The sequence below is a fragment of the Cupriavidus necator genome (assembly GCF_016127575.1).
GTDB lineage: Bacteria > Pseudomonadota > Gammaproteobacteria > Burkholderiales > Burkholderiaceae > Cupriavidus > Cupriavidus necator_D.
The window spans coordinates 1,455,348-1,913,863 of sequence record NZ_CP066018.1 but is presented as its reverse complement, the minus strand read 5'-3'; the positions used below and the strand labels follow the sequence as shown (position 1 = coordinate 1,913,863).

Here is a 458,516-nt window from a genome sequence, read left to right as displayed (position 1 = left end):
TGGCCCGCGCTGCGCCGGCGCCCGCGCGACACCAACGGCCCGATCCGCACCGGCTGGGGCCTGGGCTGCGAAATGCACGGCAGCAGCGCCTATCCCGGCATCAAGGAGCAGGGCAACGCCATCATCAAGATGAACGAGGATGGCACCGTGGTGCTGCTGACCGGCGCGGCCGGGCTGGGTACCGGTGCGCATACCGCCCTCGCCCAGATCGTTGCAGAAGAACTGACCCTGCCGTTCGAAGCGGTGGCGGTCGTGCACGGCGATACCGACGTGGTGCCCTGGGACATCGGCGCCTTTGCCAGCCACACCACCTATATGGTGGGCAAGGCCGCGCAGATGGCGGCGGGCGAGATCAAGCGCCAGCTGTTCGATCGCGCGGCCAAGCTGATGGAATGCGAGCCCGAGGCCCTGACACTGACCGCCGGCGTGATCGCCGTGCGCGACCGCGACGGCCCGACCCTGACCGTGCGCGAGGCCGTGATGCCGCGCAAGGGCATCCCCGCCGCGCAGCTGGTGGGCACCGCCACCTATCACCCGACCAAGTCGTATTCATTCGCCGCGCATTTTGTCGAGGTGGCGGTCGATACCGAAACCGGCTTCATCACCGTGCAGCAGGTGTTGCCTGTGCATGACGTCGGCAAGGTGATCCACCCGGTGGCTGCCGCAGGGCAGATCGAAGGCGGCATCCAGCAAGGCATCGGCCATACGCTGTATGAGGACTACCAGATCGATATGCGCACCGGGCGCTCGCTCAACGCCAACTTCGTCGACTACAAGATGCCGCTGGCGATGGACATGCCACCCATCCACACGGTGATCCTGGAAGCGGCCCCCGACCCCGGCGGCCCGTTCGGCGCCAAGGGGGTGGGCGAGGACCCGATCGTCGCGATCGGGCCGGCGATTGCCAATGCGGTGTTCGATGCCATCGGCGTGCGCTTCCGGCACTACCCGATCAAGCCGGAGCAAGTGCTGCAGGCACTGGCTGAGAAGGCAGCGAAGGAAGGCGCCACCCCATGACCCGCAAGCAACGCCTGGTGGTGGCCATTACCGGCGCCAGCGGCGCGGTGTACGGCGTGCGCGTGCTGCAGGCACTGTCGGCACTGGACGGCTGGGAGACCCACCTGGTCTGCTCGCCGTCCGGCCTGCTGACCGCGCACCATGAACTGGGATTGCAGCGCCCGCAGCTCGAAGCCATGGCCGACGTGGTGCACAACGTGCGCGACATCGGCGCCACCATCGCCAGCGGCTCGTTCCGCTGCGACGGCATGGTAGTGGCGCCGTGCTCCATGCGCACGCTGGCCGCCATCGCCACCGGGCTTGCCGACAACCTCGTCACCCGCGCCGCCGACGTGATGCTCAAGGAGCGCCGCCGGCTGGTGCTGCTGGCGCGCGAGACGCCCTTCCACCTGGTGCACCTGCGCAACATGACCACGGTGACCGAGATGGGCGCCATCGTGGTGCCGCCGGTGCCGGCCTTCTACACACATCCGCAGTCAGTGGACGACATCGTCAACCACACCGTGGGGCGCGTGCTGGACCTGTTCGACGTGCCGCACGACGGGCTGGTGGAACGCTGGCAAGGCTTGCGCCCCAACGTGGCTACCGCCTGAAGAGAACTAGAGAACTTTCGCCCCGCGATAGCGGGGAACGCAGTACCCAATCAGGAGACAACATGAACGCACCTGCCGTCGCACAACAACCGCCCGTCCCGGTCACCATCCTTACCGGCTTCCTCGGCTCGGGCAAGACGACGCTGCTCAACCACATCCTGACGCAGAAGCATGGCCACCGCATCGCCGTGATCGAGAACGAGTTCGGCGAGGTCGATGTCGATTCCGACCTGGTGATGACCTCCGACGAAGAGATCTACCAGATGACCAACGGCTGCATCTGCTGCGTGGTCGATGTGCGCACCGACCTCGTGCGCATCCTGCAGAAGCTGCTGGAGCAGCCCGAGCGCTTCGACCATATCCTGGTCGAGACCAGCGGCCTGGCCGATCCCACGCCGGTGGCGGCCACCTTCTTCATGGACAACGAAGTCGCCAAGCAGGTCACGCTCGACGGCATCCTGACGCTGGTGGACGCGGTGCATATCGAGAGCCACCTCGATGATCCCCAACTGACCGGCTTCGACAACCAGGCCGTCGACCAGATCGTGGCGGCCGACCGCGTGATCCTCAACAAGACCGACCTGGTGAACGCCGCGCAGCTAGACAGGCTGGAGGCACGCATCCACCGCCTGAATGAGGGTGCGCAGATCCTGCGCTCAAACTTTGCACAGGTGGACCTGGGCAAGATCCTCGGCATCGGCGGCTTTACCACGGGCACGATCCAGGCGGACGCGCACGCTGACCACCACGAACATGCGCACGACCACGACCATCACGACCACGTATGCGACGAGCATTGCGACCACGTGCACGATGACGACGCGCACGGCCACCGCCACGATCCGTCGGTGACGTCCGTATCGCTGGTGTTCGACCAGCCGTTCGACCGCCAGCGCCTGGAGCACGGCCTGAAGGCACTGCTCGCGGCGCAAGGGGACGATGTGTTCCGGATGAAGGGGATCGTGGCCGTGGAGGGCGATGACCGCCGCTACGTGCTGCAAGCCGTGCACCGGCTGATGGATTTTCATCCCGCCGATGCGTGGGGCGCGGAGGCCGCGCAAAGCAAGTTCGTATTTATCGGCCGGCACCTCGACAAGCTGCGCTTGCAGACGCTGCTGAGGGTCTGCCTGCCCGTGGCCCAGGCAGCCTGACGGTCCTGACCGGCAGCGGAGGCTGACCTCCCGTCAGTCCCCGCTGCTGCCCGGCACACGCTTGCGCAGCAAGTACCTTTGCGTACCCTCCATGACGCAGACGTCGTTCTGGTTTCGCACCTCCGACCGCATCGCCAGCACGCCGGTCGTACGACCGGGAACCAGCTCGGTGACGGTGAGGCGGCAGTACAACGTATCGCCGACATAGACAGGCGCGAGGAAGCGGCTGCTCTGCTCGATAAAGCCCTTCAGGGACTCCTCGACCATATGGGGAAACAGGCCCGCCCCCGCGGCAGTCTGGATCACGACCTGGAAGCCGTGCGCCAGCATGTGCGGCATGCCGAGAGCACGGCAGTACTCGACGTCGTAGTGAACCGGATGGTTGTCCCCGCTTGCCAGCTGGAACGCCGCGAACAGCGCGTCGGTCATGGTGCGGGACGGCAGGTTGAAGTGCTCTCCGAGTTCGAAATCCTCAAAGTAGCGTTGCGGACAAAGTTGATAGGCGTTCATGGCTTCTCCGTATTCCTGATGGTTGGTTCCGGCGCTGGCCTGCGCGGGTTTCGCTCAGTCGGCTTTCATATTCGTGGCGACGGCCACCCGCTTCCACTTCTCCAGTTCCGCGCGCAGGAACTGGTCGAGCCCCGCTGGTGTAGGCTGCGTCTCCAGCTGCAATCCGAGTTCGAAGGCTTTGCTTTGCAGGGCGGGATCGCTGAGTGCATCGCCAAGTGTCGAGACCAGCTTCTGGACAACTGCCGACGGTGTTCGGGCTGGCACGAATACCGCGTTCCAGGTGTACGCCTCATAGCCTGACACGGCTTCCGCAATCGCCGGCGTCTCCCTGGTCTGCGGCAGGCGTTTTCCCATCGACGTTCCCAGCAATCGCACCGTTCCCGCGCGCACCTGCGCCAGCCCTGTCGGTGCGCTGTCGATCATGAATTCGACATGGCCACCGATAAGATCGGCCATGGCAGGCGCGCTCCCCCGATATGGGACGTGGACCGCTTTCGTTCCTGCCGTGTAGTTCAGCAGTTCCCCGGCGAGATGCGGGGCACTGCCAACTCCGGCTGAGCCATAGTTGACCTGGCCGGGACGCGACTTCAGATAAGCGAAGAATTCCGGCAGTGTTTTCGCCGGGACGCCCTTGTTCACGACCAGCACCAGCGGCGCACGAGCCGCCAGCCCGACTGGCGCAAAGTCCTCGATCGTGCGATACGGCAGGCTGGCGTGAATGCTTGGGTTCACGGCATGCGCGACAGTGGTCAGCAGCAACGTATAGCCGTCCGGTGCCGCTTTCGCCGCGAGCTCGGTGCCGACTATCGTGCCGGCCCCCGACTTGTTCTCGACAACCACCGAGGTGTTCAGCTTGCGGCCCCAGCTTGCAGCCAGCGATCGGGCGAAGGTGTCCGTCGGCCCGCCAGCGGGGTACGGAACGATGAGTCGGACAGGCCGCACCGGGTAGTCTGTCTGCGCCACTGACGGGGACGCCCAGGCCAGGAGTGTCGCGGCGCTGCCCAGCGCGCTGGCGATCCTGCGGAAGAATATAGTCATGTTGGTCTCCGATTATTTCTCGCATAGCACAGCGGTAGCTGCCGTGACGAGCCGAAATATAGAATCGGACCCTGCAAGGACACCAGTCGAAAGCTCCTGGGGTGTCGTTAGAATTCCTCTAAACATCCCCAGGAACTGTCGGGCAACGGAGACAAGCGTGCGTTTCGAACTCACCGATCTGCGAGTATTCCTCGCCATTGCGCAGGCCAAGAGCGTGACGGCAGGAGCGTCAGATATGCATTTGACGGCGCCTTCGGCCAGCTACCGCCTCAAGAACCTCGAACAGGCGATGGGCGTCCCGTTGTTCAACAGGACGCAGAAGGGCATGGCCCTGACGCCGGCGGGCGAGACGGTACAGCACTATGCCGAGGCGATCATGGAGAACGTCGAACGCTTGCAGTCGGACATGCGGCGCCATACCGACGGCATTGAAGGGCATATCCGTGTCTACGCGAACAGCAGCACCATGGCCAGCCTGCCCGCGGCGCTTAGCCGGTTCCTGGCGGCGTACCCGAACGTCAATGTCGACCTGGAGGAGCACCTCAGCGAGGACAGCGTGCGGGCAGTGATCGAGGACCGGGCGGACGTCGGACTGGTGGCCGGCGCGATCGATATGCGGGGCCTGGAGTTCATTCGATATGGCGTCGATGAGTTGATGTTCGTGGTTCCGGCACGCCACCCGTCCGGGCTGCTCGACAAGATGTCCCTTGCACAGGCATTGGCTTACGACCTGGTATCCGTCGGCAGCAAGAGCAGCAATTTCCTCTTCCTCAATGACATGGCCGCGCGTGCCGGCATCAAGCCACGCGTTCGCGTGCATGCACCCGACTTTGCCGCGGCCATGCGTTGCGTACAGGAAGGCGCCGGCATCTCCCTCGTGCCACGTTCCGTAGCGGGTCCCCTGATTGAGCAAGGGGTGGTGGAAGGGGTCACCCTGGATGAGCCATGGGCCCGGCGCGAGCAGCGGATTGTCGTGCGGAGCCAGAAGGCGCTCCCGGCCTATACGCGGGACTTTATCCGGTATGTCGCCGAATGGGGCGCACCGGACGCTGCGCCCTAAGGGCAGGCATGCGGCCAGTTTCGAAGACTTCGAAGCCGCCTTAGGAATTCTCGACTGTTCGGGGGAAGAGGACCATTCCTATACTTTGTCGTCCGGCCCGTGTGCCGCCAGGTCCCTTCATTCTCCCTCCATGAAACCCAGCCTACGCCCCCTTGATGGCATCACCGTTCTGGCGCTTGAGCACGCTGTAGCGGCGCCCTTCGCCAGCCGCCAGCTCGCCGATCTCGGCGCCCGCGTCATCAAGGTGGAACGCCCGCTCGTTGGCGATTTCGCCCGCGACTATGACCATTCCGTGCACGGCCAGTCGTCGTTCTTTGTCTGGGCAAATCGCGGCAAGGAAAGCCTCACGCTGGATCTCAAGAAGCCCGAGGCCAAGGCGATCGTGCACAAGCTGCTCGCCGAAGCGGACGTGTTCATCCAGAACCTGGCGCCGGGAGCCGCCCAACGCATGGGACTGGACTTCGAGTCATTGCATGCTGACTATCCTGAGCTGATCGTCTGCGATATCTCAGGGTATGGTGACAGCGGGCCATACCGCGACAAGAAGGCCTATGACCTGTTGATCCAGGCCGCTGCGGGCCTGATCTCGGTAAGCGGTACGGAAGCTGCGCCGTCGCGCACCGGCATTTCCATCGCGGACATTGCCGCTGGCATGTACGCCTATACCGGCATCCTGTCCGCCTTGCTGCAACGCGCACGGACTGGCGCCGGCCTCCGGGTTGAAGTCACCATGCTCGAGGCGTTGAGCGAATGGATGTCATATCCCCTGAACTTTGCTCACTATGGCGGCACGCCGCCGGCACGCAACGGCGTTGCGCATCCGGGTATCGCCCCCTATGGCCAGTACCAGACCGGCGATGGGGCCAGCGTCATCTTCGGGCTGCAGAACGAACGGGAATGGCAGCGGTTCTGCTCCGAGGTGCTGGAGGACCCGGCCCTGGCGGCAGATGACCGCTTTAACTCCAATCTCCAACGCGTCGCCAATCGCGCGGCGCTGGACCAGGAGATCGCCAGTCATCTCCGCTCCATGACCGGGGAACAGCTGGTCAAACGTCTCGATCGCGGGGGCATTGCCAACTCGCCCCTGAACGACATGCATGATGTTTGGCAGCACGCGCAATTTGCCGCACGCAATCGCTGGCGGGAAGTCCAGACGCCGGGTGGCGCCATCCAGGCACTTCTGCCGCCGGCTACGCTGTCGGGCGTACCGGCTTCCATGGGGAATGTTCCGGCAGTCGGCGAGCACTCTGCTTCTGTCCTGAAGTCGCTCGGCATGAACGAGGCAGAGATCGAGGCACTGGTGGCGGCGGGCACGATCTGAGTGCTGAAGGTCCTGAGCAACAGGGGGCCGGCTCGCCGTCAGCCCCCCTGCTGCGCTGCCGCCCGCAAGGTCTGCGACGGCAGCTCGCCAAACTCGCGCCGGTACTCGCGCGAGAACAGGCTCAGGTGCGTAAAGCCGTGCCGCAGCGCAATCGCGCTGACCATCCCCTTCTGTTGCCGCGCCCGTTGCAGATCGGCGCGTGCGCCATGCAGGCGCAGCAGACGCAGGTACTCCATCGGCGTGGTGTTCTTGCTCTTGCGAAAACCCAGCTGCAAGGTGCGCGCCGATACGCCGCAATGTGCGGCGATCTGCTCCAGCGTCAGCGGCTGTTCAAGATTGGCGCGCAGGTAGGCGATGGCATTGCGCACATAGTCAGGCAGCACCGCCTCGAACCGGCGCGGCAGCATATTGCCGTCCGCGGCAAAGCGGTCGAGCAGCAGTGTCGACAGCACGATGCGCTCGATGCTGCCGTCCACCGCCGGCACGCCGCTGCCTTCGCGCCGCACCCGCGTTTCCGCGCGCAGGTAGCTCACCAGCGCCTGCCAGCGCGCGGCGCGGCCATCGTCCGCCACCGGCTGCATGTCGAATTCAATCGGCACCGGCGGCTCGAAGCTGAACTGCTGGCGGAACGCCTCGTCGATCAGCTGCCGGCGGATCACCACGCTGAAGCGCTCGCAGCCCGGATCCAGCGACAACGTGGCCGGCACGGTGGGCGAGAACACAAAGGTCGCCCCCGGCGGCATCAGCATCGCACCGCGCGGGGTCTCCACGCGGCACGTACCCGCCAGCACGGTCTGGATCACGAACTCATCCTTGTTCGGCTGCGGCTCGATCTGCACTGCCTGGTTGTAGGCAATGGTGACCAGCGTCAGCCGGCCGATGGTGCTGGTGTCGATACGGGCATCGAGCGCCGCATCGGCCTCCGTCGCGCGCAGCCGCGTGGGACCGAACACGCGGCCGGACAGAGACTGGATGCGGTCGAGGTCACCGCCGCGGCTGACTGGCGAGCGGGAGGCAGCAGCAGACCATCCTGCGGTGGGTGACATGGCGTTGGGAAAATGGTGGAAAGCGCCGGGAATACGTCTTCGCTTCCGGCGCATTCGGATAGCAATGAAGAAGCGCATCCATCCTATGACCACCCCCGCCCTCACGCAACCCAAGGGAAACCCCTGATGCCCCGGGCGCGCATTTTGCAAGCGCGATTGCGGCCCGGTGCCAGGGCCTTCGCAATAGCGCTATGACGGCATGCCGTGCATCACTACTGTGCAAGGCATGCGTCGGCCATGCGCCGCGCATGGCACCGTGACGGACCGAGCCCGGCAACCAACAGACCGGGCCAGCCGCCGCCGGCATGGCGCACTTTCCCCCAGCACGCGGCAGGAGACAACATCATGCAAGCAGCGGTTCACCCCGTCGACCAGGTCCTGCCGGCACGCGCCATGGCGACGCTCGGCTTCCAGCACATGCTGGTCAGTTATCTCGGTGCCATCGCCGTGCCGATGATCGTGGCCGGCGCACTCAAGATGACGCCGGCGCAGACCACCATGCTGATCAGCACCGCGCTGTTCACCTCCGGCATCGCCACCCTGCTGCAGACCGTCGGCTTCTGGAAGTTCGGCGTGCGCCTGCCGCTGATGCAGGGCGTTGCATTCAGTTCAGTGGGCCCCGTCATCGCCATTGGCGCCGATCCGTCGCTGGGCTTCAACGGCGTCTGCGGCGCCATCATCGCCGCGGGCGTAATCGCGATGTTCCTTGCGCCGATCATTGGCAAGCTCAAGCGCTTCTTCCCGCCGGTGGTTAGCGGTTGCACCATCACCGCGGTGGGCCTGTCGCTGTTCCCGGTTTCGTTTCACTGGTTTGGAGGCGGAAGGGGGGCGTCGGATTTCGGCGCCCCCATTTTTTTCATCGTTGCCTTCGGCGTGGTGGCGCTGATCCTGTTCATCAACCGGCACGGCGGCGAGCTGATCCGCAACCTGTCCGTCGTGATCGGCCTGCTGGTCGGCGGCGCGGTGGCGTGGATGCTGGGCATGGGCAGCTTCGACGAAGTCGCGCGCGCACCGTGGTTCACCATGGTGACGCCGTTTGCCTTCGGCATGCCCACCTTCAACGTGGGCGCCATCACCACCATGGTGATCGTGATGGTGGTGCAGATGGTGGAATCGATGGGCCTGTTCATCGCCGTCGGCGATATCGTCAAGCGCCCCCTGACCGAGCGCGATGCCACCCGCGGCCTGCGTGCCAACGGCCTGGCCAGCGCCATCGGCGGCATGTTCGCGGCGTTCCCGTATATCGCCTTCATGGAGAACGTGGGCCTGGTCATCGTCACCGGGGTGCGCAGCCGCTGGGTAGTGGCCACCTGCGGCGCGATGCTGTGCGCCGTAGCGCTGGTGCCCAAGATCGGCGCCCTGTTTGCCTCGATCCCGGCCGCGGCGCTGGGCGGTGCAACCATGGTCATGTTCGGCGTAGTCGTGGCCGCCGGCATCAAGACGCTGGGAGAGGTCGAATACGACCGCAATCCCAACAACCTCTCCATCGTCTCCATCACGCTCGGCTGCGCGATGATGCCCGTGATGCTGCCCGGCATGCTGGAGAAGCTGCCCGGCTTCCTGCAGCCCTTTGTCCACAGCAGCGTGATCATCGCCTGCGTGGTCTCTGTGCTGCTCAACCTGATTCTCAACGGCGTGCCCGCCCGTGAAGCCGACGAGCTGCCCGCCAGTGCCGACAACGTCCAAGGGGTCTGAAACATGGTGCAGAACACCAACGCCACCAGCGCCGCGCCCGCCGGCGGCCTTCTGATCCGCAACGCCGCCGCCGTGATGACCGGCCGCACCGGCAATGCCGCGCGAGCGGGCGCCGCCGACATCCGCATCCGCGACGGCCGCATCGCCGAGATCGGTGCAGGCCTGCTGCGCCAGGGCGACGAAACTGTGCTGGACGCCACCGGTTGCGTGGTCTACCCGGGCTGGGTCAACACCCACCACCACCTGTTCCAGAACCTGCTCAAGGCCGTGCCCAGCGGCATGAACGTGGGGCTGGAACAATGGCTGGCCTCCGTCGCCTACCCGCGCCTGGCGCGCTTCACGCCGGAGATCTTTCGTACCGCCGTGCGACTGGGCATGGCCGAACTGCTGCTGTCCGGCACCACCACCTGCGCCGATCACCACTACCTGTATCACCACGGCAATGGGGCGGAGACCGGGGACGTGCTGTTCGAGGTAGCGGAAGAGCTTGGCATGCGCCTGGTGCTGTGCCGCGGCGGCGCCATCCAGTCAGCCTCCGATCATCCGGGTATGCGCGCCACCGCGCTGGTGCCCGAGACGCTGGACGAGATGCTGGCCGATATCGAGCGACTGAAGGCGCGCTATCACGACGCTTCGGCCGATGGCCTGCGCCGCGTAGTGGTCGCACCAACGACGCCAACCTTTTCGCTGCCCCCCGCACTGCTGCGCGAGCTGGCCGCCTTCGGGCGCGGCATGGACCTGCGGCTGCATTCGCACCTGTCGGAGACCGACAACTACGTGAAGTTCTGCCGCGAGAAGTACCAGTGCACGCCGGTGCAGTTCGTGGCCGACCACGACTGGCTGGGGCCGGACGTCTGGTTCGCGCACCTGGTCACCGTGAATCCCGAAGAGATCCGAATGCTCGCCGTAACCAACACCGGCATGGCGCACTGCCCCGTCAGCAATGCGCGGCTCGGCAGCGGCATTGCGCCAGTGCGCGCGATGGCCGATGCGGGCGTGCCGATTTCACTGGGCGTGGATGGAGTGGCGTCCAATGAATCGGGCAGCATGGTGCATGAGGCCAATTTCGCGTGGCTGGTGCACCGGGCGCTGGGCGGGGCCGCGCAAACCCGCGTGGAGGAAGTCATCCACTGGGGTACCGCAGGCGGTGCGCAGGTGCTGGGGCTGCCGGGTATCGGCACGCTCGCGCCAGGGCAGTCTGCCGACCTGGCGATCTATGACGTCAGCGGGCTGCGGTTCCATGGCTTCCATGACATCGGCACTGCGCCTGTGGCGGCTGGCGAGCCTACGCCGGTGCGGGATGTGCTGGTGCGCGGGCGGCACGTGGTGCGTGATGGCGCGATCGTGGGGCTGGATCTGGAGAAGCTGCGCCGGGAGGCGCGGGAGGCATTGGCGACGCTGGTGGATTGAGGCGAGTGGTTTAGGCGTTTGGCTATTTGCTGGCGGGCGTGGCTCGGGCAGGATGCGGCGTCCGTGTAGGAATGCGAAGTGTCTTATCGAGTTGTTGGCTCTGACGCGTGAGACTGACACGGTCATCGCACACAACGGTGACCGGGTGTGGAAACCCGAATGTCAGCAGCCGGACGGTCGTCCCTGACGACCGTTCTTGCCTATACGGGCAAGCCATCTATGGCGGGCCGGATGAGGCAGCCGCAAGGCTGACCGGCAATGGCTGTGGCACCGGTTTCCACCCTCGTCGTCAGGCCCGCCGCCCTTCCCTAACGTCGTGCGGCGGACCTTCACTCAACGATAGGAGGTCCTAGTCGGAAATCGATCTATCCACGGCGCGGTACAGCCTTCAGTCAGTCTCGGCTGGTATGGATGGTGTGCTTACCCTGCTGGAACAGCAGAGTGTGCAATTCGAGGGCTGCTTTAGTGCATTTTGCTTGTTGGGGCTGGTGAAGGCGCAGCTGGAGAGTGTGTTGGCGGATGAGCTGCCTGCGTCTTAACGGGGATGGCTTCCCGGCTTGATGACTGTGATGTCGGGAAGCTCCTTGGGAAAAGACGGCGGCTCACGATCAGGCGTCCCAAGGGTTCAGGACGCTCACGCCAGTTGCCATGAAGTCGGCGACATTTTGTGTAACGACGGTCATTCCATGCACGATTGCTGTTGCGGCAATCAACGCATCCCGCTCCGATTGCCGGTCTGGTACGTGCAGCCGAGCGCAACGCAGGGCCACGGCGGTATCAATGGGCAAAACGCGGCCTGCGAATTCGGGCAATACATGGTGGTCCAGCCACGCCCGCAGCAGCGCACCTTGGCGGGCATCCCGCCGCTCGATTTGCAAGACACCGGTTTCCAGTTCCATGATGGTGACCGCCGACACAAAGAGCCAAGCTGCATCAACGCTGGCAGACCACGCTGCAACGTTTGCATCAGCCTTACCGGCTCGGACCTTGCGCAGTTCGGAAACGACATTGGTATCGAGCACGAACATCATGTGAGATCAGCGGGCCGGAATTTGATGTTGGCACGTGGCGGATTGAACTCGATGTCCTCAATGCCGGGCATCGCGAGTGCATCTGCAATATTGCGACGCTGCTGGGTGAGCCTCTGATATTCCTCGAAGCTCAACAGCACATGCGCCGGTTTGCCGCGGTCCGTGATGAAGACCGGACCGTCCTTCGTCGCCTTCTTGGCTTTTGTCACGTCCTGATTGAGTTCTCGGCTCGATAGGGTTGTGATCGTCATGATGACCCTCCTAGCAACTTCAATGTAGTTACGTTACTACAATAAAAAGGGTGGCGCAACCCTGCTTTGCCAACATCACGAGGAGGTGCCCCGCCTACGTTGATAGGCCCGCGCTGAGCCGCAAGCCATGCGGAATTCCGATGCGTCAATTGACGACGCACCGGCGTCGTCAACGCGACTCAGCCTGCAACGCGGCTGAATCAATCCGCTTACTTCGCCGCAGTCTTCACCTGGTCCCCCGTGTAGCTCAGCGACGCCAGCTCTTCCTTCGCCTTCTCCGGCGTTTCCAGCTCCAGCACCACGCGGCCCACCATCAGCCCCAGCGACGGCGAGCTGCGCACGTACTTGGTCTCGCCGGCATCCAGCACGAAGCTGAGTGTCTTCTCGGTTTCGGTCGAGGCCGCCGCGACATACTTGCCAGCCGTGCGGTCCACGAAGAAGAAACCGCCGGGCTTGGATTCGCCAACGACCTGGCTATTCAGGCGGATATCCGGCTGGATGGCCGCCCCGAACATCGACGCCGAACGCAGGAAATAAATCCGACCCTCGCCCGGCTTCAGCGTGGGCATCGATGCCGCCATCTCGGCGTGCTTCACGCCCGAAGCGCATCCCGCCAGCAGCGATGACACCGCCAGTCCGGCGATCAGCATGCGCGCAACCCGTTTCATTCCGATTCTCCCAAGTTCAAAGGTACTGCTGTCGTTAGCGGGGAGTAGTTCTGCTCCCCAGGCAGATAGAAGCCCACCAGCGTCTTGTTGCGGACGACCAGGTAGGCCTCGTGAACATGGCGGCCCTCGATTGTGAGAATGGTGCCGATGGGGCGGTAGACATCGCCTTGCGGGAGGCGCCCGACCTGCGACCAGGTCGACCTGGCAGCGAGGTCTCGGGAATAGCCGGTGTCGAGCTTGACCTGCGCCGGCGCCAGAAGCTGGACGCGCTTGGCCGTGGCGGCTGGCTGCATGAGCTCCACCGTTGCCGGGGTGGTCGCGATCATCGGGGCGCAGGCGGAGAGTGCCAGGCCAAAGCCTGTGGCGAGCCACAGGCGGCGGGCGCGGAAAGAGAAGGAGGTCATGGCTGGATACGCTCGGGTGTATGGCTCGCAGCCTGAGCGGCTGCGAGCCACAGCAATTGCGCCAGTCGGCACGATGCGGCGCCATTGGCACTTTCCCTTGGCGCCGCCCAGGTTGTCTTCTGAGGCCAATTACGACACTGGGACAGACATGCTTAATACAAAGCGGCACCCTACAGGAGGAGGGTGCCGCGGGAATTCTCCAGCAAGCTGACACAAATGGAAATCGTCTCCAGCCGAGTTTGGGGTGCGGCTACGAAATTCCTCTCAATCCCCCTTGAAACCCGACGCCTTGATCACCGGCGTCCACCGTGCCGAAAGCGCGCTCGCATACCTGGCAACCTCATCAGCAGTGCCGCCCGGCAAGATGTCATAGCCAGCGCGCGCGAGCTTTTCGCGCACATCCGGCATGGCCAGCACCTTGCGCACGGCCTGATACCACTGCGTGGTCACGTCGGGCGGCGTGTTGGCGCGGACATAAAGCAGGTAGCGCGACGAGGTCACCAGGTTGGGGAAACCAGACTCCGCAAACGTAGGCACATCCGGCAAGGCATCAGCGCGCTTTTCCCCTGCCACGGCCAGCACGCGGAGCTTGCCGCCGCGATGCAGTTCGGTGAAGCTCGTGATGGCGTCCATGCCCGCCGCGACCTGGTTACCCATTATTTCCGTCACCATCGCCGCGCCACCGCGATACGGTACCAGCGTACTGCCGGTGCGCGACTGGCTGACGAACTCCACGGCAAGGAAATGCAGCAGCGAGCCAACCGTGCTGATGCCGATCGAATAGTCAGCCGGCTTGGCCCTGGCGGCCTTGACGAAGTCGGCCAGTGTCTTGATGGGTGAGCTGGCGCTGACTGCAATACCGAACTGGACGCCCGTCACATCGGTGATCGCCGTGAAGTCGGTGGCGGGGTTGAAGCGCATATTGCTGTAGATCAGCGGCCCGATGAACATCGGATCGACAGGTGCCAGCAGCACGGTGGTGCCGTCGGCCGGGGCGTTCTTCAGCATTTCGGCCGCCACGCGCGTCCCGGCACCGGGGCGGTTGTCGACGATGACGGTACGGCCCATGGCATCTTTCAGCTTCTCGGACAGCAGGCGGCCCATGTAGTCGGCCGGCCCTCCCGGCGGAAACGGCACGATGATGCGCGATACGGACTGCCCCCATACGGCCCTGGAGAGCAGGCCACCGGTACACAGAGCGGCGGCGGTGCCGGCCAGCATGGCGCGGCGCGACAGCCGTGGGGCGTAAGCAGGTTTGCGTTCGTTCATGGGAAGCTCCTGGGTCTAGATGCCGGTTTGCAGGTCGCTATAAGGGGTAAAACGCGCCGCGTCCTCAATGGCCTGGCCGGCTCGCAGCAACAGGTCTTCGCGGAAGCGCCATGCCATCAGCTGCACGCCGACCGGCACGCCGCCGGCCATGCCAGTCGGCACGGACAGCCCCGGCATGCCGAGCATCGCTGTTGCCAGCATGGGGCTCTGTGCGTCCAGCAAGGCCCGGTTCTCTTCGGGCGTGCGGGTATCCGCGTCTTGCACGCTCGGGCGCTGCCACGACACCGGCATCAGCACCAGCGGATACGTTTGCATGAACAGCGACCAGTTGCGTGCGATCGCCTGGCGTCGCGCCAGGGCATCGAGAAAGCCATCGCGGTCGGTCTCCTGCATCCCGTCCAGCATGTTGCGCTGGCTTTGCCGCATGGCGTCGTCGCCATGCTGGTCAACGCCTGCGATGATGTTGCGGCGGCTGTCGTCGACCGTCAGCGTGCGCCACAGCGCTGCCGCTTCCATGAAGTCAGGCAGCCTGGCTTCTTCGACGGCGTAGCCCGCTTGCTGCAGCCATTGCCCGGCACTGTCCAGCGCCGCGCTGACCGCGGGATCGACGGGAACGCCCGGACACCGCCGGAACAGCGCCACGCGTATCGGTCCCGGCGGCAGCGGCAGTTCCAGCGGCACCGGCACCCATGCCGGGTCGCGCCCGTCATAGCGGGCCATGGCGTGGTAGCCGAGCCGCAGGTCGGCAATGCTGCGCGCAAGCGGCCCCTGCACGGACATGAGTTGTGGCGTGATGCTGCGCTCGGCAGTGGCCGACGGGTTGTACGCGGGCACCCGCCCGGTCGTCGGCCGCAAGCCGACGACACCGCAGGCATAGGCCGGATAGCGAATGGAGCCGCCGATGTCATTGCCATGCGCCAGCGCCCCCATGCCGGAAGCGACCGCGGACGCGGCACCGCCGCTGGAGCCGCCGGGGGTGATATCCGCATCCCACGGGTTCAGCGTGCGCCCGTGCAGGCCGTTGTCGGTAAACCAGCGCGAGGAATAGGTAGCCGTATTGCTGCGCCCGACGATGATGGCCCCGGCACTACGCAGGTTCGCAACCACGGGGGCATCCTCACGCGCAATGTTGTGCTTCAGCGGGATCACGCCGTTGGTGGTGGCATGGCCGGCCTGGTCGACATTGATCTTGATCGTGACCGGCACGCCATGGAGCGGCCCCAGCTCTGCGCCCTCAGCGACCTGGCGGTCCGCGGCATCCGCGCTGGCCAGCGCCTCTTCTGCCAGCACCTCCGGCAACGCATTCAGGCGAGGGTTAAGGGCATCGATGCGGGCCAGCACGCTGGCCGTGACCTCGCGGCAGGAAATCTCGCGCCGCCGCACGGCATCGGCAATATCGACAGCGCTCCAGCGCCAAAGCAATTCAGCAGGTTTCACGTCAAGGCTCCCAGGATTCAGGCAATAGGAATCCCACCCGCCGTGTCGGATGCGACGATGGCGGTTGGGTGTGCAGAAAAAAGGGGGACGCTAGCGCGTCAGGGGATCAGTCGACCGGGCTCATCAGCAAGCTCCCGCGGTCCACGCGGGATTCGGCTTCCAGGGCCAGGGATTCGGCATGCTCCATGTGCTCCTGCATCAGGGCACGCGCACGCTCCGGGTCACGCGACCGGAAGGCTTCAATCAGCGCGTTGTGGCTGTGGAAGATCTCTTCATCAAAGTCGTCGAAATCATCCTGAGCATTCCGGACCACGATGACGCGGCGGATGATGTCGTTGAGCAGGCGGCAGAACAACGCCAGCATCGGGCTGCTGCAGGCATCGGCCAGGCGGTCGTGGAACAGCAGGTCGGCCTCGCGCCGCTCGTTCCAGTCCGTGCTGCCGCCATGTTCCGGGTGGCTCAGCCCGATCAGCGCTTCGAGATCGGCGATGTCGGCATCGGTCAGGCGCAAGGCGGCGTTGGCGGCCAGCTCCGGCTCAACCGCGCGGCGCAGGGCGTACAGCGTGACGATGTCGACCGACTGGAAGTACAGGAAGTTGGACACTGCCTCCAGGCATCGCTCATAAGGCGGCTGCGTCAGCGTGGCACCGCCGTTTGGCCCCGTGCTGACCTTGACCAGCCCCTGCGCCTGCAGCGAGGCAAGCGCCTCACGCACCGTCCCGCGTGCGACGCCCATCTGTTCGATCAACGCTGCTTCCTGTGGCAGCTTGTCTCCGACCTTCTGGTGCGTCTGCACGATCCAGCGCTTGATATCGTTGACCACCTGGTCCGAACGCTTCACGCGTTTGCTGCCCTCTATCTGCGGGGTCGGCTTGGAATCCATCGCTTCGTATTTATGATCATAATTACTATGATTATGGTGAAGGACTGGGCTTTTCCTATGCGGGTATTCCCGGCGAGACGGGTCAAGAGCTGCAACAAGTCGGGGGGAGGGTCGGACCCGCCGACATTCGCGCGATCCGCGCGCCCACCGGCGAACGAAATCCGTCGATTCGGCCCTTGGGCCTGGAGCGGCGCTTTGCGATGGCCTATACCTGACGCAAGCCAACCATCTTGATCACGAGGTATCCCATGCACCACGCCTTCCCGCCCAACGACGACCCCAACGCCATGGCCTACTGGCGCGCGCGCCGCATGGTGCACGCCCTGCGCGGCTGGTACATCCACCTGCTGGTCTACGCTGTCGTCAACGGCTGGCTGTGGTTCCGCTTCTTCTACTTTCCGTCGCCGCGGTGGTCGCATTACGCCGCCACCGGCTGGCCATGGCCGCTGACCACCACCCTGGCCTGGGGCCTGGCGCTGACCGTGCATGGGTTGCTGGTATGGATGCGGCTGTCGCGCCGCGGGCGTGACTGGGAACAGCGCAAGATCCAGGAATTCATGGATCGCAAGTGAATCCCTCAGCCGGCGGCGCAGTGGCGACGCCGACCGCCTTACATCTGCCGGAAGCGGTGCATGTAGGCGCGCGATACCGGCAGTTCGGCTTCGCTGTCACGCATCCGGACAAAGAGCCGCCCTGCCTCATCGCGGCGCGTTCCGGCCACGTATTCCATGTTGACGATGGACGAGCGGTGGATCTGCCAGAACACCTCGGGATCGAGGCCGGCGATCAACTCCGCCAGCGGCGTGCGGATCAGGTGCTCGCCATCGCGGGTATGCACGACCACGTACTTGTCGTCGCTCTGGAAGTACATCACTTCCTGGATCGGCACGTGGCTGGTGGTATTGCCACGGCTGGCGCGTACCCAGCGCAACTGGCCGCCGCTTTCCGCGCGCGGCTGGGCGCGTGTGAGCTGGCTGAGTAGCTGTGCCAGTTCCGGCAAAGGCGCCGCTTCCTGCAACGCCTTGCGCAGCCGCTCGATGGTGCGGCCGAGCCGTTCCTCGCTGACCGGCTTGACCAGGTAATCGACGGCCGCGCGCTCGAACGCATCGAGCGCGAATTCATCATAGGCCGTAACGAACACCAGCCGCGTATCGGTTTCAATCCCTTGCGCCACCTCCAGGCCGGACAGGCCGGGCATCTTGATGTCGAGGAAGGCTACGCTCGGCGACAACCGTGCGATGGCGTCGGCGGCTTCGATGCCGTTGGTCGCCTCGGCAACGATCTGCAGTTCTGGCCAATGGCGTTGCAGCTTGCTGCGCAGATATGCGCGCAGGTGCTCTTCGTCGTCGGCAATCAGGGCAGTGGGCGTCATGGGCGTCTCCGTTTCAGGATGCACGCGGCAGCGGGATTTCGATCAGCACGGCAGTGCCGGGCGAGCGTTCTTCAATCCGAACGTGGGCGTCACCGTCATACAGCACGGCCAGCCGTTCACGCAGGTTAGAAAGCCCGACGCCAGCGCCGGCCGAGGGACGAAAGCCCATGCCATCGTCCTCGATGGTCGCCAGCATGCGCGGGCCGCGCCGCTCCAGCCGGACCAGCAGCCGCCCGCCTTCGATCTTGGGCTCCAGCCCATGCTTGATCGCATTCTCGACCACGGGCTGCAGCAGCATCGGCGCCAGCGGCATCGATTCGAGTTCGGGGTCGACATCGACCGAGTAATGCAGCCGGTCCCCCATGCGGATCCGGATCAGCGCCAGATAGTCACGCAGCAGCTTCGCCTCCTGCGCCACTGTGCCTTGCGTGGCGCGGCTGGCTGCAAGCGATGCGCGCAGGTACGCGATGAAATGCTCCAGCATCAGCGTGGCCTTCTGCGGCGCGGGCTCGATCAGGCTGACCACGTTGGCCAGGGTGTTGAACAGGAAGTGCGGTTCGATCTGGGCCTGCAGCAGGCGCATGCGGGCTTCGACCAGCTGCTTCTCCGTCGACAGCGTGCGCACCTGTTCCTGCGCCATGTATTGCGCGATCTTGCGCTCTTCCCACTGCCGCCCGAGCAGGCCGACGCGACTCCACGTCATCACGCCGTGTATCGCCAGCCCGATACCCCAGCCCACGAGCGGCCCACCAGACCACGGCCGATGCGGCGATCCCACCAGATGGAAGCCGATCAGCAATGCATTGACCGCCACGTAGACCATGGCGTGCATATAGAAGAAACGCAGCGCGCGCACGCGGCGGCGGGCGTCTTCAAAGGCGCGCTGCTCGGGGGCGGATCGCCAGATGCGGGAGTCTGGGGGGTGCACGTGCGGGTGGCTGGGGGCGGAGATAGCGGGAGGTTACCACTGCGATCCGGGCTCTGATATGGGGGTGGCGGGAATCGACGGATCGGCGGCGCGTATCGCCGGAAAGCAGGCGCAGACTGCTTGGCAGTCCCCCGGAGCCGCCGGCTCGCCAGTGTCGCCAACCGGCAAATCACCAAAACTACCGAAATAGCCACCGTTACCGTTTTGTGCCTACAATTGCCGCATAACAAACCTGCCTGACCGCCGTCGCACCGGGTCCGCGACACCTACCGTGGTCAGCGCAGCTCCTGAACGGGCAATAAGAAGAGCAACAACGCATGGCCACGCTGATTCCCGCGCTGGGTTCGGTCACTTCGCGCATGACCAGTGGAGAGAGACGCTTCGCCGAGCGTCTGGAGACAAAGCTGGAGGACGACTACCTGTGCTGGTATGACGTCGCCATCGGAGAGAAAACCAGGCATCCGGATTTCATCGTCTTCCATCCCAGCCGGGGTCTGCTGGTGTTGGAGGTGAAAGACTGGAGGCTGGATACCATCCGGGAAATCGACCAGCGCGATGTCACGCTGCTGACGGATCGCGGGCTGGTGCGGGAGATGAATCCCCTCGAGCAAGCCCGCCAGTACATGTTCTATGTCACCAACCTGCTGCAGCGCGATCCGCAGTTGGTCTGGCCTGGCGGCTCGCTGAAAGGCAAACCCTTCTTTCCCTACGGCTGCGGCGTCGTCCTGTCCAACATCACGCGTGCCCAGTTCGACAAGACCAACCTCGGCGACGTCCTGCCGCCGCACCTGGTGATCTGCCAGGACGAGATGTACGAGTCGGTCGACGCGGAACACTTCCAGCAGCGCCTGTGGGAGATGTTCCCGGTCAAGTTCACCTTCAAGCTTTCCTTGCCGCAGATCGAGCGGATTCGCTGGCACCTGTTCCCGCAGATCCGCATGCCGGAGCAACGCGCGCTCTTCCCGGAGGAAGCCGCGGAGCCGCTGGATATGCCTGACATCCTTCGCGTCATGGATCTCCAGCAGGAGCAGCTGGCACGCAGCCTTGGCGAAGGCCACCGGGTCATTCATGGCGTCGCCGGCTCTGGCAAGACGATGATCCTCGGCTACCGGGCTGAGCATCTGGCAAAGATCGTCACACGGCCAGTGCTCGTGCTTTGCTACAACAAGACCCTCGCCGCCAAGCTGGCGGCGACGATGATCGAGAAAGGCATCGAAGAAAAGGTCCACGTCTATAACTTCCACGCGTGGTGCTCGCGGCAGTTGGAGACTTACAACATTGACCGCCCCAAGGGCCGCCCCAGTGATGCGCTGTTTGAGGAAATGGTGAATCGGGTCATCCAGGGCGTGGACCGGAAAGCGATCCCGGCCGGCCAGTATGACGCCGTGCTGATCGATGAGGGGCATGACTTCCGGCCGGAGTGGTTCAAGCTGGTCGTGCAGATGGTGAATCCGGAGAGCAATTCCCTGTTGGTGCTCTACGACGATGCGCAGTCCATTTATGGCGGCGCCAGGAAACGCGGGATGACCTTTGCCAGCGTGGGCATCCAGGCCCGAGGCCGTACGACCATCCTCAAGCTGAACTACCGCAATACGCAGGAGATACTGGCTGTCGCGCGCAGCTTTGCGGATGAGTTGCTGCGGCCGACCGAGGCAACCGAAGACGAAGCGCCTACCGTGCAACCTGTCGGTGCCGGGCGCCGCGGCAACAAACCGCTGCTGATCGAATTGCCAAACGTAGAGGCGGAAGCTGAGCGCATTGCGCAGATCCTGACTGACGAGAACCGGGCTGGTACGCCCTGGTCAGAAATGGCGGTGCTCTATCGCCATTGGGACACGGTCGGACACGTCACCAGCGCGCTGACGCGCAAGGGCATTCCGTTCGAATGTCCCCAAATCACCAAGCGATTTACGCCCGGCGCGGACAGCGTCAAGGTAATCACGATGCATAGCAGCAAGGGGCTTGAGTTTCCGCTGGTGTGCATTCCGGCCACGGGGATGCCGCATAAGCACGATGAGGCGGATGAAGACGAAGCGCGGCTGATGTATGTGGCGATGACGCGGGCTACGCGGCAGTTGGTGATGACGTTTGGGGATGGGTCGCGGTTTGCTGGAAAGCTGAGTGCTGCGCTGGGTGCAGTAAGGGAATAAGGCACGCTTATCCAGCACGATCACCGCTCGGCCTCCCCCTCAACGTCCACTGGCTCCGTCGGCGCGTCGTAGCGCACCACGGTGCCGCGTAATACCTGAAGGGGGTCGCGCTCCAGCCCGCGATAGGGACGCACTTCAAGTGTGGGCTTGCCGTGGTCCGTGACAATGACCGGCTCGCCCGAGGCTTCGATCTGGCGGAAATACTCGAGGGCGCGCGCCTTGAACTCGGTCTTGGAAATCAGCTCGGCATTGAGCGGCTGTGCGCCCTTGCCACAAAAACAAAACGGGCTACGCAATCTTGCGTAGCCCGTTTTCAAATTCTGGTGCCGGCTGCAGGACTCGAACCCGCCACCTGATGATTACAAATCAACTGCTCTACCTGATGAGCTAAGCCGGCATGTCTGGTGCAGACCGCGATTCTACTGCATTGCGGTCCGCTTTGGGATGGCTTACTTCACCACTTTCAGTGCGGGCTTCTTGCTGCCGATGCGGGGCACCGGGGGTGGCGTGTCGTCGTCGCCGGGGCCGGAGTCGGTGGTAGTTGCCGAGGTCTCGGCTTCCACCGGGGCCAGCTTGGGCGGCGGGTTGTTTTCGCGCTCGGTGGCGGCCTGGGTTTCCGGCAGGCTGCGTTCGACCGGGAAGGCCATGCCCTGCCCGTTCTCACGGGCGTAGATGGCCAGCACGTTCTCGACAGGGACGTCGATCTTGCGCGAGACGCCGCCAAAGCGTGCGCTGAAGGTGATCCACTCGTTGCCCATGTCCAGGCCGCTGGTGGCGTCGAAGCTGACGTTGAGCACGATCTCGTTGTTCTTGACGAACTCGCGCGGCACGCTGGTGTTGGCGTCGACGAAGACGGCGATGTACGGCGTGAAGCCGTTGTCCGTGCACCATTCATAGATGGCGCGAATCAGGTAGGGCTTGGTGGAGGTTTCAGGCATTGTGCTTCCAATGGCGCCGTAGTGGCCCGAGGGCGGATGCCTTCGGGCCGGTGCCGGTTAGCGGCGCATCACCTTTTCGGACGGGGTGAGCGCTTCGATGTACGCGGGACGGCTGAAAATGCGTTCAGCATACTTCAGCAGCGGCGCGGCGTTCTTCGACAGCTCAATGCCGTAGTGGTCCAGGCGCCACAGCAGCGGCGCGATGGCGACGTCGAGCATCGAGAACTCTTCGCCCAGCATGTACTTGTTTTTGACGAAGATCGGCGCGAGCTGCGTCAGGCGGTCGCGGATCGCAGCGCGGGCGCGTTCGTGGTTCTTCTCCGCGGCCTTGCCCTTTTCGTTCTCCAGCGTGTAGACGTGGGTGAACAGTTCCTTTTCGAAGTTGAACAGGAACAGGCGGGCGCGGGCACGCTGCACCGGATCGGCCGGCATCAGCTGCGGGTGCGGGAAGCGCTCGTCGATGTATTCGTTGATGATGTTCGACTCATACAGGATGAGGTCGCGCTCGACCAGGATGGGCACCTGGCCGTACGGGTTCATCACCGAAATATCTTCGGGCTTGTTGAACAGGTCGACGTCGCGGATTTCAAAATCCATGCCCTTTTCAAACAGGACAAGGCGGCAACGTTGGGAAAACGGGCAAGTCGTACCCGAATACAACACCATCATGGTTGGATTCCTTGGGCTTAGCCGAAGCAGGGTCGGACAGTAAGGTCTGCCATTCTGCCAAAGTCGACCACCAGAAAGCAAATTAGTGGCAAATGACGCACTTTATTGGCCCGCTTCGGCAGGTTTTCCAAGAGAAAAGGCCAGGGGCGGTGCTGCTTTCGCAGCGGCCACCCCTGGCCTTTGCCTTGTCCGGGCCCGGATTCGGGCCCTGGCATGCCTTTACTTCACGTCCTTCCAGTACGCGGCGTTGAGGCGCCAGGCAAAGACAGTGAACACGCCCAGGAACAGCAGCACCCAGACGCCCAGGCGCTTGCGGTGGTTCTGCGCCGGCTCGGCCATCCAGTCCAGGAAGCTGACCAGGTCAGCGGCGGCCTGGTCGTACTCGACCTTGCTCAGCTTGCCCGGGCTCAGTTGCTCGAAGCCGGCAAACTTGTGCACCTTCTCGCCGTGCTCTTCCACTTCCGTGAACTTGGCGGCGCGCTGGCCCTGCAGTTCCCACAGCACGTGCGGCATGCCGACGCTCGGGAACACCAGGTTGTTCCAGCCGGTGGCGCGGCTGTCGTCACGGTAGAACGTGCGCAGGTAGGTGTAGAGCCAGTCGTCACCGCGGGCGCGGGCGATCACCGACAGGTCCGGCGGCTGCGCACCGAAGAAGGCCTTGGCCTCCTTCGGTTGCATGGCGATGGTCATGGTCTCGCCAACCTTGTCCGCGCTGAACAGCAGGTTCTCGCGGATCTGGTCGTCGGTCAGGCCGATGTCCTTGAGCCGGTTGTAACGCATCATCGATGCGCCGTGGCAGTTCAGGCAGTAGTTGACGAACAGCTTGGCGCCGCGCTGCAGCGACGACAGGTCAGCGGTGTTCACCGGTGCCGGCTCAAGGGGGAAGCCCCCTTCGGATGCCATGGCAGGCGCGCCGGCAAAGCAGGCGCCGGCCAGCGCGAGGATCGAAAGCAGCTTTTTCATCTTGTGTCCTTGTGCTCTTGTCGGGGTTCGCTTCGCTCAGTGCGGGTGGAACGTGACACGCTCCGGGACCGGCTTGAACTCGCCGACACGGCTCCACAGCGGCATGGTCAGGAAGAAGGCGAAGTACAGCAGCGTACCGAGCTGCGACACCTTCTCACCGACCGGCGACGGCGGTTGCACGCCAAGATAGCCGAGCACCAGGAACACCACCACGAAGACGGTCAGGATGGTCTTGTGGAAGGCAGGACGATAGCGGATGGACTTGACCGGCGAGTGGTCCAGCCACGGCAGGAAGAACAGGATCACCACCGAGCCGCCCATCACCAGCACGCCCCAGAACTTGGCGTCGATGAAGTAGAAGCCCACGGCCAGGATCACCGCGACGGCGATGGCGCCGATCTTCACGCGCGCATCCTTGCTGCGCAGGAACACCATGCCGAGCAGCAGCGCGAAGAACACCCACAGGATCGGCAGGAAGTTCGACGTGGTGGCACGCAGCATCGAGTAGAACGGCGTGAAGTACCACACCGGCGCGATATGCGGCGGGGTTTTCAGCGGGTCAGCCGGGAAGAAGTTGTTGTGTTCCAGGAAATAGCCGCCCACTTCCGGGAAGAAGAAGATCACGGCCGAGAACAGGAGCAGGAAGCCGGCAACGCCCAGCGTGTCGTGCACCGAGTAGTACGGGTGGAACGGGATGCCGTCCAGCGGGATGCCGTTCTCATCCTTCTTGGCCTTGATCTCGACGCCGTCCGGGTTGTTCGATCCCACTTCGTGCAGCGCGATGATGTGGGCAATGACCAGCGCCAGCAGCACCAGCGGCACGGCGATGACGTGGAACGAGAAGAAGCGGTTCAGCGTTGCATCGCTCACCACGTAGTCACCGCGGATGAACAGCGACAGGTCCTGGCCGATCACGGGAATCGCCGAGAACAGGTTCACGATCACCTGGGCGCCCCAGTACGACATCTGGCCCCATGGCAACAGGTAGCCCATGAAGGCTTCCGCCATCAGGCACAGGAAGATCAGGCAGCCGAAGATCCAGACCAGCTCGCGCGGCTTGCGGTACGAACCGTACAGCAGGCCCCGGAACATATGCAGGTAGACCACCACGAAGAAGGCCGAGGCGCCGGTCGAGTGCATGTAGCGCACCAGCCAGCCCCAGGGGACTTCGCGCATGATGTATTCCACGCTGGCGAAGGCCACGGGAATGCCGGCGGCGTTCAGAGTGCCGTCGGGCTTGTAGTTCATCACCAGGAAGATGCCGGTGACGATCTGGATCACCAGCACCAGCAGCGCCAGCGAACCGAAGAAGTACCAGAAGTTGAAGTTCTTCGGCGCGTAGTACTTGGAGAGGTGGTCTTCCCACAGCTGGGTTGCGGGGAAGCGGGCGTCGATCCAGCCCAGCAGGCCGGTCGTCTTGACTTGTTTTTCGGCCGCCATGATCAGGCTTCTCCTTTCTCGTCCTTGCCGATCACGATCTTGCTGTCGGTCAGGAACTGGTAGGGGGGAACATCGAGATTCTGCGGAGCCGGCTTGTTCTTGAAGACGCGCCCGGCGAGGTCAAAGGTCGACCCGTGGCAGGGGCAAAGGAAACCGGGATCGGAGCCGAGCTGGGAATTGGCACCGGCAGCGAAGGGGCCCGACGGCGAGCAGCCCAGGTGGGAACAGATACCCACCACGACCAGGACGTCCTTGTGTTCTGCGCGCGAACGGGTTTCGTTCTTGCAGTATTCAGGCGTCTGCATGGTGAATGCAATCTCGGAATTGGGATCGGCCACCTCGCCGTCCGTCTTCTTCAGCGACGCCAGTTGTTCGTCCGTGCGCCGCATGATCCAGACCGGCTTGCCGCGCCATTCGACAGTCATCATCTCGCCTGGCTTCAGCGCGCCAATATCCGCCTCGACTGGAGCACCCGCGGCTTTGGCCTTCTCCGATGGTGCAAAAGTACTGACGAAAGGAACCGCTACCGCTACGCCTCCGACGCCGCCAGCGACGGATGTCGCGATCAACCAATTGCGGCGACCCTTATCCACGCTCTTCACGTCTTGCTGGTCACTCATTCCAAACCCCAGGGGAAGTCAATTTAGATTTTGCGTCAACCATAAAGTGTACCTTAGACACCAGCGCACTAGATAGGCAGAAAATGCCACGGCCATGCGCGATTATCGGACGTGCAACCCGGAAAGCGGCTTCGGTGCTTGCTTTCCGGTGAGTGATGCGGCAGGCTTCGAGCTTGAAACCGTTCATCGCTAGCGACAAGAAGGAGAACCCCCCATGGGCATGATCTCGGAATTCAGAACCTTTGCCGTACGCGGCAACGTCATCGACCTCGCGGTCGGTGTGATCATCGGCGCGGCTTTCGGCAAGATCGTGGATTCAGTGGTCAACGACCTGATCATGCCGTTGGTAGGCCGCGTGATCGGCAAGCTGGACTTCTCCAGCATGTTCATCGTGCTGGCGGATCCCCCACCCGGAACTCCCACTACGCTCGATGCCTTGAAGAAGGCCGGCGTGCCCGTGTTCGCCTACGGCAATTTCCTGACCATCGTTGTCAACTTCCTGATCCTGGCCTTCATCATCTTCCTGATGGTGCGTGCCTTTAACAGGATGCGCGCCGCGGAACCGGAAGCAGCGCCCGCCGCACCGCCCGAGGAAGTCGTGCTGCTGCGTGAGATCCGCGACAGCCTGAAGACCCGCTGACTGGTGCGCCATATGCGCGCCGACCCCGGAAGATAAAACGGCCCCGATGGGGCCGTTTTGTTTTGCGTCAGATCAGACGGGATTAGGAATATCGATAAACGTATGGAGCAGGCCAAAGCGTTCGGCCACATGCTCGCCCAGCGAGCGGATGCCGTAGCGCTCGGTGGCGTGATGGCCGGCGGCAAGGTAAGCCACGCCGCTTTCGCGCGCCAGGTGCGTGGTCTGCTCCGAGACTTCGCCGCTCAGGTAGGCATCGACACCCGCGGCCACCGCGGCATCGAAATAGCCTTGCGCCCCGCCCGTGCACCAGCCGACGGTGCGGATCATCTGGTCCGGCTCACCGATGGCCAGCGGCTCGCGCCCCAGTACGCCACCAACGTGCGCGGCCAGCGCGGAGAGCGGCATCGGCGCGGGCAGCGTGCCGGTCCAGCCGAGCTGGTCGTCGCTGAAGCGGCCGGTCGGGGTAAAGCCGAGCTGCAGCCCGAGCTGGGCGTTGTTGCCGAACTCCGGGTGGTTGTCCAGGGGCAGGTGGAAGGCGAACAGGTTGACGTCCGCGCCAAGCAGGCGCTTCAGACGCGCGTGCTTCTGCCCGACCACGCGTGCATCTTCGTTTTTCCAGAAGTAGCCGTGATGGACGAGGATGGCGTCGGCCCCCGCTTCGATTGCGGCATCGACCAATGCCAGGCTTGCAGTCACTCCCGTCACGATGTGTGTGATCTCCGAGCGACCTTGCACTTGCAGCCCGTTGGGACAATAGTCCTTGTAGCGGGAAACTTCCAACAGGTCATTCAAGTACAATTCAAGCTCTTTTGTTTTCATTTTCTGCTCAAAACTCCAATATGTTGCGGCGCTTTTGGCTGTTCTTTGCCCAGGCTGTCACCGTCGTGCTGGCGGTCTGGTTCGTCGTGGCAACGCTCAAGCCTGATTGGCTGCAGAGGGGGCGCGTCGCGGTCCAGTCCGGTTCGCCCATCGTGGCGCTCAAGGAAGTCGTGCCCAACGTGTCCGGTCCTGCCGCCGAAGGGTCTTACAGCGAAGCCGCCCAGATGGCCATGCCGGCCGTGGTCAATATCTTTACCAGCAAGAACGGCAACAAGCGCTCGCCCAACCCGCAGGCCGAGGATCCGTGGTTCCGCTTCTTCTTTGGCGACCGCCTGCCTGAGCGGCAGGAGCCGGTCTCCAGCCTGGGGTCCGGCGTCATTGTCAGCGCCGAGGGTTACATTCTAACCAACCATCACGTGGTCGACGGCGCCGATGAAATCGAGATCGCGCTGACCGACGGCCGCAAGGCCAACGCCAAGGTGGTGGGCTCCGACCCGGAAACCGACCTGGCCGTGCTGAAAGTGACGCTCAAGGACCTGCCCGCGATCACGCTGGGCCGGCTCGAGAACGTAAAGGTCGGTGACGTGGTGCTGGCCATCGGCAACCCGTTCGGCGTCGGCCAGACGGTGACGATGGGCATTGTCTCGGCGCTGGGTCGCAGCCACCTTGGCATCAACACCTTCGAGAACTTCATCCAGACCGACGCGGCCATCAACCCGGGCAACTCGGGCGGCGCGCTGGTGGATGCGCAGGGCAACCTGCTGGGCATCAATACGGCGATCTACTCGCGTTCGGGCGGCTCGCTGGGGATCGGCTTTGCGATTCCGGTGTCAACGGCCAAGCAGGTGATGGAATCGATCATCTCCACCGGCAGCGTGACGCGCGGCTGGATCGGGGTCGAGCCGCAGGACATGACGCCCGAGATCGCCGAATCGTTCGGCCTCGATGCCAAGGAAGGCGCACTGATCGCCGCGGTGGTCCAGGGTGGGCCGGCCGACAAGGCGGGCGTGAAGCCCGGCGATGTGCTGACCAAGGTGGATGGCTTGTCGATCACGGACACGACCGCGCTGCTCAATGCGATTGCCCAGCTCAAGCCGGGAGTGGACATCAAGATGACCGTGATCCGCCGCGGCAAGGCAACGGACCTGACGGTGACGATCGGCAAACGGCCTCCGCCGCCGCGCCGCGCGCTGCCGTTTGAAGAGGAAGAGTGAGGCTGGGCACGACGACACGGCCCTGAAGACGGAACCCCGCCTTGGATGGCGGGGTTTTTTTATGCCTGGCGCAGCTGCTGCCCTTGGCATCGAGGCAACGGTCACGGAATGCCGCGCCGCGCTGCCGGATCGCGGCGGTGGAACCAGGGGCCGTCACTGGCAGGCGCAAACTCACGCCCGGGGGGCGTGATCGACGTGCATACCGGGTCACGATCGACATGAGCAACGCCGCGCCTGATCCACATCGCCGCGAAGCAGAACGCCGGCACACCGCGCTGCACCCACGCCACCCGCCCTCTGGCCGGCCATCCAGGCGCAGCATGGCTGGCACAGCACGATAACAGCGCAACAGCCTGTACCAGCATTTGGTGCCACAAAAGACAAGAGGCCGGCATCCTTGGGATGCCGGCCTCTTGGTTCAAGCCAATCCTAAGCGGGCTTACACCCGCGTCAGATTAGAACTTGTGGCGCAGACCAACCACAGCACCGAACTGATCCTTGTTCGCCTGAACGTTGGTGGTGGTGGCGGTGTTGAAACCGTTCACGCCCAGGGCCGAGCCCTTGTCGTTCAGGGTGTACGACAGCGAGGTGTACACGTCGGTACGCTTCGACAGCGCGTAGTCGGCCGTGATCACGAACTGCCACGGATCGGCTTCGCTCTTGCGGAAGTCTTGGTAGTACGCAGCGCCCGACAGCGAGAACGCCGGGGTCAGTTGGTAACCCAGACCCAGCCAGTACAGGTTCGAAGCCGTCGACGTGGTCAGGACACCATTGTCAACCGTCGTGCCGCCCGTCAGAGCAGCGCCGTCGAAGGCCTTGGCCCAGCGATAGCCGGCGTAGACCTTGGCCGGACCGAAGGCGTAGTTGGCGCCAACGGTAGCACGGCGAGTACGCTGGCCGCTTGCATCGACGGGAGGCGTACCGGTGGTCGAGCCGTGGATTTCGTCATAAGCAGCACCAACCGCGAACGGGCCAGCTGCGTAGCTCACCAGCGCGCCGTACTGTTGGCCGCGGCGGAATGCGCCGGCGACTTCCTGGCCGTTGTTGTTGAAGCTGTAGAAGGCCGAAGCGGTCAGGCCACCGAACTTGCCGATGTACTTGACGGTGTTGTCAGCGCGCGAAGCGAAGGCGCTGTCTTGCGACAGGATGCCGTAACGCGACGAAATGGCCATCGGGTCGAACTGCAGACCGAAGTCATAGAACGACGTTTGTTGACGGCCCAGCAGCAGCGAGCCGAACTGGCTTTGCAGACCGACGTAGGCTTGACGGCCGAACAGACGACCACCTTGGCTCGTGGCATTGCTGCCCGTGTCCAGGTCGAAACCGCTTTCCAGCACGAACACGCCCTTCAGGCCGCCGCCCAGATCTTCCACGCCACGCAGGCCCCAGCGCGAACCGGACTGGTTACCCGACGACATGCGGAACAGGTCGTCGCCAGCGGCGTTAGCGTTGTTGACGTACTCGAGGCCGACGTCAGCCACGCCGTACAGGGTTACGCTCGATTGGGCATAGGCGCCACCAGCGGCCAGAGCGGCGACGGCAGCAGCAAACAGTTTCATCTTCATATCGACACTTTCCTTGTCAACTGATTGGGAAATCTTGGTTGCCCAAGTACTTGGGCGACGCATTTACATTCACGTCTGCTGCGTATTATGTGCCAGCCCCCCCGGCCGTCAGAAGGCTTTTTCGGCGTAAACCATGCTTACTGGCGGTTTTTGTTGTGGGGGAGCAACAGGAATGGGAGGGAAAATCCCCGTTTTGGTGCAAAAACGGGGATTAGCAGATACGAAAGGCCTACCTCAGCCGAATTAGTCGGGCTGCGTTTCCCCTGAAGCAGTCGCTTCAGGTGACGGACGGCCGACAAAGCGCGCCAGTAGCAGTCCGAGTTCATAAAGCGCCACCAGCGGCACGGCCAGCAGCAGCTGCGACAGCACATCGGGAGGGGTCACGATGGCAGCGATGATGAAGGCCCCCACGATCACATAGGGGCGGATCTGCTTGAGCTTTTCCAGCTCCACCACGCCAAAGCGCACCAGCACGATCACCACCACCGGCACCTCGAAGGTGATGCCGAAGGCCAGGAAAGTGGTCATGGCAAAGCTGAGGTATTTGTCGATGTCAGTCGACATCTCCGCCCCCAGCGGGGCGTTGTAGTGCGCCATGAAATGGAACACCGTGGGGAACACCAGGAAATACGCGAACGCCACGCCGCACAGGAACAGGAAATAGCTGCTCGATACCAGCGGCAGGATCAGGCGTTTCTCATGCTGGTACAGGCCGGGCGCGACAAACTGCCAGACCTGGTACAGCACCCACGGCAGCGCGATCAGGAAGGCCACCAGCAAGGTGACTTTCATCGGCACGAAGAACGAGCCGGTGACATCGGTCACGATCATCTTGCCGCCCTTGGGCAGCGACTCCATCAGCGGCGCGGCAAACAGGTTGAAAATCACCGGGGCCCAGTAGACCAGGCTGACGAAGACCAGGATGATGCCGGCCACCGCCTTGACCAGGCGTTGGCGCAGTTCGACCAGGTGGGAAATAAAGGTTTCCTGCTGCGACTCGTCTTGCGGGTCTTGGGGATCTGGGGACCGGGTGTCGCTCATGGCGTGAACCGCTCAGCCGCGGGGGCTGGCAAGGTGGATCGATGGGGCCGCAACGCGGCGGCGCGCGAATGCAACCAGGACTGCAGCCACGACGGCAGCGGCCGGAACGACGGCCGGCAAGGTGATGCCGCGGCGCATGCTCACTCGAAGAAGGATCGGGATGGCCGGGTGACCGGCCGGTGGCGCTTGACGCGCGCCGCGCCCGACTGCACCCAGACGCGGACATTGTGCTGGCGCTTGAACCAGAGCGGGCGGGCGCCCTGCTTGACGCGCCAGCTCTTGCGCCCGTTGTGCGCCTTGTGGGCCGCATCCCAGCTTGGCACGAAGCCGCCGCCGGCGTCGGCGCTACCGCCGCCGCTGGTCCCCTCGGCACCGCCCAGGGCTTCGTTCAGCGCCTGGGTCTGCTCGTTGACTTCCTTATGGATGGTGCGCTCGACATCGCGCGCGGCGTCCTCGAATTCCGTGCGCATCTTGCGCAGTTCTTCCAGTTCAACCTCGCGGCTGACTTCGGCCTTGACGTCGTTGATGTAGCGCTGCGCCCGGCCGACCAGCGCGCCCACAGTGCGCGCAACCTTGGGCAGCCGTTCGGGACCGATCACGATCAGTGCCACGGCGCCGATCAGCGCCAGCTTGGAAATGCCGAGATCAATCATGCGGACACATCATGCGGACAACATGCGGAAAAGCGCAGGCGCGGGACGACACGCAGGCAGCGAGGTTTGCGTAGAAGGGATGGCACACCGCCGGATTACTGCTGGCGGGTCTTTTCCTTGGCTTCGACGTCGATGGTGGTGGAGTCGCGCAGTTCCTTGGACTGGGCGGGATCGGCGGCAGCCTTGCCCTCGCCGTCCTTCATGCCGTCCTTGAAGCCCTTGACCGCGCCGCCCAGGTCCTGGCCGATATTGCGCAGTTTCTTGGTGCCGAACACGAGCATGACGATCACCAGCACGATCAGCCAGTGCCAAATGCTAAACGAACCCATTTCTTGCTCCTGATGAAGCCGCGGGCGCAATCAGATATGCCCGGACCCGTTGTTCCGTCCCGTTATGGCCGCGCCGGGCGACGGTTGCCGACGCAGCTTCTGCCCGAGGCGTTGCCGCCGCGGACACTCCCATGCCAAAAGCTGCCGGTCAGGGCAGCGGTCCCTTCCACTCGTGGCGCGGCCCGCCCAACACATGGAGATGCAGGTGGTAGACCTCCTGGCCGCCGTCCGGGCCGGTGTTGATCACCGTCCGGAATCCGTTGGCACAGCCTGCCGCCCGCGCCAGTTCAGGCACCTTCAGCATCATTCTAGCAAGCAGCTCCCCTTCGCCGGCGCCGCAATCGGCCAGCGAGTCGACATGCGACCTGGGAACGACCAGCAAGTGTACCGGTGCCTTGGGATGGATATCGTGGAAGGCCACCATATCGTCGTCTTCGTAGACCTTGCGCGACGGTAGCTGTCCGGCCACGATCTTGCAGAAGATGCAATTATCCTGAGCGTTCATGAAGATTTCATTGCGACGGCCGCGGCACCCGGTGTCAGCTTCACGCGCCCGGCCTGCCCGGGATCAGAACTGCTGATCCGGGTACATCGGCTTGCTGTCATTCAGGTACAGCCAGCCCTTGACGATACGATACAGCATCCACAGCGACAGCACGCCCCAGACGGCAAAGGCCAGCGGCATCAGCACGACTGTCGCGAACAGCACCCCGCCCAGCACGCCCCACACCACCGACCACCAGAACGAGCGGATCTGCCAGGCGAAGTGCGAGGCATACAGCGAGCCGCGCGCGTCGTCGCGCTTGACGTAGTCGATCACGATGGCGATCAGCGCGGTGATGCCGCCGGTCAGCCAGAAGATCGCATACAGGGCATACAGGATGTGCAGCAGCTTGCGCAGGCTGCTCAACTGCTCGCCGCTGGGGGTGGTGACTTGCCCGGTGTAGTCGTTCGCCATCATTGCCCTTGGTTAGAAGCCTGCCTTGCGGGCAGGCGGAAGACCGGCCGGCGCCTGCGCCAGCTAGTCCTTGCGCCGGGCCTTTTCCTCGAGGCCGGACAGCCCCTCGCGCCGCGCGAGCTCGTTGACCACATCCGCCGGCGTCAGGCCGAAGTTGGCCAGCAATACCATGCTGTGGAACCACAGGTCGGCCACTTCATAAACCACCTTGCCGGCCTCGGCGCCAGTCTGCCCGGCGGCGCGCGCGTCCTTGGCGGCCATCACGGTCTCGGTGGCTTCCTCGCCGATCTTCTTCAGGATGGCGTCGTCGCCCTTGCTGAACAGGCGCGCCACATAGGATTTGTCAGGGTCGCCGCCGTTGGCGGGCTTGCGCGATTCCAGCACTTCGGCCAGGCGCGCCAGGACATCATTGCTGCTGAGTTGGTTGTCGCTCATGGCTTGGTGTAGATCTGGGCAGGGTCCTTCAGCACCGGCTCGACTGTCTGCCAGTCGCCGACTTCCACATCGCCCTCGAACTTCTGGAAGAAGCAGGAATGGCGCCCGGTATGGCAGGCGATATTGTCGATCTGGGTCACCTTGAGCAGCACCACGTCTTCATCGCAGTCCAGGCGGATCTCGTGCACCTTCTGCACATGGCCGGACTCTTCGCCCTTGTGCCACAGGCGCTTGCGCGAGCGCGACCAGAACACGGCCTCGCCCAGCTCCACGGTGCGCTGCAGCGCGTCGCGGTTCATGAACGCGAACATCAGCACGTCGTTCGAGCCGACTTCCTGCACGATCACCGGCACCAGGCCGTTATCGTCCCATTTGACCTTGTTGAGCCACTTCTTTGCCATGATCAGATCCGCACGGGAATGCCCTCGCGGGCCATGAATGCCTTGGCTTCGCCCACGGTGTGTTGCCCGTAGTGGAAGATGCTGGCGGCCAGCACCGCGTCGGCGCGGCCCCGGGTGATGCCATCGGCCAGGTCCTGCAGGCCGCCGACGCCACCCGAGGCGATTACCGGCACCGGCACCGCGTCGCTGACGGCGCGGGTCAGTTCCAGGTCGAAACCGCTCTTGGTGCCGTCGCGGTCCATGCTGGTCAGCAGGATCTCGCCGGCGCCGCGCGCGGCCATCTCGCGCGCCCATTCGACCGCATCCAGCCCGGTGGCCTTGCGCCCGCCGTGGGTGAAGACTTCCCAGCGCGGCGCTTCGCCCGGGGCGGAACTGCGCTTGGCGTCGATCGCCACCACGATGCATTGCGAGCCGTACTTGGCAGTCGCATCCGACACCAGCTGCGGATTGGCGATGGCCGACGAATTGACGCTGATCTTGTCCGCGCCGGCATTGAGCAGGCGCCGCACGTCTTCGACCGTGCGCACGCCGCCACCCACCGTCAGCGGAATAAAGACCTGCGAAGCCACATCCTCGATGATGTGCAGCATCAGGTCACGCCCGTCGCTGGTCGCGGTGATGTCCAGGAATGTGATTTCATCGGCGCCCTGCTCATCGTAGCGGCGCGCGATTTCCACGGGATCGCCCGCGTCGCGCAGCTCGACAAAGTTGACGCCCTTGACCACCCGCCCGTTGGTCACGTCCAGGCAGGGGATGATACGTTTGGCTAGCATGAGATTCCTTGTCCGCCGCCAGCTCCAGTCTGGCGGCGGCTGCGCCCGCGGCGCGTTGCCTTATTGCCCGTCGCGCAGCTTGTCCGCCAGTGCCTGCGCGGCGGCAAAGTTGAGATCCCCGGAGTAGATCGCGCGGCCGCAAATGACGCCTTCGACACCTTCGCCCTCGACCGCGCAGAGATTGTCGATGTCGGCCAGGTTGGACAGCCCGCCGCTGGCGATCACCGGGATCGACATCGATTGCGCCAGCTTGACGGTGGCATCGATATTGATCCCCTGCAGCATGCCGTCGCGGCCGATATCGGTGTAGATGATGGCCTCGACGCCGTAGTCTTCATACTTGCGTGCCAGGTCCGCCACCTCGTGGCCGGTCAGCTTGCTCCAGCCGTCGGTCGCTACCTTGCCGTCCCTGGCATCCAGGCCGACGATGATATGGCCGCCGAAGGCCGAGCAGGCATCCTTCAGGAAACCGGGGTTTTTCACCGCGGCGGTGCCGATGATGACGTACGACAGCCCGTCATCCAGCCAGCGTTCGATGGTGTTCAGGTCGCGGATGCCGCCCCCCAGCTGCACCGGGATCTCGTCGCCGACCTCGGCGATGATGGCCTTGATGGCCTCCTCGTTGCGGGGCTTGCCCACGAACGCGCCATTCAGGTCCACCAGGTGCAGGCGGCGGGCGCCCTGCTCCACCCAGTGGCGTGCCATGGCGGCGGGATCTTCGGAAAAGACGGTGGCCTGGTCCATGTCGCCTTGTTTGAGGCGTACACACTGACCGTCCTTCAGGTCGATGGCCGGAATGAGCAACATATGCGTGACGAGCGTGGTTGAGTGATAGAGATTGAGCGAGACCGGCGCTGCCGGTCAGGTCGGGTCGATAGTCGATCGGAAACAGGTCGGGTGACGGGTCGAGTTAGCGGTCGATGATCGGTAAAAAAACGAATCGGGTCAGGGCTTCCAGTGGACGAAGTTCCGGTACAGCTGCAGGCCCAGGGCCGCGCTCTTCTCGGGGTGGAACTGCGTCGCGAAAATATTATCGCGCGCTACCGCGCTGGTAAATACGACTCCGTATTCCGTTTCACCGGCAACATGGGCCGGGTCCTGCGCCTGCACATAGTAACTGTGGACGAAATAGAACCAGCTGTCGTCCGGGATACCGTCCCACAGCGGGTGAGGCCTGGCCTGGCGCACCCGGTTCCAACCCATCTGCGGCACCTTGTAGCGCGAGCCGTCGGGCTGCGTCATGCCGTCCAGCGCAAAGCGCACCACCTGGCCGGGCATCAGGCCCAGCGCCGGCGTACGGTCCGCGCCGGCCCGGCTTTCGGTGCTGAACTCGAACAGCATCTGCTCGCCCACGCACACACCCAGCATCGGCTTGCTGGCGGCGGCCTGCACCACCGCCTCCTGCAGCCCGGACGCGCCCAGCGCCGACATGCAGTCGGGCATCGCGCCCTGGCCGGGCAGCACCACGCGGTCCGCCGAGCGGATGCCTTCGGGGGCATCCACCACGCGCACGTCCGCTTCCGGCGCCGCGGCACGCAGCGCCTGCGCCACCGAGCGCAGGTTGCCCATGCCGTAATCCACAATTGCTATGGTAGTCATGATTTCAAAACAGGCAACAATGTCTTCAGCCCGTCCACAATGAATTCCACGGCCAGCGCCGACAGGATCAGCCCCATCAGGCGCGTGCCGATATTGATGCCGGTGCGGCCGATGACCCGGGCGATCGGGTCGGCCGCGCGGAACACCAGGTACACCACCGCACCGATCACCACGCCCAGGCCGACCAGGATCAGCAACTGGTACCAGTGCTGGGTCTTGCCGGCATAGACGATCACCGTGCTGATCGAGCCCGGCCCGGTCAGCAGCGGCAGCGCCAGCGGCACCACCGCGATGCTGGACTTTACCTCGGCCTCGTCCTCTTCTTCCGGCGTGGCCTTGGTGCGGCTGGTCTGCGCGTTCAGCATGTTCATGGCCATCATGATCATGATGAGCCCGCCACCCACCTGCAGCGACGCCACCGAGATATTGAAGAACTCGATGATCTGCTGCCCCAGCAAGGCCGACACCGCCACCACGATCGCCACCGAAACCGATGCGATCTTGATGGTACGCAGCTTTTCCGCTTCCGTCTGCAGGCTGGTCAGGCTGATGAAGAACGGGATCGCCCCGATCGGGTTGATCAGCGCCAGCAGCGAAATAAACGACTTGAGCGTATCCATCGGTTGCGGGTCGCCAGCATCGCTGGCCAGGTTCAGGCTTGGAAGGTCAGCGGGCGCCGCAACCAGCCGGCACGCCTACCGTGGTGGAAAGGTCAGAGCGTACCCTTGGTCGACGGGATCGTGTTCGCCGCGCGCGGGTCCAGCTCCACCGCCATGCGCAATGCCCGGCCAAAGGCCTTGAACACGGTTTCGCACTGATGGTGGGCATTGATGCCGCGCAGGTTGTCGATATGCAGGGTCACGCCCGCATGGTTGACGAAGCCGCGGAAGAACTCGATGGTCAGGTCCACGTCGAAGCTGCCCACGCGCGCACGCGTGAACGGCACGTGGAATTCCAGGCCGGGACGGCCGGAGAAATCGATCACCACGCGCGACAGGCATTCGTCCAGCGGCACATAGCTGTGGCCATAGCGGGTGATGCCTTTCTTGTCGCCGATGGCCCTGGCAACCGCCTGGCCGAGCGTGATGCCCACGTCTTCCACCGTGTGGTGGTCGTCGATATGCGTGTCGCCGGTGGCTTCGACCTCCAGGTCGAACATGCCGTGCCGGGCGATCTGGTCCAGCATGTGGTCAAGGAACGGCACGCCGGACGCCAGTTTCTGGCGGCCGCTGCCGTCGAGATTCAGGGAAACGCGAATTTGCGTTTCCGAAGTATTGCGGGTGACCTCTGCAACACGCATGGTGTTAATCCTGCAGCGACGCTGCGAATGCCTCAAGGAACTGCGCGTTTTCTTCGGGGGTGCTGACCGTGACGCGCAGACAATTGGCCAGCAACGGGTGCATTTTACTCACGTTCTTGATCAATACCTTGCGGGCCAGCAGCCGGTCGAACGTCTGTGCGGCATCCGGCACGCGCGCGAGCAGGAAATTGGCGGCGCTGGGGAACACCGTCACGCCCGCATTCGCGGCCATGCCTTCGGCCACACGGGCGCGTTCGTCGCGCAGTTGGGCGGCCTGTTCGTCCAGCACCGACACGTGCTCCAGCGCGAACAGCGCGGCGGCTTCGGTCAGCACGTTGACGTTGTACGGCGGGCGCACCTTGTCCAGCTGCGACAGCCATTCGGGCGCGCCGGCCAGGTAGCCCAGGCGGATGCCGGCCAGGCCCAGCTTGGATACGGTGCGCATCACCAAAAGGTTGCCGAATTCCGTCAGGCGCGGCATCCAGCTGTGCTGCGCGAACGGCTGGTAGGCCTCGTCCACCACCACCAGGCTGTTGCAGACCTCGCCCTGGGCGGCGCGGACGATGGCCTCCATGTCGGCGGCATCGAACAGGTTGCCGGTGGGGTTGTTCGGGTACGCCAGGTAGATGATGGCGGGCTGGTGCTCGGCCATCGCCGCCAGCATGGCGGCGCGGTCGAGCGTGAAGTCCGCGCGCAGCGGCACGCCGACGAATTGCAGGCCGGCGAACTGCGCCGACATTGCGTACATGACGAAGCCCGGCACCGGCGCCATTACCTTGGCGCCGGGCCTGGCCGCGGCCAGCGCCAGCATGCTGATGATCTCGTCCGAGCCATTGCCGAGCAGCACGTCCATGCCGGCCGGCACCTGCATCACGGTCTTCAGCTTGGCGCGCAGCGCTTCGCTGCTGGGCACCGGGTAGCGGTTCAGCGCAACCTCGCCCAGGCGCTCGGCCAGTTCGCGGCGCAGAGCGGGAGGCAGCCGGTACGGGTTCTCCATTGCGTCGAGCTTGACCAGACCGTGCGAATCCGGCACGTGGTAGGCGCCCATGGCGCGTACGTCGTCACGGATGATGCGTTCGATCAGGGAGGGCTCTACGGCTGGCATGGGAACTCCTAAGTTGGCTGCCTTATCAGGCAGCGTGGGTCAGTAGATCAACTGCGTTTGGTGAAACGATATTCCGCGCTGCGGGCGTGGGCCTGCAGGCCTTCGCCATAGGCCAGCTCGGCGGCGATCTGGCCGAGCATCTGCGCCCCGCCCTCGCTCACTTCGATCAGGCTCGAACGCTTCTGGAAGTCATAGACGCCCAGCGGCGAAGAGAAGCGCGCGGTGCGCGAGGTCGGCAGCACGTGGTTCGGGCCCGCGCAGTAATCGCCGAGCGACTCGCTGGTATAGGGGCCCAGGAAGATGGCGCCGGCGTGGCGGATCTTTTCGCTCCACTGGCGCGGGTTCTCGGCCGAGATCTCCAGGTGCTCGGGCGCGATCGCGTTGGCGATCTCGCAGGCCTCTTCCATGTCGCGCACCTTGATCAGCGCGCCACGGCCGGAGATCGAGGCGGCAATCACCTCGCGCCGCGGCATGGTGCCAAGCTGGCGCTGGATGCTGGCTTCGACGCGGGCGATATAGCCGGCGTCCGGGCACAGCAGGATCGACTGCGCCAGTTCGTCGTGCTCGGCCTGCGAGAACAGGTCCATCGCCACCCAGTCGGGGTCGGTGGTGCCGTCGCAGATCACCAGGATCTCGGACGGGCCGGCAATCATGTCGATGCCGACGGTGCCGAACACGCGCCGCTTGGCCGCGGCCACATAGGCATTGCCCGGGCCGACGATCTTGTCGACCTGCGGCAGCGTCGCCGTGCCGTAGGCCAGCGCGCCAATCGCCTGGGCGCCGCCGATGGTGAACACGCGGTCGACGCCGGCGATCTGCGCGGCGGCCAGCACCAGCTCATTGCGCACGCCGCCCGGCGTGGGCACGACCATGATGATTTCCTTCACGCCCGCCACGCGCGCCGGGATCGCGTTCATCAGCACCGACGACGGATACGCGGCCTTGCCGCCCGGCACGTAGATGCCGACGCGGTCCAGCGGCGTCACCTTCTGGCCCAGCATGGTGCCGTCGGCCTCGGTGTATTCCCAGCTGTGGCTGCCGCATTCGATCTTCTGCTTCTCGTGGTAGGCGCGCACGCGCGCGGCGGCGGCCTCCAGCGCGGCGCGGCGCTTGGGTTCGAGGTCTTCGAGCGCGGCTTCGAGCTGCTGCTGCGATACCTCCAGCGCGCCCATCGACGACGCTTCCACGCGGTCGAAGCGCCTGGTGTATTCCAGCACCGCGGCATCCCCGCGCGCCTTCACATCAGCCAGGATCTGCGCGGCGGCGCGATCGATGGCCTCGTCCTCGCCAGCCTCGAAGGCCAGCACCTGGCGCAGCGCCTCGGCAAAGCCAGGCTTGCTGGAATCGAGCCGGCGGATCGGCAGGTTTTCCATTTCGGTTGCGTTCATGACTACTTTCCTCTCAGTCGGCGCGGGCCTGGTGTGGCCTTACGCCAGCGCCGCCGAAGCCCGTTCGAATGCGTCGAGAATCGGCGCAAGCCGCTCGCGCTTGAGTTTGAGCGCGGCCTGGTTCACCACCAGCCGCGACGAGATCTGCACGATCTCTTCGACTTCAACCAGGTTGTTGGCGCGCAGCGTGCTGCCAGTGCTGACCAGGTCGACGATGGCGTCGGACAGGCCCACCAGCGGGCCCAGCTCCATCGAACCGTACAGCTTGATCAGGTCGACGTGAACGCCCTTTTTCGCAAAATGCTCGCGCGCGGTCTGCACATACTTGGTGGCCACGGCCAGGCGCGCGCCCTGGCGCACCGCGTTGGCGTAGTCAAACCCGGCCGGCACCGCCACCGACATGCGGCAGCGCGCGATGTTCAGGTCGATCGGCGCATACAGGCCGGCCATGCCGCTTTCCATCAGCACGTCCTTGCCGGCCACGCCGAAATCGGCGGCGCCATACTGGACGTAGGTCGGCACGTCCGAGGCGCGCACGATCACCACGCGCACGGCCGGATCGGAGGTCGGCAGGATCAGCTTGCGCGAGGTCTCGGGGTCCTCGGTGACGCGGATGCCGGCGGCTTCCAGGAGCGGCAGCGTCTCGGTGAAGATGCGGCCCTTGGACAGCGCCAGCGTCAGCTGGTTGGGCGATGCGTTGAAAGTGGGGCTCATCGGACTTCCTCAGGCAATGCGGCGGATCTTCGCGCCCACTGCCGACAGCTTGTCTTCCATGCGGTCGTAGCCGCGGTCCAGGTGGTAGATGCGGTCGATCACGGTCTCGCCATCGGCCACCAGGCCGGCGATCACCAGGCTGGCCGAGGCGCGCAGGTCGGTCGCCATCACGTTGGCGCCCGACAGGCGCGGCACGCCGTTGACCACCGCGGTATTGCCTTCGACCGCGATGTCCGCGCCCAGGCGGTTCAGTTCCTGCACGTGCATGAAGCGGTTTTCGAAGATGGTCTCGGTCACGCGCGCGGTGCCTTCGGCCACGGCATTGAGCGCCATGAACTGCGCCTGCATGTCGGTCGGGAAGGCCGGGTATTCCGAGGTGCGGAAACTCACGGCCTTGGCGCGTTGCGGCATGGCCAGACGGATCCAGTCGGCGCCGGTCTCGAGTTTTGCGCCGGCTTCGCGCAGCTTGTCGAGCACGGTGTCGAGGATGTCCGGCTGCACGCCGCGCAGCACCAGGTCGCCCAGCGTCGCGGCGGCGGCGCACAGGAAGGTACCGGCCTCGATGCGGTCGGCGATCACGCTGTGGCTGGCGCCATGCAGGCGCTCCACGCCCTGCACTACCAGGCGGTCGGTGCCGATGCCTTCGATCTTCGCGCCCATCTTGACCAGCAGTTGGGCCAGGTCGGTCACCTCGGGCTCGCGCGCGGCGTTTTCCAGCACGGTCTCGCCTTCGGCCAGCGTGGCGGCCATCAGCAGGTTCTCGGTGCCGGTCACGGTGATCATGTCGGTGACCACGCGCGCGCCCTTCAGGCGCTTGGCCCGCGCATGGATAAAGCCGTGTTCGATGGTGATCTCGGCGCCCATCGCCTGCAGGCCCTTGATGTGCTGGTCGACCGGGCGCGCGCCGATGCCGCAGCCGCCGGGCAGCGACACGCGGGCCTCGCCGAAGCGCGCCACCAGCGGGCCCAGCACCAGGATCGAGGCGCGCATGGTCTTGACCAGCTCGTACGGGGCCTCGAGCACGTTGACGTCGGCGCCGTTCAGGGTCACGCGGGCGCCATCCAGCTCGGCCTGCATGCCCATCTGGCGCAGCAGCTTGAGGGTGGTGCGCACGTCCTGCAGGTTAGGCACGTTGTCCAGCGAAACGGTATCCGCCGTCAGCAGGCCCGCGCACAGGATTGGCAGGGCTGCGTTCTTCGCGCCCGACACGCGGATTTCGCCCTTCAGCGGGCCATTGCCGTGGATCTGGAATTTGTCCATGTTCTGTCGTCTGGAGCCGGGCACGCGCCCGGCGTCATGGTTCTGGGGCCGCGCGGGTGGCGCGGCGCATATTGGCGGGGCTTACTTGCCTTCGCCCGCCTGCCACTCGGCAGGCGTCAGCGTCTTCATCGACAGCGCGTGGATCTCGGCACGCATGCGGTCGCCCAGCGCGGCATAGACGCGCTGGTGGCGCTGGATCAGCCGCTTGCCTTCAAATTCGGCGCTGACGATGGTGGCAAAGAAGTGCTGGCCATCGCCCTCGACTTGCAGATGTTCGCAGGGCAGTCCTTGGGCAATGTAATCCCTGACTTGTTCCGGTGTAGGCAGCATGGGGTTCTCTTCAGCGTGATTCAGTATGGCCGGCCACAGTTCAGTGGCGCAGCTTGTATCCGGACTTCAGCAAGCGCAGCGCCAGCGCGGCCAGCACCACGAACGCCGATCCGACCACCGCCAGGCTGAACAGCGGCGACACGTCCGAGACGCCGAAGAAGCCATAGCGGAAGCCGTCGATCATGTAGAAGAACGGATTGGCATGGGACACCGCCTGCCAGAAGGCGGGCAGCGAATGGATCGAATAGAACACGCCGGACAGGAAAGTTGCCGGCATGATCAGGAAGTTCTGGAACGCGGCCAGCTGGTCGAATTTCTCGGCCCAGATGCCGGCGATCAGGCCCAGCGTGCCTAGGATGCCCGCACCAAGCAGCGCAAAGACGAGGATCCAGCCCACATTGGCAAAATGCAGGTTGGCAAACCACGCCGTCACCAGCAGCACGCCCAGGCCCACGGTCAGCCCGCGGATCACCGAGGCCACCACATAGGCGCCGAACATTTCCCAGTGCGACAAGGGCGGCAGCAGCACGAACACCAGGTTGCCGGTGATCTTGGACTGGATCAGCGATGACGAGCTGTTGGCAAACGCGTTCTGCAGCACGCTCATCATCACCAGGCCGGGCACCAGGAAGGCGGTGTAGCTGATCTGGTCATAGACCTTGACCCGGTCTTCCAGCACATGGCCGAAGATCAGCAGGTACAGCACCGCGGTCAGCACCGGAGCGGCCACGGTCTGGAAGCTCACCTTCCAGAAACGCAGCACTTCCTTGTACAGCAGGGTGCGGAAACCCACCAGGCCGCCCACGGCCATCGGCCCGAGGCCGGAGTCGTCCAGGACCTCGATATCGCCAGGCTGCTTCATGCCACGGCCTCCATCGCCGGATCGGGCAGCGCACCGGGCATATGCCCCTCGCGGCGCATGATCTGCACAAATACGTCCTCGAGGTCGGCCTTGTTGATTTCCATGTTTTCGATGTCACAGCCCGCTTCGCGGCAGGCGGCCAGGATCGGTTCAACCGCCTGGTAGCCCGACAACCGCAGGCGTACCGCGCGCTCGCCGGGGTTGGCCGGCATGCGCAACGGCTCCAGCGCCGGCGGCAGGACGCCGCGCGCAAAGGTCAGCACCAGCTGCAGGCCGGCAAACTGCGTCAGCAGGTTGCTGGTGCGGTCCAGCGTCACCACCTCGCCGAACTTGAGCATGGCGATGCGGTCGCACAGGGCCTCGGCCTCTTCCAGGTAGTGGGTGGTCAGGATGATGGTGTGCCCTTCCCGGTTCAGGCGCGAGATGAATTTCCACAGCGTCTGGCGCAGTTCCACATCCACACCGGCGGTGGGCTCGTCCAGCACGATCACCGGCGGGCGGTGCACCAGCGCCTGCGCCACCAGCACGCGCCGCTTCATGCCGCCCGAGAGCTGGCGCATATTGGCGTCGGCTTTCCCGGTCAGGTCCAGGTTGGCCATGATCTCGTCGATCCAGTCGTCGTTGCGGGTCAGGCCAAAGTAGCCCGACTGCAGCCGCAGCGTCTCGCGCACCGTGAAGAACGGATCGAACACCAGTTCCTGCGGCACCACGCCCAGCATACGCCGGGCCATCCGGTAGTCGGCAACGACATCGTGGCCAAGCACACTGACGCGGCCGGAATCGGCGCGGTTCAGGCCGGCGAGGATCGAGATCAGCGTGGTCTTGCCGGCGCCGTTGGGCCCGAGCAGGCCGAAGAATTCGCCGCGTTCGACGGTGAAGCTGACGCCCTTGAGCGCCTGCAGGTTGCGGTAGCGCTTGCGAACGTCGTGGATTTCAATGGCTTTCATGGCCGATTGTTTGTGGCGGGTTCGGCATTTTCAGGGCCAGCCGCCGGGAATTGGGGAGCAACTGCGTGCCCGGACTTCCTGGCCCGGCATGGCATGAACCGGTAGCAGGCGGGGGGATGGGCGAACAACCCGGAATTATAGGGGATGCGGGGATGGTCCCGCTTGATCCGCCCCCAGGGGCTCGGCGACCGCGCAGGGCCGTCGCCGCGGCATCGCGGGCGGCCGCCGTGCTGGCGACCGGCGATGCCGGATCAATGTCGGTGGTGGTGCCCCTGCGCTGCGGCTGCTGGGGCCAGGCCCAGCAGACCGTCCACGCCGTACAGGCTGGCCAGTTGCGACAGCTGCGGCGGCACGCCGCGCAGCGACAGCGCCTGGTTGCGCGCGGCGGCGGCGCGGTTCCATGCCAGCAGCACGGCGACCGCGGAGGAATCCACCTGCGCCAGGCCGGTGCAGTCGACCTGCACCTCGCCCTGCGCCAGGCGCGCCAGCCCGTCACGCAGCACGGCGGCGGCGTTCTGGTTGGTCAGCGAGGTACCTAGCGAGAGCATGGATGCGTGGCCTGGGGATCGGTAGCTTGAATACAGTGGCAAAAACGACGACTCCCGCACGTCAGGCGGGAGTCTGTGCCGCGAGCGGCCATTGTAGAGCAGATCGGTGCGCCGTGCTGCGTTGCAGCGGCGCACCGTTGGGCAGGCGCCTCAGCTCTTGGCGCTGGCCAGCTGGCGGTTGCGGTCCTGCAGCGTCTTGATCACGCCCTCGACGCCCTGCTGGCCGACGATGGTGTTGAAGCTGCCCTTGTAGGCTTCGGTCAGCCAGGCGCCCAGCACGTTGATGTCATAGACCTTCCAGCCCTGGGCGGTCTTTTCCAGACGGTAGTCCATCTGGATCGGCTCGCCCTTGTTGACGACCTGGGTGCGGATGGTGGCATCGGTATCCTCAGCCGTGCCGCGGTACGGGCGGTACTGCACGGTCTGGTCGCGGATCTGGGCAATGGCGCCGGCATAGGTGCGGATCAGCAGGGTCTTGAACTCCTCGGTGATCTGCTTCTGCTGCTCGGGCGTGGCCTTGGACCAGTTGCGCCCCATGGCGATCTGCGTGGTCTTCTGGAAGTTGGCGTTGGGGATGATCTTCTGCTCGACCAGCGCGGTGATCTTGCCGATATTGCCGGCCTGCATGTCCTTGTCGGCCTTGACGGTGGTCATCACGTCGCTGACCACGGCCTTGACCAGCCCGTCCGGGGTGGCCGCGTCCTGGGCCGCCACCTGGGCATGCGCCGCGCCTGCGAAGGCAACTACCGTAAGGAAGGGGACCAACAGTCGCTTTATCATGGATTTTCCTTCTTTATCAAAGACGTTCTTCGCCGAGGGCGAACTGGCCAGGCGCCATGGCTGGCGCGCGGCCTTGCGGAGATTGGAACATAAGCGCGGGGCGGTGGTTGCACCCACAAGCGCCTTTTCCGCTACTTACAAACAAATTGTTTCAGCCCTCACAGGGCATTCACAGCCTGGCGTGGGCCTGGAGCCGCCCGCGCCTCGCAGGGTCAGCGGATACGGACCCCCGGCACGATCCGCTGCATCGGGTCCATGGGTGGTATCGGCAGGCTCTGGCTCTCAGGCTGCAGGTCGCCCGAGGGCGTCTGCGCAGGCTGGGCCTGGGTGGCGGCCGGGGCCGAGGCGTCGGCCGGCGGCGCGGGAGGAGCCGGTGCTGCGGGCTGCGCCGGCGTAGCGGGCGTAGCGGGCGTAGCGGGCGTAGCGGGCGTAGCGGGCGTAGCGGGCGTGGCGGGCGTGGCGGGCTTTTCACCTTCGGTCCCGGCAGGGGCTTCAGGGCGCGCCGTCGGGGTCTCCGGGGCGCTGTCCGCATCCTCGTCGCCGTCGGGCGGGTTGCCGTCGTAGATCAGGTACTGGCGCCGCTGCAGGTAGGAATCGCGCAGGAACGAGTACTTGTCCAGCGCCGCCTGCTCCAGCAGGTTGCTGGCGCCGAGCAGCTGCGCCCGGCCGGCGACGATGCGCACGCCGGTCAGTGAATTGCGCAGCGATACCGGATAGAGATAGGCCGACGGGTCGAAACTGCGGTCCACCAGCATGCCGCCGGTGTCGCGCACGGTGCTGGGCCCGAACAGCGGCAGCACCAGGTACGGCCCGGGCGGCACGCCCCACACGCCCAGCGTCTGGCCGAAGTCTTCCTTGTACTTGGGCAGGCCGGCCGGGGTGGCGATGTCGATCAGGCCGCCGATCCCCAGCACGGTGTTCATGGCCACGCGCATGGTGTCCTCGGCGGCGCGGGTGGGCTTGCCCTGCAGCAGGTTGTTCGCCGCCGAGTAGACATCGCTCACGTTGGAGAAGAAATTCTCCACCGCACGCTGCACCGGCGTGGGCATGTAGTCGGCATAGACCTGGGCCACCGGGCGCAGGATGCCCTTGTCGAAGTCCTCGTTGATCTTCGAGACTTCGCGATTGAACGGCTCCAGCGGGTCTTTCGGATTGGCGGTGGGGCCAGTGGCGCAACCGGCGAGCACGGCCGCGGCAGCGACTGCGGCCAGGCCCTTGCAGAACGATGGCGCAGCGCTCATTTGAGGTCCCCTGCCGGCGCCGGCGCGCTGGCACCGGCCGGCGCACCGCCGCCGGCATCCGCCGCCTTGTTGTACAGGAACTGGCCGATCAGGTTTTCCAGCACCACGGCCGACTGCGTCATGGTGATGCGCGCGCCTTCGGCCAGCATGGCGGTGTCGCCGCCGGCTTCGAGGCCGATGTACTGCTCGCCGAGCAATCCGGATGTCAGGATCTTGGCCGAGGTGTCCTTGGGGAACTGGTAGCGCTTCTCCAGGCTCATCTCGACGGTGGCCTGGTAGGTCTTGTCGTCGAAGCGGATCGCCGCCACGCGGCCGACCACCACGCCCGCGCTCTTGACCGGCGCGCGCGGCTTGAGCCCGCCGATGTTGTCAAAGCGCGCCTGCACGCTGTAGGTGTCCTGGAAGGAAAAGGCGCTCATGTTCCCCGCCTTGAGGGCCAGGAACAGCACGGCGACGAACCCCGCCGCCACGAACAGCCCCACCCAGAAATCGAGTGCGTTCTTTTTCATTGGAATCTCTTTCTTCAACCCCGTAGTGTTCTTGTCGCTGTCTTGTCGTTGGTATGGCCCGCGTCAGTTGCTGAACATCAGCGCGGTCAGCAGGAAATCCAGCCCCAGCACGGCCAGCGACGCAATCACCACGGTGCGGGTGGTCGCGCGCGAGACGCCTTCCGGCGTGGGCTTGGCCTCGAAGCCCTGGTACAGGGCAATAAACGTCACGGCGATGCCAAAGATAAAGCTCTTGATCACGCCATTGAGCACGTCGGCGCGCACGTCGACGCCGCCCTGCATCTGGGACCAGAAGGCGCCGGCGTCGACGCCGATCAACTGCACGCCCACCACGTAGCCGCCCAGGATGCCGACCGCGCTGAAGATCGCCGCCAGCACCGGCATGGCGATCACGCCTGCCCAGAAGCGCGGCGCGATCACGCGCTGCAGCGGGTTCACCGCCATCATTTCCATGGCCGTCAGCTGCTCGCCCGCCTTCATCAGGCCGATCTCGGCCGTCAGCGAGGTGCCGGCGCGGCCGGCGAACAGCAGCGCGGTCACCACCGGGCCCAGCTCGCGCACCAGCGACAAGGCCACCAGCAGCCCCAGCGCCTGCTCGGACCCGTAGCGGTTCAGCGTGTAGTAGCCCTGCAGGCCAAGCACGAAGCCCACGAACAGGCCCGACACCGCGATGATCACCAGCGACAGGTTGCCGACGAAGAAGACCTGGTCGGTCACCAGGCGGAAGCGGCGCAGCAGCGCCGGCGACAGGCCCAGCAGTGTCAGGAACATGCGCGTGGCGCGGCCCAGCCCCGACACGCTGCGGCGCACGGCCGCGCCGATGGTGATAAAGAAGTCCGTCACCGCACACCTCCGGCGAAATCCTCGGCCAGCGAAGGTCCGGCGTAGTGGAACGGCACCGGGCCGTCGGCCTCGGCATGGACGAACTGGTGCACGAACGGGTCGGTGGAGGCGCGCAGCGCCTCGGGCTCGCCCTGCGCGACGATGCGGCCGTCGGCAATGAAATAGACGTAGTCGGCGATCTGGAAGGTCTCGTGCACGTCGTGCGAGACGATGATCGTGGTGGCGCCCAGCGCGTCGTTCAGGCTGCGGATCAGGCGCGCGGTCAGCCCGAGCGAGATCGGGTCCAGCCCGGCAAAGGGCTCGTCATACATCAGCAGCGCCGGGTCCAGCGCAATCGCGCGCGCCAGCGCCACGCGCCGCGCCATGCCGCCCGAGATCTGCGCCGGCATCAGGTCGCGCGCGCCGCGCAGGCCGACCGCGTTGAGCTTCATCAGCACCAGGTCGCGGATCATCGAGTCGGGCAGGTCGGTGTGCTCGCGCAGCGGGAACGCCACATTGTCGAACACCGACAGGTCGGTAAACAGCGCACCGAACTGGAACAGCATGCCCATCTGGCGGCGCACCGCGTACAGGCCGCGGGTATCCAGCGTGTGGATATCGGTGCCGGCAAAGCTGACCGTGCCTGCCTGAGGACGGACCTGGCCGCCGATCAGCCGCAGCACCGTGGTCTTGCCGCAACCCGAGCCGCCCATCACCGCAATCACCTTGCCACGCGGGAATTGCATGGTCAGGCCGGACAGGATCGGCTTGCCGTGGTCCGCATAGGCGAAGTCCACCGCAGTCAGTTCGACGAGGTTTTGAGCAGAATCGGTCACGTTGGCACCGGTCAGGACAGTCGCGCATTATAAGGTGTACTACCTAGCCCTGCTGGCGCCCGTGTGCCCCGCGCCACATGCCCCCGTCGGGGGAGCCTCTCAGACTTGCCCTAGCCCCCCAAACCTGCCCATCCCTTTGCTGCTCAAGGCTCCTGTATCGGCGAGACGTCCTTCAGGATCACCTGCCATTGGATAGATTCCGAGCGGATCGCGGTGGCAAACGCCTCCGGCGAATCGCGCAGCGGCGTGACCCCCGCCGCCTGCAGACGCGAACGCACCTCGCGCTCGGACATGACCGCGTCGAGTTCGACCGCCAGCCTGGCGACGATCGCGCGCGGGGTCTTGGCCGGCGCCATCACGCCAAACCAGGCAGCCGCGGCATAGCCTTCCAGCCCCGACTCCTGCAGCGTCGGCACCAGCGGCGCCAGCGGCGAGCGGGCCACGCCCGTCACCCCGAGCAGGCGCAGCCCGCCGCTTCTGACCTGGCCCTGGACCGCGGCAAACGAACAGAAACAGGCACTGACGCGGCCGGCCAGCATCTCCTGGACCACGGCGGCCTCACCCTTGGCGGTGACCAGCGGCACGCCGCTGCGGATGCCGCGCACCGCGTACTCGGCGTACAGGTGGGAGGGGCTGCCCGGCTGGCCGTAGCCATAGCTGTAGGAGCCCGGGTTCGACCTGACCGCGGTCATCCATTGCTCCGGCGTGCGCATGGGCAGCCGGGCATCGATCACCAGGAACAGCGGCGTGGTGGCCACGCGCGCAACCGGCGTGAAATCGCGCACGACGTCGTACGGCACCGGCTCCAGTCCGGGCTGGATCAGCATATTGGCCTGGTGCAACAACAGGGTGTGGCCATCGGAGCTGGCCTTGGCGACCACGTCGCCGGCGATGGTGCCGGCGGCGCCGGGCCGGTTGTCGACCTCCACCGGCACGCCCAGCCGGACGGAGAGGCGCTCGGCCAGCATGCGCGCCACCGCATCGGCAACACCGCCGGCCGGGAATGGCACGATCAGGCGCATCGGGCGGTCGGGGAACGACATGCTGCGGGCGAGCTGCTGGGTCCCCGCATGCGCCGGCATGGCTGGCACCGCAAGCGCCAGCGTGGCACACCCCAGGGCGTACAGGCACAGGAAAGACCGGAGCCAGCGCCGGACTGCGCCCATTGGGGGGCGCGGCGCGAACTTCGCTTTACCTCGCCAAAGCCGCGACAAATTGCGCACTTCGGGCATCAATTTCCTCCGGCCGGTCCCCTGAGGAGGCGGCAAGCTGGTTCTGGGGAAAAAGGATTTGCGAGGCAGTTTCCGTTAGTTGTTTTTTGAAAATTGTAAGGACATTGCCCAGGGCACCACAGGCACGTAAACCATAGCCGGGAGAACCCTGAAGGCCCCGCCAGGCCTTGCCAAACGCGCCATGGCGGCCAGGATGCACGGACCTCGCCGGCTATAATCGGCCGATGACGATTTTCACCGTGCGGCCGATGGTCACAGCCGACCTGCCGGCCGTGCTGGCGGTACAAGCCAGCTGCTATACCGAAGTCCTGCTGGAGAGCCAGGCCGCGCTGGCAAGCCGGCTGGCGCTGTCCCCCGCCACCTGCTGGGTCGCGGACGATCCCGGACATCCCGGCGCGCTTGCCGCCTATCTCTTTACCCACGCCTGGCCCGAAGCCACGCTGCCGCCGCTGGACGGCGTGCTCGACCACGGCTGGCGCCATGGCGCCGCGCCGGACGCCCTCACCTGGTTCGTGCACGACATGGCGGTGGCGCCCGCCGGACGCGGCGCCGGCCTGGCGCCGCGCCTGTACGCCGCGGCACAGGCGGCCGCGCGCGCGGCGGGGCTGCGGCGTTCGCGGCTGATCGCGGTGCAGTCGGCGGCGCCGTGGTGGCACAGGCTCGGATACGTCCCGGTGGCGGCGCACACGGCCACCGCCCATGCGCCCAAGCTGGCCAGCTACGGCGCCAGTGCGGTGCTGATGGAGCGCACGCTGGCCGACTGAGCGCTGCGCCGGCGCGAGGACGACAAAAAGCCCGCCGGCTTGCGCCAGGCGGGCTTCTTGTTCCTGCCGGGGTGAATCAGCGCGGCAGTTCGGTGTGACCCATCAGGAAGGCATCGACCGAACGCGCGGCCTGGCGGCCTTCGCGGATCGCCCACACCACCAGCGACTGGCCACGGCGCACGTCGCCAGCGGCGAACACCTTGGGCACGTTGGTGTGGTAGGCACGCTCGCCCTCGGTCGAGGCCTTGGCGTTCTTGCGCGCATCGGTATCCACGCCAAACGCTTCCAGCATCGAACCCACCGGGTTGGTAAAGCCCATCGCCAGCAGCACCAGGTCGGCCGGCAGGATGAACTCGCTGCCTTCGACTTCCTGCATGCGGCCATCCTTCCATTCGACACGGCAGGCCTTCAGTGCGGTGACCTTGCCGTTCTCGCCGATGAATTCCTTGGTGGCGACCGACCAGTCTCGCTCGCAGCCTTCATCGTGCGACGACGAGGTGCGCAGCTTGATCGGCCAGTACGGCCACACCAGCGGCTTGTCCTCTTCTTCCGGCGGCTGCGGCAGCAGTTCAAACTGCGTCACCGAGGTGGCGCCATGGCGGTTGGACGTACCCACGCAGTCGGAGCCGGTATCGCCGCCACCGATCACAATCACGTTCTTGCCTTCGGCGCGGATCTCGTTTTCGCCGTCGCCTGCCACTTCCTTGTTCTGCGGGATCAGGAATTCCAGCGCGAAGTGGATGCCGGCCAGGTCGCGGCCCGGCACCGGCAGGTCGCGCGGCACTTCCGAGCCGCCCGCCAGCACCACGGCGTCGAACTGGTCCATCAGGGCCTGGGCCGAGATGGTTTCACGGGCGTAGTTCTTGATGCCGGCCGGCAGTTCGCCGTCGGTCACCATCACGCCCGGACGGAAGGTCACGCCTTCGGCCTGCATCTGCTCGATGCGGCGGTCGATCAGCGTCTTCTCCATCTTGAAGTCGGGGATGCCGTAGCGCAGCAGGCCGCCGATGCGGTCGTTCTTCTCGAACACGGTCACGTCATGGCCGGCGCGTGCCAGCTGCTGCGCGGCAGCCATGCCGGCGGGACCGGAGCCGACCACGGCCACGGTCTTGCCGGTCTTGTGGCGCGGCAGCTGCGGCCTGACCCAGCCCTCTTCCCAGGCCTTGTCGATGATGGCGTGCTCGATCGACTTGATGCCCACCGGCAGTTCATTGATGCCCAGCGTGCAGGCGGCCTCGCACGGTGCGGGGCAGATGCGGCCGGTGAACTCGGGGAAGTTGTTGGTCTGGTGCAGCACCTCGATCGCCGACTTCCAGTCCTGGCGGTACACCAGGTCGTTGAAGTCGGGGATGATGTTGTTGACCGGGCAGCCGTTGTTGCAGAACGGGATGCCGCAGTCCATGCAGCGCGCACCCTGGATCTTCGCTTCGCTGTCGGACAGCGCGAACACGAATTCCTTGTAGTGCTTCACGCGCTTGACTACCGGTTCGTAGCCTTCGTTCTGGCGCGGAAATTCGAGAAAGCCAGTCGCCTTACCCATGTTGCGTCCTTGGTCATGCTGCGCGGGACCGGCGGCGTCGCCAGCCCTGCGGTGGGGTCAGAATCTTGTCAGGGCCGCGGCGGCTGCCGCGGCCCCTCTGCGTGGTTGCGTTGCGCTCGCTCAGGCCGCGATGGCTTCGCGGTCGCTGTCGCGGGCGGCCTGTTCCTTGGCGTACATCTCGCCCAGCGCGCGCTTGTACTCGGTCGGGAAGACCTTGACGAACTTGCGGCGTGCCGTGGTCCAGTCGGCCAGCAGCGCCTTGGCGCGCTCGGAACCGGTGTAGCGGAAATGCTGCTCGATCAGGTTGCGCAGGATGACCTCATCCAGCTGGCGCTTGCCGTCGACCTTGTGCCACGAAGCCTCGGGCTGGCCCTTCTCCTGGTCGGCCGAAGCCAGCACTGCTTCCAGCGCCACCATCGAGGTGTTGCAGCGCTTGTCGAACAGGCCGTCCTCGTCGTAGACGTAGGCCACGCCGCCCGACATGCCGGCCGCGAAGTTGCGTCCGGTGCCGCCCAGCACCACCACCGTGCCGCCGGTCATGTACTCGCAACCGTGGTCGCCGGTGCCTTCCACCACTGCCACCGCACCCGAGTTGCGCACCGCGAAGCGCTCGCCGGCCACGCCGTTGAAGAACGCTTCCCCGGCGATAGCACCGTACAGCACGGTGTTGCCGACGATGATGTTGCGGGTCGGGTCGCCGCGGAACTCATGCGGAGCGCGCACGATCACGCGGCCGCCCGACAGGCCCTTGCCGACATAGTCGTTGCCGTCGCCCACCAGGTCCAGCGTGATGCCGTGCGCCAGGAACGCGCCGAACGACTGGCCGGCGGTGCCTTGCAGCTGGATGTGGATGGTATCGTCAGGCAGGCCTTCGTGGCCATGCTGGCGCGCCACCACGCCCGACAGCATCGCGCCGACGGTACGGTTGACGTTCTTCACCGGCTGGATGAACGAGACCCGCTCGCCCTTCTCGATCGCCGGTCGGGCCTTGGCGATCAGCACGTGGTCCAGCGCCTTGCCGGCCTCGGCCGACAGGCCGTGGTCCTGCACGTCGGTGTGGTACAGCGGCACGTCCGCGCCCAGCGAGACCTGGTGGAAGATGCGGCCGAAGTCCAGGCCGCGCGCCTTCCAGTGCTCGATGCCGGGCTTGGTGTCGAGCAGGTCGGCGCGGCCGATCAGCTCGTCGAACTTGCGGATGCCCAGCTGGGCCATGATTTCGCGGGCTTCTTCCGCAACGAAGAAGAAGAAGTTGACCACGTGCTCAGGCTTGCCCTGGAACTTCCTGCGCAGCTGCGGATCCTGCGTGGCCACGCCCACCGGGCAGGTGTTCAGGTGGCACTTGCGCATCATGATGCAGCCTTCCGCAACCAGCGGCGCGGTGGCGAAGCCGAATTCATCGGCGCCCAGCAGCGCGCCGATGACGACGTCGCGGCCGGTCTTCATCTGGCCGTCGGCCTGCACGCGGATGCGGTTGCGCAGGCCGTTGAGCAGCAGCGTCTGCTGCGTTTCGGCCAGGCCCAGCTCCCACGGCGTGCCGGCATGCTTGATCGACGACCACGGCGAAGCGCCGGTGCCGCCATCATGGCCGGCGATCACGACGTGGTCGGCCTTGGCCTTGGCCACGCCCGCGGCCACCGTGCCGACGCCGACTTCGGACACCAGCTTGACCGAGATGTCCGACACCGGGTTGACGTTCTTCAGGTCGTGGATCAGCTGTGCCAGATCCTCGATCGAATAGATGTCATGGTGCGGGGGCGGCGAGATCAGGCCCACGCCCGGCACCGAGTAACGCAGCTTGCCGATGTAGTCCGAGACCTTGTGGCCGGGCAGCTGGCCGCCTTCGCCGGGCTTGGCACCCTGCGCCATCTTGATCTGGATCTGGTCGGCCGAAGCCAGGTATTCGGCGGTCACGCCGAAACGGCCCGACGCCACCTGCTTGATCTTCGAGCGCAGCGAATCGCCTTCCTGCAGTTCCAGGTCGCGTTCGATCACGTTGTCGCCCAGCAGGCCCTTGAGGGTATCGCCCTGCTTGATGGGAATGCCGCGCAGCTCGTTGCGGTAGCGCTTCTCGTCCTCGCCGCCTTCGCCGGTGTTGGACTTGCCGCCGATGCGGTTCATCGCCAGCGCCAGCGTGGTGTGGGCTTCGGTCGAGATCGAGCCGAGCGACATCGCACCGGTGGCGAAGCGCTTGACGATCTCCTTGGCCGACTCCACCTCTTCCAGCGGAATCGCCTTGGCCGGATCGACCTTGAACTCGAACAGGCCACGCAGCGTCATGTGGCGCTTGCTCTGGTCGTTGATGATGTTGGCGTATTCCTTGTACGTCTGGTAGGCGCCCTTGCCGTCGTCGGCGCGCACCGAGTGCTGCAGCTTGGCGACCGAGTCCGGGGTCCACATATGCTCTTCGCCGCGGATGCGGAAGGCGTATTCGCCGCCGGCGTCCAGCATGCTTTCCAGCACCGGGTTGTCGCCAAAGGCGTCGCGGTGCAGGCGCAGGGCTTCCTCGGCCACTTCGAAGATGCCGATGCCCTCGACATTCGACGGGGTGCCATGGAAGTACTTCTGCACCAGTTCGCGCGACAGGCCGATGGCTTCGAAGATCTGCGCGCCGGTGTACGACATGTAGGTGGAGATGCCCATCTTGGACATCACTTTGAACAGGCCCTTGCCGATCGCCTTGACGAAGTTCTTGACCGCCTTCTCGGGCGACAGGTCGCCGGACAGGCCCTGGGCCATTTCGGCCAGCGTTTCCATCGCCAGGTACGGATGCACGGCTTCGGCGCCATAGCCGGCCAGCAGCGCGAAGTGGTGCACTTCACGGGCGGTGCCGGTCTCGACCACCAGGCCGGTGGACGTGCGCAGGCCCTTCTCCACCAGGTGGTGGTGGATGGCGGACGTGGCCAGCAGCGCGGGAATCGCAACATGCTCGGCATCCACGCGGCGGTCCGACACGATCAGGATGTTGAAGCCCGAACGCACCGCATCCACGGCTTCGGCGCACAGCGAGGCCAGGCGCGCTTCGATGCCCTCCTTGCCCCAGGCCTTCGGGTAGCAGATGTTCAGCTCGTACGAACGGAACTTGCCGCCGGTGTAGTGCTCGATATTGCGGATCTTGGCGATGTCCTTGAAGTCCAGCACCGGCTGGGACACTTCGAGGCGCATCGGCGGGTTGATGTTGTTCAGCTCGAGCAGGTTCGGCTTCGGGCCGATGAACGACACCAGCGACATCACCATGTTCTCGCGGATCGGGTCGATCGGCGGGTTGGTGACCTGGGCGAACAGCTGCTTGAAGTAGTGGTACAGCGTCTTGTTCTTGGACGACAGGATGGCCAGCGGCGAATCGTTGCCCATCGAGCCGGTGGCTTCCTCGCCGGCCAGCGCCATCGGCGCCATCAGGAACTTGACGTCTTCCTGGGTGTAGCCAAAGGCCTGCTGGCGGTCCAGCAGCTTGGCCACGGGCTTCTTCTCGGCGGCAACGTCTTCAGGCTTGGCGTCGAGCTCGTCGAGCTTGATGCGCACGGCGTCGATCCAGCTCTTGTACGGCTTGGCGTTGGCCAGGTTGTCCTTGAGTTCCTTGTCGTCGATGATGCGGCCCTGTTCCATGTCGATCAGGAACATCTTGCCCGGCTGCAGGCGCCACTTCTCAACGATGCGCGACTCGGGGAACGGCAGCACGCCGGCTTCCGAAGCCAGCACCACGATGTCGTCCTCGGTCACGTAGAAACGTGCCGGGCGCAGGCCGTTGCGGTCCAGCGTGGCGCCGATCTGGCGGCCATCGGTGAAGCAGATCGCGGCCGGGCCGTCCCACGGCTCCATCATGGCGGCGTGGTACTCGTAGAAGGCGCGGCGGTTGTCGTCCATCAGCGTGTGCTGTTCCCAGGCTTCCGGGATCATCATCATCATCGCGTGGACGAGCGGGTAGCCGGCCATCGTCAGCAGTTCGAGGCAGTTGTCGAACGATGCGGTGTCGGACTGGCCCGGGTAGATCAGCGGCCACAGCTTGGGCAGGTCGTCGCCGAGCACCGGCGACGAGATCGCGCCGGTGCGCGCGTTGATCCAGTTGACATTGCCCTTGACCGTGTTGATTTCGCCGTTGTGGGCGACCATGCGGTACGGGTGGGCCAGTTCCCAGGCCGGGAAGGTGTTGGTCGAGAAGCGCTGGTGCACCAGGGCCAGGGCCGAGACGGCGCGCTGGTCCAGCAGGTCCAGGTAGTACTCGCCAACCTGGTTGGCCAGCAGCAGGCCCTTGTACACCACGGTACGGGCCGACATTGACGGCACGAAGTATTCCTTGCCGTGCTTGAGCTTGAGCGCCTGGATGGCATGGCTGGCGGTCTTGCGGATGACGTAGAGCTTACGTTCCAGCGCGTCCGTGGTCATGATGTCGCGGCCGCGCCCGATGAAGATCTGGCGGATCACCGGCTCGGTGGTGCGCACCGTCGGCGACATCGGCATCTTGGCGTCGACCGGCACGTCGCGCCAGCCCAGCACGACCTGGCCTTCCAGGCGGACCGTGCGCTCCAGTTCCTGCTCGCAGGCCAGGCGCGAGGCGTGTTCCTTCGGCAGGAAGATCATGCCCACGCCGTATTCGCCGGCGGGCGGCAGGCTCACGCCCTGCGCGGCCATTTCCTCGCGGTAGAACTGGTCCGGGATCTGGATCAGGATGCCGGCACCGTCGCCCATCAGCGCATCGGCGCCGACCGCACCCCGGTGGTCCAGGTTCTCCAGGATCTTCAGGCCCTGCGAGATGATCTCGTGGGACTTCTTGCCCTTGATATGCGCGACCATGCCGACGCCGCAGGCGTCATGCTCGTTGCTGGGATCGTACATGCCCTGCGCTTGCGGGCGCAGGTCAATGGCGTGGGAAGACTCGCTGGTCTGCGCTTGTGCCTGAGCTTGGGCCGAAAGATTTTTCGTTTGGTCCACGGGCTGAATTCCGGTGAAGGCTGCGCGAACTGGCTGGGCGTACCGGAACGGGGACCGCGCGCTTTCTCGTTTTCTTTATTCCTCCACCCAAACCGGAAACCGGCGGGACGGAAAATGGGGACGAAGCTGTCAGCGGGCCGCAGCGGCGTACACGAGCGTGACGCGCCGCACAATGACTGTGGGTGGAGCAACTATATGGGAATCGCGTTCGCCTCGCAAAATTTTTAAATGGGGTCAGATCATATTAAGTTGCGCACCGTTTCGGTGATCCATTTAAATGGGGACACATTAATTATGCGACGGCTCTGACGCATTCAACGGTGCCGTTTGCACCTTTTTGGGGCGCCCTTTCGGCAGCGGTTGCACGCGCCGGGTTGCGTGCCGCTCCAATTGGGCCAGGAACGCTTCGTCGCCAAGCGGCCAGCCGCTGTGGGCATGGGCGCGCAGGGTTTCCAGGGTCTTGCCCGCCAGGCCCTCGGCGGTCAGCATCCGGTAGTTCGACTGGCGCTCGAACGGCGTATTGCCCAGCTCCCAGTACGCGGAGTGGTCGCTCACAAACGGGCTGGCCTCGATGCCGGCGTGATGGTGGTAGCTGCTCCAGCGGTCACCCTCGGGGGCGCTGACCTCGCCCGCGCGCAGCGCGTTGCCCTCGACATAGAGCATCGCCGGCAGCATCCACCGGGCCGGATCGAACACCGCGGAACGGAAGCGCCCTTCCCACAGCGTGCCGGTGCGGCTGGCCACCCGGTTGAAGTAGCGCGCATAGCGCCGCCCCACCGCCTGCATGGTCAGGCTCAGCGAGTCTGACTCCTTGGGTGTGGCCACCAGGTGCACGTGGTTAGGCCGCAGCGCGTAGGCGTGGACGGCAAGGTCATGCTCGCGCGCGGCCATGCGCAGGCAGTCGAGGTAGTGCAGGTAGTCGTCCGGCCCCAGGAATACGGGCTGGCGGTTGTTGCCGCGCTGCAACACCAGGGCGGGCAGACCGGCGGGGGAAAAGCGGGGAAGGCGTGCCATGACAGGTCATGCGAGCATTGATGCCCGCATCATAGCCTGATCCGTCCCCACTTATGCGGCAGGCTGGCGCGCCGATTGGAGGGCCAGCCGGAACGCGGCCGTCAGTTGCCTTCGCTGACCGCGAAGATGCGGCGGTGCTCGCGGATCGCGTAGCGGTCGGTCATGCCCGCGATGTAGTGGGCAATCAGACGCGACTGGTCGCCGCCATGGCTGGCCTGGTACTGCGGCGGCAGCAGGCGCGGATCGGACATAAAGGCCTGGAACAGGTCGCCGACAATGCGCTGCGCCTTGGCCGACATGCGCATCACCAGGTAGTGCCGGTACAGGTGCCGGAACAGGAAGCGCTTGAGTTCGGCCGCTTCTTCATGCATCTGCGGGCTGAAGCCGACCAGCGGGCCGGCGGCGCGCACCGCGTCGATATTGCGCGGATTGGCTGCGGCGATATTGCTGCTGGTGGTCTCGATCAGGTCGACGATCAGCGTATTGATCATGCGCCGGACCGTCTCGTTGATCGCGCGCCGGCCGTTGACGCCAGGGAAGACCTCGGCCACCTCGGCGCGGTGGCGGGCCCACATCGGCACCTCGTCGAGCTGCTCCAGCGTCAGCAGCCCCGAGCGCAGGCCGTCGTCGATATCGTGATTGTTGTAGGCGATCTCGTCGGCCAGGTTGGCCAGCTGCGCCTCCAGCGACGGCTGCGTGCCCTCCAGGAAGCGCCGGCCCAGCTCGCCCAGCGCCGAGGCATTGACCCGCGAGCAATGCTTGAGGATGCCCTCGCGCGTCTCGAAGGTCAGGTTCAGCCCGTTGAAGCCGCCGTAGCGCTCTTCCAGCTCGTCCACCACCAGCAGGCTCTGCAGGTTGTGCTCGAAGCCGCCGTGGTTCTTCATGCAGGTATTGAGCGCATCCTGCCCGGCGTGGCCAAAGGGGGTGTGCCCCAGGTCGTGCGCCAGCGAGATCGCCTCGACCAGGTCTTCATTGAGGCGCAGGTTGCGCGCGATCGAGCGGGCGATCTGCGCCACCTCCAGGCTGTGGGTCAGCCGGGTGCGGAACAGGTCCCCTTCATGGTTGACGAAGACCTGGGTCTTGTACTCGAGCCGCCGGAACGCCGTGCTGTGGATGACCCGGTCGCGGTCGCGCTGGAATTCGCTGCGCGACAGCGATGCGGGTTCTGCATGCACCCGCCCGCGCGTCTGCGCAGAGCGGGCGGCGTAAGGGGCGAGATGGCTTTCAAAGTCGGTCATGCGGCGCGTCCGGTGGCTGGGGCGGGGTGGCGAGGCATAACCGATCGGTCAGGCGACCGGGGCCTCGGTGGGTGGTTTGAGCACGGCGTGCGCGAGCGTGGCGCGCAGGTCAGCGTCCGGCACGGTGGTGATGAACGCTTCGCCGAGCTGCTTCAGCAGGATGAACTTGATGCTGCCCGCCTCGGCCTTCTTGTCGACCTTCATCAGTTCGATATAGCGGTCGGCACCGAGTTCCGGCGCCACCACGGGCAGGTTGGCGGCCTGCGTCAGCTCGCGGATGCGGGCGCGGGTCTCGGTGTCGATAAAGCCCAGCCGGTGCGACAGGTCCGCGGCCATCACCATGCCGCAGCCGACGGCCTCGCCGTGCAGCCAGGCGCCGTAGCCCATGCCGGCCTCGATCGCATGGCCGAAGGTGTGGCCGAAATTGAGAATGGCGCGCAGGCCGCCCTCGCGCTCGTCCTGGGCCACCACGCCGGCCTTGATCTCGCAGGAGCGCTGCACGGCGAGCGCCATCAGGTCGGGGTCGCAGGCATTCAGCGGCTTGATGTTGCGCTCGATCCAGCCGAAGTACTCGGCATCGGCGATGGCGCCGTGCTTGATGACCTCGGCCATGCCGGCGGCCAGCTCGCGCGCGGGCAGCGTGCGCAGCGTGTCGATGTCGGCAATCACCGCGTTGGGCTGGTGGAACGCGCCGATCATGTTCTTGCCGAGCGGGTGGTTGATGCCGGTCTTGCCGCCCACCGACGAATCCACCTGCGCCAGCAGCGTGGTCGGCATCTGGATAAAGGGCACGCCGCGCATGTAGCAGGCCGCGGCAAACCCGGTCATGTCGCCCACCACGCCGCCGCCCAGCGCGACCAGCGTGGTCTTGCGGTCGGCGCCGGCCTGCAGCAGCGCGTCGAAGATCCGGTTCAGCGTTTCCCAGTGCTTGAAGGCTTCGCCGTCGGGCAGCGTGACGGTGCGCACGGTCTTGCCGAGCGCGGCCAGGGCCGCCTCCACCCGCGCCGCGTAGAGCGGGCCGACGGTTTCGTTGGTGACGATGACGGCGTGCTGGCCGCGTACATGCGGGCGCAGCAGTTCGGCGTTGTCCAGCAGGCCGGTGCCGATATGGATGGGGTAGCTGCGCTCGCCCAGGTCGACTTCAAGCGTAATCATGGATTGGGGTCCTGCGCCGGCGGCTCCGACGCTTCCGGCGGCACGGAGGCCGGCTGCGGGGGATCGATCGGGAAACCGGCCATTTCAAGTTGCATCAACACCATATTAGCAAGCTGCGCCACCGAGGGCTTGCCGGTTTCGATGATGAAGTCGGCAACCTCGCGGTAGAGCGGGTCGCGCTCGGCATAGAGCGCCTCGAGCTTGCCCTTGGGGTCCTCGGTCTGCAGCAGCGGCCGGTTGCGGTCGTGGCGGGTGCGCAGCCACAGGTCGTGCGGGCTGGCGCGCAGGTACACGACCGTGCCGCGGGCCTTCAGCACCTCGCGGTTCTCGGCGCGCAGCACGGCGCCGCCGCCGGTGGCCAGCACAATGCCCTGGCGCGCGGCCAGCTCGCGGATCATCGCGGCCTCGCGGTCGCGGAAGCCGGCTTCGCCCTCGACCTCGAAGATCACCGGGATGCGCACGCCGCAGTGGGCCTCCAGCTCATGGTCGGAATCGAAAAACGGATAGTGCAGGCGCCGCGCCACCGTGCGGCCCACGGTGGTCTTGCCGGCGCCCATCAGGCCGACGAAAAAGAGGTTGGGTCGATCGGATTCCGGTCGCTCGGAGTCAGATCGATCGGCATCGCGCCGATCCTGGGCCTGGCGCTGTGCCGCCGGGCCTGTCGCTGAGGCTGTCACTGGACTGTCGTTCGGGAGCGCGGCATGCGGGCCGTCCTCCCCGGTTGGGAACTGCATCATCTTCTTATGTTGTGGCGCGGCCGGCAAGTGGCGAATGCGGCATGGCCCACATGGCTGGCCCGTCCCGGGCCGTCTCCGCCCCCCGCGGCGCGCAAAAAAAGGCCGCATCCCTCGATGCGGCCTGCCAGTCTACTGTATCCGGCGTCCTCCGGACGCCATGTCCCTACCGGAGCGACACGCTCTCGTTCAGGATGCGCGGGGTCAGGAACACCAGCAGCTCGGTGCGGTTGCGCACCTTGGCGTTGTTCTTGAACAGGTAGCCCAGCACCGGGATATCACCCAGCAGCGGCACCTTGTCGGTTTCGTTGGACTCGGTCTGGGTGTAGATGCCGCCGATCACCACCGTGCCGCCGTTCTCGACCAGCACCTGGGTCTGCACGTGCTTGGTGTCGATGGCAAAGCCGGAAGTGGTCTGGATGCCGACGCTGTCCTTGTTCACGTCCACATCGAGCAGCACATTACCTTCGGGCGTGATCTGCGGCGTCACTTCCAGCTTCAGGTTGGCCTTGCGGAACTGCACCGAGGTCGCACCGCTGGAGGTCGCCGCCTGGTATGGCAGCTCGGTACCCTGCTCGATCAGCGCCTTGATGTTGTTGGCCGTGACCACGCGCGGGCTGGAGATGATCTTGCCCTTGCCATCCGCTTCCAGCGCCGACAACTCCAGTGCCAGGAATTTGGTGGCGGCGCTGTTGAACAGGCTGACCGCGATATTGGCCGGGTTGGTGCCGTTGATGGCGCCGGCAGGCAGGCTCAGGAACGGGCCGTTGTCGGAAGTCGCCCCGGGCAGCACGTTGTTGTACGTGTTGCCGACGCGGGCGTTGTTGTACTGCCCGGCAAAGCCCAGCTTCACACCCAGGTTGCGGCTGAACGAGTCGGTGGCCTCGACGATGCGCGCCTCGATGATCACCTGGCGCACCGGGATGTCGATCTTGCCGATGAAGTTCTGCACCTCTTCCAGCTTGCTGGCGATATCCGAGACGAAGAGCTGGTTGGTGCGCGCATCGGCCGTCAGCGAACCGCGCCTGGACAGCATGCGCGCGCTGGCGCCCGCCGACCCGGCAGTACTGACGGCGGCCACGGCACCGCCGCCCGCCCCCATGCCGAGCAGCATCTTGCGCACGTCTTCGGCACGCTGGTAGTTGAGCTGGAACACCTGGCTGCGGATCGGCTCCAGGTCATTGATCTGCTGCTGCGACTCCAGCTCCAGCTTCTCCTTGGTCTGCAGCTCCGCCTTGGGCGCCACCCACAGCACATTGCCGTTGCGGCGCGAGGCCAGGCCCTTGGCATCCATCACGATCTGCAGCGCCTGGTCCCACGGCACATCCTTCAGGCGCAGCGTCAGGTTGCCCTGCACGCTTTCGCTGGTGATGATGTTCAGGTTGGTGAAATCGGCAAACACCTGCAGCAGCGAGCGGATGTCGATGTTCTGGAAGTTCAGCGACAGGCGCTCGCCGCGGTAGCCCGGGCCACTGATCAGCTTGGTCGGGTCTTCCTTGACCGGGCGCACCTCGACCACGAACTGGGTATCGGTCTGGTACGAGCTGTATTCCCAGTTGCCGCGCGGCTCGATCGTCAGGCGCGCGTTGCCGTTGGTGTCCGAGGCGTGCATGCCCTGCACCGGCGTGCCGAAATCGCTGACGTCGAAACGCCGCCGCAGGTTGTCAGGCAGCGTGGTGCCGAGGAAATCGACCACGATATTCTTGCCCTGCTGCGCGATGTTGATGCCCGAGTCGCGCGAGGACAGGTCCACCACCACGCGCCCGGCGCCATCGGCACCGCGGCGGAAGTCGACATTGCGCACCGACGGCCGCGCCGCCGCGGCCGCAGGCGTCGCAGCCGGCGCAAACGTGGGCGCAGCGTTCTTGAGCGCCGGCGCCACGTTATCCAGCGCCACCACGAAGTAGTTGCCGCGCTGGTCGGTGCGATAGGTGGCGTTGCGCGTGAGGTCGAGGATCACGCGGGTACGGTCGCCGATCTGCACCACGTTGGCTGACTTGACCAGCTTGCCGCCGTAGTCGTACTGCGCGCGCCGGTTGGCAAAGCCGGTATCGAAGAAATCGATCGCGAGCCGTGCCGGGTTCTGCGTGGTGAAGTCCGCCGGCTTCTGCGCCAGCGGCCGTTCGAGCTCGATCGTGAACACGGTCTGCTCCCCGACCATGCTGACGTCAACCGACTTGATGCGGTTGCTTTGTGCCAGCGCGGCCGGTGCGGCAATCACCAGCAACAGCGCCATCGCCATTCTTGCGGCGCCCGCGAGCGCACGGTACCAGCGCGCGAGGGTCATGCCGCCACCTCCAGCTTCAGGCTGGTCATTTTCTCTTTCCACTCTGATACCCCCTCCCGGACCAATTCGCGCAGCACGATCTCCTGATCGGTGATGCGGACCACCCGGCCATAGCTCTGGCCGAGATACTGACCCACCTTGATATGGTGGATCTTGTTATCAACCCGCACGATGCCGAAGGTCTCCCCGTGCTTCTTCATCATCCCGAGCATCTTGAAGTTCTCGAGCGGGTAGTCCTCCAGCGGCTCGCGGCGCCGCCCGGCTTCGGGCGAATCCGCGAGCGTCTTGTTCAGCTCGCCGATCTTGGCCTGCGCGAACGGCTCGGGCGCCTTGGCTGCGGCGTACTCGCGCGGCACATAGGGCCGGGCGTCGGGCAGCGGCTCGGGCGGCTTGGCGCGCGCGCTGCGGGTGGCATCCATCCACTGGCGCAAGGCGTCTTCATCGCTGGCGCCGCAGGCGCCCAGCAGGCCGACAGCCAGCGCCGCCGCCGCGAATGTGCGTGGCGCCGTGGTCCAGGCGAGGCTGCGGGTACGGGCGGTGCGGCTCACTTGGCACCTCCTGCCTTGGCTGCCGCAGCGGCTGCCGCGGCCTTGCGCTGCGCGGCCTGCTCGTCCGGGTCGAGCGCGCGGTAGGCCATCGCCACCGCCTCCATCGACATCCCGCCTTCCTTGGTATTGGCCAGCTGCAGGTTCTGCATCGACACGATCCGCGAGAGGGCCGCCACGTCGGCATTGAACTGCGCCACCTCGTGGTAGCGCCCGGTCACGCGCAGGTTCACCGGGATCTCGGCGAAGTAGGGCTTGATCACCGCCCCCTGCGGCTTGAACAGCTCGAACTGCAGCCCCCGTGCGACACCGGCGTGATTGACGTCGGCCAGCAGTGCATCCATCTCGGCCTTGTTGGGCAGCTGCCGCTCCAGCAGCGCCACGCGCTGCTCCACCTGCTTCTTCTGCTCGCGCAGTGCGTCCAGGTTGGCCACCTGCGCCACCTTGGACTGGTACGCCTGCTTCAGGCTTTCCTGCTCCTGGCGCTGGCGGTCGAGTTCGTCGAACCTGGCGCTCCAGTAGAACTGCCAGCCCAGCACCAGCACCACGGCCGCGGCCAGCACCGCGAACAGCACACGCGGCGCGGCCGGCCACGTCTCCGGTTCGCTCAGGTTGAGCCCGCGGAACTGGCCGGTCAGGTCGGCCAGGTTGATTTCAGTATTGAGCGCCATGGTCAGGCCTTTCCGGCTGCGGGTGCGGGAACTGGGGCGGCTGCGGGTGCGGAGGCGCCCGGCACGGTCTTCTTGCCGTCGGCCGCCGCTTCCGGCGCGCGGTACGCGAAGCGCATCGAGAAGTCGAACAAGCGGCGCTGCTCGCGCAGGTTGTTGGTCATGGTGACGGCCTTGGATTCGACCAGTTCGGCCTTGTCCAGCCAGGCCACCCCGCTCAGGTTGCGCAGCAGCTCGGAAATGCGCTCGTTGGACTGCGCCACGCCCGCGATGGTGAAGGCCTCGCCGGTCTGCTTCAGGCTGGTCAGGTAGACGCCCTCCGGCACCTGCCGCACCAGTTCCTCAAGCAGCTGCACCGGGCGGTTGCGCTCGGTCTGCAGGCTTTCAACCGCCTTCTGGCGCTGCAGCAGCGCGTCGATGTCCTTCTTCAGGCTGTTGACCTCGCGGATCTGCCCGTCCAGCCTGGCGTTCTCAGTGCTCAATACCTGGTTGAGCGCGACCACCGAAGCGATGCGCCCGTCGATATAGAAGCCGCCCAGCAGCACCACGGCAGCGCCAGCCACCGCGGCACCGGCCAGCATCGTATAGACCTTCTTGCGGCGTGCTGCCTTGCGGGCTTCGTGGTAAGGCAGCAGGTTGACCGAAGGCAGTGTGTTCGTAGACATCTGATGCCTCCGGTGCGTTATTGCAGGCCGCGCAAGGCCAGGCCGGCACTGACGATGTACGCCGGCAAGTCGCGCTGCAGGTAGCGCTCGTTGACCTTGGCGTTGGTCGCCATGTTGGCGAACGGGTTCGCCAGCGTGGTGGTGATCTTGGTCTGGTGCTGGATTGCCGATTGCACGCCGAGCAGCGACGCATGTCCGCCCGAGAGCAGGATCTCGTCGACCCGGCCCAGGCTGGAACTGGCGATGAAGTTGCCGACCGCGGACTGCACTTCCATCGCCAGTGCATCCAGCGACGGCTTGAGCAACTGCGCGCGCCAGGCTTCAGGCAGCGTGTTCTTGCGCTTCTTGATCTCGGCCTTGAGCGCGTCGAGGGTGAACATGCGCGCCGCACTCTGCGTGAGCTGGTCGCCGTAGCTGTTCAGCGGCTGCTCGTAGAGTTCCTTCCAGCCCTGGTAGAAGATCGCCTTGGAACGGCTGCCGCCCAGATGGATCACCGCCACCACCGGCAGCGCGCGCGCATCGGCCTCGGGCATCTCGTGCGGCACGCCCAGCATCTGCACGATCGAGCGCTGCACCGCGTATTCCTCGACATCCATGACCTGGGGCTTGAGCCCCGCCATCTCGGCCGCGGTCACGCGCTCCTGCACGCGGTCGCTGTTGGCCGCCGTGACGCGCACCCCGATACCGCCCTCGGTCTCGCTGGGGCCGATCACGGCGAAGTCGAAGTTGACCGCCTGCGACGGCGGATAGAGCCGGTGCGCCTCGGATTCGACCTGGGAATACAGCTCGTCGTCGGACAGGTTGTCCGGCAGGCTGACCGTCTGTGACTCCGTCAGCATGGACGGCACGCCCAGCACCACGTCCTTCGAACGGATGCCGGCCTTGCCCAGCGCGCGTCTGAGCGCGATCCCGACGGCCTCGATATTGATGACGTTGCCATCGGCAACGGCGTTGCGGTCCAGCAGTTCGCTGGCGCATTTTTCCAGCCGATAGTCTTGCCTGCTGCCCCCTACGGACAGCTCGACTACCTTGACACTGGACGACCCGATATCCACACCGACCGTAGTCCGGCGTAGAAGCCCCGACAAAATGCCCCGACGCAAGGTGACCCCCTGACTTTTGAACTCGCCCCTGGCTTGAACGCTCTAATCGGGCGAGCCTTGTTTCTTGAATGAAACGTTTGCTCTTTTATGTTGGTCGATTCTCACAAAATCCAGCATCGGTGGCAATGTGCCGAACTGGCGCCGAGTTCTTTTTGAGAAGCCCCTCACCAATCCGTTGCCAAAACCCCACGGTCGTCGGGTTCCCTTCCGTGGGCGCTTGTGCGCCTGCCCGCACCCCTTTAGCTGCACGCAACAGCGCCGTGCGTGCACGCATTCGCCACATTACATCTTGTAACAGCGCGATAGCGGCGCCCGCACCACTGTACGCCCGGGCGGGCCGATGCCGGAAGATATAATCCCGGGCACCCCTGACTAGGTATTTCCCTTATGGCCACCGCACAACACAAGCCGTCCCACCCTGCCCGCCGTCCGATCTGGACGCGGCTCATGTTCTGGGCGGTCGGACTGGTTGTCGCCGGTGCCGTCGTGATTGCGCTGCTGCTCGGCTACGCGCTGCTGGTGGCCGCGCCCAACCTGCCTTCGCTGGACACCATCACCGACTACCGGCCCAAGATCCCGCTTCGCATCTATACCGCGGACAATGTGCTGATCGGCGAATTCGGCGAAGAGCGACGCAACTTCGTGCCCATCGCCGAGATTCCGGACGTGATGAAAAAGGCGGTCCTGGCGATCGAGGACGACCGCTTCTACGAGCACGGCGGCGTCGACTTCGTCGGCGTGCTGCGCGCCGGGCTGGCCAACCTGCGCGGCGGGCTGTCGCAGGGCGCCTCCACCATCACCATGCAGGTGGCGCGCAACTTCTTCCTGTCCAGCGAAAAGACCTACACGCGCAAGATCTACGAGATGCTGCTGGCGTACAAGATCGAGGCCAACCTGAACAAGGACCAGATCCTCGAGCTGTACATGAACCAGATCTATCTGGGGCAGCGCGCCTACGGCTTCGACAGCGCCGCGCGCGTGTATTTCGGCAAGTCGGTGCGCGACGTGACGCCGGCCGAGGCCGCCATGCTGGCCGGCCTGCCCAAGGCGCCGTCGGCGTACAACCCGGTGGTCAACCCGCGCCGCGCCAAGGTGCGCCAGGAGTACATCCTGCAGCGCATGCGCGACCTGGGCTATATCACGCCCGACCAGTACGAGCAGGCCGTGCATGCCGAGCTGAAGGTGCGCACCGAGGGCAACGAGTTCTCGACCCACGCCGAGTACGTCGCCGAGATCGTGCGCCAGCTGATGTACGCGCAGTACCGCGAAGAAACCTACACGCGCGGCCTGACGGTCTACACCACGCTGACCAAGCCGGACCAGGACGCCGCCTATGAGTCGGTGCGCTCCGGCATCATGAACTACGAGCGCAAGCACGGCTACCGCGGCCCCGAGGCCTTTATCGACCTGCCTTCCGACCCGGCCGAGCGCGAGCAGGCCATCGACGATGCGCTGGTCGAGCACCCGGGCAGCGGCGACCTGCGCTCGGCCGTGGTCACCAGCGTGTCGGCCAGGCAGGTGAAGGCGACGCTGCTGTCGGGCGAAGTGGCAACCATCGAGGGCTCGGCGCTGCGCTTTATCGCGCCGTCGCTGTCGTCCAACGCGCAACCCAAGATGAAGATGCGCCCCGGCGCGGTCATCCGCGTGACCCAGGACGAGAAAGGCAACTGGTCGGTGACCCAGCTGCCGGAAGTGGCCGCGGCGTTCGTGTCGATCAACCCGCAGGACGGCGAGATCCGTTCGATGGTGGGCGGCTTCGACTTCAACCGCAACAAGTTCAACCACGTGACCCAGGCCTGGCGCCAGCCGGGTTCCAGCTTCAAGCCGTTCATCTACTCGGCCGCGCTGGAAAAGGGCTTCTCGCCGGCCACGGTGATCAACGACGCACCGCTGACGATCGGCCCCGATACCGGCGGCCAGGTGTGGGAACCGAAGAACTATGACGGCCGCTTCGAGGGCCCGATGACCATGCGCCGCGCGCTGGCCAAGTCCAAGAACCTGGTCTCGGTGCGGATCCTGCGCGCGATCGGCACGCAGTACGCGCAGGACTACATCACGCGCTTCGGCTTCGAGGCCGACAAGCACCCGGCCTACCTGCCGATGGCGCTGGGCTCGGGTGCCGTGACGCCGCTGCAGATGGCGGGCGCGTACTCGGTGTTCGCCAACGGCGGCTACCGCATCAACCCGTACCTGATCCAGAAGGTGGTGGACGCGCGCGGCAACGTGATCTCCGAAACCCAGCCGCAACGCGCCGGCACCGACGCCGTGCGCGTGCTTGATGCACGCACCGCCTTTCTCGCCGACACCATGCTCCGCGACGTGGTGCGCATAGGCACCGCCAACAGCGCCAAGCAGCGCCTGGGCCGCAACGACCTGGCGGGCAAGACCGGCACCACCAACGACGCGGTCGATGCCTGGTTCGCCGGCTACACGCCCAACCTGGTGGCGATCGCCTGGATGGGATACGACCAGCCCAAGAGCCTGGGCGTGCGCGAAACCGGTGGCGGCCTGGCGCTGCCGATCTGGGTCGGCTACATGAGCAAGGCGCTCAAGGGCGTGCCGGAGTCTCCCGAGCGCCCGGCGCCGGAAGGCGTGCTGATGGTGGGCGGCGACTGGACCTTCGAAGAGAACGCCGGCGGCGCCGGGGTGGCTTCGGTGGGCCTGGGCGATCCGTGGCCGGGCAAGCCGGAGGAGTCGACCAACGCGCCGGCCGACACCGAGACCGAGAAGAAGAAGATCCTGGAGATGTTCGGCGGCGCCTGATCACGGCCGCCAGACAGCAGAAAGCCGGCCCACGAGGCCGGCTTTTCTTTTGCCCGCCAGGCAGGCTTTGCGTCAGCCCAGCGTGAGGGCCGCGCCGGCCTGCTCACTGACGTAGCCCGACAGCGCCGCGTACAGCTCGCCGCCGTTGCGGGTGTCGATCCAGCGCTCGCCGTCGCGGCGGAAGTGGAAGCCGCCGGCGCGCGCGGCCACCCACAGTTCCTGCATCGGCGCCTGGCTGTTGATGATGATCTTGGTGCCGTTCTCGAACTCCAGCTCCATCACGTTGCCGGTGCGGCTGATCTCAATATCGGCGTCGGCCGCGTCGGCGGCCGCCTCGACCGTGGCTTCGATGCGGTCCAGCTCCTGCGTGGCCAGGGCCAGGAACTCGCTTTCGCTCAAGGGGGGCATGCTAAACTCCGAGACCGCCGTTGCCGCCGCTGCCCGGACCGGGCGTACGTGGCGCGAACGGCTTTTTTGTTAAGAATCCTTCGGATGCCCGGCCGTTGCGCGTCGGACCATCCAACGCCTTGCCAACAGCCTAAAGGACGACCCGATGCTGCGTCGTGTTGCGATTGTATCGGCGTTTGCCGCCGCCCTTGCGATGCCCCTACTGGGCGGATGCGGCATCCGCGGGCCGCTGACCATGCCCAAAGTGCCGCCCGAGCCGACCCCGCCGACCGTGACGGATCCGGGCCTGGGCCGCGCCGATGCCATGCCGGGCCCGCCCGCCACCCCTGCCCCCGCCGCGCAGCCAGCCTCGTCTCCTGCCGCCCCCACCACCCGATAACCATGACCGCATTTTTCCATCGCCAGGACGGCGCGCTTGCCGTCGAGCAGGTGCCGCTGGCGCGCATCGCCGCTGAATTCGGCACGCCCACCTATGTGTACTCGCGCGCGGCGCTGACCGCAGCCTACCAGGCCTACGCCGCCGCCTGCCAGGGCCGCAAGGCGCAGGTCCAGTACGCCATGAAGGCAAACTCCAACCTGGCGGTGCTGCAGGTGTTTGCCAAGCTCGGCGCCGGCTTCGACATCGTCTCGGGCGGCGAACTCAAGCGCGTGCTGGCCGCCGGCGGCGACCCGCGCAAGGTAGTGTTCTCGGGCGTGGGCAAGAGCGCGGCGGAAATGGAACTGGCGCTGGCACATGACGTGCGTTGCTTCAATGTCGAGTCGATCCCCGAGCTGGACCGCCTCAACGAAGTGGCCGGCCGCGTGGGCAAGCGTGCGCGCGTGTCGCTGCGCATCAACCCGGACGTGGATGCCAAGACGCACCCGTATATCTCCACCGGCCTGAAGGGCAACAAGTTCGGCATCGCCTTCGAGGACGTGCTGCCGACCTACCGCGCCGCGGCCGCGCTGCCGCACCTGGAAGTGACTGGCATCGACTGCCATATCGGATCGCAGATCACCGAGGTCGAGCCCTATCTGGAAGCACTGGACAAGGTGCTGGACGTGGTCGAGGCGCTCGAGCGCGACGGCATCCGCCTGGAGCATATCGACGTGGGCGGCGGCCTGGGCATCACCTACACCGACGAAACCCCGCCGGACATCACCGGCTTTGCCACCACGCTGCTGGAACGCGTGGCCGCGCGCGGCCACGGCCACCGCGAGGTGCTGTTCGAGCCGGGCCGCTCGCTGGTGGGCAACGCCGGCGTGCTGCTGACGCAGGTGGAGTTCCTCAAGCCCGGCGCGGCCAAGAACTTCTGCATCGTCGATGCCGCCATGAACGACCTGGCACGCCCGGCCATGTACGAGGCCTACCACCGCATCGAGCCGGTGGTGCTGCGCGACGCGCAAGCGGCGACCTACGACATCGTCGGCCCGGTGTGCGAATCCGGTGACTGGCTCGGCCGCGACCGCGCGCTCGCGGTGCAGCCGGGCGACCTGCTGGCAGTGATGTCGGCCGGCGCCTACGGCTTCACCATGAGCTCCAACTACAACACCCGTCCGCGCGCCGCCGAAGTGATGGTCGATGGCGCCAGCGTGCACCTGGTGCGCGAGCGCGAACTGGTCGAGGACCTGTTCCGCGACGAGCGCCTGCTGCAGGACTAAGACCCCAAGCCCGGCCCGCCTACGCGGCGGGCTGGCGCGCCCCCGCGGGCTTGCGCAGCCGCCACCACAGCCGCATCCCCAGCAACACGAACACCACCGCCGCATAGATCGACACTTCGCCAAAGTCGTTCTTGCCCGCCTTGTGCCACCAGTAGTGCAGGATGGCCAGCACCGCAATCGCATAGACCAGCTTGTGCAGCGCCTGCCAGCGCTTGCCGCCCAGCCAGCGCACCATGCCATTGGTGGAAGTCAGCGCCAGCGGAATCATCAGCATGAAGGCGGTGAAACCCACCGTGATGAAGGGCCGCTTGTACACGTCCTTGATCATGTAGGCGAGGTCAAAGCCGCGGTCCACCCCGATCCACAGCAGGAAGTGCTGCAGGCCGTAGAAGAACGCGAACAGGCCCAGCATGCGCCGCAGCTTGATCAGCCAGTTCCAGCCAGTGAGGCGGCGCATCGGGGTGATGGTCAGCGTCAGGCACAGCATCACCAGCGTCCAGGTGCCGGTGGAGCGCGTCACGAATTCAAGCGGATTGGCGCCGAACTGCTCCGTGGCACCCAGGTACAGCAGCCGTACGAACGGCAGCAGCGCCAGCAGCCAGACCGCAAGCTTGAGCGCGCGCACGCGCTGCGGCGACAGCGTGGCCAGGCCGGCCGGCTTGCGCGCCGCCACGGCGGCGGCGCTGGTGGAAGAGGTAGCCATGCGCTCGCCTTGCATCAGAAGAACTTCTTCAGGTCCATGCCCTGGTACAGCGACGCCACCTGCTGGCCGTAGCCATTGAACGGCAGGGTCTTGCGCTTGGGTGCGAACAACGCGCCAAAGCCGCTGCCGCGCTCCTCGCCGATCCGGCGCTCGGTGGCCTGGCTCCAGCGCGGATGGTCCACGTCCGGATTCACGTTCGAATAGAAGCCGTATTCCTGCGGCGCGGCCAGGTTCCAGCTGGTGGGCGGCTGCTTGTCGACAAAGCGGATCTTCACGATCGACTTGGCGCTCTTGAAGCCGTACTTCCACGGCACCACCATGCGCACCGGCGCGCCGTTCTGGTTGGGCAGGACCTCGCCGTACAGGCCGAAGGTCAGCAGCGCCAGCGGGTGCATGGCCTCGTCCATGCGCAGGCCCTCACTGTACGGCCAGTCGAGCACGCCGCTGCTGACGCCGGGCATCTGCTTCTTGTCGGCCAGCGTGATGAACTGGATGTACCTGGCACCAGGCTGCGGCTCGACGCGCCGGATCAGCTCGGCCAGCGGGTAGCCGACCCACGGGATCACCATCGACCAACCCTCCACGCAGCGCAGGCGGTAGACGCGCTCTTCCATTGCCGCCAGCTTCATCAGCTCGTCCAGGTCATAGACCTTGGGCTTCTTCACCAGCCCCTCCACCGACACCTGCCATGGGCGCGGGCGCAGCGTGCCGGCGTTGCGCGCCGGGTCGGACTTGTCGGTGCCGAATTCGTAGAAGTTGTTGTAGGTGGTGACGTCCTCGAAGGGCGTGCGCTTGTCGGTGATGACATAGGCGTTGTTGGGCGTGGCGGCCAGCTTCTGGCCGTGCTGCCCCTGCGCCAGGGCCTGGCGCGCAAACCACGGCGCCAGCGTGCTGCCGGCTGCGCCGGCCGCGGCCAGCGCCAGCATGCGGCGGCGCGCTTCGAAGACGTGACGGGGCGTGACCTCGCCGGCGGCGATATCGCCGCCGCGCAGCCATTTGGGGGAAGGGATCAGCATGGTTTTCCTCGTTGCCTGGCCGTGCCGGCGCCGGTCGCGCCCACACGCTTGCAGGATTGGACTCTGGCCTTGGTCGGAGAGTGCTGGCCAGTCCTGACAGTTTTTTGTGCCTGCGTCGGAATGCCGCGGGTCATGAGGCGCCAGGCGCACGCAATGTGCCGCCTGCACCTCGCGCGCGGCTATCCGCCCTGGTATTGCTGGTACACCATCTGAGCCACCGTGAGCAGCCGCGCCCGCTCCAGCGGGCCCGCCAGCGCAAAGCCCAGGTCGCGGTCGATCCAGTAGAAGGCCATCATCGGGTCGCGGCCGGCGGCTGGCCGCCTGGAGCCTGCGCCTGGCATGCGCTCGACGCGGAAGCCCGTATCGGGCGTGCCCTGTGCCATGCGCCGCAACTGCAGCGACAGGCGCGTACCGTCGTCCGCTTCATACATCAGGATGGCCGACGGGCCGCCTTCGGCCACGCCCAGGCGGCCGCCAATCAGGTGGAAGCCCTGCGCGCGCAGGTCCGGCACCTGCAGCGCCGTGCCCAGGCGCTTGGACAGCCATGCGATCAGATGGGCCTCTTCCGTCGCCGCGACTTCAACCGGGTGGCGCATTTCCGGAGCGTAGACCGCGTGCGTCGCCAGCGCCTCGCGCGCAAAGCGCTCGCCGGGCGCCAGCACCAGCGTGCTGCCGCCAAGGCGGTCATGCGCCCGCCAGCCGAGAGCGCCGCCCACCGCCAGCAGCGCCACCGACGCGCAGGTGGCCGCCAGCGCCATCGCCCAGCGCGGCCTGGTTCGCGCGGCATTGCGCTTGCGATCTCCGTGCAGCCCCGGCGGCAAGGCCGCGAGCGGTACGGGTTCGTTCAGTACGGGATCCAGCGCCCCGTGCAGGGCATCGGCCTGCCTGCGCCAGACTGCGACCTGTGCCGCCGCCTCCGGGTGCTGCGCCAGGTACGCCTCCACGGCGGCGCGCCGCGCGCCGGAAAGCTGGCCATCGGCGTAGGCATGTAGATCGGCTTCGTGGATGGCGGACATCATTTCACCCGCTGCAGGGGCTTGCCGGAAGCTGCCGGCACGGCAGCGGGCGCCTTGCCGTCGAGCAGCCGCCGCATCTGCTCGCGCGACCGCGCCAGGCGCGACATCACCGTGCCCTGCGGAATATCGAGCACGCGCGCGGCCTCGGCGTACGTCAGTTGTTCCAGGCTGACCAGCAGCAGCACCGCGCGCTGCGCCTCCGGCAGTTGCGCCAGCGCCTGCACCAGGTCACGGCGCAGGCCGGGGTCGTCAGCGGGGGCGCTGACCTCGGGCAGCGTCTCGGTGGTGACCACCAGTTCCTTCCTGCGCACGGTATTCAGGCGCAGGCGGTGCATCAGGGTCAGCAGCCACGGCAGCAGGCCATCGGCGCCGTCGCCCCACCAGGCGCCGGGGCGCAGGCGGAAGCGCCAGCGGTAGCGCAGCGCGCGCTCGAGCGTGTCCTGCACCAGGTCGTCGGCCAGCGCCGCGTCGCCGGTGAGGCCGCGCGCATGGCGCCGCAGCCGCGGCGCCAGCGCGACGAGCTGGCCGTCAAACCCTTCCATGCTGTGGCTGCGGTGGCTGCCGAAGCGTCAGGGCTTGGCCACGTGCCAGACGTTGTTGAGGTTGTCGCCGGTGCGGTCGCCCGGCTTGGCGTCCTTGGCAAAGCGGTACAGCGGCATGCCGCGGTACGCCCACTGCTTGCCGCCGTCATCGCGCGTGATGATGGTGTACTGGCCCGACGCATTGCTGCCAGGCGCGGCCATCAGCGGCGGCCAGTTGGTGGCGCACGGGCCATTGCAGGCGCTCTTGCCGCTGCCGGCGGTGTCGCGGTCGAAGGTGTACAGCGTCAGGCCCTGCGGATCGGTCAGCACGCCACTGGTCACCTTCACCGTGGGCGGCAAGTTGCCGGCGCCGCCGCCACCGCCCAGGCCCATGCCGGAACAACCGGCGAGCAGGACAGCCGCACAGCCGAGCGCGAGCGCGGCGGGACGAACGAGGGATGCTGCAGTGGTAAGACGCACACGTGCCATGATCTTGTTCTCCATGCAAACCGGTGCCGCCAGCCGGCACCGCTCCTCAAGTAAACACCGGATGTGACGCCTTTATTCCATGGGCATCCAGAAAAATTGAAAAAAGACGAAAAAAAACCTGCCCGGAGGCAGGTTCTTGCATTGCAGCATGGCGCCGCGTCACAGTTCGCCGTAGCTGTGCAGGCCCGACAGGAACATGTTGACGCCCAGGAACGCAAAGGTCGTCACCAGCAGGCCGACCAGCGCCCACCAGGCCGCCACCGTGCCGCGCAGGCCCTTCATCAGCCGCATGTGCAGCCACGCCGCGTAGTTCAGCCAGACGATCAGCGCCCAGGTTTCCTTCGGGTCCCAGCTCCAGTAGCCGCCCCAGGCCTCGGCCGCCCACAGCGCGCCCAGGATGGTGGCGATGGTGAAGAAGGCAAAGCCGACTGCAATGGCCTTGTACATCACATCATCGAGCAGTTCCAGCGATGGCAGGCGTTCGGCCAGGATGCCGCGCTGCTTGAGCAGGTAGGCCACCGAGACCATCGCCGCCAGCGCAAAGGTGCCGTAGCCGATAAAGTTGGCCGGCACGTGGATCTTCATCCACCAGCTTTGCAGCGCCGGCACCAGCGGCTGGATCTCCTGCGCATTGCGGCTGACCGTGTACCACAGCAGGAAGCCCACCGCGGCCGACACCACCAGCATCACGAACGGACCCAGCGCGCGCGTGGCGTAGCGGCCTTCGTAGTAGAGGTAGAACAGCGAAGTGATCAGCGTGAACAGCACGAACACTTCATAGAGGTTGGAAATGGGGATGTGGCCGATGTCCGTGCCGATCAGGTAGGACTCGTACCAGCGCACCAGCAGGCCGGTGAAGCCCAGCACCACCGCGCCCCAGCACAGCTTGCTGCCGATGCTGTAGCCCGTGTTCGAGCGCGCCGCCAGCCCGAGCCAGTAGAACAGCGTGGACAGGAACACCAGCGCGCTCATCCACAGGATGGCTGACTGGCTCGACAGGAAGTACTTCAGGAAGAAGGCCTGGTCCGCGCGCGCCAGCTGCCCCTGGTAGAGCTGGATCGCGAACAGCGACAGCGCGGTGAGCGCCAGCATCAGCGGGCGCACCGCCTTCCAGTGCCAGCCGAGCAGCGCGAAGGTAGGCACGGCGCCGATCAGCACGGCCTTGTCGTAGCCATCCATCCACTGCCCGTATTGCGACAGCGCCACGCCGGCGCCAACCGCCAGCGCCAGCGCAAAGAGCCAGTCCACCCAGGTCAGACGGCGCAGGAAGGAAGGTTCGAGATAGGCCTCGTCAGCGCCGGTGTCGGCGCGCGTGGTGCCGCGCATGGCGGGACCGGCCTGGTTCACATTTGAGGACATAGCGTACCTGCTCAATTCAGTGGGGGGTGCCGGCGGGCTCGGGCGCCTCGCTGCGGCCCCCTGCGGCGCGGCCGATATCGTCACGCAGCGCCGTGAATTCCTTTTCGAAATCCATCGTGCGGCGCTGGGTCGACATCGCCATCAGCACATGGCTGCCAGGCTCGGTGTCGCCCTCGGCGGGCTTGTCTTTCACCCAGATCCAGACCCGGCGCTCGCGTATATAGAACATCGCGAACACGCCCAGCACCAGCAGCAGACAGCCAAGATACACGATGTTCTTGCCCGGCGCACGGGTCAGCTGGAACACGCTGGCCTTGATCTCCTTGAAGTCGTCGAGCTGCAGGAACACCGGCGCGCCGTAGAAGAAACTGTCCGACAGCGCGTTGATGGCCTGCTGCAGGAAGGTGCCGCTCTGGGCGCTGTTGGCCACCACCGGCAGCTTGTCCTGGGCGCGCGCCAGCTGCCACAGCTCCCACATCGAACCGTTCAGGATCTTCAGGAGCACGTCGGCGGCCTTCTGCTGCTCGGCCGGGGGCACGGATTTCTCGAGGAAGGCGGCGATCGCGGTGAAACCGCCCGGGGGCGAATCCGGCGTGGGCCGCGTGGCGCCGGCGAACAGATCGAGCGCACGCAGCGAGCTTTCGGCCAGCTGGCGGCGCAGGTCAGCCTTGTCATCGCCCGGCATCGACGCCAGCGCAAAGCGGCGCGCGGCTTCGCCGCGCAGCGCGCGGTCCTGCAGCGCGGCGCGCAGGCGCATCCAGTCGGCCACGCTGCCCTGGTCGTCGGCGGGGATGCGCAGATAGCGGAATGGTTCGCTGGGCGATTCACGCATGCCGGCCAGGAACACCGACTGGCCGTCCATCTGCACCGGCACCATGTAGTTGTTGAACTCGCGCGCCTGGCCGGTGCGGTCGCGCAGCTTGTACTGCACCGACGGGCCGACATTGCGCAGCGTCTTGGCGCGGTCGGTGCTGGCGGCGGCGCCCAGGTGCTTTTCCAGGGTCTCGTTGAACGATTTGCGCGCCACGCCACGCGCGTCGGGCTTGCCCGAGGCATCGGTGACGTTCTCGATATTCATCAGCCGGAAGTCGCTGAACTCGACCGTCAGGCCATCGCTGTCGGCGCTGGTGCCGGTGCCCGCCAGCGGCTTGTTGCCGCCCACCGCGCCATCGATGGTGAAGGTGGCGTGGCCGCTGCCCTGCATCGGGTAGCCGACGAACTTCAGGCGCGAGCCGCCGTCCTCGAAGCTGGACTGGTAGATGGCGATGCCGTCGACGATCAGCGGCTCGTTCACCTTGATGGTGGCCTCGGTCTGCTTGCCGGTGGCGCGGTCGGTCACGATCACGTCCGAGGCAAACAGCTTGGGCATGCCGGTCTCGTAGAAATCGACCTTGAACTTCTTGAGCGTGATCGCGAAAGGCAGGTCCTGCACCAGCGCGCCGTCCGAGATGTTCAGGATAGCGGTGGAGACGGTCGAGCCCTCGGGCACGTAGGCGTTGCCGCGAAAGCCCGGGTTGCTCGCCGACAGCCGGTGCTGCGGCGGGATCTCGCTGATGACCGCGTTGCCGCTGATCGGGGTCTTGCCGCCCAGCCACATCTGCGCGCGGATCAGCAGGTCGCCGTCCAGCAGGCCGCCAATACAGATCACCACGATGGCGGTGTGCGCCAGGATATAGCCGGCCTTGTTGGCCGCGCCGGCCTTGGCCGCCAGCAGGGTGGCGCCGTCATGCTCGACCGCCTTGAGGCGGTAGCCGCGGTTGCGCAGCAGCGCCGACAGGCGGCTCACCGCCTCGGTGCGCGGGCGCGCGCCGTCGAATTCGCCGCGGTGATGGAAGGCGCGCAGGCTGCGCTCGCGCACATGGTCCTTCCACGAGCGCATGTCCGCCACCATCCTGGGCGCATTGCGGATCAGGCAAAGGCTGGTCGACACCACCAGGAAGGCCAGGATCAGCAGGAACCACCAGGAACCGTAGACCTTCTGCAGCGACAGCGTGTGGAACACATCGGCCCAGAACGGCCCGAACTGGTTGACGTAGTTGGGATACGGCTCGTTCTGCTTGAGCACGGTGCCGATCACGCTGGCGATGGAGATCACCGTCAGCAGCGCGATCGCGAAGCGCATCGAGGACAACAATTCGACCGCGTCGCGCAGCACGCGGTGAGAGGTCTTCAGGTGCAGCCCTGAAGTGGAAGCGGTCGACATGTGCAGGGAAACCTAAAACAACGTGCGGCTGGAAATGAAAAAAGGGCGGACATGCTTTGGCAAGCAGGCCACCCTTTTCGATTGTGACAGGCGCGTTCGGTTGCATGCCGCGGCCCCCCGCCGGAACGGGGGACCGCCAAACCAACGCGCCGGCGCCTGGCGGGCGCCAGCGGAGTCGCGGAATCGTTATCGAACGCCGGCGACGTAATCCGCCACCGCCTTGATCTCGGCATCCGACATCTTGGCGGCGATGGTCGTCATGACCGGGTTGTTCTTGCGGGTGCCCTGGCGGAATGCCACCAGTTGTGCCTCGGTATAGTCCGCCCACTGGCCGCCGATGCGCGGGTACTGGGCGGGGATGCCGGCCGCAGTAGGACCGTGGCAGGCGGCGCAGGCGGGCACGCCCTTGGCTGCAATGCCGCCGCGGTAGATCTTCTGGCCGGCTTCGATGGTGTCCTTGTTCTTGGCGGTGGCCGGCTTGAGCGACTGCTTGGCCAGGTAGGCGCCGACGTTGCGCATTTCCTCGTCGGTCAGCACCGACGCCATCGGCACCATGATCGCGTTGTTGCGTGCCTTGGACTTGAAGTCGGCCAGCTGCTTGTGGACGTACTCGGGATGCTGGGCGGCCAGCTTCGGGTTGGCGGCGGCGGCACTGTTGCCGGCGGCGCCGTGGCAGCTCAGGCAGGCGGGCACATTGCGGTCGGGGGCACCTTGCGTGTACAGCGTTTCACCCTTGGCCGGGTCAGCCTTTGCGGCGGCCTGCTCTGCGGCAGATGCCATTCCGGAAAGGGCGGCGGCAGGAACGGCCAAAGCCAGGACACCCAGAATCTTCGCAATGCGGTTCATTCGCACACCTTCTCTGAATTGTTTTGGATACCGTGATGCGTGCCGCCCCGGCGCTTTGCCGGCGGTGAGGACGCGCCGGTGCAAAGGCTGGTATCGTGGCGACCCGCGCGCGGCTGACCGATCCGCAAAGCGCTGGCCGTGGCGGCAGACCCCGCCAGCCCGCTCCCGCAGCCGCCGCACCCTCCGGTGCAACGCGCAATGCGGGGCAAAGGCCCTGCCCACGATGGAACGACACACTAGGCTTCCCGCCCGGACGACGGCAGCCGAGGCACGCGGCCATGGATGCCACGCGTCACCCGTTCAGGAGACCGTAAACCGGCGTATTGTACAATAAGTTATGTGCCGGATTGATGCCTTGCGCCTTGTCATGCCCCTTTCGGGCTGCGCCAGATCAACCCCGGCGGGCGGCCCAGGCCGCCAGCCATCCCACCCTGGCGAGACCCCGGCCCCGGCATGCGCAATGCGCACAGCCTCCGCGGCCCGCCCCACCGCTCTAGCGCATGTCCCTTCTTCACCAGGCCCGCTTCTTCATCACCGTGAACCACCTGCGCGACCTGCCCGCCACGGCCGTGCCGGAGGTGGCGTTCGCCGGCCGCTCCAACGCCGGCAAGTCCACGGCCATCAACATCCTGTGCAACCAGAAGCGGCTGGCGTTCTCGTCGCGCACCCCCGGGCGCACGCAGCATATCAACTATTTCTCGGTGGCGCCGGTCAAGGCGCCCGACCCGCTCGCCTTCCTGGTCGACCTGCCCGGCTACGGCTATGCCGAGGTCTCGGGCTCGGCCAAGTACCACTGGCAGGGGCTGCTGAGCGACTATGTGCAGACGCGCCAGCAACTGTCCGGCCTGATCCTGATGATGGACGCGCGCCGTCCGTTCACGGATCTCGATTGCCAGATGGTGGAGTGGTTCCTGCCGACGGGGCGCCCCATCCACGTGCTGCTGACCAAGGCCGACAAGCTGACCAACAGCGACAACGCCAAGGCGCTGCGCGAGACCCGCAAGATGCTGCAGGGCTACGCCGAGCAGATGGAAACACCGGTGCCGATGACGGCACAGCTCTTCTCCAGCCTGAAGCGCCGCGGCATCGAAGAGGCGCAGGGCGTGATCGCCGGCTGGCTCAACCTGCCGGAAGCGCAGAAGGCCGAAGCCCGGTCCGCAGCGGAGAAGAGCGAGCCGCCTGCTGCCGATCCCGCAGAGTAATCACCAGGTCAGCACGCAAAAAAAAGCCCCGCTGCAAGCAACGGGGACAAACTTTCCCGCCGCTGGGGCGGGTACCCGCTCAGGGAGGAGTAGCGGGGGACACCGCGCCACGCAGGGCGCAACGCAAAGTGTCCGCGAGTATGATAGCGGGCACGCTCAAAAGTTTAGTTTTTCTTCGGCCAGCGGCTTTGGACCGCGCTTTGCCGCGCGCGCCGTGCTTGCCGGCCCGCTTTCCTGTCCAGCCCTACAGTCAAGAAGCCCGCCATGTCCACCTTCCCCGAATACCGCCCGCGCCGCATGCGCCGCGATGATTTCTCCCGCCGCATGATGCGCGAGCATCGCCTGTCGCCGGACAACCTGATCTACCCCGTCTTCATCCTTGACGGCCAGAACCAGCGCCAGGCGGTGGCGTCGATGCCGGGCGTCGAGCGCGTGTCGGTCGACCTGCTGATGCCGGTGGCCGAAGACTGCGTCAAGCTGGGCATCCCGGTGATCGCGCTGTTCCCGGTGATCGACCCGTCGCTGAAGACGCCGGACGGCATCGAGGCCACCAACCCCGAGGGCCTGGTGCCACGTGCCGTGCGCGCGCTCAAGGACCGCTTCCCCGAGCTCGGCGTGCTCTGCGACGTGGCGCTCGACCCGTACACCAGCCACGGCCAGGACGGCGTGCTGGACGACAACGGCTACGTCATCAACGATGTGACCGTCGAGATCCTGGTGCGCCAGGCATTGGCACAGGCCGAAGCCGGTGTCGACATCGTGGCCCCGTCCGACATGATGGATGGCCGCATCGGCGCGGTGCGCACCGCGCTGGAAGACAACGGCCATATCCATACGCGCATCATGGCGTACTCGGCCAAGTATGCGTCGGCGTTCTACGGCCCCTTCCGCGACGCGGTGGGCTCGGCCGCCAACCTGGGCAAGGGCAACAAGATGACCTACCAGATGGATCCGGCCAATACCGACGAGGCCCTGCGCGAGGTGGCACAGGACATCCTGGAAGGCGCCGACATGGTGATGGTCAAGCCCGGCATGCCGTACCTGGACATCGTGCGCCGCGTGAAGGACGAGTTCCGCTTCCCCACCTACGTCTACCAGGTCAGCGGCGAATACGCGATGCTCAAGGCCGCCGCGCAGAACGGCTGGCTGGACCACGACAAGGTGATGATGGAATCGCTGCTGGCCTTCCGCCGCGCCGGCGCCGACGGCATCCTGACCTATTTCGCGCGCGACGCCGCGCGGCTGCTGACGGCCTGAGCGGCTAACCGACAGAGCGCCTATGGAACTGCTAGGCTTCTCGGCCAGCCAGGTACACCCGCTCGCCTCGCTCACCGAGGCGGGCAACTTCCTCGGCAGCAATGCCGCGTCGCTGTTCGTCTGGGCGGATTTCTCCACAGAAGAAGTCACCGCCGCGCCGGATGTCTGGCGCGAGAGCGTGCGCCAGCTTGCCGGCGCGCCGATCCTGGACCTGCACCTGGCCGACGCCACCAATGCCGCGCATCCGTCGTATTTCGACACGACCAATGCGTACGACATGGTGATCTTCCGCAAGCTCACCTTCGAGACCAGCCGCGCCATCGCCGAGGCCGAGCCGCAGGACCCTGTGGCCGGAACGGCGAAGCCGTCCGCTGCCGAGTCCGCCGCCCGCCAGAAGCGCTATCCGCCCGGCTTCCTCCCGGCACTGGCCAAGATCGACACCCAGCCGGTCACGTTTTTCGTGTTCGACACGGTGCTGGTCACGGTGCGCTCGGGGCAATCGCGCACCGTTGACCAGGTGCGCCAGCGTCTGATCGAGCTATGCCAGGCACCACGCCCGCAGGCCACGCCCGTGCGTGGCAATGGCCAGCCGCTGCTGCACGGCGTGCGCCCGCCCAGCCGGCCCGAGGACCTGATGCTGCGCCTGCTCAATGCGATGGTCGACCGTTACCTGGAACTGCGCGCGCCGCTGACGCGCCAGCTCGACCGCTGGCAGCGCGCGCTGCTCAATTCGCGCCGCAGCTTCTCAAGCTGGGAGGGACTGCTGGATGCCCGCATCCAGCTGCGCAAGCTGGAGCACCTGAGCGAAGAGCAACGCGACGCGCTGCAGGAATTCCGCGACAGCCTGCTCGACAACCGCTTCAGCAGCGACCAGCCCGGCGGCCCGGCCAATGCGCCGGGGCGTGACGAGGTGCTGCTGGTGCGCATCAACGACGTGATGGAGCATATCCAGCGCGTGCTGGCGCACGCGCGCCGGCTGGAGGATTCGATCGAGTCGGCGGTGCAGATCCACTTCTCCGCGGTGGCGCACCGGACCAACCGCACCATGCGCGCGCTGACGCTGATCACGGCGCTGTTCATGCCGCTGACGCTGATCACCGGTGTCTTCGGCATGAACTTCGACCGCATGCCCTGGCTGCGCGAGCCGCACGGGTTCTGGTGGTCGATCGGCCTGATGGGCGCCGTGGCGCTGGGGCTGGCCGCGCTGTGGGCGCTGGGGCGGCGGCTGGAACGGTAGCCACCGCGCAGCACTAGGTACGCGTCAGGTGCTGGTACGCGTGCCGAAGGCCCGCTCCAGGCTTTCCAGGAAGCGGTTGGCCGACTGGTAGCCGATCACGCGCACCGGGCGCTCGCGCCCGTCAGGCCCGAACAGGATGATGCCGGGCGGCCCGAACAGGCCGAAGCGCTTGAGCAGCGCCTTGTCGTCGGCATTGTTGGCGGTCACGTCCGCCTGCAGCAGCACGATCTCGGACAGCCGCGCGCGCACGCGCGGATCGACGAAGGTCATGCGCTCCATTTCCTTGCAGCTGACGCACCAGTCGGCGTAGAAATCCAGCAGCACCGGCTTGCCTGCGGCGGCGGCCTGCGCCACGCGGGCATCGAGCTCGGCCACGCTGCGCACGCGCTCGAAGCGCACCGCCTGTGCGCCGGCAGCGGCTTCCGCGCCACCGCGTGCCACGCTCAGGTGCGACAGCGGCTGCAGCGGATCGCGCCCGCCCGAGGCCACGCCAATCAGCACGATCGCCGCTGCGATCGCAAACAGCACGCCCACGCCCTTGCCCACCCGCGCCAGGTTGCGCGGATCCGGGCCCAGGCCGTCAAAGGCGCCCAGGAACACCGCCGCCACCAGCAGCAGCGCCGCCAGCGCCAGCATCGAGGCCCAGGCCGGCAGCACCGGCCCCAGCATCCACAGCGCCACGCCCAGCAGCAGGAAGCCGAAGAAGCGCTTGGTGACCTCCATCCAGCGCCCGGCCCGCGGCAGCAGGTTGCCCGCGCCCACGCCCACCAGCACCAGCGGCACGCCCATGCCGAGCGCCATGGCGAACAGCGCCGCGCCGCCGATCACGGCGTCGCGGGATTGCGCGATATAGGCCAGCGCCCCGGCCAGCGGCGCGGTGACGCAGGGCCCGACGATCAGCGCCGAGATCGCGCCCATTGCCGCCGCACCCGCCACCTGGCCGCCCTGGCGGCGGTGCGACGATTCGGTCAGGCGGGTCTGCCAGCGCTGCGGCAGTTGCAGCTCGTACAGCCCGAACATCGACAGCGCCAGGGCCACCATCAGCGCTGCGAACAGGCCCAGCACCCACGGTGTCTGCAGCGCGGCCGACAGGCCCTCGCCCAGCAGCCCGGCAGCCACGCCGACCGCGGTGTACACCACCGCCATGCCCAGCACGTAGGCCAGCGACACCACCAGCGCACGGCCGCGCGTGACGTGCTCGCCCACCACGATCGAGGACAGGATCGGCACCATCGGCAGCACGCATGGAGTGAACGTCAGCAGCAGGCCCAGGCCGAAGAACAGTGCGGCGATCAGGGCCAGGTTGCGGCTCGCCAGCGCGCCGGCGATGCGGTCGCTGTCGTCGGCGCGCAGCACCGCGGGGGCGGCTGGCGCAGGGGCAGGCACGGCCGCCGGCGCATCCGAGCGCCCGCGCTTGCCGAACAGGTCGGCCAGCCCGCTGCCGCCGACCTTGTACACGCTCTCCATCGGCGGATAGCACAGGCCCTTGTCGGCGCAGCCCTGCGAGGTGACCGTCAGCGACCACTTGCCGTCGGCCGGCGCCGCCTCCACCGGCACGCGGATGACCACGCTGTCGCGGTAGGTCTCCATCTCCTTGCCGAAGGTCTCGTCGAACTTGACCTTGCCCGGCGGATACGCCGGCATTCCCAGCTTCACGTCGGCGGGTTGCGCGGCAAAGGCGAAGCGCTCGCGGTACATGTAGTAGCCGGGGGCAACCTCGAAGCGCACCTCGACAGTCTTGTCGTCAAGCTGGCTCGCGGCGAAGCGGAAGGCCTGCTCCGGCGGCAGGAAGTCGTCTTCGGTGGCGGCATGCGCGCCGCCCGCCAGGCACACCCAGGCCAATGCCGCCAGCAGCGCTGCGGCAATATGCCGCGCCCAGACCTGCCCGCGCGCGCGCTCCGGAAGTGCCAAACCGATTGTCATCTCGCTGTTTCCTGTCTGTCTTGAACTGGGGGGGCGGCGTACCTGCTGCTGCGCTGCGGGCGCGGTTGCCCCTACTTTGCCGGCCCTGAGGCGGTCTCGCTGCTGACCCAGGCCAGGTACGGCGCGTAACCGGCCGTCACCGGCCACGCTATGAGTTCCGGCACGTCGTAGGGGTGATGTTGCCGGATCACGGCCTCCAGCGCAGCGTAACGTGCACGCGTGGTCTTGATCAGCAGCGGCCACTCCTGCGCGCGCTCCAGCTTGCCCTGCCACCAGTACTCGGACTCGACCGGCGCCAGGCGGTTCACGCAGGCGGCGGCGCGCGCCTCCAGCACTACCTGCGACAGGTGCGCCGCGGTCTCGGCATCTGGAGTATTGGTGATCACGACGATCACCTCGGCCGGATCGCCCGGGGCGCCGGCATCCGGCTGGCTGGCATGGCTTTGCATCGACATCTCCTTGCGGCAGGCACGGCGGCGGCCCAAAAACAAAAGAGCCAGGCAGATGCCTGGCTCGATTGTAAGCGGTGTGCCCGTACCCGTCGCCGCAGCGGCGGGCGGGAAACTACCTTATTCCGCGGCTTCTTCAGCCGGGGCTTCGGTGATTTCCGGACGATCCACCAGTTCGACCAGCGCCATCGGCGCATTGTCACCCTGACGGAAACCGAACTTCAGGATGCGGGTGTAGCCGCCCGGACGGGTGGCGTAGCGCGGGCCCAGTTCGGTGAACAGCTTGGTGACCATGTCGCGGTCGCGCAGACGGGCGAAAGCCAGGCGGCGGTTGGCAACGGTGTCCTTCTTGGCCAGCGTGATCAGCGGCTCGACAACCTTGCGCAGTTCCTTGGCCTTGGGCACGGTGGTCTTGATCAGCTCGTGCTGGAACAGCGAGTTGGACATGTTGCGCAGCATCGCGAGACGGTGCGACGAGGTGCGGTTCAGTTTCCGCAGACCATGACGGTGACGCATGATGATTCCTTTCAGTTAAGTGTTTGACCAGCTCTTCTATCGTCCGATGCGGCTGGACGCGGGCCGGTAGTCATACGAGTCCTGGCACGAAGCCAGGGCGGTTACCGCGGTGCGGGACCAATGCCCCGCGCCACAATTACTTCTCCAGACCTGCGGGCGGCCAGTTCTCGAGCTTCATGCCAAGGGTCAGGCCACGCGATGCGAGGACTTCCTTGATCTCGTTGAGCGACTTGCGACCCAGGTTCGGGGTCTTGAGCAGTTCGTTCTCGGTACGCTGGATCAGGTCGCCGATGTAGTAGATGTTCTCGGCCTTCAGGCAGTTGGCCGAACGCACCGTCAGCTCCAGGTCGTCGACCGGGCGCAGCAGGATCGGATCGATCTGCGGCGTGCGGCTCGATGCAGCCTCGGCTGCCGACTCGGTGCCTTCCAGCGCGGCGAACACGGACAGCTGGTCGACCAGGATGCGGGCCGACTGGCGGATCGCTTCCTCGGGCGAGATCACGCCGTCGGTTTCGATGTTCATCACCAGCTTGTCCAGGTCGGTACGCTGTTCCACGCGAGCGGATTCAACCGCGTACGAGACGCGGCGCACCGGCGAGAACGAAGCGTCCAGCACGATGCGGCCGATGACCTTGCCCGACTCGTCGCCGAACTTGCGCACGTTGCCCGGCACATAGCCGCGGCCTTGCTCGACCTTGATCTGCATGTCCAGCTTGCCGCCGGCGGACAGATGGGCGATCACGTGGTTCGGGTTGATGATCTCGACGTCGTGCGGCAGCTCGATATCGGCAGCCGTGACCACGCCTTCGCCATCCTTGCGCAGCGACACCGTGACTTCGTCGCGGTTGTGCAGCTTGAACACCACGCCCTTCAGATTGAGCAGCAGGTTGACGACGTCTTCCTGCACGCCGTCGATGGTGGAATACTCGTGGACCACCCCAGCGATCGTGACTTCGGTCGGTGCATAGCCGACCATCGACGACAGCAGCACGCGACGCAGGGCGTTACCGAGCGTATGGCCGTAGCCGCGCTCGAACGGCTCCATCACGACTTTGGCGTGATGGTCGCCCAGAGGCTCGACGGCGATGATTTTTGGCTTGAGGAGTGCTGTTTGCATTAGGTTGTCCTTTTCAATACCCTCGGCTCGTTACACCGATAAGGCTGACGTTTGGAACCTGAAAATCCCATCGCGAGATGGGCGAAGCCCGACCGCGCGTACAGCGCGTCGGGCTGGAAGGGAAGCTTTGCGGCGAACGCAAGCTCTGGGCCGTTCCGCTCGCGTGATTAACGCGAGTACAGTTCGACGATCAGGCTTTCGTTGATGTCGCCCGAGATATCGGCGCGATCCGGCACTTGCTTGAAGGTACCTTCGAACTTCTTCGAATCCACCGCCACCCAGGTCGGGAAGCCCGACTGCTCGGCCAGCGACAGCGCTTCAGCGATACGGACTTGCTTCTTCGACTGTTCGCGGATGGTGACGACGTCGCCAGACTTGATCTGGGCCGACGGCACGTTCAGGGTCTGACCGTTCACCAGGATCGCCTTGTGCGACACCAGCTGGCGCGCTTCAGCGCGGGTCGAGCCAAAGCCCATGCGGTACACAACGTTGTCCAGGCGCGATTCCAGCAGTTGCAGCAGGTTTTCGCCGGTGTTGCCCTTGCGGCGGTCGGCTTCGGCGAAGTAGCGGCGGAACTGGCGCTCGAGCACACCATAGATGCGCTTGACCTTCTGCTTTTCACGCAGCTGGTTGCCGTAGTCGGAGGTGCGTGCACCCGAGGTGCGGCCGTGCTGGCCCGGCTTGCTGTCCAGCTTGCACTTGTCGGCGAGCGAGCGACGGGCGCTCTTCAGGAACAGGTCGGTGCCTTCACGGCGGGAAAGTTTGGCCTTCGGGCCGGTATAACGTGCCACGTTGTCTTCCTTTGATCGATCGCGACGCCTTCAAGACGCGCCGCGAGTCCGTCAACGCAGTACTTCCGCAGTGCAATTCTGCACCCGGGGAGACCGTGACGGACGGTGGGCTTATTAAGCGCGCCCCGTTGCCGGGTACGACGCTGCAAGCATTTACAGTGCGCCGGCATGGGAATGTGCCGCAAGAGACACTCCCTCGACGCAAAACGAAAACCTGCCGCATTAAAATGCAGCAGGTCAACGCGCGATACTACCATATCCGAAACCGGCAGGTAAACCCACCGGGCCCGGACACACCAACGCTCAGATGCGGCGGCGCTTCGGCGGACGGCAGCCGTTGTGCGGAATCGGCGTGACGTCTTCGATGATCGCGATCTTGATGCCCAGCGCGTTCAGCGCGCGGACAGCCGATTCACGACCCGGGCCGGGGCCCTTGATGCGCACTTCCAGGTTCTTGATGCCCTGGTCTTGCGCCACGCGACCGGCGTTCTCGGCAGCAACCTGGGCAGCGAACGGGGTCGACTTGCGCGAACCCTTGAAGCCCTGGCCACCGGCGGTCGCCCACGACAGGGCGTTGCCCTGGCGGTCGGTGATCGTGATGATGGTGTTGTTGAACGAGGCGTGGACGTGCGCAATGCCGTCGGCAACGTTCTTCTTGACCTTTTTACGCGCGCGAGCGGCGTTATTCGGACCTTTTGCCATTAGTTTCTTCCTCTGCCTTCGGCTTTACTTCTTCAGAGCCACGCCGGCCTTGCGCGGACCCTTGCGGGTGCGGGCATTGGTCCGGGTACGCTGACCGCGCATGGGCAGGCCCTTGCGGTGACGCATGCCACGATAGCAACCAAGGTCCATCAGACGCTTGATGTTCATCGTGGTTTCACGACGCAGGTCACCCTCGACCGTGACCTTGCCCACTTCGTCACGAAGCTTTTCCAGGTCGGCGTCGGTCAGATCCTTGACCTTCTTGTCAAACGGTACACCGGTGGCCTCGCAAATCTTGCGAGCGCGCGAGCGGCCGACACCATAAATGGCCGTCAGGCCGATTTCGGTGTGCTTGTGGTTCGGGATGTTAACCCCTGCGATACGTGCCATTCGTCAATCCTCTTTCCGATTAGCCTTGGCGTTGCTTGTGGCGGGGATCCGACGAGCAGATCACGCGCACGACACCGTTGCGCTTGATGATTTTGCAGTTGCGGCAAATGCGCTTAACAGAAGCCAGCACTTTCATAATTTTCCTCTTCCTTCAATTCCTGTTCGCTCACTTCGTCCGGAAGACGATTCGTGCGCGCGACAGATCATATGGGGTCAGCTCGACCGTCACCTTGTCACCCGGAAGAATCCGGATGTAGTTCATTCGCATCTTGCCGGAGATATGGCCCAGTACTACATGGCCATTTTCCAACTTGACCCGGAACGTCGCATTGGGAAGGTTTTCCAGGACCTCCCCCTGCATCTGGATGACGTCGTCTTTTGCCATACCTAGCCTGTACCGATCCGAAGTCAGCGCAAGGTCAGATTGCCCTTGAAATTCGCCTTCTTCAGCAGCGACTCATATTGCTGCGACATCACGTAAGACTGAACCTGAGCCATGAAGTCCATCGTGACGACCACGATGATCAGCAGCGAGGTTCCGCCAAAGTAGAACGGAACGTTCCACCGCAGCACCAGGAATTCCGGCAACAGGCAGACCAGTGTGATATAGACCGCACCAGCCAGCGTCAGGCGCACCAGAATCTTGTCGATATAGCGCGTCGTCTGCTCGCCTGGACGAATGCCCGGAATGAAGGCACCGCTTTTCTTCAGGTTGTCTGCCACTTCACGGCTGTTGTACACCAGGGCCGTGTAGAAGAAGCAGAAAAATACAATCGCAGCAGCGTACAGCAGGATGTAGACCGGCTGGCCCGGCGACAGCGTGGCAGCCAGGTCCTTGATGAACCCGCCAACCGAGCCCGTCGCATCGGACGTGAACCAGCCCGCGATCGTCGCCGGGAACAGGATGATCGACGATGCGAAGATCGGCGGAATCACCCCTGCCATGTTCAGCTTCAGCGGCAGGTGCGACGACTGGCCGCCGTACACCTTGTTGCCGACCTGACGCTTGGCATAGTTCACCAGGATCTTGCGCTGGCCTCGCTCGACGAACACCACGGCGAAGGTCACACCGATCACGATCGCCACGATGAAGATCGCCGCGATGATGCTCATGGAACCCGTGCGGACCAGTTCGAACAGTCCGCCGATCGCGTTGGGCAGGCCCGCCGCGATACCGCCGAAGATGATGATCGAGATGCCGTTGCCCAGACCACGCTCGGTGATCTGCTCACCCAGCCACATCAGGAACATCGTGCCGGTCACCAGCGTAATCACTGCCGTGGCCCGGAACATCAGGCCCGGATCCAGCACCAGCCCAGGCTGCGACTCCAGCGCCACCGCAATCGACAGCGCCTGGAACGTGGCCAGGACCACGGTGCCGTAGCGCGTGTACTGCGTGATCTTGCGTTGCCCTGCCTGCCCTTCCTTCTTCAGCGCCTCCAGCTGCGGCAGCACGATCGTCAGCAACTGCATGATGATCGACGCCGAGATGTACGGCATGATGCCGAGCGCGAAGACGGTAAAGCGCGACAGCGCCCCGCCCGAGAACAGGTTGAACATCCCGAGGATGCCACCCGACTGACTCTGGAAAAGCTTCGCAAGCTGCTCCGGATCGATACCGGGCACCGGAATATGAGCGCCGATGCGGTACACGATCAGGGCCAGCACCAGGAACATCAGCCGGCGCTTGAGGTCGCCGTACTTCGCCGTGTTCCTGGCTTGCGCGCTTGCATTGGGTTTCGCCGTGGCCAAACGATGCTCCGACTATAACTGCCTATGCTGCGATAAATGCCTGTCAGGCTGCGATCTGGCCGCCGGCGGCTTCGATCGCGGCCTTGGCGCCAGCGGTGGCGCCCAGACCCTTGATCGTCACCTTGCGGGTCAGTTCGCCAGCCTTGATGACCTTGGCGCTCTTGACCAGCTCGCCCACCAGGCCAGCTTGCTTCAGGACCAGCAGGTCGACTTCGGCCGCTTCCAGGCGCTCGATGTCACGCAGCGTGACTTCGGCGTTGAACGCCTTGGTCAGCGAGGTGAAGCCGCGCTTGGGCAGGCGACGATACAGCGGCATTTGACCGCCTTCGAAGCCCACCTTGTGGAAGCCGCCCGAACGCGACTTCTGACCCTTGTGACCGCGACCGGCAGTCTTGCCAAGGCCGGAGCCGATACCGCGACCGACGCGACGCTTGGCGTGCTTCGAACCGGCGGCCGGTTTCAGGTTGTTCAGTTGCATCTTGCTCTCCGAGTTCCCGGTATCAGGCCAGAACCTTGACCAGGTACGAGACCTTGTTGATCATGCCGCGCACAGCGGGCGTGTCCTGCAGCTCCGACACCGAGTTGATGCGGCGCAGGCCCAGGCCACGAACAGTGGCGCGATGATCCTCGCGCGTGCCGATCAGGCTGCGCACGAGTTGCACTTTTACGGTTTTCTGCGACATTGCGTTCACCTTAACCCAGGATGTCTTCGACCGACTTGCCACGCTTTGCGGCGATTTCGCCCGGCGTGCTCATCTTCTGAAGGCCGTCCAGCGTGGCACGAACCATGTTGTACGGGTTGGTGGAGCCGTGCGACTTGGTCACCACGTTGGTGACGCCCATCACTTCGAAGATCGCGCGCATCGGGCCGCCGGCGATCACGCCGGTACCTTCCTTGGCGGGCATCATCAGCACCTTGGCGGCGCCGTGCTTGCCAACGACTTCATGTTGCAGCGTGCCGTTCTTCAGCGAGACCTTGACCATCTTGCGACGGGCTTCGTCCATTGCCTTCTGAACAGCAACCGGCACTTCCTTAGCCTTGCCCTTGCCCATGCCGATGCGGCCATCGCCGTCACCAACCACGGTCAGCGCAGCGAAACCGAGAATCCGGCCACCCTTCACCACCTTGGTGACGCGGTTGACCGAGATCATCTTCTCGCGGAGGCCGTCGTCGCGTTCGTCCTGTTGGACTTTTGCTTGCATCTTTGCCATGACGTATCTCTCTCTATGCGCTTAGAACTTCAGGCCGGCTTCGCGGGCGGCGTCTGCCAGGGCCTTGACGCGGCCATGGAAACGGAAGCCGGCGCGATCGAACGCGACAGTTTCCACGCCGGCAGCCTTCGCCTTCTCGGCGATGCGCTTGCCAACCACGGTGGCGGCAGCGGCGGTAGCGCCCTTGCCATCCAGTTCCTTGCGCACTTCCACCTCGGCGGTCGACGCGGAAGCCAGCACCTTGGTGCCGCACTCCGAGAAAACCTGGGCGTAAATATGCGAATTCGTACGGAACACGGTCAGACGATTGACTTTCATCTCCGCGATCTTGGCGCGGGTCTGACGTGCACGGCGCAAACGAGCGTCTTTCTTGTTCATCATTGCACCCCTTACTTCTTCTTGGTTTCCTTCAGGATGACGCGCTCGTCCGAGTAACGCACACCCTTGCCCTTGTAGGGCTCAGGCGGGCGGTACGCGCGGACTTCCGCGGCAACCTGACCGACTTTCTGCTTGTCCGCACCCTTGATGATGATCTCGGTCTGCGTCGGCGTTTCCGCCTTCACGCCTTCCGGCATCTCATGGATCACGTCGTGCGAGAAACCAAGCTGGAGCTTCAGCGCAGCGCCTTGCAGCTGGGCACGATAGCCCACGCCGACGAGGTTCAGCTTGCGCTCGAAACCGGTGGTTACGCCCTTGACCATGTTGGCCACCAGAGCACGCATGGTGCCCTGCAGAGCGTTTGCTTCACGCGATTCGTCAGCCGGGCTGAAGGTCAGCGTGTCGTTCTCGACATTGACCTTGACCAGGCTGTGAATCGGCTGCGACAGCGTACCGAGCGGGCCCTTTACGGAGAGCACGCCAGCCGCCACGTTCACTTCCGCGCCCTTGGGGAGCGCGATGGGAGCCTTACCTACACGGGACATGGTTCTCTCCTTAAGCGACGTAGCAGAGAACTTCGCCGCCCACGCCAGTGGCGCGAGCCTTGCGGTCGGTCATCAGACCCTGCGGGGTCGAAATGATCGCCACACCCAGGCCGTTCATCACTTGCGGGATGTCGCTGCGGCCCTTGTACACGCGCAGGCCGGGCTTCGAGACGCGCTCAATGCGCTCGATGACCGGACGGCCGGCGTAGTACTTGAGACCGATGCTCAGTTGTGCCTTGCCGCCATCTTCCTGGACGGCGTAGTCGTCGATGTAGCCTTCGTCCTTCAGGACCTTGGCGATTGCCACTTTCAGCTTCGACGACGGCATGACAACCGACGCTTTCTGCACGCCCTGGGCGTTGCGGATGCGCGTCAGCATATCGGCGATAGGATCGCTCATGCTCATACTGTTTCTCCTGTAGCCTGTGCGTAATTACCAGCTGGCTTTCGTCAGACCCGGGATTTCGCCCTTGAAGGCGATTTCGCGGATCTTGTTACGCGCCAGGCCAAACTTGCGGAAGGTACCGCGGGGACGACCGGTGATCGCGCAGCGGTTACGCTGGCGAGTCGGGTTCGCGTTGCGCGGGAGCTGTTGCAGCTCGAGACGCGCGCTGTAACGCTCTTCTTCCGACTTCTCTTGGTCATCGATAATGGCCTTGAGGTTGGCGCGCTTGGCGGCATACTTCGCCACCAGCTTGGCGCGCTTCTTCTCACGTTCAATCAGAGCCAGTTTAGCCACGGTTACCCCTTAATTGCGGAACGGGAACTTGAACGCACCGAGGAGTGCCTTGGCTTCCTCGTCGTTCTTTGCCGTCGTCGTGATGCTGATGTTCAGACCACGCAGTGCGTCGATCTTGTCGTACTCGATTTCGGGGAAAATGATCTGCTCTTTCACACCGATGTTGTAGTTGCCACGACCGTCGAACGACCGGCCCGACACACCACGGAAGTCACGCACGCGCGGCAGGGCCACGGTAACGAAACGATCGAGGAATTCGAACATGCGCTCGCCGCGCAGGGTCACCATCGCACCGATGGGGTAGCCCTGACGGATCTTGAAGCCGGCGATAGCCTTCTTGGCCTTCGTCACGACCGGCTTCTGACCGGCGATCTTGGTCAGGTCGCCGACGGCGTTCTCAATGATCTTCTTGTCATTGATGGCTTCGCCAAGACCCATGTTCAGGGTGATCTTGGTGATGCGCGGCACTTCCATGACCGACTTGTAGCCGAACTGTTCGATCAGCTTCGGCACAACCTGTTCTTTGTAAAACTCTTGCAGACGTGCTGCCATGCTCAACTCCTATACGTGCCCAGAATCAAGCTGCCACGACGGCGCCGGTGGTCTTCAGCACGCGCACGCGCTTGCCGTCTTCCACCTTGATGCCGACGCGCGACGGCTTGCCATTGGCATCCACGAGCGCAACGTTGGAAATATGCAGGGGCATGACCTTGTCGACCACACCACCGGTAGTGCCCAGCATCGGGTTCGGGCGGGCATGCTTCTTGGCGATGTTCACGCCTTGCACCGCAACCTTGTCACCCAGGACGGCTTGCACGGTACCGCGCTTGCCCTTGTCCTTGCCGGTCAGCACAATGACTTCGTCGCCTTTGCGAATCTTGTTCATGGCGGCTCCTTACAGCACTTCCGGAGCGAGCGACACGATCTTCATGAAGCGCTCGGTACGGAGTTCACGAGTCACCGGCCCGAAGATACGGGTGCCGATCGGCTCGAGCTTGTTGTTCAGCAGGACGGCGGCGTTGCCGTCGAACTTGATCAGCGAACCGTCAGCGCGGCGCACGCCCTTGGCGGTACGCACGACGACGGCGTTGTAGATGTCGCCCTTCTTCACGCGACCGCGCGGCGCTGCGTCCTTGACGGTCACCTTGATGATGTCGCCAACGCTTGCGTAGCGGCGCTTGGAGCCACCCAGCACCTTGATGCACAGCACTTCGCGCGCACCAGTGTTATCGGCTACTTCGAGCCGGCTTTCTGTCTGAATCATGGTGTTTGTCTTCCCAACTTAATCCGTCAGGTGCAAAAAGCGCCCATCGGTCAGTCTTGGTCCCGTCGGCTCCGGCATTGCGCCAGCTCCGTATGGGTTGATCAACTTTGAAGTCGGTAGGAACCACGCGATCTCAACTATTTGTTGAGGGCGCTCGGTCCTGGCTCGCTTCACAGGCCCGCCCGGGTGGTAATGCAAAGGCGAACGCAACAAAGCGGAAGTCCAGGATTATAGCTACATAATCCTGGACTTGCAAGTCAAGCTAAGAACGTGTTGTTCTTAGATGACGCGTGCAGCCTCTACCAGCCGGGAAACCACCCAGGACTTGGTCCGCGACAGCGGACGGCCTTCCTGGATCTCGACCTTGTCGCCTTCCTTGTACTGGTTGGCTTCGTCGTGTGCGTGGTACTTCTTCGAACGCAGCACGTACTTGCCGTACAGAGGATGCTTGACGCGGTTTTCCACCAAGACCGTAACGGTCTTGTCCATCTTGTCGCTCACGACACGGCCGACCAGGGTACGGCGAAGCGACTTTTCCGTTTGTGCAGCTTCAGTCATTTCGCGTTTGCCTTTTGAGTCAGCACGGTTTGCACACGCGCGATGTCCTTGCGAACCTTCTTCAGCTGGCTGGTGTTCTGCAGCTGTTGGGTCGCCTTTTGCATGCGCAGGCTAAATTGGGCCTTCAGCAGCTCGGAGAGCTCCTGGTTCAGCCCGGCGGCGTCCTTGCCGCGAAGTTCGGATGCTTTCATCCCTGCTCTCCTTACGTCCCGACCTGGCGCACCACGAAATTGGTGGCGATCGGCAGCTTGGCGGCCGCGAGGCGGAACGCCTCACGTGCCAGGTCTTCGCTCACGCCATCCATTTCGTACAGCATCTTACCCGGCTGGATTTCAGCCACGTAGTACTCCGGATTGCCCTTACCGTTACCCATACGGACTTCGGCAGGCTTCTTCGAGATCGGCTTGTCCGGGAAAATCCGGATCCAGATGCGGCCGCCACGCTTGATGTGGCGGGTCATCGCACGACGTGCCGACTCGATCTGACGAGCGGTCAGGCGGCCACGGCCCATGGCCTTCAGGCCGAATTCGCCGAAAGACACGGCGTTACCACGGGTAGCCTTACCCGTGTTGCGGCCTTTCTGCTCCTTGCGGTATTTTCTGCGCTTAGGTTGCAGCATCGTTATTCTCCACTCTTCGCATCTGCGCCAGGCGCAGCGCGGCGACCGGCACCGGCACCGCCGCGGCGGTTGCCACCCGGACGGCCTTCGCCTTCACGGCGGCGGCCTTCCGGACGACCCGGGCGACGACGACGGTCGTCCTGCGGCTCTTCCACCACCGGCGCGTCGTTGCGGCCGAGGTGATCACCCTTGTAGACCCACACCTTGACACCGATGATGCCGTAGGTGGTTTCTGCTTCGGAGAAGCCGTAGTCGATGTCGGCGCGCAGGGTGTGCAGGGGCACACGGCCTTCGCGGTACCACTCGGTACGTGCGATTTCGATACCGTTCAGACGGCCGGCGCTCATGATCTTGATACCCTGGGCGCCCAGGCGCATCGCGTTCTGCATGGCGCGCTTCATGGCGCGGCGGAACATGATGCGGCGCTCGAGCTGCTGGGTGATCGAATCGGCGATCAGCTGAGCATCGGTTTCCGGCTTGCGGATTTCCTCGATGTTCACGTGCACGGGCACGCCCATGCGACGCTGCAGTTCAGCCTTGAGCAGTTCGATATCCTCACCCTTTTTGCCGATCACCACGCCCGGACGCGAGCTGTAAATGGTGATGCGTGCATTGCGGGCGGGGCGCTCGATCACGACGCGGCCAACCGATGCGTTCTTCAGCTTCTTCTTCAGGAAGTCTCGAACTTCAATGTCTTCCTTCAGCATGCCGGCGAACTTCGTGTTGCTGGCGTACCAGCGCGAAGCCCAGTTACGGCTGACAGCCAGGCGGAAGCCAGTCGGATGAATCTTCTGTCCCATCGTGACTCCTTAGTTGCCGAGCGTCACAGTGATGTGACAGGTTTGTTTCTCGATGCGGTTGCCGCGGCCCTTCGCCCGTGCGGTGAAGCGCTTGAGCGAGGTTGCCTTGTCGACGAAGATCGATTTGACCTTCAGTTCGTCGATGTCGGCGCCTTCGTTGTGCTCAGCGTTGGCGATGGCCGATTCGACCACCTTCTTCACGATCCCGGCAGCCTTTTTCGGGCTGAACGTCAGGACATTGAGCGCGCGCTCGATCGGCAGACCACGGATCTGGTCAGCGACCAGGCGCGTCTTCTGGGCGGAGATGCGGGCACCGCGATGAATCGCTTTCACTTCCATGATGGCACCTTACCTCTTCGCTTTCTTGTCAGCCGCGTGGCCCTTGAACGTGCGGGTAATCGCAAATTCACCGAGCTTGTGGCCAACCATGTTTTCCGTAACGTACACCGGCACGTGTTGACGGCCGTTGTGAACGGCGATCGTCAGGCCAATGAACTCCGGCAGAATGGTCGAGCGACGCGACCAAGTCTTGATGGGCTTCTTGTCCTTGCCGCTCGATGCGACTTCCACCTTCTTCAGCAGGTGGGCGTCGCAGAACGGACCCTTTTTAGCGGAACGAGTCATATCTTTAGCTCCTACCTACCGATTAACGCTTGTGGCGCTTCTGGACGATCATGCTGTCCGTGCGCTTGTTGCTGCGGGTACGGTAACCCTTGGCCGGGGTACCCCACGGCGAAACCGGATCGCGACCAGCAGCGGTCTTGCCTTCACCACCACCGTGCGGGTGGTCGACCGGGTTCATCACGACACCACGGACCGTCGGGCGGATACCGCGCCAGCGGGTCGCACCGGCCTTGCCGATGACGCGCAGGCTGTGCTCTTCGTTGCCCACTTCACCGATGGTGGCGCGGCACTCGATGTGCACGCGGCGCACTTCACCGGAGCGCAGGCGAACCTGGGCGTACAGGCCTTCACGAGCCAGCAGCACGGCGGAACCGCCGGCGGCACGTGCGATCTGCGAACCCTTGCCAGGCAGCATTTCCACGTTGTTGATCGTGGTACCGACCGGAATGTTGCGGATCGGCAAGTTGTTACCGGCCTTGATCGGCGCTTCCGAGCCGTTCATCAGCGGTTGGCCGGCAACCATGCCCTTGGTGGCGATGATGTAGCGGCGCTCGCCGTCGGCGAACAGCACCAGCGCGATATTGGCGCTGCGGTTCGGATCGTATTCCAGGCGCTCGACGCGGGCGGGGATGCCGTCCTTGTCGTTGCGCTTGAAGTCGACCACGCGGTAGTGGTGCTTATGACCACCGCCCTTGTGGCGGGTGGTGATATGACCGTTGTTGTTACGGCCCGACTTCTGGAATTGCTTTTCCAGCAGCGGAGCGTGCGGGGCGCCCTTGTGAAGGTCCTTGTTGACCACCTTCACCATCGAGCGACGACCCGGGGAAGTCGGCTTGGTCTTGACGAGTGCCATGATTACTTGGCCTCCGCTTCAAAATTGATTTCCTGACCCGGCTTCAGCGAAACGTAGGCCTTCTTCACGTGGTTGCGACGCCCCATGAAACGGCCAAAACGCTTCTGCTTGCCCTTCTGGTTCAGGATCTGAACGGACTGCACCTCGACCTTGAACAGCAGTTCGACGGCGGCCTTCACTTCTGCCTTGTTGGCATCGCGGGCCACTTCGAACACGACCTGTTCATTCTTGTCGGCGACCAGGGTTGCCTTTTCGGAAACCACCGGCGCGAGCAGCACCTGCATCAAACGATGATCGTTCTTGGCTACTTGCGTCATTTCAGCAACTCCTCGATCTGCGCGACGGCTGCCTTGGTCACCAGCACCTTCTTGTAGTGCACGAGCGACAGCGGATCAGCCTGGCGCGGCTCGACAACTGCCACGTGCGGCAGGTTGCGCGAAGCCAGGTAGAGGTTTTCGTCGAGGCTGTCGGTGATGATCAGCACCGAGTCCAGGCCCATGGCCTTGAACTTGTCGGCCAAGAGCTTGGTCTTGGGCGCGTCGACAGTGAAACCGTCCACCACGTTGATACGACCTTCACGTGCGAGCTGCGAGTAAATCGAGCGCATGCCGGCACGGAACATCTTCTTGTTGACCTTCTGGGTGAAGTTCTCTTCCGGCGAATTCGGGAAGATACGGCCGCCCCCGCGCCACAGCGGCGAGGAAGACATACCGGCACGAGCACGGCCCGTACCCTTCTGGCGCCACGGCTTCTTGGTCGTGTGCTTGACCTCTTCACGATCCTTCTGCTTACGGTTACCGCTGCGAGCGTTGGCCTGGTAAGCGACGACGATCTGGTGAACGAGGGCTTCGTTGTAGTCACGGCCGAACACTTCGGGCGAAGCGTCAACGCCCGCGCCGATCTGGCCATTGTCCTGGAGGAGCTTGAGTTCCATTACATGCGCTCCTTAAGCTTTGGCTTTGGCCTTGACGGCCGGGGTAACGATGACCTTGCCGTTCTTGGAGCCGGGGATGGCGCCCTTGACCAGCAGCAGCTTGCGCTCTGCGTCGATCTTGGCGATTTCCAGGTTCTGCACGGTGCGGGTGACATCGCCCAGGTGACCGGTCATGCGCTTGCCCGGGAACACGCGGCCCGGATCCTGCGCCATACCGATCGAGCCCGGCACGTTGTGCGAGCGCGAGTTACCGTGGGTGGCACGGCCGGAGGCGAAGTGATAGCGCTTGATGGTACCGGCGTAGCCCTTACCGATGGTCACGCCCTGCACGTCGATCTTCTGACCGACTTCGAACAGGTCGACCGACAGCGAACCGCCAGCTTGCAGTTCGGCAGCCTTGGCTGCATCGATACGGAATTCGCGGATGATTTCGCCGGCTTCCACGCCGGCTTTGGCGAGATGACCCGCCAGCGGCTTGGTAACGCGGCTTGCGCGTCGTGCGCCGAAGGTGACTTGAACCGCGGTATAACCGTCGGTCTCGTCCGTCTTGATTTGCGTCACGCGGTTGTCGCCGACCTCGACCACGGTAACGGGAATTGCTTCACCGTCGTCCGTGAAAATACGGGTCATGCCAACCTTGCGACCTACAAGGCCAAGGCTCATGGTTTGCTCCATTCCCAGCTGCGATTGGCCGGGGCTGATTGATACACGAAAACTGTGTTTGCTGTGGGCTTGCGCTAAAGAAGACTGCGCGCGGCCAAAGTGGCCAGCCCACTACCCGAGGAAACGGGTAGCCTTACACTATATCGCAGCGGTTTGGAAAGGGCAATATGAATTGCGGATTCGCCTGCAGTGTTGTAGGCAGGCGTGCCGCAGTAGTGGCGCTTGCGTGACTTGGGGTGTGGTGTGGAGGCGACGGGCGGTAGTTGAAGTGCCGCGAAGCGCATCCGGGAGATGGTTGCTCAGGCGGCGAGGCGCACGAAATCGCCGCCATAGAATACCAGCGGTTCGCCCTCCCCTGCCTCGTATGCCTCGACGGCGCCGACGATCAGCAGATGATCGCCTACCGGGTCGGCCCGCTCCACGCGGCAGGCCAGGGTCGCCAGTGCTTCGTCCAGGTAGGGCACGCCGCGCTCGCAGCGCCCGTGGGCGACGCCCGCGAACTTGTCCGCCACCGGCGTGGCGAAGCGGCGCGCCAGTTCGCCATGGCCGGCGCGCAGGATGCTGACGCCGAAAGGCGCGCCGGGCACGAACAGGCCCGCATTCGGCGAGTGCAGCGCCAGGCTCCACAGGATCAGCGGCGGCGCCAGCGACAGCGAGGCAAACGAGTTCACCGTCAAGCCGACGGGCCGGCCCTGCGCCCCGCAGGCGCCGATGACGGCCACGCCGGTGGCATAGCGGCCGCAAACCCGGCGCAGTTCGCGGGGATCATGGACGGAAGTGGCGGGCGTGGCGGCGTGCATGTCAGGCGGCCTCGGCGACGTACTGGTTGATCAGCTGGTGGCAAGCCTGTGGATCCAGCCACCACGGGAAATAGTCCGGCGGATTGTCGAAACCGTTGGCGATGCGCGCGGCCAGTGCCGGCGCCTGCCCCGCGGCGCCCAGCAGCGCCAGGATATGCGGCGGCGGCGGGGTCAGCAGCGAGTTGGTCCACGCCACCACGTCGCCCGCGTACTGCCAGTACTGGTCGAAGGTGCGCTCCATCCAGTCCTGGTCGAAGGGCTGGTCGCCGCGTGCCAGGATCGCATCGAGATAGACCTTGCAGCATTTGGCTGCGTTGTTCGAACCCTGCCCCGTGATCGGGTCGTTGACCACCACGGCATCGGCCATGCCGAACACCAGCCGCCCGGACGGCAGCGTCAGCACCGGCTTGCGCACCGTTGGCGCGAAGCGTCCGGCAAGGATGCCGTTGTCGTCGGTCAGCGCGACCCGCTCACAGCGCTCGGCCTCCCATGGCAGGTAGGTCTGCAGGATGCGCTGGCTTTCCGCCAGGTGCTGCGCCGGCGTGCGCGCCTCGGCCCAACGGTCCATCGGGCCGCCCGGGATGCCTTCGAACACCATGATCTCGCACGGCCCCGACAGCGTCAGCGCGGGGAAGACGAAGTATTCACCCACGCCCGGGATCAGGTTGAAGCAAACCCGCGAGAACGGCGTGCGCGGCTGCATGCCGGTCACATATGTCAGCGCCAGCGCGCGCTGCGGCTTGTCGAACGGGCTGCGGGAGGCATCGCGCTCGAAGCGGCTGACGATCTCGCCCTTGCCGGCCGCCAGCAGCACCAGGTCATGCTCGCGGGTCAGGTCCTCCAGTTCATCCGGGCCGACATCGGCGATGCGCAGGTCGCCGCCGCGTGCAACGAAGGCCTCCATCCACGCGGGCATCTTCAGGCGCTGGTCCACCGCCTGTGCCGGGCGGTCCAGCGGCGCGGCCCAGTCGATCGCGCGGGCACTGGCCTGCTCGGGATGCGGCACGGCCAGGCCGATGCCCTCCACCGGCGGGCAGGCATCGTCCCACCAGTTCAGCCCGAGCTCGCGCTCGGCCTGCAGCGCGCGGTCGAACATGCACTGGCTGGACATGACTTTCCCGCCGCGGATCTGCTCGGGGGTCCGGTTGGACAGCAGCGTGACCCGGTAGCCGTTGGCTTGCAGCCCGAGGGCCATTTGCAGGCCCGACTGGCCAGCTCCGACGATGGCGATGCGTTGGCTCATGACGTTTTCTCCTGAAGGATCGTTCGGCGGCGTTCAGCCGGCCAGCTTGCCGATGGCGGGCACGTTCTGCTCCGGCCCCATGGCGGAATAGCCGCCGTCGACGGCATAGTCGGCACCGGTGACGAAGCTGGCATGGTCGGAACAGAGGAAGAGCACCACCTGGGCCACCTCGTCGGGCTCGCCGACGCGGCCCAGCAGGTGGAACGGCGCGGCCACCGCATCGGTGCGGGCACGGTTGCCGCCGCTGACCTCGTCCATCAGCCGGCACCAGGTCCAGCCTGGCGACACCGCGTTGACGCGGATGCGGTCCGGCGCCAGGTCCATCGCCATGCTGCGCGTCAGCTGCGCGATGGCGGCTTTCGACACCGGGTAGAGCCAGCGCCCGGTCTGCGCCACGTTGGCAGAGATGCTGGTGAAATTGACGATCGCACCGCCGCCGCGCGCCCGCATATGCGGGTGCACCGCCTGCGCCAGCATCACGCCCGACACCACGTTGACGTCGAGCGCCGCCAGCCAGTCGGCACGATTCGAGCGGAAGCCGTCATCGAGATAGGTGCAGGCCAGGTTGACCAGGCAGTCCACGCCGCCAAAGCGCTGCACCACCTGCGCCACGGCATCGCGAACCTGCTCGTCACGCGTGATGTCGGTGGCGATGAAGAGCGCGTTCGCCCCCAGCTGCGCGGCCACGCGCTCGCCGTTGGCGGCATCGATGTCGAAGATCGCCACGCGCGCGCCGGCCTCGACAAAGGCCCGCGCCACGCCGGCGCCGATCAGCGTGGCGCCGCCGGTGACAATGGCCACCTTGCCCTGCAGTCCTTTCATGCTTGTCTCCTGTGCCGGCAACAGCCGGCGATGGTTGCGGGCGGGCCTCTGCGGGCCCGTTCCGGATCGATGCGGCGGGCGCAGCCTATTTGCCTTCGCTCTGCTGCCAGCGCGCCATCAGTGTGTTCGACGGCAGGGTCTCGTCCAGCAGCTTGCGCGCGGTCTCCACGCCCGCGACCGGCAAACCCGCCGGATCCAGCTTGCCGATCTGCACCAGCACGCTGGCCTGGTCCCAGTAGATATGCTCGTGGTACAGCTTGTCGCCGCGGAACTTGACGATGGCGATCAGCGGGATCTCCACGCGCTTGCCGGTGGGCGGCACGCCGGGCAGCATCCAGTCGATCTCGCAGCTATGCGTGAAGCAGAACAGCATCTCGTCGACGATCTGCGTGGCCCCGACCGTGCGCGACAGCGGGATCAGCGTGGTGTCGGGCGGATTGCTGTGCACGAAATGGTGCTGGTAGAAACGCCGCAGCTGCGCGTAGCCGACCCCGCCGGTCATGGTCGGGATATGGTTCACATAGGGCTGCGGCACCATCGTCGCCATGGTGGCGTCGACATCGCGGGTGGCAAATTCGTATTCGCAGTGCTTGTCCCACAGCGCGGAGAAATCGTAGTGCGGACCCATTTCACCGCGCAGCGCCGCGATCGAGCGCTGGTGCGCCATCAGCGCCGAGGGCTTGTCGAAGTGCTCGCCACCGGTGCGGGCAAAGGCATGGTCGACGCCAGCGTAGACGTAGACCTCGATGTTCTCGCGCCCGGCCAGGGCTGCGCGGATCGCAGCCTGCGCCTGCGGCGGGCAGAATCCGTCTTTCTCGGCGATATGCAGCACCAGGCGGCCGCGCACGTTGGCGGCTTCGCCCAGCGCGTGCTCGATGCCCACGCCGTAGTACGCCACCGCACAGGCCACGTCGGGCAGCCGGCAGGCCGCCAGGTAGGCCAGCTTGCCGCCCAGGCAGAAGCCCAGCACGCCGGTCTGGCCGACGCATTCCGGCCGCGCACGCAGCGCTTCAAGCGCGGCGCCCACATCCTGCACGCCCGCGGCTTCGTCGAACTGCTGGTACAGGCCCAGCGCCCGCTGGAAGTCCTCGCCGCGGTCGGTCAGCTCGATCCCGGGCGCGATGCGCCAGAACAGGTCGGGCACCAGCACCGTATAGCCCTCCTCGGCGTAGTAGTCCGCCACCTGCCGCATGGTCGCGTTGACGCCGAAGATCTCCTGGCACAACACGATGCCCGGGCCCTTGCCTGCCGCCGGGGTGGCGAGATAACCGCTGAAACTGCCTTCGGGGGTCTGGATCTGGATGGTCTGGCCCATGGCCTGCGCTCCTTGTCGTTCTCTTTCCGGTGTCTGGTGGGACTGCCGTGCTGGCTTCCATAATGGTGGCTCCGCACCGCAGCAAACTAGCCGCTGGGCGCAGCGGCTATCCGATTAGTGCAGGAAACTTCGGGCTCGGTCAACGCCGCAGCGCAGACGGCGAGGCCATCCGCTATAGTGGATCGCGTGGGAAACCGTGCCCCGGCCGTCATGCCGGGCCGGCCCCGGAATCAGCGGCGCGCACGGTCACCGGCAGCGCCGCGGCCCCGCCAGAGGAGCGAGACAATGCAGCTGCCCCCCGCCGCCGGACCGCTGGCGAGCGCCCTGCTCGGCGATCCCGCCCGGTGCGTGTTCGCCTCGACCGACCTGGCCGAGACGCGCGCCGCCGTCGGGCGCGTGTTCAAGCCGCACCGGCTCGAGATACGCGGCACCCGCTTGCAGGCACGCATGCATCATGCGCCGCTTGGCGCGGTCTCGTTCAACCGCCTCGCCTACGGCGCCGACGTCACCATCGACCCCGGCCCGCTCGGCGACTTCCTGCTGGTGCAGATGCCGCTGCAAGGACAGGCCGAGATCCGCTGCGGCGACCAGCACATCGTTTCCACGCCCGACTGCGCTTCGGTGCTGACGCCCAGCGATGCGCTGGCCATGCGCTGGAGCGCCGACAACGACCAGTTGATCGTGCGCATCGAACGCAGTGCGCTGGAACGCATCTGCGCGGCCCATCTGGGCCGGCGGTCCGAGCGGCCGCTGCGCTTTGCGCTCGGCATGGCCTGGCGCAGCGGCGCGTGGTATGAGCTGATGCGCTATCTCGCCGCGATGCTGGCGACCGCGCCCGAGACCGCACGCCATCCGCTGACCGCCTGCCAGCTGGAACAGCTGGTGATCGGCACGCTGCTGACGTCGCAGCCGCACAGCCTGTCGGATGCAGTGCGCGAGCACGGCAAGCCGCTGGCACCGCGCCATGTGAAAGTGGTGGAGGAATATATTCACGCAAACGCGGCGGCGGAGCTGACCCCCGCCGTGCTGGCCGAGGTTGCCGGCGTCAGCGTACGCAGCCTGTTCGCCGGCTTCCGCGAGCATCGCGGCACCGGGCCGATGGCCTACCTGCGCACGGTGCGGCTGGAGCGCGTGCGGCACGACCTGCTGAACGTCGCGTCGGTGTCGTCAGTGAGCGCGGCCGCGCTGCGCTGGGGCTTTGCCCATCTGGGGCGGTTCAGCGCGGAATACCGGCGCGCGTTCGGGGAGTGCCCCGCGCAGACCTTGCGGCGGCGCGGAGCGGGCTAGGCTTGTGTGAATTCAGTGCTGCCGCTTCGGGCAGCCGCCGCGATCGCTCAGCTCATCGCGCAACTGTAGCTGGCGCGGCAGGGGAGCAATCCGGGGAGCAAGGCTGCTGTATGCAAGCCTTGAAAACAAAAACGGCGAACCATACGGTTCGCCGTTTTGCTGCAGCAGGCCGCAGGCGCGGCCCGAAGCATGATTACACCTTGATCTCGACGTCCACGCCTGCCGGCAGGTCGAGCTTCATCAGCGCGTCAACCGTCTTGTCGGTCGGGTCGACGATGTCCATCAGGCGCTGGTGCGTGCGGATCTCAAACTGATCGCGGCTGGTCTTGTTGACGTGCGGCGAACGCAGGATGTCGAAGCGCTGGATGCGGGTCGGCAGGGGCACCGGGCCCTTGACGATTGCGCCGGTACGCTTGGCGGTATCCACGATTTCGGCGGCCGACTGGTCGATCAGGCGGTAGTCGAAAGCCTTCAGGCGGATACGGATCTTCTGGTTCTGCATGATATTTCCTTAAAAGAGCGATTGGGCAACGTGCCCGTTGAATGGGGACATGCCCGACAGGCATGTCCCAGGAAGTGCTTAGTCGAGGATCTTTGCCACGACGCCGGCGCCGACGGTACGGCCACCTTCGCGGATAGCGAAGCGCAGGCCTTCTTCCATGGCGATCGGGGCGATCAGCTTGACGGTGATCGACACGTTGTCACCCGGCATGACCATTTCCTTGTCCTTCGGCAGCTCGATCGAGCCGGTCACGTCGGTGGTACGGAAGTAGAACTGCGGGCGGTAGTTGTTGAAGAACGGGGTGTGACGGCCGCCTTCGTCCTTCGACAGGATGTACACCTCGCCGGTGAAGTGGGTGTGCGGCTTGATCGAACCCGGCTTGCACAGCACCTGGCCGCGCTCGACGTCTTCACGCTTGGTGCCGCGCAGCAGCAGGCCAACGTTGTCGCCGGCTTGACCCTGGTCCAGCAGCTTGCGGAACATTTCCACGCCGGTGCAGGTGGTCTTCACCGTCGGCTTGATACCGACGATTTCGATTTCCTCACCGACCTTCACCACGCCGCGCTCGATACGGCCGGTCACCACGGTGCCGCGACCCGAGATCGAGAACACGTCTTCCACAGGCATCAGGAAGGTACCGTCAACGGCACGCTCCGGCGTCGGGATGTAGGTGTCCAGCGCGTCGGCCAGGTTCATGATGGCCACTTCGCCCAGCTCGCCCTTGTCGCCTTCCAGCGCCAGCTTGGCCGAACCCTTGATGATCGGGGTGTCGTCGCCGGGGAACTCGTACTTCGACAGCAGCTCGCGAACTTCCATCTCGACCAGCTCGAGCAGTTCAGCGTCGTCCACCATGTCGCACTTGTTCAGGAACACGATGATGTACGGCACGCCAACCTGGCGGGCCAGCAGGATGTGCTCACGCGTTTGCGGCATCGGGCCGTCAGCAGCCGAGCAAACCAGGATCGCGCCGTCCATCTGGGCGGCACCCGTGATCATGTTCTTCACATAGTCAGCGTGGCCCGGGCAGTCAACGTGCGCGTAGTGGCGGTTGGCCGTTTCGTACTCGACGTGCGCGGTATTGATGGTAATACCGCGTGCCTTTTCTTCCGGCGCTGCGTCGATTTCGTCGTACTTCTTGGCGGCACCGCCAAACTTGGCTGCCAGCACCGTGGCAATCGCTGCGGTCAGCGTGGTCTTGCCATGGTCAACGTGACCAATCGTACCAACGTTCACGTGCGGCTTGGTCCGCTCGAACTTTTCCTTTGCCATTTCTTAACTCCTGATAGGAATGCAGTCTTGTTGTTTCATCGCGCCGCCGCACCGGCAGGCGCGGCGGCAAACTTCCAATTACTTGCCCTTGGCCGACATCACGGCTTCGGCGATGTTCTTCGGTGCTTCAGCGTAGTGCTTGAATTCCATGGTGTACGTGGCGCGGCCTTGCGTGGCCGAGCGCAGCGACGTGGAATAACCGAACATTTCCGACAGCGGGACTTCGGCCTTGATGATCTTGCCGCCGCCCACCATGTCGTCCATGCCCTGCACGATGCCGCGGCGGGACGACAGGTCGCCCATCACGGTACCCGTGTAGTCTTCCGGCGTTTCCACTTCCACGGCCATCATCGGCTCGAGCAGAACCGGGCTGGCCTTGCGCATGGCTTCCTTGAAAGCCATCGAGCCGGCCATGCGGAACGCGTTTTCGTTCGAGTCCACGTCGTGGTACGAACCGAACGTCAGCGTGACCTTCACGTCCACCACCGGGAAGCCAGCCAGGATGCCGTTCGGCAGCGTGTCGACGATACCCTTTTCGACCGCCGGGATGTATTCGCGAGGAATCACACCGCCCTTGATGGCGTCGATGAACTCGAAGCCCTTGCCCGGCTCTTGCGGCTCCAGCGTGATCACAGCGTGACCGTACTGGCCGCGGCCGCCCGACTGCTTGACGAACTTGCCCTCGACGCCTTCAGCCGTCTTGCGAATGGTTTCGCGGTAAGCCACCTGCGGCGCGCCGATGTTGGCTTCCACGCCAAATTCGCGCTTCATGCGGTCGACCAGAATTTCGAGGTGGAGCTCGCCCATGCCCGAAATGATGGTCTGACCCGATTCTTCATCGGTACGCACGCGGAACGACGGATCTTCAGCGGCCAGGCGGTTCAGGGCGATGCCCATCTTTTCCTGGTCAGCCTTGGTCTTCGGCTCGACAGCCTGCGAGATCACCGGCTCCGGGAACACCATGCGCTCGAGCACGATCGGTGCAGCCGGATCGCACAGCGTGTCGCCCGTGGTCGCGTCCTTCAGACCCACCGCAGCGGCGATGTCGCCGGCCAGCACTTCCTTGATTTCTTCGCGCTGGTTGGCATGCATCTGCAGAATACGGCCGAGGCGTTCCTTCTTGCTCTTGACCGGGTTGTACACGGTGTCGCCCGAATTGATCTTGCCCGAGTACACGCGGAAGAAGATCAGCTGACCAACGAACGGGTCGGTCATGATCTTGAACGCCAGTGCCGAGAACTTTTCGTTATCGTCAGCCTTGCGCTCGAGCTTCTTCTCGCTGTCGTCCTCGTCCGTGCCCGTAACCGGCGGAATGTCGACCGGCGACGGCAGGAAGTCGATCACGGCGTCGAGCATGCGCTGCACGCCCTTGTTCTTGAACGCGGTGCCGCACAGCATCGGCTGGATTTCGCAGGCGATGGTACGGTCACGCAGCGCCTTGACGATCTCGGCGCGGGTCAGCTCTTCGCCGCCCAGGTACTTTTCCATCAGCTCTTCGCTGGCTTCGGCGGCAGACTCGACCATCTTCTCGCGCCATTCGTCAGCGGTGGCTTGCAGCTCGGCCGGGATGTCCTGGTATTCGAACTTCACGCCCTGGCTGGCTTCGTCCCAAATGATCGCCTTCATTTCCAGCAGATCGACGACGCCCTGGAAGCCGTCTTCAGCGCCGATCGGCACCACGACGGGCACCGGGTTGGCCTTCAGGCGGGTCTTCAGCTGGTCGTAGACCTTGAAGAAGTTCGCGCCGGTACGGTCCATCTTGTTGACGAACGCCAGACGCGGCACCTTGTACTTGTTGGCCTGACGCCAGACGGTTTCCGACTGCGGCTGCACGCCACCCACTGCGCAGTACACCATGCACGCGCCGTCCAGCACGCGCATGGAACGCTCCACCTCGATGGTGAAGTCCACGTGGCCCGGGGTGTCGATGATGTTGAAGCGATGCTCGGGGTAGTTGCCGGCCATGCCCTTCCAGAAGGCGGTGGTCGCAGCAGACGTGATGGTGATGCCGCGCTCCTGCTCCTGCTCCATCCAGTCCATGGTGGCCGCGCCATCATGGACTTCACCGATCTTGTGGTTCACACCGGTGTAGAACAGGATGCGCTCGGTCGTGGTGGTTTTACCCGCGTCAATGTGAGCCGAGATACCGATATTGCGGTAGCGCTCAATGGGAGTCTTACGAGCCACTTTAATCCTCTATTCGTCCGTGAGGCGCCGGCATCTCATGGCCCGCGCCCCTAACACAAACGGGCGAGATGTGTAAAAACACAGCCCGCCCGGCAACCAACAAACGCTATCGCGCGCTTAGAAGCGGAAATGCGAGAACGCCTTGTTGGCTTCGGCCATGCGGTGCACTTCGTCACGCTTCTTCATTGCGCCGCCACGGCCTTCCGATGCTTCCAGCAGCTCACCTGCCAGGCGCAGCGCCATCGACTTCTCGCTGCGTTTCTTCGCGGCCTCGCGCAGCCAACGCATCGCCAATGCCAGACGACGCGACGGACGGACTTCGACCGGAACCTGATAGTTGGCGCCGCCCACGCGACGGCTCTTCACTTCCACCACCGGCTTCACGTTGTTGATGGCAACGGAGAACACTTCGATGGGGGCCTTGCCTGCCTTCTTTTCGATCTGGTCGAACGCGCCATAGACGATACGTTCGGCAACCGACTTCTTGCCGTCCAGCATCAGCACGTTCATGAACTTGGCAACTTCAACGTTGCCGAACTTCGGATCAGGCAGAACATCCCGCTTGGGGACTTCACGACGACGTGGCATCTTCTTTCCTTTAGATTCAGTTGAGAGCGTGGTCAGTTTTTCCCGCTCTCCGGCCACCAACTAGCTTGCATGCGATAGACAGCAAATTCGCCGGGTGACCACTTACTCGACGGCACGGTTGCCAAAAAGGCGCTCCGTTGTACCGCCGCCTGGTGACAGCACCATGACTCGCGCCACAGGCTATCGTTTGTTGCTTCGGGTCTTTCCGACCCAGGCTGCTATAGCTTAGGCTGCCTTCGGACGCTTCGCGCCGTACTTCGAACGAGCCTGCTTGCGGTCCTTCACGCCTTGCAGGTCGAGCGAGCCACGGACGATGTGGTAACGCACACCCGGCAGATCCTTCACACGGCCGCCGCGGATCAGCACGACCGAGTGTTCCTGCAGGTTGTGGCCTTCACCGCCGATGTACGAAATCACTTCGAAACCGTTGGTCAGGCGCACCTTGGCAACCTTACGCAGTGCCGAGTTCGGCTTCTTCGGCGTCGTGGTGTACACGCGGGTGCACACGCCACGGCGCTGGGGGCAGTTCTCAAGCGCCGGGCTCTTGCTCTTGACGACTTCAGAGACGCGCGGCTTGCGAACCAGTTGGTTGATAGTTGGCATTGTTCAATCCAGCTTGGTTTGACGAAAAACGCCCCTCGCACCGGCATGCACCGAAATGGAGAGGCAACTACGGGTTTTGGGCGGGAGAGATGAGCGGACGCGCTCTGGAGACGGGACTGTGCGGTAACAGCATGCCAAAGAGCGCGAGCCGGCACCCGGATCCCGCGTCTGCCGCCACCGGTCCATGGGAACCCAGTCCGGAAGGCTTGCCGGCCGCGGCCTAAAGGCCACTTCTCCGACGGGCGAGCGAAATCCAAAGCCAAAAACTCGAATCTGGCATCCTAGCAGGGGAATCGTATACCGTCAAGCCGTATACCCGACCCGGGACGCGCTGACGCTGCCCTCGGTCAGACCCCGCGGAGCGCTTCCAGGATGGACTGTCCATAGCGCTCCAGTTTGGAGGCACCGATCCCGGGAATGCCCTGCATCGCCGACAGGGAGCCCGGCGCGGTCCGGGCCAGCTCCGCCAGCGTTGCATCGTGGAAGATGACATAGGCCGGCACGCCGTGCTCGCGCGCGGCCTCGGTGCGCCAGCGGCGCAGCGCCTCCCAGTTGGCCAGCATGTCTGCGTCCATGTCCGCGGTGTGGTCGGTGCGGGTGCCGCGTGCGGCACGCTCGCCGGACTTGCCCGGCTTGGTGGCCTGGCGGCGCAGGATGATCTGGCGCTCGCCCTTGAGCACCGCGCGCGCGTCCTCGCCCAGCAGCAGCGCGCCATGCCCGCCATGGTCGATGGTCAGCAGACCCTGGGCGATCAGCTGGCGGAACACCGTATGCCATTCATGCACCGAGCGGTCCTTGCCGATGCCGAAGGTGGACACCTTGTCGTGCCCCCACTGGCGGATCTTCTCCGAGCTGTTGCCGCGCAGCACGTCGATCAGGTGGGTCGCGCCGAAGTGAACCCGGCTCGCCTGCGCGGTGCGGTACACGCAGGACAGCGCCATCTGCGCCTCGCGCGTGCCGTCCCAGGTGGCCGGCGGCTCCAGACAGGTGTCGCAGTTGCCGCAGGGTTCGCTGGCCTCATTGAAATACGCCAGGATACGCACGCGCCGGCAGCCTGCGGTCTCGCACAGGCCCAGCAGCGCATCGAGCTTGGACGACGACACGCGCTTGAAGGCGTCGTCCGCCTCGGACTCGTCGATCATGCGCTTCTGCTGCACCACGTCGCCCAGGCCGTAGGCCATCCAGGCATTGGCCGGCAGGCCGTCGCGGCCGGCGCGCCCGGTTTCCTGGTAGTAGCCTTCCATGCTCTTGGGCAGGTCCAGGTGGGCGACAAAGCGCACGTCGGGCTTGTCGATACCCATGCCGAAGGCGATCGTCGCCACCATCACCAGCCCTTCTTCCTCGCGGAAGCGGGCCTGGTGGTGCTGGCGCACCTGGGCATCCATGCCGGCGTGGTAGCCCAGCGCATTGATGCCCTGTCCGCTCAGCCACTGCGCCGTGTCCTCCACCTTCTTGCGTGACAGGCAATAGACGATGCCGCTGTCATGGGTGCCGTCGGCCGCGGTGTGCTCGGCCTTGATGAAGGCCAGCAGCTGCTGGCGCGCATTGTCCTTCTCGACGATGCGGTAGCGGATATTGGGCCGGTCGAAGCTAGAGATGAAGACGCGGGCGTTGTCCAGCGCCAGCCGCTCGATGATCTCGTTGCGCGTGAGTGCGTCGGCCGTTGCCGTCAGCGCGATGCGCGGCACGTATGGGAAGCGCTCGTGCAGCACCGACAACTGGATGTACTCGGGGCGGAAGTCGTGGCCCCACTGCGACACGCAGTGCGCTTCGTCGATGGCAAAGAGCCCGACCCGAATGCGCTCGAGCAAGTCCTGGAAGCGTGGCGTCATCAGCCGCTCCGGCGCCACGTAGAGGATCTCGATGCGCCCGGCCAGCAGGTCGCGCTCGACCGCCGAGGCCTCGGCTCCGGTCAGCGTCGAATTGAGCACTGCGGCGCGCACGCCGGCTTCAGTCAGTGCCGCGACCTGGTCCTGCATCAGCGCGATCAGCGGCGACACCACGATGCCGACGCCATCGCCGGCACGCTGGCGCAGCAGCGCCGGGATCTGGTAGCACAGCGACTTGCCGCCGCCGGTCGGCATCAGCACCAGGCAGTCGCCGCCCGTCGCAACGTGGTCGATGATCTCGGCCTGGCGCCCACGGAAGGCGTGGTAGCCGAACACATCTTTGAGGATCGCCAGCGCGTGCGACATAGACAACGGAATTGCTGAAGCCGGAAAAGCCGTAACCATACCACTAAGGGGGCCGCTTCCGTGCCCGCCGGGCTAACAGTCCGAACATTCTCACGACAGGGCCGGCTGCGGGCGGAAAGAAAAAAAGCCCGGCTGGATCAGCCGGGCTTTCGGGCCACCTTGCGGCGGCAAACAGCTTACTGCGATCAGGCGTTGTCGCCTTCGCCTTCGGTCGTCGCCTGCACCACCGGCGCCGGCTCGATGAAGAGCGACTGCTCTTCTTCGGCGATCGCCTGGGCGCGTTCGCGCTCGGAGGCCTCGCGCGCCTTGCGGGCGCGGTGGTAGGCCAGGCCGGTACCGGCCGGGATCAGACGGCCGACGATCACGTTTTCCTTCAGACCACGCAGGTCGTCGGTCTTGCCCATGATCGCGGCTTCGGTCAGCACGCGCGTGGTTTCCTGGAACGATGCCGCCGAGATGAAGCTGTCGGTCGACAGCGACGCCTTGGTGATACCGAGCAGCAGGTTCTCGTACGTGGCCGGACGCTTGCCTTCGGCGATCACGCGGTCGTTCTCGTCGAGCAGTTCCGAACGCTCCACCTGTTCACCCGGGATGAACTTGGTGTCGCCCACGTCGGCGATCTGCACGCGGCGCAGCATCTGACGAACAATCACTTCGATATGCTTGTCGTTGATCTTCACGCCCTGCAGACGGTACACGTCCTGGACTTCGTCCACGATGTAGTGCGCCAGCTCTTCGATGCCCTTCAGGCGCAGGATGTCGTGCGGGTCCGCCGGACCTTCCACGATCATTTCGCCCTTGTTCACCACCTGGCCGTCGTGCACCAGCACCTGCTTTTCCTTCGCGATCAGGAACTCGTGGGCATTGCCGTCCAGGTCGGTGATGACCAGGCGCTGCTTGCCCTTGGTGTCCTTGCCGAACGAGGTCGTGCCGGTGACTTCCGCCAGCACGGCGGCGTCCTTCGGCGAACGCGCTTCGAACAGCTCGGCCACTCGCGGCAGACCACCGGTAATGTCGCGGGTCTTCTGCGATTCGGTCGGGATACGCGCGAGCACTTCACCCACGTGCACCTGCTGGCCATCCTTCACGGTAATCAGCGCGCCGACCTGGAAGCCGATGGTCACGGAGTGGTCCGTGCCCGGGATCTTCACTTCCTGGCCGTTGGCGTCGAGCAGCTTGACCTGCGGGCGGATGCCCTTGGTTGCAGCCGTGCGGCGCTTGGCGTCGATCACGACCAGGGTCGACAGGCCCGTCACTTCGTCCATCTGCTTGGCGACGGTCACGCCTTCTTCGACGTTCTCGAACTTGGTCGTACCGGTGTATTCCGAAACGATCGGGCGAGTCAGCGCATCCCACGTGGCCAGCTGCGTGCCAGCCTTGATGGCCTGGCCGTCCTGCACCAGCAGCGTGGCGCCGTACGGGATCTTGTGGCGTTCGCGCTCGCGGCCGTGGTCGTCGGTGATCAGCGCCTCGCCCGAACGCGAGATGACGATCAGTTCGCCCTTCGCATTGGTGACGTAACGCATGGTCGCCGTGAAACGCACGGTACCGGTTGCCTTGGCTTCCACGCTCGATGCCACTGCCGCACGCGATGCCGCACCACCGATGTGGAACGTACGCATGGTCAGCTGCGTGCCCGGCTCACCGATCGACTGAGCGGCAATCACGCCCACCGCTTCGCCGGAGTTCACCAGCACGCCGCGGCCCAGGTCGCGGCCATAGCACTTGCCGCACAGGCCGTAGCGCGTGTCGCACGACAGCGGGGTGCGGACCTTGACTTCGTCCACGCCGATGTTGTCGATCAGCTCGACCAGGTCTTCGTCCAGCAGCGTGCCGGCTTCGATCGCGGTCTCCTGGGTTTCAGGGTTGACCACGTCGGCCACGGTCACACGGCCGAGGATACGGTCGCGCAGGGCTTCGATCACTTCACCGCCTTCGACCAGGGCCTTCATGGCCACGCCGTTGGAGGTGCCGCAATCGTCTTCCACCACGACCAGATCCTGCGTCACGTCGACCAGACGACGGGTCAGGTAACCCGAGTTCGCGGTCTTCAGTGCCGTATCGGCCAGGCCCTTACGGGCGCCGTGGGTCGAGATGAAGTACTGCAGAACGTTCAGGCCTTCACGGAAGTTCGCCGTAATCGGCGTTTCAATGATCGAGCCGTCCGGCTTGGCCATCAGGCCACGCATACCGGCCAGCTGGCGGATCTGCGCTGCCGAGCCCCGTGCACCCGAGTCGGCCATCATGTAGATGGAGTTGAACGACTCTTGCTTCACGGTCTTGCCTTCGCGGTCGACCACGTCCTCGTGCTGGAGCTGCTCCATCATCGCCTTGCCCACCTGGTCGCCGGCGGCGCCCCAGATGTCAACGACGTTGTTGTAGCGTTCCTGGTCGGTCACCAGACCCGACATGTACTGCTTGTCGTATTCCTTCACCTTGGCCGAGGCCTCGGCGATGATCTTTTCCTTCTGCGGCGGCACCAGCATATCGTCGATGGCGATCGAGATACCGGCACGGGTAGCCAGGCGGAAGCCCGACTGCAGCAGCTTGTCGGCGAAGATCACAGTCTCGCGCAGGCCGCACTTGCGGAACGCGGTGTTGATCAGGCGCGAGATTTCCTTCTTCTTGAGCGGCTTGTTCAGCACCGAGAACGGCAGCCCCTTGGGCAGGATCTCGGACAGGATCGCGCGGCCGACCGTGGTGGCCTGCAGCGTGATCTTGGGTGCGAAACGGGCGTCGCCCTCGGCGTCCTTGTCGACCAGCTCATACTCGGTGATACGCACGTTCACGCGCGAAGCCAGTTCGACTTCCTTGTTCTCGTAGGCGCGAATCACTTCGCTGATGTCGGCAAAGGTCATGCCCTCGCCGCGGCCGTTGATCTTGTCGCGGGTCGTGTAGTACAGACCCAGCACCACGTCTTGCGACGGCACGATCGACGGATCGCCGTTGGCCGGGAACAGCACGTTGTTGGAGGCCAGCATCAGGGTGCGGGCTTCCATCTGCGCTTCCAGCGACAGCGGCACGTGGACAGCCATCTGGTCACCGTCGAAGTCGGCGTTGAACGCCGCGCAGACCAGCGGATGCAGCTGGATGGCCTTGCCTTCGATCAGCACCGGCTCGAACGCCTGGATACCCAGGCGGTGCAGCGTCGGCGCACGGTTCAGCATCACCGGGTGCTCGCGGATCACCTCTTCGAGGATGTCCCACACCACCGGGGTCTGGCTTTCGACTTCCTTCTTCGCCGCCTTGATGGTGGTGGCGATGCCCATCGTTTCCAGCTTGTGGAAGATGAACGGCTTGAACAGCTCGAGCGCCATCAGCTTGGGCAGGCCGCACTGGTGCAGCTTGAGCGTCGGGCCCACCACGATGACCGAACGGCCCGAGTAGTCGACGCGCTTGCCCAGCAGGTTCTGACGGAAACGGCCGCCCTTGCCCTTGATCATTTCGGCCAGGGACTTCAGCGGACGCTTGTTGGCACCGGTCATCGCCTTGCCGCGACGGCCGTTATCCAGCAGCGAGTCAACCGCTTCCTGCAGCATGCGCTTTTCGTTGCGCACGATGATTTCAGGCGCCTTCAGCTCCAGCAGGCGCTTCAGGCGGTTGTTACGGTTGATGACGCGGCGATACAGGTCGTTCAGGTCCGAGGTCGCGAAGCGGCCGCCGTCCAGCGGCACCAGCGGACGCAACTCGGGCGGCAGCACCGGCAGCACTTCGAGGATCATCCACTCGGGCTTGATGCCCGAACGCTGGAAGGCCTCGAGCACCTTCAGGCGCTTGGCGAACTTCTTGATCTTGGCTTCAGAGCCGGTGGCCTGCAGCTCGGCGCGGATCTGTTCGATCTGCTTCTCGATGTCGATGCCGCGCAGCAGTTCACGGATGCCCTCGGCACCCATCATGGCGACGAACTCGCCCTCGCCGTACTCGTCGCACTTCGCCAGGTAGTCGTCCTCGGACATGATCTGGCTCTTCTTGAGCGGGGTCATGCCGGGTTCGATCACCACGAATGCTTCAAAGTACAGCACGCGCTCGATGTCGCGCAGCGTCATGTCCAGGACCATGCCCAGGCGCGACGGCAGCGACTTCAGGAACCAGATGTGCGCGGTCGGCGCGGCCAGTTCGATGTGGCCCATGCGCTCGCGGCGCACCTTGGCCAGCGTCACTTCAACGCCGCACTTCTCGCAGATCACGCCACGGTGCTTCAGGCGCTTGTACTTGCCGCACAGGCACTCGTAGTCCTTGATCGGGCCAAAGATCTTGGCGCAGAACAGGCCGTCGCGTTCCGGCTTGAAGGTACGGTAGTTGATCGTTTCCGGCTTCTTCACTTCGCCGTACGACCACGAACGGATCTTCTCGGGCGAGGCCAGGCCGATCTTGATCGCGTCGAACTGCTCTTCCTGCTGTACCTGCTTAAAGAGATCGAGCAATGCTTTCATTGCAACTCCTTGTTTCGCCACCGCCCCGGAGTTGGTCCGGGTCGATGGCATTCATCCTGTGGGAAATCCTTCGCCTGTAGTGTCGACAGGGAGCCGGCCGCAACCGGCTCCCCTCACCTGCCCGATCAGTAGCGATCGAGGTCGATGTCGATACCCAGCGAGCGGATTTCCTTCACCAGCACGTTGAACGATTCCGGCATGCCGGCATCGATCGAGTGCTCGCCCTTGACGATGTTCTCGTACACCTTGGTACGGCCGTTCACGTCATCGGACTTGACCGTCAGCATTTCCTGCAGCACGTACGACGCGCCGTAGGCTTCCAGTGCCCAAACTTCCATCTCACCGAAACGCTGGCCACCGAACTGGGCTTTACCACCCAGCGGCTGCTGCGTCACCAGCGAGTACGGGCCGGTGGAACGCGCGTGCATCTTGTCGTCGACCAGGTGGTGCAGCTTCAGCATGTGCATCACACCCAGCGTGACCGGACGCTCGAACGCTTCGCCGGTGCGGCCGTCGAACAGCGTGACCTGCTGCTTGGAAGCGGTCAGGCCCTTCTCCTTCGCGATCTCTTCCGGATAGGCGAGGTCCAGCATGCGGCGGATTTCGTCCTCATGCGCACCATCGAACACCGGCGTCGCGAACGGCACGCCCTTCTTCAGGTTCTCGGCCAGCTCCAGGACTTCCGAATCCGACAGGCTGTCGAGGTCTTCGACCTTGCCGCTCTCGTTGTAGATCTGCGTGAGCAGCTTGCGCACTTCGGCTGCCTTGGCTTGCGCCTTCAGCATGTTGCCGATGCGCTCGCCCAGGCCGCGCGCGGCCCAGCCCAGGTGGGTCTCGAGAATCTGACCCACGTTCATCCGCGAAGGCACGCCCAGCGGATTCAGCACGATGTCGGCAGGCGTACCGTCGGCCATGTAGGGCATGTCTTCGATCGGGGTGATCTTGGACACGACACCCTTGTTGCCGTGACGGCCGGCCATCTTGTCGCCAGGCTGCAGGCGGCGCTTGACGGCCAGGTACACCTTGACCATCTTGATCACGCCCGGCGGCAGTTCGTCGCCCTGCGTGAGCTTCTTGCGCTTCTCTTCGAAGGCCAGGTCGAACTCGTGGCGCTTCTGCTCGATGGCTTCCTTGACGGCTTCCAGCTGGGCAGCCAGTTCTTCGTCGGCCGGACGGATGTCGAACCAGTGGTACCTGTCGATATCCGCCAGGTATTCCTTGGTGATCTTGGCACCCTTGGCCAGCTTCTTCGGACCGCCATTGACGGTCTTGTCGATGAGCAGGCGCTCCAGACGCTGGAACGCGTCGCCTTCCACGATACGCAGCTGGTCGTTCAGGTCCAGGCGGTAGCGCTTCAGTTCGTCGTCGATGATCGACTGGGCACGCTTGTCGCGCGTCACGCCTTCGCGGGTGAAGACCTGGACGTCGATCACGATGCCGCTCATGCCCGAGGGCACGCGCAGCGAGGTGTCCTTCACGTCCGAAGCCTTCTCGCCGAAGATCGCGCGCAGCAGCTTCTCTTCCGGGGTCAGCTGGGTCTCGCCCTTCGGCGTGACCTTGCCAACCAGCACGTCGCCGGCTTCGACTTCAGCGCCGATGTAGGTGATGCCCGACTCGTCCAGGCGAGCCAGCTGGGCTTCGGCCAGGTTCGAGATATCGCGCGTGATTTCTTCCGGTCCCAGCTTGGTGTCGCGGGCAACGACCGACAGCTCCTCGATGTGGATCGAGGTATAGCGGTCTTCGGCCACCACACGCTCCGAGATCAGGATCGAATCCTCGAAGTTGTAGCCGTTCCACGGCATGAACGCCACCAGCATGTTCTGGCCCAGTGCCAGCTCGCCCAGGTCGGTCGAGGCGCCGTCGGCAATCACGTCGCCGCGGGCAACGTGGTCGCCGACCTTCACCATCGGACGCTGGTTGATGTTGGTGTTCTGGTTCGAGCGCGTGTACTTGATCAGGTTGTAGATGTCCACGCCGACTTCACCGGCAACGGCTTCGTCGTCGTTCACGCGGATCACGATACGCATCGCGTCGACGTAGTCGACCACGCCGCCACGCATCGCCTGCACGGCCGTACCCGAGTCGACCGCAACGGTGCGCTCGATGCCGGTGCCGACCAGCGGCTTGTCCGGACGCAGGCAAGGCACGGCCTGGCGCTGCATGTTCGCGCCCATCAGTGCACGGTTCGCGTCATCGTGTTCCAGGAACGGAACCAGCGAGGCAGCGGCCGACACGATCTGCGACGGCGCCACGTCGATGTACTGCACGCGGTCCGGCGTGACCATGCGGGTTTCACGCTCGGAGCCTTCACGCGCCGACACCAGTTCGTCGGTCAGGTTGCCGTCGGCGTCAACGGTCGCGTTGGCCTGCGCCACCACGTACTTGCCTTCCTCGATCGCGGACAGGTAGTCGACCTGGTCGGTCAGCTTGCTGTCGACCACCTTGCGGTACGGCGTTTCCAGGAAGCCGTATTCGTTCAGGCGGGCATACAGTGCCAGCGAGTTGATCAGACCAATGTTCGGACCTTCCGGCGTTTCGATCGGGCACACGCGGCCATAGTGGGTCGGGTGCACGTCACGGACTTCAAAGCCGGCGCGCTCGCGCGTCAGGCCGCCCGGGCCCAGTGCGGAGACACGGCGCTTGTGCGTGATCTCGGACAGCGGGTTGGTCTGGTCCATGAACTGCGACAGCTGCGACGAACCGAAGAACTCGCGGATCGCCGACGAGATCGGCTTCGAGTTGATCAGGTCGTGCGGCATCAGGTTCTCGGTCTCGGCCTGGCCCAGACGTTCCTTGACGGCACGCTCCACGCGCGACAGGCCGGCGCGGAACTGGTTTTCGGCCAGTTCGCCGACGCAACGCACGCGACGGTTGCCCAGGTGATCGATGTCATCGACCTCGCCCTTGCCGTTGCGCAGGTTGACCAGGATCTTGATGGTCTCGAGGATGTCCTCGTCCTGCAGCACCATGGCGCCTTCGCCGCTGGGGCGGCCCAGGCGGCTGTTGACCTTCATGCGGCCAACGCGCGACAGGTCGTACGACTCTTCGCTGTAGAACAGGCGCTGGAACAGCGCTTCCACGGCTTCCTCGGTCGGCGGCTCGCCCGGGCGCATCATGCGGTAGATCGCGATACGCGCAGCGGTCTGGTCGGCGGTCTCGTCCACGCGCAGGGTCTGCGACATGTACGGGCCCTGGTCCAGGTCGTTGGTGTACAGGGTCTGGATCTGCTTGACGCCGGCTTCGCGCAGGTTCTCGAGCAGGGTTTCGGTCAGCTCGTCGTTGGCGTTGGCAATCACCTCGCCGGTATCCGGGTCGATGATGTTCTTGGCCAGCACGCGGCCCAGCAGGTAGTCTTCCGGCACGCTGATCAGCTTGGTGCCGGCCGAATCCAGGTCGCGGATGTGCTTGGCGTTGATCCGCTTGTCCTTCTCGACCACCACGCGGCCGTTCTTGTCGGCGATGTCGAAGCGCGCGACTTCACCGCGCAGGCGCTCGGGCACGAACTCCAGCTGCGCGCCTTCGGCCTGCAGCGTGAAGTTGTCGAACACGAAGAAGTGCGCGAGGATCTGTTCCGGGGTCAGGCCGATCGACTTCAGCAGGATCGTCACCGGCATCTTGCGGCGGCGGTCGACGCGGAAGTACAGGATGTCCTTCGGGTCGAACTCGAAGTCCAGCCACGAACCGCGGTAGGGGATGATACGTGCCGAGAACAGCAGCTTGCCCGAGCTGTGGGTCTTGCCCTTGTCGTGCTCGAAGAACACGCCCGGCGAGCGGTGCAACTGCGAGACGATGACACGCTCGGTGCCGTTGATGACGAACGAACCCGTGGAAGTCATCAGCGGGATTTCGCCCATGTAGACTTCCTGCTCCTTCACTTCCTTGACCTTGCCCGGGTTCTCGCGATCGTTGATGATCAGGCGAACCTTGGCACGCAGGGCCGAGTGGAACGTCAGGCCACGCTGCTGGCATTCCTTGACGTCGAACGGCGGATTGGACAGGTGATACGAGACGAACTCCATACGGGCAAGCCCGTTATGCGAGGAGATCGGGAAGATTGCGTTGAAAGCGGCCTGGAGGCCTTCGGTCTTGCGACGCGCGGTCGGCGTTTCCGCTTGCAAGAACTGAGTGTAGGATTCAATCTGGGTGGCAAGCAGGAATGGAACCTGATGTACCGTCGCGCGCTTCGCAAAGCTTTTGCGAATGCGCTTCTTTTCGGTGAAGCTGTACGCCATGGGATCTCCGAATCATCGCAGGGCTGGCTGGACCTGGCCGGACCTGAGGTGTTCAGCGACTGGGAGGGGATTTGGCGGTTGGCCGCTACCAACCTCTGGCTGACGGTGTCCGCACGCTGCGGGCGGTGTGGTCGTCGCATCAAGCGCAACGCCTGTACTCGCCCGGGGGACACCCGACCAAACTTGTCTTCTGCAGTCGGTTCAGAAGACAAACATCAGCAGCAACCACTTAGTGTGCCACTGATGTTTGGCCTCTGCTGAGACTCCGGCATGCCCGAGGGCATCGAGACTCGCAAACATCACTTTTTGTTGCGAAGAGTGCTTCTCAAAACACTTTCGCACAAGCGCAAAAAGGCTGGCGCCGGGAATTTCCCTTTGCCAGCCCCATCCGCGTGCCGAAAGGGCACGCGAGCAATGCCTTACTTGACGTCGACCTTCGCGCCAGCGTCTTCCAGCTTCTTCTTGGCTTCGGCAGCAGCAGCCTTGTCCACGCCTTCCTTGACGGGCTTCGGTGCGCCATCGACCAGGTCCTTGGCTTCCTTCAGGCCCAGGCCGGTGATTTCGCGAACAGCCTTAATCACGCCAACCTTGTTGGCGCCGACTTCGGCCAGGATCACGTTGAACTCGGTCTGCTCTTCAGCAGCGGCGGCACCGCCGGCGCCCGGGGCAGCAGCCACAGCCATGGCAGCAGCCGACACGCCAAACTTCTCTTCGAACGCCTTGACCAGGTCGTTCAGTTCCATCACGGACATCGCGCCAACGGCTTCCAGGATGTCGTCTTTGGTGATTGCCATTTGAAATACTCCTACTAGATTTGATTCGGTATCGGTAATGCGATCTTTCGATGCGAGGCCTGGATTGCCTTAGGCGCCAGCGGCTTCCGCTTCCGCGGGAGCACCTTCGGCGTTCTTGGCAGCCAGTGCAGCCAGCAGACGGGCGAAGCCCGACACCGGTGCCTGCATCACGCCCAGCAGCTGAGCAATCAGTTCGTCGCGGCTCGGGATCGAGGCCAGCGCCTTCACGGCGGCAGCGTCGAGAACCTTGCCGTCATACGACCCGGCGCGCAGGACCAGCTTGTCGTTGGTCTTGGCGAAGTCGTTCAGAACCTTGGCCGACGACACTGCATCTTCGGAAATACCGTAGATCAGCGGACCGGTCATCTGCTCTGCGAGGCTTGCAAACGGCGTACCTTCGACGGCGCGGCGGGCCAGCGTGTTCTTCAGAACACGCAGGTACACGCCTTGCTGACGTGCGGTGGAACGCAGCTTGGTCAGATCGCCAACCGTAATGCCGCGATATTCGGCCACGACGATGGTCTGGGCCTTGGCGACTTGCGCCGAAACCTCAGCAACGACGGCCTTCTTATCTTCAATATTGAGTGGCACGGTTAAGCTCCAAAATGACGCTAGCCCTCCGGCAATACCGGAGTCTTCACGTCAGCACAAACGAACGGCGTCCGATTGGCCCGAATCACCCGGGACAGGCCCGGATTCATCAATCCCTTCGGGTGCGCCATCTGCGCTGGCTGCCCGGGGTTGGTCATGCACGGCACCTGGCCCTGCTTGTACCTCCCGGCCGATTAAGCCCGCATGCCTGACTGCGGTCATGTGGACACCAGCGGTCTTTGATAACCAGCGGCGACTGCCTGAACACAACGTGTCCGACTGCCGCCACTGCCCAAAGCCTTGCTCCCTGTCCTTGTGCTGCCGCTTGGCAGAACCAGGTTCGGAGCCGATCCCCGCTTACGCCAGGATCTTCAATTCGCGGCCGACCGGTGTTATCGGGTCCGGTCAGCCCATGCCGTCAGCTCAGGCCGACAGCGAAGCTTGTTCCACGCGCACGCCAACGCCCATGGTGGACGAGACGGCGATCTTGCGCAGGTACACGCCCTTGCTCGTAGCCGGCTTGGACTTCACCAGGGCTTCCAGCAGTGCGGACAGGTTGCTCTTCAGCGCTGCGTCGTCGAACGAGCGGCGGCCGATGGTGGCGTGGATGATACCGGCCTTGTCGACACGGAACTGCACCTGGCCAGCCTTGGCGTTCTTCACAGCCTGGGCCACGTCGGGCGTCACGGTACCGACCTTCGGGTTCGGCATCAGGCCGCGCGGGCCCAGGATCTGGCCCAGCGTACCGACGATACGCATCGTGTCCGGCGAAGCGATCACGACGTCGAAGTTCAGGTTGCCGGCCTTGACTTGCTCGGCCAGGTCTTCCATGCCGACGATGTCAGCACCGGCGGCCTTGGCGGCTTCGGCCTTTTCGCCCTGGGCGAACACAGCCACGCGAACCGACTTGCCGGTACCTGCGGGCAGCACCACCGAACCACGAACCACCTGGTCCGACTTCTTGGCGTCAATGCCCAGCTGCACGGCCACGTCGATCGACTCGTCGAACTTCGCCGAAGCGCAGCCCTTCACCAGGCCCAGGGCCTCGTCGATCGGGTAAAACTTGGTACGCTCGATCTTCGCCTTGTTGGCGGCGACGCGCTTGGAAACCTTAGCCATTTACAGACCCTCCACGGTGATGCCCATCGAACGAGCCGAACCGGCGATGGTACGCACAGCGGCGTCCAGGTCGGCGGCGGTCAGGTCAGCGTTCTTGGCCTTGGCGATTTCTTCAGCCTGGGCGCGGGTGATCTTGCCAACCTTGTCGGTGTGGGGCTTCGGCGAACCCTTGGTGATGCCTGCTGCCTTCTTGATCAGCACGGTCGCCGGGGGCGACTTCATCACGAAGGTGAAGCTCTTGTCGGCGAAGGCGGTAATCACCACCGGCACCGGCAGACCGGGTTCCATACCCTGGGTCTGGGCGTTGAACGCCTTGCAGAACTCCATGATGTTCAGACCACGCTGACCCAGTGCGGGACCAACGGGCGGGGAGGGATTTGCCTTACCAGCCGGAATCTGCAGCTTGATAAAGCCAATGATCTTCTTGGCCATCTCTACTCCAATCCGGATCGCTCTTTCGGGATGCGATCCTGTTGAGTCGTAACGCGCTGTCGCCGCACCTTCGGCACGGCCTCACGCTCCTCTTGGCGCCGCCACCGGGGCGGCGCCGTTGCCCGTTGCCGCCCTTTCAGGCCGCAACCGGCAAATTCCTTAAACCTTCTCGACCTGGCCGAACTCGAGTTCGACCGGCGTGGCACGCCCGAAGATCGTGACCGAGACGCGCAGGCGCGACTTCTCGTAATTCACTTCTTCCACGTTGCCGTTGAAATCGGTGAATGGGCCGTCCTTGACGCGCACCATTTCGCCCACTTCGAACAGCGTCTTGGGACGCGGCTTCTCGACCCCTTCCTGCATCTGGGTCATGATCTTGTCGACTTCGCGCTGCGAAATCGGGCTCGGGCGGTTGCGGGCGCCGCCCACGAAACCGGTGACCTTGCTGGTGTTCTTCACCAGGTGCCAGGTCTCGTCGGTCATTTCCATTTCCACCAGCACGTAGCCGGGGAAGAAACGACGCTCGGTGACCGACTTGTGGCCGCCCTTGATTTCCACGACTTCTTCGGACGGCACCAGGATGCGGCCAAACTTGTCCTGCATCTCGGCGCGTTCGATGCGCTCCTGCAGCGCGCGCTGCACGCTCTTCTCCATGCCGGAATAGGCATGCACGACATACCAGCGCTTCTTCGACGAAGGCGATTCCGGCGCGGTGGTTTCCTGCTGAGCGTTATCCGTCATGTGCTACCTCTTATTTCCAGCCCAGCACGAGCGAGAAGACGACCCACTCGATGAGCTTGTCAGCCGACCACAGGAACAGCGCCATGATGACGACAAAGACGAAGACCAGCCCCGTCATTTGCCCGGCTTCCTTGCGCGTCGGCCAGACGACCTTGCGAACTTCCCGATACGATTCCTTGGCGAACCCGATAAAGTCCTTGCCTGGTGCCGACACCAGCGCAACTACGATACCCAGTGCAATACCACCGAACAGTGCGGCGCCACGTACATAAGACGGTTGCTGTGCCAGTGCATAGAAACCGATGACGCCCGCAACCACCAGCAGCACCGCCACGCCAAGCATCCACTTGCCGCTGCTGGCGTTCACGGTTTCAACATTGGGATTGGCCATGTTTCGCAAACGAGACTAAGCCGCGTCACGATTGCTCTTCGCGACGCGGCTGATTGATTTGGCAGGGGCAGAGGGAATCGAACCCCCAACCTTCGGTTTTGGAGACCGACGCTCTGCCAGTTGAGCTATACCCCTAAAAAAACTGTGGGGCCGGCGCTGGCGCCAACCCCTTCTGGCAACGAACGCGGCCGGTTGGTGCCGCGTTCGCTATCAAACAACTTAGTCGAGGATCTTTGCCACGACGCCGGCGCCGACGGTACGGCCACCTTCGCGGATAGCGAAGCGCAGGCCTTCTTCCATGGCGATCGGGGCGATCAGCTTGACGGTGATCGACACGTTGTCACCCGGCATGACCATTTCCTTGTCCTTCGGCAGCTCGATCGAGCCGGTCACATCGGTGGTACGGAAGTAGAACTGCGGGCGGTAGTTGTTGAAGAACGGGGTGTGACGGCCGCCTTCGTCCTTCGACAGGATGTACACCTCGCCGGTGAAGTGGGTGTGCGGCTTGATCGAACCCGGCTTGCACAGCACCTGGCCGCGCTCGACGTCTTCACGCTTGGTGCCGCGCAGCAGCAGGCCAACGTTGTCGCCGGCTTGACCCTGGTCCAGCAGCTTGCGGAACATTTCCACGCCGGTGCAGGTGGTCTTCACCGTCGGCTTGATACCGACGATTTCGATTTCCTCACCGACCTTCACTACGCCGCGCTCGATACGGCCGGTCACCACGGTGCCGCGACCCGAGATCGAGAACACGTCTTCCACAGGCATCAGGAAGGTACCGTCAACGGCACGCTCCGGCGTCGGGATGTAGGTGTCCAGCGCGTCGGCCAGGTTCATGATGGCCACTTCGCCCAGCTCGCCCTTGTCGCCTTCCAGCGCCAGCTTGGCCGAACCCTTGATGATCGGGGTGTCGTCGCCGGGGAACTCGTACTTCGACAGCAGCTCGCGAACTTCCATCTCGACCAGCTCGAGCAGTTCAGCGTCGTCCACCATGTCGCACTTGTTCAGGAACACGATGATGTACGGCACGCCAACCTGGCGGGCCAGCAGGATGTGCTCACGCGTTTGCGGCATCGGGCCGTCAGCAGCCGAGCAAACCAGGATCGCGCCGTCCATCTGGGCGGCACCCGTGATCATGTTCTTCACATAGTCAGCGTGGCCCGGGCAGTCAACGTGCGCGTAGTGGCGGTTGGCCGTTTCGTACTCGACGTGGGCGGTATTGATGGTAATACCGCGTGCCTTTTCTTCCGGCGCTGCGTCGATTTCGTCGTACTTCTTGGCGGCACCGCCGAACTTGGCTGCCAGCACCGTGGCAATCGCTGCGGTCAGCGTGGTCTTGCCATGGTCAACGTGACCAATCGTACCAACGTTCACGTGCGGCTTGGTCCGCTCGAACTTTTCCTTTGCCATTTCGCGACTCCTGTCTCGGTAGCGATATTGCCAGTGCGTGGTATTTGGTGCCCATGGGCAGGATCGAACTGCCGACCTCTCCCTTACCAAGGGAGTGCTCTACCACTGAGCCACATGGGCGAAACTTGACGTACTACTCTGACAGCAACCGCGCGACTGGAGCGGGTGAAGGGAATCGAACCCTCGTCGTAAGCTTGGAAGGCTTCTGCTCTACCATTGAGCTACACCCGCCCGGTTCTTTCCTGCTTCTTCACCGGCACTGCCGGCTGCTGTCTTGCATTCTGGTGGAGAGGGCTGGATTCGAACCAGCGTAGGCGTAAGCCAACAGATTTACAGTCTGCCCCCTTTAGCCACTCGGGCACCTCTCCGCAGAGAACTATCGATTATGGGGCTTCTCACCTTGCCTGTCAAGCACTTTCCGTTGCGGATGTTGTACTTGACCAGACCAGGGAAGGCGTTCCAGCATGGCGCTTGAACCGCCTGATCGCTCCCACAAGCGCAGTTTAGATTTCTGCGTTCTCACCCTATAGGGGCTTTCCAGCGTCGCTCCTGGAGGCTCTGAGGCCGCCTGGCAGGCCCCGCGAGGCCGCTCGCCACCACGAGCCGGAAAAGACAAAACCCCTCGCAGCACACGCTGTCGAGGGGTTTTGGGAATAAGAGCCTGGCGATGACCTACTTTCACACGGGAATCCGCACTATCATCGGCGCGGAGCTGTTTCACGGACCTGTTCGGGATGGGAAGGGGTGGTTCCAGCTCGCTATGGTCACCAGGCATGAGGGGTTGCAGCGCTGAGGTTGAGGTCAACGCTGCGAATAGGGATGTAGTTGGGGTTGTGCGTATCTGGCACAAGGCGATCGACTCACCAGGCAAAACACACTGGTTATAGGATCAAGCCTTACGGGCAATTAGTACTGGTTAGCTTAACGCATTACTGCGCTTCCACACCCAGCCTATCAACGTCCTGGTCTCGAACGACCCTTCAAGGCGGTCAAGCCGCCAGGGAATCCTCATCTTCAGGCGAGTTTCCCGCTTAGATGCTTTCAGCGGTTATCTCTTCCGTACATAGCTACCCTGCGATGCCTCTGGCGAGACAACAGGTACACCAGCGGTACGTCCACTCCGGTCCTCTCGTACTAGGAGCAGCCCCCGTCAAGATTCCAACGCCCACGGCAGATAGGGACCAAACTGTCTCACGACGTTTTAAACCCAGCTCACGTACCTCTTTAAATGGCGAACAGCCATACCCTTGGGACCGGCTACAGCCCCAGGATGAGATGAGCCGACATCGAGGTGCCAAACACCGCCGTCGATATGAACTCTTGGGCGGTATCAGCCTGTTATCCCCAGAGTACCTTTTATCCGTTGAGCGATGGCCCTTCCATTCAGAACCACCGGATCACTATGTCCTGCTTTCGCACCTGCTCGACTTGTCGGTCTCGCAGTTAAGCACGCTTTTGCCATTGCACTTTAGGTACGATGTCCGACCGTACCAAGCGTACCTTCGAACTCCTCCGTTACACTTTGGGAGGAGACCGCCCCAGTCAAACTGCCTACCATGCACTGTCCCCGACCCGGATTCACGGGTCAAGGTTAGAACCTCAAACAAACCAGGGTGGTATTTCAAGGACGGCTCCACGTGAACTAGCGTCCACGCTTCAAAGCCTCCCACCTATCCTACACAGATCGGTTCAAAGTCCAATGCAAAGCTACAGTAAAGGTTCATGGGGTCTTTCCGTCTAGCCGCGGGGAGATTGCATCATCACAAACACTTCAACTTCGCTGAGTCTCGGGAGGAGACAGTGTGGCCATCGTTACGCCATTCGTGCAGGTCGGAACTTACCCGACAAGGAATTTCGCTACCTTAGGACCGTTATAGTTACGGCCGCCGTTTACCGGGACTTCAATCAAGAGCTTGCACCCCATCATTTAATCTTCCGGCACCGGGCAGGCGTCACACCCTATACGTCCACTTTCGTGTTTGCAGAGTGCTGTGTTTTTATTAAACAGTCGCAGCCACCATTTTATTGCAACCCCTTCACCCTTCTGGCGCAGGCCAGTCAAGCTACCAGGGCGTACCTTATCCCGAAGTTACGGTACCAATTTGCCGAGTTCCTTCTCCCGAGTTCTCTCAAGCGCCTTAGAATACTCATCTCGCCCACCTGTGTCGGTTTGCGGTACGGTCTCGTATGACTGAAGCTTAGAGGCTTTTCTTGGAACCACTTCCAATTGCTTCGCAGCACTAGGCCGCTCGCCCCGCATCCTTGAATCCCGCGCCCGGATTTGCCTGAGCGCCTTCTCCAATGCAGGGACCGGGACTTCCAACACCCGGACAACCTTCCGCGATCCGTCCCCCCATCGCATCATACGACGGTGCAGGAATATTAACCTGCTTCCCATCAGCTACGCATCTCTGCCTCGCCTTAGGGGCCGACTCACCCTACGCCGATGAACGTTGCGTAGGAAACCTTGGGCTTACGGCGAGGGGGCCTTTCACCCCCTTTATCGCTACTCATGTCAGCATTCGCACTTCTGATACCTCCAGCATCCTTTACAAGACACCTTCACAGGCTTACAGAACGCTCTCCTACCACGCACATTGCTGTGCGTCCGCAGCTTCGGTATATAGCTTAGCCCCGTTACATCTTCCGCGCAGGACGACTCGATCAGTGAGCTATTACGCTTTCTTTAAAGGGTGGCTGCTTCTAAGCCAACCTCCTGACTGTTTTAGCCTTCCCACTTCGTTTCCCACTTAGCTATATTTGGGGACCTTAGCTGGCGGTCTGGGTTGTTTCCCTCTTGACACCGGACGTTAGCACCCGATGTCTGTCTCCCGTGATTGCACTCTTCGGTATTCGGAGTTTGCTATGGCGGGGTAATCAGCAATAGACCCCCCAACCATGACAGTGCTCTACCCCCGAAGGTGAGACACGAGGCACTACCTAAATAGTTTTCGGAGAGAACCAGCTATTTCCAGATTTGTTTAGCCTTTCACCCCTATCCACAGCTCATCCCCTAACTTTTCAACGTTAGTGGGTTCGGTCCTCCAGTACGTGTTACCGCACCTTCAACCTGGCCATGGATAGATCATCTGGTTTCGGGTCTACACCCAGCGACTCAACGCCCTGTTCGGACTCGCTTTCGCTACGCCTTCCCTAATCGGTTAAGCTTGCCACTGAATGTAAGTCGCTGACCCATTATACAAAAGGTACGCCGTCACCCCTTACGAGGCTCCGACTGTTTGTATGCATGCGGTTTCAGGATCTATTTCACTCCCCTCCCGGGGTTCTTTTCGCCTTTCCCTCACGGTACTGGTTCACTATCGGTCGATCACGAGTATTTAGCCTTGGAGGATGGTCCCCCCATCTTCAGACAGGATTTCACGTGTCCCGCCCTACTTGTCGTACACCTAGTTCCACAATCGTGTTTTCGCATACAGGGCTATCACCTGCTAGGGCCGGGCTTTCCATCCCGTTCTGCTAACACCACTGCTAAAGAGTACAAGGCTCTTCCCATTTCGTTCGCCACTACTTTGGGAATCTCGGTTGATTTCTGTTCCTGCAGCTACTTAGATGTTTCAGTTCGCCGCGTTCGCTTCCCACACCTATGGATTCAGTGTGGGATGACCCATTCGGGCCGGGTTTCCCCATTCGGACATCTCCGGATCAAAGCTTGTTTGCCAGCTCCCCGAAGCTTTTCGCAGGCTACCGCGTCCTTCATCGCCTGTGATCGCCAAGGCATCCACCACATGCACTTGTTCGCTTGACCCTATAACGAGTGTGTCTCGATTGCTCGAAACCTCGCTACAGGATGAGTTCTCGCATTTGTGCCGTATTCCAAGTCATCTTTCGATCACTTAAATACATTTTGGTTGATACAATCACAACCCGGTATCGCGTCTTGTACTGCAGCGTCTCATCAACGCTCGCGCGACACCTTTACTACATCCCATATTTTTAAAGAACAGCCGATCTTGCGATCGCTTGGCAATGCCAAATGGAAACACTCGCCACTCATCGTCGCGATGCGCTTTCATTTGACAACCAATCCAAGGTACCAGGCAGTGGTGGAGGATGACGGGATCGAACCGACGACCCCCTGCTTGCAAAGCAGGTGCTCTCCCAGCTGAGCTAATCCCCCTTCCGGATAACTTGGTGGGTCTGGTAGGACTTGAACCTACGACCCCCGCCTTATCAAGACGGTGCTCTAACCACCTGAGCTACAGACCCTTGGCTGTAACAGCAAACAAACCGATAAGTGTGAACGCTAGGCTTGAGACACAAGCCTCTAGAAAGGAGGTGATCCAGCCGCACCTTCCGATACGGCTACCTTGTTACGACTTCACCCCAGTCATGAACCCTGCCGTGGTAATCGCCCTCCTTGCGGTTAGGCTAACTACTTCTGGCAAAACCCACTCCCATGGTGTGACGGGCGGTGTGTACAAGACCCGGGAACGTATTCACCGCGGCATGCTGATCCGCGATTACTAGCGATTCCAGCTTCACGTAGTCGAGTTGCAGACTACGATCCGGACTACGATGCGTTTTCTGGGATTAGCTCCCCCTCGCGGGTTGGCAACCCTCTGTACGCACCATTGTATGACGTGTGAAGCCCTACCCATAAGGGCCATGAGGACTTGACGTCATCCCCACCTTCCTCCGGTTTGTCACCGGCAGTCTCTCTAGAGTGCCCTTTCGTAGCAACTAGAGACAAGGGTTGCGCTCGTTGCGGGACTTAACCCAACATCTCACGACACGAGCTGACGACAGCCATGCAGCACCTGTGTCCACTTTCCCTTTCGGGCACCTAATGCATCTCTGCTTCGTTAGTGGCATGTCAAGGGTAGGTAAGGTTTTTCGCGTTGCATCGAATTAATCCACATCATCCACCGCTTGTGCGGGTCCCCGTCAATTCCTTTGAGTTTTAATCTTGCGACCGTACTCCCCAGGCGGTCAACTTCACGCGTTAGCTACGTTACTGAAGAAATGAATCCCCAACAACTAGTTGACATCGTTTAGGGCGTGGACTACCAGGGTATCTAATCCTGTTTGCTCCCCACGCTTTCGTGCATGAGCGTCAGTGACGTCCCAGGGGGCTGCCTTCGCCATCGGTATTCCTCCACATCTCTACGCATTTCACTGCTACACGTGGAATTCTACCCCCCTCTGACATACTCTAGCCTTGCAGTCACAAGCGCCATTCCCAAGTTGAGCTCGGGGATTTCACGCCTGTCTTACAAAACCGCCTGCGCACGCTTTACGCCCAGTAATTCCGATTAACGCTCGCACCCTACGTATTACCGCGGCTGCTGGCACGTAGTTAGCCGGTGCTTATTCTTCCGGTACCGTCATCGACCCCGGGTATTAACCAGAGCCATTTCTTTCCGGACAAAAGTGCTTTACAACCCGAAGGCCTTCTTCACACACGCGGCATTGCTGGATCAGGGTTGCCCCCATTGTCCAAAATTCCCCACTGCTGCCTCCCGTAGGAGTCTGGGCCGTGTCTCAGTCCCAGTGTGGCTGATCGTCCTCTCAGACCAGCTACTGATCGTCGCCTTGGTAGGCTTTTACCCCACCAACTAGCTAATCAGACATCGGCCGCTCCTGTAGCGCGAGGCCTTGCGGTCCCCCGCTTTCACCCTCAGGTCGTATGCGGTATTAGCTAATCTTTCGACTAGTTATCCCCCACTACAGGGCACGTTCCGATGTATTACTCACCCGTTCGCCACTCGCCACCAGGCCGAAGCCCGTGCTGCCGTTCGACTTGCATGTGTAAGGCATGCCGCCAGCGTTCAATCTGAGCCAGGATCAAACTCTTCAGTTCAATCTCTGTGTGGACCCGAAGGTCCTCGCTCTTTCGAGCGGTCGCTCACTCTCAGAAAACTGACTGACCAGATCCGAAGATCCAGTCACGTTTTGCTGTGCGAGCACTGTATAACTTGTGAAGCAACACTGTCCGAAGACAGCGGCGTCCGCTACCCAGCGCCCACACTTATCGGTTGTTTGGTTGTTAAAGAACTTCGCCGCCGGCTTTGCCGTTCAGCGCCGCTGCGTTGTCTGCAGCAGAGAAACGAGATTATGCAGAGCTTTCTTCGTTTCGTCAACCGTTTCAGCATCTTTTTTCGCTGCGGTCAGCGCTGCAAACTTCGCTGCGCCAACCATCCCGGTCGACCCCGCAACCCTTGCTGCGTCTGCTTTGCAGCGCTGCGTTGTGTTGCGAGGGGGCGAATATTAAGGGACGCAGGACCGACTGGCAAGCGATTTCGCGAAATAATTCGAACCCCCCGTAAAAGCGGCGCACGAGGCTCAAATGTCGCGGTGGTGACAGCATCCAGCGGCGCCTCGGCTTAAGCTGAGACCGTGGGCGTCGGCCCAACCCGAGACGTCCTCTTTATATATAGACGTCGAATGCCAAGCAGAGCAGTTGAAGGAGACAAGATGACCCGACCCGTGACGCCCGGCCTCTCCGTGGTCGCCGGCAGCACCGACATCCCCCTGTCTGATGAGACGATTCCGGCATTGCTGGCGCGCACGGTCGCCGCAAACCCGGGCGCCCCGGCCGTGGTGTTCCGCGAGCATGGTGTGCGCTGGAGCTGGGCGGAGTTCAGCGACCAGGTCGATCGCCTGGCCAGCGGCCTGCTCCGGCGCGGGATCCAGCCGGGCGACCGGGTCGGCATCTGGGCGCCGAACCGGCCCGAGTGGCTGGTGACCCAGTTCGCCACCGCTCGTATCGGCGCCATCCTGGTCAATATCAATCCGGCCTACCGCCGGGCGGAGCTGGAATATGCGCTGAACAAGGCCGGCGTGCGCATGCTGATCACGGCCGCGCGTTTCAAGGCCAGCGACTACCTGGCCACCCTCCAGGCGCTGGCGCCGGAACTGGCCGAGGCCGAGCCGGGGGCGCTGCGCTCCGCCCGGCTGCCCCGGCTGCAGTGGGTGATCCGCATGGGAGGCGAGGCGACGCCCGGCATGCTCAATTACGATGCACTGCTGGCCGAACCCGATACTGTGCGCCTGGACGCGGTGACCGCGACGCTCTCCGCGCTCGACGCCATCAATATCCAGTTCACCAGCGGCACCACCGGCAACCCCAAGGGCGCCACCCTGACGCATCACAACGTGGTCAATAACGGCCGCTTTGTCGCCATAGCGATGCGACTTGGCGACAGTGACGTACTGTGCATCCCGGTGCCGCTCTATCACTGCTTCGGCATGGTGCTGTCGGTGCTGGCCTGCGTCTCGGTCGGCGCCTGCATGGTGTTCCCGGGCGAGGCCTTCGATCCGCTCGCGACCATGCAGGCGGCCAGCGAGGAACGCTGCACCGCCCTGCATGGCGTGCCGACCATGTTTATCGCCCAGCTGGACCATCCGGAGTTCAGCCGCTTCGACTTCTCGGCCCTGCGCACCGGCATCATGGCCGGCGCCCCCTGCCCGATCGAGGTCATGAAACGCGTGGTGGCGGACATGCATATGTCGGAGGTCACCATTGCCTATGGCATGACCGAGACCAGCCCGGTCTCGTTCCAGAGCGCCACCGACGATCCGCTGGACAAGCGCGTCGCCACTGTCGGCCGGGTGCAGCCGCACCTGGAATGCAAGGTGGTCGACGCCCTCGGCGAGGTCGTGCCGACCGGCGCCACCGGCGAGCTTTGCACCCGCGGCTATTCCGTGATGCAAGGCTACTGGGAAGACGACGAGCGCACCCGCGAGGCCATCCGCGACGGCTGGATGCACACCGGCGACCTTGCCACCATTGACGACGAGGGCTACTGCAACATCGTCGGCCGGGTCAAGGACATGCTGATCCGCGGCGGCGAGAACATCTACCCGCGCGAGATCGAGGAATTCCTGTTCCGCCATCCCAAGGTGCAGGCGGTGCAGGTCTTTGGCGTGCCTGACCAGAAGTACGGCGAGGAGGTCTGCGCCTGGATCGTGCTCAAACCCGGCCAGAGCGCCACCGAGGAAGAGATCCGGAAGTTCTGCCGCGATCAGATCGCCCACTACAAGATTCCGCGCTATATCCGCTTTGTCTCGGAAATGCCGATGACTGTGACGGGCAAGGTGCAGAAGTTTGTCATGCGCGACACCATGATTCATGATCTGGGACTTTAGCCGGACGCACATGCGTCGGCAGACATGAGCGGGATCCCCCATGACCATCCGAATCGTAAGACTGGGCACGCCGCGCGCGGACGATGAAGGCCTGCGCATCGGCACTGTGCGCCGGCCGCCGCGGGGCGTGCCCAAATCCGAGTTTGCCAGCCGCGATTTCTACGATGTCTGGTATCCCGTGCTGTCGCCATCGCCCGAGCTGGTGGCCCAGGCGCTGCAGGCCACCGATGACAAGCAATGGCGGGCGTTCGTGCGGCACTTCCGCAAGGAAATGGCCGAGCCGGACGCCAGCCGCACGCTCGACCTGCTGGCGGCGCTGTCGCACCAGACCAATTTCTCGGTAGGCTGCTACTGCGAGAACGAAGCGCACTGCCACCGCTCGATCCTGCGCGAGCTGCTGGCCGAACGCGGGGCCGTGATCGGCTGAGCTGCACGCCGTGCCGGGAATCTCCCCGGCTTTGATTTCCCCCCTTCCCGCATTCCGATGGCCCTGAACGTTGTCTGGCTCGGTTTCTTCCTGATTTCCTTTGTCGCCGCCTGCGTCCGCCTGGCCAGCGGCGATCTCACCGTGTTCCCGGCGATGCTGGCGAGCCTGTTCGACAGTGCGCGCACGGCCTTCGAGATCGCGCTCGGCCTGGCCGGGGTGATGAGCCTGTGGCTCGGCATCATGCGCATCGGCGAGCGCGCCGGCGTGGTCGATGCCTTTGCCCGGCTGGTGAACCCGCTGCTGCGCCATTTCTTCCCCGGCGTGCCGCAGGGGCATCCGGCACAGGGGGCGATGATGATGAACGTGTCGGCCAACCTGCTCGGGCTGGACAATGCCGCCACGCCGCTCGGCCTGAATGCCATGCGCGAGCTGCAGACACTGAACCGGCGCCCAGACGTGGCCACCGATGCGCAGATCATGTTCATCGTGCTGAATACGGCCGGGCTGACGCTGATCCCGACCTCGGTGATCGCGATCCGGCAGGCCATTGCGGTCAAGCAAGGGCTGGCGGGTTTCAATGCGGCCGATATCTTCCTGCCGACGCTGCTGGCCACCGGCGGCTCATGCCTGGCCGGCCTGCTGGCGGTGGCGTGGGTGCAGCGGCTGAACCTGCTGCGCCCGGCCGTGCTGGTGGCGTTCGGGCTGGTCGCTGCGCTGCTGGGCGGGATGTTCGCCTGGCTGCGGCACGCGCCGCCGGAGCAGGTCGGCAGCGTGACGGCACTGGCCGGCGCCGGCTTCATCCTGTCGCTGATCACGCTGTTCCTGCTCTGCGGCGCGCTGCGGCGGGTCAATGTCTATGAAGCCTTTATCGATGGTGCCAAGGAAGGCTTTGGCGTCGCCGTGCAGATTATTCCCTACCTGGTGGCAATCCTCGTAGCCATCGGCCTGTTCCGGGCCACCGGCTGCATGGACGTGCTGATGGGCTGGCTGACGCTGGGCTTTGCCCAGCTGGGCATGAATACGGACTTCGTGCCGGCGCTGCCGGTCGGGCTGATGAAGATCCTGTCCGGCGCCGGCGCGCGCGGGCTGATGGTGGATGTGATGACGACCTATGGCGTGGACTCGTTCCAGGGACGGCTGGCGGCGATCATCCAGGGCTCGACCGAGACCACTTTCTATGTACTGGCGGTCTACTTCGGCAGCATCAATGTGCGCAATACGCGCCACGCACTGGGTTGTGCACTGGTGGCCGATGCTGCCGGGATCATGTGTGCCGTAGGTGCCGCATATCTGTTCCGCTAGGACATGGATGCTGGAAACCGGATTTTGTCGCATCGATACAACGCCATTGTGCGCAATGTCGGACATTGACACATGACCACTTGGTGCGTCGCAACAAATCATGTATATTGGAGTCTGTCTCCTCCACCACCTCGGTGGATTCCAACCCACGCACAACCTGCGTGGGTTTTTTTTTCGCCTTCGCGCCGAAGCGGTCACAACCCCTGTGCACGTTTGCGCCTGCTGGCGCAGCAATCGTGCTTGGATCCTCGCCACGGGGCTTGCTCGCGCCACCTTGGTGCGGCAACCTGATGCCGTGGCCGACAGGCCAGTTTTGTTGCAACGCAGCAAACGGTATCGTAGAGTGGTCTCACGACGGGCGCCCGACCGGGCAGGCCCGAGTGGATCCCGGCCCGCATGTTCGCCTCCGCCCTCCTTGCCCGCTACTGGCCTGACCCCGTCCTGCTCCGGCGCGGGATCATCTATGCACTGTCGTTCCTGGCCCTTGCCGGTATTGGCTGGCTGACCGGGGATGCAGGCTACCTGTGGTCGGCAACGGCCTCGATCTGGACCTGCCTGGCAGACCGGCAAGGCACGGCGTCGGCACGGCTATCCAGCCTGGGAGCGGTCGGCATTGGCGGGGCGGTAGCCAGCGCGCTGGGCGCGGCCGTCGCGCCTTCGCCCTGGCTGGCCGTACTGGTCGTGATGGCAGGAGGGCTTGCCGCAGGTCTGGCAGAGACGCGCGGCCCGGCCAGTGCGCTGGCGGCCAAGCTGCTCTATGTCGTGCTGGTGGCCGCGTGCCTGCAGCCTGCGGCCGGGCCTGAGCTCGCCGTGCAGGCCCTGCAAAGCGGGCTCGACTTCCTGCGCGGCGGCGTGTTCGCGTGCCTGGCTTGCCTGGCATTGATCCCGTCGACCCGCGACGACCGGCCACGCACCGAGATCGTGGCCGCATACGACGCGCTGGTCCGGCTCGCCACGGCACTCGCCGACACCCGCCACGGCAATGACCTCGCCACCTGCAAGCAGGACATCCGCAACCGCATCGAGGCTGCGCGCGGGGCCATCGAGGCCCGACGCAGCCTGCGCGACCCCAGCACGCTCCTGCACTATGGCTATGCCGTGGGTGTCGCCGACGCCCTGTTTGCGCTGCTGATCGTCGCGGGCGAGCTGCGCGAGCGCGCCGGCACCGCCCATGGCTTGCCGATGCAGCCGCCGTTGCGTCATATCGCACGCTGCATCGCCGACGCCCGCGAGCAAGTTGGCCAGGCCCTGGCGCGGCACGCGCCCGACCTGCCGGCATTGAGCGCGGCGCTGCGCCACGAACTGCGGCGCCTGACCGCGCCCGTGGCCAATGCCAGCGCCCCGCCCCCCTACCAGTCGGCACTATCCGCCCTGGCGCGCCATCCGGATTTCGACCGATGGCGCGCAAGCTTCCGCTGGCCGCGGCGCGGCATCGGGCACGGGCTGGCCCAGATGCTGCGCGGGCTGGCCGACCACGCCGCAGGCGATGCGCTGGCCACGCGCCACGCCCTGCGCCTGGCGCTGGCCGGCAGCCTCAGCCTGCTGCCGGCGCAGTGGTGGCGGCTGGACCATGGCTATTGGGTGGCGGTGACCGTGATCATGGTGCTCAGCCCCCAGTTGCAGACTACCCGGCAGGTTTCCGTGAAACGCTTTGCGGGCTCGCTGGCTGGCGCATTGTGCGCCTGTGTGATCGGCCTGCTCCAACCGGCGCCGGTGGTGGCGCTGGGCATCAGCGCGGCCTTCCTGGCCGGGGCCTATGCCAGCCGCCTTGCCGGGCAGCCCGGGGCGTTCGCGTTCTGCCTGACGCCGGCCGTGATCCTGTTCTCATGGGTGGGCGCGCCGGCCCTCGACAGCAGCCACTTTGCCGCGCTGCGCGGCATCGATACCGCGCTGGGCTGCCTGATCGCGCTGGCCACGTACTATGTGCTGGCACCGCGCGTGGAGATGTCGCGCGTGTTCCGCCATGCCGTCGACGCGGTGGCGGTCAACGCGGTCTACCTGCGAGCCGCCTTCGCGGCCAGCCGCGTGGCTGAGGCCGCGACGCCGCCTGCCGTGCCGCGGCTGGAAGCCTTACGCATTGCCGCCGGACGGGCTTCCACCCGCGCCGAACTCACGCTGGCACAGACCGCCGGCGCGCTGGCGCCGGACTATACCGGGGCCTACCAGCGCGTGCATGCGAGCGCACGCCGCATGGCCGCGCTGGCCGGCGTGGTGCGAGCCGGGGTGGAGTCGGGCGTTTTCACGCTTCCCGCCGGGGCTGAAGTGCGCGCACTCCTGACGCAGCTGGAAGCCCAACTGGCCGAGCTGGCGATGCGGCCGGGCCTGGCAGACGCTGCCGGCGACACCGAGCGGCCCGCGCTGCCACCCGCTGGCGCGCTCGACGCCTTCCTGGCGGAACAGGCCGACTACGCCGCCGCGCATATCGCCGCCGCCCATGCCGCGGTGGCGGACCTGCGCACGCTGGGCGCGGCCGCGCGCAAGCCGCCGGTGCGCCGGCGGGCGCACAGCGGCTGAGAGGCATCAAGAAAGAAGCTTGCCGGCCCGGCCAGCGTAACGGCCGGGCTTTACGGAACGCGGCAATGGCCTATATTGATCTAATACGCTCGCCGCCAGCACGAGGCACGCCATGTCCGACATCACGTTCCCTCGCAGCCTCCCGACCTACTGCGCAGCCAGCCTCACGCTGTCCTGCCCCGCCACGGTCAACGGCAGTCCCACCCTGTATTCCGTCACCGCCGAGGCCCTCGAGGCCCATTTCGGCGCGCGTTCGCCGCGCGAGGAAGACCTGGTCGCAGCCTTCACCAGCAACCGCCAGCGCATCGAGCGCCTGGCCGAAAGCATGTTCGAGCTGACCGAGGCGCGCGAGATCGTGCTGCGCAGCGGCCATTTCCGCTTCGCCGGCTGAGTCCCGTCGGCTGCCCTGGCGTCCCCGATGGGGGGCACGATTTCATTCGGCCGTTCAGTCAGCCTTCGCCTCGCCGCGCACCAGCAGCACCGGCATGGTGGACTGGCGTATCACCGCCTCGGCCACGCTGCCCAGCACCAGACGGCGCACGCCGCGGCGTCCGTGCGTGCCGATCACCAGCAGGTCGGCGCCCCATTGGCGCGCGGCCTCGTTGATCGAGGCCCCCATGTCGCCTGGCACCGGCGCTTCGGTCACCAGCCGGGTTTCATGCGCCACGCCGGCCGCGGCCAGCCGCTGCGAGGCGGCCTGCAGCGCGCGCTGCCCGCTTTCCTCGAACGCCTTCTGCAGCTGGCTCGGATCGTAGTACCCGGCATCGAACATGGGCGTGCCGGTGTCCACGACATAGAGCGCCAGCACGGTGGCGCCGCCCGGAGCCGCCACGCGTATGGCTTCGCCCAGCGCCAGGTCGGACGTGCTGCTGCCGTCCACCGCCACCACGATCTTGCTGTATGCCGCGCTAGTCATAGGAATTGCCTCCGTTGGAAAGGGATGGGGGCGGTAACGCCGCCTGACTTCGATACTACACGTGCGGCAGCCGCCACGAGGCGAGCGGGATCAAGCCACGGCCACGGTAGCGGGCCTTCCCTTAAATTGACCGACCGGTCGGCATATATATAATAGGGCCAGCACTGCCCGCGATCCGGGCGGCATCCCGTCAGAGGAGACACCATGTACACGCAGAGTCTTGACCTGCCCGGCCAGCACGCCGATACGGCACCGGCCAGCGCGCCCCAGGACGAAGCCGCCCGCCAGGCCGCGTTCGACGCCTGCATGGCCGCCGACGGCAAGATCGAGCCGCAGGACTGGATGCCGCAGGCCTACCGCAAGACCCTGGTGCGCCAGATCTCGCAGCATGCGCACTCGGAGATCGTCGGCATGCTGCCGGAGGGCAACTGGATCAGCCGGGCCCCGTCGCTCAAGCGCAAGGCCATCCTGCTGGCCAAGGTGCAGGATGAAGGCGGCCATGGGCTCTACCTGTATTCCGCCGCCGAGACGCTCGACGCCTCGCGCGATGACCTGGTCGACGCGCTGCACAGCGGCAAGGCCAAGTATTCGTCGATCTTCAACTACCCGACGCTGACCTGGGCCGACGTGGGCGTGATCGGCTGGCTGGTCGACGGCGCGGCGATCATGAACCAGATCCCGCTGTGCCGCTGCTCGTACGGCCCGTATGCGCGCGCCATGATCCGCATCTGCAAGGAAGAGTCGTTCCACCAGCGCCAGGGCTTCGACGCGCTGCTGGCGATGATGCGCGGCACCGAGGCCCAGCGCGAGATGGTGCAGGACGCGGTCGACCGCTGGTGGTTCCCGGTGCTGATGATGTTCGGCCCGCCCGACGCGGCCTCGACCAACAGCGCCCAGACCATGGCCTGGGGCATCAAACGCATCTCCAACGACGACCTGCGCCAGAAGTTTGTCGATGCCACGGTCGAGCAGGCCCGCGTGCTGGGCGTGACCCTGCCCGACCCCGGCCTGCAATGGAATGCCGAGCGCGCCCACTATGACTACAGCCCGCTGGACTGGGATGAGTTCTGGCGTGTGATCAACGGCGACGGCCCCTGCAACAAGGAGCGCCTGGCCACCCGCGTGAAAGCGCACGAGGACGGCGCCTGGGTGCGCGAGGCCGCGCTGGCGCACGCCGCCAAGGTGGCCGAACGCGAAGCCCGCGCCAGCCGCGCCGCGGCCTGACAACACGCCCGAGGACGGAGACAAACGATGCAACGCAAGGAATGGCCGCTGTGGGAAGTGTTCGTACGCAGCAAGCAAGGCCTGGAACACAAGCATTGCGGCAGCCTGCATGCCGCCGACGCGCAGCAGGCGCTGCACATGGCGCGCGACGTCTATACGCGGCGCCAGGAAGGCGTGTCGATCTGGGTGGTGCCGTCAGCGTCCATCACCGCGAGCGTGCCCGAGGAAAAGCCGGAGCTGTTCGACCCGATGGCCGACAAGATCTACCGGCACCCGACGTTCTACCAGCTGCCCGACGAAGTCAACCACATGTAAGGCCCGCACCATGACTGCGTCCCCACAGCCGACCGCGCCCGCCTCGCTCGACCACCTGCCGCCGGCACGCACTGCGGGCTTGCGCTACGTGCTGCGCCTGGCCGACAACGCCCTGGTCCTGGGCCAGCGCAACGCCGAATGGTGTGGCCACGGCCCGGTGCTGGAAGAAGACATCGCGCTGGCCAACATCAGCCTGGACCTGATCGGCCAGGCACGGCTGCTGTACGGCCGCGCCGGCGAACTGGAAGGCGAGCTGACCGGCCTGCCCCGCCATGAGGACGACTACACCTACTGGCGTGCCGAGCGCGACTTCCGCAACTGGACGCTGCTGGAGCTGCCGCACCGCGGCCCGCTGGCCGGCAACGCCGCAGCCGAGCGCGACTACGCCGTCACCATCATGCGCAACTTCCTGTACAGCGCGCTGATGGTCGAGCTGTGGGAAGCATTACTGGCCAGCCACGACGACCAGCTGGCCGCGATCGCCGCCAAGTCGGTCAAGGAAGCGCGCTACCACCTGCACCACGCGGCTGGCTGGGTAGTGCGCCTGGGCGACGGCACCGAGGCATCGCACGCGCGCATGCAGCGCGCGCTGGAGCACCTTCTGCCCTATATGAACGAGTGCTTTGCCGAGGACGCGGTCGAAACCGAGGCCGCCACGCAGGGCATCGGCGTGGTCACGGCCACGCTGCGCCCGGCCTGGGACGCCACCGTCGCCGAGACGCTGCAGGCCGCCACGCTGGACTTGCCCCAGGCCACGAGCTTTGTCTCGACCGGCAAGCACGGCGTGCACTCCGAACACATGAGCTACCTGCTGGGCGAGATGCAGGGGCTGGCGCGGGCCCATCCGGGCGCGCAATGGTAAGCGCCCGCTTCGGCGCAAAGGGTTGACCAACATGAACATCGCCGCCCTCCCCCTGCGCAACGACCGCGCCACCGACGGCCGCATCGCGCGTGCATGGGCGGCGCTGGGGGCGGTGCCGGACCCGGAGATCCCGGTGGTATCGATCCGCGACCTGGGCATCCTGCGAGATGTCCTGACCGCCGCCGACGGCGCGCTTGAGATCGTCATCACGCCCACCTATTCCGGCTGCCCGGCGATGTCGCAGATCGCCGAGGACATCGGCCGGGCGCTGGACGGCGCCGGGCTGGCGCCGTGGCGCATCCGCACCGTGCTGGCGCCGGCCTGGACCACCGACTGGATCACCCCGGCCGCGCGCGAGCGCCTGCGCGCCTTCGGCATAGCACCGCCGGGCCAGTGCGGCACGCCGGCCGCGGCGCAGCCGCTGCGCTTTGTGCCTCGCGCCGCCCGCGCGGGCGCGCCCGATGCCGTGGCCTGCCCGCGCTGCGGCAGCATGCATACGCAGGAAATCTCGCGCTTTGCCTCGACCGCCTGCAAGGCGCTGTACCGGTGCCTGGACTGCCGCGAGCCGTTCGACTATTTCAAACCTTACTGAGCCCCGCCGGGCCGAAGCCAGGCTGCCATGACTCCACAGTTCCATCCGCTGCGCGTGGCGCAGGTGCGCCCCGAGACCGCCGACACGATTTCGATCGCCTTCGAGGTGCCGGACGCGCTGCGCGACGCCTACCGCTTCACCCAGGGCCAGTTCCTGACGCTGAAGGCGCCGGTCGAAGGCAAGGACCTGCGCCGCTCCTACTCGATCTGCTCGGCCGTGCAGGACTACGACGCGCACGGCGAGCTGCGCGTGGCGGTCAAGCTGGTCGAGGACGGACTCTTTTCCACGCACCTGCATGATTCCATCGCCCCGGGCCAGGTGATCGACGTGATGACCCCCGACGGTCGCTTTCACGTGCCGCTCGATGCCGGCGCCGCGCGCCACTACGTGGCATTTGCCGCCGGCAGCGGCATCACGCCGGTGCTGTCGCTGATCCGCACCACGCTGCAGGCCGAGCCGCACAGCCGCTTCACGCTGGTCTATGGCAACCGCAACGTCGACAGCATCATCTTCTCCGAGGCGCTGGAAGACCTGAAGAACCAGTACCTGGCGCGTTTCACGCTCTACCACGTGCTGTCGCGCCAGCCGCAGGAGGTGGACCTGCTGCATGGCCGGCTCGACCATGCCCGCGTGACCGCCTTCCTGCAGACCCTGATCCCCGTGGAAGACATCGACGCGGCCTTTGTCTGCGGGCCGGCCTCGATGATCGACGAGTCCGAGGCGGCGCTGCGCGACGCGGGCGTCGACCCGCACCGCATCCACGCCGAGCGCTTCGGTGTGCCGCTGGCCCAGGCCAGGCGCAAGCCGGCCCCGGCGCACGCCGACCATGCCGGCACCGCCGAGCTGGTGGTGGTGCTCGACGGCAAGCAGCACAGCATGCGCCTGCCGCTGGAAGACGCCGTGCTGGACACCGCGCTGGCCGCCGGCCTGGACCTGCCTTTTGCCTGCAAGAGCGGCGTCTGTTGCACCTGCCGCGCCAAGGTGCTGGAGGGCCAGGTGGACATGGAAAAGAACTACACGCTCGAGCCGTGGGAGATGGAAAAGGGCTTCGTGCTCACCTGCCAGGCGCGGGCGCTGACGCCGCGGGTGGTAGTCAGCTACGACGAACGCTGATCCGGGCACGCCGGGGCGTGTGTATTCAGACAATTGCCGACATTGGCCAGCACCGGCCGTGACTACAATGGCGGCAGGCGGCTTCGGGCTGGCGCGATGCTTGCAGGACAGTGACCGGGCGGGCGGCGATCGCGCCTGTCGCACCGCCGCCGCGGCGGTGCCAGCGAACCGTCCACCCATATACAATCACGGCCATGCAATATATCCACGTCGTCAACGGTGATGTAGCAGGCACGACCCTGCGCCAGGCCCTGGCCCAGGCTGCGCGGCCGGACCCTGTCGTGGTGCTGCGCGACGACCTGGCGGTAGGCCCGCTGGCCGACATCGACAGCACCGGCCTGATCCGCTCCGGCTTCTGGCAGCGGGTCGCCCCGCATACCGACATCGATTTCGGCGCCGAGATGCGCCAGGCGCTGGACCAGCTCCAGGGACTGCGCCAGGACAACATGGAAGTGGCCATCTGGCACGGCCAGAGCGCGGCTGACCAGCTGATGCTGCGCCGGGTGGTGTTCCACCTGTACCAGGCGCCGCAGCGGATCAATGAAGTCGCCATGGACCTGCGCGAGCTGGAAATGCCCGCGCAGGGCAACCTGGCGGCGATCGGCATGTACACGCCCGCGCGGCTGGCGCGGCGCTTTTCCACCATCGCCCCGGTCTCGGTGCTGCGCCTGGGCCGCCTCGGCTACGAGTGGCAGCAGAACGTCAAGGAAAACGCCGACGTGCGGCTCTGGAAGGGCAACACGCTGGTGCCGGCGGCCTACCACACCATCGACGAGATCATCATGGAACGCGCCCCGTCGGAGTGGACGCCCGCGGCGCAGATGGTGGGCAGCGTGATGGGCGCGATCGAGGGTCTGCTGGCCAGCGACTGGTTCGTGTTCTGGCGCTGCCGCGAGCTGATCGCCATGGGCCAGCTGGTGCTGCGCGGCAATGCTGACTCGCTCGATACCTGCGAACTGCGCCGCCATCTCGGCAGCGGTGGCACCGGCGGCGAATAAACGAGAATATGGCCCGTACCAAGGCACCCGATTTCGAGGCGCAGCGCGAGCAGATCCTGGACCTGGCCGCCGCCGCCTTTGCCAACAGCAGCTACCCCAGCACCTCGATGGCCGACCTGGCCGCCGCCTGCGGCACCTCCAAGGCGCGGCTGTACCACTATTACGAGAGCAAGGAAGCGATCCTGTTCGACCTGCTGGACCGCTACACGCGCCGGCTGATGCTGCTCGTCACTGAAGTGGAGGCCGACGCCGAGCGCCACGCGCGCACCGACAAGGAAGCCTTCGGCAACCTGATCCGCGCCTTCCTGGCCGAGTACGAGACCTCGCAGACGCGCCATATCGCGCTGATCAACGACGTCAAGTTCCTGGCCGAGACCCAGCGCGACCTGATCCTGGGCCGCGAGCGCGACGTGGTCGCGGCGTTCTCGCGCCTGCTGCGCCGGGCCTACCCGGAGCGCGTCACGCGCGAGAACCAGACCGCGCTGACCATGACCATCTTCGGCATGATCAACTGGACCTTCACCTGGCTCAAGCCAGGCGGCCGGTTGTCCTATGCAGAGTTTGCCGAGATGGTGGTCGACCTGCTCGAAGGCGGCCTGCCCGGCCGGGCCGCGGCCGCGCGCTGACGCGGCGCTGGCCCGCCGCCCTGCCGCTCACATCCACTCGGCCTCTTCGCGCTGACGCCGCTGCTCGCGGTCCTGGCGGAACATCTCTTCCAGTTCGTCGCGCGCCTGGCGCGCCAGCGAGACCAGCTTCTTCTGGTCGGTGTAGTGCGGATAGAAGCGGTCGATCGCCTGGATGTTGTGGCGCCGGAAACGCAGTGCCACGTTGCGGGCCTCGGCCGGATCGAAACCCAGCCCCTCCAGCACGCGGCGGCCCAGCATCAGCGAGCCCTCGAACATCTCGCGCTCGAACAGGTGCACGCCGCGGTCCTTGAGCTGGTAGACATGTGACACATGGCGCGCCCGGGCGTAGATCTGCAGTTCGGGAAAGCGCTGGCGCACGCGGTCGATCAGTTCCAGGCTTTCGTCCATGCCGTCGATCGCCACCACCAGGATGCGCGCGTCGGCAATGCCCGCGGCCTCCAGCAGGTCCAGCCGGGTGGCGTCGCCATAGAAGACCTTGAAGCCGTACTGGCGCAGGAACTCGATCTGGTCGGGGTCGTGGTCCAGCACCGTCACGCCCACGCCCTGGGTGTACAGCAGGCGGCCGACGATCTGGCCGAAGCGCCCGAAACCGGCGATCAGCACCGGATTGTGCTGCGGCGTGATGGCCTCGTCCGGGCGGGCCTTGCCGCTGCCCAGGCGCGGCGCCACCAGCCGGTCATAGGCCAGCAGCAGCAAGGGCGTGGCCACCATCGACAGCGCCACCACCAGCACCAGCAGGGCCTCGGTCTCGCGCGGCAGCAGGCCGGCGGTGCCGGCCACGCCGAACACCACGAAAGCGAACTCACCGCCCTGCGAGATCAGCAGCGCAAACAGCAGCCGCTGCCCGCGGGCGATGGCAAAATACCGCGCCAGCAGCGCCAGCACCGCGGTCTTGGCAACCACGAAGGCGGCCACCAGACCCAGCACCAGCCAGGGCGAGTGTGCCAGCACGGCAAAGTCGATCGACATGCCGACAGCCATGAAGAACAGGCCCAGCAGCAGGCCCTTGAATGGCTCCAGGTCGGCCTCGAGCGCATGGCGGTATTCCGAATCGGCCAGCAGCACGCCAGCCACGAAGGTGCCCAGCGCCATCGACAAGCCCACCGCGTCCATCATCAACGCAATGCCCACCACCAGCAGCAGCGCAAACGCCGTGAACATCTCGCGCATGTCGGTGCGGGCGATAAAGCGCAGCGCCGGGCGCACCAGGTAGCGGCCGCCGACCACCACCGCACCGATCACCACCACCGCCTTGCCCGCCGCCAGCCAGCCGGCCGCGCCCGGACCCGCGCCTGCGGCGCCCTGCGTGGCCAGCAGCGGCAACAGCGCGATCATCGGGATCGCGGCGATGTCCTGGAACAGCAGGATGCCGAAGCTGGCGGCCCCCGCCGGCGTGCCGAACAGGTTGCGCTCGGTCAGTGTCGCCAGCGCGATCGCGGTGGACGACAACGCCAGTCCCAGGCCCGCCACCAGCGCCACCTGCCACGGCGCGCCCGCCAGCGCCGCGACCGCGCCGATCACCAGCGCGCACGCAGCCAGCTGCGCGCCGCCGTAGCCAAAGATGCTCCGCCGCAGCGCCCACAGCTTGCGCGGCTCCAGCTCCAGGCCGATGACGAACATCATCAACACCACGCCGAACTCGGAGAAATGCAGGATCGATTCGACATTGGTCACCAGGCGCAACGCAAACGGCCCGATCGCCGCCCCCGCCAGCAGGTAGCCCAGCACCGCGCCCAGGCCACTGCGCCGCGCCAGCGGCACCGCCACCACCGCCGCCACCAGGAACACCAGCAGCGCAATCAGGAAGTCGTGCTGGTTCATGCCTGTCCCCCCGCCGGCGCGGCGCCGGTGCCCAGCCGCCCGCAGACGTGGGCGATATGCTCGGCCAGCGCCTGGGCATCGGCATTGTTGGCGTCGTGCAGCACCACCGGCGGGAGCCAGCTCATGCCGCACAGCAAGGCGGTCTGTTCCAGCGGCAGCAGGAAGTCCCCGATCGGGTGGCCATGGGTGCCGTCCGGCCCGTAGGAATCGGCGGTGCCGCCGGTGCTCACCACCGCCAGCAAGGACTTGCCACGCAGCGCAGTGCCGCCGGGGCCATAGGCCCAGCCTGGCTCCAGCACCTCGTCGAGCCACAGCTTGAGCAGCGCCGGCACGCTGTACCAGCGCACCGGGAACTGCAGCACGATGGTGTCGGAGACCGACAGCACGCGCTGCTCGGCGACGACATCGATGTCATAGTCGACATAGCTGCGGTAGAGATCGCGTACCTGTACCTGCGGCAGCGCGGCCAAGGCATCGGCCAGCGGACGGTTGACGCGCGAACGGCTGGGCGTGGGGTGCGCGTAGATCACAACGATTGGGGGCTCGGTCATCAAAGGCGATCGGCTGGGCAAGGGGAAGTCAGACGGAGATGCGGGAGAACGCGGGATTGCGGCGTTGCACCAAATCCACATCTGGCACCACGCAACAATTCATCACATTTTCTCAAGCTTTTGATTTTATTCGATTTTTATTGATGCTGTGGTGAGACGGCGGCTTGCTGCGACGCGGGAAGCTTACGCCGAACTGACAATTCCACTACAATACTTTTGGCTCCGCATCAAGATGGTGTTTCCCCGAATCCTGCACCGAAGCAGGGAAAAGTGCCTGGAAAAACACCAACGCAGTGCTATGTTTATCTGTGATTGCACCTGGAAGGAAATAACGTGAATCCGCTCGAACTGAGCAAGGCCGTCGGCGCACTGACCGACGAAGATCTGCGCAAGGCAGCCGAAGCCGCACAGGCCACCCACCGCGCCACCGTACTGGTGCGCGAGCTGGCGGCCCACCACCGCTCGCGCCTGCTGAAGCATTTCCTCGCCCTGGGCGAGGAGGATCGCCTGCTCCGTTTTGGCCAGTCCGTGGGCGACCACGTGATCGAAGCCTATGTCGACAGCATCGACTTCGACCATGACAGCGTGTTCGGCGTCTACGACGACAAGCTCGAACTGATCGGCGTGGGCCACTTCGCCAACCTGCGCGACAACGCCCAGGGCCGCGTGGCGGAGTTCGGCGTGTCGGTGTCGGGCAGCGCCCGCGGGCGCGGCATCGGCAGCGCGCTGTTCGAGCGTGCCGCGATCCACGGCCGCAATACCAATGTGCGCACGCTGTACATGCACTGCCTGTCGCGCAACGCGGCGATGATGCACATTGCCAAGAAGGCCGGCATGAAGGTCCAGTACGCCTACGGCGAGGCCGATGCCTACCTGGAACTGCCGCCGGCCGACACCGCCAGCCGCCTGACCGAAGCGCTGGACGAGCAGCTCGCCGACCTGGACTACGCGGTGCGCCGCAACCTGCGCGACGCGCGCCGCTTCGGGCTGCGCTTCTGGCGCACCATGGTGCCGCAGAAGCACACTGCCTGAGTCCGCTGAACTCCCCGGGCCCGCTCAATGCGGGTTCCACGCCAACGGCGCATCGCAACGATGCGCCGTTCTTGTTTGCGGCCTCAGGTTCGCCGTATCAAGCCGCGCCGCCCACCGGCAGCGCCGTGGTGTCCTTGATGCTTTCCAGCGCAAAGCTGGAGCGCACGTCGATCACCGACGGGTGCGCCAGCAACTGCTCCTGCATGAAGCGCGCGAAGTGTTCCATGTCTTCCACGTAGACCTTGAGCAGCAGGTCCATCTCGCCGGTCATGGCGTGGCACGCGGCCACCTCCGGCCAGACCGCGATCGAGGCGCGGAACAGGTCCAGCGGAGCCTTGCCCTTGGGCGCGCCGCCATGCTTTTCCAGCCGGACATTGATATAGGCCAGCAGGCCAAGTCCGATCTTGTTGGGCTCCAGCAGCGCTGCGTACTGCCGGATCACGCCGATCTCCTCCAGCCGCCGGATGCGGCGCAGGCAGGGGCTGGGCGACAGGTTGACGCGCTCGGCCACCTCCAGGTTGGTCAACCGGCCGTTGGTCTGCAGCACTTCCAGGATCTTCCGGTCGATCTTGTCCAACTCCACCTTGCTCACGATATTGTTGCTCCGCAATATGTTTATTGGCAATTTTTTTGCGCAAATTTAGCAAGCCGTGCACAAGTACGCAATTTTTTGTGAAATTACGTCCGATTCAGGGCCGATTCTGATGAGCCGGTAGCCTTATCGGTCACTCGCGCGGCAGCCGGTCGGGCTGGGCAGACCTGTGGGGTGGCGCCACCGCAAATCGCGGCCGCGCGCTCCGCCGGCCGGAAGCAGGCAAGGATGGTGCCAAGCCCGGCAAACAGGGAAGCGGCATTCTACGGGCGTTTGCGGGCGAGGTCAGATTCTTCCCAGTGCGCGCACAAGGCGAACAGGCAAAGAAAAAGCGCGCGAACCCTAAGGCTCGCGCGCTTGGTGAGGCCTGGCAAGGTCCGCTGGCGCGGCCCTGCCTGGCCGGTCAGCCGCCGCTGGTGGACGGGGCGCCCGGTGCCGCGGGCGCCGGCTGGCTGCCCGGTGCCGCCTGGCCACGCGGGCCGCGGTCGCCGCGGTGCGAATGGTCGCGGTGCATCTTTTCCATGCCGGCGCGGATTTCGTTGCGGGTCAGCTTGCCGTCGCGGTTGGCGTCGAGCTGGTCGAAGCGCTTGGCCAGGCGCGGCAGGCCGGCGTTGGCCTCAGCCTTGGTCAGCGCGCCGTCGCCGTTCTTGTCGGCAGCCTTGAACTTCTCGTCGAACGCTGCCTGCATGCGCGCATGGCGCTCGGCCATGGTGGCCTTGCGGTGCGCGTCCATCTCGGCCTTGTCGATCTTGCCGTCGCGGTTGGTGTCGAGCTTGTTGAACCAGGCGTCGGCTTCCGCCTTGGAGATCGCGCCATCGCCGTCGGTATCGATTGCCTTCATCCACATGCCGCCACCGTGGTGCTGGTGGTGACCCATGCCGGGCTTGCCGGCTGGCGCAGCGGATGGTGCCGGGGCGCTGGCCTGGGCAAATGCGCCACCGGCGACCAGGAGGGCGGCCGATGCGGCCAGGAACTGCTTCAGGATCTGCGGCTTGTGATTGCGTTGCATGTCTTGCTCCTTTTCATCACGTTTGGCATGTACGGATTAGAACGCAGACGATGCGGGGAAGTTGGCGCTTTTAATACGATGTTACCGGGCTCACAGAAAGGCCCGCGCGCCGTAAGGGAACGCAAGCAAGCGCGAATATTTCGCGCCCGGAATCAGTCCTTCGGCGCCAGCTGGCCTTCGCCGGCCGCCTGCGGCGCCATCGCCGGCTGGTACTGGCGCGGATCGACCGGTTGCGGCTGCGGTTGGGCGGGCTGGGCCTGCTGCGCTGGCGCCTGGCCTTGCGGCTGCTGGGCCGGTGCGGCGGGCTGGCTCACCACCGGTGCCGGGGGCGGCATCGGCGTTGCCATCGGTGCCGCGGCGCCGGCGGGCGGCGTGGGCAAGGCACCGGCCGCTGCCGGTGCGCCGCGCGTGGCACCGGCCTGCAGCGGCAGCACGATTTCCTGGCGCACGCCGCTGCGCTCGATCACCACCGCACGCTGGCGGATCTCCGCCAGCCGGATCTGCGGCGACAGCTCGGCGCCGGCGCGCACCGCCTTGGGCGGGCCGCCATCGATCGAAACGATTGCCGCGCCCGCGCCGCCATCCACCTCGGCCACCACGCCGATCAGCTGCACGTCGCGCGGGCCGCCCTGCGCCGAGCCGCCGAACAGCGTCGCGACCGCGCCGGTCTCGACCGCCTCGGTCTGGGCCACGCGCGCGCTCTGCGGCACCGGGATGGTACGCATCGCGCTGAAGGTCAGCACCCAGTAGGTGGCGAGCGCACACAGCGCGATAAACAGCACCAGGCTGGCCAGGCGCGGCAGCCAGGGCGCGGAGGCATCGAAGCGGAGCGAAGGCCGGAGGGACAGTTGCATGGGATCGGGACCCTGGATACCCACAAGGCGGGCAATGGCGCGTGAGCGCAGACGCGCCAAGCGTACCAGAGCCCCATGACACTGTCTGCCGTGCCGGTGCCGCGCCGCCGCCCCTTAGAGCAGGTCGTCGAGCAGGTCCGGCCCGAACACCTCGCGCTCGATATGCGCCACCGGCACGCCTGCGCTGACCAGCGCATGGCGCTGCGCCTGCATGAAGCCGAGCGGTCCGCACAAGTAGAAGCTGCCGTCGACAAAGCGCTGCAGGTCATGCTGGCGCAGCAGTTCGGCCACCGGCATGGTGCCGGCGTGGTCGTAGTCGCGACCGGCGACGTCGCCCGCTTGCGGGGTTTCATAGCTGATGTGCGTGGCCAGCTGCGGCAGGCGCTCGCGCGCCCATTGCAGGTCGGCGCGATGGGCGTGGTGGCGGCCGTCGCGCGCGGCATGGGCAAACAGCACCTGGCGCTGCGAGCCTTGCGCGGCCAGCGTGCGCAACACTGACAGCATCGGCGTGATGCCGATGCCGGCCGACAGCAGCACCAGCGGACGGCGGCCGTCCAGCGCCGGCGTGAACTCGCCGAACGGCGCGCTCACCTTGAGTTCAGTGCCCTCCTGGGCATTGGCGTGCAGCCAGTTGGACACCGCGCCGGCCGGGGTGGCGCGGTCGCCGGCCTCGCGCTTGACCGAGATGCGCCAGGTCGGCAGCCCGCTTTCGGCAGACAGCGAATACTGGCGCAGCTGGCGCTGGCCGTCGTCCAGGTGCGCCTCGACGCTGATGTACTGGCCTGGGCGGAACGCACGCAGCGGCTGGCCGTCAGCGGCAGCCAGCGTCAGCGCCACCACCTGGTCGCCCTGCGCCTCGCGCCGCACCACGCGCACCGGCGTCAGCTCGCCGGCGGCCACGCCGGTGCGCTGGTACAGGCGCGCCTCGGCGGCGATCAGCTCGCCGGCCAGCAACCAGTAGGCCTCGTCCCAGGCGGCCAGCAGCGGCGGCGTGGCGGCCTCGCCCAGCACCGCGGAGATGGCGCCCAGCAGGTGGCGGCCGACGATCGGGTAGTGCGAAGGCGTCAGGCCCACGGCCGCATGCTTGTGGACGATGCGCTCGAGCACCGGCCCCAGCGCCGCCGCGTTATCGATATTGGCCGCATAGGCGAACACGGCCGAAGCCAGCGACTGCTGCTGGCTGCCGTTGGCCTGGTTGCCCATGTTGAACATCTGCGTCAGCTCGGGCCGGTCCGCGAACATCTCGCGGTAGAAATGCGTGGTGATGGCCAGGCCGTGCTCGCGCAGCACGGGGACGCTTGCATCGATATAGGGGCGGGAAGCGGCGGACAGCATCAGGAAACACTCCGTTTTAAATCATGCAAATTAAATGCATGTTTTTGCTCAAAATAAAACCGGCTCTCGCCGGCCCGCACGGACAGGATCCGCTCAGGCCGAACGCCGGTTCAGGAAATCGCGATGCAGGCGGATGATCGACTCGGCCGTCTGGCTGCCGGTGACATCGGCCAGCGTGACGTCGTCCAGGGCAAGGTAGAAGGCCTGCTCGGCGACGTCCAGCGCGCGCTTCAGGCGGCAGTTGCCGTTCAGCGCACAGGGCGGGTTGTCGCAGTCGATCACCGCCTTGTGCCCTTCCAGCTCGCGCAGGATGGTGCCGATGGTCAGCCGCTCGGCGCCGGGGCCCAGTTGCAGGCCGCCGTGGCGGCCGCGCGTGGCACTGATCCAGCCCAGCTTCGACAGCCGCGCCGCCACCTTGACGAGGTGGTTGTGCGAGATGCCGAACTGCTGCCCCACCTCGGCAATGGTGATCGGCCGGCTGCCGTCGCCACGGGCGACGTACATCAGCAGGCGCAACGCATAGTCGGAAAAGCGGGTCAGTTGCATCGTGACGCCATCTTAAAAAAGATGCATCCAGGATGCAAGTTATTTGACTGCCGGATGCCAGTTCTTAGTAACTGTGATCCGGATCAGACTTTGCCGAGGTGCCGAAGGGGCCGCCCATAAAACAGTCATGTGGCGCCGGTTATACTGACTGGCGAACCCGGCCCGACGCCCCCTCACCGGTGCGGGCCCAGCCATTCAAGCCAAGAGGTCCACCGACGATGCGCAGATTCACTCCCCAGATTGCCAGCCCCGCCCGTTCCGTGCGTGCCCGCCGTGCGCGCGGCTTCACCCTGATCGAGATCATGGTCGTGATCGTGATCCTTGGCGTGCTGGCGGCGCTGGTGGTGCCCAAGATCATGAGCCGTCCGGACGAGGCCCGCATCGTGGCCGCGCGCCAGGACATCTCGTCGGTCATGCAGGCGCTCAAGCTGTATCGCCTGGACAACAGCCGCTACCCCACCACCGAGCAGGGCCTGGCCGCGCTGGTGGCCAAGCCCACCACCGAGCCCGTGCCCAACAACTGGAAGGGCGGCGGCTACCTGGAAAAGCTGCCCAAGGATCCCTGGGGCCATCCGTACCAGTACCTGAACCCGGGCGTGCGCGGCGAGATCGACGTGTTCAGCTTCGGCGCCGACGGCCAGGCCGGCGGCAACGGCAACGACGCCGACATCGGCAACTGGGAATAAGCCCAGCCCCGCCGCCGCCCCCTGCAACCATGACCACGGCGCCGCGCCGCCGCGCGCCCGGCCCCCGGCGCCGCGGCTTTACGCTGCTCGAGCTGCTGGTGGTCATGGTGATCGCCGGCATCGTGATCTCGCTGGTGGCGGTCAACGCCTCGCCCAATGAACGGAGCCGCGTGCTCGACGACGGCCAGCGCATCGCGCGGCTGTTCGAGCTGGCGCAGGAGGAGGCGCAGCTTGGCGCCCGCCCGCTCGCCTGGGAGGGCGATGCCAGCGGCTGGCGCTTCCTGGAATCGACCCCCAACGGCTGGATCCCCATGCGTACCGACGTGTTTGCCCCGGGCCACTGGCGCCTGGCGCTGGACCAGGTCATCGTCGCCGAAGGGGGCCGCAGCACCGGCACCAGCAGCCCGCCCCGGCTGATCTTCGGGCGCGAGCTGATCGATGCCCCGCAGCGGCTGATCCTGGTGCGCGGCGATATCCGCGTGGACATTGCCGGCGACGGCAGCGGCCGCTATTTCGCCAGCACGCCATGAAACCCTGCCCTCGCGCTTTGCCCCGGCCGGCCCGGCGCGGGCGCCACGCCGGCTTCACGCTGATCGAAGTGCTGGTGGCGCTGACCATCCTGGCGGTCGCGCTGACCGCGGCGATGCGCGCGATGGGCTCGATGGTCGATGCCAGCGCGTCGCTGCAGGCGCGCATGCTGGCCGAGTGGAGCGCCGAGAACCACCTGGCCGCGCTGCGCCTGGCCAAGACCTGGCCCGAGCCCGGCGTCAGCGGCTATGCCTGCCCGCAGGGCGGCACGCCGCTGTATTGCGAGCAAGCCGTCTCGGGCACGCCCAATCCCGTTTTCCGCCGCGTCGAGATCGCGGTCTACCCGTCCGCCACGGACAAGTCCGTACGCCTGGCATGGCTGGTCACCATAGTCCCCAATGAAACCCGCAACGTGCTCTGAGCGCCGCCGCCAGCGCCAGCCCGGCGGCTTCACGCTGCTGGAGATGCTGGTCGCCATCACGCTGCTGGCGGTGATGGCGGTGATCGGCTGGCGCGCGCTGGACAGCCTGACGCGCAGCCGCGAGCGCCTCACCGACCACGATGCGCGCCTGGACGCACTGAAGGTGCTCTACGGCCAGCTCCAGGCCGATTGCGAGCACCTGGCCAACCCCACGCTGCTGCAGGCCAGCCCGGTCGAGATCGGCCAGAACCGGCTGCTGCTGGTGCGCGACCGCCGCGACGAAGGCCAGCCGCCGACCTGGCAGGCGCTGTCGTACCAGCTCGACGGCAATACCCTGGTGCGCGTGGCCGCGCCGCCGGTGAACAGCCGCGCCGGCCTGCAGTCGGCCCTGCTGGCGCTGCGCCAGGGCGGCAGCAACACCGCGCAGGTGCGGCGCGTGCTGGCCGACGTGGACGGCATCAGCACGCGCGCATGGGTGGAGCCCGCCGGCTGGCAGGCCGACAGCGGGCGCATCCGCAACGTGCTGTTCACAGGCAACGCCGCCAGCGCCGTGGCCGCCTCCGCGCCCGGCGCCGCGCTGCCCAACACCGCGGTGCGCGCGGTGGAACTGACCATCTTCGCCCGCATGGGCGACGGCGATGCGCCGCGGCAGTTCCAGAAGATCTGCATGACCGGGCTATGAGGCAAGCCAGCCGCCCGCCTCGCCTGGCGCAGTTGCGCCGCCGCCCGCGCGGCGCGGCCGTGGTCACCGCGCTGCTGATCGTGACGCTGGCCGTGGTGGTGGTGTCCGGCATGCTGTGGCGCCAGCAGGTGCAGATCCGCGCCATCGAGAACCAGCGGCTGCTGGCCCAGGCCACCTGGATCGAGCGCGCCGCCGTGGACTGGGCGCGGCTGATCCTGCGCGACGACCAGCGCCGCACCAACGTCGACGAACTGGGCGAGCCGTGGGCGGTGCCGATCGCCGAGACACGGCTGTCGGACTTCCTCGGCGCGGCACTGCGCACCGACGTCGCGGGCGAGACCTCGTTCCTGTCGGGCCGCATCCTGGATGCGCAGGCGCGCCTGAACCTGGCCAACCTGGTGATATGGACCGCCACTGGCGGCGCAGACGGCCAGCCAGGCCGCGCGGCCTCGGTCGACCCGGCGGCGCTGGCCGCATACCGCCGCCTGCTGCAGACGGTCGGCCTGAACCCGGAGCTGGCCGAGACCACGGCGCGCTACATGCTGCAGGCCGCGCAGGGCGGCAATGCCAGCGGGCAGCCGGCGCCGCGCCCGCTGGACAGCGTGCAGGGGCTGATGGCGCTGCCCGGCTACACGCCGGAGATGGTGGCGGTGCTGGAGCCCTTTGTCACCGTGCTGCCCGAGCGCACGCCGGTCAACGCCAACACCGCCGAGGCCGAGGTGCTGGCCGCGGTCATCAACAAGCTGCCGCTGGAGCGCGCGCGCGAACTGGTGCGCCAGCGCGACCGCGCCCACTTCAACAACCTGGGCAACCTGCAGACCCAGCTGGCCGCGGTGGCACCGCAGGCGGATGCCGCCAACCTCGGCAACCTGCTCGACGTGCGCACGCACTACTTCCTGGTCTATGGACTGGTGCGGCACGAGCGCGCCACCCGGCTGCAGGTGTCGCTGGTCTTCCGCGGCGAGCCGCTGGGTACGGCCAACACCACCCGCGTGGTCTGGATCCAGGATGCGGACCGGCTGCCGGACCTGCGCTAGGCGGCGCCCACCAGGCCAGGCGACAGGCCGAATTTGCACGCGCGGGCAACCGGGGAGAATGGTATTGACGCGGTTTAGTCACACAGGCAAGGTATGCTGCGGCGCTGGCGCGAGCGTGGCACCAGCCTACCCGCCGCCGTCCGGCCTTCCTGGCCGCCCGCCGGCGTCCCCGCACCCCGGCATGTTTCCGACTCCGGGGCGATCCAGGGCGCATCCCAACCGGCCATGCGCCTGCCCGAGCCGTTCCATTGACGCCAAAGCAAGGAAACCTTGAGCACCACCCTGTACGTCCGCCTGCCACACCGGCCGCATGACCAGCCGCAACCGTGGCAGTTCGGCACCCTGCCGTTCGCGCTGGTGCGCACTGCCACGGCCGATACGGCGCGGCGTGGCCAGGCCCGTGCGACGCCGGAAGTGTTGCGCGAAGGCCACGCCCGCATCGCTGACCTGCCCGCGGCCGAGCGCCTGGTGCTGATCCTCGCCGCCAGCGACGTACTGCTGACCACCGCCAGCGTGCCGCCGCTGCCGCCCGCCCGTTTGAAACAGGCGCTGCCCAACCTGGTCGAGGACGCGCTCGCGACCGAGGCGCAGCCGTGCCATATCGGCGTGGGCCCTGCCCTCGACGGCAGCGCCGCGCGCGGACCGCGCCAGCGGCTGCTGATGGTGGCCGACCGCGCCTGGCTGCGCGCCGTGCTCGACGCCTTTGCCGAGCACCGCCACCGGCGCCGCCATGTGCTGGCCGCGCAGCTGTGCGTGCCGCTGGCTTCCGCCGCTGAAGCCGGCACCGAGCCGTCACTGGCGAGCGCCGACGCGCCGCCGCCGGCGGCCGCGCTGGTGGTCGAAGCCGCCGCCAGCGCCCTCGCCCGGAGCGGCGAGTTGGGCGATGAGTTAGGCGGCGAGCTGCCCGGCACCGGCTCCGACGCCGCGCGCCAGTGGCAACTGACCGTACGCACCGGCGCACACGCCGGCTACGGGTTGCTGCTGGGCGACGATGCCCTGGCCGCGTGGCAGGCGCTTGCACCCGCCGGCACCTGGTATGCCGATGCCGACGCTGCCGCCGCGGCGCCGGTGCCCGACCTGCGCCAGGCCGCCCGCGCCAGCTGGCAGCTGTGGATCGAAGGCGCGCAGGAATGCCTGCGCGAGCCGGCGCTGGACCTGGCGCAGTTTGAATTCGCGCAGGGCCGGGCCGACCGCTGGAACCTGGTGGCATGGCGCGTGCCGCTGGCATTGCTGGCGGGCATCGTGCTGGTGCAGGTCATTGGCATGAACACGCACTGGCTGCTGTTGCGGCGCGAGCAGCAGCGGCTGGAAGCCGCGCAGCTGCAGGCGCTGCGCGGCGCCTTCCCGCAGATCCAGACCGTGCTCGACGCGCCGCTGCAGATGCGGCGGCAGGTCGAGCAGCTGCGCACCGCCAGCGGCCGCAGCACGCCGGAAGACTTCCTGCCGCTGGCCGACCGCTTTGCCCAGGCCGCGCGCAGGCTGCCGCCCGACGCGCTGCAGGCGCTGGAGTACCGCGGCCGCATGCTGGTGGTGACGCTCAAGCCGGGCACGGACACGGCCGGACTGCGCAGCGCCGCGCGCCAGGCCGGGCTGCAGATGGAAGAAGACAAGGCCGGAGGTGCCGCTGGCAGTACCAGCAGCAGCGCAGGCACCCCGGTGACGCCCGGCTCGCGCTGGACCGTCAGGCCCGGCCTGTAAGCGGGCCCACCAGCAAGCATGAATCCGATGAAAGACACAGCCCGAAGCCAGACGCCACGCACCAGCCGGCCAGGCGCGACCTCTGCGCTGCGCACGCGCCTGGCGCGGCTGCGCCCGTCCGTGCCGCAGGCGTGGCAGGAGCGCTTCAACGCCTTCTGGTCGGCGCGCAACCCGCGCGAACAGGCCATCCTGGCCGGCGGCGGCGCCCTGCTGGCGCTGGTGATCGGCTACCTGGTGCTGTGGGAACCGGCCGCCGACGGCCGCGAGCGCCTGGCGCGCAACCTGCCCAAGCTGCGCGCCGACCTGGCCGAAATGGAATCCCTGGCGCAGGAAGCCCGCGGCCTGAAGGCCACGCCGGCGCCGGCGCTGCGCGGCGACGCGCTCACGCAGGCGCTGCAGGACAGCCTGGGCCAGCACGGCCTGAAGGCGACCCGGCTGGCCGCCGGCGCCGACAACAGCGTGCAGGTGCAGCTGGACAAGGTGCCGTTCGGCGCGGTCAGCGGCTGGCTGCAGGACGTGCGCCAGCAGCAGCGCATGAAGGTGATCGACGCCCGTATCGTCTATGTCGGCGCCACGGCGCTGGTGAACGTCAGCGCGACCCTGCAGGGTCCGGGCGGCCGCAGCTGATGGTACGGCTGGAAACGCTGCGCCTGCCGCGCCGCAAGCTGCGCCAGCCGGCCGCAGGGCGGCGCCTGCGCTGGCTGGGGCTTGGCCTGGCGAGCGCCGCGGTGACCGTGGTGGCGATGCTGCCGGCGGCATGGATCGCCGCGCGCGTGGCCACGCAGACGCAGGGACGGGTACTGCTGGCCGATGCCAGCGGCTCGCTCTGGCATGGCAGCGCCACGCTGGCGCTGTCGGCCGGCGCCGGCAGCCAGACCGCGACCGTGCTGCCGGGCCGACTGCAATGGACGCTGGCGTTCTGGCCGCTGCTGGGCGGCAGCGCGCGCCTGGTGGTGAGCCACTCCGAGGCCATGGCCGCGCCGGTCGCCATCACCGTGACACCCGGCGGCTGGAGCGCACAGGCAGGCGCCATGCGGCTGCCCGCGGCGCTGCTCGAAGGCATCGGCGCGCCGTTCAATACGCTGCGCCCGGACGGCCTGATGCGCGTGGACTGGTCCACGCTGCAGGGCCGCTTTTCGGGTCAGGGCATGAGCGGCCATATGACGCTGCGCATCGAACAGGTGTCGTCGGCCGTGAGCCGGCTGCGCCCGCTGGGCAGCTACCGCGCCGAGCTCGACTGGACCGGCGAGGGCGGCGGCAAGCTGCAGCTGAGCACCATCGCCGGGCCGCTGCACCTGGAGGGCAGCGGCACGCTGGGGCGGCAGGCGCGCTTCGAGGGCACCGCGCACGCCGAGCCCGAAGCGGCAACCCAACTGACCAGCCTGCTGAGCCTGCTGGGACGACGAGACAACCATGTGACAAGGCTGCGCTTCTGATGCCAGGCCAATCCAGGAGCGCCCGGAAATGACTATGAAAACCCACGCCATCCGACCTGTTTTCCATACCGCCTGCGCCCGCGCCGTGGCCCTGCTGTGCGGGCTCTCGCTGCTGGCGCCCGCGCCGCTGTGGGCCCAGTCCGGCGCGCGCACCGGCACCCCGCCCGCGCCACCCGACATCACGCCGTCCAACCGCGACCAGGTAGTGCTGAACTTCGTCAACGCCGACCTGGATTCGGTGATCAAGGCGGTCGGCCAGGCCACCGGCAAGAACTTCGTGATCGACCCGCGCGTGAAGGGCACGGTCAACCTGGTCACCGAGCAGCCGGTCTCGCGCGCGCAGGCGCTGCAGACGCTGGGTTCGGTGCTGCGCATGCAGGGCTATGCCATGGTCGAGAGCAACGGCTTCACCAAGGTCGTGCCCGAGGCCGACGCCAAGCTGCAGGGCTCGCCCACCGTGATCGGCGCCAGCCCCAGCCGCGGCGACCAGGTGGTGACGCAGGTATTCCGGCTGAACTATGAATCGGCCAACAACCTGGTGCCGGTGCTGCGGCCGATGATCGCGCCCAACAACACCATCACCGCCTACCCGGCCAACAACACGCTGGTCATCACCGACTACGCCGACAACCTGCGCCGGCTGGCGCGCATCATCGCCGCGGTCGATGCGCCGGCCTCGGGCGAGGTCGAGCTGGTGCCGCTCAAGCACGCGCTGGCCAGCGATACCGCGGCGGTGCTGCAGAAGCTGCTCGACCCCGCCGCCGCGGGCGCCGCCGGCGGCGGCGCACCGGGAGCCGATGCCAGCCTGCGCACCTCGGTGGTGGCGGAGCCGCGCAGCAATTCGCTGATGATCCGCGCCACCAGCCGCGCGCGCCTGCAGCAGGCGCGCCACCTGATCGAGAAGCTCGACCAGCCCTATGCACGCCCGGGCAATATCTGGGTAGTGCCGCTGAAGAACGCCGATGCGGTCAAGCTGGCGGCCACGCTGCGCGCCATCGTCGCCGCCGACAGCAGCTTCGCCAGCGCCACCCAGCCCGGCGGGCAGGCCGGCGGCATCGGCGGCGCGGCGGGCATGACCAATGTCTCGACGCCTGCCGGCGGGCAGTTCACCGGCGGCGCCACCGGCACCCAGGCCGGCATGCGCGGCGGCACCGGCGCGTCCGGAGGCACGGGCGGCGCCTATGGCAACTCGGCCTTCGCCGCGTCGTTCGGCACCAGCACCCAGCCGACCACCGGCGGCATCATCCAGGCCGACCCGTCCACCAACTCGCTCATCATCACCGCCAGCGAACCGGTCTACCGCAACCTGCGCGGCGTCATCGACGACCTCGACGCGCGCCGCGCGCAGGTCTACATCGAATCGATGATCGTCGAGGTGACCTCCACGCAGGCCAGCGAGCTTGGCATCCAGTGGCAGGGCCTGATCAGCTCGCCGGGCGGCAACAACAACGTCTTTGCCGGCACCAACTTCGGCACCGGCGGACAGAACATCCTGAACCTGACCCTGGCCGGGGCGCTGGCCGACAGCAACCGCACCGCCGGCATCGCCGCGGCGCAGGGGCTGGTGCAAGACATCGGCGGCCTCAACCTGGGCATCGTCAACAAGGCCATGGGGCTGGGCGCGCTGTTGCGCGCGCTGGGTTCCAACGGCAGCGTCAACCTGCTGTCCACGCCGAACCTGATCACGCTGGAGAACGAGGAAGCCAAGATCCTGATCGGCCAGAACATCCCGATCACCACCGGCTCCTATGCCCAGACCGGCGGCGCGGCCTCGGTCACGCCGTTCCAGACCTTCGACCGCAAGGACGTGGGCATCACGCTGCGGGTGAAGCCGCAGATCACCGACGGCGGGCTGGTGAAGATGCAGATCTTCCAGGAGTCGTCGAACGTGGTGCAGGCAACCGCCAACCTGATCCAGGGCCCGACCACCAATGTGCGCTCGATCGAGACCAATGTGCTGGTCGACGACGGCCAGATCATCGTGCTGGGCGGCCTGATCGAGGACTCGTACGGCGACGGCGTGCAGAAGGTGCCGCTGCTGGGCGACATCCCATGGATCGGCGGCCTGTTCCGCTACGAGAACAAGAACCGCGCCAAGACCAACCTGCTGGTGTTCCTGCGCCCCTATGTGATGCGCACGGCCGGCGCCGCCGACCGCCTGACGCAGGACCGCTACGACTATATGCGCGCGCAGCAGCAGGGCTTTGTTTCGCCTAACATCATGGTGCGTGATACCAACACGCCGTTGCTGCCGCCGGCCGACGCCCCGTCCACGCCGTTCGTCGATCCGCGTGCAAACGGTCCGCTTGCCGCCCCGCTGCCGCTGCAGCAGACCCTTCCGCAGAATGCCCCGCAGCCCGGCGTGCCGGGCCAGCCACAGCCCATGCAGCCGGCACCGCAGCAGCTGCCGCAACCACCGGCGAACGCATCCCAGCCGCTGAACCCGCGCGGCGAGTCTGCGCTCCAGAACTAAGCCCCGACATGGCCAGCGAAGTCCAAACTGCCCTGCCCGCCGGCACCAGCGCGCCGGCCGAGACCCTGGAGCCGCCCTCGCCGATGGCGGCGCGGCTGGTCTCGTACGGCTTTGCGCGCGAGGCGCCGCTGCTGGTCGCGCACCAGCGCCCTGACGGACTGGAAGTCTGGGTGACCCGCGCCACCTCTCCGACCGCGCTGGCCGAGGTCGCGCGCGTGCATGGCGCGCTGCGCCTGCGCGTGCTGGAGCCCGACGCGCTGGAGCGCGCCATGGCCGATGCCTACAACCGCCAGGACGCCGGCAGCGCCGCGCAGGTGGTGGGCGAGGTCGAAGGCGAAGTCGACCTGTCGCGCCTGATGCAGGACATCCCGGCGGTGGAGGACCTGCTTGAATCCGAGGACGACGCGCCGATCATCCGCATGATCAATGCGCTGCTGACACAGGCCGCGCGCGAAGGCGCCTCGGATATCCATATCGAGCCGTTCGAGTCGTCGTCGGTGGTGCGCTTCCGCGTCGACGGCACGCTGCGCGACGTGGTGCGGCCGAAAAAGGCGCTGCACGGCGCGCTGATCTCGCGCATCAAGATCATGGCGCAGCTCGACATCGCCGAGAAACGCCTGCCGCAGGACGGCCGCATCACGCTGCGCGTGGGCGGGCGCCCGGTCGACGTGCGGGTCTCGACCCTGCCCACCGGCCATGGCGAGCGCGCGGTGCTGCGCCTGCTGGACAAGGAAGCAGGCCGGCTCGACCTGGCCAAGCTGGGCATGGCGCCCGGCACGCTGCGCGGCTTCGACCACCTGATCCGCCAGCCGCACGGCATCGTGCTGGTGACCGGGCCGACCGGCTCGGGCAAGACCACCACGCTGTATGCGGCGCTGTCGCGGCTGGATGCGCGCACCACCAACATCATGACGGTCGAAGACCCGATCGAGTACGACCTGGACGGCATCGGCCAGACCCAGGTCAACGCGCGCATCGACATGACCTTCGGCAAGGCTCTGCGCGCGATCCTGCGCCAGGACCCGGACGTGGTCATGATCGGCGAAATCCGCGACCTGGAAACCGCGCAGATCGCGGTGCAGGCCTCGCTGACCGGCCACCTGGTGCTGGCCACGCTGCACACCAACGACTCGGCCTCGGCGGTGACGCGGCTGGTCGACATGGGGATCGAGCCGTTCCTGCTGTCGTCGTCGCTGCTGGGCGTGCTGGCGCAGCGGCTGGTACGCCGCCTGTGCCAGCACTGCAAGCGCGAGGAAGTGATCGAGGTCACTGCCGCCGAGGCCGAGGTGCTGCACGCGCAGGGCAAGCCGCTGCAGACCGTGTGGCACCCGGTGGGCTGCGACAAGTGCGGCCAGTCCGGGTACCAGGGGCGCATGGGCGTCTATGAGCTGCTGACCGTCGGTGACGAGATCCGCACCATGATCCACCGGCAGGCGCCGGAGTCCGAGATCAAGCAGGTGGCGCTGGCGCACGGCATGCACACCATGCGCGGCGACGCGCAGCGCTGGATCGACAGCGGCGCGACCTCGCTTGAGGAAGTGCTGCGCGTGACGCGCGACTAAAGCGGAGCCGCCCGGATGCCAGCCTTCCGCTATGAAGCCGCCGACGCCGCCGGCAAGACCGACCGCGGCGTGATCGAGGCCGACAGCCCGCGCCAGGCGCGTTCGCAGCTGCGCGCGCGCGGGCTGACACCGCTGACCGTCGACCCGCTCGCCGGTGCCGGCCTGGCGCCGCGCAGCGGCAGCCAGCTGTTTGCGCGCAAGCTGTCGACGCAGGAACAGGCGCTGTTCACGCGCCAGCTGGCCAGCCTGATCGTGGCCGGGCTGCCGCTGGACGAGGCGCTGGGGGCACTGGCCGACCAGGCCGAGCGCGCCTATGTGCACGAGCTGCTGGCCGGCATCCGCGCCGAGGTGATGGGCGGCAGCTCGCTGTCGGTGGCGCTGGCCCAGCATCCGCGCGACTTCCCCGACATCTACCGTGCGCTGGTCTCGGCCGGCGAGCACTCCGGCCACCTGGGACTGGTGCTGGAGCGGCTGGCGGGCTATATCGAGTCGCGCAACACCCTGACCTCCAAGATCCGGCTGGCCTTCACCTACCCCGCCATCGTCACGGTGGTGGCATTCGCCATCGTGATCTTCCTGCTGTCGTACGTGGTGCCGCAGGTGGTGAGCGTGTTCGCCAATACCAAGCAGAAGCTGCCGATGCTGACCATCATCATGCTGGCGCTGTCGGACTTCGTCCGGAACTGGTGGTGGGCAGCGCTGGCGGTGCTGGCGGCGGCAGCGTTCACAATCCGCAGCGTGCTGAAGCAGCCCGCGGTGCGGCTGGAATGGCACCGCTGGCTGCTGACCGCGCCGCTGCTGGGCAAGCTGATCCGCGGCTACAACACCGCGCGGTTCGCCGGCACGCTGGCGATCCTGGTGTCGGCCGGCGTGCCGATCCTGCGCAGCCTGCAGGCGGCGGGCGAGACGCTGACCAACGAGGCGCTGCGCGCCAACGTGGAAGACGCCAACACGCGCGTGCGCGAAGGCGCCTCGCTGGCGCGCGCGCTGGCGGCGCAGAACCAGTTCCCGCCAGTGCTGGTGCACCTGATCCGCTCCGGCGAGGCCACCGGCAATCTGCCGGTGATGCTGGACCGCGCCGCGCAGGGCGAGGCGCAGGAACTGGAACGCCGCACGCTGTTCCTGACCAGCCTGCTGGAGCCGCTGCTGATCCTGACCATGGGCGTGGTGGTGCTGCTGATCGTGCTGGCGGTGCTGATGCCGATCATCGAGATCAACCAGCTGGTGCGGTAAGGACCTCTGCCAAAGAAAACGCCGGCGCGAAGCCGGCGTTTTCTTTGGCGGGCAGGGCCGGCATGGCGCCGGCCAGCCACATCACTCCGCTTTCTTGGCCGGGCGCTTGCGCGTCTTCCTGGCCGGTGCCCGGGCGGGCGCCGCCTCGGCAGCGGCTGCCTCCGGCTGGGGCTGGGCCTCTGGCTGCGCTTCAACCTGCGCCGACAGCACTGTCGTGCCCGGCGCGGCAAAGATCGACTGGTCGATCGGCCACGGGGTTTCGCTCAGCGTCACGTCGGGGCGGCGCGTGGCGCGCTTGCGTGCGGGGCGGGCCTTGGACTCAGCCTGCGGCGCTGCCTCCGCCGCCGGCTCGGCCACTTCGGCGGCGACGACAGACAGCTCGATCTCGGGTTCGCGCACTGGCACAGGCTCAGGCGCCGCCTCTGGCTGGGCCACGGCGGGCGCAGGCGGATCCGCGGGCACGGGCGCCGGTGCCGGCTGGCGGCGTGCTTCAGGCTGCGCCGGACGCTGCTGCTGTTGCGGTTGCGACTGCTGCTGGCCGCGGCCATCGCCCTCGCCACCGCCCTTGGCGCGCTTCTTCAGGCGCACCCAGATGGTCTTGTTGTTGCCGCCGTTGCGGGTCTCGACCTCGAACAGGCCGGTGGCCTGCACCAGCTCCGAAAGCTTGCCGTACCCGTAGTTGCGCGAATCGAATTCCGGCGCCTGCTTGGCGATGTGGTTGCCCATGCTGCCCAGCGTCAGCCAGCCATCCTCGTCCGACACCGCCTGCGCCGCACTCTGCAGCAGGCGCACCAGGCGCGAATCCTGGCGCAGCTCGCCGGTGCTGCGCTTGCGCGTGGGCGCGGCAGCCCCGTCGACGCCTTCGGTCCCTTCCGTATCCGCATCGGCGCGCAGGACGTCGGAGTAGATGAACTTGTCGCAGGCGGTGACAAAGGGCTTGGGGGTCTTGCGCTCGCCAAAGCCGTACACGGTCAGCCCCTGCTCGCGGATGCGCGAGGCCAGCCGGGTGAAGTCGCTGTCGCTGGAAACGATGCAGAAGCCGTCGAAGCGCCCGGTGTACAGCAGGTCCATGGCGTCGATGATCATGGCGCTGTCGGTAGCGTTCTTGCCCACGGTGTAGCGGAACTGCTGGATCGGCTGGATCGAGTGCGACAACAGCCGCTCCTTCCATCCGGCCAGGTTGGGCCGGGTCCAGTCGCCGTAGATGCGCTTGACGGCGGCCACGCCATACTTGGCGACCTCGGCCAGCAGGCCTTCGACGATGGCGGGCGCCGCGTTGTCGGCATCGATCAGCACGGCCAGGGTCGCGGTGCCCTGGCGGGGGGAATTGGTCATGTTCAGGTAGTCACTGGTTTGCCCGTCCCATGCGTGCATCAGGACGGCAATCGGAAATCAGGTTGCACCAGGCTGGCTGTGCAGATGTGGCGCATCGCAGGCAGCCCGGCAGCGGCACGGGCCATCTCGATGCAACGCAGTGTACACGCGAACCCCTGTCCATACGGGAAATCACGGGCACGGCGGGCACGCTTTGTGCTGCATTGCAAGGTACCGCCGATTTTGTGGCGGTGCTACCATGCCGCGCAGAGACACGACCGTCCAACACCTTCACAAGAGGTCATGAGGCGGTCGCCCACAACTGTAGGTGTCGGTGATCCCGACAGCACGCCCATAGAGGAGCACCTATGAATGCCCCCCTGACCTCCCCGGTCAGCGACGCCATCCGCCGCGCGCTCGAAAACGTTTCCCTCGAAGACAAATACACGCTGGAGCGTGGCCGCATCTATATCAGCGGCACGCAGGCCCTGGTACGCCTGCCGATGCTGCAGCAGGAGCGCGACCGCGCCGCCGGGCTGAACACCGCCGGCTTTATCTCCGGCTACCGGGGCTCGCCGCTGGGCGCGCTCGACCTGTCGCTGTGGAAGGCCAAGAAGCACCTTGCCGCGCACAATATCGTGTTCCAGGCTGGCCTCAACGAGGACCTGGCCGCGACTTCGGTATGGGGGTCGCAGCAGGTGAACATGTATCCGGACGCCAAGTTCGATGGCGTGTTCGGCATGTGGTACGGCAAGGGGCCGGGCGTGGACCGCACCGGTGACGTGTTCAAGCACGCGAACTCGGCGGGATCGTCGAAGCACGGCGGCGTGCTGGTGCTGGCCGGTGACGACCACTCGGCCAAGTCCTCGACGCTGGCGCACCAGTCCGAGCACATCTTCAAGGCCTGTGGCCTGCCGGTGCTGTACCCGTCGAACGTGCAGGAATACCTGGACTACGGCCTGCACGGCTGGGCCATGAGCCGCTACTCCGGCCTGTGGGTGGCGATGAAGTGCGTGACCGACGTGGTGGAATCGTCGGCCTCGGTGGAGCTGGATCCGCACCGCGTGCAGATCGTGCTGCCGGACGACTTCATCATGCCGCCGGGCGGCCTGAACATCCGCTGGCCGGACCCGCCGCTGGAACAGGAAGCGCGCCTGCTCGACTACAAGTGGTACGCGGGCCTGGCCTATGTGCGGGCCAACAAGATCGACCGCATCGAAATCGATTCGCCGCACGCGCGCTTCGGCATCATGACCGGCGGCAAGGCTTACCTGGACACGCGCCAGGCGCTGGCCGACCTGGGCCTGGACGATGCCACCTGCTCGCAGATCGGCATCCGCCTGTACAAGGTCGGCTGCGTGTGGCCGCTGGAGGCGCATGGGGCGCGCGCCTTTGCCGAAGGCCTGCAGGAAATCCTGGTGGTCGAAGAGAAGCGCCAGATCATGGAGTACGCGCTAAAGGAAGAGCTGTACAACTGGCGCGACGACGTGCGCCCCAAGGTCTACGGCAAGTTCGACGAAAAGGACAACGCGGGCGGCGAATGGTCGATCCCGCAAAGCAACTGGCTGCTGCCGGCGCACTATGAGCTGTCGCCGGCGATCATCGCCAAGGCCATCGCCACCCGGCTGGACAAATTCGAGCTGCCGATCGACGTGCGCGCGCGCATCACCGCGCGCCTGGCCATCATCGAGGCCAAGGAAAAGGCGCTGGCCACGCCGCGCGTGACGGCGGAGCGCAAGCCGTGGTTCTGCTCGGGCTGCCCGCACAACACCTCGACCAATGTGCCCGAAGGCTCGCGCGCGCTGGCTGGCATCGGCTGCCACTACATGACGGTGTGGATGGACCGCAATACCAGCACCTTCAGCCAGATGGGCGGCGAAGGCGTGGCGTGGATCGGCCAGGCGCCGTTCGCTGGCGACAAGCATGTGTTCGCCAACCTGGGCGACGGCACCTACTTCCACTCCGGTCTATTGGCGATCCGCGCGTCGATCGCGGCCAACGTCAACATCACCTACAAGATCCTGTACAACGATGCGGTGGCGATGACCGGCGGCCAGCCGGTGGACGGCCAGTTGTCGGTGCGGGACATCGCCTGGCAGGTGCATAGCGAAGGCGCGAAGAAGATCGTCATCGTCAGCGACCAGCCGGAGAAGTACAACGGCGCGATCAAGCTGCCCGAAGGCATCGCCATCCATCACCGCGATCAGCTCGACAGCGTGCAGCGTGAGCTGCGTGAGGTGCCGGGCTGCTCCATCCTGATCTACGACCAGACCTGCGCCACCGAGAAGCGCCGCCGCCGCAAGCGCGGCACGATGGAGGATCCGCAACGCCGCGCCTTTATCAACGACGCGGTGTGCGAAGGCTGCGGCGACTGCTCGGTCAAGTCCAACTGCCTGTCGGTGGAACCGCTGGAAACGGATTTCGGCACCAAGCGCCAGATCAACCAGTCGTCGTGCAACAAGGACTTCTCGTGCGTGAACGGCTTCTGTCCGAGCTTTGTCACGGCCGAAGGCGCGCAGGTGCGCAAGCCCGAGCAGCACGGCGTGTCGATGAACACCCTGCCCGCGCTGTCAGAGCCTGAGCTGCCGCCGATCCGCCGCGCCTACGGCATCCTGGTGACCGGCGTGGGCGGCACCGGCGTGGTGACCATCGGCGGCCTGCTCGGCATGGCCGCGCACCTGGAGAACAAGGGCGTCACCGTGCTCGACATGGCGGGCCTGGCGCAGAAAGGCGGCGCGGTGCTGTCGCACGTGCAGCTGGCCGCGCGCCCGGACGACCTGCATGCCACGCGCATCGCAATGGGCGAGGCGGACCTGGTGATCGGCTGCGATGCGATCGTGTCGGCCACCGACGAAGTCATCTCCAAGACCCAGGCCGGCCGCACCCGCGCCGTGGTCAACACCGCGCAGACGCCGACCGCCGACTTCATCAAAAACCCGAAGTGGCAGTTCCCCGGCCTGTCGGCCGAGCAGGATGTGCGCACCGCGGTGGGCGAGAAGTGCGAGTTCATCAACGCCTCGGGTCTCGCCGTGGCGCTGCTGGGCGACGCGATCTACACCAACCCGCTGGTGCTCGGCTATGCCTGGCAGAAGGGCTGGATCCCGCTGACGCTGCAGGCGCTGGAGCGCGCCATCGAACTCAACGGCGTCGCTGTCGAGAAGAACAAGGCCGCGTTCGACTGGGGCCGGCATATGGCGCACGACCCCGAGCACGTGCTGTCGCTGACCGGCAAGCTGAAGAACACCGCCGAAGGCGCGGAAGTGGTCAAGCTGCCGACCTCGAGCGGCGCGATGCTGGAGAAGCTGATCGGCCGGCGCATGGAACACCTGACGGCCTACCAGGATGCCGCGTACGCGCGCACCTATCGCGAAGCCATCGACCGCGTGCGCGTGGCCGAGAGCACGCTGGCTGGCAGCGGCAAGGCCCTGCCGCTGACCGAGGCCGCGGCGCGCAACCTGGCCAAGCTGATGGCGTACAAGGACGAGTATGAGGTGGCGCGGCTCTACACCGACCCTGTCTTCTTGGACAAGCTGCGCGCCCAGTTTGAAGGCGAGCCGGGCCGCGACTACCAGCTCAACTTCTGGCTGGCGCCGCCGATTAACGCCAAGCGCGACGACAAGGGCCACCTGGTCAAGCGCAAGTTCGGGCCGTCGACGATGAAGCTGTTCCGCTTGCTGGCGAAGATGAAGGGCCTGCGCGGCGGCATGTTCGATATCTTCGGCAAGACCGATGAGCGCCGCACCGAGCGCGCGCTGATCGGCGAGTACCGCGCGCTGCTGGATGAGCTGGTGGCGGGCCTGAATGCGGCCAACTACGACACCGCGGTCACACTGGCGAACCTGCCGGACGATATCCGCGGCTTCGGGCATGTGAAGGAAAACAACCTGAAGGCGGTACGCGGGCGCTGGGCGAAGCTGCTGGAGCAGTTCCGCCATCCGGAGACGGCGCAGCGCGCGGCCTGACTGGCCATGGCATGACACAACGGCCTCGCTTCGCATGAAGCGAGGCCGTTGTGCTTTCAGGGCTGTGCCAGCGTCGCTTCTCCCGGCTTCACATACATCGAGTTGCGCGGCTGCGCCAGCACGCGCCGCACCATCGGCTCGAAGAACGACAGCGGCAGCGTGTCGTAGTCCGTCATGAAGGCGGCACCGTCGTACTTGCGGCAGAACTCCGCGGTGCGCTCGAACAGTTCGGGCTGGCTGCGGTACTGCTCGCGCAGGTTGCGATCCAGGCCGAGGTGATGGAAGAAGTAGTAGCCCTGGAACACGCCGTGCTTTTCCACCATCCACAGGTTCTCGGGGCTGACGAATGGCTTGAGGATGGCGGCGGCAATGTCGGGATGATTGAAGCTGCCGAGCGTATCGCCGATATCGTGCAGCAGCGCGCAAACCACGTATTCCTCGTCCTGGCCGTCGCGGTGCGCCAGTGTCGCGGTCTGCAGCGAATGCGTGAGCCGGTCCACGGGGAAGCCGCCGCAATCGCCATCCAGCAGGCGCAGGTGCGCCAGCACGCGATCCGGCAGCGCCCGCGCGAACGGCATGAACTCGGCGGAGATGGCGGCCCAGTCCTCGCGGGTTCCGTGTTCCATATGGCTGAAGGTGGCGCGTGCAGGCGCGTGGGTGTCGCTCATGCGGGTCTCCTTTGGTGGCAGCGTGCGCGATGGCCGCGCGTCGTCTCGTCATGTCTTGCAGGCATTGTGGCACCCGCAGCGGCGCTACACTGTCAAAAAGCTAACAATGTGCCGGCATATTGCGGCGCACCAACAAGCATGCTGATCCGTCCTTTCCGCCCGGAAGACCAATCCTGCGTCATTGCCTTGTGGCAGGCCTGCGGCCTGACCCGTCCGTGGAACGACCCGCAGCGCGATATCGCGCGCAAGCTGACCGAGCAGCCTGAACTGTTTCTGGTCGGCGACATCGACGGCCGACCCGTCGCCACTGCCATGGTGGGGTTCGACGGGCATCGCGGCTGGATCTACTATCTGGCGGTACAGCCCGACCTGCAGGCCAAAGGGTACGGGCGCATGCTGATGGCGCATGCCGAGCAGTTGCTGATCGAGCGGGGCTGCCCCAAGATCAACTTGCTGGTACGCGCAGGCAACCGCGCCGTGATCGATTTCTACGACAAGCTGGGCTATGCGCCCGATGAAGTGGTCAGCCTGGGCAAACGACTGATTCCAGATATTTAGTGGGCACGCCGGACCGACCTCAAGGAGACGACATGACTTTCCACGGAAGCTGCCACTGCGGCGCCATTGCCTTCGAAGTGGAGGCCGACGGCATCCCCAGCGTGATCCGCTGCAACTGCTCGATCTGCCGCCGGCGCGGCCACCTGCTGTGGTTCGTGCCGCGCGCGACGTTCAAGCTGGAAACGCCGGAGAGCAATGCCTCCACCTACCGCTTCAACACCATGAAGATCGCGCACCGCTTCTGCCCGGTGTGCGGCTGCGGTCCGTATGCGGACGGGCAGGACAAGGACGGCAAGCCGATGGCCGCAGTCAATGTGCGCTGCCTGGACAATGTCGACCTGGACAGCCTGAAGGTCATCGACTACGACGGACTGCACCACTGAGGCCGCCATGTTCCGCATCCTGGGCATCGACCACCTGGTGTTGCGCAGCGCCGACGTGGACGCGCTGCGGCGCTTCTATGTCGAGGTGCTCGGCTGCAGCGTTGAGCGCGAGCAAACCGAGCTGGGCCTGACGCAGCTGCGCGCGGGCAGCGGGCTGATCGACCTGGTCGCGCTCGACGGCCCGCTCGGCCGCGCCGGCGGCGCCGGACCGGGAGCGCAGGGCCGCAACCTGGACCATTTCTGCCTGCGCATCGACCCGTTCGATGCCGACGCGGTGCGGGCGCACCTGGCGCGGCATGGCGTGGACGCCGGCGAGGTGGCGCAGCGCTTCGGCGCCGAAGGCAAGGGACCGTCGCTCTATGTGAGCGATCCGGACGGCAACGTGGTCGAGCTCAAGGGACCGCCCGCGCCGGTGACCGCACAGTAACGCGCGTGCCCCGTGCGCGCAGTGCGCGCGGGATCGCTACAATTTCCGACTGGCCCAACGCGCCGCCGTCTATGGCGACTACCCCCGCCGGGCCCGCCATGACAACAATAGAAGCCAGCTCCGACGCGGACGCCGCCAGCACCGACTCAGACGCCAGCCCGGCACGCACCGGACCCGCGCACCCCGCTACGCCGCCGCGCCGGCTGGTCTGGATCCTCGGCCTGACCGAGACCATCTCCTGGGGCACGCTGTTCTTCGCCTTCACCGTTTTCATCGATCCCATGATCCGCAGCCTGGGCTGGTCCAAGCCCTTCCTGGCGGGCGGCTATTCGCTGGGGCTGCTGGTATGGGCGCTGTGCTCGTTCGCGGTGGGGCGGCTGCTGGACCGCGCGCCGGCGCGCAAGGTGATGGGCGCGGGCTCGGTGCTGGCCGGGCTGGGCCTGCTGCTGTGGGCATGGACGCCGTCGCAGCCGGTGTTCCTGCTGATGTGGGTGCCGATCGGGCTGGCCATGGCGACCACGCTGTACGAGCCCGCCTTCGTGGTGCTGCGCCAGGCCTATGGCGACCAGTACCAGAAGCCGATCGTGGTGGTCACGCTGATGGCCGGCTTTGCCAGCACGATCTTCGTGCCGCTGGCGCAATGGCTGGTGATCCATCTGGGCTGGCGCCCGACGCTGATCGGCTTCGCCGCGCTCAACCTGCTGGTCTGCGCGCCGCTGCACGCGCGCATGCGCTACGCGCTGCATCCCACCTATTCCGGCATGACCCCCGCCGACGGCCAGGCCGGCAGCCGCGACATTGCCCGCGCCACGCTGCGCCAGCCGGTGTTCTGGGCGGTGGTGCTGGCCTTTACCGCGACCGCGGTGGTGGCCTCGCTGCTGGGCGCGCACCTGATCCCGATGCTGACGGAGAAGGGCATGCCAGTGGCGCAGCAACTGGTAGTGGCGGCGCTGATCGGCCCGGCCCAGGTAGCGGGCCGCATGCTGATGATGCGCGCGGGGGTGCGCCACCCGGTGCGGCTGTCGCTGCCGGTCTATGCGCTGATGGGCGCCGGGCTGCTGTGCTTTGCGCTGGGGCACGGCGCCTGGCTGATGGTGGCCGCGGTGCTGTACGGCTGCGCCAACGGCGTCAACACCATGCTGCGCGCGATGGCCATGCCGGAACTGATCTCGCGCCATCACTACGCCACGCTCAACGGCCTGATGATGACGCCGGTGTTGCTGATGCAGGCCGCCGCGCCGTGGCTGGGCGCGCTGCTGTGGCGTGCCGCCGGCGGCTACTGGCTGATGCTGTGGGTGATGGTGGCGCTGGCGCTGGGCGCGCTGCTGGCCTTCGGCTACGCGCTGCACCGGCGCGGACTGCTGCGCGTGGATGGCGCCGGCCGGTAGCACGGCGTTGTCATACCCGCCTCACGCCGATGCGGGACAATGACGGCTTTTGCAGGGGCACCGCTGCCCCGCCTGCCGCACCCTCCCATGCCTGATCCGCACTCCCCGACGGCTTCCGCGCCCTTGCCGGCCGCGGTGTCGCGCGCCACGCGCGGCACCATGGCGCTGTTCTTCGTCAATGGCGCCACCTTTGCCACGTGGGGCGTGCATATTCCCACCATCAAGGCACGCTTCGGCCTGTCCGACGCGATGCTGTCGCTGGCGATGCTGGCCGTGGCCGGCGGCGCCATCCTGGCGATGGGCCCGGTCGGGCGCTGGGTGGCGCGCGCGGGCAGCGCACGGGCGTCGATGACGGGCGGGCTGCTGTTTGCGCTGGCCACGGTGGCGATCCTGGCGATGCCGTCGTTCTGGCTGCTGCTGCCCGCGCTGGTGGCGTTCGGCATGGCCAATGCGGCCTTCGATGTCGCCATGAACGCACAGGCCGCCACGGTCGAGTCCAGCCGCACGCGGCCGGTGATGTCGGCGCTGCACGGCATGTTCAGCCTGGGCGGCATGGCCGGTGCGGGCGCGGGCGGCCTGATGCTGTCGCTGGACGTGGCGCCGCTGGCACATGCGGCGATGATGGCAGGCGTGACCGCGGCGGTGGCGCTGGGTACGCTGCCCGGGCTGCTGTCGGACCATCCGGTGCTGCCATCGGCGGCCCACCACCGCGACCACGCGGTGCGCGCGCTGTGGCTGCTGGGCCTGCTGGCGTTCCTGGGCCTGGTCGGCGAAGGCGCGATGTACGACTGGACCAGCGTCTATATGCGCGACGTGGCGCAGGCGCCCGATGGCTGGATCGGCCTGGGCTACGCTGCGTTCTCGGGCGGGATGGCGTGCGGACGCTTCGGCGGCGACCGCCTGCGCGCGCGCCTGGGCGACGGCGCCACGCTGACTGGCAGTGCCTGGCTGGGCTTTGGCGGCATTGCGCTGGCGCTGCTGGTGCCGCTGCCGCTAGCCGCGCTGGCGGGCTTTACGCTGATGGGGCTGGGCGCGGCCAATATGGTGCCGATCTTCTTCGTTGCCGCGTCGCGGCTGCCGGGCGTGGCGCCGGCCGAAGCAATTTCGCGCGTGGCGCGCTTTGCCTACCTGGGGCTGCTGCTGGGGCCGGTGCTGATCGGCGGGGTCGCGCACCTGTCCAACCTGCGCATCGGGCTGGCGCTGGTGGCGCTGACCATGGGCTGGATCGCGCTTGCGGGCGCGCGCTCGGCACGGCGCTACCTGCCGGCGCGCGCCCCGGCCGAACGGTAAGGCGCGTCAGGCCGCCGCGCGCAGCGGCGCGCCGGCGCCCAGGCCCTCGAACACGAAGCTGTCCATGGCGAGCACGCCATAGGTCACCTCATCGGCAACCCGCGATACGCTGGCCGGCGCCGGCCCTGCGCCACTGGCAGCCTGCGGCCCCAAGGCCGCGCCCAGCGCCACGAAGAGCGGCAGCAGGTGCTCGTCGGTCGGGTGCGCGCGGCGCGCATACGGCGCCTGGGCGCGGTAGTCGGCAATGCGGCTGGTATCGCCGCTGGCCAGGGCCTCGTCGAGGGCTTCCGCCATCCAGTCGCGGAAGGCTTCCACATACGGCTCGGCCTGCGGCCCATGCTGGTCGCGCCGGCCGCCGCCAAACACTTCCTGCAGGTTGTGCGTGAAGCTGCCGGAGGCCAGCACCAGCACGCCCTCGTCGCGCAGCGGGGCCAGCGCGCGGCCGATCTCGATCTGCGTTGCGGGCGACAGGTAGGGGTTCAGCGCCAGCTGCACCACCGGCACGTCGGCATCCGGGAAGAAGTGGCGCATCGGCATCCAGGCGCCGTGGTCCAGCGGGCGTTCGTCGTCCTGGCCGACAAACCCGGCACCGGGGACCGCTGCCGCCTCGACCAGGGCCTTGACCCGCCCGGCCAGCGCCGGCGAACCCGGGGCGTCGTAGCGCAGTGCGTACAGTTCGCGCGGGAAGCCGCCGAAATCGTGCCAGGCTTCCTGGCGCTCGCGGCTGGAGACAGCCAGCGTGCTGTAGATCCAGTGCGCCGAGATCACCAGCACCGCGCGCGGGCGCCGGGTGCGCAGTTGCCCGCCCAGCGCATCAAAGGCGGCGCCGGTGGGGCCGGGATCGATGGCGAGCATCGGGGAACCGTGGGAGATGTAGAGCGAGGGAAGCATGGCAGGACCACCTTCAAACTGTTTGTGTACCTGCATCCAGTTTGGCAAAGATCCGCGCTGGGCACGGGCGCCATTTGCGGACACGTCGTGCAAAAAAGTTGAACGGCCGGGCCCAGCGTGGCGTGGCGCACACAGCGCCTCGGTCACCGGCAACGCAGCCAGGGGCGATCGGCCTATGATGCAACCGTGAGCCCCCGGCGGTGTCGTCGGGCGGGGCTCCTGCAACGCCTTGATGCCACCGGCACGCCCCGCGCGCCATGCGTGGCCGGAGACTTCGGTGGTACCGCGCATCCCGCGCCGCCCCGGGCGGCACCCTCCCTTCCTGGCCCACTGGTGGCAACCGGGCGTCTACGGCAGCGTGCCCGCCGTCGCCCTGTGGATCCTGGCGCGCCTGCCGGCCGGCTTGCTGGCATCGCTGGCCGGCACGCCCGCTGCGGCAACCTGGCTGAACCATGCCGGCGACACCGTGTTCGTGACCGGCTGGGCCGCCAGTGCGCTGCTGCTGTGGCTCACGCGCCGCCGGCCGGCGCCCACCCATCCGGCCATGCCGGCTACGCCGCCCTCCCCGCCCTCCGGACCGTCGACCCGGCGCCATCCGGCCGCATGACCGGCGCCGCGCCGATTTAAGGCGGCAGCAGTCCGATCTGAAAGATTTCGCGCGACGCTCCCTCACAATCCTGCGCCGCTAGAATGCGCGGGAGATTGCCGCACGGCAGCGCGCAGCGGCACTGACTGCACAGAGATTGTCCATGTCCGCACGCCAGCGACACCGCCGGTTCCACCCCGCGCCTAGCCGCCGCTCGCGGCCCCTTTGGCGGGCGGCCCTGGCCGCCATGGGCGCGGCGGCGCTGCTGGCCGCCGGCGCGGCACATGCCCAGAGCGCGCCCGGACTGCGCCTGGCCGGGGCCAATGTGCAGCGGCACGCCAACGCGGTGCTGTCGCTGATGGCGTACTCGGTGGTGCCGGACCTTACCTCCAGCTCGCTGTCGATCAACAACACCAGCACCGACGATCCCGGCATCGTCATGTCGCAGCTGGGCGGCGGCTTCACCATCAGCAAGTCGTTCCCGCTCTACCTGGAAGGCGCCGTCGCCTACAGCCGCTACGATCCCACCTTCATTGCCACCAATGGCGCCGAATCCCGCGCCATCCCGACCCGCTGGAACACCTTCTCCGGCACCATCGGCGTGGGCTGGGACTTTCCGCTGACGGCCAACAAGGAACTGGTGTTCCGGCCGATCTTCAACGCCTCGCTCGGCAATGTCTCCAGCGACCTGTCAATCGGCAAGTTCGCGGTCGAGCAGGTCACCGACCGCCAGCTCAACTTCCTCGACGGCGGCAGCCTGAATGCCTACGGGCTGGGCGGGTCGGTGATGCTGGACTGGGAGCACTACCGCGAGAACTACGAGATCGACGTGGAACTGCGCTACACCAATATCCACCTGCAGAGCTTCGGCGGCACGTCCAGCGCGGTCACGGGCACGGCCACGGCGCAGACCGCCAACCTGTGGGCGCGCTGGCGGGCCCCGACCGGGATGCATGCGTTCGACCGGCCGGTACGATACGTGCTTGAGCTATCACATTCGCACTATCTTGGCAGCCAGGCCGGCATCCTCGGCTTCAACTACCTGACCACGCTCGGCACCGGGCTGGAACTGGACACCAGCGCGCACGAGGTCTTTGTCACGCGGATCCGGGCAGTGTTGCGCTATGTGTTCGGCAACAACGTGTCGGGCGTCTCGCTGGGGCTGGCGGTCAGCTTCTGAGCCTGGCCTGGCCTTATTGGGTTGGCGCCGAACCAAACAGTGCGCGCGGACAACCCAACCTAGCTCGCCTCGTGCTCGTCCCGGTGGATATTGATCACATGCCGAGCCTCGAAGCACAGCGGCATGCCCGGGTTCATCTCCTCGGTGCAATACGGCTGGTTATCGAGCTCGCCGGTATAAAGGCTGCCCTCGCGCCCGGTAACGATCACCCACATCCGCTCCACGTGAACCTCTTCGCTGCCCGTCTCGTCCGCGACTAGGATGCGGAAGATCAGCTTGACCAGCTGGCCGGGTGCGAGTGCATCACGCTCCTCGCGCGGCGGCATCCAGAAGGTCTCGGGATGGGCGGCGGCGATGGGCTCGGCGTCGTCGAGCTCCCATCCGTCTTCGTCCAGGGTTGTCAATCGCATGTCCATTTTCAGCCTTCCGCAATCTCTCAGGTGCGGGCATGATCGCAGCAAATGCGCCGGTCGGCGAGAGCCTGGCCGGCGTGCGGGACTTTCAACAGGGAACATGTACCCATGACAAGCAAGAAGGAAGCAGCGGTGCGCTGCGGCTGGTGCGGCACGCTGGAGGACTATTGCCACTACCACGACACCGAGTGGGGCTTTCCGGTCGCCGACGACCGCCGGCTGTTCGAGAAGCTGTGCCTGGAAGGCTTCCAGTCCGGCCTGAGCTGGCTGACCATCCTGCGCAAGCGCGAGGCCTTCCGCAAGGCATTTGCCAATTTCGACATCGAAAAGGTGGCGCGCTTCGGCGAGCGCGATATTGCGCGCCTGCTCGGCGACGCCGGCATCGTGCGCCACCGCGGCAAAATCGAGGCGGCCATCAACAATGCGCAGCGGGCCCGCGAACTGCTGGAGACGGAATCATCGCTGGCCGCCTACTTCTGGCGCTTCGAGCCCGATCCGGCCAGCCGGCCCAAAGTGCTGACACCCGAGGTGCTGCGAACCATGGCGACCTCGCCGGAATCCACGGCGCTGTCAAAGGACCTGAAGAAGCGCGGCTGGCGCTTTGTCGGTCCCACCACCATGTACGCGCTGATGCAGGCGATGGGGCTGGTCAATGACCACCAGGAAGGCTGCACGACCCGTGCCGAGGTACTGGCTGCACGCAAGGTGTTCAAGGTGCCGCGCTAGCGTTGCGTGGACGTATACCCGGCGCGCCAGGTATACGCCGGCGTACCAGCGCCATGGCCCGCGTAAACGTCAGGCCAATGCGAACAGCGCAACGGTCCTGTCTATGTCTTTAATATTGTTTACGTATGTAAACATAGTAGTAGTAGGTAAACCAGGCATCAGGCCGTGGATAAGTCACCTTTCCCCTTTTGGCTCAGGGACTTGCAGCAAAGATAACCACTGCGGGATAACCCTGATTCGCCGGGATAGCGCGGCAGTCACGTATACGTCGGCAGTGCGGGCGTCTGAGTTATCCGTATACGTCCCACAAGGCGCCCCCAGGCGGGCCACAGCTTGTCCGGCCGGTTATCCCCAGCAACCGGCAAAGATGTCCACAGGCCGGGCTCAGGCAGCGCTGGCCTGGCTGCCCATGTATACGGGATCGACGTGCGTCATCACGTTGAGCACGTGATGGTTCTCCAGGGTGCGGCGCCGGGCTTCGACCGCGATCGCATGCCCCTGCGCCACCGTCAGCGCGGCATCGATCTCCAGGTGCACGTCAACCAGCACCTGGTCGCCCATCTTGCGGGTGCGCAGGTCGTGCAGGCCCAGCACGCCGGGCGTGCCCAGCATGGTCGCGCGGATCGCCGCGACGGTTTCCTCGTCGGCCGCGCGGTCCATCAGGTCGTTAAGCGCATCCCAGCCGAAACGCAGGCCCATGCGCGCCACCATCAGCCCGACCACGATGGCCGCCACCGGGTCGAGCATGTGGTAGCCCAGCAGGTTGCCGCCAATACCCAGCGCCACCACCAGCGACGAGGCCGCATCCGAGCGCGCATGCCAGGCATTGGCCACCAGCATGCCCGAGCGCACGCGCCGCGCCACCGCGAGCATGTAGCGGAACAGCAGTTCCTTGGACACCAGCGCGACCAGCGCCACCCACAAGGCCACTGGCTGCACCGGCTGCAGGCTGGCCGGGTGCTGCAATTTGTCCACCGCCGCCCACAGCATGCCTGCCCCCACCGCCAGCAGCAGCACGCCGAGTGCCAGCGACGCTGCGGTCTCGAAGCGCAGGTGGCCGTACTGGTGGTGGGCGTCCGGATCCTTGCGGCTCTGCCAGGCGGCCAGCAGCACCACGAAGTCGGACAGCAGGTCCGAGAGGGAATGCGCGGCGTCGGCGATCAGCGCCTGCGAGCCAGAGATGACACCGGCCACCGCCTGCGCGGCGGTCAGGCCGATATTGACGGCCACGCTGACCAGCGTGCTGCGCCGGCCAGCCCGGTGGCGCGCGTCGGCCTCGGCCGGGCTGGCGGCGGTGGCGTCGTCCGGAAGGCCGGCGGATGCCGGCCGCAGAGGGTTGTGTTCCGATTCCATCGGGTGACTATAGCCCAACATCCGCGATAGGCGGACCGGGCCACGGCGGCGCTGCCGTGCTGATTTCGTAACAGCGCTGGCGAAGTTCTGGTGTCGCCTTTACCGTTACACAGGACGGGAACACCCGGACACTGCAAGGAGGACCCAACGATGGCGATTCGGTCACTTGCCTCGCACAGCACATCCCAGCTGCGCCGCCTGGTCGGACAGATGCAGGCGGAAGTCGATGCATTAGAGAACCTTTCCACCCCTGACGCCGATGCGCAAAGCCGCCTTGGCTATGCCATCGGCCGCCTGCGCGACGGCATCGAGGCGGTCGAGGACGCGCTGCAGTCGCTGCGCGCGCTGCAACAGGTACGGCCCTCGGCGATGAAGGCCCGCCGGCCGACCCGGGTGGCCTAGCCTACCCGCGCCTGCACGCTGGCGCGACCCAGCTCCTTGTTGTCCCCATGGGCCGGCTTACGCCGCCGGGCAATAGCGCAGCGCCCGCGACATGGCCGCGCACGCCGCCGGCACCGGGCCGATGACGGGAATCGGAAAGCGCTGGCCCAGCGCTCGGGCGGCCTCGCCCAGCGGGCCGCCGCCGATGATCACGGCTTGCGCGCCGTCGGCTCGGATGCAGGTATCGACTGCGCCCGCCAGCAGGTCTTCCTGCTGCTGCGGCGCACCGCCCAGCGCGCGCGGATCGCCCTCGGTGAAGCGCGTGCCCGTGAACAGCTCGTCCAACCCCTGCCGGCGCACGCTGGCGCTGATCGACGCCGCCAGCCGCGGCGTGGTGGTGGCGATGCCGAAGCGCCGCCGCCCGGCCGCGGCCGCGTGCATCGAGGCTTCGCCGATACCCACCACCGGCACTGACAGCTGCGCGCGCAGGGCCTCGATGCCGGGGTCGCCGAAGGCGCCGACGATCACGCCGTCGGCACCGCCGGCCAGGCGCAGCATGTCTGCATCACACATAGCCTCGGCGGCGACGGCAAGGTCGTCTTCATCGATGATCATCGGCGCCCCGCGCGAGACCGTCGCGCCGACCACGGCCGGCGGCGCGGCCATGGCCTGCGCGAACCAGGCGCGCGCGATCTCGACCATCATCTGCGTGGTGGCACTCGACGTATTCGGGTTGATCAGCAGGATGTGGCTCATGGATGTCTCTTGAGATTCAGGATTGCCAGCGCAGGGACATCGCCAGCGGGTGGCTCGATTTCCTGTTGGCTTGCATGGGATCGAACAAGGCCCCGGCGGGCGTAGGTTGGCGGCGGCAAAGGCGCGTACGCCTGTGCCGAGGAGTCAACGATAGCGTATGGCGGCTGCCAGCGCGAGATGACGGACAGCGCAGGCGGCAGAAACACAAAAGCCCCGGAAAGCGTTGGCTTTCCGGGGCTTTTGCGCGGGATATCTGGTGGACCGAAGGAGGATCGAACTCCCGACCTCTGCATTGCGAACGCAGCGCTCTCCCAGCTGAGCTATCGGCCCGTGGCGGTTGATTGTAGCGTAATACCGCAGCGCCCTTCAATCCTCTGCGCGGCGCGTGACGGGGCCGCACAACATCAGGCGGCCATGCCCGGATTGCCGTCCATGCCGCGCACGCGCGGCAGGTTCAGCGGGCGGGCGCTGACTTCCCTGGTGCTGCGCAGCCACTGCGCCATCACGTCCCAGATCGGCGCGCCGCCGGCCTGGCGCGCCTCTTCGGCCACCGGGGCCCAGCCCGCCACCTTGTAGGTCTTGCCGGCTTCCAGCGGCTTGCCGGCCAGGCGCATGTCGCTGATGCGCTTGCCCATGCCGGCGGTCGGATCGATGGTGTACTGCAGCCCGCCCACGCGCACCATGTCGCCGCCCTGCTGGTAGTACGGGTCGGGGTTGAACAGGTTGTCGGCCACGTCTTCCAGGATGGTCTTGATGGTCTCGCCGCTCATCTGCGTCACCGTGGTGTACGGGTAGGTGATGGCGGTCTGGTCCATCAGGTGTTCCATGGTGATGGCCTCGCCCGGCAGCAGCGTGGTGCCCCAGCGGAAGCCCGGCGAGAACGCGATCTGCGCGCCCTGGGCCTGCATCAGGCCGTCCAGGATCAGCTGGTCGAAGGTGCCATTGAAATTGCCGCGGCGGTACAGCAGGCCGCGGTTGACGGCCAGCACTTCGCCCAGTTTTTGCTCATAGGGCGCGCGTACCTTCCTGATCAGCGCGTCCATGGCGGGATCGGCCGGCAGGTAGTTGGCGAACACCGGCAGCAGCCGGTAGCGAAAGTCCGCGACCTTGCCGCCCTTCACATCAAAGTCCAGCACGCCGAGGAACTTGCCGTTGGAGCCGGCATTGGTCACCAGCGTGGTGCCGCCGGCATTCTTCACCGGCACCGGCGCGGGCATGCCGTCATGGGTATGGCCGCCCAGGATGGCATCGAGCCCGCGCACGCGCGAGGCCAGCTTCAAGTCCACATCCATGCCGTTGTGGGACAGCAGCACCACCGCCTGCGCGCCCTTGCCGCGCGCTGCGTCGATGACCTGCTGCAGGTTCTCTTCCTGGATGCCGAAGGTCCAGTCCGGCACGAAGTAGCGCGGGTTGGCGATGGGCGTGTACGGGAACGCCTGGCCGATGATGGCCACCGGCACGCCGTTGATCTCGCGGATCACGTACGGATCGAACACCGGATCGCCGAAATCGTTGGTCTTGATGTTCTGCGCCAGGAAGGCGACCTTGCCCTTGAAGTCCTTGTCGACGATCTCCTTGACGCGGTCCGCGCCCAGGGTCATCTCCCAGTGCGGCGTCATCACGTCCACGCCCAGCGCCAGCGCGGCGTCGACCATGTCCTGGCCCTTGGTCCATAGCGCGGTGGCCGAGCCCTGCCAGGTATCACCGCCATCGAGCAGCAAGGCGCCCGGCCGGTCCGCCTTCAGCCGTTTCACCAGCGTGGCCAGGTGCGCAAACCCGCCGACCTTGCCATAGCGGCGCGCGGCCTCGTTGAAATCCAGGTAGGTGAACGCATGCGCCTGCGGCGTGCCGGGGCGGATGCCGTACTGGCGCAGCAGCGCGTCGCCGACCAGGTGCGGCGGCTTGCCGGCATAGTCGCCGATGCCCAGGTTGACGTTGGGCTCGCGGAAATACACCGGCCGCAGCTGCGCATGGCAGTCGGTGAAATGCAGCAGGTGGACGTTGCCGAAGCGCGGCAGGTCGTACATGGCCTCGGCGGCCTGCGCGGCGTGCGCGTCTTGATGGGGGAACGTCATGCCGCCGGCGCCGGCAATGGCCAGCACCTGCAGGAACTCGCGTCGGTTCATGTCTCTTCCTGGAATTGGCGCTGGCGGTCGGCCCTGGCGCGGGCGTCCGCCATCGCAAAACTATGGCCGCGCGTACCGCTCCAGCGCCGCCACGTCGTCTTCAAGCATTTCGCCCACTTCCTTCTGCGCCACGCGGCCGCGCGCGTCGATCACGTACAGCTCCGGCAGTCCCTTGCGCTTGCCGAACACGGCCTGCAGCTCGGGCGAATCCATCGTCGCCGGGAAGGTGTAGCCGCGCTTCTTCATGTAGTCGGCAGCCTCGCGCGGATCCTTGTCGATGCTGATGGTCAGCACCTGCAGCGGCGTGCCGCGCGTGCGTTCGTAAAGCTTCTGCAGGCGCGGGTTCTGCATCGCGCAGAACGGGCACCACGAGGCCCAGTATTCGACCACCAGCGGCTTGCCGGCCAGCGCGCCAGCGCTGAGCGTGCGTCCGTCGAGCGTGCGCACGTCGGGCAGGCGCACGGTGTCGCCGACCTCCAGCGCTGCCGCGCCAGCTGCGGCGCCGGTCAGGCTGAAGGCCAGCAGCCAGCGCAGCAGCACGGCAGGCGCGCGCATCGGCCTTACTGGTTGACCGGCGAGGCCGGGTCGAGCAGCAGCGCCATCACGTCGCGGATCTGGGCCTCGGTCAGGATGCCCTTGTGGCCAAAGCGCGGCATGTTGGAGCAGGCGGCGTAGGCGCTGGAGTCCCAGATCTTGCCCCAGGTGTACTTGATGACTTCCTGCGAGTTGCCGCGCAGCTTGCCGTACTGGTACAGCGACGGGCCGATATTGCCGAACGAGATCTCGGCCTTGGTCATCTGGTGGCAGGCGTAGCAATTGCCGCCGTTGGTGCCGCCGACCTGGTCGGTGAACTGCATGCCGCGGCCGTTCTGGGCGACCTTTTCGCCTTCCTTCCAGTCGCCCAGCCATTTGTCTTCGGCGGGGTATTTCACCTGCTTGAGCTCGGCCGCTTCGATCTTCTTGGCAAGCTTTGCCGGCACCTTGGTGCGGTCCGGGTACTGGCTGCAGGCCAGCTGCATGCCGTCCTGGTTGAGCACGCCCTCGACCGTGACCGGCCCGCGCGACGAGAACGAGTCCTCGATCAGGTGCTTCATATCGGCACCGCTGACGGCGGCGGGCTTGCCCTTGGGCGCGCGGGCCTTGGCGCTGTCCTGCGCGTGGGCGCCGCTTGCCAGCAGGGTGGCCAGGGCCGCGATGGCCAGTGCCTGGTGTTGTCGTTGCATGTTGTCTCTCCCGTACTGGTCAGCGCTTCATCGCCGGACCGTCGTAGGTCCCGCCGTTGGCGTTCTTCGCCAGGAACATGGTCAGCGCGGTGATCACGTCCGAGCCATAGGCGGGTTCGGGAAAGCGCTGCTGGCGCAGGCAGTCGTACAGGCGGTGCTGCATGGTGCGGACCTCGCCCTGCGAGACGCGGTAGGCGGGCCAGGTGGTGTAGGCCGCCTGCGCGCCCTTGTCGGTCAGCAGGTTGGGCAGGTCCTGCAGGCGGATGCGCTGGCCGTCCACCGCATGGCAGGTGGCGCAGGCAAAGTCATAGGCGCCGCCGCGGTAGAAGAACATCTTCTCGCCCAGCGCATAGGTGCGCTTTTCTTCGGGATGGCCGAGCTGCACGTTCATCTTCACGCCGCGCGACTCGCCGGTCAGGTAGGCCACCAGGCGCTCGATCTCGGACGGCTTGCCCGACGACGAGAACGGGTTCTTCGTTGCCTCTTCCCTGGTCAGCCCCTGCAGCGTCATGCGGCAGTAGGCGAGCCGCTGCTCCAGGTCCATCACCTTGCCGGCGTCCTTGAAGTAGCGCGGCAGCTCGGCGTAGGCGCCCTTGGTCACGCCCGGGCCCTTGCCCAGGTCGCATTGTTCCAGCGAGGCGTTCTTCGGGCCGGCCGGCTTCTTCCACAGTTCTTCGCCTGCGGCTTCCCACAATTCGGCGGGATTGCCTTCGGCCAGCATCTGGCGGTACTTGGCGATTTCGTCGGCGGTGCTGCCCTGCGCATGCACGGCGGCAGCTGAGGCCACCGCAGCGGTGGCCGCCGCGGCCAGCGCGGCGCGCCGGGCCAGGCTTCGGATGGTGTTCATGGGGCTTCTCCTCGCGGCCTCGCACCGTGGCGGGCCGTTCTCTCTCTTGTTGCCGGAAGCTACGCCGCCCGGCTCAGGGCTTGATATAGGCGTAGCCTTCTTCGGCCTGCAGGCGCGCAATCTCGACCACGCCGGCCGGTACCACTTTGGCTTCCATCAACAGGCTCGATTCCGCAATCTTGCGTGCGGTCAGCGTGTTGCGGCACACGCGGAACTCCACCCCGGCCGAGGCCAGCGCGCCCACCGGGCCGTCAAAGGTGTTGCCGCGCGCATCCTTGGCGCCTTCGACCAGGAAATCGATGCCGTAGCCGAACGCCACCACCACGATCTTCGTTCCCGGCGCGCCGTTCAGGTGGTTGCGCAGGTTGCCCATCGCGCGCACCGCCTGGTCGATGCCTTCCGACAGCTGGTACACCACCTTGATGCGCCCGCCCTTGCCCGCAGCCGGCGCGGCCTGGGCCGCGGCTTTTGCCGACAGGCCGATGGCGGCCAGTGCCGCCGATGCTCGAATAAATGCTCGCCGCATGTTGTTCCTTCCCGCCGGGCCAGTCCCGGCATCCGTCCCGAACCTTAGCAGAGGACGGCATGGCCTGCCGGCCGCGGAACGGCTGTCAGGCGATGGTCGCTTCGTCGGTGCGCTTGTCGCCCTTGTTGTCGATCCAGGTCACTGCGACCTTGTCGCCCTTGGCGCCGCCCTTGAACTTGAAGTTCAGGAACGGGTCCTTCGACACCGCCGGGCCGAACTGGGCGCGGAACACTTCCTTGCCCTTGCACTGGGCGGTCACGGTCTGGATATGCCAGGCCGGCACGGCCTTGCCGGATGCGTCCTTGCGCTGGCCGGTTTCCATGTCGTGCTTCATCAGAATCTTGACGTCAACCACGCCGCCGTTTTCGGTGGCGCGTACGCGCATCGGGTCTGCCATGTGTTTCTCCTGTTGCAGTTTGGGAATCTCGATCCGGGGCGCGGCGTCAGCCGCCGCAGCCGCCCAGCGTGACCTTGATTTCCTTCGATGCCACGTACCACTTGCCGCCGGCCTTGACCGCGGCATGCACGACCGAGGTCTGGCCCATCTTCACGCGCGTGGAGACGAACGGCTCGGTGCCGGCCGGGATGATGAAGTCGGCGGCCAGCGTGTTGGGGTTCTTTTCCACCAGGATCGCGATCTGCTCGGTATCCGGGATGGTGCTGGTCACGGCCACCGGCACCACGGCGCCGTTCTCGGCGATATCGGGGGCGGTGAAGGTGATGGCGGTGCTTTTCTCGGTGCCGCTGCCGCCGAGCGCCTTGATCACGTCAGCAACGCTCTTGCCGTCGAAGGCGTTCTTGTTCCACTCGGCCGCCTGCGCCTCGCTGATCAGGCCGGTGGCGGCCATCAGCGACAGGACAGCGGTGACCCGCAGCACTTCTCGTCGTTTGGAATTCATGTTTCTGCTCTCCGGCTACTCCGTTCCAGTCGGTCGATGACCGCTTCGGGGATCTGCTTCATGCGGCCGGTACATGGCCGGCCGCTGGTCTGTCCTGGCCGCGCGGCATTCACCGCCCGGCCTGGTGCATCGGCGGACTGCCCGCCTGGTCGGTAAGGCTTACTTGGCGGGGGCGCCAGCCAGCACCCACTCGACCACGGTCTTCAGGTCGGCGTCGTTGAGCGCCGCATTCGCGGGCATCGGCACCGGGCCCCAGACGCCCGAGCCACCGCTCTTGACCTTCTTGGTCAGCGTCGCCAGGGCGTTCTTGTCGCCCTTGTACTTGGCGGCCACTTCCTTGTAGGAAGGTCCGACCAGCTTCTTGTCGACCTGGTGGCAACCCATGCAGGCGTTCTTGTTGGCGATCTCCTGTGCCTTGGCGGCATCGACCGCGTGGGCCGATGCGGCGGCGCCGAGCATCAGCGCTGCGATGACAAACTGCTTCATTGTTAAGCTCTCCAAGCTCTGTAAAGCCGTGGGGACGGCAAAGGCCGCTGGGCCGTACTGCAATGGCTTCGCGGCACACACTGGCCGCCGCCCGGGGGCACTGCGGTGGCCAGTCCGCTATTTTGCCTCAAGAATCCAGCCCACCATGGCCTGCACGTCGGAATCCGGGATCTGCGGCTGCGCCGGCATCGGCACGCTGCCCCATGCGCCCTGCCCGCCTGCCTTGACCTTGCGCGCCAGCGCGCCATGCGCGTCCTGGCCCTTGTACTTGCCGGCGATGTCGGCAAAGGACGGCCCAACCAGCTTGCGGTCCATCGCATGGCAGGCCATGCACTGGTACTGGCTGGTGAGCCGCGCGCCCGGCGCGGCCGGCTCCGAAGGAGCTGATGCAGCACTTTTAGATACGGTATTGCCCGCGGCCACGCCGCGCACCGGGCCGAAGCTCCGCTGCTGCTGCGCCAGTTCGCCATGGGCATCGCGGGCATAGTCCGGTATCGACGAGGTAATCGCCACCTTGCCGGCGCAATCCTTCATGCAGGCCGTATTGCGCGTGTCCGGGCGGCCGCGCCCCGGCCACAGGCCGTGGCCGGTGGTCATGCCGTCGCGGTTGGGCATGCGCCGCTGGATCTCGGCGATATTGGCGTCGGACAGCGTGAAGTCGGCCGGGACGACCTCGCCCAAGTGCAGCATATAGGCGGTGACCGCGTAGACGTCGCCCACGCTCAGGCTCTTGGGCGCGTTCCACGGCATGGCGCGGTGAATGTAGTCCCACAGCGTGCTGACGGTGCTGACCTTCATCAGCGTGGTGCGGTACGGCTGGTTGCCGGTCATGCCGGCCACGCGGCCGCGCCTGATGTCTTCGGCGGTGGTGCCGCCGACCAGCGGCGTGAACACCTCGTTGGATTCGCCGAAGTCGCCGTGGCACGACGCGCACTTGCCGTCCCAGACCTTCTGCCCCTGCGCCACCGTGCCGCTGCCCCTGGGCAGGCCCTGGAAGTCCGGGCGCACGTCGATGTCCCACGCGGCGACTTCGGCGGGCGTGGCGGTGCGGCCAAGTGCCGCACGCGCGTCGGCCGTGCCCGCCCACGCCGGGGCGGCGCTGACGGCTGCCAGCACCAGAGCGGCGGCGGTCCTGAGTTCAGCCCACATGGACATTGGACACCTCGCCGCCTGCCGCCACCTGCCAGCTCTGGATAGCGTTGTTGTGGTAGATCGAGCGCGTGCCGCGCACCGCGCGCAGCTGCCCCAGCTTCGGCTGCACATAGCCGGTGTCGTCGATGGCGCGGCTTTGCAGGATGGCGGGGCCGCCGTCCCAGACCCAGTCCAGGTTGAAGCGCGTCAGGCACTTGGACAGCACCGGCGCCTCCAGCCGCGCACTGCGCCAGTTGCGCCCGCCGTCGGTCGAGACATCGACACGCCTGATGCGCCCGCGCCCCGACCACGCCAGCCCGCTGATGTTGTAGAAGCCCTTGCCCACCATCTGCTGCCCGCCCGAAGGCGTGGTGATGACCGACTTGCACTCCTGGATCGAGGTGTACTGGCGCAGCTTGCCGTCCGGCATCATGTCCACGTAGTGGATGGTCTCGTCCTTCGCATTCCAGGGCTGGTCGCCCAGCTCCAGCCGGCGCAGCCACTTGACCCACGACACCCCCTGCACGCCCGGCACCACCAGCCGCAGCGGATAGCCGTTCTCGGGGCGCAGCATCTCGCCGTTCATGCCCCAGGCGACGATGATCTCGTCGGCCAGCTCCATCGGGATGGTGCGCGTCATCGACGAGCCATCGCCGCCTTCGGCCAGCAGGTAGCGGCCGCGGCGCAGGTCGGCGCCGGCATCGTCCAGCAGCACCCGCAGCGGCACGCCGGTGAACTCGCAGCACGACAGCATGCCGTGGGTGTACTGCACAGTGGGCACGGCCACGTTGCCCCATTCCATGCCGGTGTTGGCGCCGCATTCGATGAAATGCATGCGCGACACCGCCGGCAGGCGCATCAGGTCGTCCATGGTGTAGACGCGCGGCGTGCGCACCAGGCCGTTGAGCATCAGGCGGTGGCGGGCCGGGTCGATATCGTGCCAGCCCTGATGGTGGCGCTCGAAATGCAGGCCGTTGGGGGTGATGATGCCGAAGAAGCCCTGCAGCGGCGCGAAGGCCACCGAAGCGGCGGAGACGCGCGTCAGGCCCGGCGACTCGCGCCGCACCAGGTTTTTCTCATGCACGGAGGGCTGCCCGTACGGGCGTGCAGCCACCGGCTGGCCGAGCGAGGTGGCCCACGGCTGCGGCTGCAGGATGGCGGGATCGCCGTCGGCTGCCAGTGCCTGGCGGCCCGCCGTGGCGGCGGCAATCCCCGCGGCCGCGCCCAGGAAGCTCTTGCGCAGGAAGTCGCGCCGCGGCGCGTCCAGGCCGTGCCGGCCGATGTCCTGCTGCAGCGATGCGCTGACGAAGTGCTCGGGCGCGGGCACGATGCGCCCGGGCCGGTTCCGTTCCTGCAAATCGGTCTCCTCCGGCGCGCTCGCCACGGCCCTTGGACCGGTCGGCGTGCCTGTTATCGGGCCGCTGCAGCGGGTGCGGCAGCGATCCGTTTACCGGAAGAGCTGAGCTAGCCTGCGGTGCGCCGCCTGCGCGCCGGGGCTTCGGGTGCCGGCTGTGCCATGAAGCGGTCGACCACGCCGGAGGGCAAGGCGCTGTCCTCCAGCCGGCTCGCCACCTGCACGCAGACCGTGCGGCACAGCTCGATCACGCTTTCGTCCGCAATGGCGTAGAACACCAGGTTCGCCTCCTTGCGGCGCGACAGCACGCCCGAGCGGTACATCGCGTTGAGATGCCGCGACACATTGGTCTGCGACGAACCCACCGTCTCGACCACCGTGCTGACCGGCTTCTCGCCATCGCACAAGGCGTGCAGGATCTTCAGCCGCGTCGGCTCCGCCAACAGGCTGAAGTAGCCCGATACCTTTTCGAATACGCGATCCAGCTCTTCCATGGCATCCAATATATTCGTATATGCGTGAATGCGCATATAGTGTTTACCCACTGATGCAGCACAGCATAAGTGCGGCGGGAGGATCAGCGGCGCGCCAGCGCCCTGCCCGCCCACAGGCGCTGGCCGAACACATTGAGCAGCAGCCCGGCCATTACCACTGCCGCGCCCGCCCACTGCGCGCCGGACAGGTCCTCGCCCAGCAGCACATGCGCCGACACCAGCCCCACCACCGGCACCAGCAGCGTCAGCGGCGCCACCTGGCTGGCCGGGTAGCGCGTCAGCAGCCGGCCCCACATGGTGTAGCCGAACACTGTCGCCGCAAAGGCCAGGTAGGCCACGGCGAACACGGCCATGCCCGACACATGGGTGACGCTCTGCACGATGCGCGCCGGGCCCTCGACCCACAGCGACAGCAAGGCGAACGGCACGATCGGGATCAGCGCGCCCCAGATCACCAGCCCCAGCAGGTCGACCGGGCCGATCTTCTTGCTGACGATATTGCCGCTGGCCCAGCAGAACGCCGCGCACAGCGTCAGCACGAAGCCCGCCACGCTCATGCCGCCGGCGCTGCCGGCACCGGCCCCGATCAGGGCCAGCCCGCCCGCCGCCACCGCCATGCCCGCGATGTTGTGCCAGCGCACCGGCTCGCCCAGCCACAGCGCCGCAATGGCCAGCGTGAAGAAGGCCTGCGACTGCAGCACCAGCGAGGCCAGGCCGGCCGGCATGCCGACCGCCATGGCGTAGAACAGGAAGGCGAACTGGCCCAGGCTGATGGTGACGCCGTAGGCCAGCAGCAGCCGCCACGGCACGCGCGGGCGCGGCACGAAGAAAATCGCCGGGAACGCCACCAGCAGGAAGCGCAGCGCACCCAGCAGCATCGGCGGCATGTCCGCCAGGCCAACCTTGATGACGACGAAGTTGACGCCCCAGACGCAGACGATGGCGAGGGCGAGTAGACGGTCTCTGGCTTGCATGAGGGGGCTGGGGGGCGCGGCCCGGCACAGTGCCGGACAAAACCCGTAGGGTAGCAGCCCCCGGCCTTCGGGGCATGGCCCGCCCTGCACCTACCCCAGCATCTCCGCCCAAATGCCCTTGGCCCATGCCAGTGCGTAGTCGCCTTCGAGCTGGTTCGGCGCCTCCGACAGCCCGCCCGATCCCGGCACCGTGACCATGGTCTTCTGCGCCGCGTCATAGCGATGCACGCTGGCCACGTGCACCGCCTCGCGGTCGGAGGTGAAGCTGTAGCAGGTGTTGTTGTAGAGCGGCTGCGGGTCGGGTGCCCGGCCCGACAGCAGCGCGACCATGGCCGCGGCCGCGACCTTGCCATGCTGGTTGGCCATATGGCCCGACTTGGGCATCAGCGGCGCGATCTGGATGGCATCGCCGATCACGTGGATATTGGCCGCGGCGCGCGACTCGAAGGTGACGAAGTCCACCTCGCACCACTTGCCATTGGCCGTGGCCAGCCCCGCCGACACCGCGATCGCACCGGCGCGCTGGGGTGGCAGCACGTTGAGCACGTCGGCACGCTCGTCGTCCTGCACCTCGAACTTGAGCGTGCGCGTGGCGGGGTCCACATCCACCGCGTTGAACTGCGGCCGGTATTCCACCATGCCCGGGTACTGCGACGCCCACACCTTGCGGAACAGCCCGGCCTTGGAGGTGATGTCGGGGTTGGCGTCCAGGATCAGCACCTTGCTGCGCGGCTTGTGCTGCCTGAAGTAGTACGCCACCTGGCAGGCGCGCTCGTAGGGTCCCGGCGGGCAGCGGTAGGGCGCCAGCGGGACGCTGATGGCATAGGTGCCGCCGTCCGGCATGGCCTCCAGCTGGCGGCGCAGCGCAACGGTCTGCGGGCCCGCCTTCCAGGCGTGCAGGACCTGGTCGCCGCCGGGCTGCTTCAGCCCGGGCAGCGCATCGCTCATCATTTCGACGCCGGGCGACAGCAGCAGGCGGTCGTAGGGCAGCGTGGCGCCGCCCGCGAGGCGCACGGTCCGTTTGGCCGGGTCGATGGCCACGGCGGTATCGCGCACCAGCCGCACGCCGTGGCGGCGCACCAGCGCGTCGTACGGCAAGGTCAGGTCCGCCAGCTGCCGGCTGCCGCCGAGCACCAGGTTCGACAGCGGGCAGGAGATAAAGGCCGGATTGGGTTCGACCAGCGTGACCTCGATCGCCTGGCCGCTCCACTCGCGCAGGTAGCGCGCGGCGGTGGCGCCGCCGTAGCCACCACCCACCACCACCACCCTGGCCGGCGCCGCGGCGCGTGCCGACCCGACCCCGACCGAACCCAGTACTGCGGCGCCCGCGGCGCCCAGGAAGCTTCGTCTTTGCATGGTAGTCCCCCGCTGTCAGCGCACCGCGGCGAACCACGCCGTGATGGCCGCGATCTGGTCGTCGCTGTAACCCTTGGCAATCTGGTGCATCACCGTGGCCGGCCGCGTGCCGGCCTTGAAGGCCTGCATCTGCGCGGCCAGTTCCGCCTGCGGGCGGCCGGCCAGCGGCGGGATCGTGCTGCCCGCCGGCGCGCGCCCGGCGGGGCCGTGGCAGCTGGTGCAGGCGGCGGCCTGGCTGCGCGCACGCAGCGCGGCATCGGTGGCAGGGGCGGCGCTGTCTGCCGACAGCGCCGGCTGGGCGCCGCACAGCGCCGCGGCCAGCAGCGCCAGCCGCAGCAACACAGCGGGCCGGGGGAAGATTGTCATGGTCTCGCTCCGTGTAGGGCCGGCACTGGGTTCCGCTTGGGGGCGGCCGGCGTGGCTACCGTAGCACATCGGGCAGGGACCGTGTGCGGTGAAAACCGCAGAAGGACAAACGGCGTCCGCATGAGCGGACGCCGTCGGAACCGGCCCGGGAAGCTGGGCCGGGCGTGTGCTCAGGGCAGGTTGCGGCCCGGCGGCAGCGTCACCGGCGAAGTCACCGGTGCGGCGACCGGGCTGGTGGTCGCGGTGGTGCCCGTGGCGGCCCCGGCCGGCGCATCGATCGGACCGCCCACGCCCGGCACCGACTGCACCGGCGCCGGCGTGCCGACATTGCCGTCGAACGACGGGTTCTGCGAGGTGGAAGCCGAGTCCAGGCGCGCGCGCTCGGTGTCGTTGACGTAGTCGAAGGCCTTGACCACCTTGGTCACGCCCGAGGCATTGCGCGCCACGTCGGTGGCGCGGTCGCCCTCGGCGGCGGTGACCACGCCCAGCAGGTAGACCACGCTCTTCTCGGTGGTGACCTTGATCGAGTTGGACGGCACGCCGTCGGCGGTCATCAGCAGGGTCTTGACCTTGCTGGTCAGGTAGGCGTCCTGGCTCTGGGTCATGAAGCCCGGCGAGTTGACGACCTCGAGCTCATTGATCACCACGCGCGCATTCTGCAGGCCACGCACATACTGCTCGACCTGCTGCTTGACGGTGTCGTTGCTGGCTTCGCCGGTCAGCAGCACCTTGCGGTTGAACACGGTCACGTTGACGCGGGCCTGGCCGCGGTAGCGCGAGTTGATGGTGTTCTCGGCCTCGAGCTGCAGGCCGCGGTCCACGGTCTGGGTGGCGGCCGGGCGGCGGTCGGTGGCCATGGCCACGCCGGTCCCCATGGCGCCGGCGATCACGGGGAAGCAGCCGGCGAGCTGGGTGGCGCAGACCAGCACGGCCGCCGCGGCCAGGCTGGCGCGGCCAAGGCCGGCGGTGCGGGAAGGATGGCGCGCGCCGGCGCCGTTCCGGGGGGCTTGCGTAGTGGGCAGGTTCGTCATGCGGTCCTTGCTGTGGCTGGATGTTGGGAATGGGAGGAAGGCAGCATCAGGCTTCCCCGAGCAGTGCCTCGTCGATGCCGTCGCACAGGCAATGCAGGGTCAGCAGGTGCACTTCCTGGATGCGCGCGGTGCGCTCGCTCGGCACGCACAGGTGGATATCGAATTCATCGAGCAGGCCGGCGATGGTGCCGCCACCCTTGCCGGTCAGCGCAACCACGGCCATCTCGCGCTGGCGCGCGGCTTCGATGGCGGCGATCACGTTGGCAGAATTGCCCGAGGTGGAAAGCGCCAGCAGGATGTCGCCGGGCTGGCCCAGCGCCTCGACCTGCTTGGAAAACACCTTGCTGAAGTCATAGTCGTTGCCGATCGCGGTCAGGATCGAGCTGTCGGTGGTCAGCGCGATCGCGGCCAGGCCGGGGCGCTCGCGCTCGAAGCGCCCGACCAGTTCGGCGGCAAAGTGCTGCGCATCGGCTGCGGAGCCGCCGTTGCCGCAGGCCAGGATCTTGTTGCCGCTGGTCAGCGCGCCGACCATGCGTTCCACGGCGGCGTCGATATAGGGGGCCATCACCGCCGCGGCCTGTCGCTTGGTCTCGGCGCTGTCTAGAAATTGTTGCTGGATACTGTCGATACTCATGGCTCTGGGGCCTTGTTGTTGCCATTGCGATCCGCGGATCGTACCTTAGGGTCTGCCGCGCATTATGAACCAGCCCCGGCGGCATCCTGGTCAAAGGCATGCTGCAGCCAGTCCAGCCGGCCGGGTTCCAGGGCCACCACGTCGAAGCGGCACGGCGGCACCTGCGCCAGCGTGGCCAGGTAGTGCGCTGCTGCCAGCAGCACGCGCCGCTGCTTGGCCGGCGTGACGCTGGCGGCCGCGCCGCCGAAGCCCCGGCCGCTGCGCTGGCGCACCTCAACGAACACCAGCGTGCCGTCCGGCGCGCGCATGACCAGATCGATCTCGCCGCCTTTGCAGCGATAATTGCGCACCACGGGCTCAAGGCCCTGGCGCCGCAGGTGTGCCAGGGCCCGGTCCTCCGCCTGCGCACCGCGTAGCTGTGTGTTTTGCAACTGCGTGGTGGATTTGAATGATGGCATCAACGGAAGTTCTCAAGCATGAGTGACTGGATCTCCCTGGCGGCCAGCCAGTCCTACCCGGCCGGCACCCTTTATGTCGTGGCCACGCCCATCGGCAACGTCGCCGACCTGTCGCTGCGCGCGCTGCATGTGCTCGGCCTGGCCGACGCCGTGGCCTGCGAAGACACCCGCAATACCGGCCAGCTGCTGTCGCGCGTGGGCCTGCAGCGGCCGCTGGTGGCCGTGCACGAGCACAACGAGCGCGAGGCCGCGGGCCGCATCGCGGCGCGCCTGGCGGCCGGCGAGCGCATCGCCTACGTCTCCGACGCCGGCACGCCGGGCATCTCCGACCCGGGTGCGCGCCTGGTCGAGGCGGTGCGCGCCGCCGGCCATCCGGTGGTGCCACTGCCCGGCCCCAGTGCCGCGGTGGCCGCGCTGTCGGTGGCGGGCGACATGCTCGATGCCGGCGAAGGCCGCTTCACCTTTGTCGGCTTCCTGCCCAGCAAGCCCAAGGCGCGCACCGAGGCCATCGCCCGGCTGGCGGCGCTGGACCACGCCTGGGTCTGCTACGAGGCGCCGCACCGCATTGCCGACACGCTGGCAGCGCTGGCCGCGGGCCTGCCAGGCGAGCGCCGGCTGCTGGTCGGGCGTGAACTGACCAAGCTGTTCGAGGACATCGCCGTGCTGCCCGTGGCGCAGGCGCCGGCCTGGCTGGCCGCCGACCCGAACCGGGCCAAGGGGGAATTCGTGCTGGTGGTGGAAGGCGCTGGCGCCGCAACTGCCGCGGATGGCTTGCCGGATGCCGAGGCCCAGCGCGTGCTGGCGCTGCTGCTGGCGGAACTGCCGGCCAAGCGCGCCGCCAAGCTGGCGGCCGCCATCACCGGCGCCGGCACCGATGCGCTCTACCAGCTGGCGCTGGCGCAGCGCGCGGGGCAGGCAGAGGACTGACGCGGTGCGCGCGTGATCCCGGGATCGGGAGGAGGAAGGTAAAGCAGAGGTGTCAGCGCGCGGCGGCATGCGGCGGCGCTGCCCTGGTCAGCGCCGTGTGCGCTTGACGGTCTTGCCGCCGGCCTTGGTCGACTTGCGCGCCTTGGCGGGCGCCAGCGAGTTGGCCAGTTCCGGCACGGATACGTCGTCGTCGCCGCTGCCGTCGCCGGCCTCGGTGCCGCCGGCATCGATCTGCGGACCCAGCGCGGCCACTTCGGTGCGCGTCAGGCGGCGGATTTCGACGTTGGTGGCGCCGCGTTCGACGAAGCCCAGGCGGCGCGCGGCGCCGTAGGACACGTCCAGCACGCGGTTGCCGTGGTATGGCCCGCGGTCATTGATGCGCAGCACTGCAACCTTGTTGTTGCGCAGGTTGCGCACCAGCACCCAGCTGTCGAGCGGCAGCGTCGGATGGGCGGCGGTCATGGCGCGCATGTCGAAGCGTTCGCCGTTGGCGGTCTTGCGGCCATGGAAGCCCTTGCCGTACCAGGACGAAACGCCGCGCTGCTCGAACGTGCCGATGTCGGCGCGCAGGCCGTCCAGCGAGCTGCCGCTGCGGCCATCGTCCGCGTCATAGCCGAACAGGTTCCAGCTGCCGCCGCCCGAGGCGCGCGCGGACTTGTTGTCTGCGTCGGTGCGATCGGTCTTGCCGGCCTTGCCGTTCTTTGCCGCGCGCGTGGGCACGGCGCCAGCGTTGTCGTTGCTTGCGTTGTCGCCTTCAGGGGGCGTGGCACAGGCGGCCAGCACCACGGCACATGCGGTGCATGCGCCGAGCTTGGCCAGCCGTTGCCAGCGCTTAACGAGAGCGGAGATCCGTAACATGGGCGGCAGTCTAACATTGACTCTTTACGACTATCTCTTTCATTTTGTTACGAAATCTGTGCGATTTCGCACGATCATGACCTATCTGCCCGGAATCCCGCTTGTGGCAAGGGATTCCCGCCCGAGACGGGGCTTTCGCGCGGGTAATGCATAAAGCACACGACTTGCATCGCGGGCGGGGAATCGCCGCCCGGCGCTACAATGCTGGGCACCGCCCGCCGTCCGTGCGGGCCACTCCGTGGCGCCCGGCCAGAAGGCGCCCGGCGCACAAGATATCGTCCATGAAAGCCCTGCTCATTCCCGTCACGCCCTTCCAGCAAAACTGTTCGCTGCTGATCGATGAAAGCACCGGCCGCGCCGCGGTCTGCGATCCCGGCGGCGACCTGGATCGCATCCGTGAGGCGGTCAGGGAGCAAGGCGTCACGCTGGAAAAGATCTTCCTGACGCATGGCCATGTCGATCACTGCGCCGGCGCCGCAGCGCTCGCGCGCGAGCTGGATATCCCCATCGAAGGTCCGCAGCAGGACGAGCGCTTCTGGATCGAGCAGCTGCCCGAGCAGACGCGCCGCTTCGGCTTCGGCCACGCCGAGAGCTTCGAGCCAGACCGCTGGCTGGAGAACGGCGACACCGTGCAGTTCGGCAACGAGACGCTGGAGGTCTACCACTGCCCCGGCCACACGCCCGGCCACGTGGTGTTCTTCTCGCGCGCCAACCGGCTGGCGGTGGTGGGCGACGTGCTGTTCGCCGGCTCGATCGGCCGCACCGACCTCCCGCGCGGCAACCATGCCGATCTGATCCGCTCGATCCGCACGCGGCTGTGGCCGCTGGGCGAGGACGTGACTTTCATTCCCGGGCACGGCCCGGTCTCCACCTTCGGCGTGGAACGCCGCAACAACCCGTTCGTGGCCGATCACCTGACCGACGTGGGCTGAGGCCGTGGCCAAGCGACAGGTGCCCGACACCCGCCCGGAGATCTACGTCAGCACCGACGTGGAAGCCGACGGCCCGATCCCGGGCCCGCATTCGATGCTGTCGTTCGCGTCCGCGGCAATGCTGGCGGACAAGACCGTGGTGGGCACGTTCTCCGCCAACCTCGAGACCCTGCCCGGCGCCGCCGGCCACCCGGTGCAGATGCAGTGGTGGCAAACCCAGCCCGAAGCCTGGAGCGCCTGCCGGCGCGACCTGCAGCGCCCCGAGGACGCCATGGTCCGCTATGTCGAATGGGTCGAGAGCCTGCCCGGCAAGCCGGTCTTCGTGGCCTTTCCGGCCGGCTTCGATTTCACCTGGATGTTCTGGTACATGATGCGGTTCGCCGGGCGCTCGCCCTTTGGCTGGGCCGCCCTCGACATCAAGACGCTGGGCTTTGCGCTGACCGGGCGCCCCTACCGCAAGACCGTCAAGGCGGCCTTCCCGGCCGCCTGGATGGATCCGCTGCCGCACACCCATGTGGCGCTGGACGATGCGCTCGAACAGGGTGCGCTGTTCTGCAACATGCTCGCTACGCTGCGTGAGCGCGAGGCCGCACTGGCCAGCCTGGCGTCCGATGTCGCAGCGGACGCTAGCGAGCCCTCACCTTCGTCCGAGCAGCCCTGAACGGTTGCTGCGCCGCGGCAGCCAAGGCGGCATGCCCCTTGCAGGCTTTGCGTTCGCATCCCACGCCAGCGCGCCTATAGTAGAAGCGGATATGGCGTACCGGGCGAAACGAGCCACAGACTATCCGGCGCACTTGCGCAGCCACGCCATATGCCGTTTGAGCCATGTTGCCCGGATCGCGCGGCGCCTGCCGAGGAGGTGTCGATCATGCGTTTTCATACCGACCTGCACTTGAGAGACCTGGCCGGCCGGATCCATTGGCCGCATGCCACGCGGGGCGCCACGCCTATCACCCATCGCCACACCTCGGATGAGGACGCCGAAGTCGCCAAGGCCACGCTATACGTCAGCACGGTGACGCTGGTGGTGCTACTGGTCGTACTGGCGGCCATCGCTTTCGGTCAGGAGGCCATGCACTGGCTGGGTGTTCATTAGACGACCCGCCTGAAGCTGTTTGCCTCAAGCACCGGCCGGCCCCCACCACGTGGGGGCCGGTTTTATTTGGTGCCGTGCATGGGCTGGCTCAGGCCAGCAGCGGCGCCACGTTCTCGGGCGGCCGGCCGATCGCGGCGCGGCGGTTGCGCACCACCACCGGACGCTGCAGCAGGATCGGGTTGTCGGCCACGGCGGCCAGCAGCTCGGCCTCGGTCAGGCCAGGATCGGCCAGGCCCAGATCGGCGTACGGCGCTTCGTTGTCGCGCAGCATCTCGCGCACCGGCACGCCCAGCATGGTGTGCAACTGGCGCAGCGTGGCCAGCGACGGCGGCTCTTTCAGGTATTCCACGATTTCCACCGGTTCGCCCAGCCGCTCGCTGGCGGCCTGGACCAGGGCGAGCGTTTCGCGCGACTTGGAGCAGCGGGGGTTGTGGTAGATGGTGATCATGGCAGGGTCCTTTCTTGTCGTTGCCGTGCCCCGCCCCGGGGCGTTGGCACTAATGCGGTGCAAATCAATCCGCACTATATACAAGACACCGGCCCTCGCGCAGCATCACGCTGGTGCAAGTGGCCGGCACGCATCCTGCGTTGCCCCAAGTCCTTGCATAGGGCGCCATTCCCGATGACTTCCACTACCGTTTCCGCCACGACGCCGTCCGCCGGCACGCGCAAACCCTTCACCCTGCGCGACGCCACACCCGCCGACGTTCCTGCCATCCACGCCATCTACGCGCACCATGTGCTGCACGGCCGCGCCTCGTTCGAGGAAACGCCGCCGAGCCTGGACGAGATGCAGCTGCGTTTTGCCGAAGTCCACCGCAAGGGCCTGCCCTACCTGGTCGCCGTGCGCGACGGCGAGGTGCTGGGCTATGCCTATGCATCGTCCTACCGCGCGCGCAGCGCCTACCGCTTCGCCATCGAGGATTCGATCTATATCGACCACCGCCGCGTCGGCGAGGGCCTGGGCCAGGCCCTGCTGGCCGAACTGGTCGCCCGCTGCGAGACCGGTCCCTGGCGCCAGATGGTCGCCGTGATCGCCTGCACCGCCGGCGGCGAAGGCGCCGGTTCGCTGGCCGTGCATGAGCGCCTGGGCTTCCGCACCGTCGGCCGGCTGGAGGCGGTGGGGTTCAAGCACGGGCAATGGATCGATACGGTGCTGATGCAGCGGGTGCTGGGGGTGGGGGCGACGACGCTGCCGGCGTAGGAGGAATCGGCCGCGGCAAGTTCAGACGTGTCCCATAGTCGCGCAGGTGCCCTGGTATCGACAATGCGTATACTTCGTCATTACAAGGACATTGGACATGCTGGTGTCGGAAGAAGCCCCGTTCATTCTCACGCTGAACCCGCAATTGCGTGACGCATTCATAGCCGAGGCCGCGGCTGAGGGCCTTACCACCTCGCAGGTTGCTGAGGCGCTGGTGCGCGAGTATCTGGCGCGGCGCAGGCAGGCACGCGACGAGGAGGTCCTTTTCCAGCAGATGATTGAGGAAGGCAGGGCTTCGATGCGTGCCGGCATCGGCATTCCGAATGAGCAGGTGGAAGCAGAGTCCGCCGCGTGGTGTGCCGCGATATTGCGGAAAGCTTGAGAACAAGAAAGCAAAGCGCCACGGGGTCTCCGTGGCGCTTTTGCGTTGGCCGACCGCCTGTTGGCGGTCCGGCTCAATCGAAATGACTTACTTCATCAGGTCCGACAGCGCCAGCGCCACCACCTTGGTCGCGCGGTTCAGGTCGTTCAGGCGCAGGTTCTCGTCCGAGTTATGGCCGCGGGCTTCCATCAGCGTGCGCGGGCCGGCGCCGTACAGCACGGTCGGGATGCCGCGCTTGGTGTAGTGGCGCGCGTCGGTGTAGAGCGGCACGCCTTGCACCGGGATCTCCACGCCGAATACGGACTCGGCACGGCTCTTCAGCGCGCCGATCAGCTTTTCCACGCCCGGCAGTTCCGACAGCGGCTCGGCCAGGATGATGCGCTCGACCTTCACTTCGATGCCCGGACGGTCCTTGGCGGCCTTTTCCACCACGGCGCGGATCTCGCCTTCGGCGTCGAAGCCGATTTCCTCGGGGATCATGCGGCGGTCGACGCGGAAGGTCACCAGGTCAGGCACCACGTTGGTATTGATGCCGCCCTTGATCAGGCCGACGTTCAGCGTGGCGGTGTCGATGCCCGGCACCTTCGACTTGCGCGTGGCCAGCTCGGCGCGCAGGCCGTAGATGGCTTGCAGGATGTGGGTGGCGGCTTCGATCGCATCCACGCCCGTATGCGGCATGGCGGCGTGGCCCTGCTTGCCCTTGACCGTCACTTCGACGTGCAGGCAGCCGTTGTGCGACGAGGTGATGCCGTACGAGAAGCCGGCCGAGATGGCGTAGTCGGCCTTGCTCAGGTTGTTGTCGAGCAGGAACTTGGGACCGATGTCGCCGCCGGTTTCCTCGTCATAGGTGAACTGCAGCTCAACCGCGCCGTTGATCCTGGCGCCCTGCTTCTCTGCTTCCATCAGCGCCAGCACGGCGTAGGTGTAGGTGGCGAAGTCAGATTTGGATACTGCCACGCCGCGGCCGTACATGACCGGGCCGTGCTCGCTGTCGGCCACTTCACCGCCGTACGGGTCCTTGGTCCAGCCCAGGCCCGGGGGCACCACGTCGCCGTGGGCGTTCATGGCGATGGTCGGGCCGCCCGTGCCGAACTGCTTGCGCACGATCAGGTTGGTGGCGCTGATCATGCCGGCTGCCTTCACCAGCTCGTCCGGCACCTTGTGCGCCTCCACCGTGAAGCCCAGGCCCTCCAGCAGTTCCTTGGCGCGCTTGCCATGGGCGTCGCAGTCGCCTGCGGGGTTGTCCGAGGGCACCTTGACCAGTTCGGCCAGGAAAGCTTCCTGTTCCGGACGGTGCTGGTCGATGAACTGCGTCAGCGTGGTTTCAGTGGGGTTCATATTGTCTCGTGCGGTCATGACTTGTTCTCTCAACTACGGAGGGGTTCGGGTGGGTTCCGGGGAATCTGCGCTGGCTTACTGCGGCAGGCGGAAGTGCTCGACGAAATCGCTGAACACGCGCGCGGACAGGGCGGCGTCCTCGGCGGTCATGGTTTCGGTGGGATGGTGGCTGATGCCGCCGTTGCCGCAGCGCACGAACAGCATGGCGACGTCGGCGATGGCGGCAATGGCCATGGCGTCGTGGCCGGCGCCCGACGGCAGGTGGCGCACCGGCACGCCCTGGCGGGCAATCGCGGCGGCCCATTGCTCTTGCAGCCACGGGGCGCAGGGAACACTCTTCGCCTCATGGGTCTTGCGCACCTGCGTGCGCACGTTGCGGCGCGCGCACACGCGCTCGATCTCGGCCAGCACGTCGTTGACGGCGGCCTCGCGCTCGGCGTCAGCGCCGGCGCGGATGTCGATGGAGAACACGGCGCGGCCCGGCACCACGTTGGCGGCGCCGTTGGGCACGTTGAACTGGCCGACCGTGCCGACCAGGCCCGGCTTGCCGCCGCAGCGCTTCTCGATATACAGGCCGATCTCGGCCCCGGCCATGGCGGCGTCGCGGCGCATGTCCATCGGCACCGTGCCGGCGTGGCCGGCCAGGCCTTCGAGCTCGACGATAAAGCGGGTGGCGCCGGAGATTGCCGTCACCACGCCCACCGGCAGGTTTTCATTGAGCAGCACCGGACCTTGTTCGATGTGGACTTCGATGAAGGCCGCGACCTTGCTGCTGTCATGCCTGGCGGCGGGCAAGGCAGCGGCGTCGAAACCGGCCTCGCGCATCACCTGGCGCATGGTCTTGCCGCTGTCGTCGACGTTGTCCAGCACGTTGTTGTCGAAGGTGCCGGCGATGGCGCGGCTGCCCAGCAGCGTGGCCTTGAAGCGCACGCCCTCTTCCTCGGCAAAGCCGACCACCTCGATCGCAAACGGGAAGCGCTTGCCCTGGCGGTTCCATTCGGCCACGCACGCGATCGGCAGGATCACGCCGAGGTTGCCGTCATAGCGGCCGCCGTCGCGCACGGTGTCGAAGTGCGAGCCCGTCAGCAGCGCCGGCGCATCGGGCGAAGTGCCCTCATAGCGGCCGATCACGTTGCCGGCGGCGTCGCGCCGCACCGTCATGCCGGCCTGCTGCATCCATTCGGTCAGCTGCGCGGCGGCGCCGTGGTGGGCCTCGGTCAGGTAGGTACGGGTGAGCATGCCGGGCTGCTCGGTGTGGACGGCCAGGGCGTCGGCCCAGGCCATGATGCGCGTGCCAGTCTCTGCGGCGGACGGCGACGGATTTGCTGCCATGCGTTGTCTCCTGCTGGAAGTGCGTGAACGCCGCGGCGGGTGGTCCGGCAAGACCCGCCGGCGTCTGCCGCAAGGCCTGCCGGCGCGGGCGTGGCGCCCGGGCCGAAGCTCTATTCTGTGCGATTCATGTTAGCACAGTGAATTCAAAAATTGCATACAAAAATGATATGCACTATATTCGCTTCCACGTTCAGACAATTTGCCGCGGACAATCCGGTCCGGACAGGCGATTGCGTGGATTCCGCCTCAACAGGGGGGCCATCCGCGAAGTGGCGCGCTCCCGACCCGGAAGCCAGCACGGAACGTAAGGCCGGCAGCCACCCGCCAGTAGAGCAGTACGGGGCCGCCGGTGATTCCTGGATCAGATGGGCCAGCCAGCGCCAGCCAATGGACAGGCGCCGGACCGGCCCGGTACGGAGACAACCATGCAGCATGCAGTTCCCTCGCAGCCCCGCCCCGGCGCCCCCCAGCCCCGTTTGCACATCCGCTTCACCCGTTCGCTGTTTGGCCAGGTGCTGATTGCCCTGGTAATTGGCACGGCACTCGGCCTGGCATTCCCTGAATTCGCCGCCAAGCTCAAGCCGCTTGGCGATGCCTTTATCAAGCTGATCAAGATGCTGATCGGCCCGATCGTGTTCTGCGTGGTGGTGGCCGGCATCTGCGGCGCCGGCGAGCTGAAGAAGGTCGGCCGCGTCGGCATCAAGGCGGTGGTGTACTTCGAGATCGTCACCACCATCGCGCTGGCGCTGGGCATCCTGCTGGCCTATGTGTTCCAGCCCGGCGTCGGCATGAATGTCGACCCGCGTTCGCTCGATGCGTCGGCCATCGCCGGATTTATCGACAACGCGACCAAGGTGAAGGACCAGGGCACGGTCGACTTCCTGCTCAAGCTGATCCCCAATACCGTGTTCGGCGCCTTTGCCAACGGCGACGTGCTGCAGGTGCTGCTGGTGTCGATCCTGTTCGGCTGCGCGCTGTCTCTGGTGGGTGAGCCGGGCCGGCCGCTGGTCAGGCTGATCGACACCTTCTCGCATACGCTGTTCAAGATGATGGGCTTCATCATCAAGCTGGCGCCGCTGGGCGTGCTGGGCGCGGTGGCCTTCACCGTGGGCAAGTACGGCATCGGCTCGCTCAAGCAGCTCGGCTTCCTGGTATTCCTGTTCTACGGCGCGGTGATCGTGTTCGTGCTGGTGGTGCTGGGCACCATCATGCGCGTGTGCGGCTTCTCGGTGATCAAGCTGATCCGCTACCTGCGCGCCGAGCTGCTGGTGGTGCTGGGCACGGCCTCGTCCGACAGCGTGCTGCCGCAGGTGATGAAGAAGCTGGAGTTCATGGGCATCAAGAAGTCGGTGGTGGGCCTGGTGATCCCGACCGGCTACTCGTTCAACCTGGATGCGTTCTCGATCTACCTGACGCTGGCCGCGGTTTTTATCGCGCAGGCGACCAACACGCCGCTGGCGATGGGCGACCTGCTCGGCATCCTGGCGGTGGCGCTGGTCACCTCCAAGGGCGCGCACGGCATCCCCGGCTCGGCCATCGTGATCCTGGCCGCGACGCTGTCGGCACACCCGGCGATTCCCGCCATCGGGCTGGTGCTGGTGCTGTCGGTGGACTGGTTCATCGGCATCGCGCGTGCACTGGGCAACCTGATCGGCAACTGCGTGGCGACCGTGGTGGTGGCCGCCTGGGAGAAGGATATCGACCGCGAACGGGCCCATGGCGTGCTCAACGGCGCCATCGAGGCGACCGACCTGGATGCTGGCCTGGCCGCGATGGCGGAGGACGGCGTTACCGCCGGTTCTCCGGTCCCTGCGCCGGGGCGATAGAATCACGCCATCTCCCCAACCGCGCAGCCCCTGCGCAAGTGCGCTGCCATGCCCGAGCATATCGATCCTGACATGACCGCCGAAGCGATCGCCGAAGACATTGTCGCGGCCATCGTTTCGCACCGCCTGCCGCCCGGCACCAAGCTGCGCGAGGAGGCCCTGGCCAGTGTCTACCGCGTCAGCCGCACCAAGGTGCGCGCGGCGCTGCTGATGCTGTCCAAGGACAAGGTCATCCAGATCGTGCCCGACAAGGGTGCCTTCGTGGCCAAGCCCAGCGCCGAGGAGGCGCGCGAGGTCTTCGCGGTGCGCCGCATCCTGGAAGCGGCGCTGGCGCGCGAGTTCGTTGCCAAGGCGACCCCGGCCGACTACAAGCGCATCGACCGCCACCTGGCGGCCGAACGCAAGGCGCTGGGTGGCAACGATGCGCAGGTACGCACCCGGCTGCTGGGCGACTTCCATATCGTGCTGGCCGAGGTGGTCGGCAACGGCGTGCTGACCGAGATGATGCGCGAGCTGTCGACGCGCAGCGCGGTCATCACCATGCTGTACCAGTCGCGCCGCGACGCGGCCTGCTCGTCGGACGAGCACCGCGAATTCATCGAGGCCGCCCGTGCCGGCGATGTCGAGCGGGCCGTCACGCTGATGGTGGACCACCTGGGCCACGTGGAAGGTGCGCTGCATTTCGAGGAAACCGCGCCGGTGTCGCGCGGCAAGGACCTGGTGACCGCGCTGCTCGCGTAGGCGTCTGCTTGACGTGAGTCAAAGCGGCCACTGCCGCCCGCGCGCACACTTGACCCCGCCATGAAGACGCGGGGGCGCACTTCATGAGCACTCTGCCTTCCGGCACCTCATCGTCGGAAGGCCGCCCGCACGCTGCAACGGTGTGCGGGCTTTCTTTTTTCTGAGGACTGGGTTTTGCGCTGCGGAATGGCGCCCTGTCCCGCCGCCTGGCCGCGACGCAGTCCCGCACCCGTTTTTTCCTTTCCCGCCAGCTAGTTGCAGCGCCCGGAAGGCATTCCCGGCGCCGCCATTGTTGCGTCCGCGGTGGCCGGCATTGCCGGCAATACGCGAGATCGAATCCCGGCTTCGGGTTAGGATGCCGGAGGCCCGAGCCAGAGGCCGGCGCCGCCCCCCGCAGGATCCGGGGCGGACGCACACCAGAACAGAAACATGGAGACCGTCATGCGCCATCGCGCGATACCTGCGCTGCAGCCACGCCGCCGGCGCTAGCTCTCCCCTGCATTTCGCAACGCCACGGTCCTGCCTGACGCCGGATCGCGGCCCGCATCGCATGACCATCGATCGAGAGGACTTCCCATGCCCAGTGCCTTCCGCCCCGACGCCTTTGCCGGCAAGACCATATTCGTCGCCGGCGCCTCCTCCGGCATCAACCTCGGCATCGCGCACGGCTTCGCGCGCGCCGGGGCGAAGCTGGCGCTGATCAGCCGCACCGACGAGCGCATCCAGGCCGCCGCCGACACCATCACCGCGGCCGGCGGCACCGCCATCGGCATGGCCGCCGACGTGCGCGACTATGCCTCAGTGGAAGCGGCCTTCGCACGCGCCCAGGACAAACTGGGACCGATCGACGTGGTGATCTCCGGCGCCGCGGGCAACTTCCTCGCGCCCGTGGTCGGCATGTCGGCCAATGCCTTCAAGACGGTGGTCGATATCGACCTGCTCGGCACCTTCAACGTGTTCCGCGCCAGCTTCGACCACCTGGCCAAGCCGGGTGCGTCGCTGATCGCGATCACCGCGCCGCAGGCGGTCAACGCCATGATGTTCCAGGCCCATGCCTGCGCCGCCAAGGCCGGCATCAACATGCTGATCAAGTGCCTGGCGATGGAATGGGGCCCGGCCGGCGTGCGCGTGAACGGCATCTCGCCCGGCCCGATCGCCGACACCGAAGGCATGGCGCGGCTGGCGCCCACGGCCGAGATGGAGGCGCGCTACAAGGCCCGCCTGGCGCTGCGCGACTACGGCACCAAGGACGATATCGCCGATGCCGCGATGTACCTGAGCAGCGACAACGCGCACTACGTCACCGGCACCATCCTCGACTGCGACGGCGGCAGCAAGCTGGGCGACGCCTCCGCCGACGCGCTGAAGAAGCCGCAGTAAGTTTCCGCACCCGCACCGAACCACGACCAAGCAACAAGGAGAACCACCCATGACGGCATCCGTCCTCTATCAAGCCAGCGAAGGCGTGGCCACGCTGACCCTGAACCGCCCGGACGTGCTCAACGCGATGAACGGCGACCTGATGCGCGAGCTGCGCGAGGGCGTTGAGCGCGCCGCCGGCGATGCCGGCGTGCGCGCCGTGCTGATCACCGGCGCGGGCCGCGGCTTCTGCGCTGGCGCCGACCTTGCCGCGCGCGGCAAGGATGGCATCTCCGATTCCGGCACGCTGCTGCGCGAGCGCTACCACCCGATCATCATGGCGCTGCGCCAGATGCCCAAGCCGGTCGTCACCGCGGTCAACGGCGTGGCCGCCGGTGCCGGCATGAGCCTGGCGCTGGCGGGCGACGTGGTGCTGGCGGCCCGCTCGGCCAGCTTCCTGCAGGCCTTCTCCAAGATCGGCCTGGTCCCGGACGCCGGCAGCACCTACTTCGTGCCGCGCTATGCCGGCGAGATGCGCGCCCGCGCGCTGGCCATCCTGGCCGAGAAGATCGATGCCGAGGAGGCCCAGCGCATCGGCCTGGTGTGGAAGGTCCACGCCGACGACGCGCTGCAGGACGAGGCCGGCAAGCTGGCCCGCCACCTGGCCACCATGCCGACCATGGCCTACGGCATGATCAAGGAAGCCCTCAACCAGAGCTTCGACAACGACCTGGCCGCGCAGCTCGAAGTGGAGGCCACGCTGCAGTCGCGCGCCAGCCGCAGCGATGACTGCAAGGAAGGCGTAGCCGCCTTCATGGAGAAGCGCAAGCCCCAGTTCAAGGGCCGTTGAGAACCCGCATCACAAGGAGCCAGCGCATGAGCGCCAGCAGCAACGAACGTATCCTCGTCACCATCGAAGACGGCGTCGCCGACGTCCGCCTGAACCGCCCCGACAAGATGAACGCGCTCGACCAGGCCATGTTCGACGCGCTGATCGAGACCGGCGAGCAACTGGCGCGCATGCCCGACCTGCGCGCCGTGGTCCTGTCAGGCGAGGGCCGCGCCTTCTGCGCGGGGCTGGACATGGGCCGCATGGCGGGCATGTTGTCGGGCGGTGGCGGCGAATCCCGCAACGACAGCATCGGCGCGGGCCGCCTCGGCAAGCGTACCAACGGCATGTCCAATCGCCCGCAGTACGCGTGCATGGTCTGGCGCGAACTGCCGGTGCCGGTTTTCGCCGCGGTCCACGGCGTGGCTTTCGGCGGCGGGCTGCAGGTGGCGCTGGGCGCTGACGTACGCTACGTCGCGCCCGATACCAGGCTGTCGGTCATGGAAATGAAGTGGGGGCTGGTGCCCGACATGGCCGGCATGGTGCTCACGCGCGGCCTGGTGCGCCCCGACGTGCTGCGCGAGCTGATCTACAGCGCGCGCGTGCTGAGCGGCACCGAAGCCTGCGAACTGGGCCTGGGCACCTACCTCGCCGACGACCCGCGCGCCGCGGCGCTGGAAGCCGCGCGCCAGGTGGCACAGAAGAACCCGGATGCGATCCGCGCGGCCAAGCGCCTGATGGCGGTGGTGGAGCGCGGCGACAATGCCGCCATCCTGCAGGCCGAGTCCGACGAGCAGGACCGGCTGGTCGGCTCACCCAACCAGCGCGAGGCAGTGCTGGCCAATATGCAGAAGCGCGCGCCGCGCTTCGAGCCGGCGGGCTGAAGCAAGCCGCTCAGTGGTGGTGCCGCGCGGCTCGCCGGCGGCGCCACCACAACGCATAGACCACCACGTTGACCACCAGCACCACCGCGCCGAGCCACAGCTGCACCGCGGGCGTGAGCCCGGCCGGATAGATCAGCGGCAACAGGTAGCGCTCGACAAAACCGCCGCTGTAGCCCGCCTGTCCCGCGGCCCGGCGCAGCATGTTTTCCAGCGGCGTCAGCGGGCAGATCCAGCCGGACCATTCGATCAGCACGCCCCACACCGCCGCCGGCAGGTGCAGCCATGCGACACGCGGCCAGCGCAACACCAGCAGGCCGCCCGCCACCACGAACAGGATAAACAGCCCGTGCACGATGACCACCAGGTCGGCCAGCCAGGCTGTGATCGGCATCGCGCTCGGCGGCGGCCTCAGTTGCCGCCCGCCGTGTCCATCCAGTAGCCCGGGCGCGCGAACTGCGCCTTCAGGTGCTCGATGAAGAAACGGATCTTGGCCGGCACCGGCCGCTGCTGCGGGTACACGGCAAGGATGTCGTAGGCCGGCAGCGCGTATTCGTCCAGCACCGTGATCAGTTCGCCGCTTTCCAGCTGCGGCAGGATCTCCCAGGTCGAGCGCCAGCCCAGGCCCAGGCCCTCGCCGGTCCAGCGGTGCAGCAGCTCGCCGTCGTTGCAGTCCAGGTTGCCGTTGACGCGCACGGTCACGGTCTTGCCGTTCTGGCTGAAGTACCAGCCGCGCTGCTGGCCGCCCTGCAGGTTGAACGCCAGGCAGTTGTGCTGGGCCAGGTCGTCCAGCGTCTGCGGCACGCCGTACCTGGCGAAGTACGCCGGCGTGCCGCACACCACGCGCTTGTTCGAGGCCAGCTTGATCGCGACAAAGTTCGGGTCGATGGCGCCGCCGATGCGGATGCCGACGTCATAGCCTTCGCGCACCAAGTCGACCACGCGGTCGGTCAGGTTGAACGAGATCTGCACTTCCGGGTTGGCCGAGAGGAACGCCGGCGCGTGCGGTGCCACGTGCTTGCGCCCGAACGCCGCCGGTGCCGAAACGATCAGGTGGCCGGTGGCCTTGTGCTTGCCTTCGGCGATCAGCATCTCGGCGCGGTCCAGGTCGGCCAGCGCCTTCTTGCACTGCTCCATGAACACCGCGCCCTGCTCGGTCACGGCGATGCGGCGCGTGGACCGGTGCAGCAGCTTGACGCCGATGCGGGCTTCCAGCGCGTTGATGCGGCGGCCGATCATCACCGGCGTCACGTTCTGCGTGAGCGCCGCGGCCGCCATGCTGCCGTGCTCCACCACGGCGATAAAGGCTTCGATTTGCTTGAGTTTGTCCATCGGATATTCGTCTCCCGGGCGCCATTGTGCGGCATCCCCGGGGATGTGGCATCCCTGCGCGGCTGATGGGCAGGATCGCGGCATCCGCATACGGCCGCGTCAGGGCCGCTACCAGGGGCATGCCGCGTCACCCCAAGCCGGTGCGGAATCAGGCGGCCGGAGCCGCCCGCGCCCTGACCTGCGCGTTCATCTCGGCCGCTTCGCCCAGCACATGGGCCAGCCGCCGCAGCGGCCGGCTGCATTGCACGTGCAGGTACAGGTAGCAGGCCGCGCCGGTCACCACCATCACGCCGTAGAGCCACAGCAGCGTCCCGGCCATGGCCTGCTGGCGCGGCAGTGCCGCCACCACGGCCGCGGCCGGCGCCAGTGCCAGCAGCCCTGCCAGGGTGCGCGCAGCACCTTCCCACAACCGCAGTTGCAACACCACACGCCGCTGGCGCGCCTGCAGCTGCTGCGGCGGGATGCGCGCCAGCCGGCGCAGCAGCGCATCCTCGGCCACGCTGTGGCGGTCCATCTCGGCGGCCTGCCAGCGCAGCGGATGGCGCAGCCTGGCCAGCACGGTGCCGGCGCGCGTGAGTCCGGCGCCGACGTAACAGGCGGCCGACAAGGCCAGCAGCGCCTCGAAGGTCCGCAGCGACCACGGCGGCACCGGGTGCTTCAGCCACAGCCGCCAGACGGCCAGGGCCGCGCCACTCAGGATGGTCGCGACCAGCGCCGCGATAAAGCCCGCCCACAGCGCGCGCCCGAGGCGGCCGCCCGGCGCCGGAGGGTAGGCGGCCGGCCCGGGCGGGACGGCGACAAGCGCCTCAAGCAGTTCGTAAGTAGACGGCAGCCTGGAATACATGGTCGGCCCGGATGGCGAGGAATCCCGCCATTTTGCCGCACTGCGCTGCGGCGGCCGGCCGGCGCGGCCCCGTACCCACCGCTGCGCTGCGTGCCCGCACCGTCACACCACATATCCAATTGCGTACCCCGGCGTACCCCCGCCGACCGTCCGATCTGGCTTCCAAGGCGATATTGCGTACCCCAGGTATCGAATCAACTGATCTCCCTTCTGTTTATCCCACCCCGCCTGCGGGAATAGGATCGACTCCAACGGAATTCACACCATCACTGGAGACAAGATCATGGCAAAGATGAGAGCAATCGACGCGGCAATCGCCGTGCTGGAGAAGGAAGGCGTGACCACGGCATTCGGCGTGCCGGGCGCGGCCATCAACCCGTTCTACTCGGCAATGCGCAAGTCGGGCAACATCAACCACGTGCTGGCCCGCCACGTCGAGGGCGCCTCGCACATGGCCGAAGGCTACACCCGTGCCGAGCCGGGCAACATCGGCGTCTGCGTCGGCACCTCGGGCCCCGCCGGCACCGACATGATCACCGGCCTGTACTCGGCCTGGGCCGATTCGATCCCCATCCTCTGCATTACCGGCCAGGCCCCGCGCGCCCGCCTCTACAAGGAAGACTTCCAGGCCGTCGATATCGAGTCGATCGCCAAGCCCGTGACCAAGTGGGCCGTGACCGTGCGCGAGCCGGCCCTGGTGCCGCAAGTGTTCCAGCAAGCCTTCCACATCATGCGTTCGGGCCGCCCGGGTCCGGTGCTGATCGACCTGCCGTTCGATGTGCAGGTGGCCGAGATCGAATTCGATGTCGACACCTACCAGTCGCTGCAGCCGTACAAGCCGGCAGCCTCGCGCGCCCAGATCGAGAAGGCCATCTCGATGCTGAACGCGGCCGAGCGCCCGCTGATCGTGTGCGGCGGCGGCGTGATCAACGCCGACGCGGCGGATCTGCTGGTCGAGTTCGCTGAACTGGTCAACGTGCCAGTGGTGCCGACCCTGATGGGCTGGGGCGTGCTGGCCGACGACCACCCGCTGCAAGCCGGCATGGTCGGCCTGCAGACCTCGCACCGCTACGGCAACGCCACGCTGCTGGCTTCGGACTTCGTGATGGGCATCGGCAACCGCTGGGCCAACCGCCACACCGGCAGCGTCGATGTCTACACCAAGGGCCGCAAGTTCGTGCACGTCGATATCGAACCCACCCAGATCGGCCGCGTGTTCGGACCTGACCTTGGCATCGTGTCGGACGCCAAGGCCGCGCTGGAACTGTTCGTTGAAGTTGCCCGCGAAATGAAGATGGCCGGCCGCCTGCCGTGCCGCAAGTCGTGGGTGGCCGACGTGCAGAAGCGCCGCCGCACCATGCAGCGCAAGAGCGATTTCGACAACGTGCCGGTCAAGCCGCAGCGCGTGTACCGCGAGATGAACCAGTACTTCCCGCGCGACGTGCGTTATGTCAGCACCATCGGCCTGTCGCAGATCGCCGCGGCCCAGTTCCTGTCGGTCAATGAGCCGCGCCACTGGATCAACTGCGGCCAGGCCGGCCCGCTGGGCTGGACCATCCCGGCCGCGATCGGCGTGAAGACCGCCTCGCCGGATTCGGATGTGGTGGCGATCTCGGGCGACTACGACTTCCAGTTCATGATCGAAGAACTGGCCGTGGCCGCGCAGTTCAAGGTGCCGTACATCCACGTGGTGGTGAACAACTCCTACCTCGGCCTGATCCGCCAGGCGCAGCGCAACTTCGAGATGGACTACTGCGTGCAGCTGGCCTTCGACAACGTCAACTCGCCTGAACTGAACGGCTACGGCGTGGACCACGTCAAGGTGGTCGAGGGCCTGGGCTGCAAGGCGATCCGCGTGTTCAAGCCGGAAGACATCGCCCCGGCCTTCGCCGAAGCGCGCGACCTGATGGCCGAGTTCTCGGTGCCGGTGGTGGTCGAGGTGATCCTGGAGCGCGTGACCAATATCGCGATGGGCACCGAGATCGACAACGTCAACGAATTCGAGCCGATCGAAGACCTCGAGGACATCGAGGAAGCGATCCTGAAGGAAGAAGTGGAAACGGCGTAAGCGGCACCATTCCAACATGGAAGCGCGGGCCACGGCCCGCGCAAATCCAGCGCCCCTGCATCACCGGTTCTGCACCGGCAGAACGACAACACAACTAAACCGGAGAGACTCATGACTAAACTTGCGGCCAACCTCACCATGCTGTTCAATGAAGTCGGTTTTCTCGACCGCTTCGAAGCCGCCGCGCGCGCGGGCTTCCGCGGCGTGGAATTCCTCTTCCCCTATGCCTTCCATGCGGATCAGATCGCTGACCGCCTGAACCGCTTCCAGCTGGACCTGGTGCTGCACAACCTGCCCGCCGGCAAGTGGGAAGCGGGCGAGCGCGGCATTGCCTGCCACCCGGACCGCGTCGGCGAGTTCCAGGACGGCGTGGGCGAGGCCATCAAGTACGCCAAGGTGCTGGGCGTGCGCCAGCTGAACTGCCTGGTCGGCATCCAGCCGCAGAACGTCAAGCGCGAGCAGGCCCAGGAAACGCTGGTGGAAAACCTGCGCTTCGCCGCCAGCGCGCTCGCTGCTGAGCATATCGACCTGCTGGTCGAGCCGATCAACACCTTCGACATCCCCGGCTTCTTCCTGTCGCGCACGCAGCAGGCGGTGGACCTGATCAACCAGGTCAATGCGCCCAACCTGTACGTGCAGTACGACATCTACCACATGCAGCGGATGGAAGGCGAGATCGCCAACACCATCAAGGCCAACCTGCCGAAGATCAAGCACGTGCAGCTGGCCGACAACCCGGGCCGCAATGAACCGGGGACCGGCGAGCTGAACTACCGCTTCCTGTTCAAGTTCCTGGACGAGATCGGCTACAACGGCTGGATCGGCTGCGAGTACAAGCCGAAGACCACCACCGAAGCCGGCCTGGGCTGGCGCGCCGAGCACGGCGTGCAGTAACGGGTTACCACCTACGCCAACCAAGACAGACTTAATCTCATTCAAGGAGACATCAACATGGCAAACCAACGCAACGTCGGCTTCATCGGCCTGGGCATCATGGGCGCACCGATGGCGGGCCACCTGCGCGCCGCCGGCCACACGCTGTTCGTGCATGACGTCAACCCGGCCCCGCAAGCGCTGGTCGATGCAGGCGTGACCGTCTGCACCAGCGCCGAGGAAGTCGCCAAGCGTGCCGACATCATCGTCATCATGGTGCCGGACACCCCGCACGTGGAAGCCGTTCTGTTCAGCGAAAAGGGCGTGGCCGCCGCGTTCAAGGCTGCCGGCAAGGAAGCCAGCCACAGCAAGATCGTGGTCGACATGAGCTCGATCTCGCCGATCGCCACCAAGGACTTCGCCGCGCGCATCAACAAGCTGGGCGCCTCGTACCTGGATGCTCCGGTGTCGGGCGGTGAAGTGGGCGCCAAGGCTGCTTCGCTGACGATCATGGTCGGCGGCCCGCAGGAAGCCTATGACCAGGTCAAGCCGCTGTTCGACCTGATGGGCAAGAACGTCACGCTGGTCGGTGGCAACGGTGACGGCCAGACCACCAAGGTGGCCAACCAGATCATCGTCGCGCTGAACATCCAGGCCGTGTCCGAAGCCCTGCTGTTCGCCTCCAAGGCCGGCGCCGATCCGGCCAAGGTGCGCCAGGCGCTGATGGGCGGCTTTGCGGCTTCGCGCATCCTGGAAGTGCACGGCGAGCGCATGGTCAAGCGCACCTTCGACCCGGGTTTCCGCATCGAACTGCACCAGAAAGACCTGAACCTGGCGCTGCAGGGTGCCAAGGCACTGGGCGTGGCACTGCCCAACACCGCCACCGCGCAGGAGCTGTTCAACACCTGCGCCGCCAACGGCCTGGGCAAGCAGGACCATTCGGCCCTGTGCCGCGCGATCGAGATCATGTCTAACCACCAGATCGCCAAGTAAGCAGCAACCACGTCGTCCCCGCCCTGCGGGGACGACTAGCTTTCCCCGTCAGCACCAGGACTTTTCATGCTCGCCACCGAACCTCAAGCCGCCCTGCTCTCGCCCCAGCGCGCCGCAGCGCATCCCGCACAGTCCGACGCGCGCGCGCTGTTGCGCGACCTGTTCGACACCGCGGTCGCTTCCGTCAGCGCTAGCCATTGCCTGCCGCCGCACCTGCCCACGCCGCCCAAGGGCCGCACGGTGGTGATCGGCGCCGGCAAGGCCGCTGCCGCGATGGCGCAGGCGGTCGAGGCGCACTGGCAAGGCGAGCTGTCGGGCCTGGTGGTGACGCGCTACGGCCATGGCGCCGATTGCCAGCGCATTGAAGTGGTCGAAGCCGCGCATCCCGTTCCCGACGAAGCCGGCCAGCGCGCCGCGCAGCGCATGGTGGAACTGGTGCAGGGCCTGACCGCCGACGACCTGGTGCTGTGCCTGATTTCCGGCGGCGGCTCCGCGCTGCTGGCCGCGCCCGCGCCGGGCCTGACGCTGGCCGACAAGCAGGCCGTGAACAAGGCGCTGCTCAAGAGTGGCGCGAGCATCGGCGAAATGAACTGCGTGCGCAAGCACCTGTCCGCGCTCAAGGGCGGACGCCTGGCGCTGCACTGCGCCCCGGCCCGCGTCGAGACCCTGCTGATTTCCGATATCCCCGGCGATGACCCGACCCTGATCGCAAGCGGCCCGACGCTGCCCGACGCGACCACCTGCGCCGACGCGCTGGCCGTCATCGCCAAGTACGGCATTGAAGTCCCCGCCAACGTGCGCGCCCACCTGGAGAGCGGCGCCGGCGAAACGCCCAAGCCCGGCGATGCCCGCTTCGAAGGCCACCGCAACGTGACGCTGGCCACCGCGCAGCAATCGCTGGAAGCCGCGGCCGCGCGCGCGCGTGAACTGGGCTACGAGGCCCACATCCTGTCCGACTGCATCGAAGGCGAAGCCCGCGAAGTGGCCGAAGTGCACGCTGCCATCGCGCGCCAGGTGGCGCAGCGCGGCCAGCCCTTCAGCAAGCCCTGCGTAATCCTGTCCGGCGGCGAGACCACCGTGACCGTGCGCGGCAAGGGCCGCGGCGGGCGCAATGCCGAGTTCCTGCTGGCCCTGGCGGTGGCGCTCGACGGCCTGGCCGGCGTGCACGCAATTGCCGGCGACACCGACGGCATCGACGGCTCCGAGGACAACGCCGGCGCGCTGCTCTCGCCCGACACCCTGACCCGCGCCGCCGCGCGCGGTCTGTCGGCGCGCGCGCACCTGGACAACAACGACGGCTACGGCTTCTTTGCCGGCGTGGGCGACCTGATCGTCACCGGCCCGACCCGCACCAATGTGAATGACTTCCGCGCCATCCTGATTGTGTAGGTCCTGCAGTCGTCAGCGCAGTACCGCCATACCGAAGCAGTCGTTCACCTGAACAGCATTACCCGGCGCGCCACATGGCGCGCCGTCCGCGAATGGAAGAGGAGACATCATGAGACGCCAGCGCAAAGCGAAGATCGTTGCCACGCTTGGACCCGCAAGCACCGACATCGCGGTAATCCGCGAACTGTTCGAGGCGGGCGCCGACGTGTTCCGGCTGAACTTCAGCCACGGCACGCACGAAGACCACCGCGCGCGCTACGATGCCGTGCGCAAGATCGAGGCCGAAACTGGCCGCCCGATCGCGATCCTGGCCGACCTGCAGGGCCCGAAGCTGCGCATCGGCACCTTCGCCGCCGGCAAGGTCGCGGTGCGCGCGGGCGATGTATTCGTGCTCGACAGCGATCCCACCCCGGGCGACGGCACCCGCGTCTACCTGCCGCACCCCGAACTGTTCGCCGCCGCGCAGCCGGGCCAGTCGCTGCTGATCGACGACGGCAAGGTACGCCTGTCGATCGAGGCGGTGACCACCGGCACCATCACCACGCGCGTGGTCAACAACGGCACGCTGTCCGACCGCAAGGGCGTGAACGTGCCCGACGCCGTGATCCCCATCCCCGCGCTGACCGAGAAGGACCGCAAGGACCTGGACTTCGCGCTGTCGCTGGGCGCTGACTGGATCGGCCTGTCGTTCGTGCAGCGCCCGTCCGACATCGTCGAAGCGCGCGAGATCGTCGGTACCCGTGCCGGCATCCTGTCCAAGATCGAGAAGCCGGCCGCGCTGCAGCAGCTCGAAGAGATCGTGCGCGTGTCCGATTCCGTGATGGTGGCGCGCGGCGACCTCGGCGTGGAACTGCCGCCCGAGCGCGTGCCCGGCGTGCAGAAGCGCATCCTGCGCGTGTGCCGCCAGCTGGGCAAGCCGGTGGTGATCGCCACGCAGATGCTGGAATCGATGATCGACTCGCCGGTGCCGACCCGCGCCGAAGCGTCGGACGTGGCCAGCGCCATCTATGAAGGCGCCGACGCGGTGATGCTGTCGGCCGAGTCGGCCAACGGCCGCTACCCGGTGCCGGCGGTGTCGATGATGAACCGCATCGTCACCGAGGTGGAACGCGACCCGCTGTACCGCAACCTGCTCGACGCCCAGCACGAGACCCCGCTGAACACGCGCCAGGATGCGATCTGCGCGGCGCTGCGCGAAGTCACGCAGATCATCGGCGCCGTCGCGACCGTGACCTACACGTCCTCGGGCGCCACCGCGCTGCGCGCCGCGCGCGAGCGGCCGTGCGCACCGATCGTCAGCATCACGCCAAACCTGGAAATCGCGCGCCGCCTGGCCATTGCCTGGGGCGTCCACTCCACCGTGAGCCCGGATGTGCAGAGCGTGGATGAAATGGTCGAAGCCGCCACGCGCGCGGCGGTGGCCGAAGGTTATGCCGTGCCTGGCGACCAGATCACCATCGCCGCGGGGATGCCGTTCGGGCAAGGCGGGACCACCAACCTGCTGCGCGTGGCTGAAGTTGGCGCCAGCGCGGTGGCAACCGCACCGGCTGCGCGCGAGGCCGCCTTGGCCTGACCGCGCTGCTTGCGTTCCCGTCCCGGAACGTTCGCGTCATGACGGAACCGGGTGCAGACCCGGTTTCTTTGTTTTGCCGCACACCGCCTGCGTTGCCCGTCTCCAGGGCGAGTGGGTGGTGTTTTTTTGTTTGGGCCTGGTGTCCGGCACCGAAAACAGCAGCTGACACTGGATTGCTATACTGCTTGCCATCCTCCCACCCCGCAATTTCCCCTCCCCCCCGGAGTCCCCCATGCGCCTAGATGACGAAGCCGAAAGCCAGCACGTTGAAGACCGCCGCGGCGGATTCGGCGGTGTCGGCGGCAAGACCATCGGCATCGGCACGGTCATCGTCGCGCTGGCGGCGTCCTATTTCTTCGGCATCGACCCGATGCTGATCATGCAGGGCGCCTCGGTGCTGCAGGGCTCCGGCCCGCAGCAGCAACAGCAGCAGGCGAACCGCCCGCCGGCGACGGATCAGATGACGGTGTTCACGCGCAAGGTGCTGGGCAATACCGAGCGCACCTGGCAACACATCTTTGAAGCCCAGCTGAACCGCCGCTATGCGCCCCCCACGCTGGTGCTGTTCTCGGGCGCCACACCCACGGCATGCGGCACCGGCCAGTCGGCGATGGGTCCGTTCTACTGCCCCGGCGACCAGAAGGTCTATATCGACCTGGCCTTCTATGACGAGCTGCGCCAGCGCTTCGGCGCCAGCGGCGACTTTGCCCAGGCCTATGTGATCGCGCACGAGATCGGCCACCATGTGCAGAACCTGCTGGGCGTATCGGACAAGGTCGACAGCGCGCGCCGCCGCATGGGCGAGGCGCAGGCCAACCAGCTCTCGGTGCGCATGGAACTGCAGGCCGACTGCCTGGCAGGTGTCTGGGCCGCCACCGCGCAGCGCGCCAACCAGCAATTGCTGGAGCCCGGCGATATCGAAGAAGGCCTGAAGGCCGCCGCCGCGATCGGCGACGACCGGCTGCAGCGCCAGTCGCAGGGCTATGTCGTGCCGGAGGCCTTTACCCATGGCTCCAGCGAGCAGCGCGTGCGCTGGCTGCGCCGCGGCATCGAGTCCGGCGATATCCGCAAGTGCGATACCTTCGCCTCGCGCGACCTGTAAGCGCAGGCTCCACCCCCGACGTGGGAAGGGTGCCGACAATGTGATGTTTGCGTTGCCCGGACTTTGTTCCCTGTCTATAATCGCCGGCAAGGCCGCATTGCGACGGCCAGTCGCCGGCGTCGATCCTCACCGATCCTTCCTGCCGCAGCGCCGGGTTCTCCCCTCAGGACCCCTGCAAGCGCCGCGGTGCACGCCGGCCCCGGTCTGCGGGCCACGCGCCCCCTGACCGACAGGCGACCCGACACGCGGCCAGATCTGCACCATCAGCAACATCGGCCCGGCTTTGCCGCGACTCGACGCCTCTTGCCGCTAAGCCTTGCGGCGTCTCCACACCCAAGCCGTTCCGTTCCAACCGCACCGGAGCCACGGCCGATCTTCACTTGCCGTGCGCCCGTGCCAGCCCTGACCTGACATGGCGTCGTTTTTCCTGAAGCGCCCGGCGTTTGCCTGGGTGCTGGCCATCCTGACCGTGGTAGCGGGCCTGGTGGCCCTGAACCGCATCCCCATCGCCCAGTACCCGGCGGTGGCGCCGCCCACGGTGATCGTCTATGCCGATTACCCGGGTGCGTCAGCGCGCACGGTGGAGGACCGCGTCACCGCGGTGCTGGAGCAGCAGATGCACGGCATCCCCGGCCTGCTCTACCTGGATTCCAGCAGCGAGGGCGGCACCGCCACGGTGACGCTGGGCTTCCGCCAGGGCACCGACCCGCAGCTGGCGCAGGTCAACGTGCGCAACCGCGTGGCGCAGGCCGAGCCCTTGCTGCCCGAGGCGGTGCGCCGCGGCGGCGTCTATGTCGACCAGGCCAGCAGCAGCGCCTTCATGTACGTGTCGCTGGTGTCCGACAGCGGGCAACTGGACGAGACCGCGCTGGGCGACTTTGCCGCGGGCTCGGTGCTGCCGCTGCTGCGCCGCCTGCCCGGCATCGGCAAGGCCGAGCCATACGGCGCCGAGTACGCGCTGCGGATCTGGTTCGATCCCGACAAGCTGCACGCCTTCAACCTGACCACGGCCGAGGTCGAGGCCGCCATCCGCGCGCGCAACGGCAACGTGACCCCCGGCCAGCTGGGCGCCGCGCCGGCGCTGCCGGGCCAGCCGTTCCAGGCGATCGTGCGTCCGCCCGCGCCGATGAGCGATGCGCAGGCGTTCGGGCGCATCGTGGTGCGCGCGGCCACCGACGGCTCGGCCGTGCTGCTGCGCGACGTGGCGCGGGTGGAGTTGGCCGCCAGCGACTACCGCTACGGCTCCACGCTGAACACTCGCAACGCCGCGTCGATCGGGCTGAAGCTGGCCGACGGCGCCAACGTGCTGCAGACCTCGCGCACCGTGCGCGCCGCGCTCGATGCCGCCAGCAAGGGCTTCCCCGGCGACGTGCGCTATGAGATCTCTTACGACGGCGCCACCTTCGTGCAGGCGTCGATCTCGCGCGTGGTGCTGACGCTGGTCGAAGCCACGGTGCTGGTATTCCTGATCCTGTACCTGTTCCTGGGCAACCTGCGCGCCACGCTGATCCCGTGCATCGTGGTGCCGGTATCGCTGCTGGGCACGGTCGCGTGCCTGTATGCGCTGGGGCTGTCGCTGAACGTGATCACGCTGTTCGGCGTGGTGCTGGCGATCGGCATCCTGGTGGACGACGCCATCGTGGTGGTCGAGAACGTCGAGCGCATCATGCGCACCGACGGCGTGGGCGCGATGCAGGCCGCGGCGCGCTCGATGCGCGAGGTCTCGGGCGCGCTGGTGGCGGTGACGCTGGTGCTGTGCGCGGTGTTCGTGCCGATGGCGTTCTTCGGCAGCGCGGTGGGCGTGATCTACCGGCACTTCGCGGTGACGCTGGCGGTATCGATCGCGTTCTCGCTGTTCTTTGCGCTGACGCTGGCGCCGGCCATGTGCGCCAGCCTGCTGCGCCACAGCGCGGCGCCGGCGCGCGGGCCGCTGGCCTGGTTCGATGCGCGCTTTGCCGCCTTCACCGGGCGCTATGCCGGCTGGGTGCAGGCGCTGCAGCGCAGGCGGCTGCGCTGGCTGGCGGTCTACCTGGCGTTGACGCTGGCATGCGGCTACGCCTTGTGGAAGATGCCCAGCGGCTTCCTGCCAGAAGAGGATACCGGCGAGATCGTGGTCGATGTCGAGCTGCCCGCCGGCAGCACGCAGGCCGACACGCGCCGGCTGGTGGCCGGGCTGGAACAGTGGATGCGCGACCAGCACTACCCGGTGCATTCGAGCTTTGCCGTGCTGGGCTGGTCCAGCGGCGGCAGCGGCGAGCAGCGCGCCAGCCTGTATATCGGCCTGACCGACTGGAAAGCGCGCGGACGCAAGCACACGGCCCAGGCCGTGCTGGAGCGGCTGTCGGCCGGGCTGGAAACCTGGCCAGGCCGCGGCGCGGCGCAGCTGTTTGCGTACAACAGCTCGGCGCTGCCGGAACTGGGCAGCATCGGCGGCCTGGACATGCGCCTGGTGGCGCGCCAGCCGGTGGGGCGCGAGGCGCTCTTCGCCGCGCGCGACAAACTGCTTGAGCGCGCCAGGCAGGACCCGGTGCTGGGCGAGGTGCGCGCCACCACCGGCCAGCCGGTGCCGGCGCTGGACCTGAAAATCGACTACCGCAAGGCCGAGGCCTTCGGCGTCGATGCCGATACCGTGCACCACACGCTGTCGGCCACGCTGGGCTCGCGCTATATCGACGAAGTCGCGCGCGAGGGCCGCGTGCGCCGCGTGATCCTGCAGGCCGACGCGCCGTTCCGCATGCAGCCGGACCAGCTCGCGCGCGTGCACGTGCGCAACGCACAGGGCGCGATGGTGTCGCTGGCCGCGTTCGCCTCGCTGGAATGGGGGCGCGGCGAGGTCACGCTGGAGCGCTTCGACGGCTTCAGCTCGGTGCGCATCAATGCCGAGGTCGCGCCGGGCCACACCACCGGCGCGGCCATGACGCGGCTGGCCGAACTGGTGCGCGAGCTGGGGCCGGAATACGACGTGCGCTGGACCGGGCGCGCCTTCGAGCAGGAGCAGACCGGCACGCAGGCGCCGTGGCTGTTCGCGCTGTCGCTGCTGTTTATCTTCCTGTGCCTGGTGGCGCTGTATGAAAGCTGGACCCTGCCGCTGGCGGTGATCGCGATCGTGCCGACCGGCCTGATGGGCGCGGCCGCGGCGATCTGGCTGCGCGGCATGCCCAACGATGTCTACTTCAAGGTGGGTGTGGTGGTGATCATGGGGCTGGCGGCCAAGAACGCGATCCTGATCGTCGAATATGCCGAGCAGTTGCGGCGCAGCGGCGCGGGCATGGGCGCGGTGGAGGCCGCCACGCGCGCGGCGCGCCAGCGGCTGCGGCCGGTGGTGATGACCTCGCTGGCCTTTGTGCTGGGCGTGGTGCCGCTGGCAATCAGCACCGGCCCGGGCGCGGGTGCGCAACAGGCGGTCGGCACCGGCGTACTGGGCGGCATGCTGGGTGCGACGGTGCTGGGTACGCTGGCGGTGCCGCTGCTCTATGCCGCGATCGCGCGCAGGTTGCCGCGCGCGCAGCCGGAGCCCGGACACGACTCGACCGCCACGCAGCCGCCTTCGGCATGAGGAGCATGCCTGCGCGCTAACGCGGTCACGAGCCGAGGGAAGAGAAAAGCGCCTGCCTGGCGAAGAGAGAAGGAGGAGGAGGTCAGCCGGGCAGGCGGGAGAGAAAACTTGCGGCCACCGCAGTGGCCGCACGAGGTCTTTGGGAAGACCTGCGAGGATCAGACGCGATAGCCGTACAGCGAGCCGTCACCCGTGCGGGAATTGTCGAGCGCACGATCGGCAATATCACCGGTGAAGGTGTGCGCACCTTCGCTGAAGGTATCGAACTTGTCCTTCTTCGAGATCTCGCCGCTGAAGCTATGCGAGCCTTCGGTGAAGCTGTCGAACTTGCCGTCGCGGCGCGAGCCTTCCGAGTACGGGTCGAAGCGGCCGGTGCGGGCTCCGTCCGTGTATGTATCGAACTTGCCTTGCTTGGCGCCGTCCGTATACACATCGTACTTGCCGGCCTTCAGCGCATCGGCGTACACATCAAACTTGCCAACCTTGCTGGCAGCGGGGGCAGCCAACGCCACAGCGGACGCGGCGACCGCCGCGAACACAAGCGCGCCGCCAAGGATACGTCTGGCGATCATTTGGGACTCCTTCAACTGATTTCGTCGTTCTTTCTTGTATGGACCGGGATGAGACTCCGGCCGCCCTGCAATCTATGTTGCGATGCGAGCACGGACTGAAGATTAGTCACAGTCCGCGCAAGCAGAAATACCGCTGCGACGAATGGTGCGTTGCGAGTCGTGAAACGTCTGGCTTGCCGATGAATGGTGTCGATGGATTGCCGGGCACACGCGGCGCAGGACGCGCCTGCGTGGCCCCGGCAGCACGCCTCAGGCGGCTGGGATTTGGCTCAGGATGCGGCTCAAAGCGTGTACTGGCCGCTGGCTTCCGGCTGGAACGCGATCCCGGCGACACTCACCTGCTGCTCGCGGCCGTCGGGCAGCCGGTAGCTGACGGTCTGGCCGGCGCGCGCGCCCAGCAGCGCCTGGCCCACCGGCGACAGCACCGACAGCCGGCCGGCATCAAAGTCGGCCGCGTCGGGGTACACCAGCGTCCAGTTGCGCGGGGCCTGCTCGCCCGGCAGGTTGCAGACCAGGCGCGTGTTCATGGTGACCACGTCGGTCGGGATCTCTTCTGGCGCGACGATGGTGGCGCGCGCCAGCAGGCTGTCGAGCATGTCCTCAAGCTGCGCCGAGTCGGCGCGGCTGGCGATGCGCTCCAGGCGGGTCACGTCGAGTTCGGTCAGGTACAGGGTGGCGGTATTCGTTTTGGTGGCCGTCATGGCGGGTCCTCCGGCAGTCAGGTGGTTTGGCGCGGCCCGGCCAGCATGGCAGGCGGCGGCGGTCAGGTCTTGCAGGTCTGGCGTTTGCGCAGCAGCGCGGACATCAACGAATCCGGCGCGGGCCTTGCGGCAGCGGCCGGAAAACTGAAAACGCTGGCTCGGGCCCGGTTCGGCCCGGGCCCCGCTATGGAGACGAATCAGGCTGGGAACCGGGCGGAATCAGGCGGTGTGCTGATCCGGCGGGGAGAGACCGCGCTCGCGGCGCGCTGGGGCAGGATGTTGGCCGTGGCGATCGCGCACGCGTGCGCGCGGCCGGTCCGCATCAGGCGGACAGGCGCATCGGGCATCGGCGTAAGGCGATCAGTCATGGTCATGCAGAAGGGTGGATAAGGGGCAGCGGATGGTTCTCTGAACAGGCGAGCCGTGTAAGTCGTTGCTCACTACATCGCTCACTGGCTGCGCTGCCGCCGGGCCCGTGCACCGCAGCGGTGCGATCACGGGAACAGCCATCGTAGCACAGCGACGTGCCTGCGCGCCTCACCCGTTGGCAGCAGGCCCGGCCTCGTGCGCGCCCGCATGGCATTCGCAGGCCGCACCGGCGGCGGCCTGCTGCAGGTTCTGCAGGATGCCGCATTCACTGGCGGGCTGGTGGTGGTGGCAGGTCTCGCGCAGCGCGCGCAACTGCCCTTCCAGCGCCTCCAGCGCCACCCGCTGCGCATGGATCTGCGCGATCTGGCGGTCCAGCAGCGTATTGATGTCGTCGCAGTCCTGCGACGGATTGCGCTCGAACTCGCGCAGCCGCCGCACATCCGACAGGCCCATGCCGAGCGAGCGGCAGTGGCGCACGAAATTCAGCTGGACCAGGTGGCCGTCGTCATAGCGGCGATAGCCGTTGGCCTCGCGCCGGGGCGCGTCGAGCAGGCCTTCGCGTTCGTAATAGCGGATGGTCTCGACATCGCAGCCGCTGGTACGGGAGAGTTCGCCGATGCGCATGGTGCCTGGCCCTCGTTTTCTACCCTGTAACTACTACAGGGTAGGCGACAGTGTAGGCCAGTCTGGCAGGTCTTGCAGGAGTTACTGATACGGCACATATTGAGCGAGTGACGCCGACGTGCGACGGACCCTGCAGGGCGGCGCCTGTGCCTTGCCGCATCCTGTAGAATTCCTCCTACATCTACCGATAAGCCGTCCCCCTTCGTGCGCTCCCTCCGGCTACTTCTGCTGGTCATGATGCTGGCCTTCCTGCCCCTGCCGGGCTGGGCGGCGGCGTTCGCGCACGCCGAGGTGGCCACCGGCGAAATGTCGGCCGCGCCAGCGGCCAACATCGGCAACGACGACGCTGCCGGCGTTGCCGCAACGGGCGAGCCGTCGCCCGCCTCCGAAGCCGCCGAGCCGCGGTGGCAGCCCGGCGCCGACCTTGCCGAGCAACTGCTGCCGGCATCTCCGTTGTGCCTGGCCGCCTGGGGCGGCCGCGCCGGGCCGCCGCGCTATGCCGGCGCCCCGCTGCCCGAACCCGACCTGCCGCGGCTGCCGCGTCCGCCGAGCGCCTGAGTCCCACCGGCGCGGCCTGGCCGCGTCCGCCTGTTCCTGCGTGCCGCGCCTGAGCGTGCGGCGCGCGTCTGCGGCCCGTCCGCATCCTGGCTGTACCGCCCTACACACCACTGCTCCATACACATGAAACGCGTATTGCTTTTCCTGGCGACCAACCTCGCCGTCATGCTTGTCCTCAGCATCACCGCCAGCGTACTGGGGGTGAACCGCTTCCTGACCGCCAATGGCCTGAACCTGGGCACGCTGCTGGCGTTCGCCGCCCTGATGGGCTTCGGTGGCGCCTTTATCTCGCTGCTGATGTCCAAGACCATCGCCAAATGGTCGACCGGCGCGCAGGTCATCACCCATCCCAGCACCAGCACCGAGCTGTGGCTGGTGCAGACCGTCGAAAAGCTGGCGCAGCGCGCCGGCCTGCCGATGCCGGAAGTTGCCATCTACGATGGCGAACCCAATGCCTTCGCCACCGGCGCGACCAGGAACAGCTCGCTGGTAGCGGTGTCCACCGGCCTCCTGCAATCGATGTCCCATGAAGAAGTGGAAGCCGTGCTGGCGCACGAGGTCGCGCACGTGGCCAACGGCGACATGGTCACGCTGACGCTGATCCAGGGCGTGGTCAACACCTTCGTGATCTTCCTGGCGCGCGTGGTCGGCTACTTCGTCGATTCGATGCTGCGCAAGAACGATGAGGAATCGAGCGGCCCTGGCATCGGCTACATGGTCACGGTGATCGTCTGCGAGATCGTGTTCGGCATCCTGGCCAGCATCATCGTGGCGTGGTTCTCGCGCCGCCGCGAGTTCCGTGCCGATGCGGGCGCGGCCGGCATGATGGGCACGCCCACGCCGATGGTGGCGGCGCTGCGCCGCCTGGGCGGCCTGGAGCCGGATGGCCTGCCGCAGAACATGCAGGCGATGGGCATCGCCGGCGGCAAGTCGTGGATGGCGCTGTTCTCGAGCCATCCGCCCATTGAGCAGCGCATTGCCGCGCTGCAATCCGCGCGCTGAAGCCCGGGGCAAGCAATGCCCGGCGCCGCGGCCTGACTCTGGCGCGGCGCCGGCTACCTGACAGGGAGTTTTCGATGCGATCGAGCGTGCTGGAACCGACAAGCCCCGCGTGGCGCGACACGCTGGCGCGATGTCGCCATGATTGCTACCACACGCCTGGCTGGCATACTGCCGCTGAGCGTAGCGACCACGGCAGCGCCGCCGCGGTGCTGGTGCGTGACGGCGCCCACGAATTGCTGGTTCCGCTGGTGCGCCGGCCCATTGGCTGCGGCAGCTGGGATGCCACCTCGGCCTATGGCTACGGCGGCCCGGTGTTGAGCACCGATGTCCCGGCCGGCTTTGCCGAGGAGGCACTGGGCGCGGCGCTCGCGCTGCTGCGCGAGTGCGGCTGCGTGTCGTGGTTTATCCGCCTGCACCCACTGCTCAATGCCGACTGGGACAGCCGCCTCGGGCTGGTGGTGGATCAGGGCGAGACGGTATCCGTCGACCTGACCAAGAGTGCCGAGCAGCTATGGCACGAAACGCAGGCGCGCCACAGGCAGGGCATCAACCGCGCCCGGCGTGCCGGCGTGAGCGCACGCCTGGACCGTGATTTCGCCAGGCTGCCGCGCTTTATCGCGCTGTACAACGCGACCATGGCGCGCCTGGGCGCGTTGCCCTACTACTTCTTCGACACGCAGTACTACCGCACCCTGGTGCGCGCGCTGGGCGACGACCTGCTGCTGTTCGTGGCTGAGGAAGACGGCTGCATGCTCGGCGCGGCGCTGTTCACCGTGGCCCGGGGGACGGGCATCATGCAATATCACCTGTCCGCCTGGGACTGGGCGTACCGCCACCTCCAGCCGACCAAGACCGTGATCCATGCCGCGCGCGAATGGGGCCGCACCAACGGCCTGCGCTACCTGCACCTGGGCGGCGGGCTGGGTTCGGTCAAAGACTCGCTGTATGAGTTCAAGCGCGGCTTTTCGCACGATACGCATGTGTACCGGACCCAGCGCCTTGTGGTGAACCCCGACCGGTACGTGGCGCTGTCCGGCGGTGACAAAGCCACGCTGTATGACCTGGGTGGCTTCTTTCCGGCTTACCGGCGCCCGGGCGCGCGCTTCGGGCCGCCGCAGGCGGATGCCGGCGACAACGTGCCGGCGCTCGCGGCATTCAAGACCGGGACCTGAAGCCGGACTGCTGCGGCGCTAGTCGACCACCCGGCCCCGCAGCACCTTGACCTGACTGCGCTGGCTCTTGGATTCCAGCCGGCGCCGGCGTGATGCCAGCGTGGGCCGCGTGGCACGGCGCACGCGCGGCGGCGTGGCCACGCTGCGCACCAGTTCGTGCAGCCGCCGCACCGCTTCGTCGCGGTTCTGGTCGAGGCTGCGGAACTGCTGCGCCTTGATCACCACCACGCCGTCGCGCGTGATGCGGTGGTCGTGCAGCGCCAGCAGGCGTTCCTTGTGGTCGGGCGCGAGCGAGGATGCATGCACGTCGTAGCGCAGGTGCACGGCATTGGACACCTTGTTGATGTTCTGGCCGCCCGCACCCTGCGCCCGGATCGCCGTGATCAGGTATTCGTGATGGGGGATGACGAGATCGTCGGTCATGGTGGGATCATAGCAAGCGCTGGTGGCACTACCGCCACGCATAGCCGATGCCAACCCCGTAAGTGACCTGGTTGCGCGTGCCGCGCTGGGTCACGATGGGGCTGTCGGCGGCATCGCCGGTCAGGCGCTGGCCGTACACCATCGCCCCCCATACCAGTGCTTGTCGAACTGGTAGAGCAACGCCAGCCAGCCGGTGAACTGTTCCAGGCCCCCGCCCGGCTATAGACAGGCAGGCCGCTGGCCGCCGAATCCGACGGGGTGACGCCGAAATAGGTGCGGTTGAAACTGCCGCTGACCCACGTCGCGCCCAGGCCGGCTCCCGCATAGACCCGCGGGTGCTGCGGCACCCACAGCGAACCCGTTGCAGCGATATGCGTGCCGCCGTAGATGATGCCGGCATTGGTCATCACGTTGACGCCGCCGCGCAAGCGCCAGGGGACACGGCCCTGGTTCAGGTATTCATAGCCGACGTAGCCGCCGGCCTCGAACGTGGTGTCGATCTCGTGCAGGCGCGAGACCACCGGATCGTCAACGTCGTTGCGTCCAAGGCGCAACCCCACTGCCGGTCCCCACTGGAAACCGGTTAGCCCGCCAAAGTTGAACTGCGCATACGGGCCATACCATTCCAGCAGCCGGCCGCCCGGCGTGACATAACGCAGGCCCGGCACCACGCCGATCATGCGGTCCTTGCCGCCGGCAAACTCGGTGGTAGAGCCAATGCCAAGCCCGGCCATATTGGGGAGCGAACCCGGCAGGCTCAGCGGCGCAGCGGACACCGAGGTTGCTGCGCCGGCGAGCAACAGTGCTGCCAGCACGCCGCCCAGCTTGCGCAGGGGCGTTGTCGAAATTGCCATGGTGGTTTCCGGGAGCGCGGCACACGGCCCGCCGCGCGAGATTGCGTGGATCGAGTGAATCTATCAGCACTGGCGCGCGGCACGGCGAGGTGCGTGCTGAGAGTTTTCAGGGCGCGATTTAAAGCCGCGCCCGCTGTGCTGACCCGCTGATGTGAAATGTTCCGGCGCGGTTCGGGCACGCTGCGCGCAGCCGACGGCAGCCGCATCATGTTCCAGCGCATCGGCAACAGCACCCTGGCGCTGGTCGACTACTTCTCCGCCGCCGACCTGCTGCTGCGCACTGCGTTGCACCTGAGCGCCGTGCTGGCCGCCAGCGCGCTGGCGCTGGCGTTGCTGATGTGGGTCACCTTGCAGGGCATTGGCAAGCTGTTCTCGCACTGCCTGGCGCGCGGCGAAGCGCTGCGCGCGCTGCCCGAGACCGACGCGCTGACGGGCCTGACCAACCGCCGCGAGTTCGAGGCGCGCTTCGGCATCGAGTACGAGCACTGCCTGCGCGACAAGACGCCGATGTCGATGCTGATGATCGATATCGACCGCTTCAAGCGCATCAACGACAACTGGGGCCACGCCAGCGGCGAACGCGGGCTGCGGAAGCTGGCCAGTGTCATCGCACTAAACTTCGGGAGGAATTTTGGCGCGCCCGGCTGGGATCGAACCAGCAACCCCTGCCTTCGGAGGGCAGTACTCTATCCATTGAGCTACGGGCGCACAGGACGGTTTTGCAACCGGTTTGTGGGTACAGCGGTTGCGGCGGGCGAGTGCCGCCGCAGGAAAGTCGTATAGGATACCGCGTTTGCCCCGTGCCGTCCATGCGGGCCCGCCAGGGGCTTCAGGGAACGTCTCGCAACCGCCGCTTTTTGGCACTGGCGGGGGGCCTTTGGCGCTATAATCGCCAGCTATTTGCGTCAAATCGTGCCCGCCACACCGCCGATGCAATGAGTCGACCGGGGTCAAGGCCGCGCGGCTTGTTGTCGGCGACAATCAGGTCCGGTCCGGGAGACAGTCCGCAGCGCGCAAATAGCAACAGACCCAAGTCAGGCAAGGGCCGCAGCCAGCACGGGCGGTCCGCATGGGGCCGGACAGCGGTCAGCGAGTGACCAAGACCGGGCCAGAATAAGCAAGCCGAGCGTAAGCGGCCAGAAGGTTTCCTGCAAAACTGAGAGTTCTGTATGAGCGACGTCCACAACGAACACGACGAACACGAGTCTCCCATCAAGACCCCGAAGCAACTGATCGCAGTTGTGATCGCGGCTTTCCTGGTGCCGATCATCGTGATCATTCTGCTGGTCAACTTTGTCGGACACGGCTCGACTGAAAGCGCCGGCGCCGCCACCACGGCGGAAGCCGTCAACGACCGCATCAAGCCGGTTGCCTCGCTCGAAATCAAGGATCCCAACGCGCCGCGCGTCTTCAAGACGGGCGAGCAGGTCTACAAGGAAATCTGCGCCGCGTGCCACGCCACCGGCGCAGCGGGCGCACCCAAGTACGCCAACGCCGGCGACTGGACCGCGCGCATCGGCCAGGGCTTTGACGGCCTGATGAAGTCGGTGATAAACGGCAAGGGCGCGATGGCCGCGCGTGCCGGCACCACGCCGGACGACTACGCCGACTACGAACTGGCCCGTGCCGTGGTCTACATGGCCGACGCCGGCGGTGCCAAGTTCCCGGAACCGGCTGCCCCGGCTGCCGCCGCGCCGGCGACTGCCGCAGCCCCTGAAGCCGCCGCCGCTCCGGCCGCCGGTGCCGCGCCTGCACCGGCAGCTCCCTCGGCAGCGGCCCCGGCAGCTGCTGCCGCCGCACCCGCTGCAGCGCCGGCCGCCTCGGCCGACGTGGGCAAGAAGGTCTACGAGCAGGTCTGCGCCGCCTGCCACGCCGCCGGCGTGGCCGGTGCGCCCAAGTTCGGCGACAAGGCCGCCTGGGCGCCGCGCCTGAAGGAAGGCATGGACGCGGTCCACAACTTTGCGCTCAAGGGCAAGGGCGTGATGCCGCCCAAGGGTGGCTACGCCGGCCCGGACGCCGACGTGATCGCCGCCTCGGACTACATGGCCAACGCCGCCAAGTAAGTCCGCCTGCTGCAAACAAAAAGCCCGCGCACATTGCGCGGGCTTTTTTTCGTCCGTACCGCTTGCGCGGCCGCTACACCACGCGCGAGTACCGCGCCCGCGGCACGAAGCGCACCGGCTGCGCGCCATCGTTGGCGGCAACGGCCTGGGCACCCGTGGACGCTGGCCGCGCGGCGTCTTCACGCAGGTAGCGGTCGAACACCATCGCCACGCGCCGCACCAGCAGCCGGCCCAGCGGCGTCACGGTGATGCGGTCCGGGGCGCATTGCACCAGTCCGTCCGCGCCCAGCGCGGCGAGGTCGGCCAGTTCCGGCGCAAAGGCCGTGCCGAAGCGGATGCCGTGGCGCGCTTCCAGCGCCGGGATATCGAGCACTCCATTGCACATCAGGGCGCCGATGATCTCGCGCCGCAGGTGGTCGTCGGCGCTCATCGCCACGCCGCGCGCCAGCGGCAGGCGGCCGTGGTCGAGCGCGCCGTAGTACTCGTCCAGCGTGCGCGCATTCTGCACGTAGCGCCCCGCGATCGCGCCGATCGCGGAAATGCCGAGCCCGACCTGGTCGTAGCCGGCATGCGTTGAGTAACCCTGGAAGTTGCGCTGCAGCCGCCCTTCGCGCTGGGCCACGGCGAGGTCGTCGTCGGGCAGCGCGAAATGGTCCATACCTATGTAGACGTAGCCCTCGGCGCTCAGCCGCTCGATGGTGGAGACCAGGATGTCGAGCTTCTCGCCGGCGGGCGGCAAGGCGTTTTCATCGATGCGGCGTTGCGGCTTGAACACATGCGGCAGGTGCGCGTAGCTATAGACCGAGAGCCGGTCGGGGCGCAGCGCCAGCACCTGATCGATGGTGCGGCCAAAGCGCGCCGCGGTCTGGTGCGGCAGGCCGTAGATCAGGTCCAGGCTGACCGAGCGGAAACCCAGCGTGCGTGCGGCATCCACCACGGCGCGGGTCTCTTCGAAGGGCTGGATGCGATGGATGGCCTGCTGGACCTCGGGATCGAAATCCTGCACGCCCAGGCTGACGCGGTTGAAGCCCAGTTCGGCCAGCAGCGCCATGCGGGCGTGGTCGACGCGGCGCGGATCGATCTCGATCGAATGCTCGCCCTCGGCCGCCAGCTCGAAATGCTCATGCAGCAGCGCCATCACGCGGCGCATCTCGCCGGGGTCGAGGAAGGTCGGCGTGCCCCCGCCCCAGTGCGACTGCAGCACCTGGCGGCGCGGCCCGAGCCGGTCTGCCACCAGCGCCATTTCGCGGCCCAGGTAGTTGACGTAGCGGGCGCTGCGGCCATGGTCGCGCGTGATGATCTTGTTGCAGCCGCAGTAGTAGCAGATGTTCTCGCAGAACGGGATATGCAGGTACAGCGACAGCGGCGCCGGCGCGTCGGCGCGGCAGGCGGCCAGTGCGTCGTGGTACAGCGACAGGTCGGGGCCGTTGTGGAAGCGGTCGGCCGTCGGGTACGAGGTATAGCGCGGGCCGTTGCCGTCGATGCGGCCGGCCAGCGCACGGAAGTCGGACAGCGCGCGGCGGTCGGGCGCAGGGGAAGTTATGGCAGACGGGATCATGGGGGCGCGGGGGTATGGGTGTATGACGGCCCATCGTAGGGCCGCACCGCCGCTGGCGCGTTGACCGCCGTCAAGCGCGGGCATTGGACCTGCGGGCGGCAGGCGTCACATTGATGTCATGTGTGGCGGATACGCTGCGCGCCACCGCCGGCCCGCGCGTCACCTGCCCCCCTGCAATGCCAACTCCCGACCAGACTCCGATGTTTCCGCCGTACCCACCGCTGCGCAGGCACCTGGCAGCACCGGCCCGGCACCGGCGCCGCCTGCTTGCCGCCGCCGGCGCGGCCCTGGCCCTGCCCGCCTGGCCAGCACTGTCGCAGGCGCGCCGCACGGTCGTGGTCGGCCACCTGCTCGACCGCGGCGGCGCACAAGCCGACCTTGCGCGCGACTACCTGGCCGGGGCCAAGGTCATGTTCGACGCCGTCAACGCCGGCAACGGCCCGGTGCGCATCGCGCACGTGGTCCGCGACGCCGATCCCGACCCGCGCCGCGCGCTGGCGCAGGCGGTGTCGCTGGCCGATACCGACCGCGCCGAGCTGCTGTTCGGCCCGGGCGACCGGCTGTTGCCGGCGCTGGCGGCATCGGCCGAGCTGGGCCGGCGCGGCGTGCAGATCGTGGCGCCGCTGTCGGGCCTTGCGCTGACGGCCGACAACGTCTGGTTCACCCGTGCCGACTACCAGGCCGAACTGGACGCGGCGGTACGCCAGCTGCGCAGCTACGGCATGACCAGCATCGCGCTGGCCCTGGCGCCGGACTTCGCCGCCCCGTCGCTGGCCCGGCTGGAGGCGCAGACCGGGACGCGCGCGGTGCCGCTCGACGCCAATCCCGAGGCCGCCGCCCGGCGCATCGCCGCCACCCGCCCGGGCGCGGTGATCGTGGCGGGCGATACCCTCGCCTACGCCGGACTGGGCCGCGCGCTGGCGGTGCAGGGCTGGTACGGTTTCCTGGTCGGGCTGTCGTCGGTCAGCGCCACCGCCGCGCGCGAAATCCTGGGCGCTGGCTACAACGGCGGCATGGTGCTGACCCAGGTCGCGCCCGGGCCGCAACAGGCCACGCTGCGGGTGGTGAAGGAACACGTGGCGCGCATGAAGCAATACCTGGATGAGCCGCCGTCGCCGGCCACGCTGGCCGGCTATATCGGCGCGGCATGGCTGGCGCGCGCGCTGGCCGGCCTGCGCGGCAGCGGCGCGGCCGAGATGCGGCGGGCACTGCAGGGGCGCGTGGACGTGGGCGATTTCCCGCTCGACTTCACGCACGGGCAGCGCGGCTCGCAGTACGTCACGCTGGCGGCGTCAGCCGCGCGGTAGGGACAGGCGCGCGGGCAGGCCGCCTTCGGGGCGGTTGCTCAGGGTCAGCTCGCCGCCATGGCGCGCGGCAATGTCGGCCGCGATCGACAACCCCATGCCGACCCCGCCGGTGGCGCGGCTGCGCGAGGATTCGACGCAGTAGAACGGCTCGAGCAGCACAGCCGCCATACCAGGTATGCCTGCACCCGGCGTCTTGTCAGCCTGGTATGCCTTTGTATCGGGACTGTAGCGCCCCGTTCAGCCCGGGGCCGTCTTGCCGCCGGTTCCCAGCAGTGCCTTGAGCGCGCCGAGCCGGTCCTTGGGGCTCATCGCCGGGGTTTCATCCACCGGCGCAGGCGCCTCCTCCAGCTTCATCTCGCCGATAAAGCGCGAAGGCTGGCACGAGTAGGTTTCGCGCGCACGCTTGCGCTTCTTGCACCAGCTGACATGCAGGCTGCGCTGGGCGCGGGTGATGCCGACATACATCAGCCGCCGCTCTTCCTCGATCTTCTCGTCGCTCATGTCCTCGTCTTCGCGGCAGTGCGGCAGGATGCCCTCCTCCACACCGACCAGGAACACGTGCGGATACTCCAGCCCCTTGGACGCATGCAGCGTGGACAGCCGCACCGCGTCGGGATCTTCCTCGCGGCCTTCCAGCATGCTCATCAGCGCCACGGTCTGGGTCAGCTCCAGCAGGTTCTTGCCTTCGCTGCCGAAGCCGTCGGCATTGTCGAAACCGGTGGCTTCCTCGCCCTCGGCGCCTTCGGGCTTGGTGCCCTTGCGCTTGAGCCAGTCCAGGAATTCCAGCGTGTTGGTCCAGCGCGACTGCGCCTGCCGTTCGTCGAAGCTGTCGTACAGGTAGGCCTCGTAGTGGATCCCTTCCATCAGGTCGTCCAGCACCACGGTGGCGGGATCCTTGGCCGCGCGGTCGGCCAGCCGTACCATCGATTCGCAGAACACGCGCAGCGGCTCCAGCTGGCGCGGCTGCAGCTTGCCTTCGATACCGCCCATCATCGCGGCCTCGAACAGCGACACCTTGGCCTGTCCGGCAAAGGTGCCCAGCACTTCCAGCGTGGTGTTTCCCACGCCGCGGCGCGGCGTGGTGATGGCGCGGATAAAGGCGGGATCGTCGTCGGGATTGGCAATCAGGCGCAGGTAGGCGCAGATGTCCTTGATCTCGGCCTTGTCGAAGAAGCTCTGGCCGCCTGAAAGCACATAGGGAATGCGCTCGCGCCGCAGGATCTGCTCAAACAGCCGCGCCTGGTGGTTGCCGCGATACAGGATGGCGTAGTCGCGGAACTGCGCGCGGCGCTCGAACTTGTGCGCGGACAGGCGGAACACCACCGACTCGGCCTCGTGCTCCTCGTCGTTCATCGGGTGGATGGCGATGGGGTCGCCCATGCCGTGCTCGCTCCACAGCTTCTTGTCGAACAGCTTGGGATTGTTGGCGATAACCGCGTTGGCCGCTTCCAGGATGCGCACGGTGGAGCGGTAGTTCTGCTCCAGCTTGATCACCTTCAGGTCCGGAAAATCGGTCTGCAGCCCGCGCAGGTTGTCCAGCGTGGCGCCGCGCCAGCCGTAGATGGCCTGGTCGTCGTCGCCCACCGCGGTAAAGGCCGGCGCGCGCAGGTGCGAGCCGCCCGCCAGCAGCTTGAGCAACTGGTACTGGCAGGCGTTGGTGTCCTGGTATTCGTCGACCAGGAAGTAGCGCAGGCGGTTCTGCCACTTGAGCTGCACCGCTTCATTGCGCGCGAACAGTTCGGCCGGCAGGCGGATCAGGTCGTCGAAATCCACCGCCTGGTAGGCATGCAGCGTGGCCACGTAGTTGCGGTAGACCAGCGCGGCCTGGTGCTCGTCGGCATTGGCGGCCTGCGCGATCGCTGCCTCCGGATCGACCATGCCGTTCTTCCACAGCGAGATCGTGCCCTGCACGCCGCGGATCAGCTTCTTGTCGGTGGTGCCGAGCTGCTCCTGGATCAGGCCGAAGCAGTCGTCCGAATCCATGATCGAAAACTGCGGCTTCAGGCCCACGTGCTCGGCCTCCATGCGCAGGATCTGCACCCCGAGCGAGTGGAAGGTACAGACCGTCAGCTGTTTGAGCGGAATGCGCTTGCCCTCGCGCGTAGTCTTGCCCTCCATCAGCTTGCCGATGCGCTCCTGCATCTCCTTGGCGGCCTTGTTGGTAAAGGTGACGGCGGCGATATGGCGCGGCTCGAAGCCCTTGTCCTCGATCAGATGCGCGATCTTCTGCGTGATCACCCGGGTCTTGCCGGAGCCCGCCCCGGCCAGCACCAGGCAAGGGCCGTCCAGGTAGCGGACGGCTTCGGATTGGGCGGAGTTCAGGCCATGGGTCATGCGTGGGATGCGGTTGGAGGCAGGGAAATCGGCAGGAACAGCGGAAGGCCAGGCGGGACACGCCAGCACCCAAAAAACGGGCACGGCGGCAAAGCTGCCGATGTTAACACGCTGGCCGCGGCAGGTCAGTCAGCGCAAGCCGCGTTGACACGGCCGGTTGTGTCACCGGCGTAACACTTCGTAAAGGCCGGAGCCAATCGCGCAACCAAACGCTCTAACTAGTATGTCCCCCTGGCCTGCGCGGCGGGGTTGACATGCTTGAATCATCACATCGGAGCCAATAATGAAAACCCTGCAGACTTTGACCAAGGTGACCCTGATCGGCGTGACCGTCGCGGCCTTTGCCGGTTGCGCGGATATGACCCCGAAGCAGCGTAATACCGCCATTGGCGCGGGCGCGGGCGCCGTGGGCGGCGCCATCCTCACCGACGGTAGCGCGCTGGGTACGCTGGGTGGCGCGGCCGTGGGCGGCGTGATCGGTAACGTTGTCACCGACGACAAGAAGAAGTAAGCCAGACCACCGCAGCGACAGGTACGGCAGGCTCCCCTGGCCCGTTTGACAAAGGCCGGGGCCTCCCGTACATTGCGCGCATCCGACCGGGAGAGCGCGCATCGCCTGCGCCGCCGAAGGGGTATCACCCGAAAACTCTCAGGCACCACGGACCGATCGGATCGGCATGCAATATGCACACGATGCATGCCGAACTCTGGAGAGCGGCACCCGCCATTCGTGGCGAGCGTGCCCACCGAAGGGGCGCACGAGGACGGGGTCCGGCAGGATCCGCCTTGTAATCTCTCAGGTATCGAGGACAGAGGGGTCATCCGCCGCAGCGGATTGCCACGCCACATTCAGGCGCGGCGAGCGTTGCGGCGGATGGCCCTTTTTTGTTTTCGCCAACCGAGACTGCCCCAGAGGATTCCATGACGCTCCAGGCCACGCCCCTCAACGCCATCCACCGCGCCCTCGGCGCCCGCATGGTTGATTTCGGCGGCTGGGACATGCCGGTCAACTACGGCTCCCAGATCGAAGAACACAATGCTGTGCGCACCGACGCCGGCATGTTCGACGTGTCGCACATGTGCGTGGTCGACCTCGCCGGCGCCAATACCCGCAGCTTCCTGCGCGGCCTGCTGGCCAACAATGTCGACAAGCTGCAGACCCCGGGCAAGGCGCTCTACTCCTGCATGCTGGATGAGAAAGGCGGCGTGATCGACGACCTGATCGTCTACTTCTTTGCCGAGGACCGCTTCCGCCTGGTCGTCAACGCCAGCACCGCGCTGGGCGACATCGAATGGATCCGCGCGCGCAATGCCGCCACCGGCAGCGATGTGACCATCACGCCGCGCCGCGAGGACGTTGCGCCTGCAGGCGTGCAGCCTCTGGCGATCGTCGCCGTGCAGGGGCCCAACGCCCGCACCAAAGTGTGGAGCACTTTCCCCTCGACCCAGCCGTCGGACACGCTCAAGCCCTTCAACGCCGCCGTGGTCCAGGACCCGGCCCTCGGCGAGATCATGGTGGCGCGCACCGGCTACACCGGCGAAGACGGCTTCGAACTGGTGGTGCCGGCCGAGAACGTCGCCGCCATCTGGGAAAAGCTGAACGCCGCCGGCGTGCGCCCGGCGGGCCTGGGCGCGCGCGACACGCTGCGCCTGGAAGCCGGCATGAACCTGTACGGCCAGGACATGGATATCAACACCTCGCCGCTGGATGCGGGCCTGGCCTGGACCGTTGACCTGCAGAGCGAGCGTGACTTCACCGGCAAGGCGGCACTGGCCGCAGCCGGTTCGCGCCAGCAATTCCTCGGCCTGATCCTGCGTGACAAAGGCGGCGTCCTGCGCGCCCACCAGAAAGTGATCACGCCGGCCGGTGACGGTGAAATCACCAGCGGCACCTTCAGCCCGTCGCTGTCGCAGTCCATCGCCTTTGCCCGCCTGCCCAAGGATGTCGCCGTGGGCGATACCGTGCAGGTGGAGATCCGCGACCGCAAACTCAACGCGACTGTGGTTAAACTGCCGTTTGTGCGTAATGGCAAGGCACTCGTGAGCTGAGGCTCATACCAACGGTCGCCCTCGCCTGCCGGCAGCTTCGCCGGGCAGGCATCACCCAACAAGAAACAAATCTGTATCCGGAGAACCTTCATGAATTTCCCCGCTGACCTCAAGTACACCGAGTCGCATGAGTGGGTACGCGTCGAAGCCGACGGCACGCTCACCATCGGTATCACCGACCATGCGCAGGACGCGCTGGGCGACATCGTCTTCCTGGAACTGCCCGAAGTGGGCAAGTCGGTCGGTGCCGGCGACGCGCTGGCAGTGGTGGAATCGGTAAAAGCCGCTTCCGACATCTACGCCCCCGTGGCCGGCGAAGTGATCGCCGTCAACGAGGCCGCCACGGCTGCCCCGGAGAGCGTCAACGCCGACGCCTTCGACGCGTGGCTGTTCAAGCTCAAGCCGGCCAACGGCGACGACGTCAACGGCCTGATGTCGGCCGACGCCTACAAGGCCAGCGTCGGCGCCTGACGCCGGCCGCGCCGGTCCATGGTTGGACCGGCCACTGCAGACTGACGCGCGCCGTCCCGGCTGACCACCGGCCGGCGCGCACCCCACGAGGTTCTTGCCAATGAACGCCCCGCTTCCCATGAATGCCGCCCAAGTGAACCGACCCACGCTGGCCGAACTGGAGGCGCGCGACGCCTTCGCCGCCCGCCATATCGGCCCCGATACCCCCGAACAGCAGCACATGCTGAAGGTGCTCGGCTATGACAGCCGCGCCGCGCTGATCGACGCCGTCATCCCCGCCGCCATCCGCCGCCGCGACGGCATGCCGATGGGCGAGTTCACCGAGCCGCTGAGCGAGGAAGCCGCGCTGGCAAGGCTGCGCGGGCTGGCAGGCAAGAACAGGGTGCTGAAGAGCTTTATCGGCCAGGGCTACTACAACACCGTCACGCCCGGCGTCATCCTGCGCAATATCTTCGAGAACCCGGCCTGGTACACCGCCTACACGCCCTACCAGCCGGAAATCTCGCAAGGCCGCCTGGAAGCAATGCTGAACTTCCAGCAGATGGTCACCGACCTGACCGGGCTGGATATCGCCAATGCGTCGATGCTGGATGAAGGCACTGCCGCGGCCGAAGCCATGACGCTGCTGCAGCGCGTGAACAAGCACGATTCGAACACCTTCTACGTGGCCGACGACGTGCTGCCGCAGACGCTGGAAGTGGTACGCACGCGCGCGCTGCCGATGGGCATCGAAGTCAAGGTCGGCCCCGCCGCCGATGCCGCCGCGGCCAACGCCTTCGGCGTGCTGCTGCAGTATCCGGGCGTAAACGGCGACGTCAACGACTACCGCGCCATCGCCGACGCCGTGCACGCCGCCGGCGGCCTGGTGGTGGCTGCCGCCGACCTGCTGGCGCTGACGCTGATCGCCGCGCCTGGCGAATGGGGCGCCGACGTGGCCGTGGGCAACTCGCAGCGCTTCGGCGTGCCGCTGGGCTTCGGCGGCCCGCACGCCGGCTATATGGCGGTGAAGGACGCCTTCAAGCGCTCGATGCCGGGCCGCCTGGTGGGCGTGACCATCGATGCGCAGGGCAACAAGGCCTATCGCCTGGCCCTGCAGACGCGCGAGCAGCATATCCGCCGCGAGAAGGCCACCTCGAACATCTGTACTGCGCAGGTGCTGCTGGCCGTAATGGCCTCGATGTATGCCGTCTACCACGGTCCGCAGGGCCTGAAGCGCATCGCGCAGCGTGTGCATCGCCTGACCGCGACGCTGGCCGCCGGCCTGGAAAAGCTCGGCTTCGCGCGCACCAACGCCAGCTTCTTCGATACGCTGACGCTGGAAACCGGCTTCAACACCGATGCCATCCATGCCGCGGCCACCGCGCGCGGCATCAACCTGCGCCATATCAGCGCCACGCGCGTCGGCATCTCGCTGGACGAGACCGCTACCCGTGCCGACGTGGTCGCGCTATGGGAAGTATTCATGCAGGGCAAGCCGTTGCCCGCGGACGTGGACTTCGACAAGCTCGAGGCCGTCGCGCAGGACGGCTTCCCCTCCGAACTGGCACGCACCGGCGAATACCTGACCCACCCGGTGTTCAACACGCACCACGCCGAACACGAGATGCTGCGCTACCTGCGCATGCTGGCCGACAAGGACCTGGCGCTGGACCGCACCATGATCCCGCTGGGCTCGTGCACGATGAAGCTGAACGCCACCAGCGAGATGATCCCGGTGACCTGGCCCGAATTCAGCCAGATCCACCCGTTCGCGCCGCTGGACCAGACCGTGGGCTACCGCGAGATGATCGACCAGCTCGAGGCCATGCTGTGCGCCGCCACCGGCTACGCCGCGGTGAGCCTGCAACCCAACGCCGGCTCGCAGGGCGAGTACGCGGGCCTGCTGATCATCCACGCCTACCACGCCAGCCGCGGCGAGAGCCATCGCGACATCTGCCTGATTCCGTCGTCCGCACACGGCACCAATCCGGCGTCGGCGCAGATGGCCGGCATGAAGGTGGTGGTCGTAGCCTGCGATGAGGACGGCAACGTCGACCTGCAAGACCTGGCGAAGAAGGCCGAGCAGCACAGCAAGAACCTGGCGGCGATCATGATCACCTACCCGTCCACGCATGGCGTGTTCGAGCAGGGCGTGCAGCAGATTTGCGAGATCGTGCACCAGCACGGCGGCCAGGTGTACGTGGACGGCGCCAACATGAACGCCATGGTCGGCACCGCCGCGCCGGGCCAGTTCGGCGGCGACGTGTCGCACCTGAACCTGCACAAGACCTTCTGCATCCCGCACGGCGGCGGCGGCCCGGGCGTGGGCCCGGTTGCAGTCGGCGCGCACCTGGCTGACTTCCTGCCCAACCAGGACAGCGTCGGCTATCGCCGCGACGACCGCGGCATCGGCGGCGTTTCGGCGGCGCCGTTCGGCTCGGCCAGCATCCTGCCGATCTCGTGGATGTATATCGCGATGATGGGTTCGGCCGGCCTGACCGCCGCCACCGAGAACGCGATCCTGGCGGCCAACTATGTCGCCAAGCGCCTGGCCCCGTACTACCCGGTGCTGTACACCGGCCAGCACGACCTGGTCGCGCACGAGTGCATCCTGGACCTGCGCCCGCTGCAGAAGGACACCGGCATCAGCAATGAAGACGTGGCCAAGCGCCTGATGGACTACGGCTTCCACGCCCCGACCATGAGCTTCCCGGTGCCGGGCACGCTGATGATCGAGCCGACCGAGAGCGAGGCGCTGCACGAGCTGGACCGCTTTATCGACGCGATGATCGCGATCCGCCAGGAAATCGGCCGCGTTGCCGACGGCACCTTCGACCGCGACGACAACCCGCTCAAGCACGCGCCGCACACGGCCGCGGTGGTGACCGCCGACGAGTGGACCCACAAGTACACGCGCGAGGAAGCCGCGTACCCGGTGGCATCGCTGCGCACGCAGAAGTACTGGCCGCCGGTCGGCCGTGCCGACAACGTGTATGGTGACCGCAACCTGTTCTGCGCCTGCGTGCCGGTCAGCGACTACGTGGTGGACTGAGGCGTAGCGCCGCCGCAGCCGCGGCGGCCCGCCAACGAACTATGCTCGAGATGACGGGCATCGCGGTGTCGCGGTGCCCGCCGCAGCCACGCCAACCGACCAAGAAGAGCCTCTTCAGGGCCATCCCATTGCTGGAGACATTCCGTGGCAGTCAGCGTCTTTGATCTGTTCAAGGTGGGCATCGGCCCGTCGAGCTCGCATACCGTAGGCCCGATGCGCGCTGCGCTGATGTTCGCGCAGGGGCTTGAGCGCGACGGCCTGCTGCCGCAGGTGGCGAGCGTGCGTGCCGAGCTCTATGGCTCGCTGGGCGCCACCGGCAAGGGCCACGGCACCGACAAGGGCGTGATCCTCGGCCTGATGGGGGAAGCCCCCGACACCATCGATCCCGATTCGATCGACACGCGCCTGGCCGCGCTGCGCGCGGGCCGCGAGCTGTCCCTGCTGGGCCAGCATGTCGTGCCCTTTGTCGAGAAGGAGCACATCGCCTTCTACCGGCGCGAAGCGATGGCCGAGCACCCCAACGGCATGAAGTTTCATGCCTTCGACGCCGGCGGTGCATCGCTGCGCGAGGCGCGCTACCTGTCGGTCGGCGGCGGCTTCGTCGTGACCGCGGGCGCACCCAATACGCAGGTGCTCAATGCCGCGCAGCAGCTGCCGCACCCGTTCCGCAGCGGCAAGGACATGCTGGAGATGGCCACCGCCAGTGGCAAGAGCATCGCGCGGCTGATGATGGAAAACGAGCTGACCTGGCGCAGCGAGGCGGAAGTCACCAGCGGCCTGCTGCATATCTGGGATGTGATGCAGGCGTGCGTGGCGCGCGGCTGCCGCACCGACGGCGAGCTGCCGGGGCCATTCAGGGTCAAGCGCCGTGCGCCGGAGCTGTTCCGCAGCCTGACCGAGCGCGCCGAGCGCACCCTGTCCGACCCGCTCTCGGTGATGGACTGGGTCAACCTGTACGCCATCGCAGTCAATGAAGAGAACGCCGCCGGCGGGCGCGTGGTCACGGCACCTACCAACGGCGCGGCCGGCATCATCCCCGCGGTGCTGCACTACTACGACCGCTTCGTGCCGGGTGCCAGCAAGCAAGGCGTGGTCGACTTCCTGCTGACCGCGGGCGCGATCGGGCTGCTGTACAAGCTCAATGCGTCGATTTCCGGCGCCGAGGTCGGCTGCCAGGGCGAAGTCGGCGTGGCCTGCTCGATGGCCGCCGGCGCGCTGGCGGCGGTGCAGGGCGGCAGCCCGGCGCAGGTCGAGAACGCGGCCGAGATCGGCATGGAGCACAACCTCGGGCTGACCTGCGACCCGGTTGGCGGACTGGTGCAGATCCCGTGTATCGAGCGCAACGCAATGGCCTCGGTCAAGGCGGTCAACGCGGCGCGCATGGCCTTGCGCGGCGACGGCACGCACTACGTATCGCTCGATTCGGTGATCAAGACCATGCGCGAGACCGGTGCCGACATGAAGACCAAGTACAAGGAGACGGCGCGCGGCGGGCTGGCGGTGAATATCGTGGAATGCTAATGTCCGCGCGCGCAGCGCGGCGTATCATGGCGGCGTTCCCCGAACGAAAAACAAGAGGGCAGCCATGCAGACCTTCCACCAGCTGTTCGACGACACCTCGTCCACCTTCACCTACCTGCTGATCGACGCCGCCACCGGGGACGCGCTGCTGATCGATCCGGTCGACCACCAGCTGGAACGCGACCTGGCGCTGCTGAAGTCAACCGGCGCGCGGCTGGCGTGGGTCATCGAGACCCATGCCCATGCCGACCACATCACCTCGGCCGGCCACCTTGCGCTGCAGACCGGCGCGCACACCGCGGCGCCGTCCGGCTGCGATATCAAGCCCGCGCACAAGCAGCTGATCGACGGCGACACTGTCGCCTTCGGCAAGCAGGTGCTGCGCGCCATCCATACGCCCGGGCACACCGCCGGCAGCATGAGCTACCTGTGGGAAGAGCCCACGCCCGACGGCATCGTGCGCCGCGTCTTCACCGGCGATGCCCTGCTGATCGACGGCTGCGGCCGCACCGACTTCCAGTCGGGCGACGCCGGCACGCTCTACGACAGCCTGACCAGGAAGCTGTTTGCGCTGCCCGACGACACGCAGGTCTATCCGGCCCACGACTACAAGGGCCGCACCTCGTCCACCATCGGCCAGGAGCGCGCCCACAACAGCCGCGTCGCCGGCCGCACGCGTGAAGAGTTCATCGAGATGATGCGCAACCTGAACCTGCCGCGCCCGAAGCTGATCGATGTCGCCGTGGCGGCCAACCAGCGCCTGGGCCTGCGCGACGGCGAAAGCGTGCCGCACGGCGCCTGAGGTTTTCCTAACGTTAGGAGTCTTTGCATGTCCACTTACACCGCTGAAGTCCTGTGGCAACGCGACGGGCAGGATTTCGCCGGCAACCGCTACAGCCGCAGGCATGTGCTGCGCTTTGACGGTGGCGCGGAAGTCCCGGGATCGTCATCACCCCATGTGGTGCCATTGCCGATGTCGGATGCGAGCGCGGTCGATCCCGAGGAGATGTTCATCGCCTCGCTGTCCAGCTGCCACATGCTGTGGTTCCTGTCGCTGGCGGCGAAGCAACGCTTTGTCGTCGACCGCTACCTGGATGCGGCCACCGGTGTGATGGAAAAGAACGCGGACGGGCAGACGGCGATGACCGTGGTGACGCTGCGCCCTCAGGTGACGTTTGGCGGCGAGCGCGAGCCCACGCGCGAAGAACTCGATGCCCTGCACCACGCCGCGCATGGCGCCTGCTTTATCGCCAACTCGGTCAGGACCGAGGTGCGCTGCGAACCTGTGTTCGCCTGCGCCTGAGCGCGTTGCCATGCCTGCCATCGCCCCGGCACCGGCGCCAGCGCGGCTGGTGTCGCCGCGGACTGAATCGGTTCGCCGCAGGGTGCTGCGCTGGCTCGGTGCGGGACTGGTCCTGCTTGCCGGAATCAGCATGATGCAGGATCACTTCCTCTACTTTCCCGATAAAGCCTCGGTCGACGCCATGGTCTCGCCCGGGCTGCGCGCCTGGCCGGGGCCGCAGGACTTTCGCGGCCTTGTCGCCGAACCGGCCGGACCGGCGCGCGCCACCGCCATGGTCTTTCACGGCAATGCCGGGCACGCCGGGCATCGTGGCTACTACGCCAGCGCGCTGACGAAGCTGGGCCTTCGCGTGATCCTGGCCGAGTACCCGGCCTACGGCCCGCGCACCGGCGCACTCGGCGAGCGCAGCTTCGTGGCAGACGCGGAACAATCGATTGCGCTGGCCCGGCGCCAGTTCGGCGGCCCGCTGCTGCTGGTCGGCGAGTCGCTGGGCGCGGGCGTGGCCGCAGCGGCCGCGGCGCGCCAGCGCGAGAGCGTCGCCGGCGTGCTGCTGATCACGCCGTGGGACAAGCTTGCGCATATTGCCTCGCATCACTATCCCTGGCTGCCGGCCGGCTGGGTGCTGCGCGACCGCTACGACAGCGCGGCCAACCTGGAAGGCTTCGGCCGCCCGGTGATGGTCGCGGTCGCCGAACGCGACACCATCGTGCCGGCACGCTTCGGCCAGGCGCTCTATGCGTCGCTGGGCGAACCGCGGCGGCTCGCGGTGATCGGCGGCGCCGGGCATAACGACTGGGCCGGGCATGTCGATACGGCCTGGTGGCAGGAAGCGGTCGCGTTCCTGCTGTCCTCGCCACCCACTACAAACAAATAACATCGGGCCGTCAAAACGCTGATTTGACTTACCCCTGCGTGCCGCAAATACTGGCCTTCACAGAACGGCTCGCCACTTGCGCACCGGTCGGTGCGTCCAGCGTCGCGTAGCCGACACCCGTGGGGGAACATCATCATGAAGCAATGCCCGCATCGCAAGCTGTACCGTGGCCTCGGCGTACTGGCCGCGGCGATCGCGCTGACCCCGGCGCTGATCCCGGCTCAGGCCATGGCGCAGAACAAGCCCATGGCCTATCCGGCCAAGGGCCAGAGTCAGCAACAGCAGGCCAGCGACGACGGCGCCTGCTACAGCTGGGCCAAGCAGCAGACCGGCGTGGATCCGGCACAGGCCGCCAACGCCCCGCCGCCGGCCCAGGCGCAGAGCGGCCAGCGCGTGCGGGGTGCCGCGGGCGGCGCCGCGGCGGGCGCGGTGGTGGGCGCGATGGCAGGCGATGCCGGCAAGGGTGCGGCGGTCGGCGCTGCAGCGGGTACGGTGGGGGGCGGCGTGGCGCACCGGCAGTCGCGCCGCCAGGCGAACGCGGCCAACCAGCAGGCGGCGGCCAATACCAGCCAGGCGATGGGCTCGTACTACCAGGCCTGGGGCGCCTGCATGCAGGGGCGCGGCTACAGCGTCAAATAGGACAAGGGGCAGCCTGGCGCAGGCTCAGGCTCAGGCAGCCCACCGGTCACACGCCTTGCGCACCGTTTCACGCTGGCTGCGCGCATCGGCATCGACCTGGCGCAGCCACTCGGCGTCGCCGTCGCGGCGCTCGGCCAGCGCGCGGATATTGGCCAGCGCCTCCAGCGAGCCGAGTGCCTCGGCGTGCGGCACCAGCGCGTCGCAGATCGACAGGATGTGGTCGGCGATCGGCATGCGCGTCAGTTCGTTGGGATGCACGTACTCCCCCTCCAGCCCGAAACGGCAGGCCTGGAAGCGGTTGAAGGTGTACACCAGGTAATCGTCTTCCTGCGGCATGAAGGGGCGCGACAGCAGCAGGTAGCGCGCCAGCATCTGGATATAGGCGGCGATATCGCAGGCGCGCTGCACCGTCAGCGGCGTGTCCATCACGCGGACCTCGATGGTGCCGAACTCGGGCTTGGGCCGGATATCCCAGTAGAAGTCCTTCATGCTCTCGATCACGCCGGTATTGCGCATTTTCTCGAAATACGCGGTGAAGGCGTCCCACGTCAGCAGGAACGGCGCCCGCCCGCTCATCGGGAAGGCCGCGACCGAATTCAGCCGCGCCGAGGCAAAGCCGGTATCCACGCCCTGCACATAGGGCGAGGATGCCGCCAGCGCCACAAAGTGCGGCACATAGCGGCCGATGGCGTGCAGCAGGAACAGCGATTCGTCGGCGCTGGGGCAGCCGATATGCACGTGCTGGCCGAACACCGTGAACTGCTTGGCGAGGTAGCCGTACAGCTCTGAGATGTACTGGTAGCGCGGCGAATCCGAGATGGTGCGGTCGGCCCACTGCTGGAACGGGTGGGTGCCGCCGCCGGCAATGCCCAGGTTCAGCGAGCGCGAGGCCGCCACCATCAGGTCGCGCATCACGGTCAGCTCTTCCAGCGCCTGCTGGTAGGTGTGGCAGATCCCGGTGCTGATCTCGATCATCGACGGGCTGATCTCCGGCTTGATGTCGCCGGCATGCTCGGCGCCCTTGAGCGCGCGCAGCAGGTCGGGCGCGAACGGGGCCAGGTCATAGTCATGCCGGTTGACCAGCTGCAGCTCCAGCTCCACGCCGAAGGTCAGCGCCTCAGAGTGCTTGAACGTTTCGAGCGACATCAGCGCCCTCCTCCATTGGCCCGGATGTCGACGCGGACTTCGCCTGCGTAGCGCAGCGCCCAGGCCGCGATCACCGGACCGAAAAGTTGTTCGATTGCCAGCGCGCACAGGATGATGGCCGCCAGCGGCTGGCCGGTACCGGGGTAGAGCCGCGCCACGTCATGCATCAGCAGGTAGGCGAGGCCCGACATCGGCGCCAGCGCCAGCCCCAGCGCCATGCACTGGCGCAGGCTCAGGCCCGAGAACGAGCCCAGCGAGACCACGCCGGCCAGCTTGGCCACATGGCGCAGCACCACCAGCGCGATGGCGTAAACGCCGCCCACGGCCCAGTCCTGTGCCGTCAGCGGCAGGCCCAGCGACACCACCATCACGATGATCAGCAGGCTGCCGGCGCTGCCGAAATGCGGCGGCCACACATGCGGCTGGTTGTCCTGGTGCTTGAACACGACACCGGCCAGCATCAGCGTCAGCGGCATCGACAATTTTAGTACCCGGGTCAGCGCCAGCGTGAACAGCACCAGGCCCACCAGCACCAGGAAGCTGTAGTGGTCGTCGGCCGACATGCGGTCATAGATGGCATGGCCGAGCTTGCCCACCACCCACGCCAGCAGGCACGAGCCCACCAGCAGGTACAGCGGATGCAGCAGCGCCGCGCCCAGGTTGCCGTATTCCGAATGCAGCCAGCCGGTGGCGACCTGCACGATGGCGGCGGCGTAGATGCTGTTGAGTGCGGCCATCGCCATCAGGCGCTCGGTGACCTGGCCGTCGGCGCGCAACTCATTCTTGAGCTGCAGCACGATGGTGGGCGAGGTGCTGACCGCGATGCCGCCGGCCAGGATCGCCACGCCGGGCGAGGCGCCGATCCATTGCAGCACCGCCGCCACCAGGCCCCAGGTCAGCAGGCTTTCAAAGGCACTGGTCAGCAGCAGCCAGCGGTTGGCGCGCAGCCAGGTCAGCGAGAGGCGATGCCCGAGTTCGAACAAGGCCAGCGCCAGCGCCATATCGATCAGGATACGGGTCTGGTTGATCATGTTCTCGTCGACGATGCCGCGCCCCAGCATGCCGGCGCAAAGCCCCGCCGCGGCATACCCGACGATGCGCGGGCAGCGCAGCCAGCGCCGGCTCAGCTCACCGGCCAGGCCGGCGCCGACCAGCGCCAGCCCGACCCAGAACAGGCCGCCGGGCGCGAGCGGGAGGCTTGGAAAAAGTTGGCTCAGTCCATTCATGGCGACATGGTAATGTAAGCACTTCACAATCCATGTCAGTGATTGTCCGACACCGCACAAAACACGCGCACAACTTCTGTCATCTGCACGTAAAAAACGCCATCTCCGGATGGCGTTTTTTACATCCCTTACATGTTCAGACCGTTCGGCGGCCCGGAGCGACGTTTCAGACGCCCCAGACTTTCCACATCGGGCGGGTTGCCTTGAGCGCGGCCTCCACCTGTGCGTACAAAGTGCGCGTCGAGCCCTGCGCGGCCCCGCGGGCACGGGCCTTTTCGAAATACCCCAGCGCGGTTTCACGCTGGTCCAGGCCAAGCGCCGACTGCACCGCGCGCAGGTACACCTCGGCATCCCAGTCGTCACGCACGGCGAAGGCTGCGATAAAGTCGGCCAGCGCGGCATCGTGGCGCCGCGCTGCATGGTGGACCAGCCCGCGCTGCACGCGCGGGCCGGCCTGGTCCAGCGGATCGCCCTCGGTCAGCGCCACGGCCTGTTCGAACAGCGGCAGCGCGCGCTCGGGCTCGCCCGCGTCGCGCCAGACCTGGCCGAAGCGGTTGTACAGCCAGGCGTCCTCGACCAGCAGCGCGCGGCGCTGCTGGGCCTCGATCTCGGCCAGGGCATCGGTGCGGTCGTGCTCGTCCATGCCGGCCGCCTGCGCCTGCAGCAGCGCGGCAAAGTGCGCGCGCGCATGCGCCATCGGGTGCGCGGCCTCGCTGCGGGCTTCCACCGGCAGCGCGTCCAGCCGGGCATCCATATGCATCATCGCGGCACGGGCGGCCTCGGTCGGCTCGGCGCCGCCCATGGCCTTCAAGGCCGCGATCATGCGGCTGAAGGCCCAGGTCACGTCGGCCGGGTTACGCTCCAGCGGGTAGCGGTTGAGCACCTCGCCGGCCAGCTCGGCTACTTTCTGGTGCTGGCCGGCGTCGGCGTGGCAGTCGAGCAGGTCGATCCAGTGATCGATGAACTCGCTGGCGGCCATGCCCTGCTGGTGCAGCGCGATGCGCTCGTCCACGTGCGCGGCGTCGGCCGGCAGGCTGCGCGACAGCAGCCGGCAAAGCAGCGAATAGACATGCGGGTCGGCATTGCCGCCGTGCCCCGCGGCATCGCCCTGGCCGGTGGCGAAATACTGGTCGAAGCGCGCCACGCCGGCACGGCCGGCCTGCACAAGCACCGGCCGCAGCGCGGCCTCGGCGGCCGGCACCTCGTCGATGAACTCGCCCAGCGCCATGGCGGCGCGGTAGTAGCCGGCACCGTCGTCGGACTGGTCGGTCAGCGTGAAGCGCAGCCACGGCTCGCGATCGGCCGGCTGGGTGCTGTCGGCGCGCTGCGCCAGCTGGTGGCGCCAGGCCAGTTCGCGTACCTGGCTCTGCGGGTCGGGCACCTGGCGCAGGTAGACCGCCAGGTCGTCCAGTGCCCCCTGGACGTCGCCCACGCCGTGGCGCAGCGGTGCACGCAGGCGGCGCGCCTCGGGGTGGTCAGGGTGCTCGGCCAGCACACGGGCGGCCTGGTCGGCGGCCACGGCGTCACCGGCTGCGGGATCGAGCTCCAGCAGATGCGGATTGTCCAGGGCCACGCGGCCCAGGCAGACGCGCATCAGGGGCTCCACCGGAACGCCGGCGGCCTCGGCCCGGGCGATGTAGTCCGTCACCAGTGGTGCGATGTCATCTGCGCCCAGGTCGGGATTGCGGACCATCAGGTCATGCCAGTAGCGTGCCGCGGCGGCCATGTCGCCCATGCGCAGCGCGGCCAGGCCGGCGTGGAAATGCGCGGCCCATTCGCCCGTCAGCAGGCCGCTGCGTTGCGCGGCCTCATGCAGCCACGGGCGCGCCTCGGCATCGCGGCCCAGGCTCATCAGCATGGCGCCGTAGCGGTGCGCGATCACCCCGCGCGAGGCCCAGCGGTGCGGCGGCTGCAGCGGCAGCGTGTCAAGCCGCGCCAGCGCCTCGTCCAGCACCGCCAGCGCGGCGTTGGCGTCACCGTTGTCAAAGTGCAGCCGCGCCCGCAGCGTGACGAAATCAACCACCTCGGGGCGGGCCTGCGACAGCTGGTCGGCAATCTGCAGGGCTTCGGTGAAGCGCCCCTGGTTGGCTAGCCCGATGGCGTGGTCGTAGCTGGCTTCCTGCTCGGACACGTACTGCTCCTATGGATTGAAAAAATGTGCGAGTGCGGGATTATGCGCCAATGGGGGAGATACGGAATTGTTTGGGAGGCTTGCCGCCAAGCCCCCAAAAGAAAAAACGCCACCCAAAGGCAGCGTTCTCCCATAGCCAAAACCAGCCAGCAGCTTACTTCCCGCCAACCGTCTCCAGCACCGTCCACTTGCCGCCAACCACCTTATAGACAGTGATACCACCATCCTTCAGGTCGCCGCGCGCGTCATACGCCAGCGTCTTGGTGGTCACGCCCTGCATATTGGTAGCAGCCAGCACCGGCAGGTAGCGCGCCGGGTCGGTCGAGCCGGCCTTGACCATGGCCGACATCATCGCGGTGGCGCCGTCGTAGGCGTACGGCGAGTAGGTCTGCACCTTCGAGCCAAAGCGCTTCTCGTACTTCTTCTCGTACGTGGAGCCGCCAGGCATCTGGTCCAGCGGCAGGCCGGCCAGCGACACCACGGTGCCTTCGGCGGCCGGGCCGGCGAGCTTCAGGAAGTTGTCGGTCTTGGACATTTCGCCCGACACCAGCGGGGCCTTCATGCCCAGTTCCTTGACCTGCTTGGCCATCGGCGCGGACTGGGTCTCGGCGCCGCCGTAGAAGATGATGTCCGGGTTGCTGCGCTTGATGTTGGTCAGCACGGCCTTGAAGTCCACCGCCTTGTCGTTGGTGAACTCGCGGCGCACGATCTTGCCGCCGGCGGCCTTGGCGGCCTTCTCGAACTCGTCGGCCAGGCCCTGGCCGTACGCGGTGCGGTCATCGACGATGGCGATGTTCTTCGCGCCCAGCTTCTTCACCACGAAGGCGCCGATCACCGAGCCCTGCTGGGTGTCGGAGGTCATCATGCGGAAGGTGGTCTTGAAGCCTTGCTTGGTGTATTCCGGCGCGGTCGCCATGGCGATCTGCGGAATGCCGGCGCGGTTGTAGACCATCGACGCCGGGATGGTGGTGCCCGAGTTGAAGTGGCCGAGCATGCCCTGGATGCCGTTATCCACCAGCTTCTGCGCCACCACCGAGCCGGTCTTCGGGTCGGCCTGGTCGTCTTCTGAGACCAGCACGAACTTGACTTCCTTGCCGCCGATCTTGGGCTTGGTGGCGTTCATGTCCTCGATCGCGAGGACGATGCCGTTCTGCATGTCCTTGCCGTACTGCGCCTGGCCGCCGGTCATCGGGCCGGCAAAGCCCAGCTTGATTTCCTGGGCCTGCGCGAACGCGGCGGAGGCGGCGGTCAGGCCAGCCAGGGTCAGGGCAACGGTCATTGCCGTCTTGTGGAATGTCGAGCTCATCAGATCTCCTTGGGTCCCAAATGGTGCCGATGTGGTGCCGTTGCCGGCAGTTATAGCGGTGCAGCCTGGCAGTGCCGCACCTTGTTTCAATACGCAACCGGGCGGGATCGCCGCCACCGCTGCGTGCTTCGACATGACGAGGTCCGAGGGTTGCCTCAGCCGATCGTCATCAAACTGGCATTGCCGCCCGCGGCTGCGGTGTTGACCGAAAGCGAGCGCTCGATCAGCAAACGGTCGAGCGCGATATTCGGTTCACCTTGCGCCAGGCCCTGCACGCCGATGATCGGACCGGGGCGCACCGCCACCTGCTCGCACACCGTGCGCAGCTGGTCGGAATCTCCGTGGTGCAGCACCGCATCGATAGCGATGTCCGCCGCGGTCCAGTCGGCCACCATGCGGACGCGCGATTGTACGCCCTTAGGCAGGCGCGCAAACAGCCCCCGGCTGACAGGGTTTTCCGGCCATACGGCGTCTGCGCCGACGGTCAGCACGGCGCCCAGCTGCAGCGCCAGATCGGCCTCCTGCGTGGCCAGGCACAGCACGTGCTCGCGCGGCAGCAGGGTGTAGGTGTTGCGCTCGCCGGTGGGGCCGGGCAGCGTCACGGTCAGGCCCGAGGGCGAGGCCTCGGCCAGGCGCTCGCAGGCGGCGGCCACCGCCGGCAGCTCGGCCCTGGCCCAGGCCTGGAAGGCCGCTGCGGCCTCGTCGCGCAGCGTGGCCGCCTCGGCGCCGCCGCCTGCTTCCGACGCGCGCACGCTGCGTACCACCGCGTCCTGCGGGCAGACCGACAGCAGGCGGTGCAGGTACAGCGGGCCGCCCGCCTTCGGGCCGGTGCCCGACAGGCCTTCGCCGCCGAAGGGCTGCACGCCCACCACGGCGCCGACGATATTGCGGTTGACATACAGGTTGCCCACATGGGCACGGCTGACGATGTGCGAGATGGTCTCGTCGATGCGGGTATGGATGCCCAGCGTCAGGCCGTAGCCGGTGGCGTTGATCTGGCTGACCATGGTGTCCAGCGCCGCGCGCGGAAAGCGCACCACGTGCAGCACCGGGCCGAACACCTCGCGCTTGAGTTCCTCGATGCTATCCAGTTCGATCAGCGTCGGCGGCACGAAGGTGCCGTTGCGGCAGCTGGCGCCCTGCGCGGCGTTGGGGTCGGCCTGATGGACACGGCGGCCCTTGGCGCGCATGGCATCGACATGGCGCACGATATTGCCGCGCGCTTCGTCGTCGATCACCGGGCCGACGTCGGTCGAGAGCCGGTCCGGATTGGCCATGTTCAGTTCCTGCATGGCGCCCTTGAGCATTTCCAGCACGCGGTCGGCCACGTCTTCCTGCAGGCACAGCACGCGCAGCGCCGAGCAGCGCTGGCCGGCCGAATCGAAAGCGGAGCTGAGGACATCGCCCACCACCTGTTCAGCCAGCGCCGACGAGTCGACGATCATCGCGTTCTGTCCGCCGGTCTCCGCGATCAGCGGGATCGGGCGGCCGGCGGCGTCGAGGCGGCCGGCGACGTTGCGCTGCAGGATGCGCGCGACTTCGGTCGAGCCGGTGAACATCACACCCTTGACGCGGGCGTCGCCGACCAGCGCGGCGCCCACGGTCTCGCCGCGGCCCGGCAGCAGCTGCACCGCGCCGGCCGGAACGCCGGCTTCGCGCAGCAGGCGCACGGCGGCGGCGGCGATCAGCGGGGTCTGCTCGGCGGGCTTGGCCAGCACCGGGTTGCCGGCGGCCAGCGCCGCGGCCACCTGGCCGGTGAAGATCGCCAGCGGGAAGTTCCACGGGCTGATGCAGACCACCGGGCCCAGCGGGCGGTGGGTCTCGTTGTCGAAGCTGCGGCGCACCTCGGCGGCGTAGTAGCGCAGGAAGTCCACGGCTTCGCGCACTTCGGCGATGGCGTTGGAGAAGGTCTTGCCGGCCTCGCGCATGATGATGCCCATCAGCGACTGCATCTGGGCTTCCATCAGGTCGGCGGCGCGCTCCAGCGCGGCCGCGCGCACGTCCGGCGGCGTCGCCTGCCAGATCGGCGCGGCGTTGATGGCGGCCTGCAGCGCGGCGTCGACCTCGGCCTGGCCGGCCTCGGTGACATGGCCCACCACATCGCGGTGGTCGGCCGGGTTCAGCACCGGCGTGGTGATGGCGTCGGCTGCGCGCGGTACCTCGGCGCCGAGCAGCGGCTCGGCCACGAAGCGCTCGCTGGTGCCTGCCAGCAGCGCCGACGACAGCGACGCCAGGCGATGCTCGTTCGCGAGATCGATGCCGGCCGAATTGGGGCGGCTCTTGCCGTACAGCGTGCGCGGCGACGGGATGCGCGGGTGCGGCAGGCCCAGCACGCCTTCTTCGCGGTGCATGGCTTCGACCACGGCGACCGGGTCGGCCACCAGCTCGTCCAGCGAGATGGTGTCGTCGGCGATGCGGTTCACGAACGAGGTATTGGCGCCATTCTCCAGCAGGCGGCGCACCAGGTAGGCCAGCAGCGTTTCATGCGTGCCGACCGGCGCGTAGATGCGGCACGGGCGGTTGAACTTGCCGTCCGCGGTGGCGCCAACCACCTGGTCGTACAGCGGCTCGCCCATGCCGTGCAGGCACTGGAACTCATACTGGCCGGGATAGTAGCTGTGGCCAGCGATCTGGTAGATGGCCGACAGCGTATGCGCATTGTGCGTGGCGAACTGCGGGTAGATCGCGTCCGGCACCGACAGCAGCTTGCGCGCGCAGGCGATGTACGACACGTCGGTGTAGACCTTGCGCGTGTAGACCGGGTAGCCCTCCAGCCCGTCGAGCTGGGCGCGCTTGATCTCGCTGTCCCAGTAGGCGCCCTTGACCAGGCGGATCATCAGGCGGTGGCGGCTGCGGCGGGCCAGGTCGATCAGGTAGTCGATCACGAACGGGCAGCGCTTCTGGTAGCCCTGCACCACGAAGCCGATGCCGTTCCAGCCCGCCAGCTCGGGCTCGAAGCACAGGCGCTCGAGCAGGTCCAGCGAGATCTCCAGGCGGTCGGCTTCCTCGGCGTCGATATTGATGCCGATGTCGTACTGGCGTGCCAGCAGCGTCAGCGACTTCAGGCGCTCGTACAGCTCGCCCACCACGCGCTCATGCTGCGCGCGGCTGTAGCGCGGGTGCAGCGCCGACAGCTTGATCGAGATGCCCGGGCCCTCATAGATGCCGCGCCCGCGCGAGGCCTGGCCGATGGCGTGGATGGCCTGCTCGTACGAGGCCAGGTAGCGCTGCGCGTCGGCCTCGGTCATGGCGGCCTCGCCCAGCATGTCGTAGGAGTAGCGGAAGCCTTCGGCCTCGTACTTGCGCGCGTTGGCCAGCGCCTCGGAAATGGTCTCGCCGGTGACGAACTGCTCGCCCATCAGGCGCATCGCCATGTCCACGCCCTTGCGGATCAGCGGCTCGCCGCCCTTGCCGATGATGCGCGTGAGCGCCTTGGTCAGGCCCGATTCGGTATGGGTGGCGACCAGCTTGCCGGTCAGCAGCAGGCCCCAGGTGGCGGCGTTGACGAACAGCGACGGGCTCTGGCCCAGGTGCGACTGCCAGTTGGCGCCGCTGATCTTGTCGCGGATCAGCGCGTCGCGGGTGGCCTTGTCGGGGATGCGCAGCAGGGCCTCGGCCAGGCACATCAGCGCCACGCCTTCCTGCGACGACAGCGAGAATTCCTGGATCAGGCCCTGCACCAGGCCCTCGCGGCCGCTGCCGACCTTCTGCTCGCGCAGCCGCGTGGCCAGGGTCTTGGCCATCTTGATGGCGGCCTCGCCTTGCTGCTGCGGCAGGCGCGCCTGCTCCAGCAGCACCGGTACGCAATCGGCTTCCGGGCGGCGATAGGCAGAGGTAATGGCAGCACGCAGCACCGATTGCGGCTGGATGCTTTGGGCGAACTCCAGGAACGGCTGCGGCGCATCGCCATGGACCAGCTCGGCTCCGTCGGCGCCATCCGCGTCGGCGCTACCGGCGGCGCCGGTCTCGTGCGGCAGGTGGCCGCGCTCGATCTGCTCGAGGTAGGTGAAGATAGCCTGCTTGATCAGCCAGTGCGGCGTGCGGTCGATGGATTGGGCAACGCGCTTGAGGCGGTCGCGCGAGGCGTCGTCGAGCTTGACGCCGAGAGTGGTGGTGGCCATGCGGGCATTTCTCCGAAAGACTGGAGCCGCCGCCGGTGCTACCTCGTCCATGCCGGCAGGCACGGGCGCGCGACCGGCCGCAGCCTGTGAGCTGGCGCGATCTTACTCCCGAAAATCACCAAGGTGCAACCTAGTGCAACCCTATCGAAAACCCTAATGCCAGGGTTGCACCTTTCACTGCCACGCCAGCTGACTCAGATCCGCAACGGGTCGATCTCAAGCTGCCAGCGCACCCCTTTTGCCTCCGTCCCCACATCTGCGAAAGTCTGCACCCACTCAGCCACGAAGCGTTGCAGCACCGGCCGCGAGGTGGCCTCAACCAGCATCTGCGCACGCTCCCGGTTGAAGATGCGCACCATCGACATCGGCACCGGATCGTGCAGTTGCACCTCGGCCGCCAGCTCGCAGGTTTCGGCATGCCGGCGCGCCACTTCCAGGAACTGCAGCGCCCGCTCCAGCTGGCCGTGGTCGGCGGTTACCAGCACCTGGTAGCAGAACGGGGGCAACCCGGCCTGGCGCCGCTCGCGCAACTGGCTGGCCGCGAATCCATCATAGTCGTGGCGCGTCAGCGCCTGCAATGCCGGGGTGTCCGGGTAGCGCGTCTGGATCAGCACCTCGCCCGGCAAGCCAGCCCGCCCTGCCCGCCCGGCCACCTGCATCAGCGAGGCGAACAGATGCTCGGCGGCGCGGAAGTCATGGCTGAACATGGCCGCGTCCGGATGGACGATGCCGACCAGGGTCACGCGCTGGAAGTCATGCCCCTTGGCCACCATCTGCGTGCCCACCAGGATGTCGACTTCGCCGGCATGGACTTCGTCGAACATGGCTTGCGCGCTGCCCTTGCGGCGCGTGGAATCTGCGTCGATGCGGGCGATGCGCGCCTGCGGGAAGCGCGTCGCCAATGCCTCTTCGATGCGCTGCGTGCCACGCCCCAGCGGCGCGATGTCGACGTTGCCGCAGTCCGGGCAGTGGTGCGGCACCGGCGCCTCCAGGCCGCAGTGGTGGCAGCGCAGGCGCCGTTCGGGGCGGTGCAGCACCAGGTAGGCCGAGCAGCGCGGGCAGCCCGACAGCCAGCCGCAGCTGTCGCAGGCAATCACCGGCGCGTAGCCGCGGCGGTTCAGGAACAGCAGGCTCTGCTCGCCGCGCGCCAGGCGCGCGTCGATGGCTTCCAGCAGCGGCACCGACAAGCCTTCGAACAGCGGGCGCTGGCGCTGGCGCTCGTGGTTCAGGTCGACCAGGCGCACTGTCGGCAGGGTCGCTTCGGCCTGGGCGCGCTCGCGCAGCACCAGCTTGCGGTAAGTGCCCTGCCCGGCCCGCCACCAGGTCTCCATCGACGGCGTGGCCGAACCAAGCACCACGGCAATGCCGCGCTGCTTGGCGCGCCACACCGCCAGGTCGCGCGCCGAGTAGCGCAGCCCTTCCTGCTGCTTGTAGGAAGTGTCGTGTTCCTCGTCGACCACGATCAGCGCCAGCGCCGGCAGCGAGGCCATCACCGCCATGCGCGTGCCCAGCACGATGCGGGCCTCGCCGCGGTGCGCGGCCAGCCACTGCAGGCTGCGCTCCTGGTCGGCCAGGCCGCTGTGCAGCACCGCCAGCGGCAGGTGCGGGAAGCGTGCAGCGATGCGGGCCTGCAGTTGCGGGGTCAGGTTGATTTCAGGCACCAGCATCAGCACCTGGGCCTGGGGGTCGCGTTCGAGCAGCGCCTGCATCGCATGCAGGTAGACCTCGGTCTTGCCGCTGCCGGTCACCCCGTGCAGCAGGAACGGCGCGAAGCCCTCGGCCTCGGCAATTGCCTGCACCGCGGCGCGCTGCTCGTCGTGCAGCGGCGGCGCGGCCGATGGCGGCTGTGCGGGGTCGGTCGGCAGCAGGGGGCGCGCGGTGCGACTGGCCTCGACCCAGCCGGCGGCCTGCCATTCGGCCAGCCGCGCCGGTGCCGCCGCGCACAGCACGCGGGCGTCGGCCAGCGTCAGCGGCTCGGCCGCGGCGGCGCGCTCGGCCAGCGCCTGTGCCAGGGCGCGCACGCTGCGTGCGCGTGGCGGCACGGCGGCCAGCAGGGCCTCTGCATGCCCGGGCAGCAGGCGGTATTCGTCGGTGCGGGCACGCTGGGCCAGGCCCGGCCAGCCCTCGGCCTCGCGCAAGGCCGGCGGCAAGGCCGGCAGCATCACTTCGCCCAGGCGGCGCTGGTAGTAGCGCGCGGCAAAGGCGGCCAGCCCGATCCAGTCGGGCTGCAGCGGCGGCATCCATTCCAGGCGCTGCGCCACCGGGCGTAGCCGGTCGGCGGGCACATCGGAGCTGTCGGCGTACGCCACCGCCACGCCGACCATGCTGCGGCGACCGAACGGCACCACCACCAGGTCACCCGGGGCGACCTCGGGCGTGGCGAGATAGTCGAAGCAGTCGTCGGCGGGGGTGTCCAGCGCGACCCGGATGACTGACTGCGCGGCGGCGGTCGGCATCACGGCGCCCATCGCCGTGCTGTTCTCGACCACCGGAAGCGCGCCGCTAGCTGGCGCCATGCGGCCCTTCCTGGTGCACCGCAGTTGCGCAACCTTTGTGCAACGGGCGCCTGGCGCAATAAGAGTGGAAATCTAGTGTGCGGCGCAACATCAACTTAAAGTAAAACTTCAAATGTGGCCCTAAGTCGATGATAGATGACTGGTTTTCCACTAATTCCACCGCCCCTGTGGATAACTTTGTTGAAAAGTCGCACTGGCTGGCCGGGAAGCCCCGCGAAACAAGGGATCCACCGGCATCGGGCCTTCCTTTGCAATTCTTCCAAATCCTTAAAAATCAAGGGCTTGCAAACATCCCCCGGATAGGTTAGGGAATAACCCTGTTCCGCACTGCGGCAAACCTATTGGTGTGCATAAGTCAAGTACCGCCAGTCAAGTCCGAGCACCTTTTTGGCGAATGCTGGCGAAAAAGTTAACTTGACAGGGTCCGGCGGCGCGGCTCCCGCAGCACTGGGTACGCTGGGGCGCCGGTGCGCTGCAGCGCAGGGCACCGCAGCAGCAGCCAGGCCGGCCGCATACTGTCATCGTCACTTCTGCCCGGCGCGCAGCTTGCGGCTGTGGCGATGCACTTCATCCACCAGCACCGAGACGTTATCCGGCGGCGTGAACTGCGAGATGCCGTGGCCAAGGTTGAATACGTGGCCATCACTGCCCCCGGCGGCGGCATAGCTGTCCAGCACGCCGCGCACCTGCTCGCGGATCGCGGCCTCAGGGGCGAACAGCACGGTCGGGTCGATATTGCCCTGCAGCGCCACGCGCCCGCCGGTGCGGCGGCGCGCTTCGGCCAGGTTGACGGTCCAGTCCAACCCGATCGCGTCGGCGCCGGTGTCAGCCAGCGCCTCGAGCCACAGGCCGCCGCCCTTGGTAAAGACGATCGCGGGCACCTGTTGGCCATCGTGCTCGCGCTTCAGGCCGGCCAGCACCCGGCGCATATAGGCCAGCGAGAACGCCTGGTACATGCCGTCGGCGAGCGCCCCGCCCCAGGTGTCGAAAATCATCACGGCCTGCGCGCCGGCTTCGATCTGGGCATTCAGGTATTCGGTCACCGCCTGGGCGTTGATCTCGAGAATGCGGTGCATCAGGTCCGGGCGGCCGTACATCATCGCCTTGACCGTGCGGAAGTCGTCCGAGCCGCCGCCTTCGACCATGTAGCAGGCCAGCGTCCAGGGGCTGCCGGAAAATCCGATCAGCGGCACGCGCTGGCGGCCGTCCTGGACCAGTGCGCGGCGGATTTCGCTTACCGCGTCAAAGACATACTGCAGCGACGCCATGTCCGGCACGGCCAGTTTCTGCACGTCGGCTTCGGTGCGCAGCGGATGGGCAAAGCGCGGGCCCTCGCCCTGCGCGAACGACAGGCCCAGGCCCATCGCGTCGGGCACGGTCAGGATGTCGGAAAAGAGAATCGCCGCGTCCAGCGGATAGCGGTCCAGCGGCTGCAGTGTCACTTCCGTGGCGTAGGCCGGGTTCTTGGCCAGCCCGAGGAAGCTGCCGGCGCGGGCGCGCGTGGCGTTGTACTCGGGCAGGTAGCGGCCCGCCTGGCGCATCAGCCACAGCGGCGTGTATTCGGTCGGCTGGCGGCGCAGCGCGCGCAGGAAGGTATCGTTCTGCAGTGCGGTCATGGTCATCCTCGTAAGACCGCCATTCTAAGGGATGGCTGCGGCTGGATGCCGCTCAGACGTCGTCGATCATCCCGGTGAAGGCCGCTGCGGCACGCCGCATCCATTCGCGCGCGCGTTCGGCATCGGGCTGCAGCCGTGCGAAGCCGTGGGTCATGCCACTGGCCTCGATGGTGACCACCGGGGCGTCGTGGCGCACCAGGAAGTCGGCATAGGCCAGGCCGTCGTCGCGCAGCACGTCGTGCGCGGCCACCATCAGCACGGTGGCGGGCGGGCGCACCAGCGGCGCGGCCATCAGGTGCACGCGGTGGTCGGGGTGGGCGGTGCCCTCCGCCAGGGCCTCGGCGCCGATGAACTGGGTCCAGAACCAGGCCATCTCGTCACGCGTCAGGCCGGGACCGTCGGCAAAGGCGCGGTAGCTTTCGGTGCTGAGCACCGGTGCCGTCACCGGATAGATCAGCAGTTGCGCATCGACCTGCACCGCGCCGCCGCCGTTGAGCTGCTGCGCTGCCTGCGCCGCCAGGTGGCCGCCGGCGCTGTCGCCCGCCACGGCCAGGAAATCGGTCGCCAGCCCGAGTGCCTGACGTTCACCGGCGAACCACTGCACTGCCTCGGAGGCATCGTCGCAGGGAGCCGGGAACGCGTGCTCGGGTGCGAGGCGGTAGTCGACGCTGGCCACCGCGCAGCCCGTGTCGGCCGCAAGCAACGCTGCAACCGTATGGTGCGTCTGCGGCGAGCCGATCACCCAGCCGCCACCGTGGAAGTAGACCACCAGCCGCGGCGCGGTCTCGCCGGCCGGGCGGAACAGCCTGGCGCCCAGCGAGCGGCCGGAGAGCGCAAGCTCCAGGTCCTGCACCGTGATGCCTGCCGGATCCGGCAACAGCGACGCCGCCGCGATCTCGGCAAAACGGGCCCGCTGCGCGGGAATGTCGGCAGGCGCGGGCGCATTGGCATAGCGCTCCGCCAGGCGGCGGTAATAGGCAAGCAGTTGCGGGTCGATGGCCATGGTTGGCGACTGATGGGAAAGCGGAAAAAGAAAGGGTGCCGGGGCGGGAATCAGTCCAGCCCGAGCTGGCGCGTCAGCTCGACCTTGCTGCAGCAATCCTGCACCGCCAGCAGGCCGGCATCGGCAGCGCGGCGCACGGCGTGGTCGTTGACGATGCCCAGCTGCAGCCAGACACCCTGTGCGCCAATGGCGATGGCCTCATCGACCACGCCCGGCGTTTCCTCGGCACGGCGGAAGATGTCGACCCACGCGATGGGACTGCCGGCTGCCGCGGCAGCGTCGGCGGCTTCGCGCAGCGTGGCGTGGCAGGTCTCGCCCAGAATGCGTTCGCCGGCATGACGCGGATTGACCGGCACGATCCGGAAGCCATGGTCCTGCAGGAATTCCGCAACCTCATGACTGGGACGCTCCGGGCGGTCGGACAGGCCGACCACGGCCACGGTCTTCATCGCCAGCATGGCTTGTATGGCTTGCTGCATCTCAGGGCGCATCGCGTCTCCGGGTGGACAAGGGCGGGCCCGCGGACATGCAAAAACGCAACGCGAAGGCCACAGACGTCCTGAATCGTAACCGGAATTGTCACGCAGGGATTGGTGGGGGAGCGAACATGGAAATCGCGTCATCAAAGATAATACAACGACACGTTTCTGCGGCTAACGTGATGTGAACGCGTGAAAATATGCCGAACACGCCAGATCCCGGCGCCTCTGGCTTTCAACTTCTTGCAAAACGATACATTTTGTTACTGCCATGCCGGGGAGTTTCCCCCACAATACATTGACACACCCGGTGTCCGGCGTGTGGCGCCCCAGTAAATAAGGCTGTGCAGACTTAAAGGGGCGTGGTGAAGAAAGCCTTTTGAAGCAGTAACCCGATTTTCCGATCCAGCAGATCGCCGCTGGACCGGAGCACCAGGCAGACCGTTGCAGCGCGTGGCCTTTGCGGCCTCTGGTCGGATATTGGATATCCGTTGCGCCTTGATTGTCGACCTGGACCGAACCCGTTCCTTCGAATTGACCCCTCGAAGGGATTTTCCCGTCCGCGCGGAGCCTCCCCGGCCCGCGCGCTTTTTTTTGTCCAGGCGGGATAAAAGCATATCGCCACGCCCAAGAAAAAGGCAGCCATGCGGCTGCCTTTTTCATTGTCGCGCCAGAAAAACAACAGCGCGACAAGCCACTAATTGCTTACTTCTTACGACGCAGGCGGGCGATGGCAGCCAGTTGGGCAGCCGCCACGGCGAGCTCGCTCTGAGCGCGTGCCAGATCCAGATCGCTGCTCTGGTTCTGCATCAGCTCTTCGGCAGCACGCTTGGCTTCCTGCGCCTTGGCTTCGTCCAGGTCGCCACCGCGGATAGCGGTGTCGGCCAGCACGGTGACGTGCTTGGGCTGGACTTCGAGAATGCCGCCGGCAACGAACACGAACTCTTCGCTGCCGTCTTCCTTCTCGATCCGCACCGCACCCGGCTGGATGCGCGTGATCAGCGGCGTGTGGCCCGGCAGAATGCCCAGTTCACCCGACTCGCCCGGCAGCGCCACGAACTTCGCCTGGCCGGAGAAGATCGACGCTTCCGCGCTGACGACGTCTACAAGAATGGTTGCCATATCAGATCCTTTCTCCAATCGCTTTGCTCAGGCGGCCGGACACGCAGGGGTGGCCGGCCATCACTCCCACCGCCAGGCGGGAGTGATGAGCAAGGCTTACTGGAGCTTCTTGGCCTTTTCGAAGGCTTCGTCGATCGAGCCGACCATGTAGAACGCCTGCTCGGGCAGGTGATCGCACTCGCCGTCCACCAGCATCTTGAAGCCGCGGATGGTTTCCTTCAGCGGCACGTACTTGCCCGGCGAACCCGTGAACACTTCCGCCACGTGGAACGGCTGCGACAGGAAACGCTGGATCTTACGAGCGCGGTTCACTGCCAGCTTGTCTTCCGGCGACAGTTCGTCCATGCCCAGAATCGCGATGATGTCGCGCAGTTCCTTGTAGCGCTGCAGGGTCTGCTGAACGCGGCGGGCCACTTCGTAGTGTTCCGTGCCGACAACCTGCGGGTCCAGCTGGCGCGAGGTCGAGTCCAGCGGATCCACTGCGGGGTAGATACCCAGTGCAGCGATGTCACGCGACAGCACCACGGTCGAGTCCAGGTGCAGGAAGGTGGTTGCCGGCGACGGGTCGGTCAGGTCATCCGCAGGCACGTACACGGCCTGGATCGACGTGATCGAGCCAGTCTTGGTCGACGTGATACGTTCCTGCAGCTTGCCCATTTCTTCTGCCAGCGTCGGCTGGTAGCCCACGGCGGAAGGCATACGGCCCAGCAGTGCGGACACTTCGGTACCGGCCAGCGTGTAGCGGTAGATGTTGTCCACGAAGAACAGGATGTCACGGCCTTCGTCACGGAAGCGCTCGGCCATGGTCAGGCCGGTCAGCGCCACGCGCAGACGGTTGCCCGGCGGCTCGTTCATCTGGCCGAACACCATGGCCACCTTGTCGAGCACGTTCGAGTCCTTCATTTCGTGGTAGAAGTCGTTCCCTTCACGGGTACGCTCGCCCACGCCGGCGAACACCGACAGACCGCTGTGCTGCTTGGCGATGTTGTTGATGAGCTCCATCATGTTGACGGTCTTGCCCACGCCGGCACCACCGAACAGGCCCACCTTGCCGCCCTTTGCGAACGGGCAGACCAGGTCGATCACCTTGATGCCGGTTTCCAGCAGGTCAACCGACGGCGACAGTTCGTCGAACTTCGGGGCCTTCTGGTGAATCGCGCGCAGCTCGTCCGAGGCGATCGGGCCGGCTTCGTCGATCGGGCGACCCAGCACGTCCATGATGCGGCCCAGCGTGCCGTGACCGACCGGCACCGAAATCGGGGCGCCGGTGCTCTTCACTTCCATACCGCGGCGCAGACCGTCCGACGAGCCCAGGGCAATGGTACGCACCACGCCGTCACCGAGCTGTTGCTGGACTTCGAAGGTCAGGCCCTTTTCGGCGAACGAGGCGTCGCCGGAGTCTTCCAGCACGAGCGCGTCGTACACCTTCGGCATTGCGTCACGGGGGAACTCGATGTCCACCACGGCGCCAATACACTGCACAATATTTCCGATACTCATTTCGTATCTCCGATAGCTTGAATTCGTGACGCCTTAGACCGCAGCTGCGCCGCTGACGATTTCCGACAGTTCCTTGGTAATCGCGGCCTGACGGGTCTTGTTGTAGACCAGTTGCAGTTCGCCGATCACGTTCTTGGCGTTGTCGGACGCAGCCTTCATGGCCACCATGCGCGCCGATTGCTCGGACGCCATGTTCTCGGCCACGGCCTGGTACACCAGCGCCTCGACGTAGCGGACGAGCAGCTCTTCCACTACGGTCTGGGCGTCGGGCTCGTAGATGTAATCCCACGAGTAGGCGCGCTTCTCTTCTTCGGTCTGAACCAGCTTGTCGGCGGCGAGCGGCAGCAGCTGCTCGACCATCGGTTCCTGCTTCATCGTATTGATGAACTTGGTGTACGCCAGGTACACCGCGTCGACCTCACCATTGGTGAAGGCATCGAGCTGGACCTTGATCGCGCCGATCAGCTTTTCCAGATGCGGGGTGTCACCGAGGTGCACCACGTGCGAGATCACCTTGGCACCGACGCGGCCCAGGAACTGCATGCCCTTGGTGCCGATGGCGGTGGCTTGCACGTCCACGCCGCGGCCCTGCAGGGTCTTCAGTTCATTGGTGACGGCGCGCAACACGTTCGTGTTCAGGCCGCCACACAGCCCCTTGTCGGTCGTGACCACGATCATGCCGACGCGCTTGACTTCGCGTTCCTGCATGAACGGGTGCTTGAACTCGGGGTTGGCCGTAGCCAGGTGCGCCGCAATGTTGCGCACCTTCTCGGCGTAGGGACGGGCACTGCGCATCCGCTCCTGCGCCTTGCGCATCTTGGACGCGGCGACCATCTCCATCGCCTTGGTGATCTTGCGCGTGTTCTGCACGCTCTTGATCTTGGTTCGAATCTCTTTCGTTCCGGCCATATCTTCCTCTCCATCCGAACCAGCGCCGCGCCGGCGTGAGCCAGGCGCGGCGGCGGTGTCGTGGAATCACGCGGTTAGAACGCGGCGGACTTCTTGAAATCCTCGACAGCGGCACGCAGGGCGGCTTCATCTTCCTTCGAGAGCTGCTTGGTCTCTTCGATGCGGTTGATGAGATCGGCGTACTTGGTCTTCAGATGGTCGTGCAGGCCCTTCTCGAACGGCAGAATGTCCTTCACTTCCACGTTGTCGAGGAAGCCGTTGTTGGCGGCGAACAGCGACGCGGCCAGCTGCCACACTTGCAGCGGCTGGTATTGCGGCTGCTTGAGCAGTTCGGTCACGCGGCGGCCGCGCTCGAGCTGCTTGCGGGTGGCATCGTCCAGGTCCGAGGCGAACTGCGCGAACGCAGCCAGCTCACGATACTGGGCCAGGTCGGTACGGATACCGCCAGACAGGTTCTTCACCACCTTGGTCTGGGCTGCACCACCGACGCGCGACACCGAGATACCGGCGTTGATAGCGGGGCGGATACCAGCGTTGAACAGGTCGGTTTCCAGGAAGATCTGGCCATCCGTGATCGAGATCACGTTGGTCGGAACGAACGCGGACACGTCGCCGGCCTGCGTTTCGATCACCGGCAGCGCGGTCAGCGAACCGGTCTTGCCCTTGACGGCGCCGTTGGTGAACTTCTCGACGTAGTCGGCGTTCACGCGGGCAGCACGCTCCAGCAGGCGCGAGTGCAGGTAGAACACGTCGCCCGGGTAGGCTTCGCGGCCCGGCGGGCGGCGCAGCAGCAGCGACACCTGGCGGTAGGCCCAGGCTTGCTTGGTCAGGTCGTCATAGACGATCAGCGCGTCTTCGCCGCGGTCGCGGAAGTACTCGCCCATGGTGCAGCCGGCGTACGGTGCCAGGTACTGCATGGCGGCCGAGTCCGAAGCGGCGGCGGCCACGACGACGGTGTATTCCATCGCGCCGTGCTCTTCCAGCTTGCGCACCACGTTGGCGATCGTCGAAGCCTTCTGGCCGACTGCCACGTAGACGCAGAAGACGCCCTTGCCCTTCTGGTTGATGATGGCGTCGACAGCGACGGCGGTCTTGCCGGTCTGGCGGTCGCCAATGATCAGCTCACGCTGGCCACGGCCGATCGGCACCATCGCGTCGATCGACTTCAGGCCGGTCTGCACCGGCTGGCTCACCGACTGACGCGCGATCACGCCCGGGGCGACCTTCTCGATCACGTCCGTTTCCTTGGCGTTGATCGGGCCCTTGCCGTCGATCGGCTGGCCCAGCGTGTTCACCACGCGGCCCAGCAGTTCCTTGCCCACCGGCACTTCCAGAATGCGGCCGGTGCACTTGACCGTGTCGCCTTCGGAAATATGTTCGTACTCACCCAGCACCACGGCGCCGACCGAGTCGCGCTCGAGGTTCAGCGCGAGGCCGAAGGTGTTGCCGGGGAATTCCAGCATCTCGCCCTGCATCACGCCGGACAGGCCATGCACGCGGCAGATGCCATCGGTCACGGAGATCACCGTGCCGGTATTGCGCACTTCAGCTTCAGCGCCAAGGCCCGAGATGCGGGACTTGATCAGCTCGCTGATTTCTGAGGGGTTCAGTTGCATCACAATGCTCCTAATTCTTCAATCCGTCGGCCGGTGCGGTCAGGCGGTCAGCGTGGCTTGCATGGCAGCCAGGCGCGAACGCACGGAGGTGTCGAGCACTTCGTCGCCGACCTTGACGCTCACGCCGCCGATCAGGGACGGGTCCACCGCCACCTGCGCATACAGCTTGCGGCCGAACTTGCGTTCGAGTGCAGCGACCAGGTCGTTCAACTGCGAACCTTCCAGCGGGAATGCGCTGGTGATCTCGACATCCGACGACCCTTCGCGGGCGTTCTTGAGCACATGGAACTGCTCGGCGATTTCCGGCATCACCGTCAGGCGGCCGTTATCCACCAGCAGCTTGACGAAGCGGCGAGCCTCGTCATTCAGCGGGGACTTCAGCACCGACAGGAACAGTTCGGCCAGCTTGTCGCCGGGAACGTTCGGATCGCCGGCTACCGCCTTCATGTCGGGATTGGCAGCAACCTGCCCCATCTCCGACACCAGCTCGGACCATGCACCCAGGTTGCCTGCGCTCGATTCGCTGGCGACGCGGAACAGCGCCTCAGCGTAGGGACGGGCAATGGTTGCGGTTTCAGCCATGATTAGAGCTCAGCCTTGAGTTGATTGAGCAGGTCGGTGTGGACCTGCGCGTTCACTTCACGCTTGAGGATCTGCTCGGCACCCTTGACGGCCAGCACGGCAACCTGGTCACGCAGTGCTTCGCGTGCGCGGGTAACCTGCTGTTCTGCTTCGGCCTTGGCCTGGGCAATGATGCGTGCGGCTTCTGCCTGGGCGTTTTGCTTGATCTCGTCTGCCGTCAGCTGGGCGCGCTTCTCGGCGTCAGCGACGCGTTGTGCACCCTCGGTGCGGGCTTCGGCCATAGCCTGGTCCACACGCTTGTTGGCGAGTTCGAGCTCGGCCTTGCCCTTCTCGGCAGCGGCGAGGCCATCGGCGATCTTCTTTGCGCGTTCGTCGAGCGCCTTCACCAGCGGCGGCCAAATGAATTTGGCAACAACCCACCACAGGATGAAGAACACGACCATCTGCGCAAAAAACGTTGCGTTCAGATTCATGGTGTGTTCCTTTCGGTAATCAAACTACAGATAAATGCACAAAAGGCGGCCAGGCTGGTGGCCCGCGCCGCCCGTCAGCATCATGCAGACCGAAAAGAATTACTTGATGACAGCCAGCAGCGGGTTGGCGAAGGCGAACAGCATTGCAACGCCCACGCCGATCAGGAATGCCGCGTCGATCAGGCCAGCCAGCAGGAACATCTTGGTTTGCAGCGGGTTCATCAGCTCGGGCTGACGTGCGCAGGCTTCGATGTACTTGCCACCCATCAGGGCGATACCCAGGCAGGCGCCGATAGCGCCCAGGCCGATGATGATGCCGATACCGATGGCGGTCAGACCCTGGATGTTGGCGAGAAATTCTTGCATGACGACTCCTTTAATTTAGAGAGACTTAGAACCAAAAAACCAAAAAACCAAAAAACCGAAAATCAGTGGTGATCGTGAGCCTGGCCGATGTACACCAGCGTCAGCATCATGAAGATGAAGGCCTGGAGCAGGACGATCAGGATGTGGAAGATCGCCCATACCGCGCCGGCCAGCACGTGGCCGACAAAGCCCAGCGCGGACAGGTCGGCGCCGAACGTCCAGATCGAACCCAGCAGCGCGATCAGCAGGAACACGAGTTCGCCGGCGTACATGTTGCCGAACAATCGCATGCCGAGCGAAACGGCCTTGGCCAGGAATTCGATCAGGTTCAGGACCAGGTTGAACGGGGCCAGATACCACTTGGCGCCGAACGGGGCCGAGAACAGTTCGTGCATGAAGCCGCCCGTGCCCTTGATCTTGAAGCTGTAGTAGATCATCAGCACCAGCACCGAGCACGACATGCCCAGCGTGCCGTTCAGGTCGGCCGTGGCCACTGCACGGTGGTGGGGGATGTGCAGGTGGAAGATGCCGAGGACTTGATTCAGGCCGTTGACCCAGTCCACCGGGATCAGGTCGATCGCGTTCATCATGGTGATCCAGCAGAACACCATCAGCGCCAGCGGCGCGATCCACGAACGGTCGCCGTGGATGATGCCCTTGGCCTGGTCATCGACCATCTCGACGATCATCTCGACGAAGGCCTGGAAGCGGCCCGGCACGCCAGCGGTGACGCGGCGCGCGGCGGCGTACAGGAACAGCACGGCGATGGCGCCGCACAGCACGGACCAGAACACCGTGTCGTAGTTGATCACGGAGAAATCGACCACCGACGCTTGCTTGCCGCCGACCGAGTTCAAGTTCTGCAAGTGTTCGGCGATATAGCCGGAGGGTGTCAGCGCGTGTTCGGCGCCTTGGGTAGCATCAGACATGTCGATACGAACGGTATATTGCGAAATCTTCGGGCCGCGCGCCGCCACTGTCTGGCCAACGCCCGGTACGCAACTTGCATTGCCTTCGGCGGATTCGCCGGTCACCGCAATGCAAGCGGGGTCCAACCTTGGCCGTGTCCGGTGTCACCACTGTGAAACCGGCACGGCAAATCTTGATATTCCGTCTTGGTGCCCCATTTCCGGATGAGGCACCGCCTTCGTGCGGCTGGCCTAGCGGATCACCAGAGCCACCACCAAATATGTCTTTAGCGCCAGCAGGAACGTGACCAGCATCGGCACCCAACGCAGATCCCGGTACAGCACCACCACCAGCACCAGCAGAGCCGCCGTGCCAAAGACCTTGATCGCCTCGCCCAGGACCAGTCCGCCGACCGAAGCCCGGTCGCGCGCCAGCCACAGGCGGAACGCGAAGAACCCGCTCGGCACGAAGCACACCATGCCGCCGAACAGCGCCGACCAGCCATACGGGCCGGCCTCTTTCGCGAACAGCGCCCAGCACAGTGCCGACAGCAGGGTGACCATCACCTGCGCCAGGACAACCTTGCCCGGGGTCATGCGCGAAGGGCGCAACGCGCGCTCACCAAACAGCGTCACCGCCTCGGCGTGCGACAGCGGATCGACAGCCTCTTCCTCACGGTCTGCGCCTTCTTTCCAGTCGTCCCAGTCATCTTCCTGACGGGACCCGGCGCCTCGCTGCTGACGGTCTTGAACCACTACTGCTCGCCTTATTCCAGGCCGGAACTTTTCGGCCCGACCAGAATTCAAACCGCACGATTTTAAGGGGAACTACTGATTCGCGTCAATCTGCTTACATTTAGCTTGCAGTGTGTTGCGCACAACGGTTGCCATCACGATGCCATGATGGCTTCACAAAAATTGCGCAGCAATAATGTTTGACGTAATTGGATTGCGCAGCGAACCCTGCGCATGATGAGGGATTACCGGGTACGCCGTACGTATACCGGTCCCAGGAACGGACACTGCAGCGTACACGCAACAGTCATCGCCGCAATGGCCGTTAATCGCACCGAATTGCGCACGCAAAGTTACGCGCGCCTTGGCACCCTGCCTCAGGCGACCTTCTGCTTTTCAGTCGATTCGCGCAGCCGCACGAGCACGCCTTCAAGCGCGTCGTTGTCGCTGAAGTGGATGGTGAGCTGGCCCTTGCCGCGCGCGCCCAGCTTGATCTGCACCGCCAGGCCCAGCGCATCGGACAGTTCTTCTTCCAGCCGTGCCACGTCGCGCACGTTGTTGGCGCCCTTCTGCTTGAGCGACTTCAGGTCGAACGGCTTGAGCGTGGACGCCACCAGCTTCTCGGTCTCGCGCACAGACAGCCGCTTGTTCACGATCTGGTTGGCCAGCGTGATCTGGTTGGCGCCGTCCACCGCCAGCAGCGCGCGCGCGTGGCCCATGTCGAGGTCGCCCGCCATCAGCATGGTCTGCACCGGTGCGGCCAGGTTCAGCAGGCGCAGCAGGTTCGACACCGCGCTGCGCGAACGGCCGACCGACTCGGCCGCCTGCTCATGCGTGAAACTGAACTCGCGGATCAGGCGCATGATGCCCTGCGCTTCTTCCAGCGGATTCAGGTCTTCGCGCTGGATGTTCTCGATCAGCGCCATCGCGGCCGCGGCTTCATCGGCCACGTCCTTCACCAGCACCGGCACCTTGTCCAGGCCGGCGAGCTTGGACGCGCGGAAGCGCCGCTCGCCCGCGATGATTTCATAGCGGTCCGGCTCGGCCACACGGCGCACCAGGATCGGCTGCATCAGGCCCTGCGCGCGGATGCTGGCGGCCAGTTCCTGCAGCGCGCCTTCATCCATGCGCGTGCGCGGCTGGTACTTGCCCGGCTGCAACTGGTTCAGGCGCAGCACGGTGGGCGCACCCTCCTGCTTCACCGATTCAACGATTTCGGCCGGCCCGCCCAGCAACGCTTCAAGGCCGCGGCCCAGGCCCTTTTTCTTTGCAGTGCTCATGCTTGCCCTCTCCTTCAGCCCAGCTGCCTGACGCGCGCGATCATCTCGGCGCCGAAATCCAGGTACGCCTTGGCGCCCTTCGATGACGGATCGAACGCCACGCCCGGCATGCCATAGGACGGTGCCTCGGCCAGCCGCACATTGCGCGGGATCAGGGTCTTGAAGACCTTTTCACCGAAGTGCGATTCCAGCTGCGCCGACACCTGCTGCTGCAGCGTGACGCGCGGATCGAACATGACGCGCAGCAGGCCGATCACCTGCAGGTCGCGATTCAGGTTGGCGTGCACCTGCTTGATGGTGTTGACCAGGTCCGACAGCCCTTCCAGCGCGAAATACTCGCACTGCATCGGCACGATCACGCCATGCGCGGCGCACAGGCCATTCAGCGTCAGCAGCGACAGCGACGGCGGGCAGTCGATCAGCACGAAGTCATATTCGTCATTGACCTCTGCGATGGCCTGCCTGAGGCGGCGCTCGCGCTGGTCCAGCTCGACCAGTTCCACTTCCGCGCCGGCCAGTTCGCGGTTGGCGGGCAGCACATCGTACCTGCCGGTCTCGGAACGCTGGCGCGCCTGCTTGATGCTGGCCAGGCCGACCAGCACCTGGTACACGCTGTGCTCCAGCGCCTGCTTGTCGATGCCCGAACCCATCGAGGCATTGCCCTGCGGGTCCAGGTCGACCAGCAGCACGCGCTGGTCCTGCGCGGCCAGGCCGGCGGCGAGGTTCACCGTGGTGGTGGTCTTGCCTACCCCGCCCTTCTGGTTTGCGATCACGAATACCTTGGCCATAAGCTACTGAGGCTCCTGCTTCAATTCATCCGGCCAGCGCGGGGCTGGCAGTTCGCGGCGCTGCACGCAGCGCCGCGGCGTACGTCATGCGTGGGCGCTTGCGCGCCGCGACAGCACCACCAGGTGGCGCTCGGCATCCAGCCCGGGCACGGTGATGCGGGGAACCGCATCGACCTGCCATTGCGCCATCAGCCCGGCAGCTTCCATGCGGTCCAGCTCGGCCTGTGGATAAACCCCCTTCATGGCGATCAGCTTGCCGTGCGGTGCAAGGAGCTGGCCCGACAGGTTCACGAAATCAGTCAGTTCCGCAAACGCGCGCGAGGTGATCACGGCAAAGCCGCTGGCATCGTCGAGCTTCTCCACCGGCCCCCAATGCGCCGCGGCATTGGAGAGCCCGAGTTGCGCACGGCACTGGGTCAGGAAGGCGGTCTTCTTCTGCACGATGTCCACCATCAGCACCGACACGTCGGGACAGGCGATGGCCAGCGGCAGGCCGGGCATGCCGCCGCCCGAGCCCACGTCCAATACCCTGCCCCGCGCCGGCGTGCCTACCTCTGCGGCACGCGCGGCTTCGGCCAGTGCCGGCACGGCGGCGAGCGAGTCCAGCATGTGATGCGTAAGCATCTCATCGGGGTGGCGGATTGCGGTCAGGTTGTAGACGCCGTTCCATTTACGCAGCAGCGCCAGGTAGGCAAACAAGGTGTCGATCTGGGCCGGCGCCAGCGCCAGTCCGATCTGGGCCAGACCGGCTTCAAGGCGACGGCGCTGCGTGGCGTCGTCGGTCATGGTGTGTCGCGGACCGGGCACTCAAGCAGCCTCTTCAGAGTTGCCCGAAGGCGCGCCCGACTCAGCGCGCGTGCGCCCCAGCCCCTTCTTCTTCAGGTGCACCAGCAGCAGCGAGATCGCGGCCGGCGTCACGCCGGAAATGCGCGAGGCCTGGCCCAGCGTTTCCGGACGATGCTGGTTCAGCTTCTGGCTGACCTCGAAGCCCAGGCCACGCACTTCGGTGTAGTCCAGCCCTTCCGGCAGGCGCGTCGACTCGTTGGCTTCCAGCTTGTCGACCTCCGCCGCCTGGCGGGCGATATAGCCGTGGTACTTGATGCCGATCTCGATCTGCTCGCGGATCTGCTCTGCCAGCATCGGCTCGGCGTCCAACGGCGTTTCCGGGGCATGGCGGCCACCCTGCAGCGCCATCAGTGCTTCATAGCGGACTTCTGGCCGGCGCAGCAGGTCGGCCAGGCTGTACTCGCGCTCGATCGGCTTGCCCAGCAGCGGCACGGCGTCTTCGCCCGGAAGCATCGCCGGGTTCACCCATGTGCTCTTCAGGCGCTCTGTTTCACGTGAAACAGCGTCGCGCTTGCGGTTGAAGGCATCCCAACGCGCATCGTCGACCACGCCCAGTTCACGGCCAACCTCAGTCAGCCGCATATCGGCGTTGTCTTCCCGCAGGCTCAGGCGGAATTCCGCGCGGCTGGTGAACATGCGGTACGGCTCGGTCACACCGCGAGTAATCAGGTCGTCGACCAGCACACCCAGGTAGGCCTGGTCGCGGCGCGGCGTCCACGCATCGCGTTCGCGCACATAGCAGCCAGCATTGATGCCGGCCAGCAGGCCCTGCGCGGCGGCTTCTTCATAGCCGGTGGTGCCATTGATCTGTCCCGCAAAGAACAGGCCGCTGATGGCCTTGCTCTCCAGCGATGCCTTCAGCCCGCGCGGATCGAAGTAGTCATACTCGATCGCATAGCCGGGGCGCAGGATATGCGCGTTCTCCATCCCGCGGATCGAGTGCACGAGTTCCAGCTGCACGTCGAACGGCAAGCTGGTCGAGATCCCATTGGGGTAGAACTCGTTGGTGGTCAGGCCTTCGGGCTCCAGGAAGATCTGGTGGCTTTCCTTGGTGGCAAAGCGATGGATCTTGTCCTCGATGCTGGGGCAGTAGCGCGGCCCTACCCCTTCGATCACGCCGGTGTACATCGGCGAGCGGTCCAGCCCGCCACGAATGATGTCGTGGGTACGGCTGTTGGTATGGGTGATCCAGCACGGCAGCTGTTGCGGGTGCTGCTCCGGACGACCCAGGAAGGAGAACACCGGCACCGGATCCAGGTCGCCGGGCTGCTCTTCCATCACCGAGAAATCGATGGTGCGGCCGTCGATGCGCGGCGGCGTGCCGGTCTTCAGGCGGCCTTGCGGCAGCTTCAGGTCCTTCAGGCGTGCCGACAGCGACACTGCTGCCGGGTCGCCGGCGCGGCCGCCGGTGTAGTTGTCTAGCCCGACGTGGATCTTGCCGTCCAGGAAGGTACCGGCGGTCAGCACCACCGCGCGGGCGCGGAAGGCGATGCCCACCTGGGTCATGGCGCCGACTACGCGATCGCCCTCAACCATCAGGTCGTCCACCGCCTGCTGGAACAGCATCAGGTTCGGCTGGTTCTCCAGCCTTGTACGGATGGCCTTGCGGTACAGCACGCGATCAGCCTGGGCGCGCGTGGCGCGCACCGCAGGGCCCTTGCTCGAGTTCAGGATGCGGAACTGAATGCCGGACTCGTCCGTGGCGGCGGCCATGGCACCGCCCATGGCGTCCACTTCCTTGACCAGGTGCCCCTTGCCGATGCCGCCGATGGACGGGTTGCAGCTCATCTGGCCCAGCGTCTCGATGTTGTGAGTCAGCAGCAGCGTCTGGCAGCCCATACGGGCCGCGGCGAGTGCAGCTTCAGTGCCGGCATGGCCACCGCCGACGACGATGACGTCGAATTCTTTTGGGTAAAGCATGGGACACCTCCTCCGGGAGGCTGGCGGGAAAATACGGGAATGCGAAATTATAGCGGCAATCGACTAGCCGCCTTCCGATGGTAACCATGTTTCACGTGAAACATGGCGTTGGCGATACCCGGCGAGTCGCTCGAAAGCGACGTTATGTTCCACGTGAAACAAAAAGGCCGGGCACATGGCCCGGCCTGATGTTTCACGAGGAACAAGCGCCTCAAAGCTGCGCGCGGATATAGCCCGTAACCTGCTGGGTCAGCTTGTCAAGATCGCGCTGCAAGGTGGCGAACCCGGCATTGCGCTCGCGCGTCACCTCGTCCATATACAGCGGCCGCCGGATTTCGATCTGCAGGCTATTGCGCCGCTCGGCCGGCCGGCCAATCTGCGCGATCAGCTGCACGCCCTTGTACGGGTCGTTGCGAGCCACCGTGTAACCCATGCCGCGCAGTTCCCGTTCGACCAGGTCGACCAGTCCCGGCTCGCAGGTGGTGCCGTCACGGTCGCCCAGCACAAAGTCCGCCAGCGGATGCGGGCTGGCGATCTTGAGCCGCTCGTAGGCGTTGTTGGGCATGGAGTGCAGGTTCAGGTGCCAGAGCGCGCCAAAGCGCTGGTGGGCGCCCTCCACGGCCTCGGCCAGCGCCGCATGGTATGGCCGGTAGTAGCGGTCTATACGGGCCTGCACTTCCGTCACGGACAGGCGGCGGTCATAGATCGGCGTGCTGGCGTCGACCCGGCTCCAGATCAGGCCGAAGCCCAGCCGCGTCTTCGGCCCCGGGGCCAATGCCGTCGGCCAGGTGCCGTCGAGCTGGGCCGGGTCGATGTCGTCGGGCATCCGGTTCGGGTCGATATAGACCCGCGGGAAAGTGGCCGCCAGCAGCGTACCACCTGCTGCGGGCACGGCCTCCCACAAGGCATCGACGTGGGTATCCTCGCCGCCACGCAGGCGCGCGGCCGGGATCGCCGCACCGAAGTCAGCCGGGTACTCGGTACCGCTGTGCGGCGAGTCGCATACCAGCGGCAGCGCCTCCCCTTCCGGCAGGCGTACGATGACCGGCGGCAGTACCGCAGCTTGGTTGATTGCCTCCGCCATGCCTCAGTCCAGCTTGATATCGGCAGCCTTGGCCACGCGGGCGTAGCGCGCCATCGCCTGCTGGATCTGCGCCTTGAACTGCTCCGGCGTAGTCGGCACCAGCGTGCCGCCGGATTCTTCCACCTTGCGCTTGAACTCGGGGTTCTGCATGGCCTTGTGGATCGCCTGGTTCAGCCTGGCGACGATGGCGGGCGGCGTATTCGCGGGCGCGACGATGCCGAACCAACCGCCGTCGCCCATCTCCTTGTAGCCCAGTTCTGCATAGGTGGGTACGTTTGGCAACTGCGGCGAGCGCGTGGCGCCAAGCACCGCCAGCGCGCGCAGGCGGCCCGATTTCACGTGAGGCAGCGCGGAGGCCAGGTTGTCCGAGATTGCATTGACCTGCCCTGCCACCGCGTCATTGAGTCCAAGGCCGGCGCCCTTGTACGGCACATGCAGCAGCTGGATCTTCGCCAGCATCTGGAAGTTCTCAAGATTTACGTGGCCGAGGGTCCCTGTGCCCGGCGAGGCAACTGAATACTTCCCCGGATTGGCCTTGGCTAAGGCAATAAACTCCTGCATGGTTTTCGCCGGCACGCTCGGATGCACCGTGAATACGCTCGGCATCGACACCACGTTGGTGATCGGGGCAAAGTCCTTGATCGGGTCGTACTTCAGCTTCGGGTACACCGCCGGGTTGGAACCATGCGTGCTGACCGTGGCCATGCCGATGGTGTAGCCATCGGGCGCGGCGTTGGCCACCTGCTCCATGCCCAGCGAGCCGCCGGCGCCGCCCTTGTTCTCGACCACGATCGACTGGCCCAGCTCGCGGCCGGCAAACTCTGCCACCAGGCGCGCCGACAGGTCGGTGGAGCCACCCGCCGCGAACGGCACGATCAGACGGATCGGGCGCGTCGGGTAATTGGCTTGCGCGAACGCGTTGCCGGCAAAGGCCAGCGTGGCAGCGGCGGCGGTACCGGACAGCAGCAGCTGGCGGCGGGACATCCTGGCTCGGATCACGGGGATTCTCCTGTTGGTTTTGTGCATGAACCGGACGAGTGTCAGCCGTTTACCGGGCGGGCACAAACGACTATATTGCACGTTTGCATTACCAAAGATCATCCTGCGGCGGCCGCTCCGGCAGCCGTCCCGCCCTTCCTCCCTTCCCCCGCCATGCGGCTGCATTCCCCATCGATGTCTGAGTTGCACGCCTTTGCCACCGCGGCGCGGCTGGGCAGCTTCACGCGTGCGGCGGACGAACTGTGCGTGACCCAGGGTGCCATCAGCCGCGCCATCGCGCGGCTGGAGGCGCATTTCGGGCAGCCGCTGCTACAGCGCAATGCCCACCGGCTGGTGCTGACAGATGCCGGCCGGAAATTGCTTGAGGCCGTGGCCGAGCCGCTGGCCACGATCGAGCATGCCAGCGCCACCCTGCGCGCCGGCAACCGCCGGCACCACCTGACGCTGTCCGTCGTGCCCACGCTGGCCAGCGTCTGGCTGGTGCCGCGCCTGCCGGACTTCCATCGCCGCCATCCGGAAATCCGGCTGGACTTCGTCCCGTACCAGCGCGACGAGGACCTCTCCGGCCCCTCCCCCGACGCCGCCATCCTGGCGGGTGAAGCCGGCAAATGGCCCGGCCTGCAGGCCGACTATGTGGTGGGACGTGAATTGGTGCCGGTCTGCCATCCGGACCGCGCCCGGGCACGGCGCGAGGCCGGCCGCTGGCAGTCTCCTGCGGAGCTGCTGGACGAGCCCCTGCTCTACCACACCACCGCACCGGCGAACTGGCAAAACTGGCTGCAGGCCGCCGGCGTACCCAACGCTGCGCCAAGGTTATCCACAGCGTTCGACCAGGTCTCGATCCTGATCCAGGCGGTGCGCGCCGACATCGGCGTCGCCGTGCTGCAGCGTTGCCTGGTGCGCGACGAAATTGCCGCCGGACGCGTAACGGCGCCGTTTGACCTGCCAATTACGCTGCAACGGGGCTATTTCCTGTGTGCGCCGAAGGAACGGCGCGATCATCCGGCGCTGAACTGCTTCCGGGATTGGCTGCTGGAAACCGCAGCGAAGGATACAGGCAGCGGCACCAACACTTTATTCTCCGGATGACTAACATGGAAAAAATTATGCAAAAATACATTCATCCCACAGATAAAATTCCTAAAATTATTATCTGTATGGATGTTATTCGGTAAATTTGATTGCTAAAAATTACCCCAGTAGATATTTGCGTACCTACATCAGCGCACCGATAGCGACATCCGCCCGAAGCGCCTCTGAATTGGGTTATCCCCAAAGTTATTCACACCACCAATAGAAAAGGGCCTGCATCCGCAGACCCTCATTCCTCTGGCGAAAACCGGGCGGGTTAAGCCGCCTTTTTTGCCAATCCAAGATAGGTTTCGATCACCTTCGGATTCGCCGCCAGTTCGTCGGCCAGCCCTTCCATCGCCATATCCCCGGTCTCGATCACATAGCCGTAGTCCGCCACCTGCAGCGCAGCGCGTGCGTTCTGCTCGATCAGCAGCGTGGCCACGCCGGTCTGGCGCAGATTGCTGATGATGTGGAAGATCTCCTTCACGATCAGCGGCGCCAGGCCAAGGCTGGGCTCGTCCAGCATCAGCAGCTGCGGCTTGGCCATCAGCGCGCGGCCCACCGCCAGCATCTGGCGCTCGCCCCCGGAGAGCGTGCCGGCGTCCTGGCGGGCACGCTCGCGCAGGCGTGGGAACAGGTCGTAGACCACGTCCATCTGGTCCAGGTAGTTCTTCTCGCCGGCGCGCTTGCGGCGAAAGGCACCCAGCTGCAGGTTGTCTTCCACCGTCATCGACGCAAACAGCTCGCGCTTCTCCGGCACCAGGCACATGCCGCGCGCAACGCGCCATTCCACCGGGATGCCGGCCATGTCGTGGCCGAGGTAGTTGACCGAGCCGCTCGACGACCCCGTCACCGGCAGCGCACCCATGACCGCATTGAGCATGGTCGACTTGCCGGCACCGTTGGGGCCGATCACCGTGACGATCTTGCCGGCCTCCACCTTCAGGTTGGCGCCGTGCACCGCTTCCACCTTGCCGTAGCGGACGTGGAGGTCCTTCACTTCGAGAATCAGGCTCATGTCCGGTCCTTACTCCACGCCACCCAGGTAGGCTTCCAGCACCGCGGGGTTCTTCTGCACTTCCTCGGGCACGCCCTCGGCAATGCGCGTGCCGAATTCCATCACCACCAGCCGGTCGGTCAGGTTCATCACGAAATCCATGTCGTGCTCGACCAGCAGCACGCTCATGCCCTCGCCCTTGAGCTTGCGCAGCAGCTCGGCCAGCGCCTGCTTCTCCTTGTAGCGCAGGCCCGCTGCCGGCTCGTCGAGCAGCAGCAGCGCCGGGTCGCAGCAAAGCGCACGCGCGATTTCAAGAATCCGCTGCTGGCCCAGCGCGAGGCTGCCGGCTTCCATGTACATGCAATCGGCCAGGCCCACGCGTTCAAGCTGGCGCTTCGCTTCGAACAGCAGCTTCTCTTCCTCGGCCTTGTTCATGCGCAGGATCGCTGCCGAGACGCCGCCCTGGGCGCGGAAATCACCGCGCAGGTGCGCGCCGATGGCCACGTTCTCCAGCACCGTCATGGTCGGCAGCAGGTGCACATGCTGGAAGGTGCGGCCGATGCCGCGCTTGACGATCTCGCGCGACGGCAGGCCCGAGATCACTTCACCGCGGTAACGCACCTCCCCACGCGTGACCGGCAGCACGCCCGTCACCAGGTTGAAGGTGGTGGACTTGCCCGCGCCATTGGGACCGATCAGCCCGATGATCTCGCCCGCGCGCACCTGGAAGCTGACATCGTTCACCGCCACCAGCCCGCCGAACTCCTTGCGCGCGGCGCGCACATCCAGAATCAGGTCGCCCGCCTCGGGCTTCTGGCGCACGGCCAGGGCCTCGGCCTGCGCCGGCGCCAGCACCGGTGGACCAGAAGGCACCAGACGCCGCAGGAACGGCCAGATGCCATCGCGCGCGTATTGCAGCAGCAATACCAGCAGTACGCCGAAGACGATGATCTCGAAGTTGCCGTTGGCACCGAGCAGCTTGGGCAGCACGCCCTGCAGCACATCCTTCAGGATGGTCAGGATGCCCGCGCCCAGCACCGCGCCCCACACATGGCCCACGCCGCCGACCACGGCCATGAACAGGTACTCGATGCCGTAGTTCAGGCCGAACGGCGTCGGGTTCACCGCGCGCTGCAGGTGCGCGTACAGGAAGCCCGACACGCACGCCAGGACCGCCGCCACCACGAAGATCACCACTTTCATCCATGCGGTGTTCACACCCATGGCCTCGGCCATCACGCCACCGCCCTTGAGCGCGCGGATGGCGCGCCCCGGGCGCGAGTTCAGCAGGTTCTGCATCGCCAGCACGGCCAGCAGCACCACCGCCCAGATCAGGTAGAACATCGAGCGGCCCGACTGCAGCTCGATGCCGAAGAGCGACAGCACCGGGATCCCGTTCAGGCCGTCATACTTGCCCAGGAACTCCAGGTTGCCAAACAGGAAGAACAGCGACAGGCCCCAGGCAATGGTCGCCAGCGGCAGGTAGTGGCCGGACATGCGCATCGTGATCAGCCCGATCACATAGGCCGATGCCATCGTGATCACCAGCCCCACCATCAGCCCGAACCAGGGCGACAGCCCGAACTGCGTGGTCAGGTACGCAGTGCTGTACGCGCCCAGCCCCACGAACGCGGCCTGCCCGAACGAGGTCATGCCGCCCACCCCGGTCAGCAGCACCAGCCCGATCGCCACGATGCTGTACAGGCCGATGTAATTGCCCAGCGTGATCCAGAACTCCGGCGTCGGCAGCGCCGGCAGCAACACCAGCACCACAATGAAAGCCAGCACCAGGACCCGGTTGCGGTTCAGCCGCGCACGGCTGCCTGCCTCGGCACTGGCCACCCGCGCCTGCTTGTCGGTCAGCATGGTCATGGCTTATTCCTCCTCCTCGACATGCTTGCTCGTCAGCGAGCGCCACAGCAGCACCGGAATGATCAGTGTGAAGACGATGACCTCCTTGAACGCGCTGGCCCAGAAGGACGAATAGGATTCAAGCAGGCCCACCAGCAGCGCACCGAGCGCCGCCACGGGGTAGCTCACCAGCCCGCCGACAATGGCGCCGACAAAGCCCTTCAGGCCCACCAGGAAGCCCGACTCGTAGTACACGGTGGTCAGCGGCGCGATCAGGATGCCGCACAGCGCGCCCATCGCCGCGGCCAGCGTGAACGACAGCCGCCCCGCCTGCGTGGTGCCGATACCGACCAGGCGCGCGCCCAGCCGGTTTACCGCGGTCGCGCGCAGCGCCTTGCCCTGCAGCGTGCGCTCGAAATAGAAGTACAGCGCGCCGATCAGCAGCGCCGACACGCCCACGATCCACAGGCTCTGGCCCGAGATGCTGAGCGCCCCCACGTCGAAGCGCGCATCCGAGAACGCATTGGTGCGCGAACCCTCCGCCCCGAACATCACCAGGCCCAGCCCCACCAGCGCAAAGTGCACGCCGACCGAGACGATCAGCAGCACCAGCGTGCTGGCCTCGGCCAGCGGCTGGTAGGCCAGCCGGTACAGCATCGGCCCCAGCGGGATGATGATCAGCAGCGTCAGCGCGATCTGCGCCAGCATCGGCAGCGGCTGCGCGCCATACTGCTGCGCCAGCCAGTGCACCGCGAGCGGGAACACCAGGTATTTGCCTGCCAGCACCGCCAGCCGCTGGCCCAGCGTGCGGCGCAACTCGGCGCTGCGCAGCACCGTGACGGTTTCATAGATGAAGGTCAGCGCCCCCATCGCCAGCAGCAGCCAGCTGGTCTGCGGCGCGTGACCGGCCTGCATCGCCGCCAGCGTCAGCGCGCCGTAGGCAACAAACTCCCCTTGCGGGATGAAGATGACCCGGGTCACCGAGAACACCAGCACCAGGGCCAGTGCCAGCAGCGCGTAGATCGCGCCCGAGGTGATGCCGTCCTGGGCCAGGATGGCAGCGATTGATAAGTCCATTGTCTCCCCGTCTCTTGGAAATACCTGCCTGCATCATATGGGGGCCGACAGGGTGCTGTGTGCTTCGGGATTTACGCAATAGTAAACGGATTGCCTAATGTGGAAATACAGGCAAGCCCTAACGAGAGGTGTGTATGGCGGCGTGAGCGTTTCGCATTGTTGCCATGCGGTTGGTTGTCGCTCTTGGCAGGTGTAGCGTTTCGCGCAAGCGCCCAATGACCGTCAGCGCACTTTGAGCCGGCGCAGCAGCCGTAGGCGTCCAGGCGATGCCGTTTGCAGCAGGCGGCCTACGCCCTGCATGGGGATTGTTCAATAGTGGGTTATCGAAGGCACTATCCCTGACTCACATGGCGTAGCAGGGTCGAACGGGCAACCACGCCAGAACGGCAAGCACCACCGTGCGAACCACCAACACCGTGCAATTTATTGCCAGCCGCATAGGCGACGCGTTCTTTGGTTACTTTCTGTCGCTCGGACAGAAAGTGACTCGCCGGCTAAGCCGGCGAAACAGCAGCACTTGCCAAGGGCGACACCCAACCGCATAGCGCCACGCCGCCCCCGACCCTCACTTAGTCAACAACTTCCACTTCCCATCAACAATCTGCACCATCACCCGCGCCCTCTGATCAAAGCCAAGGTGGTCGGTAGCACTCATGTTCATGATCCCATGCGAAACCGGCAGATTCTTGGTCTGCTCCATCGCATCCCGCAATGCCTTGCGGAATTCCTTGGTACCCGGCTGGCCCTTCTTCAGCGCCTCAGGGATGGCATGCTGCAGGATCAGCCCCGCATCCCAGGCATGACCGCCGAAGGTCGAGACCTGGCCACCGAAGGCCTTCTCGTAAGAAGTCTTGTAGGACATGGCCGGCTTCTTCACCGGATTGCTGTCCGGCAATTGCTCAGCCACCAGCAGCGGCCCGGCCGGCAGGAACGTGCCTTCGCAATCCTTGCCGCACACGCGCAGGAAGTCGGCATTGGCCACACCGTGGGTCTGGTAAATCTTGCCCTTGAAACCACGCTCCTTGAGCGTCTTGGCCGGCAGCGCCGCGGGCGTACCCGAGCCTGCGATCAGCACGGCGTCGGCATTGGCGCTCATCATCTTCAGCACCTGGCCGGTGACCGAGGTATCGGTACGGGCAAAGCGCTCGTTGGCGACCACCTTGATCTTGCGCAGCTCCGCCACCTTGGCGAACTCCTGCGCCCAGCTGTCGCCATAGGCGTCCGCGAAGCCGATGAAGGCCACCGTCTTCACGTTGTTGTTGGTCATATGCTCGGCAATGGCGGTCGCCATGTGCGAGTCATTCTGCGGCGTCTTGAAGACCCAGGCGCGCTTGGCATCCATCGGCTCGATGATGCGGGCCGAGGCGGCCATGGTGATCATCGGCGTATCGTTCTCGGCCACCACGTCCACCATCGCCAGCGAGTTCGGCGTCACGGTGGAACCCACCACCACGTCAACCTTGTCTTCGCTGATCAGCTTGCGGGTGTTCTTGACCGCGGTGGTGGTGTCGGAGGCATCGTCCAGCACGATGTACTCGATCTTCTTGCCCGCGATTTCCTTGGGCATCAGCGTGAAGGTGTTCTTCTCCGGAATACCCAGCGATGCCGCCGGACCCGTGGCCGACACCGTCACCCCGACCTTGACCTGTGCCTGGGCTGCACCGGCAACCAGGCTCGCCGCAGCGATTGCCAGCAGGCTGGCGCGCTTGAAATCCATCTTGTCTCCTCGGTTCCTGAAACGGAAAGGCATCCGTCCGGCGTCCACCGGCGGATGCCCTGGTCCACTGAACTGGATGAGGCGCAGCCCAGCGGGTGCGCATTCCATCCGGTTCAGTGGGCCTTGATCGACCCCTCGGGTCAACACAGGCACATCGCCGGCACCTGCGCTACAGCCAGGAACGACGCAAGGCCGCTCCCCAGTTTCCCCGTCCGCACCACTCCCCCGGATCGGCGCGATCCGGCTATTCACCGACCGTGCGGTCGGGAATTCGGATCGAGTCTAGCACAGCGACTTGGCGCGAAAAGGGAGGATTAACCCGCATCGCGAGCGCCGCCCGGCTTCGCCGTCAGCGCAGGAACGCGTCCCAGGCGGTCTTCAGGATCAGCGCGCTCACCACCACGATAAACACCTTGCGCACGAAGGCGCTGCCGTGGCGCAGGGCCAGCTTGCTGCCCACCTGGCTGCCGGCGATGTTGGCCACCGCCATCACCAGGCCCAGCTGCCACCAGATATGGCCCTTGCTGGCCAGCAACAGCAGCGCCGCCAGGTTGGTGGCAAGGTTGACCACCTTGGCCGAGGCCGCCGCGTGCAGGAAGTCATAGCCGAACACCCGCACGAACGCGATCATCAGGAAGCTGCCGGTGCCCGGACCGAACACGCCGTCATAGAAACCGATGACGGCGCCGGCCAGCAGCGCCGCGATGCGCTCGCGCGCGCCCGACAGCGTCGGCGCGTGTTCCGTACCCAGGTCCTTCTTGGCCACGGTGTAGACCAGCAACACCACCAGCACGAACGGCAGCGCCTTGCGCAGCGGTTCGGCCGGAATCTTGGTCAGCGCCCAGGCACCGGCCATCGAGAAGACAAGGGCCGCCACCACCGCGGGCGCGGTCGCTCCCCAGTAGATACGCACGCTGCGGCCGTAGCGCAGCGCCGCGTTGGCGGTGCCCGCGATCGAGCCCATCTTGTTGGTACCCAGCAGCGTGGCCGGCGCGACATTGGGATAGGCCGAGAACATCGCCGGGATCTGTACCAGGCCGCCGCCGCCGGCGACCGCGTCGATCAGGCCGGCGAGAAAGGCGGCAACCGCCAGGAATGCGAATTCCGTCATTGCAGGAAGCAGGAAAGCGAAAAGGGATAGGATCGGAGGAGATCGGTGCGGGCGGGCCGGCGCGCTGCCGGGCGGTATCAGTTCAGCCCAGCACCTTGGCCGCAGGCACCAGGCTGCGGTGCCACATGCCGTTGCCATGCGGGCAGAAGCCCGGCGGCGCGCCGCCTTGCCCTGCCGCCAGCCCCGGCGCCAGCAGCGCGTGACGGATACCGTGCGCGCGGCCCCAGTCGGCCAGCGTGGCACAACAGGCCTCAAGGCAGGCGCGGCGGGCCCCGCCGTCCAGCCCGGGCCGTACCCACCACTCCATGCCGCAAGCGGCCAGCCCGGCAAGCTCGAGGCTCGGGAGCAGCGCCACCGGCAGGCACGCCAGCAGATCGTGCGGAGCCTGCGCATCATCCACCAGCAGGCAGATGCCGCGACCGGACTGGGCCAGCAGCTCGTCCAGCATCAGCCGGCGCGCGCGCGCGGCGGGCACCGGCAGTGGCTGCACCGTAGCCAGCCAGGCTTCCAGCGTGGCTGCGTCGGCGCCCAGTCCGAGGCGTACCAAACCCTGCGGCGCGGGCGCGTCGGGATGATCCGGAACGGCTGGGGAGTCGGGGGAATCAGGTGCGGCAGGCATGGCGGGCAATGAGAGCGCCCGCATTGTCGCATGTGGAGGGTAGCCAGGTGATGCCGGTGCAGCCTGGATGCCCCATGATGGGGCGAAAGCGCCACAGCAGCGATTGGGAGGCCCAAATGAAAAAAGCGTTGCCGAGGATCACCCGGCAACGCCCTTTATTTATAACGCTGCTACCCGACACCGGGTGCGCGCCTGTCGTCTCCTCGCTTCCGCCTCCATTTAACCTGCGAAAACCGTATATGGAATGTAACGAAGCGGTGCATCGAGGACAAGCTAGAAAAAACCCTAGCCCCAGAATCGGGCATGTCGACCCGCGGTCACTCCTGCCGGGTTACTCCCGCTTGCCCGAGTGGCCCCCGAAGCGCGCCAGCAGCTCGCCCATGATGCCACGGCGGAAAGTCAGCACGCAGATCACGAAGATCACGCCGGTCACCATCGTCACCGACTCGCCCAGCGTGCCGAACCAGGAGATGCCGGTGACCGACGCCAGGAAGTTGCCGATGTCGCCCAGCTTGTTCTCCAGCGCGACCACCACGAAGGCACCGACAATCGGACCCGACAATGTGCCCAGGCCGCCGACCAGGGTCATCAGGATGACCGAGCCGGACATCGACCAGTGCACGTCGGTCAGCGTCTCGAAGCCCAGCACCAGCGCCTTGATCGAGCCGGCCAGCCCCGACAGCGCCGCCGACAGCACGAAGGCGGTCAGCTTGAAGCGGTCGACGTCATAGCCCAGCGAGATCGCGCGCGGCTCGTTCTCCTTGATCGCCTTCAGAATCTGGCCGAACGGCGAATGCACCGTGCGCACGATCAGCGCAAAGGCGGCCACGATGATCGCCAGCGCGACGTAGTACAGCGTCAGGTCGTCCGACAGCGGCAGCACACCGAACAGCTTGCCGCGCGGGATGCCCTGCAGGCCGTCCTCGCCACCGGTGAACGGCGCCTGCAGGCAGATAAAGAACAGCATCTGCGCCAGCGCCAGCGTGATCATCGAGAAGTAGATGCCCTGCCGGCGGATGGCCAGCGAGCCCACCACGTAGCCGATCAGCGCGCCCGCACCGGTGCCCAGGATCAGGCCGATTTCCGGGGTCACGCCCCAGACCTTCATGGCATGGCCGGCCGCGTAGCCAGCGCCGCCGAAGAAGGCCGCATGGCCGAACGACAGCAGCCCGGTATAACCGATCAGCAGGTTGAAGGCGCACGCAAACAACGCGAAGCACAGCACCTTGAGCACGAACACCGGATACGCACCTGCCAGCGGCGCGGCCACCAGTGCCAGCAGCAGCAATCCGTACAACAGTTTCTTCTGCACGCCTTGTCCCTTTCCTGCGTTGCCCGCGTTGGCCGCCACCGTGGATGGCGTCGATGATGTGGAGGGTGCGCTCATCACTTCTCCTTCCCGAACAGCCCGGCCGGGCGCAGCAGCAGCACGATCACCATGATGAAGAACACCACGGTCGACGACGCTTCCGGATAAAACACCTTGGTCAGCCCCTCGACCACGCCCAGCCCCAGGCCGGTCAGGATCGAGCCCATGATCGAGCCCATGCCGCCGATCACCACCACCGCGAACACGATGATGATCAGGTTCTGGCCCATCAGCGGCGAGATCTGGATCACCGGCGCGGCCAGCACCCCGGCAAACGCGGCCAGCGCCACGCCGAAGCCGTAGGTCAGGGTCACCATCAGCGGCACGTTGACGCCGAAGGCCTCGACCATCTTGGGGTTCTCGGTGCCGGCGCGCAGGTAGGCGCCCAGCTTTGTCTTCTCGATCACGTACCAGGTGGCAAAGCACACCACCAGCGACGCCACCACGACCCACGCGCGGTAGTTGGGCAGGATCATGAAGCCCAGGTCGGTCGCGCCCTGCAGCGCATCCGGCGTCGAGTACGGCAGCCCGGAGACGCCGTAGATCGAGCGGAAGATGCCCTCGATCACCAGCGTGATGCCCAGCGTCAGCAGCAGGCCGTAGATATGGTCGAGCTTGTAGATCCAGCGCAGCATGGTCTTCTCGATCACCACGCCCAGTGCGGCGACGACCAGCGGCGACAGCAGCAGCATGATCCAGTAGTTCAGCCCGGCGTACTCCATGCCCATCCAGGCCAGCACGGCGCCCAGCATGAAGAGCGCGCCGTGCGCGAAATTGATGACGTTGAGCAGGCCGAAGATAACCGCCAGGCCCAGGCTCAGCATCGCATAGAAGGCGCCGTTGACCAGCCCCAGCAATAGCTGGGAAAGCATGGCCGGCAAGGGGATTCCGAAGATGTCCATCGCGGAGTGCCGTTGATACCGCCGTTGTATGGCGGGAATTGCTGCGGTTGGTGCCAGGTAATGCGAACGCTGCGGCGAACACCGTTGGCGAACACCGCAGCAAGGAACCGCGTCCGATGCCGGCGGCACGCAGGTGGCGCGCCGCCGGCAGATCTCACATCAGCTTACTTCTTCAGCATTGCGCACTTCGACTCGGCCACCGTGGTGAAGGCCTGGTCACCCGGAATGGTCGCGACCACCTTCAGGTAGTCCCACGGCTTCTTCGACTCTGCCGCGGTCTTCACCTGCATCAGGTACATGTCGTGGATGCCACGGCCGTCCTGGCGGATATAGCCCTTGGTATAGAAGTCGTTGATCTTCATCTTCTTCAACTCGGCCATGACCTTGTCCGGATCGTCGGTCTTGGCCGCTTCCACCGCCTTCAGGTAGGTGCTGGCCGCCGAGTAGTCCGCGGCCTGCAGGCTGCTCGGCATCTTCTTCATCTTGCCGAAGAAGCGGTTGGCGAACTTGCGGGTGTCGTCGTTCATGTCCCAGTACCAGCTGTCGGTCATCAGCAGGCCTTCGGTGTTCTTCAACCCGAGGCTGTGCACATCGTTGATGAACATCAGCAGGCCGGCGATCTTCATCGACTTGGTGATGCCGAATTCCTTGGCCGCCTTGATCGCATTGATGGTGTCGCCGCCGGCGTTGGCCAGGCCCAGGATCTGCGCCTTGGACGACTGCGCCTGCAGCAGGAACGACGAGAAGTCCGATGCCGACAGCGGATGGCGCACCTGGCCCGCCACCGTGCCACCGCTGGCCTTGACCACCGCCGCGGTATCGCTTTCCAGCGAATGGCCGAAGGCGTAGTCGGCGGTCAGGAAGAACCACGACTTGCCGCCCTGCTTGACCACCGCGCTGCCGGTGCCCTTGGCCAGCGCCACCGTGTCATAGGCGTAGTGCACCGTGTACGGCGAGCACTCTTCGTTGGTCAGGCGCGCGGTGCCGGCGCCGATGTTGATGTAGACGCGCTTCTTCTCCGAAGCCACCTTGTTCATCGCCAGCGCGGTGCCCGAGTTGGTACCGCCCAGCAGCAGGTCCAGGCCCTGCTGGTCCATCCATTCGCGCGCCTTCGAGGCGGCGATGTCGGCCTTGTTCTGGTGGTCGGCAGAGACAATCTCGATGGGCTTGCCCAGCACCTTGCCGCCGCGGTCCTCGACCGCCATCTTGATGGCTTCCAGGCCGCCGGGGCCGTCGATGTCGGCGTACAGGCCCGACATGTCGGTGATGTAGCCGATCTTCACGGTGTCACCGGACACCTGGGCAACGGCGCTGAAGGAAACCGCACCCATGGCAATGGCCGCCATCGCGGCCGCGAGCCGAGTCTTTTTCATGTCTATGTCTCCTGATTTGCGGCGGCGTGCGCGCCACCCGTTCCTGCCAAACATCAACCCATGATCCGTGCGGATCAGACCCCGAGCAGTTCGTGCAGCACCGGCATCTTGGCCTCCAGCTCATTGGCCGCGAAGCGCTCGACGATGCTGCCGTGCTCCATCACGTAGAAGCGGTCAGCCAGCGGCGCGGCAAAGCGGAAGTTCTGCTCCACCATCACCACCGTGTACCCCTTCTGCTTGAGCATCAGGATCATGCGCGCAAGCGCCTGCACGATCACCGGTGCCAACCCTTCCGAGATTTCATCGAGCAGCAGCAGGTTGGCGCCGGTGCGCAGGATGCGCCCGACCGCCAGCATCTGCTGCTCGCCGCCGGAAAGACGCGTGCCCTGGCTCTGGCGGCGCTCCTTCAGGTTCGGGAACATCTCGTAGATATCGGTTTCGCTCATGCCCTTGCTGGTGTCGGCGCCCTTCAGCACCGGCGGCAGCATCAGGTTCTCTTCGCATGAGAGGCTGGAGAAGATCGCCCGCTCTTCGGGGCAATAGCCAATGCCGTAGTGCGCGATCTTGTGCGTGGGCAGGCTGATGGTCTCGTGGCCATTGACCTTGATCGAGCCCTTGCGCGCGCCGGTCAGTCCCATGATCGCGCGCAGCGTGGTGGTGCGGCCAGCGCCGTTGCGGCCCAGCAGCGTGACCACTTCGCCGCGGTTCACGGTCAAATCCACGCCGTGAAGGATGTGCGATTCGCCGTACCAGGCGTGCAGGTCCTTGATCTCGAGCGCGGGTGTGTTCAATGAAGTCATATCGTTCCCCGGCCCTCTCAGTGCGCGCCCTGCAGTTCCGCGTCGACGGTGCCCATGTAGGCCTCCATCACGCGCGGGTCCCTGGACACTTCGGCATACGGGCCTTCGGCCAGGATCGCGCCACGCTGCAGCACGGTGATCTTGTCAGCGATCGACGAGACCACGCTCATGTTGTGTTCCACCATCAGGATGGTGCGGCCCGCCGAGACCTTCCTGATCAGCTGCGTGACGCGGTCCACGTCTTCGTGGCCCATGCCCTGCGTGGGCTCGTCGAGCAGCATCAGCTCGGGCTCCATCGCCAGCGTGGTGGCGATCTCCAGCGCGCGCTTGCGGCCGTACGGCAGGTTCACCGTCAGCGTCTGCGCGAACTCGGTCAGGCCGACCTGCTCTAGCAGCTCCATGGCGCGGTCATTAAGCACGTCCAGCGAGCGCTCGCTGCGCCAGAACTGGTACGCCGTGCCAAGCTGGCGCTGCAGCCCGATGCGCACGTTCTCCATCACCGTCAGGTGCGGGAATACCGCCGAGATCTGGAACGAACGGATCACGCCGCGCCGCGCGATCTGCGCGGGCTTTTCACGGGTGATGTCGATGCCGTTGAAAAGGATGGTGCCGGTGGTCGGCTCCAGGAACTTGGTGAGCAGGTTGAAGCAAGTCGTCTTGCCCGCGCCGTTGGGCCCGATCAACGCATGGATCGACCCGCGGCGCACCTGCAGGTTGACGTCGCTCACCGCCGTGAACCCCTTGAACTCCTTGGTGAGGTTCCGCGTTTCCAGGATGGTTTCCTGCTGGTTCATGTCTCCTGCCCGCCCTCTTGCTGAACTGCCGGGGTGATGCCCGGCACTGACAATGGTCCGAACCGGCCTTGTAGGCCCTTGCTGCCGCTTGTTCCGCCAGGCTGGCCGTGCTTGCGGCCCTGCCTGCGGCTTTCTGTATTGGTGCGGGGCGGCTCCCGCGCAGGTTGCGGCGATGGCTTCGATGTGCTGCCGACGCACCCTGTGAGGCGTCTATTGTGTGCGCCTGTTGCATCGCAAAACATCGGGGTTTGCACTATGAAACATGAACCAAGTGTCAGTTTTTTTGCAAGCGCACATGAGCAGGCTGCGCCACTCGGTCACGGCCCCGCCCGCGACCCGTGGCGCGCTCATGTCAGGCGCCTGCAGCGGCTGCCGCCGGCGCCGGTTGCACCAATACTTCCGCCGCCGCCAGGCCCTGCCGGCGGTCTTCGCGGATCAGGTCGCTGGCGCGCTCGGCGATCATGATGGTCGGCGAATTGGTGTTGCCCGATGTGATCAGCGGCATCACCGAGGCATCGACCACGCGCAGGCCATCGATACCCAGCACGCGCAGGCGATGGTCGACCACGGCCATCGGGTCGTCGGCGCGGCCCATCTTGCAGGTGCCCACCGGATGGAAGATGGTGGTGCCGATATTGCCGGCCGCTTCGGCCAGCTGTTCGTCGGTCTGGAATGCCGGGCCCGGCAGCCATTCCTCGGGCTGGAACGGTGCCAGCGCCGGCGACGCCACGATGCGGCGCGTGAGCCGGATGGAGTCGGCCGCGACTTTCCGATCCTCGTCGGTCGCCAGGTAATTGGGCGCGATCACCGGCGCCTGGCGGAAATCCGCGCTGCCGACATGCACGCTGCCGCGCGAGGTCGGCCGCAGGTTGCAGGCACTCGCGGTAAAGGCGTTGAACGCATGCAGCGGGTCGCCGAACTTGTCCAGCGACAAGGGTTGCACGTGGTACTCCACGTTCGGCCGCGCCTGCGCCGGGTCCGAGCGCGCAAAGGCACCCAGCTGCGACGGCGCCATGCTCATCGGCCCGCTCTGGTTGAAGGCGTACTGCACGCCGATGCAGAACTTGCCCCACAGGCTCGCGGCGCGCGTGTTGAGCGTGCGCACGCCGCTGACCTTCACCACCGAGCGCAGTTGCAGGTGGTCCTGCAGGTTCTCGCCCACGCCGGCGAGCGCATGGCGCACCGGGATACCCAGCGCCTGCAGGCGCTCGGCCTGGCCGATGCCCGACAGCTCCAGCAGCTGCGGCGTATTGACCGCGCCCGCGGCGAGGATCACTTCCTGCGTGGCCGCCACCGTGTGCGGCCGGCCGCCGCCGATATAGTTCACGCCGGTGCAGCGGCGCCCGTCGAAGGTCAGCCCGCTCACCTGCGCCCCGGTGACAATGGTCAGGTTGGGACGCTCCGACGCACGCCGCAGGAACGCCTTGGCCGTGTTCCAGCGGATGCCGCGGCGCTGGTTCACTTCGAAATAGCCGACGCCGAAGTTGTCGCCGCGGTTGAAGTCCTCCGTGCGCGGAATCCCCGCCTCTTCGGCGGCATCGGCAAAGCGCTCCAGGATGTCCCAGCGCAGGCGCTGGCCTTCCACGCGCCATTCGCCGCCGGCGCCATGGAATTCGCTCGGGCCGCGGTGGTGGTCCTCGCTGCGCTTGAACAACGGCAGCACATTGTCCCAGCGCCAGCCAGCATCACCGGTGAGCCGCGCCCACTCGTCATAATCCTCGCGCTGGCCGCGCATATAGATCATGCCGTTGATCGACGAGCAACCGCCCAGCACGCGCCCGCGCGGATAGCCGAGCGAGCGGCCGTTCAGGCCGGCCTCGGCCTCGGTGCGATAGAGCCAGTCGGTGCGCGGGTTGCCGATGCAGTACAGGTAGCCCACTGGGATATGGATCCAGTGGTAGTCGTCCTTGCCGCCGGCCTCCAGCAGCAGCACGCTGACGTCCGCATCCTGCGTCAGGCGGTTGGCCAGGACACAGCCTGCCGAACCGGCCCCCACGATGATGTAGTCGAATGTCTCCATCGCTGTTCTTGTCGTCATCGTTGCGGCTTATTTCGCCACCGGCATGGTGAACTCGGCGCCCTTGGCGATCGAATCCGGCCAACGCTGCATCACGCTCTTGTAGCGCGTGTAGAAGCGCACACCCTCTTCGCCATAGGCGTGATGGTCGCCGAACAGCGATCGCTTCCAGCCACCGAAAGAATGCCACGCCATCGGCACCGGGATCGGCACATTGATGCCGACCATGCCGATCTGGATCTGCCGCGCGAACGCACGCGCGATGCCGCCGTCGCTGGTGTAGCACGACACGCCGTTGCCGAATTCATGCGCATTGATCAGCGCCACCGCTTCGGCAAAGTCATGCACGCGCACTACCGACAGCACCGGGCCGAAGATCTCTTCCTTGTAGATCGTCATATCCGGCTTGACGTGGTCGAACAGCGTGCCGCCGACATAGAAGCCGTTCTCATGGCCGGGTACGGTATGACCGCGGCCATCGGTGACCAGCGTCGCGCCCTCTTCCACGCCCTTGGCGATATAGCCCTCCACCTTCGCTTTGTGCGCAGCGGTTACCAGCGGACCCATTTCGGCGTCGGACTCCATGCCGTTGCGGATCTTCAGCGAGCTCGCACGTTCGGCGAGGCGCGGCACGAGCTTGTCAGCGACATCGCCCACGGCCACGGCGACCGAGATCGCCATGCAGCGTTCGCCGGCAGAACCATACGCGGCACCGATCAGCGCATCGACCGCCTGGTCGAGATCGGCATCGGGCATCACCACCAGGTGGTTCTTGGCGCCGCCCAATGCCTGCACGCGCTTGCCGTGTTTGGTGCCTTCCGTATAGATGTACTCGGCAATCGGCGTCGAACCGACGAACGACAGCGCCTGCACATCCGGATGCGCCAGCAGTGCATCGACCGCTTCCTTGTCGCCCTGCACGACATTGAACACGCCATCGGGCAAACCAGCCTGGCGCAGCAGGTCGGCAATCAGCAGGCTCGGCGACGGATCACGTTCCGACGGCTTCAGCACGAAGGTATTGCCGCACGCCAGCGCCACCGGGAACATCCACATCGGCACCATCACCGGGAAGTTGAACGGCGTGATGCCTGCCACCACGCCCAGAGGCTGGCGCAGGTTCCAGTTATCGATGCCGCCGCCGATGTTGTCGGTGAAGTCGGTCTTGAGCAGGCTGGGGATGCCGCAGGCAAATTCCACCACCTCGATGCCGCGCGTGACTTCGCCCCTGGCGTCCGAGAACACCTTGCCGTGCTCGCGCGTGATCAGCGCGGCCAGGTCGTCGTGGTGCTGGTCGAGCAGCTCCTTGAACTTGAACAGGATGCGCGCGCGGCGCAGCGGCGGGGTGTCGGCCCAGGCGGGGAATGCCGCATGGGCGGCGGCGACGGCGTCGGCCACGTCCTGCGTGGTGCCGAGCGCCACGCGTGCTGCGACTTCGCCGGTGGCGGGGTTATAGATATCGGCCAGACGCTGCGATGCGCCGCGTGTCTGCCGGCCTGCGATGCTATGGCCGATGATGGTCTGCACCGCGCTGGCTTCTGCAAGGATGTCTTCCACTTCCGCTCCTGAATGCTGGGTCGCTGACGGCATGCGGCTCGCCCGATCTTTGCGTCTGGTGAAGACGCTGGCGCAAACATCCGCCAGTCTCGCGCTGGCATCGATGCCGCGCCGCACAAGGCGTGCCGGGCCGTATTGAGCGCAAGCTTGGTGCAGTTGCGCGGCCCCGTCCAATGATTTATCGTCAATCGCAATATAAGCCGCGCAAAATATTGCGCCGCACCACGCCTCGCCCCTGCGCCACCTTTCGCCCCGACACTGCCTTGGACCTCCACCACCTGCGCGCCTTCGTTGCCGTCGCGCGCGAGGGCAACCTGACCCGCGCCGCGCAGCGGCTGCACCTGACCCAGCCCGCAGTCAGCCTGCAGTTGAAGGCGCTGCAATCGGCGTGGCGCATCCGGCTGTTCGAGCGCACTGCCGCGGGCCTGACGCTGACCGCCGACGGCGCCGCACTGCTGCCGCTGGCCGAACGCATCCTCGACGGCGTGGGCAACCTGCAGCACACCGTCAGCGCGATGCATCACACCGTGCGCGGCCGGCTGGCGATCGGCACCATCCTCGATCCGGAATTCACGCGGCTGGGCCCGATGCTGCGCACGCTGGTGGAACGCCACCCGCAGATCGGCACAGAACTGCGCCACGGCATGTCGGGCTGGGTGCTGCAACAGGTACGCAGCGGCGCGCTCGACGTGGGCTTCTACCTGGGCCAGCCGCCTGACGCCGGCTTCCATGCGCTGACGCTGACGCCGTTCTCCTACTATGTGGTGGCACCCAAGGGCTGGAAAGAGCGCACCGCGCTGCGTTCATGGGCGCAGCTGGCAACGCTGCCGTGGATCTGGACGCCGCCCGAATCGGCGCACAACCGGCTCTTGTCCGCGCGCTTTGCGCAGGCCGGCGTCGACCCGGCCGGCGTGCCCAAGGTGGCGCATGTCGACCAGGAGGCTTCGATGCTGGACCTGGTGCGCTCCGGCGTGGGGCTGTCGCTGGTGCGCGACGCGATCGCGCTGCGCGAATCGCATGCGCACGGGCTGGTGATCGTTGAAGGGGTCTCGGTGCAGACCGAGCTGACGCTGGTATGCCTGGCCACGCGCCGCGACGACCCGGTCGTCGCGGCAGTGTTCGGCGTGGCCGAGTCGGTGTTCCGGACTTAGTGTCCCTGCTGCTGCAGGTGACGCTGCAGCCAGCCGGTCAGCGCCGCGAACACTTCGCCGCGCAGCGGCTGCGCTTCATTGAAGATCTCGTGGTAGCCGTGCTCGAACCAGACCTGTTCGCGCAACTCCGGCGGCGCGTGGTCGAAGAAGCTGCGGCTGCCGGCCGGGTCCACCACGCGGTCGGCGCCACCGACCAGCATCAGCATGGGGGCCTCCAGCAGCGCGGCATCGGCCTGGGCCTGCGCCATGCCGCGGATAAAGCTCTCCAGTACGCTGGCGGTGATGGTGGTCTGCACCAGCGGGTCTGAGCGGTAGGCGGCCACCACGGCGGGATCGTGCGACAAGAGCCGCGCATCGATCGGATTGGGCACGCGCAGCCGCGGCGCCAGCGCCAGCAGCACGCGGTGCAGCGCCAGCATCGGGCCCGACAGGCGCAGCGCCAGCGCAGGCGAGGACAGCACCAGCGCGCGCACCGGGCGCACGCGCGCGGTGGCAAAGCGCGCCGCGATCATCCCGCCCATGCTGTGGCCGAGCAGGATCGGCAACTCGTTCCAGCCCGGCACCGCGGCATCATAGATCTCGGCGAGGTCGTCGAGGTAGGCATCCTGATGGTCCGCCACCATGCGCGCGCCGCCGCTGGCGCCATGGCCGCGCAGGTCGTGCGCGCGCACGCGCAGGCCCAGCCCGCACAGCACATCGGCCACATGCTGGTAGCGTCCGGCATGCTCGGCAAGCCCATGCACCAGCAGCACCGAGCCGAGCGGCTCGGCAAAGCGCGCCGGATCGGGCTGCCAGGTGCGCAGCAGCAGCTCGGTGCCGTCGCGCATGCGCTGGCGGCTCTGTACCGGCGCGTGCGTGCCGGCTGGGGTATCGGCAGGCATGCCGGCAACACCGGCAATAGCAGGATCGTCCGTCATCGGTTGTTCCATTCGCGCAAGTCTCCTCCCGGCACGGAGCGCCAGCAAAAGGCTGGCGCCGGCTGTCGTTATTCTTTGTGGTGCTGCCTGCTGCCTGCCTTGCACTCTGTCCCGCTCAACCGTGGCAGGCAAGCCTGCCCTGCGCTTCCGGCTGCGCCATATCGGCGAGGATCGGGCAATCCGGCCGATCGTCGCCGCTGCAGTGCTGCGCCAGCTCGCGCAGCGTGTCGCGCATGGCGGCCAGTTCAGCGATGCGCAGCTCAAGGTCGGCCACATGCCGCAGCGTCAGCGCCTTGACGTCGGCACTGGCGCGGCCGCGGTCATGCCAAAGCGACAGCAGGTTGCGGATTTCGTCGAGCGAGAATCCCAGATTACGGGCGCGCCGCACGAAGCGCAAGTTGTGCACGGCGCGTTCGTCATAGCGACGGTAGCCGCCCTCGGTGCGCGGCGGTGCCGCCACCAGCCCGATCGATTCATAGTGCCGGATCATCTTGGCCGACACGCCCGACGCCTGCGCCGCTTCGCCGATATTCATCGCTCGCCTCCCTGTGCCGTGGCAGCCCCGGCCTGCGGACGCCAGCGGCGCAGCAGCAGCGCATTGCTGACCACGCTGACACTGGAGAAAGCCATCGCCGCACCCGCCACCACCGGATTCAGCAACCCGGCCGCTGCCAGCGGAATGCCTACCACGTTGTAGAAAAAAGCCCAGAACAGGTTCTGCCGGATCTTGCGCACGGTGCGGTGCGAGACCGCCAGCGCATCGGCCACCAGCGCCGGGTCGCCGCGCATCAGCGTGATGCCGGCGGCGTGCATGGCCACGTCGGTGCCGGTCGACATGGCAATGCCCACATCCGCCGCCGCCAGCGCCGGCGCATCGTTGATGCCGTCGCCCACCATCGCCACCACCGCGCCATCGCGCCCCAGCGCCTGCACCCGGGCAGCCTTGTCCTCGGGCAGCACCTCGGCCTGCACGTCGTCCAGCCCCAGCGCCTGCGCCACGCGCGCCGCCGCGCCGGCATTGTCGCCGGTCAGCATCACGGTGCGCACACCGGCCGCGCGCAGCCTGGCGATCGCCGCCGGCGCGCCCGGCTTGATGGCATCGCCGAACGCGACCAGCCCGGCCACGCGCGGCAGCGTGGTTTCGACCAGCCACGACACGGTACGGCCGTCCGCGCGTAACTGCTCCGCCAGCGTTGCCAGCGTGCCTGCCGCTGCGCCCAGCGCTTCACGCAGGCGCTCGCTGCCCAGTTGCAGCGCCTGGCCGTCCACCACGCCGGCAATGCCGCGGCCTGGCAGGGCCTGCACTTCCGTGGCCTGCGGCGCGGCAATGCCGCGCGCCTGCGCTGCGGCCAGCACGGCGCGGGCCAGCGGATGCTCGCTGCCGGCCTGCAGCGCGGCCAGCCGCGCCAGCAGCGCGCTGCCGTCGGCATCGGCGGGATCGGCCGCATGCAGCGCCACCACTTCCGGCTTGCCCACCGTGAGCGTGCCGGTCTTGTCGAATGCCACCACGCTGACGCGGTGCGCCACCTCCAGTGCCTCGGCATCCTTGATCAGGATGCCGGCGCGCGCGCCGGCGCCGGTGCCGGCCATGATTGCCGTGGGTGTGGCCAGGCCCAGCGCGCACGGGCAGGCGATCACCAGCACCGCCACCGCGTTGAGCAATGCGGTTTCCCAGTCGCCGGCAAAGAGGCCCCAGCCCAGCACCGTCAGCAGCGCGATGCCCAGCACCACCGGCACGAACACCGCGCTGACCTGGTCGACCATGCGCTGGATCGGCGCCTTGGCCGCCTGTGCGTGCTCGACCATGCGGATGATGCGTGCCAGTACGGTCTCGGCGCCCACCGCCTCGGTGCGCGCAACCAGCAGCCCTTCGAAATTGATGGCGCCGCCGGTGATGCGGTCGCCGGGCTTCTTCGGCACGGGCACGCTTTCACCGGTCAGCATCGATTCGTCCGCGTGGCTGTTGCCTTCGATCACCTCGGCGTCCACCGGGATGCGCTCGCCGGGGCGCACCACCACCTCGTCGCCCACGCGCACCGCCGCCAGCGGCACGCTCTGCTCCACGCCGCCGCGGCGCACGCGGGCAGTATCGGGACGCAGCGCCGCGAGCGCGCGGATGGCATCGGCGGTCTGGCGCTTGGCGCGGGTCTCCAGCCACTTGCCCAGGCGCACCAGCGTGATCACCACCGCCGCGCTTTCGAAGTACAGGTGCGGCATGGCGTCGGCCGGCGTGCGCCACATCAGCCACAGCGACAGCCCATAGGCCGCCGTCGTGCCCAGCGCCACCAGCAAATCCATATTGCCGGCGCCGGCGCGCACCGCCTTCCAGCCAGCCTTGTAGAAGCGCCAGCCGAACACGAACTGCACCGGCGTGGCCAGCAGCCACTGCACCCATGCCGGCAGCATCCAGTGCACGCCGAGCCATTCCAGCACCATGGGTGCCACCAGCGGCAGCGACAGCGCCGCCGAGATCGCCACCGGCCAGGGGCCATCCCAGAAGGCAGTGCCCTGCGCGGCCTGCGGCGCCTGCGATGCGGCATCGGCCACCGGCGTCGCACCATAGCCCGCGCGCGCGACCGCGGCCACCAGCGCCGCAGTATCCGCCGCGCCGCGCAGCAGCGTGACGCTGGCGCGCTCGGTCGCCAGGTTGACCTGCGCCTCCATCACGCCCGGCACGGCGCGCAGCGCCTTTTCGACCCGGGACACGCATGAGGCGCAGGTCATGTCGGCAATATTCAGTCCGATGGTGTCCTGCGGCACCGTGTAGCCGGCATCGGCCACGGCACGGGCGGCGGCCGGCAGCACCGCGCCCGAGTCGGCGCGCAGCGTTGCGGCTTCAGTTGCCAGGTTGACGGCCACGTCGCGCACGCCCGGCACCCGGGCCAGCGCGTTCTCCACGCGGCGCACGCATGAGGCGCAGGTCATGCCGTCGACCGGCAGGCGCCATTCGGGCATTTCGTCGGCCGGCCGGACAGGTTGTGAAGCGAGCACAGCGCTGGAATTTGGCATGGGTCCTGAGTCATCCACAGTGTCGATGTCAGCATCATGGACCTTACCATCATTGGAAGGTCAAGGCCGGATGCACATGGTATTACCGTCACATCGGCGCCAACAAATTCCTCTTGCGCTTCCCACCATGGGAAGGTTCAAACTGCATCTGTCGCGGCACCCGCCGCCCGTCTCATCCCGTTCAGGAGAGTCCCACCATGATCCAGTTCCAGGTCGAAGGCATGTCGTGCAACCACTGCGTGGGCGCCATCACGCGTGCCGTACAGACGGTTGACCCGGCCGCGCGTGTCAGCGCGGATGTGCCCGCCCAGGCCGTACGCGTCGAGAGCAGCGCCGACCCAGAGGCCCTGCGCGATGCCATCGAAGAGGCCGGCTATCCGGTCAAGTCGGTGGCGTAAGCTGGCCACCGCAGCCGGCGCCAACAAGAAAGGGCACCCCCGGGTGCCCTTTCTGCCGTCAGTGTGCCGCGCTCAGAAGCGGTAGCCCACGTTCAGGAAGGTCACCACCGGATCGATCTTGATCTTGGTGTGTGACTGGATCGTTACCGGGCCCGCCTGCGTGGTGAAGGACGCGCGGGTCGACAGCGGCACGTACGAGACCGACAGGCCGACGAACCAGTTGTCGTTGATGGCGTAGTTGGCGCCGATGTTGAAGACCGGGTTCCACGACGGCTTGGCGCTGGCGGTCATGCGCGCACCCGGCAAGAACTCGCGGTTCACGAAGTTCTGGTTGGTGATGGTCTCGTCGGTGAACCAGGTGTAGTTCACGCCGATGCCGACATAGGGACGGAACCTGGTCTTGGCGTCGAAGAAGTGGTACTTGACCAGCAGCGCCGGGCTCCACTGCTTGACCGAACCGAGCTTGCCATACTGGGCATAGTTGCCGGTGCCCTTGACGTCATGCTTGGGCGGAATGCCCGCGACGATTTCACCGGAGATGTTGTCGGTGAAGAAGTGCGTGAAGGCCAGGCCCAGCGTGTCGGCAGATTCGATCTCCGCGCCGGTGTTCGGCCGGGTCATGCCGACCGGGCGGCCGTTGATGCTGTCGACAGTCAGCGGATCGGCGGAGCTGTTCGGCATCACGCGGAACCAGCCCAGACTGACGATATTGCTGCCGGCGGACTGCGCGTGTGCGGCTCCGGCCAGCGCCATGACAGCGCCTGCCGCCAGCATCTTCTTATAGGTCGATTTCATAATCCTCTTACTCCTCTTTCGGTTACTGCCGTGTGCATTATCCGGCCAGCCGGAGCACGACTGTTTCACCGATGACACTGATTCGTAGAGGACGCCCCCTAAAGGGAGGGTTAACCACTAAGAAACCAGCATGGGAGCGGCTCTCAGGGCCGTTCACCGAGGCATCCGCACAACGGTTTATGCCGCGCGCAGGAAAAAACCCTGAGGCAAGAGCGGTTTTATAGGGCGGGCACGCAACAGTGGCCGCGCGCCTGCCCCATCTCGGTGCGGTTAGGGTGTCACGATGCTGAAGTTCGGCTCGGACTTGTCCATCAGCGCCGTCCACGTCGCCAGCGCCTGCGGGTCGCCGTCCACACGGGCGCGGCCCGCCTGGGTCTCGGCCTGCAGTGTGGTCTGGCCGGCCAGCACGCCCATCAGCACGGCGCGCGGCATGGTAAGCGTGGCCTGCGGGGACGCGTGCTGCGCGTCGGGCTTGTAGCGGAACACGCCGTTCTCCACCGTCAGCGCAAAGCGCTTGCCGGTGTCCGGCTGTACCCAGTTCAGCGCCAGCGTCTTGCCCGCGGCGCGGTCGCCATTCAGGCTGATCGCCAGGTAGTCCAGGAACATGGTGTCGGTCATGGCGCGCAGCACGTCCGGGCTGCCGGCGCGGCGGCCGGCCTGGGGCGGGCCGCTGCGCAGTTCGGCGGCACCGGTCAGGTAGGCATTGCGCCAGGTCGAGGATTCGGCCTGGTAGCCGAGCTGCTCCAACGCGTCGGCTTCCAGCCGGCGGGCAGCCTGGTTGGACGGATCGGCAAAGACCACGTGCTTGACCACCTCGGCCACCCAGCGGTATTCGCCACGCGCATACGCCGCACGCGCCTGCTCCAGCACGCGCGCCGCGCCGCCCATGAATTCGACATAGCGCTTGCCCGCCTCTTCCGGCGGCAGCGGGTTCAGGTTGGCAGGGTTGGCGTCATACCAGCCGAGGTAGCGCTGGTATACCGCCTTGGCGTTGTGGCTGACGGTGCCGTAGTAGTCGCGCAGATGCCATTCGGCGGCCAGCGACGGCGGCAGCTTCACGCGCTCGGCGATCTCGGCCGGCACATAGCCCATGTTGGCCAGCCGCAGCGACTGGTCATGGATGTACTTGTAGCCGTCGCGCTGCTTGCCCAGGTAAGTGACGATGTCCTGGCGGCCCCAGGTAGGCCAGTGGTGCTGGGCGAACAGGACCTCGGTGCGGCCGCCGAAGCGGTCGATGGTCTCGTCCAGCGCGCGCCACCACTGGTTGGCGTCGCGCACCTGGGCGCCGCGGATGGTGTACAGGTTGTGCAGGTTGTGGGTGGCGTCCTCGGCGGCGCACAGTGCCTTCCACTGCGGGAAGTACATCAGCATCTCGGCCGGGGCCTCGGTGCCCGGCGCCATCAGGAATTCGATCTGCACACCATCGATGGTGCGCGTCTCGCCGGTCTTGTGGATCAGGTCCGTCGGCGGGATCAGCGTCAGCGTGCCGTGCGCCACCCCCTTGCCCAGCCCCGCATCCACCTGCCCGGTTGCCGAGCGCGGAAGGTTGAAGCCATACATGTACTGCGCGCGCCGGCTCATGGCGTTGCCGGCGAAGACGTTCTCGCTGACGGCCTCTTCCATGAAACCTTCCGGGGCCAGCACCTTGACCCGCCCGGCCTTGACGTCGTCTTCGCTGACGAAGCCCTTGACCCCACCGAAGTGGTCGCCATGGCTGTGCGTATAGATCACCGCGACCACGGGCTTCCTGGGCCGGTGCTTGAAGTACAGGTCGAGGCCGGCGCGCGAGGTCTCCATCGCTGTCAGCGGGTCGATCACGATCAGGCCGGTATCGCCCTCGATGATCGTCATGTTGGCGATATCGAAGCCACGGATCTGGTAGATCCGATCCGTCACCTGGAACAGCCCGTTGTGCATGTTCAGCTGCGCCTGGCGCCACAGGCTGGGGTTCACGGTGGCCGGCGCCCGGTCTTGCTTGAGGAAGCCATAGGGGGCCAGCGCCCAAACCACATTGCCCTTGGCATCGCGGATCTCGGTGTTATCCAGCGTGCCGATAAAGCCACGGCGCGCGGCCTCGAAGTCACGCCGGTCCTGGAACGGCAGCTGTTGCAGCACGGCCGCATTGGCACGGGCGGTGGCATCGGTGGCGGGATTGCCCGCGGTGGCCGGGGCAGGTGCGGCGCCGGCGGTGCCGGCAAGGCTGATGGCGGCTGCAGCCAGCGCGGCGGCGGCGGCGGCAATGGCAGTCGGGTACGACATCCTGGTCTCCTGGAAATCCTGGGCCGGATGTCCGTATCCGGCCTGCAACACTTCCGTAATTGTGCTGAACGTTCAGTACAATACTGGAGTTTGCTGGCAGACCCCGGCCGCTGTCAAATAGGCATCCGGCCCGAATACTCATAAATTGCTGCCGGCACCACCTGTCTTCCGCCCCCGCCCATGCCACCGACCCGCCCGGCCGCACAAAAGCCTCCAGCCTCCGTCACCAAGAACCGCCGCGGCCTGGAAACCCGGGAACGCGTCCTTGCCGTGACGCGCGGGCTGATCAGCGCACACGGCTACGCCGAGGTGACCCTCGACCAGATTTCCGCCGAGGCCGGCGTGGCCAAGAGCAGCCTGTTGTGGCATTTCGGCAGCAAGGAAATGCTGCTGGCGGAGGCCGCAACCAGCCTGTTCCGGGATATCGGCGAGGAGCTCGGCACGGAGCCGCACCGGGGCAAGACCGCGGCGCGGCGGCTGGAAAACGCCTTCGACCGGGTGGCCGACTATTTCACGGCCAATCCGGAAGCCAAGGGTGTCGTGCTGGCCTTGCTGTTCTCAGGCAGCGTGCCGCCCAACGTGCGCGAGGAGATCCGCCGCAGCTGGGACGCGCATGTGCAGGACCTGGTCGATGCGCTGTCCGCCCCCGGGCGCCCACTGCCCGCGCCGATGGCGCGCCTGATGGTGGCGACCATCCACGGCTGCTACTGCCACTGGTATGCCAGCGACCGCAGCGAACCGATCGCCGGCTTCCTGGCACCGGCGCGCGAGCTTTTCAGCGACTGGCTGCGTGCCCGCGATGGCGCGGGTTAGTCACCCGCGGCTGGCCAGCACGCAGGCCGCCAGGTCCCACAGCGCGTAGCCCACGCTCTTGAACACCAGCGGGCTGCCGGCCCGCGCACGGATGGCATCGGCCTGCAGGATCGCGGTCTCGAACGGCTGCACGTCGGCCCAGTCGATGCCGGCCTGCAGCAGGTCGCCGGCTTCGTCCTCGATCCCGAACAGGGTATCGGCCAGCAGCCGCCCGCTATCCGCGGCCGCATGGCACAGCGCCGGCGGCAGTTCGCACATGTCGGGCCGGAACGCACCGACCGCGGCAATGAAGTGATCGTCGCGCCAGAGGCCGCTGTCCAGGTCCGGCAGCACCGGGCTGCGGCTGGACGTGACCGTGACCACCATCGATACACGAGGCAATACTGCAGCGACCGACTCGGCTACCTGCGCTTCCACGCCCAGCGTGCGCGCGTGCGCGGCCAGTGCCTCGGCCTTGTCGCGCGTGCGCGAATGCAGCCACACCTTGCGCACGCCCAGCCCGGCCACGAAGGCCTCCAGGTGCGTCAGCGCCTGCACGCCGGCGCCGACGATCAGCAACTCGCAATCCTTGCGCGCGGCAAAGCACTGCGCCGCCAGCAGCGACACGGCCGCAGTGCGCCGTCCCGTCACCGTGGGGCCGTCGAGCATGGCGATGCGCGCGCCGGTGTGCGCGTCGGCCACCACCACCTCGCCGAGGATATTGGGCAGCCCGCGCCGCGGGTTGCCGGGATGGACGGTGATGTTCTTGGTCATCACCAGGCTGCGGTTGCGCGCGGGCATCACCAGCAGCGTGCCTTCGCCCCCTTGCGCATCGCCCACCGGCAGCGCAATGCGCGGCGGCGCCATGGCGGTGCCGTCGCGCAGCTCGGCCAGCATGTCGGCGATGGCTTGCGCCAGTTCGGGATACGGCAGGCGCGCCGCCGTGCTGGCGGCATCGAGGGGGACGAGGGACATGCGCTGGCTCCGGCAAGACGTTGCGAAGCGCCATTATTGCGCACAGAGCGCCAGCGGCCTCAGCGTTTGGCCGCTGGCACCGGCGCGCGCACTGACGCGCCACGCACCTCGATGCCGATGCGGTCCACCACCTTGCCAGACGCATCGAGCAACTCCACCTGGTGCCGCCCCGGCCACGGCAGCCATGCCACCTCGCCGCCGCGCCCCAGCGGCTTGCCGTCCATGCGCCAGCTGACCGTGCGCGCGGTCTGGCCGGCCACGCCCTCGGCATGGAACCAGACCCGCTGCGCCGCGGGCGGCATGTCGGGGTCCAGCGCAAACACGGTGCCGTCGGCGGGATTGGCGATCACGGGTGCGGTCGGGCGCGCGGCGGGTGCGCTCACGCTGACGCGCCGGATCGCCGTGCCGGCCAGAAAGACTTCATCGCGCGCCGGCTCCAGCCCGTCGTCGAAGCTCAGCGCCACGCGCTGCACGCCGTCGGGCATGGCGGGCGCGTGGCTGGCGCGCGTGCGGTGCAGCGCTTCCATGATGTCGTGCCAGACCGGCGCTGCGCCCGATACGCCCGAGACCTCGTGCATGCTGGCGCCGCTGGCATTGCCGACCCACACGCCCACGGTGTAGTGCTGCGACCAGCCGATGCACCAGTTGTCGCGCATGTCCTTGCTGGTGCCGGTCTTCACCGCGGTCCAGAAGCGCGTGGTGAGCGGGCTGTCCAGGCCGAAGGTGCGCGCGCGCGCATGGCGGTCCGACAGGATGTCGGCAATCACGTAGCTGGCGCCTGGTTGCATCACCACTGTCATCGATGCGGCTGGCGGCGCCCCTTCCCGCAGCCGTGGCGGCGCGTAGCGCCCGCCATTGGCCAGTGCCCGGTACGCATTGGTCAGCGCCAGCAGCGACACGTCGGCGCTGCCCAGCGCCAGGCTGAACCCGTAGTAGTCGCCGGCCTCGGTCAACGGCAGCCCCAACGCCACCAGCCGCTTGTGGAAGCGGTGCGGGGTCACCATCACCAGCGTGCGCACTGCGGGCACGTTCAGCGACGCGGCCAGCGCCGCGCGCAGGCTGACCCAGCCGGCATAGCGGTGGTCGTAGTTCTGCGGCACGTAGAGCCCGCCGCCGACCGGCAGGTTCACCGGCCGGTCGTCCAGCAGCGAAGCCGCGGTCAGCCGCTTCTCTTCCAGCGCCTGCTCGTACAGGAAGGGCTTGAGCGTCGAGCCCGCCTGCCGCAGCGCCGCCGCGTGGTCCACCTGCGCGGCGCCTGACAGCGTGCCCGACGAGCCCACATAGGCCAGCACGTCGCCGCTGGCATTGTCGATCACCACCACCGCGCCGTCCTCGACATTGCGCCCGGCCAGTTCGCGCAGGTGCCGGTCCAGGCTGGTGGCAGCCTCGCGCTGCAGGCGGGCATCGAGCGTGGACGCGATGCGCGCAGGCATGGGTACGCCCGCGGCCAGTTGCGAGCGCGCTTCGCCGACCAGGCGCCGTGCCAGGTGCGGTGCCAGGTGCGGTGCCAGCTGCGGCAACGCCGCCGATGGCGTGGCGGCCGCGGCGCGCTGTGCGACCGGCCCGGTGCGCAGCAGCGCCAGTTGCGCAAAGCCTTCCAGGCCTTCGCACTCGCGCGGCAGGCGCATCTCGCGCAGGATGCCGCAGGCGCGGCTTGCCACCTGGGCGGCCTTGGCATTGGGCGCGCGCACCAGCGCCACCGCCAGGGCCGATTCCCTCGCGTTGAGCCCTTCGGGGTACTTGCCGAACAGCACCTGCGACATCGCAGACAGGCCCACCAGCTCGCCGCGGAACGGCACCAGGTTCAGGTAGCCCTCCAGGATCTGGTCCTTGCTCCAGCTGCGCTCCAGCGCCGCCGCACCGGCGGCCTGCCCCAGCTTCTGCGTCAAGCTGCGGCCCTGCCGCGGCGCGCCCGGCCGGCGCAGGTCCTCATCGAGCAGGCCCGCCAGCTGCATGGTCAGCGTCGAGGCGCCGCGCGTGCGTGTGTTCCACAGGTTGGCCCAGGCCGCGGCCGCCACGCCCTGCCAGTCGACCCCGCTGTGGGCATAGAAGCGCCGGTCCTCCGACAGCACGATGGCAGTGCGCAGCGCGGGCGAGGTATCGGCCAGCGCGACCCAGTCGCCGCGGCGCGCGCGGAAGTCGTCGCGCACGCGGCCCACGGTATCGCCGTGGCGGTCCAGCACCACCACGTCGGCACTGCGCCAGTCGGTACGGACTTGCTCGAAGGACGGCAGCGCCATGGCCGGCGCGGACCAGATCAACGCCGTCGCCAGCACCATGCGAATACAGCGCTGCTTCATGCCTGCTCGCGTCCCGCCACGATGCCCGCCACCAGCAGCACCTGGGCCGCGGCGTAGGTCCACCAGATGCCAAGCTGGAAAGATTCGAACGGCACCAGGAAGCGCGCGATGCCGATCATCATGTCCGATGCGGCAAAGCACAGCGCCCCCAGCGCCGCCAGCGGCGTGGGCAGGCGCGCCACCAGCGCGCTGCAGGCCATCGCCGCAAGCACGCCCACGTATACCGCCACCGGCACCGTCAGCGGGCCCATATTGGGCCAGAAGCGGCCCAGCATGGTGCCCGCCACGCCCAGCATGGCGCCGCACGCAATCAGCCGGTGCGGACGCGTGTCGCCCGCCAGCGGCACCAGCACGCGCAGGTAGGCCAGGTGCGCGAGCAAAAAGGCGCCAAGCCCGCCCATGAACGAAAACGTCAGCGTCGGCAGCGCCAGCAGGAGGTCGCCCAGGGCCGAGAACAGCAGCGCAGTGACCAGCCAGCGGCGCTCAACCAGCGGCCGGTGGAACCACGCGGCGCGTGCCAGCAGCAGCGCCATCGCGGTCTTCCACGCGGGCTGCATGGCGATATGCCCGGTCAGCGGCGCGCCTTCAGGCAGCTCGATCGCCACCTGCACCAGCAGCGCGCCGTAGATGATGCCGGCCAGCGTGCCCGCGAGCCACCACTCGCGCACGCGTGCCGGCATCATCATTGCCAGCCAGCTCATGGGCGCGCCCCCACCGCCAGCCGCGCATTGGGCGCCACACCGAACACGTCGGGCGCGTACAGCGCTTCCACGCGCGTGGGCGGCAGCGCGAAGTCGCCGGCGTTGTTCAGCCGCACCGTGTATTCGACCGATACCGTGCCCTTGGGCAGGTAGCCGAAGTACTCGCGGTAGGCCTGCGGCGTGCGCTCGGTGTAGGCCGGCCAGGCCGCGCCCTTGCGCCGCTCGCCGCGCGTGGCGATCGTGGAGTCACGGCCCAGGCCGCTGCCGAGGATGGTGGCGCCGGCAGGCACCGGATCGCTGACCACCACCCAGGTCATGTCGGCCTGCGCATCGATCTCCAGCTTGACGCGGTACACATCGCCGCGCGACCACTTGCCCTGCACCGCCTGCTCCTGCGGCGTCACGGTGCGCCTGATGCGGTAGCCCGCGGCCAGCGGCGCGGTCACCGGCACCGCCGCCAGCGCCCGCACCGTGGCCCACGGATGGCCGGCGCCGGCGTGCTCCACCTGCAGCGTGCCGCCGTCGGCGCCGGTCGGCCACGGCAGGTCGAGGCTGCCCTGGGCCACGCCGTCGGTGCGCTGCGCGCGCGCCCAGTCGAAACTGCGCGAGGCGTCGGCCGCATTGCTCACGCTCGCCCGCGTGGTGCCCGCCACCGGTGTCTTCTCGAACGCCTGCGAGAAGCGCGTCACCGCCAGCATGCCCCACGCGTTGGCAGTGGTGGTGCCCCAGGCACCATGCACCTGCCGGCCCAGCAGCCCGGTGGCCAGTTGCGGCGCTTCTTCCTTCCAGCCCGGCAGTTCCGACGCCAGCGCCAGCAGGCGCGCGGCATTGGTGTCGCCGCCGGCCATCATCCACCACCAGTTGTCGTTGCGCTCGGTGGAGAACGCCAGGCGCGTGCCCTGCACCGTCAGGCGCGAGCGCAGCAGCTGCTGCGCCTCGGCCAGGCGTTGCTCGCGCTGCGGGATGTCCTGCATGCGCGTGAGCAGCAGGGTCCAGTCCAGCAGCGCCGAGGTCGGCCATTGCGCCGGCAGGATCTGGATCGAGCCCAGCATGCGCGCCTGAGCATGGCCGGTGCGCGACAGCGCCTCTAGCGCGGCCAGCTTGCGCGCGTCCAGGTACTGCGTGCCGGCCACCGGGGCCCAGCTGTCGCGGCGGATGCGGCCTTCGACGAAGTCGGTCAGCCCGCGCTCCATCTGCGTGCGCTGCGCGTCGGGGATGCGCAGCGCCAGCCCGGCGCGCGCGGCCTCGTCGGTGACCGCCAGCAGGTAGGCGGTCAGCACTTCGCTGCCGAAGTCGCCGTCGGCGTTCAGCGGGAAGTACGAGGCCAGCCCGTTGGCATCGAGGTAGGACGGCAGCTGCGTCATCAGCGCGTCCCACGCGGCGGTGTCGTTCAGGCCGATGGCCTTCGATGCGCGCTGCTCCAGGCAGGTGAACGGGTAGTTGCGGAACCACTCGCGCACGCCCGGCATGCCGCCCGCCAGCGACGACTGGAAGTTCACCTGCAGCCCGCCGCGCACCTTGCCCGCAGGATCCGCCAGCGCGCCCGGCGGTGCCTTGAGCGGCACCGACAGCGACGGCGACACCTGCGCCAGCGTGGCCTGCTGCACTGTCACCGGCACCGCCGGCACGATCTGCTGCGACACCTTGATGCGGTCGGCCGCGCCCCCCGTGCCCTGCTCGCTCGCCTGCACTTCCCACATCACGGTGCCGCTGCGTGAGTACGCCAGCAACGCTGGCGCGGTCACGTCCCAGCCGATCTCGCGCGCTTCGCCGGCAGGGATCTGCACGGTCTGCGCCGGCAGGCTGGCCTCATTGCCGAGCAGCGTGCCGCGCGCGCTGGCCTGCACCGTCATTGCGCGCCTGGTGGTATTGCGCAGCGTGAACATGGCTCGGTAGCGGTCGTCCTCGCGCACCAGCAGCGGCAGGCCGGAAATCACCTGCAGGTCCTGCGTGGCGGCGATGGTGGCGCTGCCCGTGCCGAAGCGGCCGAGGCCGAGGTCCGCCACCGCGACGATGCGGAAGCTGGTCAACGAATCGTTGAGCGGCACCTCGATGCTGGCGCGGCCCTCGGCGTCGAGCTGCACGCGCGGGTTCCATACCAGCAGCGTGTCGAACAGCTCGCGCGTGGGACTCTTGCCGCCGCCGCCGCCCGCCGGCACCGCCTTGCGCCCGTAGTGGCGGCGCCCGATGATCTCCATCTGCGCGGTCGACGTTTCCACGCCGTAGCCGCGCCGCTGCAGCATCGCATCGAGCAGATCCCAGCTGGTGTTGGGCATCAGTTCCAGCAAGGCCTGGTCCACCGCGGCCAGCGCCACTTCGCCGTTGGCGGCGGGCTTGCCTTCTGGCAGCTTCACCTGGATCGCCACGCGCGCCTTGCCGCGCACCGGATAGCTGGCCTTGTCCGGCGTCACGGTAACGTCGAGCCGGTGGCCCGCATTGCCGACGCGGATCTCGGCGAGCCCCAGCCGGAAGGCCGGCTTGGACAGGTCCACCAGCGCGGTCGGCGCGGCGTATTCGCGGCCCTCGCTGCGGAACGCGCGCCACCACTCGCCCGGCTGGCGCCAGCCCCAGGTGAAGAACGAATACCAGGGCACCTCATGCAGGCGCCCGCGCAAGGCCAGCACCGACACGTAGACGTTGGGCCCCCACTCCGGCTTCACCTGCACGCGCACGGTGGGATCGCTGCCATGCAGTTCCACCACCTGGGTCTGGTAGATGCCCTCGCGCTCCACCGCCACCAGCGCGGTGGCATGGCGGAACGGCATGCGCACCTGGAACACGGCGGTGTCGCCCGGCGCGTAGGACTTCTTCTCCGGCAGCAGGTCGATGCGGTCATGGTTCTCGCCGCCGAACCAGAGCTCGCCCTGGCGCGTGACCCAGACCGTCGAGGCCGCCTGCGCGGTGCGCCCGTCCTTGTCGCGCGCGCTCGCCACCAGTTCGATCTGGCCGGCCTGCTCCAGCGCCACGTCGCAGCGCGCACGGCCCTGCGCATCGGTGCGGGTCTCGCACACGGTGCCGAGGTCGCGCGTTTCGGAGCGGTTGTCATAGCGGTAGAAGCCGCCCACCACGCGCTTGCGCGCCGAGGTGGTGATGCGTGCCCGCGCGTTGATCTTGACCGGCGCATCCGCCACCGGCTTGCCGTTGACGTCCAGCACCACGCCGTGCACGGCCAGCTTCTGCTTGACCGAGACCCAGCCATCGGTGCGGATGCCGGCCACCACCGCCGCCGGCCACACCGGCACGGTCTGGCGCAGCGTCTGGATCTCGCCGTTGGGGTCGGCAAAGCCGGCTTCGAGCAGCAGGTCGCGCGGGGCTTCAATCTTGGGCAGCTTGCGCAGCGTGACGGTGCCGTTGCCGTTCTTGTCGAGCGTCACCGGCAGCTTGTCGGCAACCAGCTTCTGGCTGTCGGCACTGGCATCGCCCTGCTCGTCCTCATCCATCTCCTCGTCGCCGCTGGCGCTTTCGCGCTGCGCGCGCGGCGGGTTGAACGAGAACTCGTCATAGCCGGGGAAGCTGACGTACTTGTCGCGCAGCAGCGCGGACACGCGCACGGGCAGCCCGGCCGCACCGCCGCCGGAGAGGTAGTGGATCTCCACGCCGACCGGCAGTTCGGCAGGCGCCACCATGGGCCCCGCCTTGCCTGCCACCTGTAGCGTGCCGGCCAGCACCGGCAAGCGGAATGCCTCGACCCGGAAACTGCCACTGGTGTAGCCGCGCGCACCGCCATTGTCCTGCGCGCCTTCGCCCTTCTGCGTTTCCAGCTCGACGCTGTAGACCCCCAGCTTGGCCGCCGCCGGCACCTGGAAGCTGCTTTCCGCGCTGCGCCCGCCGGTCGCGGTCTGGCGCCATTGCAGCGGCAGCTCGTAGGTCTGGCCACTGCCTTCATGGCGGATCACCACGCGCGTGGGGAGCGGTCGGCTGGCCGGCGGCAGGGCAAAGCCCTGCGCGGTCTCGGCGCGGATCACGTGCTTCATCGACACGGTCTCGCCGGCGCGCAGCAGCGTGCGGTCGAAGATGGTGTGGGCGCGCACCGTGGGTGCGGTGCCGGTGTCGGTCGGCACATTGAAGCGCCAGCTCTCGATGCCGCGGTTCCAGTCCGACATCACGAAGGCCATGTCGGCCTTGCCGCGTGCCTGCGGGTGGCCGACGCCGATGCGGGCCGAGACGAAATAGCCCGACAGCCCGTTCTGCTCGCAGGCGCCCTCGGGCGCGGCAGCCAGCCTGGCAAAGCGCACCACGCCGCTGGCATCGGTACGCCCTTCGCCCAGCAGGCGGCCGCTGCAGTCGCGCACCGCCACGGCGGCATCGGCAACCGGCTTGCCGTCGTCCAGTGCGGTGACCCAGGCCAGCCCGCTGCGGCTGCCATCGTCTTCATTGCCGGCGCTGCGGCCGAGCTTGAAATGCACGCCCAGGTTGGTGACCAGCGCCGCGGTGCGCACGTACATCGGCGCACGCTTGCCCAGCAGCGACTCGCCCAGCATCGGCGAGGCGATCTCCACCACATGGAAGCCCGGTTCCGGCAGCGGGATGCCCACCACCTCGAACGGCCGCGGCGCATCGCCCGAAGGCTTGGGCACGGCCAGCTTCTGCACGCCGGGGGCGCGCTCGAGCAGGGACACCGAGCGCGTCTCGATCGACACGGCATTGCGCGGGTTGTTGACTCGATACGGGGAGCGGCCCGCCAGCACGGCGTCGAGCTCGGCCCGGGTATAGCTGGCCTCATGCATGCGGCGCACCAGGCCAAACCACTGCATCACGGCAGTGTCGTCGTCCACGCGCAGCTTCATCACGGTGCCGGCCCTGGCCTGCACGCCGCGCACGGCGAGGTCAGCCTCGACGTTACGCAGCGTCACCGGCAGCAGCGGCGGGTAGTCGGCCGGCGCCTTGCCGCGCGGCAGCTCGCCGAAGCGTTCCACCACGCCAAACGGCGCCGCGGCAAACTTGGCCAGCGGCGGCATCGATGCCGTGGCCACCTTGAGCGGGAACAGGTCGGCATTGGCCAGCGTGCGGCCGCTGTCGTCCTTCAGGTTGCGCGGCACTTCGATGGTGAACTGGGCCTTCTCCGCGAACGGCGCGGCAAAGGTCAGCGCGCTGACGCTGGCGTCCGGCGCCAGGTCGGGATCGAACTGCGGCGCGCGCGGGCCGGACGGCGTCTTCAGCACCACGCTCTCGGCCAGCTTGCGCGGCACCGGCGAGGAGAAGCTGACCGACATCGGCCGCAGCGGCGTGCACGGCGACTGCGCGTGTTCACGCTCGCAGCTGAAGCTGGCGGTGAAGGGTTCGCGCACGGTGTAGTCAAAGCGGCGCTCGTCGCGCGTGGCCACGCCGGAGGGCGTGGCAATGCCCGCGCCCAGCACCAGTTGCACCCGCGCCGCGGCCGGCAGCCGCTGCTGACAGGCAAGCAGGTGCACGGCATCGGGCGCCTGCTTGGCGATGCGTTCCCAGTGGATGGCGTCGAGCACGGCATCGCGCTCCTTGCCGGCGAGCAAGCGCACCGGGATGCGCTCGCCCAGCCCCTGCGCCTGGCACCAGGCGTGCTCGCGCACCGAGGCCGCGGTGGCGGCGCCATTGAAGCGCAGCGCAAAGACCTGGTCTTCCTCGATCTCGCCGCCCGCAGGCCGGCTGGACACGACCGTCGGGCCGCCGGTCTCGAAACGGTACTCCGGCTTGCCGGCATAGGCGGTGCCGGCCACGCTGCGCAGGCCGGTGCGCATGCGCACGGTGCAGCGCACTCCCGGCGGCAGGTCGCTGGCAAAGTCATAGACCCAGTTCTTCGCATCGATCCAGCGGGCCTGCCCGCCGGTGCCGGCACCGGTGCAGGAAACCGCCGCGGGCGCGGTGGCCTGGACGTCGCCCATCGGCACCATGGCCTCGTCAAAGCGGATCGCCACCTGCCGCACCTGCCCGACCGTGCCTTCAGGGGAGAAGCGCGTCACCTGCGCGGCCTGCGCGCCGCCCGCTGCCAGGATTCCAAGCGTGGCCACCAGGGCCAGGACTGCGCGCCGCGCATGCAATTGCATTGGCATCCTGCCAAGACCCCGATCGGCTCGGGCGACGATTCCCTTCATCCTGCCATCCTCCGTTCCCGCCACGTTTGCGGCACCCGGCGAGGGTGACACGCACGCCACAGGAGCGCAAGACCGGCACGCAAACCTGCAACGCGCCGCAGGAAAAGATTCAGCGCAGGTGCGACAGCGGCAGCGGGCCGTCGCACTTGATCGCGGTCAGCACGATGTTCGAACGCACGCTTTCCACGCCCGGCACCCGCATCAGCCGCTTCATGGTGAATTCGGCCAGCGTGGGCAGGTCGGGCACGACCACGCGGATCAGGTAGTCAGCCTCGCCGGCCACCGAATAGCACTCCTGCACCTCTTCCAGCAGCAGGATCTCTTCGCGGAAGCGTTCGATGATGGTGTCGGCATGGTGGGCCAGCTTGACGCTGATAAAGACCATCACCCCCAGGCCCAGCGCCTGCGATGACAGGTTGACGCGGTAGCCGGTGATGACGCCGTCGGCTTCCAGCCGCGCCAGCCGGCGCCCGACCTGGCTGGGCGACAGGTGCACGCGTTCGGCCAGCTGCTGGTGGGTGGTGCGGCCGTCGGCCTGCAGGACGGCCAGCAGCGCGAGGTCGAAGGGGTCCAGGGAGACGCCGGAGGCAGTCATACACAAATCCCGCATTCTTCAGTTGAATAATGCACATTATATGCGTCACAACACCAATAAAAGCGGATTTTGCGGCCTTTCTGCGCGCCTGGATGTCTAAACTACGCAGTAAATCCGCATTGATGCTGCCACCGATGCAGCAAGCACGCATTACAAGGAGACGCGCACCTATGTCCATCGCCACGGCCACCGAAGCCCCCGGCGCCTTCCAGGGCACCCTGACCGACAAGCTCAAGGAACAGTTCGACGCCGGCCTGCTGTCCGGCCAGGAACTGCGCCCGGACTTCACCATCGCCCAGCCAGTGCACCGCTACACCAGCACCGACCACGCCATCTGGCGCAAGCTGTACGAGCGCCAGGCCGCGATGCTGCAGGGCCGTGTCAGCGATGAATTCCTGCAGGGCCTGGCCACGCTGGGCATGGACAAGGACCGCGTCCCCGATTTCGACCAGCTCAATGAAACCCTGATGCGCGCCACCGGCTGGCAGGTCGTGGCCGTGCCCGGCCTGGTGCCGGACCAGGTGTTCTTCGAGCACCTGGCCAACCGCCGCTTCCCGGCCAGCTGGTGGATGCGCAAGCCCGAGCAGCTGGACTACCTGCAGGAGCCGGACTGCTTCCACGACGTGTTCGGCCATGTGCCGCTGCTGATCAACCCGGTCTTTGCCGACTATATGGAGGCCTACGGCAAGGGCGGCCTGAAGGCGAACGGGCTGGGCGCGCTGGACATGCTGTCGCGGCTGTACTGGTACACGGTTGAATTCGGTCTGATCCGCACCGCGCAGGGCCTGCGCATCTACGGAGCGGGCATCCTGTCGAGCCAGGGCGAGTCGATCTACAGCCTGGATTCGGCCAGCCCCAACCGGATCGGCTTCGATGTGCGCCGCATCATGCGCACGCGCTACCGCATCGACACCTTCCAGAAGACCTACTTCGTGATCGACAGCTTCGAACAGCTGTTCGACGCCACCCGGCCGGACTTTGCGCCGCTGTACGAAGAACTGCGCGCGCAGCCGACGCTGGGCGCGGGCGACGTGGCCCCGGGCGACCAGGTGCTCAATGTCGGCACCCGCGAAGGCTGGGCCGATACCGAAGACATCTGATCCGGCCCCTTGCCGGCAAACCCGGGGCGCCCTGCCCCGCTTCCCGCTTTGTGAAACAATGCCGGCATGCCCGCCGCCACGGCGCGGGCGGGCCGGCTGTCCGCATTGATTTGCGGCCTTCGTTTTCGTTACGACCAGATCGAGCCCCCTATGACTCCGCTTTCCCCGCAAGCCCGTGCCACGCTGCTGGCAGACCTGCCCGGCTGGACCACCGTCCCGGACCGCGACGCGATCTTCAAGCGCTTCACCTTCCATGACTTCAATGCCGCCTTCGGCTTCATGACCCGCGTGGCGATCCAGGCCGAGAAGGCCGACCACCACCCGGAATGGTTCAACGTCTACAACCGGGTCGACATCACGCTGTCCACGCACGATGCCAACGGCCTGACCCAGCGCGATATCGACCTGGCCCACTTCATCGAGCGCGCCGCCGACGCGGTGACCGACTAAGCGCGGGCGCGGCGGCAGCGCCGGATCGGGCCGCTGTAGGCAATCCGTAAGGAAGCGGAGGCCCGCGCCTAGTACAATCTGCGGCAGGCCCGCACCTCCCGTGTGCGCCAAGAGGCCTTCCCTCCAGCCATGCCCAACTTCCTGCCCGAGCTGCCGCCATGCGTATCCTGCTGATCGAGGACGACCGCCAGATTGCCAGCGGCGTCGAAGCCGGCCTGTCCCGCGCTGGCCACCAGATGCGCGTCGTCCACGACGGCGTCTATGCCACCGAACACCTGCTGCGCGAGCAGCACGACCTGGTCATCCTCGACCTGGGCCTGCCCGGCATCGACGGCATGACCCTGCTGGCGCGCTACCGCGCCCGCAACCGCACCACCCCGGTCATCATCCTGACCGCGCGCGACGAGCTGGAAGACAAGCTCTCGGGCCTGAACGCCGGCGCCGACGACTACCTGATCAAACCGTTCGCCCTGCCCGAGCTGGAAGCGCGCGTGCGCGTGCTGCTGCGCCGCAGCCAGCACGGCGAGGCCGCCCCCGAGCGCGACGTGCGCCTGGGGCGCCTGCGGCTGTCGGGCAACGACCGCCGCATGTTTATCGACGCCCGCCCGCTGGAGCTGTCGCCGCGCGAGTTCGCGGTGCTGGAACTGCTGCTGCAGCGCCAGGGCCGCGTGGTCAGCAAGGCGCAGCTGCAGGACCACCTGGCCACCTTTGCCCACCCCGCCGGCGAAGGCGGCGACACCGTGGGCGACACCGCGATCGAGGTCTATGTGCACCGCGTGCGCAAGAAGCTCGAGGACAGCGATGTCGAGATCGTCACCGTGCGCGGCTTCGGCTACCTGCTGCAGATCCGCGCCGGACAATGAAACCGCTCCGGCCGCCACGGTCATCCGACACGCGGCCCTGCCCTTCGGCCTAGCCGGCAATGTGGCCTCGCTCCCGCACCTCCTCCCGGGTTTCCTGGCGCACGGCCTCCCGCATCGCAACGCGGAACGTGCCCCCGGCCTCCGCCGCCGGCGACACCCCCGCGGCGACGCGCCAGGCGTCCCGCCCCGGCTCCAACATCAGCCTGCGCGCGCACCTGCTGCGCGCTCTGGCCACGCCGCTGTTTGCACTGGTGCTGACCAGCGGCTCGCTGTCGTACTGGCTGGCGGCGCACTACACCACGCAGGTATTCGACCGCGCGCTGTATGGCGTGGCCAACAACATCGCCCAGCAGATCCGCATTGCCGGCCCGCGCCTGGAGCACGACATCCCGATGATCGCGCAGACGCTGGTCGAGGCCGAGGGCACCGACCGCATCTACTGGCGCATCCATGGCCCCGACGGGCTGATCGGCGGCATGGACACCTGGCTGGGCTACGGCACCGGCCAGACCACGCTGCACGATGCGCGCCTGTTCTACGCCTGGTTCAGCGGACGCCAGGTGCGCGCGGTGCGGCTGCCGGTGATGCTGCCCAGCGCCGCGGTGGACGAACTCGGCACCAGCGAGGCCGGCAAACCCGCGCGCGGGCCGATCGTGGTGGAGGTGGCGGAGCTGCTGGACCGGCGCGAGACCGCCGCCAACGAGATCCTGCTGTCGGTGTCGGTGCCGCTGATCCTGCTGCTGCTGGTCGGCAGCCTGATCCTGTCGCACGTGCTCAAGGAAGAGCTGGTGCCGCTGCAGATCCTGGCCGACAAGCTCAACCGGCAGACTGCCCGCTCACTCGCCGCGCTCGACGAGACCCAGGTGCCGGCCGAGGTGGCGCCGCTGATCCGCGGCCTCAATGCACTGCTGGCGCGGCTGCGCGACGCGCTCGACGCGCAACGCAAGTTCATTGCCGATGCCGCGCACCAGCTGCGCACCCCGCTGACCGCGGTCAAGCTGCATGCCGACCGGGCCCAGGAAGCCGATTCGCTGGAAGTTGCCCGGCATGCGCTGCGCGAGGTGCAGACCGCCGCCGACCGCGCGGTGCGGCTGTCCAACCAGTTGCTGTCGCTGGCGCGCGCCGAGCCGGGGCTGTCGCTGGAGCGTCTCGGGCCGGTGGAACACTTCGACCTGGCCGAGCTGGCCTTCGAGATCGGCGCCGAGTGGGTGCCGCAGGCGCTGGCGCAACGCATCGACCTGGGCTTCGAGATCCTGCCCGGCCCCACCTTCACCGGCAGCGCGCCCGCGGTGGTGCGCGGCAACCGGCTGCTGATGCGCGAGGCCCTGTCCAACCTGATCGACAACGCGGTGAAGTACGTGCCCGCGGGCGGGCGCATCACGGTGCGCGCCGGCGGCGAGGCCATGGGTCACCGCGGCATGGCGGTGGTGATGGTGGAAGACAACGGCCCCGGCATCCCGCCGCAGCGGCGCGAGGAAGTCTTCAAGCGCTTCTTCCGCGGCGACCGCGCCCCTGAGCCGGGCGGCGGGCGGGCGGCCCATAGCGGCGGCGCCGGGCTGGGGCTGGCCATCGTCCATGAGATCGTGACGCTGCACCAGGGCACCATCCGCATCGAGGACGTGCCGCCGGTTCCAGGTGCGGCCGGCGATACCCCGGCCGCGGACGGCGCGCCCGAACGGCGGCCGACCATGCGCTTCGTGATCCGGATCCCCTGCGAACCGCCAGGATCGGTGGCCTGAACCCGCCGCTGCGCTGGCGGAGGCGCGGGTTGGGACGCGCGCCTTACTTGGCCTTCTTCTTCTTTTCTTTCGGTGCCAGCATGGTGCCGCGGCATTGCGGGCTGCCGCAGCGGCACTCGAACTCCTTCTTCAGCTTGGCGGTATAGCGCGCGTCGATGACCAGGCCGTAGTCGTAGAACAACTCCTCGCCCTCGGCAATGTCGCGCAGCGCGTGGATGAAGACGCGGCCCTTTTTCTCGCGCGCTTCGCAGTTGGGTTCGCAGGCGTGGTTGATCCAGCGCGCGCGGTTACCGCCGTACTTGGCGTCGATGACGCTGCCGTCGTCCAGGCTGAAGTAGAAAGTGTGGTTGGGATCGCTGGGATCGTGCGGATGGCGCTCCAGCGCCTTCTTCCACGAAATGTGCTCGCCCTTGTACTCGATCACGCGTTCGCCTTCGGCGATCTGGCCGATCGCATAGACGCCCTTGCCGTGCACGCCTGACTGGCGCACCTCGATCCGGTCGCTCGCCGTCTTCTTCTTGCCCTCGTCCGCTGCCTTGCGCTTTGCCTTGTCCGCCATTTGCCTTTCCGTGCTCGTCGCCTGTTTGCCTGAGTGGCCCGCTGTGCCGGCCGTTCCGGCGCGATCGGGGATGATACCGGTGCAACCGTGACACGTATACGTAACACCCCTTTCCGGCGACCTCACCGTATACGCCCTGGTTGCGATTGACACGTATACGGCACCCCATTTCCGCCTCAGCCGCGACGCCCGTTTACGTCCCCGCGTGTGGATAACCCCGCCTCGAACTGTGGACAAGCACGCGGATTGGATGTGGGCTGCCTGGGGCTGGCATGGGGATGCCTCAGGCATAAGTCGGAGGGCTTGCGGCACTGGCCTCCTCCGGATGGTTGAGTCATCCACCTCGACCAACATTGGATACGACCACTTCTCGTTTACGTAAACCGTTGAACCGAAAGACGTTTACGTGGTTTTCCACAGCGGGGGCGGGTGTTTACTTACTACTACTATTTGTATACATGAAAGAAGAAGGTAAACCGAAAGAACGAACCAACGGCGTCAGCAAAAGAATGCCCCCAAGGCATCATCCAAATGGCCGGGACTGTAAACGTCGCGATAGCGCGAAGCTTTGTGGTTTTGGATTTGAAGATTCGGCGTATACCTCGGGCGTATACGCCCAACCACACCGACTTTCACGTATACGCCGCCCGCAGGATCTGGAGCCGGTTCGTAAACCGCCCCGGCAAGGTGCCATGCATGCGCCGAATAGCGGCTGGGTTCGCCGCCAGCCCAATGATCCGACAACATGCAACATAGTGCAGTCTGCGCCTCCGAGGCTGCCAGAGCGCCTGCAAGCGTTTCTGGCCGTCAGTAGCTCTCCAGCCCTGTCCAATGCGCCTGCGCGTGGGCAGAGGGCCTCTGAGGGCCTCTGGCGAGGGATGGGTGAGAGGCTAGGTACGCGGCCCGCCCGCTATCTCGCCTGCGCGACCTGGGGGCCCCTGCCTGTCAGCTTAGGACGCTTTCGTCACCTTCCGCGGCTTGCGATGGCTGTACCCAGCTGCGTCGATTTGCCGCGAAGCCCAGCCTGGCGCGGCCTCGCGGAAACTGCCAGGTAACAATCTGTTCCCGGTGCGCCTTGTCCGACACGGTATCATGTGGCCCGCGGTGTCTTTGCCGGAGCGGTGCCAGTCAGGCCGCCCGGCATGCGGACGCCTGTGTTTTATCAACTCGATACGGAGTGAAGCATGACGAAAACCGAACTGATCGACGCTATCGCAGCCGGGGTGGACGGTCTGACCAAGTCCAAGGCGGAACAGGCACTGAACGTGACCCTGTCGGCCATCATGGACGCCGTGGCCAAGGGCGAAACGCTGAGCCTCATCGGCTTTGGCACGTTCAGCAAGGGCGAGCGTGGCGAGCGCATGGCGCGCAACCCGCGTACCGGCGAAGAAATCAAGGTCGAAGCAGCCAAGACCGTGAAGTTCAAGGCTGGCCAGAAGTTCAAGGACGCTGTCAACCAGTGAGCCTGACGGGCTGCACTGCAGGGCCCGAATTGTCAGACCCCGCCATGCCGCCGCCCGGTGCCCGAGGGCGCTGGCGAGCGCCAGGCGGGGGACGTTATCCACAGCGGTAAGCTGATTTTCTGCAGTATCCGCCGCATCGCTGAATCCGTCGCCGGAGCGATCGCGCGCGAAGTCTTCCAACAGGCGTCCAGCCGTGGCCGTGACAGGCCGGACCGGGTGCCGTGCCACATGGGGCCTCCATGCTTGCCCGTCCGCCGCGCCGCAGATCTCCACAGCGTTATGCACAGCGCTTTCCACAGCCGGTTCCACAGCTTTCTCCACAGGCTGCAGGCACCATGCGCGCGGCCTGTGTTGCCGTGGCGCTGGCACTGCTGAGTGCCTGCACCACCGTCAGCGAGCCGGTGCGGCCGCAGGCGCGCGCGCTGCCCGACACCGAAAGGCCGGTGACGCGCCCGGGCGCCACGCCGCGCGAACGCATCGTCGAGATCGCCACGCAGGAATGGGCCCGCTGGGGCGGGCAGGTGGTGCGGCTGGGCCGGGACGACACCTCCTGCGTCACCTACAGCCCGGTGCCCGCACCGGAACTGCCTGCGCCACTGCCAGAGATCCCGGAGGCCCAGCCACCGTCCCCCGCGGAGGCCGGGGCACCCGCTGCCGCCACCACCGATACCGAATCCAAGACCAACGGCAATCCGCCACCGGCCGCCAGCTGCCTGTCCTTTCCGGACGGCACCGGCATGGAAGCCACGCCCCTGGGCTGCTCGCTGGCGCGCCGCTACTGGGGCATCGTCGGCGAAGCGCCCGGCTGCCGGCAGGTGACGCAGGGATCCTGGGCCTGGTCGGCGGTGTTTATCTCATGGGTGCTGCGCAAGGCGGGGCTGGACGAGCGCCAGTTCCTGACCGGGCAGTCGCACTCGATGTACGTGGTCGATGCCCGCGACGGCATCCTGCCCAGGCCAGCCTTCCATATCGAGCCCGTCCCCGCCATGCCCCGGCCCGGCGACATCATCTGCGCCGGGCGCGGACGCGACCGCTATCTGGAGGACATCGCCGAAATCGGCTTCGGCACCACCCCTATGCACTGCGACATCGTGGTCGGCGTGGATCCGGCCACGCGCGTGGTGCGTGCCATCGGCGGCAATGTCCAGCAGTCGGTGTCGATGGAGGAGATCGAGCTGGGCGATTCGGGCCGGCTCGACGGCGTCACCAATTCGCATATGCCGTGGCTGCTGGTGATGCGCAACGACCTGCAATAGCTTGGCTATTGATGCGATTTATCAATACACCATTATTTAAGGTGCGTTGATTATTCGCTCGAATAATCCTGCGCTCAGTCGAACAGTTCCAGCTGCGACGTATCCCGGTCGCTGGTCCCTACCCCCACCCCCAGCAGCCGCACTGGCAAGCCCCGGCGCGCATGGCCCTCGGCCAGCAGGCGCGCGTAGACGGTGCGGTCCGGCGCGTGGCCGCGGCATTCCACCGTGGTCTGGCGGAAGTCAGAGAAGCGCAGCTTCACGGTCAGCTTGTCGATGGTGTCGTGTGCCTGAGCCCGCTCAATGCGGGCTTCCAGCATGGCGATGAGCGGTTCCAGCTCGGCCATGCAGGCCTGCAGGTCGGGCAGGTCGTCGGCATAGGTCTCTTCCACGCTGATCGACTTGCGCTCGCGCTCGGGCGTGACCTCGCGCTCGTCGACCCCGCGGCACAGCTTGTAGAGCCGCGCCCCGAAGACGCCGAACTCGCGGTGCAGCCGGTCCGGCGACCACGGCCGCAGGTCGCCGCAGGTCCCGGCACCCAGGCGCCGCAGCTTGGCCGCGGTGACCTTGCCTACGCCGTGGATGCGTTCCACCGGCAGCGCGGCGACAAAGCCATCGACCGCCGCCGGCTTGACCACGAACAGCCCGTCGGGCTTGTTCCAGTCGCTGGCGATCTTGGCCACGAACTTGCTCGGCCCCACCCCGGCCGATACCGTCACGCCCACTTCATCGCGCACACGCTGGCGGATTTCCTCGGCGATGCGGGTGGCGCTGCCGGCGTGGCGGGTGCAAAGGCTCACGTCCAGGTAGGCTTCGTCCAGCGACAGCGGTTCGACCAGCGTGGTGTATTCGCGATAGATCGCGAAGATCCGGCGCGAGACCTCGCGGTACTTGTCCATCGCCGGGCGCACGATCAGCAGGTCCGGGCAACGCTTGAGCGCCTGCGCCGACGGCATCGCCGAACGCACGCCAAAGGCGCGCGCTTCATAGTTGCAGGTGGCAATCACCCCGCGCCGGTCGGGCGAGCCGCCCACGGCCATCGGGCGGCCGCGCAGCGAGGGGTCGTCGCGCATCTCGACCGAGGCGTAGAAACAGTCGCAGTCGCAATGGATGATCTTGCGCTGGACTGCGGGAGTGGCATCAGGCGGGGCAGACATGGTGGCCAGGCACCGTATCAGTTATGCGTGTGACAAATGAAATGAGTTGATTTTTAGTTGATTTCATTGGTCGACTGGATGATAGCGGGCTTCTGCCGCGTATTCATCCATAGCCCCTCGGCTGCATACAAGGCCAGCGATAGCCAGATCAGCGCGTAGCCGACCTGCTTCTGCGCCGGGAACGGCTCGTTCCACAGCCACACGCCCAGCAGCAGCTGCAGCGTCGGCCCGGTGTACTGCAGCAGGCCCAGCAACGACAGCGGAATGCGCCGCGCGCCGGCCGCAAAGAACAGCAGCGGCACCGCCGTGACCGGCCCGGCCAGCAGCAGCAGCCACTGCGTACCCGGCGCTGCGTGGGTGAAGCTGTCCTGGCCGGTCGCGAACAGCCAGGCCAGTGCCGCCGCGGCCATCGGGAACACCAGCAGCGTCTCCAGCGACAGCCCTTCCAGCGCACCCAGCGCGCCGGTCTTGCGCAGCAGGCCATAGCCGCCGAAACTGGCCGCCAGCCCCAGCGCGATCCACGGCAGCTGGCCTGCCGCCACCGTCAGCCAGGCCACCCCGGCCGCGGCTACCGCGATCGACAGCCATTGCACCAGGCGCAGCCGCTCATGCAGGAACACCACGCCCAGCAGCACGCTGAACAGCGGGTTGATGAAGTAGCCCAGGCTGGCATCGACCACGCGGTTGGCCGACACCGCCCAGATGTAGAGGAACCAGTTGGCGCACAGCAGCGCCGCGCTGGCGCCGAACGACAGCAGCAGGCGCCGGTCCCTGAGCACCCGGCCGAGCCACGCCCACTGGTGCCGCCAGGTCAGGATCAGGCCGAGGAATACCAGCGACCACACCATCCGATGCAGCAGGATCTCCAGCGGCGCAATGCCGGGCAGCGATTTGATATAGAGCGGGAGCAGCCCCCAGATGATGTAGGCCAGGAGGGCGTAGAGAATGCCGAGTTGCATAGGGATTTCCGGTAGATGCCGGCGATTCTACCGGCGCCGCGCGATCCCCGCCCGGCGGGCGCCCGCCTGCCGTGGCCAACAAAAAACCCCATGCTCCCGAGGGAACATGGGGTTTGCGGCAAGCCCCGTGCGGCCCGGGGCAGTGTGCCGCTTACAGCTTGCGCGCGAAGCTGAACTGCGCGAAGCCCTGCTCGGCCACGTTGAACCAGGCGGCCTGGTTGTTGCGGAACACGCGCCAGTCGTCGTAGATCTTCTTGAACGACGGGTTCTTGGCGGTTTCGTCGGCGTAGGATTCCTGGGTCGCCTTGAAGCAGGCCTCCATGATCTCCTTGGAGAACGGGCGCAGCTTGACGCCGTTTTCCAGCAGGCGGGCCAGCGCCTGCGGGTTGACCGTGTCGTACTTGGCCATCATGTTGGTGTGCGCCTCGATGGTGGCGGTTTCCAGCGCGCGCTTGTACAGCGCCGGCAGCTTCTCGTACTCGGTGGCCGAGGCGTAGAACGACAGCTGCGCGCTGCCTTCCCACCAGCCCGGGTAGTAGTAGTACGGCGCCACCTTGTAGAAGCCCAGCTTCTCGTCATCGTACGGGCCCACCCACTCGGCTGCATCGATGGTGCCCTTTTCCAGCGCAGGGTAGATGTCGCCGCCGGCGATCTGCTGCGGCACCACGCCCAGGCGCGACAGCACCACGCCGGCAAAGCCGGCGATGCGGTACTTCAGGCCCTGCAGGTCGGCCACGGTCTTGATTTCCTTGCGGAACCAGCCGCCCATCTGTGCATTGGTGTTGCCGCCCAGGAAATTGACGACGTTGTATTCCTTGAAGAACTCGCGCATCAGCTTCATGCCGTTGCCCTGCATCATCCAGGCGTTCTGCTGGCGTGCGGTCAGGCCGAACGGCACCGTGGTGTCGAAGCACAGCGTCGGGTTCTTGCCGAAGTAGTAGTAGCCGGCGGTGTGGCCTATCTGCACGGTGTTGTTCTGCACCGCGTCCAGCACCTGCAGGCCCGGCACGATTTCACCGGCGGCAAAGACCTTGATGTTGAACTTGCCGTCGGTCAGTTCCTTGACGCGGGCCGACAGCAGTTCGGAACCGCCGAAGATGGTGTCGAGCGACTTGGGGAAGCTCGAGGCCAGGCGCCATTCCACGGCCGGGTTGCTGCCGACCACGGCCGGCGCTGCCGGCCCGCTGGCGGCGGCAGGTGCAGCCTTCTCTTCACCCTTGCCGCACGCGGCCAGTGCCCCGGTGGCGGCCACGGCCGACGCTTTCAACAGAAAGGAACGACGTTCCATCTCCACTTCTCCTCTTATAGATATTGATTCGGATGCAGGCTCGCGGCTTGCATGATGCCGCGCGCCGGACCGTGACGCACCAGCCGCCGGGGTACAGCGGCTTGCGCAACGCTGTGCCTGTTGCGAACGGGCACGGCGGCGTGCCCAGCATGCCTGGCGCCGGACGCGGGCCACGGCAAAGGGCTGTCTTACCCGAAAGACAAGCCAGCCGATTATAGCGGTGGCTCTTTCGCCACGGGGTATCGCGCAAGTGCGGGTTTTCGCTAGTCAATCGCGCCATATCCGGGGGTTTTTCGCATTGTGAGACGGCGCACAGTGTGATGGATTTTGTAACCCGGCTTGCGGTCAAATGGGTCGGCTGATAAAAAACAGTCCCGCCTCCGGAGCCCTTGCCTGCTCCGGCCATCGATGTTGCTTGACTGAATTGCTGTCCGAATTGCCGCCAGTCTCTCGTCGGATTCCCGCCATCCCGCTTTGTCCCGGCCCTGCCGGACGCGGTGGCCTGCCCCTGCGCCGCCTCGGTTTTGCCGTGCTGGCCGCGTGGGGCCTGGTCGCGTGCGCGCAGACCGGGGATGCGACGACCAGCGCGACCACCCCGCCGCCCCGCATCGAACCGCGCCCGGCGGTGCCGCCGGTGGTGACCGCTGGTTCGGCGCAAGCCGCCGAGCCTGCCACGCCGGCCACGGCAAGCACGGAGGATCCACTGGCGGCGCTGATCGCCGGCGAAGCGGCACCCGCGGCCAGCGTGACCGTGCCAGCGGCACCGGCGCCAGGTACCACGGGCGAGCCGGCTGCCCAGCCCGGCGTGCAGCCTGACGGCAGCGCGCCGGCAACCCTGGCCGGCACCAGCCCCGCTGTCGACCCGAGCTTCGTCGGACCGCCTGAACCGCCACCCCAGCCGCCGCCGCCACTGGTGCTGTTCCCGCCCCGGCTCGGCCAGTTCCAGGCCGAGGCGCCCGCCGAGCCGGCGGACAGCACCACCGGTGGCACACCGCCGGACGCCCCGCCGGTACTGCACTCGCAGCTGCCCGCCGACGACCCCGCCGGGGATTCCGTGTGGCGCCTCGGCTACAGCGGCCGCGCCGCGGCCGAGGAACGCCCGGCCACCATGCGCGCCTGCCCCGGCGGCGCGCTTTCCACCGGCATCGGCAACGGCCTGGCCTGCCGCAGCGCCGGCGAGGTCAAGATCCGCGAATCGGTGCTGGACCTGGATGGCGGCGCGCAGGTGATGCTGATCGCGCAGGCGCGCGGCACCGACGCCACCACGGTCAATGGCCGCCCCGCGGCGATCGATCCCTACGCCCTGGTGCCGCAGTTCTATACCGCCGTCAGCGGCCTGGCGGTGCTGGACGGCGCCACCATGTGGGCCGGCCGGCGCGACAATGCGCCGTTCCTGCTGTCGTCCGGCCTGCTGCCGCCCAATTCCACGGCGATGCGCTTCGGCATCGACAACGCCAAGGTGATCGGCGATATCGGCCTGAGCTACCAGTACACCGCGCGCGCCGACCAGAACGGCCAGAACCTGCCCAGCTACCACTCGCTGCGCACCGCGCCCATCAACACCAACGAACAGGGTTCGATCCAGCTCGGCTTCACGCGGGTGGAGGCGCAGCCGCTGGTGCAGGACCCCGGCGGTGCATGGTGGGCGTCTGCGTTGCATGAGCAGAAAGGCGTGCTGTACGGCACCAACCGGTTCGGGGTGCAGTTCGGATCGGGATCGCGCAACGCCATGACCGGCTACACCGGCATGGGACCGGCGCTGTCGCGCACGCGCGTGGCGGAATCGATGGAATGGAGGGGCCGTTCAGGGCTGAGCGGCGCGGTGGAGCAAAGCCTGCAGTTCGACCGGTCGCCGGTCGGCACGCTGCAGTGGACCACCACGCGCTTGCGTCCTGCTTACGTGGCCAGCAACCAGTTCCGCCTGAACTTCGAGGTCTCGCACGACCAGATCTCGTCCGGCTTCGGCGTCAGCGGCCAGCGCACCGCGCTGACCGTGGCGCCCACGCTGACGCTGGGCAAGTCGGCCGGCAATGCCAACCTGCGCGCCTTCTACACCTATAGCCGTGCCAGCGACGTCGACGGCATCGGCTACACCGCGCCGGCCGACGCGTGGGCCTCGCAGGCGAGCGGCTCGATCTTCGGCGTGCAGCTCAATCGGCGCTGGTAGGGGCGCTGGCGGGCGCAGCGCGCCAGTCGGCCTGCGCCGTGGCGGCCGCAGCGGGTTTGCGGCACAGCCAGTGGAACAGCAGCGTGGCAGCCAGCCCGCCGCCGATCTGGGCCAGCACGAAGCCCGGCACGTCTTGCGGCCGGATCCCGGTGAAGGTATCGGTCAGCGCGCAGGCGATGGTCAGCGCCGGGTTGGCAAACGAGGTCGACGACGTGAACCAGTAGCCCGCGATGATATAGCCTGCCACCACGAACGGCACCAGCTGCGGCCGGCTGCGCAGCGTGCCGATGCCCACGCCGACCAGGCCGAAGGTGGCCACGCACTCGCTCCACCACATCGCCGCGCCGGTGCGGCTCTGCGCCGACCAGGCCAGCGCCGGCTCGCCGAACATCGCATGGGCGGCCAGCACGCCGCAGACTCCGCCCGCCACCTGCACCAGCACATAGCGCAGCGCATCGCGCGGCGGCAGCGTGCCCTGCAGCAGCGCCGACAGGCTCACCACCGGATTGAAATGGCCGCCCGACACCGGGCCCAGCGACACCAGCAGCGCCACCAGCCCAGCCCCGGTGGCCAGCGAATTGGCCAGCAGCGCCAGCGCGGTGTCGCCTGCGGCGAGGCGCTCGGCACGGATGCCGGAGCCCACCACGATCGCCACCAGCAGGGCCGTGCCCAGGCCTTCGGCCACCAGGCGGCGTGCGAGCGTACTCATCGCTGCGCTCCGTTGACGGCGCGCGGCAGCGATAAAGCGGAGCAACGAACGGGATACGAGAGCGACCGCGAGATCGCGGCAAAGGCAGTAAGGAAAACGTGCAGCGGCAAGATGGACAACGTCGCCTGAGACGACGCCTCGAACGGTGGCGGTTCAGTAGCAAGCCCGCGCACATGCGGTGAGCGCGGACGCGACAGTGTTCCGTTCGTGCACGGAGCGCGTCAATGCGTGGCCGCTTTGTTGTGTGCAGACGCGCGGTATCGAATCGCGGCGCTGGCCGCGGGCCGTTACCGGTTGCTGGCCGCCAGCCGCAGGCCGAAGCCGACCAGCGCGATCCCGGCCAGTCGCGTTGCCAGCGTGCGCGCGAACGGCAGCGCCCGCAGCCGGCTGGCCACCGCGTTGCCCGCCAGCACCAGCGCCGCCTGGTAGGCAAGGCTGAGCACCGTGACGTGGACCATCATCGCCGCCAGCGTGGCCGGCGACGCATCCGGGCGCAGGAACAGCGGGAAGAACGCGACAAAGAACAGCACTACCTTGGGGTTGGTCAGGCTCACCGTGAAGCCCTGGCGCAGGTATACGCGCGTGGACTTGCGCGGCTCGGGCACGCCGGCGTCCGCGGCAAAGCGTGTACGCAGCAGCTGCACCCCCATCCAGCACAGGTACGCGGCACCGAACCATTGCAAGCCGTGGAACAGCAGCGGATTGGCCTGCATCACCGCCGCCAGCCCCGCCACCGCGGCGAGCATGTACACAAGGTCGCCCAGCAGCGTGCCGCAGACCGCGCCCATGCCGGCCGCCATGCCATTGCGCGCGGTGGCGTTGAGAATGGCGATCGTGCCCGGGCCGGGGATCAGCTGGAACACCAGGATGGCGAGCACGAAGCTGGTGTAGTTCTGGATGTCGAACATGGTGGCCTGGCAGTGTCGGATGCGAGTGCGGGATGCATCGCTGCCGCCATGTTAGTGCAGCCTGGCCCATCGCGGCAAAGCGCATGGCTTGACGGCTGCAGCGCGCCTCAGCGCAGCAGGAACGCGATGTCCTCGACGCGGATCTGTGCCACCGGAATGCCCTTGCGGCGCTGGAACAGGATGTGCTGCTGCACGCGGCTGCGCTGCTCGGCAAAGACCCCGGGATCGATCGGCGTGCCCAGGCGCATGTAGTGCTGCACCAGCAGCTTGTAGGCGCGGTGGCGCACCTGCATGGCCTCGGTCTCCGCACGCAGCCGCCGGATCTCTGCCGGGCTGCGGTCGATCGCCTGGTGCAGCTCCTCGACCGTGCGCGCATGCAGCTCGCGGTAGACGTCGCGCTCGGCCTCCATCTGGTGCAGCTCGTCGCGCAGCGCGCGGATCTTGTGCTGCAGCTTCAGCGTCTGCGAGACCGCCTGCTGCACCCGCCCCGCCGCCCCCAGCGCGTGGCTGGCCGCGGCCATGGTGCTCTTCCACAATCCGCGCTCTTCGCCCGCAGTCTGCGGCGGCCAGCGGTTGTCTGTCCCGATCAACGTATCCATCAGACCCCCCGGTAAGAAAGTAAGCCCTGGACCGGCTGTCCGCGTTATGGGTGCGGCTTGGCCGGCTCGGTCCGCGCCGCCGGGCGGCAGCGCGTCAGGCCATCGTAGAGATACATATATCGGCTGCCAAGTAGAAGATATTTACTTCTGGGTTGGCTGTTGCGCGTTGGTCAAGCACGCCGGCAGCGGGGCTGCAGCATGACCAGGGCCATCTTATCCCCTACCAGTCTCGGCAGGATTTCCTGCGCCGGCCGCATGCGGGCCAGTTCCCGGGCGGTGAGCGGGGGGTTGTCCGCGTCCGCGCGCGCGGCAAGCGTCAGCGCCTTGTCCTCGGCATCAGATGGGATATGGATTTTGCGTTTCGTCGACATGGTTCAGTACCTCGCGGCGGGTTACCAACGCCGGTTCACAGGGCCCAGCGCTGCCTGTACACAAATCTGCCTATGCGATGCCACAAAGCAAAAAGCCCGGCTCTTGCGGGAGCCGGGCTTTTCTTGTTCTGGTGGCCTGGGACGGAATCGAACCGCCGACACAAGGATTTTCAATCCTCTGCTCTACCGACTGAGCTACCGGGCCAAAGAAGCGAAACTATAACTGGACTTTTTTGGTCAGTCAAGCGTCATGTGCGTCACAGCCTCATTGCTCGGCCGGCTCGGGCTTGTTGCGGCCCAGTTCGACGCCGAGCTGCTTGAGCTTGCGGTACAGGTGGGTGCGCTCCAGCCCGGTCTTCTCGGCCACGCGGGTCATGCTGCCGTGTTCGCGCAGCAGGTGGTATTCGAAGTAGGCGCGCTCGAACAGGTCGCGCGCTTCGCGCAGCGGCATGTCGAAGGAGAACTGCATCTCGGCCTCGGGCACGCGCGCGGGGCTGCCGTTGGGGGCGGCCTCGGCAGTGGTCTCGGGCACGATGTCTGACGAACCGGGTTCGGCAGACGGGACCGTGGCGGGGGCGGCGGTGGTGGCCGAGCTGCTGCGCGGGCGTTCGATGCCGCGGGCCAGGCCCTGCTCGACCGCGGACAGCAGCTTCTGCAGTGCGATCGGCTTCTCAAGGAAATTGAGCGCGCCGATCTTGGTCGCCTCGACCGCCGTGTCGATGGTGGCGTGGCCCGACATCATGATGACGGGCATCGTCAGCTGTCCCTGCGCGGACCATTCCTTGAGCAGGGTCACGCCATCGGTATCGGGCATCCAGATATCGAGCAGCACGAGGTCGGGCGTACCCGCCGCGCGGTATTCGCGCGCTTGCAGCGCGTTCTCCGCGAGTTCAACCACGTGGCCTTCGTTGCTGAGGATCTCCGAGAGCAGCTCCCGGATTCCCATTTCGTCATCGACTACGAGGATCGTTGCCATACTTCCCCTCTTAACCCCACCGCAGCGTTCCGGGACCGGACGCCATTGTTGACTATGTCAGTTTAACGAACAGGATCGAGATCTGTGCACCGACGATCTCCGCACCTTCCATGCGATTGCGCATCTCGATTCGCGCGCCGTGTTCGTCAATGATCTTCTTTACCATCGCGAGCCCCAGGCCCGTGCCCTTGGCTTTCGTGGTCACGTAGGGCTCGAACGCACGGCTCAGGATTCGTGGCGCAAAACCGGGACCATTGTCCGCAATGGTGAGCTTGACGGCCTGCCGGTTTTCGCCGGCAGAATCTTTGTATTCTACAGTCTCGGTGTTCAGAGTGATATGGGGCGCCGCCCTACCGGCCGCGACGTTCTCGGTGGCGGCATCCTGTGCGTTCTGCAGCAGGTTGTGGATGACCTGGCGCAACTGCGTCGGATCGCCCTTGATCTCGGGCAGCGCGGTGCCCAGCGTCGGATGAATCACCGGATGCTCGTGCACCGCGGGATCATCGATGCCATACAGGTGCAGCACTTCCGCCACCAGGCTGTTGAGCTGCAGCGACTGCAGCACCGCGGGCGGTGTGCGCGCGTAGTCGCGGAAGTCATCGACCATGCGCTTCATCGCGGCCACCTGGTTGACGATGGTGGCCGCGCCACGCTTGAGCACATCGGCGTCGGTGCCTTCGAGCTTGGGCGAGAGCTTCATCTGCAGGCGCTCGGCCGAGAGCTGGATCGGCGTCAGCGGGTTCTTGATCTCGTGCGCAAGGCGCCGTGCCACCTCGCCCCAGGCCACCGAGCGTTGAGCGGAAATCACATCGGAGATATCGTCGAAGACGATCACGTAGCCGGGCTCATCGCGCTCGCCGCCGGGCAGGCGTGCGCCGCGCACCAGCAGCGTAAGCGGCTGTTCCTCGCCCTGCGGCAGCTCGATCTGCTTCTGCCAGTGCTCGGCGCCGCCCAGCACCTCGCTGGTGTTCTGGTCCGAGAAGGCCTGGCGCACGATCTCGCCGAACGGCCCCATGCCAGGGATCTGCTCAACCGGCAGGCCCAGCACCGCGCCGAACGGCTGGCGGAAGATGCGCTCCGCGCCCGGATTGGCGGTAATCAGCACAAAGCGGCGGTCGAACACCAGCACGCCGGCGGTCAGGTTCTGCAGCACGCTTTCCAGGTAGGCCTTCGATTGCTCGAGCGCGGTGCGGTTCTCTTCCACCGCCAGCCGCGCCTCGGCCAGCTGTCGCGTCATCTGGTTGAACTGCTGCGTGAGCATGCCGAGCTCGTCGCGGCTTTTCAGTTCGCGCTTGGGCGAGAGGTCGCCCTCGGCCACTTCCTTGGTCCCCTGCAGCAGCATCAGCAGCGGCCGCGCCAATTGCCCGCCCAGCAGCAGCGCCAGCATCACCGCGATGAACACGGCCAGGAACAGCGTCAGCGTCAGCGTGCCGATATACATCTTGCGCAGGCCGGTGCGGCCCAGCGCTTTCTCCTGGTATTCCTGGTACGCGCGCTGGACCTCGTCGGCATTGCGCGCGAGCACCGCCGGCACGGGGTGCAGCACCTGCAGGTAGCGTTCCTCGCGCACGGTCTCGCCGACCAGGCCGAAGCCGCTCGACGGCGATTCCTCCGGGCGGCGCTCCACGGACAGGCCGGAGCCGGCCCAGCGCGGCGGCTTGGCCAGCGCGCGCGGGGCGCTGCCGCCTGCGGCGTCATCCTGTGCCGCGGTTGGACTGGCGCCCAGCGGAATGATCACGCGCAGCCGGTACAGGTGGCTGCTGTCGACGCGTTCGGGGCTCGGGCTGCCGTCGCCCGACGGGTCGGTGCCGCCCTCCACCGCCGCGTAGCCGCCGGCCAGCCGCGCCTGTTCGGCCAGCACGCCCGAAGGCAGGTCCGGCACCAGCGACGCGTAGTTGCTGGACGCCGTGGCCAGCACGCGGCCGCTGCCGGTGAAGATGGCGGCTTCCTGGACGCCATACTGCTCGCGCAGCCGGTTCAGCTGCAGCGAAGTGGCCACGCCGGAGGCGCCGGCGAGCTGCTCGGCCATCAGGCGTGCCTTGACCTGCAGGTCGGCGAGCGAGCTGTCGATGGTGGAGCGGCCCAGGTTCAGGCCCGCCTCGAGCGCGGTTTCCACGCGCACGTCGAACCAGGACTCGATGCTGCGCGAGACGAACTGCAGCGATACCAGGTAGATCAGCACGCCGGGCAGCACGCCCACCACGCCGAAGAACACGGCGAGCTTGGTCATCAGCCGCGTGCCGAACTTGCCGCGGCGATAGCGCAGCCACAGCGTCAGCGCCAGCGCACCCACGATCAGCACCAGCAGCGCGCCGATCACCAGGTTCACCTTGAACAGCAGCGTGAAATAGCGATCGAAGAATTCGGTGTTGGCCGATGCGCCGGCCAGCAGGCCCACCAGCACCAGTGCCAGGAAGACGATGATCCCGGCCACGACGCGGTACAGCACGCGCCGGAACCGGCTGTCCCACAGCGAGTTGCTCATGGCTGGCTCGATGCGGGCTGCAGCAGCAGTGCGGGCGACAGTCCGTACGACACCGTCTGCATGGTCAGGCCGCGTGCGTCAATGGCAGCGGCAGGCGCCGACGCAGGCGCGGGTACGGCGGGCGAGGCCGGCAGCGCCGGCGATGCGGGGCCTGGGGCCGGCGCGGGCGGCGGCGCTGCGGGCAGCGGAGGTGGGGGCGCTGCGTTCAGGTCCGTCGGCACCGTATAGGCGAAGCGCCGCCAGTCGGAGGCCAGGTTCCATTCACGCGTGTTGACGGCGTTGATCTGGAACGGCTTGGGCAGTTGCGACAGGTCCAGCCGCATGCGCACTTCCGCGTGGTAGGTCTCGCCCGGCTTGACCACATTGCGCTCGAACACGCGCCAGCCGCGCACGCGCTGGATGAACTGCAGCGCGCCCTTCAGGCGCGTGAACGGCAGCTGCAGGCCGCCGGTGGAGACACGGTACTGGCGCGTCAGCGGCTGGTACGACAGGCGCACGCTGCGGGTGGTGTTGACCGGCTTGTCGTCGAACCAGTACCAGCGCGAGCGCGAGAGCTGGAAGTCGACCGCGAAATAGAGGGAGATGCCCTTGTGCAATGCGTCTTCCAGCGCGGGCGGCAGGTCGAAGTCGAAGCTGGCGGCAAGCTCGAAGCCGCCGTCCTGGAATTCGATGCGCGCCTCGGTGGCCTCGATGACCTGCGCGCGCGCGACGGGCGGCAGCCACAGTAGCGAGGCGAGCGCCAGCACCAGTGCCAGCCACCACCGCGCCAGCAGGCCACGCCTGCCCGCGCCGCCGGGGCGCAGATGCAGGCACGCCCGGTCCGCGGCAGTGTCCACGTTCGTGTCCACCATGACGCGGAAGTCTGACAGGCGCGGCGTGCTCAGCATCGGATCAGATCAGGCGCGTTTCTGGAAGCGGGCGTAGAAGAAGCCATCGTGATCCGACGGCAGGCTGGTGCCGGCAGTGGCGTCCTTTTCGCCATTGGCGCCGGCGGCTTGCGTGGCATGGGTGCCGGGCAGCAGCTGCCCCGGCGCCTGCAATCGTATCGCATCTGCCAGCTGCGCACCAAACCAGCGCGCCTGCTCCTCGCCTTCCGTTGGGAAAATTGAACAGGTGACATAGACCAGGATGCCGCCCGGTTTGAGCAGCGGCCACAGTTGCGAAACGATGCGGCGCTGCTCGGTGACGAGCTTGGCAATATCGGTCTCGCGGCGCAGCCAGCGGATATCGGGATGGCGCCGCACGATGCCCGAAGCCGAGCACGGCACGTCGGCCAGGATGCGGTCAAAGGGCTGGCCGTCCCACCAGTCGGCGGGCCGGCTGGCATCGCCGACCACGATCCGCGCTTGCTTGCCCAGGCGCGCCAGGTTCTCGGCGATGCGGGTGGTGCGCTGCGGGTCGCTTTCCACCGCGGTGACTTCAATATCGGCCAGTTCCAGCAGGTGCCCGGTCTTGCCGCCGGGCGCCGCGCAGGCATCCAGCACGCGCATGCCGTCGGCCACCTCGAGCAGCGGCGCAGCCAGCTGCGCGCCGGCATCCTGCACCGAGACCACGCCTTCGGCAAAGCCCGGCAACTGCGTCACCGGCACCGCGCGCACCAGGCGCACGGCCTGCGGGCCAACCACGTGGCCGGCCAGGCCGGCGTTGGCAAGATCGGTCTGGTACTGCTGCACGGACACGCGCGCGGTGTTGACGCGCACCGTCATCGGCGGGCGCACGTTGGCGCTGGCGGCCAGGGCCATCCACTGGTCCGGGTAGGCCTCGCGCAGCATGCGCAGCCACCACGGCGGCAGGTTCCAGCGCGCCTGCTCGTCGCGGTTGACCTCGGCCAGCAGCGCTTTGCGTTCGCGCAGGAAACGGCGCAGCACCGCGTTGACCAGGCCGCGCGCATGCGCAGTCTTGGGTTCGGAGGCGGCGGCGCTGACTGCCTGGTCGACCACGGTGAAGGTGCTGTAGCCCGGGCGGCCGGCGTCCGCGCCGTCCTGCTTGTCGCGCGGGCCCGGTGCGTGTTCCAGCAGCAGCGCCAGCGCCACCGCCAGCAGCGAATCGACCTGCGCGCCCGGCGGGCGCGTGACCAGCTTTGTCACCAGTGCGCGTGCCGTACCGAACTGGCGCATGGTGCGATAGGCGATGTCCTGCAGCGCGCCGCGCGTGGCGGCATCCTGCACGCGGTCCAGCCGCAGCTGCGCGGCGGCGTCCTCGATCGCCTGGGGCAAGGCTGTGCCTTCGCTGACGGCGCGCACCGCGGCGGCGGCGCCAAGCATCTGGAAGGCAAGCGAATCGGGAGGCAGGCGCATATCGGTCAGGCGGCGGGTCAGGCGTTGGAATCGGGAAGCAGGCCGGCGCGGGCACAAAAAAAGCCCGCCGGTCCATGCGGAACAGCGGGCAGTTTACCCTGTGCGGGGGCCCTGCCCCGGATTTCCGGCCGCTCAGGCGGGATAGGTGCCGGTCTGGGCCATCTGCATCAGGCGCGCGATGCGCTCCTCGGTGGCCGGGTGGGTCGAGAACAAATTGGCGATGGCGCCGCCCGAGAGCGGGTTCATGATCATCATCTGCGCCGTGGCCGGGTGTTCTTCGGCCGCCTGGAACGGGATGCCCTGGGCGTAGCGGTGGATCTTGTCCAGTGCGCTGGCCAGTGCCTGCGGGTCGCCGCTGATCTCGGCGCCGCCGCGGTCGGCTTCGAATTCACGTGCGCGCGAGATTGCCATCTGGATCAGCGATGCCGCCAGCGGGGCCAGGATTGCCACGGCAATGCTGGCGATCGGGTTGCTGCGGTTGCCGTTCTCGTCGCGGCCGCCGAAGAACATCGCCATGTTGGCCAGCGCCGAGATCGCACCGGCCATGGTGGCGGCGATGGTCGAAGTCAGGATGTCGCGGTGGCGCACGTGCGCCAGCTCATGCGCCATCACGCCGCGCAGTTCGCGCTCGGACAGCACCCGCAGGATGCCGGTGGTGGCCGCCACCGCGGCGTGCTCCGGGTTGCGGCCGGTGGCAAAGGCGTTGGGCGCGTCTTCGTTGATCAGGTACACGCGCGGCATCGGCAGGCCGGCGCGCTGCGCCAGGTCCTGCACCATGCCGTAGAACTGCGGCGCGCTGCCGGCGTCGACTTCCTGCGCGTTGTACATGCGCAGGACCATCTTGTCCGAGAACCAGTAGGAGAAGAAGTTCATGCCCAGCGCAAGCAGCAGCGCCATCATCATGCCGCTGCGCCCGCCGATCATGCCGCCGATGACGATGAACAGCGCCGTGATGGCCGCCATCAGCATGAAGGTCTTGACCCAGTTGAACATTGCGGTGATCTCCGTGTAATCGTGAGCCGCGTCCCGGGGGAAAGCGGACGCGATGACCGTTAGATAGGGGGCGATACCCGAAAATTCAACGGCTGTTCAACGGTTTCAGGGGGGAGCCGTGGCCGCTTGCGCCGGCCGGGGCGGTGCCGCCGGCACTTATGCCGCCATGTGCGGCCAAGGCCCGTCCGATCATGCCTGCGCGGCGCCGTTGCCGGGTACCGCGCAGCGCGTGCCCGGCGGCAGCGGCAGGGCCTGCAGGAACTGCTGCGCCGGCTGGCGGCGCCCGCCCGGCTTCTGCAGCTCGGTGACCTGCAGTGCGCTGCCCTCGCCGCAGGCGATGAGGACGCCGGCGGCGTCGGCCGCCAGCACTGTGCCGGGCGGATGCGGCAGGCTGCTGGCGGCGGCCAGCGGCACGGCCTGCCAGCACTTGATCACGGTATCGCCGACCTGCACCGTCGCGCCCGGGAAGGGGTTGAACGCGCGCACCTGGTTGGCCAGCGCCGCGGCCGGGCGGCGCAGGTCCAGCGGGGCCTCGTCCTTGGCGATCTTCTCGGCGTAGGTGACGCCTTCGGCCGGCTGCGGCGTGGCGGGCAGCGCGCGGCCGGCGGCGAGCTCCTGCAGCGCTGCCACGGTCATGCGCGCGCCCAGCGCGGCCAGCGTGTCGTGCAGCGTGCCGGTGGTGTCGTCCGGGCCGATCGGCACGGCCGCGCGCGTGAGCATGTCGCCGGTGTCCAGGCCTTCGTCCATCTGCATCAGCGTGATGCCGGTCTCGGCATCGCCCGCCTCGATGGCGCGGTGGATCGGCGCCGCGCCGCGCCAGCGCGGCAGCAGCGAGCCGTGGATATTCAGGCAGCCCAGGCGCGGCAGGGCCAGCACCTCGGCCGGCAGGATCAGGCCGTAGGCGGCCACCACCATCACGTCGGGCGCAGTGCCGGCGAGCGCGTCGATGGCCGCGGCGGCGTCTTCCGGGTACTTGCCCTGGCGGCGCAGCGAGCGCGGCTGCAGCACTGGCCCAAGGCCGCTGGCGGCGGCGAACTGCTTCACCGGGCTGGCGTGCAGCTGCAGGCCGCGGCCGGCGGGGCGGTCAGGCTGCGTCAGCACCGCCACGATGGGAAAACCGGCGGCGTGGATGGCTTCCAGCGCGACGCGCGCGAACTCGGGCGTGCCGGCAAAGGCAACACGCAGGGGTCTGGCTTGGGACATGGCAGGTTCCGTGGCCTGAAACAGGACCGGCCGCTATCGCGGCCGGTTCTTTTGTTCTTCGGAAGTCATAAAGATAACAGACCCCGCGCGGGTGCCGCGCGCTGGCGGCGGGAATCCGGGCGGGCTGTTACATCTTTGTGGCAGGGCGCCGCTTACATGCGGGTGCGCTCGCGCTTCTGCAGCTTGCTCTTGATGCGGTTGAGCTTGAGCGGCGACAGGTATTCGACAAAGACCTTGCCGCGCAGGTGATCGATCTCATGCTGGATGCAGACGGCCAGCAGGTCGTCTGCTTCGAGCTCGAAGCTCTCGCCCTTCTCGTTGAGCGCGCGCACGCGCACCCGGTCGGGGCGCTCGACGCGGTCATAGACCTCGGGCACCGACAGGCAGCCCTCTTCCCACACCTTTCGGTTGTCGCTGGCCCAGACGATCTCCGGGTTGATAAAGACCTGGAGCTGGTCACGCGTTTCCGAGACGTCGATCACCACCACCTGCTCATGCACGTTGACCTGCGTGGCGGCCAGCCCGATGCCGGGCGCTTCGTACATGGTTTCGGCCATGTCCTTCACCAGCTGGCGGATGCGGTCGTCCACTGCCGCAACGGGTTTGGCAACGGTGTGCAGACGGGGATCGGGGTAGGTCAGGATATCGAGTTTTGCCATGATGCTCAGGCGCAACGCCGGCTGCTGCCGGCAACCGGGCCGCGTTGCGGCGGCGGGTGTTTACATGCAGAATCGGGGCGCAAGTACAAAAATTCAAGGCGCGCCGAAACAGGCACGCTCTCCCGGGTCAATCCGGCCGAAACCACCGGCCGGTCAGGAAAATGCGCGATCTTACCAAAGAACACCAGGCGGCGTCGGGCCGCAGGCTGCACGCGTTCATCCCTAAGCTTGCCTATGCGTTGCTGAGTGCCGCTGGCATCACTGCGGCGGCCGCGCTTCCGGCCCTGGCTGCGGACCTGACGGTCACGCCGGCGCAGCAGGCCGAAGCCCAGCGCACGGCCCAACAGGGCATCCCCGTTTCAGACCTGGCTGCCAATGCGCCGTCGCAGTACACCGTGCGCACGGGTGACACGCTGTGGGGGATCTCGGGCCGCTTCCTGCGCCAGCCATGGCGCTGGCCTGAGCTATGGGGCATGAACCGGCAACAGATCCGCAACCCGCACCTGATCTATCCGGGACAGATGCTGTACCTGATCCAGCGCGACGGCCGCGCCTGGCTGTCGACCACGCCCGCCGGCAGCGGCACGGTGCGCCTGTCGCCGCAGATACGCGGCAACGCCGCCGACGGCGCCGCCATCCTGAGCATCGCGTCTTCCGATATCGAGCCTTTCCTGATCCGCCCGCTGGTGGTCGACCAGGATACGCTGGCCACCTCGGCACGCATCGTCGCCGTGTCCGAGTCGCGCGTCATCCTTGGCCGCGACGATACCGGCTACGCGCGCGGCATCCCCGCCGACGCGCCGCAAGGCAGCGACTGGCAGGCCTACCGTCCGGTCACCCCGGTGCGCGACCCCGTCTCCAATGCCGTGCTCGGCTACGAGGCCGAATACGAAGGCAACGTGCGCCTGGCGCGCGCTGCGCAGGGCCCGGATGCGGTCTCGACCATGCAGGTCACGCAGGCCAGGCAGGAAATGGGCGTGGGCACGCTGCTGATGCCGCAGCCCGCGCGCGAAGCGGCGCGCTATGTGCCGCACGCGCCCGATACGCAACTCGACGGCCGCGTGGCCAAGGTCTATGGCGGGGTCGAGTTCGGCGGCGCCAAGCAGGTGGTGGTGCTCAACCTCGGCAGCCAGGCCGGGGTGGAGCCCGGGCATGTGCTGGCGCTGTCGCGCACTGGCGAGACCGTCGCCGACAAGACCGACAGCAACCGCGCCATCCGCCTGCCCGACGAGCGCTACGGCCTGGCCTTTGTCTTCCGCGTGTTCCCGGGGGTGTCGTATGCGCTGGTCACCGACGCCTCCAACGTGATCGCGGTCGGCGACCGGGCGACCTCGCCGCGCTGAGCCGGTCTTGGCGACATCGCAGGCGGCCCTGGCGGCCGCCGCTTCTCTTTGCCATGCAGGCGCTGCCCGGCAGCTCACCACGCGCGATCCCGACGAGCTGAAGGCGTGGCTGCAGCTCGCCTGCGCGCCCGGGGTCGGCCCGGTCACGGTGCGCCTGCTGCTGACCGCATTCGGGTTGCCGCAGCAGATCCTGGCGCAGAGCGTGGCAGCGCTGTCGTCCGTCGTCCCCAAGAAACACGCCCGCGCGGTGCTGGCCAGGCCCGGCACCGGGCTGCCGGCACTGGTCGAACGCACCCTCGCCTGGCTCGGCACGCCCGGCAACCACGTGGTCACGTTTGGCGACGACGCCTACCCTGCCCGCCTGTTCGACCTGCCCGACCCGCCGCCGCTGCTATATATCAAGGGCGATCCCGCGCTGCTGGCGCGTCCTGCGGTGGCCATCGTCGGCGCGCGTGGCGCCACCGAGCAGGGCAAGCGCGATGCGCAGGCCTTCGGGCGGGCGCTGTCCGAGTCGGGGCTGGCGGTGGTCTCGGGGCTGGCGCTGGGCGTCGATGCCGCCGCCCATGCCGGCGGGCTGCAGGGTTGCGGCGGTACCGTCGCTGTTACGGGTACGGGGGCCGACCGGGTCTATCCGGCCGAGAACCTGGCGCTGGCCCACGAAGTGGCCGCGCGCGGCGCGATCGTCACCGAATTCCCGCTCGGCATGCAGGGCCTGCCCGCCAACTTCCCGCGCCGCAACCGTATCATCGCCGCCCTGGCACGCGGGGTGCTGGTGGTGGAGGCCGCGGCGCGCTCGGGCTCGCTGATCACCGCACGGCTGGCGGCCGACCTGGGGCGCGAGGTATTTGCGGTGCCGGGCTCGATCCACGCGCCGCTGTCAGCCGGCTGCCACCTGCTGATCCGCCAGGGAGCGAAGCTGGTGGAGCGCGTGGAGGATGTGCTGGAAGAGATCAACCTGCTGCCGGCACCTGCCCGCCCCGCTGCCGCGCGCGTTCCCGCGTCCGTACCGGAGCAACCAGATCTTTCTGACTTTGCCGGCCACGCCGACCCCCTGCTGGCCGCTCTCGGCTACGATCCGGTTACGCTGGATGCGCTGTGCGAGCGCAGCGGCCAGCCGCCGGAAGCCGTCGCGGCGCGCCTGCTGGAACTGGAACTGGCCGGGCACGCCGAGCGTCTACCGGGAAACGTGTTTCGGCGGCTTGGGTGAGCCGCAGCGCAATACCGATACAATCGCCGGCAGCCCGCGTGCCGCGGGCGCCTCATGTTTCCGATGCCATGACCGTTTACTTTCCAGAACGTGACGCAGGCGCCATTGCCGGGTGCCTGGCAGCGCGGCCGCAGGGCCGCCTGGTGGCCTGCCTGTGCGCGCAGTGGTGCGGCACGTGCCGGGACTACCTGGCGGCGCTGACCGCGCTGGCCTCGCGCCATCCGGAGGATTGCTTCGTCTGGATCGACATCGAGACGCACGCGGATGCGCTTGGCGATATCGATATTGAGAATTTCCCGACGCTGCTGGTGCAGCCTGCGTCGGGCGGCACGCCCCAGTTCTATGGCACCCTGCTGCCGCACATCGAGGTGCTGGAACGCATGCTGAGCCGCGGTGCGGCGATGCCGGCGAGTGCCGAAGACGTGCCGCAGGTGCTGGACTGGTTGCTTGCCGGGGGGAGCAGCGCCGCCTAGGCGGCGACAGGGTCGGCGGCGGGGCTTGCTTGCACCGCCGTTGAAAGCGCGCTTATTATTGGCGCCTCATAGCCCCCCGGCGTTCTGATTACTTCGTTTGTAGTGCAATTCGCGGGTTGCCGGATGCAGCTCGCAAGGACCCTTCCCATGTCAAAAGCCCTCATCATCGCGGAAAAACCGTCGGTCGCGGCGGATATCGCCCGTGCCCTCGGGGGGTTTACCAAGCACGACGAGTATTTCGAGAGCGACGACTACGTGCTGTCCTCCGCCGTCGGCCACCTGGTCGAGATCGCCGCGCCGGACGAATACGAGGTCAAGCGCGGCAAGTGGAGCTTCGCCAACCTGCCGGTGATCCCGCCGCATTTCGACCTGCGCCCGATCGCCAAGACCGAGTCGCGCCTGAAGGTGCTGAACCGGCTGATCAAGCGCAAGGACGTCACCGCCCTGATCAACGCCTGTGACGCGGGACGCGAAGGCGAACTGATCTTCCGGCTGATCGCGCAACAGGCCAAGGCCAAGCAGCCGGTGCGCCGGCTGTGGCTGCAGTCGATGACGCAGCAGGCGATCCGCGATGGCTTCGCCAGCCTGCGCGAAGACGAAGACATGCTGCCGCTGGCCGACGCCGCGCGCTGCCGCTCCGAGGCCGACTGGCTGGTCGGCATCAACGGCACCCGCGCCATGACCGCCTTCAACAGCAAGGGCGGTGGCTTCTTCCTGACCACCGTGGGCCGCGTGCAGACGCCGACGCTGTCGATCGTGGTGGAGCGTGAAGAGAAGATCAAGCACTTCGTGCCGCGCGACTACTGGGAAGTGCGGGCCGAGTTCATCGCCGCCGCCGGCCTGTATGAAGGCCGCTGGTTCGACCCCAAGTTCAAGAAGAGCGAGTTCGATCCCGAGGCGCGCGAATCGCGCCTGTGGAGCGAGGCCGAGGCCAAGAGCATCGTCGCCGCCTGCCGCGACAAGCCGGGCACCGTCACCGAGGAATCCAAGCCGTCGACGCAGCAGTCGCCGGCGCTGTTCGACCTGACCACGCTGCAGCGCGAGGCCAACTCGCGCTTCGGCTTCTCGGCCAAGAACACGCTCGGCCTGGCGCAGGCGCTGTATGAAAAGCACAAGGTCCTGACCTACCCGCGTACCGATGCGCGCGCGCTGCCCGAGGACTACCTGGACACGGTCAAGCAGACCATGGACATGCTGGCCGACAGCTCGCCCAACTACCTGCCGCACGCCAAGAAGATTCTGGCGCAGGGCTGGGTCAAGCCGAACAAGAAGATCTTCGACAACAGCAAGATCAGCGACCACTTCGCCATCATCCCGACGCTGCAGGCGCCAAAGAACCTGTCCGAACCGGAGCAGAAGCTGTACGACCTGGTAGTGCGCCGCTTCCTGGCGGTGTTCTTCCCGGCGGCCGAGTTCCAGGTCACCACCCGCATCACGGAAGTCGCCGGCCACCACTTCAAGACCGAAGGCAAGGTGCTGGTCAACCCGGGCTGGCTGGTGATCTACGGCCGCGAGGCGCAGGGCGACAAGGATGCCGCCAACCTGGTGCCGGTGGCCAAGGACGAGAAGGTCAAGACCGACAAGGTCGAGAGCGTCGGCCTGACCACCAAGCCGCCCGCGCGCTACAACGAAGCCACGCTGCTGTCGGCGATGGAAGGCGCCGGCAAGCTGGTGGACGACGACGCGCTGCGCGAGGCCATGGCCGGCAAGGGCCTGGGCACGCCGGCGACGCGCGCGGCCATCATCGAAGGCCTGCTGACGGAAAAATACCTGGTGCGCGAAGGCCGCGAACTGATTCCGACTGCCAAGGCGTTCCAGCTGATGACGCTGCTGCGCGGCCTGGGCGTGCAGGAACTGACGCAGGCCGAGCTGACCGGCGAGTGGGAACACAAGCTCTCGCAGATCGAGCGCGGGCGCCTGAAGCGCGACGAGTTCATGCTTGAGATCGCGCAGATGACCCAGCAGATCGTCAAGCGCGCCAAGGAATACGACAGCGACACCATCCCGGGCGACTACGCCACGCTGGACACGCCGTGCCCGCAATGCGGCGGACAGGTCAAGGAGAACTACCGCCGCTTTGCCTGCACCGCGTGCGAGTTCTCGATCAGCAAGATCCCGGGCGGGCGCCAGTTCGAGATCGATGAGGTCGAAGAACTGCTGCTGAAGAAGGAAATCGGTCCGCTGCAGGGTTTCCGCAGCAAGATGGGCCGTCCGTTCGCCGCCATCCTCAAGCTGGGCAAGGACGACGAAGGCCATTACAAGATGGAATTCGACTTCGGCCAGAACGACGACGACAACGACGGCGAGCCGGTCGACTTCAGCGGCCAGGAGCCGGTGGGCACCTGTCCGAAGTGCGGCGGCTCGGTGTTCGAGCACGGCATGAAGTACGTCTGCGAGAACAGCGCGACCAGCCCCAAGAGCTGCGACTTCACCACCGGCAAGATCATCCTGCAGCAGGAAATCAGCCGCGAGCAGATCGGCAAGCTGCTCACTGACGGCAAGACCGACCTGCTGACGGGGTTCAAGTCGTCGCGCACCGGCCGCAACTTCAAGGCCTTCCTGGTCAAGCAGCCGGACGGCAAGATCGGCTTCGAGTTCGAGGCGCGCGAGCCCAAGGCGGGCGCCAAGACGGCGGCGAAGACCACGGCCAAGGCGGCATCGAATGGCACGGCCGAGGCGGCGCCGGCAACCAAGACGGCAGCGAAGACCGCGGCCAAGACGCCAGCCGCCAAGGCTCCGGCCACCAAGGCACCGGCCAAGAAGGCGGCAGCCAAGAAGGCCCCCGCCAAGACCGCCGCGGCCAAGAAGTCGCGCGCGGCGGCCGCCGGCGAGTAAGCGTCAGCGCGTCACGGCAAAACGCCCGGCATCGCCGGGCGTTTTGCTTTGGGTGGATCGGCCTAGGTAGCCGCTCAGGTGCGCACGGCTTGCGTGCCGTGGCTGGCGGCTGGCGCCGGCTGCGCTTCCTTGCCGCGTACCTGCCCTTCTTCGAGCAGGAAGTCGATAAAGGCGCGCACCTTGGTCGGCAAGAACTTGCGGCTCGGGTAGACCACGCTGACATCGCGCCGCGGCAGCTGGTATTGCGGCAGCACATGCACCAGCTTGCCGGATTCGATATTGGGACGCGCCAGGTAGGACGACAGCATGGCCACGCCCATGTCGGCCAGCGCCGCCTGGTGGGCCAGCTCGGCATTGCTGCACAGCAGCCCCGAGCGGATCGGCACGGTCACCTCGCCTTCCGGGCCCAGCAGCGTCCATTCGTGCTCGGCGCTGGGCAGGCGCATGGCAATGCAGCGGTGGTGGCTGAGTTCATGGGCATGGCGGATCGGCGCGTGCGCCGCCACATAGCCCGGCGATGCGCACAGGATCACTTCGGCCGACAGCAGCGGGCGCGCCACCAGGTGCGAGCCCAGGCCCAGGTCGGACAGCATCACGGCCACGTCGCGGCCTTCTTCGACGATATCGACGTTGCGGTCCGACAGGATCACGTCGAACACCACGTCCGGATACAGCTGCTGGAAGCGCGCCAGCAATTCCGGCAGCAGGTGCAGGCCGAACATCACCGGGGTGACCAGCCGCAGCGTGCCTGACAGCGACTGGCTGCGCGCCGTGACCACGCTTTCGGCTTCTTCCACGTCTTCCAGGATCTGCTGGCAGCGCTGCAGGTAGGTTTCGCCGGCGTCGGTCAGCGACAGGCTGCGGGTGGTGCGGTTGAGCAGGCGCGTGCCCAGGTGGCTCTCCAGGTCGGCCACGTAGCGCGTCACCACTGCGTTGGACATTTCCAGCTGCTGCGCTGCACGCGCGAAGCTTCCCAGTTCCACCACCTTGGAAAACACACGCATCGATTGCAGGCGATCCATGACACAGTCTCCCGGTTCTGCGCTGAATTCTTACGTAATCAGCCTATTTTATTGTTCGAATCAAAACTAATCATTGTGGATCCTGATATTTATTGATATGAGGGAAATGCCTAATATCTAGCCATCGGATGCCGCAATGCAACATAGTCTTTCGTCGAAGTGACGGCTCAGGCATCCATGCAATAGAGAAAGCCTGAATCATGAAAACCAACCGCTACGCCCTGATCGCTGTCGCCACCCTCGCCGCCGCCCTGTCGGCCGCACCGGCCTTTGCCAAGAACGGCAAGTTCGATGTGTTCACCGACGGCGCCAAGGTAGCCAAGTTCGATCCGTACACCGACGGCGCCCGCACCGGCAAGTTCGATCCGTACGTCGATGGCGCCCGCACCGGCAAGTTCGACACCTACACCGAAGGCGGCAAGTACGACACCACTACCGATCGCGCGCCGCTGTAAGGCCGCCTGGCCGCCTCAGGCCTGCCTCCCCGGCGGTCTCTGGCAGCGCGATCCCGGGGCCGCTTCCTCCGCTTGTGCGGCCCCGCCTGCTTCAAACCTGGTCTCCACAGGTCCTTGGGGGAGCGCCTTGCAGCCTCTCCGCCTTTATTGGAGAAAAAGCCCGCACCGGTTCCGGTTGCGGGCTTCTTTGTTTCTGCATCCGGCGGCTTTGCAAGCACTGGCGAATGATTATGCCAGACGCCGCAAATGAAAAACGGGCCATGACGGCCCGTTTTGCTGACCACTACGACTTCTTAGTCGTCGTAGTGGTGGCGATGGTGCTTGTGCTTCTTGCGCTTGTAGCTGCTCTTGTAATAGCGGCGGTGGTCATCGTCGTACGAGTTGCTGCGCGAGACATTGCCGCCCAGCGCCGCACCCGCGCCGCCGCCCAGGCCGGCGCCGATCAGGCCACCGGTGCGGCCGCCCATGGCGTTGCCAGCTGCGGTGCCGGCACCGCCACCCAGCGCGCCGCCGATGATGGCACCGGTGCGCTCACGGCGGTTGGAGGTCACTGCGCCACCGGCGCCGCCGCCCACTGCACCACCGATCACTGCGCCGGTGCTGCCGCCCAGCGCGCCGCCCACCGCGGCACCGGCGACGCCGCCGAGTGCGCCGCCCAGGGCGTTGTTCATGTCACTCGCGACGGCCGGCAGCGCGCAGGCCGCCAGGGCGAGGGCAATGGTCAGATTGCGAACGGGATGGCGAGTCATATCTTTTTTCCTCGAATTGCCATGATGTGTCGCAAGTGTAGAGAAGGAGCCGCACCCTTGCTGTAACTACCTGTAAAGCCCTGTAACCCGCTACAGAAACGGTATCCGTGCATTACAAAAGCGCGGTAAACACGCAACACTTGATAAAAAGACAGGCGATCAAGTGATCGCCTGTCTGCTTTGTATGCCGCCGGCCCCGCAGGAGGACGGCGTTCAGCGTGTGCTCAGCAGCACTTGCCCTGCCCGCCGCCGTAGCGTGCCTCCTGGCGCTCGCGGAAGAATTCCTCGTAGCTCATCGGCTCGCGGTCGGGGTGGGTGCTTTCCATATGGGCCACGTAGGTCTGGTAGTCGGGCAGCCCGACCATCAGCCTGAGCGACTGCCCCAGGTAGCGTCCCATCGTTCCGAGTTGTTCCAGCATGGCGGGCTCCGGTATCAGGACTGGGCCGAGGCGGCGCCCGGCAGCGGCTCGAACGGCGTTTCCTTGTCGGTCGGGCGCTTCGCGGCGCGCGCCTGCAGCGCGGTCTTGAAGCCGTAGAACACGATCGACAGCACCACCAGCATGAACAGCGCGCACAGGCCGGCGTCCAGGTAGTCGTTGAAGACGATGCGGTGCATCTGCTCCATCGACTTGGCCGGGGCCAGCACCTTGCCTTCGGCAATGGCGGCGCTGAACTTGGCGGCGTGGGTCAGGAAGCTGACCTTGGGGTCGGCATGGAACAGCTTCTGCCAGCCGGCGGTCAGCGTGCAGATCAGCAGCCACACGGTCGGCACCAGCGTGACCCAGGCGTACTGGCCGCGCTTCATTTTGACCAGCACGCAGGTGCCCAGCACCAGCGCCACCGCGGCGAGCATCTGGTTGGAGATGCCGAACAGCGGCCACAGCGTGTTGATGCCGCCCAGCGGATCGACCACGCCCTGGTACAGGAAGTAACCCCATGCCGCCACGCACAGCGCGGTGGCGGTCAGGTTGGCGACCAGCGAATCGGTCTTGCGCATCGACGGGATAAAGCTGCCCAGCAGGTCCTGCAGCATGAAGCGGCCGGCGCGGGTGCCCGCGTCGACGGCGGTCAGGATGAACAGCGCCTCGAACAGGATGGCGAAGTGGTACCAGAACGCCATCATGGCCTGGCCGCCCACCACCTGGTGCAGGATATGGGCGATGCCCACGGCCAGCGTCGGCGCGCCGCCGGCGCGCGAGAGGATGGTGTTTTCGCCGACGTCCTTGGCGGTCTGCACCAGCACGTCAGGCGTGATCACGAAGCCCCAGGTCGAGACCGCGTGCGCCACCGCTTCCGGCGTGGTGCCGATCACGGCCGCCGGGCTGTTCATGGCGAAGTACACGCCCGGCTCGATCACCGAGGCGGCTACCAGTGCCATGATCGCGACGAACGATTCAGCCAGCATCGCTCCGTAGCCGATAAAGCGCGCGTGGGTCTCGTTCTCCAGCAGCTTGGGCGTGGTGCCCGACGAGATCAGCGCGTGGAAGCCCGACACCGCGCCGCAGGCGATGGTGATGAAGAGGAACGGAAACAGGTTGCCCGACCACACCGGTCCGCCGCCTTGCGCGAACTGCGTGAAGGCCGGCATCTTCAGGTCCGGGGCGACGATCAGGATGCCGACCGCCAGCGCGATGATGGTGCCGATCTTCAGGAAGGTCGACAAGTAGTCGCGCGGCGCCAGCAGCAGCCACACTGGCAGCACGGCGGCGATAAAGCCGTAGATGATCAGCATCCACGTCAGCGCCTTGCCGTCATAGGTGAACAGCGGCGCCAGCACGGCGCTCTCGTGTACGTACTGGCCGCCGATGATGGCCAGCATCAGCAGCACGAAGCCGATCACCGACACCTCGCCGATGCGGCCCGGGCGGATATAGCGCGTATAGATGCCCATGAACAGCGCGATCGGGATCGTCACCGCCACGGTGAACGTGCCCCACGGCGAGTCGGCCAGCGCCTTCACCACGATCAGCGCCAGCACCGCCAGGATGATGACCATGATCATGAAGCAGCCGAACAGCGCGATCATGCCCGGGATCGTGCCCATCTCGGACTTGACCAGGTCGCCCAGCGAGCGGCCGTCGCGGCGCGTGGAGATGAACAGCACCATGAAGTCCTGCACCGCGCCGGCGAACACCACGCCGGCGAGCAGCCACAGCATGCCCGGCATATAGCCCATCTGCGCGGCCAGCACCGGGCCGACCAGCGGGCCGGCGCCGGCGATGGCGGCGAAGTGGTGGCCGAACAGCACCGCCTTGTTGGTCGGCACGTAGTCCAGGCCGTCGTTATGGCGCCACGCGGGCGTCATCCGTTTGGGATCGAGCTGCATCACCTTGTCGGCGATAAAGCGGCTGTAGTAGCGGTAGGCGATCAGGTAGATGCAGAGCGCGGCAACCACGATCCACAGCGCGCTGACGGCCTCGCCGCGCGCCAGCGCGACAGTGCCGAAGGCAAACGCGCCAAGGACGGCGACAGCCAGCCACACCAGGTGTTCTCCGATGCGATTCATAGTGAAGGGTCTCCTCAGACCGGGATATGGATAGCCTGCGGCGGCGAAAGACTGGTAACAGGCAACTGGCAGGATCGGCAGCGGGGGTGCGCCGAGGGCGGGCAGCGGGGGCAATCCGGCGGTGAGGGTGTCTCCTGGGATAGCTGCTGCGCGCCCGGTTGTGTCGTCGTTTCCGGATCTCGTCTTGCAGGCAGGCGACGCACCGTCCGGGTGTGGACGGTGCACCAGCTGCGTCCGCGCATGCGCCCTGCTGGGGCGGCGGCGCGTTCGGCGTGTAGTATTGACACCCGCCAAACCCCGCACAAGCGCGTAACTACGCAGCACTTCTGCGTAGTACTACGCAAATCGACGGTGGCATGCCGCCTGCGCGGCATCGGTGTTTACCCCCGGTCCCCCCGCACTCGTATGAAACTCCGCCAGAAGATCCTGTTGCTAGCCGTGGCGCCACTTGCGGTTGCCATGCTGGGCATCGCACTTGCCGTGCGCTTCCAGGCCACGCAGCTCGCGCAGCATGAACGCGCGCTGGTCGAGGCCGCCTACCTGCAGAGCAAGGAAACCGAGCTGCGCCACTACGTAGAACTGGCGCAGAGCGCGATCGCGCCGCTGGTGCGCTCCGGGCGCACCGACGCCGCCACCCGGCAGGCCGCGATGGAGGCACTTGCGCGGCTGGACTACGGCCCCGACGGCTATTTCTTCCTGTATGACCTGCACGGCCGCAACCTGATGCACCCGCGCCAGCCCGAACTGGTCGGCCAGGACCTGTGGACGCTGCGCGACCCGCAGGGCGCGCTGACCATCCAGCAACTGATTGCCGCAGCCAAGGGCGGTGGCGGCGCGGTGCGCTACCTGTGGAGAAAGCCCTCGTCGCAGCAGCTGGCGCCCAAGCTCGGCTATGTGGTGGCGGTGCCCGAATGGGGCTGGATGGTGGGCACCGGCATCTACCTGGATGACGTGGAAAGCACGCTGCGCCAGCTCGATGCCCGTGCCGAGACCGATATCCGCCAGACCATGGCCTGGATCGGCGTGATTGCCGGCATCAGCATCCTGCTGGTCGCCGCCAGCGGCCTGGCGCTGAACGTCAGCGAGCACCGCGAGGCCGACGCCAAGCTGCGCCAGCTGGCGCAGCGCGTGGTGCAGTCGCAGGAAGAAGAGCGCGCCCGGCTCTCGCGCGAGCTGCACGACGGCATCAGCCAGCTGCTGGTGTCGGTCAAGCTGGTGCTGGAAACCGCCACCAACCGCCTGCGCCTGGCCCCGGCCGAAGGCGCCGCGGTGGCGCCGGTGCTGGGCATGGCGCTGAACCGGCTCGATACCGTGTTCAATGAAGTGCGCCGCGTGGCGCGCAACCTGCGCCCCGCCCTGCTCGACGACCTGGGCCTGTACGCCGCGCTGCAGCACCTGGCGCGCGAGATGCAGGGCGGCAGCGGGCTGGAAATTGCGGTGACTCAGAGCGGCACCCCGCGCGAACTGCCCGACGAGCAGGCCACGGCGCTGTTCCGGATCGCCCAGGAAGCCTTGACCAACGTCGAGCGCCATGCCGGCGCGCGCCGGGTCGTGGTGGCGCTGGCCTTCGATGCCGATGCCACGCGCCTCACCGTGCGCGACGACGGGCATGGCTTCGACGTGGCGCGCATGCAGGAGGACCCGCAGCGCGGCATCGGACTGCGCAACCTGCGCGAGCGCATCGCCGCGCTGTGCGGGCAGTTCGACATCGTTTCGGGCATGGGCGGCACCCAGCTGGTCGCTTCACTGCCGCTGGCCAGGCCCGCGGCCATTGCGCACGATCCCGTTTCAGCAGGACCCTCGCCGTCATGACCCAGCTAGCCGACTCCGCCGAAGTGCCCGCCCGCGTATTACTGATCGACGACCATGCGCTGGTGCGCGACGGAATGCGCATGCATCTGGCGCTGCAGCCCGGCCTGCGCGTGGTCGGTGAAGCCGACGACGGCGAGGCCGCGCTGGCGTGGCTGGACCGAGCCGGTGCCGCCGAGCTGCCCGACCTGGTCATCACCGATATCGGCATGCGCGGCATGGGCGGCATTGCCCTGGCCGCGGCGCTGCATGACCGCTATCCGGAACTGGCGGTGCTGATCGTGTCGATGCACGACAACCTGGAATACGTGCGCCAGGCGGTGCGTGCGGGTGCGCGCGGCTATGTGCTCAAGGACGCGCCCGCCGACGAGCTGATGGCGGCGATCCAGTCCGTGCTGGCCGGACGGGTCTTCTACAGCGCCCGCATTGCGCGCGGCATGGCCGAGCAGAGCCCCGCCGCAGGGCCGCTCGATGCGCTCACGCCGCGCGAGCGCGACATCCTGCGCGGCATCGGGCGGGGCCTGGCCAACAAGGAGATCGCGGCGCAGCTGGGGGTTTCGGTGCGCACGGTGGAGACGCACCGGCTGAACCTGAAGCGCAAGCTGGGGATCGAGGGGCGGGCGGGGTTGGTGAAGTACGCAGTGGAGACGCTGGGGGATAGCGAGGCGGGATAAAAAAAACGCCCGTCTCGGCAGAGACGGGCGTCTTTATTGCGAACTGCGCGAACCGTGGCGCGATCAGCCTTCCAGCCGCTTGCCCAGCGCCGCCCGCACATCCGCCAGCGCCTGCGGCAGCCGATGCCGCAGCTTGGTGAACAACTCATCATGCAGCACCAGCTCCTGCTGCCACGCTTCACGGTCGATTGAAGTCACCTGCGCGAACTGCGCCGGTGTGAAGTCAACGCCATTCCAGTTCAAGTCCTGGTAGCGCGGGGTAGTGCCGAACATATGCTCGGCGGCTTGCCCCTTGCCTTCCACGCGGTCGATCATCCACGACAGCACGCGCATGTTCTCGCCGAAGCCTGGCCACACGAAGTTGCCGTCGGCGTCCTTGCGGAACCAGTTGACGCAGTAAATCCTCGGCAGTTTCGCGCCCGCGGCTTCCAGCTTCTTGCCGAGTTCGAGCCAGTGGCCGAAGTAATCACTCATGTTGTAGCCGCAGAACGGCAGCATGGCGAACGGGTCGCGGCGCACCACGCCCTGCTGGCCGGCGGCCGCGGCGGTGGTTTCCGAACCCATGGTGGCGGCCATGTAGACGCCTTCGGTCCAGTTGCGGGCCTCGGTCACCAGCGGCACGGTGGTCGAGCGGCGGCCGCCGAAGATAAACGCATCAATGGGTACGCCGGCCGGGTTGTCCCAGTTGTCGTCGATCGACGGGCACTGCGATGCCGGCGCGGTGAAGCGGGCGTTCGGGTGCGCAGCCTTGGCGCCGGTGGCCTTGGCGATTTCCGGGGTCCAGTCCTTGCCCTGCCAGTCGATCAGGTGCGCCGGCGCTTCCTTGGTCATGCCTTCCCACCACACGTCGCCGTCGTCGGTCAGCGCCACGTTGGTGAAGATGACGTTTTCCTTCAGCGTCGCCATCGCGTTGTAGTTGGTCTTCTCGCTGGTGCCCGGGGCCACGCCGAAGTAGCCGGCTTCCGGGTTGATCGCGTACAGGCGGCCGTCCTGGCCCGGCTTGATCCAGGCGATGTCGTCGCCGATGGTGGTGACCTTCCAGCCCTCGAAGCCCTTGGGCGGGATCAGCATGGCGAAGTTGGTCTTGCCGCAGGCCGACGGGAACGCGGCGGCGACGTGGTATTTCTTGCCCTCGGGCGAGGTCACGCCAAGGATCAGCATGTGCTCGGCCAGCCAGCCTTCATCGCGGCCCATGGTCGATGCAATGCGCAGTGCAAAGCACTTCTTGCCCAGCAGCGCGTTGCCGCCGTAGCCGGAGCCGAACGACCAGATCTCGCGCGTTTCCGGGAAATGGACGATGTACTTGGTCGGATTGCACGGCCAGGCCACGTCCTGCTCGCCGGCGGCCAGCGGCTTGCCCACGGTGTGCACGCACGGCACGAACTCGCCGTTGGTGCCCAGCACGTCGTACACGGCGCGGCCCATGCGCGTCATGATGCGCATATTGACCGCCACATACGGCGAATCGGACAGTTCCACGCCAATATGGGCGATCGGCGAACCCAGCGGGCCCATCGAGAACGGCACCACATACAGCGTGCGGCCGCGCATGCAGCCGTCGAACAGGCCGTTCAGCGTCTGGCGCATCTCGGCGGGTGCGGTCCAGTTGTTGGTGGGGCCGGCGTCTTCCTGCTTTTCAGAGCAGATAAAGGTGCGATCTTCCACCCGCGCCACGTCCGAGGGGTCCGACAGTGCCAGGAAGGAATTCTTGCGCTTGGCCGGGTTCAGCCGCTTCATGGTGCCGGCGGCGACCATCTGCTCGCACAGGCGGTCGTATTCTTCCTGGGAGCCGTCGCACCAATAGATATTGTCAGGCTTGGTCAGGGCGGCGATTTCCGCGACCCAGGCCACCAGCTTGGGGTGCTTGACCCAGGCCGGCGCATTGACGGGCGCCGTACCTTGCATCGTGGGGTGGTTCATACTGCAGACTCCAGATTCGTAAAGGGGAAGGAAGGGAAGGAATCCTTGCAAAGCCTGGCCAGCGGGCAGATGGGGCCGTCACACGCCCGGAGTGATGGTCACACTCGGATCGACACATCCCGTTACAACTCCGCGGCGGCCCCGTTTATGCAAAAGGTCGCGGCGGTCCCTGCGGCTGCGCTACAGTTGCGCTTCGCGCGCGCAGGGGTGGCTGCGCGGGCTGGCCGGACTTTGCCCGGGTGCGATCGCGTGGCGGGAGCAATGCTCGACCGACAATCCGCGGCGGCACCGGAACGGGCAAGGATACCACTGGCGCACCCCCCTGTTTTTTGCTATGCAACAATCGCCGCCACCGGCCGGCGCGGGTTTTTCGATATTTCTCAACAATACTGTTGGCCGGCGCGCTGCTCGGTGGCCGCGCGCACCAACCGGCACAAGACCGTTAGATAACCAGAGTTGCCGATGAAGATTGCCGTACTCGACGATTACCAGGATGCCGTGCGCAAGCTGCCTTGCTTCAGCTTGCTGGAGGGGCACGACGTCAAGGTGTTCAACAACACCGTCAAGGGCGTGGGCCAGCTGGCCGCACGCCTGTCAGACGTCGAAGCCGTGGTTCTGATCCGCGAACGCACACGCATCACCCGGCAACTGTTGGAAAAACTGCCCAAACTGAAGCTGATCAGCCAGACCGGCAAGGTCGGCGCCGGCCCCGGCAGCCATATCGACCTGGATGCCGCCACCGACCGTGGCGTGGCTGTGCTCGAGGGCGTGGGTTCGCCAGTTGCGCCGGCGGAGCTGACCTGGGCGCTGATCATGGCGGCGCAGCGACGCATTCCCCAATACGTCGCCAGCCTGAAGCATGGCGCCTGGCAGCAATCGGGGCTGAAATCGACGACGATGCCGCCCAATTTCGGCCTTGGGCAGGTGCTGCGCGGCCAGACGCTGGGGATCTGGGGCTACGGCAAGATCGGCCGGCTGCTGGCTGGCTACGGCCGCGCCTTTGGCATGAAGGTGCTGGTCTGGGGCCGCGAGGCGTCGCTCGAAGGCGCCCGTGCCGACGGGCTGGGCGTGGCCGAATCTAAGGAGCAGTTGTTTGCCGACAGCGATGTGCTGTCGATGCACCTGCGCCTGAATGACGACACCCGCGGCATCGTCAAGATGACTGACCTGACCCGGATGAAGCCCACGGCGCTGTTCGTCAACACCAGCCGTGCCGAACTGCTGGAAGAGAACGCGCTGGTCACCGCGCTGAACCGGGGCCGCCCGGGCATGGCGGCCATCGACGTGTTCGAGTCCGAGCCGATCCTGCAGGGCCACGCGCTGCTGCGCATGGAAAACTGCATCTGCACGCCGCACCTGGGCTATGTTGAGCGCGACAGCTACGAGCTGTACTTCCGCACCGCGTTCCAGAACATCCTGGACGTGCTGGCCGGCAACCATGACTGCATCGTCAACCCGAAGGCGCTGGCGCCGGTGCTGACGCGCTGAGTCACCAGCGGCCGGATTGCCTCCGGACGGCCCGCCCCCGACACCCCTGTTCCGCCATGCGGGACAGGGGTGTTTCACATCTGGCCGGGCATTTCCTCCGGGAAACGCGAATTCCATGAAACCGCTACACTCGGGACTTCCCTTACCGCCCGGCCTGCCAGGGCCCGCGGCAGCCCAGACAACAACAAGGCGCCCCCTGCGCCAATCCACAATTCCCAAGGCCGGCATGGACCCCAGGCTAGTGACGCTCTGCGTCGGCAACTTCGTCATTGGCACCGGTGCGATGATCGTTACCGGCATGTTGAACGACATTGCCGGCGATTTCGGGCTGGGCGCGGCCAGCGCCGGGCAGCTGATCTCGGTGTTTGCGCTGGCCACCTGCATCGGCGCCCCGCTGTTTGCCACGCTGGGCTCGCGCATCGACCGCCGGCTGCTGCTGGCCGGGTCGCTGCTGGTCTACGGGGTAATGCACCTGGCCGCCGCGTTTGCGCCCAGCTTTGCGGCGCTGATGGCGATCCGCTTCCTGACCGCGATCGGCGCGGCCATCTATACGCCCCAGACCGCCGCCACGCTGCCGCTGCTGGTCAACGCACAGACGCGCGGGCGTGCCATCAGCTTTGTGTTTCTTGGCTGGAGCATTGCCAGCGTGGTGGGCGTGCCGCTGGGCACGTGGATTTCCAGCACGCTGGGCTGGCGCGTCAGCATGGCGCTGGTCGGGGCCCTGGCGCTGCTGGTGTCGGCGGCGGTCTGGCGCGCGCTGCCGCGCGGGCTGAAGGTGCCGCCGGCCGGGCGCGAGGCCTGGGGCGCGGTGCTGCGCCACAAGCCGATCATGCTGGTGGTGCTGACCACCATGATCTCGTCGGCGGGCATGTTCACCGTGTTCACCTATATCGCCCCGCTGATGCGCGACGTTTACGGCATCAGCGGTGGCGCGCTCAGCCTGATGTTCCTGGCCTACGGCGCCTGCGGCGTGTTCGGCAATGCCATGGCGGCGTCGCGCATGGACCGGGTCACGCCCAGCCGGATCGTGCAGGTCACGCTGCTGACCTCGATCACGGCCATGGTGCTGTGGCCGCTGGCCGGGTTGGGCAGCGTTGCGCTGGTGTTGCTGTTCATGCTGTGGGGCGCGGGCGGGTTTGCCACCAACAGCGCGCAGCAGGCGCGGCTGGTGCTGCTGGCGCCGGAGCGTGCATCGGTGTCGATCTCGCTGAATTCTTCATCGATCTACCTGGGCCAGGCCGCCGGCGCCATGGTCGGGGCCGCCATCTATACGCTGGCCGGCGCCGATATGCTGCACTGGGGCGCGGCGGCGCTGATGCTGGCGGCGCTGGCGGTATCGCAACGCGCCCGGGCGCTGGGCTGCCAGTGGCAGCGGCCGCAGGCGGCGCAGCAGGTGTGATGCAAGGCTGAAACCAGAGGCGGCTCCCCGCCGCCGGCTTCCTTGTGAGGGACCGCACCAAGCACTTGTCCACAGTGTTATCCGCCCCGTTATCCTCAGGCATATCCGCAGCTTATCCACAACCCTTTCCACAGCCGGAAGGGTAACCACGAAGCGGGGGCGCACGTGAGCGAATCCAGACCTCGGCCGGGCCTTGCGCGCGTGCTGGCGGTAAGCCTGGGCAAGGCCATCCCGCTGGTGGTCGCGGGGGCTGGCACCGAGGCGGTGGTGCTGTCGGGCATTCGCAAGCACCCTGTCAGTACCCTGCTGCACCCGTTGCGGGTACAGGTGCAGCCGCTGGGCCTGGCCGGCGACGAACAGGGTGACCTGACCGTGCACGGCGGCCTGGACAAGGCGGTCTACGCCTATCCCTTCGAGCACTACCCGTGGTGGAACGCGCGCCGCCGCGCGTGCGGGCAGCCTGAGTCAGGCCCGCCGTTGCCGTTTGGCGCCATCGGCGAGAACCTGACCCTGGAGGGGCTGCTTGAATCCCAACTCTGGATCGGCGACCTCGTGCGCGTGGGCACGGCCCTGCTGCGGGTGGAGTCGCCGCGCAAGCCCTGCTACAAGTTCAATGCCGCGCTGGGCTACCGCCACGCGGTGCGCGACATGATCCAGAGCGGCTACTCCGGGGTCTACCTCAGCGTGGTGCTGAAGGGAGAAGTGCGCGCCGGCGATGTCGTGGTTGTGCAGGCCGGGCCACGCGAACTGTCGGTCGACAGCGTCAATCAGTGGCGCCGCGATGGCCGGCGGCAGCTTTTCTGATAATGTTTGTCTAACCATACAAGCGCCCCGCTAAACACATCTCCGGCCTCCCCTGTGGCCCGGACGGCGTTTGCCGGTGCCGGGCATTACCAGACCCTTGCAACCCTGTAACGGACTGTAATACGCGGCGCTGGCTCCGGCGGGCGAAGCGCGGTACTAGTAGAGTCTTTGCGCGACGCGCACCGGCAACATCTGGGCACAACCAGCCGGGCGATTACGGGGAGTGGCGCGAAGACGCGGTGCAGAGGGTCCACACAAATATGAAATCTGACAGGATCGACCAGCCCAAGGGCTTCGTCGACAGCAACTGGAGGGCGGCCACCGGAACCGGGCGCGGCCGCGTATCGCCGTGGGCGGTGGTGGCCGTGGTGCTGGTCATTGCCGGCCTGGGCTGGTTTGCCTGGCGTACCTGGTTTGCGCCCAAGCCCGCGCCCAAGGCGCCGGCCGCCGTGGTGGTGTCCACCGCGCGCGTGCAGCAGGGCGACGTGCCGCTGCAGGTCACGGCCAACGGCAATGTCACCGCGCTGTCCACGGTCGAGGTGCGCCCGCAGGTGTCCAGCACCGTGCGCACCGTCCATATCAAGGAAGGCCAGACCGTCAGGCCGGGCGACCTGCTGTTCTCGCTCGATACCCGCATGGACGAGGCCAACCTGGCCAAGGCTCAGGCCCAGTTGCTGCGCGACCAGGCCGACCTGGCCGATGCCCGGCGCACGCTCGCGCGCAGCCAGGAGCTGCTGCAGCGCAACTTCATCTCCAGGAGCGCGGTCGACACCGCCCAGGCCAAGGTGGATGGTTTTGCCGCCACCGTGCGCGCCGACCAGGCCGCGATCGAAGCCAGCCGCGTGGCGGTCAGCTACGGCGCCATCCGCGCCACCATCAGCGGCCGCACCGGCGTGATCAACGCCTTCCCGGGTTCGCTGGTGCTGCCCAACAGCACCCAGCCGATGGTCATCATCGCCCAGGTGCAGCCGATTGCCGTCACCTTCAGCCTGCCCGAGCGGCAGCTGGGCGCGCTGCGCGAGGCGCTGCACGCCGGCCCGGTGCAGGTCACCGCGCTGCCCAACGACGGCAGCAAGACCCCGGTGACCGGCAGGATCACCTTTGTGGATAACACCGTCGATCCGCAGTACGGCACCATCCGCGTCAAGGCGCAGTTCGACAATGAGGAGCAGCGGCTGTGGCCGGGCACCTATGCCAACGTCAACGCCGTGGTGCAGACCCTGAAGGGCGCGCTGTCGGTGCCGCCGCAGGCGGTGGTGACCGGCCCCGAAGGCCGCTTTGTCTATGTGGTCCAGCCCGACAGCAAGGTGGCGCGCGTGCCGGTGCAGGTGGTGACCACCACTGCCGCCGCCGCCGTGGTCGAGGGGGTGCAACCCGGCGCCCGCGTAGTCGTGGAAGGCATGCAGAACCTGCGCCCCGGCGCGCTGGTGCGCGAGGCCCCGGCCGCCGGCGCCTCGGCCGCCGCCGCCCGTCCGGCCCCTGCCACCGCGGGGCACTGAGCCATGACGCTGTCTGAACTCTGCATCCGCCGTCCGGTGATGACGGTGCTGCTGTGCCTGGCGGTGGTGGTCGCCGGCATCGTGCTGTATCCGACCATCCCGATCGCGGCGCTGCCCAGCTTCAACTCGCCGGTGATCCAGGTCACCGCCACGCTGCCCGGCGCCAGCCCGGAGACCATGGCGGCGTCGGTGGCCACGCAACTGGAGAAGCAGTTCGCGACCATCCCCGGCGTGACGGTGATCAGCTCGCAGAACACGCTCGGCAACTCCAGCATCACCATCGAATTCAACAACGACCGCAATATCGACGACGCGGCCGTCGACGTGCAGGCGGCACTGTTCCGCGCCCAGCGTTCGCTGCCGATCGAGATGACGGTGCCGCCGTCGTACCGCAAGGTCAACCCGGCCGACGCGCCGGTGCTGCTGCTGGCGATCAACTCGCCGGCGATGAGCCTGGCCGACCTCAATGCCTTTGGCGACAACCTGATCTCGCCCACGCTGGCCACGCTGCCGGGGGTGGCGCAGGTGCAGATCTTCGGGCAGAAGCGCTTTGCCGTGCGCGTGCGCGCCCACCCCGATGCGCTCGCCGCGCGCGGCCTGACGCTAGACGAGCTGGCCACGGCGCTCAATCGCGCCAACGCCAACACGCCGGTGGGCACGCTCGACAGCGCGCGCCAGACCCTGACCATCCAGGCCAACCGGCAGCTGACCAGCGCCGACGCCTTCCGCAACATCATCGTCGCCAGCCAGCCCAGCGGCGCGCTGGTGCGGCTCTCTGACGTGGCCGAGGTCGAGGACAGCGTCGAGACCATCAAGACCGGCAGCTGGCTCAACAACGAGCGCTCGATTGTGCTGGCCGTGCTGCGCCAGCCCGACGCCAACACCGTGGCAGTGGTCGATGCGATCAACGCCGCCCTGCCCCGCCTGATCCAGCAGATGCCGGGCTCGGTCAATGTGTCGGTGGTCAACGACCGCTCGCGCTCGATCCGCGAATCGATCCACGACGTGCAGTTCACGCTGGCGCTGACGGTGGCGCTGGTGGTGATGGTGATCTTCCTGTTCCTGCGCCGCGCCGCCGCCACGCTGATCCCCACGGTGTCGCTGCCGATCTCGCTGATCGGCACGGTGGCGCTGATGAAGGCCTTCGGCTACAGCCTGGACAACGTCTCGCTGCTGGCCATCACCCTGGCGGTGGGCCTGGTGGTGGACGACGCCATCGTTATGCTCGAGAACATCGTGCGCCATATCGAGGAAGGCGTGGCGCCGCTGAAGGCCGCGCTGGTGGGTTCGCGCGAGATGGGCTTCACCATCCTGTCGATCTCGATCTCGCTGGTGGCGGTGTTTATCCCGATCTTCTTCATGCCGGGCGTGATCGGGCTGTTGTTCCATGAATTTGCCGCGGTGGTGTCGCTGGCGATCCTGGTATCGGCGCTGGTGTCGCTGACGCTGATCCCGATGCTGTGCGCGCGCTTCCTGTCGGCCGAGAACGTGCCGGTGGATGAATCGCACCATGCCTACGGCGACCACGCGTCGGCGCAGCCCGACATCGTGCAGAAGCAGACCTTCGGCATGCGCTCCACGCAGTGGTTCGAGAACCTGTTCGAGTTCACGCTGCACCGCTATGCGCGCGGGCTGGACTGGTGCCTGGCGCACCGCCGCACCGTGTTGGCGGTCGCGGGCCTGACCTTCGTGCTGACCGCGGTGCTGTTCGTCACCATTCCCAAGGGCTTCTTCCCCGAAGAGGACATCGGCCAGATCCGCGTCAACGCCGAAGGCCCGCAGGACATCTCCTTCGACGCCATGGCGGAACGCCTGCGCGACGCCGCCGAGCGCATGCGCGCCAACCCCGCGGTCAAGAGCATCGTGGTCGCCATCGGCGGCGGCCCGTCGCCCGCCATCAACACCGGGCGCATGTTTGTCGAACTGAAGCCGCGCGGCGAGCGCGAAGCGATGCCGAAGGTGATCGAGTCGCTGCGGCGCGATGTTGCCGGTGTGCCGGGCCTGGCGGTGTACTTTGCGCCGGTGCAGAACCTGCAGCTGGGCGGGCGCCAGAGCAAGAGCCGCTACCAGTACACATTGCAGAGCGTGAAGGCCGGCCAGCTGCAGGACTCGTCCGACCAGCTGATGGCAAAGATGCGCGCCGATCCGATCTTCCGCGACGTCACCAGCGATTCGCAGCAGTCCGGGCTGGAGGCGCACCTGTCGATCGACCGCGACAAGGCCAATGCGCTGGGTGTGCAGATGCAGGACGTGCGCACCGCGCTGTACTCGGCCTTCGGCGAGCGGCAGGTGTCGACCATCTATACGCCGATCGACAACTACTACGTGATCCTGCAGGCGGCCGATGTCGACCGCACCGACGAGAGCGCGTTCTCCAAGCTCTATGTGCGCAGCAAGACCGGCCAGATGGTGCCGGTCTCAGCCTTCGCCACCACCGAGCGCCGGGTCGGGCCAATCTCCGTCAACCACCAGGGGCAGCTGCCTTCGGTGACGGTGTCGTTCAACCTGGCGCCGGGCGCGGCGCTGGGCGATGCTTCGGCACGCATCGACCGCTACCGGCAGGAGATCGCCATGCCCAGCTCGATCTTCACCAGCTGGGGCGGCGACGCGGCGGTGTTCCAGTCGTCGCAGGCGACGCAGATCGTGCTGCTGGTGGCAGCCATCGCGGTGATCTACACGCTGCTGGGCGTGCTGTATGAAAGCTATATTCATCCGCTGACGATCCTGGCGGGTTTGCCTTCGGCGGCGGTGGGCGCGTTGCTGACGCTGTTCATCTTCAATGTCGAGCTGTCGCTGATTGCCGTGATCGGCGTGCTGATGCTGATCGGCATCGTCAAGAAGAACGCGATCATGATGATCGACTTCGCGCTGGCCGCGCAGCGCGAACAAGGGATGACGCCGGCGAAGGCGATCCGGCAGGCGTGCCTGCTGCGCTTCCGGCCGATCATGATGACGACCTTCGCCGCGGTGATGGGTGCGCTGCCGCTGGCGCTCGGCTTAGGCGCCGGTGCCGAGTTGCGCCAGCCGCTGGGCCTGGCCGTGGTCGGCGGCCTGCTGTTCTCGCAGGTGATCACGCTGTTTATCACGCCGGTGATCTACCTCGCGCTGGACCGGTTCTCCGGGACGGGGCCGTTGCAGATTGATTCTGAAGGCACCAAGCTGCCGGACAAGGCTCCGGGCGAGACCGTGCACCAGCGCTGAGGCACCGGCAGACAAGAGGAGGCCGCAGCATTGCTGCGGGCTCTTTGCTTTCGAGGTGCCGGCCAGGGTCGGACATCAGCGACATGTAGTGGCTGCGCGCGCCATCCGCCTGAAAGCGGGCGCGGCTACGTGCTGGTGACGTGGGCGCGCCGGCACAAGGTTGCGAACACCGATGCGCTCGACGTCGCCGCGCACCGCCTGGAACGCCCGCGCGTCGTCACGGAATGATGACGTGACCATCACACCAACCCGGGCAACAAGCGGGAGCGCAGGCCGCCAACCCCGCCACTACAACGAGATAGGGAAAGGAACTGCGTGATGTCATTCCGTTTGCGCATTGCCGGCATGCTGGCCGCCGCTGTCGCTGTGCTCGCCACCGGCTGCGCGGCCACGCGCCCCGCGCCCGAGGCGGTCAGCGCCGCCTTCGCCGGCAAGTCCTACGTGCTGCTGGGCGAGGTCCACGACAACGCCGCCGCGCAGCAGCAGCGCCTGGCCGCGCTGACGCGCGCCGTCGAGCAAGGCTGGCGCCCGGCCATCGCCATGGAACAGTTCGACCGCGAGCGCCAGCCCGATATCGAGCGCGCCCGCCGCGAGCGCCCGCGCGATGCCGACTACCTGATCGCCCAGGCCGGCGGCGGTGCCTGGCAATGGCCGCTGTACCGGCCGGTGGTGGCGCTGGCGCTGCGGTACGACCTGCCGCTGGTGGCGGCCAACCTGTCGCGCGCCGACGCCGGCAAGATCGTGCGCGGCGGACTGGACAGCCTGTTCCCGGCCGGCGAGCGCCAGCAGCTGGGTCTGTCCGGTGCGCTCCCCGGCGACCTCGTGGCCGCGCAGACGGCGGTGCTGGACCGGGGCCACTGCGGCAATTTCCCCAAGGCCATGCTGCCCGGGATGCTGGCGGCGCAGGCCGCGCGCGATGCGGTGATGGCGCAGACGCTGCGCCCCTACGCGCAGCGCGGCGCGGTGCTGATCGCCGGCAACGGCCACGTGCGGCGCGACATCGGCGTGCCGCGCTGGCTGGGGGCGGGCGTGGGGCAGGTGGTCAGCGTGGGGTATGTGGAAAACCCGCCTGCCGACGGCGAGTTCGACATGGCCGTGGTGGTGCCGGCGGTGGCGCGCAAGGACCCGTGCCTGCAGGCGAAGCCGGCGGGTTGAGGGGCCTGCGCCCGCGCTGCAATCCGCCATCCACGTAAACCCCGACCCTTTCTGCCCCCGATTGACAGCCTTTTGACAGTTTCCCCCGCCTAGAATCCGCCCCATGACCGGTAATTCCGGTCTGACGTTCACCAAAAGTCCAAGAACAGTCCCGGCCACGCCCCGCCGCGCCGGACAGGAGACAAGCACCGGCACTGCGCCTTTCGCGCAGTCCGCCAGGCTGTCTTCCCGTCCCCCGCAACGCAGTGGCAGCCGGAACGCCCGGGTCGGATCGCGGCTGCCAGCAGGCTGGCATGGCGCATCCCCGGTAACACCAGGAGACCGCTATGCGCCGTACCTATTCCCGCCTGGCCCATGCCGTGATGGCATCGGCCGCCGTTGCCGCCACCTTCGCCGCCGCGCCGGCCTTTGCGCTCGATAGCGTCAAGGTCATGATCGGCGCCAACCCCGGCGGCGGCTTTGACCAGACCGGCCGCTCGCTGGGCGCCGCGATGATTGCCGCGGGCCAGGCCAAGACCGCTTCATACGACAACAAGGGCGGCGCCGGCGGCACCATCGCGCTGACCCAGTTCGTCAATACCGACAAGGGCAACCCCAATGCGCTGATGGTGGTGGGCGCGGTGATGGTGGGCGCGATCGAGACCAACAAGCCGCCGGTCACGCTGAAGAACGCCACCCCGATCGCGCGCCTGTTCGCCGACACCATGGTCATCACCGTGCCGGCCAGCTCGCCGATCAAGTCGGTCAAGGACCTGACCACGCAGCTCAAGGCCAACCCGGGCAGCGTCAGCTGGGGCGGCGGCTCCAAGGGTTCGATCGACCACATCCTGGCCGGCCTGATCGCCAAGGAATCGGGCGTCGATCCCAAGAAGATCAACTACGTGCCGTTCCAGGGCGGCGGCGAAGCCTCGGCCTCGATCATGGGCGGCCACGTGACGGTGGGCATCGCCGGCGTGTCGGAATTCCTGCCCTTCATCAAGAGCGGCAAGATGCGCGCGCTGGCGGTGACCTCCAAGGACCGCACCGCCGATATCCCGACGCTCAAGGAGCAAGGCGTGAACGTCGAGATCTATAACTGGCGCGGCGTGTACGGCGCGCCCGGCATCAGCGCCGAGCAGCGCAAGGCCATGATCGACGCCGTGGTCAAGGCCACCGAGAGCCAGGCCTGGAAGGACACGCTGCAGAAGAATGACTGGACCCCGTTCCTGCTGACTGGCGACGAGTTCGGCAAGTTCGTCGACAGCGAATCGGCCCGCCTGGGCGGCTCGCTGCGTGAACTGGGCGTGGCCAAGTAAGAACTGCCGGCAGCACCCAAACCGGCAGTACCGCATCAACCTGCTTTACCTGTCGTGCCTGCCAATCCCGCCGGTGAACCCGGCGGCAGGAAAACGGCGCAGGGCCCGGTGTCCACCTGCGATACCAGACAAATAATCATATGTCGCCGGGCCCTGCCGCCGCGCGGGCAGCACCTGCCAGCGTCGCGGACGCCAGCACCCATGCTGGCGACAAAGGCCAAGGAGTCTCCATGAAACCCTCGCACCTCGCCATCGGCATTGCCGTGCTGGCGCTCTCCCTGTTTTTCTTCCTCGGGCTGTCCGGCATTTCCGGCGACGAGGGCTACGCCGGCCTGTCGCCGCGCTTCGTGCCCACGCTGGTGGCCGTCGGCCTGGCCGTGTGCGGCGCGCTGCTGACCTGGCAGGGCGTGCGCGGCGGTTTCCGCAATATGCCGGAAGAAGATGCCGAGCTGCCCAACGCGCCGCACAACTTCGGCGGCTTCCTGTGGGTGGCCGCGGGCCTGGTGCTGAACATGGCGCTGATCGGCACGCTTGGCTTCGTGATCGCTTCCACGCTGCTGATGGTGTGCGTGGCGCGTGGCTACGGCAGCCGCCGCATCGTGCGCGACGCGCTGATGGGCCTGTGCATCACGGTGCCGATGTGGGCGCTGTTTGAGTTCCTGCTCGGCATCAACCTGCCGCTGCTGCCCATCGCCGGCTTCTGAGCCCGCCCGCCCGTCCAGCAAGGAGTCTTCGAATGGATACCCTGAACCAGCTGATGCACGGCTTTGCCGTGGCCATCACGCCGATCAACCTGATGTGGGCCCTGGTGGGCTGCTTCCTTGGCACCGCCATCGGCGTGCTGCCGGGCATCGGCCCCGCGCTGACGGTGGCGATGCTGCTGCCGCTGACCGCCAAGGTGGAACCGACCGCCGCGCTGATCATGTTCGCCGGCATCTACTACGGCGCGATGTACGGCGGCTCGACCACCTCGATCCTGATGAACACGCCGGGCGAGTCTTCCACCATGGTCACAGCCATGGAAGGCAACCTGATGGCCAAGAACGGGCGCGCCGGCCCGGCGCTGGCCACCGCGGCGATCGGCTCGTTCGTGGCGGGCACCATCGCCACGGTGATGCTGTCGATGTTCGCGCCGGTGGCGGCGGACGTTGCGCTGCAGTTCGGCCCGGGCGAGTACTTCATGATCATGCTGCTGGCCTTCACCACGGTCTCGGCCGTGCTGGGCTCGTCGCTGCTGCGCGGCATGACCGCACTGTTCCTGGGCCTGGGCATCGGCCTGATCGGCATGGATTCGCTGTCGGGCCAGACCCGCTATTCGATGAACGTGCAGGAGCTGTACGACGGCATCGACATCGTGGTGGTGGCGGTGGGCCTGTTCGCGGTGGGCGAGGCGCTGTTCAACGCGTTCTTCCCGCAGCCGGCGGGCACCTTCAACAAGCTCAGCTCGGTCCACATGAACAAGTCGGACTGGAAGCGCTCGATCCCGGCGTGGATCCGCGGCACCTTCATCGGCTTCCCGTTCGGGCTGATCCCCGCCGGCGGCGCCGAGATCCCGACCTTCCTGTCGTATGCCACCGAGAAGAAGCTGTCCGACCACAAGGAAGACTTCGGCAAGGTCGGCGCGATCGAAGGCGTGGCCGGCCCCGAAGCGGCCAACAACGCCGCAGTGACCGCGACGCTGGCCCCGCTGCTGACGCTGGGCATCCCCACCTCCAACACCACCGCGATCCTGCTGGCCGCGTTCCAGAACTACAACCTGCAGCCGGGCCCGATGCTGTTCCAGACCTCGGGCGACCTGGTGTGGGGCCTGCTGGCGTCGCTGTATATCGGCAACGTCATGCTGCTGGTGCTGAACCTGCCGGCGATCGGGCTGTGGGTGCGCATGCTGCGCGTGCCCACGCCGCTGCTGTACGGCGGCATCCTGATCTTCGCCGGGCTGGGCGCCTACGGCATCCGCCAGTCGTGGTTCGACCTGCTGCTGCTGTTCGTGGTCGGCCTGCTCGGCATGGTGATGCGCCGCTTCGACTTCCCCACCGCGCCGGTGATCGTGGGCATGATCCTGGGGCCGATGGCCGAGAAGCAGCTGCGCAATGCGCTGTCGATCGGCCAGGGCGACTGGACCCTGTTCCTGCGCCAGCCGATCTCGGCCACCATCCTGGCGCTGACCGTGGCGGTGGTGGTGATCCCGCGCCTGTTGCGCTGGCACGCGACCCGCACCTCGGCGCACGCGCAGGCCGACAACGCGGCCTGATGCGCGCGATCTTGCGGTAAGCTTTGCGAGGCCCGCACGCCAATGGTGTGCGGGCCTCTTGTCTTTCGTCTCTCGTTTTCCAAAACAACAAGGCGCCGGCGCTTCCGTGCCAGGCCGCTGAACCATGCGTCTCTTCTCCAACCCCTGGCTGTCCGCGCTGCCCACGCTGGCGCTCGGGCTGGCCGCCGCCCTGCTCTGCACCGCGCTGCATACCCCGCTGCCGTGGATGATCGGCCCGCTGCTGGCCGTGGCCGCCGCGCGCATGGCCGGGGCCGACCTGCGGGCGCCGTCGCAGGCCCGCAACGCGGGCCAGTGGGTGATTGGCGCGTCGCTCGGGCTCTACTTCACGCCGGACGTGGTGGCGCGGTTGGTGGAATACCTGCCCTACATCATTGCCGGCTCGCTGTTCGCGCTGGTGCTGGGCGCGGGCGGTGCCATCCTGCTGCGGCGGACCACCGGCGTGGCCTTCAAGACCGCGTTCTTCTCCACCGCCATCGGCGGTGCCTCGGAGATGGCCAACCTGGCCGAGCGCAACGGCGCGCGCATCGACCAGGTGGCGGCCGCGCATTCACTGCGGGTGCTGATGGTGGTGGTGACCGTGCCGGCCATCTTCCAGTACGGCGGCATCCACGGGCTCGACCCCTATATCCCCGGCCCGCGCGTGGTCAGCGCCCCGGGGCTGCTGGCGCTGGTCGCGATCACGCTGGGCGTGGCGCTGCTGGTGAAGCGGCTGAACATGCCCAACCCGTTCGTGATCGGCACGCTGCTGGCCGCGGCGGTGCTGACCGCGTCCGGGATCGAGCTGTCGGCCATCCCCACCTGGATGAGCCGTGCCGGCCAGCTGCTGATCGGGGTCTCGCTGGGGGTGCGCTTCTCGCGCGAGTTCCTGCATACCGCGCCGCGCTTCCTGTCGGGCGTGGCGCTCTACACCGTGCTGGCGCTGGTGGTATCGGCGCTGGTGGGCTGGGGGCTGTCGGCGCAGTCGGGCGCGCACCCGGCCACGGTGATCCTGGGCACCACGCCGGGCGGCATCGCCGAGATGTGCATCACGGCCAAGGTGCTGGAGGTGGGGGTGCCGCTGGTGACCGCGTTCCACGTGATCCGGATGGCCTTCGTGGTGCTGGCCACCGGCCCCCTGTATCATTGCCTCAAACATCGCGTCGCGCCGGAGGAGACAGAGTAGCGGTCCGTTACAGGACGGCTACGGTGCGGCCAGCCAGAACCAGGAGCGCCATGTCCGAAGCCGCACCGCAATTCAGCCTCAACGATATCGACGCCACGCTGGAGCGCGTGCTGGCGCCATGGGTGCGCCAGCTCGGCCTGCGTGCCGAAGCCGTCGATGCCCAGGGCGTCACGCTGCGCCTGCCGTTCAGCGAATCGTTCCGCCATGCGGGCGGCGTGGTCTGCGGCCAGGTGCTGATGTCCGCCGCCGATACCGCCATGATCGTCGCCGTGGCCAGCGCGCTGGGCGCCTTCCGCCCGATGACCACGGTCACGCTCACCACCAATTTCATGCGCCCGGTGATCGACGGCGACGTGCTGGTGCGCGCCAACGTGCTGCGGCTGGGCAAGACCGTGGTGTTCGGCGAGATCGAGCTGACCGGCACCGACGGCAAGCTGGCGGTGCAGGCCACCACCACCTACGCCCTGCTCTGATCCCCTCGCAACGCCAGCGCCCATGACTTCCGGCCACGCCCATCCCTTCGACCAGGTCGTCTTTGCCGGCGGTGGCAACCGCTGCTGGTGGCAGGCGGGCTGGTGGGACGCGGTCGCGCCGGAACTGCAGTTGCGCCCGCGCGTGATCGCCGCGATCTCGGCCGGCGCGGCGACGGCGTGCATGGTCTATGCGCACGACTCGCATCAGACCATGGACTACTACCGCGAGGTCCTGTCCAACAACCGCCGCAATGCCTACTGGGGCAACCTGCTGCGCAATGAGCGCGTGTTCCCGCATTACGGCATCTACCGCACCGCGCTGCTGACGATCTTCGCCGACGGGCGCCTCTCGCACCTGCAGCAGGCGCCGGAGATCCGCATCGGCGTGGCCCATATCCCGCGCTGGAGCGGCCCGCGCCTGGCGGTGGCAGCGGGGCTGCTGGCGTACAACATCGACAAGCATGTGCTCAAGACGCTGCACCCGCGGCTGGGGCGCAAGCTGGGCTTCCGGCCGGAGTTCGTGCGCGCGCAGGACTGCGATTCGCCCGAGCAGCTGGCCGACCTGCTGCTGCAGTCGGCCTCCACGCCGCCGTTTACGCCGGTGCTGCGCCGCGGCGGCCGCCCGGTGCTGGACGGCGGGCTGGTCGACAACGTGCCCGTGGACGCGCTCGATGCCACCCCGGGCAATGTGCTGGTGCTGGTGACAAGGCTGTATCCGCGCCCGCGCCGTTTCGTGCTTGAGCAAGGCGGCCAGCGCCGCCTGTACCTGCAGCCCTCGCAGCGCGTGCCGATCTCGAGCTGGGACTACACCCGGCCCGATGCCATGACTCACGCCTACGAACTGGGCCGCCGCGACGGGGAAACTTTCCTGCGCGAGTGGCCGTCGATCCTGAATACCGAACTGCGGCCCGCTGCCTAGTTTCTTGTTTGCTGGCGCTGGCCTGATTGTTGTCGATGCGGCCCGTGTGCCGCGACAGGAGGCATGGATGACTAAGCGCCAGACAACCCCCGCCGGGGCCAGGGAACCGCGGCGCGCCCGCGAGGTCAGCGCGGCGCCGCCGGTGGAGCAGGTGCCGCGCGTGCGCGACGGCCGCACGCGGCGCAATGACAAGGTGCGCAAGGCAGACCTGGTGGTGATCGGCGGCGGCTCGGGCGGCGTGGCCTGCGCGCGGCGTGCCGCCGCGCACGGCGCACGCGTGATCCTGGTCGAGCGCGATGCCATCGGCGGCACCTGCGTCAACCGCGGCTGCGTGCCCAAGAAGATGCTGTCCTACGGCGCCGGCTGGTCGGCCATCCTGTCGGGCTGCCTGTCGCATACCGGTGGGCGTGAGGACTGGCGCGACGCAATCGTGCGCGTCAATGCCGAGGTTGCGCGGCTGAACGCGGGCTACACCCAGCGCCTGCACGAATCCGGCGTGGAAATCCTGCGCGGCGATGCGCTGGTTACCGGCAAGGACGAAGTGCGCGTCGGCGACGAGACCATTCACGCGCGCCGCATCCTGATCGCCACCGGCGCGCGCCCGCGCGCGCTCGAAGTCCCGGGCGGCGAACTGGCCGCCAGTTCAGACGATGTCTTCACCTGGCAGACCGTGCCGGGTTCGATTGCGGTCATCGGCGGCGGCTACATCGGCGTGGAGCAGGCCTCGATCCTGTCGCGCTACGGCGTCAAGGTAGACCTGATCGTTGCCGGCGACCGGCTGCTGCCCCACTTCGACCACGACATCTCCCGGTCGCTGGCCGAGGCACTGACCGCGCGCGGCGTGCGCCTGCACCTGAACGCCAGGGTGCACCTGCTGAGCCAGGCCAACGGCGCGGTTGAAGTGTGCTACCGCCCCACCGACCGCCCCGGCCAGACCGAGGCTGTGCGCGCGCAGGCCGCGCTGGCGGCGATCGGGCGCATTTCCAACGTGCAGGGCTTCGGGCTGGAGGCGGTTGGCGTGGACTTTGGCGACAAGGGCGGCATCCGCGTGGACCGCCAGTTCCGCAGCAACGTGCGCGGCATCTACGCGCTCGGCGACGCCATCGACGGCCTGCACCTGACCCCGGTGGCCACCGCGCAGGGCCGCTGGCTGGCCGACCGCCTGTACGGCCGGCGCGGCGAACGCGCCGATTTCGACTTCGTGCCGACCGCGGTGTTCTGCGAGCCCGCCATCGGCGCCGTGGGCCTGACCGAGGCCCAGGCGATCGCAGCCGCCGGCAGGCCCGAGCGCATCCGCACCGTGGTCAAGCGCTTTGTCTCGCTGGAAAACCGCTTTGCCGGCAACTCCCACCAGTCGATGTTCAAGCTGGTGCTGAACGCGCGCAGCGGGCGCGTGCTCGGTGCGCACCTGATGGACGACGCCGCGCCCGAGATCGTGCAGACGCTGGCGGTGGCATTGCGGCTGGGCGTGCGCGAATCGCACCTGCAGACCACGGTGCAGTTGCATCCGACGGTGGCGGAGGAGTTATATGGTTAGGGGTTATTCGCCGATGGGCAGCTTCAGCACCGCGCGCACGCCGGTGCCCTGCAAGCCGTCGCCAAGCTCCACCGTGCCGCCAAACCGCGCCGCCATCTCGCGCGAGATGGCCAGCCCCAGCCCGGAGCCCGGCTCCGCATTGCCAACGCGCCGGTAGAAGCGCGCGAAGACCTTTTCGCGCTCTTCGGCCGGAATGCCCGGCCCATCGTCTTCCACCACCAGGCACGCGGTCTGGTCGGCGCGCGTGGCCGACAGCGTGATGCGGCTGCCGCGTGGCGAGTACTGGATCGCGTTGTGGACCAGGTTGGCCAGCGCCTCGCGCAGCAGCGCGGGGTCGGCGCGCACCGGCAGCTTCAGCCCCGGCACCGGCTCCCAGCCGAAGTCCTGCTGCTTGCCGCGCGCCAGCGGCAGGTAGTCCAGCGCCACCTGCTCGGCCACGGTGACGGCGTCGATGATGTCGATGCCATCGGCTTCCTGGGCGGCTTCGCCGTGGTGCTGGCGTACCCGCGCCAGCGCCAGCAGCTGGTTGGTCAGGCGCGCGGCCTGTTCCAGCTGGGTGACGATGCCGCCCACGGCTTCGCCGGCGGCCTGGCGCGCGGTCTCGGGGTCAGGGGCGCGCAGCTGGCGCTGGGCGTATTCGGCCTGGGTCTTCAGGATGGCCAGCGGCGTGCGCAGCTGGTGCGCGGCGTCGGCGATGAACTGGGCCTGCGACTGCGCCATTGCCGCGGAGCGCGACACGTGCAGGTTGACCGCGTCGACCAGCGGGCGCACCTCGGCGGGCACGCGCTCGAACGTTAGCGGTGTCAGGTCATCCGGCGAGCGCGCTTCCACGTCGTCGCGCACGCGCGCCAGCGGGCGCAGCACGTAGGTGACGCCGCCCACCAGGATGCCGGCGCTTAGCAGGATCAGCAGCAGGTCGCGCGCCAGCGCGCTGCGCCAGACCGTGCCGATCAGCGTGGTGCGCGGCTCGGCGGTCTCGGCCACCTGGATGATCACGCGCATGCGCGCGTCCGGGCGGTATACCGGCCGCGCCATCGCGGCGATGCGCACGGACTCGCCCAGGTATTCGGCGTCGTAGAAGCGCGGCTGGTTGTTGACGAGGGTGCCGGCAGGAAGCGGCAGGTCGTCGTAGCCGGTGACGGTCTCGACCTGGCCGGCGCGCTCGGTCGACACGCGGTAGAACACATGGGTCTGCGCCGCCGTCTCGAACATCTCCATGGCGGCATCGGGCAGGGTCAGCTGGACGTTGTCGCCAGCCATGCCGATGGCACTGTCGATGGCGCGGATCGAGCCATAGAGCGAGCGGTCATAAGCCGTGTTGGCGGCGTCGCGCAGGGTGCCGTAGGTGAGCCAGGTGTCGATCGCCATCATCGCCGCCAGCGCCGGCACCAGCAGCAACAGCAGTTGCCGGCGCAGGCTGCCGCGGCGCCAGGACGGGACGCGATGGCGCCGCGCCATCTTCAGCGTCCGGCCTCGGGCTCCAGCAGGTAGCCGAAGCCGCGCAGGGTGACGATGGTGACGCCGTGCCCGGCCAGCTTCTTGCGCAGCCGGTAGACCAGCACCTCGATCGCGTCGGGCGAGACATCGGCGTCGAGCGAGAACACCTTGTCGAGCAGCTGCGCCTTGGTCAGCGGCTGGCCGCTGCGTGCCAGCAGCGCGCCCAGCAGGGTCGATTCGCGCGGGGTCAGCGCCAGCGGGGCGCCGTCCAGCGTGAAGCTGCGGGTCTCGCCGTCGAACACCAGCGTGCCGCACTGCAGGCGCGGATGCGCGCGCCCGCGGCTGCGGCGGATCAGCGCCAGCAGCCGCGCTTCCAGCTCGGCAATGGCAAAGGGCTTGGGCAGGTAGTCGTCGGCGCCCAGGTTCAGGCCGCGCACGCGTTCGTCCAGCGTGTCCTGCGCGGTCAGGATCAGCACCGGGGTGCGGTCGTCGCGCGCGCGCATGGACTTGAGCACGGCCAGCCCGTCCTTGCCGGGCAGGCGCAGGTCGAGCAGCACCGCGTCGTATTCCTCGGCCTGCAGGCGGGCCTCGGCCTGCAGCCCGTCGGCGACATGCTCGATCACAAAGCCGCCCTGCTCCAGCGCGCGGGCGACCCAGCGTGCCAGTTCGATTTCATCCTCCACCAGCAGGATGCGCATGCCGGTCTCCTCCTCTGCCGGTTTGGTCCATGTTTCGGTTGCGGCGGCGGAAACCGTCCGGAGAACAGGGGGCTGCACCGATGGAGCGCGCCCGCCGCGGGCGCCTATAATAACCCCGCCCCGCTGGTCCCGGCGCGTGTTGTCCGTGCGCCCGCTCCCTTCCACAGGCAGTTCTTCCGTTTCCGACCACCGTGCCCACGCGTCCACCCCCGCCGTCCCTGCCGTGCGCTTGCGAGCCGCCTGCCTCGGGGCAGCGCCGCCGCCTGCTGGGCGCATCGCTGCTGGCCGGCGCCACCTTGCCGGCCGCGTGGCCCCTTCATGCCCAGTCTAGGCCCCCGGCGCCGCCGCCGGGGTATCCGTCCGGGTATGACGCCACCATCGCCGGCGCCATGCGCGAAGGCATGGTCACGGTCTATGCATCGACCGACCTGAAAGTGGCGCAGCCGCTGATCGCCGCGTTCGAGGCGCGCTACCCGGGCATCCGCGTGCACTACCAGGATCTCAACACGATCGAGCTGAACCAGCGCTTCCTGGCCGAGACCGCGGCGCTGGGCGGCAAGCGGCCCGCGCCCGATGCGGCCTTCGCCGACGTGCTGTGGAGCACGGCGATGGACCTGCAGATCAAGCTGGTCAACGACGGCCATGCGCAGCGCTACGCCTCGCCCGAGCGCGCCGGCCTGCCCGGCTGGGCGGTGTGGCGCGACGAGGCCTGGGGCACCACCTTCGAGCCCGCGGTGATCGTCTACAACCGCCACCACCTGGCCGGCATGCGCCCGCCGCGCAGCCGCAGCGGGCTGGCGCGGCTGCTGCAGGAGCACGCGCCGCGCTGGCATGGCAAGGTGGTGACGTATGACGTGGAGCGCTCGGGCGTGGGCTACCTGCTGGCGCAGCAGGACGCGCGCATGGGCAGTGAGTTCTGGTATCTGGCGCAGGCGCTGGGGCGCGCCGGGGTGCAGCTGTCGGCGTCCACCGCCGAGATGATCGAGCGCATCGCCAGCGGCGAGCTGGTGATGGGCTACAACCTGCTGGGTTCGTACGCGCTGTCGCTGATGGAGCGTGGCGCGGCCATCGACGTGATCGCCCCGCGCGACTACACGCTGGTGATGTCGCGAGTAGCCTTTATTGCCCGGCGCGCGCCGCGGCCCAATGCGGCGCGGCTGTGGCTGGACTACCTGCTCTCGCGCGAGGGCCAGGCGCTGCTGGCCAAGTCCACCTCGCAGCTCTACACCATCCGCACCGATACCGACAGCGTGCACACCGCGGCGGCATTGTCGGAGCGGCTGGGCTACGCGCTCAAGCCGATCAGCGTCGGCCCGGGCCTGCTGGCCGCGCAGGACGCGATGCGCAAGCGCGCATTCCTGGCGCGCTGGCGCGAGGCCATGCGCGGATAAGCGCGGATAAGCGCGCCGCTCAGGGGACCAGGTCGCCGGTATCGAGCCCGCCCGGCTGGGCGTTCGGGCAGGCCTGCTGGCACAGCGTGGACAGTTCCCGGTCCAGCGCCGCCATCGGGCGCGGCACGTAGCCGTGGCGCAGCGCCGGCGAGAACTTCAGGGTATCGATGAAGGCGTCGGACATGCGCTCGGCGTTGGCGTCGAGGTCGAAGTCCTGGGGCGAGAACAGCCAGTGCGCCAGCACCCCGCCGATGGCGGCATGGAAGGCATTGACGGCCAGGTCCAGGTCCAGGTCGGCGGGCAGCTGGCCGCGCTCCAGGGCCAGGCGCAGGTGCTCGCGCATCTTGACCAGGCCTTCCTGGTGCGACTGGCGCTGGCGCTCGAAGATGGCGCCGTTGTCCTGCACCATCTCGCACTTGTGGAAGATGATCTCGAACACCCGGCGCCAGCGCGGGTTGACCACGGTCTGGCGCATCACATAGGCGCAGATGTCGCGGATGCCGCCCAGCGGGTCTTCCTGGCGCGCGAGCCGCTCGGGGTCGCACAGCGCTTCCACGGGCAGGTTGACGCGGTCGCACATGGCGGCGAACACATCGCTCTTGTTCTTGAAGTGCCAGTAGATCGCGCCGCGCGTGACACCCGCCGCCTCGGCGATGTCCGCCAGCGACGGGCGTGCCACGCCGCGGGCGTGGAACACGGCTTCGGCCGCGTCGAGAATCCGGTGGCGCGTTTCAAGCGCCTCTTCCTTGGTACGTCTGACCATTTTTGTCTCTGGTGCCGGCGGCATGACGCAATGGATCCGTCATGGCCAGCCTTGTTGGTTCTCCCTGGGTGCGGCCCCGCTGTGGCAGCCGCACGGCCGGCGCACGCGCCGGCGGGTCGTTGTCGTCACATGCCAATGTGCTTGCAGCCTGCGAGCCGATACGACGGCGCGCATCCTAACCCGAGCCGGCGATTTGCGCCGTGATTCCGAACGGGTGGGGAGCAATTTGGACCGGCCGGTTGGGTTTGACCGGGGGCGGGATCCGTATTGCCGCGGCCCTGCGGCGCAGGTTGTGCGCCGAAAGTCCCTTCTGCAACATCAACTTAACATACATGCTTGAATGTATATATAATACGCGCTTGTCCGGCATTCGGCCAGCCGCCTTCTGTGACATACCCAGCACAGTTGGCAATCCCTGCCGCAGGCCAGCCGGTCATGAATCCAGTCGTTACATAAAAGCCGCCGTTCGTCGCATTTGACACTGCGACGCCGCGATTTGTGGCTAGCATCACGCTTTTGTCCGCCGCAAACCGTGCGGCGGGCTGTGTCGTATCCGTTTGTCGGATGACAGGTCGGGACGATGCGGCAGATCTCAAATTGCCATCATGGGGTTATCGATGAGGAAGTCCCAACGTATCCGTTGCGTTGCTGCCTATGCACTAGCGGCACTGTCTGCCGTGGCGCTTGTTGCCTGCGGCGACAAGAAGGCCGAAGGCGGCGCCCCGCCGCCGCCGGAAGTGGGTGTGGTGACCGTGACGCCGTCGCCGGTCGCCGTCGTCAATGAACTGCCGGGCCGCCTGGAAGGCATACGCACGGCCGAAGTGCGTGCTCGCGTCGAAGGCATCGTGCTGTCGCGCAACTACACCGAAGGCGGCGAAGTGAAGGCCGGCCAGGTGATGTTCCGCATCGACCCGGCACCCTACCAGGCCACGCTGGCTTCGGCCCAGGCCGCGCTGCAGCGCGCCGAGGCCAACGCCGTGTCGGCGCGCCTGAAGGCCGATCGCTACAAGCCCCTGGTGGCCGTCAACGCGGTCAGCAAGCAGGAGTACGACGACGCCGTGGCCTCCGCCGGCCAGGCCAACGCCGACGTGGCCTCGGCCAAGGCGGCGGTGCGCACCGCCCAGATCAACCTGGGCTACACCACCGTGACCGCGCCGATCAGCGGCCGCGCCGGCCGTGCGCTGGTGACCGAGGGCGCGCTGGTGGGCAAGGGCGAGGCGACCAAGCTGGCGCTGGTGGAGCAGGTCGACCCGATGTGGGTCACCTTCACCCAGCCGGCTTCGGAAGTCACGCGCCTGCGCCGCGCCATCGAGTCCGGCGTGGTCAAGGGCGTCAACGGCGGCGCCAACGTGCGCCTGTTCGTGGAAGACGGCCGCGAGTACGAGCACACCGGCAAGCTGCTGTTCTCGGACATGACGGTCGACCCGACCACCGGCGCGATCACGCTGCGCGCGCAGTTCCCGAACCCGAAGCGCGAGCTGCTCTCGGGCACCTTCGTGCGCGTGAAGATCGAGCAGGGCGTGGACGAGAACGCACTGACCGTGCCGCAGCGGGCGCTGATCCGCGGCGCGCAGGGTGCCAGCGTGATGGTGGTGGGCACGGACGGCAATGTCGCGGCGGTGCCGGTCAAGGCGCCGCAGGCCATTGGCGACCGCTGGGTCGTGACCGAAGGCCTGAAGGGCGGCGAGAAGGTGATCGTCGAAGGCCTGCAGAAGGTCAAGGTCGGTGCGCCGGCCAGGGCGGTACCGTTCAAGCCGGCCGGGGCCTCGGCACCGGCCGCGGCGACGGCCTCCGCCCCGGCGGCGCCGGCCTCGGCCCCCAAGGCCGAGGGCCCGCAGCAAGCCAAGTCTGACGCCAAGCAAGGCTGAACCCTGCCGTACCACCAATACGGCAAATACGGCTAGACCGCTAGACCAAGAGGGAGCCAGTTTATGGCCAAGTTTTTTATCGACCGGCCGGTGTTCGCGTGGGTGCTCGCGCTGATCATCGTGCTGGGCGGCATATTGTCGATCCTGCAGTTGCCGATCGCGCAATATCCGAACATCGCCCCGCCGACGATCTCGGTCACCGCCACCTACCCGGGTGCGTCGGCCAAGACGCTGGAGGATTCCGTCACCTCGGTGATCGAGCAGGAGCTCAACGGCGCCCCTAACCTGCTCTACTACAACTCCACCAGCGAGTCGTCCGGCCTGGCGAGCATCACCATCGCCTTCGCGCCGGGTTCGAACGTCGACCTGAACTCGGTCGAAGTGCAGAACCGCCTCAAGCGCGTGGAAGCGCGCCTGCCGGCTGAAGTGCGCCAGCAGGGCGTGCGCGTGGACAAGGCCGGGAACAACTACATGATGTTCCTGACCGTGTCGTCCAAGTCCGGCACGGCCGACGCGATCCAGCTCGGCAACTATGTCTCGGCGCAGGTGATCGACTCGATCCGCCGGGTGCCGGGCGTGGGCCAGGCCGACCTGTTCGGCACCGAGTACGCCATGCGGATCTGGCTGGACCCGGCCAAGCTGACCGGCTACAACCTGACCCCGACCGACGTCACCGCCGCGGTGGGCGAGCAGAACATCCAGGTCGCCGTGGGCGAGCTGGGCGGCACGCCCTCGCCCAAGGGCACCGAGCTCAACGCCACCGTCACCACCGAAAGCCGCCTGACCACGCCTGAGCAGTTCGGCAACATCCTGCTGCGCACCAACCCGGACGGGTCTTCGGTGCGCATCAAGGACGTGGGCCGGGTGGAGCTGGGCGGTGCCGACTACTCGACGCTGGCCCGCACCAACGGCAAGCCGTCGGCGGCCATCGCCATCAAGCTGGCCCCGACCGGCAACGCGCTGGCCACGGCCACCGCGGTGCGCGCCAAGATGGAAGAGCTGTCCAAGAACTTCCCGGCGGACTACCAGTACTCGGTGCCTTACGACACCTCGGCCTTCGTCAAGATCTCGATCGAGGAAGTGATCAAGACCCTGCTCGAAGCCGTGGTGCTGGTGTTCCTGGTGATGTACCTGTTCCTGCAGAACTTCCGCGCCACGCTGATCCCGACGCTGGTGGTGCCGATCGCGCTGCTGGGCACCTTCGGCGCGCTGCTGGCGTTCGGCTTCTCGATCAACGTGCTGACCATGTTCGGCATGGTGCTGGCCATCGGTATCCTGGTGGACGATGCCATCGTGGTGGTCGAGAACGTCGAGCGGATTATGAGCGAGGAAGGACTCTCGCCACGTGAGGCCACGCGCAAGGCCATGGGCCAGATCACCGGCGCGATCGTCGGCATCACGCTGGTGCTGACCGCGGTGTTCATCCCGATGGCATTCTTCTCGGGCTCGGTGGGCAACATCTACCGCCAGTTCTCGCTGTCGCTGATCTCGTCGATGGCATTCTCGGCGCTGCTGGCGCTGACGCTGACCCCGGCACTGTGCGCGACGCTGCTCAAGCCCGTGGAAGCCGGCCATCACCATGAGAAGACGGGCTTCTTCGGCTGGTTCAACCGCACCTTCGCGCGTTCGGCCACCAGCTACCAGGGCGTGGTCGCGCGCATCCTCAAGCGCTCCGGCCGCTACCTGATCATCTACGCGGTCATCATCGTCGGCGTGGTGGTGCTGTTCAAGCGCCTGCCGTCGTCGTTCCTGCCCGATGAGGACCAGGGCTACATGATCACCGTGGTGCAGCTGCCCAATGGCGCCACCCAGGACCGTACCATCGGCGTGCTCAAGCAGATCGAGGACTACTACCTGCAGAAGGAAAGCAAGGTGGTTGACCAGATGATCACGGTGGCGGGCTTCTCCTTCTTCGGCCGCGGCCAGAACGGCGGTATCGCGTTCGTGCGCCTGAAGGACTGGAAGGAGCGCACCGGCGACGGCGAGACCGCGCAGGCCCTGGTCGGCCGTGCCTTCGGCGCGCTCTCGTTCATCAAGGACGCGATCATCTTCCCGCTCAACCCGCCGGCGATTTCCGAGCTGGGCAACTCCTCGGGCTTTGACTTCCGCCTGCAGGACCGCACCGGCCAGGGTCACGCCAAGCTGATGGAAGCGCGCAACATGATGCTCGGTATGGCCGCGCAGAGCCCGGTGCTGATGGGCGTACGCCCGGAAGGCCAGGAAGATGCGCCGCAGCTGCAGATCGACATCGACCGCGAGAAGGCCAAGGCGCTCGGCGTCACGGTGGCGAGCATCAACTCGACGCTGTCGATTGCGTTCGGCTCCAACTACGTCAACGACTTCATCTATGAAGGCCGGGTGCGCAAGGTGATCGTGCAGGCAGAAGGCTCAGACCGCCGCCTGCCGGACGACCTGACCAAGCTGCGCGTGCGCAACAACAACGGCGACATGGTGGCGTTTGCCGCGTTCGCGACCTCCAAGTGGGTAATGGGCTCGCCGCGCCTGGAGCGCTACAACGGCATGCCGGCGGTGAAGCTGGCGGGCCAGGCCGCGCCGGGCCGCAGTACCGGTGAAGCCATGCGCGTGATGGAAGAGAACTTCGCCAAGCTGCCGCCGGGCTTCGGCTTCGAGTGGTCCGGCCAGTCTTATGAAGAACGCCTGGCCGGCTCGCAGGAACCGATCCTGTACACGCTGTCGCTGATCATCGTGTTCCTGTGCCTGGCCGCGCTGTATGAAAGCTGGTCGATCCCGTTCTCGGTGCTGCTGGTGGTGCCGCTGGGCGTGCTCGGCGCGCTGCTCGGCGTGACGCTGCGCGGCATGCCCAACGACGTGTACTTCAAGGTGGGCCTGATCGCCACGATCGGCTTGTCGGCGAAGAACGCCATCCTGATCGTGGAATTCGCCAAGGACCTGCAGGCGCAGGGCAAGGGCCTGATCGAAGCCACGCTGGAAGCGGTGCACCTGCGTTTCCGCCCGATCCTGATGACGTCGATGGCGTTCATCCTGGGCGTGCTGCCGCTGGCGATCGCCACCGGTGCGGGTTCGGCCAGCCAGCGCGCCATCGGTACCGGCGTGATTGGCGGGATGATCACCGCCACGGTGCTGGCGATCTTCCTGGTGCCGGTCTTCTTCGTGGTGGTGCGCAAGCGCTTCAAGGGCAGCAAACGCCAGCGCATGCTGGACCAGAAGTGGCACGAGCCGAAAGAGGAAATCTGAACATGACCAAGACTCTGACCACACTGCTGCTGGTGGCCGGCGTTCTGACGGGGTGCACGCTCGCGCCCCACTATGACCGCCCTGCCCCGCCGGTGGCAGACAGCTTCCCGGTGGCGCCCGAGGGCTACGCCACCGCCGAGGCGAAGAGCGGCGAGACCCGCCGCGCTGTCGACATCGGCTGGCGCGAGTTCTTCCGCGACCCGCGCCTGCAGTCGCTGATCGCGACCTCGCTGGACAACAACCGCGACCTGCGCACCGCCGCGCTGCGCATCGAAGAAGCGCGCGCGCTGTACCAGGTGCAGCGCGCCGACCTGCTGCCCACGGTGAACGCGAACGCTGCTTACACCCGTGCCAGCACCAACGCCGCCGGGACCTCGACCGTGCTCGGCCAGCCCGGGGTGACGCAGGTCTACCAGGCCAACCTGGGCATCTCGTCCTACGAGCTCGACTTCTTCGGCCGCGTGCGCAGCCTGTCGAACGCGGCGCTGGCGCAGTACTTCTCCACCGAAGAGGCGCATCGTTCGGCGTATATCTCGCTGGTGTCGGAAGTGGCCAAGGCCTATCTGTCCGAGCGTTCCTTCGCCGAGCAGTACGAAATTGCGCGGGACACGCTCAAGGCGCGCGAGAGCACCTATGGGCTCGCCAAGCAGCGCTTCGACGTCGGCGCCACATCCGCGCTGGACCTGCGCGACAACGAGTCGCTGGTGGCCCAGGCGCGTGTCGCCGCCGCGCAGCTAGCACGCCAGCGCGCGCAGGCGCAGAACGCGCTTGAAGTGCTGGTGGGCAAGCCCATCGGCAGCATCGGGAACCTGCCTGAGCCGATGCGGCTGTCGGACGAACGCATCATCAGCGATATCCCCGCGGGCTTGCCGTCGGACCTGCTGGAGCAACGCCCGGACATCCGCCAGGCCGAACAGCAGTTGCTGTCGGCCAACGCGAATATCGGCGCGGCACGCGCGGCGTTCTTCCCGCGCATCACGCTGACCACCAGCGTTGGCACCATCAGCCCGACGTTCTCGAACCTGTTCGATGCCGGCACCAAGGCGTGGTCGTTCGCGCCGCAACTGACGCTGCCGATCTTCGACTATGGCCGCAACAAGTCCAACCTGGACCTGGCCAACGTGCGCAAGAACATCCAGATCGCCAACTACGAGAAGACCATCCAGACGGCCTTCGCGGAAGTGGCGGATGCGCTGGTAGCACGCGGCACGCTGGAAGACCAGGTCTCCGGCCAGGAAGAGGTGCGCAACGCCGAAGCCGCGCGCTACGAGCTGGCGCGCCTGCGGTTCCGCAGCGGCGTGGCCAGCTACCTGGACGAACTCGATGCGCAGCGCCAGCTGTTCACCGCCGAGCAGGCGCTGATCCAGGCGCGGCAGCTGCGGCTGAACAACGCGATCGACCTGTACCGGTCGCTGGGCGGTGGCTTGCAGGAGAACAGTCCGGTGGCGCAGCAGGCGACGCCTGCGCAACCGGGGACGGTGACGCAGTAAAGGTTGCCGCTTGCCGTTGCAGCAATAAAAAACGACGCGCTCAGGCGCGTCGTTTTTTTCTTTCAGCGTCAGAACTTGTACGAAGCCGCCAGGAAGAACACCAGCGGATTCGGCTCCAGCTTGGTCTTCGAGGTCGACAGCACGGTCCCGTCGGCCGCCTTGATCGTCATCGTCGACGTCGTCTTCAGCGGGATATAAGTCACCGCCGCCGTCAGCCCCCAATGCTCGTCGAAGTTGTAGGTGCCGCCGATATTGAACACGGGCGCCCATGACGACGACGCATCCGCACTCACCGAAGTCGGACCTGGGATGCCCGCCCCCGCCGCCAGGATCGCGCCGAGGTTGTTGTTGACCGAGCTCGCAAACGCCGGATTGACCTCGATGTTGGTAAAAAAGTTGTACGACACCCCCAACCCCAGGAACGGGCGGAAGCGCGTGCCCGGATCCAGGAAGTGGTACTGCACCATCGCCGCCGGGCTCCACTGGCGTGCCTTGGTGACGATGGGGTTCAGCGACGGATCGCCCAGGCTCTGGCGCCCGAGCGCTCCGGCCGGGCCGGGCGGGATCAGTTCGCCGTGGCCGTAGAGCTTGAACTCCGGCGGGATGCCGCCCACCGCGGTGATCGCGATATGGTCGGAGACGAAGTGGCTGAAGGTCAGCCCCAGCGTATTGGCGTTGGATGACGAGATGCTGCTGCCCGGTGCGGTGAAGCTGGACGGCAGCCCGAGCGGGTAGTTGATCGGCACGTCGAGCAAGGTGGTAGTCAGCGGAGCGCTCTGGCCGTGGGTCTGGATATGGAACCAGCCCGCGGATACCACGTTGTCGCCCTTCTTCTGGGCGTGGGCAGGCAGGGCGAAGCTGGCCAGCGCGGCCAGCATCAGTGTGAGCGTGAGGCGTATGGTTTTCATCTTGTGTCCCCGGCAGTGGATGTCTCTGTATGGTCGGATCGTGGCGCAGTGGCCCGGGCTGCAATGGCCCGGGCCTGGCAGCGTGCTTACTGCACGAATGCGCCGACGGTGAAGTACGGGCCGCTGTCGCGCTGTTCCAGGAAGCCGAACACGCCGCCGGTGAACATCAGCTTGCCGGTCGGCGCCGAGCCTGCAGGCGCATCGCGCCGCGACGTGCGGACCACGCCCGGCACCTGCTGCGAGAAATCCAGCCGGTACGGGATGGCGAGCGAGGCATCATGCGGCCGGAACGGATCCATCATGGTGGCCGCGGCGCCGACCAGTGCCGTCACGCGGTAGTTGAAGTTGCTGTCCACGCCGACGTATTCGCCGTTGACCGTGCCTTCAGTAAGCGCTACCGCCGGCGCCATCATGCCGATGCCGATCTCGTCGTCGGCACCAAGCGGGCCGTTGGCGAGCGAGTCATTGGCATAGCCCACGCGGATCATGACCGGCACCAGCTGGCCGCGCAGCTTGCCCACGATCAGGTAGGCCTTGCCCAGCGTGCCGCCCAGCGTGGGCGGCTGGCTCTCGGCCTTGTAGTTGGTCGACAGCAGCGCGCCGCTCGCCTGCGGCACGAAGTTGTTGCCCTTGCGCTCGCACGTGTTGGTGGCGTTGTCGCAGACGGTGAAGGAACCATCGGCAGCCAGCGCCATGCGGTAGTCCTGCGCCACCAGCTGGAACTGCTTGGACGGCACCTCGTGGAAGCCCGTGCCGTTGTACTGGCCGGCAATCTTCGACAGGTCGGTCTCGGTCTGCGCGAAGCCGATGAACTGGAAATACGGGAAGGTGGTGTCCGGCACCGCGCCGGCGCCCAGCACGCCGTTGAACTGGATGCGCGCGCCCGGGATGGTGCCGCCCACCACGCCTTCGCCGACGAAGAGCTTGGCCGGACGGTTCGGATCGAGGCTGGCGCCGCTCAGCTCGAACGCGCACTGGTTGAGCTTCTCGGTCGGCAACCCCGTCTCCGCCTTCAGCGTGCCGCGCATCACGTTCTGCCCGTTGGTGGGATCGCTGCGCGTGGGCTGCACGGTGCCGGTCTGGCGCGGCACCGACGAGTCCACGAAGGTCACCTGCCAGGTCTTTTTGGTGGTGTCGATCTGCACCTTCACCAGCTCGCCGGAGCCGGTGCCGCCGGTAAAGGTGGTGGAGTAGTCGAGCGCTGCCGGGCACAGCCGCGTCTGCACCGCGGCCGGCGTGGACGGCGCGTCGTCGCCGCCGCCGCCACCGCAGGCGGCGAGCATGGCGGTGGCGGCCACGGCCAGCGCACGCGCCGGCACCGTGGATGGGCGCGAGGCCCGCGGCAGGATCAGTCGAAGGGGTTGCATGGCGTGGTCTCCTCGGTTTTGTGTGTTCTTGGTGGACTCAGGGTGCTGCCAGCACGCCGACGCGGAAGGTCGGGCTGGCGCTGCCGGTGCCGGACAGGTGGCTGAACACGCGCCCGCTGGCAATCAGCGCACCGGTGGTGCCGCTGTTGTCGGTGGTGGCGATCATTCCCGGCGCGTTCTGCGTGAAGTCGAGCTGGAAGGCACCGGTCTGGTTCATCGTCATCGGGTCCAGCAGCTCCACGCGCGTGCCCTTGACCAGCGAGGCGGTGTAGACAAAGTCGCTGCCCGAGCCGATATAGCCGCCGTCAAGCTGGCCGCTGGCCAGTGCCTTCGCCGGCGCCATCAGTGCCAGGCCCGATTCGTCGTCGACATTGACCGTCAGTGGCAGCAGCGAGATCTGCGCGTAGCCGGTGCGCACCAGCAGCGGCACCAGTGCGCCGTTGAGCTTGCCCACCACCATCAGCCCCTTGGCGCGGCTGGCGTTGTTGCTGGTGATGGCCGCACTCTGGAACGACGGGTAACGGCGGCTGCCATCGGCATTGCTGCTTTCGAAGGCGCCATCGGCGCTGCGCAGCTTCCAGCTGTTGCCGGTGCTGAGGCAGCTGCCGGCCGCGGCCGTGCAGCTGCCGTCGGCGTTCAGCGTCTCGGTGGTCTGCGCGGTCGCGGGCGTGAAGTGGCTCGACGAAGTCAGCGAGCCGCCGGACGGCACCTGGTGGTAGCCCAGCAGGTTGTAGCTGCCGGCCACCCTGGTGAAGTCGGTCTCGGTCTGTGCGAATGCCAGCACCGGGTAGAACGGGAACGTGGTGGCCGGGATCGCACCCAGCCCGAGCACGCCCGGATAGGAGATGGTGGCACCGGGGATGCCGCCGCCGGCAACGCCATTGCCCAGGAAGATCACCGGCGGCCTGGCGCTGTCGATATTGGCCTGCGAGGTGCCGTCGGATGCGGTGGCCGTCTGCAGCGCGACTGCGCAGCGGTTCTGCTCGGCGGTCGGCAGCGAGGTCAGGTTGGCGAAGGTGCCGGTGAAAGTCACGCCCGCGCGCGTCGGGCTGACGCTGCCGGGTTGCTTGGGCACCGGCGACTCGATGATCTCCAGCTGGTAGGTGCGGGCCGCGGTGTCGAAGCGCAGCTTCACCAGTTCGCCCGCGCCGGAGCCGCCGGTGAAGGTGGTGCTGTAGTCCAGTGCCGCCGGGCACAACGACCCCGGCGGGCCGCCGATGGTGACCGGCCCCTGCGCGGGGCACGTGCCCGTGTCAGCGCATTGCGGTGCCTGCGTGCCGGCGCGCGGCGCCTCTTCATCGCCGCCGCCGCCACCGCAGCCGGCCAGCGCCGCGGCAAGGCTCACCCCTGTCAAAACCAAAGTGCTGCGTCGAAGCATCGACATGGTCATTGCCTGTCTCCTGATTTTTTCTTGGCGACCCCTGGTTCTGGATCTGGTGTCCGGCTCTGCGGCCGGATCCCTCCCGGGTGCGGCGACTCTCGCCGCTCGCGTGTTTTTGCGTCAATAGAGCGGCCGTTCCAAACAGGCGCGCCTGGCGTGCATGCCGCACGTGGCGGTGGATTGCGGGTGTTGCACGGACTGCGCGGCAAAGCGGCGCAGCCACCGATTCAAACGCACGGTGCGCGCCGCTTTGCCGCATCTCAGAAGCGATAGTCAGGATTGGCCGGATCGAACGCCGAGGCCTCGAAGGTCTTGCGCACCAGCTTGTCGAACACGATCTTCTCGACCATGTTGCCGTCGGCATCCCAGGCGGTTTCCACGCGGATATACGGATGCTTCAGGTCCAGCATCAGCTGCACCTTCTTGGCGTAGTACTGCGGCGCGCCGGCCGGCAGGTCCCAGGTCAGCGCCACCATGCGCACGCCCTGCTCCTGCACGATCTCGGCCTTGCTGTACTTCTCGGACAGGCCGGCGGCACGCAGGGACCTGGCGTCGCGCTCCAGCATCGACAGCACGAACTGGAAGCCCAGGTCGCGCACGGTGTGGTTGGACTGCGAGCGCGCCAGCGTGCCGTCCAGCGCAATCCACATCGAGGTGAAGCCCAGCACGCCGCCCAGGTGGCCGTACATCTCGTCCTTGCGGCGGGTCTCGTCGTAGATGATTTCCTGTCCCGACTGCGCGCCGCCGGGCAGCCACTTGGCATAGAGCTGGCGCGGCTGGTGGCGGTAGCGGATCTGCATCCTGGCGGGCTGGTCCTGCCACTGGTTGTTGAGCCGTTCCTGGCGCGACATCCAGTACTCGTACTCGGGATAGCGGTTCATCTCGGCACGGGCCCATTTCAGCAGCGCGTCCGGCTGCAGCGCCTGGAACACGGCCAGCACCTGCTCATCGGACAGCCGCGCGAGTTCGCCGCTGGCGACCTGGCGCGAGAACAGTGCGGCTTGCTGTGCGGATGTCTGGCCGTCATAGCCCGTGCCCGCGGCGGCGGTGGTTGTGGCCGTCTGGGCCATGGCCACCGGGGGCATGGCCAGTGGCGCAGCCAGCAGTCCGATGACGGCACCGGCGACGGCGGCAAGGTAAAGCGGTTGGATCGACATGGCAGCTTCCTCCTCAAGATGTCCGCCAGGAGGCGGAGCGCGGGCAGCGCAGGGCGAACGGGGCCACCGCCGCGCCCTTGGAAAATCCGATAAGGCGCACGGGGTCCGCGGGGCCTGTGCGTGGCCTCGCTGGATGGATCGACGGTTCAGTTTTTGCGTGAGGGCGGTGGCGCCGGCCCGGCGGTAACCGGGTGCGGCGCGCGCCGCTATGTCCTGGTGCGCATTCGCATCCAGTCATCCAGCGGGTTGCTGGGGAAGCTCACGGTTTGCTCGCGCGCGCGGACCGGCATGCTGGTCACGGCTGAGCGTTTGGTGCCCTCATTGCGCACGGTGCGTGCGCTGATGCGGGCCTTGCCGAGGGCGGCGGCGGTCTGGCTGGCCGCATCGCCCATGGTTGCCGCCATCGCGGCGCAACTGGCACTCAGTTCATCGGCAGACCGCGCCGCGGCCAGCCTGCTGGCGCGCTCCCTGGCCTGCTGCTGCTCGCCAAGCTCGAACACCGACTGCAGGGCCGAGAAGTCGTCCGCACTGGGTTGCGCCACGTTCAGCACGGCTTCCACCATGGCGGTGAGCTGGGCCAGCACGTGCGCATCGCTCATCTGCCGGCCCTGCGTGAACGCGGGCAGCAGGTTGGTGAGCTCTTCGCCGGCCAGCACGCCGGCCAGCGCCTTGAGCGCAAACTGCAGGCGCCAGCCGAGCTCATGCCGCGGCAGCGCCGGAATGGCGCGCGAGAAGGCGTCGAAGAAGCGCCCGTACACCGGGGCGTAGTGCTCCAGCAGGTATTGCTGGATAAAGGGCGAGGTATCCGAATACACGCGCCCGAGCAGCCGCAGGAACGACGGCCCGCCCACCGACGGGTCGCGTGCCATTTGCAGCGCGGGCACGAACAGCGCACCCATCACGTGCTCGCAGCGGATGCTGTTGCCGGGCCAGCGCGCTTCGCACGCATCGAGCAGCGCCAGGCGCCGCGCGTTGAGCGGATCCAGCCGCCGGCTCAGCACGGCGTGCATCATGATATCTTTGCTGCGGAAGTGGTAGTTCACGGCGGCCAGGTTGACGATGGCGCGCGACGTGACCTGCCTGAGCGAGGTGGCTTCATAGCCGACCTCGGTAAACAACTTTTCCGTGGCGTCGAGAATCCGGGCCTTGGTGTCTCCTGCCGAGCTTTTGCCGGTCTTCATGGGGGCGTCTCTCTTCGTTGCTGCCTTAAACCCCTTAGCAATTTGCTACGCTGTTCCGCTCCCTGCTCTGACGGCATACGGATGCTTGAAACAGCTGTACGAAGCCTATCCACCGCTTCGAGCGTTTCACAAGACCTGAATTGGAGTGGGCATTCTAATTGCGCCACTGGTGTGGGGAATCGCACAACAATGTCGCCGGCAACCTGCATGAAGCAGGCATGCCGGATGCCTGCAATGCAGGACATTGCAGGCTTGCGCGGCCAATACCTCATGACGTGAGGCTCCGTGCCAGCGCGTGCGCATTCTGCGCCGTCAGCGCGAACACCGACAATTGGGGATTGGCCCCCACGCTGGTCGGGAACACCGAGCCGTCGAACACCGACAGGTTGGCCAGCTGGTGGTGGTTGCCATGGCTGTCCACCACGCCGCCGCGCGCATCGTCGCTCATGCCGCAGCCGCCCATCAGGTGCGCGGTGAACAGCGCGGTGCGGAAAGGCTTGAGCGGCAGTTGCGCGATGGCGTCGCGCGCCTCGGGCCAGCTGCGGTACTCGGCGGCGTCCAGGTGGGCGGGCCGCACGCGCTCCGCGCCGGCGGCAAACTGCGCCTGCGCCATGCTCAGCCACGCGCGCCGCACGCCGTCCCAGGCGTAGTCGCTCATCTCATAGTCCAGCAGCGGGCTGCCGTCGGGTGCCAGCCGCACGCGCCCGCCCGTGCTCTCTGGCACGAAGCCGTCGCGCAGCAATGCCAGCATGGCGTTGGTATGGGGCAGTTGCGCCATGTCGCGGCGCAGTGCCTCGCCCACGCCGTTGACCACGCCCGCGCTGATGCCGGGGAACAGCGGCGGCACCTCCAGCTTGTAGCCCATCGGCCCGGTCGCACCGTCCTTCCACTGGAAGTGGTCGGAAGCGATCGACTGCGGTGCGCCATAATAAGGATCAATGCGCTCCGGCATTTTTGCGATGCTGATATTCACCGGATGGATAAACGTGCGTAGTCCCAGCCGCTCATGCGGGTCCGGCACGCGCGAGCGCAGCAGCAGCGCCGGCGTGTTGATGGCGCCGCCGGCGGCGATGAAGTGCCTGGCCCGCACGATCACGCCGACGCCGGTGGGCGTGTAGCCATCGGCGCCCAGCGCCTCGCCGGTGACCGACTGCACGCGCTTGCCGTCATGGTCCAGCGTGCGCACACGCACGCGGTGCACCAGCGTCGCACCGCTGGCCAGTGCCGCGGGGATGGTCGATACCAGCATCGACTGCTTGGCATTGACCGGGCAGCCCAGCCCGCAATAGCCGGAGTTCCAGCAGCCCTTCACATTGCGCGGGATCACGTGCCATTCCCAGCCCAGCGTCTCGCAGCCGCGCTTGAGCACGTCGTTGTTGGGATTGGGCGCCATCGCCCATGGCGCGATGCCCAGGCGCTCTTCCACTTTCCTGAACCACGGCGCCATGTCGGCCTCGCTGTGGCCGGTGACGGCGTGATGCGTGGCCCAGTGCGCCAGCGTCTGCGGCGGCGTGCGGAAGCTCGACGACCAGTTGACCGTGGTGCTGCCGCCGACGGAGCGGCCCTGCAGGATGGCGATGGCGCCGTCGGCCGTGGTGCGGGCCGCGGCCTCCTGGTACAGCTCGCGATAGGCGCGGTTCTCGTCCATGTCGCGGAAGCTGTCCGAGGTGCGCAGCGCTCCCTCTTCCAGCAGCACCACGCGCAGGCCCGCGCGGCTGAGCGCCTCGGCGCTGATGCCGCCGCCCGCGCCGCTGCCGACGATGACGACGTCGGCATCGAGCGTGCGCGTGGTGGTGAAGGTGGCAGCGTCCAGTACCTTCCAGCCGGCGGCGATGCCGGCGTCGTAGAGATTGTCGATGGCCATGTCGGGGATCAGGCGTGCAGCGCCTTGTAGACGGCCGCGTTCGGGCCGGGATAGCCGCTGCCCGCCCATGCGGCCGGCAACACGTAGTAGCTCACGCTGATGAGCTTGACCAGCACCACCGCGCCGGCATTGAGCGTGGCCAGGCGGCTGGCGCGCCAGCGCGCCAGGAAGGCCTGCACCTGCGTGGGCGTGGCCGCGCTCCAGTCCTGGCGGATGCCGGTCAGCGCCCAGCGCAGCGGCATGCTGGCAAGCAGTCCGAACAGCTTGCGCAGCTCGGCTTGCGCGCCCGCGCCCATCGCGGCGCAGGTCGCGTCGATATTGCGCAGCGCGTCCTGCTCCAGGGCCGCGCGCCGCGGCGGCGGCGCTTCGGCCAGCTCGGTGACGATGGCCGGCAGCAGCGCGCGCAACATCGCCACGTCTTCCGGTCGCAGCCAGGTCATGCCGGCCTGCGGCGCGGGATGGGCCGATGAGCAGCCGGCCAGCGACGGCACCAGCGCGGTACAGGCCAGCGCGGCCGAGAAGCCGAGGCCGACTTTCAGGAAGCCGCGCCGCGTCAGCGCGTGCAGCGCCTCGGCATCGGCATCCGCACGGCGGTGTGGATGATTGGGGGCCATGTTGTCTCCTTGCGTCGGTCTCTTGTATTCAGGCGGGGGCAGGCCCGCATTGACGCTACCCGGAGTATGGATAAAGATCGGTGCCCGGTCTTGATCCCGCACGACAGGTGAATTGATGCCACGCGCCAACCAGCCCGACGGCGGTGCCAGTGGTACGCAAGCGGGCACCGCATTGGGCACCGTCTCGCTCGCCTACCTCCGCGCCGTGCTCGACCACGGCGCGCGCCAGGGCATTGCCCCGGCCGAACAGCTGCGCGCCGTCGGCGTGCCGCCCGAGCTGCTGCATGCCACCGGTGCGCAGACCGCCACGCGCATTCCCGGTGCCGCCTACCTGGCCCTGCTCGACTGGCTGGAGCAGGTCACCGGCGATCCCGATGTCGGCCTGCGCGCCGGCGCCGCCTTCGCGCCGCGCCACTATGCCGAGATGGGCTACGTGGTGCTGACCACGCCCACCGTGCGCGACGCCATCCTGCAAGGCATCCGCTATGAGGTGCTGGCCAACGATATCGGCGGCACCCGCCTGATCGAAACGCCGCATGCCGCCTGCATGACCTGGGAAGCCCGGCATGGCCCGCTGTCGCGCCATGCGCATGAGCTGCACATGGCAACCTGGGTGGTGTTCGCGCGCTGGCTGATCGGTGAGCAGCACGTGGCCACCCAGGTGGAATTCCCGCATCCCGCGCCCGCTGATACCCGCCTGCATGCCGAGGTGTTCGGCTGCCCCGTGGTCTTCAACGCCGCGCGCCATGCCATGCATATCGAACGGGCCTTGCTGGACCTGCCGTCGCTGCAGGCCGACGCGGGCATGCAGGCGCAGATGACGCGCATCGCCGATACCCAGCTGCAGCAGATCGCGCCGGCCGGGGCCGACGCCTTGGCGCAGGCGCGTGCCTATATCAGCGGGCGGCTGCCGCAGGGCGAACTGCCGATTGCCGACGTGGCCGCGCACCTGAGCCTGCCCGTGCGCACCCTGCAGCGGCGGCTGCAGGCGCAGGGCATCAGTTATTCACAGCTTGTGGATAACGTGCGGCGCGCGCTGGCGGAGCAGTATCTTGCCGATCCCGGCATCAGCCTGGCGCAGTGCGCGATGCGGCTCGGCTATTCCGAGCAGAGTGCCTTCACCCACGCCTTCAAGCGCTGGACCGGTGAAACGCCGCACGGCTGGCGCCGCAAGGGCCAGGCCGCCTAGCGCCTGAATGTTGCGGCCACGCCTTCGTGATCTGCGAAGCCTGAAAAAAATCTCCCGGTTTCAAACGCACGACCGAATCCCATGGCGCAAGCGCCTGCGGGGTGGCATCGCCTTGTTTTATGTGCGCGAAACGCCGCTGGAAATCCCCAAAAATTAGAACCATCCTTCAACTCACGGCATTGACCACCTGCCCTGCGCTTCCTACGATGACATCCATCAATGTCACAATAAACACTGTGAACGGTGAGGAGCGCCCATGAATGCACCCGCGGAGCTGCCGCAGCAGGCATCCCCTGCCCTTGAGCACACAGACATTGCCATCATCGGCAGTGGCTTTGCCGGCCTCGGCATGGCGATACGGCTGCGCGAACGCGGCGAGCGCAACTTCCTGATCTTCGAGAAAGCCGGCTCCGTCGGCGGCACCTGGCGCGACAACCACTACCCGGGCTGCGCCTGCGATGTGCAGTCGCACCTGTATTCCTTTTCATTCGCGCCGAACCCCGACTGGTCGCGCATGTTCTCGACCCAGCCGGAGATCCGCGCCTACCTGGAAGGCTGCACCGACCGCTTCGGCCTGCGCCCGCACCTGCGGCTGCACCATGAACTACGCCACGCCGCCTGGGACGAGGCCGCGCAGGTGTGGCGCCTGGAGATGGCAGACGGCAAGGTGGTGCGCGCGCGCGTGCTGGTCTCCGGCATGGGCGGGCTGAGCCGGCCTTCCTACCCCAATATCCCGGGGCTGGACTCGTTCGAGGGTGAGTGCTTCCACTCGCAGCACTGGAACCACGCCTATGCGCTCGCTGGCAAGCGCGTGGCGGTGATCGGCACCGGCGCCAGCGCGATCCAGTTCGTGCCGCAGATCGCGCCCCAGGTGGCGCAGCTGGACCTGTACCAGCGCACCCCGCCGTGGATCATGCCCAAGCCGGACCGCGAGGTCAGCGCGACCGAGCGCTGGCTGTTCCGCCGCCTGCCGTTCACGCAGACGCTGGTGCGCACCGGCATCTACTGGATGCTGGAATCGCGCGTGCTGGGCTTCGTGCTGCATCCGAAGATCATGAAGGTGGTGGAGCGCGTCGCACGCCGCCATCTGGCCAGGCAGGTGCGCGACCCCGCCTTGCGCGCAACGCTGACGCCGGACTACACCATCGGCTGCAAGCGCGTGCTGATCTCCAACGACTACTACCCGGCGCTGACACGCGACAACGTGGACGTGGTCACCACCGGCATCGCCCGCGTTGAGCGCGACGCGGTCGTGCTGCGCGACGGCACGCGCCGGCCCGCCGACTGCATCATCCTGGGTACCGGCTTCCATGCCACCGACCCGCTGCCGCGCGGCGTGATCTCCGGCCTTGACGGCGTGGACCTGGTCGATGCCTGGCGCGACGGCGCGCAGGCCTACCTGGGCACCACCGTGGCGGGCTTCCCCAACCTGTTCTTCGTGGTCGGCCCCAATACCGGCCTGGGCCACAGCTCGATGGTGTTCATGATCGAGTCGCAGGTGGCCTACATCGCGGACGCCCTGCAGCAGATGCGCCGCGAAGGCGTGCAGGCGGTGGACGTGCGCGAGCCGGTGCAGCGCCGCTTCAACGAACGGCTGCAGGCGCGGCTGGGCCATGCGATCTGGTCCGCCGGCGGCTGCGCCAGCTGGTACATCGACCCGCGCAGCGGCCGCAACACCACGCTGTGGCCGGGCTTCACCTGGCAGTTCCGCCGCGCCACGGCCAGCTTCCGCATGACCGACTACGACCTGTACCCGGTGCGGCGCGCATTGCCGGACGAGACCGCAATGCAGCCCGGGCCGGCCGATATCGCCACGGTCGCCGGTGCCTGACGCACACGCATTCCCCCTGGTTCACACCCAAAAGAACGACATCACCGGAAGGAGACCGGACATGAAGGACTTCCGCAACAAGGTTGCCGCGATCACCGGCGCCGGCTCGGGCATCGGCCGCGCGCTGGCGGTGGCGCTGGCACGGCAGGGCTGCCACCTGGCACTGTCAGACCGCAACGAGGCCGGGCTGGCGCAGACCGTGGCCCAGGCCATGGCCGCCGCACCGCAGGCCCGCATCACCCAGCACACCGTGGATGTGGCCGACCGCGCCGCGGTCTACGCGTGGGCCGCCGCGGCCGCCGAGGCCCACGGCCGCATCAACCTGATCTTCAACAACGCCGGCGTGGCGCTGTCCAGCACCGTCGAGGGCATGAGCTACGACGACCTGGAATGGATCATGGGCATCAACTTCTGGGGCGTGGTCTACGGCACCAAGGCCTTCCTGCCGTACCTGAAGGCCAGCGGCGACGGCCACGTGGTCAATACGTCGAGCATCTTCGGCATCTTCGCCCAGCCCGGCATGGGCGCCTACAACGCCAGCAAGTACGCGGTGCGCGGCTTCACCGAATCGCTGCGGCAGGAGCTGGACCTGATGGACTGCGGCGTGTCGGCCACCACCGTGCACCCGGGCGGCATCAAGACTAATATCGCCCAGGCCAGCCGCGTGTCATCCAGCGTCAACGGCTTCCTGGTGCGCGACGCGCAGCACGGCAAGGATGAGTTCGAGAAATTCTTCATCACCTCGCCCGACAAGGCCGCGCGCGTGATCCTGGAAGGCGTGCGCCGCAACCGCCGGCGCGTGCTGATCGGACCCGACGCCTACGCCGCCGATGCCATGGCGCGGCTGCTGCCCGCCGCCTACCAGTCGCTGGTGGTGCGCGAGACGCGCCGCAAGCGCGATCTGGGCCCCGTTGCCGCACCGGCCTCGGTCGGCCAGGGAGAGCGCCCGTGAACCGGCTCGCGATCGAACAGGATGCTGCGCTGCTGGCGCCACCGGGGGCGCTGACGCGCTGGTTCGGGCAGGGCCGCGTAGGGCTGTTCAGCCTGTCGCGCGCCACGCTGGCGCAGCGCCATGCGCTGCCGGCCTCGCGCTGGGTGCGCGTGCTGGATGCGATGGTGCACTACACCGACGAAGGCCCCGCCGACGGCGAGACCCTGGTGCTGATCCACGGCTTCGGCGCTTCGCTGCATACGTGGCAGGGGATCGTGCCGGCGCTGGCGCAGCGCTATCGCGTGCTGCGGCTGGACCTCGCCCCGTTCGGGCTGACCGGGCCGCTGCGCGATGCGCGCGGCCGCATCGAAACCATGGACGTGCACCGCTACCGCGACTTCATCGATGCCTTCCTGGCCGCGGTGAACGTGCGCCGCGCCAGCATCATCGGCAACTCGCTGGGCGGGCTGATCGGGTGGGACCTGGCGGTGCGCCGGCCCGATGCGGTCGACAAGCTGGTGCTGATCGACGCCGCCGGCTTCCAGATGCGGCTGCCGATCTACATCGACCTGTTCCGCCATGCGCCGGTGCGCTGGTCGGCACCGTGGATGCTGCCGGAGTTCATCATCCGCGCCGCCACGCGCGACGTCTATGGCGATGCTTCACGCGTGCCGGAGTCCACCTTCCGCCGCTACGTCGATTTCTTCTACGCCGAAGGCAGCCGCGAGGCCGTCGGCAAGATGGTGCCCAGGCTCGACTTTGCCCAGCTTGATACCCACCTGCTCGGCAGCGTGCGCGCGCCCACGCTGGTGCTGTGGGGCGAGCGCGACCGCTGGATCCCGCCCGCGCACGCGCAGGCCTTCACCGAGCGCATCCCCGGCGCGCAGCTGCGCCGCTACGCGGGGCTTGGCCATGTGCCGATGGAAGAAGACCCGCAACGCGTGGCAGCAGACCTGCTGCCGTTCCTGGCCGCCCAATAAATCCCCGCCGGCGCAACACGCGCCGGCCGTCACCCAAGGAGACCGCCATGATGCCAGTCCGCCGCGACGTGCATCCCCACCTGCCGCCAGAACGCATCAGCGACTGGCACGAACGGGGCCGTCACGTCACCCATTTCATCAACGCGCTGTCGATCTTCTTCCCCGCCGGGGAGCGCTTCTTCATGGACAGCGTGCGCAACTACCGCGACCAGGTGAAAGACCCCGGACTGAGCCGCGCCATCGCCGGCTTTATCGGCCAGGAAGCGATGCACACGCGCGAGCACATCCTCTACAACCGGCTGATGGAAGACGCCGGCCTGCCCGCCGCGGCGCTGGACCGCTCGGTGTGGAAGCTGCTGGACCTGCTGCGCAAGATCCTGCCCAAGTCCTGGCAGCTGGCCCACACCATCGCGCTGGAGCACTACACCGCGATGCTGGCCGGCGGCCTGCTGCAGGATCAGCGCCACATGGGCGCGGCCTCTGAGACCGGCTACCGGCAGGTGTGGACCTGGCACGCACTGGAAGAAACCGAGCACAAGGCCGTGGCCTACGATGTCTGGAACACGGTGATGAAGCCCGGCCCCTACCGCTACTTCCTGCGCACCTTCACCATGCTGACCACCACGGTGACGTTCTGGGCCATGGTGTTCGTGTTCCACATCGCGCTGGTGATGGGCGACAAGGGCTGCCGCAACAAGCTGACCGGGTTTGGCGGCGTGCTGCGCTTTTTGTGGGCCTCGCCCGGCGTGCTGCCCAAGATGATCCCGGAATGGCTCAGCTACTTCCGCCCGGGCTTCCATCCGTGGGACGACGACAACCGCGCCGAGCTGGCGCGCATCGCCCCGCTGGTCGAAGAGATCGAAAACACCGCGCGCGCCGCCGGCGTCTCCACCCGTGCGCCCTCGCTGCGGGGGGCCGCATGACCATCTGGCAGTGCCGTATCTGTGGATTCGTTTATGAAGAAGCGCTCGGCATGCCCGAGCACGGGATCGCGCCCGGCACGCCGTGGGGCGCGGTCCCGCTGGAGTGGAGCTGCCCGGACTGCGGCATGGCGAAAGCGGATTTCGACATGGTTGCGCTATAGGCGGGCGGTGGCCAATGAGGGGTGATGGCTGTCAGCGCCCCGATCCATCAAACAAAAAGCCCGGCATCACTGCCGGGCTTTTTTGCTTACCGCAACCTGCAACAGCTTCAGCTCTTCGCCACCACTGCCGCCTTGCCCTTGCCGAGCATGCGGTTGATCTGCCATTGCTGGGCGATCGACAGGATGTTGTTCACCACCCAGTACAGCACCAGGCCCGCCGGGAAGAAGAAGAACATCACCGAGAACACCAGCGGCATGATCATCATAACCTTGGCCTGCACCGGGTCCGGCGGGGTCGGGTTCAGCTTGGTCTGCACGAACATCGACACGGCCATCACGATCGGCAGAATGTAGAACGGATCCGGCACCGACAGGTCATGGATCCAGCCCAGCCACGGCGCGCCGCGCATTTCCACCGACGACAGCAGCACCCAGTACAGCGCGATGAACACCGGGATCTGGATCACGATGGGCAGGCAGCCGCCGAGCGGGTTGACCTTCTCGGTCTTGTACAGCCCCATCATCTCCTGGTTCATCTTCTGCGGGTCGTTCTTGTAACGCTCGCGGATCGACGTCATGCGCGGCTGCAGGTCCTTCATCTTGCCCATGGACTTGTAGCTCGCCGCCGACAGCGGGAAGAACACCAGCTTGATCAGCACCGTCAGCGCGATGATCGACCAGCCCCAGTTGCCCAGGAAGCCGTGCAGCTTCTCCAGCAGCCAGAACAGCGGCTTGGCCAGGATGGTCAGCCAGCCATAGTCCTTCACCAGCTCCAGGCCCGGGGCGATCTTCTCGAGCATGTGCTCTTCCTGCGGGCCGGCGAACAGGCGTGCATCGGTGGTCACCGTGGCGCCCGGGGCCAGTTCACCCAGCGGCTGCTGCACGCCCACGCGGTACAGGTGCGGATCGATCTGCTGGACGTAGAAGCTGTGCTCCTTGCCGGTCTGCGGGATCCAGGCCGAGGCAAAGTAATGCTGCACCATCGCCACCCAGCCATTGTTGGCGGCGGCCGGCACGGTGGCCTTGCCCTTGGCGATGTCTTCGAAGTCGATCTTGTGGTACTTGTCGGCGTCGGTGTAGACGGCCGGGCCGGTGAAGGTGCTGTAGAACTGCGACTGCTCGACCTTGCTGCCGTCGCGCGCCAGCTCCAGGTACAGCGTCGGCGAGACCGGCGCGGCACCCGCGTTGGTCACCGCGAATTTGGTGTCGACCACATAGCTGCCCTTGCGGAACACATAGGTCTTGACCAGCTTCACGCCGTTCTTCTCGGCGGTCAGCGCCACTTCCAGCTGCTCGGCGCCGTCCAGCGTGCGCGGGCCCGGGGCGGCGGTGAACACCGTGGTGTGGTTGGGCAGGTCGCCGCCGATCAGGCCCGAGCGTGCCATGTAGGTGCGCACGTTGTCACGCTCGAACAGCACCACCGGCTTGCCGTCCTTCTCATGCTCCTTGAGCAGCTCCAGGCGCGACACGATGCCGCCGGCGGTGTCGATCTCGGCGCGCACCGTGTCGGTGGTCACCACGACCTTCTCGCCGGTGGGCTGGGCCGCGGCCTGCGGCGCGGCCGGGGCAGCGGTACCCGCTGCGCCTGGCGCCACGTTGGCCTTGGGCACGTCGCCCTGCGCGGCAGCGCCGCTGGCGGCGGGCGCCGAGGCGGCCTGTTGGGTCGTGCTCGGGAAGAACATCGACGCATGGCCTTGGGAGCGCTGCCAGTTGTCGTAGAGCAGCACGAGGGACATCGAGAAGATGACCCAGAGGATGGTGCGTTTGATATCCATGTCTGGCTGTGGTCGGAGAAATCAGGGTCTGGGCAGACGGATCGCAACAGGCGCATGGCCTGCGGCGGCATGGACGGAACGGCCCGCGTGGGTGTCCGGCCTGGCAGTGTCGTCAGCTTCCGTGCCCGGCACGGGATCATACCCGCCTTGGGCGAAAGGATGGCAGCGGCACAGCCGGCAGGCGGCCATCCAGCTGCCGCGCGCGGCGCCGTGATGGATGACGGCGTCGCGGGCGTAGTCGGAACAGGTCGGCAGGAAGCGGCAACGCGAGCCCAGGTAAGGACTCAGGGCGATCTTGTAGATACGCAGCAGGGCTAGCAGGATCGGCTTCATGGCGGGGTGGTCAGGCTGGAAGGCCCGGTGCCTGGCTGGGTGGCGCAGGCGGAGCGGGGTTTGCCGCCGGCGGTGGCGGCAGCGGCCTGGCGGCAATTTCCAGCAAGCTGGTGATTTCCGCCAGGCACGCCTGTCTGACCGCCGCGCGCGTCGCAAATTCCGCGCGCGGGAACCTGGCTTGCAGGCGCAGCAGTACGTCGCGCCCGGCCAGGTGCTCACGGCGCTGGCGGAACAGCTCGCGCGCCATGCGCTTCACCAGGTTGCGCTCAGCGGCGCGCGGCGCGAACTTCTTGCCCACCACCACGCCAAGGCGGCCTTCCGGCCGGTCATTGGCGCGCACATAGAGCACGAAATGCGGGCTGCGACGCCGGGGCCGCAAAGCAAAAACGGATGAAAACTCATCCGTCTTTGTCAGCCTTGCGGCTTTGGGGAAGGCATGGGCAGACACGCTGGGCAATGCTGGCGAGAGATACTGCTGACTAACTAGCTGAGCCCTGCGGCAAGCTGCCGGCCGTCCCTGAGGTGAGGCGTCAGGCCATGACGGCAACGCAGTGCGCGCCGTCATACCAGTCGCCCCGGCCTCAGATGGCCAGGCGCTTGCGGCCCTTGGCGCGGCGTGCGTTGATGACGGCACGGCCGCCGCGGGTCTTCATGCGGACACGGAAGCCGTGGGTACGCTTGCGGCGGGTAACGGAAGGTTGGTAGGTACGTTTCATGTTGCACTCTCTGGTTGATCTGGGCGCGCCTGACACCGGCCGGTGCCGGGGTGCCGTGGCCGCCGCGTATGGTTCGCATGGGGCTGCCGCTGGCAAGACACTGCAGCGGGATTGCCGACGATTCTGGTTCTGTCTTGCTGCCGGCCGTGTTTATGCATGTGCAGGTCGCTAACCTGTTAGCAAGGACGGCACGAACAGGCCAGACCCGGCGATGCGCATACGTGATCCCCTGCCGCATCGCAGAACCCGGCATTTAACCGATTTTCTGCGGCAATGTCAAGGCGCAAGACTATGTGCACCGGCACAATTGCCACACCCGTCTGTGGCCCGTGGTGCGCCATTGTCCACAAAGGCCAGTGGGTAACTGCAAGTGTCCCGAGGGCCACCTCTACCGCATCCATCCACAGGCGAAGTCCCTGTTTTGCCTGAGATTTCCCCCGTTTCCACACCCCGGAAAGCCGCATCGCACCAAGGGTTGTGCACACAAATCCACTGCATTTGCACAAGTTATCCACAGACTTATCCTTTGTGGATAACTCAGGGGCGGGGGTACAATCCGGGTCCAAACACAACACGGGCTGCGTGGCGCAGGCGCAACCCGGGCCCCCACCGCGGCAACGCATGACTGAACGCACGCCAGTGCGGCGAGCCTGAAGGCTCGCTTGCTGCTGCATTGGCATGCCGCGGAGGCCTCACCGAACGGAATTGATTCCTAATACGGTAAGGATGGCCCGGATCGCGCGGCGTAGATGCTGCTTGTGGCGTGCCGGGGGAACCGCTGATTTGCGGCCGGGTACGATTACCAAAAAACAAACAATGCAAGATTTCTGGCAGGCGGCAGCAGCGCAACTAGAGCGCGAGCTGACGCCGCAACAGTTCAAAACGTGGATCAAGCCGCTGGCGCCCGTTGCGTTCGATGAAGAAACGCACGCGCTGCGCATTGCCGCGCCCAACCGTTTCAAGCTGGACTGGGTCAAGAGCCAGTTTTCGGGGCGCATCACCGCACTGGCCTGCGAGTACTGGGAGGCGCAGGTCAGCGTCCAGTTCGTGCTGGATCCCGCCGCTTCGGGCCGTGCCGCTGCCTATATGCAGCCGGCCCAGCCCGGCATGGGCCCGGGCGGCATGGACGGCCACGCAGCACCGGGTACGGGCATGGGCGGCTATCCCGGCGCCCAGCCGATGGGCGGCCAGGCCATGGGCCAGCCGCCGTTCGCCATGCCCGGCCAGCAGCCCGGCTATGGCTATGGCGAGCCGGTCAGCGCGGCCGGCTACGGCATGGGGCAACCGCCCTATGGCAATCCGGGCAACCCGGGCAATCCGGCCGGCATGCCGTCCGCCGCACCGGTCCCGGCCGGTGCGCGCGGCCAGCCCCACCCTGGCCAGCACGGCCACCAGCCGCACGGCGCCGACATGGGTGAGATCGACGTGGTCCAGATGGACCCCGCCGAAGCCAGCGCCCGCTCCTACCGCGCGCCGCCGCAGCAACCCCAGCAGCAGCCGCACCAGCAGATGGGCGGCGCCACGCCGATGCCCGGCCACCAGCCCAGCGACACGGTGCATGAGCGCTCGCGCCTGAACCCGATCCTGACCTTTGACAACTTCGTCACTGGTAAAGCCAACCAGCTGGCCCGCGCCGCGGCCATCCAGGTGGCCAACAACCCGGGCAAGTCGTACAACCCGCTGTATCTCTATGGCGGCGTGGGCCTCGGCAAGACTCACCTGATCCACGCCATCGGCAACTTCATGTTGCTGGAGAACCCGCGCGCGCGCATCCGCTACATCCACGCCGAGCAGTACGTGTCCGACGTGGTCAAGGCGTACCAGCGCAAGGCGTTCGACGAGTTCAAGCGCTACTACCACTCGCTGGACCTGCTGCTGATCGACGATATCCAGTTCTTCTCCGGCAAGAACCGCACGCAGGAAGAGTTCTTCTATGCCTTTGAGGCCCTGATTGCCAACCGGGCGCAGGTGATCATCACCAGCGATACCTACCCGAAAGAGATTTCCGGCATCGACGACCGCCTGATCTCGCGCTTCGACTCGGGCCTGACCGTGGCCATCGAGCCGCCCGAGCTGGAAATGCGCGTGGCCATCCTGATGAAGAAGGCCGCCGCGGAAAACGTCAACGTGCCCGAAGAGGTTGCCTTCTTTGTCGCCAAGCACCTGCGCTCAAACGTGCGCGAGCTGGAAGGCGCGTTGCGCAAGATCCTGGCGTTCAGCAACTTCCACGGCAAGGACATCACCATCGAGGTGACGCGCGAAGCGCTCAAGGACCTGCTGACTGTGCAGAACCGCCAGATCTCCGTGGAGAACATCCAGAAGACCTGCGCGGATTTCTACAACATCAAGGTCGCTGACATGTATTCGAAAAAGCGCCCTGCCAATATTGCACGGCCGCGCCAGATTGCGATGTACCTGGCCAAGGAGCTGACGCAGAAGAGCCTGCCCGAAATCGGCGAGCTCTTTGGCGGCCGCGACCACACCACCGTGCTGCATGCCGTGCGCAAGATCGCCGACGAACGCAGCAAGGACGCGCAGCTCAACCATGAACTGCACGTGCTGGAGCAAACGCTCAAGGGCTGATGCATGGCCGATGCCCGGGGACCCCCGGGAAGGCGTTTTGAAGGGTCGGCCCCTCGGGGCTGGCATACTGTAGGGTGCGCGCCACGGACATCCCGTGGCGCCTGGGGAATTAACGTCAGCGTCGCCGGGGCAAGTGTCCGGAAAATGGCCACTGATAAGGCTTTGCGGTGAGTCGGGACGGGATGGCAAGTACGGGCAGCGCCAGCGTGGCTTTTTGGGCACAGCTGGCCCCCCGGCCGGTCCCGCCCCGCTTCACCGCAGCGGCTTATCCTTGGTACAATGGCATATTAACTCCTTGATTCCTAAGTGAATTCGGAGTTGTTTGCGTTCTGCGGTCGCCGATTACAAACGACGAAGGATAAATTCAATGCAATTGGTCAAAACCTCGCGAGACAACCTGCTGCGTCCGCTGCAAATCGTGAGCGGCATCGTGGAGCGCCGCCACACCCTCCCGATCCTGGCCAATCTGCTGATTCGCAAGTCCGGGTCCAACGTTTCCTTCCTCTCGACCGACATCGAGATCCAGATCACCACGCACGCCGAATGCGGCGTAGGCAGCGACAGCGTTGCCACCACCGTGGCCGCGCGCAAGCTGCTGGACATCCTGCGCGCCATGCCTGACGGCGACGTGGCCCTGTCGCTCAACGACAAGCGCATGACCGTGCAATCCGGCAAGAGCCGCTTCGCACTGCAGACGCTGGCCGCCGAGGAATTCCCGACCGTTGCCGAAGCCAGCGAATTCAACGCCAGCGTCAGCCTGCCGCAGAAGACCTTCAAGCACCTGCTGGCGATGGTCCACTTCGCCATGGCGCAGCAGGACATCCGCTACTACCTGAACGGCATGCTGCTGGTGGTGGAAGGCAAGAAGGTGATGGCAGTCGCCACCGACGGCCACCGCCTGGCCTACTGCGGCGTTGAGCTGGAAACCGAAGCCGTCGGCGTGGGCGCGCGCCAGGAAGTCATCATCCCGCGCAAGACCATCCTGGAACTGCAGCGCCTGCTGGAAGACAACGACGATCCGGTGCAGGTGCAACTGGCCGCCAACCAGGTCAAGTTCACGTTCGCCAATATCGAACTGATCTCCAAGCTGGTGGAAGGCAAGTTCCCTGACTTCCAGCGCGTGATTCCCAAGGGCTACAAGAACGCCTTCGCCATCGACCGTGTGCGGCTGCAGCAGGCGCTGCAACGCACCGCGATCCTGACGACCGACAAATTCAAGGGCGTGCGCTGCATCCTCGACACGCACATGCTCAAGATCAGCTCCACCAACGCCGACCAGGAAGAGGCGCAGGAAGAGCTGGAACTCGATTACTCGGGCGACGCGCTCGATATCGGCTTCAACGTGACCTACCTGCTTGACGTGCTTGCCAACCTGAAGAGCGAGCAGGTGCAGGTCAGCCTCGGCGACTCGAATTCGAGTGCGCTGATTACCGTGCCGGAAGACGACAACTTCAAGTACGTCGTCATGCCGATGCGCATCTGATGATCCGGTAACAGGACCAGACCAGACAAGAACCGGAGCAGCAAACGGCACGCAACGACACCCGGCCCAGGCCGGGAAGTCCTGGGGATGACCATCCCGCAGCGGGGGCAGGATCGAAACGACGATCCGCCCCTTTTGCCGTTTTTAGTAACCCGCCATGCGGACCTTTTCGCGCCCCGCCGCTATGCCGGCCCGGCCCGAATTCCGCCATTGCCGTGAGTAGAAAGACATGACCGAACAGCAGAACCCGCAGCAGGAAAACACCTACGGAGCCTCTTCGATCCAGATCCTGGAAGGCCTGGAGGCGGTACGCAAGCGTCCGGGCATGTATATCGGTGATACCTCCGACGGCACCGGCCTGCACCACCTTGTCTTCGAGGTGCTGGACAACTCCATCGACGAAGCGCTGGCCGGCTACTGCACCGAGATCCAGGTCACCATCCACAGCGACAACTCGATCTCCATCGTCGACAACGGCCGCGGCATCCCGCCCCTGGTCAAGTTCGACGACAAGCACGAACCCAAGCGCAGCGCGGCGGAAATCGCCATGACTGAGCTGCACGCCGGCGGCAAGTTCAACCAGAACAGCTACAAGGTGTCTGGCGGCCTGCACGGCGTGGGCGTGTCTTGCGTGAACGCGCTGTCCAAGTGGCTGCGCCTGACCGTGCGCCGCGACGGCCAGGTCCACCTGATCGAATTCGCCAAGGGCGACGTGCAGAACCGTATCGTCGAGACCGTGACCGGCCCCGACGGCCAGCCCGTTGAAGTCTCCCCGATGAAGATCATCGGCGCCACCGACAAGCGCGGCACCGAAGTCCACTTCCTGGCCGACGAAGAGATCTTCACCAACGTCGAGTTCCACTACGAGATCCTCTCCAAGCGCATCCGCGAGCTCTCGTTCCTGAACAACGGCGTGCATATCAAGCTGGTCGACCAGCGCACTGGCAAGGAAGAAGACTTTGCCTTCTCCGGCGGCGTGAAGGGTTTTGTCGAATACATCAACCGCTCCAAGAGCGTGCTGCACCCCAACATCTTCTACGCCAACACCGAAAAAGACGGTATCGCCGTGGAAGTGGCCATGCAGTGGAACGACGGCTACAACGAGCAGGTGCTCTGCTTCACCAACAACATCCCGCAGCGGGATGGCGGCACCCACCTGACCGGCCTGCGCGCCGCGATGACCCGCGTCATCAACAAGTACATTGAAGAAAACGAAGTCGCCAAGAAAGCCAAGGTGGAAACCACCGGCGACGACATGCGCGAAGGCCTGTCCTGCGTGCTCTCCGTCAAGGTGCCCGAGCCCAAGTTCAGCTCGCAGACCAAGGACAAGCTGGTCTCTTCCGAAGTGCGCCTGCCCGTGGAAGAACTCGTCGGCAAGGCCCTGAACGACTTCCTGCTGGAAACCCCGGGCGACGCCAAGATCATCTGCGGCAAGATCGTAGACGCCGCCCGCGCCCGCGAAGCCGCCCGCAAGGCCCGCGAAATGACCCGCCGCAAGGGCCTGATGGACGGCATGGGCCTGCCCGGCAAGCTGGCCGACTGCCAGGAAAAAGACCCCGCCCTGTCAGAACTCTTCCTGGTGGAGGGCGACTCCGCAGGCGGCTCCGCCAAGCAAGGCCGCGACCGTAAGTTCCAGGCCATCCTGCCGCTGAAGGGCAAGATCCTGAACGTAGAGCGCGCCCGCTTCGACAAGATGCTGTCCAGCCAGGAAGTGCTGACGCTGATCACCGCGCTGGGCACCGGCATCGGCAAGGACGACTACAACCTGGACAAGCTGCGCTACCACCGCATCATCATCATGACCGATGCTGACGTGGACGGCTCGCACATCCGCACCCTGCTGCTGACGTTCTTCTACCGCCAGATGCCCGACATCATCGAGCGCGGCTATGTCTATATCGCGCAGCCGCCGCTGTACAAGATCAAGCACGGCAAGGAAGAGCGGTATATCAAGGACGATGTCGAGCTCAATGCCTACCTGCTGAAGCTGGCGATGGAGAAGGCTGTGCTGGTGCGGCCGGATGGGTCGGAGATCAATGGGGATGCGCTGACTGAGTTGGCGCGGCAGTATCAGCTGACTGAGGGGGTGATTTCTCGGCTGTCACGTGTTGTGGATACTGACGCCCTGCGTGCTATTGCTGATGGGGTGCCGTTGGATCTGGATAGCGCGGCTGCTGCTGAGGCGTCTGCCGTGGCGTTGAAGGCTAAGTTGGCTGAGATGCATGCCAAGACGTTGATCGGGGCTGCCGTGAATGATGACGGCACCGCTGACGTCTACGCGCAGTTTGATGAGAAGACGGATAAGCATCGGTTGATGATTGCGCGGCGTCATCATGGCAACGTGCGGTTGTCGCATTTGGATGCGGATTTTGTTCATGGCGCTGACTACGCTGCTCTGTCCAACGCGGCCAAGACGTTCCAGGGCCTGACGCCGGAAGGCACCAAGGTGCAGCGTGGTGAAGGCGAAAAGCTGCGGGATCAGACTGTCAATGACTTCCACGGGGCCATGCAATGGCTGTTGGCTGAGGCTGAGCGTGGGGTTTCTCGTCAGCGGTATAAGGGGCTGGGGGAGATGAACCCGGAGCAGTTGTTTGAGACGACGCTAGATGTGACCCAACGCCGTTTGCTGAAGGTGCAGATTGAGGATGCTATTGCGGCGGATCAGATCTTTACCACCCTTATGGGGGATGAGGTGGAGCCGCGGCGGAACTTTATTGAGAGCAATGCGTTGGTGGCGCGGAATATTGATGTTTGATCTATGAAGCCGAAAATGATCGACGAAATTGCGCTGCTCAGGGGGTAGATACCTACTGAGTGACCGAAGCTAAAAAAGCCAGTCCTATTGGATTGGCTTTCTTTTTTGGGCAGAGCCATTCAGCTCCCTCCATGTGAACCATATTTTTTTGGTGTACTGCTCTCTGTGGATTGCCAAACGTCACCTACAACGATGACAATTTACCTCGATAGAGGTGGCAAATCTGCCTGTGATTATCTGTTCGACGAATCCGCCCATAGTTACATATGCCCCTTACGTTACCCCAGCTCGAGCGCCATTTGTTCAAAGCCGCCGACATCCTGCGCGGCAAGATGGACGCTTCCGAGTTCAAGGAATATATCTTCGGGATGCTGTTCCTCAAGCGCTGCTCCGACGTGTTCGACCAGCGGCGCGAGGAAGTCATCGCCGAGCGAATGAATGCGGGTGAATCACGCGCTAACGCCGAAAAATCGGCGGAACTGGAGCGCTGGTACAAGGGAGCCGAGTACTTCTGGGTGCCACCACGATCGCGGTACAAGTTCCTATTGGATGAGGCTCATCAAAATGTCGGTGACTCGCTTAACAAGGCATTGAGCGGTATCGAGACTGCCAACACCAAGCTCTACGACGTGCTGGAGCACATCGACTTTACGCGAAAGGTTGGCCAGAGCAAGATCCCCGATATCAAGCTGCGCCAGCTGATTACCCACTTCGGCATCTATCGCCTACGTAACGAGGACTTCGAGTTCCCCGATCTGCTCGGCGCGGCCTACGAATACTTGATCGGCGAGTTCGCCGACTCGGCCGGTAAGAAAGGCGGCGAGTTCTACACACCGCGCTCGGTGGTGCGTATGATGGTGCGGCTGATCCAGCCGACCTTGGCCCACGACATTTATGATCCCTGTTGCGGCTCCGGAGGCATGCTGATCGCAGCCAAGGAATACATCGACGAGCACGGCGAGGACGGCCGCAAGGCCAACCTGTTCGGGCAGGAGTTCAATGGTACCGTCTGGTCGATCGCCAAGATGAACATGCTTCTGCACGGCATCAGCACTGCCAACCTGCAGAACGAGGACACCCTGGCCGAGCCGCAGCACGTCGAAGGCGGCGAATTAATGCACTTCGACCGGGTGCTCACCAACCCGCCGTTCTCCATCAACTGGGGCAATACGGAGAAGAACGCCGACGGAACGCCTGCCTGGTCGCCCAAGTTCCCCGAGCGCTTCCGTTACGGCCAGGTGCCGCTGGGCGCCAAGAAGGCCGACCTCATGTTCCTGCAGCACATGCTGGCAGTTACCCGCGACGGCGGCATGGTCGCCACCGTCATGCCCCACGGCGTGCTGTTCCGTGGCGGTGAGGAAAAGGCCATCCGGGCTGGCATTGTCGAGGACGACCTGCTCGAAGCCGTGCTCGGCGTCGCCCCCAACCTGTTCTACGGCACCGGCATCCCCGCCTGTATTTTGGTGCTGCGCCAGCGGGTGCAGAACGGCGCCAACCGCGTTAGCGGCAAGCCCGCCGAGCGCCGGGGCAAGGTGCTGTTTATCAATGCCGACCGGGAGTTCTTCGAAGGCCGCGCGCAGAACCATCTGCTACCCGAACACATCGAGAAGATCGTCACCACCTTCAACGAGTTCAAGCAGGTAGAGGGCTTTTCGGCCATCGTGGACAACGCCACCCTCAAGGCCAACGATTACAACCTCAACATCCGCCGCTACGCTGATAACACACCACCGCCCGAACCACACGACGTGCGCGCGCATCTTGTGGGGGGCGTGCCAAAAGCCGAGGTGCAGGCCAAGTCGACGCTGTTCGCGGCGCACGGCCTCAACCCGATGGACCTGTTCGTTGAGCGTGACGCGAAGTACGTCGACTTCAAACCCGAGCTAGCCAAGCGCAGGGACCTTAAGCCCTCCATCGAGAGAAACGCCGGCCTTGTCGCCAAGGAGGCCGCCATCCGCGCAGCTTTCGAGCAGTGGTGGCATCAGCATAGCGCGCGTATTACGTTGCTTGCTGGGCAAATGGACAATGCGGCCAGTCTGGTCGGCCTGCGCAACGATCTGCTGGCTAGCTTTAGCGAATCGCTGGAAGCGATCGGTATGCTCGACCCCTTCCAGGTGCGCGGCATCGTCGCTGGGTTCTGGTACCAGACGAAGTACGACTTCCTCACCCTGATGGCGCGTGGCGCCAAGGGCGTGGCCGACGCTTGGCGCACCAGCATCGTCACTGCGCTGGAGGACAAAGCGAACAAGGAAAGTCCACTTGACCACAAGCTAGTCAAGTTTCTGATGAGCGACTTCGTCGATGCCATCAACGAGCTGGAGGCCAAGAGGGCTGAACTGGACAGTCAAATCAAGGCTGCTGACCCCAAATCTGGCAAGGACGCCGAGGGCGACGAAGGTGACGCCGCAGAGTCTTCGGAAGACGAACCCGCCGACGACAACGCGGTCGACGAAACGCAGCTCAAGGCGTGGAAGAAGGAACTCGCTACCGCGAAGAAAGCCTTGAAGGCCAAGAAGGATAGCTTCGCTGCGCACCTCAATCGCGAGGTGGATGGTCTGTCGCCCGAGCAGGCCGCCGAGCTGCTGCTGACCATCCTGCACAACGACATGCGCGCCATCGTCGAGCGCTACATCGCCGCCCAGCGTAAGGCCATCGTCGTCGCATTCGAAAACTGGTGGGATAAGTACCGAGTGACGCTGACTGAGATTGAGGGAAAGCGCGATTCGGCGGCGCAGGCCTTGCAGGTGTTTTTGAAGGGGCTGCGGTATGTCTAACTTCGTTGCCCTTGGAGATCACATTACCGTTCAGAAGGGTAAGGCACCACTCGTCACCGGCTACGTGGGCAAGGGTGCAGAGCCCTACCTGAGTCCTGAATATCTCCGCGGGCGAGCGCCGGCCGACCTTGCCAAAGCTGGGCCGGATGCTGTGCGTGCTGCTGAAGGCGAAACGATACTGCTGTGGGACGGTTCGAACGCTGGGGAATTCTTCAGGTCCAAGGTCGGGTTGGTTGCTTCGACGATGACGAAGATTTCTCCGAGCAGTGTTTTTCGTCCGGCATACTTTTTTCATGTCGCCAAGCAAGCTGAGCGATTCCTGAAGGCTCAAACCAATGGCACTGGCATTCCACACGTTGACCGAGAGCTTCTCGAGGGGATAAAGGTCTTTTGTCCTGGCTCTACGGAGCAGCAATTACTTGCGGAAATCCTCGACACTCTCGACACCGCCATCTACGAAACTGAAGCGATCATCGCCAAGCTCAAGGCGGTCAAGCAAGGCCTGCTGCATGACCTCTTGACGCGCGGCATCGACGCCAACGGCGAATTGCGCCCACCTCAGGCCGAGGCACCGCATCTCTACGAGTCGTCACCGTTGGGTTGGATTCCGAATGAGTGGGGTCTTGCTCCTACAGCAACTCGCTGCCATCTGATAACCAAAGGCACTACCCCTGCGGCTAATGAGATGTGGCAGGGTGGCGCGGGAATTAGGTTTCTGCGAGTCGATAATCTTTCTTTCGATGGACAACTGGATCTAGATGCAAGCACGTTTCGAGTTAGCCTTGCCACGCACAAAGGTTTTCTGGCTCGTTCAAGATGCCTTGAAGGTGATGTGCTGACGAACATCGTTGGCCCACCTCTAGGGAAACTGGGGCTTGTTACCAAAGAAATTGGTGAGGTCAATATTAATCAAGCAATTGCGTTATTTCGACCAACCGAACAACTACTGCCAAAGTTCCTATTAATCTGGCTTAGTAGCTCAATCTCGCAGTCTTGGCTGAGGAACCGAGCCAAGCAGACGTCGGGACAAGTGAATCTGACCCTCGCTCTATGCCAGGAGCTTCCTCTACCTCGGATGACGATCAATGAGCAACAGGCAATCGTTGACCGAGTTGATGCCGCGCAGGAACAAATCTGGTGTGAGGAGGAACTGATCCGAAAGATGCGACTTGAGAAATCTGGCCTTATGGATGACCTCCTCACCGGCCGCGTCCGCGTCAAGCCGCAGCTGGCGGAAACCAAACAAGCAGGGAGCGCCTGATGGGCTGGGAGCTTGAAGACGTCGAAAAACCCTTCGTCGCTCAGTTACAGACGCAGGGTTGGACACACATCGAAGGCAGTCTCGAAAACCCGACATCTACCTGCCGTACCAGCTTTACTGAGGTTATCCAGGAGCCCGTGCTGCGCGAAGCTTTGCGAGCGCTAAACCCCGGCCCTGACGGCCAGCCCTGGGTGGACGATGCGCGTCTATCAGAGGCTATGGCGGCTATCACTCGGCTGGGAACGCGCAGGCTGATGGAGGCCAACGAAAGGGCCACCGAGTTGCTGATCAAGGGCCTGACCGTCGAAGGCCTACCTGGCTGGGATGGCGGACGCGGCCAGACCATCCGCTACATTGACTGGGACATTCCGGCGAACAACCGCTTCACAGTGGTCAACCAGTACCGCGTCGATTGCCCGCCTGGGTTCAATTCGGCGAAGGCCTTCATCGTGCCCGATCTGGTGCTGCTGGTGAACGGCATCCCGCTGGTGATAGTGGAGTGCAAGAGCCCATCGATCCCTGAGCCGCTGGCCGAGGCCGTCGATCAACTGCGCCGATACAGCAATCAGCGCAAGGCGGCCTTCGAAGTGGATGACAACGAGGGCAACGAGGTGCTGTTCGCGACCAATCAGCTGCTGATCGCCAGCTGCGTGGACGAGGCACGGGTCGGGTGCATCGGCGCGGGGTTCGAGCACTACGCGCAGTGGAAGACAGTCGTCGGACCGGACGGATCGGGCTCCGAGGCCGAGGTGGCGCAGGCGCTGGGCGAGAGCAAACTCAATGAACAAGAGCGGCTGATCGCCGGGCTGCTGGCACCAGCGCACTTGCTGGACGTGGTGAAGAACTTCCTACTGTTCATGCAGGTGGGCGGCCAAACTATAAAGTCCGTTTGCCGCTACCAGCAGTACCGGGCGGTGAACCGTGCCATCGCCCGGCTCAGAACGGGCCAGACTCGTTTGCAGCACGGTGAGCATGACCAGCGTGGCGGCATCATTTGGCACACCCAGGGCTCGGGCAAGAGCCTGACGATGGTATTCCTGGTCCGCAAGATGCGCGCCGAAGCGCAGCTGCGACGCTTCAAGGTCATCGTCGTCACCGACCGCAAGGATCTGCAGAGCCAGCTATCCGTGACCGCCACGCTCACGGGTGAGGTGGTCGAAGTGGCGGACAGCACGGCGGGCATTAAGGCTCTCGTGCGGCGCAAGGGACCGGGGCTGATCTTCGCCACCATCCAAAAATACCGGGACCCGGACACGGCAGGTGATTCACCGCTGGCGGCAGAAGACCTGCCTGAGTTGGAGCAGCCGCGCGCGACCTATAAGACCGGAGAGAAGTTCGAGGTGCTGAACGAGGACGAGAGCATTCTCGTGCTCGTGGATGAAGCCCACCGCACCCAGGCGGGCGATCTGCACGCCAACCTGCTGGCCGGACTGCCAAACTGCGCGCGTATCGGCTTCACCGGCACGCCGATCATCATGGGGGAGAAGAAGCGTACCCATGAAATCTTTGGCGAGTTCATCGACCGCTATACCATCAAGGAGGCCGAGGCCGATGGCGCCACGGTACCGGTGCTCTACGAGGGGCGCACCGCCAACGGTGCGATCAAGGACGGCGCCAGTCTGGACGAGCTGTTCGAAGACCTGTTTCGCCAGCACACGCCAGAGGAACTGGAGGTAATCAAGCAGAAGTACGCCACTAAGGGGCACATCTTTGATGCGCCAGCGCTGATTGCCGACAAGGCCCGTGACATCATTCGCCACTACGTCACCAACATATTGCCCAACGGCTACAAGGCACAGGTCGTGGCGTACAGCCGGCTGGCGGCGATTCGCTACTTCGGAGCCTTGAGGAGGGCCAGGGACGAACTGCTGCTAGAGGCGCAGGCGCTCAGCCCGGAAGACAAGGCCCTGGACGACGAAGCCCTGTGCCAGCGCTCGCCAAAGATGCAGGCAGTTGTCCAAGCCTGGCGCTACCAGGGCATATTGGCCCGCATCGAATTCGCACCAATTATCTCCGGCAGCAATAACGACGATCCTGCCTGGAAAAACTGGACTGATGCCGCGGCTCACGACCAACTGATTAAGCGATTCAAGAAGCCACTGTTCCATGCCAAGCCGGAGAAGACCGATCCGCTCGCATTTCTGGTGGTGAAGTCAATGCTGCTCACTGGCTTCGACGCGCCTATCGAGGGCGTGATGTACCTGGATAGGCCAATCCGCGAAGCGGAGTTGTTGCAGGCCATCGCCCGCGTAAACCGCACAGGCTTCGGCAAGCGTTGCGGCATCGTGGTGGACTACTACGGTGTCGCCCAGCATCTGAAGGAAGCTCTCGCCGCCTACGCGGACGAGGACGTGGAAGGCGCGCTGGCCAGCCTGAAAGACGAGGTGCCGGTGCTACGCGACCGGCATCTCCGTGTGGCAGACCTGTTCCGCCAACGGGGCATTGAATCGCTGGACGACACTGAGGCGTGCGTCGAAGCGCTGGGCAGCGAGAAGCTGCGGGCCGAGTTCGCCGTCAAGCTCAAGGCGTTTCTGGCGTCGCTTGACACGGTACTGCCGCGCCCCGAGGGGCTGCCGTACTCGGGTGATGCGAAGCGGCTAGCCTACATCTATGCCCGGGCGCGCAACCGGTACAAGGACACGCCGGTCCTGGGCAAAGACGTCGGCGCAAAGGTGCGCAAGCTGATCGACGACCACGTAATCTCGCTAGGTGTCGATCCAAAGGTCCCGCCGATCCAGCTGACCGATGCCGAGTTCGACACCCATCTTGCACGTACCGTCAACGATCGCGCAAAGGCCTCGGAGATGGAACACGCGATCCGCTCGCATATCCGCAAGCACACGGACGAAGATCCGGTGCTGTATCGCAAGCTCTCTGAGCGGCTGAACGACATCCTGAAGACGCTCGGCGAGAAGTGGAATGAGGTTATCGCACAGCTGCAGGAGATCATCGACGAGTTGCGCACTGGAAAGGCTAGCTCCGACAATACTCCAGGTGACCTGCCTGAGCATTGCGCGCCCTTCCTGCGCACCGTACTGGATGTGGTGTGCGCCGGGCAAACGCCCACGTCGGCCGAACTGCTTCGACTGAAGGACGTGACGGTCGAGCTCGTTGACTTGCTGGTGCAGGAGCTCAAGGAGAACCCGAAGATCTGGAGCGCGAACAAGATTCCAGACCAGGAGAATCTTCGCGACGGTGTCTTGTTCGAGCATCTGATGCGCCTGCGTCCACCGCTGTTAGATGCAGACAGGGCCGGTGTGCTGGCCGACAAGCTGATTGATCAGGCTCGCGCCAGCCACGACAAGCTGATGCAGGTGTGATTCGATGCCTTCGCCGGTGAAATTGCCAAGCCTTCAGATCGGTGACCTCCGGTTCACGCTCCAGCGGAGCGCGCGCCGCAGAACTATGCAGATCACCGTGGAGCGCAGTGGCGACTTGATGCTCTGCGCACCGCCGGAGGTGGACGAGGCCGCGCTGCGAGCATTCGTGCTGGAGAAGCGCTTCTGGATCTACACCAAGCTGGCCGAGAAGGACCGCTTGCAGCGCCAGGTTCCGCGCAAGGAATTCGTCGGAGGCGAGGGATTCTTGTATCTCGGCCGCAGCCATCGGCTGAAGGTGGTCGATGAACAGAATGTGCCACTGAAGTTGAATGGAGGCCGCTTTTGTCTGCGCCGTGACGCCCTACCCGCCGCGCGCGAGCATTTCATCCGCTGGTACGGCGAGCGTGCCAAGGCCTGGCTTTCGGGGCGTGTAGCTGACTACCAGTCGCGAATGGAGGTGACGCCTGCCGGCGTCAAGGTGCAGGACCTTGGATATCGCTGGGGTTCGTGTGGCAAGGGCGACTGGCTGTACTTCCACTGGAAGGCAATCCTGCTGCCGGCGCGCATCGCTGAGTATGTCGTGGTGCATGAGATTGCCCATCTGCATGAGCCGCACCACACGCCTGCGTTCTGGCTTCGAGTGGAGCGTGCCATGCCGGACTATGCGCAACGCAAGGCCTGGCTGGCCGAGCATGGAATCGATGTTGAAGGAATCTAAAGAACGATGGCTGACTATTTCACCAGTGACTACTTCAAGCTGCTGAACAAGTGGAAGGGGCAGAAGCGTGACGAGTCCAACCCCGAGCAGAACCGCGCTTATGAAGATCTGAAGAAGGCCTACGAGGTGACGGAGGCGTGGGCGGACAAGGTTAAGGCCGAGTTGTTCCCTGTCGGGCGCGTCGAGATTCGTAAGCGCCCGACCAACCAGGGCAACAACTTTGCCAGCTACAACTGGGCCAAAATCTACCCTTCATCTGAGGCGCCGAAAGAGTTGGCTTACACAGTTGGCATCGGCGCCGATGACGGCTTCGTAGTCAAGATCGATACCGTTGGGCTCGACGAATTGGACGCGACGAGAAAGGCCTATCTAGCACTGCGTGGCGCCTACAACAACACGTCCCCCTTCATCGCTACACTGCCAGCGTCCGATGGACTGGGGAAGTCGCTGGACCAACTAGTTGCGTGGAGTGTTGAAGCGATCCGCAACTTTAAGCTGCGCTACGACGAGGTCGTCGTCAAGCTGAACCTGGGCAAGAAGCTGAGCGACGAGGACCTGCTCAAGCACTTCGACGGCAAGCCAGTGTTCAGGACCTTCCGCGCCTCATGGTCTGCCCAGGACAAGGCGTTATTCTGTCGGTTGGCGCGAGTCGTTCACGCCGCCGGTCTAGATTGGTGGCACATGGGCAAGGGTGTCCAGGTGCGCTTTGGCCGCAAGAATCCTGGCAGCGAACGCGCCGTCGGTGTGCTCGGCGTGATTCGGGGCACCCGGATCCGGAAGATCTCATGGACGCGGGAACTGGGCGAGGTGCCCAAGCTTCACCGCGAGCCGTTGACGGAGCGGCTGGTCGCGAATATCGAGGCAGCCCTGTCGGCTGAGCGAGATTCACTCGATGACTGGCTGGTGCTCGACACGGAGCGTCCAGGTCTGTGGCCCGATGAACTGCGAGACGACCCGGTGGAGCCCGAAGAGGACTCCGATGAGGAGGAGCCAGCCGATAACGATGAGGTGAGGCAACCCATCAACCGCATCTATTACGGTCCGCCTGGCACGGGAAAGACCTATGAGCTGTCGAAATTGCTCAAGCGGGAGTACGAGCAGGCCATGACCGCCGTGTCCAACGCGGAATGGCGAGAACAGTTGATTGCTACTCGGATTGCTACCCTGACATGGTGGGAAGGCGCCGCCGCTGCGCTCTATGAGTTGGGCGGCAAGGCCAAAGTGGGTCAGCTATATGAGCACCCGTTCATTCAGGCAATTGCAGCAGCAAAGGGGCGCAAGCAGAACGTGAGGCAAACGCTCTGGGGCACACTGCAACACCATACGGTCGAGGATTCACACACCGTCAACACCAAGATGCGTCTCGCGCCCGCCGTGTTCGACAAGACAACGGACTCTGTCTGGCAGTTTGCAGGCGACTGGAAGGAAGCCGTTGCGGACGTGATCGAAACCGTGAAGGCCTACCAAATCGGTGCGCCGGCATCAGGTAAGGTCCAGCGCTACAGTTTCGTCACCTTCCACCAGTCTTACGGTTACGAGGAGTTCGTCGAGGGGCTCCGGCCGGTTCTCAATGGCGACGCAGAGGCTGGCGAAATTCAGTACGAGATTCGCGCGGGCGTCTTCAAGGAACTGTGCCGTAGAGCACGATCGGCACCGGATCAGCGATTCGCGATGGTGATCGACGAGATCAACCGGGGCAACATCAGCAAGATATTCGGCGAGCTGATCACCTTGATCGAGCCTGACAAGCGAGAAGGCGCCGACAACGCCGTTTCGGTGACCTTGCCGTCCGGCGACGGCTTCTCTGTGCCATCGAATGTCGACATCATTGGCACGATGAACACGGCAGACCGCTCCCTGGCGCTACTGGATACCGCGCTCCGTCGCCGGTTCGAATTCGTGCCGGTGATGCCGGATGCTCGCGATGAATCGGGCGCGCCGCTTGCGGGCCTGCGGGTCACCCTGGGCGAGCAGGTGATCGACGTACCGCGCATGCTCGATGCGATCAACCAGCGCGTCGAGGCACTCTACGACCGCGACCATTGCATCGGCCACGCATACTTCACGACGTTGGCTAAGTTCCCTGACGGCGACGAACGACTGGTGGCGCTGCAGCAGGTGTTCAGCACGCGCATCCTGCCCCTGCTCGAAGAGTACTTCTTCGAGGACTGGCAGAAGATTCGTCTTGTTCTCGCCGACAATCAGAAGCCGGCAGCTGCACAGTTCGTGGCGGAAAGTCAGGATCACGAGGACGATCTGGCTCGCCTATTCGGTAGTGACCACGGATTGGACAGCTACGGCTCCAAGCGCCGGTACGCGTTGCAGGAGGCCGCGTTTTCGAATTTGGATGCCTACATCGGCATCTACCAGACCTTGTCGACTTGATCTTCGGGATGCAAGTGAACGGCATCACGATTTTCGAATTCGAGACGCTGATCGCGGCGACGGCGGGCGTTGCAGGTACCGAGGGCTTGCACGCCGTCCCGGATGCGGTCTACGGGTGGCTTGAAGACCAGTGCTTGCGGGCTGCCGAGCAAGGGGAGGCGGCATGGCTGCGCCTGGCCCAGCGCCGCGGGCGTCGTGTCGTTCAAGTGACCAGTTTTGTTGGCGTGATCCGCGCACCGGACGGCTTCCAGATCGAGGTGTTGCCCAAGGTCGGCAAGGCGATCGGCGGCGGCGCCGTCGAGGCGCGTAAGCTTCTGATTGAAATGCTCTGCTGCCTCCAGGGCTTCCGCCACGTTAAAACCGACAGCGCCAACATTTCGGCAGCGCGGATGCCATTGTTGGAGGTCTTCGTTGCAGAATTCCTGCGCGCCGTTGACCACATCGTAAAGCGTGGGCTGCGCAGCGACTATTCAAGCCGCCAAGACAACCTCTATGCCCTGAGGGGTAAGCTGTTGATCGCGCCGCATTTGCAGCAAAACCTGTATCGGGCCGACCGATTCTTCACCGACCACGACGAGTTCACAATCGACCGTCCAGAGAATCGCCTTTTGCATGCCGCATTGCGGCGTGTATTGGAGTTATCTGCTTCGCAGCTCAACCAACTGGCCCGCGAGCTGGCGTTCGTGTTCGCGGAGGTACCAGTTTCCGCACAGCCTCAGATCGACTTTCAGCGGGTGAGGCTGGACCGTGGCATGGGTTATTACGCTGACGCGCTGGCCTGGGCGCGGCTCATCCTCGACGAGGAATCGCCTTTGACTGGCGCCGGCGCGCACTGTGCGCCGTCGATGCTGTTCCCGATGGAGGCTGTATTCGAGGCATTCGTCGCCAAGCACCTGGCGAAACAGCTGGCCCGACCGCTGATCCTGAAATCACAGGCTCGTAGTCATCACCTGGTTCGCCATCGTGAACAGAACTGGTTCCGGCTGAAGCCCGATTTGCTGATCCGGAATGCAGACCGGGACTTGCTGGTACTGGATACCAAGTGGAAACTGCTGGACGGGATGAAAGCGAATGGCACGGACAAGTACGGCCTCTCGCAAAGTGACTTCTACCAACTGCAGGCCTATGGTCAGAGCTACCTGAGCGGTAGGGGGGATGTCGTCTTGATCTACCCGAAAACCGCCTCGTTTGAGCGGCCAGTCCCGGTGTTCGAGTTCCCCAAAGTAGAGGGCCTGCGGCTATGGGTATTGCCGTTCTGTCTTAAGTCCCGCCGGCTTTTGGTTCCTGACGGCGCTCCATTTATTACTGTGTTTCCTGACAGAGATCCGGTGGAAGCCGCGAAGTCGTCAGCTGTTGGCTGACCAAGTCTGATCGGATGAGTCCGCTGAGACCAATATATGCTTCCGCAACCTCAGGTCCCCTGGGGTCCAGTGGGGACCCTCAGGCTTTCGGGCTCTACCCGGGCGAGGGGGCGTCCTGCCTCAGGCTTCCGTGGCTGCTGAAGAGCGAGCAAAAGGCTTGTTGTAAGCAATGCCCCTAGACGCACACTCGTAGCCGACAGAGTAAAATGTCTGTCGTTCTTCGAGTGCGAACTATTGAGCACATCGCTGGCGCGATCCGTGCGCAGCTCCACTATGACCAACAAGACTAGAGATCGCGATGTTCGGGCGGCCGTATTCCGGAAGGTGCTCGCCGAACATGTTGCTGACCCCAATGTGCTGGTTGTTGAAGAGCTCGGCCTGCAGCACGGCTTGTGCCGTGTTGACATTGCAGTAGTGAATGGATTTCTGCACGGCTACGAACTGAAAAGCGATGCTGACACGCTGGAACGCTTACCAGCGCAAGTTGAAGCCTATTCGAAAGCAATGGATAGGGCGACCTTGGTGGTGGGAGAGCATCACCTAGGGTCGGCGGAGTCAATATTGCCACCATGGTGGGGGATTAAGGTGGCAAGCGTGGGCAAGCGAGGGGCGGTATCAATCGAAACACACCGCGCAGTTGGAGCAAATCCTTCGGTGTCGGCCTTTCATGTCGCCCACCTACTGTGGCGTCCGGAGGTAACCAAGATCCTGGAGGAGCGAGGCGTTGAAAAACGAAGGCTCCGCGGCAACCGTCGCGAATTGTATGAGATTGCCGCGGCCTTGGTGCCACTTAGTGAGCTTCGGCAGCTGGTCAGGGAATCGTTGAAGACCCGAACAACGTGGCGACATCCCTGATGACCTTGGTGATATGTCGGTTGTTGCCGACCGAAGGCCATGTCGATGTGCCGCCCGTCGTTTCGGTGCCACTTGCGCACCCATGGATATATGCATCACCCCATGAGTAAGTCGGTCCTGGGAAAGCTGCTGACGGGTTGGCAATCAGTTCTTGGCATAGTCCTTGAAATTGACCCCTACCATGCTTCTTCACTTGGGCACCAGTGTGAACGAGCCATTCGCCATCAACGGTGTACTTGATCTTCGCGTTTGGATCGAGCACACGCGGATCGAGTAGCTCGGTCTGTGGGTGTGAAACCGAGTAGTCCCCAAAAGTTGGAATGCGCAGGCCACCCAAGTTTGTCAACAGGGCGTTATATGCGTTCCACTCTGTTCTTGGTGTGAGTCCATGCGGACGGAACTGTGCCGCTGGTAGAGCGCTGGGAAACGCCGTTGCGGCAACTGTTACAGATTTCCAGTCGTTTAGCCAGGGCGTCTGTTGAAGCAGTGCCTTCCATGCGAGACCTTGCGCGACCGGTGAGCCGCTGATGTCCTCCGCCATGTCTATAACGAGGTGTGAGTCGGGCGGCCCCACATTTAGCCGAGCAAACAAGTTTTGAAGGTCATTCAAAATAGAGGCACTAAAGTCCTCAGCGGAAAGACGAACGCACGCGCCCCGCTGATCTTGAGCAACGATGTTGTGTACCGCTGCGTCATAGTCTGGATGGCGGCCAAGCCCAGTAACCGGTATCGGTGAAGCTCCTTCATTCCGAGCTTGTTCGAACAGGAACTCGAGGTGATGCTGTCCTGTTGACATTTGTGCGACACCATCGATGTAGCATGAGTCGATAAAGCATCGACGAGTGTCCCATTTACTTTTGAGGCGGTTTCCAAAGCGCTCGAGATGCTCATCTAAAGATTTTGCGGGCGTTTCTGTTTCGAAATCCCATGGCTCAGTAGGAATTTCTAGTAGCGGTGTTATCCATTGCTTGGCGGCATCGCTCAAGCGCCATAGTGCCTGGTACTCGCCTTGCCTCCATTTGAGAATTGGAACGTAATGGATGTGATTGAACCGTTCATTGGTGTCCAAAGGCATTTGTCCCCTCCAAAAACAGCAAAGATGTGCTGATTTGGTATTTTTGGTAAATACTGCTTTGGTGGGGAGTCGAAAGCTGGTTTGAGCTGGGTCAATAGGCGTCGTCCCCGAAAACATTGGTCTCTACGACCAGCTGTTTCCGATCAAATCAACGGCTCGACCAGAACGGGCGACCGCCTGCAGCCGCTTGTCTGATGAGCGAAGGCGGCGTCTGGCGCAGAAAGCAAAAACGGCGCGGGGTTATGTGGCCTTACGCCGTTCTGATCCAGGCACTGGAAAGGTGCTGCTGATAGAGCATAGCCGAATGAAATCGAGAGGAATTAGTCAGCATCGATGGAAAAAGCGAGCTCACCGGTCATGGCCGTCAAGCACACTTGCAAAGGCACCACCCTCGATAGTGCATATCGAATGGAGTTCCGGTGGCAAAAAAAACACAAAAGCGTGCTAACGGAGCCAACGATCAACTCTAGGTAAGAAAATTCTATTTTGGAAAGATTTGAGTGGTTAATAAATATCAGATAAATGGATGCGTAAACTATAACTGCTGAAATCGAAAAGAGGGACTCGCTCAGCATTCGCTTTGAATGATATTTTTTTAATCTTCTGGTTAATTCGGTGCTGATTGAATCTCGAATTGGTCCGCGATCATCTTTATCCAAACCCTCCATAGACTTCGCTGCGACAGAGATCCAGCGTAACAGTTGCTCCGATATCCGGCTCGATTCAAATGATTTGCGTAGTGCGAGTTTTAATATGTAGGTGTTGATTAGCGCTAAGAAGAAACACGCACCCACTAGGACGATGCCGACACTCCAAAACAACCCATCGCTGATGGCAAACAAATTCTTCAGGCCCAACCCTGATAAGGCGCCAAATGCCGATGAACCAGAGCCCTCGGCTAGTCTCTGAAAAACGACGGCGGTAACAAAAATGAAGCCAATCTGACTGATTGGCACAATATTTAGTAGCAGCTCAAGGCACTGCTCTCGAAGATTGTCGATCGATTTCTCAGCCATCAGTAAGAATCTTCACGAATTGAATATCTCCCGCGACGGGATCGAACGAGTCGTACTCCACAATAGGACATGCCACAATTGTGAGATTCTCCCGATCCATATAGGGGACTAGATCCGAGTAATCCTGCTCGCTTTGGATGAATAACGCCAGGTCGCGATCATTCGCCGCATTAATGAATTTGCCTTTGAAGTTTGCCTTTTGATTGTGCCCCCGATCCAGTGCTCTTAGTCTGCCATGGTAGATCACAGGATTTCCAAGTTGCCGCTGACTGACCACCTTCTTGAAAGCGATTGCCTCCTTCTGGGTAAAAGTGAATGTTTCCGTGCGTTCGCGGTAATTGGGCTTTAGGGAAATCTTTAGAATTGCATCCGGATCCTTCCTTACCGGGCTAAGCATATGATCAATATTCTTATTAATCGATTTGTCACCATAAGCTCGGGTGGCCAATTCATCGGGGGCTTGCAAGAACTCGTCAAATGTCTGCGGAACCAAAATTACGTTATCTACTTGATTTTTTCGCGCCTCGATCTGCCGTTTAATCGAGAATATCTCTTGCTCCCCACCCTCTATGGCCGAACGATAGGGGTCTGCAATTGCCTGTCGTAGTCGCTTAACAATGGCTTCTCCTTGCTCAGAGAGGAACTTTATTATATAGCTTCCCTTTTCCGGGTCCCCAACTATAAAATCTGCGTCATCGTAGAAGGCAATTGGCAATCGCGCATGCTTCCAGATATTGCCATATTTTATGTCAAGATAAGCGCGGTCAGCGGCGGCTTGAATAGAGATCATCGATCGCCCAAGGACGCGGAGCGAAACGTGATTGTTGTCACGCAAAAAAGAACCGTCTAACGTAAGTTGAATGGTCGATGTCATTAACTATTGATATATTCAGAGGGTCAATGCTATCCCGTTGTTTGGAGGCAAAGCCGGCGAGCTTCAAAAAGAGTTGCTGACGGGTAATCTCCAGCTCTTGCGTTCAATCTTCGTTATCGAGTATGTCATTGCTGTAAATGTGAAGCAATATTTCCTCCTCGATGAAAATTTGCTTCTCCTGGAGCCGATCCTTTCGTTGTGACAGTAGCCGTCGCAAAGGACTGCGCCTTTCGGATGCATGCCCATGGTGCAAGCGCTGATGACAAGTCGGGCAAAGTGCAATGATATTCGCTGTAATGTCGAGAGAGAATTGAAAATCGGCCTGCCTGCTTAAGGGGATAAGGTGATGCGCCTCGACGTACGGTACATTCTTCGAGCTGGATTTGAATGTTTGGTGCTCGGGGAATAGCTCGCACCGGTATTCTGCACTCTTTACTGCCTCAGCTGCTACCAATGGATCTCGTGGATACTTCCACGAGCCGCCGTTTCCCCGCTTCGGCAAGACGGGTACACCTCCTGGAGGTTCGACAAATGGCGGACAATCTTTTTTTGTGGTCGCTGTTGCTTTTTCAAGCACTGCTTTTTGAAACTGGGTTTCATTGACTGGCACCAATGCCTGCAGACTCGGACCGACCTTATTCGCCAGCGTATCGTAGTGCCCCAGCAGTGATCTGAAGTCTAATTCTAGGCTGTCGGGCGTTGGCAGTGCGGAGAAATCGTATCGAAAGCTCTCAATTGCACCTCGCTCGTAGCCTTTACCCAAAGCCCTGCTGGCCTTTAGGTCGATTGGTCCTTTAACCGTGCCAGCGGCCGGCACAAAGGCCTCTAAGGCTAGCTCGGCTGCCCCCCTAAGCTTGTGAAGTGCCACCTCTACCCCATAGGCATTCTTGAGAGTTGTAACCCCTTGATTGAGGCTCAGGTAACACGACTTCATGTCCTCTGAAAAGAGAAGGACGATGTAGTACCCGTTTTGTGCTGATGTTGTGATCTCGAGGTTGAATACGCCAATCCAAGGAACGCCGGCGATATTCCCTTGACCATAGGAACCTTCGACCTTGAAAGCTCCACGCCGCTCCAATCTCTCCAATATATCAATGAAGAACTGAGGTAGCGTCTTGCTGATACTTATCTGATCCGGCGTATTAGCGTTTCGAGCTTTACCGCTAAGAGCGGACTTAGTTGCCAGATAGTTCTCCATGACCACAGACAGGGATTGCATCGGCTTTCTTTCGACATCGTAGAAAGCTTAAGGATATAGCGAAATCCGATGGCAGAATCGGAAATTTCCCCCTGCTGTCGAGGAATCATCATTTCCCTGCGGCAGACTCTCTTGTCAGAATCCGCGTCAAACTCGGCGAGCTCGAGGCGTCCTGGCAAGCATGTGAAGGACCGTACTTGGGCTTTACACATGACGGGTGGAAGGCCGCTTTGAGAGTTCGCTGCATTGTTCCGTGCGGACTGCCGTTGGAAACTGGCAGTGTCACCACAGCAATGGTCGACCAGGTTTGACAGCCTGACCACGTACACCGGACGAGCAGCGAAGCGGTATCCTCTCGTCTTTCGCCTACGTACGCCCCGTAAGGGGCGGGCCGCGGCGGGGGAGCCTTCGGGCTCGCCGGTGGTACGTGCCGGTCTGTCAACCCTGCTTCGTGCTCGCCCACCCGATTGACAGCGGACGACGAGCCTCCATCTTCTACGTACCGGAGGTCATGATGCAGTCCACCACCCCGGCTCCCCAAGAGCCCACCCTAGCCCAAAAGCAAGCCCAACTAGCCGAAAACCTGGCCAAAATCGACCGCGCCCAGGCCCGCCGCCAAGCCAAAGCCGCTCCACCCCCGCCCAGCACAGCCATCACCCTCGAGGACCACATCCTCGAAGCCACTGACGACATCCTGCGCGTCAGCGCCGGCCTTCAGTCCTTCCTGACCTTGCTGGAGCTACAGAGCGACACCATCCCCCAAGGCATCGGCCTCCACGCCCTGCTTTTGCCTCTCAAGCAACAGCTGGTCGACACCGCCGACCGCCTGCAGGCACTGGTCTGACGAGGGAGAGCCTGCTTACCCGCCCAACGGATGAGCAGCGCTGAAAAACAAACGGCGCGAGCCAACTGGTCTCGCGCCGTTCGCATCCTGGTGCGGTGGCAATCAAGTCACGGCGCTCACGTAGGCCTCGAACGCGCTGGCCTCAACCGGCGGACAGAAGAAGTGGCCTTGCCCGTAGTCGCAGCCGGCAGCCAGCAGGATGTCGCGCTGCGACTCGGTCTCGATGCCCTCGGCAATCACGCGGATGCGCAGTGCATGCGCCATGCTGATGATGGCGTGGCACAAGGCGACGTCGTCCGGGCCCCGCGTCAGCGAGCGGATGAAGGACTGGTCGATCTTAATGTAGTCAATGTCCAGACGCCGCAGGTACGACAAGGACGAGTAGCCGGTGCCGAAGTCGTCGAGCGCGATCTCGATGCCGGCCGCCTGGAAGCGGGATAGCTGGTCCATGACATCGGCGTTCTGCTCCATCAGCGAGCCTTCGGTGATCTCGATGACGAGGCTGCCCACCGGCACGTTCCTGCGCTCGATCATGCTGGACCAGGACTCGGGCCCGCTCGCAGGCGCGCAGAACTCCACGGGGGATTTGTTGACCGAGATCTGGAAGCCCTTGCCCAGCAGCACCTGCCAGCGCGCAAGCTGGTCCAGCGCTTCGGTCAGTACCCAGCGGCCGATGTCGATGATGAGGCCGGATTCCTCCGCAACGGCAATGAAATCGGCCGGGTGGATCGGCCCGCGCACCGGATGGTCCCAGCGGATCAGGGCCTCGGCCTTGCAGACCTTGCCCGTGCGCAGATTGACAATAGGCTGGTAGTGCAGCGCGAACTGCCCGGACGCCAGCGCCGTGCGCAGGTCCTGCGTGATGCGCAGGCGCTCCCTCTCCGCCTGCAGCAGCGCCTGGGTGAAGACCTTCCAGCGATTGCGGCCCTCCTCCTTGGCGGCAAACATCGCCTGGTCGGCGCACACCAGCAGGTCCTCGGCGTTGTCGGCGTCCTTAGGCCAGGTCGCCACGCCGATGCTGGCCGACACCACCACCAGCTCGCCGGCCAGGCGGTAGGGCGCGGCAATCCGCTCCAGGATCGCCTCGGCAATGCCCCCGGCAACGCCGGCATCGCCCACCGCGGGCAGGATCACGGTGAACTCGTCGCCGGCCAGCCGCGCCACGGTACCCGATGGTTGGGCAGCTCCGTGAGCGCATCGAAATTCGCCTGGTGCCGGATGACTTCCTCCGCCTGGCGCTTCAGCTGCCCATGGCGGCCACGCCCGCAGGCGGTCGACCAGCCCCGCCGCATTGCTTGCGCCGCTGACGCTATAGCCCGGGCGGCCACGGATCTCCTCGGCTGTATAGCCGGTGGCGGTGGTCCCCGGCTGGCCGCCCAGCCACTGGATCGGCACGACATAACGGACGCAGAAGCCTCAATACTCCCTCAACGCCCATCCACTGATCGCGGCGAAGTACTCACGGAGCCAGGCGTTATATTGAAGGTGGAGCGGCGTTTCATGCGCACTAAACGCCCCAAGCAGCCGAAGCCGACGATGACGACTTGTTCGATCACGCAGACCTTTCCGCCCAAAATGGCGGTCGACCATCCCGGCGCCGGGCCGGGCGCCTGGTTTCATTCGTTATGTCTGGACTTGCCAGAAATGGCGAAGGCAATACTATCGCGCGCAATGGTCGCCGCCAAGCATGCGCTTCCTTTTGCGATCCCGCTCACAGAGCGCTTAGCTGCTCGAAACCCAAAGCCTCCTGTGGAATCCAGCACTCTCCCCGCCATAGCTCCGCGAGTTCCTCGCCTAAGGTTTCTCCGAGCCAATCAATGGCGGATTGCGGGTGAGCGTTTGTGCAAACAGCCTTCTTTCGCCGAAACCCATGCGACAACAGCCACTCATACCACTCCATTGCTGGCGCAACCTTGGGCTCATCACTCGCCGACGAGCGGTTAAAGTCAAGCGGAATGCCGATGCCTTTAGGATCCAGGTCTCCTAGATACAGGACATCGGTGCCCTTCACTTCATGTAGAACCTGTCTTAGGGCTGCTCCCGTGCTGCGAAATGCCTCCCCGGCACCGTAGACGACCGCTGAATATCGTAGGGCTCGCTGATTCCACTCACCGAAGCTCCAGTAGCTGTTGTGGTTTTCGACGACGAGCAGCGGTTTGCCCGATACGGGTGCCGGTCGGTACGGAAGCGGTAGAGGCACGGTGAACGCACCTAGCGTATCAAGCGACAATCGGCCTGAGAACAGTGTGTTGCCCTGCCTCATAGCGTCGAGCCGCTTCTCGTCTCCAAAGATCTCAAGCGAACGTTCCTTGATGGGGATTCGCTGGAGGTTTCCGCGGCGTTGAAGCAGGAACTCGTTAATGCACTTTGCCGCGGCGAGTTGGGCGCTCGTTAGCTCAGGCCAGAAGCCCAGCTCTGGCACCCAGGGAATTTTGGAGAAATCCTCCTTCGGCGCCTCATTGTGCGTGCGAACGAGTTTGATCCACATCGGCAACGCCGGCTGGCCGACTTTCTCCCAACTGGCGCGAGCTGGCAGCATTATGGCGCCGGTTGCGGCCAGCGCCTGAAGGGCCTGCAGCAACATGCGGCTACGTTCGGGGTGGTTCTGAATCTCCGGATACAGCTCGAAGTACAACTGCTTGAGCTGCACAAGCTCCACCCTCTTGCGTGGAGATGCCTTCAGTCTGGCGAAAAATTGCGCCGGCATCAGGCTGCCTCAATCGTACTAGGCGCCGCCAGCTCTGGATTGGCCATCTCCTCATTGAGGCGGTAGCGGACAGACTCCAAATGCCAGCGCCCCGTCTTGCTGTTCTGCCCAGCGCGTCGTAGCCGGACGAAGGCGGAGAATTCCGCCAGGGCATTGTAGTCCTGGATGGCAGTGGCAAACACCAACTGCACCCCCATGGATTGCGCGAGCAGACGCTGCGCCTTCCACATGGTCGGCGAGGTGGCCTTGGCGAACGGGTTGTCCAGGATAAGCGGGCCGCCGGCAAGCTTGTGCAGCTTGGCTTGGGTCTCCGCGCGTAGCTGGGTGATGACTACGTAGAGAAACAACGCCATCACCACACCTTCGCCACCAGAGTTGGAAATCTTCTCCACCGGTACGTACTGTTGGCTTTCGTCGATAACCATGCGTAGCACCTGTAGGCCCAGCGGGCGGCCGCCGTACATTCGAAGCACGGCCTCAGCCACTAAGTCCGAGCCCTTGCCCGGAGGCACGTTAGCCTGAATCAGACTGTCCAGGTAATGCGTGAGCGCCTGTCGTCGGCTCTCGACGTTGATGGCCGCGAAGTTCGCGCGCATCTTCAGGACTGCCTTGCCTGCGACATACGGCGCGGTGGCGGGCACACGCTTGTCAATGGCCGAGTTCAGCAACCCCAGGGCAATGCGAGACAGCGCCAGCATTTCCTCGACGCAGGCATCGAAGTCAGCCTGCATCTTGTCCAGGTTGTCCTGGGTGGTATGAATGCGATCCTCGAGACCTTCCAACAGCCGGGCGGCATCGCTGCAAGCCGCTGTGAACTCGTTAGCCAGCATGGCAATCGCAAGCTCCGGCTCGACTTTCTGGAGCTCGGGGTCGCCGGCGGCCAGCTTGACCGCATCGAAAACCGTACGCGCATTATCGCGAGCCCGGTCGCATAGGCCCGATTTAGCGCCGTGATTCTTGACGGCGCGTGTGACTTGGTCGCTCGCGTCCTCCTCGAGCACTAACTCGCCAAGCTGTTCGAGCAGCACTGGTGGCTGTCCCGTCAGGCTGGCGATCTCCAGTGCAAGCAGTTCGGGGTTCGGCGTGGCCTCCAGCTTCATCGTGCTCTTGAGCAATTCCGCCAGGCGGTCGTCCTGGCCAGCGGCTTCTCCGAGGCGCATGGCGGTGCCGCGCGCCCGGTCCGCCACGTCCGATGCGTTCTTTTGGCGCGCGCCGGCCTCTTCACTCATGCGCACTGCCTCGTCCTTTCGGGCATCGAGGGCAGCAGCATCCAGCGCCTCGATGTCGGGAGTGGCCGGCGGTACATCGCGATTATTCTTGTGCCAGTCTTCTGATGCGTGCTCGGCCGCGCCCTTGGCTGAAACGGCGTCCAGGTGTTCCTTGTTGACGAGCGTACGTTTGGCTTCCAGACCAACCAGCATGGCACAGTGGTCCTGTCCCTCGAACGGCGCTACATGAGTACGCGTGACGCCGGGGTAGTCGCGGGTGTATTCCTGCTTTTTCTCGTCGCGGCGCCTGCGTGCTTCCTGCATCTGCACTTCAAGCACACCCAGCTGATCCTGTGCCTTCGCCTTGTAAACCGTCAGCGCATCGGAGTACGTCCCACGCAGCATCTCCAGGTCTCGGGGATTGGCCTTCAAATGCTCATCGGCGGCCAGTGTCTTGTCGTAGAACTCAATTCTGGAACGCTCGCCGGCCAGGTTGTCGGCGCTGTTCTCGGCCTTGATGGCGACTTTGCTCTGTTCACGCGTAATGTCTTCAAGACGCTGGATTTCATCCTCGGTCGCCAGGCGTCGGACCTCGAGATCTTCCAGTATGACTTCGAGCTCATCGAGACGGAGGAGCCGCTCCTCGCGGTTGGCCTCATACTCTGCCATGAAGCGTTGAAGTACCTGAAGATGGGAGCATGCTTCGAGGGCCAGGCGGTCGCATTTGACTGCGGCCTCGTTGCTTATCTTTGCTTCTGCCGCTTCCGCGGCCGCCTTCTCGCGAGCCTTTTCCTTGCGCTCCAAAGTGGAGCGCAGCTGACTCTGAAGCTCATTGCGCCGGAGGTTCGCCGCTGCCAGTTTGCCCTCACCAAAGCGAAGCACATAGGTTTGGAGTGCCTGCATCGCGGCCAGTGCGTCAGTCTGGCGCTGATAATATCCGGCGCGACGATTTTCTTCGAGGCGGATGGTTTCCGACAGGGTGCCGGCCAATGTCTCGGCCGCGGCCCGGTTGTATGCAGCGTCGCTTGCTGCAGGTACCACCAGGCGAGTGGGGGCGGCAGCTGCTGATTCGAGAGCAAGGGGGGAAACCACCACCGGACGGGTCAGCTTCTGGCCATGCCATTCGATGCCACGGGCTTTTTCCATTTCACTTTGTGCAACGGAAACCCCCAGGAAACGAGCCGGGTCGCTCAGCACCAAGCCACGAGCGCGCTCCGCGTCCGGTAATGCGTCAGCAAGGTATTCGTTGAAGGGGCGGGCCGAGCGCACGCCGGCCTCACGTAGTCGCGCTACGACACGCGCAACATCTGGACTGCTACCAGCCACACCTGTTTCGTGGATGGCTTGCATCGTCGCGTGCAATTCGGCCAGGCGCACATCGCTTAGGGAGATTTCCGAGGCGGACGCCGCCGCTACGCGTTCGAGCACCGACGGCAATGCAGGGGAGTCTGGAGACGCTGTGTCGGATTCGACAGCTAGCAGGATCGCCGGTAGTTGTGACAGCCGCTCGCGCTCGGCGGTACCCTCGCCGATGAAGTCTGCGGTGGACTGAATCTCGCCTTCGAATCGACCTGCTTCGCTGCCCAGGCGCACTTCCTCGCTGCTCCAGTGGCCCTGTTGCTGTTCATGCTGGCTTTGCGCAATCTTGTGGGCTGCTTCCTCTCGCCGCATCTGCTGCTCGGTCTCGCCCCAGCGCGCCACAGCTACTTGAGTCACTTCGCCAGCGTCGGACAGGAGCCCCGAGGTGACCATGCGAGTGTGCTCGCGCTCCCAGGCCTTTTCCAGCTCGGTAAGCTTGGCTTGTTCGTTGACTGCGGTGCGCCGACGCTTTTCGTCTTCGGCAAGTGCCGTCCGGTGCCCGGTCACTGTGTCGTTGCGGTCTATGGACTCCTTCTCAATTTTGCGCTGCGTCTCGCGCAGGGCCTGTTCGTGCTTGAACAGAGCGGTGCGAAGCAGCGCGCCTTCCGTTTCCAGCTGGTCGCGAAACGGCTGCAAGCCTTCCTTGGCGAGGTCGGCCTGAGCCTCAAGTGTCTGCAAGCGCTTATCGGCGGCGTCCACTTCCGCCAGTACCCGTGCAGCCCTCACATACTTGATATCGTTTTGCAGGTCTGTCAGGCTCAACGCGGCTTGCTTGGTGCGCTCCAGGGCGGCGCGCACGGCGCGCACGTGAATCAGGCTGGCCATGCTGGCGGCTTGGCTGCTGTAACCAAGCACGTCGGACGCGGCGGTCGCCGCCACGGCCCGCTGGTCGCGTTCGAAAGTTAGCTCGGCCTGTTGCTTGCTCCGCCGCGTGTTCGCCCGTTCGTGTAGTGCCAACGCCAATCGCGCGCCGTTGACCAGCACACTCATCTGGTCGGCCAGGGATAGTCGATAGGCGTGCGCTGTCTCCTCAAAGGATCGAAGCACGGCACGGAACTTCGTTAGCTCCGTAAGCTTGGCCTGATAGTGAGGCTTGCGACGTAACTTGTCGCAGGCTGCTGCGACGGCGTCGCGCACGGCGGCGGCCCTTTGTGCGTCCAGCGTCAGATGAAAGAACTTCTGCAGAAAGGCCGCCTCGCTGGAAAAGTTCAGGAAGCCGGTATCGAAACCGCCCTCTTGCACGGAGAAATTGACCTGCATCTGCAGCATTTCCAGGTCGATGAGACGCTCTTCACGCAGGTGGCGCTGCCAATCGGCTTGTTTGCGGGTGACATAGACGTCGGGGTGCTTCCTCTGTTCTTCGTGTACCCAGCGCGAGAATTCCGCCAGTGATGTCACCGGGGCGGTGCCGAGCTTCGGCGCGGGAATCATTTCAAGCATCAAGCCGCTTGTTGCTTCAAAGCTGAAGAACATCCGGTCGCTCTCCGGCACGTCGTTGCCCGCCTTGATGGACACCACCTGACCCACGACCAGTCGGTACGGCTCACCGCCAGCCGTGCGCGAGGGCATCTCCCACTCCACCAGGATGAAGCCGGGCAGGCCGTCTTGCGAAAAGTACTGCGAGAAATGATTGTTTTTGCTTTGCAGATGCTTGAGAAAGCGGTCCTGGCCCGTGTCAAAGCACGAGAAGATCAGGCTGAGCAGCGACGTCTTCCCGCCTCCGTTCTCGAGGTTGATGATGGTGTCGGTCGGTTGGTGCGTTTCCGGATCCGTCAGGTCGAACAACAACCCGTCATACCAGGCCATCAGGTAGCCGCAGTTTCCCAGATAGATACGCGATATTTTCTGCATACTATGTCTCCGTGGTCGTCGCCGGCATGCGTGCGGCTTCCTGGGCGATGTCGAAGAGGCGGCGCAACGCGATCTCGCGCAACTGCACACGCAGGCGATGCGTAGCGGTATAGGTCACCGATGCATCGTCATCGGCTTCTCTGTCCAGACGTACCAGGCCATGTGTTTGCATATGGCCCAGCGCGAGCTTGACGATACCCACCAGGGAGTTGACCGAGGCACGCTGGCCCGCCGGCAGCACCAGAGGCATGGCTGATACCGACTCCCAACCTGGTGCAAGCTCAGGCGGGATATCTGCCGGCGGGTTGGACGACTCCCTGAGGCGCCGAGCCAAGGCGTGCAACGTGTCTCGGCAGGTTGACACAAGCGCCGGCGGGGGAGTGTAGTTATCGTCGTCCAGACCATCGGTGGTCGGAAAAAAGACCGCAGCGATGGCCACGTGCGCCAGCAGCAGGCTTGCCTTCTGTGCGGCATCCAGTCCGGTGCGAATGTCGGTCATTCGGATGGCAAAGCGGCTTTCGCGCGAGGCGGGTACGATTATGAGTCCGCGCTCGCTGACGTCCAGGATGATGAGCTCCATGCCCGTAGCCACGTCTTGTACCTGCGCGGCAAAGGCAGGGTTGGCCCGATACTGCGCAAGCAACTGGCGGTATTCCTGATCGTTGACCGGCGACAGTGTTGTGTGCAGCGCCTTATAGACGAGGCGAGCGGCTTGGCGCACGCCGATTTGGATATCGCTCACGAGTGCCTCTCTTTGGGAGTAAAGCGCAGATTGGTTCCGCGTGCCACATCGGCAATGAACTCGTCCAGTGCGTCCGCCCGCATGTTCTTGAATTCTGTCTCCGAGTGGGAGTACGCCCGAAACAGCATCAATACTAGACAGCGTCGAATAGTGCGATCGAACCCCATGTCCTCGGCTTGATCCAGCAGTTCATCTAACCGCCAGGACTGCCCCAGCGAGAATCTCTCGGTCAACCAGTCCGTCACCTGTCGGATGACGGCTTCATCGAACTGAAGAGGGGGTGGTACGAATGGCGTGATCTCACCGTCGTCTTCCCCTGGGTCGCCGTCTTCGACGCGCTGCTCGAGCAGCAGCGAGAACAGCGAATTAAGGTCATACACACGTGGCAGCGCCGGCGAATACATCGCACTGAGTGCGTTTTCAGCCTGCTCGGCCAGAATATTGACAGGCAATTCAATGAACTGCGGTAAGAGCCGTGTCTCCAGGTCAGGCAGTCCGGTGGCGCGCCGGGCCCGAAACAACGTACGCTGTGCCTCCAGGAACCGGTCATTGGCGCGGCTAATATCTCCCACAAGTTGCGAACGCAGCATGCTGGCACCTTGCAGCGTCTTAAGCAGGAGCGCCAGGTTCGCGCGCGCCTTGGGTTCCTCGGCCTGTCGCAGGGCCAGCAGAACAGACTCTTCCATCCGCTGGTCCTCTGCCTGGCGCTGTCGCACATGTTCTCGCGCCCGATCCAAACCAGCGCTGATATCGCGCTTCCAGTTGACTGTGCCTGGCGCGCGGTAAGCTTGATACAACCTGTCGCGGATGAGCTGGCGATACTCGATTGACAGCGTGCGGGCGCGTCGGGCAATTTCCAACGCAGCGTCGAATCGGCCGCGCTGCACAAGTAACTCCAGCATCTTCTCCATTAGTTCCTGCGCGTCCTCCGGCGAGAGGTCAAGCATGCCAAGGTAGACGAGGTATCCTTCTGCGGTTGGCTTATAGCGGTAGACATCTTCAATGTCAGGCTCGTAGGCGACTAACCGAAAGCGAATGCTGCGCGTGGATTTATGCGTTGCATGGAAGTACTCGAATGAGAATTCTTTGTACCCGTTGGCCTTATTGTCCAGCGCTGCGAGCACGGTGTCCGCGACCTTGCCCGATTGAACCGCTGATAGCGAAGGCTTCATTGCCATGACGGTGTCTGCTATGTGAGTGAGGACTTCGTCGCTGGTACAACCCGTTGAGACTGTCGTTCCCTCCATCATGCGGTCGAGCGAGCTTAGCAGGAGGTAGTGGGTGTCGATTCCCTCAAAGAGGGTGCCATCTTCACCAATGCGCTGCTTGTTAAGCTCAAGCTGAAAGAGGGGGCGCAGCAGCAACAGGTTGCGCTGCTGGCGGGATAGGTCGATCAGCCCCGATGAGGGGGCGAGAGCGCCCATTTCTATCGCATCGGGTACTGTTGCCCCACCCTGTTCGCTCATCTGCTCCAGAATATCGCTTTCCAGCGGAGCAAATTCGTTGGAGGAGGTACTTTGGCTATGCATAGCCAGGGTGTCGCGTGGAGGAGTCACACTCATAGCTACTCATAGTTGGTGCACCTCGATAACAGCGGCACGCGACGATCTCCGAACCTTGATAAACGGAGGCATGGGGAATTCATGCCAGACTAATCTTCGCATTTCCTTATCCCAGCATTAGAAACTCAGCCGCCGCGTGGAGCGCGGAAATGGCGGCCTCCGCAAATACCGAGATCCTACACGCTTATGCGTCGGTAACTAAGGGGCACGCCATTTGGATTAGAACGTCCATAGCGAAAGTATATAGGTCCTCTCGTCCAGATCGACGCCGCTTATGCGCGTCTGCCGTGCCTCGGATCCGACCTGCCCCGGCTTGCGGTTCGGTGCGAACCCGTTCTTGGCCAGCGTTTCATCGGCGCCGTGGACCGTGCCGATTTTTTAGATTTCGCGCGCTGCGCGCTCCTTCGTCGTTGGCTACGTCGCGGCCGAACTCACGCGACATGCGCACCGGTTGCTCGATCTGCGACACGGTCCCATCTTGCGGTCGCGGCGCTGGGTCCAGATGTGTCCTCGATGCCGCAACGCATATGTAGGCCGGCTATCTCGGGATATTGCGGATATCCCGCACGGAATAGTAGAGCCCGCTCATCTTCAGCGCCTTGCTGGATGCATTGAGCGGAGCGATATAGGCAGCTCGTATGTTTTGAAACGAGCCGCTTCGCCCCAACCCCTCAAAGTTGGATGCCACGCAATAGTAGGCTCGCGCTTTGTAGCGCACGATTCCGTAGACCGCCTGAGCTGGATCGATTCTCTCTGGATTTGCCTTCCCTACTCGCTGGGCTTTCAGGATTGACACCCTTTGTGAACCAACCACGAGGAAATCCGGTTGGCTGCTGGCGCTTGATGCATACCCATAGGCGATTCCTTTATGCTGATAGCTCAGGACCGAATATCCAGGTATCTCGTCGTCGATGACCGTAGCGTCACCACCAAGCTCTTGGTATTTCGCAGCCTTGTAGCTTTCCATCAATACGCAACTATCAAAAACCTGTGATGGCACTTGTGCGAAGGCGGGGGGGACTAGCGCCAGGCCGAAAAACAACACCAATATCCGCTTCATAGGTACTCCTTCGCGTGCGTATATCTTATGTAATCCGGGTTTTGTTTCCAAAAGATGGTGCCGCCATAAGCGGCCGTCGACTGATAAATGTGATCGTATCGCCAAAGCTCTTCCTTCCTTGTCTCGATTTTTCCATTCACTTTGATCTTTGTGGTCTTTATCTTCTTTACTAACTTTGTGGATTCCTTGATCCCGTAGATGTTGTGGGATGGATCCGTGAACCTTATTCCCTTTGCCACCTTGAAATGGTTCTTGTAGTTGGACCTGATGTCCGCGCCATCCCAGAAGTATGCGCCATTCGAATAATCCTCCCCTCCATTCAATGCATTTTTTGCCGCCTTTACTGCGTCAGACATTGACGGAGAGTTCTCTATCTCCTCGTCCTTGGCCGTCATAAGCTTCGCGTATCGCTTGTTTCCATCGGCGACAACGTAGGAGAAAGATGCCTCCTTAGCGGTGAATGCGGCGATCGTGCTATATCCTCTTGCTCTACTTTGCCGAACCATCACGTTGGCCAAGGCGGCCATTTCCTCAAATACATCGGCCGTCGACGACTCGCCATAGGCCATCGCAGCAAGCAAGCGCGTTTCGGAATCAAGCTTCTCTGTCATGCTCGCTCCTGCCCTGTCTTGTCGAGCCACATAACAATGTGAATGTCATGACTACCTTCGAAAGAGATGGTTCGCCCGCTGATCATTCTTCTGTTTCTGGCTAACTGCTCGCCATTTGCAAACAAGTCATAGCGATAACCCTCCACAGGCTGCCCATCCTCGTCAGTTATTTCAAAGTACTGCTCAACAATATCCTGAGAGTTCGAGAGGGGCTCCAAAGATGAATCACCGTTCGAGCCAGCGGAAAGGTAGGCCGTGCCAGATTTATTTACTTCAATTGTGAAGCTGATCTGGGATGGCAGGACAACTGGCTTTGTCTGGCATTTACAATACACTCGGGCGCCACTCACCAGCACTTGCTTGCCGCCTATATCGAAAGCCGGATAACAGTCGTTCATCACAGGACCGCCAGCTTTGCATGCCGGGCAGGTCGCATAGTCACCTTCTACGGCCAAGGCCACGCCATGATCAAGAGAGTTGCGAGCAGTGCCGTTGAGCACGCCGTCTGTACTGGTTTTGTCGCCGTTTCGTAGTGCGTAGCGAGTGTCAGGCATCATGACTTCGGAACCTCCTCAGGTTATCCATCCAATGATTGCCTTCCATATCTAGCGAAAGATACTCAGAAGAAATTTGAGCTACGTCCTAAGATTCGCAAATATTGCAAAATTTTCACATTCGCTAGCGCGAACCGGCGGGCAAGCCGGTCGCTGTGCAGAGCCTGCCGGTGTCAATCGCCTCTGCGGTCGGAGCCCGTCGTAGCAGGATCTGCACGACGGCAAGGGGCCTTCCGCCGGGCCGTCGATGCAGTCAGGAGCATCGGGCAACGGTATCAGACAGGGTGGATCCTGCAGGAATGCGCTGCCGAGAGTCAGGCACATGCCGCTTACCGAAGATTCCGCGTATCCCCTAGACAATTCCCATGCCCAGCAACTTTTCGTTCCGGTATAGCTGAAGGGCTTTCCCATATCACCATATTGGCCTGGGCTGGCATCAGAGGGATTGCGATGAGCGTTAAGTCGCGGCTCGTGTGCAGTGTCGACCTTGTGGCCATGCTCCTGGCACTGGACGGAATCCTCTATGCGGTGGCAATTCTGTTGACGCCGTCGGCGGCATCATGCTATTTGCGCTTGGTCTAGGACTTGGGCACGGGTGGATTGCGTTCAGGTTGTCGTGATCCGAAAAGCGCGTGATTGAGGAACTACCTACAAGAGGGACCATGAATGTGGCGCGTCGGAGAAACTGATAAGAACAGGTCCTACGTTTTGTGGCTAGGTTCCGCAGCGGTTGCCATTACCCTATTCAGCCTGATCGGCGGCTATCGCCTGGATTTCGAAGGCCGGGTCGCTGCGAAACGTGTTGCGCTATACCAGGAGTGGGAAGGCATGCTAGACCCTGCGGCAAAGGTCGTTGGCTATGTTGAGCCTAGGACCGAATGCCGGTTGTTTCAGGTCGGCGCGAAATCGATACCGAACTTCCGGGTCAGGTGTGGCAGCCTGATCGGTTGGACAGCCGAAGGCTATTCATTCGATCCGCCCATTACTACACGCTGACGGCGGAACGGAGTCCGCCAAATTGGCGAGACTCCATTGTTGCAATTGGTAAGGGAGTCCGGGGCACCGAAAAACGCCCCTCGCCTCAAGTCACAGCGCTCACAAACGCTTCAAACGCACTAGCCTCCACCGGCGGACAAAAGAAGTGCCCTTGCCCGTAATCGCAACCAGCAGCCACCAGTATGTCCCGCTGCGACTCCGTCTCCACACCCTCCGCAATCACCCGAATGCGCAGTGCATGCGCCATGCTGATGATGGCGTGACACAAGGCGACGTCGTCCGGGCCCCGCGTCAGCGAGCGGATGAAGGACTGGTCGATCTTAATGTAGTCGATGTCCAGGCGCCGCAGGTACGACAAGGACGAGTAGCCGGTGCCGAAGTCGTCGAGCGCGATCTCGATGCCGGCCGCCTGGAAGCGGGATAGCTGGTCCATGACATCGGCGTTCTGCTCCATCAGCGAGCCTTCGGTGATCTCGATGACAAGGCTGCCCACCGGCACGTTCCTGCGCTCGATCATGCTGGACCAGGACTCGGGCCCGATCGCAGGCGCGCTGAACTCCACGGGGGATTTGTTGACTGAGATCTGGAAGCCCTTGCCCAGCAGCACCTGCCAGCGCGCAAGCTGGTCCAGCGCTTCGGTCAGCACCCAGCGGCCGATGTCGATGATGAGGCCGGATTCCTCCGCAACGGCAATGAAATCGGCCGGGTGGATCGGCCCGCGCACCGGATGGTCCCAGCGGATCAGGGCCTCGGCCTTGCAGACCTTGCCCGTGCGCAGATCGACAATGGGCTGGTAGTGCAGCGCGAACTGCCCGGACGCCAGCGCCGTGCGCAGGTCCTGCGTGATGCGCAGGCGCTCCCTCTCCGCCTGCAGCAGGGCCTGGGTGAAGACCTTCCAGCGATTGCGGCCCTCCTCCTTGGCGGCAAACATCGCCTGGTCGGCGCACACCAGCAGGTCCTCGGCGTTGTCGGCGTCCTTGGGCCAGGTCGCCACGCCGATGCTGGCCGACACCACCACCAGCTCGCCGGCCAGGCGGTAAGGCGCGGCAATCCGCTCCAGGATGGCCTGGGCAATGCCCCCGGCAACGCCGGCATCGCCCACCGCGGGCAGGATCACGGTGAACTCGTCGCCGGCCAGCCGCGCCACGGTATCCGACGCGCGCACCGATGCCGCAATGCGCCGCGCCGCCTCCAGCAGCAACAGGTCGCCCTGGTCGTGGCCGAGGGTATCGTTCACCTCCTTGAAGCGATCCAGGTCGATGAACAGCAGCGCCAGCACATCCTGTGTGCCGCGCGAACGCTCGATCTCCTGCCTCAGCCGGTCGAAGAACAGGCGGCGGTTGGGCAGATCCGTGAGCGCATCGAAATTCGCCTGGTGCCGGATGACTTCCTCCGCCTGGCGTTTCTCGGTCATGTCATGGATCAGCGCAACGCGGCGGCGCTCGCCATACGCGTGGGCCAGGTAGGTATCCACGGTCAGGTAGGCGGGAAACTCGCTGCCGTCCTTGCGGCGGATCGAGAATTCGCCGCTCCATCTGCCCTTGGATGCCACGGTGGTCCGCAGGCGCTCGACCAGCCCTGCCGCATTGCCTGCCCCGCTGACGATATGGCCCGGGCGGCCCTTGACCTCCTTGGCTGTATAGCCAGTGGCGGCGGCAAAGGCCGGATTGACGTCGATGATGGTGCCATCGAGCGACGTCACCACCATGGCCTCGCTGCTGGATGAATAGACCAGCGAAGCCAGCTTCATCTCCTCCATATGGCGCCGTCGCTCCCCCATGGAGCGGCGCAGGCTGTAGTACAACAGGCCAAGCAGCAGCGTGGAAGCCATGGCACCGGCCAGGGCAACGCGGCGATAGACCTCGTAGGGTGCCAGCACCAGGCCGACGGACTCCCCCACCACGAAATTGAGCCCGAATTCCGGCAAACGGTAATAGCCGAAGACCCGCTCCACGCCTTCGGAGCCCGACACCGCCCGATAACTACCAGACTGGGGCGACCCGCTGGCGAGGTACGGTCTGTTGCTGACCGCCCTGGCCAGCGTGCCCTCCATGGCCGGCACGCGCGCAATGACCTGGCCGGAAGTCTTGACGACCGACGCCACTTCGCCATCGCGGTTTGTGAACGACTGCGCAAAGCTGGCGAACTGCTCCGGACTGACCGAGACCACGATGACCCCGTCGAAGCTGCCCGCGCGCAGGATGGGGCGCGTGAACTGGATCGACCATTTGCGCGAGACCTTGCCCTTCACCGGGTCGCTGATGAACAGCATGTCGCGCCCGCCCGCGTTCTGATGGACCCGGAAATGCTCGCGCTCGCTCAGGTCGACCTTCTGGCCGGGCGTGGGCGGGGCGATGGACGAGTAGATGAGCAGGCCATGCTTGTCGATCACCGACACCTGGAACGACAGGTCCACCACCAGGTTCTGCCGCTCGCGCACCATGTCGATGAATCCCGGCTGGCCGACCAGCCAGCTGGCCCGCAGGTCGAGGAGGAACTCGGACAGCCGCAGGATGCTGGATTTCGAGTACGCGCCGAACGCCTGGGCCTGCGCCTGGGTACGCTCCGCGGCGTCGTGCAGCAGGCGGTCCCGCTCGCTCACGAGCTGAAACGCCGCGAACGCCCATGTTGCAATCAGCCACGCCGCCGCCGCCAGGTTCAACGGGGAGAAGAACTGGTGCAGGCGCTGCAGCGCCTTGCCATATCGGGTGGTCGAGCGTTCTGGCATCAAATGGGTATCGCAGCGCAGCGAAGAATCGACATCGATAGAGGCTAGTCGAGGTCAGCGAACCCGACAAGCTGCACGCACTCTAGTCCCGTGCTCACCGCGCGGAGCCGGGCCGGCGTGCGCCGAAAGCGGCACGTCGTGATCATGCCCCGCTCAACTAGTGGGCACGTGGGCGACTATGTGCCATTCCGGCCTGATTGACGTCCCCCAAAAGGGGGCTAAGGTATTTTCGCCACAGACATTTCGGCGCCGCTGTTGGAGTCGCTGTCGATAGCGGTGCACGCAACGCGCGCTATGACGAAGCACTTGAAATCCCGCGCGCTATCGGCAGTCTGCGGACAAAGCTGAGGGAGCGAGCGGAATTCAGCCGCGAGGTGGAGGAGATTCGCGAGAACTATCGCGCAAAACGCAACTTCAACAAGTTGCTCGCCACATTGTCTTGAGGGCGGGCTGCGCAGGAGTCAATACTCCATCAACACCCATCCACTAATCGCCGCGAAGTACTCACGGAGCCAGGCGTTATACCGAAGGTAGAGCGGCGTCCCAGCCCCGACTCCGGCGACCTCCCCGAATCCTGCCTTCCGGGCAATCCGCACCGCCCGCCGTACATGGAAATCGCTGGTCACCACCACAATGGGATCGGTGGCGGCGATGCCCTGCTCTTCTAGCAAGCGCCGGCTGAACAGCAGGTTCTCCTCCGTGCTGGTACTACGCCCTTCCCGGACCACCCTGTCTGCTGCGACCCCACGGTCGATCAGATACTCAGCCATGATGTCCGCTTCCCGGCAGCGCAGCCCGAAATCCTGCCCGCCACTGACCGCGACCTTCGCCTGCGGCCAACGCTGAGCCTGCTTCAAGCCCTGATCTAGCCGCGCAACCAGCGTTGGCGAAGCGACGCAATTCGGCGTGCCGGAACCGAGGATGACGATGGCTTTCACGGGCGAGCTTCCTGGGATGGCGGCTTCGGTGCTGCGGTGGATGTTGTAGAAAAAAATGGCCACGGTCGCCAGCCACAGTGCGAACGCGATCCATGCTGCTTGCCATAGTTGCTGGCGCCTGTGGCTGGCGGCTCGCCAGTGGGCTACGCGGGGCCACTGCCATGCAAGGAGCAGGAATGACGCGCCGATGCAGCCTGGCAGGACGATGCCGAAGTTGAACAGGCCCATGGTCATCAAGGCGATGGCGTCGGAGAGAAGCAGGGCGCCGCATAGCGCAAGGCCCATGCGGCGCCAGAACGCCTTCGTTTTCATTCCCTGCATTGTGGTGGCTCGATTCAGTGTGAGAAAGGTTCGACAGCGAGCGGCATTGGACACTACCTCACCGCATATGTCACCAGGTAGAGCGATGCCGTGCCCACAACGAGTAAGCCCAGCAGTTGGACTAGGCGCCTCGGCGTAGCGTCGCAAGCCCTCCAGCCCACCACGGCGAACACAATCGATGGTCCCAGAATGTAGAGGCAGAGCAAGACTGTGTACCAGGTAGGCACAGTGCAAGCGCCAACGTCCCAGCACCCCTCCAGGCCGACATTTGCGGGCATTCCGGCTGCGCTACGGTCATCCTTGAACCGTTCCAGAGGTCATTATGACCCCCCTTCGCGCGAGGCCATTCAGCAATACGCGACACAAATTCTAAGGACCTCTGAGTGCAAAAGAAGGACCAACTTTAAGGGTCGGCCTATGGATGCACTAACTGGGGTTGGGTACATCTTGGCGTTGGTAAAGGCGATCTTAGCGATGGGGGCAGATCTGAACCCAACAACGCGAACCATCGCGGCCACGGGTGCCCTTAGCGTCAGCATATGCACGTTGCACGCGGGGCGGAATCGGACTCCATTCAGTTGTTTGAGGTGAAACAGTTGAGCAACCCTCCATCACGCCTCCGGTCTTGCGCGAGGCAAGAGCATGACGGATTCTCCCAAGCTCACTTCCGAGGAACGCTTGCTGGCAGCCATTGCCTATGGTGAATCCTCAACGCGAGACCAATATGAAGAAATGGCGGCGCTGGCAAGCGTCATGGTTCGTCAAATGAAGGCACGCGGTTATTCATCTATCGATGCCTTCACATCAAAGGATAAGAATTTCTCATTTGTGAGAACAGATGGCAACGCGCGCTACGCCAAGTTGATGAAGTCCACGGAAAAGGATGCGCACCTCATGCCGTCACTACTAGACCTGGCGGAGACCCCAGCGGAGGCGCGGCACGCGTTGCTGCTGCGTGCCTGGCAAGCCGCGCAATGCGGCGATCCGCCTGTCGTCTGCAGCATGGCTGCAAGGACCGGCGCCCGTCACGGACGTCGCCAGCCATCTGGCGGCATGCCTGACGGGCACCGACCACGGCGAAGGGCATGCCCTGTGGCGCTTCCACGATCCCCGCGTTTTCGTGCATATGGCCTGGCTACTGTGGCCTGAGCAACTACATGCGTTGTTCGGGCCGTGCGAGGTCTGGGGCTTTGCCTGGACGGGCGACTGGTACGCACTGGACCGGCCGCCGTCGCAGGCACAGCCAGACAGTGCCGATCCCCGGCCCTGGTGGCCCGACGCGAGCCAATGGGCCACGGTCAAGCAGACCACTGATATCGAGCAGGTCCTGGTCCGCATGGCAGGCAAAGCCAAGCCGTCAATTGCGCAGGCGCCCAACGTGGACCGGCTGCTGCGTTTCGCCGCCGACGAACTACGCGTGTCGAGTGACCTTGACCGCAAGCACTACGCCACCTATGCCGCCGCGTTTGGCCAGCCCTTCGAGAACCACACGAAGTTGCAGGCATTGTGGCCCGCCGTCGCCAGCGGCGAGATGACCCTGCGCCAGGCGCTGGCCCAATTGTCCTCCCACGATTGGCAACTCATGAAGATCATGGCGGAAACCGCCAGGAAAACCGCAAGCGCCTCACACTATGGATAACGCCACGTCTGCTGTTGACCGCTTCACACCGTCCGTCAAGGGCTGCTCGTTTTGCGACCATCCGCCCGGTCTCGCCGTGCTGCCGGTACGCTATGCGGTGGTCGGCCCGGAGGGCAAGCAAGGGGCGCCGGCCCTGGCCGGGAACTTCAAGATCGTGGACGCACCCGCCCAGCTTGGCGGCGGTGCGCAGTACACGCTGCGGGCCATGCGTCCGGGCTTTCTGTACGTGTTCCACGAAGCCTTGCAACACTGGGATTGCTATCTCGTGCTGAATGGCGGACACCTGTGGAAAATCATTCCCGAGCGCCCGGCGCCGCCCAAGACGCCGACCGAATTCTTTTGCAGCGTGGGAATCGGTCACGGCTATACGTCGATGTACTTCACGATTCCCAACCTGAAGGACGCGACGACCGTCTGGTATGCCTATTCGCATGTCCAGTGGACCCAGGCGCAACTGAATGACAACAAGAACCAGCCGGACCTGCGCAAGAAGCACATGCAGTCTCTGGACGTGAAGGCATGGATGGGTGGCCACAATGCCCCGCATGCGGCACGGATGACGGAGCTTGGCAAACAGGTTGCGTCGTTTGCCATGCCGCCCAAGGATCAGGACGAGGCGTTCAAGTATCTGTCCGCGCCGCCGCGCGTCAAAGCGGACGACCACCTGGACCTGATCGGCAGCCCAGCGGGCGCAATCCTGTCTGAAGCCATGGAGCGGGTCTCGCCTGGCGATGCCATGCTGCTGGCTTTCAATGATCCGCTTGGCATTGCAGAGGATCTGGGCAAACTTACCAATCCGAAGCTGCATCCGAAGGCCAACAACAGTGTCATCTGGGATAAGGCAACCGATCTGTTCCTGAATACGCTCGAAAAGAACATTCGAGCCAACGCGGAAGCGCAGCACACGAAGGAGGCCGAGGCGGCCCTCGCTGAGGCGGAGCGCACGGCGACCACGCCGGAAGGATTTCCAGCTTACGAACTCATGTCAGCCCTGTTCAATGGCAAAGCGACCGCCGAGCGCTGGAAGCGCGAAGACGCCGCGCGGGAAGCCACGCGCCTTGAGAGATTGAAGGCCGCCAGCGACGCCGCATGGAAGCCCTACGAAGATGAACTGACGCCGGGCAAGCGCCACCAGAATCTGGCGCCGCGCCTCAAGATGCTCAACGAGAATGTGCTCGCACCGATTGCGGCGTCGCTCGCGCAATGGCTCGTGAGCCCCCAGCTTGCCGCCTACATGCAGTACCGCCATGACAAGCTCGAACTGCCGCATGGCTATGTCTACAACGAGTCGCTGACCCGATGCCTGGAAAATGCGCTGGATACCGTGGAGTGCCGTCGCGTAATCAAGCGCTGGTTCGACGATGCGAATCCGGTACGCCACGATAATCTGCTTGCGCGGGCGCTGATGCTGGATCACAAGCCCATCATCGACACCGTGGCGGACCCGACCGACCAGGGATACGGGGCGATCTTCGGCATCCTGAAAAGCGGCATCGATAACATGGACGTCACGGCAAAGGGCCTCACACTGCCCGAAGCGCTGGCGAAGATGAGTCTGGTGCCGCGCCTGACCTGGATACTTGCCGATGAGGTTATTCCTGCCCTGGCCAACAAGGTGGGGTCGGCGTCCGCCCGGTTGGCCTTGTATGGCATGAGCCTGTCCAGCGGCGTACGGTTGGTTTCCCGTACCGCGAGCGTCATGCAGATCCGTGCCACGGTGCTGAGCGACCTGGAGGCCGTCAATCCAGCACTCTACAAGCAGTTAGGCCGGACCCAGCGCCGCGAGGAAGCCGCAGCCTGGGCGCGGCGGGCCAGCAGCAAGCTCGCGCAGAGCGCGAGGCTGGTCTGGTTCAGGACCGAGGATCTGGGGAGCAATGCCGAACTGAGCGTGCTCAAGCTGCGCACGGAAAATGACGTACCCGGCGTGCGGCAAGTTAAGGCAGTCTTGGGTTCTCGCTTTGTGAACGTCGGTGCGGTTGCCTGCATCCTGCAAGGGCTGGCGCTCTATCACGCCACCCAATCCTTCCGCGCGGCTGGCGAGTTCGATGAGGTGGAGAAAGGCACCAAGCTGGTGGGCGGCTTGGTGGCCATGGCCGGCACCGTCGCAGAGCAAGCGGGTGTCGCATTGGAGAAGGCACCGACGCACCCGCTGGTTCAGCGCATCATGCGTTCGCCATCCAAAGCGGAGTGGGCAGAAACGGGGAAGAAATTGGCGGTTAAGGGCCGCTGGATCGGTTTCGCCGGGGCCGTTGTGGGAGTCGGATGGGACGCTTATCACGGAGCCGATGAAGGCCGGAAGGGCAACTATTTTGTTTCAGGTCTGTACTTTACGTCGGCTGGATCTGGACTTGCCACTGCAATCCTTCCTCTTGCTTCGGAAGAATTTTTGGCCTTCCTCGTCGGCGTACCAAGTTGGCCGTTCCTCGTCGTGCTGTTCGCTGTGAATGTTGGCATCCTGCTTCTGGATGATCCCGCCACCCTCAAGTGGATCAAGCGTTGCCGCTTCAGCAAGGCTCCCGCCAGCGAGCACTACAGCAGCGGCGGAATCGTTTGAGTTCGTGCAACTGGGTCTCAAGGACACCAAGTGAGGGCGCTGATGAAATTCCCGACCAAAGATGAGCGCACGCCTTTTTATTTTAGGCAGACAGGCAAGCCACTGGGGAAGTGGGAGTTGGAGCACCGGCTGTCCATCCGCCGCCCCGTCAGTGAGCAAGTCGTGGAGTACGGCAACGTCTATCGCATCGATTCGACCTGCCTGGAGATCACCGATGAGTCGCAAATGCGGATACAGAACGTGGGGATGCTCTGGATAATCTGCTCGTTTGCGACGATTTTTATGTTGCTGGGAACAGTATTCTTTGCTTCCGCCCCATTCCGAGAAACTGCAGAGGTGATGGCTCGTAAAGGCAACTGGGCAGGCGTAATTCTCGGCACGACCGTTGGAATCATTGGAACTGGCTTCTTTGGCTTGTTGGCCTTCGATCCGATGCGGCGGAACATGTTCACGCTGAAACGCCGCCCGATCCGGCTGAACCGCAAGACGCGCCGCATCTACGCCATCCGCACCAAGGACCCCGGCGGCATCTGGGAGGTCCCATGGAGCGAGGACGAGTTCTTCTGCGTTGGTCACCGGCGCATGGGTGGGCTGTCGCGCGCCTATGACATGTACGACATCCGCCATTACCAGCTCGACGCGGAGGGCAACGTGGTACGTGCCTTCGTGCTCGGCCAGTTCGCGCTGACGCTGGAAGAGATCTACGCGCAATGGGAATACTACCGGCGTTACATGCAGGACGGCCCCGCCAATCTGCCTGAGCCCTATCGTTTCTGGCCGCCGCGGGAGACGTTCTGGGAGGGGTACAAGATTTGCCGGGGCGGGAAATTCTCCGGGGCTTTTTGGGCCATGATCGACTTCATATTCTCGCCTTTCGCCCTGCTCGATGCATTCGCCCGTTGGCTCGTACTGGCCACGTGCGGCGACCCGGTGTGGCCGCCCGAGATCGAGGCAGCGTGCAAGCCCACACCCAACGACCCGTATGCCCGTCCCTACGCCGACGACTATATCGGTGTCCCGAGCGGCCCGGATGCCAAACCGTCGCGTGAAGACCTGGAACGGATGTGGGCGCAGGAGCCGCAGCGCAGGCGCGAGGGCGCCCTGACCCGAGCCGAGGCGGAGGACCTGATCCGGCGGCAGACGGAGGTCACGGTATGACGCAACGGTTGCGCTTTCTGCTGGACTTCGGCTATGCCACGGGACTGCGGATCAGCGAACTGACCCAGGCCGCGTTGCGCAATGTCGAGGTTGGATGGCTTATGGGTGGTTATGGGTAGTTATGGGTTATAGATGCGCCGGGCGCCGGCCGTTGCCTGCCGAGCGCCGCCCCTGGAGTACAGCCAGCACCACTTCTGCCATGGTGACGTTTCTGCCTTCCAGCCCTTCAGCGTTCCTGCCCCTGCCGCAGAAACGGTGCCACGGCGCAGGCGACAAGCAACAGGCCCGCCATGATCACCAGTCCGTTACGCGTACTGCCGGTCGCCTGTTCGATGATGCCCATCACCGACGGTCCAATGAATCCGCCCACCAGCCCGCAGGTATTGATCAGGGCCAGTCCGCCCGCCAGCGCCACGCCCTTCAGGCGAGATGACGGGAACAGGAAGACGATCGACTGCACCACGAAGAACATCAGCGCGGTCAGCGAGAAGCCGACGAGCGCCATCACCGGGCCTGCGAAGGCGGCAATCAGCAGGCCGCCTGCCATCACGACCAGCCCCAGGCAGAGCAGGCGGCGGCCGCGCCGTGGGGTGTTGGCATGTCGGGGCAGCCATGCGGCCCCGATGGCGGCGGCTATCCAGGGCAGGGAATTGAGCAGCCCGATTTCCACGGGCGTGAGCTTGCCGTACGTGCCGATGATACCCGGCAGGAAGAAGATCACCGTGTAGATCGAGATCTGGTGGCAGAAGTAGATGAAGATCGCCAGCCAGACCTGCGGATCACGCATGGCGCCCAGGAACGAGTGGCCACCTTTGCCGGCGCTGGCGTCGGCGGCTTCCGCGGCCAGTCGGCTGCGGACTTCCTGCGCCTGGACTGGCGTCAGCCATGGCGCGCTGTCGGGGCCGTCGGGCAGTTTCTTCCATACCACCGCGGCAAGGAACACCGCAGGCAGGCCTTCCAGCACGAACATCCATTGCCAGCCCTTGAAGCCCCACATGCCATCCATGCCCAGCAGTGCACCGCCCAGCGGGCCGCTGACGATGTTGGCGATGCAGACGCCGAGCAGGAAGTAGCCTACCGCCCGCGCGCGATCCTCGCGGCCGAACCAGTACGTGAGATAGAGCATCACACCGGGAAACAGCCCTGCCTCGGCCGCGCCGAGCAGCACGCGCATGATGTAGAAGGAGGTCTCGCCCTGGACAAAGGCCATCGCCGCGGACAGCAGGCCCCACGTCACCATGATGCGCGTGATCCAGAAGCGCGCCCCGACCCGATGCATGATCAGGTTGCTCGGGATTTCCAGCAAGGCATAGCTGAGGAAGAACAGACCCGCGCCCAGGCCGTAGGCCGCGGCGGAGATGTTCAGGTCGACAGCGATGTGGGTCTTGGCGAGTGCAATGTTGGTGCGATCGAGAAAGCTGATCACATAGGACAGCACCAGCAAGGGCATGAGCTTGCGGAACAGTAGTGCGGTCAGCGGGCGGTCTGTCGGCGTGGCCAGCGGCGGCGCGCCTGAGGCGGGTACGGTCTGCATGTGCGTAGTCTCCATCGGCGGATATGGCGCCACGCCCTGGGGCCGCGTGTCAGCCGTTCTGCCTGGTTGATGTCTTCAGTGTTCGAGGGTTGGGCGGGGCCGGGCCGTGGCGGCCCCGCCTGTTCAGAACGCGGTGCCTGCCGCGCCCTTGAGGTCCAGGATGTCGCGGGCTTCGTCCGGCGTGGCCACGTCGATGTTCAGGGCTTCGAGCACGGTCCGGATGCGCGTGACCTGCTCGGCGCTCGATGCCGCCAGCTGGCCCGGACCGATCCAGAGTGAGTCCTCCAGGCCAACGCGCACGCTGGCGCCCATTGCCGCGCCGATGGTCGCCAGCGGAAGCTGGCCTCGGCCGGCGCCCAGGATCGACCAGCGGAACTGATCGCCGAACAGGCGCCGGGCGGTGCGGTGCATGTGCATCAGGTCCTCGGGATCGGGGCCGATGCCGCCTAGGATGCCGAAGACGGATTGGATGAACACCGGGCCACTGACCAGGCCACGATCAAGGAAGTGCCGCAGGTTGTACAGATGGCTGATGTCATAGCACTCGAATTCGAAGCGCGTGCCGTTGGCATTGCCGATGCGCAGGATGTTCTCGATGTCCTGGTAGGTGTTCTTGAAGATCAGGTTGCGGCTGTTCTCCAGGTGTTCGCGCTCCCAGTCGTGCTGGAATTCCTTGAAGCGGTCGAGCATCGGGAACAGGCCGAAGTTCATCGAGCCCATGTTCAGCGAGGCCAGTTCCGGCTTGAAGGTCGTGGCCGGCAGCATGCGCTCCTCCACCGTCATGTGCGGGCTGCCGCCGGTGGTGATATTGATCACGGCGTCGGTCTCGGCGCTGATCCTGGCGAGGAACGGCCGGAACAGCTCCGGGTCCTGCGACGGGTGTCCGTCCTTCGGGTCGCGGGCGTGCAGGTGCAGGATGGCGGCCCCTGCGCGCGCCGCGTCGATGGCGGCGGTTGCGATCTCGTCGGCGCTCACTGGCAGGTGGGGCGACATGCTGGGCGTGTGGATGGCGCCGGTCGGGGCGCAGGTGATGATGGCTTTGGCTCGCTTGGCCATGGTGATTCCTTGGTCGGGTGTTGTCGCGCTTTGGCGGATAGCGGGCCGCGGATATCCGGCGGCCCCCGGAATGCGCTGGTCGCGCTAGCTGAGCGCCTGGGTCAGGCCGTCCACGACCATTTCCTGGCCGTGCACATTGGCCGCCTGGTCGCTGCAGAGGAAGCGCACCATGTTGGCGATGTCGCGCATCGTCACCATGCGGCACAGTGCCGCCTGAGACGTGTAGTTGCGCGTGACTTCCTCAAGCGGCTTGCCGAGCGACTCGGCCTTTGCGGCAATGACGGCGCGGATACGCGGGCCGTCGACCGCACCGGGCAGCACCGTGTTGACCCGGATGCCATCCGCGCCCAGTTCAAGCGCCAGCGATTTGGTAAAGCCCACCACGGCCCATTTCGATGCGGAGTAGGCGGAACGGCCCGGCATGCCGAGATGCCCGGCAGCGGAGGACAGGTTGACGATCGACGGCGAGCGCCCCTGCCGCAGGCGCGGCACCGCCGCGCGGGCGCACAGGAACTGGCCGGTGATGTTGACGGCAAGCGTGCGCTCCCAGTCGGCCAGCGACAGGGTTTCGACACCGCCGGTCGGGCCGGCAACCCCGGCATTGTTGACCAGCACATCCAGGCCGCCAAAGGCGCCATCCACTGCCTGGAACAGCGCCTCGACGTCGCTTTCCTTCGACACGTCGGCCCTGACTGCCACCACGCCGGGCAACTCGGCGCAGACACGTTCAAGGCTGCCGCCAGCCACGTCGCAAACCGCAACGCGGGCGCCCGCCTCCACAAACGCCCGTGTGATCTCCAGGCCGATTCCGTCTGCGCCAGCAGTCACCAGTACGCGTTTGCCGGCGAGCGATTCATCCTTCCACATGATTCCAATCCTCTTGGGGACAGGCGGCTGCCTGCCTTCCGGACGAAGATTAAAACTGTGATCACAGATCAAATATAGAGAATAACCCTATGTGCTATGCTTCGCGGCATGACCCTGAATGACCTTGTCACGCCCCTTGTCCGCCAGACGCTCAGCCGCGACGTCTACACGCAGTTGCGAGACCTGCTGATCAGCGGCCAGATGATGCCGGGAGAGCAGATTTCCCTGCGCAACATTGCCGCCGCACTGGGCGTCAGCGTCATGCCGGTGCGGGAAGCGGTGCATCGCCTGGTTGCCGAGCAGGCACTTGAGCTCACGCCAAACCGCGCACTGCGGGTGCCGAGGATGAGCGTCAGCCAGTTCGAGGAGATCACCAAGATCCGGATCGAACTGGAGGGACTCGCCACTGCGACCGCGGCGGAGCGCATCACCGATGAGGAACTGAAGCAGGTACAGGCACTGCACCGCCGGTTTGCCGACGAGATGTCGAAGCGCAGTCCCGACGGCGCGGATGTCATCGCCGCGAACCAGGCCTTTCACTTTGCCGTGTATGCGGCGGCGCGCATGCCGATCCTGTTGCAGATGATTGAGTCGCAGTGGTTGCGCATCGGCCCGATCCTTAACCATGACCTCCGCTCCGGATCGCGCCGCGTGGAAGAGCGCGTCGCGGTCAAGCATCACGACAATCTGATCGAAGCGCTGCGCAGGCATGACAGCGCGGCGGCATGCGCGGCGCTGCGCGGGGATATCGAGAGCGCGGCGGCCTATATTGTCTCGGCGGGGGTACTGGTCAATACGGACAGGACCGAGGATGCGGCGGTCACGCTGGTGCCCTTGAAGCGGGCGGCGAAGGCGGGGCGTGCGGGGATGAAGGGCTGATCAGCGCGGCAGGCTTGAAGAAGTTCAAGGCATTCAATGAGGGGCTGACATCGATGCCGTTTTGAAGCGAGCCATCACCTCCAATGCCTGCATTCCCGCCCCCCTCAAGCCGGCGCCAACCCAATCATCCGACTAACAGTCCCCGCAGCCCGCTGCAGCGCAGGCACCATCTCCTCCCTGATCCGCGCAGGCGTAGCCTCGCCCATTGACGTAGAGATCCCAAGCGACAGCTGCCTGGACCCCACCGCAGGCAGCGGCACGGCAATCGACATCTGATTGCTTTCCGGATATTCCAGCTCGCTCCATTCGCCGACCGGCAGCGCAAGCGCCATGGCCAGGGCACTGCCCGGCGGCAGCACGCTGCCTACCCGCAAGTTCATGACCACCAGCCGGCGCCGCTCGGCCGGCGCCATTGCGCGTCCGACGATGATGACGCCTTCCGGGTTGATCTCCCCCAGGTTCGCCGTGCCGGAATACACGTCAGCCAGTTGCTGCAGGTGCTCCTGCACCGCTTCGGTCACGCCCAGGCTTTCCATCGCGGCAAATCCGATCTCGAACACGCGCGTGGTGAGCCGCCACTGGTTTGCCTCGCGCGCCACGTAGCCCTCTTCCTCCAGCGTCAGCAGGAATCGCAGCACCGTGGGGTGGGGCAAGTCCACCGCGCGTGACAGCTCGGCCAGGGTCGGACGGCCGTTCTGGCGGAACGCTTGCAGGATGGCTAGACACCTGAGGATTGATCTATTACTCTTCATCCGTTCACTATGTGTAATGTACGTTCACTAAGTGAACAATATAAATCAAGAAAGCGTGGGCGGCAAGCATTCTCGCTGCTCCACCACAGGAGACAACATGAAGCGCCCCATTCTCAGTGCCGCGCTGGCCTGCGCGGCTGCAATCATGCCCGGGCCTGCCGCCTGGGCCAGCGATGCTTGGCCGAGCAAGCCGATCAAATGGGTTGTCCCTTACCCGCCCGGTGGATCCACCGACATGCTGGCGCGCATCGTCGGCCAGAAGCTGGGGGAACGGCTCGGGCAACCCGTGGTGGTAGAGAACAAGGCAGGCGCCGGCGGCAATGTCGGCACTGACTACGTGACCAAGCAGCCAGCCGATGGCTACACCATCGTGATGGGCAATATCGGCCCCATCGCGATCAATCCCTCGCTCTATCCCGACCTGCCGTACAAGCCGGGCAAGGATCTCGCGCCGGTGACCATGCTGATGGCGGTGCCCAACCTGCTGGTCGTGAATACGGCACTGCCGGTGCAATCCGTGAAGGACCTGATCCAGTACGGCAAGCGCCAGGCTACGCCGCTGACCTATGCAACGCCGGGCGCCGGCACCTCGCTGCACCTGGCGGGCGAGCTGTTTGCCAGCACCGCCGGCGTGCGCATGACCCACGTTCCCTACAAAGGCAGCGCGCCGGGGCTGAACGACACCGTGGCGGGGCATGTTCCGGTGATGTTCGACAACATGCCGTCGGCGCTGCAGCTGGTGAAGTCCGGCAAGCTGCGCGCGCTGGCGATCACCGGAGCCCAGCGTTCGCCGCTGCTGCCCGATGTGCCCACCATGGCGGAAGCCGGCCTGCGCGGCTATGAGATTGCAGGCTGGTTCGGCGTGCTGGTGCCCGCAGCAACGCCCAAGCCCATCGTTGCCCGGCTGGATTCAGAGCTGGAAGCCGTGCTGAAGATGCCCGACGTCCGCAAGAAGATCGATGAGATGGGCGGCGTCATCTCCGGAGCCGGGCCGGAGGCGTTCGGCGTCTTTATCGATGCGGAAACGCAGAAGTGGCGCGCGCTGGTGCGCAGCGCCCACATCACCGTCCAGTAACCCTCGCAGTCGCTAACACTTTTTAAGCAAGGAGAACGCAAGCCATGTCGCAATACCGTTTCATCGATGTCCAGCCCATCGCGGGCGCCCTCGGTGCGGAGATCAGTGGGGTAGACCTGTCCCAGCCGGTGCCGGACGAGACGTTCGCAGAGATCCGCTCGGCGCTGCACAACCATCAGGTCATCTTCTTTCGCGACCAGCAGTTGACGCCGGATCAGCACAAGGCGTTCAGCGCCCGCTTTGGCGATCTGCTGGAAGTGCCGTTCGTCCGCGCGCTGGAAGGCCACGCTGAAATCCTGCCGGTGATGAAGGGCAAGGCAGAGCAGACCAAACGCAACTTCGGCGGTGCCTGGCACACGGACATGAGCTATGCAGAAATCCCGCCGCTGGGGTCCGCCTTGTATGCGCGCGTGATTCCGCCCTACGGTGGCGACACCATGTGGGCCAGCATGTATCACGCGTACGACGCGCTTTCCGATGGGCTAAAGCTGGTGCTCGACAAGTTGCGCGCGGTACATAGCCCCGTGCGTTCCTATGGCGCCAGGGGCGCCGTGGTCAACAACGGCGACCCCGCCCACAAGATGGACGTGCGTACCGATGACCGCGCCAACAGCGAGGTCCTCCATCCGGTGGTGCGGGTGCATCCCGCCACGGGCAGGAAGGCGCTGTACGTCAACAGCACCTACACCATGCGCTTCGAGGGCATGACCGAAGAAGAAAGCGCGCCGCTGCTGCAATACCTCTACGCCCACGCCGCCCGCCCCGAATTCACCTGCCGCTTCCGCTGGACCCGCGGCGCGCTGGCCGTGTGGGACAACCGCTGCACGCAGCATCTGGCGATGAACGACTATGACGGCTTTGACCGCGAGCTGCATCGCACAACCATCGCCGGCGACCGCCCGGTCGGCGTGGCAGCCTGAGCGCGCCGCTGTGCGCCTGGTGCGCCCCACTCGCTCCCTTACGCTCATCAAGGAGACGCGCAATGGCAATGCAAGTTCTGCCGCAGGACGCCCCCTGCGGCGCGCTGGTCTTGGGCCTGGACCTGAAGCAGGCACTGACCGATGCGCAAGTCGCCGAGATTCGCCGGCACTGGCTTGAGCACAAGGTCCTTGCCTTCACCGACCAGGACCTGGCCATCGAGGACATCGAACGCTTCGCGTCAACGATCGGCCCGCTCGGCAGCGATCCGTATTTCACCGCCATCCCTGGCCATCCCCATGTCGCGCAAGTGCGGCGCGATGCCAACGAGCGCACGCCGATCTTTGCCGAGTCCTGGCACTCGGACTGGAGCTTCCTGGCGCAGCCACCGGCGGCTACGGTGCTATACGGCAATGTCATTCCGCCAGTGGGCGGTGACACGCTGTTCGCCGACCAGTACGCCGCCTGGGACGCGCTGCCGGCGGAACTCAAATCACTGGTGGACGGCAGGCAAGGCGTCCATTCCGCGCGGCGCGGCTATTCGCGACAGGGCGCATATGGTGAGAAGGACAAGGGACGCTCGATGGCTATCCGCTATTCGGACAGTGCGATGGCAACGCAGCTACACCCCATTGCGCGCAAGCATCCCGAAACCGGGCGCACAGCCTTGTTTGTCAGCGTGGGCTATACGATCGGCATCGATGGCATGAGCGACGAGGAGGCGGCGCCGATCCTGCGTGCGCTGTTTGAGCACCAGGCCAGGCCGGAGTTTGTGTATCGCCATCGGTGGTCGCAGGGGATGCTTGTTGTTTGGGATAACCGATGTGTGAATCATGCGGCGACTGGTGGCTATGATGGGTATGATCGCCTGTTGCACCGGATTACTGTGGAGGAGCGCGGCGATCGCGTTGGTTGACGCTCCGGGCCGACGTTGGGGGCCGACGGGATGACGGCGACTGTATGACTTGCCTCAGTCCGGATGCGGCGGCAAGGGGCGCCGCGCCGTGGCGGCGGCGCACAAGCCCGTGTATGCGGCCCCCAGTGCGGAGGCTGCGCTGGCCGAGCTGGAGGCCTTCGACCAAGACAAATGGGTAAGGACTACTCCCCGATCGCCGCGTCCTGACGTCGTGTCTGGGATCAGGTGATCCCGCTCTTTGCCTTTCCGCCGGCGATCCGCAAGATCATTTACACAACAAATGCCACTTGAGCGCTGCGAGCCGCTTCATGCCAATGAGGTCCCAGTGATATTCCACTTCAGTTAGTACCACTGAGCCCCGGGTCGAGACGCGCCGGTCTAGCAGTCGTCCGCCGGCACGTTCGTAGAACCTGCGCGCCCGTGCATTTTCCTCGAGTGACCACAGGCGCATCGAACTGGAACCTCGCCTCAACAAGGCTGACGCGCAGCACGACAGAAGCCTCAGGCCGACACGCTTGTCATGAAACGCCTCCAGTACGTAGAGGGCGTAGACCTCTCCCCGACATTCCTGCTCTGCTTCGCGACATGGTCCGCAATCGGAAAAGCCGACGACTTCAGCCTCACTGGTCGCGACGAAACAGGCTACCGATGGGTCCGCGAGAATGCGATACCTGGCTGGCAGCCGGCTTTCCGCTGTCACATTCGCAAGCATATCTTTGGGAAGCAGCTCGCCATATGCTTGATGCCAGCAAAGCGCATGTACCGCCGAAATCGCAGCCGCATCGGCTTGGGTGGCAGGTCGGATGGTCAGGTCTTCCTGATGCGGGCGATCGGGCATTGGTCTGGTCATGTGGTTGCTAATGGAACCTCGCGATCCTCGGCCCAAGATCACCTCAAGTCAAACAAGCCGCATTAACCACCCCCACCGCCAACGAAATCACCCCCATCACCGCCCCAACCCCCCGGTTATCGCTGGAAATAGCCTCACCAACACCCCCCAACGCCCTCGCCACCACCAGATAAGCCAACACCTGCACCGCAAACGCCCCAAACGCCCACAACAAAAACATCCCAAACGTAGCGTTGTGCTGAATGCTCGACGACAACGTCAGCGAGAACCCCAGCACCGCCCCGCCCAGCGACAACGCCGCTGCAACATTGCCCTCGCGGATCAGCTGGAACTCGCGATGCGGCGTCACCCGCGTATAGACCAGCAGGAACAGCCCCAGCATGGCAAAGCTGGTGACGATATAGATCAGGTAGGCAAGCGCCGGGTGCATGGCATTGACCATAGGTTGGACTCGTTGTCAGTTGTCAGGGATGTGAATACGACATGGCGATCGGCAGGCGGCACTCAGCCGCCGCCGGAGCGTCCGGAGCTGCCGAAGCGGCTGGTGAAGCCGCCGCGCGATACCACCGGTGCGCGCGATACGGCCGCGGCGCGCATGGACAGGCCCATGGAGCGTCCGCCGCTGAGGGAGCTGCGGCGGACGGTGGCTTCTTCCACCATCGCGGCGTGCGGGGTGGCGTTGGTGAAGGATTGCGTGCGCGTGCCGGTGCTGTCGTAGACGTTCATCGGGCGCAGCGGTCCGGCGGACATGTCGCGCCGGGTCTGGGTGCCGTTGGGATGGTAGACGGTGCCGCTGGACGTGTAGTACGGGCCGTACCAGCGCGCGTAGTACATGCTGCTGCCGTGGCTGGTGCCGGAGCCGCCGGTGGCGGCGTCGCTGGCGGATGCGTTCAGGCTGGAGCTGTAGATGGTGCTGGGGTCGTCGACTGGCACGCTTTCGCAGTCGTTGGGGGTGTTCCAGTCGGCTTCGCAGTCTTCCAGCGTGGCGTAGCTGGCGCGGCGTACGGTCACGCCGGGATCGTCGTCGGCGTCGTCGCTGCAGGAGCCGAGTGCCGCCACGCCGGCCACCACGGCGCAGGCGCCGATGATCCACAGCGCGGGCGAGCTGCGTTTCTGCTCGCCCGCATAGGGCTGCGGCTGCCACGCGGACCGGGGCGATCCTTTCGACTTGGGCTGGTACGGGCTGTCGTACTTTGACGGCTTGCGGCCGTTGTTGTTCTTCTTTGCCATCGGTCCTTACTCGTTCATGAAGTAGTGTGGAACGAAGAAACTGGTGTTCTTGGCGATGGGCCCGGATTCCTCGCGCACGCACAGGCCGCTGGGCACGTCGTCGACAATCCATACGCCCAGCGTGGTGTAGCGGCCGTCAAAGCGACGCGCCGGGGCGTAGGCCTGGTAGATGAAGCCTTCGGCGCCGTATTCGCCGGGATTGTGGACGTGGCCGCCATCCGGGGTGGCCAGGGTCACGCTCTCGCCCTCGCGTGACAGGAAGGGTTTTTTGGCGTGCGGCTGACCGGCGAAGTGGCTGGGGTCGAAGCTGGCTTCCAGCAGGTTCGGGTGGCCGGGAAAGAGCTCCCACAGGATCGGCAGGATGGCCTTGTTGGACAGCACGGCCTTCCACGGCGGCTCGACCCAGCGCACGGGGCTGTGTGCCAGCTGGTCGCGGTAGTCGGAGGTGGCCATCCATTCCCACGGGTAGAGCTTGAAGACGACTTCCATCGGCACGTTGTCGGCGTCATAGAAGTTGCCGCGGCCGTCGGTGCCGATGTCTTGCAGGTCGACCAGCTTGACGGACCAGCCGGCCTGCAGCGCGGTGTCCATCAGGTACTCGGTGTTGCAGATGTCTTCCTGGCTGTCGAACATGCACGCAAGGTGCAGCATGCTGGCGTTGCGGTAGTGCTTGCGCAGCCATTGCCAGCGCGCCACCAGCGCGTCGTGCAGGCTGTTGAACTGGTCGGCCTGCGGCTGCACGGTGTCTTTCCAGTACCACTGTGCGACGGCGGATTCGATCAGCGAGGTCGGGGTGTCGGCGTTGAACTCGTACATCCTGGGCACGCCGTGCTGGTCCAGCGTCATGTCGAAGCGGCCGAACAGCGTGGGCTCGTCGCGGTCCCAGGAGGTGCGGATCAGCTGCGCGAAGTCCTTGTCGATCGCCAGGCGCGCGAACAGGTCGTGGTCGATCACGTGCTGCACGGCTTCCAGGCAGCGCTGGTTCAGGTCGTACGCGGCGGCGTAGAGCGTCTCCACCTCCTGCTTGCTGAAGGCGTAGGCGGCGTCTTCGCGCCAGTAGAAGAAGGTGTTGTCATCGACTTCGCGCGGGACGTTGAATTCGTCGAGCGAATGGAAGTGGAAGCCGACTTTCTCGAGTTCGCGCGGCCAGTTGCGACGCGGGGTCTGGGGGATGCGTTGCATCAGCAGGCCATGGTCAGGGGCGATGGATCGGGCTGGGTCATGGCATCGTCCAGCAGGAAGTCGGTGAAGGCGAGCGACGTGGCGCCGGGCCGCGGCAGCCAGTCGGAGAACTGCACGCTGAGCGGTGCCCACCAGTGCGCGGCATCGGCCAGCACGGGGCGAAAGTCGAGCGCATCCGATTCCACCACGCCGCGCGCCGGGTTGGCCAGCATCCACTGCATGCCGGCGATCAGGCTCGATGCCACCTGCAGGCTGGTGGCGGTGTTGTACGGCGCCAGCGAACGCGCGCGTTGGGTGGAGAGGCGCGATCCGTACCAGACCGCGCCATGGCGGCCGCTCATCAGCAGTACGCCCAGTTCGTCCTCGCCGCACTGGATCTCGTCGCGCAGGATGCGTTCGCCGCGCACGCGCGGGGCGGCGCGTTCGTCGAGCCATTGCATCGAGGTCTGCGTGGCGGATGTCGGGCGATAGGCATAGTAGACGGTGGGGCGGTGCAGCGGCTGGCCGGCAGACTGGTCGGTCAGGTATTCGGCGATCGAGATCGATTCGTTGTGCGTGATCAGGTACGCATCGAACGGGCCATGCACCGGCGACCACGACCGCACGCGCGTGCGATGCCCTGGCCGGTCCAGCGCGATTGCCGCGCCGCTGCCGTAGCCGTGACGATAGCCATCGGGCGGCAGCGCGGGCTCATGGCTGCCCCAGCCGAGTTCGGCGTCCTGCAGGCATTCTGTGATAAAGCCTTCGGCCGACCAGGTGTTGGCGAACTCGCCGTCGCGCGGATAGCCGGGGGCTTGCTGGCTGTCGTACTCGGCGATCTGGATCACGCGCAAGTCCAGTGCGCGCGCCAGGGCAGCCCAGCCGGCGCGGTCGTGGGGCTCGGGCTGATTCAAGCCGATATTGCCGGCCAGTTCCATCAGCGCGGCCTTGACCAGCACCGAGACCAGCCCAGGGTTGGCGCCGTGCGCCACCAGCGCGGTCGGCTGCGTCTCACGGCCGCGGGCGAAGGCCAGCATCTCGTGGCGCAGCGCGTAGTTGCTCAGGTGCGAGGCCTGCGGGTCGGCTTCATAGTCCCACGGTTCGATGCCGGCATCGACATAGAACGCGCCGTGCGCTTGCGCCAGCGCGATCAGGTCGCGGCTGCAGACGGACGGTGCCAGGTTCAGCAGGAAAGTGCCAGGCCGCAGCAGCGGGCCCAGCATCGCTTCAAAGTTGCCGGCCGTGATGGTGGCGTCGATGGCATCCAGCCCGTGGCGGGCGGCCAGTTGCCGGCGCGTGCCGTCGAGCACGCGGTCCACCACGGTAATCGCTGCCCGCGGCCAGGTTCGTTCCAGCAGCGGCAGCACGGCCTGGCCGATGCAGCCAAAGCCGACGATGACGATTTGTTCGATCACGCAGACCCTTCCGCCCGTAACCGGCGATGGGCGGCCCGGGGGCGCGGCAGGACGGCCGCGCCGGCGCAGGACTGCCCTCGCCTCGCTTTATCAATTCTGATCGGAATCGC

At 66.0% G+C, this 458,516-nt stretch carries 408 protein-coding genes, 10 tRNA genes, 3 rRNA genes, 4 pseudogenes and 2 riboswitches (1 of these 427 only partly in view); of the genes and pseudogenes, 147 read left to right on the top strand and 278 right to left on the bottom strand.

Translation table 11 applies throughout. The features are described 5' to 3' along the window. The 3 genes from I6H87_RS08960 to I6H87_RS08950 form a co-directional block, all read left to right on the top strand. Nucleotides 1-1,017: the 3' end of a xanthine dehydrogenase family protein molybdopterin-binding subunit gene (locus tag I6H87_RS08960; RefSeq protein ID WP_010812280.1), read on the top strand. 1,272 nt of this gene lie to the left of the window's left edge; 1,017 of the gene's 2,289 nt are visible here — the last part of the coding sequence; its start codon lies beyond the left edge, outside the window; the stop codon is at nt 1,015-1,017. After that, nucleotides 1,014-1,610: a UbiX family flavin prenyltransferase gene (locus tag I6H87_RS08955; RefSeq protein WP_010812281.1), complete on the top strand. Its 597-nt coding sequence runs from the start codon at nt 1,014-1,016 to the stop codon at nt 1,608-1,610. The genes I6H87_RS08960 and I6H87_RS08955 overlap by 4 nt, the downstream gene beginning before the upstream one ends. A gap of 62 nt (nt 1,611-1,672) precedes the next feature. Beyond that, nucleotides 1,673-2,761, top strand: a complete 1,089-nt coding sequence (locus I6H87_RS08950) for a CobW family GTP-binding protein (protein ID WP_010812282.1) — start codon at nt 1,673-1,675, stop codon at nt 2,759-2,761. A 33-nt stretch (nt 2,762-2,794) separates the two neighbouring features. On the opposite strand, the gene I6H87_RS08945 is transcribed toward I6H87_RS08950, so the two are convergent. Both I6H87_RS08945 and I6H87_RS08940 read right to left on the bottom strand, forming a co-directional pair. After that, nucleotides 2,795-3,271: a MaoC family dehydratase gene (locus tag I6H87_RS08945; protein ID WP_010812283.1), complete on the bottom strand. Its 477-nt coding sequence runs from the start codon at nt 3,269-3,271 to the stop codon at nt 2,795-2,797. A gap of 54 nt (nt 3,272-3,325) precedes the next feature. Continuing rightward, on the bottom strand, nt 3,326-4,309 hold the full coding sequence (locus tag I6H87_RS08940) for a tripartite tricarboxylate transporter substrate binding protein (protein WP_010812284.1): 984 nt from the start codon (nt 4,307-4,309) through the stop codon (nt 3,326-3,328). A gap of 157 nt (nt 4,310-4,466) precedes the next feature. Here I6H87_RS08940 and I6H87_RS08935 point away from each other — a divergent pair, with 157 nt between their 5' ends. Then, on the top strand, nt 4,467-5,369 hold the full coding sequence (locus tag I6H87_RS08935) for a LysR family transcriptional regulator (protein WP_011616132.1): 903 nt from the start codon (nt 4,467-4,469) through the stop codon (nt 5,367-5,369). Between the two features lie 130 nt (nt 5,370-5,499). Further along, nucleotides 5,500-6,690 carry a CaiB/BaiF CoA transferase family protein gene (locus tag I6H87_RS08930; RefSeq protein ID WP_011616133.1) on the top strand — a complete coding sequence of 397 codons (1,191 nt, stop codon included), beginning with the start codon at nt 5,500-5,502 and terminating at the stop codon, nt 6,688-6,690. 38 nt (nt 6,691-6,728) lie between these two features. On the opposite strand, the gene I6H87_RS08925 is transcribed toward I6H87_RS08930, so the two are convergent. After that, nucleotides 6,729-7,736 (bottom strand): AraC family transcriptional regulator, encoded by a 1,008-nt coding sequence (locus I6H87_RS08925; protein ID WP_037023832.1) that lies wholly within the window; start codon nt 7,734-7,736, stop codon nt 6,729-6,731. A 345-nt stretch (nt 7,737-8,081) separates the two neighbouring features. Between I6H87_RS08925 and I6H87_RS08920 the strand changes: the two genes are divergently transcribed. Then, nucleotides 8,082-9,431 (top strand): nucleobase:cation symporter-2 family protein, encoded by a 1,350-nt coding sequence (locus I6H87_RS08920; protein ID WP_010812288.1) that lies wholly within the window; start codon nt 8,082-8,084, stop codon nt 9,429-9,431. A gap of 3 nt (nt 9,432-9,434) precedes the next feature. Beyond that, nucleotides 9,435-10,841: an amidohydrolase family protein gene (locus tag I6H87_RS08915; RefSeq protein ID WP_010812289.1), complete on the top strand. Its 1,407-nt coding sequence runs from the start codon at nt 9,435-9,437 to the stop codon at nt 10,839-10,841. A gap of 608 nt (nt 10,842-11,449) precedes the next feature. Here the strand turns inward: I6H87_RS08915 and I6H87_RS08905 are convergent. From I6H87_RS08905 to I6H87_RS08875, 7 genes are all read right to left on the bottom strand, one after another. Then, nucleotides 11,450-11,872, bottom strand: coding sequence for a type II toxin-antitoxin system VapC family toxin (locus I6H87_RS08905; protein ID WP_010812291.1), 423 nt, complete (start codon nt 11,870-11,872; stop codon nt 11,450-11,452). Beyond that, on the bottom strand, nt 11,869-12,123 hold the full coding sequence (locus tag I6H87_RS08900) for a type II toxin-antitoxin system Phd/YefM family antitoxin (protein WP_010812292.1): 255 nt from the start codon (nt 12,121-12,123) through the stop codon (nt 11,869-11,871). Before I6H87_RS08900 ends, I6H87_RS08905 begins: the two co-directional genes overlap by 4 nt. A 209-nt stretch (nt 12,124-12,332) precedes the next feature. Then, on the bottom strand, nt 12,333-12,791 hold the full coding sequence (locus I6H87_RS08895) for a DUF2846 domain-containing protein (protein ID WP_010812293.1): 459 nt from the start codon (nt 12,789-12,791) through the stop codon (nt 12,333-12,335). Then, the gene (locus I6H87_RS08890) at nt 12,788-13,195 is read right to left on the bottom strand and encodes a hypothetical protein (RefSeq protein ID WP_010812294.1); all 408 of its coding nucleotides are present in this window, start codon (nt 13,193-13,195) and stop codon (nt 12,788-12,790) included. The genes I6H87_RS08895 and I6H87_RS08890 overlap by 4 nt, the downstream gene beginning before the upstream one ends. Before the next feature lie 264 nt (nt 13,196-13,459). Then, nucleotides 13,460-14,416, bottom strand: a complete 957-nt coding sequence (locus tag I6H87_RS08885) for a Bug family tripartite tricarboxylate transporter substrate binding protein (RefSeq protein ID WP_231881364.1) — start codon at nt 14,414-14,416, stop codon at nt 13,460-13,462. 63 nt (nt 14,417-14,479) lie between these two features. Then, nucleotides 14,480-15,901: an amidase family protein gene (locus I6H87_RS08880; RefSeq protein ID WP_011616135.1), complete on the bottom strand. Its 1,422-nt coding sequence runs from the start codon at nt 15,899-15,901 to the stop codon at nt 14,480-14,482. Between the two features lie 106 nt (nt 15,902-16,007). After that, complete coding sequence (locus I6H87_RS08875; RefSeq protein ID WP_231881365.1) at nt 16,008-16,742, bottom strand: FadR/GntR family transcriptional regulator; 735 nt, start codon at nt 16,740-16,742, stop codon at nt 16,008-16,010. Between the two features lie 290 nt (nt 16,743-17,032). On the opposite strand from I6H87_RS08875, the gene I6H87_RS08870 reads away from it, so the two are divergent. Then, nucleotides 17,033-17,356 (top strand): 2TM domain-containing protein, encoded by a 324-nt coding sequence (locus tag I6H87_RS08870; RefSeq protein ID WP_010812298.1) that lies wholly within the window; start codon nt 17,033-17,035, stop codon nt 17,354-17,356. Nucleotides 17,357-17,394: 38 nt separating this feature from the next. On the opposite strand, the gene I6H87_RS08865 is transcribed toward I6H87_RS08870, so the two are convergent. Together I6H87_RS08865 and I6H87_RS08860 are read right to left on the bottom strand one after the other, a co-directional pair. Beyond that, on the bottom strand, nt 17,395-18,156 hold the full coding sequence (locus tag I6H87_RS08865; RefSeq protein WP_010812299.1) for a LytR/AlgR family response regulator transcription factor: 762 nt from the start codon (nt 18,154-18,156) through the stop codon (nt 17,395-17,397). Nucleotides 18,157-18,169: 13 nt separating this feature from the next. Next, the gene (locus I6H87_RS08860) at nt 18,170-19,012 is read right to left on the bottom strand and encodes a sensor histidine kinase (protein ID WP_011616136.1); all 843 of its coding nucleotides are present in this window, start codon (nt 19,010-19,012) and stop codon (nt 18,170-18,172) included. 389 nt (nt 19,013-19,401) lie between these two features. On the opposite strand from I6H87_RS08860, the gene I6H87_RS08855 reads away from it, so the two are divergent. Next, nucleotides 19,402-21,234 carry a DEAD/DEAH box helicase gene (locus I6H87_RS08855; protein ID WP_011616137.1) on the top strand — a complete coding sequence of 611 codons (1,833 nt, stop codon included), beginning with the start codon at nt 19,402-19,404 and terminating at the stop codon, nt 21,232-21,234. 20 nt (nt 21,235-21,254) lie between these two features. Here the strand turns inward: I6H87_RS08855 and I6H87_RS08850 are convergent, their stop codons facing one another. From I6H87_RS08850 to petA, 7 genes are all read right to left on the bottom strand, one after another. Then, nucleotides 21,255-21,530, bottom strand: a complete 276-nt coding sequence (locus I6H87_RS08850; RefSeq protein ID WP_010812302.1) for a type II toxin-antitoxin system Phd/YefM family antitoxin — start codon at nt 21,528-21,530, stop codon at nt 21,255-21,257. A 25-nt stretch (nt 21,531-21,555) separates the two neighbouring features. Next, nucleotides 21,556-21,631 (bottom strand) — tRNA-Thr (locus tag I6H87_RS08845). A gap of 52 nt (nt 21,632-21,683) precedes the next feature. After that, nucleotides 21,684-22,172, bottom strand: coding sequence for a ClpXP protease specificity-enhancing factor (locus I6H87_RS08840; protein ID WP_010812310.1), 489 nt, complete (start codon nt 22,170-22,172; stop codon nt 21,684-21,686). A gap of 57 nt (nt 22,173-22,229) precedes the next feature. Beyond that, nucleotides 22,230-22,841 carry a glutathione S-transferase N-terminal domain-containing protein gene (locus I6H87_RS08835; protein WP_010812311.1) on the bottom strand — a complete coding sequence of 204 codons (612 nt, stop codon included), beginning with the start codon at nt 22,839-22,841 and terminating at the stop codon, nt 22,230-22,232. A 219-nt stretch (nt 22,842-23,060) separates the two neighbouring features. Next, on the bottom strand, nt 23,061-23,804 hold the full coding sequence (locus I6H87_RS08830) for a cytochrome c1 (RefSeq protein WP_010812312.1): 744 nt from the start codon (nt 23,802-23,804) through the stop codon (nt 23,061-23,063). Between the two features lie 36 nt (nt 23,805-23,840). After that, nucleotides 23,841-25,244, bottom strand: coding sequence for a cytochrome b (locus I6H87_RS08825; RefSeq protein WP_011616138.1), 1,404 nt, complete (start codon nt 25,242-25,244; stop codon nt 23,841-23,843). 2 nt (nt 25,245-25,246) lie between these two features. Further along, complete coding sequence (gene petA, locus I6H87_RS08820; protein ID WP_010812314.1) at nt 25,247-25,864, bottom strand: ubiquinol-cytochrome c reductase iron-sulfur subunit; 618 nt, start codon at nt 25,862-25,864, stop codon at nt 25,247-25,249. A gap of 214 nt (nt 25,865-26,078) precedes the next feature. Here petA and mscL point away from each other — a divergent pair, with 214 nt between their 5' ends. Beyond that, the gene (gene mscL, locus I6H87_RS08815; RefSeq protein WP_010812315.1) at nt 26,079-26,504 is read left to right on the top strand and encodes a large conductance mechanosensitive channel protein MscL; all 426 of its coding nucleotides are present in this window, start codon (nt 26,079-26,081) and stop codon (nt 26,502-26,504) included. A gap of 72 nt (nt 26,505-26,576) precedes the next feature. Here the strand turns inward: mscL and I6H87_RS08810 are convergent, their stop codons facing one another. Further along, entirely contained in the window at nt 26,577-27,323 is a 747-nt protein-coding gene (locus I6H87_RS08810) for a Nif3-like dinuclear metal center hexameric protein (protein WP_010812316.1), read from the bottom strand. 20 nt (nt 27,324-27,343) lie between these two features. On the opposite strand from I6H87_RS08810, the gene I6H87_RS08805 reads away from it, so the two are divergent. Continuing rightward, nucleotides 27,344-28,537, top strand: a complete 1,194-nt coding sequence (locus tag I6H87_RS08805) for a Do family serine endopeptidase (protein WP_010812317.1) — start codon at nt 27,344-27,346, stop codon at nt 28,535-28,537. A gap of 455 nt (nt 28,538-28,992) precedes the next feature. Here the strand turns inward: I6H87_RS08805 and I6H87_RS08800 are convergent, their stop codons facing one another. The 27 genes from I6H87_RS08800 to I6H87_RS08670 all read right to left on the bottom strand — a co-directional run bounded on the left by I6H87_RS08800 (nt 28,993) and on the right by I6H87_RS08670 (nt 50,165). Beyond that, nucleotides 28,993-30,102 (bottom strand): porin, encoded by a 1,110-nt coding sequence (locus I6H87_RS08800; RefSeq protein ID WP_010812318.1) that lies wholly within the window; start codon nt 30,100-30,102, stop codon nt 28,993-28,995. A gap of 243 nt (nt 30,103-30,345) precedes the next feature. Beyond that, nucleotides 30,346-31,143 (bottom strand): twin-arginine translocase subunit TatC, encoded by a 798-nt coding sequence (gene tatC, locus I6H87_RS08795; RefSeq protein ID WP_010812319.1) that lies wholly within the window; start codon nt 31,141-31,143, stop codon nt 30,346-30,348. Between the two features lie 140 nt (nt 31,144-31,283). After that, the gene (gene tatB / locus I6H87_RS08790) at nt 31,284-31,796 is read right to left on the bottom strand and encodes a Sec-independent protein translocase protein TatB (protein ID WP_010812320.1); all 513 of its coding nucleotides are present in this window, start codon (nt 31,794-31,796) and stop codon (nt 31,284-31,286) included. 95 nt (nt 31,797-31,891) lie between these two features. Continuing rightward, nucleotides 31,892-32,125 (bottom strand): Sec-independent protein translocase subunit TatA, encoded by a 234-nt coding sequence (gene tatA / locus I6H87_RS08785; RefSeq protein WP_010812321.1) that lies wholly within the window; start codon nt 32,123-32,125, stop codon nt 31,892-31,894. A 148-nt stretch (nt 32,126-32,273) separates the two neighbouring features. Next, nucleotides 32,274-32,630 (bottom strand): histidine triad nucleotide-binding protein, encoded by a 357-nt coding sequence (locus I6H87_RS08780; RefSeq protein WP_011616140.1) that lies wholly within the window; start codon nt 32,628-32,630, stop codon nt 32,274-32,276. A 63-nt stretch (nt 32,631-32,693) separates the two neighbouring features. Beyond that, nucleotides 32,694-33,086 (bottom strand): DUF4870 family protein, encoded by a 393-nt coding sequence (locus I6H87_RS08775; RefSeq protein WP_010812323.1) that lies wholly within the window; start codon nt 33,084-33,086, stop codon nt 32,694-32,696. A gap of 60 nt (nt 33,087-33,146) precedes the next feature. Then, complete coding sequence (locus I6H87_RS08770; protein WP_010812324.1) at nt 33,147-33,518, bottom strand: phosphoribosyl-ATP diphosphatase; 372 nt, start codon at nt 33,516-33,518, stop codon at nt 33,147-33,149. Next, a complete protein-coding gene (gene hisI, locus I6H87_RS08765) occupies nt 33,515-33,919 on the bottom strand; it encodes a phosphoribosyl-AMP cyclohydrolase (protein WP_011616141.1) in 405 nt (134 codons plus the stop codon). The genes I6H87_RS08770 and hisI overlap by 4 nt, the downstream gene beginning before the upstream one ends. Before the next feature lie 2 nt (nt 33,920-33,921). After that, complete coding sequence (gene hisF / locus I6H87_RS08760; protein ID WP_010812326.1) at nt 33,922-34,692, bottom strand: imidazole glycerol phosphate synthase subunit HisF; 771 nt, start codon at nt 34,690-34,692, stop codon at nt 33,922-33,924. Between the two features lie 60 nt (nt 34,693-34,752). Next, nucleotides 34,753-35,499: a 1-(5-phosphoribosyl)-5-[(5-phosphoribosylamino)methylideneamino]imidazole-4-carboxamide isomerase gene (gene hisA, locus I6H87_RS08755; protein WP_010812327.1), complete on the bottom strand. Its 747-nt coding sequence runs from the start codon at nt 35,497-35,499 to the stop codon at nt 34,753-34,755. Between the two features lie 138 nt (nt 35,500-35,637). Beyond that, nucleotides 35,638-36,291: an imidazole glycerol phosphate synthase subunit HisH gene (hisH, locus tag I6H87_RS08750; protein ID WP_010812328.1), complete on the bottom strand. Its 654-nt coding sequence runs from the start codon at nt 36,289-36,291 to the stop codon at nt 35,638-35,640. Next, complete coding sequence (locus tag I6H87_RS08745; protein ID WP_010812329.1) at nt 36,288-36,911, bottom strand: YchE family NAAT transporter; 624 nt, start codon at nt 36,909-36,911, stop codon at nt 36,288-36,290. The genes hisH and I6H87_RS08745 overlap by 4 nt, the downstream gene beginning before the upstream one ends. Nucleotides 36,912-37,003: 92 nt before the next feature. Further along, nucleotides 37,004-37,591 (bottom strand): imidazoleglycerol-phosphate dehydratase HisB, encoded by a 588-nt coding sequence (gene hisB, locus I6H87_RS08740; RefSeq protein WP_010812330.1) that lies wholly within the window; start codon nt 37,589-37,591, stop codon nt 37,004-37,006. A gap of 4 nt (nt 37,592-37,595) precedes the next feature. Beyond that, nucleotides 37,596-38,696, bottom strand: coding sequence for a histidinol-phosphate transaminase (gene hisC, locus I6H87_RS08735; RefSeq protein ID WP_010812331.1), 1,101 nt, complete (start codon nt 38,694-38,696; stop codon nt 37,596-37,598). 47 nt (nt 38,697-38,743) lie between these two features. Then, the gene (gene hisD / locus I6H87_RS08730; protein WP_010812332.1) at nt 38,744-40,084 is read right to left on the bottom strand and encodes a histidinol dehydrogenase; all 1,341 of its coding nucleotides are present in this window, start codon (nt 40,082-40,084) and stop codon (nt 38,744-38,746) included. Between the two features lie 39 nt (nt 40,085-40,123). After that, nucleotides 40,124-40,798 (bottom strand): ATP phosphoribosyltransferase, encoded by a 675-nt coding sequence (gene hisG / locus I6H87_RS08725; protein WP_010812333.1) that lies wholly within the window; start codon nt 40,796-40,798, stop codon nt 40,124-40,126. 9 nt (nt 40,799-40,807) lie between these two features. After that, entirely contained in the window at nt 40,808-42,058 is a 1,251-nt protein-coding gene (murA, locus tag I6H87_RS08720) for a UDP-N-acetylglucosamine 1-carboxyvinyltransferase (protein ID WP_011616142.1), read from the bottom strand. Between the two features lie 81 nt (nt 42,059-42,139). Beyond that, nucleotides 42,140-42,388 carry a BolA family protein gene (locus tag I6H87_RS08715; protein ID WP_010812335.1) on the bottom strand — a complete coding sequence of 83 codons (249 nt, stop codon included), beginning with the start codon at nt 42,386-42,388 and terminating at the stop codon, nt 42,140-42,142. A 40-nt stretch (nt 42,389-42,428) separates the two neighbouring features. Next, the gene (locus I6H87_RS08710) at nt 42,429-43,250 is read right to left on the bottom strand and encodes an ABC transporter permease (protein WP_011616143.1); all 822 of its coding nucleotides are present in this window, start codon (nt 43,248-43,250) and stop codon (nt 42,429-42,431) included. After that, nucleotides 43,247-44,197 (bottom strand): ABC transporter ATP-binding protein, encoded by a 951-nt coding sequence (locus I6H87_RS08705; protein WP_010812337.1) that lies wholly within the window; start codon nt 44,195-44,197, stop codon nt 43,247-43,249. The genes I6H87_RS08710 and I6H87_RS08705 overlap by 4 nt, the downstream gene beginning before the upstream one ends. A 251-nt stretch (nt 44,198-44,448) precedes the next feature. Next, nucleotides 44,449-44,745, bottom strand: a complete 297-nt coding sequence (locus tag I6H87_RS08700) for an STAS domain-containing protein (protein WP_010812338.1) — start codon at nt 44,743-44,745, stop codon at nt 44,449-44,451. Between the two features lie 150 nt (nt 44,746-44,895). After that, on the bottom strand, nt 44,896-45,525 hold the full coding sequence (locus I6H87_RS08695; RefSeq protein WP_011616145.1) for an MlaC/ttg2D family ABC transporter substrate-binding protein: 630 nt from the start codon (nt 45,523-45,525) through the stop codon (nt 44,896-44,898). 212 nt (nt 45,526-45,737) lie between these two features. Next, nucleotides 45,738-46,766 carry an MlaA family lipoprotein gene (locus I6H87_RS08690; RefSeq protein ID WP_011616146.1) on the bottom strand — a complete coding sequence of 343 codons (1,029 nt, stop codon included), beginning with the start codon at nt 46,764-46,766 and terminating at the stop codon, nt 45,738-45,740. After that, complete coding sequence (gene mlaD, locus I6H87_RS08685; protein WP_010812341.1) at nt 46,763-47,275, bottom strand: outer membrane lipid asymmetry maintenance protein MlaD; 513 nt, start codon at nt 47,273-47,275, stop codon at nt 46,763-46,765. The genes I6H87_RS08690 and mlaD overlap by 4 nt, the downstream gene beginning before the upstream one ends. A 63-nt stretch (nt 47,276-47,338) precedes the next feature. Continuing rightward, nucleotides 47,339-48,118: a lipid asymmetry maintenance ABC transporter permease subunit MlaE gene (gene mlaE, locus I6H87_RS08680; RefSeq protein WP_010812342.1), complete on the bottom strand. Its 780-nt coding sequence runs from the start codon at nt 48,116-48,118 to the stop codon at nt 47,339-47,341. Then, nucleotides 48,115-48,933: an ABC transporter ATP-binding protein gene (locus I6H87_RS08675; RefSeq protein ID WP_010812343.1), complete on the bottom strand. Its 819-nt coding sequence runs from the start codon at nt 48,931-48,933 to the stop codon at nt 48,115-48,117. The genes mlaE and I6H87_RS08675 overlap by 4 nt, the downstream gene beginning before the upstream one ends. 143 nt (nt 48,934-49,076) lie before the next feature. Then, nucleotides 49,077-50,165, bottom strand: a complete 1,089-nt coding sequence (locus I6H87_RS08670) for a Bug family tripartite tricarboxylate transporter substrate binding protein (RefSeq protein WP_037023841.1) — start codon at nt 50,163-50,165, stop codon at nt 49,077-49,079. A gap of 224 nt (nt 50,166-50,389) precedes the next feature. Between I6H87_RS08670 and I6H87_RS08665 the strand changes: the two genes are divergently transcribed. Continuing rightward, nucleotides 50,390-50,929, top strand: coding sequence for a GNAT family N-acetyltransferase (locus I6H87_RS08665; protein ID WP_011616147.1), 540 nt, complete (start codon nt 50,390-50,392; stop codon nt 50,927-50,929). A gap of 76 nt (nt 50,930-51,005) precedes the next feature. Here the strand turns inward: I6H87_RS08665 and I6H87_RS08660 are convergent, their stop codons facing one another. From I6H87_RS08660 to pilM, 11 genes are all read right to left on the bottom strand, one after another. Beyond that, a complete protein-coding gene (locus I6H87_RS08660) occupies nt 51,006-52,469 on the bottom strand; it encodes a glutamate synthase subunit beta (RefSeq protein ID WP_010812346.1) in 1,464 nt (487 codons plus the stop codon). A 120-nt stretch (nt 52,470-52,589) separates the two neighbouring features. Continuing rightward, the gene (locus tag I6H87_RS08655; RefSeq protein ID WP_011616148.1) at nt 52,590-57,395 is read right to left on the bottom strand and encodes a glutamate synthase-related protein; all 4,806 of its coding nucleotides are present in this window, start codon (nt 57,393-57,395) and stop codon (nt 52,590-52,592) included. A gap of 288 nt (nt 57,396-57,683) precedes the next feature. After that, nucleotides 57,684-58,409, bottom strand: coding sequence for a transposase (locus I6H87_RS08650; RefSeq protein ID WP_011616149.1), 726 nt, complete (start codon nt 58,407-58,409; stop codon nt 57,684-57,686). A gap of 101 nt (nt 58,410-58,510) precedes the next feature. Further along, nucleotides 58,511-59,647: a deoxyguanosinetriphosphate triphosphohydrolase gene (locus I6H87_RS08645; RefSeq protein WP_010812349.1), complete on the bottom strand. Its 1,137-nt coding sequence runs from the start codon at nt 59,645-59,647 to the stop codon at nt 58,511-58,513. A 48-nt stretch (nt 59,648-59,695) separates the two neighbouring features. Then, on the bottom strand, nt 59,696-60,802 hold the full coding sequence (aroB, locus tag I6H87_RS08640; RefSeq protein ID WP_010812350.1) for a 3-dehydroquinate synthase: 1,107 nt from the start codon (nt 60,800-60,802) through the stop codon (nt 59,696-59,698). Beyond that, entirely contained in the window at nt 60,799-61,359 is a 561-nt protein-coding gene (locus I6H87_RS08635) for a shikimate kinase (RefSeq protein ID WP_010812351.1), read from the bottom strand. The genes aroB and I6H87_RS08635 overlap by 4 nt, the downstream gene beginning before the upstream one ends. Before the next feature lie 343 nt (nt 61,360-61,702). Next, on the bottom strand, nt 61,703-63,823 hold the full coding sequence (gene pilQ / locus I6H87_RS08630; protein WP_010812352.1) for a type IV pilus secretin PilQ: 2,121 nt from the start codon (nt 63,821-63,823) through the stop codon (nt 61,703-61,705). After that, nucleotides 63,820-64,371 (bottom strand): pilus assembly protein PilP, encoded by a 552-nt coding sequence (locus I6H87_RS08625; RefSeq protein ID WP_011616151.1) that lies wholly within the window; start codon nt 64,369-64,371, stop codon nt 63,820-63,822. The genes pilQ and I6H87_RS08625 overlap by 4 nt, the downstream gene beginning before the upstream one ends. Next, nucleotides 64,368-65,039: a type IV pilus inner membrane component PilO gene (locus I6H87_RS08620; RefSeq protein WP_010812354.1), complete on the bottom strand. Its 672-nt coding sequence runs from the start codon at nt 65,037-65,039 to the stop codon at nt 64,368-64,370. The genes I6H87_RS08625 and I6H87_RS08620 overlap by 4 nt, the downstream gene beginning before the upstream one ends. Nucleotides 65,040-65,041: 2 nt before the next feature. Next, nucleotides 65,042-65,701 carry a PilN domain-containing protein gene (locus I6H87_RS08615; protein WP_010812355.1) on the bottom strand — a complete coding sequence of 220 codons (660 nt, stop codon included), beginning with the start codon at nt 65,699-65,701 and terminating at the stop codon, nt 65,042-65,044. 17 nt (nt 65,702-65,718) lie between these two features. Then, nucleotides 65,719-66,789, bottom strand: a complete 1,071-nt coding sequence (gene pilM / locus I6H87_RS08610; RefSeq protein ID WP_037023846.1) for a type IV pilus assembly protein PilM — start codon at nt 66,787-66,789, stop codon at nt 65,719-65,721. 402 nt (nt 66,790-67,191) lie between these two features. On the opposite strand from pilM, the gene I6H87_RS08605 reads away from it, so the two are divergent. Then, a complete protein-coding gene (locus I6H87_RS08605) occupies nt 67,192-69,567 on the top strand; it encodes a penicillin-binding protein 1A (protein ID WP_081050290.1) in 2,376 nt (791 codons plus the stop codon). Nucleotides 69,568-69,639: 72 nt separating this feature from the next. Here I6H87_RS08605 and cyaY read toward each other — a convergent pair whose 3' ends face one another. Then, nucleotides 69,640-69,975 carry an iron donor protein CyaY gene (cyaY, locus tag I6H87_RS08600; RefSeq protein WP_010812358.1) on the bottom strand — a complete coding sequence of 112 codons (336 nt, stop codon included), beginning with the start codon at nt 69,973-69,975 and terminating at the stop codon, nt 69,640-69,642. A gap of 381 nt (nt 69,976-70,356) precedes the next feature. On the opposite strand from cyaY, the gene lysA reads away from it, so the two are divergent. Beyond that, a complete protein-coding gene (gene lysA / locus I6H87_RS08595) occupies nt 70,357-71,616 on the top strand; it encodes a diaminopimelate decarboxylase (RefSeq protein WP_010812359.1) in 1,260 nt (419 codons plus the stop codon). Nucleotides 71,617-71,635: 19 nt separating this feature from the next. On the opposite strand, the gene msrQ is transcribed toward lysA, so the two are convergent. From msrQ to I6H87_RS08555, 8 genes are all read right to left on the bottom strand, one after another. After that, on the bottom strand, nt 71,636-72,334 hold the full coding sequence (gene msrQ, locus I6H87_RS08590) for a protein-methionine-sulfoxide reductase heme-binding subunit MsrQ (protein ID WP_010812360.1): 699 nt from the start codon (nt 72,332-72,334) through the stop codon (nt 71,636-71,638). After that, nucleotides 72,334-73,335, bottom strand: a complete 1,002-nt coding sequence (msrP, locus tag I6H87_RS08585) for a protein-methionine-sulfoxide reductase catalytic subunit MsrP (protein WP_010812361.1) — start codon at nt 73,333-73,335, stop codon at nt 72,334-72,336. Before msrP ends, msrQ begins: the two co-directional genes overlap by 1 nt. Nucleotides 73,336-73,514: 179 nt before the next feature. Next, complete coding sequence (locus I6H87_RS08580; RefSeq protein ID WP_011616153.1) at nt 73,515-74,354, bottom strand: anti-sigma factor family protein; 840 nt, start codon at nt 74,352-74,354, stop codon at nt 73,515-73,517. Continuing rightward, entirely contained in the window at nt 74,351-74,893 is a 543-nt protein-coding gene (locus I6H87_RS08575; protein WP_010812363.1) for an RNA polymerase sigma factor, read from the bottom strand. Before I6H87_RS08575 ends, I6H87_RS08580 begins: the two co-directional genes overlap by 4 nt. 27 nt (nt 74,894-74,920) lie before the next feature. Further along, nucleotides 74,921-75,361 carry a COG4315 family predicted lipoprotein gene (locus I6H87_RS08570; protein WP_011616154.1) on the bottom strand — a complete coding sequence of 147 codons (441 nt, stop codon included), beginning with the start codon at nt 75,359-75,361 and terminating at the stop codon, nt 74,921-74,923. A gap of 159 nt (nt 75,362-75,520) precedes the next feature. After that, a complete protein-coding gene (ccsB, locus tag I6H87_RS08565; RefSeq protein WP_136227831.1) occupies nt 75,521-76,687 on the bottom strand; it encodes a c-type cytochrome biogenesis protein CcsB in 1,167 nt (388 codons plus the stop codon). Nucleotides 76,688-76,736: 49 nt separating this feature from the next. Further along, complete coding sequence (locus I6H87_RS08560; protein ID WP_011616156.1) at nt 76,737-78,923, bottom strand: cytochrome c biogenesis protein ResB; 2,187 nt, start codon at nt 78,921-78,923, stop codon at nt 76,737-76,739. 186 nt (nt 78,924-79,109) lie between these two features. Next, entirely contained in the window at nt 79,110-79,769 is a 660-nt protein-coding gene (locus tag I6H87_RS08555) for a c-type cytochrome (RefSeq protein ID WP_010812367.1), read from the bottom strand. A 500-nt stretch (nt 79,770-80,269) separates the two neighbouring features. Between I6H87_RS08555 and yihA the strand changes: the two genes are divergently transcribed. The 3 genes from yihA (at nt 80,270) to I6H87_RS08540 (ending at nt 83,465) form a co-directional block, all read left to right on the top strand. Continuing rightward, complete coding sequence (yihA, locus tag I6H87_RS08550) at nt 80,270-80,971, top strand: ribosome biogenesis GTP-binding protein YihA/YsxC (RefSeq protein ID WP_010812368.1); 702 nt, start codon at nt 80,270-80,272, stop codon at nt 80,969-80,971. A gap of 264 nt (nt 80,972-81,235) precedes the next feature. After that, nucleotides 81,236-82,228, top strand: coding sequence for a porphobilinogen synthase (hemB, locus tag I6H87_RS08545; protein ID WP_010812369.1), 993 nt, complete (start codon nt 81,236-81,238; stop codon nt 82,226-82,228). A gap of 22 nt (nt 82,229-82,250) precedes the next feature. Then, nucleotides 82,251-83,465 carry a magnesium transporter CorA family protein gene (locus I6H87_RS08540; protein WP_011616157.1) on the top strand — a complete coding sequence of 405 codons (1,215 nt, stop codon included), beginning with the start codon at nt 82,251-82,253 and terminating at the stop codon, nt 83,463-83,465. 24 nt (nt 83,466-83,489) lie between these two features. Here I6H87_RS08540 and dsbD read toward each other — a convergent pair whose 3' ends face one another. From dsbD to I6H87_RS08370, 34 genes are all read right to left on the bottom strand, one after another. Then, nucleotides 83,490-85,388, bottom strand: a complete 1,899-nt coding sequence (gene dsbD, locus I6H87_RS08535; protein WP_011616158.1) for a protein-disulfide reductase DsbD — start codon at nt 85,386-85,388, stop codon at nt 83,490-83,492. A gap of 71 nt (nt 85,389-85,459) precedes the next feature. After that, on the bottom strand, nt 85,460-85,837 hold the full coding sequence (gene cutA / locus I6H87_RS08530) for a divalent-cation tolerance protein CutA (RefSeq protein WP_011616159.1): 378 nt from the start codon (nt 85,835-85,837) through the stop codon (nt 85,460-85,462). Between the two features lie 120 nt (nt 85,838-85,957). Next, entirely contained in the window at nt 85,958-86,353 is a 396-nt protein-coding gene (gene rplQ, locus I6H87_RS08525) for a 50S ribosomal protein L17 (protein ID WP_010812373.1), read from the bottom strand. A gap of 136 nt (nt 86,354-86,489) precedes the next feature. Next, nucleotides 86,490-87,470 (bottom strand): DNA-directed RNA polymerase subunit alpha, encoded by a 981-nt coding sequence (locus I6H87_RS08520; protein WP_010812374.1) that lies wholly within the window; start codon nt 87,468-87,470, stop codon nt 86,490-86,492. A 167-nt stretch (nt 87,471-87,637) separates the two neighbouring features. Further along, nucleotides 87,638-88,261 (bottom strand): 30S ribosomal protein S4, encoded by a 624-nt coding sequence (gene rpsD / locus I6H87_RS08515; protein ID WP_010812375.1) that lies wholly within the window; start codon nt 88,259-88,261, stop codon nt 87,638-87,640. A 303-nt stretch (nt 88,262-88,564) separates the two neighbouring features. After that, entirely contained in the window at nt 88,565-88,963 is a 399-nt protein-coding gene (rpsK, locus tag I6H87_RS08510) for a 30S ribosomal protein S11 (RefSeq protein ID WP_010812376.1), read from the bottom strand. A 24-nt stretch (nt 88,964-88,987) separates the two neighbouring features. Then, the gene (rpsM, locus tag I6H87_RS08505; RefSeq protein WP_010812377.1) at nt 88,988-89,353 is read right to left on the bottom strand and encodes a 30S ribosomal protein S13; all 366 of its coding nucleotides are present in this window, start codon (nt 89,351-89,353) and stop codon (nt 88,988-88,990) included. Between the two features lie 19 nt (nt 89,354-89,372). Then, nucleotides 89,373-89,489 carry a 50S ribosomal protein L36 gene (gene rpmJ, locus I6H87_RS08500; protein WP_008642959.1) on the bottom strand — a complete coding sequence of 39 codons (117 nt, stop codon included), beginning with the start codon at nt 89,487-89,489 and terminating at the stop codon, nt 89,373-89,375. A 30-nt stretch (nt 89,490-89,519) separates the two neighbouring features. Beyond that, on the bottom strand, nt 89,520-89,738 hold the full coding sequence (gene infA, locus I6H87_RS08495; RefSeq protein WP_010812378.1) for a translation initiation factor IF-1: 219 nt from the start codon (nt 89,736-89,738) through the stop codon (nt 89,520-89,522). Nucleotides 89,739-89,761: 23 nt separating this feature from the next. Beyond that, the gene (gene secY / locus I6H87_RS08490) at nt 89,762-91,105 is read right to left on the bottom strand and encodes a preprotein translocase subunit SecY (protein WP_010812379.1); all 1,344 of its coding nucleotides are present in this window, start codon (nt 91,103-91,105) and stop codon (nt 89,762-89,764) included. A gap of 43 nt (nt 91,106-91,148) precedes the next feature. Then, nucleotides 91,149-91,583: a 50S ribosomal protein L15 gene (gene rplO / locus I6H87_RS08485; protein WP_010812380.1), complete on the bottom strand. Its 435-nt coding sequence runs from the start codon at nt 91,581-91,583 to the stop codon at nt 91,149-91,151. A 22-nt stretch (nt 91,584-91,605) separates the two neighbouring features. Then, nucleotides 91,606-91,788 carry a 50S ribosomal protein L30 gene (gene rpmD / locus I6H87_RS08480; protein WP_010812381.1) on the bottom strand — a complete coding sequence of 61 codons (183 nt, stop codon included), beginning with the start codon at nt 91,786-91,788 and terminating at the stop codon, nt 91,606-91,608. Between the two features lie 10 nt (nt 91,789-91,798). Continuing rightward, a complete protein-coding gene (gene rpsE, locus I6H87_RS08475) occupies nt 91,799-92,317 on the bottom strand; it encodes a 30S ribosomal protein S5 (protein WP_006160449.1) in 519 nt (172 codons plus the stop codon). A gap of 21 nt (nt 92,318-92,338) precedes the next feature. Next, nucleotides 92,339-92,695: a 50S ribosomal protein L18 gene (gene rplR / locus I6H87_RS08470; RefSeq protein ID WP_010812382.1), complete on the bottom strand. Its 357-nt coding sequence runs from the start codon at nt 92,693-92,695 to the stop codon at nt 92,339-92,341. 11 nt (nt 92,696-92,706) lie between these two features. Next, entirely contained in the window at nt 92,707-93,240 is a 534-nt protein-coding gene (rplF, locus tag I6H87_RS08465) for a 50S ribosomal protein L6 (protein WP_010812383.1), read from the bottom strand. Between the two features lie 10 nt (nt 93,241-93,250). After that, nucleotides 93,251-93,646, bottom strand: coding sequence for a 30S ribosomal protein S8 (gene rpsH / locus I6H87_RS08460; protein WP_010812384.1), 396 nt, complete (start codon nt 93,644-93,646; stop codon nt 93,251-93,253). A gap of 27 nt (nt 93,647-93,673) precedes the next feature. Then, on the bottom strand, nt 93,674-93,979 hold the full coding sequence (gene rpsN / locus I6H87_RS08455; RefSeq protein ID WP_010812385.1) for a 30S ribosomal protein S14: 306 nt from the start codon (nt 93,977-93,979) through the stop codon (nt 93,674-93,676). Between the two features lie 9 nt (nt 93,980-93,988). Then, on the bottom strand, nt 93,989-94,531 hold the full coding sequence (gene rplE, locus I6H87_RS08450) for a 50S ribosomal protein L5 (protein ID WP_010812386.1): 543 nt from the start codon (nt 94,529-94,531) through the stop codon (nt 93,989-93,991). Between the two features lie 25 nt (nt 94,532-94,556). After that, a complete protein-coding gene (rplX, locus tag I6H87_RS08445; protein ID WP_010812387.1) occupies nt 94,557-94,865 on the bottom strand; it encodes a 50S ribosomal protein L24 in 309 nt (102 codons plus the stop codon). 9 nt (nt 94,866-94,874) lie between these two features. Next, the gene (rplN, locus tag I6H87_RS08440) at nt 94,875-95,243 is read right to left on the bottom strand and encodes a 50S ribosomal protein L14 (protein ID WP_010812388.1); all 369 of its coding nucleotides are present in this window, start codon (nt 95,241-95,243) and stop codon (nt 94,875-94,877) included. Between the two features lie 279 nt (nt 95,244-95,522). Further along, a complete protein-coding gene (gene rpsQ, locus I6H87_RS08435; protein WP_010812389.1) occupies nt 95,523-95,801 on the bottom strand; it encodes a 30S ribosomal protein S17 in 279 nt (92 codons plus the stop codon). Beyond that, the gene (gene rpmC, locus I6H87_RS08430) at nt 95,798-95,992 is read right to left on the bottom strand and encodes a 50S ribosomal protein L29 (protein ID WP_010812390.1); all 195 of its coding nucleotides are present in this window, start codon (nt 95,990-95,992) and stop codon (nt 95,798-95,800) included. Before rpmC ends, rpsQ begins: the two co-directional genes overlap by 4 nt. A gap of 11 nt (nt 95,993-96,003) precedes the next feature. Then, complete coding sequence (gene rplP, locus I6H87_RS08425; RefSeq protein ID WP_010812391.1) at nt 96,004-96,420, bottom strand: 50S ribosomal protein L16; 417 nt, start codon at nt 96,418-96,420, stop codon at nt 96,004-96,006. A 2-nt stretch (nt 96,421-96,422) separates the two neighbouring features. Further along, nucleotides 96,423-97,220, bottom strand: a complete 798-nt coding sequence (gene rpsC / locus I6H87_RS08420) for a 30S ribosomal protein S3 (RefSeq protein WP_010812392.1) — start codon at nt 97,218-97,220, stop codon at nt 96,423-96,425. 9 nt (nt 97,221-97,229) lie between these two features. After that, nucleotides 97,230-97,559 carry a 50S ribosomal protein L22 gene (gene rplV / locus I6H87_RS08415; protein ID WP_010812393.1) on the bottom strand — a complete coding sequence of 110 codons (330 nt, stop codon included), beginning with the start codon at nt 97,557-97,559 and terminating at the stop codon, nt 97,230-97,232. Nucleotides 97,560-97,568: 9 nt separating this feature from the next. Next, on the bottom strand, nt 97,569-97,844 hold the full coding sequence (rpsS, locus tag I6H87_RS08410; protein ID WP_010812394.1) for a 30S ribosomal protein S19: 276 nt from the start codon (nt 97,842-97,844) through the stop codon (nt 97,569-97,571). A gap of 22 nt (nt 97,845-97,866) precedes the next feature. After that, entirely contained in the window at nt 97,867-98,697 is an 831-nt protein-coding gene (rplB, locus tag I6H87_RS08405; protein WP_010812395.1) for a 50S ribosomal protein L2, read from the bottom strand. Nucleotides 98,698-98,699: 2 nt separating this feature from the next. Further along, entirely contained in the window at nt 98,700-99,014 is a 315-nt protein-coding gene (rplW, locus tag I6H87_RS08400; RefSeq protein WP_006576245.1) for a 50S ribosomal protein L23, read from the bottom strand. Continuing rightward, the gene (gene rplD, locus I6H87_RS08395) at nt 99,011-99,631 is read right to left on the bottom strand and encodes a 50S ribosomal protein L4 (RefSeq protein ID WP_010812396.1); all 621 of its coding nucleotides are present in this window, start codon (nt 99,629-99,631) and stop codon (nt 99,011-99,013) included. The genes rplW and rplD overlap by 4 nt, the downstream gene beginning before the upstream one ends. Nucleotides 99,632-99,643: 12 nt before the next feature. Then, nucleotides 99,644-100,294, bottom strand: a complete 651-nt coding sequence (gene rplC, locus I6H87_RS08390) for a 50S ribosomal protein L3 (RefSeq protein ID WP_010812397.1) — start codon at nt 100,292-100,294, stop codon at nt 99,644-99,646. Between the two features lie 299 nt (nt 100,295-100,593). Continuing rightward, entirely contained in the window at nt 100,594-101,094 is a 501-nt protein-coding gene (locus I6H87_RS08385; protein WP_011616161.1) for a flavin reductase family protein, read from the bottom strand. A 1-nt stretch (nt 101,095) separates the two neighbouring features. Further along, on the bottom strand, nt 101,096-102,337 hold the full coding sequence (locus I6H87_RS08380) for a styrene monooxygenase/indole monooxygenase family protein (protein ID WP_011616162.1): 1,242 nt from the start codon (nt 102,335-102,337) through the stop codon (nt 101,096-101,098). Between the two features lie 33 nt (nt 102,338-102,370). Further along, on the bottom strand, nt 102,371-103,159 hold the full coding sequence (locus I6H87_RS08375) for an SDR family oxidoreductase (protein ID WP_010812400.1): 789 nt from the start codon (nt 103,157-103,159) through the stop codon (nt 102,371-102,373). A gap of 85 nt (nt 103,160-103,244) precedes the next feature. Further along, a complete protein-coding gene (locus tag I6H87_RS08370; RefSeq protein WP_011616163.1) occupies nt 103,245-104,474 on the bottom strand; it encodes a dienelactone hydrolase family protein in 1,230 nt (409 codons plus the stop codon). Nucleotides 104,475-104,759: 285 nt separating this feature from the next. On the opposite strand from I6H87_RS08370, the gene I6H87_RS08365 reads away from it, so the two are divergent. Further along, nucleotides 104,760-105,761: an AraC family transcriptional regulator gene (locus I6H87_RS08365; protein ID WP_011616164.1), complete on the top strand. Its 1,002-nt coding sequence runs from the start codon at nt 104,760-104,762 to the stop codon at nt 105,759-105,761. Nucleotides 105,762-105,954: 193 nt separating this feature from the next. On the opposite strand, the gene rpsJ is transcribed toward I6H87_RS08365, so the two are convergent. The 8 genes from rpsJ to rpoB all read right to left on the bottom strand — a co-directional run bounded on the left by rpsJ (nt 105,955) and on the right by rpoB (nt 121,770). Then, a complete protein-coding gene (rpsJ, locus tag I6H87_RS08360; RefSeq protein WP_006160488.1) occupies nt 105,955-106,263 on the bottom strand; it encodes a 30S ribosomal protein S10 in 309 nt (102 codons plus the stop codon). 78 nt (nt 106,264-106,341) lie between these two features. Continuing rightward, nucleotides 106,342-107,532, bottom strand: coding sequence for an elongation factor Tu (gene tuf, locus I6H87_RS08355; protein WP_010810470.1), 1,191 nt, complete (start codon nt 107,530-107,532; stop codon nt 106,342-106,344). Nucleotides 107,533-107,610: 78 nt separating this feature from the next. After that, entirely contained in the window at nt 107,611-109,719 is a 2,109-nt protein-coding gene (fusA, locus tag I6H87_RS08350; RefSeq protein WP_010810458.1) for an elongation factor G, read from the bottom strand. A gap of 117 nt (nt 109,720-109,836) precedes the next feature. Beyond that, the gene (gene rpsG, locus I6H87_RS08345; RefSeq protein WP_010810459.1) at nt 109,837-110,307 is read right to left on the bottom strand and encodes a 30S ribosomal protein S7; all 471 of its coding nucleotides are present in this window, start codon (nt 110,305-110,307) and stop codon (nt 109,837-109,839) included. Nucleotides 110,308-110,532: 225 nt separating this feature from the next. After that, nucleotides 110,533-110,910 (bottom strand): 30S ribosomal protein S12, encoded by a 378-nt coding sequence (rpsL, locus tag I6H87_RS08340; protein ID WP_010810460.1) that lies wholly within the window; start codon nt 110,908-110,910, stop codon nt 110,533-110,535. A 347-nt stretch (nt 110,911-111,257) separates the two neighbouring features. Then, nucleotides 111,258-113,105: a DNA helicase RecQ gene (recQ, locus tag I6H87_RS08335; protein ID WP_010810461.1), complete on the bottom strand. Its 1,848-nt coding sequence runs from the start codon at nt 113,103-113,105 to the stop codon at nt 111,258-111,260. A 185-nt stretch (nt 113,106-113,290) separates the two neighbouring features. Next, nucleotides 113,291-117,538, bottom strand: a complete 4,248-nt coding sequence (gene rpoC, locus I6H87_RS08330; RefSeq protein ID WP_010810462.1) for a DNA-directed RNA polymerase subunit beta' — start codon at nt 117,536-117,538, stop codon at nt 113,291-113,293. Between the two features lie 125 nt (nt 117,539-117,663). Beyond that, entirely contained in the window at nt 117,664-121,770 is a 4,107-nt protein-coding gene (gene rpoB, locus I6H87_RS08325) for a DNA-directed RNA polymerase subunit beta (RefSeq protein ID WP_010810463.1), read from the bottom strand. On the opposite strand from rpoB, the gene I6H87_RS08320 reads away from it, so the two are divergent. Beyond that, on the top strand, nt 121,651-122,031 hold the full coding sequence (locus I6H87_RS08320; RefSeq protein WP_162166395.1) for a hypothetical protein: 381 nt from the start codon (nt 121,651-121,653) through the stop codon (nt 122,029-122,031). The genes rpoB and I6H87_RS08320 overlap by 120 nt on opposite strands. A 158-nt stretch (nt 122,032-122,189) precedes the next feature. Here the strand turns inward: I6H87_RS08320 and rplL are convergent, their stop codons facing one another. The 16 genes from rplL to I6H87_RS08240 all read right to left on the bottom strand — a co-directional run bounded on the left by rplL (nt 122,190) and on the right by I6H87_RS08240 (nt 133,069). Next, nucleotides 122,190-122,564, bottom strand: a complete 375-nt coding sequence (gene rplL, locus I6H87_RS08315; protein ID WP_010810464.1) for a 50S ribosomal protein L7/L12 — start codon at nt 122,562-122,564, stop codon at nt 122,190-122,192. Between the two features lie 69 nt (nt 122,565-122,633). After that, nucleotides 122,634-123,155 carry a 50S ribosomal protein L10 gene (gene rplJ, locus I6H87_RS08310; RefSeq protein WP_010810465.1) on the bottom strand — a complete coding sequence of 174 codons (522 nt, stop codon included), beginning with the start codon at nt 123,153-123,155 and terminating at the stop codon, nt 122,634-122,636. 423 nt (nt 123,156-123,578) lie between these two features. Further along, on the bottom strand, nt 123,579-124,274 hold the full coding sequence (gene rplA, locus I6H87_RS08305) for a 50S ribosomal protein L1 (protein WP_010810466.1): 696 nt from the start codon (nt 124,272-124,274) through the stop codon (nt 123,579-123,581). Further along, the gene (gene rplK / locus I6H87_RS08300; RefSeq protein WP_010810467.1) at nt 124,275-124,706 is read right to left on the bottom strand and encodes a 50S ribosomal protein L11; all 432 of its coding nucleotides are present in this window, start codon (nt 124,704-124,706) and stop codon (nt 124,275-124,277) included. It lies immediately after the preceding gene. 159 nt (nt 124,707-124,865) lie between these two features. After that, the gene (nusG, locus tag I6H87_RS08295) at nt 124,866-125,447 is read right to left on the bottom strand and encodes a transcription termination/antitermination protein NusG (protein WP_010810468.1); all 582 of its coding nucleotides are present in this window, start codon (nt 125,445-125,447) and stop codon (nt 124,866-124,868) included. A gap of 10 nt (nt 125,448-125,457) precedes the next feature. After that, nucleotides 125,458-125,838 (bottom strand): preprotein translocase subunit SecE, encoded by a 381-nt coding sequence (gene secE / locus I6H87_RS08290; protein ID WP_010810469.1) that lies wholly within the window; start codon nt 125,836-125,838, stop codon nt 125,458-125,460. Between the two features lie 59 nt (nt 125,839-125,897). Further along, nucleotides 125,898-125,973 (bottom strand) — tRNA-Trp (locus tag I6H87_RS08285). Nucleotides 125,974-126,057: 84 nt separating this feature from the next. Further along, nucleotides 126,058-127,248 (bottom strand): elongation factor Tu, encoded by a 1,191-nt coding sequence (gene tuf / locus I6H87_RS08280; RefSeq protein WP_010810470.1) that lies wholly within the window; start codon nt 127,246-127,248, stop codon nt 126,058-126,060. Between the two features lie 45 nt (nt 127,249-127,293). Then, a tRNA-Thr gene (locus tag I6H87_RS08275) sits at nt 127,294-127,368 on the bottom strand. A 37-nt stretch (nt 127,369-127,405) separates the two neighbouring features. Next, a tRNA-Gly gene (locus tag I6H87_RS08270) sits at nt 127,406-127,479 on the bottom strand. A 51-nt stretch (nt 127,480-127,530) separates the two neighbouring features. Further along, nucleotides 127,531-127,616 (bottom strand) — tRNA-Tyr (locus I6H87_RS08265). A 291-nt stretch (nt 127,617-127,907) separates the two neighbouring features. Beyond that, nucleotides 127,908-128,020, bottom strand: a 5S ribosomal RNA gene (rrf, locus tag I6H87_RS08260). A gap of 113 nt (nt 128,021-128,133) precedes the next feature. Next, nucleotides 128,134-131,014 (bottom strand): 23S ribosomal RNA (locus I6H87_RS08255). Nucleotides 131,015-131,310: 296 nt separating this feature from the next. Further along, nucleotides 131,311-131,386, bottom strand: a tRNA-Ala gene (locus I6H87_RS08250). A 12-nt stretch (nt 131,387-131,398) separates the two neighbouring features. After that, nucleotides 131,399-131,475 (bottom strand) — tRNA-Ile (locus tag I6H87_RS08245). Nucleotides 131,476-131,537: 62 nt separating this feature from the next. After that, a 16S ribosomal RNA gene (locus I6H87_RS08240) occupies nt 131,538-133,069 on the bottom strand. The 16S, 23S and 5S rRNA genes sit together here with 5 tRNA genes alongside, the layout of an rRNA operon. A 614-nt stretch (nt 133,070-133,683) precedes the next feature. Here I6H87_RS08240 and I6H87_RS08235 point away from each other — a divergent pair. The 5 genes from I6H87_RS08235 (at nt 133,684) to I6H87_RS08215 (ending at nt 139,991) form a co-directional block, all read left to right on the top strand. Continuing rightward, nucleotides 133,684-135,357, top strand: a complete 1,674-nt coding sequence (locus I6H87_RS08235) for an AMP-binding protein (RefSeq protein ID WP_011616165.1) — start codon at nt 133,684-133,686, stop codon at nt 135,355-135,357. A 40-nt stretch (nt 135,358-135,397) separates the two neighbouring features. Continuing rightward, the gene (locus I6H87_RS08230) at nt 135,398-135,784 is read left to right on the top strand and encodes a DUF488 domain-containing protein (RefSeq protein WP_010813475.1); all 387 of its coding nucleotides are present in this window, start codon (nt 135,398-135,400) and stop codon (nt 135,782-135,784) included. A gap of 57 nt (nt 135,785-135,841) precedes the next feature. Beyond that, a complete protein-coding gene (locus I6H87_RS08225) occupies nt 135,842-137,086 on the top strand; it encodes a nucleoside recognition domain-containing protein (RefSeq protein ID WP_011616166.1) in 1,245 nt (414 codons plus the stop codon). Between the two features lie 396 nt (nt 137,087-137,482). Continuing rightward, nucleotides 137,483-139,600 carry an FUSC family protein gene (locus I6H87_RS08220; RefSeq protein ID WP_011616167.1) on the top strand — a complete coding sequence of 706 codons (2,118 nt, stop codon included), beginning with the start codon at nt 137,483-137,485 and terminating at the stop codon, nt 139,598-139,600. Between the two features lie 112 nt (nt 139,601-139,712). Further along, a complete protein-coding gene (locus I6H87_RS08215) occupies nt 139,713-139,991 on the top strand; it encodes a DUF1488 family protein (protein ID WP_010813472.1) in 279 nt (92 codons plus the stop codon). A gap of 54 nt (nt 139,992-140,045) precedes the next feature. On the opposite strand, the gene I6H87_RS08210 is transcribed toward I6H87_RS08215, so the two are convergent. Further along, nucleotides 140,046-140,516 carry a universal stress protein gene (locus I6H87_RS08210; protein ID WP_011616168.1) on the bottom strand — a complete coding sequence of 157 codons (471 nt, stop codon included), beginning with the start codon at nt 140,514-140,516 and terminating at the stop codon, nt 140,046-140,048. Between the two features lie 204 nt (nt 140,517-140,720). On the opposite strand from I6H87_RS08210, the gene paaA reads away from it, so the two are divergent. The 7 genes from paaA (at nt 140,721) to I6H87_RS08175 (ending at nt 146,246) form a co-directional block, all read left to right on the top strand. Then, nucleotides 140,721-141,740 (top strand): 1,2-phenylacetyl-CoA epoxidase subunit PaaA, encoded by a 1,020-nt coding sequence (paaA, locus tag I6H87_RS08205; RefSeq protein ID WP_010813470.1) that lies wholly within the window; start codon nt 140,721-140,723, stop codon nt 141,738-141,740. A 27-nt stretch (nt 141,741-141,767) separates the two neighbouring features. Further along, nucleotides 141,768-142,055 carry a 1,2-phenylacetyl-CoA epoxidase subunit PaaB gene (gene paaB / locus I6H87_RS08200; RefSeq protein ID WP_010813469.1) on the top strand — a complete coding sequence of 96 codons (288 nt, stop codon included), beginning with the start codon at nt 141,768-141,770 and terminating at the stop codon, nt 142,053-142,055. A gap of 10 nt (nt 142,056-142,065) precedes the next feature. Next, the gene (gene paaC / locus I6H87_RS08195) at nt 142,066-142,917 is read left to right on the top strand and encodes a 1,2-phenylacetyl-CoA epoxidase subunit PaaC (protein ID WP_011616169.1); all 852 of its coding nucleotides are present in this window, start codon (nt 142,066-142,068) and stop codon (nt 142,915-142,917) included. 31 nt (nt 142,918-142,948) lie between these two features. Then, a complete protein-coding gene (paaD, locus tag I6H87_RS08190; RefSeq protein ID WP_011616170.1) occupies nt 142,949-143,509 on the top strand; it encodes a 1,2-phenylacetyl-CoA epoxidase subunit PaaD in 561 nt (186 codons plus the stop codon). A 27-nt stretch (nt 143,510-143,536) separates the two neighbouring features. Next, nucleotides 143,537-144,622, top strand: a complete 1,086-nt coding sequence (gene paaE, locus I6H87_RS08185) for a 1,2-phenylacetyl-CoA epoxidase subunit PaaE (RefSeq protein WP_011616171.1) — start codon at nt 143,537-143,539, stop codon at nt 144,620-144,622. A gap of 194 nt (nt 144,623-144,816) precedes the next feature. Continuing rightward, nucleotides 144,817-145,620 (top strand): DUF1835 domain-containing protein, encoded by an 804-nt coding sequence (locus I6H87_RS08180; RefSeq protein ID WP_010813465.1) that lies wholly within the window; start codon nt 144,817-144,819, stop codon nt 145,618-145,620. Between the two features lie 8 nt (nt 145,621-145,628). Then, the gene (locus I6H87_RS08175; RefSeq protein WP_010813464.1) at nt 145,629-146,246 is read left to right on the top strand and encodes a TetR/AcrR family transcriptional regulator; all 618 of its coding nucleotides are present in this window, start codon (nt 145,629-145,631) and stop codon (nt 146,244-146,246) included. A gap of 27 nt (nt 146,247-146,273) precedes the next feature. Here the strand turns inward: I6H87_RS08175 and kefC are convergent, their stop codons facing one another. Together kefC and kefF are read right to left on the bottom strand one after the other, a co-directional pair. Continuing rightward, nucleotides 146,274-148,088, bottom strand: a complete 1,815-nt coding sequence (kefC, locus tag I6H87_RS08170; RefSeq protein WP_011616173.1) for a glutathione-regulated potassium-efflux system protein KefC — start codon at nt 148,086-148,088, stop codon at nt 146,274-146,276. Continuing rightward, nucleotides 148,085-148,639, bottom strand: a complete 555-nt coding sequence (gene kefF / locus I6H87_RS08165; protein WP_010813462.1) for a glutathione-regulated potassium-efflux system oxidoreductase KefF — start codon at nt 148,637-148,639, stop codon at nt 148,085-148,087. The genes kefC and kefF overlap by 4 nt, the downstream gene beginning before the upstream one ends. Before the next feature lie 333 nt (nt 148,640-148,972). On the opposite strand from kefF, the gene I6H87_RS08160 reads away from it, so the two are divergent. Continuing rightward, the gene (locus I6H87_RS08160) at nt 148,973-149,671 is read left to right on the top strand and encodes a GNAT family N-acetyltransferase (RefSeq protein ID WP_010813461.1); all 699 of its coding nucleotides are present in this window, start codon (nt 148,973-148,975) and stop codon (nt 149,669-149,671) included. Nucleotides 149,672-149,768: 97 nt separating this feature from the next. Here the strand turns inward: I6H87_RS08160 and I6H87_RS08155 are convergent, their stop codons facing one another. From I6H87_RS08155 to I6H87_RS08135, 5 genes are all read right to left on the bottom strand, one after another. Continuing rightward, a complete protein-coding gene (locus I6H87_RS08155; protein ID WP_010813460.1) occupies nt 149,769-150,263 on the bottom strand; it encodes an Lrp/AsnC family transcriptional regulator in 495 nt (164 codons plus the stop codon). Nucleotides 150,264-150,666: 403 nt separating this feature from the next. Continuing rightward, a complete protein-coding gene (locus tag I6H87_RS08150; RefSeq protein WP_011616175.1) occupies nt 150,667-151,272 on the bottom strand; it encodes an EF-hand domain-containing protein in 606 nt (201 codons plus the stop codon). Nucleotides 151,273-151,424: 152 nt separating this feature from the next. Beyond that, nucleotides 151,425-152,126 carry a type II secretion system protein N gene (locus I6H87_RS08145; RefSeq protein ID WP_010813458.1) on the bottom strand — a complete coding sequence of 234 codons (702 nt, stop codon included), beginning with the start codon at nt 152,124-152,126 and terminating at the stop codon, nt 151,425-151,427. Between the two features lie 114 nt (nt 152,127-152,240). Then, nucleotides 152,241-153,461, bottom strand: coding sequence for a globin domain-containing protein (locus I6H87_RS08140; RefSeq protein ID WP_011616176.1), 1,221 nt, complete (start codon nt 153,459-153,461; stop codon nt 152,241-152,243). A gap of 93 nt (nt 153,462-153,554) precedes the next feature. Next, a complete protein-coding gene (locus I6H87_RS08135; protein WP_011616177.1) occupies nt 153,555-154,007 on the bottom strand; it encodes an RrF2 family transcriptional regulator in 453 nt (150 codons plus the stop codon). A 218-nt stretch (nt 154,008-154,225) separates the two neighbouring features. Here I6H87_RS08135 and gspG point away from each other — a divergent pair, with 218 nt between their 5' ends. From gspG to gspF, 11 genes are all read left to right on the top strand, one after another. Beyond that, nucleotides 154,226-154,693, top strand: a complete 468-nt coding sequence (gspG, locus tag I6H87_RS08130) for a type II secretion system major pseudopilin GspG (RefSeq protein ID WP_010813455.1) — start codon at nt 154,226-154,228, stop codon at nt 154,691-154,693. A 29-nt stretch (nt 154,694-154,722) separates the two neighbouring features. Next, on the top strand, nt 154,723-155,223 hold the full coding sequence (locus tag I6H87_RS08125) for a GspH/FimT family pseudopilin (protein WP_010813454.1): 501 nt from the start codon (nt 154,723-154,725) through the stop codon (nt 155,221-155,223). Next, nucleotides 155,220-155,642 carry a type II secretion system minor pseudopilin GspI gene (gene gspI, locus I6H87_RS08120; protein WP_011616178.1) on the top strand — a complete coding sequence of 141 codons (423 nt, stop codon included), beginning with the start codon at nt 155,220-155,222 and terminating at the stop codon, nt 155,640-155,642. The genes I6H87_RS08125 and gspI overlap by 4 nt, the downstream gene beginning before the upstream one ends. Further along, a complete protein-coding gene (locus tag I6H87_RS08115; protein ID WP_011616179.1) occupies nt 155,620-156,324 on the top strand; it encodes a PulJ/GspJ family protein in 705 nt (234 codons plus the stop codon). The genes gspI and I6H87_RS08115 overlap by 23 nt, the downstream gene beginning before the upstream one ends. After that, a complete protein-coding gene (gene gspK / locus I6H87_RS08110; RefSeq protein WP_011616180.1) occupies nt 156,321-157,361 on the top strand; it encodes a type II secretion system minor pseudopilin GspK in 1,041 nt (346 codons plus the stop codon). The genes I6H87_RS08115 and gspK overlap by 4 nt, the downstream gene beginning before the upstream one ends. Before the next feature lie 270 nt (nt 157,362-157,631). Continuing rightward, nucleotides 157,632-159,059, top strand: coding sequence for a type II secretion system protein GspL (gspL, locus tag I6H87_RS08105; RefSeq protein WP_011616181.1), 1,428 nt, complete (start codon nt 157,632-157,634; stop codon nt 159,057-159,059). A gap of 18 nt (nt 159,060-159,077) precedes the next feature. Next, nucleotides 159,078-159,686, top strand: a complete 609-nt coding sequence (locus I6H87_RS08100; protein WP_011616182.1) for a type II secretion system protein M — start codon at nt 159,078-159,080, stop codon at nt 159,684-159,686. Continuing rightward, nucleotides 159,686-160,495 carry a type II secretion system protein N gene (locus tag I6H87_RS08095; protein WP_010813448.1) on the top strand — a complete coding sequence of 270 codons (810 nt, stop codon included), beginning with the start codon at nt 159,686-159,688 and terminating at the stop codon, nt 160,493-160,495. The genes I6H87_RS08100 and I6H87_RS08095 overlap by 1 nt, the downstream gene beginning before the upstream one ends. 34 nt (nt 160,496-160,529) lie before the next feature. After that, a complete protein-coding gene (gene gspD, locus I6H87_RS08090) occupies nt 160,530-162,968 on the top strand; it encodes a type II secretion system secretin GspD (RefSeq protein WP_011616183.1) in 2,439 nt (812 codons plus the stop codon). Between the two features lie 8 nt (nt 162,969-162,976). Further along, nucleotides 162,977-164,530 (top strand): type II secretion system ATPase GspE, encoded by a 1,554-nt coding sequence (gene gspE, locus I6H87_RS08085; protein ID WP_011616184.1) that lies wholly within the window; start codon nt 162,977-162,979, stop codon nt 164,528-164,530. A 15-nt stretch (nt 164,531-164,545) separates the two neighbouring features. Continuing rightward, a complete protein-coding gene (gspF, locus tag I6H87_RS08080; protein WP_010813445.1) occupies nt 164,546-165,763 on the top strand; it encodes a type II secretion system inner membrane protein GspF in 1,218 nt (405 codons plus the stop codon). 81 nt (nt 165,764-165,844) lie between these two features. On the opposite strand, the gene I6H87_RS08075 is transcribed toward gspF, so the two are convergent. Continuing rightward, a complete protein-coding gene (locus I6H87_RS08075) occupies nt 165,845-167,098 on the bottom strand; it encodes an NYN domain-containing protein (RefSeq protein WP_011616185.1) in 1,254 nt (417 codons plus the stop codon). Nucleotides 167,099-167,445: 347 nt separating this feature from the next. Between I6H87_RS08075 and I6H87_RS08070 the strand changes: the two genes are divergently transcribed. Next, nucleotides 167,446-171,039: an indolepyruvate ferredoxin oxidoreductase family protein gene (locus I6H87_RS08070; RefSeq protein WP_011616186.1), complete on the top strand. Its 3,594-nt coding sequence runs from the start codon at nt 167,446-167,448 to the stop codon at nt 171,037-171,039. Nucleotides 171,040-171,095: 56 nt separating this feature from the next. Here the strand turns inward: I6H87_RS08070 and I6H87_RS08065 are convergent, their stop codons facing one another. Beyond that, entirely contained in the window at nt 171,096-171,707 is a 612-nt protein-coding gene (locus tag I6H87_RS08065) for an HD domain-containing protein (RefSeq protein WP_010813442.1), read from the bottom strand. 138 nt (nt 171,708-171,845) lie between these two features. Here I6H87_RS08065 and I6H87_RS08060 point away from each other — a divergent pair, with 138 nt between their 5' ends. From I6H87_RS08060 to I6H87_RS08040, 5 genes are all read left to right on the top strand, one after another. Beyond that, nucleotides 171,846-172,265, top strand: a complete 420-nt coding sequence (locus tag I6H87_RS08060; RefSeq protein ID WP_011616187.1) for a GNAT family acetyltransferase — start codon at nt 171,846-171,848, stop codon at nt 172,263-172,265. A 32-nt stretch (nt 172,266-172,297) separates the two neighbouring features. After that, nucleotides 172,298-172,648, top strand: coding sequence for a GFA family protein (locus I6H87_RS08055; protein ID WP_010813440.1), 351 nt, complete (start codon nt 172,298-172,300; stop codon nt 172,646-172,648). 7 nt (nt 172,649-172,655) lie between these two features. Beyond that, on the top strand, nt 172,656-173,075 hold the full coding sequence (locus I6H87_RS08050; protein WP_010813439.1) for a VOC family protein: 420 nt from the start codon (nt 172,656-172,658) through the stop codon (nt 173,073-173,075). A gap of 98 nt (nt 173,076-173,173) precedes the next feature. After that, nucleotides 173,174-174,463 (top strand): MFS transporter, encoded by a 1,290-nt coding sequence (locus tag I6H87_RS08045; RefSeq protein WP_011616188.1) that lies wholly within the window; start codon nt 173,174-173,176, stop codon nt 174,461-174,463. Between the two features lie 87 nt (nt 174,464-174,550). Further along, on the top strand, nt 174,551-175,753 hold the full coding sequence (locus I6H87_RS08040; protein WP_041687557.1) for an MFS transporter: 1,203 nt from the start codon (nt 174,551-174,553) through the stop codon (nt 175,751-175,753). A gap of 6 nt (nt 175,754-175,759) precedes the next feature. Here the strand turns inward: I6H87_RS08040 and I6H87_RS08035 are convergent, their stop codons facing one another. Next, nucleotides 175,760-176,644, bottom strand: coding sequence for a dioxygenase family protein (locus I6H87_RS08035; protein WP_011616190.1), 885 nt, complete (start codon nt 176,642-176,644; stop codon nt 175,760-175,762). Between the two features lie 232 nt (nt 176,645-176,876). Between I6H87_RS08035 and I6H87_RS08030 the strand changes: the two genes are divergently transcribed. Both I6H87_RS08030 and I6H87_RS08025 read left to right on the top strand, forming a co-directional pair. After that, nucleotides 176,877-177,251 (top strand): hypothetical protein, encoded by a 375-nt coding sequence (locus I6H87_RS08030; RefSeq protein WP_011616191.1) that lies wholly within the window; start codon nt 176,877-176,879, stop codon nt 177,249-177,251. A gap of 142 nt (nt 177,252-177,393) precedes the next feature. Continuing rightward, entirely contained in the window at nt 177,394-178,410 is a 1,017-nt protein-coding gene (locus tag I6H87_RS08025; protein WP_011616192.1) for a hypothetical protein, read from the top strand. Nucleotides 178,411-178,469: 59 nt separating this feature from the next. Here I6H87_RS08025 and I6H87_RS08020 read toward each other — a convergent pair whose 3' ends face one another. After that, a complete protein-coding gene (locus tag I6H87_RS08020; protein WP_010813433.1) occupies nt 178,470-178,826 on the bottom strand; it encodes a hypothetical protein in 357 nt (118 codons plus the stop codon). Between the two features lie 105 nt (nt 178,827-178,931). Here I6H87_RS08020 and I6H87_RS08015 point away from each other — a divergent pair, with 105 nt between their 5' ends. After that, the gene (locus I6H87_RS08015; RefSeq protein ID WP_010813432.1) at nt 178,932-179,549 is read left to right on the top strand and encodes a DNA-3-methyladenine glycosylase I; all 618 of its coding nucleotides are present in this window, start codon (nt 178,932-178,934) and stop codon (nt 179,547-179,549) included. Nucleotides 179,550-179,933: 384 nt separating this feature from the next. Here I6H87_RS08015 and I6H87_RS08010 read toward each other — a convergent pair whose 3' ends face one another. Beyond that, the gene (locus I6H87_RS08010; protein WP_011616193.1) at nt 179,934-180,902 is read right to left on the bottom strand and encodes a cation diffusion facilitator family transporter; all 969 of its coding nucleotides are present in this window, start codon (nt 180,900-180,902) and stop codon (nt 179,934-179,936) included. Nucleotides 180,903-181,052: 150 nt separating this feature from the next. Here I6H87_RS08010 and I6H87_RS08005 point away from each other — a divergent pair, with 150 nt between their 5' ends. Beyond that, on the top strand, nt 181,053-181,304 hold the full coding sequence (locus tag I6H87_RS08005; protein WP_010813430.1) for a hypothetical protein: 252 nt from the start codon (nt 181,053-181,055) through the stop codon (nt 181,302-181,304). Nucleotides 181,305-181,361: 57 nt separating this feature from the next. Here the strand turns inward: I6H87_RS08005 and I6H87_RS08000 are convergent, their stop codons facing one another. The 19 genes from I6H87_RS08000 to I6H87_RS07910 all read right to left on the bottom strand — a co-directional run bounded on the left by I6H87_RS08000 (nt 181,362) and on the right by I6H87_RS07910 (nt 195,944). Beyond that, complete coding sequence (locus I6H87_RS08000) at nt 181,362-182,039, bottom strand: aspartate/glutamate racemase family protein (RefSeq protein ID WP_010813429.1); 678 nt, start codon at nt 182,037-182,039, stop codon at nt 181,362-181,364. Between the two features lie 254 nt (nt 182,040-182,293). Further along, a tRNA-Ala gene (locus tag I6H87_RS07995) sits at nt 182,294-182,369 on the bottom strand. Nucleotides 182,370-182,443: 74 nt separating this feature from the next. Beyond that, nucleotides 182,444-184,165 carry a thiosulfohydrolase SoxB gene (soxB, locus tag I6H87_RS07990; RefSeq protein WP_011616194.1) on the bottom strand — a complete coding sequence of 574 codons (1,722 nt, stop codon included), beginning with the start codon at nt 184,163-184,165 and terminating at the stop codon, nt 182,444-182,446. Nucleotides 184,166-184,225: 60 nt separating this feature from the next. Beyond that, nucleotides 184,226-184,720 carry a TlpA disulfide reductase family protein gene (locus tag I6H87_RS07985; RefSeq protein ID WP_011616195.1) on the bottom strand — a complete coding sequence of 165 codons (495 nt, stop codon included), beginning with the start codon at nt 184,718-184,720 and terminating at the stop codon, nt 184,226-184,228. 5 nt (nt 184,721-184,725) lie between these two features. After that, complete coding sequence (gene soxX / locus I6H87_RS07980) at nt 184,726-185,388, bottom strand: sulfur oxidation c-type cytochrome SoxX (protein WP_011616196.1); 663 nt, start codon at nt 185,386-185,388, stop codon at nt 184,726-184,728. Nucleotides 185,389-185,407: 19 nt separating this feature from the next. Beyond that, a complete protein-coding gene (soxA, locus tag I6H87_RS07975) occupies nt 185,408-186,235 on the bottom strand; it encodes a sulfur oxidation c-type cytochrome SoxA (protein WP_010812115.1) in 828 nt (275 codons plus the stop codon). Nucleotides 186,236-186,308: 73 nt separating this feature from the next. Beyond that, nucleotides 186,309-186,761: a DsrE family protein gene (locus tag I6H87_RS07970; RefSeq protein ID WP_010812116.1), complete on the bottom strand. Its 453-nt coding sequence runs from the start codon at nt 186,759-186,761 to the stop codon at nt 186,309-186,311. 85 nt (nt 186,762-186,846) lie between these two features. Next, nucleotides 186,847-187,158 (bottom strand): thiosulfate oxidation carrier complex protein SoxZ, encoded by a 312-nt coding sequence (gene soxZ, locus I6H87_RS07965; protein WP_010812117.1) that lies wholly within the window; start codon nt 187,156-187,158, stop codon nt 186,847-186,849. Between the two features lie 46 nt (nt 187,159-187,204). After that, entirely contained in the window at nt 187,205-187,660 is a 456-nt protein-coding gene (soxY, locus tag I6H87_RS07960; protein WP_010812118.1) for a thiosulfate oxidation carrier protein SoxY, read from the bottom strand. A gap of 159 nt (nt 187,661-187,819) precedes the next feature. Then, complete coding sequence (locus tag I6H87_RS07955) at nt 187,820-188,146, bottom strand: c-type cytochrome (RefSeq protein ID WP_010812119.1); 327 nt, start codon at nt 188,144-188,146, stop codon at nt 187,820-187,822. Between the two features lie 117 nt (nt 188,147-188,263). After that, nucleotides 188,264-189,301, bottom strand: coding sequence for a c-type cytochrome (locus tag I6H87_RS07950; protein ID WP_011616197.1), 1,038 nt, complete (start codon nt 189,299-189,301; stop codon nt 188,264-188,266). Then, nucleotides 189,285-190,634, bottom strand: a complete 1,350-nt coding sequence (gene soxC, locus I6H87_RS07945) for a sulfite dehydrogenase (protein ID WP_011616198.1) — start codon at nt 190,632-190,634, stop codon at nt 189,285-189,287. Before soxC ends, I6H87_RS07950 begins: the two co-directional genes overlap by 17 nt. A 107-nt stretch (nt 190,635-190,741) precedes the next feature. Further along, the gene (locus I6H87_RS07940) at nt 190,742-191,161 is read right to left on the bottom strand and encodes an ArsR/SmtB family transcription factor (protein ID WP_011616199.1); all 420 of its coding nucleotides are present in this window, start codon (nt 191,159-191,161) and stop codon (nt 190,742-190,744) included. A gap of 47 nt (nt 191,162-191,208) precedes the next feature. Continuing rightward, nucleotides 191,209-192,099 carry an O-acetylserine/cysteine exporter gene (locus I6H87_RS07935; protein ID WP_010812123.1) on the bottom strand — a complete coding sequence of 297 codons (891 nt, stop codon included), beginning with the start codon at nt 192,097-192,099 and terminating at the stop codon, nt 191,209-191,211. A 90-nt stretch (nt 192,100-192,189) separates the two neighbouring features. Beyond that, nucleotides 192,190-193,455, bottom strand: coding sequence for an NAD(P)/FAD-dependent oxidoreductase (locus I6H87_RS07930; RefSeq protein WP_011616200.1), 1,266 nt, complete (start codon nt 193,453-193,455; stop codon nt 192,190-192,192). 15 nt (nt 193,456-193,470) lie between these two features. Continuing rightward, the gene (locus I6H87_RS07925) at nt 193,471-193,821 is read right to left on the bottom strand and encodes a c-type cytochrome (RefSeq protein WP_010812125.1); all 351 of its coding nucleotides are present in this window, start codon (nt 193,819-193,821) and stop codon (nt 193,471-193,473) included. Between the two features lie 170 nt (nt 193,822-193,991). Beyond that, nucleotides 193,992-194,852, bottom strand: coding sequence for a BON domain-containing protein (locus I6H87_RS07920; protein WP_010812126.1), 861 nt, complete (start codon nt 194,850-194,852; stop codon nt 193,992-193,994). 46 nt (nt 194,853-194,898) lie between these two features. Next, on the bottom strand, nt 194,899-195,486 hold the full coding sequence (locus I6H87_RS07915) for a phosphoheptose isomerase (protein ID WP_010812127.1): 588 nt from the start codon (nt 195,484-195,486) through the stop codon (nt 194,899-194,901). Between the two features lie 62 nt (nt 195,487-195,548). Next, nucleotides 195,549-195,944, bottom strand: coding sequence for a YraN family protein (locus I6H87_RS07910; RefSeq protein WP_010812128.1), 396 nt, complete (start codon nt 195,942-195,944; stop codon nt 195,549-195,551). A gap of 18 nt (nt 195,945-195,962) precedes the next feature. On the opposite strand from I6H87_RS07910, the gene rsmI reads away from it, so the two are divergent. Continuing rightward, the gene (rsmI, locus tag I6H87_RS07905) at nt 195,963-196,871 is read left to right on the top strand and encodes a 16S rRNA (cytidine(1402)-2'-O)-methyltransferase (protein WP_010812129.1); all 909 of its coding nucleotides are present in this window, start codon (nt 195,963-195,965) and stop codon (nt 196,869-196,871) included. An 87-nt stretch (nt 196,872-196,958) separates the two neighbouring features. Here rsmI and I6H87_RS07900 read toward each other — a convergent pair whose 3' ends face one another. Further along, complete coding sequence (locus I6H87_RS07900) at nt 196,959-197,729, bottom strand: septal ring lytic transglycosylase RlpA family protein (protein ID WP_011616201.1); 771 nt, start codon at nt 197,727-197,729, stop codon at nt 196,959-196,961. Between the two features lie 281 nt (nt 197,730-198,010). Here I6H87_RS07900 and I6H87_RS07895 point away from each other — a divergent pair, with 281 nt between their 5' ends. From I6H87_RS07895 to I6H87_RS07885, 3 genes are all read left to right on the top strand, one after another. Further along, on the top strand, nt 198,011-198,661 hold the full coding sequence (locus tag I6H87_RS07895) for an MBL fold metallo-hydrolase (protein WP_011616202.1): 651 nt from the start codon (nt 198,011-198,013) through the stop codon (nt 198,659-198,661). Nucleotides 198,662-198,665: 4 nt separating this feature from the next. Continuing rightward, nucleotides 198,666-199,322, top strand: a complete 657-nt coding sequence (locus tag I6H87_RS07890; RefSeq protein ID WP_041687562.1) for an exonuclease — start codon at nt 198,666-198,668, stop codon at nt 199,320-199,322. A 207-nt stretch (nt 199,323-199,529) separates the two neighbouring features. Next, complete coding sequence (locus I6H87_RS07885; RefSeq protein WP_010812133.1) at nt 199,530-199,757, top strand: hypothetical protein; 228 nt, start codon at nt 199,530-199,532, stop codon at nt 199,755-199,757. 88 nt (nt 199,758-199,845) lie between these two features. On the opposite strand, the gene arsC is transcribed toward I6H87_RS07885, so the two are convergent. Continuing rightward, nucleotides 199,846-200,205, bottom strand: a complete 360-nt coding sequence (arsC, locus tag I6H87_RS07880) for an arsenate reductase (glutaredoxin) (protein ID WP_010812134.1) — start codon at nt 200,203-200,205, stop codon at nt 199,846-199,848. A gap of 174 nt (nt 200,206-200,379) precedes the next feature. Between arsC and I6H87_RS07875 the strand changes: the two genes are divergently transcribed. Next, on the top strand, nt 200,380-200,961 hold the full coding sequence (locus I6H87_RS07875; RefSeq protein WP_010812135.1) for a GNAT family N-acetyltransferase: 582 nt from the start codon (nt 200,380-200,382) through the stop codon (nt 200,959-200,961). Between the two features lie 97 nt (nt 200,962-201,058). After that, nucleotides 201,059-201,343: a hypothetical protein gene (locus I6H87_RS07870; RefSeq protein WP_011616204.1), complete on the top strand. Its 285-nt coding sequence runs from the start codon at nt 201,059-201,061 to the stop codon at nt 201,341-201,343. Nucleotides 201,344-201,430: 87 nt separating this feature from the next. Here the strand turns inward: I6H87_RS07870 and I6H87_RS07865 are convergent, their stop codons facing one another. After that, nucleotides 201,431-202,699 carry a M20/M25/M40 family metallo-hydrolase gene (locus I6H87_RS07865; protein WP_010812137.1) on the bottom strand — a complete coding sequence of 423 codons (1,269 nt, stop codon included), beginning with the start codon at nt 202,697-202,699 and terminating at the stop codon, nt 201,431-201,433. A 57-nt stretch (nt 202,700-202,756) separates the two neighbouring features. Beyond that, entirely contained in the window at nt 202,757-204,013 is a 1,257-nt protein-coding gene (locus tag I6H87_RS07860) for an allantoate amidohydrolase (RefSeq protein ID WP_011616205.1), read from the bottom strand. A 425-nt stretch (nt 204,014-204,438) separates the two neighbouring features. On the opposite strand from I6H87_RS07860, the gene I6H87_RS07855 reads away from it, so the two are divergent. The 5 genes from I6H87_RS07855 to I6H87_RS07835 all read left to right on the top strand — a co-directional run bounded on the left by I6H87_RS07855 (nt 204,439) and on the right by I6H87_RS07835 (nt 209,652). Then, nucleotides 204,439-205,839 carry a C4-dicarboxylate transporter DctA gene (locus tag I6H87_RS07855; protein ID WP_010812139.1) on the top strand — a complete coding sequence of 467 codons (1,401 nt, stop codon included), beginning with the start codon at nt 204,439-204,441 and terminating at the stop codon, nt 205,837-205,839. Nucleotides 205,840-205,887: 48 nt separating this feature from the next. Next, the gene (locus I6H87_RS07850) at nt 205,888-206,580 is read left to right on the top strand and encodes a GntR family transcriptional regulator (RefSeq protein ID WP_010812140.1); all 693 of its coding nucleotides are present in this window, start codon (nt 205,888-205,890) and stop codon (nt 206,578-206,580) included. 576 nt (nt 206,581-207,156) lie between these two features. Beyond that, nucleotides 207,157-207,960 carry an SDR family oxidoreductase gene (locus I6H87_RS07845; protein ID WP_011616206.1) on the top strand — a complete coding sequence of 268 codons (804 nt, stop codon included), beginning with the start codon at nt 207,157-207,159 and terminating at the stop codon, nt 207,958-207,960. 49 nt (nt 207,961-208,009) lie between these two features. Then, the gene (locus I6H87_RS07840; protein WP_010812142.1) at nt 208,010-208,789 is read left to right on the top strand and encodes an enoyl-CoA hydratase-related protein; all 780 of its coding nucleotides are present in this window, start codon (nt 208,010-208,012) and stop codon (nt 208,787-208,789) included. A 26-nt stretch (nt 208,790-208,815) separates the two neighbouring features. Then, nucleotides 208,816-209,652, top strand: coding sequence for a crotonase/enoyl-CoA hydratase family protein (locus I6H87_RS07835; RefSeq protein WP_011616207.1), 837 nt, complete (start codon nt 208,816-208,818; stop codon nt 209,650-209,652). A 10-nt stretch (nt 209,653-209,662) separates the two neighbouring features. Here I6H87_RS07835 and I6H87_RS07830 read toward each other — a convergent pair whose 3' ends face one another. The 3 genes from I6H87_RS07830 to I6H87_RS07820 form a co-directional block, all read right to left on the bottom strand. After that, entirely contained in the window at nt 209,663-210,043 is a 381-nt protein-coding gene (locus I6H87_RS07830; RefSeq protein WP_010812144.1) for a DUF2784 domain-containing protein, read from the bottom strand. A 17-nt stretch (nt 210,044-210,060) separates the two neighbouring features. Beyond that, nucleotides 210,061-210,981 (bottom strand): LysR family transcriptional regulator, encoded by a 921-nt coding sequence (locus tag I6H87_RS07825; protein ID WP_010812145.1) that lies wholly within the window; start codon nt 210,979-210,981, stop codon nt 210,061-210,063. 148 nt (nt 210,982-211,129) lie between these two features. Next, nucleotides 211,130-211,825 (bottom strand): hypothetical protein, encoded by a 696-nt coding sequence (locus I6H87_RS07820; protein ID WP_011616208.1) that lies wholly within the window; start codon nt 211,823-211,825, stop codon nt 211,130-211,132. Between the two features lie 283 nt (nt 211,826-212,108). Between I6H87_RS07820 and gcl the strand changes: the two genes are divergently transcribed. The 7 genes from gcl (at nt 212,109) to I6H87_RS07785 (ending at nt 223,379) form a co-directional block, all read left to right on the top strand. Then, on the top strand, nt 212,109-213,893 hold the full coding sequence (gene gcl, locus I6H87_RS07815) for a glyoxylate carboligase (protein WP_010812147.1): 1,785 nt from the start codon (nt 212,109-212,111) through the stop codon (nt 213,891-213,893). A 111-nt stretch (nt 213,894-214,004) separates the two neighbouring features. Beyond that, complete coding sequence (hyi, locus tag I6H87_RS07810; RefSeq protein WP_010812148.1) at nt 214,005-214,787, top strand: hydroxypyruvate isomerase; 783 nt, start codon at nt 214,005-214,007, stop codon at nt 214,785-214,787. Nucleotides 214,788-214,844: 57 nt separating this feature from the next. Next, entirely contained in the window at nt 214,845-215,759 is a 915-nt protein-coding gene (gene glxR, locus I6H87_RS07805; RefSeq protein ID WP_010812149.1) for a 2-hydroxy-3-oxopropionate reductase, read from the top strand. Nucleotides 215,760-215,825: 66 nt separating this feature from the next. Beyond that, the gene (locus I6H87_RS07800) at nt 215,826-217,148 is read left to right on the top strand and encodes a glycerate kinase type-2 family protein (protein ID WP_011616209.1); all 1,323 of its coding nucleotides are present in this window, start codon (nt 215,826-215,828) and stop codon (nt 217,146-217,148) included. A gap of 109 nt (nt 217,149-217,257) precedes the next feature. Then, on the top strand, nt 217,258-218,721 hold the full coding sequence (gene pyk / locus I6H87_RS07795) for a pyruvate kinase (protein ID WP_011616210.1): 1,464 nt from the start codon (nt 217,258-217,260) through the stop codon (nt 218,719-218,721). A gap of 232 nt (nt 218,722-218,953) precedes the next feature. Beyond that, complete coding sequence (gene ypfJ, locus I6H87_RS07790) at nt 218,954-219,823, top strand: KPN_02809 family neutral zinc metallopeptidase (RefSeq protein WP_010812152.1); 870 nt, start codon at nt 218,954-218,956, stop codon at nt 219,821-219,823. 412 nt (nt 219,824-220,235) lie between these two features. After that, nucleotides 220,236-223,379: a multidrug efflux RND transporter permease subunit gene (locus I6H87_RS07785; RefSeq protein WP_011616211.1), complete on the top strand. Its 3,144-nt coding sequence runs from the start codon at nt 220,236-220,238 to the stop codon at nt 223,377-223,379. A gap of 158 nt (nt 223,380-223,537) precedes the next feature. Here I6H87_RS07785 and I6H87_RS07780 read toward each other — a convergent pair whose 3' ends face one another. The 3 genes from I6H87_RS07780 to I6H87_RS07770 form a co-directional block, all read right to left on the bottom strand. Next, the gene (locus I6H87_RS07780; protein ID WP_010812154.1) at nt 223,538-223,951 is read right to left on the bottom strand and encodes a hypothetical protein; all 414 of its coding nucleotides are present in this window, start codon (nt 223,949-223,951) and stop codon (nt 223,538-223,540) included. 281 nt (nt 223,952-224,232) lie between these two features. Beyond that, nucleotides 224,233-224,652: a nucleoside diphosphate kinase regulator gene (rnk, locus tag I6H87_RS07775; RefSeq protein WP_011616212.1), complete on the bottom strand. Its 420-nt coding sequence runs from the start codon at nt 224,650-224,652 to the stop codon at nt 224,233-224,235. Nucleotides 224,653-225,189: 537 nt separating this feature from the next. Beyond that, nucleotides 225,190-225,645 (bottom strand): Cd(II)/Pb(II)-responsive transcriptional regulator, encoded by a 456-nt coding sequence (locus I6H87_RS07770; protein WP_010812157.1) that lies wholly within the window; start codon nt 225,643-225,645, stop codon nt 225,190-225,192. Nucleotides 225,646-225,879: 234 nt separating this feature from the next. Here I6H87_RS07770 and I6H87_RS07765 point away from each other — a divergent pair, with 234 nt between their 5' ends. The 3 genes from I6H87_RS07765 (at nt 225,880) to I6H87_RS07755 (ending at nt 228,377) form a co-directional block, all read left to right on the top strand. Then, entirely contained in the window at nt 225,880-226,203 is a 324-nt protein-coding gene (locus tag I6H87_RS07765; protein WP_011616213.1) for a hypothetical protein, read from the top strand. 123 nt (nt 226,204-226,326) lie between these two features. Continuing rightward, the gene (htpX, locus tag I6H87_RS07760; RefSeq protein ID WP_010812159.1) at nt 226,327-227,205 is read left to right on the top strand and encodes a protease HtpX; all 879 of its coding nucleotides are present in this window, start codon (nt 226,327-226,329) and stop codon (nt 227,203-227,205) included. Nucleotides 227,206-227,291: 86 nt separating this feature from the next. Beyond that, nucleotides 227,292-228,377, top strand: coding sequence for a GNAT family N-acetyltransferase (locus I6H87_RS07755; RefSeq protein ID WP_231881366.1), 1,086 nt, complete (start codon nt 227,292-227,294; stop codon nt 228,375-228,377). An 18-nt stretch (nt 228,378-228,395) separates the two neighbouring features. Here I6H87_RS07755 and arfB read toward each other — a convergent pair whose 3' ends face one another. Then, nucleotides 228,396-228,800, bottom strand: a complete 405-nt coding sequence (gene arfB / locus I6H87_RS07750) for an alternative ribosome rescue aminoacyl-tRNA hydrolase ArfB (protein ID WP_010812161.1) — start codon at nt 228,798-228,800, stop codon at nt 228,396-228,398. Next, nucleotides 228,797-229,654 (bottom strand): MipA/OmpV family protein, encoded by an 858-nt coding sequence (locus I6H87_RS34790; protein WP_011616215.1) that lies wholly within the window; start codon nt 229,652-229,654, stop codon nt 228,797-228,799. The genes arfB and I6H87_RS34790 overlap by 4 nt, the downstream gene beginning before the upstream one ends. 156 nt (nt 229,655-229,810) lie before the next feature. Between I6H87_RS34790 and I6H87_RS34855 the strand changes: the two are divergent. Then, nucleotides 229,811-230,212 (top strand): annotated as a pseudogene (locus I6H87_RS34855) (diguanylate cyclase domain-containing protein); the annotation flags it as partial. Between the two features lie 74 nt (nt 230,213-230,286). Here I6H87_RS34855 and I6H87_RS07735 read toward each other — a convergent pair. Next, nucleotides 230,287-230,362: transfer RNA gene (locus I6H87_RS07735), tRNA-Arg, on the bottom strand. Nucleotides 230,363-230,823: 461 nt separating this feature from the next. Here I6H87_RS07735 and I6H87_RS07730 point away from each other — a divergent pair. Next, nucleotides 230,824-231,717: a c-type cytochrome gene (locus I6H87_RS07730; protein ID WP_011616216.1), complete on the top strand. Its 894-nt coding sequence runs from the start codon at nt 230,824-230,826 to the stop codon at nt 231,715-231,717. A gap of 73 nt (nt 231,718-231,790) precedes the next feature. Here the strand turns inward: I6H87_RS07730 and hemN are convergent, their stop codons facing one another. Continuing rightward, nucleotides 231,791-233,275 (bottom strand): oxygen-independent coproporphyrinogen III oxidase, encoded by a 1,485-nt coding sequence (gene hemN / locus I6H87_RS07725; protein WP_041687570.1) that lies wholly within the window; start codon nt 233,273-233,275, stop codon nt 231,791-231,793. A 176-nt stretch (nt 233,276-233,451) separates the two neighbouring features. Between hemN and I6H87_RS07720 the strand changes: the two genes are divergently transcribed. Further along, complete coding sequence (locus I6H87_RS07720; protein ID WP_041687845.1) at nt 233,452-234,582, top strand: ABC transporter substrate-binding protein; 1,131 nt, start codon at nt 233,452-233,454, stop codon at nt 234,580-234,582. Here the strand turns inward: I6H87_RS07720 and I6H87_RS07715 are convergent. Next, nucleotides 234,568-234,762, bottom strand: a pseudogene (locus I6H87_RS07715) (ATP-binding protein); the annotation flags it as partial. The gene I6H87_RS07720 and the pseudogene I6H87_RS07715 sit on opposite strands and share 15 nt — an antisense overlap. Before the next feature lie 57 nt (nt 234,763-234,819). After that, nucleotides 234,820-236,916 (bottom strand): UvrD-helicase domain-containing protein, encoded by a 2,097-nt coding sequence (locus I6H87_RS07710; protein WP_010812166.1) that lies wholly within the window; start codon nt 236,914-236,916, stop codon nt 234,820-234,822. A gap of 283 nt (nt 236,917-237,199) precedes the next feature. Here I6H87_RS07710 and I6H87_RS07705 point away from each other — a divergent pair, with 283 nt between their 5' ends. From I6H87_RS07705 to I6H87_RS07665, 9 genes are all read left to right on the top strand, one after another. Then, nucleotides 237,200-237,427 carry a YMGG-like glycine zipper-containing protein gene (locus tag I6H87_RS07705; RefSeq protein WP_010812167.1) on the top strand — a complete coding sequence of 76 codons (228 nt, stop codon included), beginning with the start codon at nt 237,200-237,202 and terminating at the stop codon, nt 237,425-237,427. 77 nt (nt 237,428-237,504) lie between these two features. After that, a riboswitch (glycine riboswitch) is annotated at nt 237,505-237,592 on the top strand. A 21-nt stretch (nt 237,593-237,613) separates the two neighbouring features. Further along, a riboswitch (glycine riboswitch) is annotated at nt 237,614-237,739 on the top strand. Between the two features lie 98 nt (nt 237,740-237,837). Next, nucleotides 237,838-238,965, top strand: a complete 1,128-nt coding sequence (gcvT, locus tag I6H87_RS07700; RefSeq protein WP_011616220.1) for a glycine cleavage system aminomethyltransferase GcvT — start codon at nt 237,838-237,840, stop codon at nt 238,963-238,965. 90 nt (nt 238,966-239,055) lie between these two features. Then, on the top strand, nt 239,056-239,436 hold the full coding sequence (gene gcvH / locus I6H87_RS07695) for a glycine cleavage system protein GcvH (RefSeq protein ID WP_010812169.1): 381 nt from the start codon (nt 239,056-239,058) through the stop codon (nt 239,434-239,436). Between the two features lie 100 nt (nt 239,437-239,536). Continuing rightward, entirely contained in the window at nt 239,537-242,467 is a 2,931-nt protein-coding gene (gene gcvP, locus I6H87_RS07690; protein WP_011616221.1) for an aminomethyl-transferring glycine dehydrogenase, read from the top strand. Between the two features lie 144 nt (nt 242,468-242,611). Then, nucleotides 242,612-243,988, top strand: coding sequence for an L-serine ammonia-lyase (locus I6H87_RS07685; protein WP_010812171.1), 1,377 nt, complete (start codon nt 242,612-242,614; stop codon nt 243,986-243,988). 64 nt (nt 243,989-244,052) lie between these two features. Continuing rightward, on the top strand, nt 244,053-244,790 hold the full coding sequence (locus I6H87_RS07680) for an MBL fold metallo-hydrolase (RefSeq protein WP_011616222.1): 738 nt from the start codon (nt 244,053-244,055) through the stop codon (nt 244,788-244,790). Between the two features lie 27 nt (nt 244,791-244,817). Continuing rightward, a complete protein-coding gene (locus I6H87_RS07675) occupies nt 244,818-245,291 on the top strand; it encodes an OsmC family protein (protein ID WP_010812173.1) in 474 nt (157 codons plus the stop codon). A gap of 10 nt (nt 245,292-245,301) precedes the next feature. Further along, on the top strand, nt 245,302-246,165 hold the full coding sequence (locus tag I6H87_RS07670) for an alpha/beta hydrolase (RefSeq protein WP_011616223.1): 864 nt from the start codon (nt 245,302-245,304) through the stop codon (nt 246,163-246,165). A gap of 135 nt (nt 246,166-246,300) precedes the next feature. Then, on the top strand, nt 246,301-246,804 hold the full coding sequence (locus tag I6H87_RS07665; RefSeq protein WP_010812175.1) for a glycine zipper domain-containing protein: 504 nt from the start codon (nt 246,301-246,303) through the stop codon (nt 246,802-246,804). Nucleotides 246,805-246,834: 30 nt separating this feature from the next. Here I6H87_RS07665 and I6H87_RS07660 read toward each other — a convergent pair whose 3' ends face one another. From I6H87_RS07660 to I6H87_RS07545, 24 genes are all read right to left on the bottom strand, one after another. Further along, nucleotides 246,835-247,950, bottom strand: a complete 1,116-nt coding sequence (locus I6H87_RS07660) for a YbdK family carboxylate-amine ligase (RefSeq protein ID WP_010812176.1) — start codon at nt 247,948-247,950, stop codon at nt 246,835-246,837. Then, a complete protein-coding gene (locus I6H87_RS07655) occupies nt 247,950-249,176 on the bottom strand; it encodes a cation:proton antiporter (protein ID WP_010812177.1) in 1,227 nt (408 codons plus the stop codon). Before I6H87_RS07655 ends, I6H87_RS07660 begins: the two co-directional genes overlap by 1 nt. Nucleotides 249,177-249,342: 166 nt before the next feature. Further along, nucleotides 249,343-251,307 (bottom strand): tetratricopeptide repeat protein, encoded by a 1,965-nt coding sequence (locus tag I6H87_RS07650; protein ID WP_011616225.1) that lies wholly within the window; start codon nt 251,305-251,307, stop codon nt 249,343-249,345. Nucleotides 251,308-251,461: 154 nt separating this feature from the next. Continuing rightward, the gene (locus I6H87_RS07645; RefSeq protein WP_010812179.1) at nt 251,462-252,613 is read right to left on the bottom strand and encodes a branched-chain amino acid ABC transporter substrate-binding protein; all 1,152 of its coding nucleotides are present in this window, start codon (nt 252,611-252,613) and stop codon (nt 251,462-251,464) included. Between the two features lie 155 nt (nt 252,614-252,768). Further along, on the bottom strand, nt 252,769-256,734 hold the full coding sequence (gene putA, locus I6H87_RS07640) for a trifunctional transcriptional regulator/proline dehydrogenase/L-glutamate gamma-semialdehyde dehydrogenase (RefSeq protein ID WP_010812180.1): 3,966 nt from the start codon (nt 256,732-256,734) through the stop codon (nt 252,769-252,771). A 194-nt stretch (nt 256,735-256,928) separates the two neighbouring features. After that, complete coding sequence (locus I6H87_RS07635; protein ID WP_011616227.1) at nt 256,929-259,250, bottom strand: primosomal protein N'; 2,322 nt, start codon at nt 259,248-259,250, stop codon at nt 256,929-256,931. 524 nt (nt 259,251-259,774) lie between these two features. Beyond that, a complete protein-coding gene (gene hemE / locus I6H87_RS07630) occupies nt 259,775-260,866 on the bottom strand; it encodes a uroporphyrinogen decarboxylase (protein WP_010811259.1) in 1,092 nt (363 codons plus the stop codon). A 52-nt stretch (nt 260,867-260,918) separates the two neighbouring features. Beyond that, nucleotides 260,919-261,869, bottom strand: coding sequence for an alpha/beta hydrolase (locus tag I6H87_RS07625; RefSeq protein ID WP_011616229.1), 951 nt, complete (start codon nt 261,867-261,869; stop codon nt 260,919-260,921). 50 nt (nt 261,870-261,919) lie between these two features. Continuing rightward, nucleotides 261,920-262,360 carry a CoA-binding protein gene (locus tag I6H87_RS07620; protein WP_010811261.1) on the bottom strand — a complete coding sequence of 147 codons (441 nt, stop codon included), beginning with the start codon at nt 262,358-262,360 and terminating at the stop codon, nt 261,920-261,922. Between the two features lie 693 nt (nt 262,361-263,053). Further along, nucleotides 263,054-263,470, bottom strand: a complete 417-nt coding sequence (locus I6H87_RS07615) for a F0F1 ATP synthase subunit epsilon (protein WP_010811262.1) — start codon at nt 263,468-263,470, stop codon at nt 263,054-263,056. 96 nt (nt 263,471-263,566) lie between these two features. Beyond that, entirely contained in the window at nt 263,567-264,970 is a 1,404-nt protein-coding gene (atpD, locus tag I6H87_RS07610) for a F0F1 ATP synthase subunit beta (RefSeq protein WP_010811263.1), read from the bottom strand. Nucleotides 264,971-265,003: 33 nt separating this feature from the next. After that, nucleotides 265,004-265,879: a F0F1 ATP synthase subunit gamma gene (atpG, locus tag I6H87_RS07605; RefSeq protein ID WP_010811264.1), complete on the bottom strand. Its 876-nt coding sequence runs from the start codon at nt 265,877-265,879 to the stop codon at nt 265,004-265,006. Between the two features lie 74 nt (nt 265,880-265,953). Next, entirely contained in the window at nt 265,954-267,495 is a 1,542-nt protein-coding gene (gene atpA / locus I6H87_RS07600) for a F0F1 ATP synthase subunit alpha (RefSeq protein ID WP_010811265.1), read from the bottom strand. A 39-nt stretch (nt 267,496-267,534) separates the two neighbouring features. Continuing rightward, nucleotides 267,535-268,077, bottom strand: coding sequence for a F0F1 ATP synthase subunit delta (locus I6H87_RS07595; RefSeq protein WP_010811266.1), 543 nt, complete (start codon nt 268,075-268,077; stop codon nt 267,535-267,537). Between the two features lie 2 nt (nt 268,078-268,079). Further along, complete coding sequence (locus I6H87_RS07590) at nt 268,080-268,550, bottom strand: F0F1 ATP synthase subunit B (protein WP_010811267.1); 471 nt, start codon at nt 268,548-268,550, stop codon at nt 268,080-268,082. Between the two features lie 99 nt (nt 268,551-268,649). Next, nucleotides 268,650-268,916 (bottom strand): F0F1 ATP synthase subunit C, encoded by a 267-nt coding sequence (gene atpE, locus I6H87_RS07585; protein WP_010811268.1) that lies wholly within the window; start codon nt 268,914-268,916, stop codon nt 268,650-268,652. Between the two features lie 62 nt (nt 268,917-268,978). After that, nucleotides 268,979-269,845 (bottom strand): F0F1 ATP synthase subunit A, encoded by an 867-nt coding sequence (gene atpB, locus I6H87_RS07580; RefSeq protein WP_037025280.1) that lies wholly within the window; start codon nt 269,843-269,845, stop codon nt 268,979-268,981. 231 nt (nt 269,846-270,076) lie between these two features. Further along, nucleotides 270,077-270,580: an ATP synthase subunit I gene (locus tag I6H87_RS07575; RefSeq protein ID WP_010811270.1), complete on the bottom strand. Its 504-nt coding sequence runs from the start codon at nt 270,578-270,580 to the stop codon at nt 270,077-270,079. A 356-nt stretch (nt 270,581-270,936) separates the two neighbouring features. Then, a complete protein-coding gene (locus I6H87_RS07570; protein WP_010811271.1) occupies nt 270,937-271,839 on the bottom strand; it encodes a ParB/RepB/Spo0J family partition protein in 903 nt (300 codons plus the stop codon). A gap of 14 nt (nt 271,840-271,853) precedes the next feature. After that, nucleotides 271,854-272,627, bottom strand: coding sequence for a ParA family protein (locus I6H87_RS07565; protein WP_010811272.1), 774 nt, complete (start codon nt 272,625-272,627; stop codon nt 271,854-271,856). 84 nt (nt 272,628-272,711) lie between these two features. Then, nucleotides 272,712-273,413 (bottom strand): 16S rRNA (guanine(527)-N(7))-methyltransferase RsmG, encoded by a 702-nt coding sequence (gene rsmG, locus I6H87_RS07560; RefSeq protein ID WP_011616232.1) that lies wholly within the window; start codon nt 273,411-273,413, stop codon nt 272,712-272,714. 21 nt (nt 273,414-273,434) lie between these two features. Beyond that, a complete protein-coding gene (mnmG, locus tag I6H87_RS07555) occupies nt 273,435-275,393 on the bottom strand; it encodes a tRNA uridine-5-carboxymethylaminomethyl(34) synthesis enzyme MnmG (protein ID WP_010811274.1) in 1,959 nt (652 codons plus the stop codon). A 211-nt stretch (nt 275,394-275,604) separates the two neighbouring features. Next, on the bottom strand, nt 275,605-276,477 hold the full coding sequence (locus I6H87_RS07550) for an N-formylglutamate amidohydrolase (protein ID WP_011616233.1): 873 nt from the start codon (nt 276,475-276,477) through the stop codon (nt 275,605-275,607). Nucleotides 276,478-276,480: 3 nt separating this feature from the next. Beyond that, entirely contained in the window at nt 276,481-277,461 is a 981-nt protein-coding gene (locus tag I6H87_RS07545; protein ID WP_010811276.1) for a tripartite tricarboxylate transporter substrate binding protein BugE, read from the bottom strand. Nucleotides 277,462-277,629: 168 nt separating this feature from the next. Here I6H87_RS07545 and I6H87_RS07540 point away from each other — a divergent pair, with 168 nt between their 5' ends. Next, on the top strand, nt 277,630-278,565 hold the full coding sequence (locus I6H87_RS07540) for a LysR substrate-binding domain-containing protein (protein ID WP_041687572.1): 936 nt from the start codon (nt 277,630-277,632) through the stop codon (nt 278,563-278,565). Between the two features lie 259 nt (nt 278,566-278,824). Here I6H87_RS07540 and I6H87_RS07535 read toward each other — a convergent pair whose 3' ends face one another. From I6H87_RS07535 to I6H87_RS07475, 13 genes are all read right to left on the bottom strand, one after another. Beyond that, nucleotides 278,825-279,568 (bottom strand): ABC transporter ATP-binding protein, encoded by a 744-nt coding sequence (locus I6H87_RS07535; protein ID WP_011616236.1) that lies wholly within the window; start codon nt 279,566-279,568, stop codon nt 278,825-278,827. Between the two features lie 9 nt (nt 279,569-279,577). Then, nucleotides 279,578-281,419: a branched-chain amino acid ABC transporter ATP-binding protein/permease gene (locus I6H87_RS07530; protein WP_010811279.1), complete on the bottom strand. Its 1,842-nt coding sequence runs from the start codon at nt 281,417-281,419 to the stop codon at nt 279,578-279,580. Nucleotides 281,420-281,422: 3 nt separating this feature from the next. Beyond that, nucleotides 281,423-282,475, bottom strand: coding sequence for a branched-chain amino acid ABC transporter permease (locus I6H87_RS07525; protein WP_010811280.1), 1,053 nt, complete (start codon nt 282,473-282,475; stop codon nt 281,423-281,425). A 565-nt stretch (nt 282,476-283,040) separates the two neighbouring features. Beyond that, on the bottom strand, nt 283,041-284,192 hold the full coding sequence (locus I6H87_RS07520; protein WP_010811281.1) for an ABC transporter substrate-binding protein: 1,152 nt from the start codon (nt 284,190-284,192) through the stop codon (nt 283,041-283,043). A gap of 349 nt (nt 284,193-284,541) precedes the next feature. Next, nucleotides 284,542-285,303 (bottom strand): sulfite exporter TauE/SafE family protein, encoded by a 762-nt coding sequence (locus I6H87_RS07515; RefSeq protein ID WP_011616237.1) that lies wholly within the window; start codon nt 285,301-285,303, stop codon nt 284,542-284,544. Between the two features lie 82 nt (nt 285,304-285,385). Then, a complete protein-coding gene (locus I6H87_RS07510; RefSeq protein WP_041687574.1) occupies nt 285,386-285,922 on the bottom strand; it encodes a hypothetical protein in 537 nt (178 codons plus the stop codon). A gap of 331 nt (nt 285,923-286,253) precedes the next feature. Beyond that, on the bottom strand, nt 286,254-287,309 hold the full coding sequence (locus I6H87_RS07505) for a branched-chain amino acid ABC transporter permease (RefSeq protein ID WP_010811284.1): 1,056 nt from the start codon (nt 287,307-287,309) through the stop codon (nt 286,254-286,256). After that, the gene (locus I6H87_RS07500) at nt 287,309-288,193 is read right to left on the bottom strand and encodes a branched-chain amino acid ABC transporter permease (RefSeq protein ID WP_010811285.1); all 885 of its coding nucleotides are present in this window, start codon (nt 288,191-288,193) and stop codon (nt 287,309-287,311) included. The genes I6H87_RS07505 and I6H87_RS07500 overlap by 1 nt, the downstream gene beginning before the upstream one ends. A 164-nt stretch (nt 288,194-288,357) precedes the next feature. Continuing rightward, on the bottom strand, nt 288,358-289,566 hold the full coding sequence (locus I6H87_RS07495) for an ABC transporter substrate-binding protein (RefSeq protein ID WP_010811286.1): 1,209 nt from the start codon (nt 289,564-289,566) through the stop codon (nt 288,358-288,360). 74 nt (nt 289,567-289,640) lie between these two features. Then, complete coding sequence (locus tag I6H87_RS07490) at nt 289,641-290,366, bottom strand: ABC transporter ATP-binding protein (RefSeq protein WP_011616239.1); 726 nt, start codon at nt 290,364-290,366, stop codon at nt 289,641-289,643. Between the two features lie 17 nt (nt 290,367-290,383). After that, nucleotides 290,384-291,160: an ABC transporter ATP-binding protein gene (locus I6H87_RS07485; RefSeq protein ID WP_010811288.1), complete on the bottom strand. Its 777-nt coding sequence runs from the start codon at nt 291,158-291,160 to the stop codon at nt 290,384-290,386. Between the two features lie 352 nt (nt 291,161-291,512). Then, nucleotides 291,513-293,180, bottom strand: a complete 1,668-nt coding sequence (locus I6H87_RS07480) for a GMC family oxidoreductase (RefSeq protein WP_010811289.1) — start codon at nt 293,178-293,180, stop codon at nt 291,513-291,515. A 27-nt stretch (nt 293,181-293,207) separates the two neighbouring features. After that, nucleotides 293,208-294,767, bottom strand: a complete 1,560-nt coding sequence (locus I6H87_RS07475) for a CoA-acylating methylmalonate-semialdehyde dehydrogenase (RefSeq protein WP_231881368.1) — start codon at nt 294,765-294,767, stop codon at nt 293,208-293,210. 230 nt (nt 294,768-294,997) lie between these two features. Here I6H87_RS07475 and I6H87_RS07470 point away from each other — a divergent pair, with 230 nt between their 5' ends. Further along, nucleotides 294,998-295,885 carry a LysR family transcriptional regulator gene (locus I6H87_RS07470; protein ID WP_041687575.1) on the top strand — a complete coding sequence of 296 codons (888 nt, stop codon included), beginning with the start codon at nt 294,998-295,000 and terminating at the stop codon, nt 295,883-295,885. Here the strand turns inward: I6H87_RS07470 and I6H87_RS07465 are convergent. The 3 genes from I6H87_RS07465 to I6H87_RS07455 all read right to left on the bottom strand — a co-directional run bounded on the left by I6H87_RS07465 (nt 295,882) and on the right by I6H87_RS07455 (nt 299,811). Next, the gene (locus tag I6H87_RS07465) at nt 295,882-296,814 is read right to left on the bottom strand and encodes an alpha/beta hydrolase (protein ID WP_010811292.1); all 933 of its coding nucleotides are present in this window, start codon (nt 296,812-296,814) and stop codon (nt 295,882-295,884) included. The genes I6H87_RS07470 and I6H87_RS07465 overlap by 4 nt on opposite strands. Nucleotides 296,815-296,917: 103 nt before the next feature. Beyond that, nucleotides 296,918-297,337, bottom strand: coding sequence for a Cu(I)-responsive transcriptional regulator (gene cueR, locus I6H87_RS07460; protein ID WP_010811293.1), 420 nt, complete (start codon nt 297,335-297,337; stop codon nt 296,918-296,920). Next, complete coding sequence (locus I6H87_RS07455) at nt 297,334-299,811, bottom strand: heavy metal translocating P-type ATPase (RefSeq protein ID WP_011616242.1); 2,478 nt, start codon at nt 299,809-299,811, stop codon at nt 297,334-297,336. The genes cueR and I6H87_RS07455 overlap by 4 nt, the downstream gene beginning before the upstream one ends. A 197-nt stretch (nt 299,812-300,008) precedes the next feature. Between I6H87_RS07455 and I6H87_RS07450 the strand changes: the two genes are divergently transcribed. Continuing rightward, entirely contained in the window at nt 300,009-300,209 is a 201-nt protein-coding gene (locus I6H87_RS07450; protein ID WP_011616243.1) for a heavy-metal-associated domain-containing protein, read from the top strand. Between the two features lie 72 nt (nt 300,210-300,281). Here I6H87_RS07450 and I6H87_RS07445 read toward each other — a convergent pair whose 3' ends face one another. Then, complete coding sequence (locus I6H87_RS07445; RefSeq protein ID WP_010811296.1) at nt 300,282-301,004, bottom strand: OmpW/AlkL family protein; 723 nt, start codon at nt 301,002-301,004, stop codon at nt 300,282-300,284. 270 nt (nt 301,005-301,274) lie between these two features. Next, on the bottom strand, nt 301,275-303,263 hold the full coding sequence (locus I6H87_RS07440) for an alkyl/aryl-sulfatase (protein ID WP_011616244.1): 1,989 nt from the start codon (nt 303,261-303,263) through the stop codon (nt 301,275-301,277). Between the two features lie 180 nt (nt 303,264-303,443). On the opposite strand from I6H87_RS07440, the gene I6H87_RS07435 reads away from it, so the two are divergent. Next, a complete protein-coding gene (locus I6H87_RS07435; RefSeq protein ID WP_011616245.1) occupies nt 303,444-304,076 on the top strand; it encodes a TetR/AcrR family transcriptional regulator in 633 nt (210 codons plus the stop codon). Here I6H87_RS07435 and I6H87_RS07430 read toward each other — a convergent pair whose 3' ends face one another. The 5 genes from I6H87_RS07430 to I6H87_RS07410 all read right to left on the bottom strand — a co-directional run bounded on the left by I6H87_RS07430 (nt 304,077) and on the right by I6H87_RS07410 (nt 314,694). Continuing rightward, complete coding sequence (locus I6H87_RS07430) at nt 304,077-305,030, bottom strand: delta(1)-pyrroline-2-carboxylate reductase family protein (RefSeq protein WP_011616246.1); 954 nt, start codon at nt 305,028-305,030, stop codon at nt 304,077-304,079. A 59-nt stretch (nt 305,031-305,089) separates the two neighbouring features. After that, entirely contained in the window at nt 305,090-307,330 is a 2,241-nt protein-coding gene (pbpC, locus tag I6H87_RS07425; RefSeq protein ID WP_011616247.1) for a penicillin-binding protein 1C, read from the bottom strand. Further along, nucleotides 307,327-308,031: a lysoplasmalogenase gene (locus I6H87_RS07420; RefSeq protein WP_011616248.1), complete on the bottom strand. Its 705-nt coding sequence runs from the start codon at nt 308,029-308,031 to the stop codon at nt 307,327-307,329. The genes pbpC and I6H87_RS07420 overlap by 4 nt, the downstream gene beginning before the upstream one ends. After that, entirely contained in the window at nt 308,028-314,099 is a 6,072-nt protein-coding gene (locus I6H87_RS07415) for an alpha-2-macroglobulin family protein (protein ID WP_011616249.1), read from the bottom strand. Before I6H87_RS07415 ends, I6H87_RS07420 begins: the two co-directional genes overlap by 4 nt. 109 nt (nt 314,100-314,208) lie before the next feature. Beyond that, complete coding sequence (locus I6H87_RS07410; protein WP_010811303.1) at nt 314,209-314,694, bottom strand: Lrp/AsnC family transcriptional regulator; 486 nt, start codon at nt 314,692-314,694, stop codon at nt 314,209-314,211. Between the two features lie 170 nt (nt 314,695-314,864). Between I6H87_RS07410 and phhA the strand changes: the two genes are divergently transcribed. The 4 genes from phhA (at nt 314,865) to I6H87_RS07390 (ending at nt 318,846) form a co-directional block, all read left to right on the top strand. Continuing rightward, nucleotides 314,865-315,794 (top strand): phenylalanine 4-monooxygenase, encoded by a 930-nt coding sequence (gene phhA / locus I6H87_RS07405; protein ID WP_010811304.1) that lies wholly within the window; start codon nt 314,865-314,867, stop codon nt 315,792-315,794. Nucleotides 315,795-315,944: 150 nt separating this feature from the next. Further along, nucleotides 315,945-316,244 carry a 4a-hydroxytetrahydrobiopterin dehydratase gene (locus tag I6H87_RS07400; protein WP_010811305.1) on the top strand — a complete coding sequence of 100 codons (300 nt, stop codon included), beginning with the start codon at nt 315,945-315,947 and terminating at the stop codon, nt 316,242-316,244. A gap of 158 nt (nt 316,245-316,402) precedes the next feature. Next, entirely contained in the window at nt 316,403-317,107 is a 705-nt protein-coding gene (locus tag I6H87_RS07395; RefSeq protein ID WP_011616251.1) for a response regulator transcription factor, read from the top strand. A 128-nt stretch (nt 317,108-317,235) separates the two neighbouring features. Continuing rightward, nucleotides 317,236-318,846, top strand: coding sequence for a sensor histidine kinase N-terminal domain-containing protein (locus I6H87_RS07390; protein WP_371852271.1), 1,611 nt, complete (start codon nt 317,236-317,238; stop codon nt 318,844-318,846). Nucleotides 318,847-318,889: 43 nt separating this feature from the next. Here the strand turns inward: I6H87_RS07390 and I6H87_RS07385 are convergent, their stop codons facing one another. Beyond that, nucleotides 318,890-319,405: an SET domain-containing protein gene (locus I6H87_RS07385; protein ID WP_010811308.1), complete on the bottom strand. Its 516-nt coding sequence runs from the start codon at nt 319,403-319,405 to the stop codon at nt 318,890-318,892. 1,184 nt (nt 319,406-320,589) lie between these two features. On the opposite strand from I6H87_RS07385, the gene I6H87_RS07380 reads away from it, so the two are divergent. Together I6H87_RS07380 and I6H87_RS07375 are read left to right on the top strand one after the other, a co-directional pair. Further along, nucleotides 320,590-320,868 (top strand): HU family DNA-binding protein, encoded by a 279-nt coding sequence (locus tag I6H87_RS07380; RefSeq protein WP_010811309.1) that lies wholly within the window; start codon nt 320,590-320,592, stop codon nt 320,866-320,868. A gap of 239 nt (nt 320,869-321,107) precedes the next feature. Next, nucleotides 321,108-322,124, top strand: a complete 1,017-nt coding sequence (locus tag I6H87_RS07375) for a DUF2272 domain-containing protein (RefSeq protein WP_011616254.1) — start codon at nt 321,108-321,110, stop codon at nt 322,122-322,124. 74 nt (nt 322,125-322,198) lie between these two features. Here I6H87_RS07375 and dinB read toward each other — a convergent pair whose 3' ends face one another. From dinB to I6H87_RS07360, 3 genes are all read right to left on the bottom strand, one after another. After that, nucleotides 322,199-323,278 carry a DNA polymerase IV gene (gene dinB / locus I6H87_RS07370; protein WP_010811311.1) on the bottom strand — a complete coding sequence of 360 codons (1,080 nt, stop codon included), beginning with the start codon at nt 323,276-323,278 and terminating at the stop codon, nt 322,199-322,201. A gap of 53 nt (nt 323,279-323,331) precedes the next feature. Further along, entirely contained in the window at nt 323,332-324,237 is a 906-nt protein-coding gene (gene rarD, locus I6H87_RS07365) for an EamA family transporter RarD (RefSeq protein WP_011616255.1), read from the bottom strand. Between the two features lie 151 nt (nt 324,238-324,388). Further along, complete coding sequence (locus I6H87_RS07360; protein WP_010811313.1) at nt 324,389-325,525, bottom strand: TRAP transporter substrate-binding protein; 1,137 nt, start codon at nt 325,523-325,525, stop codon at nt 324,389-324,391. Between the two features lie 349 nt (nt 325,526-325,874). Here I6H87_RS07360 and I6H87_RS07355 point away from each other — a divergent pair, with 349 nt between their 5' ends. Next, nucleotides 325,875-327,692, top strand: coding sequence for a carbohydrate porin (locus tag I6H87_RS07355; protein ID WP_011616256.1), 1,818 nt, complete (start codon nt 325,875-325,877; stop codon nt 327,690-327,692). On the opposite strand, the gene I6H87_RS07350 is transcribed toward I6H87_RS07355, so the two are convergent. The 12 genes from I6H87_RS07350 to def form a co-directional block, all read right to left on the bottom strand. After that, complete coding sequence (locus tag I6H87_RS07350) at nt 327,676-328,401, bottom strand: aquaporin (protein ID WP_011616257.1); 726 nt, start codon at nt 328,399-328,401, stop codon at nt 327,676-327,678. The genes I6H87_RS07355 and I6H87_RS07350 overlap by 17 nt on opposite strands. Nucleotides 328,402-328,688: 287 nt before the next feature. Beyond that, nucleotides 328,689-329,309 (bottom strand): LysE family translocator, encoded by a 621-nt coding sequence (locus I6H87_RS07345; protein WP_011616258.1) that lies wholly within the window; start codon nt 329,307-329,309, stop codon nt 328,689-328,691. A 107-nt stretch (nt 329,310-329,416) separates the two neighbouring features. Then, nucleotides 329,417-329,908: a hypothetical protein gene (locus I6H87_RS07340; RefSeq protein ID WP_011616259.1), complete on the bottom strand. Its 492-nt coding sequence runs from the start codon at nt 329,906-329,908 to the stop codon at nt 329,417-329,419. 170 nt (nt 329,909-330,078) lie between these two features. Next, the gene (locus tag I6H87_RS07335; RefSeq protein WP_041687849.1) at nt 330,079-330,279 is read right to left on the bottom strand and encodes a hypothetical protein; all 201 of its coding nucleotides are present in this window, start codon (nt 330,277-330,279) and stop codon (nt 330,079-330,081) included. Between the two features lie 129 nt (nt 330,280-330,408). After that, nucleotides 330,409-330,484: transfer RNA gene (locus tag I6H87_RS07330), tRNA-Phe, on the bottom strand. 60 nt (nt 330,485-330,544) lie between these two features. Continuing rightward, nucleotides 330,545-331,255 (bottom strand): response regulator, encoded by a 711-nt coding sequence (locus I6H87_RS07325; protein ID WP_198489263.1) that lies wholly within the window; start codon nt 331,253-331,255, stop codon nt 330,545-330,547. Between the two features lie 52 nt (nt 331,256-331,307). Further along, the gene (locus I6H87_RS07320; protein ID WP_011616261.1) at nt 331,308-333,740 is read right to left on the bottom strand and encodes a sensor histidine kinase; all 2,433 of its coding nucleotides are present in this window, start codon (nt 333,738-333,740) and stop codon (nt 331,308-331,310) included. After that, nucleotides 333,737-334,627, bottom strand: coding sequence for a DUF4390 domain-containing protein (locus I6H87_RS07315; RefSeq protein WP_011616262.1), 891 nt, complete (start codon nt 334,625-334,627; stop codon nt 333,737-333,739). Before I6H87_RS07315 ends, I6H87_RS07320 begins: the two co-directional genes overlap by 4 nt. 9 nt (nt 334,628-334,636) lie before the next feature. Then, nucleotides 334,637-336,037, bottom strand: coding sequence for a 16S rRNA (cytosine(967)-C(5))-methyltransferase RsmB (rsmB, locus tag I6H87_RS07310; protein ID WP_011616263.1), 1,401 nt, complete (start codon nt 336,035-336,037; stop codon nt 334,637-334,639). A gap of 132 nt (nt 336,038-336,169) precedes the next feature. After that, nucleotides 336,170-337,030, bottom strand: coding sequence for a zinc metalloprotease HtpX (gene htpX, locus I6H87_RS07305; RefSeq protein ID WP_010811323.1), 861 nt, complete (start codon nt 337,028-337,030; stop codon nt 336,170-336,172). 189 nt (nt 337,031-337,219) lie between these two features. Further along, nucleotides 337,220-338,233: a methionyl-tRNA formyltransferase gene (fmt, locus tag I6H87_RS07300; protein ID WP_011616264.1), complete on the bottom strand. Its 1,014-nt coding sequence runs from the start codon at nt 338,231-338,233 to the stop codon at nt 337,220-337,222. A 152-nt stretch (nt 338,234-338,385) separates the two neighbouring features. Continuing rightward, on the bottom strand, nt 338,386-338,892 hold the full coding sequence (gene def / locus I6H87_RS07295) for a peptide deformylase (RefSeq protein WP_010811325.1): 507 nt from the start codon (nt 338,890-338,892) through the stop codon (nt 338,386-338,388). 161 nt (nt 338,893-339,053) lie between these two features. Here def and I6H87_RS07290 point away from each other — a divergent pair, with 161 nt between their 5' ends. From I6H87_RS07290 to I6H87_RS07275, 4 genes are all read left to right on the top strand, one after another. Continuing rightward, complete coding sequence (locus tag I6H87_RS07290; protein ID WP_011616265.1) at nt 339,054-340,235, top strand: LysM peptidoglycan-binding domain-containing protein; 1,182 nt, start codon at nt 339,054-339,056, stop codon at nt 340,233-340,235. 7 nt (nt 340,236-340,242) lie between these two features. Then, entirely contained in the window at nt 340,243-341,442 is a 1,200-nt protein-coding gene (dprA, locus tag I6H87_RS07285; RefSeq protein WP_011616266.1) for a DNA-processing protein DprA, read from the top strand. A 68-nt stretch (nt 341,443-341,510) separates the two neighbouring features. Then, nucleotides 341,511-341,915 carry a thioredoxin family protein gene (locus I6H87_RS07280; RefSeq protein WP_011616267.1) on the top strand — a complete coding sequence of 135 codons (405 nt, stop codon included), beginning with the start codon at nt 341,511-341,513 and terminating at the stop codon, nt 341,913-341,915. Nucleotides 341,916-342,062: 147 nt separating this feature from the next. Next, nucleotides 342,063-344,750: a DNA topoisomerase III gene (locus I6H87_RS07275; protein WP_011616268.1), complete on the top strand. Its 2,688-nt coding sequence runs from the start codon at nt 342,063-342,065 to the stop codon at nt 344,748-344,750. A gap of 74 nt (nt 344,751-344,824) precedes the next feature. Here the strand turns inward: I6H87_RS07275 and I6H87_RS07270 are convergent, their stop codons facing one another. Then, nucleotides 344,825-345,772 carry a LysR family transcriptional regulator gene (locus I6H87_RS07270; protein WP_011616269.1) on the bottom strand — a complete coding sequence of 316 codons (948 nt, stop codon included), beginning with the start codon at nt 345,770-345,772 and terminating at the stop codon, nt 344,825-344,827. A gap of 200 nt (nt 345,773-345,972) precedes the next feature. Between I6H87_RS07270 and I6H87_RS07265 the strand changes: the two genes are divergently transcribed. Then, a complete protein-coding gene (locus I6H87_RS07265) occupies nt 345,973-346,227 on the top strand; it encodes a hypothetical protein (RefSeq protein ID WP_010811331.1) in 255 nt (84 codons plus the stop codon). 293 nt (nt 346,228-346,520) lie between these two features. Here the strand turns inward: I6H87_RS07265 and I6H87_RS07260 are convergent, their stop codons facing one another. The 3 genes from I6H87_RS07260 to I6H87_RS07250 form a co-directional block, all read right to left on the bottom strand. Further along, entirely contained in the window at nt 346,521-346,976 is a 456-nt protein-coding gene (locus I6H87_RS07260; RefSeq protein ID WP_010811332.1) for a YMGG-like glycine zipper-containing protein, read from the bottom strand. Nucleotides 346,977-347,200: 224 nt separating this feature from the next. Further along, on the bottom strand, nt 347,201-347,395 hold the full coding sequence (locus tag I6H87_RS07255; protein WP_010811333.1) for a YbdD/YjiX family protein: 195 nt from the start codon (nt 347,393-347,395) through the stop codon (nt 347,201-347,203). Between the two features lie 14 nt (nt 347,396-347,409). Next, the gene (locus tag I6H87_RS07250; protein WP_010811334.1) at nt 347,410-349,482 is read right to left on the bottom strand and encodes a carbon starvation CstA family protein; all 2,073 of its coding nucleotides are present in this window, start codon (nt 349,480-349,482) and stop codon (nt 347,410-347,412) included. 405 nt (nt 349,483-349,887) lie between these two features. Here I6H87_RS07250 and I6H87_RS07245 point away from each other — a divergent pair, with 405 nt between their 5' ends. Together I6H87_RS07245 and I6H87_RS07240 are read left to right on the top strand one after the other, a co-directional pair. Next, the gene (locus I6H87_RS07245; protein WP_010811335.1) at nt 349,888-351,294 is read left to right on the top strand and encodes a cache domain-containing protein; all 1,407 of its coding nucleotides are present in this window, start codon (nt 349,888-349,890) and stop codon (nt 351,292-351,294) included. Continuing rightward, complete coding sequence (locus I6H87_RS07240; RefSeq protein ID WP_010811336.1) at nt 351,291-351,965, top strand: response regulator; 675 nt, start codon at nt 351,291-351,293, stop codon at nt 351,963-351,965. Before I6H87_RS07245 ends, I6H87_RS07240 begins: the two co-directional genes overlap by 4 nt. Before the next feature lie 63 nt (nt 351,966-352,028). Here I6H87_RS07240 and I6H87_RS07235 read toward each other — a convergent pair whose 3' ends face one another. Then, entirely contained in the window at nt 352,029-353,885 is a 1,857-nt protein-coding gene (locus I6H87_RS07235) for a phosphoenolpyruvate carboxykinase (GTP) (protein WP_011616270.1), read from the bottom strand. Nucleotides 353,886-354,347: 462 nt separating this feature from the next. Between I6H87_RS07235 and I6H87_RS07230 the strand changes: the two genes are divergently transcribed. The 13 genes from I6H87_RS07230 (at nt 354,348) to I6H87_RS07170 (ending at nt 371,089) form a co-directional block, all read left to right on the top strand. Then, the gene (locus I6H87_RS07230; protein WP_010811338.1) at nt 354,348-355,373 is read left to right on the top strand and encodes a D-2-hydroxyacid dehydrogenase family protein; all 1,026 of its coding nucleotides are present in this window, start codon (nt 354,348-354,350) and stop codon (nt 355,371-355,373) included. 226 nt (nt 355,374-355,599) lie between these two features. After that, entirely contained in the window at nt 355,600-356,772 is a 1,173-nt protein-coding gene (locus I6H87_RS07225; protein ID WP_011616271.1) for an MFS transporter, read from the top strand. Nucleotides 356,773-356,937: 165 nt separating this feature from the next. After that, nucleotides 356,938-357,576: an MOSC domain-containing protein gene (locus I6H87_RS07220; protein WP_011616272.1), complete on the top strand. Its 639-nt coding sequence runs from the start codon at nt 356,938-356,940 to the stop codon at nt 357,574-357,576. Between the two features lie 260 nt (nt 357,577-357,836). Continuing rightward, on the top strand, nt 357,837-359,075 hold the full coding sequence (locus I6H87_RS07215; RefSeq protein WP_010811341.1) for an efflux RND transporter periplasmic adaptor subunit: 1,239 nt from the start codon (nt 357,837-357,839) through the stop codon (nt 359,073-359,075). A 3-nt stretch (nt 359,076-359,078) separates the two neighbouring features. Further along, the gene (locus I6H87_RS07210; protein WP_011616273.1) at nt 359,079-362,276 is read left to right on the top strand and encodes an efflux RND transporter permease subunit; all 3,198 of its coding nucleotides are present in this window, start codon (nt 359,079-359,081) and stop codon (nt 362,274-362,276) included. A 318-nt stretch (nt 362,277-362,594) separates the two neighbouring features. Continuing rightward, complete coding sequence (locus tag I6H87_RS07205; RefSeq protein WP_011616274.1) at nt 362,595-363,431, top strand: ChaN family lipoprotein; 837 nt, start codon at nt 362,595-362,597, stop codon at nt 363,429-363,431. 326 nt (nt 363,432-363,757) lie between these two features. Beyond that, nucleotides 363,758-364,726, top strand: a complete 969-nt coding sequence (locus I6H87_RS07200) for a Bug family tripartite tricarboxylate transporter substrate binding protein (protein ID WP_010811344.1) — start codon at nt 363,758-363,760, stop codon at nt 364,724-364,726. Between the two features lie 230 nt (nt 364,727-364,956). Further along, nucleotides 364,957-365,430: a tripartite tricarboxylate transporter TctB family protein gene (locus tag I6H87_RS07195; protein WP_010811345.1), complete on the top strand. Its 474-nt coding sequence runs from the start codon at nt 364,957-364,959 to the stop codon at nt 365,428-365,430. Nucleotides 365,431-365,462: 32 nt separating this feature from the next. Next, nucleotides 365,463-366,977, top strand: a complete 1,515-nt coding sequence (locus I6H87_RS07190; RefSeq protein WP_010811346.1) for a tripartite tricarboxylate transporter permease — start codon at nt 365,463-365,465, stop codon at nt 366,975-366,977. Nucleotides 366,978-367,101: 124 nt separating this feature from the next. Further along, on the top strand, nt 367,102-368,160 hold the full coding sequence (locus I6H87_RS07185) for an AbrB family transcriptional regulator (RefSeq protein ID WP_010811347.1): 1,059 nt from the start codon (nt 367,102-367,104) through the stop codon (nt 368,158-368,160). Between the two features lie 50 nt (nt 368,161-368,210). Beyond that, a complete protein-coding gene (locus tag I6H87_RS07180; RefSeq protein ID WP_011616275.1) occupies nt 368,211-368,633 on the top strand; it encodes a PaaI family thioesterase in 423 nt (140 codons plus the stop codon). A 22-nt stretch (nt 368,634-368,655) separates the two neighbouring features. Beyond that, entirely contained in the window at nt 368,656-369,552 is an 897-nt protein-coding gene (locus I6H87_RS07175; RefSeq protein ID WP_011616276.1) for a patatin-like phospholipase family protein, read from the top strand. A 67-nt stretch (nt 369,553-369,619) separates the two neighbouring features. Next, the gene (locus I6H87_RS07170) at nt 369,620-371,089 is read left to right on the top strand and encodes a dihydrolipoyl dehydrogenase family protein (RefSeq protein WP_041687579.1); all 1,470 of its coding nucleotides are present in this window, start codon (nt 369,620-369,622) and stop codon (nt 371,087-371,089) included. Between the two features lie 3 nt (nt 371,090-371,092). Here I6H87_RS07170 and I6H87_RS07165 read toward each other — a convergent pair whose 3' ends face one another. Both I6H87_RS07165 and I6H87_RS07160 read right to left on the bottom strand, forming a co-directional pair. Then, nucleotides 371,093-372,547 (bottom strand): sensor histidine kinase, encoded by a 1,455-nt coding sequence (locus tag I6H87_RS07165; protein ID WP_011616278.1) that lies wholly within the window; start codon nt 372,545-372,547, stop codon nt 371,093-371,095. Between the two features lie 2 nt (nt 372,548-372,549). Continuing rightward, nucleotides 372,550-373,224 (bottom strand): response regulator, encoded by a 675-nt coding sequence (locus I6H87_RS07160; RefSeq protein WP_010811352.1) that lies wholly within the window; start codon nt 373,222-373,224, stop codon nt 372,550-372,552. A 296-nt stretch (nt 373,225-373,520) separates the two neighbouring features. On the opposite strand from I6H87_RS07160, the gene I6H87_RS07155 reads away from it, so the two are divergent. After that, complete coding sequence (locus I6H87_RS07155; RefSeq protein ID WP_011616279.1) at nt 373,521-374,615, top strand: ABC transporter substrate-binding protein; 1,095 nt, start codon at nt 373,521-373,523, stop codon at nt 374,613-374,615. A gap of 19 nt (nt 374,616-374,634) precedes the next feature. Here I6H87_RS07155 and I6H87_RS07150 read toward each other — a convergent pair whose 3' ends face one another. Continuing rightward, a complete protein-coding gene (locus I6H87_RS07150; protein WP_010811354.1) occupies nt 374,635-375,378 on the bottom strand; it encodes a TetR family transcriptional regulator in 744 nt (247 codons plus the stop codon). 617 nt (nt 375,379-375,995) lie between these two features. Between I6H87_RS07150 and I6H87_RS07145 the strand changes: the two genes are divergently transcribed. From I6H87_RS07145 to I6H87_RS07135, 3 genes are all read left to right on the top strand, one after another. Beyond that, complete coding sequence (locus I6H87_RS07145) at nt 375,996-377,246, top strand: efflux RND transporter periplasmic adaptor subunit (protein ID WP_011616281.1); 1,251 nt, start codon at nt 375,996-375,998, stop codon at nt 377,244-377,246. A 63-nt stretch (nt 377,247-377,309) separates the two neighbouring features. Beyond that, the gene (locus tag I6H87_RS07140) at nt 377,310-380,462 is read left to right on the top strand and encodes an efflux RND transporter permease subunit (protein ID WP_011616282.1); all 3,153 of its coding nucleotides are present in this window, start codon (nt 377,310-377,312) and stop codon (nt 380,460-380,462) included. Between the two features lie 2 nt (nt 380,463-380,464). Then, on the top strand, nt 380,465-381,952 hold the full coding sequence (locus I6H87_RS07135) for an efflux transporter outer membrane subunit (protein WP_010811357.1): 1,488 nt from the start codon (nt 380,465-380,467) through the stop codon (nt 381,950-381,952). A 68-nt stretch (nt 381,953-382,020) separates the two neighbouring features. Here I6H87_RS07135 and I6H87_RS07130 read toward each other — a convergent pair whose 3' ends face one another. The 7 genes from I6H87_RS07130 to I6H87_RS07100 all read right to left on the bottom strand — a co-directional run bounded on the left by I6H87_RS07130 (nt 382,021) and on the right by I6H87_RS07100 (nt 390,424). Continuing rightward, nucleotides 382,021-382,860 (bottom strand): OmpW/AlkL family protein, encoded by an 840-nt coding sequence (locus I6H87_RS07130; RefSeq protein ID WP_010811358.1) that lies wholly within the window; start codon nt 382,858-382,860, stop codon nt 382,021-382,023. 86 nt (nt 382,861-382,946) lie between these two features. Next, nucleotides 382,947-384,227, bottom strand: a complete 1,281-nt coding sequence (locus tag I6H87_RS07125; protein WP_011616283.1) for a DUF2957 domain-containing protein — start codon at nt 384,225-384,227, stop codon at nt 382,947-382,949. A 37-nt stretch (nt 384,228-384,264) separates the two neighbouring features. Continuing rightward, entirely contained in the window at nt 384,265-385,617 is a 1,353-nt protein-coding gene (locus I6H87_RS07120) for a DUF2957 domain-containing protein (protein WP_011616284.1), read from the bottom strand. A gap of 251 nt (nt 385,618-385,868) precedes the next feature. Further along, on the bottom strand, nt 385,869-386,765 hold the full coding sequence (locus tag I6H87_RS07115; RefSeq protein ID WP_011616285.1) for a DUF1571 domain-containing protein: 897 nt from the start codon (nt 386,763-386,765) through the stop codon (nt 385,869-385,871). A gap of 206 nt (nt 386,766-386,971) precedes the next feature. After that, complete coding sequence (locus I6H87_RS07110) at nt 386,972-387,946, bottom strand: TetR/AcrR family transcriptional regulator (RefSeq protein WP_011616286.1); 975 nt, start codon at nt 387,944-387,946, stop codon at nt 386,972-386,974. A 268-nt stretch (nt 387,947-388,214) separates the two neighbouring features. Further along, nucleotides 388,215-389,810: a GMC family oxidoreductase gene (locus tag I6H87_RS07105; RefSeq protein WP_011616287.1), complete on the bottom strand. Its 1,596-nt coding sequence runs from the start codon at nt 389,808-389,810 to the stop codon at nt 388,215-388,217. An 8-nt stretch (nt 389,811-389,818) separates the two neighbouring features. Further along, nucleotides 389,819-390,424 (bottom strand): hypothetical protein, encoded by a 606-nt coding sequence (locus I6H87_RS07100; protein WP_011616288.1) that lies wholly within the window; start codon nt 390,422-390,424, stop codon nt 389,819-389,821. A 115-nt stretch (nt 390,425-390,539) separates the two neighbouring features. Here I6H87_RS07100 and I6H87_RS07095 point away from each other — a divergent pair, with 115 nt between their 5' ends. The 6 genes from I6H87_RS07095 to I6H87_RS07070 all read left to right on the top strand — a co-directional run bounded on the left by I6H87_RS07095 (nt 390,540) and on the right by I6H87_RS07070 (nt 396,439). Beyond that, entirely contained in the window at nt 390,540-391,613 is a 1,074-nt protein-coding gene (locus I6H87_RS07095) for an AraC family transcriptional regulator (protein WP_011616289.1), read from the top strand. Between the two features lie 256 nt (nt 391,614-391,869). After that, nucleotides 391,870-393,444 (top strand): flavin-containing monooxygenase, encoded by a 1,575-nt coding sequence (locus I6H87_RS07090; protein ID WP_011616290.1) that lies wholly within the window; start codon nt 391,870-391,872, stop codon nt 393,442-393,444. A 61-nt stretch (nt 393,445-393,505) separates the two neighbouring features. Next, nucleotides 393,506-394,396, top strand: a complete 891-nt coding sequence (locus I6H87_RS07085; RefSeq protein ID WP_011616291.1) for an SDR family NAD(P)-dependent oxidoreductase — start codon at nt 393,506-393,508, stop codon at nt 394,394-394,396. Next, nucleotides 394,393-395,355: an alpha/beta fold hydrolase gene (locus I6H87_RS07080; protein ID WP_011616292.1), complete on the top strand. Its 963-nt coding sequence runs from the start codon at nt 394,393-394,395 to the stop codon at nt 395,353-395,355. The genes I6H87_RS07085 and I6H87_RS07080 overlap by 4 nt, the downstream gene beginning before the upstream one ends. A gap of 47 nt (nt 395,356-395,402) precedes the next feature. Further along, entirely contained in the window at nt 395,403-396,278 is an 876-nt protein-coding gene (locus tag I6H87_RS07075) for a metal-dependent hydrolase (protein WP_011616293.1), read from the top strand. Then, complete coding sequence (locus I6H87_RS07070) at nt 396,275-396,439, top strand: rubredoxin (RefSeq protein ID WP_035817912.1); 165 nt, start codon at nt 396,275-396,277, stop codon at nt 396,437-396,439. The genes I6H87_RS07075 and I6H87_RS07070 overlap by 4 nt, the downstream gene beginning before the upstream one ends. Before the next feature lie 107 nt (nt 396,440-396,546). Here I6H87_RS07070 and yidC read toward each other — a convergent pair whose 3' ends face one another. The 4 genes from yidC to rpmH all read right to left on the bottom strand — a co-directional run bounded on the left by yidC (nt 396,547) and on the right by rpmH (nt 399,263). Continuing rightward, complete coding sequence (gene yidC / locus I6H87_RS07065) at nt 396,547-398,214, bottom strand: membrane protein insertase YidC (protein ID WP_011616294.1); 1,668 nt, start codon at nt 398,212-398,214, stop codon at nt 396,547-396,549. 21 nt (nt 398,215-398,235) lie between these two features. Then, nucleotides 398,236-398,547, bottom strand: coding sequence for a membrane protein insertion efficiency factor YidD (gene yidD / locus I6H87_RS07060; protein WP_010811372.1), 312 nt, complete (start codon nt 398,545-398,547; stop codon nt 398,236-398,238). Between the two features lie 10 nt (nt 398,548-398,557). Then, complete coding sequence (gene rnpA / locus I6H87_RS07055) at nt 398,558-398,995, bottom strand: ribonuclease P protein component (RefSeq protein WP_136227835.1); 438 nt, start codon at nt 398,993-398,995, stop codon at nt 398,558-398,560. A 133-nt stretch (nt 398,996-399,128) separates the two neighbouring features. After that, nucleotides 399,129-399,263: a 50S ribosomal protein L34 gene (gene rpmH / locus I6H87_RS07050; protein WP_008650850.1), complete on the bottom strand. Its 135-nt coding sequence runs from the start codon at nt 399,261-399,263 to the stop codon at nt 399,129-399,131. Nucleotides 399,264-400,079: 816 nt separating this feature from the next. Here rpmH and dnaA point away from each other — a divergent pair. The 10 genes from dnaA (at nt 400,080) to I6H87_RS07000 (ending at nt 418,758) form a co-directional block, all read left to right on the top strand. After that, nucleotides 400,080-401,846 (top strand): chromosomal replication initiator protein DnaA, encoded by a 1,767-nt coding sequence (gene dnaA, locus I6H87_RS07045; protein WP_011614275.1) that lies wholly within the window; start codon nt 400,080-400,082, stop codon nt 401,844-401,846. Between the two features lie 367 nt (nt 401,847-402,213). Then, nucleotides 402,214-403,329, top strand: a complete 1,116-nt coding sequence (gene dnaN / locus I6H87_RS07040; protein WP_010811375.1) for a DNA polymerase III subunit beta — start codon at nt 402,214-402,216, stop codon at nt 403,327-403,329. A 229-nt stretch (nt 403,330-403,558) separates the two neighbouring features. Further along, entirely contained in the window at nt 403,559-406,084 is a 2,526-nt protein-coding gene (gene gyrB / locus I6H87_RS07035) for a DNA topoisomerase (ATP-hydrolyzing) subunit B (protein ID WP_011614276.1), read from the top strand. 299 nt (nt 406,085-406,383) lie between these two features. After that, on the top strand, nt 406,384-408,858 hold the full coding sequence (locus I6H87_RS07030) for a type I restriction-modification system subunit M (RefSeq protein WP_231881369.1): 2,475 nt from the start codon (nt 406,384-406,386) through the stop codon (nt 408,856-408,858). Further along, nucleotides 408,851-410,119, top strand: coding sequence for a restriction endonuclease subunit S (locus I6H87_RS07025; RefSeq protein ID WP_011614278.1), 1,269 nt, complete (start codon nt 408,851-408,853; stop codon nt 410,117-410,119). The genes I6H87_RS07030 and I6H87_RS07025 overlap by 8 nt, the downstream gene beginning before the upstream one ends. Then, nucleotides 410,119-413,439: a type I restriction endonuclease subunit R gene (locus I6H87_RS07020; RefSeq protein WP_011614279.1), complete on the top strand. Its 3,321-nt coding sequence runs from the start codon at nt 410,119-410,121 to the stop codon at nt 413,437-413,439. Before I6H87_RS07025 ends, I6H87_RS07020 begins: the two co-directional genes overlap by 1 nt. Before the next feature lie 85 nt (nt 413,440-413,524). Continuing rightward, nucleotides 413,525-414,157 (top strand): M48 family metallopeptidase, encoded by a 633-nt coding sequence (locus tag I6H87_RS07015; protein ID WP_231881370.1) that lies wholly within the window; start codon nt 413,525-413,527, stop codon nt 414,155-414,157. Between the two features lie 6 nt (nt 414,158-414,163). Then, nucleotides 414,164-416,542 carry an McrB family protein gene (locus I6H87_RS07010; RefSeq protein WP_011614281.1) on the top strand — a complete coding sequence of 793 codons (2,379 nt, stop codon included), beginning with the start codon at nt 414,164-414,166 and terminating at the stop codon, nt 416,540-416,542. Between the two features lie 8 nt (nt 416,543-416,550). Next, on the top strand, nt 416,551-417,903 hold the full coding sequence (locus I6H87_RS07005; protein ID WP_011614282.1) for an McrC family protein: 1,353 nt from the start codon (nt 416,551-416,553) through the stop codon (nt 417,901-417,903). Between the two features lie 273 nt (nt 417,904-418,176). Beyond that, a complete protein-coding gene (locus I6H87_RS07000; protein WP_011614283.1) occupies nt 418,177-418,758 on the top strand; it encodes a sce7726 family protein in 582 nt (193 codons plus the stop codon). Here I6H87_RS07000 and I6H87_RS06995 read toward each other — a convergent pair. The 4 genes from I6H87_RS06995 to I6H87_RS06980 all read right to left on the bottom strand — a co-directional run bounded on the left by I6H87_RS06995 (nt 418,715) and on the right by I6H87_RS06980 (nt 422,942). Then, the gene (locus tag I6H87_RS06995; RefSeq protein ID WP_157886276.1) at nt 418,715-419,833 is read right to left on the bottom strand and encodes a beta family protein; all 1,119 of its coding nucleotides are present in this window, start codon (nt 419,831-419,833) and stop codon (nt 418,715-418,717) included. The genes I6H87_RS07000 and I6H87_RS06995 overlap by 44 nt on opposite strands. A 320-nt stretch (nt 419,834-420,153) precedes the next feature. Further along, nucleotides 420,154-420,849, bottom strand: a complete 696-nt coding sequence (locus tag I6H87_RS06990) for a hypothetical protein (RefSeq protein WP_136227728.1) — start codon at nt 420,847-420,849, stop codon at nt 420,154-420,156. Then, nucleotides 420,842-421,723, bottom strand: coding sequence for a hypothetical protein (locus tag I6H87_RS06985; RefSeq protein WP_051398452.1), 882 nt, complete (start codon nt 421,721-421,723; stop codon nt 420,842-420,844). Before I6H87_RS06985 ends, I6H87_RS06990 begins: the two co-directional genes overlap by 8 nt. 103 nt (nt 421,724-421,826) lie before the next feature. Beyond that, a complete protein-coding gene (locus I6H87_RS06980) occupies nt 421,827-422,942 on the bottom strand; it encodes an MrcB family domain-containing protein (RefSeq protein ID WP_011614287.1) in 1,116 nt (371 codons plus the stop codon). Between the two features lie 493 nt (nt 422,943-423,435). On the opposite strand from I6H87_RS06980, the gene I6H87_RS06975 reads away from it, so the two are divergent. Continuing rightward, on the top strand, nt 423,436-423,765 hold the full coding sequence (locus tag I6H87_RS06975; RefSeq protein WP_011614288.1) for a DUF1484 domain-containing protein: 330 nt from the start codon (nt 423,436-423,438) through the stop codon (nt 423,763-423,765). A 102-nt stretch (nt 423,766-423,867) separates the two neighbouring features. On the opposite strand, the pseudogene I6H87_RS06970 reads toward I6H87_RS06975, so the two are convergent. The 10 genes and pseudogenes from I6H87_RS06970 to I6H87_RS06925 all read right to left on the bottom strand — a co-directional run. After that, nucleotides 423,868-425,121: pseudogene (locus I6H87_RS06970) on the bottom strand (putative bifunctional diguanylate cyclase/phosphodiesterase); the annotation flags it as partial. A gap of 355 nt (nt 425,122-425,476) precedes the next feature. Continuing rightward, nucleotides 425,477-426,472, bottom strand: coding sequence for a Wadjet anti-phage system protein JetD domain-containing protein (locus I6H87_RS06965; RefSeq protein WP_041687082.1), 996 nt, complete (start codon nt 426,470-426,472; stop codon nt 425,477-425,479). After that, entirely contained in the window at nt 426,472-430,890 is a 4,419-nt protein-coding gene (locus tag I6H87_RS06960; protein ID WP_011614291.1) for a coiled-coil domain-containing protein, read from the bottom strand. Before I6H87_RS06960 ends, I6H87_RS06965 begins: the two co-directional genes overlap by 1 nt. Before the next feature lies 1 nt (nt 430,891). After that, nucleotides 430,892-431,632: a hypothetical protein gene (locus tag I6H87_RS06955; protein ID WP_011614292.1), complete on the bottom strand. Its 741-nt coding sequence runs from the start codon at nt 431,630-431,632 to the stop codon at nt 430,892-430,894. Continuing rightward, nucleotides 431,629-433,194, bottom strand: a complete 1,566-nt coding sequence (locus I6H87_RS06950; RefSeq protein WP_011614293.1) for a tetratricopeptide repeat protein — start codon at nt 433,192-433,194, stop codon at nt 431,629-431,631. The genes I6H87_RS06955 and I6H87_RS06950 overlap by 4 nt, the downstream gene beginning before the upstream one ends. A gap of 538 nt (nt 433,195-433,732) precedes the next feature. After that, nucleotides 433,733-434,254, bottom strand: coding sequence for a hypothetical protein (locus I6H87_RS06945; protein ID WP_011614294.1), 522 nt, complete (start codon nt 434,252-434,254; stop codon nt 433,733-433,735). After that, the gene (locus I6H87_RS06940; protein WP_011614295.1) at nt 434,251-434,865 is read right to left on the bottom strand and encodes a hypothetical protein; all 615 of its coding nucleotides are present in this window, start codon (nt 434,863-434,865) and stop codon (nt 434,251-434,253) included. Before I6H87_RS06940 ends, I6H87_RS06945 begins: the two co-directional genes overlap by 4 nt. Further along, the gene (locus I6H87_RS06935) at nt 434,862-435,422 is read right to left on the bottom strand and encodes a PAAR domain-containing protein (protein WP_011614296.1); all 561 of its coding nucleotides are present in this window, start codon (nt 435,420-435,422) and stop codon (nt 434,862-434,864) included. Before I6H87_RS06935 ends, I6H87_RS06940 begins: the two co-directional genes overlap by 4 nt. A gap of 1,078 nt (nt 435,423-436,500) precedes the next feature. Further along, nucleotides 436,501-439,143 (bottom strand): bifunctional diguanylate cyclase/phosphodiesterase, encoded by a 2,643-nt coding sequence (locus tag I6H87_RS06930; RefSeq protein WP_011614298.1) that lies wholly within the window; start codon nt 439,141-439,143, stop codon nt 436,501-436,503. A gap of 461 nt (nt 439,144-439,604) precedes the next feature. After that, complete coding sequence (locus I6H87_RS06925) at nt 439,605-440,402, bottom strand: YdcF family protein (protein WP_136227729.1); 798 nt, start codon at nt 440,400-440,402, stop codon at nt 439,605-439,607. A 955-nt stretch (nt 440,403-441,357) separates the two neighbouring features. Here I6H87_RS06925 and I6H87_RS06920 point away from each other — a divergent pair. Genes I6H87_RS06920 through I6H87_RS34665 form a run of 4 tightly spaced genes read left to right on the top strand, consistent with a single transcriptional unit; the run spans nt 441,358 to nt 445,872 of the window. Beyond that, nucleotides 441,358-442,041 carry a DUF4123 domain-containing protein gene (locus I6H87_RS06920; RefSeq protein ID WP_041687084.1) on the top strand — a complete coding sequence of 228 codons (684 nt, stop codon included), beginning with the start codon at nt 441,358-441,360 and terminating at the stop codon, nt 442,039-442,041. Beyond that, nucleotides 442,034-444,595, top strand: coding sequence for a T6SS effector BTH_I2691 family protein (locus tag I6H87_RS06915; protein WP_011614302.1), 2,562 nt, complete (start codon nt 442,034-442,036; stop codon nt 444,593-444,595). The genes I6H87_RS06920 and I6H87_RS06915 overlap by 8 nt, the downstream gene beginning before the upstream one ends. 42 nt (nt 444,596-444,637) lie before the next feature. Beyond that, nucleotides 444,638-445,753 (top strand): DUF6708 domain-containing protein, encoded by a 1,116-nt coding sequence (locus I6H87_RS06910; RefSeq protein WP_011614303.1) that lies wholly within the window; start codon nt 444,638-444,640, stop codon nt 445,751-445,753. Further along, nucleotides 445,750-445,872: a hypothetical protein gene (locus tag I6H87_RS34665; protein WP_255266302.1), complete on the top strand. Its 123-nt coding sequence runs from the start codon at nt 445,750-445,752 to the stop codon at nt 445,870-445,872. Before I6H87_RS06910 ends, I6H87_RS34665 begins: the two co-directional genes overlap by 4 nt. A 107-nt stretch (nt 445,873-445,979) precedes the next feature. On the opposite strand, the gene I6H87_RS06905 is transcribed toward I6H87_RS34665, so the two are convergent. From I6H87_RS06905 to I6H87_RS06895, 3 genes are all read right to left on the bottom strand, one after another. After that, entirely contained in the window at nt 445,980-447,287 is a 1,308-nt protein-coding gene (locus tag I6H87_RS06905; RefSeq protein WP_041687086.1) for an MFS transporter, read from the bottom strand. 123 nt (nt 447,288-447,410) lie between these two features. Beyond that, nucleotides 447,411-448,343 (bottom strand): 3,5-dioxohexanoate:acetyl-CoA acetone transferase, encoded by a 933-nt coding sequence (locus I6H87_RS06900; RefSeq protein WP_011614305.1) that lies wholly within the window; start codon nt 448,341-448,343, stop codon nt 447,411-447,413. 84 nt (nt 448,344-448,427) lie between these two features. After that, nucleotides 448,428-449,210: an SDR family oxidoreductase gene (locus I6H87_RS06895; protein WP_011614306.1), complete on the bottom strand. Its 783-nt coding sequence runs from the start codon at nt 449,208-449,210 to the stop codon at nt 448,428-448,430. Nucleotides 449,211-449,306: 96 nt separating this feature from the next. Between I6H87_RS06895 and I6H87_RS06890 the strand changes: the two genes are divergently transcribed. After that, on the top strand, nt 449,307-450,089 hold the full coding sequence (locus tag I6H87_RS06890) for a GntR family transcriptional regulator (protein ID WP_010811401.1): 783 nt from the start codon (nt 449,307-449,309) through the stop codon (nt 450,087-450,089). A gap of 104 nt (nt 450,090-450,193) precedes the next feature. Here the strand turns inward: I6H87_RS06890 and I6H87_RS06885 are convergent, their stop codons facing one another. Continuing rightward, entirely contained in the window at nt 450,194-450,841 is a 648-nt protein-coding gene (locus I6H87_RS06885) for an IclR family transcriptional regulator (RefSeq protein ID WP_010811402.1), read from the bottom strand. Nucleotides 450,842-450,938: 97 nt separating this feature from the next. Between I6H87_RS06885 and I6H87_RS06880 the strand changes: the two genes are divergently transcribed. The 4 genes and pseudogenes from I6H87_RS06880 to I6H87_RS06865 all read left to right on the top strand — a co-directional run. Next, nucleotides 450,939-451,916, top strand: a complete 978-nt coding sequence (locus tag I6H87_RS06880) for a Bug family tripartite tricarboxylate transporter substrate binding protein (RefSeq protein WP_011614308.1) — start codon at nt 450,939-450,941, stop codon at nt 451,914-451,916. 44 nt (nt 451,917-451,960) lie between these two features. After that, nucleotides 451,961-452,836: a TauD/TfdA dioxygenase family protein gene (locus tag I6H87_RS06875; RefSeq protein ID WP_010811404.1), complete on the top strand. Its 876-nt coding sequence runs from the start codon at nt 451,961-451,963 to the stop codon at nt 452,834-452,836. Between the two features lie 62 nt (nt 452,837-452,898). Continuing rightward, the gene (locus I6H87_RS06870) at nt 452,899-453,750 is read left to right on the top strand and encodes a TauD/TfdA dioxygenase family protein (RefSeq protein WP_011614309.1); all 852 of its coding nucleotides are present in this window, start codon (nt 452,899-452,901) and stop codon (nt 453,748-453,750) included. 73 nt (nt 453,751-453,823) lie between these two features. Further along, nucleotides 453,824-454,035, top strand: a pseudogene (locus I6H87_RS06865) (transposase); the annotation flags it as partial. Here I6H87_RS06865 and I6H87_RS06860 read toward each other — a convergent pair. From I6H87_RS06860 to I6H87_RS06840, 5 genes are all read right to left on the bottom strand, one after another. Beyond that, entirely contained in the window at nt 454,016-454,462 is a 447-nt protein-coding gene (locus tag I6H87_RS06860) for a GNAT family N-acetyltransferase (RefSeq protein ID WP_231881436.1), read from the bottom strand. The pseudogene I6H87_RS06865 and the gene I6H87_RS06860 overlap by 20 nt on opposite strands. A gap of 181 nt (nt 454,463-454,643) precedes the next feature. After that, nucleotides 454,644-455,042, bottom strand: coding sequence for a DUF350 domain-containing protein (locus tag I6H87_RS06855; protein ID WP_010811407.1), 399 nt, complete (start codon nt 455,040-455,042; stop codon nt 454,644-454,646). A gap of 62 nt (nt 455,043-455,104) precedes the next feature. Continuing rightward, on the bottom strand, nt 455,105-455,830 hold the full coding sequence (locus tag I6H87_RS06850; RefSeq protein WP_011614311.1) for a hypothetical protein: 726 nt from the start codon (nt 455,828-455,830) through the stop codon (nt 455,105-455,107). A gap of 6 nt (nt 455,831-455,836) precedes the next feature. Beyond that, nucleotides 455,837-457,012 (bottom strand): glutathionylspermidine synthase family protein, encoded by a 1,176-nt coding sequence (locus I6H87_RS06845; protein WP_011614312.1) that lies wholly within the window; start codon nt 457,010-457,012, stop codon nt 455,837-455,839. Beyond that, nucleotides 457,012-458,406 (bottom strand): saccharopine dehydrogenase NADP-binding domain-containing protein, encoded by a 1,395-nt coding sequence (locus tag I6H87_RS06840; protein WP_011614313.1) that lies wholly within the window; start codon nt 458,404-458,406, stop codon nt 457,012-457,014. The genes I6H87_RS06845 and I6H87_RS06840 overlap by 1 nt, the downstream gene beginning before the upstream one ends. Between the last annotated feature and the right edge of the window lie 110 nt (nt 458,407-458,516).

Bases quoted from the DNA above. Each gene is read 5' to 3' on its own strand.
- I6H87_RS08955 (WP_010812281.1), top strand. From the start codon at position 1,014: ATGACCCGCAAGCAACGCCTGGTGGTGGCCATTACCGGCGCCAGCGGC.
- I6H87_RS08950 (WP_010812282.1), top strand. From the start codon at position 1,673: ATGAACGCACCTGCCGTCGCACAACAACCGCCCGTCCCGGTCACCATC.
- I6H87_RS08945 (WP_010812283.1), bottom strand. From the start codon at position 3,271: ATGAACGCCTATCAACTTTGTCCGCAACGCTACTTTGAGGATTTCGAA.
- I6H87_RS08940 (WP_010812284.1), bottom strand. From the start codon at position 4,309: ATGACTATATTCTTCCGCAGGATCGCCAGCGCGCTGGGCAGCGCCGCG.
- I6H87_RS08930 (WP_011616133.1), top strand. From the start codon at position 5,500: ATGAAACCCAGCCTACGCCCCCTTGATGGCATCACCGTTCTGGCGCTT.
- I6H87_RS08925 (WP_037023832.1), bottom strand. From the start codon at position 7,736: ATGTCACCCACCGCAGGATGGTCTGCTGCTGCCTCCCGCTCGCCAGTC.
- I6H87_RS08920 (WP_010812288.1), top strand. From the start codon at position 8,082: ATGCAAGCAGCGGTTCACCCCGTCGACCAGGTCCTGCCGGCACGCGCC.
- I6H87_RS08915 (WP_010812289.1), top strand. From the start codon at position 9,435: ATGGTGCAGAACACCAACGCCACCAGCGCCGCGCCCGCCGGCGGCCTT.
- I6H87_RS08905 (WP_010812291.1), bottom strand. From the start codon at position 11,872: ATGATGTTCGTGCTCGATACCAATGTCGTTTCCGAACTGCGCAAGGTC.
- I6H87_RS08900 (WP_010812292.1), bottom strand. From the start codon at position 12,123: ATGACGATCACAACCCTATCGAGCCGAGAACTCAATCAGGACGTGACA.
- I6H87_RS08895 (WP_010812293.1), bottom strand. From the start codon at position 12,791: ATGAAACGGGTTGCGCGCATGCTGATCGCCGGACTGGCGGTGTCATCG.
- I6H87_RS08890 (WP_010812294.1), bottom strand. From the start codon at position 13,195: ATGACCTCCTTCTCTTTCCGCGCCCGCCGCCTGTGGCTCGCCACAGGC.
- I6H87_RS08885 (WP_231881364.1), bottom strand. From the start codon at position 14,416: ATGCTGGCCGGCACCGCCGCCGCTCTGTGTACCGGTGGCCTGCTCTCC.
- I6H87_RS08870 (WP_010812298.1), top strand. From the start codon at position 17,033: ATGCACCACGCCTTCCCGCCCAACGACGACCCCAACGCCATGGCCTAC.
- I6H87_RS08865 (WP_010812299.1), bottom strand. From the start codon at position 18,156: ATGACGCCCACTGCCCTGATTGCCGACGACGAAGAGCACCTGCGCGCA.
- I6H87_RS08855 (WP_011616137.1), top strand. From the start codon at position 19,402: ATGGCCACGCTGATTCCCGCGCTGGGTTCGGTCACTTCGCGCATGACC.
- I6H87_RS08840 (WP_010812310.1), bottom strand. From the start codon at position 22,172: ATGCCTGAAACCTCCACCAAGCCCTACCTGATTCGCGCCATCTATGAA.
- I6H87_RS08835 (WP_010812311.1), bottom strand. From the start codon at position 22,841: ATGATGGTGTTGTATTCGGGTACGACTTGCCCGTTTTCCCAACGTTGC.
- I6H87_RS08830 (WP_010812312.1), bottom strand. From the start codon at position 23,804: ATGAAAAAGCTGCTTTCGATCCTCGCGCTGGCCGGCGCCTGCTTTGCC.
- I6H87_RS08825 (WP_011616138.1), bottom strand. From the start codon at position 25,244: ATGGCGGCCGAAAAACAAGTCAAGACGACCGGCCTGCTGGGCTGGATC.
- petA (WP_010812314.1), bottom strand. From the start codon at position 25,864: ATGAGTGACCAGCAAGACGTGAAGAGCGTGGATAAGGGTCGCCGCAAT.
- mscL (WP_010812315.1), top strand. From the start codon at position 26,079: ATGGGCATGATCTCGGAATTCAGAACCTTTGCCGTACGCGGCAACGTC.
- I6H87_RS08810 (WP_010812316.1), bottom strand. From the start codon at position 27,323: ATGAAAACAAAAGAGCTTGAATTGTACTTGAATGACCTGTTGGAAGTT.
- I6H87_RS08805 (WP_010812317.1), top strand. From the start codon at position 27,344: ATGTTGCGGCGCTTTTGGCTGTTCTTTGCCCAGGCTGTCACCGTCGTG.
- I6H87_RS08800 (WP_010812318.1), bottom strand. From the start codon at position 30,102: ATGAAGATGAAACTGTTTGCTGCTGCCGTCGCCGCTCTGGCCGCTGGT.
- tatC (WP_010812319.1), bottom strand. From the start codon at position 31,143: ATGAGCGACACCCGGTCCCCAGATCCCCAAGACCCGCAAGACGAGTCG.
- tatB (WP_010812320.1), bottom strand. From the start codon at position 31,796: ATGATTGATCTCGGCATTTCCAAGCTGGCGCTGATCGGCGCCGTGGCA.
- tatA (WP_010812321.1), bottom strand. From the start codon at position 32,125: ATGGGTTCGTTTAGCATTTGGCACTGGCTGATCGTGCTGGTGATCGTC.
- I6H87_RS08780 (WP_011616140.1), bottom strand. From the start codon at position 32,630: ATGAACGCTCAGGATAATTGCATCTTCTGCAAGATCGTGGCCGGACAG.
- I6H87_RS08775 (WP_010812323.1), bottom strand. From the start codon at position 33,086: ATGATGGCGAACGACTACACCGGGCAAGTCACCACCCCCAGCGGCGAG.
- I6H87_RS08770 (WP_010812324.1), bottom strand. From the start codon at position 33,518: ATGAGCGACAACCAACTCAGCAGCAATGATGTCCTGGCGCGCCTGGCC.
- hisI (WP_011616141.1), bottom strand. From the start codon at position 33,919: ATGGCAAAGAAGTGGCTCAACAAGGTCAAATGGGACGATAACGGCCTG.
- hisF (WP_010812326.1), bottom strand. From the start codon at position 34,692: ATGCTAGCCAAACGTATCATCCCCTGCCTGGACGTGACCAACGGGCGG.
- hisA (WP_010812327.1), bottom strand. From the start codon at position 35,499: ATGTTGCTCATTCCGGCCATCGACCTGAAGGACGGTCAGTGTGTACGC.
- hisH (WP_010812328.1), bottom strand. From the start codon at position 36,291: ATGACTACCATAGCAATTGTGGATTACGGCATGGGCAACCTGCGCTCG.
- I6H87_RS08745 (WP_010812329.1), bottom strand. From the start codon at position 36,911: ATGGATACGCTCAAGTCGTTTATTTCGCTGCTGGCGCTGATCAACCCG.
- hisB (WP_010812330.1), bottom strand. From the start codon at position 37,591: ATGCGTGTTGCAGAGGTCACCCGCAATACTTCGGAAACGCAAATTCGC.
- hisC (WP_010812331.1), bottom strand. From the start codon at position 38,696: ATGCCAGCCGTAGAGCCCTCCCTGATCGAACGCATCATCCGTGACGAC.
- hisD (WP_010812332.1), bottom strand. From the start codon at position 40,084: ATGAACGCAACCGAAATGGAAAACCTGCCGATCCGCCGGCTCGATTCC.
- hisG (WP_010812333.1), bottom strand. From the start codon at position 40,798: ATGAGCCCCACTTTCAACGCATCGCCCAACCAGCTGACGCTGGCGCTG.
- murA (WP_011616142.1), bottom strand. From the start codon at position 42,058: ATGGACAAATTCCAGATCCACGGCAATGGCCCGCTGAAGGGCGAAATC.
- I6H87_RS08715 (WP_010812335.1), bottom strand. From the start codon at position 42,388: ATGCTGCCTACACCGGAACAAGTCAGGGATTACATTGCCCAAGGACTG.
- I6H87_RS08710 (WP_011616143.1), bottom strand. From the start codon at position 43,250: ATGAAGCAGCCTGGCGATATCGAGGTCCTGGACGACTCCGGCCTCGGG.
- I6H87_RS08705 (WP_010812337.1), bottom strand. From the start codon at position 44,197: ATGAAAGCCATTGAAATCCACGACGTTCGCAAGCGCTACCGCAACCTG.
- I6H87_RS08700 (WP_010812338.1), bottom strand. From the start codon at position 44,745: ATGCTCTCGCTAGGTACCTCGCTGACCAACCAGAACGCCGCCGCCGTG.
- I6H87_RS08695 (WP_011616145.1), bottom strand. From the start codon at position 45,525: ATGATAAAGCGACTGTTGGTCCCCTTCCTTACGGTAGTTGCCTTCGCA.
- I6H87_RS08690 (WP_011616146.1), bottom strand. From the start codon at position 46,766: ATGAGCGCTGCGCCATCGTTCTGCAAGGGCCTGGCCGCAGTCGCTGCC.
- mlaD (WP_010812341.1), bottom strand. From the start codon at position 47,275: ATGAAAAAGAACGCACTCGATTTCTGGGTGGGGCTGTTCGTGGCGGCG.
- I6H87_RS08670 (WP_037023841.1), bottom strand. From the start codon at position 50,165: ATGCCCGAAGTGCGCAATTTGTCGCGGCTTTGGCGAGGTAAAGCGAAG.
- I6H87_RS08665 (WP_011616147.1), top strand. From the start codon at position 50,390: ATGACGATTTTCACCGTGCGGCCGATGGTCACAGCCGACCTGCCGGCC.
- I6H87_RS08660 (WP_010812346.1), bottom strand. From the start codon at position 52,469: ATGGGTAAGGCGACTGGCTTTCTCGAATTTCCGCGCCAGAACGAAGGC.
- I6H87_RS08650 (WP_011616149.1), bottom strand. From the start codon at position 58,409: ATGGCACGCCTTCCCCGCTTTTCCCCCGCCGGTCTGCCCGCCCTGGTG.
- I6H87_RS08645 (WP_010812349.1), bottom strand. From the start codon at position 59,647: ATGACCGACTTTGAAAGCCATCTCGCCCCTTACGCCGCCCGCTCTGCG.
- aroB (WP_010812350.1), bottom strand. From the start codon at position 60,802: ATGATTACGCTTGAAGTCGACCTGGGCGAGCGCAGCTACCCCATCCAT.
- I6H87_RS08635 (WP_010812351.1), bottom strand. From the start codon at position 61,359: ATGGGCGCCGGCAAGACCACCGTGGGCCGCACGGTGGCGCGGCGCCTG.
- pilQ (WP_010812352.1), bottom strand. From the start codon at position 63,823: ATGACCCTCGCGCGCTGGTACCGTGCGCTCGCGGGCGCCGCAAGAATG.
- I6H87_RS08620 (WP_010812354.1), bottom strand. From the start codon at position 65,039: ATGGCGCTCAATACTGAAATCAACCTGGCCGACCTGACCGGCCAGTTC.
- I6H87_RS08615 (WP_010812355.1), bottom strand. From the start codon at position 65,701: ATGTCTACGAACACACTGCCTTCGGTCAACCTGCTGCCTTACCACGAA.
- I6H87_RS08605 (WP_081050290.1), top strand. From the start codon at position 67,192: ATGGCCACCGCACAACACAAGCCGTCCCACCCTGCCCGCCGTCCGATC.
- cyaY (WP_010812358.1), bottom strand. From the start codon at position 69,975: ATGCCCCCCTTGAGCGAAAGCGAGTTCCTGGCCCTGGCCACGCAGGAG.
- lysA (WP_010812359.1), top strand. From the start codon at position 70,357: ATGACCGCATTTTTCCATCGCCAGGACGGCGCGCTTGCCGTCGAGCAG.
- msrQ (WP_010812360.1), bottom strand. From the start codon at position 72,334: ATGCAAGGCGAGCGCATGGCTACCTCTTCCACCAGCGCCGCCGCCGTG.
- msrP (WP_010812361.1), bottom strand. From the start codon at position 73,335: ATGCTGATCCCTTCCCCCAAATGGCTGCGCGGCGGCGATATCGCCGCC.
- I6H87_RS08580 (WP_011616153.1), bottom strand. From the start codon at position 74,354: ATGATGTCCGCCATCCACGAAGCCGATCTACATGCCTACGCCGATGGC.
- I6H87_RS08575 (WP_010812363.1), bottom strand. From the start codon at position 74,893: ATGGAAGGGTTTGACGGCCAGCTCGTCGCGCTGGCGCCGCGGCTGCGG.
- I6H87_RS08570 (WP_011616154.1), bottom strand. From the start codon at position 75,361: ATGGCACGTGTGCGTCTTACCACTGCAGCATCCCTCGTTCGTCCCGCC.
- ccsB (WP_136227831.1), bottom strand. From the start codon at position 76,687: ATGCGCGGCACCACGCGCGCCGACACCGGCGCTGACGAGGCCTATCTC.
- I6H87_RS08560 (WP_011616156.1), bottom strand. From the start codon at position 78,923: ATGTCGACCGCTTCCACTTCAGGGCTGCACCTGAAGACCTCTCACCGC.
- I6H87_RS08555 (WP_010812367.1), bottom strand. From the start codon at position 79,769: ATGAACCGCATTGCGAAGATTCTGGGTGTCCTGGCTTTGGCCGTTCCT.
- yihA (WP_010812368.1), top strand. From the start codon at position 80,270: ATGTCCCTTCTTCACCAGGCCCGCTTCTTCATCACCGTGAACCACCTG.
- hemB (WP_010812369.1), top strand. From the start codon at position 81,236: ATGTCCACCTTCCCCGAATACCGCCCGCGCCGCATGCGCCGCGATGAT.
- I6H87_RS08540 (WP_011616157.1), top strand. From the start codon at position 82,251: ATGGAACTGCTAGGCTTCTCGGCCAGCCAGGTACACCCGCTCGCCTCG.
- dsbD (WP_011616158.1), bottom strand. From the start codon at position 85,388: ATGACAATCGGTTTGGCACTTCCGGAGCGCGCGCGCGGGCAGGTCTGG.
- cutA (WP_011616159.1), bottom strand. From the start codon at position 85,837: ATGCAAAGCCATGCCAGCCAGCCGGATGCCGGCGCCCCGGGCGATCCG.
- rplQ (WP_010812373.1), bottom strand. From the start codon at position 86,353: ATGCGTCACCGTCATGGTCTGCGGAAACTGAACCGCACCTCGTCGCAC.
- I6H87_RS08520 (WP_010812374.1), bottom strand. From the start codon at position 87,470: ATGCAAACAGCACTCCTCAAGCCAAAAATCATCGCCGTCGAGCCTCTG.
- rpsK (WP_010812376.1), bottom strand. From the start codon at position 88,963: ATGGCAAAAGGTCCGAATAACGCCGCTCGCGCGCGTAAAAAGGTCAAG.
- rpsM (WP_010812377.1), bottom strand. From the start codon at position 89,353: ATGGCACGTATCGCAGGGGTTAACATCCCGAACCACAAGCACACCGAA.
- rpmJ (WP_008642959.1), bottom strand. From the start codon at position 89,489: ATGAAAGTGCTGGCTTCTGTTAAGCGCATTTGCCGCAACTGCAAAATC.
- infA (WP_010812378.1), bottom strand. From the start codon at position 89,738: ATGGCAAAAGACGACGTCATCCAGATGCAGGGGGAGGTCCTGGAAAAC.
- rplO (WP_010812380.1), bottom strand. From the start codon at position 91,583: ATGCAACTGAACAACCTGAAACCGGCCGCCGGTTCGAAGCACGCCAAG.
- rpmD (WP_010812381.1), bottom strand. From the start codon at position 91,788: ATGTCGCAGAAAACCGTAAAAGTGCAACTCGTGCGCAGCCTGATCGGC.
- rpsE (WP_006160449.1), bottom strand. From the start codon at position 92,317: ATGGCAAAGATGCAAGCAAAAGTCCAACAGGACGAACGCGACGACGGC.
- rplR (WP_010812382.1), bottom strand. From the start codon at position 92,695: ATGAACAAGAAAGACGCTCGTTTGCGCCGTGCACGTCAGACCCGCGCC.
- rplF (WP_010812383.1), bottom strand. From the start codon at position 93,240: ATGTCCCGTGTAGGTAAGGCTCCCATCGCGCTCCCCAAGGGCGCGGAA.
- rpsH (WP_010812384.1), bottom strand. From the start codon at position 93,646: ATGAGCATGAGCGATCCTATCGCCGATATGCTGACGCGCATCCGCAAC.
- rplE (WP_010812386.1), bottom strand. From the start codon at position 94,531: ATGGCAGCACGTCTGCAAGAGTTTTACAAAGAACAGGTTGTGCCGAAG.
- rplX (WP_010812387.1), bottom strand. From the start codon at position 94,865: ATGAACAAGATTCGCAAAGGCGACGAAGTCATTGTGCTGACCGGCAAG.
- rplN (WP_010812388.1), bottom strand. From the start codon at position 95,243: ATGATTCAGACAGAAAGCCGGCTCGAAGTAGCCGATAACACTGGTGCG.
- rpsQ (WP_010812389.1), bottom strand. From the start codon at position 95,801: ATGACTGAAGCTGCACAAACGGAAAAGTCGCTTCGCCGTACCCTGGTC.
- rpmC (WP_010812390.1), bottom strand. From the start codon at position 95,992: ATGAAAGCATCCGAACTTCGCGGCAAGGACGCCGCCGGGCTGAACCAG.
- rplP (WP_010812391.1), bottom strand. From the start codon at position 96,420: ATGCTGCAACCTAAGCGCAGAAAATACCGCAAGGAGCAGAAAGGCCGC.
- rpsC (WP_010812392.1), bottom strand. From the start codon at position 97,220: ATGGGACAGAAGATTCATCCGACTGGCTTCCGCCTGGCTGTCAGCCGT.
- rplV (WP_010812393.1), bottom strand. From the start codon at position 97,559: ATGGAAGTGAAAGCGATTCATCGCGGTGCCCGCATCTCCGCCCAGAAG.
- rpsS (WP_010812394.1), bottom strand. From the start codon at position 97,844: ATGACTCGTTCCGCTAAAAAGGGTCCGTTCTGCGACGCCCACCTGCTG.
- rplB (WP_010812395.1), bottom strand. From the start codon at position 98,697: ATGGCACTCGTCAAGACCAAGCCGACTTCCCCGGGTCGTCGCTCGATG.
- rplW (WP_006576245.1), bottom strand. From the start codon at position 99,014: ATGACGCAAGTAGCCAAGAACGATCATCGTTTGATGCAGGTGCTGCTC.
- rplD (WP_010812396.1), bottom strand. From the start codon at position 99,631: ATGGAACTCAAGCTCCTCCAGGACAATGGCCAGATCGGCGCGGGCGTT.
- rplC (WP_010812397.1), bottom strand. From the start codon at position 100,294: ATGAGCCTTGGCCTTGTAGGTCGCAAGGTTGGCATGACCCGTATTTTC.
- I6H87_RS08385 (WP_011616161.1), bottom strand. From the start codon at position 101,094: ATGCACGCCGCCACGCCCGCCACTTCCGTCCATGATCCCCGCGAACTG.
- I6H87_RS08380 (WP_011616162.1), bottom strand. From the start codon at position 102,337: ATGAGCCAACGCATCGCCATCGTCGGAGCTGGCCAGTCGGGCCTGCAA.
- I6H87_RS08375 (WP_010812400.1), bottom strand. From the start codon at position 103,159: ATGAAAGGACTGCAGGGCAAGGTGGCCATTGTCACCGGCGGCGCCACG.
- I6H87_RS08370 (WP_011616163.1), bottom strand. From the start codon at position 104,474: ATGGGCCAGACCATCCAGATCCAGACCCCCGAAGGCAGTTTCAGCGGT.
- I6H87_RS08365 (WP_011616164.1), top strand. From the start codon at position 104,760: ATGCAGCTGCCCCCCGCCGCCGGACCGCTGGCGAGCGCCCTGCTCGGC.
- rpsJ (WP_006160488.1), bottom strand. From the start codon at position 106,263: ATGCAGAACCAGAAGATCCGTATCCGCCTGAAGGCTTTCGACTACCGC.
- tuf (WP_010810470.1), bottom strand. From the start codon at position 107,532: ATGGCAAAGGAAAAGTTCGAGCGGACCAAGCCGCACGTGAACGTTGGT.
- rpsG (WP_010810459.1), bottom strand. From the start codon at position 110,307: ATGCCACGTCGTCGTGAAGTCCCCAAGCGGGATGTTCTGCCTGATCCG.
- rpsL (WP_010810460.1), bottom strand. From the start codon at position 110,910: ATGCCAACTATCAACCAACTGGTTCGCAAGCCGCGCGTCTCTGAAGTC.
- recQ (WP_010810461.1), bottom strand. From the start codon at position 113,105: ATGTCGCACGCGCTGGCGATCCTCAAAGATGTGTTCGGCTACCACGCC.
- rpoC (WP_010810462.1), bottom strand. From the start codon at position 117,538: ATGAAAGCATTGCTCGATCTCTTTAAGCAGGTACAGCAGGAAGAGCAG.
- rpoB (WP_010810463.1), bottom strand. From the start codon at position 121,770: ATGGCGTACAGCTTCACCGAAAAGAAGCGCATTCGCAAAAGCTTTGCG.
- rplL (WP_010810464.1), bottom strand. From the start codon at position 122,564: ATGGCAATCACCAAAGACGACATCCTGGAAGCCGTTGGCGCGATGTCC.
- rplA (WP_010810466.1), bottom strand. From the start codon at position 124,274: ATGGCTAAGGTTTCCAAGCGCGTCGCCGCCAACAAGGCGAAGATCGAG.
- rplK (WP_010810467.1), bottom strand. From the start codon at position 124,706: ATGGCCAAGAAGATCATTGGCTTTATCAAGCTGCAGATTCCGGCTGGT.
- nusG (WP_010810468.1), bottom strand. From the start codon at position 125,447: ATGACGGATAACGCTCAGCAGGAAACCACCGCGCCGGAATCGCCTTCG.
- secE (WP_010810469.1), bottom strand. From the start codon at position 125,838: ATGGCCAATCCCAATGTTGAAACCGTGAACGCCAGCAGCGGCAAGTGG.
- tuf (WP_010810470.1), bottom strand. From the start codon at position 127,248: ATGGCAAAGGAAAAGTTCGAGCGGACCAAGCCGCACGTGAACGTTGGT.
- I6H87_RS08235 (WP_011616165.1), top strand. From the start codon at position 133,684: ATGACCCGACCCGTGACGCCCGGCCTCTCCGTGGTCGCCGGCAGCACC.
- I6H87_RS08230 (WP_010813475.1), top strand. From the start codon at position 135,398: ATGACCATCCGAATCGTAAGACTGGGCACGCCGCGCGCGGACGATGAA.
- I6H87_RS08225 (WP_011616166.1), top strand. From the start codon at position 135,842: ATGGCCCTGAACGTTGTCTGGCTCGGTTTCTTCCTGATTTCCTTTGTC.
- I6H87_RS08220 (WP_011616167.1), top strand. From the start codon at position 137,483: ATGTTCGCCTCCGCCCTCCTTGCCCGCTACTGGCCTGACCCCGTCCTG.
- I6H87_RS08215 (WP_010813472.1), top strand. From the start codon at position 139,713: ATGTCCGACATCACGTTCCCTCGCAGCCTCCCGACCTACTGCGCAGCC.
- I6H87_RS08210 (WP_011616168.1), bottom strand. From the start codon at position 140,516: ATGACTAGCGCGGCATACAGCAAGATCGTGGTGGCGGTGGACGGCAGC.
- paaA (WP_010813470.1), top strand. From the start codon at position 140,721: ATGTACACGCAGAGTCTTGACCTGCCCGGCCAGCACGCCGATACGGCA.
- paaB (WP_010813469.1), top strand. From the start codon at position 141,768: ATGCAACGCAAGGAATGGCCGCTGTGGGAAGTGTTCGTACGCAGCAAG.
- paaC (WP_011616169.1), top strand. From the start codon at position 142,066: ATGACTGCGTCCCCACAGCCGACCGCGCCCGCCTCGCTCGACCACCTG.
- paaD (WP_011616170.1), top strand. From the start codon at position 142,949: ATGAACATCGCCGCCCTCCCCCTGCGCAACGACCGCGCCACCGACGGC.
- paaE (WP_011616171.1), top strand. From the start codon at position 143,537: ATGACTCCACAGTTCCATCCGCTGCGCGTGGCGCAGGTGCGCCCCGAG.
- I6H87_RS08180 (WP_010813465.1), top strand. From the start codon at position 144,817: ATGCAATATATCCACGTCGTCAACGGTGATGTAGCAGGCACGACCCTG.
- I6H87_RS08175 (WP_010813464.1), top strand. From the start codon at position 145,629: ATGGCCCGTACCAAGGCACCCGATTTCGAGGCGCAGCGCGAGCAGATC.
- kefC (WP_011616173.1), bottom strand. From the start codon at position 148,088: ATGAACCAGCACGACTTCCTGATTGCGCTGCTGGTGTTCCTGGTGGCG.
- kefF (WP_010813462.1), bottom strand. From the start codon at position 148,639: ATGACCGAGCCCCCAATCGTTGTGATCTACGCGCACCCCACGCCCAGC.
- I6H87_RS08150 (WP_011616175.1), bottom strand. From the start codon at position 151,272: ATGCAACGCAATCACAAGCCGCAGATCCTGAAGCAGTTCCTGGCCGCA.
- I6H87_RS08145 (WP_010813458.1), bottom strand. From the start codon at position 152,126: ATGCAACTGTCCCTCCGGCCTTCGCTCCGCTTCGATGCCTCCGCGCCC.
- I6H87_RS08140 (WP_011616176.1), bottom strand. From the start codon at position 153,461: ATGCTGTCCGCCGCTTCCCGCCCCTATATCGATGCAAGCGTCCCCGTG.
- I6H87_RS08135 (WP_011616177.1), bottom strand. From the start codon at position 154,007: ATGCAACTGACCCGCTTTTCCGACTATGCGTTGCGCCTGCTGATGTAC.
- gspG (WP_010813455.1), top strand. From the start codon at position 154,226: ATGCGCAGATTCACTCCCCAGATTGCCAGCCCCGCCCGTTCCGTGCGT.
- I6H87_RS08125 (WP_010813454.1), top strand. From the start codon at position 154,723: ATGACCACGGCGCCGCGCCGCCGCGCGCCCGGCCCCCGGCGCCGCGGC.
- gspI (WP_011616178.1), top strand. From the start codon at position 155,220: ATGAAACCCTGCCCTCGCGCTTTGCCCCGGCCGGCCCGGCGCGGGCGC.
- I6H87_RS08115 (WP_011616179.1), top strand. From the start codon at position 155,620: ATGAAACCCGCAACGTGCTCTGAGCGCCGCCGCCAGCGCCAGCCCGGC.
- gspK (WP_011616180.1), top strand. From the start codon at position 156,321: ATGAGGCAAGCCAGCCGCCCGCCTCGCCTGGCGCAGTTGCGCCGCCGC.
- I6H87_RS08100 (WP_011616182.1), top strand. From the start codon at position 159,078: ATGAATCCGATGAAAGACACAGCCCGAAGCCAGACGCCACGCACCAGC.
- I6H87_RS08095 (WP_010813448.1), top strand. From the start codon at position 159,686: ATGGTACGGCTGGAAACGCTGCGCCTGCCGCGCCGCAAGCTGCGCCAG.
- gspD (WP_011616183.1), top strand. From the start codon at position 160,530: ATGAAAACCCACGCCATCCGACCTGTTTTCCATACCGCCTGCGCCCGC.
- gspE (WP_011616184.1), top strand. From the start codon at position 162,977: ATGGCCAGCGAAGTCCAAACTGCCCTGCCCGCCGGCACCAGCGCGCCG.
- gspF (WP_010813445.1), top strand. From the start codon at position 164,546: ATGCCAGCCTTCCGCTATGAAGCCGCCGACGCCGCCGGCAAGACCGAC.
- I6H87_RS08075 (WP_011616185.1), bottom strand. From the start codon at position 167,098: ATGACCAATTCCCCCCGCCAGGGCACCGCGACCCTGGCCGTGCTGATC.
- I6H87_RS08070 (WP_011616186.1), top strand. From the start codon at position 167,446: ATGAATGCCCCCCTGACCTCCCCGGTCAGCGACGCCATCCGCCGCGCG.
- I6H87_RS08065 (WP_010813442.1), bottom strand. From the start codon at position 171,707: ATGAGCGACACCCACGCGCCTGCACGCGCCACCTTCAGCCATATGGAA.
- I6H87_RS08060 (WP_011616187.1), top strand. From the start codon at position 171,846: ATGCTGATCCGTCCTTTCCGCCCGGAAGACCAATCCTGCGTCATTGCC.
- I6H87_RS08055 (WP_010813440.1), top strand. From the start codon at position 172,298: ATGACTTTCCACGGAAGCTGCCACTGCGGCGCCATTGCCTTCGAAGTG.
- I6H87_RS08050 (WP_010813439.1), top strand. From the start codon at position 172,656: ATGTTCCGCATCCTGGGCATCGACCACCTGGTGTTGCGCAGCGCCGAC.
- I6H87_RS08045 (WP_011616188.1), top strand. From the start codon at position 173,174: ATGACAACAATAGAAGCCAGCTCCGACGCGGACGCCGCCAGCACCGAC.
- I6H87_RS08040 (WP_041687557.1), top strand. From the start codon at position 174,551: ATGCCTGATCCGCACTCCCCGACGGCTTCCGCGCCCTTGCCGGCCGCG.
- I6H87_RS08035 (WP_011616190.1), bottom strand. From the start codon at position 176,644: ATGCTTCCCTCGCTCTACATCTCCCACGGTTCCCCGATGCTCGCCATC.
- I6H87_RS08030 (WP_011616191.1), top strand. From the start codon at position 176,877: ATGCCACCGGCACGCCCCGCGCGCCATGCGTGGCCGGAGACTTCGGTG.
- I6H87_RS08025 (WP_011616192.1), top strand. From the start codon at position 177,394: ATGTCCGCACGCCAGCGACACCGCCGGTTCCACCCCGCGCCTAGCCGC.
- I6H87_RS08020 (WP_010813433.1), bottom strand. From the start codon at position 178,826: ATGGACATGCGATTGACAACCCTGGACGAAGACGGATGGGAGCTCGAC.
- I6H87_RS08015 (WP_010813432.1), top strand. From the start codon at position 178,932: ATGACAAGCAAGAAGGAAGCAGCGGTGCGCTGCGGCTGGTGCGGCACG.
- I6H87_RS08010 (WP_011616193.1), bottom strand. From the start codon at position 180,902: ATGGAATCGGAACACAACCCTCTGCGGCCGGCATCCGCCGGCCTTCCG.
- I6H87_RS08005 (WP_010813430.1), top strand. From the start codon at position 181,053: ATGGCGATTCGGTCACTTGCCTCGCACAGCACATCCCAGCTGCGCCGC.
- I6H87_RS08000 (WP_010813429.1), bottom strand. From the start codon at position 182,039: ATGAGCCACATCCTGCTGATCAACCCGAATACGTCGAGTGCCACCACG.
- soxB (WP_011616194.1), bottom strand. From the start codon at position 184,165: ATGAACCGACGCGAGTTCCTGCAGGTGCTGGCCATTGCCGGCGCCGGC.
- I6H87_RS07985 (WP_011616195.1), bottom strand. From the start codon at position 184,720: ATGCGCGCGCCTGCCGTGCTGCTGCGCTGGCTGCTGGCCTTCAGCCTG.
- soxX (WP_011616196.1), bottom strand. From the start codon at position 185,388: ATGCAACGACAACACCAGGCACTGGCCATCGCGGCCCTGGCCACCCTG.
- soxA (WP_010812115.1), bottom strand. From the start codon at position 186,235: ATGAACACCATCCGAAGCCTGGCCCGGCGCGCCGCGCTGGCCGCGGCG.
- I6H87_RS07970 (WP_010812116.1), bottom strand. From the start codon at position 186,761: ATGCGGCGAGCATTTATTCGAGCATCGGCGGCACTGGCCGCCATCGGC.
- soxZ (WP_010812117.1), bottom strand. From the start codon at position 187,158: ATGGCAGACCCGATGCGCGTACGCGCCACCGAAAACGGCGGCGTGGTT.
- soxY (WP_010812118.1), bottom strand. From the start codon at position 187,660: ATGAATTCCAAACGACGAGAAGTGCTGCGGGTCACCGCTGTCCTGTCG.
- I6H87_RS07955 (WP_010812119.1), bottom strand. From the start codon at position 188,146: ATGAAGCAGTTTGTCATCGCAGCGCTGATGCTCGGCGCCGCCGCATCG.
- I6H87_RS07950 (WP_011616197.1), bottom strand. From the start codon at position 189,301: ATGTCCATGTGGGCTGAACTCAGGACCGCCGCCGCTCTGGTGCTGGCA.
- I6H87_RS07940 (WP_011616199.1), bottom strand. From the start codon at position 191,161: ATGCGCATTCACGCATATACGAATATATTGGATGCCATGGAAGAGCTG.
- I6H87_RS07935 (WP_010812123.1), bottom strand. From the start codon at position 192,099: ATGCAAGCCAGAGACCGTCTACTCGCCCTCGCCATCGTCTGCGTCTGG.
- I6H87_RS07930 (WP_011616200.1), bottom strand. From the start codon at position 193,455: ATGCAAAGACGAAGCTTCCTGGGCGCCGCGGGCGCCGCAGTACTGGGT.
- I6H87_RS07925 (WP_010812125.1), bottom strand. From the start codon at position 193,821: ATGACAATCTTCCCCCGGCCCGCTGTGTTGCTGCGGCTGGCGCTGCTG.
- I6H87_RS07920 (WP_010812126.1), bottom strand. From the start codon at position 194,852: ATGACGAACCTGCCCACTACGCAAGCCCCCCGGAACGGCGCCGGCGCG.
- I6H87_RS07915 (WP_010812127.1), bottom strand. From the start codon at position 195,486: ATGAGTATCGACAGTATCCAGCAACAATTTCTAGACAGCGCCGAGACC.
- I6H87_RS07910 (WP_010812128.1), bottom strand. From the start codon at position 195,944: ATGCCATCATTCAAATCCACCACGCAGTTGCAAAACACACAGCTACGC.
- rsmI (WP_010812129.1), top strand. From the start codon at position 195,963: ATGAGTGACTGGATCTCCCTGGCGGCCAGCCAGTCCTACCCGGCCGGC.
- I6H87_RS07900 (WP_011616201.1), bottom strand. From the start codon at position 197,729: ATGTTACGGATCTCCGCTCTCGTTAAGCGCTGGCAACGGCTGGCCAAG.
- I6H87_RS07895 (WP_011616202.1), top strand. From the start codon at position 198,011: ATGAAAGCCCTGCTCATTCCCGTCACGCCCTTCCAGCAAAACTGTTCG.
- I6H87_RS07885 (WP_010812133.1), top strand. From the start codon at position 199,530: ATGCGTTTTCATACCGACCTGCACTTGAGAGACCTGGCCGGCCGGATC.
- arsC (WP_010812134.1), bottom strand. From the start codon at position 200,205: ATGATCACCATCTACCACAACCCCCGCTGCTCCAAGTCGCGCGAAACG.
- I6H87_RS07875 (WP_010812135.1), top strand. From the start codon at position 200,380: ATGACTTCCACTACCGTTTCCGCCACGACGCCGTCCGCCGGCACGCGC.
- I6H87_RS07870 (WP_011616204.1), top strand. From the start codon at position 201,059: ATGCTGGTGTCGGAAGAAGCCCCGTTCATTCTCACGCTGAACCCGCAA.
- I6H87_RS07865 (WP_010812137.1), bottom strand. From the start codon at position 202,699: ATGACCGCACGAGACAATATGAACCCCACTGAAACCACGCTGACGCAG.
- I6H87_RS07860 (WP_011616205.1), bottom strand. From the start codon at position 204,013: ATGGCAGCAAATCCGTCGCCGTCCGCCGCAGAGACTGGCACGCGCATC.
- I6H87_RS07855 (WP_010812139.1), top strand. From the start codon at position 204,439: ATGCAGCATGCAGTTCCCTCGCAGCCCCGCCCCGGCGCCCCCCAGCCC.
- I6H87_RS07850 (WP_010812140.1), top strand. From the start codon at position 205,888: ATGCCCGAGCATATCGATCCTGACATGACCGCCGAAGCGATCGCCGAA.
- I6H87_RS07845 (WP_011616206.1), top strand. From the start codon at position 207,157: ATGCCCAGTGCCTTCCGCCCCGACGCCTTTGCCGGCAAGACCATATTC.
- I6H87_RS07840 (WP_010812142.1), top strand. From the start codon at position 208,010: ATGACGGCATCCGTCCTCTATCAAGCCAGCGAAGGCGTGGCCACGCTG.
- I6H87_RS07835 (WP_011616207.1), top strand. From the start codon at position 208,816: ATGAGCGCCAGCAGCAACGAACGTATCCTCGTCACCATCGAAGACGGC.
- I6H87_RS07830 (WP_010812144.1), bottom strand. From the start codon at position 210,043: ATGCCGATCACAGCCTGGCTGGCCGACCTGGTGGTCATCGTGCACGGG.
- I6H87_RS07825 (WP_010812145.1), bottom strand. From the start codon at position 210,981: ATGGACAAACTCAAGCAAATCGAAGCCTTTATCGCCGTGGTGGAGCAC.
- I6H87_RS07820 (WP_011616208.1), bottom strand. From the start codon at position 211,825: ATGTATTCCAGGCTGCCGTCTACTTACGAACTGCTTGAGGCGCTTGTC.
- gcl (WP_010812147.1), top strand. From the start codon at position 212,109: ATGGCAAAGATGAGAGCAATCGACGCGGCAATCGCCGTGCTGGAGAAG.
- hyi (WP_010812148.1), top strand. From the start codon at position 214,005: ATGACTAAACTTGCGGCCAACCTCACCATGCTGTTCAATGAAGTCGGT.
- glxR (WP_010812149.1), top strand. From the start codon at position 214,845: ATGGCAAACCAACGCAACGTCGGCTTCATCGGCCTGGGCATCATGGGC.
- I6H87_RS07800 (WP_011616209.1), top strand. From the start codon at position 215,826: ATGCTCGCCACCGAACCTCAAGCCGCCCTGCTCTCGCCCCAGCGCGCC.
- pyk (WP_011616210.1), top strand. From the start codon at position 217,258: ATGAGACGCCAGCGCAAAGCGAAGATCGTTGCCACGCTTGGACCCGCA.
- ypfJ (WP_010812152.1), top strand. From the start codon at position 218,954: ATGCGCCTAGATGACGAAGCCGAAAGCCAGCACGTTGAAGACCGCCGC.
- I6H87_RS07785 (WP_011616211.1), top strand. From the start codon at position 220,236: ATGGCGTCGTTTTTCCTGAAGCGCCCGGCGTTTGCCTGGGTGCTGGCC.
- I6H87_RS07780 (WP_010812154.1), bottom strand. From the start codon at position 223,951: ATGATCGCCAGACGTATCCTTGGCGGCGCGCTTGTGTTCGCGGCGGTC.
- rnk (WP_011616212.1), bottom strand. From the start codon at position 224,652: ATGACGGCCACCAAAACGAATACCGCCACCCTGTACCTGACCGAACTC.
- I6H87_RS07770 (WP_010812157.1), bottom strand. From the start codon at position 225,645: ATGCGCATCGGCGAACTCTCCCGTACCAGCGGCTGCGATGTCGAGACC.
- I6H87_RS07765 (WP_011616213.1), top strand. From the start codon at position 225,880: ATGATGCTGGCCTTCCTGCCCCTGCCGGGCTGGGCGGCGGCGTTCGCG.
- htpX (WP_010812159.1), top strand. From the start codon at position 226,327: ATGAAACGCGTATTGCTTTTCCTGGCGACCAACCTCGCCGTCATGCTT.
- arfB (WP_010812161.1), bottom strand. From the start codon at position 228,800: ATGACCGACGATCTCGTCATCCCCCATCACGAATACCTGATCACGGCG.
- I6H87_RS34790 (WP_011616215.1), bottom strand. From the start codon at position 229,654: ATGGCAATTTCGACAACGCCCCTGCGCAAGCTGGGCGGCGTGCTGGCA.
- I6H87_RS07730 (WP_011616216.1), top strand. From the start codon at position 230,824: ATGAGCGACGTCCACAACGAACACGACGAACACGAGTCTCCCATCAAG.
- hemN (WP_041687570.1), bottom strand. From the start codon at position 233,275: ATGATCCCGTCTGCCATAACTTCCCCTGCGCCCGACCGCCGCGCGCTG.
- I6H87_RS07720 (WP_041687845.1), top strand. From the start codon at position 233,452: ATGCCAACTCCCGACCAGACTCCGATGTTTCCGCCGTACCCACCGCTG.
- I6H87_RS07710 (WP_010812166.1), bottom strand. From the start codon at position 236,916: ATGACCCATGGCCTGAACTCCGCCCAATCCGAAGCCGTCCGCTACCTG.
- I6H87_RS07705 (WP_010812167.1), top strand. From the start codon at position 237,200: ATGAAAACCCTGCAGACTTTGACCAAGGTGACCCTGATCGGCGTGACC.
- gcvT (WP_011616220.1), top strand. From the start codon at position 237,838: ATGACGCTCCAGGCCACGCCCCTCAACGCCATCCACCGCGCCCTCGGC.
- gcvH (WP_010812169.1), top strand. From the start codon at position 239,056: ATGAATTTCCCCGCTGACCTCAAGTACACCGAGTCGCATGAGTGGGTA.
- gcvP (WP_011616221.1), top strand. From the start codon at position 239,537: ATGAACGCCCCGCTTCCCATGAATGCCGCCCAAGTGAACCGACCCACG.
- I6H87_RS07680 (WP_011616222.1), top strand. From the start codon at position 244,053: ATGCAGACCTTCCACCAGCTGTTCGACGACACCTCGTCCACCTTCACC.
- I6H87_RS07675 (WP_010812173.1), top strand. From the start codon at position 244,818: ATGTCCACTTACACCGCTGAAGTCCTGTGGCAACGCGACGGGCAGGAT.
- I6H87_RS07670 (WP_011616223.1), top strand. From the start codon at position 245,302: ATGCCTGCCATCGCCCCGGCACCGGCGCCAGCGCGGCTGGTGTCGCCG.
- I6H87_RS07665 (WP_010812175.1), top strand. From the start codon at position 246,301: ATGAAGCAATGCCCGCATCGCAAGCTGTACCGTGGCCTCGGCGTACTG.
- I6H87_RS07660 (WP_010812176.1), bottom strand. From the start codon at position 247,950: ATGTCGCTCGAAACGTTCAAGCACTCTGAGGCGCTGACCTTCGGCGTG.
- I6H87_RS07655 (WP_010812177.1), bottom strand. From the start codon at position 249,176: ATGAATGGACTGAGCCAACTTTTTCCAAGCCTCCCGCTCGCGCCCGGC.
- I6H87_RS07645 (WP_010812179.1), bottom strand. From the start codon at position 252,613: ATGAGCTCGACATTCCACAAGACGGCAATGACCGTTGCCCTGACCCTG.
- putA (WP_010812180.1), bottom strand. From the start codon at position 256,734: ATGGCCACCACCACTCTCGGCGTCAAGCTCGACGACGCCTCGCGCGAC.
- I6H87_RS07635 (WP_011616227.1), bottom strand. From the start codon at position 259,250: ATGGCGCCAGCTAGCGGCGCGCTTCCGGTGGTCGAGAACAGCACGGCG.
- hemE (WP_010811259.1), bottom strand. From the start codon at position 260,866: ATGACCGCACTGCAGAACGATACCTTCCTGCGCGCGCTGCGCCGCCAG.
- I6H87_RS07625 (WP_011616229.1), bottom strand. From the start codon at position 261,869: ATGGCCATCGACCCGCAACTGCTTGCCTATTACCGCCGCCTGGCGGAG.
- I6H87_RS07620 (WP_010811261.1), bottom strand. From the start codon at position 262,360: ATGCGCCCTGAGATGCAGCAAGCCATACAAGCCATGCTGGCGATGAAG.
- I6H87_RS07615 (WP_010811262.1), bottom strand. From the start codon at position 263,470: ATGGCAACCATTCTTGTAGACGTCGTCAGCGCGGAAGCGTCGATCTTC.
- atpD (WP_010811263.1), bottom strand. From the start codon at position 264,970: ATGAGTATCGGAAATATTGTGCAGTGTATTGGCGCCGTGGTGGACATC.
- atpG (WP_010811264.1), bottom strand. From the start codon at position 265,879: ATGGCCGGAACGAAAGAGATTCGAACCAAGATCAAGAGCGTGCAGAAC.
- atpA (WP_010811265.1), bottom strand. From the start codon at position 267,495: ATGCAACTGAACCCCTCAGAAATCAGCGAGCTGATCAAGTCCCGCATC.
- I6H87_RS07595 (WP_010811266.1), bottom strand. From the start codon at position 268,077: ATGGCTGAAACCGCAACCATTGCCCGTCCCTACGCTGAGGCGCTGTTC.
- I6H87_RS07590 (WP_010811267.1), bottom strand. From the start codon at position 268,550: ATGAATCTGAACGCAACGTTTTTTGCGCAGATGGTCGTGTTCTTCATC.
- atpE (WP_010811268.1), bottom strand. From the start codon at position 268,916: ATGCAAGAATTTCTCGCCAACATCCAGGGTCTGACCGCCATCGGTATC.
- atpB (WP_037025280.1), bottom strand. From the start codon at position 269,845: ATGTCTGATGCTACCCAAGGCGCCGAACACGCGCTGACACCCTCCGGC.
- I6H87_RS07570 (WP_010811271.1), bottom strand. From the start codon at position 271,839: ATGAGCACTGCAAAGAAAAAGGGCCTGGGCCGCGGCCTTGAAGCGTTG.
- I6H87_RS07565 (WP_010811272.1), bottom strand. From the start codon at position 272,627: ATGGCCAAGGTATTCGTGATCGCAAACCAGAAGGGCGGGGTAGGCAAG.
- rsmG (WP_011616232.1), bottom strand. From the start codon at position 273,413: ATGACCGACGACGCCACGCAGCGCCGTCGCCTTGAAGCCGGTCTGGCC.
- mnmG (WP_010811274.1), bottom strand. From the start codon at position 275,393: ATGCTTTACCCAAAAGAATTCGACGTCATCGTCGTCGGCGGTGGCCAT.
- I6H87_RS07550 (WP_011616233.1), bottom strand. From the start codon at position 276,477: ATGGCGGAGGCAATCAACCAAGCTGCGGTACTGCCGCCGGTCATCGTA.
- I6H87_RS07545 (WP_010811276.1), bottom strand. From the start codon at position 277,461: ATGTCCCGCCGCCAGCTGCTGCTGTCCGGTACCGCCGCCGCTGCCACG.
- I6H87_RS07540 (WP_041687572.1), top strand. From the start codon at position 277,630: ATGCGGCTGCATTCCCCATCGATGTCTGAGTTGCACGCCTTTGCCACC.
- I6H87_RS07535 (WP_011616236.1), bottom strand. From the start codon at position 279,568: ATGAGCCTGATTCTCGAAGTGAAGGACCTCCACGTCCGCTACGGCAAG.
- I6H87_RS07530 (WP_010811279.1), bottom strand. From the start codon at position 281,419: ATGACCATGCTGACCGACAAGCAGGCGCGGGTGGCCAGTGCCGAGGCA.
- I6H87_RS07525 (WP_010811280.1), bottom strand. From the start codon at position 282,475: ATGGACTTATCAATCGCTGCCATCCTGGCCCAGGACGGCATCACCTCG.
- I6H87_RS07520 (WP_010811281.1), bottom strand. From the start codon at position 284,192: ATGGATTTCAAGCGCGCCAGCCTGCTGGCAATCGCTGCGGCGAGCCTG.
- I6H87_RS07515 (WP_011616237.1), bottom strand. From the start codon at position 285,303: ATGACGGAATTCGCATTCCTGGCGGTTGCCGCCTTTCTCGCCGGCCTG.
- I6H87_RS07510 (WP_041687574.1), bottom strand. From the start codon at position 285,922: ATGCCTGCCGCACCTGATTCCCCCGACTCCCCAGCCGTTCCGGATCAT.
- I6H87_RS07505 (WP_010811284.1), bottom strand. From the start codon at position 287,309: ATGAGCGCACCCTCCACATCATCGACGCCATCCACGGTGGCGGCCAAC.
- I6H87_RS07500 (WP_010811285.1), bottom strand. From the start codon at position 288,193: ATGGACATCTTCGGAATCCCCTTGCCGGCCATGCTTTCCCAGCTATTG.
- I6H87_RS07495 (WP_010811286.1), bottom strand. From the start codon at position 289,566: ATGAAAAAGACTCGGCTCGCGGCCGCGATGGCGGCCATTGCCATGGGT.
- I6H87_RS07490 (WP_011616239.1), bottom strand. From the start codon at position 290,366: ATGACTTCATTGAACACACCCGCGCTCGAGATCAAGGACCTGCACGCC.
- I6H87_RS07485 (WP_010811288.1), bottom strand. From the start codon at position 291,160: ATGAACCAGCAGGAAACCATCCTGGAAACGCGGAACCTCACCAAGGAG.
- I6H87_RS07480 (WP_010811289.1), bottom strand. From the start codon at position 293,180: ATGGAGACATTCGACTACATCATCGTGGGGGCCGGTTCGGCAGGCTGT.
- I6H87_RS07475 (WP_231881368.1), bottom strand. From the start codon at position 294,767: ATGCCGTCAGCGACCCAGCATTCAGGAGCGGAAGTGGAAGACATCCTT.
- I6H87_RS07465 (WP_010811292.1), bottom strand. From the start codon at position 296,814: ATGGAACAACCGATGACGGACGATCCTGCTATTGCCGGTGTTGCCGGC.
- cueR (WP_010811293.1), bottom strand. From the start codon at position 297,337: ATGAATATCGGCGAAGCGGCGCAGGCGTCGGGCGTGTCGGCCAAGATG.
- I6H87_RS07455 (WP_011616242.1), bottom strand. From the start codon at position 299,811: ATGCCAAATTCCAGCGCTGTGCTCGCTTCACAACCTGTCCGGCCGGCC.
- I6H87_RS07450 (WP_011616243.1), top strand. From the start codon at position 300,009: ATGATCCAGTTCCAGGTCGAAGGCATGTCGTGCAACCACTGCGTGGGC.
- I6H87_RS07445 (WP_010811296.1), bottom strand. From the start codon at position 301,004: ATGAAATCGACCTATAAGAAGATGCTGGCGGCAGGCGCTGTCATGGCG.
- I6H87_RS07440 (WP_011616244.1), bottom strand. From the start codon at position 303,263: ATGTCGTACCCGACTGCCATTGCCGCCGCCGCCGCCGCGCTGGCTGCA.
- I6H87_RS07435 (WP_011616245.1), top strand. From the start codon at position 303,444: ATGCCACCGACCCGCCCGGCCGCACAAAAGCCTCCAGCCTCCGTCACC.
- I6H87_RS07430 (WP_011616246.1), bottom strand. From the start codon at position 305,030: ATGTCCCTCGTCCCCCTCGATGCCGCCAGCACGGCGGCGCGCCTGCCG.
- pbpC (WP_011616247.1), bottom strand. From the start codon at position 307,330: ATGAAGCAGCGCTGTATTCGCATGGTGCTGGCGACGGCGTTGATCTGG.
- I6H87_RS07420 (WP_011616248.1), bottom strand. From the start codon at position 308,031: ATGAGCTGGCTGGCAATGATGATGCCGGCACGCGTGCGCGAGTGGTGG.
- I6H87_RS07415 (WP_011616249.1), bottom strand. From the start codon at position 314,099: ATGAAGGGAATCGTCGCCCGAGCCGATCGGGGTCTTGGCAGGATGCCA.
- I6H87_RS07410 (WP_010811303.1), bottom strand. From the start codon at position 314,694: ATGACTGCCTCCGGCGTCTCCCTGGACCCCTTCGACCTCGCGCTGCTG.
- phhA (WP_010811304.1), top strand. From the start codon at position 314,865: ATGTCCATCGCCACGGCCACCGAAGCCCCCGGCGCCTTCCAGGGCACC.
- I6H87_RS07400 (WP_010811305.1), top strand. From the start codon at position 315,945: ATGACTCCGCTTTCCCCGCAAGCCCGTGCCACGCTGCTGGCAGACCTG.
- I6H87_RS07395 (WP_011616251.1), top strand. From the start codon at position 316,403: ATGCGTATCCTGCTGATCGAGGACGACCGCCAGATTGCCAGCGGCGTC.
- I6H87_RS07385 (WP_010811308.1), bottom strand. From the start codon at position 319,405: ATGGCGGACAAGGCAAAGCGCAAGGCAGCGGACGAGGGCAAGAAGAAG.
- I6H87_RS07380 (WP_010811309.1), top strand. From the start codon at position 320,590: ATGACGAAAACCGAACTGATCGACGCTATCGCAGCCGGGGTGGACGGT.
- I6H87_RS07375 (WP_011616254.1), top strand. From the start codon at position 321,108: ATGCTTGCCCGTCCGCCGCGCCGCAGATCTCCACAGCGTTATGCACAG.
- dinB (WP_010811311.1), bottom strand. From the start codon at position 323,278: ATGTCTGCCCCGCCTGATGCCACTCCCGCAGTCCAGCGCAAGATCATC.
- rarD (WP_011616255.1), bottom strand. From the start codon at position 324,237: ATGCAACTCGGCATTCTCTACGCCCTCCTGGCCTACATCATCTGGGGG.
- I6H87_RS07360 (WP_010811313.1), bottom strand. From the start codon at position 325,525: ATGGAACGTCGTTCCTTTCTGTTGAAAGCGTCGGCCGTGGCCGCCACC.
- I6H87_RS07355 (WP_011616256.1), top strand. From the start codon at position 325,875: ATGGGTCGGCTGATAAAAAACAGTCCCGCCTCCGGAGCCCTTGCCTGC.
- I6H87_RS07350 (WP_011616257.1), bottom strand. From the start codon at position 328,401: ATGAGTACGCTCGCACGCCGCCTGGTGGCCGAAGGCCTGGGCACGGCC.
- I6H87_RS07345 (WP_011616258.1), bottom strand. From the start codon at position 329,309: ATGTTCGACATCCAGAACTACACCAGCTTCGTGCTCGCCATCCTGGTG.
- I6H87_RS07340 (WP_011616259.1), bottom strand. From the start codon at position 329,908: ATGGATACGTTGATCGGGACAGACAACCGCTGGCCGCCGCAGACTGCG.
- I6H87_RS07335 (WP_041687849.1), bottom strand. From the start codon at position 330,279: ATGTCGACGAAACGCAAAATCCATATCCCATCTGATGCCGAGGACAAG.
- I6H87_RS07325 (WP_198489263.1), bottom strand. From the start codon at position 331,255: ATGGCAACGATCCTCGTAGTCGATGACGAAATGGGAATCCGGGAGCTG.
- I6H87_RS07320 (WP_011616261.1), bottom strand. From the start codon at position 333,740: ATGAGCAACTCGCTGTGGGACAGCCGGTTCCGGCGCGTGCTGTACCGC.
- I6H87_RS07315 (WP_011616262.1), bottom strand. From the start codon at position 334,627: ATGCTGAGCACGCCGCGCCTGTCAGACTTCCGCGTCATGGTGGACACG.
- rsmB (WP_011616263.1), bottom strand. From the start codon at position 336,037: ATGCGCCTGCCTCCCGATTCGCTTGCCTTCCAGATGCTTGGCGCCGCC.
- htpX (WP_010811323.1), bottom strand. From the start codon at position 337,030: ATGTTCAACTGGGTCAAGACCTTCATGCTGATGGCGGCCATCACGGCG.
- fmt (WP_011616264.1), bottom strand. From the start codon at position 338,233: ATGTCCCAAGCCAGACCCCTGCGTGTTGCCTTTGCCGGCACGCCCGAG.
- def (WP_010811325.1), bottom strand. From the start codon at position 338,892: ATGGCAAAACTCGATATCCTGACCTACCCCGATCCCCGTCTGCACACC.
- I6H87_RS07290 (WP_011616265.1), top strand. From the start codon at position 339,054: ATGCGCGATCTTACCAAAGAACACCAGGCGGCGTCGGGCCGCAGGCTG.
- I6H87_RS07280 (WP_011616267.1), top strand. From the start codon at position 341,511: ATGACCGTTTACTTTCCAGAACGTGACGCAGGCGCCATTGCCGGGTGC.
- I6H87_RS07275 (WP_011616268.1), top strand. From the start codon at position 342,063: ATGTCAAAAGCCCTCATCATCGCGGAAAAACCGTCGGTCGCGGCGGAT.
- I6H87_RS07270 (WP_011616269.1), bottom strand. From the start codon at position 345,772: ATGGATCGCCTGCAATCGATGCGTGTGTTTTCCAAGGTGGTGGAACTG.
- I6H87_RS07265 (WP_010811331.1), top strand. From the start codon at position 345,973: ATGAAAACCAACCGCTACGCCCTGATCGCTGTCGCCACCCTCGCCGCC.
- I6H87_RS07260 (WP_010811332.1), bottom strand. From the start codon at position 346,976: ATGACTCGCCATCCCGTTCGCAATCTGACCATTGCCCTCGCCCTGGCG.
- I6H87_RS07255 (WP_010811333.1), bottom strand. From the start codon at position 347,395: ATGCTGGAACAACTCGGAACGATGGGACGCTACCTGGGGCAGTCGCTC.
- I6H87_RS07250 (WP_010811334.1), bottom strand. From the start codon at position 349,482: ATGAATCGCATCGGAGAACACCTGGTGTGGCTGGCTGTCGCCGTCCTT.
- I6H87_RS07245 (WP_010811335.1), top strand. From the start codon at position 349,888: ATGAAACTCCGCCAGAAGATCCTGTTGCTAGCCGTGGCGCCACTTGCG.
- I6H87_RS07240 (WP_010811336.1), top strand. From the start codon at position 351,291: ATGACCCAGCTAGCCGACTCCGCCGAAGTGCCCGCCCGCGTATTACTG.
- I6H87_RS07235 (WP_011616270.1), bottom strand. From the start codon at position 353,885: ATGAACCACCCCACGATGCAAGGTACGGCGCCCGTCAATGCGCCGGCC.
- I6H87_RS07230 (WP_010811338.1), top strand. From the start codon at position 354,348: ATGAAGATTGCCGTACTCGACGATTACCAGGATGCCGTGCGCAAGCTG.
- I6H87_RS07225 (WP_011616271.1), top strand. From the start codon at position 355,600: ATGGACCCCAGGCTAGTGACGCTCTGCGTCGGCAACTTCGTCATTGGC.
- I6H87_RS07215 (WP_010811341.1), top strand. From the start codon at position 357,837: ATGAAATCTGACAGGATCGACCAGCCCAAGGGCTTCGTCGACAGCAAC.
- I6H87_RS07210 (WP_011616273.1), top strand. From the start codon at position 359,079: ATGACGCTGTCTGAACTCTGCATCCGCCGTCCGGTGATGACGGTGCTG.
- I6H87_RS07205 (WP_011616274.1), top strand. From the start codon at position 362,595: ATGTCATTCCGTTTGCGCATTGCCGGCATGCTGGCCGCCGCTGTCGCT.
- I6H87_RS07200 (WP_010811344.1), top strand. From the start codon at position 363,758: ATGCGCCGTACCTATTCCCGCCTGGCCCATGCCGTGATGGCATCGGCC.
- I6H87_RS07195 (WP_010811345.1), top strand. From the start codon at position 364,957: ATGAAACCCTCGCACCTCGCCATCGGCATTGCCGTGCTGGCGCTCTCC.
- I6H87_RS07190 (WP_010811346.1), top strand. From the start codon at position 365,463: ATGGATACCCTGAACCAGCTGATGCACGGCTTTGCCGTGGCCATCACG.
- I6H87_RS07185 (WP_010811347.1), top strand. From the start codon at position 367,102: ATGCGTCTCTTCTCCAACCCCTGGCTGTCCGCGCTGCCCACGCTGGCG.
- I6H87_RS07180 (WP_011616275.1), top strand. From the start codon at position 368,211: ATGTCCGAAGCCGCACCGCAATTCAGCCTCAACGATATCGACGCCACG.
- I6H87_RS07175 (WP_011616276.1), top strand. From the start codon at position 368,656: ATGACTTCCGGCCACGCCCATCCCTTCGACCAGGTCGTCTTTGCCGGC.
- I6H87_RS07170 (WP_041687579.1), top strand. From the start codon at position 369,620: ATGACTAAGCGCCAGACAACCCCCGCCGGGGCCAGGGAACCGCGGCGC.
- I6H87_RS07165 (WP_011616278.1), bottom strand. From the start codon at position 372,547: ATGGCGCGGCGCCATCGCGTCCCGTCCTGGCGCCGCGGCAGCCTGCGC.
- I6H87_RS07160 (WP_010811352.1), bottom strand. From the start codon at position 373,224: ATGCGCATCCTGCTGGTGGAGGATGAAATCGAACTGGCACGCTGGGTC.
- I6H87_RS07150 (WP_010811354.1), bottom strand. From the start codon at position 375,378: ATGGTCAGACGTACCAAGGAAGAGGCGCTTGAAACGCGCCACCGGATT.
- I6H87_RS07145 (WP_011616281.1), top strand. From the start codon at position 375,996: ATGAGGAAGTCCCAACGTATCCGTTGCGTTGCTGCCTATGCACTAGCG.
- I6H87_RS07140 (WP_011616282.1), top strand. From the start codon at position 377,310: ATGGCCAAGTTTTTTATCGACCGGCCGGTGTTCGCGTGGGTGCTCGCG.
- I6H87_RS07135 (WP_010811357.1), top strand. From the start codon at position 380,465: ATGACCAAGACTCTGACCACACTGCTGCTGGTGGCCGGCGTTCTGACG.
- I6H87_RS07130 (WP_010811358.1), bottom strand. From the start codon at position 382,860: ATGAAAACCATACGCCTCACGCTCACACTGATGCTGGCCGCGCTGGCC.
- I6H87_RS07125 (WP_011616283.1), bottom strand. From the start codon at position 384,227: ATGCAACCCCTTCGACTGATCCTGCCGCGGGCCTCGCGCCCATCCACG.
- I6H87_RS07120 (WP_011616284.1), bottom strand. From the start codon at position 385,617: ATGACCATGTCGATGCTTCGACGCAGCACTTTGGTTTTGACAGGGGTG.
- I6H87_RS07115 (WP_011616285.1), bottom strand. From the start codon at position 386,765: ATGTCGATCCAACCGCTTTACCTTGCCGCCGTCGCCGGTGCCGTCATC.
- I6H87_RS07110 (WP_011616286.1), bottom strand. From the start codon at position 387,946: ATGAAGACCGGCAAAAGCTCGGCAGGAGACACCAAGGCCCGGATTCTC.
- I6H87_RS07105 (WP_011616287.1), bottom strand. From the start codon at position 389,810: ATGGCCATCGACAATCTCTACGACGCCGGCATCGCCGCCGGCTGGAAG.
- I6H87_RS07100 (WP_011616288.1), bottom strand. From the start codon at position 390,424: ATGGCCCCCAATCATCCACACCGCCGTGCGGATGCCGATGCCGAGGCG.
- I6H87_RS07095 (WP_011616289.1), top strand. From the start codon at position 390,540: ATGCCACGCGCCAACCAGCCCGACGGCGGTGCCAGTGGTACGCAAGCG.
- I6H87_RS07090 (WP_011616290.1), top strand. From the start codon at position 391,870: ATGAATGCACCCGCGGAGCTGCCGCAGCAGGCATCCCCTGCCCTTGAG.
- I6H87_RS07085 (WP_011616291.1), top strand. From the start codon at position 393,506: ATGAAGGACTTCCGCAACAAGGTTGCCGCGATCACCGGCGCCGGCTCG.
- I6H87_RS07075 (WP_011616293.1), top strand. From the start codon at position 395,403: ATGATGCCAGTCCGCCGCGACGTGCATCCCCACCTGCCGCCAGAACGC.
- I6H87_RS07070 (WP_035817912.1), top strand. From the start codon at position 396,275: ATGACCATCTGGCAGTGCCGTATCTGTGGATTCGTTTATGAAGAAGCG.
- yidC (WP_011616294.1), bottom strand. From the start codon at position 398,214: ATGGATATCAAACGCACCATCCTCTGGGTCATCTTCTCGATGTCCCTC.
- yidD (WP_010811372.1), bottom strand. From the start codon at position 398,547: ATGAAGCCGATCCTGCTAGCCCTGCTGCGTATCTACAAGATCGCCCTG.
- rpmH (WP_008650850.1), bottom strand. From the start codon at position 399,263: ATGAAACGTACCTACCAACCTTCCGTTACCCGCCGCAAGCGTACCCAC.
- dnaA (WP_011614275.1), top strand. From the start codon at position 400,080: ATGCAAGATTTCTGGCAGGCGGCAGCAGCGCAACTAGAGCGCGAGCTG.
- dnaN (WP_010811375.1), top strand. From the start codon at position 402,214: ATGCAATTGGTCAAAACCTCGCGAGACAACCTGCTGCGTCCGCTGCAA.
- gyrB (WP_011614276.1), top strand. From the start codon at position 403,559: ATGACCGAACAGCAGAACCCGCAGCAGGAAAACACCTACGGAGCCTCT.
- I6H87_RS07025 (WP_011614278.1), top strand. From the start codon at position 408,851: ATGTCTAACTTCGTTGCCCTTGGAGATCACATTACCGTTCAGAAGGGT.
- I6H87_RS07020 (WP_011614279.1), top strand. From the start codon at position 410,119: ATGGGCTGGGAGCTTGAAGACGTCGAAAAACCCTTCGTCGCTCAGTTA.
- I6H87_RS07015 (WP_231881370.1), top strand. From the start codon at position 413,525: ATGCAGATCACCGTGGAGCGCAGTGGCGACTTGATGCTCTGCGCACCG.
- I6H87_RS07010 (WP_011614281.1), top strand. From the start codon at position 414,164: ATGGCTGACTATTTCACCAGTGACTACTTCAAGCTGCTGAACAAGTGG.
- I6H87_RS07005 (WP_011614282.1), top strand. From the start codon at position 416,551: ATGCAAGTGAACGGCATCACGATTTTCGAATTCGAGACGCTGATCGCG.
- I6H87_RS07000 (WP_011614283.1), top strand. From the start codon at position 418,177: ATGACCAACAAGACTAGAGATCGCGATGTTCGGGCGGCCGTATTCCGG.
- I6H87_RS06995 (WP_157886276.1), bottom strand. From the start codon at position 419,833: ATGCCTTTGGACACCAATGAACGGTTCAATCACATCCATTACGTTCCA.
- I6H87_RS06990 (WP_136227728.1), bottom strand. From the start codon at position 420,849: ATGGCTGAGAAATCGATCGACAATCTTCGAGAGCAGTGCCTTGAGCTG.
- I6H87_RS06985 (WP_051398452.1), bottom strand. From the start codon at position 421,723: ATGACATCGACCATTCAACTTACGTTAGACGGTTCTTTTTTGCGTGAC.
- I6H87_RS06980 (WP_011614287.1), bottom strand. From the start codon at position 422,942: ATGCAATCCCTGTCTGTGGTCATGGAGAACTATCTGGCAACTAAGTCC.
- I6H87_RS06975 (WP_011614288.1), top strand. From the start codon at position 423,436: ATGCAGTCCACCACCCCGGCTCCCCAAGAGCCCACCCTAGCCCAAAAG.
- I6H87_RS06965 (WP_041687082.1), bottom strand. From the start codon at position 426,472: ATGCCGGCGCAATTTTTCGCCAGACTGAAGGCATCTCCACGCAAGAGG.
- I6H87_RS06960 (WP_011614291.1), bottom strand. From the start codon at position 430,890: ATGCAGAAAATATCGCGTATCTATCTGGGAAACTGCGGCTACCTGATG.
- I6H87_RS06950 (WP_011614293.1), bottom strand. From the start codon at position 433,194: ATGAGTGTGACTCCTCCACGCGACACCCTGGCTATGCATAGCCAAAGT.
- I6H87_RS06945 (WP_011614294.1), bottom strand. From the start codon at position 434,254: ATGAAGCGGATATTGGTGTTGTTTTTCGGCCTGGCGCTAGTCCCCCCC.
- I6H87_RS06940 (WP_011614295.1), bottom strand. From the start codon at position 434,865: ATGACAGAGAAGCTTGATTCCGAAACGCGCTTGCTTGCTGCGATGGCC.
- I6H87_RS06935 (WP_011614296.1), bottom strand. From the start codon at position 435,422: ATGATGCCTGACACTCGCTACGCACTACGAAACGGCGACAAAACCAGT.
- I6H87_RS06930 (WP_011614298.1), bottom strand. From the start codon at position 439,143: ATGCCAGAACGCTCGACCACCCGATATGGCAAGGCGCTGCAGCGCCTG.
- I6H87_RS06925 (WP_136227729.1), bottom strand. From the start codon at position 440,402: ATGCAGGGAATGAAAACGAAGGCGTTCTGGCGCCGCATGGGCCTTGCG.
- I6H87_RS06915 (WP_011614302.1), top strand. From the start codon at position 442,034: ATGGATAACGCCACGTCTGCTGTTGACCGCTTCACACCGTCCGTCAAG.
- I6H87_RS06910 (WP_011614303.1), top strand. From the start codon at position 444,638: ATGAAATTCCCGACCAAAGATGAGCGCACGCCTTTTTATTTTAGGCAG.
- I6H87_RS34665 (WP_255266302.1), top strand. From the start codon at position 445,750: ATGACGCAACGGTTGCGCTTTCTGCTGGACTTCGGCTATGCCACGGGA.
- I6H87_RS06905 (WP_041687086.1), bottom strand. From the start codon at position 447,287: ATGCAGACCGTACCCGCCTCAGGCGCGCCGCCGCTGGCCACGCCGACA.
- I6H87_RS06900 (WP_011614305.1), bottom strand. From the start codon at position 448,343: ATGGCCAAGCGAGCCAAAGCCATCATCACCTGCGCCCCGACCGGCGCC.
- I6H87_RS06895 (WP_011614306.1), bottom strand. From the start codon at position 449,210: ATGTGGAAGGATGAATCGCTCGCCGGCAAACGCGTACTGGTGACTGCT.
- I6H87_RS06890 (WP_010811401.1), top strand. From the start codon at position 449,307: ATGCTTCGCGGCATGACCCTGAATGACCTTGTCACGCCCCTTGTCCGC.
- I6H87_RS06885 (WP_010811402.1), bottom strand. From the start codon at position 450,841: ATGAAGAGTAATAGATCAATCCTCAGGTGTCTAGCCATCCTGCAAGCG.
- I6H87_RS06880 (WP_011614308.1), top strand. From the start codon at position 450,939: ATGAAGCGCCCCATTCTCAGTGCCGCGCTGGCCTGCGCGGCTGCAATC.
- I6H87_RS06875 (WP_010811404.1), top strand. From the start codon at position 451,961: ATGTCGCAATACCGTTTCATCGATGTCCAGCCCATCGCGGGCGCCCTC.
- I6H87_RS06870 (WP_011614309.1), top strand. From the start codon at position 452,899: ATGGCAATGCAAGTTCTGCCGCAGGACGCCCCCTGCGGCGCGCTGGTC.
- I6H87_RS06860 (WP_231881436.1), bottom strand. From the start codon at position 454,462: ATGCTTGCGAATGTGACAGCGGAAAGCCGGCTGCCAGCCAGGTATCGC.
- I6H87_RS06855 (WP_010811407.1), bottom strand. From the start codon at position 455,042: ATGGTCAATGCCATGCACCCGGCGCTTGCCTACCTGATCTATATCGTC.
- I6H87_RS06850 (WP_011614311.1), bottom strand. From the start codon at position 455,830: ATGGCAAAGAAGAACAACAACGGCCGCAAGCCGTCAAAGTACGACAGC.
- I6H87_RS06845 (WP_011614312.1), bottom strand. From the start codon at position 457,012: ATGCAACGCATCCCCCAGACCCCGCGTCGCAACTGGCCGCGCGAACTC.